This window comes from Tissierella pigra (genome assembly GCF_018917845.1).
Classification (GTDB): Bacteria; Bacillota; Clostridia; order Tissierellales; family Tissierellaceae; genus Tissierella; species Tissierella pigra.
On record NZ_JAHLPJ010000001.1, the window covers coordinates 2477190 to 2938562 of the forward strand.

Annotated in this window: 437 protein-coding genes, 34 tRNA genes, 6 rRNA genes, 3 pseudogenes, 3 CRISPR repeat arrays, 5 riboswitches and 9 other annotated features (2 of these 497 running past the window's edge); of the genes and pseudogenes, 61 read left to right on the plus strand and 419 right to left on the minus strand. The window is 30.2% G+C overall.

Annotated features, from left to right (window positions below; all coding sequences use genetic code 11):
- Positions 1-630, plus strand: partial view of an IS4 family transposase gene (locus tag KQI41_RS12145; RefSeq protein WP_195838079.1) — the 3' portion only. The gene continues 474 nt to the left of window position 1, outside the view; 630 of the gene's 1104 nt are visible here — the last part of the coding sequence; its start codon lies off the left edge, out of view; it ends in the stop codon at positions 628-630.
- Positions 631-851: 221 nt separating this feature from the next.
- Positions 852-2072 carry an IS256 family transposase gene (locus KQI41_RS12150; RefSeq protein WP_216585386.1) on the plus strand — a complete coding sequence of 407 codons (1221 nt, stop codon included), beginning with the start codon at positions 852-854 and terminating at the stop codon, positions 2070-2072.
- 439 nt (positions 2073-2511) lie between these two features.
- Here KQI41_RS12150 and KQI41_RS12155 read toward each other — a convergent pair whose 3' ends face one another.
- From KQI41_RS12155 to KQI41_RS12275, 27 genes are all read right to left on the minus strand, one after another.
- Complete coding sequence (locus KQI41_RS12155) at positions 2512-2667, minus strand: hypothetical protein (RefSeq protein WP_216585387.1); 156 nt, start codon at positions 2665-2667, stop codon at positions 2512-2514.
- Between the two features lie 501 nt (positions 2668-3168).
- Positions 3169-4301 (minus strand): IS3 family transposase gene (locus tag KQI41_RS12160; RefSeq protein WP_425335888.1). Its coding sequence is split into 2 segments (ribosomal slippage): positions 3169-4034 and positions 4034-4301, totalling 1134 coding nucleotides; the frame shifts between segments, so codons are not numbered across the junction.
- A 71-nt stretch (positions 4302-4372) separates the two neighbouring features.
- Positions 4373-5312: a CRISPR direct-repeat array (repeat unit 29 nt; unit sequence ATTTACATTCTAATATAGTTCTATTAAAT).
- A gap of 248 nt (positions 5313-5560) precedes the next feature.
- A protein-coding gene (locus KQI41_RS12165; RefSeq protein ID WP_216585389.1) for an IS3 family transposase occupies positions 5561-6813 on the minus strand; the annotation gives its coding sequence in 2 pieces (ribosomal slippage) (positions 5561-6531 and positions 6531-6813; 1254 coding nt in all).
- 125 nt (positions 6814-6938) lie between these two features.
- A CRISPR array of direct repeats spans positions 6939-10159; the repeat unit is 29 nt; unit sequence ATTTACATTCTAATATAGTTCTATTAAAT.
- Between the two features lie 485 nt (positions 10160-10644).
- Entirely contained in the window at positions 10645-10992 is a 348-nt protein-coding gene (locus tag KQI41_RS12170) for a TIGR04076 family protein (RefSeq protein WP_216585390.1), read from the minus strand.
- 192 nt (positions 10993-11184) lie between these two features.
- Positions 11185-11355 carry a hypothetical protein gene (locus tag KQI41_RS12175; RefSeq protein WP_216585391.1) on the minus strand — a complete coding sequence of 57 codons (171 nt, stop codon included), beginning with the start codon at positions 11353-11355 and terminating at the stop codon, positions 11185-11187.
- A 306-nt stretch (positions 11356-11661) separates the two neighbouring features.
- On the minus strand, positions 11662-12759 hold the full coding sequence (locus KQI41_RS12180) for an IS4 family transposase (protein ID WP_195838080.1): 1098 nt from the start codon (positions 12757-12759) through the stop codon (positions 11662-11664).
- Positions 12760-12863: 104 nt separating this feature from the next.
- Positions 12864-13154 carry a hypothetical protein gene (locus KQI41_RS12185; protein WP_216585392.1) on the minus strand — a complete coding sequence of 97 codons (291 nt, stop codon included), beginning with the start codon at positions 13152-13154 and terminating at the stop codon, positions 12864-12866.
- 427 nt (positions 13155-13581) lie between these two features.
- Positions 13582-13899, minus strand: coding sequence for a hypothetical protein (locus tag KQI41_RS12190; RefSeq protein WP_216585393.1), 318 nt, complete (start codon positions 13897-13899; stop codon positions 13582-13584).
- Entirely contained in the window at positions 13874-14629 is a 756-nt protein-coding gene (locus KQI41_RS12195; RefSeq protein ID WP_216585394.1) for a hypothetical protein, read from the minus strand. The genes KQI41_RS12190 and KQI41_RS12195 overlap by 26 nt, the downstream gene beginning before the upstream one ends.
- Positions 14630-14889: 260 nt before the next feature.
- Positions 14890-15087: a hypothetical protein gene (locus tag KQI41_RS12200; RefSeq protein WP_216585395.1), complete on the minus strand. Its 198-nt coding sequence runs from the start codon at positions 15085-15087 to the stop codon at positions 14890-14892.
- On the minus strand, positions 15050-15268 hold the full coding sequence (locus tag KQI41_RS12205; protein WP_216585396.1) for a hypothetical protein: 219 nt from the start codon (positions 15266-15268) through the stop codon (positions 15050-15052). The genes KQI41_RS12200 and KQI41_RS12205 overlap by 38 nt, the downstream gene beginning before the upstream one ends.
- 294 nt (positions 15269-15562) lie before the next feature.
- On the minus strand, positions 15563-15685 hold the full coding sequence (locus KQI41_RS19155) for a hypothetical protein (RefSeq protein WP_280634055.1): 123 nt from the start codon (positions 15683-15685) through the stop codon (positions 15563-15565).
- A 187-nt stretch (positions 15686-15872) separates the two neighbouring features.
- The gene (locus tag KQI41_RS12210) at positions 15873-16136 is read right to left on the minus strand and encodes a hypothetical protein (RefSeq protein ID WP_216585397.1); all 264 of its coding nucleotides are present in this window, start codon (positions 16134-16136) and stop codon (positions 15873-15875) included.
- Between the two features lie 367 nt (positions 16137-16503).
- Entirely contained in the window at positions 16504-16707 is a 204-nt protein-coding gene (locus KQI41_RS12215) for a hypothetical protein (RefSeq protein ID WP_216585398.1), read from the minus strand.
- Positions 16708-17155: 448 nt separating this feature from the next.
- Positions 17156-18061 (minus strand): alpha/beta fold hydrolase, encoded by a 906-nt coding sequence (locus KQI41_RS12220; RefSeq protein WP_216585399.1) that lies wholly within the window; start codon positions 18059-18061, stop codon positions 17156-17158.
- A gap of 149 nt (positions 18062-18210) precedes the next feature.
- Positions 18211-18462 carry a hypothetical protein gene (locus tag KQI41_RS12225; protein ID WP_216585400.1) on the minus strand — a complete coding sequence of 84 codons (252 nt, stop codon included), beginning with the start codon at positions 18460-18462 and terminating at the stop codon, positions 18211-18213.
- A 273-nt stretch (positions 18463-18735) separates the two neighbouring features.
- Positions 18736-19185 (minus strand): GNAT family N-acetyltransferase, encoded by a 450-nt coding sequence (locus KQI41_RS12230; protein WP_216585401.1) that lies wholly within the window; start codon positions 19183-19185, stop codon positions 18736-18738.
- Positions 19186-19611: 426 nt separating this feature from the next.
- Positions 19612-20901 carry an IS110 family RNA-guided transposase gene (locus KQI41_RS12235; RefSeq protein ID WP_154443134.1) on the minus strand — a complete coding sequence of 430 codons (1290 nt, stop codon included), beginning with the start codon at positions 20899-20901 and terminating at the stop codon, positions 19612-19614.
- A 539-nt stretch (positions 20902-21440) separates the two neighbouring features.
- Complete coding sequence (locus KQI41_RS19160; RefSeq protein WP_280634056.1) at positions 21441-21563, minus strand: hypothetical protein; 123 nt, start codon at positions 21561-21563, stop codon at positions 21441-21443.
- Positions 21564-21688: 125 nt separating this feature from the next.
- Positions 21689-22207 carry a hypothetical protein gene (locus KQI41_RS12240; protein WP_216585402.1) on the minus strand — a complete coding sequence of 173 codons (519 nt, stop codon included), beginning with the start codon at positions 22205-22207 and terminating at the stop codon, positions 21689-21691.
- A 226-nt stretch (positions 22208-22433) separates the two neighbouring features.
- A complete protein-coding gene (locus KQI41_RS12245; RefSeq protein WP_216585403.1) occupies positions 22434-22703 on the minus strand; it encodes a hypothetical protein in 270 nt (89 codons plus the stop codon).
- A gap of 427 nt (positions 22704-23130) precedes the next feature.
- Positions 23131-23227, minus strand: a tRNA-Sec gene (locus tag KQI41_RS12250).
- A 60-nt stretch (positions 23228-23287) separates the two neighbouring features.
- Positions 23288-23983 (minus strand): response regulator transcription factor, encoded by a 696-nt coding sequence (locus KQI41_RS12255; protein ID WP_216585404.1) that lies wholly within the window; start codon positions 23981-23983, stop codon positions 23288-23290.
- 25 nt (positions 23984-24008) lie between these two features.
- Positions 24009-25916 carry a selenocysteine-specific translation elongation factor gene (selB, locus tag KQI41_RS12260; protein WP_216585405.1) on the minus strand — a complete coding sequence of 636 codons (1908 nt, stop codon included), beginning with the start codon at positions 25914-25916 and terminating at the stop codon, positions 24009-24011.
- A 3-nt stretch (positions 25917-25919) separates the two neighbouring features.
- The gene (gene selA, locus KQI41_RS12265; protein WP_216585406.1) at positions 25920-27341 is read right to left on the minus strand and encodes an L-seryl-tRNA(Sec) selenium transferase; all 1422 of its coding nucleotides are present in this window, start codon (positions 27339-27341) and stop codon (positions 25920-25922) included.
- 19 nt (positions 27342-27360) lie between these two features.
- Entirely contained in the window at positions 27361-28395 is a 1035-nt protein-coding gene (selD, locus tag KQI41_RS12270) for a selenide, water dikinase SelD (RefSeq protein ID WP_216585407.1), read from the minus strand.
- 12 nt (positions 28396-28407) lie between these two features.
- The gene (locus KQI41_RS12275) at positions 28408-29037 is read right to left on the minus strand and encodes a helix-hairpin-helix domain-containing protein (protein WP_216585408.1); all 630 of its coding nucleotides are present in this window, start codon (positions 29035-29037) and stop codon (positions 28408-28410) included.
- Between the two features lie 142 nt (positions 29038-29179).
- On the opposite strand from KQI41_RS12275, the gene KQI41_RS12280 reads away from it, so the two are divergent.
- Complete coding sequence (locus KQI41_RS12280) at positions 29180-30442, plus strand: D-alanyl-D-alanine carboxypeptidase family protein (RefSeq protein ID WP_216585409.1); 1263 nt, start codon at positions 29180-29182, stop codon at positions 30440-30442.
- A gap of 36 nt (positions 30443-30478) precedes the next feature.
- Here KQI41_RS12280 and KQI41_RS12285 read toward each other — a convergent pair whose 3' ends face one another.
- From KQI41_RS12285 to KQI41_RS12495, 43 genes are all read right to left on the minus strand, one after another.
- Complete coding sequence (locus KQI41_RS12285; protein WP_154442133.1) at positions 30479-30859, minus strand: RidA family protein; 381 nt, start codon at positions 30857-30859, stop codon at positions 30479-30481.
- 12 nt (positions 30860-30871) lie between these two features.
- Positions 30872-31216, minus strand: a complete 345-nt coding sequence (gene rsfS, locus KQI41_RS12290) for a ribosome silencing factor (RefSeq protein WP_216585969.1) — start codon at positions 31214-31216, stop codon at positions 30872-30874.
- Positions 31217-31289: 73 nt separating this feature from the next.
- Entirely contained in the window at positions 31290-31862 is a 573-nt protein-coding gene (gene yqeK / locus KQI41_RS12295) for a bis(5'-nucleosyl)-tetraphosphatase (symmetrical) YqeK (RefSeq protein WP_216585410.1), read from the minus strand.
- Complete coding sequence (nadD, locus tag KQI41_RS12300) at positions 31855-32472, minus strand: nicotinate-nucleotide adenylyltransferase (RefSeq protein WP_154442127.1); 618 nt, start codon at positions 32470-32472, stop codon at positions 31855-31857. The genes yqeK and nadD overlap by 8 nt, the downstream gene beginning before the upstream one ends.
- Positions 32473-32531: 59 nt before the next feature.
- Positions 32532-32825: a ribosome assembly RNA-binding protein YhbY gene (gene yhbY, locus KQI41_RS12305; RefSeq protein WP_154442125.1), complete on the minus strand. Its 294-nt coding sequence runs from the start codon at positions 32823-32825 to the stop codon at positions 32532-32534.
- An 18-nt stretch (positions 32826-32843) separates the two neighbouring features.
- A complete protein-coding gene (locus KQI41_RS12310) occupies positions 32844-33023 on the minus strand; it encodes a hypothetical protein (protein ID WP_154442123.1) in 180 nt (59 codons plus the stop codon).
- A gap of 19 nt (positions 33024-33042) precedes the next feature.
- Positions 33043-34314: a GTPase ObgE gene (gene obgE, locus KQI41_RS12315; RefSeq protein ID WP_216585411.1), complete on the minus strand. Its 1272-nt coding sequence runs from the start codon at positions 34312-34314 to the stop codon at positions 33043-33045.
- A 158-nt stretch (positions 34315-34472) separates the two neighbouring features.
- A complete protein-coding gene (gene rpmA / locus KQI41_RS12320; protein WP_154442119.1) occupies positions 34473-34763 on the minus strand; it encodes a 50S ribosomal protein L27 in 291 nt (96 codons plus the stop codon).
- Complete coding sequence (locus KQI41_RS12325; protein ID WP_154442117.1) at positions 34763-35110, minus strand: ribosomal-processing cysteine protease Prp; 348 nt, start codon at positions 35108-35110, stop codon at positions 34763-34765. Before KQI41_RS12325 ends, rpmA begins: the two co-directional genes overlap by 1 nt.
- Before the next feature lie 2 nt (positions 35111-35112).
- Positions 35113-35424 (minus strand): 50S ribosomal protein L21, encoded by a 312-nt coding sequence (gene rplU / locus KQI41_RS12330; protein WP_154442115.1) that lies wholly within the window; start codon positions 35422-35424, stop codon positions 35113-35115.
- Positions 35425-35712: 288 nt separating this feature from the next.
- A complete protein-coding gene (locus KQI41_RS12335; protein ID WP_216584566.1) occupies positions 35713-36651 on the minus strand; it encodes a DDE-type integrase/transposase/recombinase in 939 nt (312 codons plus the stop codon).
- A gap of 108 nt (positions 36652-36759) precedes the next feature.
- Complete coding sequence (locus KQI41_RS12340) at positions 36760-37983, minus strand: Rne/Rng family ribonuclease (protein ID WP_216585412.1); 1224 nt, start codon at positions 37981-37983, stop codon at positions 36760-36762.
- A gap of 15 nt (positions 37984-37998) precedes the next feature.
- Positions 37999-38694, minus strand: a complete 696-nt coding sequence (locus tag KQI41_RS12345) for a TIGR03936 family radical SAM-associated protein (protein WP_154442111.1) — start codon at positions 38692-38694, stop codon at positions 37999-38001.
- Positions 38691-40538 (minus strand): TIGR03960 family B12-binding radical SAM protein, encoded by a 1848-nt coding sequence (locus tag KQI41_RS12350; protein WP_216585413.1) that lies wholly within the window; start codon positions 40536-40538, stop codon positions 38691-38693. Before KQI41_RS12350 ends, KQI41_RS12345 begins: the two co-directional genes overlap by 4 nt.
- 110 nt (positions 40539-40648) lie before the next feature.
- Entirely contained in the window at positions 40649-40927 is a 279-nt protein-coding gene (locus KQI41_RS12355) for a hypothetical protein (RefSeq protein ID WP_154442107.1), read from the minus strand.
- 54 nt (positions 40928-40981) lie between these two features.
- A complete protein-coding gene (locus KQI41_RS12360) occupies positions 40982-42028 on the minus strand; it encodes an FAD:protein FMN transferase (RefSeq protein WP_216585414.1) in 1047 nt (348 codons plus the stop codon).
- Positions 42029-42083: 55 nt separating this feature from the next.
- On the minus strand, positions 42084-42887 hold the full coding sequence (locus tag KQI41_RS12365; protein ID WP_216585415.1) for an FMN-binding protein: 804 nt from the start codon (positions 42885-42887) through the stop codon (positions 42084-42086).
- A gap of 93 nt (positions 42888-42980) precedes the next feature.
- Positions 42981-43259 (minus strand): cell division topological specificity factor MinE, encoded by a 279-nt coding sequence (gene minE, locus KQI41_RS12370; RefSeq protein WP_154442101.1) that lies wholly within the window; start codon positions 43257-43259, stop codon positions 42981-42983.
- Positions 43260-43271: 12 nt separating this feature from the next.
- The gene (gene minD / locus KQI41_RS12375; RefSeq protein WP_154442099.1) at positions 43272-44084 is read right to left on the minus strand and encodes a septum site-determining protein MinD; all 813 of its coding nucleotides are present in this window, start codon (positions 44082-44084) and stop codon (positions 43272-43274) included.
- A gap of 18 nt (positions 44085-44102) precedes the next feature.
- On the minus strand, positions 44103-44771 hold the full coding sequence (gene minC / locus KQI41_RS12380) for a septum site-determining protein MinC (protein ID WP_154442097.1): 669 nt from the start codon (positions 44769-44771) through the stop codon (positions 44103-44105).
- Between the two features lie 40 nt (positions 44772-44811).
- The gene (locus KQI41_RS12385; RefSeq protein WP_154442095.1) at positions 44812-48060 is read right to left on the minus strand and encodes a penicillin-binding transpeptidase domain-containing protein; all 3249 of its coding nucleotides are present in this window, start codon (positions 48058-48060) and stop codon (positions 44812-44814) included.
- Between the two features lie 11 nt (positions 48061-48071).
- Positions 48072-48572 (minus strand): rod shape-determining protein MreD, encoded by a 501-nt coding sequence (gene mreD, locus KQI41_RS12390; protein WP_216585416.1) that lies wholly within the window; start codon positions 48570-48572, stop codon positions 48072-48074.
- Positions 48573-48587: 15 nt separating this feature from the next.
- Positions 48588-49421, minus strand: coding sequence for a rod shape-determining protein MreC (gene mreC, locus KQI41_RS12395; RefSeq protein WP_216585417.1), 834 nt, complete (start codon positions 49419-49421; stop codon positions 48588-48590).
- 10 nt (positions 49422-49431) lie between these two features.
- Positions 49432-50463, minus strand: a complete 1032-nt coding sequence (locus KQI41_RS12400; RefSeq protein ID WP_154442089.1) for a rod shape-determining protein — start codon at positions 50461-50463, stop codon at positions 49432-49434.
- Positions 50464-50490: 27 nt separating this feature from the next.
- Entirely contained in the window at positions 50491-51198 is a 708-nt protein-coding gene (gene radC / locus KQI41_RS12405; RefSeq protein ID WP_154442087.1) for a RadC family protein, read from the minus strand.
- A gap of 16 nt (positions 51199-51214) precedes the next feature.
- A complete protein-coding gene (locus KQI41_RS12410; protein WP_216585418.1) occupies positions 51215-51796 on the minus strand; it encodes a Maf family protein in 582 nt (193 codons plus the stop codon).
- A 13-nt stretch (positions 51797-51809) separates the two neighbouring features.
- On the minus strand, positions 51810-52325 hold the full coding sequence (locus KQI41_RS12415; protein ID WP_154442083.1) for a Gx transporter family protein: 516 nt from the start codon (positions 52323-52325) through the stop codon (positions 51810-51812).
- A 14-nt stretch (positions 52326-52339) separates the two neighbouring features.
- A complete protein-coding gene (locus tag KQI41_RS12420; protein WP_154442081.1) occupies positions 52340-52720 on the minus strand; it encodes a NusG domain II-containing protein in 381 nt (126 codons plus the stop codon).
- A gap of 114 nt (positions 52721-52834) precedes the next feature.
- On the minus strand, positions 52835-53644 hold the full coding sequence (locus KQI41_RS12425) for an RnfABCDGE type electron transport complex subunit B (protein WP_216585419.1): 810 nt from the start codon (positions 53642-53644) through the stop codon (positions 52835-52837).
- A gap of 11 nt (positions 53645-53655) precedes the next feature.
- Positions 53656-54228: an electron transport complex subunit RsxA gene (gene rsxA / locus KQI41_RS12430; RefSeq protein ID WP_154441161.1), complete on the minus strand. Its 573-nt coding sequence runs from the start codon at positions 54226-54228 to the stop codon at positions 53656-53658.
- 15 nt (positions 54229-54243) lie between these two features.
- Entirely contained in the window at positions 54244-54849 is a 606-nt protein-coding gene (gene rsxE, locus KQI41_RS12435; RefSeq protein WP_195838001.1) for an electron transport complex subunit RsxE, read from the minus strand.
- A gap of 19 nt (positions 54850-54868) precedes the next feature.
- The gene (locus KQI41_RS12440; protein WP_216585420.1) at positions 54869-55417 is read right to left on the minus strand and encodes an RnfABCDGE type electron transport complex subunit G; all 549 of its coding nucleotides are present in this window, start codon (positions 55415-55417) and stop codon (positions 54869-54871) included.
- Positions 55418-56425 (minus strand): RnfABCDGE type electron transport complex subunit D, encoded by a 1008-nt coding sequence (locus tag KQI41_RS12445; protein WP_216585421.1) that lies wholly within the window; start codon positions 56423-56425, stop codon positions 55418-55420.
- A 17-nt stretch (positions 56426-56442) separates the two neighbouring features.
- Positions 56443-57771: an electron transport complex subunit RsxC gene (rsxC, locus tag KQI41_RS12450; RefSeq protein ID WP_216585422.1), complete on the minus strand. Its 1329-nt coding sequence runs from the start codon at positions 57769-57771 to the stop codon at positions 56443-56445.
- 450 nt (positions 57772-58221) lie between these two features.
- Entirely contained in the window at positions 58222-58740 is a 519-nt protein-coding gene (locus tag KQI41_RS12455) for an adenine phosphoribosyltransferase (RefSeq protein ID WP_216585423.1), read from the minus strand.
- Between the two features lie 137 nt (positions 58741-58877).
- Positions 58878-59522 carry a hypothetical protein gene (locus KQI41_RS12460; RefSeq protein WP_216585424.1) on the minus strand — a complete coding sequence of 215 codons (645 nt, stop codon included), beginning with the start codon at positions 59520-59522 and terminating at the stop codon, positions 58878-58880.
- Positions 59488-60639 (minus strand): ABC transporter permease, encoded by a 1152-nt coding sequence (locus tag KQI41_RS12465; RefSeq protein WP_216585425.1) that lies wholly within the window; start codon positions 60637-60639, stop codon positions 59488-59490. The genes KQI41_RS12460 and KQI41_RS12465 overlap by 35 nt, the downstream gene beginning before the upstream one ends.
- Before the next feature lie 5 nt (positions 60640-60644).
- Entirely contained in the window at positions 60645-61499 is an 855-nt protein-coding gene (locus KQI41_RS12470) for an ABC transporter ATP-binding protein (RefSeq protein ID WP_216585426.1), read from the minus strand.
- Positions 61483-61794 carry a hypothetical protein gene (locus tag KQI41_RS12475; protein ID WP_216585427.1) on the minus strand — a complete coding sequence of 104 codons (312 nt, stop codon included), beginning with the start codon at positions 61792-61794 and terminating at the stop codon, positions 61483-61485. Before KQI41_RS12475 ends, KQI41_RS12470 begins: the two co-directional genes overlap by 17 nt.
- Positions 61795-61814: 20 nt before the next feature.
- Positions 61815-62327, minus strand: coding sequence for an RNA polymerase sigma factor (locus KQI41_RS12480; RefSeq protein WP_216585428.1), 513 nt, complete (start codon positions 62325-62327; stop codon positions 61815-61817).
- Positions 62328-62366: 39 nt separating this feature from the next.
- Complete coding sequence (locus KQI41_RS12485; protein ID WP_216585429.1) at positions 62367-63110, minus strand: hypothetical protein; 744 nt, start codon at positions 63108-63110, stop codon at positions 62367-62369.
- On the minus strand, positions 63103-65265 hold the full coding sequence (locus KQI41_RS12490) for a M1 family aminopeptidase (protein ID WP_216585430.1): 2163 nt from the start codon (positions 65263-65265) through the stop codon (positions 63103-63105). Before KQI41_RS12490 ends, KQI41_RS12485 begins: the two co-directional genes overlap by 8 nt.
- A 1-nt stretch (position 65266) precedes the next feature.
- Positions 65267-66145 carry an ABC transporter ATP-binding protein gene (locus KQI41_RS12495; protein WP_216585431.1) on the minus strand — a complete coding sequence of 293 codons (879 nt, stop codon included), beginning with the start codon at positions 66143-66145 and terminating at the stop codon, positions 65267-65269.
- A 172-nt stretch (positions 66146-66317) separates the two neighbouring features.
- Here KQI41_RS12495 and KQI41_RS18950 point away from each other — a divergent pair.
- A pseudogene (locus KQI41_RS18950) lies at positions 66318-67461 on the plus strand (IS91 family transposase).
- Positions 67462-67481: 20 nt separating this feature from the next.
- Positions 67482-67718: a hypothetical protein gene (locus KQI41_RS12510; RefSeq protein ID WP_216585433.1), complete on the plus strand. Its 237-nt coding sequence runs from the start codon at positions 67482-67484 to the stop codon at positions 67716-67718.
- Positions 67719-68082: 364 nt separating this feature from the next.
- Here the strand turns inward: KQI41_RS12510 and KQI41_RS12515 are convergent, their stop codons facing one another.
- The 9 genes from KQI41_RS12515 to polA form a co-directional block, all read right to left on the minus strand.
- Positions 68083-69246, minus strand: a complete 1164-nt coding sequence (locus KQI41_RS12515; RefSeq protein ID WP_216585434.1) for a metallopeptidase TldD-related protein — start codon at positions 69244-69246, stop codon at positions 68083-68085.
- Positions 69239-70480 carry a radical SAM/SPASM domain-containing protein gene (locus KQI41_RS12520; protein ID WP_216585435.1) on the minus strand — a complete coding sequence of 414 codons (1242 nt, stop codon included), beginning with the start codon at positions 70478-70480 and terminating at the stop codon, positions 69239-69241. Before KQI41_RS12520 ends, KQI41_RS12515 begins: the two co-directional genes overlap by 8 nt.
- A gap of 17 nt (positions 70481-70497) precedes the next feature.
- Complete coding sequence (locus KQI41_RS12525; RefSeq protein WP_216585436.1) at positions 70498-71841, minus strand: radical SAM/SPASM domain-containing protein; 1344 nt, start codon at positions 71839-71841, stop codon at positions 70498-70500.
- Positions 71838-73412 (minus strand): ATP-binding cassette domain-containing protein, encoded by a 1575-nt coding sequence (locus KQI41_RS12530; RefSeq protein ID WP_216585437.1) that lies wholly within the window; start codon positions 73410-73412, stop codon positions 71838-71840. The genes KQI41_RS12525 and KQI41_RS12530 overlap by 4 nt, the downstream gene beginning before the upstream one ends.
- Positions 73413-74531: 1119 nt before the next feature.
- Positions 74532-74615 (minus strand) — tRNA-Leu (locus KQI41_RS12535).
- 56 nt (positions 74616-74671) lie between these two features.
- On the minus strand, positions 74672-76411 hold the full coding sequence (locus KQI41_RS12540) for a peptide ABC transporter substrate-binding protein (protein ID WP_216585438.1): 1740 nt from the start codon (positions 76409-76411) through the stop codon (positions 74672-74674).
- A 12-nt stretch (positions 76412-76423) separates the two neighbouring features.
- Entirely contained in the window at positions 76424-77074 is a 651-nt protein-coding gene (locus KQI41_RS12545; protein WP_229768585.1) for a lytic transglycosylase domain-containing protein, read from the minus strand.
- A gap of 18 nt (positions 77075-77092) precedes the next feature.
- The gene (gene coaE, locus KQI41_RS12550; protein WP_216585439.1) at positions 77093-77710 is read right to left on the minus strand and encodes a dephospho-CoA kinase; all 618 of its coding nucleotides are present in this window, start codon (positions 77708-77710) and stop codon (positions 77093-77095) included.
- Positions 77697-80360 carry a DNA polymerase I gene (gene polA / locus KQI41_RS12555; protein ID WP_216585440.1) on the minus strand — a complete coding sequence of 888 codons (2664 nt, stop codon included), beginning with the start codon at positions 80358-80360 and terminating at the stop codon, positions 77697-77699. Before polA ends, coaE begins: the two co-directional genes overlap by 14 nt.
- Positions 80361-80482: 122 nt before the next feature.
- Here polA and KQI41_RS12560 point away from each other — a divergent pair.
- A tRNA-Leu gene (locus KQI41_RS12560) sits at positions 80483-80566 on the plus strand.
- A 101-nt stretch (positions 80567-80667) separates the two neighbouring features.
- Positions 80668-81151: a CRISPR direct-repeat array (repeat unit 29 nt; unit sequence ATTTACATTCTAATATAGTTCTATTAAAT).
- 43 nt (positions 81152-81194) lie between these two features.
- Here the strand turns inward: KQI41_RS12560 and KQI41_RS12565 are convergent.
- The 15 genes from KQI41_RS12565 to KQI41_RS12635 form a co-directional block, all read right to left on the minus strand.
- A protein-coding gene (locus KQI41_RS12565) for an IS3 family transposase (protein WP_216585441.1) occupies positions 81195-82327 on the minus strand; the annotation gives its coding sequence in 2 pieces (ribosomal slippage) (positions 81195-82090 and positions 82090-82327; 1134 coding nt in all).
- 157 nt (positions 82328-82484) lie between these two features.
- Positions 82485-82946, minus strand: coding sequence for a GNAT family N-acetyltransferase (locus KQI41_RS12570; protein ID WP_154441531.1), 462 nt, complete (start codon positions 82944-82946; stop codon positions 82485-82487).
- Between the two features lie 275 nt (positions 82947-83221).
- Positions 83222-84160 (minus strand): DDE-type integrase/transposase/recombinase, encoded by a 939-nt coding sequence (locus KQI41_RS12575; protein WP_216584757.1) that lies wholly within the window; start codon positions 84158-84160, stop codon positions 83222-83224.
- A gap of 374 nt (positions 84161-84534) precedes the next feature.
- Positions 84535-86796 carry a S8 family serine peptidase gene (locus tag KQI41_RS12580; RefSeq protein ID WP_154441541.1) on the minus strand — a complete coding sequence of 754 codons (2262 nt, stop codon included), beginning with the start codon at positions 86794-86796 and terminating at the stop codon, positions 84535-84537.
- Between the two features lie 579 nt (positions 86797-87375).
- Positions 87376-87846 (minus strand): HAD family hydrolase, encoded by a 471-nt coding sequence (locus KQI41_RS12585; RefSeq protein WP_154441543.1) that lies wholly within the window; start codon positions 87844-87846, stop codon positions 87376-87378.
- A gap of 20 nt (positions 87847-87866) precedes the next feature.
- Positions 87867-88610 carry a phosphate ABC transporter ATP-binding protein gene (locus KQI41_RS12590; RefSeq protein ID WP_154441545.1) on the minus strand — a complete coding sequence of 248 codons (744 nt, stop codon included), beginning with the start codon at positions 88608-88610 and terminating at the stop codon, positions 87867-87869.
- Positions 88611-89444, minus strand: coding sequence for a PstA family ABC transporter permease (locus tag KQI41_RS12595; protein ID WP_154441547.1), 834 nt, complete (start codon positions 89442-89444; stop codon positions 88611-88613).
- 12 nt (positions 89445-89456) lie between these two features.
- A complete protein-coding gene (pstC, locus tag KQI41_RS12600) occupies positions 89457-90317 on the minus strand; it encodes a phosphate ABC transporter permease subunit PstC (protein WP_326828345.1) in 861 nt (286 codons plus the stop codon).
- Positions 90318-90357: 40 nt separating this feature from the next.
- Positions 90358-91260 carry a phosphate ABC transporter substrate-binding protein gene (locus tag KQI41_RS12605; protein WP_154441549.1) on the minus strand — a complete coding sequence of 301 codons (903 nt, stop codon included), beginning with the start codon at positions 91258-91260 and terminating at the stop codon, positions 90358-90360.
- A 412-nt stretch (positions 91261-91672) separates the two neighbouring features.
- Positions 91673-92443, minus strand: coding sequence for an N-acetylmuramoyl-L-alanine amidase (locus KQI41_RS12610; protein WP_154441551.1), 771 nt, complete (start codon positions 92441-92443; stop codon positions 91673-91675).
- 181 nt (positions 92444-92624) lie between these two features.
- Positions 92625-95006, minus strand: a complete 2382-nt coding sequence (locus tag KQI41_RS12615) for a homocysteine S-methyltransferase family protein (RefSeq protein ID WP_154441553.1) — start codon at positions 95004-95006, stop codon at positions 92625-92627.
- Positions 94987-95664, minus strand: coding sequence for a methionine synthase (locus KQI41_RS12620; RefSeq protein WP_154441555.1), 678 nt, complete (start codon positions 95662-95664; stop codon positions 94987-94989). The genes KQI41_RS12615 and KQI41_RS12620 overlap by 20 nt, the downstream gene beginning before the upstream one ends.
- Before the next feature lie 75 nt (positions 95665-95739).
- A complete protein-coding gene (locus tag KQI41_RS12625; protein WP_154441557.1) occupies positions 95740-96624 on the minus strand; it encodes a methylenetetrahydrofolate reductase in 885 nt (294 codons plus the stop codon).
- Between the two features lie 98 nt (positions 96625-96722).
- Positions 96723-98012, minus strand: a complete 1290-nt coding sequence (locus KQI41_RS12630; protein WP_154441559.1) for a homocysteine synthase — start codon at positions 98010-98012, stop codon at positions 96723-96725.
- A 136-nt stretch (positions 98013-98148) separates the two neighbouring features.
- Positions 98149-98262: riboswitch (SAM riboswitch) on the minus strand.
- Positions 98263-98342: 80 nt separating this feature from the next.
- Positions 98343-98442, minus strand: a riboswitch (SAM riboswitch).
- Positions 98443-98531: 89 nt separating this feature from the next.
- Positions 98532-99515: a D-cysteine desulfhydrase family protein gene (locus KQI41_RS12635; protein WP_154441561.1), complete on the minus strand. Its 984-nt coding sequence runs from the start codon at positions 99513-99515 to the stop codon at positions 98532-98534.
- 288 nt (positions 99516-99803) lie between these two features.
- Between KQI41_RS12635 and KQI41_RS12640 the strand changes: the two genes are divergently transcribed.
- Complete coding sequence (locus KQI41_RS12640) at positions 99804-101270, plus strand: methyl-accepting chemotaxis protein (RefSeq protein WP_154441563.1); 1467 nt, start codon at positions 99804-99806, stop codon at positions 101268-101270.
- 68 nt (positions 101271-101338) lie between these two features.
- On the opposite strand, the gene KQI41_RS12645 is transcribed toward KQI41_RS12640, so the two are convergent.
- The 27 genes from KQI41_RS12645 to KQI41_RS12775 all read right to left on the minus strand — a co-directional run bounded on the left by KQI41_RS12645 (position 101339) and on the right by KQI41_RS12775 (position 136038).
- Positions 101339-102505, minus strand: coding sequence for a baeRF6 domain-containing protein (locus tag KQI41_RS12645; RefSeq protein ID WP_154441565.1), 1167 nt, complete (start codon positions 102503-102505; stop codon positions 101339-101341).
- Between the two features lie 162 nt (positions 102506-102667).
- On the minus strand, positions 102668-103630 hold the full coding sequence (locus KQI41_RS12650) for an ABC transporter ATP-binding protein (RefSeq protein ID WP_154441567.1): 963 nt from the start codon (positions 103628-103630) through the stop codon (positions 102668-102670).
- Entirely contained in the window at positions 103617-104606 is a 990-nt protein-coding gene (locus KQI41_RS12655) for an ABC transporter ATP-binding protein (RefSeq protein ID WP_154441569.1), read from the minus strand. The genes KQI41_RS12650 and KQI41_RS12655 overlap by 14 nt, the downstream gene beginning before the upstream one ends.
- A 29-nt stretch (positions 104607-104635) precedes the next feature.
- The gene (locus tag KQI41_RS12660; RefSeq protein ID WP_154441571.1) at positions 104636-105568 is read right to left on the minus strand and encodes an ABC transporter permease subunit; all 933 of its coding nucleotides are present in this window, start codon (positions 105566-105568) and stop codon (positions 104636-104638) included.
- Between the two features lie 24 nt (positions 105569-105592).
- Complete coding sequence (locus KQI41_RS12665; protein ID WP_216585442.1) at positions 105593-107974, minus strand: M28 family peptidase; 2382 nt, start codon at positions 107972-107974, stop codon at positions 105593-105595.
- Between the two features lie 160 nt (positions 107975-108134).
- The gene (gene lplA, locus KQI41_RS12670) at positions 108135-109127 is read right to left on the minus strand and encodes a lipoate--protein ligase (RefSeq protein ID WP_154441575.1); all 993 of its coding nucleotides are present in this window, start codon (positions 109125-109127) and stop codon (positions 108135-108137) included.
- 25 nt (positions 109128-109152) lie between these two features.
- A complete protein-coding gene (locus KQI41_RS12675; RefSeq protein WP_154441577.1) occupies positions 109153-110784 on the minus strand; it encodes an MBL fold metallo-hydrolase RNA specificity domain-containing protein in 1632 nt (543 codons plus the stop codon).
- Between the two features lie 31 nt (positions 110785-110815).
- On the minus strand, positions 110816-112000 hold the full coding sequence (locus tag KQI41_RS12680; RefSeq protein ID WP_154441579.1) for an NAD(P)/FAD-dependent oxidoreductase: 1185 nt from the start codon (positions 111998-112000) through the stop codon (positions 110816-110818).
- A 125-nt stretch (positions 112001-112125) separates the two neighbouring features.
- Positions 112126-112242: ribosomal RNA gene (gene rrf, locus KQI41_RS12685) — 5S ribosomal RNA — on the minus strand.
- Positions 112243-112354: 112 nt separating this feature from the next.
- Positions 112355-115248, minus strand: a 23S ribosomal RNA gene (locus KQI41_RS12690).
- A 231-nt stretch (positions 115249-115479) separates the two neighbouring features.
- Positions 115480-117009, minus strand: a 16S ribosomal RNA gene (locus KQI41_RS12695).
- The 16S, 23S and 5S rRNA genes sit together here, the layout of an rRNA operon.
- 377 nt (positions 117010-117386) lie before the next feature.
- A complete protein-coding gene (locus KQI41_RS12700) occupies positions 117387-119843 on the minus strand; it encodes an ABC transporter substrate-binding protein (RefSeq protein ID WP_216585443.1) in 2457 nt (818 codons plus the stop codon).
- Positions 119844-119987: 144 nt separating this feature from the next.
- A complete protein-coding gene (locus tag KQI41_RS12705) occupies positions 119988-121460 on the minus strand; it encodes a protein adenylyltransferase SelO (protein ID WP_154442559.1) in 1473 nt (490 codons plus the stop codon).
- A gap of 246 nt (positions 121461-121706) precedes the next feature.
- Positions 121707-123047 carry an amidohydrolase gene (locus tag KQI41_RS12710; RefSeq protein WP_154442557.1) on the minus strand — a complete coding sequence of 447 codons (1341 nt, stop codon included), beginning with the start codon at positions 123045-123047 and terminating at the stop codon, positions 121707-121709.
- Positions 123048-123050: 3 nt separating this feature from the next.
- Positions 123051-124175: a M20/M25/M40 family metallo-hydrolase gene (locus KQI41_RS12715; protein WP_154442555.1), complete on the minus strand. Its 1125-nt coding sequence runs from the start codon at positions 124173-124175 to the stop codon at positions 123051-123053.
- A gap of 34 nt (positions 124176-124209) precedes the next feature.
- Positions 124210-124878: a hypothetical protein gene (locus KQI41_RS12720; RefSeq protein WP_154442553.1), complete on the minus strand. Its 669-nt coding sequence runs from the start codon at positions 124876-124878 to the stop codon at positions 124210-124212.
- A 17-nt stretch (positions 124879-124895) separates the two neighbouring features.
- Complete coding sequence (locus tag KQI41_RS12725; protein ID WP_154442551.1) at positions 124896-125597, minus strand: DUF5058 family protein; 702 nt, start codon at positions 125595-125597, stop codon at positions 124896-124898.
- A gap of 102 nt (positions 125598-125699) precedes the next feature.
- Entirely contained in the window at positions 125700-126956 is a 1257-nt protein-coding gene (locus KQI41_RS12730) for a hypothetical protein (RefSeq protein ID WP_154442549.1), read from the minus strand.
- A gap of 209 nt (positions 126957-127165) precedes the next feature.
- The gene (locus tag KQI41_RS12735) at positions 127166-128407 is read right to left on the minus strand and encodes an aminopeptidase P family protein (protein ID WP_154442547.1); all 1242 of its coding nucleotides are present in this window, start codon (positions 128405-128407) and stop codon (positions 127166-127168) included.
- 162 nt (positions 128408-128569) lie between these two features.
- Positions 128570-129559 (minus strand): ABC transporter substrate-binding protein, encoded by a 990-nt coding sequence (locus KQI41_RS12740; protein ID WP_412034784.1) that lies wholly within the window; start codon positions 129557-129559, stop codon positions 128570-128572.
- Positions 129560-129611: 52 nt separating this feature from the next.
- A complete protein-coding gene (locus KQI41_RS12745; RefSeq protein ID WP_154442543.1) occupies positions 129612-130397 on the minus strand; it encodes an ABC transporter permease in 786 nt (261 codons plus the stop codon).
- Positions 130391-131230 carry an ABC transporter permease gene (locus KQI41_RS12750; protein ID WP_216585444.1) on the minus strand — a complete coding sequence of 280 codons (840 nt, stop codon included), beginning with the start codon at positions 131228-131230 and terminating at the stop codon, positions 130391-130393. The genes KQI41_RS12745 and KQI41_RS12750 overlap by 7 nt, the downstream gene beginning before the upstream one ends.
- Positions 131227-132267, minus strand: coding sequence for a spermidine/putrescine ABC transporter ATP-binding protein (gene potA, locus KQI41_RS12755; RefSeq protein ID WP_216585445.1), 1041 nt, complete (start codon positions 132265-132267; stop codon positions 131227-131229). The genes KQI41_RS12750 and potA overlap by 4 nt, the downstream gene beginning before the upstream one ends.
- A 19-nt stretch (positions 132268-132286) precedes the next feature.
- Positions 132287-132826 carry a helix-turn-helix domain-containing protein gene (locus KQI41_RS12760; protein ID WP_154442539.1) on the minus strand — a complete coding sequence of 180 codons (540 nt, stop codon included), beginning with the start codon at positions 132824-132826 and terminating at the stop codon, positions 132287-132289.
- Between the two features lie 273 nt (positions 132827-133099).
- Positions 133100-134266 (minus strand): tRNA uracil 4-sulfurtransferase ThiI, encoded by a 1167-nt coding sequence (gene thiI, locus KQI41_RS12765; RefSeq protein ID WP_216585446.1) that lies wholly within the window; start codon positions 134264-134266, stop codon positions 133100-133102.
- Positions 134267-134270: 4 nt separating this feature from the next.
- Positions 134271-135425, minus strand: coding sequence for a cysteine desulfurase family protein (locus KQI41_RS12770; RefSeq protein ID WP_216585447.1), 1155 nt, complete (start codon positions 135423-135425; stop codon positions 134271-134273).
- A gap of 19 nt (positions 135426-135444) precedes the next feature.
- Positions 135445-136038, minus strand: a complete 594-nt coding sequence (locus tag KQI41_RS12775) for a lactate utilization protein (protein WP_216585448.1) — start codon at positions 136036-136038, stop codon at positions 135445-135447.
- A 349-nt stretch (positions 136039-136387) separates the two neighbouring features.
- Between KQI41_RS12775 and KQI41_RS12780 the strand changes: the two genes are divergently transcribed.
- Positions 136388-137383 carry an asparaginase gene (locus KQI41_RS12780; RefSeq protein ID WP_154442533.1) on the plus strand — a complete coding sequence of 332 codons (996 nt, stop codon included), beginning with the start codon at positions 136388-136390 and terminating at the stop codon, positions 137381-137383.
- A 142-nt stretch (positions 137384-137525) separates the two neighbouring features.
- On the opposite strand, the gene KQI41_RS12785 is transcribed toward KQI41_RS12780, so the two are convergent.
- Positions 137526-138590, minus strand: coding sequence for a hypothetical protein (locus tag KQI41_RS12785; RefSeq protein ID WP_154442531.1), 1065 nt, complete (start codon positions 138588-138590; stop codon positions 137526-137528).
- Positions 138591-138751: 161 nt separating this feature from the next.
- Between KQI41_RS12785 and KQI41_RS12790 the strand changes: the two genes are divergently transcribed.
- Positions 138752-139753, plus strand: coding sequence for a hypothetical protein (locus KQI41_RS12790; protein WP_154442529.1), 1002 nt, complete (start codon positions 138752-138754; stop codon positions 139751-139753).
- 35 nt (positions 139754-139788) lie between these two features.
- Here the strand turns inward: KQI41_RS12790 and KQI41_RS12795 are convergent, their stop codons facing one another.
- Positions 139789-141234, minus strand: coding sequence for a hypothetical protein (locus KQI41_RS12795; RefSeq protein ID WP_154442527.1), 1446 nt, complete (start codon positions 141232-141234; stop codon positions 139789-139791).
- Between the two features lie 109 nt (positions 141235-141343).
- Between KQI41_RS12795 and KQI41_RS12800 the strand changes: the two genes are divergently transcribed.
- Positions 141344-142324, plus strand: a complete 981-nt coding sequence (locus KQI41_RS12800; RefSeq protein WP_216585449.1) for a ribonuclease H-like domain-containing protein — start codon at positions 141344-141346, stop codon at positions 142322-142324.
- A gap of 45 nt (positions 142325-142369) precedes the next feature.
- Here KQI41_RS12800 and KQI41_RS12805 read toward each other — a convergent pair.
- The 30 genes from KQI41_RS12805 to KQI41_RS12950 all read right to left on the minus strand — a co-directional run bounded on the left by KQI41_RS12805 (position 142370) and on the right by KQI41_RS12950 (position 154746).
- Positions 142370-142446 (minus strand) — tRNA-Ile (locus tag KQI41_RS12805).
- Between the two features lie 25 nt (positions 142447-142471).
- Positions 142472-142548 (minus strand) — tRNA-Ile (locus tag KQI41_RS12810).
- Between the two features lie 115 nt (positions 142549-142663).
- Positions 142664-142739: transfer RNA gene (locus KQI41_RS12815), tRNA-Val, on the minus strand.
- A gap of 23 nt (positions 142740-142762) precedes the next feature.
- A tRNA-Trp gene (locus KQI41_RS12820) sits at positions 142763-142837 on the minus strand.
- 11 nt (positions 142838-142848) lie between these two features.
- A tRNA-Ile gene (locus KQI41_RS12825) sits at positions 142849-142925 on the minus strand.
- Positions 142926-142937: 12 nt separating this feature from the next.
- Positions 142938-143013: transfer RNA gene (locus KQI41_RS12830), tRNA-Phe, on the minus strand.
- Positions 143014-143093: 80 nt separating this feature from the next.
- Positions 143094-143170 (minus strand) — tRNA-Ile (locus KQI41_RS12835).
- Between the two features lie 10 nt (positions 143171-143180).
- Positions 143181-143271 (minus strand) — tRNA-Ser (locus KQI41_RS12840).
- A gap of 29 nt (positions 143272-143300) precedes the next feature.
- Positions 143301-143389 (minus strand) — tRNA-Ser (locus KQI41_RS12845).
- Between the two features lie 3 nt (positions 143390-143392).
- A tRNA-Lys gene (locus KQI41_RS12850) sits at positions 143393-143468 on the minus strand.
- Between the two features lie 24 nt (positions 143469-143492).
- Positions 143493-143569: transfer RNA gene (locus KQI41_RS12855), tRNA-Gln, on the minus strand.
- Positions 143570-143574: 5 nt separating this feature from the next.
- Positions 143575-143651 (minus strand) — tRNA-Arg (locus tag KQI41_RS12860).
- A gap of 32 nt (positions 143652-143683) precedes the next feature.
- A tRNA-Gly gene (locus KQI41_RS12865) sits at positions 143684-143757 on the minus strand.
- 14 nt (positions 143758-143771) lie between these two features.
- Positions 143772-143856: transfer RNA gene (locus KQI41_RS12870), tRNA-Tyr, on the minus strand.
- A 6-nt stretch (positions 143857-143862) separates the two neighbouring features.
- Positions 143863-143938, minus strand: a tRNA-Thr gene (locus KQI41_RS12875).
- Positions 143939-143973: 35 nt separating this feature from the next.
- Positions 143974-144050 (minus strand) — tRNA-Asp (locus tag KQI41_RS12880).
- Between the two features lie 5 nt (positions 144051-144055).
- Positions 144056-144131 (minus strand) — tRNA-Val (locus tag KQI41_RS12885).
- A 5-nt stretch (positions 144132-144136) separates the two neighbouring features.
- Positions 144137-144211, minus strand: a tRNA-Glu gene (locus tag KQI41_RS12890).
- Positions 144212-144224: 13 nt separating this feature from the next.
- Positions 144225-144301 (minus strand) — tRNA-Met (locus tag KQI41_RS12895).
- Between the two features lie 41 nt (positions 144302-144342).
- Positions 144343-144419 (minus strand) — tRNA-Met (locus KQI41_RS12900).
- Positions 144420-144503: 84 nt separating this feature from the next.
- A tRNA-Leu gene (locus KQI41_RS12905) sits at positions 144504-144592 on the minus strand.
- A 17-nt stretch (positions 144593-144609) separates the two neighbouring features.
- Positions 144610-144684: transfer RNA gene (locus KQI41_RS12910), tRNA-Asn, on the minus strand.
- Positions 144685-144687: 3 nt separating this feature from the next.
- Positions 144688-144804: ribosomal RNA gene (rrf, locus tag KQI41_RS12915) — 5S ribosomal RNA — on the minus strand.
- 111 nt (positions 144805-144915) lie between these two features.
- A 23S ribosomal RNA gene (locus KQI41_RS12920) occupies positions 144916-147809 on the minus strand.
- A 151-nt stretch (positions 147810-147960) separates the two neighbouring features.
- Positions 147961-148036 (minus strand) — tRNA-Ala (locus KQI41_RS12925).
- A gap of 128 nt (positions 148037-148164) precedes the next feature.
- Positions 148165-149694 (minus strand): 16S ribosomal RNA (locus KQI41_RS12930).
- A 444-nt stretch (positions 149695-150138) separates the two neighbouring features.
- On the minus strand, positions 150139-151050 hold the full coding sequence (locus KQI41_RS12935) for a bifunctional enoyl-CoA hydratase/phosphate acetyltransferase (RefSeq protein WP_244971109.1): 912 nt from the start codon (positions 151048-151050) through the stop codon (positions 150139-150141).
- Positions 151051-151075: 25 nt separating this feature from the next.
- The gene (locus KQI41_RS12940; RefSeq protein WP_154439867.1) at positions 151076-152209 is read right to left on the minus strand and encodes a tetratricopeptide repeat protein; all 1134 of its coding nucleotides are present in this window, start codon (positions 152207-152209) and stop codon (positions 151076-151078) included.
- Between the two features lie 17 nt (positions 152210-152226).
- On the minus strand, positions 152227-152976 hold the full coding sequence (locus tag KQI41_RS12945; RefSeq protein WP_216585451.1) for a hypothetical protein: 750 nt from the start codon (positions 152974-152976) through the stop codon (positions 152227-152229).
- A complete protein-coding gene (locus KQI41_RS12950; RefSeq protein ID WP_216585452.1) occupies positions 152977-154746 on the minus strand; it encodes a B12-binding domain-containing radical SAM protein in 1770 nt (589 codons plus the stop codon). It abuts the gene before it with no gap.
- 144 nt (positions 154747-154890) lie between these two features.
- Between KQI41_RS12950 and KQI41_RS12955 the strand changes: the two genes are divergently transcribed.
- The gene (locus tag KQI41_RS12955; protein ID WP_154439864.1) at positions 154891-155085 is read left to right on the plus strand and encodes a hypothetical protein; all 195 of its coding nucleotides are present in this window, start codon (positions 154891-154893) and stop codon (positions 155083-155085) included.
- A gap of 21 nt (positions 155086-155106) precedes the next feature.
- On the opposite strand, the gene KQI41_RS12960 is transcribed toward KQI41_RS12955, so the two are convergent.
- From KQI41_RS12960 to pepV, 23 genes are all read right to left on the minus strand, one after another.
- Complete coding sequence (locus KQI41_RS12960; protein WP_154439863.1) at positions 155107-156069, minus strand: hypothetical protein; 963 nt, start codon at positions 156067-156069, stop codon at positions 155107-155109.
- Positions 156070-156074: 5 nt separating this feature from the next.
- Entirely contained in the window at positions 156075-157775 is a 1701-nt protein-coding gene (gene argS / locus KQI41_RS12965; protein ID WP_216585453.1) for an arginine--tRNA ligase, read from the minus strand.
- Positions 157776-157852: 77 nt separating this feature from the next.
- Positions 157853-158052 (minus strand) — a binding site (T-box leader).
- A 50-nt stretch (positions 158053-158102) separates the two neighbouring features.
- Positions 158103-159365 (minus strand): MFS transporter, encoded by a 1263-nt coding sequence (locus tag KQI41_RS12970; RefSeq protein WP_154439861.1) that lies wholly within the window; start codon positions 159363-159365, stop codon positions 158103-158105.
- Positions 159366-159470: 105 nt separating this feature from the next.
- On the minus strand, positions 159471-160688 hold the full coding sequence (locus KQI41_RS12975) for a MerR family transcriptional regulator (protein ID WP_216585454.1): 1218 nt from the start codon (positions 160686-160688) through the stop codon (positions 159471-159473).
- Between the two features lie 31 nt (positions 160689-160719).
- On the minus strand, positions 160720-161445 hold the full coding sequence (locus KQI41_RS12980; RefSeq protein ID WP_216585455.1) for a hypothetical protein: 726 nt from the start codon (positions 161443-161445) through the stop codon (positions 160720-160722).
- A complete protein-coding gene (locus KQI41_RS12985) occupies positions 161436-161771 on the minus strand; it encodes a hypothetical protein (protein WP_154439859.1) in 336 nt (111 codons plus the stop codon). Before KQI41_RS12985 ends, KQI41_RS12980 begins: the two co-directional genes overlap by 10 nt.
- A complete protein-coding gene (locus tag KQI41_RS12990) occupies positions 161749-162288 on the minus strand; it encodes an RNA polymerase sigma factor (protein ID WP_216585456.1) in 540 nt (179 codons plus the stop codon). Before KQI41_RS12990 ends, KQI41_RS12985 begins: the two co-directional genes overlap by 23 nt.
- 127 nt (positions 162289-162415) lie before the next feature.
- Positions 162416-164794 carry an endonuclease MutS2 gene (locus KQI41_RS12995; protein ID WP_216585457.1) on the minus strand — a complete coding sequence of 793 codons (2379 nt, stop codon included), beginning with the start codon at positions 164792-164794 and terminating at the stop codon, positions 162416-162418.
- Positions 164795-164807: 13 nt separating this feature from the next.
- On the minus strand, positions 164808-167216 hold the full coding sequence (locus KQI41_RS13000; RefSeq protein WP_216585458.1) for a U32 family peptidase: 2409 nt from the start codon (positions 167214-167216) through the stop codon (positions 164808-164810).
- Positions 167217-167219: 3 nt separating this feature from the next.
- Entirely contained in the window at positions 167220-167792 is a 573-nt protein-coding gene (locus KQI41_RS13005; protein WP_154439856.1) for a cell division protein ZapA, read from the minus strand.
- Positions 167793-167892: 100 nt separating this feature from the next.
- A complete protein-coding gene (pheT, locus tag KQI41_RS13010; RefSeq protein WP_154439855.1) occupies positions 167893-170286 on the minus strand; it encodes a phenylalanine--tRNA ligase subunit beta in 2394 nt (797 codons plus the stop codon).
- 19 nt (positions 170287-170305) lie between these two features.
- Positions 170306-171328 (minus strand): phenylalanine--tRNA ligase subunit alpha, encoded by a 1023-nt coding sequence (gene pheS / locus KQI41_RS13015; protein WP_154439869.1) that lies wholly within the window; start codon positions 171326-171328, stop codon positions 170306-170308.
- Positions 171329-171452: 124 nt separating this feature from the next.
- Positions 171453-172247, minus strand: coding sequence for a 23S rRNA (guanosine(2251)-2'-O)-methyltransferase RlmB (rlmB, locus tag KQI41_RS13020; protein WP_154439854.1), 795 nt, complete (start codon positions 172245-172247; stop codon positions 171453-171455).
- A 1-nt stretch (position 172248) separates the two neighbouring features.
- Positions 172249-172905, minus strand: a complete 657-nt coding sequence (locus KQI41_RS13025) for a potassium channel family protein (protein WP_154439853.1) — start codon at positions 172903-172905, stop codon at positions 172249-172251.
- A gap of 15 nt (positions 172906-172920) precedes the next feature.
- Positions 172921-174264: a TrkH family potassium uptake protein gene (locus KQI41_RS13030; RefSeq protein WP_154439852.1), complete on the minus strand. Its 1344-nt coding sequence runs from the start codon at positions 174262-174264 to the stop codon at positions 172921-172923.
- Between the two features lie 164 nt (positions 174265-174428).
- On the minus strand, positions 174429-174779 hold the full coding sequence (rplT, locus tag KQI41_RS13035) for a 50S ribosomal protein L20 (RefSeq protein ID WP_154439851.1): 351 nt from the start codon (positions 174777-174779) through the stop codon (positions 174429-174431).
- A 33-nt stretch (positions 174780-174812) separates the two neighbouring features.
- Positions 174813-175004, minus strand: a complete 192-nt coding sequence (gene rpmI / locus KQI41_RS13040) for a 50S ribosomal protein L35 (RefSeq protein WP_154439850.1) — start codon at positions 175002-175004, stop codon at positions 174813-174815.
- Between the two features lie 16 nt (positions 175005-175020).
- A complete protein-coding gene (gene infC, locus KQI41_RS13045; RefSeq protein WP_216585972.1) occupies positions 175021-175563 on the minus strand; it encodes a translation initiation factor IF-3 in 543 nt (180 codons plus the stop codon).
- Positions 175555-175689: a sequence feature (ribosomal protein L20 leader region), on the minus strand. Its footprint overlaps the gene before it by 9 nt.
- An 87-nt stretch (positions 175690-175776) precedes the next feature.
- Positions 175777-176313, minus strand: coding sequence for an FUSC family protein (locus tag KQI41_RS13050; protein WP_154439849.1), 537 nt, complete (start codon positions 176311-176313; stop codon positions 175777-175779).
- 17 nt (positions 176314-176330) lie between these two features.
- Positions 176331-177176, minus strand: a complete 846-nt coding sequence (locus KQI41_RS13055; RefSeq protein WP_154439848.1) for a YitT family protein — start codon at positions 177174-177176, stop codon at positions 176331-176333.
- Positions 177166-178068, minus strand: a complete 903-nt coding sequence (sucD, locus tag KQI41_RS13060; RefSeq protein ID WP_154439847.1) for a succinate--CoA ligase subunit alpha — start codon at positions 178066-178068, stop codon at positions 177166-177168. The genes KQI41_RS13055 and sucD overlap by 11 nt, the downstream gene beginning before the upstream one ends.
- Positions 178069-178083: 15 nt before the next feature.
- Positions 178084-179244: an ADP-forming succinate--CoA ligase subunit beta gene (sucC, locus tag KQI41_RS13065; RefSeq protein WP_216585459.1), complete on the minus strand. Its 1161-nt coding sequence runs from the start codon at positions 179242-179244 to the stop codon at positions 178084-178086.
- Between the two features lie 191 nt (positions 179245-179435).
- Positions 179436-179621, minus strand: a riboswitch (cobalamin riboswitch).
- 154 nt (positions 179622-179775) lie between these two features.
- Positions 179776-181173: a dipeptidase PepV gene (pepV, locus tag KQI41_RS13070; protein WP_216585460.1), complete on the minus strand. Its 1398-nt coding sequence runs from the start codon at positions 181171-181173 to the stop codon at positions 179776-179778.
- 136 nt (positions 181174-181309) lie between these two features.
- Here pepV and ftsH point away from each other — a divergent pair, with 136 nt between their 5' ends.
- On the plus strand, positions 181310-182872 hold the full coding sequence (gene ftsH / locus KQI41_RS13075) for an ATP-dependent zinc metalloprotease FtsH (protein WP_216585461.1): 1563 nt from the start codon (positions 181310-181312) through the stop codon (positions 182870-182872).
- Positions 182873-182913: 41 nt separating this feature from the next.
- On the opposite strand, the gene thrS is transcribed toward ftsH, so the two are convergent.
- The 16 genes from thrS to KQI41_RS13155 form a co-directional block, all read right to left on the minus strand.
- Positions 182914-184824, minus strand: coding sequence for a threonine--tRNA ligase (gene thrS, locus KQI41_RS13080; RefSeq protein WP_216585462.1), 1911 nt, complete (start codon positions 184822-184824; stop codon positions 182914-182916).
- A 129-nt stretch (positions 184825-184953) separates the two neighbouring features.
- Positions 184954-185147: a binding site (T-box leader), on the minus strand.
- 223 nt (positions 185148-185370) lie between these two features.
- A complete protein-coding gene (locus KQI41_RS13085; protein ID WP_216584566.1) occupies positions 185371-186309 on the minus strand; it encodes a DDE-type integrase/transposase/recombinase in 939 nt (312 codons plus the stop codon).
- A 129-nt stretch (positions 186310-186438) separates the two neighbouring features.
- On the minus strand, positions 186439-187749 hold the full coding sequence (gene hisS, locus KQI41_RS13090) for a histidine--tRNA ligase (RefSeq protein ID WP_154439842.1): 1311 nt from the start codon (positions 187747-187749) through the stop codon (positions 186439-186441).
- Between the two features lie 98 nt (positions 187750-187847).
- Positions 187848-188699, minus strand: a complete 852-nt coding sequence (ytxC, locus tag KQI41_RS13095) for a putative sporulation protein YtxC (RefSeq protein WP_154439841.1) — start codon at positions 188697-188699, stop codon at positions 187848-187850.
- Positions 188700-188765: 66 nt separating this feature from the next.
- Positions 188766-189506: a DUF6873 family GME fold protein gene (locus KQI41_RS13100; protein ID WP_154439840.1), complete on the minus strand. Its 741-nt coding sequence runs from the start codon at positions 189504-189506 to the stop codon at positions 188766-188768.
- Positions 189507-189995: 489 nt separating this feature from the next.
- Positions 189996-190178, minus strand: coding sequence for a hypothetical protein (locus KQI41_RS13105; RefSeq protein ID WP_154439839.1), 183 nt, complete (start codon positions 190176-190178; stop codon positions 189996-189998).
- A 283-nt stretch (positions 190179-190461) separates the two neighbouring features.
- Positions 190462-190536 (minus strand) — tRNA-Cys (locus KQI41_RS13110).
- 38 nt (positions 190537-190574) lie between these two features.
- A tRNA-Gly gene (locus KQI41_RS13115) sits at positions 190575-190649 on the minus strand.
- A gap of 110 nt (positions 190650-190759) precedes the next feature.
- A tRNA-Phe gene (locus tag KQI41_RS13120) sits at positions 190760-190835 on the minus strand.
- Between the two features lie 195 nt (positions 190836-191030).
- Complete coding sequence (hslO, locus tag KQI41_RS13125; RefSeq protein ID WP_154439838.1) at positions 191031-191912, minus strand: Hsp33 family molecular chaperone HslO; 882 nt, start codon at positions 191910-191912, stop codon at positions 191031-191033.
- A 22-nt stretch (positions 191913-191934) separates the two neighbouring features.
- Positions 191935-192675: a class I SAM-dependent DNA methyltransferase gene (locus KQI41_RS13130; protein ID WP_154439837.1), complete on the minus strand. Its 741-nt coding sequence runs from the start codon at positions 192673-192675 to the stop codon at positions 191935-191937.
- A 21-nt stretch (positions 192676-192696) separates the two neighbouring features.
- A complete protein-coding gene (locus KQI41_RS13135; RefSeq protein WP_154439836.1) occupies positions 192697-192903 on the minus strand; it encodes an alpha/beta-type small acid-soluble spore protein in 207 nt (68 codons plus the stop codon).
- Between the two features lie 107 nt (positions 192904-193010).
- Positions 193011-193535, minus strand: coding sequence for a hypoxanthine phosphoribosyltransferase (gene hpt, locus KQI41_RS13140; protein ID WP_154439835.1), 525 nt, complete (start codon positions 193533-193535; stop codon positions 193011-193013).
- 182 nt (positions 193536-193717) lie between these two features.
- Entirely contained in the window at positions 193718-194392 is a 675-nt protein-coding gene (locus tag KQI41_RS13145; protein WP_154439834.1) for a single-stranded DNA-binding protein, read from the minus strand.
- A 196-nt stretch (positions 194393-194588) separates the two neighbouring features.
- Complete coding sequence (locus tag KQI41_RS13150; RefSeq protein ID WP_154439833.1) at positions 194589-195230, minus strand: hypothetical protein; 642 nt, start codon at positions 195228-195230, stop codon at positions 194589-194591.
- Between the two features lie 20 nt (positions 195231-195250).
- A complete protein-coding gene (locus tag KQI41_RS13155; RefSeq protein WP_216585463.1) occupies positions 195251-196027 on the minus strand; it encodes a polysaccharide deacetylase family protein in 777 nt (258 codons plus the stop codon).
- Between the two features lie 204 nt (positions 196028-196231).
- Between KQI41_RS13155 and KQI41_RS13160 the strand changes: the two genes are divergently transcribed.
- Together KQI41_RS13160 and KQI41_RS13165 are read left to right on the plus strand one after the other, a co-directional pair.
- On the plus strand, positions 196232-196444 hold the full coding sequence (locus tag KQI41_RS13160) for an alpha/beta-type small acid-soluble spore protein (RefSeq protein ID WP_154439786.1): 213 nt from the start codon (positions 196232-196234) through the stop codon (positions 196442-196444).
- A gap of 109 nt (positions 196445-196553) precedes the next feature.
- On the plus strand, positions 196554-197102 hold the full coding sequence (locus tag KQI41_RS13165) for a DUF4364 family protein (RefSeq protein ID WP_154439785.1): 549 nt from the start codon (positions 196554-196556) through the stop codon (positions 197100-197102).
- Here the strand turns inward: KQI41_RS13165 and KQI41_RS13170 are convergent.
- The 4 genes from KQI41_RS13170 to pgsA form a co-directional block, all read right to left on the minus strand.
- Positions 197094-198023, minus strand: a complete 930-nt coding sequence (locus KQI41_RS13170; protein ID WP_154439784.1) for a YncE family protein — start codon at positions 198021-198023, stop codon at positions 197094-197096. The two genes, KQI41_RS13165 and KQI41_RS13170, sit on opposite strands and share 9 nt — an antisense overlap.
- Positions 198024-198150: 127 nt before the next feature.
- Positions 198151-199443 carry a bifunctional folylpolyglutamate synthase/dihydrofolate synthase gene (locus tag KQI41_RS13175; protein ID WP_154439783.1) on the minus strand — a complete coding sequence of 431 codons (1293 nt, stop codon included), beginning with the start codon at positions 199441-199443 and terminating at the stop codon, positions 198151-198153.
- Between the two features lie 13 nt (positions 199444-199456).
- Positions 199457-202108 carry a valine--tRNA ligase gene (locus KQI41_RS13180; RefSeq protein ID WP_154439782.1) on the minus strand — a complete coding sequence of 884 codons (2652 nt, stop codon included), beginning with the start codon at positions 202106-202108 and terminating at the stop codon, positions 199457-199459.
- A gap of 233 nt (positions 202109-202341) precedes the next feature.
- Positions 202342-202553, minus strand: a binding site (T-box leader).
- A 34-nt stretch (positions 202554-202587) separates the two neighbouring features.
- Positions 202588-203136 carry a CDP-diacylglycerol--glycerol-3-phosphate 3-phosphatidyltransferase gene (gene pgsA, locus KQI41_RS13185; protein ID WP_154439781.1) on the minus strand — a complete coding sequence of 183 codons (549 nt, stop codon included), beginning with the start codon at positions 203134-203136 and terminating at the stop codon, positions 202588-202590.
- 108 nt (positions 203137-203244) lie between these two features.
- Between pgsA and KQI41_RS13190 the strand changes: the two genes are divergently transcribed.
- Positions 203245-204240 carry an ABC transporter substrate-binding protein gene (locus KQI41_RS13190; protein ID WP_154439780.1) on the plus strand — a complete coding sequence of 332 codons (996 nt, stop codon included), beginning with the start codon at positions 203245-203247 and terminating at the stop codon, positions 204238-204240.
- Positions 204241-204647: 407 nt separating this feature from the next.
- Here KQI41_RS13190 and KQI41_RS13195 read toward each other — a convergent pair whose 3' ends face one another.
- From KQI41_RS13195 to KQI41_RS13210, 4 genes are all read right to left on the minus strand, one after another.
- On the minus strand, positions 204648-205865 hold the full coding sequence (locus KQI41_RS13195; RefSeq protein ID WP_216585464.1) for an IS256 family transposase: 1218 nt from the start codon (positions 205863-205865) through the stop codon (positions 204648-204650).
- 134 nt (positions 205866-205999) lie between these two features.
- On the minus strand, positions 206000-206836 hold the full coding sequence (nadC, locus tag KQI41_RS13200) for a carboxylating nicotinate-nucleotide diphosphorylase (RefSeq protein ID WP_154442471.1): 837 nt from the start codon (positions 206834-206836) through the stop codon (positions 206000-206002).
- 62 nt (positions 206837-206898) lie between these two features.
- Entirely contained in the window at positions 206899-207801 is a 903-nt protein-coding gene (gene nadA / locus KQI41_RS13205; RefSeq protein WP_154442473.1) for a quinolinate synthase NadA, read from the minus strand.
- Positions 207802-207824: 23 nt separating this feature from the next.
- The gene (locus tag KQI41_RS13210; RefSeq protein ID WP_154442475.1) at positions 207825-208205 is read right to left on the minus strand and encodes a RidA family protein; all 381 of its coding nucleotides are present in this window, start codon (positions 208203-208205) and stop codon (positions 207825-207827) included.
- 296 nt (positions 208206-208501) lie between these two features.
- Between KQI41_RS13210 and KQI41_RS13215 the strand changes: the two genes are divergently transcribed.
- Genes KQI41_RS13215 through panD form a run of 4 tightly spaced genes read left to right on the plus strand, consistent with a single transcriptional unit; the run spans position 208502 to position 211433 of the window.
- A complete protein-coding gene (locus KQI41_RS13215; RefSeq protein ID WP_154442477.1) occupies positions 208502-209362 on the plus strand; it encodes a Rossmann-like and DUF2520 domain-containing protein in 861 nt (286 codons plus the stop codon).
- A 1-nt stretch (position 209363) separates the two neighbouring features.
- Positions 209364-210194, plus strand: a complete 831-nt coding sequence (panB, locus tag KQI41_RS13220; RefSeq protein WP_154442479.1) for a 3-methyl-2-oxobutanoate hydroxymethyltransferase — start codon at positions 209364-209366, stop codon at positions 210192-210194.
- 10 nt (positions 210195-210204) lie between these two features.
- Positions 210205-211047: a pantoate--beta-alanine ligase gene (gene panC, locus KQI41_RS13225; RefSeq protein ID WP_154442481.1), complete on the plus strand. Its 843-nt coding sequence runs from the start codon at positions 210205-210207 to the stop codon at positions 211045-211047.
- Between the two features lie 2 nt (positions 211048-211049).
- Entirely contained in the window at positions 211050-211433 is a 384-nt protein-coding gene (panD, locus tag KQI41_RS13230) for an aspartate 1-decarboxylase (RefSeq protein ID WP_154442483.1), read from the plus strand.
- A 240-nt stretch (positions 211434-211673) separates the two neighbouring features.
- Here panD and KQI41_RS13235 read toward each other — a convergent pair whose 3' ends face one another.
- The 8 genes from KQI41_RS13235 to gloA form a co-directional block, all read right to left on the minus strand.
- Positions 211674-212978 carry a Na+/H+ antiporter family protein gene (locus tag KQI41_RS13235; RefSeq protein ID WP_154442485.1) on the minus strand — a complete coding sequence of 435 codons (1305 nt, stop codon included), beginning with the start codon at positions 212976-212978 and terminating at the stop codon, positions 211674-211676.
- A 210-nt stretch (positions 212979-213188) separates the two neighbouring features.
- Positions 213189-213692 (minus strand): gamma carbonic anhydrase family protein, encoded by a 504-nt coding sequence (locus KQI41_RS13240; protein WP_154442487.1) that lies wholly within the window; start codon positions 213690-213692, stop codon positions 213189-213191.
- A gap of 83 nt (positions 213693-213775) precedes the next feature.
- Positions 213776-214357 carry an HDIG domain-containing metalloprotein gene (locus tag KQI41_RS13245; RefSeq protein WP_154442489.1) on the minus strand — a complete coding sequence of 194 codons (582 nt, stop codon included), beginning with the start codon at positions 214355-214357 and terminating at the stop codon, positions 213776-213778.
- Positions 214358-214535: 178 nt separating this feature from the next.
- Positions 214536-215432 carry an anti-sigma-V factor RsiV gene (rsiV, locus tag KQI41_RS13250; RefSeq protein ID WP_154442491.1) on the minus strand — a complete coding sequence of 299 codons (897 nt, stop codon included), beginning with the start codon at positions 215430-215432 and terminating at the stop codon, positions 214536-214538.
- A gap of 1 nt (position 215433) precedes the next feature.
- Positions 215434-215934, minus strand: coding sequence for an RNA polymerase sigma factor SigV (locus tag KQI41_RS13255; protein ID WP_154442493.1), 501 nt, complete (start codon positions 215932-215934; stop codon positions 215434-215436).
- 181 nt (positions 215935-216115) lie between these two features.
- Entirely contained in the window at positions 216116-217009 is an 894-nt protein-coding gene (locus KQI41_RS13260; RefSeq protein WP_154442495.1) for a peptidylprolyl isomerase, read from the minus strand.
- Positions 217010-217157: 148 nt separating this feature from the next.
- Complete coding sequence (locus KQI41_RS13265) at positions 217158-218570, minus strand: glycoside hydrolase family 10-like protein (RefSeq protein WP_154442497.1); 1413 nt, start codon at positions 218568-218570, stop codon at positions 217158-217160.
- Between the two features lie 133 nt (positions 218571-218703).
- Positions 218704-219090: a lactoylglutathione lyase gene (gene gloA / locus KQI41_RS13270; protein WP_154442499.1), complete on the minus strand. Its 387-nt coding sequence runs from the start codon at positions 219088-219090 to the stop codon at positions 218704-218706.
- Between the two features lie 140 nt (positions 219091-219230).
- On the opposite strand from gloA, the gene KQI41_RS13275 reads away from it, so the two are divergent.
- Positions 219231-219473 (plus strand): DUF2249 domain-containing protein, encoded by a 243-nt coding sequence (locus KQI41_RS13275; RefSeq protein WP_154442501.1) that lies wholly within the window; start codon positions 219231-219233, stop codon positions 219471-219473.
- Between the two features lie 172 nt (positions 219474-219645).
- Here KQI41_RS13275 and KQI41_RS13280 read toward each other — a convergent pair whose 3' ends face one another.
- The 5 genes from KQI41_RS13280 to KQI41_RS13300 form a co-directional block, all read right to left on the minus strand.
- Complete coding sequence (locus KQI41_RS13280) at positions 219646-222189, minus strand: ABC transporter permease (RefSeq protein WP_216585465.1); 2544 nt, start codon at positions 222187-222189, stop codon at positions 219646-219648.
- The gene (locus tag KQI41_RS13285; RefSeq protein WP_154442505.1) at positions 222186-222869 is read right to left on the minus strand and encodes an ABC transporter ATP-binding protein; all 684 of its coding nucleotides are present in this window, start codon (positions 222867-222869) and stop codon (positions 222186-222188) included. The genes KQI41_RS13280 and KQI41_RS13285 overlap by 4 nt, the downstream gene beginning before the upstream one ends.
- 82 nt (positions 222870-222951) lie before the next feature.
- Positions 222952-223941 carry a sensor histidine kinase gene (locus tag KQI41_RS13290; RefSeq protein ID WP_154442507.1) on the minus strand — a complete coding sequence of 330 codons (990 nt, stop codon included), beginning with the start codon at positions 223939-223941 and terminating at the stop codon, positions 222952-222954.
- On the minus strand, positions 223928-224614 hold the full coding sequence (locus tag KQI41_RS13295) for a response regulator transcription factor (protein WP_154442509.1): 687 nt from the start codon (positions 224612-224614) through the stop codon (positions 223928-223930). The genes KQI41_RS13290 and KQI41_RS13295 overlap by 14 nt, the downstream gene beginning before the upstream one ends.
- Entirely contained in the window at positions 224611-224805 is a 195-nt protein-coding gene (locus tag KQI41_RS13300) for a helix-turn-helix domain-containing protein (RefSeq protein WP_216585466.1), read from the minus strand. The genes KQI41_RS13295 and KQI41_RS13300 overlap by 4 nt, the downstream gene beginning before the upstream one ends.
- A gap of 345 nt (positions 224806-225150) precedes the next feature.
- Here KQI41_RS13300 and mnmH point away from each other — a divergent pair, with 345 nt between their 5' ends.
- A complete protein-coding gene (gene mnmH, locus KQI41_RS13305) occupies positions 225151-226188 on the plus strand; it encodes a tRNA 2-selenouridine(34) synthase MnmH (RefSeq protein ID WP_154442513.1) in 1038 nt (345 codons plus the stop codon).
- 24 nt (positions 226189-226212) lie between these two features.
- Here the strand turns inward: mnmH and KQI41_RS13310 are convergent, their stop codons facing one another.
- The 5 genes from KQI41_RS13310 to KQI41_RS13330 form a co-directional block, all read right to left on the minus strand.
- Positions 226213-226968 (minus strand): YwaF family protein, encoded by a 756-nt coding sequence (locus KQI41_RS13310; protein ID WP_154442515.1) that lies wholly within the window; start codon positions 226966-226968, stop codon positions 226213-226215.
- A 12-nt stretch (positions 226969-226980) separates the two neighbouring features.
- Complete coding sequence (gene trpS, locus KQI41_RS13315) at positions 226981-227973, minus strand: tryptophan--tRNA ligase (protein ID WP_154442517.1); 993 nt, start codon at positions 227971-227973, stop codon at positions 226981-226983.
- Between the two features lie 353 nt (positions 227974-228326).
- Positions 228327-228532, minus strand: a binding site (T-box leader).
- A gap of 58 nt (positions 228533-228590) precedes the next feature.
- Positions 228591-229139: a serine O-acetyltransferase EpsC gene (gene epsC, locus KQI41_RS13320; RefSeq protein WP_154442519.1), complete on the minus strand. Its 549-nt coding sequence runs from the start codon at positions 229137-229139 to the stop codon at positions 228591-228593.
- Positions 229140-229143: 4 nt separating this feature from the next.
- A complete protein-coding gene (gene cysK / locus KQI41_RS13325) occupies positions 229144-230061 on the minus strand; it encodes a cysteine synthase A (RefSeq protein WP_154442521.1) in 918 nt (305 codons plus the stop codon).
- Between the two features lie 348 nt (positions 230062-230409).
- Positions 230410-230647 (minus strand) — a binding site (T-box leader).
- A gap of 210 nt (positions 230648-230857) precedes the next feature.
- Entirely contained in the window at positions 230858-231607 is a 750-nt protein-coding gene (locus tag KQI41_RS13330; RefSeq protein WP_216585467.1) for a transposase, read from the minus strand.
- A 101-nt stretch (positions 231608-231708) separates the two neighbouring features.
- Between KQI41_RS13330 and KQI41_RS13335 the strand changes: the two genes are divergently transcribed.
- A protein-coding gene (locus KQI41_RS13335) for an IS3 family transposase (protein WP_216585389.1) occupies positions 231709-232961 on the plus strand; the annotation gives its coding sequence in 2 pieces (ribosomal slippage) (positions 231709-231991 and positions 231991-232961; 1254 coding nt in all).
- 188 nt (positions 232962-233149) lie between these two features.
- Here the strand turns inward: KQI41_RS13335 and KQI41_RS19410 are convergent.
- A complete protein-coding gene (locus KQI41_RS19410) occupies positions 233150-233479 on the minus strand; it encodes an IS110 family transposase (RefSeq protein WP_216585468.1) in 330 nt (109 codons plus the stop codon).
- A gap of 83 nt (positions 233480-233562) precedes the next feature.
- Positions 233563-234695 (minus strand): IS3 family transposase gene (locus KQI41_RS13345; protein ID WP_425335889.1). Its coding sequence is split into 2 segments (ribosomal slippage): positions 233563-234428 and positions 234428-234695, totalling 1134 coding nucleotides; the frame shifts between segments, so codons are not numbered across the junction.
- Positions 234696-235111: 416 nt separating this feature from the next.
- On the opposite strand from KQI41_RS13345, the gene KQI41_RS13350 reads away from it, so the two are divergent.
- Positions 235112-235693 carry a response regulator transcription factor gene (locus tag KQI41_RS13350; protein ID WP_326828306.1) on the plus strand — a complete coding sequence of 194 codons (582 nt, stop codon included), beginning with the start codon at positions 235112-235114 and terminating at the stop codon, positions 235691-235693.
- A gap of 55 nt (positions 235694-235748) precedes the next feature.
- Here the strand turns inward: KQI41_RS13350 and KQI41_RS19165 are convergent, their stop codons facing one another.
- Both KQI41_RS19165 and KQI41_RS13355 read right to left on the minus strand, forming a co-directional pair.
- Positions 235749-235853: an LDCC motif putative metal-binding protein gene (locus KQI41_RS19165; RefSeq protein ID WP_268233508.1), complete on the minus strand. Its 105-nt coding sequence runs from the start codon at positions 235851-235853 to the stop codon at positions 235749-235751.
- A 15-nt stretch (positions 235854-235868) separates the two neighbouring features.
- Positions 235869-236219, minus strand: a complete 351-nt coding sequence (locus tag KQI41_RS13355; protein ID WP_154439343.1) for a DUF2680 domain-containing protein — start codon at positions 236217-236219, stop codon at positions 235869-235871.
- Between the two features lie 171 nt (positions 236220-236390).
- Here KQI41_RS13355 and KQI41_RS13360 point away from each other — a divergent pair, with 171 nt between their 5' ends.
- Positions 236391-237761 carry a sensor histidine kinase gene (locus KQI41_RS13360; protein WP_154439344.1) on the plus strand — a complete coding sequence of 457 codons (1371 nt, stop codon included), beginning with the start codon at positions 236391-236393 and terminating at the stop codon, positions 237759-237761.
- Positions 237762-238010: 249 nt separating this feature from the next.
- Here the strand turns inward: KQI41_RS13360 and KQI41_RS13365 are convergent, their stop codons facing one another.
- From KQI41_RS13365 to nhaC, 5 genes are all read right to left on the minus strand, one after another.
- Entirely contained in the window at positions 238011-239291 is a 1281-nt protein-coding gene (locus tag KQI41_RS13365) for an amidohydrolase (protein WP_154439345.1), read from the minus strand.
- Between the two features lie 14 nt (positions 239292-239305).
- Positions 239306-239836, minus strand: coding sequence for an ECF transporter S component (locus KQI41_RS13370; protein ID WP_154439346.1), 531 nt, complete (start codon positions 239834-239836; stop codon positions 239306-239308).
- A gap of 30 nt (positions 239837-239866) precedes the next feature.
- Positions 239867-240292: a DUF1893 domain-containing protein gene (locus KQI41_RS13375; RefSeq protein WP_154439347.1), complete on the minus strand. Its 426-nt coding sequence runs from the start codon at positions 240290-240292 to the stop codon at positions 239867-239869.
- Between the two features lie 20 nt (positions 240293-240312).
- Positions 240313-241680, minus strand: a complete 1368-nt coding sequence (locus KQI41_RS13380; RefSeq protein ID WP_154439348.1) for an MATE family efflux transporter — start codon at positions 241678-241680, stop codon at positions 240313-240315.
- 123 nt (positions 241681-241803) lie between these two features.
- Positions 241804-243195, minus strand: a complete 1392-nt coding sequence (gene nhaC, locus KQI41_RS13385; RefSeq protein WP_216585470.1) for a Na+/H+ antiporter NhaC — start codon at positions 243193-243195, stop codon at positions 241804-241806.
- 200 nt (positions 243196-243395) lie between these two features.
- On the opposite strand from nhaC, the gene KQI41_RS13390 reads away from it, so the two are divergent.
- Together KQI41_RS13390 and rpsD are read left to right on the plus strand one after the other, a co-directional pair.
- Positions 243396-243815, plus strand: coding sequence for an acyl-CoA thioesterase (locus tag KQI41_RS13390; RefSeq protein ID WP_154439349.1), 420 nt, complete (start codon positions 243396-243398; stop codon positions 243813-243815).
- A gap of 96 nt (positions 243816-243911) precedes the next feature.
- On the plus strand, positions 243912-244511 hold the full coding sequence (gene rpsD / locus KQI41_RS13395; RefSeq protein WP_154439350.1) for a 30S ribosomal protein S4: 600 nt from the start codon (positions 243912-243914) through the stop codon (positions 244509-244511).
- Between the two features lie 44 nt (positions 244512-244555).
- Here the strand turns inward: rpsD and KQI41_RS13400 are convergent, their stop codons facing one another.
- The 4 genes from KQI41_RS13400 to uvrB all read right to left on the minus strand — a co-directional run bounded on the left by KQI41_RS13400 (position 244556) and on the right by uvrB (position 251874).
- Positions 244556-246229, minus strand: a complete 1674-nt coding sequence (locus tag KQI41_RS13400; RefSeq protein WP_154439351.1) for a putative ABC transporter permease subunit — start codon at positions 246227-246229, stop codon at positions 244556-244558.
- On the minus strand, positions 246226-246948 hold the full coding sequence (locus tag KQI41_RS13405) for an ABC transporter ATP-binding protein (RefSeq protein ID WP_154439352.1): 723 nt from the start codon (positions 246946-246948) through the stop codon (positions 246226-246228). Before KQI41_RS13405 ends, KQI41_RS13400 begins: the two co-directional genes overlap by 4 nt.
- Positions 246949-247073: 125 nt before the next feature.
- Positions 247074-249899 carry an excinuclease ABC subunit UvrA gene (gene uvrA, locus KQI41_RS13410; protein ID WP_154439353.1) on the minus strand — a complete coding sequence of 942 codons (2826 nt, stop codon included), beginning with the start codon at positions 249897-249899 and terminating at the stop codon, positions 247074-247076.
- A 13-nt stretch (positions 249900-249912) separates the two neighbouring features.
- The gene (gene uvrB, locus KQI41_RS13415; RefSeq protein ID WP_216585471.1) at positions 249913-251874 is read right to left on the minus strand and encodes an excinuclease ABC subunit UvrB; all 1962 of its coding nucleotides are present in this window, start codon (positions 251872-251874) and stop codon (positions 249913-249915) included.
- Between the two features lie 207 nt (positions 251875-252081).
- On the opposite strand from uvrB, the gene KQI41_RS13420 reads away from it, so the two are divergent.
- Complete coding sequence (locus KQI41_RS13420; protein ID WP_216585472.1) at positions 252082-253659, plus strand: DPP IV N-terminal domain-containing protein; 1578 nt, start codon at positions 252082-252084, stop codon at positions 253657-253659.
- Here KQI41_RS13420 and KQI41_RS13425 read toward each other — a convergent pair.
- From KQI41_RS13425 to ftsE, 7 genes are all read right to left on the minus strand, one after another.
- Positions 253656-254708, minus strand: a complete 1053-nt coding sequence (locus KQI41_RS13425) for a PDZ domain-containing protein (protein WP_154439356.1) — start codon at positions 254706-254708, stop codon at positions 253656-253658. The two genes, KQI41_RS13420 and KQI41_RS13425, sit on opposite strands and share 4 nt — an antisense overlap.
- 24 nt (positions 254709-254732) lie before the next feature.
- Positions 254733-255956: a S41 family peptidase gene (locus KQI41_RS13430; RefSeq protein WP_154439357.1), complete on the minus strand. Its 1224-nt coding sequence runs from the start codon at positions 255954-255956 to the stop codon at positions 254733-254735.
- Between the two features lie 321 nt (positions 255957-256277).
- A complete protein-coding gene (locus tag KQI41_RS19170) occupies positions 256278-256400 on the minus strand; it encodes a hypothetical protein (protein WP_268233509.1) in 123 nt (40 codons plus the stop codon).
- Between the two features lie 135 nt (positions 256401-256535).
- Complete coding sequence (locus KQI41_RS13435) at positions 256536-257264, minus strand: hypothetical protein (protein WP_216585473.1); 729 nt, start codon at positions 257262-257264, stop codon at positions 256536-256538.
- 709 nt (positions 257265-257973) lie between these two features.
- On the minus strand, positions 257974-259110 hold the full coding sequence (locus KQI41_RS13440) for a murein hydrolase activator EnvC family protein (protein ID WP_229768499.1): 1137 nt from the start codon (positions 259108-259110) through the stop codon (positions 257974-257976).
- 13 nt (positions 259111-259123) lie between these two features.
- Positions 259124-260023: a permease-like cell division protein FtsX gene (gene ftsX, locus KQI41_RS13445; protein WP_154439360.1), complete on the minus strand. Its 900-nt coding sequence runs from the start codon at positions 260021-260023 to the stop codon at positions 259124-259126.
- Complete coding sequence (gene ftsE / locus KQI41_RS13450; RefSeq protein ID WP_154439361.1) at positions 260004-260699, minus strand: cell division ATP-binding protein FtsE; 696 nt, start codon at positions 260697-260699, stop codon at positions 260004-260006. The genes ftsX and ftsE overlap by 20 nt, the downstream gene beginning before the upstream one ends.
- Positions 260700-260849: 150 nt before the next feature.
- Here ftsE and KQI41_RS13455 point away from each other — a divergent pair, with 150 nt between their 5' ends.
- On the plus strand, positions 260850-261425 hold the full coding sequence (locus KQI41_RS13455) for a 5-formyltetrahydrofolate cyclo-ligase (RefSeq protein ID WP_154439362.1): 576 nt from the start codon (positions 260850-260852) through the stop codon (positions 261423-261425).
- Positions 261426-261504: 79 nt separating this feature from the next.
- The gene (locus KQI41_RS13460) at positions 261505-262689 is read left to right on the plus strand and encodes a coenzyme F420-0:L-glutamate ligase (RefSeq protein WP_154439363.1); all 1185 of its coding nucleotides are present in this window, start codon (positions 261505-261507) and stop codon (positions 262687-262689) included.
- Positions 262690-262696: 7 nt separating this feature from the next.
- On the opposite strand, the gene KQI41_RS13465 is transcribed toward KQI41_RS13460, so the two are convergent.
- On the minus strand, positions 262697-264601 hold the full coding sequence (locus tag KQI41_RS13465; RefSeq protein WP_216585474.1) for an LTA synthase family protein: 1905 nt from the start codon (positions 264599-264601) through the stop codon (positions 262697-262699).
- 164 nt (positions 264602-264765) lie between these two features.
- Here KQI41_RS13465 and KQI41_RS13470 point away from each other — a divergent pair, with 164 nt between their 5' ends.
- The 8 genes from KQI41_RS13470 (at position 264766) to KQI41_RS13505 (ending at position 272042) form a co-directional block, all read left to right on the plus strand.
- Positions 264766-265869, plus strand: a complete 1104-nt coding sequence (locus KQI41_RS13470; protein WP_216585475.1) for a glycosyltransferase — start codon at positions 264766-264768, stop codon at positions 265867-265869.
- A gap of 36 nt (positions 265870-265905) precedes the next feature.
- The gene (locus KQI41_RS13475) at positions 265906-266397 is read left to right on the plus strand and encodes a DUF4330 domain-containing protein (protein ID WP_216585476.1); all 492 of its coding nucleotides are present in this window, start codon (positions 265906-265908) and stop codon (positions 266395-266397) included.
- A gap of 12 nt (positions 266398-266409) precedes the next feature.
- Positions 266410-266904, plus strand: a complete 495-nt coding sequence (locus tag KQI41_RS13480; RefSeq protein WP_154439367.1) for a DUF4330 domain-containing protein — start codon at positions 266410-266412, stop codon at positions 266902-266904.
- A 19-nt stretch (positions 266905-266923) separates the two neighbouring features.
- Positions 266924-268462 (plus strand): O-antigen ligase family protein, encoded by a 1539-nt coding sequence (locus tag KQI41_RS13485; RefSeq protein WP_216585477.1) that lies wholly within the window; start codon positions 266924-266926, stop codon positions 268460-268462.
- A gap of 65 nt (positions 268463-268527) precedes the next feature.
- Positions 268528-268703: riboswitch (cobalamin riboswitch) on the plus strand.
- Between the two features lie 112 nt (positions 268704-268815).
- Positions 268816-269136 (plus strand): CGGC domain-containing protein, encoded by a 321-nt coding sequence (locus KQI41_RS13490; RefSeq protein ID WP_154439369.1) that lies wholly within the window; start codon positions 268816-268818, stop codon positions 269134-269136.
- 18 nt (positions 269137-269154) lie between these two features.
- Positions 269155-270168 (plus strand): ABC transporter substrate-binding protein, encoded by a 1014-nt coding sequence (locus KQI41_RS13495; RefSeq protein ID WP_216585478.1) that lies wholly within the window; start codon positions 269155-269157, stop codon positions 270166-270168.
- 9 nt (positions 270169-270177) lie between these two features.
- On the plus strand, positions 270178-271269 hold the full coding sequence (locus tag KQI41_RS13500; protein WP_216585479.1) for a FecCD family ABC transporter permease: 1092 nt from the start codon (positions 270178-270180) through the stop codon (positions 271267-271269).
- Positions 271269-272042: an ABC transporter ATP-binding protein gene (locus tag KQI41_RS13505; RefSeq protein WP_216585480.1), complete on the plus strand. Its 774-nt coding sequence runs from the start codon at positions 271269-271271 to the stop codon at positions 272040-272042. The genes KQI41_RS13500 and KQI41_RS13505 overlap by 1 nt, the downstream gene beginning before the upstream one ends.
- Before the next feature lie 41 nt (positions 272043-272083).
- On the opposite strand, the gene KQI41_RS13510 is transcribed toward KQI41_RS13505, so the two are convergent.
- From KQI41_RS13510 to KQI41_RS13600, 19 genes are all read right to left on the minus strand, one after another.
- Positions 272084-274474 (minus strand): Lon protease family protein, encoded by a 2391-nt coding sequence (locus KQI41_RS13510; protein ID WP_216585481.1) that lies wholly within the window; start codon positions 274472-274474, stop codon positions 272084-272086.
- Between the two features lie 213 nt (positions 274475-274687).
- Positions 274688-275125: a protease complex subunit PrcB family protein gene (locus KQI41_RS13515; RefSeq protein WP_216585482.1), complete on the minus strand. Its 438-nt coding sequence runs from the start codon at positions 275123-275125 to the stop codon at positions 274688-274690.
- A gap of 69 nt (positions 275126-275194) precedes the next feature.
- Complete coding sequence (locus KQI41_RS13520; protein WP_154439373.1) at positions 275195-276355, minus strand: acyltransferase; 1161 nt, start codon at positions 276353-276355, stop codon at positions 275195-275197.
- A 57-nt stretch (positions 276356-276412) separates the two neighbouring features.
- Positions 276413-277333, minus strand: a complete 921-nt coding sequence (locus KQI41_RS13525; RefSeq protein ID WP_154439374.1) for a transketolase family protein — start codon at positions 277331-277333, stop codon at positions 276413-276415.
- Positions 277333-278142: a transketolase gene (locus tag KQI41_RS13530; RefSeq protein WP_154439375.1), complete on the minus strand. Its 810-nt coding sequence runs from the start codon at positions 278140-278142 to the stop codon at positions 277333-277335. The genes KQI41_RS13525 and KQI41_RS13530 overlap by 1 nt, the downstream gene beginning before the upstream one ends.
- 15 nt (positions 278143-278157) lie before the next feature.
- The gene (locus KQI41_RS13535; RefSeq protein ID WP_154439376.1) at positions 278158-279018 is read right to left on the minus strand and encodes a YitT family protein; all 861 of its coding nucleotides are present in this window, start codon (positions 279016-279018) and stop codon (positions 278158-278160) included.
- 13 nt (positions 279019-279031) lie between these two features.
- Complete coding sequence (locus KQI41_RS13540; RefSeq protein ID WP_216585974.1) at positions 279032-279787, minus strand: WecB/TagA/CpsF family glycosyltransferase; 756 nt, start codon at positions 279785-279787, stop codon at positions 279032-279034.
- A 9-nt stretch (positions 279788-279796) separates the two neighbouring features.
- A complete protein-coding gene (gene csaB, locus KQI41_RS18955) occupies positions 279797-282013 on the minus strand; it encodes a polysaccharide pyruvyl transferase CsaB (protein WP_229768503.1) in 2217 nt (738 codons plus the stop codon).
- Between the two features lie 20 nt (positions 282014-282033).
- A complete protein-coding gene (locus KQI41_RS13550; protein WP_216585483.1) occupies positions 282034-282960 on the minus strand; it encodes a PIG-L deacetylase family protein in 927 nt (308 codons plus the stop codon).
- An 11-nt stretch (positions 282961-282971) separates the two neighbouring features.
- Complete coding sequence (locus KQI41_RS13555) at positions 282972-284039, minus strand: GNAT family N-acetyltransferase (protein WP_154439378.1); 1068 nt, start codon at positions 284037-284039, stop codon at positions 282972-282974.
- Between the two features lie 11 nt (positions 284040-284050).
- The gene (locus KQI41_RS13560; RefSeq protein ID WP_154439379.1) at positions 284051-284521 is read right to left on the minus strand and encodes a hypothetical protein; all 471 of its coding nucleotides are present in this window, start codon (positions 284519-284521) and stop codon (positions 284051-284053) included.
- A 195-nt stretch (positions 284522-284716) separates the two neighbouring features.
- Positions 284717-285067 (minus strand): type II toxin-antitoxin system PemK/MazF family toxin, encoded by a 351-nt coding sequence (locus KQI41_RS13565; protein WP_154439380.1) that lies wholly within the window; start codon positions 285065-285067, stop codon positions 284717-284719.
- On the minus strand, positions 285064-285345 hold the full coding sequence (locus tag KQI41_RS13570) for a CopG family ribbon-helix-helix protein (RefSeq protein WP_154439381.1): 282 nt from the start codon (positions 285343-285345) through the stop codon (positions 285064-285066). Before KQI41_RS13570 ends, KQI41_RS13565 begins: the two co-directional genes overlap by 4 nt.
- A gap of 207 nt (positions 285346-285552) precedes the next feature.
- Positions 285553-286725, minus strand: coding sequence for an alanine racemase (gene alr / locus KQI41_RS13575; RefSeq protein WP_154439382.1), 1173 nt, complete (start codon positions 286723-286725; stop codon positions 285553-285555).
- Positions 286726-286750: 25 nt separating this feature from the next.
- The gene (locus KQI41_RS13580) at positions 286751-287353 is read right to left on the minus strand and encodes a LolA family protein (protein WP_154439383.1); all 603 of its coding nucleotides are present in this window, start codon (positions 287351-287353) and stop codon (positions 286751-286753) included.
- A gap of 14 nt (positions 287354-287367) precedes the next feature.
- A complete protein-coding gene (locus tag KQI41_RS13585) occupies positions 287368-288630 on the minus strand; it encodes an NAD(P)H-hydrate dehydratase (RefSeq protein ID WP_154439384.1) in 1263 nt (420 codons plus the stop codon).
- Between the two features lies 1 nt (position 288631).
- The gene (locus KQI41_RS13590; RefSeq protein ID WP_154439385.1) at positions 288632-289243 is read right to left on the minus strand and encodes a coiled-coil domain-containing protein; all 612 of its coding nucleotides are present in this window, start codon (positions 289241-289243) and stop codon (positions 288632-288634) included.
- A 251-nt stretch (positions 289244-289494) separates the two neighbouring features.
- Positions 289495-291108: an ABC transporter ATP-binding protein gene (locus tag KQI41_RS13595; protein WP_154439386.1), complete on the minus strand. Its 1614-nt coding sequence runs from the start codon at positions 291106-291108 to the stop codon at positions 289495-289497.
- On the minus strand, positions 291105-292751 hold the full coding sequence (locus KQI41_RS13600; protein WP_216585484.1) for an ABC transporter ATP-binding protein: 1647 nt from the start codon (positions 292749-292751) through the stop codon (positions 291105-291107). Before KQI41_RS13600 ends, KQI41_RS13595 begins: the two co-directional genes overlap by 4 nt.
- A gap of 222 nt (positions 292752-292973) precedes the next feature.
- Here KQI41_RS13600 and KQI41_RS13605 point away from each other — a divergent pair, with 222 nt between their 5' ends.
- A complete protein-coding gene (locus KQI41_RS13605) occupies positions 292974-293237 on the plus strand; it encodes a hypothetical protein (protein ID WP_154439388.1) in 264 nt (87 codons plus the stop codon).
- A gap of 137 nt (positions 293238-293374) precedes the next feature.
- Here KQI41_RS13605 and KQI41_RS13610 read toward each other — a convergent pair whose 3' ends face one another.
- The 13 genes from KQI41_RS13610 to KQI41_RS13670 all read right to left on the minus strand — a co-directional run bounded on the left by KQI41_RS13610 (position 293375) and on the right by KQI41_RS13670 (position 303048).
- Complete coding sequence (locus KQI41_RS13610) at positions 293375-294169, minus strand: class I SAM-dependent methyltransferase (RefSeq protein ID WP_154439389.1); 795 nt, start codon at positions 294167-294169, stop codon at positions 293375-293377.
- A gap of 156 nt (positions 294170-294325) precedes the next feature.
- Positions 294326-294589 carry a CD3324 family protein gene (locus tag KQI41_RS13615; protein WP_154439390.1) on the minus strand — a complete coding sequence of 88 codons (264 nt, stop codon included), beginning with the start codon at positions 294587-294589 and terminating at the stop codon, positions 294326-294328.
- Positions 294590-294972: 383 nt separating this feature from the next.
- Positions 294973-295200 (minus strand): GNAT family N-acetyltransferase, encoded by a 228-nt coding sequence (locus KQI41_RS13620; protein ID WP_154439391.1) that lies wholly within the window; start codon positions 295198-295200, stop codon positions 294973-294975.
- Positions 295201-295352: 152 nt separating this feature from the next.
- Positions 295353-296351 (minus strand): GNAT family N-acetyltransferase, encoded by a 999-nt coding sequence (locus KQI41_RS13625; RefSeq protein ID WP_154439392.1) that lies wholly within the window; start codon positions 296349-296351, stop codon positions 295353-295355.
- 317 nt (positions 296352-296668) lie between these two features.
- Positions 296669-297223 (minus strand): orotate phosphoribosyltransferase, encoded by a 555-nt coding sequence (pyrE, locus tag KQI41_RS13630; RefSeq protein ID WP_154439393.1) that lies wholly within the window; start codon positions 297221-297223, stop codon positions 296669-296671.
- A 42-nt stretch (positions 297224-297265) separates the two neighbouring features.
- Positions 297266-298162, minus strand: a complete 897-nt coding sequence (locus tag KQI41_RS13635) for a dihydroorotate dehydrogenase (protein ID WP_154439394.1) — start codon at positions 298160-298162, stop codon at positions 297266-297268.
- Positions 298155-298886 (minus strand): dihydroorotate dehydrogenase electron transfer subunit, encoded by a 732-nt coding sequence (locus KQI41_RS13640; protein WP_154439395.1) that lies wholly within the window; start codon positions 298884-298886, stop codon positions 298155-298157. The genes KQI41_RS13635 and KQI41_RS13640 overlap by 8 nt, the downstream gene beginning before the upstream one ends.
- Positions 298876-299733: an orotidine-5'-phosphate decarboxylase gene (pyrF, locus tag KQI41_RS13645; protein WP_154439396.1), complete on the minus strand. Its 858-nt coding sequence runs from the start codon at positions 299731-299733 to the stop codon at positions 298876-298878. The genes KQI41_RS13640 and pyrF overlap by 11 nt, the downstream gene beginning before the upstream one ends.
- Positions 299734-299743: 10 nt before the next feature.
- Positions 299744-300940: a dihydroorotase gene (locus KQI41_RS13650; RefSeq protein ID WP_154439397.1), complete on the minus strand. Its 1197-nt coding sequence runs from the start codon at positions 300938-300940 to the stop codon at positions 299744-299746.
- 1 nt (position 300941) lies between these two features.
- The gene (locus KQI41_RS13655) at positions 300942-301370 is read right to left on the minus strand and encodes an aspartate carbamoyltransferase regulatory subunit (RefSeq protein WP_154439398.1); all 429 of its coding nucleotides are present in this window, start codon (positions 301368-301370) and stop codon (positions 300942-300944) included.
- Entirely contained in the window at positions 301370-302293 is a 924-nt protein-coding gene (gene pyrB, locus KQI41_RS13660) for an aspartate carbamoyltransferase (protein WP_154439399.1), read from the minus strand. The genes KQI41_RS13655 and pyrB overlap by 1 nt, the downstream gene beginning before the upstream one ends.
- Before the next feature lie 248 nt (positions 302294-302541).
- Complete coding sequence (locus KQI41_RS13665; protein WP_154439400.1) at positions 302542-302823, minus strand: spore coat protein; 282 nt, start codon at positions 302821-302823, stop codon at positions 302542-302544.
- Positions 302824-302841: 18 nt separating this feature from the next.
- Positions 302842-303048 carry a hypothetical protein gene (locus KQI41_RS13670; RefSeq protein WP_229768505.1) on the minus strand — a complete coding sequence of 69 codons (207 nt, stop codon included), beginning with the start codon at positions 303046-303048 and terminating at the stop codon, positions 302842-302844.
- A gap of 135 nt (positions 303049-303183) precedes the next feature.
- On the opposite strand from KQI41_RS13670, the gene KQI41_RS13675 reads away from it, so the two are divergent.
- The 5 genes from KQI41_RS13675 (at position 303184) to KQI41_RS13695 (ending at position 307501) form a co-directional block, all read left to right on the plus strand.
- Positions 303184-303405: a hypothetical protein gene (locus KQI41_RS13675; protein WP_154439402.1), complete on the plus strand. Its 222-nt coding sequence runs from the start codon at positions 303184-303186 to the stop codon at positions 303403-303405.
- A 158-nt stretch (positions 303406-303563) separates the two neighbouring features.
- Positions 303564-304502 (plus strand): DDE-type integrase/transposase/recombinase, encoded by a 939-nt coding sequence (locus tag KQI41_RS13680; RefSeq protein ID WP_216584566.1) that lies wholly within the window; start codon positions 303564-303566, stop codon positions 304500-304502.
- 218 nt (positions 304503-304720) lie between these two features.
- Positions 304721-304972, plus strand: a binding site (T-box leader).
- Between the two features lie 56 nt (positions 304973-305028).
- Positions 305029-306033: a methionine ABC transporter ATP-binding protein gene (locus tag KQI41_RS13685; protein WP_195837927.1), complete on the plus strand. Its 1005-nt coding sequence runs from the start codon at positions 305029-305031 to the stop codon at positions 306031-306033.
- Positions 306033-306674, plus strand: coding sequence for a methionine ABC transporter permease (locus KQI41_RS13690; RefSeq protein WP_154439404.1), 642 nt, complete (start codon positions 306033-306035; stop codon positions 306672-306674). The genes KQI41_RS13685 and KQI41_RS13690 overlap by 1 nt, the downstream gene beginning before the upstream one ends.
- A gap of 14 nt (positions 306675-306688) precedes the next feature.
- Positions 306689-307501, plus strand: a complete 813-nt coding sequence (locus tag KQI41_RS13695; protein WP_154439405.1) for a MetQ/NlpA family ABC transporter substrate-binding protein — start codon at positions 306689-306691, stop codon at positions 307499-307501.
- A 59-nt stretch (positions 307502-307560) separates the two neighbouring features.
- On the opposite strand, the gene KQI41_RS13700 is transcribed toward KQI41_RS13695, so the two are convergent.
- The 4 genes from KQI41_RS13700 to KQI41_RS13715 form a co-directional block, all read right to left on the minus strand.
- Positions 307561-309675 carry a M1 family metallopeptidase gene (locus KQI41_RS13700; protein WP_154439406.1) on the minus strand — a complete coding sequence of 705 codons (2115 nt, stop codon included), beginning with the start codon at positions 309673-309675 and terminating at the stop codon, positions 307561-307563.
- A 178-nt stretch (positions 309676-309853) separates the two neighbouring features.
- Entirely contained in the window at positions 309854-310402 is a 549-nt protein-coding gene (locus tag KQI41_RS13705) for a GNAT family N-acetyltransferase (RefSeq protein ID WP_154439407.1), read from the minus strand.
- A gap of 66 nt (positions 310403-310468) precedes the next feature.
- Complete coding sequence (locus KQI41_RS13710; RefSeq protein WP_154439408.1) at positions 310469-311032, minus strand: nitroreductase family protein; 564 nt, start codon at positions 311030-311032, stop codon at positions 310469-310471.
- A 318-nt stretch (positions 311033-311350) separates the two neighbouring features.
- The gene (locus KQI41_RS13715) at positions 311351-311683 is read right to left on the minus strand and encodes a YqfO family protein (RefSeq protein WP_154439409.1); all 333 of its coding nucleotides are present in this window, start codon (positions 311681-311683) and stop codon (positions 311351-311353) included.
- A 130-nt stretch (positions 311684-311813) separates the two neighbouring features.
- Between KQI41_RS13715 and KQI41_RS13720 the strand changes: the two genes are divergently transcribed.
- The gene (locus tag KQI41_RS13720; RefSeq protein WP_216585485.1) at positions 311814-312479 is read left to right on the plus strand and encodes a DUF421 domain-containing protein; all 666 of its coding nucleotides are present in this window, start codon (positions 311814-311816) and stop codon (positions 312477-312479) included.
- A 73-nt stretch (positions 312480-312552) separates the two neighbouring features.
- Here the strand turns inward: KQI41_RS13720 and KQI41_RS13725 are convergent, their stop codons facing one another.
- The 20 genes and pseudogenes from KQI41_RS13725 to KQI41_RS13820 all read right to left on the minus strand — a co-directional run bounded on the left by KQI41_RS13725 (position 312553) and on the right by KQI41_RS13820 (position 326226).
- Complete coding sequence (locus KQI41_RS13725) at positions 312553-313224, minus strand: aminoglycoside adenylyltransferase domain-containing protein (protein ID WP_216585486.1); 672 nt, start codon at positions 313222-313224, stop codon at positions 312553-312555.
- A gap of 131 nt (positions 313225-313355) precedes the next feature.
- Positions 313356-313973 carry a lactate utilization protein gene (locus KQI41_RS13730; protein WP_216585487.1) on the minus strand — a complete coding sequence of 206 codons (618 nt, stop codon included), beginning with the start codon at positions 313971-313973 and terminating at the stop codon, positions 313356-313358.
- Positions 313974-314046: 73 nt separating this feature from the next.
- Positions 314047-314289: pseudogene (locus tag KQI41_RS13735) on the minus strand (2-thiouracil desulfurase family protein); the annotation flags it as partial.
- 30 nt (positions 314290-314319) lie between these two features.
- Positions 314320-314931, minus strand: coding sequence for a P-loop NTPase fold protein (locus KQI41_RS13740; protein ID WP_154439413.1), 612 nt, complete (start codon positions 314929-314931; stop codon positions 314320-314322).
- 19 nt (positions 314932-314950) lie between these two features.
- On the minus strand, positions 314951-315340 hold the full coding sequence (locus KQI41_RS13745; RefSeq protein WP_154439414.1) for a DUF6483 family protein: 390 nt from the start codon (positions 315338-315340) through the stop codon (positions 314951-314953).
- A 51-nt stretch (positions 315341-315391) separates the two neighbouring features.
- Positions 315392-316012 carry a histidine phosphatase family protein gene (locus tag KQI41_RS13750; protein ID WP_216585488.1) on the minus strand — a complete coding sequence of 207 codons (621 nt, stop codon included), beginning with the start codon at positions 316010-316012 and terminating at the stop codon, positions 315392-315394.
- Between the two features lie 40 nt (positions 316013-316052).
- Complete coding sequence (locus KQI41_RS13755; RefSeq protein ID WP_216585489.1) at positions 316053-316976, minus strand: radical SAM protein; 924 nt, start codon at positions 316974-316976, stop codon at positions 316053-316055.
- A gap of 20 nt (positions 316977-316996) precedes the next feature.
- Positions 316997-317824 (minus strand): hypothetical protein, encoded by an 828-nt coding sequence (locus tag KQI41_RS13760; RefSeq protein WP_216585490.1) that lies wholly within the window; start codon positions 317822-317824, stop codon positions 316997-316999.
- Positions 317825-317920: 96 nt separating this feature from the next.
- Positions 317921-318454, minus strand: coding sequence for a GNAT family N-acetyltransferase (locus KQI41_RS13765; protein WP_216585491.1), 534 nt, complete (start codon positions 318452-318454; stop codon positions 317921-317923).
- Between the two features lie 92 nt (positions 318455-318546).
- Entirely contained in the window at positions 318547-319260 is a 714-nt protein-coding gene (locus KQI41_RS13770; protein ID WP_216585492.1) for a class I SAM-dependent methyltransferase, read from the minus strand.
- Positions 319261-319274: 14 nt separating this feature from the next.
- Positions 319275-319862: an NUDIX hydrolase gene (locus KQI41_RS13775; protein ID WP_216585493.1), complete on the minus strand. Its 588-nt coding sequence runs from the start codon at positions 319860-319862 to the stop codon at positions 319275-319277.
- 25 nt (positions 319863-319887) lie between these two features.
- Positions 319888-320496, minus strand: a complete 609-nt coding sequence (locus tag KQI41_RS13780) for a histidine phosphatase family protein (RefSeq protein ID WP_216585494.1) — start codon at positions 320494-320496, stop codon at positions 319888-319890.
- A gap of 30 nt (positions 320497-320526) precedes the next feature.
- Positions 320527-321309 (minus strand): hypothetical protein, encoded by a 783-nt coding sequence (locus KQI41_RS13785; protein ID WP_154439422.1) that lies wholly within the window; start codon positions 321307-321309, stop codon positions 320527-320529.
- A 219-nt stretch (positions 321310-321528) separates the two neighbouring features.
- Positions 321529-322047: a flavodoxin domain-containing protein gene (locus tag KQI41_RS13790; protein ID WP_326828309.1), complete on the minus strand. Its 519-nt coding sequence runs from the start codon at positions 322045-322047 to the stop codon at positions 321529-321531.
- A 53-nt stretch (positions 322048-322100) separates the two neighbouring features.
- Positions 322101-322745 carry a nucleotidyltransferase domain-containing protein gene (locus KQI41_RS13795; RefSeq protein WP_154439424.1) on the minus strand — a complete coding sequence of 215 codons (645 nt, stop codon included), beginning with the start codon at positions 322743-322745 and terminating at the stop codon, positions 322101-322103.
- A 2-nt stretch (positions 322746-322747) separates the two neighbouring features.
- Positions 322748-322987, minus strand: coding sequence for a hypothetical protein (locus KQI41_RS13800; RefSeq protein WP_154439425.1), 240 nt, complete (start codon positions 322985-322987; stop codon positions 322748-322750).
- A 293-nt stretch (positions 322988-323280) separates the two neighbouring features.
- Entirely contained in the window at positions 323281-323937 is a 657-nt protein-coding gene (locus KQI41_RS13805; protein ID WP_154439426.1) for an HD domain-containing protein, read from the minus strand.
- 122 nt (positions 323938-324059) lie between these two features.
- The gene (locus KQI41_RS13810) at positions 324060-324581 is read right to left on the minus strand and encodes a GNAT family N-acetyltransferase (RefSeq protein WP_154439427.1); all 522 of its coding nucleotides are present in this window, start codon (positions 324579-324581) and stop codon (positions 324060-324062) included.
- A 164-nt stretch (positions 324582-324745) separates the two neighbouring features.
- Positions 324746-325279 (minus strand): GNAT family N-acetyltransferase, encoded by a 534-nt coding sequence (locus tag KQI41_RS13815; protein WP_154439428.1) that lies wholly within the window; start codon positions 325277-325279, stop codon positions 324746-324748.
- Between the two features lie 131 nt (positions 325280-325410).
- Positions 325411-326226 (minus strand): P-loop NTPase family protein, encoded by an 816-nt coding sequence (locus KQI41_RS13820; RefSeq protein ID WP_154439429.1) that lies wholly within the window; start codon positions 326224-326226, stop codon positions 325411-325413.
- A gap of 370 nt (positions 326227-326596) precedes the next feature.
- Here KQI41_RS13820 and KQI41_RS13825 point away from each other — a divergent pair, with 370 nt between their 5' ends.
- On the plus strand, positions 326597-327262 hold the full coding sequence (locus tag KQI41_RS13825) for a YoaK family protein (RefSeq protein WP_154439430.1): 666 nt from the start codon (positions 326597-326599) through the stop codon (positions 327260-327262).
- Between the two features lie 123 nt (positions 327263-327385).
- On the opposite strand, the gene KQI41_RS13830 is transcribed toward KQI41_RS13825, so the two are convergent.
- The 14 genes and pseudogenes from KQI41_RS13830 to KQI41_RS13895 all read right to left on the minus strand — a co-directional run bounded on the left by KQI41_RS13830 (position 327386) and on the right by KQI41_RS13895 (position 345028).
- Positions 327386-329041 (minus strand): putative manganese-dependent inorganic diphosphatase, encoded by a 1656-nt coding sequence (locus tag KQI41_RS13830; protein WP_154439431.1) that lies wholly within the window; start codon positions 329039-329041, stop codon positions 327386-327388.
- 101 nt (positions 329042-329142) lie between these two features.
- A pseudogene (locus KQI41_RS13835) lies at positions 329143-329349 on the minus strand (glutaredoxin domain-containing protein); the annotation flags it as partial.
- A gap of 116 nt (positions 329350-329465) precedes the next feature.
- The gene (locus KQI41_RS13840; RefSeq protein ID WP_154439433.1) at positions 329466-330566 is read right to left on the minus strand and encodes a GerAB/ArcD/ProY family transporter; all 1101 of its coding nucleotides are present in this window, start codon (positions 330564-330566) and stop codon (positions 329466-329468) included.
- Between the two features lies 1 nt (position 330567).
- Positions 330568-331413: a Ger(x)C family spore germination protein gene (locus KQI41_RS13845; RefSeq protein WP_216585495.1), complete on the minus strand. Its 846-nt coding sequence runs from the start codon at positions 331411-331413 to the stop codon at positions 330568-330570.
- Positions 331414-331544: 131 nt separating this feature from the next.
- Complete coding sequence (locus KQI41_RS13850; RefSeq protein ID WP_216584757.1) at positions 331545-332483, minus strand: DDE-type integrase/transposase/recombinase; 939 nt, start codon at positions 332481-332483, stop codon at positions 331545-331547.
- A 101-nt stretch (positions 332484-332584) separates the two neighbouring features.
- Positions 332585-332980, minus strand: coding sequence for a Ger(x)C family spore germination protein (locus KQI41_RS13855; RefSeq protein ID WP_216585496.1), 396 nt, complete (start codon positions 332978-332980; stop codon positions 332585-332587).
- 4 nt (positions 332981-332984) lie between these two features.
- Positions 332985-334427, minus strand: a complete 1443-nt coding sequence (locus KQI41_RS13860) for a spore germination protein (protein WP_154439435.1) — start codon at positions 334425-334427, stop codon at positions 332985-332987.
- 123 nt (positions 334428-334550) lie between these two features.
- Positions 334551-335090, minus strand: a complete 540-nt coding sequence (locus KQI41_RS13865) for a DUF5698 domain-containing protein (protein ID WP_154439436.1) — start codon at positions 335088-335090, stop codon at positions 334551-334553.
- 462 nt (positions 335091-335552) lie between these two features.
- On the minus strand, positions 335553-336491 hold the full coding sequence (locus tag KQI41_RS13870; RefSeq protein ID WP_216584757.1) for a DDE-type integrase/transposase/recombinase: 939 nt from the start codon (positions 336489-336491) through the stop codon (positions 335553-335555).
- A 113-nt stretch (positions 336492-336604) separates the two neighbouring features.
- A complete protein-coding gene (locus KQI41_RS13875) occupies positions 336605-337768 on the minus strand; it encodes a DUF2812 domain-containing protein (protein WP_326828377.1) in 1164 nt (387 codons plus the stop codon).
- A 96-nt stretch (positions 337769-337864) separates the two neighbouring features.
- Positions 337865-339637 (minus strand): ABC transporter ATP-binding protein, encoded by a 1773-nt coding sequence (locus KQI41_RS13880; protein ID WP_154443049.1) that lies wholly within the window; start codon positions 339635-339637, stop codon positions 337865-337867.
- Positions 339630-341429, minus strand: coding sequence for an ABC transporter ATP-binding protein (locus KQI41_RS13885; RefSeq protein WP_216585497.1), 1800 nt, complete (start codon positions 341427-341429; stop codon positions 339630-339632). Before KQI41_RS13885 ends, KQI41_RS13880 begins: the two co-directional genes overlap by 8 nt.
- Positions 341430-341560: 131 nt before the next feature.
- A complete protein-coding gene (locus KQI41_RS13890; protein ID WP_154443048.1) occupies positions 341561-342730 on the minus strand; it encodes a helix-turn-helix domain-containing protein in 1170 nt (389 codons plus the stop codon).
- 21 nt (positions 342731-342751) lie between these two features.
- Positions 342752-345028: a putative bifunctional diguanylate cyclase/phosphodiesterase gene (locus KQI41_RS13895; RefSeq protein WP_216585498.1), complete on the minus strand. Its 2277-nt coding sequence runs from the start codon at positions 345026-345028 to the stop codon at positions 342752-342754.
- Between the two features lie 230 nt (positions 345029-345258).
- Positions 345259-345497 (plus strand) — a binding site (T-box leader).
- A gap of 253 nt (positions 345498-345750) precedes the next feature.
- Here KQI41_RS13895 and KQI41_RS13900 point away from each other — a divergent pair.
- From KQI41_RS13900 to KQI41_RS13915, 4 genes are all read left to right on the plus strand, one after another.
- The gene (locus KQI41_RS13900; protein WP_216585499.1) at positions 345751-346737 is read left to right on the plus strand and encodes an ABC transporter substrate-binding protein; all 987 of its coding nucleotides are present in this window, start codon (positions 345751-345753) and stop codon (positions 346735-346737) included.
- 149 nt (positions 346738-346886) lie between these two features.
- Positions 346887-347125: a binding site (T-box leader), on the plus strand.
- A gap of 143 nt (positions 347126-347268) precedes the next feature.
- Positions 347269-348252, plus strand: a complete 984-nt coding sequence (locus tag KQI41_RS13905) for an ABC transporter substrate-binding protein (protein WP_154442706.1) — start codon at positions 347269-347271, stop codon at positions 348250-348252.
- A gap of 17 nt (positions 348253-348269) precedes the next feature.
- Complete coding sequence (locus KQI41_RS13910; protein ID WP_154442708.1) at positions 348270-349169, plus strand: ABC transporter permease; 900 nt, start codon at positions 348270-348272, stop codon at positions 349167-349169.
- On the plus strand, positions 349135-349896 hold the full coding sequence (locus KQI41_RS13915) for an ABC transporter ATP-binding protein (protein WP_154442710.1): 762 nt from the start codon (positions 349135-349137) through the stop codon (positions 349894-349896). Before KQI41_RS13910 ends, KQI41_RS13915 begins: the two co-directional genes overlap by 35 nt.
- 55 nt (positions 349897-349951) lie before the next feature.
- Here the strand turns inward: KQI41_RS13915 and KQI41_RS13920 are convergent, their stop codons facing one another.
- The 12 genes from KQI41_RS13920 to KQI41_RS13975 form a co-directional block, all read right to left on the minus strand.
- Positions 349952-350551: a DJ-1/PfpI family protein gene (locus tag KQI41_RS13920; RefSeq protein ID WP_154442712.1), complete on the minus strand. Its 600-nt coding sequence runs from the start codon at positions 350549-350551 to the stop codon at positions 349952-349954.
- Between the two features lie 461 nt (positions 350552-351012).
- On the minus strand, positions 351013-352038 hold the full coding sequence (locus tag KQI41_RS13925) for a hypothetical protein (protein ID WP_154442714.1): 1026 nt from the start codon (positions 352036-352038) through the stop codon (positions 351013-351015).
- A 71-nt stretch (positions 352039-352109) separates the two neighbouring features.
- A complete protein-coding gene (locus KQI41_RS13930; RefSeq protein WP_154442716.1) occupies positions 352110-352967 on the minus strand; it encodes an aminoglycoside 6-adenylyltransferase in 858 nt (285 codons plus the stop codon).
- Positions 352968-353037: 70 nt separating this feature from the next.
- Positions 353038-353508 (minus strand): GNAT family N-acetyltransferase, encoded by a 471-nt coding sequence (locus KQI41_RS13935; RefSeq protein ID WP_154442718.1) that lies wholly within the window; start codon positions 353506-353508, stop codon positions 353038-353040.
- 163 nt (positions 353509-353671) lie between these two features.
- Positions 353672-354718, minus strand: a complete 1047-nt coding sequence (locus KQI41_RS13940; RefSeq protein WP_154442720.1) for a MerR family transcriptional regulator — start codon at positions 354716-354718, stop codon at positions 353672-353674.
- A gap of 91 nt (positions 354719-354809) precedes the next feature.
- Positions 354810-355004: a DUF4177 domain-containing protein gene (locus KQI41_RS13945; protein WP_154442722.1), complete on the minus strand. Its 195-nt coding sequence runs from the start codon at positions 355002-355004 to the stop codon at positions 354810-354812.
- 39 nt (positions 355005-355043) lie between these two features.
- Positions 355044-355532, minus strand: coding sequence for a GNAT family N-acetyltransferase (locus tag KQI41_RS13950; RefSeq protein WP_154442724.1), 489 nt, complete (start codon positions 355530-355532; stop codon positions 355044-355046).
- A complete protein-coding gene (locus KQI41_RS13955) occupies positions 355532-356164 on the minus strand; it encodes a non-canonical purine NTP pyrophosphatase (RefSeq protein ID WP_154442726.1) in 633 nt (210 codons plus the stop codon). Before KQI41_RS13955 ends, KQI41_RS13950 begins: the two co-directional genes overlap by 1 nt.
- 10 nt (positions 356165-356174) lie before the next feature.
- On the minus strand, positions 356175-356777 hold the full coding sequence (locus tag KQI41_RS13960; RefSeq protein ID WP_154442728.1) for an HD domain-containing protein: 603 nt from the start codon (positions 356775-356777) through the stop codon (positions 356175-356177).
- A 330-nt stretch (positions 356778-357107) separates the two neighbouring features.
- Positions 357108-358073 (minus strand): BclA C-terminal domain-containing protein, encoded by a 966-nt coding sequence (locus KQI41_RS19175; RefSeq protein ID WP_195838045.1) that lies wholly within the window; start codon positions 358071-358073, stop codon positions 357108-357110.
- Between the two features lie 313 nt (positions 358074-358386).
- Positions 358387-358977, minus strand: a complete 591-nt coding sequence (locus tag KQI41_RS13970; protein WP_154442730.1) for an HD domain-containing protein — start codon at positions 358975-358977, stop codon at positions 358387-358389.
- Position 358978: 1 nt separating this feature from the next.
- The gene (locus KQI41_RS13975) at positions 358979-359461 is read right to left on the minus strand and encodes an AI-2E family transporter (protein WP_195838046.1); all 483 of its coding nucleotides are present in this window, start codon (positions 359459-359461) and stop codon (positions 358979-358981) included.
- A 201-nt stretch (positions 359462-359662) separates the two neighbouring features.
- On the opposite strand from KQI41_RS13975, the gene KQI41_RS13980 reads away from it, so the two are divergent.
- From KQI41_RS13980 to KQI41_RS13990, 3 genes are all read left to right on the plus strand, one after another.
- Complete coding sequence (locus KQI41_RS13980) at positions 359663-360595, plus strand: VanW family protein (protein WP_216585500.1); 933 nt, start codon at positions 359663-359665, stop codon at positions 360593-360595.
- Positions 360596-360661: 66 nt separating this feature from the next.
- Positions 360662-360874: a CDIF630_02480 family spore surface protein gene (locus KQI41_RS13985; protein WP_154442734.1), complete on the plus strand. Its 213-nt coding sequence runs from the start codon at positions 360662-360664 to the stop codon at positions 360872-360874.
- Positions 360875-360948: 74 nt separating this feature from the next.
- Entirely contained in the window at positions 360949-361185 is a 237-nt protein-coding gene (locus KQI41_RS13990; RefSeq protein ID WP_154442736.1) for a hypothetical protein, read from the plus strand.
- 47 nt (positions 361186-361232) lie between these two features.
- Here KQI41_RS13990 and KQI41_RS13995 read toward each other — a convergent pair whose 3' ends face one another.
- The 8 genes from KQI41_RS13995 to proC form a co-directional block, all read right to left on the minus strand.
- Positions 361233-362348, minus strand: coding sequence for a DUF1648 domain-containing protein (locus tag KQI41_RS13995; protein WP_154442738.1), 1116 nt, complete (start codon positions 362346-362348; stop codon positions 361233-361235).
- 11 nt (positions 362349-362359) lie between these two features.
- Entirely contained in the window at positions 362360-362749 is a 390-nt protein-coding gene (locus KQI41_RS14000; RefSeq protein ID WP_154442740.1) for a GntR family transcriptional regulator, read from the minus strand.
- A 79-nt stretch (positions 362750-362828) separates the two neighbouring features.
- On the minus strand, positions 362829-364055 hold the full coding sequence (locus tag KQI41_RS14005) for a M48 family metallopeptidase (RefSeq protein WP_154442742.1): 1227 nt from the start codon (positions 364053-364055) through the stop codon (positions 362829-362831).
- Between the two features lie 101 nt (positions 364056-364156).
- Positions 364157-365002, minus strand: coding sequence for a hypothetical protein (locus tag KQI41_RS14010; RefSeq protein ID WP_154442744.1), 846 nt, complete (start codon positions 365000-365002; stop codon positions 364157-364159).
- Positions 365003-365012: 10 nt separating this feature from the next.
- The gene (locus KQI41_RS14015) at positions 365013-365711 is read right to left on the minus strand and encodes an ABC transporter ATP-binding protein (RefSeq protein ID WP_154442746.1); all 699 of its coding nucleotides are present in this window, start codon (positions 365709-365711) and stop codon (positions 365013-365015) included.
- Entirely contained in the window at positions 365711-366073 is a 363-nt protein-coding gene (locus KQI41_RS14020; RefSeq protein ID WP_154442748.1) for a GntR family transcriptional regulator, read from the minus strand. The genes KQI41_RS14015 and KQI41_RS14020 overlap by 1 nt, the downstream gene beginning before the upstream one ends.
- 256 nt (positions 366074-366329) lie before the next feature.
- Positions 366330-367427 (minus strand): IS4 family transposase, encoded by a 1098-nt coding sequence (locus KQI41_RS14025; protein ID WP_195838080.1) that lies wholly within the window; start codon positions 367425-367427, stop codon positions 366330-366332.
- Positions 367428-367575: 148 nt separating this feature from the next.
- The gene (gene proC, locus KQI41_RS14030; RefSeq protein WP_154438617.1) at positions 367576-368382 is read right to left on the minus strand and encodes a pyrroline-5-carboxylate reductase; all 807 of its coding nucleotides are present in this window, start codon (positions 368380-368382) and stop codon (positions 367576-367578) included.
- A 253-nt stretch (positions 368383-368635) separates the two neighbouring features.
- Between proC and KQI41_RS14035 the strand changes: the two genes are divergently transcribed.
- Complete coding sequence (locus KQI41_RS14035) at positions 368636-369202, plus strand: hypothetical protein (RefSeq protein WP_154438619.1); 567 nt, start codon at positions 368636-368638, stop codon at positions 369200-369202.
- Between the two features lie 18 nt (positions 369203-369220).
- Positions 369221-370090, plus strand: a complete 870-nt coding sequence (locus KQI41_RS14040; RefSeq protein WP_216585501.1) for a S41 family peptidase — start codon at positions 369221-369223, stop codon at positions 370088-370090.
- 27 nt (positions 370091-370117) lie between these two features.
- Here KQI41_RS14040 and KQI41_RS14045 read toward each other — a convergent pair whose 3' ends face one another.
- The 18 genes from KQI41_RS14045 to KQI41_RS14130 form a co-directional block, all read right to left on the minus strand.
- Positions 370118-370402, minus strand: coding sequence for a hypothetical protein (locus KQI41_RS14045; protein ID WP_154438623.1), 285 nt, complete (start codon positions 370400-370402; stop codon positions 370118-370120).
- 63 nt (positions 370403-370465) lie between these two features.
- Positions 370466-370807 (minus strand): P-II family nitrogen regulator, encoded by a 342-nt coding sequence (locus KQI41_RS14050; RefSeq protein ID WP_154438625.1) that lies wholly within the window; start codon positions 370805-370807, stop codon positions 370466-370468.
- 20 nt (positions 370808-370827) lie between these two features.
- Positions 370828-372042 carry a cation:proton antiporter gene (locus KQI41_RS14055; protein ID WP_216585502.1) on the minus strand — a complete coding sequence of 405 codons (1215 nt, stop codon included), beginning with the start codon at positions 372040-372042 and terminating at the stop codon, positions 370828-370830.
- 121 nt (positions 372043-372163) lie between these two features.
- Complete coding sequence (dapF, locus tag KQI41_RS14060; protein ID WP_154438627.1) at positions 372164-373000, minus strand: diaminopimelate epimerase; 837 nt, start codon at positions 372998-373000, stop codon at positions 372164-372166.
- Between the two features lie 5 nt (positions 373001-373005).
- The gene (locus KQI41_RS14065) at positions 373006-373962 is read right to left on the minus strand and encodes a ribonuclease Z (RefSeq protein WP_154438629.1); all 957 of its coding nucleotides are present in this window, start codon (positions 373960-373962) and stop codon (positions 373006-373008) included.
- Between the two features lie 154 nt (positions 373963-374116).
- Positions 374117-375769, minus strand: a complete 1653-nt coding sequence (locus KQI41_RS14070) for a Na/Pi cotransporter family protein (RefSeq protein WP_154438631.1) — start codon at positions 375767-375769, stop codon at positions 374117-374119.
- A gap of 329 nt (positions 375770-376098) precedes the next feature.
- A tRNA-Arg gene (locus KQI41_RS14075) sits at positions 376099-376175 on the minus strand.
- A gap of 47 nt (positions 376176-376222) precedes the next feature.
- Positions 376223-376306 (minus strand) — tRNA-Leu (locus KQI41_RS14080).
- A gap of 22 nt (positions 376307-376328) precedes the next feature.
- Positions 376329-376404, minus strand: a tRNA-Lys gene (locus KQI41_RS14085).
- Positions 376405-376570: 166 nt separating this feature from the next.
- Positions 376571-376647: transfer RNA gene (locus KQI41_RS14090), tRNA-His, on the minus strand.
- Positions 376648-376663: 16 nt separating this feature from the next.
- Positions 376664-376740 (minus strand) — tRNA-Arg (locus KQI41_RS14095).
- Between the two features lie 174 nt (positions 376741-376914).
- Positions 376915-377397, minus strand: coding sequence for a metallophosphoesterase (locus KQI41_RS14100; protein ID WP_154438633.1), 483 nt, complete (start codon positions 377395-377397; stop codon positions 376915-376917).
- Positions 377394-378011 (minus strand): XTP/dITP diphosphatase, encoded by a 618-nt coding sequence (locus tag KQI41_RS14105; protein WP_154438635.1) that lies wholly within the window; start codon positions 378009-378011, stop codon positions 377394-377396. The genes KQI41_RS14100 and KQI41_RS14105 overlap by 4 nt, the downstream gene beginning before the upstream one ends.
- A gap of 193 nt (positions 378012-378204) precedes the next feature.
- Positions 378205-379197 (minus strand): GerMN domain-containing protein, encoded by a 993-nt coding sequence (locus KQI41_RS14110; RefSeq protein ID WP_154438637.1) that lies wholly within the window; start codon positions 379195-379197, stop codon positions 378205-378207.
- A 103-nt stretch (positions 379198-379300) separates the two neighbouring features.
- A complete protein-coding gene (locus KQI41_RS14115; protein ID WP_216585503.1) occupies positions 379301-381367 on the minus strand; it encodes an N-acetylmuramoyl-L-alanine amidase family protein in 2067 nt (688 codons plus the stop codon).
- A gap of 112 nt (positions 381368-381479) precedes the next feature.
- Complete coding sequence (locus tag KQI41_RS14120; protein ID WP_216585504.1) at positions 381480-382475, minus strand: AIR synthase family protein; 996 nt, start codon at positions 382473-382475, stop codon at positions 381480-381482.
- Between the two features lie 173 nt (positions 382476-382648).
- Positions 382649-383278, minus strand: coding sequence for a hypothetical protein (locus tag KQI41_RS14125; RefSeq protein WP_154438643.1), 630 nt, complete (start codon positions 383276-383278; stop codon positions 382649-382651).
- A 10-nt stretch (positions 383279-383288) separates the two neighbouring features.
- A complete protein-coding gene (locus tag KQI41_RS14130) occupies positions 383289-383786 on the minus strand; it encodes a hypothetical protein (RefSeq protein ID WP_216585505.1) in 498 nt (165 codons plus the stop codon).
- A gap of 192 nt (positions 383787-383978) precedes the next feature.
- On the opposite strand from KQI41_RS14130, the gene KQI41_RS14135 reads away from it, so the two are divergent.
- Complete coding sequence (locus tag KQI41_RS14135; RefSeq protein WP_154438647.1) at positions 383979-384116, plus strand: hydroxymyristoyl-ACP dehydratase; 138 nt, start codon at positions 383979-383981, stop codon at positions 384114-384116.
- A gap of 73 nt (positions 384117-384189) precedes the next feature.
- Here KQI41_RS14135 and KQI41_RS14140 read toward each other — a convergent pair whose 3' ends face one another.
- The 5 genes from KQI41_RS14140 to KQI41_RS14160 form a co-directional block, all read right to left on the minus strand.
- Positions 384190-385443, minus strand: coding sequence for a dicarboxylate/amino acid:cation symporter (locus KQI41_RS14140; protein WP_216585506.1), 1254 nt, complete (start codon positions 385441-385443; stop codon positions 384190-384192).
- Between the two features lie 134 nt (positions 385444-385577).
- Positions 385578-387008 carry an Asp-tRNA(Asn)/Glu-tRNA(Gln) amidotransferase subunit GatB gene (gene gatB, locus KQI41_RS14145; protein ID WP_154438651.1) on the minus strand — a complete coding sequence of 477 codons (1431 nt, stop codon included), beginning with the start codon at positions 387006-387008 and terminating at the stop codon, positions 385578-385580.
- Positions 386998-388461, minus strand: a complete 1464-nt coding sequence (gene gatA, locus KQI41_RS14150; protein ID WP_216585507.1) for an Asp-tRNA(Asn)/Glu-tRNA(Gln) amidotransferase subunit GatA — start codon at positions 388459-388461, stop codon at positions 386998-387000. The genes gatB and gatA overlap by 11 nt, the downstream gene beginning before the upstream one ends.
- A gap of 14 nt (positions 388462-388475) precedes the next feature.
- Entirely contained in the window at positions 388476-388760 is a 285-nt protein-coding gene (gatC, locus tag KQI41_RS14155; RefSeq protein WP_154438655.1) for an Asp-tRNA(Asn)/Glu-tRNA(Gln) amidotransferase subunit GatC, read from the minus strand.
- 103 nt (positions 388761-388863) lie between these two features.
- A complete protein-coding gene (locus KQI41_RS14160; protein WP_216585508.1) occupies positions 388864-389811 on the minus strand; it encodes a LysR family transcriptional regulator in 948 nt (315 codons plus the stop codon).
- A gap of 156 nt (positions 389812-389967) precedes the next feature.
- Here KQI41_RS14160 and KQI41_RS14165 point away from each other — a divergent pair, with 156 nt between their 5' ends.
- From KQI41_RS14165 to KQI41_RS14175, 3 genes are all read left to right on the plus strand, one after another.
- Positions 389968-391587, plus strand: a complete 1620-nt coding sequence (locus tag KQI41_RS14165; protein ID WP_216585509.1) for an FAD-dependent oxidoreductase — start codon at positions 389968-389970, stop codon at positions 391585-391587.
- Positions 391588-391612: 25 nt separating this feature from the next.
- On the plus strand, positions 391613-392566 hold the full coding sequence (locus KQI41_RS14170; RefSeq protein WP_154438678.1) for a (4Fe-4S)-binding protein: 954 nt from the start codon (positions 391613-391615) through the stop codon (positions 392564-392566).
- 111 nt (positions 392567-392677) lie between these two features.
- A complete protein-coding gene (locus KQI41_RS14175) occupies positions 392678-393712 on the plus strand; it encodes a YeiH family protein (RefSeq protein ID WP_154438680.1) in 1035 nt (344 codons plus the stop codon).
- Between the two features lie 34 nt (positions 393713-393746).
- Here the strand turns inward: KQI41_RS14175 and hemL are convergent, their stop codons facing one another.
- The 20 genes from hemL to KQI41_RS14275 form a co-directional block, all read right to left on the minus strand.
- Positions 393747-395036: a glutamate-1-semialdehyde 2,1-aminomutase gene (hemL, locus tag KQI41_RS14180; protein WP_154438682.1), complete on the minus strand. Its 1290-nt coding sequence runs from the start codon at positions 395034-395036 to the stop codon at positions 393747-393749.
- Positions 395037-395056: 20 nt separating this feature from the next.
- On the minus strand, positions 395057-396016 hold the full coding sequence (gene hemB / locus KQI41_RS14185; RefSeq protein ID WP_216585510.1) for a porphobilinogen synthase: 960 nt from the start codon (positions 396014-396016) through the stop codon (positions 395057-395059).
- A 4-nt stretch (positions 396017-396020) separates the two neighbouring features.
- The gene (gene cobA / locus KQI41_RS14190; RefSeq protein ID WP_154438684.1) at positions 396021-397520 is read right to left on the minus strand and encodes a uroporphyrinogen-III C-methyltransferase; all 1500 of its coding nucleotides are present in this window, start codon (positions 397518-397520) and stop codon (positions 396021-396023) included.
- Complete coding sequence (gene hemC / locus KQI41_RS14195) at positions 397510-398418, minus strand: hydroxymethylbilane synthase (protein ID WP_154438686.1); 909 nt, start codon at positions 398416-398418, stop codon at positions 397510-397512. Before hemC ends, cobA begins: the two co-directional genes overlap by 11 nt.
- A gap of 22 nt (positions 398419-398440) precedes the next feature.
- Entirely contained in the window at positions 398441-399037 is a 597-nt protein-coding gene (locus tag KQI41_RS14200) for a precorrin-2 dehydrogenase/sirohydrochlorin ferrochelatase family protein (protein WP_154438688.1), read from the minus strand.
- A 9-nt stretch (positions 399038-399046) separates the two neighbouring features.
- A complete protein-coding gene (gene hemA / locus KQI41_RS14205) occupies positions 399047-400279 on the minus strand; it encodes a glutamyl-tRNA reductase (protein ID WP_154438690.1) in 1233 nt (410 codons plus the stop codon).
- Positions 400280-400459: 180 nt separating this feature from the next.
- The gene (gene ligA / locus KQI41_RS14210) at positions 400460-402451 is read right to left on the minus strand and encodes an NAD-dependent DNA ligase LigA (protein ID WP_216585511.1); all 1992 of its coding nucleotides are present in this window, start codon (positions 402449-402451) and stop codon (positions 400460-400462) included.
- A gap of 4 nt (positions 402452-402455) precedes the next feature.
- Positions 402456-404675, minus strand: a complete 2220-nt coding sequence (gene pcrA, locus KQI41_RS14215) for a DNA helicase PcrA (protein WP_216585512.1) — start codon at positions 404673-404675, stop codon at positions 402456-402458.
- Positions 404676-404808: 133 nt separating this feature from the next.
- Positions 404809-405447, minus strand: coding sequence for a YidC/Oxa1 family membrane protein insertase (locus KQI41_RS14220; RefSeq protein WP_216585513.1), 639 nt, complete (start codon positions 405445-405447; stop codon positions 404809-404811).
- A gap of 59 nt (positions 405448-405506) precedes the next feature.
- Entirely contained in the window at positions 405507-405734 is a 228-nt protein-coding gene (locus tag KQI41_RS14225; protein WP_154438696.1) for a hypothetical protein, read from the minus strand.
- Positions 405735-405896: 162 nt separating this feature from the next.
- Positions 405897-406214, minus strand: coding sequence for a hypothetical protein (locus tag KQI41_RS14230; RefSeq protein WP_154438698.1), 318 nt, complete (start codon positions 406212-406214; stop codon positions 405897-405899).
- Between the two features lie 286 nt (positions 406215-406500).
- Positions 406501-407601, minus strand: coding sequence for an ABC transporter ATP-binding protein (locus KQI41_RS14235; RefSeq protein WP_216585514.1), 1101 nt, complete (start codon positions 407599-407601; stop codon positions 406501-406503).
- Positions 407582-408445 carry a hypothetical protein gene (locus KQI41_RS14240; protein ID WP_154438702.1) on the minus strand — a complete coding sequence of 288 codons (864 nt, stop codon included), beginning with the start codon at positions 408443-408445 and terminating at the stop codon, positions 407582-407584. The genes KQI41_RS14235 and KQI41_RS14240 overlap by 20 nt, the downstream gene beginning before the upstream one ends.
- The gene (locus KQI41_RS14245) at positions 408435-409676 is read right to left on the minus strand and encodes a carbohydrate ABC transporter permease (protein WP_154438704.1); all 1242 of its coding nucleotides are present in this window, start codon (positions 409674-409676) and stop codon (positions 408435-408437) included. The genes KQI41_RS14240 and KQI41_RS14245 overlap by 11 nt, the downstream gene beginning before the upstream one ends.
- Before the next feature lie 10 nt (positions 409677-409686).
- Complete coding sequence (locus tag KQI41_RS14250; RefSeq protein ID WP_154438706.1) at positions 409687-410529, minus strand: carbohydrate ABC transporter permease; 843 nt, start codon at positions 410527-410529, stop codon at positions 409687-409689.
- On the minus strand, positions 410519-412291 hold the full coding sequence (locus tag KQI41_RS14255; protein ID WP_195837894.1) for an ABC transporter ATP-binding protein: 1773 nt from the start codon (positions 412289-412291) through the stop codon (positions 410519-410521). Before KQI41_RS14255 ends, KQI41_RS14250 begins: the two co-directional genes overlap by 11 nt.
- 139 nt (positions 412292-412430) lie before the next feature.
- Entirely contained in the window at positions 412431-414704 is a 2274-nt protein-coding gene (locus KQI41_RS14260) for an ABC transporter substrate-binding protein (RefSeq protein ID WP_154438710.1), read from the minus strand.
- Positions 414705-414712: 8 nt separating this feature from the next.
- On the minus strand, positions 414713-414982 hold the full coding sequence (locus tag KQI41_RS14265; protein ID WP_154438712.1) for a CXXX repeat peptide modification system protein: 270 nt from the start codon (positions 414980-414982) through the stop codon (positions 414713-414715).
- A gap of 86 nt (positions 414983-415068) precedes the next feature.
- Complete coding sequence (locus KQI41_RS14270) at positions 415069-415329, minus strand: hypothetical protein (protein ID WP_154438714.1); 261 nt, start codon at positions 415327-415329, stop codon at positions 415069-415071.
- A gap of 104 nt (positions 415330-415433) precedes the next feature.
- The gene (locus tag KQI41_RS14275; RefSeq protein ID WP_154438715.1) at positions 415434-417617 is read right to left on the minus strand and encodes a radical SAM peptide maturase, CXXX-repeat target family; all 2184 of its coding nucleotides are present in this window, start codon (positions 417615-417617) and stop codon (positions 415434-415436) included.
- A gap of 821 nt (positions 417618-418438) precedes the next feature.
- Between KQI41_RS14275 and KQI41_RS14280 the strand changes: the two genes are divergently transcribed.
- A complete protein-coding gene (locus KQI41_RS14280; protein WP_216585515.1) occupies positions 418439-419722 on the plus strand; it encodes an MFS transporter in 1284 nt (427 codons plus the stop codon).
- 18 nt (positions 419723-419740) lie between these two features.
- Entirely contained in the window at positions 419741-420580 is an 840-nt protein-coding gene (locus KQI41_RS14285) for a glycerophosphodiester phosphodiesterase family protein (RefSeq protein WP_216585516.1), read from the plus strand.
- A gap of 26 nt (positions 420581-420606) precedes the next feature.
- Here the strand turns inward: KQI41_RS14285 and KQI41_RS14290 are convergent, their stop codons facing one another.
- The 16 genes from KQI41_RS14290 to KQI41_RS14365 form a co-directional block, all read right to left on the minus strand.
- Positions 420607-421068 (minus strand): chemotaxis protein CheX, encoded by a 462-nt coding sequence (locus KQI41_RS14290; protein ID WP_216585517.1) that lies wholly within the window; start codon positions 421066-421068, stop codon positions 420607-420609.
- Complete coding sequence (locus KQI41_RS14295) at positions 421068-421490, minus strand: bacteriohemerythrin (RefSeq protein WP_154438723.1); 423 nt, start codon at positions 421488-421490, stop codon at positions 421068-421070. The genes KQI41_RS14290 and KQI41_RS14295 overlap by 1 nt, the downstream gene beginning before the upstream one ends.
- Before the next feature lie 25 nt (positions 421491-421515).
- Positions 421516-422550: an HD-GYP domain-containing protein gene (locus KQI41_RS14300; protein ID WP_154438725.1), complete on the minus strand. Its 1035-nt coding sequence runs from the start codon at positions 422548-422550 to the stop codon at positions 421516-421518.
- Between the two features lie 126 nt (positions 422551-422676).
- On the minus strand, positions 422677-423648 hold the full coding sequence (locus tag KQI41_RS14305) for a dipeptidase (RefSeq protein ID WP_216585518.1): 972 nt from the start codon (positions 423646-423648) through the stop codon (positions 422677-422679).
- A 30-nt stretch (positions 423649-423678) separates the two neighbouring features.
- Positions 423679-424269, minus strand: coding sequence for a metal-dependent hydrolase (locus KQI41_RS14310; RefSeq protein ID WP_216585519.1), 591 nt, complete (start codon positions 424267-424269; stop codon positions 423679-423681).
- Between the two features lie 69 nt (positions 424270-424338).
- On the minus strand, positions 424339-424644 hold the full coding sequence (locus KQI41_RS14315; protein WP_216585520.1) for a YerC/YecD family TrpR-related protein: 306 nt from the start codon (positions 424642-424644) through the stop codon (positions 424339-424341).
- Between the two features lie 96 nt (positions 424645-424740).
- Complete coding sequence (locus KQI41_RS14320; RefSeq protein ID WP_216585521.1) at positions 424741-426411, minus strand: formate--tetrahydrofolate ligase; 1671 nt, start codon at positions 426409-426411, stop codon at positions 424741-424743.
- A gap of 242 nt (positions 426412-426653) precedes the next feature.
- Positions 426654-427907: a phosphoribosylamine--glycine ligase gene (gene purD / locus KQI41_RS14325; RefSeq protein WP_216585522.1), complete on the minus strand. Its 1254-nt coding sequence runs from the start codon at positions 427905-427907 to the stop codon at positions 426654-426656.
- Positions 427908-427923: 16 nt separating this feature from the next.
- On the minus strand, positions 427924-429456 hold the full coding sequence (gene purH, locus KQI41_RS14330) for a bifunctional phosphoribosylaminoimidazolecarboxamide formyltransferase/IMP cyclohydrolase (RefSeq protein ID WP_342366198.1): 1533 nt from the start codon (positions 429454-429456) through the stop codon (positions 427924-427926).
- Positions 429457-429466: 10 nt separating this feature from the next.
- Positions 429467-430090 carry a phosphoribosylglycinamide formyltransferase gene (gene purN, locus KQI41_RS14335; protein ID WP_154438736.1) on the minus strand — a complete coding sequence of 208 codons (624 nt, stop codon included), beginning with the start codon at positions 430088-430090 and terminating at the stop codon, positions 429467-429469.
- Entirely contained in the window at positions 430078-431112 is a 1035-nt protein-coding gene (purM, locus tag KQI41_RS14340) for a phosphoribosylformylglycinamidine cyclo-ligase (protein ID WP_154438738.1), read from the minus strand. The genes purN and purM overlap by 13 nt, the downstream gene beginning before the upstream one ends.
- A 32-nt stretch (positions 431113-431144) precedes the next feature.
- Entirely contained in the window at positions 431145-432482 is a 1338-nt protein-coding gene (gene purF / locus KQI41_RS14345; protein ID WP_154438740.1) for an amidophosphoribosyltransferase, read from the minus strand.
- A gap of 166 nt (positions 432483-432648) precedes the next feature.
- The gene (gene purE, locus KQI41_RS14350) at positions 432649-433134 is read right to left on the minus strand and encodes a 5-(carboxyamino)imidazole ribonucleotide mutase (RefSeq protein WP_154438742.1); all 486 of its coding nucleotides are present in this window, start codon (positions 433132-433134) and stop codon (positions 432649-432651) included.
- A 10-nt stretch (positions 433135-433144) separates the two neighbouring features.
- The gene (locus tag KQI41_RS14355) at positions 433145-436807 is read right to left on the minus strand and encodes a phosphoribosylformylglycinamidine synthase (protein ID WP_154438744.1); all 3663 of its coding nucleotides are present in this window, start codon (positions 436805-436807) and stop codon (positions 433145-433147) included.
- Positions 436808-436948: 141 nt separating this feature from the next.
- A riboswitch (purine riboswitch) is annotated at positions 436949-437050 on the minus strand.
- Between the two features lie 56 nt (positions 437051-437106).
- Entirely contained in the window at positions 437107-437892 is a 786-nt protein-coding gene (locus tag KQI41_RS14360) for a family 1 encapsulin nanocompartment shell protein (protein ID WP_154438746.1), read from the minus strand.
- A gap of 11 nt (positions 437893-437903) precedes the next feature.
- A complete protein-coding gene (locus KQI41_RS14365) occupies positions 437904-438245 on the minus strand; it encodes an encapsulin-associated ferritin-like protein (protein ID WP_154438747.1) in 342 nt (113 codons plus the stop codon).
- Between the two features lie 620 nt (positions 438246-438865).
- On the opposite strand from KQI41_RS14365, the gene KQI41_RS14370 reads away from it, so the two are divergent.
- A complete protein-coding gene (locus KQI41_RS14370) occupies positions 438866-439621 on the plus strand; it encodes a class I SAM-dependent methyltransferase (RefSeq protein WP_154438748.1) in 756 nt (251 codons plus the stop codon).
- 145 nt (positions 439622-439766) lie between these two features.
- Here the strand turns inward: KQI41_RS14370 and KQI41_RS14375 are convergent, their stop codons facing one another.
- From KQI41_RS14375 to KQI41_RS14520, 31 genes are all read right to left on the minus strand, one after another.
- Entirely contained in the window at positions 439767-439985 is a 219-nt protein-coding gene (locus KQI41_RS14375) for a hypothetical protein (protein ID WP_216585524.1), read from the minus strand.
- A 66-nt stretch (positions 439986-440051) separates the two neighbouring features.
- Positions 440052-440672 carry a cyclase family protein gene (locus KQI41_RS14380; RefSeq protein ID WP_216585525.1) on the minus strand — a complete coding sequence of 207 codons (621 nt, stop codon included), beginning with the start codon at positions 440670-440672 and terminating at the stop codon, positions 440052-440054.
- Between the two features lie 35 nt (positions 440673-440707).
- Complete coding sequence (locus KQI41_RS14385) at positions 440708-441085, minus strand: nuclear transport factor 2 family protein (RefSeq protein WP_216585526.1); 378 nt, start codon at positions 441083-441085, stop codon at positions 440708-440710.
- Between the two features lie 49 nt (positions 441086-441134).
- Complete coding sequence (locus KQI41_RS14390) at positions 441135-442028, minus strand: hypothetical protein (RefSeq protein WP_216585527.1); 894 nt, start codon at positions 442026-442028, stop codon at positions 441135-441137.
- Positions 442029-442167: 139 nt separating this feature from the next.
- The gene (locus KQI41_RS14395; protein ID WP_216585528.1) at positions 442168-442824 is read right to left on the minus strand and encodes a zinc dependent phospholipase C family protein; all 657 of its coding nucleotides are present in this window, start codon (positions 442822-442824) and stop codon (positions 442168-442170) included.
- Positions 442825-442888: 64 nt separating this feature from the next.
- Positions 442889-443077 carry a hypothetical protein gene (locus KQI41_RS14400; RefSeq protein ID WP_154438754.1) on the minus strand — a complete coding sequence of 63 codons (189 nt, stop codon included), beginning with the start codon at positions 443075-443077 and terminating at the stop codon, positions 442889-442891.
- On the minus strand, positions 443064-443432 hold the full coding sequence (locus tag KQI41_RS14405) for a zinc-binding metallopeptidase family protein (protein WP_154438755.1): 369 nt from the start codon (positions 443430-443432) through the stop codon (positions 443064-443066). The genes KQI41_RS14400 and KQI41_RS14405 overlap by 14 nt, the downstream gene beginning before the upstream one ends.
- 15 nt (positions 443433-443447) lie before the next feature.
- Entirely contained in the window at positions 443448-444020 is a 573-nt protein-coding gene (locus tag KQI41_RS14410) for a GNAT family N-acetyltransferase (protein WP_154438756.1), read from the minus strand.
- Positions 444021-444047: 27 nt separating this feature from the next.
- Positions 444048-445103, minus strand: coding sequence for an alpha/beta fold hydrolase (locus KQI41_RS14415; protein WP_154438757.1), 1056 nt, complete (start codon positions 445101-445103; stop codon positions 444048-444050).
- A gap of 63 nt (positions 445104-445166) precedes the next feature.
- Positions 445167-445673, minus strand: a complete 507-nt coding sequence (locus KQI41_RS14420) for a D-glycero-alpha-D-manno-heptose-1,7-bisphosphate 7-phosphatase (protein ID WP_154438758.1) — start codon at positions 445671-445673, stop codon at positions 445167-445169.
- A 62-nt stretch (positions 445674-445735) separates the two neighbouring features.
- Positions 445736-446287, minus strand: a complete 552-nt coding sequence (locus KQI41_RS14425) for a GNAT family N-acetyltransferase (RefSeq protein ID WP_216585529.1) — start codon at positions 446285-446287, stop codon at positions 445736-445738.
- A 336-nt stretch (positions 446288-446623) separates the two neighbouring features.
- Positions 446624-447367 (minus strand): AIR synthase related protein, encoded by a 744-nt coding sequence (locus tag KQI41_RS14430; RefSeq protein ID WP_216585530.1) that lies wholly within the window; start codon positions 447365-447367, stop codon positions 446624-446626.
- Between the two features lie 476 nt (positions 447368-447843).
- Positions 447844-448976, minus strand: a protein-coding gene (locus tag KQI41_RS14435) for an IS3 family transposase (protein WP_216584700.1) whose coding sequence is annotated in 2 segments (ribosomal slippage) — positions 447844-448739 and positions 448739-448976 — 1134 coding nt in all. Because the reading frame shifts where the segments join, the coding sequence is not laid out codon by codon here.
- Positions 448977-449190: 214 nt separating this feature from the next.
- A complete protein-coding gene (locus KQI41_RS14440; RefSeq protein ID WP_216585531.1) occupies positions 449191-450078 on the minus strand; it encodes a GNAT family N-acetyltransferase in 888 nt (295 codons plus the stop codon).
- Positions 450079-450114: 36 nt separating this feature from the next.
- Positions 450115-450585: a GNAT family N-acetyltransferase gene (locus tag KQI41_RS14445; protein ID WP_216585532.1), complete on the minus strand. Its 471-nt coding sequence runs from the start codon at positions 450583-450585 to the stop codon at positions 450115-450117.
- The gene (locus KQI41_RS14450; protein WP_216585533.1) at positions 450585-451073 is read right to left on the minus strand and encodes an AAA family ATPase; all 489 of its coding nucleotides are present in this window, start codon (positions 451071-451073) and stop codon (positions 450585-450587) included. The genes KQI41_RS14445 and KQI41_RS14450 overlap by 1 nt, the downstream gene beginning before the upstream one ends.
- A 72-nt stretch (positions 451074-451145) precedes the next feature.
- Entirely contained in the window at positions 451146-451433 is a 288-nt protein-coding gene (locus KQI41_RS14455; protein ID WP_216585534.1) for a sodium ion-translocating decarboxylase subunit beta, read from the minus strand.
- 64 nt (positions 451434-451497) lie between these two features.
- The gene (locus tag KQI41_RS14460) at positions 451498-452127 is read right to left on the minus strand and encodes a hypothetical protein (protein ID WP_216585535.1); all 630 of its coding nucleotides are present in this window, start codon (positions 452125-452127) and stop codon (positions 451498-451500) included.
- A 137-nt stretch (positions 452128-452264) separates the two neighbouring features.
- Positions 452265-453038, minus strand: coding sequence for a class I SAM-dependent DNA methyltransferase (locus KQI41_RS14465; protein ID WP_154438770.1), 774 nt, complete (start codon positions 453036-453038; stop codon positions 452265-452267).
- Positions 453039-453070: 32 nt separating this feature from the next.
- Positions 453071-453430, minus strand: a complete 360-nt coding sequence (locus KQI41_RS14470) for an iron chaperone (protein ID WP_216585978.1) — start codon at positions 453428-453430, stop codon at positions 453071-453073.
- A 152-nt stretch (positions 453431-453582) separates the two neighbouring features.
- Positions 453583-454296, minus strand: a complete 714-nt coding sequence (locus tag KQI41_RS14475) for a metallophosphoesterase (RefSeq protein ID WP_216585536.1) — start codon at positions 454294-454296, stop codon at positions 453583-453585.
- 169 nt (positions 454297-454465) lie between these two features.
- Entirely contained in the window at positions 454466-454735 is a 270-nt protein-coding gene (locus tag KQI41_RS14480; RefSeq protein ID WP_216585537.1) for a hypothetical protein, read from the minus strand.
- Positions 454736-454752: 17 nt separating this feature from the next.
- On the minus strand, positions 454753-455775 hold the full coding sequence (locus KQI41_RS14485; protein WP_216585538.1) for a CPBP family intramembrane glutamic endopeptidase: 1023 nt from the start codon (positions 455773-455775) through the stop codon (positions 454753-454755).
- Positions 455776-455867: 92 nt separating this feature from the next.
- Positions 455868-456338 carry a GNAT family N-acetyltransferase gene (locus KQI41_RS14490; RefSeq protein WP_216585539.1) on the minus strand — a complete coding sequence of 157 codons (471 nt, stop codon included), beginning with the start codon at positions 456336-456338 and terminating at the stop codon, positions 455868-455870.
- A gap of 170 nt (positions 456339-456508) precedes the next feature.
- Positions 456509-456694 carry a hypothetical protein gene (locus KQI41_RS14495; RefSeq protein ID WP_216585540.1) on the minus strand — a complete coding sequence of 62 codons (186 nt, stop codon included), beginning with the start codon at positions 456692-456694 and terminating at the stop codon, positions 456509-456511.
- Positions 456691-456825 carry a hypothetical protein gene (locus tag KQI41_RS19180; protein ID WP_280634058.1) on the minus strand — a complete coding sequence of 45 codons (135 nt, stop codon included), beginning with the start codon at positions 456823-456825 and terminating at the stop codon, positions 456691-456693. Before KQI41_RS19180 ends, KQI41_RS14495 begins: the two co-directional genes overlap by 4 nt.
- 121 nt (positions 456826-456946) lie before the next feature.
- Positions 456947-457756 (minus strand): GNAT family N-acetyltransferase, encoded by an 810-nt coding sequence (locus KQI41_RS14500; RefSeq protein WP_154438776.1) that lies wholly within the window; start codon positions 457754-457756, stop codon positions 456947-456949.
- 30 nt (positions 457757-457786) lie between these two features.
- Entirely contained in the window at positions 457787-458479 is a 693-nt protein-coding gene (locus tag KQI41_RS14505; RefSeq protein WP_216585541.1) for a hypothetical protein, read from the minus strand.
- 132 nt (positions 458480-458611) lie between these two features.
- Complete coding sequence (locus KQI41_RS14510; RefSeq protein WP_195837899.1) at positions 458612-460369, minus strand: serine hydrolase; 1758 nt, start codon at positions 460367-460369, stop codon at positions 458612-458614.
- 116 nt (positions 460370-460485) lie between these two features.
- Positions 460486-461301 (minus strand): ABC transporter permease subunit, encoded by an 816-nt coding sequence (locus KQI41_RS14515; protein ID WP_195837900.1) that lies wholly within the window; start codon positions 461299-461301, stop codon positions 460486-460488.
- Position 461302: 1 nt separating this feature from the next.
- A protein-coding gene (locus KQI41_RS14520; RefSeq protein WP_154438780.1) for an ABC transporter ATP-binding protein crosses the window boundary here: on the minus strand, positions 461303-461373 show its 3' portion. 814 nt of this gene lie beyond the right edge of the window; the window shows 71 of its 885 coding nt (coding positions 815-885); its start codon lies beyond the right edge, outside the window — the gene reads right to left on this strand; the stop codon is at positions 461303-461305.

Consider the following 461373-nt stretch of genomic DNA (forward strand, 5'->3'; position numbering starts at 1 on the left):
GGCGATTTCCCTGAAAAGATACACATAGTATCAGGAAAAGTAAATGATAGAAAATGTATAGATGACATGATTAATAATAAGGATGCTATATATCTATTTGATAGAGGATATTCTGATTATAAATGGTATGATAAATTAACTGATGATAAATATAAATTTATAACAAGGCAGGTATCTAATGCCTGTGTTGAAGAAATCAAAAGCACCTATGTGGAAAATGATTTAATATTTGATTATGAAATTACAATGGGAACTGAATATAGTAAGAATAAAACCGAGCACACATATAGGGAAATCCTAACTTTTGATGAAAACGAGGAAGAATTTAGACTTGTAACAAATATATTTGATATACCAGCAGAAGGAATAATAGCTTTATATAAGAAACGTTGGAAAATAGAGTTGTTCTTTAAGTGGATTAAACAAAATCTTAAAATAAAGAAGTGTATCGGGTATTCTGAAAATGCTATAAAGATCCAAATATATACTGCCTTGATAATGTATATGCTGTTATATATTTTTAAGATGAAAATAAACTCTAAATTATCAATGCTAGTTCTTACAAGGATTATAAAAGTAAATATATTAGAGAATTTCAATGAAAGTATAGAATATTTATTAACGGGATAATACTTGGATAAAATTGAATGATTGTTAATTAGCCTTGTAGCACTTTCAGCTCCCTATATGGTAATATTAGACAATTATGTATTACACTGTAGAATTAGGAATCCCTTGGATGTAATTTATATCATCCAAGGGTAGTGTAAAATAATCTGTGCTTTTGTGAAAATAAATGCTCTTTTCTGGCAAGAATCAAAATAAGATAAATGTCAGAAAGGAGCGTTTTTATGTCAACATTACCAAAAGAAGTATTAAGAGAAATGATAACAGGAGGAAATTTAAAAACAGCAGGAGATCTTCATTCTTATCTAAAAGATATGTTTAAAGATGCACTCCAGGAGATGTTAGAAGCAGAATTAGATGTAGAATTAGGATATTCTAAAGGAGATAAAATAAATAAGCAGACCGATAACAGACGAAATGGATATACAGAAAAAACTGTGAAGACTAATTATGGAGAAATACCAATAGAAGTACCAAGAGATAGAAATGGTGAATTTGAGCCAATTGTGGTACCTAAGAATAAAAGAGATATATCAGGTATAGAAGAAAAAGTGATATCCCTTTATGCAAGGGGTATGTCTACTAGAGATATACACGATCAGATTAAAGATATCTATGGAATAGAATTATCAGCAGATATGGTAAGTAAAATTACTGACAATATTATTCCACAAATAAAAGAATGGCAGAATAGACCATTAGAATCAATATATCCATTTGTTTTTATGGATGCTATTCATTACAAAGTAAGAGAAGATGGGCAAATAAAGAGTAAAGCAGCTTATGTAGTTCTAGGGGTTAATTTAGATGGATTTAAGGATGTAATAGGTATTTGGATAGGGGAAAATGAATCATCCAAGTTTTGGCTAGGTGTATTAAATGACCTTAAAAACAGAGGCCTAGAAGATGTATTAATATTTAGTGTTGATGGATTAACTGGTTTAAAAGAAGCAATACAAGCAGCATATCCTAAGGCAGAGATTCAAAGATGTATAATACATCAACTTAGAAACTCATTTAAATATATAAACTATAAAGATCTAAAAGAGTTTGCTAGAGATTTTAAAGAAGTATATAAATCTGCAAATGAGGATGCTGCTCTTGAAAGCTTAGGCGAATTAGAAGAAAAATGGGGTAAGAAATATCCATATGCAATTAAAAGTTGGGAAATAAACTGGGATGTATTATCTCCATTTTTCAAGTATCCTAGTGAAATTAGAATCATAATGTACACTACAAATATAATAGAAGGTTTTCATAGACAGTTAAGAAAAGTGACTAAAACAAAGTCAGTATTTCCATCAGATCAATCACTTGAAAAAATGCTTTATTTAGCTAGTCAAAACGTAATAAAGAAATGGACTCAAAGATATAGAAATTGGGATTCAATTTTGAATCAATTGATGATATTCTTTGAAGGTAGAATAGAAAAACATCTAAAGTAATTAGATAACAGAAGTTTCGATGGAAATAAAAAGGATTATAGGCCTAAAATTAGCTTGAAAGGCTAGTTTAATGACTATAATCCCAGCAAAAAATAAAATTTCTTTTTGAAAAAGACATACCTTCTCATAATTAGAATTATTGCCAAGACAAATAAATTTAATGTATAAAACTTAAAAGCCTTGGCAAAATAAATCTTAAGATATTTAATTGTAAATTTAATCCAATTTAATAATTCTTGTCAGATTAGTGCTCCATTATTTATATAAAAGCACAAAATCATTTACACTCTCCATCCAAGGGATTCTCACTTTGTCAATATTTAATTGTTTCCTAAATGCAACACTAGAATCTTTTTAGGTTCTTATTTTTTATTTAGCACCATATTAAAGCACTTGTATGGTAAGCAAGAGATTTATTAACATTTCAACTATCAGAACTCTATCCTGTCATTCTTTCTTGTTCTAATTCTACCAATGAGACATCTATAACCTTTTTCAATATACTAGTTACGTAGTTTCTTTCATCTTCTGTAAATTTTATAGTATCCAAAGAATATAATAAATCCTTAGATATAAATAATAAACCCTCTAACATAATTTATCGCCCCTTATATAAGATTTACTTATATATTTCTACATAAGTTTTAAAACTCCTTCAAAAAAATAAAAAAAGACTAAAAATTTCTCCCTAGTCTACTTCAATAATTTTTCTAATTCTTTTTCTCCATAAACTTTCTGAACTAATTTTCTAAATATCTTTCATAAAACGCATACTTGACTAATGTTAATATACTCTATCATCTTATTTTTACATTCTAATATAGTTGATCTCAGACTATTTCCACTATCTGGAATAGAAACACCAGGGGTAATGTATACTGGGTTTGCTAGGATGATGGACTATTTAAGATTTACATTCTAATATAGTTCTATTAAATTGGGCATTAGTATAATTATCAAAACCGCTTAATTTAAATTTACATTCTAATATAGTTCTATTAAATTTAGTCCTCACCCTTTCGTTTGATTAAGATGGAAAGGCAACCCTTTTTTAGACAAATTTATTCCGAACAAGAATATACTTTCTAAATACTGCCTAAGCTGCTAAATCAAAGCTAGCTCTATTTCTATATTCAATTGGTGATATGTATCCTAAAGATCCATGAATTCTTATGTGATTATACCAGTAAATATATTCTGCAAGCTCTAATTTAAGCACTTCCAGACTTTCAAATCTATTTTGATATATAAACTCTACTTTTAGGATTTTATTGGTAGCTTCACTTACAGCATTGTCATAGGGATTCCCCTTCCTACTTAGAGAACGTTCTATGTTAAAGGCTTCTAGGATATTATCTATTTTTATATTATCATATTCCTTACCACGGTCTGAATGAAATATCTTTATATCTTTTAAAGGATAACGGCAGCTTAAAAGTGCTTTTTCTATAAGAGAAGCATCTTTATTGGGACCAGCTGAATAGCCTATTATTTCCCTATTAGATAGGTCTACCAAGGTACAGACATAGTTCCATTTACCGCCTACTCTAACATAGGTAAGGTCACTTACTGCTACCTCTAGTTTATCTCTATTATCAAACTGTCTATCAACTATATTAGAGACTTTAGACTCATTACAGCCCCTGCTATGGACCTTATATTGAGCTACTGTATAGTTGGATACCAAGGCATTTTCTTTCATAATCCTAGCTATCCTTCTTCTAGAGACTTGATGACCCAGTTTTTCAAGCTCTACTTTAATTTTTCTGGTGCCATAGTTATTTTTACTTCTATGAAAGATTTTTATTATATGTTTCTCTATCTCTGAATCTTTATTGACAGAACTAGATTTCCTATTATTTAGGTGATAATATACCAAGCTTCTTGAGACCTTTAAAAACTTACACATAGCACTAATACTGTATTTCTCCCTATTGGAAATAATCAAGTCTACTTTTTGCCTAGTAGTAGTGCTGCCTGCTTTAAAATATCATTTTCCATCTCAAGCTGCTTAACTCTTTTTTCTAGTTCTATTACCCTGTTTTCTTCATCAGTTCTATTATCTTCAGCATTAAATGATTTAGTATTATTATATCTTATTACCCACTGCCTCAGAGTAGATGGAGAGACTCCATATTGCTCATGTAGATCTCTATAGGTATGGTTACCTTGGTTGTATATGTTGACTAATTGCTTCTTGAAATTTTCCTCATAATATTTTCTTGACATGATTTTCTCCTCCTAATATTATTATATCATGTTCGGAGAAAACCTGTCCTAACTAGTGTAACCTATCCAGTATTTACATTCTAATATAGTTCTATTAAATTCAAACAGTATATGTGAACTCTATGAGAGACTTTCTAATTTACATTCTAATATAGTTCTATTAAATACGAGATAGTGCAGATAGGTGATAGATACTACGTGAATTTACATTCTAATATAGTTCTATTAAATGAGGATATTGTTTATAATTGGTTCGATGAACAATCAATTTACATTCTAATATAGTTCTATTAAATGTTGGAATACAATATTACTTATCGAAAAAAAGATGGATTTACATTCTAATATAGTTCTATTAAATGGTATGAGGAAATAAACTCAACCTCTTTCGGTGTTTATTTACATTCTAATATAGTTCTATTAAATCCACTTTTGGTACATGGGTAGAGGAGCTGGAAAGAAATTTACATTCTAATATAGTTCTATTAAATATGCTCTATTTTGAACCCCATCTAATCACCTACTTTATTTACATTCTAATATAGTTCTATTAAATTTAAATCCCTTTACTTTTGAAAAATCAGTTTTATTAATTTACATTCTAATATAGTTCTATTAAATTATTGCTCCTATAGCCTTATTTTCTTTTAAAGATGTATTTACATTCTAATATAGTTCTATTAAATATGAGAATTTTAGATGAAACCTTTGGAATTTATGGAATTTACATTCTAATATAGTTCTATTAAATATATTTATTCCTCAATATAGAATACTTCCTATTAGGATTTACATTCTAATATAGTTCTATTAAATCAGAAGAAGAATTAGATAAAAAGGTAGAAGATATAAATTTACATTCTAATATAGTTCTATTAAATTAAGTGGTGGAAATGCAGTTGCTACAGGAGTAGCAGATTTACATTCTAATATAGTTCTATTAAATAGGAGAACTTGCTTTAAATTATGTACAATTAACTATATTTACATTCTAATATAGTTCTATTAAATTAATCTATCTGTGTATTCTTTGTGATTTTTTTTAGTATTTACATTCTAATATCGGATTGACCCCTTAATATTGGACAAAAACTCACGAATACTTTCTTTTTGTTAGTTTATCTATATTTTAATGTTTATCGCTTTTTTTATTATACATAAATATTTATCCTCATCAAGGGTAAAGGCTACGCCCTTGCTATCGCAAGCCCTTGATTTCAGCTAAATATTTATGTGATTTGCTACTAAGCGAAAAAACATTAAAGTCTTACTACTAAAGGTTTTACTGTTCCCTCTAAGGTTTTTTGATAGAATTCCATTGGAGAGATATAACCCAAAGAACTATGAATTCTAAACTTATTGTAAGATTTCATATACTCAGATACTGCCTCATAGGCTTCAGCATAGGTTTTAAATTCGTACCTTGATAAACATTCATCCTCTAGTAATCTATGGAAAGATTCTATATGAGCGTTTTTGTTTGGAGTTTTAAATGGTATCCTTTCATGCTCTAGTTTTAACTCCTTACAAGCATCTTCAAATTTATTGCTAATGAATTGTGGACCATTGTCTGACCTTATTACTAAATTAGTGTCTTTATCATAGAGACCACGCTTCATTAATGCTCTTTTAAGAATTATAGTTATATCTTCTGCAGTACATGATAGTCCTATATGGTATTCTACTATGTTTCTATCATATACATCTAGAAAAGAGGCTATATAAAAGAATCTATCTTCACCACAGATGTAACCATATTTTATATCTACTTCCCAAAGAGCATTAGGATTTGTAATTTCTCTATTTTGAGCTATTTTCCTTGGATGCTTTGGTTTAACTATCCTTTGAGGTCTTAGTACATTTAATTCTTTACATAATCTATACACCTTCTTTTTATTTATGATTAAATTAAATTTTCTTCTTAGTATTATGGTTATTTTATGATAACCATAGCATAATCCTTCAGATTCAATGATTTCACAAATATATTCTTTAATTTGTTCATCACAGACAGTTTGTCCATCGGTGGTTTTAGATGAACCTTGAATTGGTCTACCACCCTTGTTTATTAACTTTCTATCTTCTGTTGATTCTATATTTGAATTTTTATTTATATTAAAGTAATAGGTTGATTTGTTTAATCCAAGTATTTTAAGTACCTTAGTTACTGGATAACCATACCCTAGCCATTTATTAGCTATATTTACTTTATCTTCTATCTTTGGGTCGTTTTTTTTAGTAGGTCTTTAAGAATAGCTATTTCAAGGTCCTTTTCACCTAATAGCTTCTTTAATTGCTCATTCTCCTTATCTAAGGAGGAATTAGTGCTATAATCTATATTAAGAGGATTATTGGTTTTATTAGCTGATTTTGACTCCCTAACCCATCTTGTTACTGTACCTGGAACAATATCATGTTTTCTTGCTACTAAAGTTGCATTACCAGTTTCCTCTACTTCTTTAACTATTTGTCTTTTAAATTCTTCTGAATATCTTGTGTTTTTACTTCTCACTTTGGCAACCTCCTATTGATTATATTTTACTATAATCGTGTGCGATTGTCCAAAGTGGTTAGGGGGCTAAATAGATATAGTTCTATTAAATTGAATGTGGAAATATATTTGTATCTGATGGAGATATTTACATTCTAATATAGTTCTATTAAATCTTGCTAGAAGTACAGCAATAACAATGGCTGGTGACTTATTTACATTCTAATATAGTTCTATTAAATAAATAGTCTAGAGTATATCTTATCAGAATTATCAGCATTTACATTCTAATATAGTTCTATTAAATAAGTTCTTGTTTTTCTTCGGGAGCTTCATTTTCCACATTTACATTCTAATATAGTTCTATTAAATGTAATCTATGTTTTCAAATTGAGGTCCATCAAACTCATTTACATTCTAATATAGTTCTATTAAATGCAATTATAATAATGATCCTTGCTCCCATCTTCTTTCATTTACATTCTAATATAGTTCTATTAAATTCTACTACGGATGAACATGCACTATTGATTATATAATTTACATTCTAATATAGTTCTATTAAATCTAATTTTTTCCATTCTTCATTTAACCTAGGAATTATTTACATTCTAATATAGTTCTATTAAATGATAATATTAAAATATCTGAAATGGCAGTAAAAAGAATTTACATTCTAATATAGTTCTATTAAATAATCATAGCAAATGAAGATATTGAAATAAAAGGCACATTTACATTCTAATATAGTTCTATTAAATGAACGTGAAAAGATTTATCTTGTCTTCAATCCCTTTATTTACATTCTAATATAGTTCTATTAAATGCCTTGCTCTGTTAGGTTGAAATGTTCTTTACTAAAATTTACATTCTAATATAGTTCTATTAAATACCTATTTTAGCAGCAGCAGTTCCTATTCCTAATATATTTACATTCTAATATAGTTCTATTAAATCATTTGTGAGCATCTGAACCAGGACCTTTCTTTGAAATTTACATTCTAATATAGTTCTATTAAATTAGTATCAAATCAATCCATGCTTGCCCTTTAGAAAAATTTACATTCTAATATAGTTCTATTAAATTTTAGGAGTTTATGATGATGTAGTAGTTGAAGGTCTATTTACATTCTAATATAGTTCTATTAAATAGAAATAAATATATTTGATTATGAAAATGAAACAAAATTTACATTCTAATATAGTTCTATTAAATAATGTAATATAAAGAGAGAAATAAGAGAGGTTAAAAATTTACATTCTAATATAGTTCTATTAAATTATGTAATATTATCAATAAAACGATGAGCGTTGATGATTTACATTCTAATATAGTTCTATTAAATGTTTTTTTCTTGTAGTGTAGGCTCTGTAGGTAAAATATTTACATTCTAATATAGTTCTATTAAATTGGAAATCCATGTGAGTATACTATTTCTCTTGCTTTATTTACATTCTAATATAGTTCTATTAAATTTTTTCTTCAAATCCTTTCATCTTACTAGGTTGTGAATTTACATTCTAATATAGTTCTATTAAATTCTTCACTACCTGCTAAATAGGTAGTATCTTCTGTACATTTACATTCTAATATAGTTCTATTAAATATTCCCGCTAGAAACAAAGTATCTATAGATATTTTTATTTACATTCTAATATAGTTCTATTAAATCTTTAAATAAGGTTTCAACTCCACCTAGAGATTGTATTTACATTCTAATATAGTTCTATTAAATAAAAAGATTACTTTCTAAATATATAGATGAAATGGAATTTACATTCTAATATAGTTCTATTAAATAGTATTAGACTCTCTTTCAAAGTTATATAATGTAGATAATTTACATTCTAATATAGTTCTATTAAATGCTTAATAGCATGTCACGAAATGGGATTTGAATTTAATTTACATTCTAATATAGTTCTATTAAATCTATTTTAACTAAATCATGCACATCTTCAATTAAATATTTACATTCTAATATAGTTCTATTAAATAATATGATGTGTGTATGATTGACTTGTTTGAGAAATATTTACATTCTAATATAGTTCTATTAAATGATTTATCAATGTATTAGCTGTAACTGGAGATTTGTATTTACATTCTAATATAGTTCTATTAAATGAGCAAGTATTAGGAGCACCAGTTAAATTCTGTGACAATTTACATTCTAATATAGTTCTATTAAATAAATTTTTCTTCTGCTAGTAGTAAATCCATTGCCTTATTTACATTCTAATATAGTTCTATTAAATCCAATCTAAAGGTATTAAACCTTCTATGCCTTGTAGATTTACATTCTAATATAGTTCTATTAAATGGACAGTAGCCTTTACATACTAGCATAGCTCAATGGATTTACATTCTAATATAGTTCTATTAAATAAGGACAGTTTTAATCGAAAGCAAACCATATTTTGTATTTACATTCTAATATAGTTCTATTAAATAAATAGACTTGTTTTCAGTACCTAACAAATTTGTTGATTTACATTCTAATATAGTTCTATTAAATAAGAGAATAAATAGGGGCGAATCAGCCCCTTGGAGGTATTTACATTCTAATATAGTTCTATTAAATTAGGGGGTCGGTGAAACACCCAGTCCCTACAAAGAGATTTACATTCTAATATAGTTCTATTAAATATATTAAAAATAAATACATTGAAACGAGTTGGGAAAATTTACATTCTAATATAGTTCTATTAAATTATCAGTTTCTTTATTGATAAAAGTTACATGCTTACATTTACATTCTAATATAGTTCTATTAAATGCATTAATTAGCAATCCTTCTGATTTTGTAAGATTAATTTACATTCTAATATAGTTCTATTAAATATAGAGGAAATAGACTTGTTTTCTGTAGCAAACAAAATTTACATTCTAATATAGTTCTATTAAATTATATTTATGATTTCATCACCTACAAGGACATTAAAATTTACATTCTAATATAGTTCTATTAAATATGTTCACAAAATAGTGCATCCATATAGCTGTGGTGATTTACATTCTAATATAGTTCTATTAAATCAATCCATTCAGTACCATTCCATTTAGGTCTATAAAAATTTACATTCTAATATAGTTCTATTAAATAGTAACACTATACTCCCCTCCATAAACTGTTATAATATTTACATTCTAATATAGTTCTATTAAATCTCCGTTCATGACATTATGAATCATCATCATAGTATATTTACATTCTAATATAGTTCTATTAAATTATTGGTGTATAATTTACTTTCAAGCATGATTTCCAAATTTACATTCTAATATAGTTCTATTAAATGGACATAAAAAGAATATAAATATCCCTTGTGGTTTTATTTACATTCTAATATAGTTCTATTAAATGCGAATCTTTTGGTTGCTTGGTTTTACTGGGCTGTATGGGTAGTTTTTGTCGACCTAGCCATTTATTTCTAATATCATTTTATTTTCCTACTTATTTATTATAGCTAAACCTATCATACACATCTATTTATAATGATTTGTCGATCTACTATAATATTTACACTATTATAGGTAGACAATATATATTCTAAAAAAAATTAGACATTTTATCATGAATTATTCCTAAAAATCTTTTTCTACCTATCTTTCATTTCCACTTTAAAATCTTAGTTAATAATATGATATACAAGTATTGTATATCATATTAGGTTAAAAACAAATTAATTTTATAATAAATTAATTTAAATGTTCATTTATAAGAAGTTTATATTTTTCATCATGGTATTATTTCAACTAACATATATCCTCTAAAGTAGATTTCTTTTTTATAAAATTTCTCATTAAGTAAATATTTTATTGCAGAATTAAAAGTCATAATAACACCACTAATCAAAAAACTTCCCCTTATAAAAATTCTCATTGTTAAGTTTCTTGGCCGTCAGCCTGAACATGACACAGCCATCTGGGCATACAATGTCCTTGCTATATTTGCTATTGCCACCAATGTTCTCTAAATCTCCACCACTTCTAACCGACTCCATGATGGGGAACATAATCATCATTACCTTGGAACAGATACCCTGTCCATCCACATTTATGGGACAGCCATAGGTACAGGTATACTTATCCCCAACTTCCTCTCCATTTCGGCAATACCGCTCTGTATGGTCACTGCGAAGAAACCCAGTTACTTCAATTTCAAATTCATACTCCTCATCATACCATTTTTTCATGATTAACCTCCAAATTCTAATTTATGAAGCACAATTTAGTGAAATTGTAACTTAATCTATATATTTAATTGTACCATAATTTTCAACGATTTATAATTGTTTATATATCTCATTATATCATTTTCCCTTTCATGTTTTTAAGCATAATAAAAACACCTACAACACAGTAAGTGTTTTGCTTATTGTTCATCATTAATCCAATGACAAATCAAAAGTAAGGTCTTCCCCTAATTTATTTCCATCTAAATCAATCGGTCCTGAAATTACATATTTTAAACTAGTTATTTCTTCTGCTTCTGAATCTAATACGAAGTATATATAACCTTCTCTAATTATTTCTCCTATATATTTTCCGCCTATCATTGCCGAAAATTCTTCATGTGTATCCTTTTGTTCTTTTGTATTTGTAACTATCGTTCCTTGATCTGGATATATTATGTTAGTTTCTGTACTTTTGTTTTCAACCTCTACTCTTAACTCTACAATAGTAACAACATCTTTATTGTCGAAGAACGTACTAGTGTTGCATTAATGTAAAATTTAAGCTTTGACAAAATGGATGCTCTAAATACAGCATCCATTTTGTCAATATTATACTATATATCATATATTTACCATCTATTACGTATGGAAAACCAAGGCTAGAAAAGAAATACTTTTTTTAAAAGCTTAACCACTTAATAAATTTAAAACTGATGATTCTTCTAATAAATTTACTTCAATTATTCTACTTATTGAAATCATAGAAGATTTAATTTTCATTCTTGTCTTTAATAAAGCTAGTATTACATAAGATATTAATGCTGAATATATTTGTATTTTAACAGCATTTTGATTATGGCCTAACCATTTCTTTATTTTTAAGTTTTGCTTAACCCATTTAAAGAAAAGTTCTATTTTCCATCTCAATCTATATAATTCCATAATTTCTTCAGCTTCTATATCAAATACATTTGTAAGAAATCTTATTTCTTTCCCCTCTTCATCAAAGGTTAGAATTTCTCTATATTTATTATGTGTTTTATTTTTACTGTAATCAGTTCCTAAGGTGATTTCAGCATCAAATACTAATTCGTTCTCAACATAAGTTGATCTTATTTCCTCAATTACAGCATTAGTATTTTGTCTTGTAATGAACTTATATCCATTGTCAGTCAAATTATCATACCAATTATAATTATAGTAACCTCTATCAAAGAGATATAATGTATCCTTATCATCAAAAAAGTCATCAATACACTTTCTATCATTAATTTTTGCAGGTACAATATTTACTTTTTCAGGTAGGCTTTGAGATATATTCAATAAAGTACTAATCTTTATTCCTGATGACTTACCTTCAAAAAATAATTCAGGTGCTAAAGAGGAAGCTATTGTAATAACTGTTGAATCAAAAGCCTTAATTTCTTTAAATTTTTCATTAGATTTCTTAATTCCTAACTCCTTTTTAGCCATATTTATCATGCTATAATAAAGTTCTTCAAATATTCTATAGTCTCTATTGGCATTCTTCCTTGAAAGTTGTGAAAGGCTTGGAACATTAACTGTTCGTTGTAATTTTGGACTATAATTTAATTTATCAATTAAGCCTCTTAAGCTTTTCGTATTACTTAACTGAAGATAAAGCATGGAAAAAACATGAGATTTAGTGTTAAAATGTTGAATCCTATAATCTGAATTATATTTATTAATTATATAATTTAACTTATTTCCATTTATTACTTCTATTAATTTACTAAAAACTGTTTTATTATTATATTGAACCATAAAAAAGAACCCCATTTCATTGTTTTCTAGTCAAAAACAATTTAACACAAGGGGTTCTTTTTTTCATTATATAAATTTTTCCATGTCAACCTGTAATTATTTCTTTAATGCAACACTAGTACGAAGAACGCCCTTTTGTATTTCTCACCAACTTCTAATTCTGAAATTTGTATTTTGTTAATTTTCACAGTAAATGGTCCTGATTCTTGAATTGCTTCAACTTCATCATTTTTCTTAAATAATGTAAGTTTCCCTATGTCACTTTCTCCTTCTGGTATAAAGCTTTCAAGCATATCTTCATACTCATCTTGATTATTGCTTGATTCACTCAGAATGCTACTGCAACCAGATATGAATAATGAAATAATTATTAGTATTACTAGTATCTTTTTCAAAGATACCCCTCCCCTGTTAGTGTTATATAATAGTTTAAGCATACTATACAAATGGAAGGAGTTCAAGCCTTTTTGATGTAGATGTGCTATTGTCATACAAATTTCAACAATAAAAACAAAAAATAAAACAAGACCAATAAAATGAATATATTTGACCAATAGCCTGAAAATCCAGTAGAGAGGTTATCTAACAGAATTCCTGTAGGCATTCTGTTTGCAGATGTATAAATACCACTTTCCAATTTAGCATAACCTAATTCATCTAGCCAATTTTCATCTTCTAATTATTCTTCGGTTAATAGGTTAAAGTCAATTGATAACTCATCCCACACTCTTCTATTGGGAACAAAATAAGCTATATATTTAATTTTAGGACTATTGTTATGTATAAATTCACCCTTATCTTTAAGTTTAAATAATAGATAAATTATAGTTTATTGTACTCTAATTGTAACTTACCAAATACATTTTTAAAATGGCTATGAAATTCTTCTTCATCAGATAGTGTTCTTAAAAATTCCATTCTATCTTTTGATATATTTTTAAGAACACTATCTCCTGCTTCAACACTATTTATATATTTAGGAAGTATCTTATCTTTATTAATTTCTATACCATAATATCTATCTTTTTTATTATCACCATAATTGCAAACTGTCTTTATATCCATAAACTTATATATTTCTATCATATCTTTATCTTCAGTTACTAGTATTGGATTATATATTTTGATTTGAAATGCCATTTAATGTTTGCACAGCAAACTCATTAATAATTCTCAAAAGGAAAATGTCCCAACTCGAATTCCAAATTTTCTGTTCTTCTGTTTGCTCTTTATTTATTTTTAACATTTTTTCTATATAAGTTGTTTCTTCATCATCTTCAGAAAATAACAAATAAATTATAAATATTAATTTATAGGACAATACTACCCTTAAATCTTCTATCGTAAATCTAATCATCTCATTATAAACTTCTATACTGAATTTCTCATTAGGCTTAACACTGATTTCTTTATAAAATTTATATAAAAAACAAAAAGTAGGTAGCAGCAATGGATTGGCATTCATGTTCTCTATTAATCCACAAAACTCTCTTTCACCTCTCTTTACAGGTGGAAATTTATTATTAATATATTTTTTCTTAGACTCTATTCTTTTTATAGTATCAATATGATATTCAAATAATCCCTCCATAGCAAATAACATTCTATTATATTTAATTACATCTATATCACTCAAACTAAAATCCCAAGACAATTCCCGGATACCAAAATCTGGTAAAACATCTTTATCTTCAAAGAACTCCCATAATCCCTTAATATAGTCAAAATCATTTTTTAAACTTTCAGGATTGTAATATAGACTTCTTAGTTTTATAACAATATTAGAATCAAGTATATATGAGTCATGTATATTTTGACACTTATTTTTTACTGTATTATGTAATTTATTATGTAAGAAATCAATCTTCATATTTAGACTAGTCCCTTCCCATTATTTACCATAATTATAACATATTAAAAAATAACCTACTGATTTAAAGTAGATTACCTTTTTATTATAAAAGAGGCATCACTTCACAGCATTTACATTTCTACTTAATAATACTTTTTGATTTATTGAATAAAAAAAGACACCTATTTGATATGATACCTCTAAAGTAGATAGTCTAATTAATTAAAATTAGATTATCTACTTGTATGGGTCAGTCCACTTCACAAGACTCTTATTGCTTATTTTATATACTTATCAATATTCTTTAAATACACTCTTTTAATATTATCAAACTCATTCTGAGAAAATTGTTTTATATCCTTTTTGTTCCTTAGCATTTCAAATACAAAGTATAATTCAATAACATCATTAACTACTTCATTATTATATTTTATTAAATCATATTTTATTAAACTCCTCAACTTTAATTTTATCATTTTCATATCCAAACGGTTTTGGTTCATCTTCATTTTTAAACCTATTATAAAATGTATTTTTACCCTGGAGTACATTATTGAAATTGTATTTTATTTCGTGAATTAAAAACAATTTAATTATATTTTCACTATTCTTCATGTCTTTATCTTTTCGCTCTCGTTCGTTTTGCTCTGAATCCATAAAAAACCTTGAACTGTAGCATATGGACCCAAAAAGGTACCAAATAATGTTGTCACAGTCCTTAACCAAGAATCAATACCTAAGTCAGTAGGTCCTACAAAGCTTTTCGCTACAATATATAAAAACCACAAGATTCCATATACACTCAACGGAATTAATATTGTGCCAATAATCATATATTTAAGTGTTTTTCCCTTTTTGTTCAAAATTTATCTCCCCATTCTCTTACTTATCTTCGACACAAAAATGGAAAGCCTTCTTTTTCTTGTAAATATTTCATTAGTTTTATCTAGTTTAACTCTCCATTATCTGCAATTTTTTCAGGTATTCTCTTATTTCTTTCTGTAGTGAATCCTGTAGAGTGCCTATCTTTGCAGGTGTTTCAGTATATACTTCTTTAACCTCTTCTTGAGACATTTTTTTGCCTCTTTCTAATTCATAAGTAATAGAATATTTTACGTCAAATTCATATAATTTAAATATTCCCCTGTTTATGACATAATCTCCTTAGTTCTTTGAACCCTTCATATAATGCTTCATCATAAAAAGGGGAATACTTGTCAACAGTAGTAGAAATTTCATTATATTTTTCTACAAACCTACTTCACTTACTTTCATTAATTTTTTCCCGCTCTTTTTCATGAACAGAAGTATTTTCCCAATTTGGATATAGGCTTTTAGTACTCATGACGCACTCTGTGAACTTTTCCCATATTTCAAGATCTATAGAGAACTCTTTATCACATTGAAGTTTTGTAACGTATACAGACTTGTCTATTATTGAGTTGACTAGATTTATTTCTTTCTCTAGTTTCTTTTTATATTCTTCAATTTCGATTGTAAAGTTCTTCTTTTCAGTCTCTAACATCCTATTTGCCCAAACTTTCCCCTCCTTTTTTCTATAATTATATGTGAGTTGAAATAAATTGACAACATATCCAAGAAAAAAGAGCCTGGTGGGCTCTTTAAATAACCAATAATTGTATTCCATAACATAAGAATTAATATGGCTTTTGTTTAGTGATATATGTGCATAAAATCTATGTTTACCACTTTCTATAAAATACTAATCATTAATTTTTAATAAAAATATAGGCACATAAGCCTCTCTTTTTCCATAGATGTAGAGTTGTTCAATATAAGGAACTGCTCCAATTATCCTATTTTTATTAGTATATATTCTTTTTCTACCATCAGAAACATTATGCACATAAATTTTATTTATATCTACTAACCTAGTCTCTTTTTTTGAAATTCTTATTTTTGATTTCTCTTATTTCATAACCAGGATATTTATCATTAATATATATGTTTTCTTTAATATATATTTCTGGTAATTCTTCTGATGTAAGAAATACTCCTACTATTTCCTCATACTTCCTTTTCAAAATTATTATGCTATAATCTTCAAAATGTCTTTTATTAACAAATTCAAGCATAATATCCACTTTAACATATATACTTCGACAGAAAAGGAAAAAATCCTCTATTTATTATTCACCTTTATGGTCTCTTTCATTCTGTACATTTTTATTTATATGACTAATGTTAATATAACTTTTTATCCTCAACTTTTTTATTTTATTGTGTATAAAAAAGTCTAATATCTCTATAATATATATTAGTGCCATATTTCCTTTGTAAAGCATATAGTATTATTAAGCCATAAGCTTCAGGTTTTATTGTTTCCTCCATATATTTATCTTTTCCCTTTCTATATGGTTAAAAGAAGCAGTCAAGTTTAAGAGATGATACCTCCTTTTCTTGACTGCTTTACGTTTTGCTATATAAATCTTCAATAATTATTCAATATATTGTTGTGACATTACCTATATTAAAATATCTTTAAAAATATTTTTCAGCACCTCATAGGAGTTATTAATCTTTTTAACTATTCAATAAGTCTTTTATTGCGTCAATAACAATATCTGGTCTGGTTTCATGTATACAATGATTGCTATTATTAACTATTACGATTTTACTATCATCAGATAAATATTTTAATTTATGAGATAAAGTTTGTGCTAAAGCCTCAATCTTTTCTGCTTCTATTCTAGGCACTCCCTCTTCGACCATTTCATTAATAGAATAGTAAGGATCTTCAATTAATATTATTAACGGACAATTAGGAAAAGATTGCATTTCCTTCATGTTTATTACATTATTCCTCAAATCAACTATTTCAGAAAGCTGATTTATGTATATATTGGGATTTACATAAATATTTAAAAGTTCTTTTTGTATTTCACTAGATAAATTAGATTCCTTTTGATATAAGCTAGGTTTTAATTCTTCTACTAATTTATCTTTAGTATATTTAGAATATTTTTTCCATAACTTCATATATACTTCATCTGAACTAAATACATCAGATATAGAAGTATTTAATTTTTCAAATTTATCTTGTCTATAAATTGAAGCTGATTCAACAAGAAGTACACTCTTTACCTTTTCTGGATATATCCTTGCAAAATGTTGAACACATAATCCTCCATACGAATGGCCTACTAAAATAATTCTTTCCTTTATGTTCAATAAATTTAATAATGAAAACAAATCTTCGGAAGCTATACTAGTATTGCTTCCATCGGTATGAAGTTCGCTATTCCCAACTCCTGGTCTATGAATTATAATAACTTGTACATATTTTTCTATTTCATCTACAATTTCCAACCAATCATAAATACATCCTCCCATACCAGGCATAATTACTACTATGTTTTCTCCTTTTCCCTTAAATAAATATTCTACTTTTCTTCCATTAATGTTGGCTAATTTTATAATATTAATCATCTCCTGCAATTTATTAATACCTACAAAATTGTTCTATATCAAGAATACTTATTCTTGGATTTCATATTTCATAATGACATCCTTTCTTTGTTTTGATTAATATTAATATTACTATAATAATATATTTATCGCAAATCATTTCATCTGCTTCATTTTCCCTTTATCTCTCTTATAACTTCTCTCCTGCATACATTCCTATCTCCTATATTGTTTATGTAGTCATTAGTTTCTTCTACTAAGTCTACTAACTCCTCTATCCTTCTATTTAGCTTTCCTTGTAGCCTATTTAACTTGTTGTCATGTCCTCGATAATTTACTACTGTAATTAAGAAGTTATTCTCTACATAAGGGAAATAAGGAATATATCCTTTTACCAAATCTGTTGTTATAGTATAAGTCATATCTTCTATTTGTAGTTCCTACATATCCTCCCTTACGAAAAAGAAAAACCCAGGAGTTTAATTTCTCCCTAGGTTTTTAGAGCCTCTACTGTTTTATTGAATATAGTTCTTGTGATGCGAAATAAAAAATACTGCAAAATTTATTTCTGAATAGTACGGTATTTTTAATAATTATTCGTTTTATCATTACTAGATTTAATATAAAGAATGTGTTGTTATTATCCTGAGTATAGTAAAGGTTCTCATGTTTTATATTCTTAGGATATCTCTTTCTTATATTTCTAGTGAATACTTATAAGCAGTTTCGATGGGATTATCAAAATACTCTTCTACTTTGGTATTAATCTTATATCCAAAATCTTCAAACACCTTTTGCATTTTTAAATTTGATTCTCTAGTTTCACCTTTAAATATATGCATATCATCTTTCAACATTTCATCTATGATATACTGCATTAACATATGGGCATATCCTTTATTTCTATGATCTGGATGTGTTCCTATACTCATAATCTTAATATAGTCATCTTCTCCCTTCCAGTTATAGATAGAAATATTAGCTTTTATAATATTATTTTCTTTGAATGCAAAAACAAAAGTTCTTTTATCTTCCAAAAGTTCAATCCAATATTCCCGTTTTGTATAATCAGTTGGAAAACAAATTGTGTCAAATCTGTATATATCATCTAAATCTTTTAAGGTTAATCTTACTATATCTTCCATAATGTTCTCTCCTCTTTAAATCAAGTAGTATTTTTCAATACTTCTGATTAATTTTTTATTATTTTAGTAGATCATTTTAAGCAAAATAATTTTATTTTACATGAAATGTCTATTTTAATCCTCACTTAATAAAAGTAGCATTATATTATTTTATAAACAATGGCTTTGCTCACTTTATATAGTAGTAGAACCTCTTTCTAACAGGATTTATTTCCCAAACTTCCTTCGTCCAACTTAAGCTATATGTGAGTCCCGTCATGCTCGTATGCAGGATTATATCCTAATGGAGGAATTACAGGATCGCCACTTTTGTTCTTTTTAATAATTGTAAATCTTAAATTCAAGTTCTATTTTAGCTACCATATTTAAATAGAATTTTTTAACACTATTAATTCATACGTAATGTAATCTCTGGAATAGATAAGATTAAGCAGCTGAATTTAGAAACTCCTCTGGATATTTTATTTCTGACATCATTTTACTTTCATCATAGTCAATATCTTTTAAGATTATTGTATGAATTATTCTTAATAGTTTTCTGCATAATGCTATTATAGCCTGTTTCCCAGTAAGCTGATTTTTTCGTCTTGTAGTGTAATAAATATACATTTTTTTAAATGCAGTATTAGTCCTTATCATGCCTAATATTACCTGATACAGCAACCGCCGAAGATCTTTACGTCCTCTTCTACTTATAGATGTTGTGCCTTTTACCTTACCAGAACTATTTTCTGTTAAAGAAAGTCCTGCCATTTTTATCATTTGTTTTGGTGTTTTATACCTTCCAATATCTCCTAACTCAGCAACTATACCACTTGCTGTTACAATTCCTATGCCTTTTATTTGTGTTATCTTTGCTGTTTCATCTAGATTGCTACAGATATCAGTTACATAGTTATCTATCTCTTCTATTTGTTGGAGAAAACCTTCATATTTATCTAATAGATAATTTATTTCTATTTTCGCAAATGAAAGACCCTCTTTTATTCCTATACTATTTTTGCTAGCTATTACAAGTCTTTCTATCTTCGCAAGGCCTACACCCCTTCTCATCTTTGGAGGTAGCATCTCATAGATTTCATTTGGTGATAACTTTTCAATTTCAGATGGAAAGATATACTTTTTAATTATTTTTATAAATGATTTTGATTTCCAGCTGGCATATGCTTCTTTATATTCTGGAAAATATCTGTCTAACCAATTGTGAATTTGGTTCTTTGTACGATTTAAATCCTTTATTACAACTTGCCTTAAATTCTTAGCATTCCTGAGCTCTTCATACTCACCTTCGAGTAAATTTGGGGTAGAATATCTAGCATCTTTTACCAACTGTGCGATGATTTTTGCATCTTTTTTATCTGTTTTTGTTTGAAGATTATCATCTAACTCTTTTATCTTTTTTACATGCATTGGATTTACTGTAACTACTGTATAGGCATTGTCCTTAAGATATCTTGCAATATTTAGCCAGTAATGTCCTGTTGGTTCCATTCCAATTATTACTGTAGTTTTCTTTTCGGCTAACTTAATCTCCTTTATCCAACTATCCAATTCTAAATATCCTGAAAGTGAATTGTTAAATTTAATTGATTTCCCAAATTCTATACCACGAACATCTTGTGCTCTTGCTACATGAAATTCCTTGGCAATATCAATTCCAATAATTAAAGTTTCATCTGTTAATTGATTTAACCTTTGATTTTGTTTATAATTCATAGTAGATCCTCCTTTAAATTAAGAATTGTTTTCTCTCAATTACAATTATACCTTAATTTATTTGTGAGGATTTTCTATTTTTATCGTATCACAGGAAGCTCGTATAATATATTTATAGTCACCTTCATCATCACTTGTTGCGTATAATTTCACTAACATGATTAATCTAGTAAGCAAATTATACCATATTTTCTATATTATTATAGTAAATTCTTAATTTTTAACACCTTATTATTTAGTTTTGATAATTATGACGTTTAATATAAATATCATAAAGTAATACTATGTAAGATTATGCTCATTATCACATAGTAATTTTTCATACAAACTGATGTAGATATACTATCTTCATAAACATTAATCTAATTGACTTAGCTTGTGATTTAATACTGTATTTAATAGAAAAGTCCATTAATGCTTTGTCTACACTACATTTCATAAATTTCGGATGAATAATAGAACCAATTATTTTTCAATTATGCTTTGTCGCATAAAGATTGCCGTTTATGACTCCATCAATTGCATTTTGTCTTATAGAATCATATACCCTTTAGCCATCCGGGATAATTTACTGCTTTTGCCAAATAGTCATTTAAATCATTGTAAAGTTGCTCTAATTTATCAATATCATTTGCTTGTCCAAGCTTGATGCTAATATCCATATATATCCTCCCAATAAATGTAAAATATAAATCTTGTTCCACCACAATAAACTACTAATGTACCTTTTATAAATAATGTATCTTAACTTCAAATTTTATTTATAATCTCATCGATAAACTAAAATTTAAACCATGCTATCAAAGTCCTTGCTTAGACATGATTGCTTAAGCCTTTTTGACCTCAATAAATACTTAATATCAGAAAGATTATCATACGAAAGTTGAAAGTGAAAATAATTAATATATTCAAGTATCGCAAATATATAGATAAATCCTGCAATGCCTAAGCTACCTAAAGGTAATGATAGATACAATTTAAAAAAATCAAACGCAAAAATAAACATCGTGATAATTATTAGGCTGATATTGAATTTCTTCAAGTTTTTAAAGCCTTTTACAACTTGCATAGGAGTTACTGTTGTATTTTCTTTCTTTAATCTTTTCCATTTTATATACCAATATATACTTCCCTGCACTAGTAGAAATTCCAAAAGAAAAAATGAAATACAAAAAGAGGTTATAGAATACAATCGTAATTGAGGATAGACTTTATTAAGTAAAAAAAACACTATAATAAACATTACTACTGACATTAATTCGCCAGTATATAAATATGAAAATCGTTTTAATAATTTTTTTCTCAAGTATCCATCTCCTCTCACTAAGTTAAGTTAGTGGAAAAGTAGTTTTCACAAAATAGTTTAAGATATAGATTTTCGTTTACGTCATAATAATCTACTATTACGAATTACTTATGTGGATATTATATCATATTTGTTCTATCTTTCGTATATTTTAGAATCATCTGACAAGTTTCTCAATACTGTATTATGTAGTTTTCAAAGTTCAAGAAGTAATTTCCCGTATTTTTTACATCTTATCTTCTTCATTTTCCCATCTCCGTTTATCTACTGAATATACTATTTTTAGCCCATCTATAACCTCAACATGTCTATCTTCATTTAGTTCCTGTTTCACTATATCCATTTTATTTTTTATGTTGGAGTTACTAGAAATTATAAAAAACAAGAAAAATACTAATACCTGGTGAACCCATGTATACCAATTTACAATTCTATTCACTCTTGTAACTGATGCAAGATTAGGAAAGCTTTTAGCATTACGTGAAAGTGACTTCAATTATATTGATCATAACACTAAAATATCAAAATCCTTATCAGAAACTAAAAGATCAAGAAAATTATGCCCAATTAAAACTAAAGAACTAAATAATTTGTTAGATGAACATTTAAAAATTGAAAAATTTTAAAAAAGAATCATTGGGTGTAAGCAATGCTTTAATATTTACCTCAATGGCTAGAGATTTTATGCTAAAGATCTAAAAAATGTAGCAGAACGATTAGGGCATTCTAGAGCATCTACAACTGCTAATATTTATGCTCATGCTATACCAAGAATTGATAAGGAGGTAGCCGATGTTTTTTCAAACATTTTATCAAATGGCACACGAAGTGTCACACAAGATGAAAATTTGAAGGTTGTAAAGCAAGTTTTTAGACAATAAAATAGGGTCATAGGAAAGCCTATAACCCTTGATTTTACTATATGGCGGGAGTATGTGAGAATCGAACTCACCCAAGAGAATCCTATTCCCTCGCGCTGGTTTTGAAGACCAGAGAGCCCACCAGGACTCATCTACCCCCATACTGACAACAGAATATATTATATAAGATTTTTCGACAAATTTCAAGGTTTTTTTCAAATTATATTTTAGAATTATTAAAATAATATCCTACTCCCCATTTAGTCATAATATATCTAGCATCAGATGAATCTTTTTCAATTTTTTCTCTTATTCTTCTTATATGAACATCAACAGTTCTCAAATCTCCATAATAGGCATATCCCCATACTAGTTCTAACAATTCTTCTCGTTTAAAGACTTTTCCAGGATTTGAAATAAGTGCATAGAATAAATCAAACTCTTTCCCAGTTAAGTTTATATCCTCATTCTTTATACTCACTTTTCTACCTAACGTATTTATAGTAAAATCTTGAATTTGTATTACTTGATTATCAAACCCTAAAGATTTATGTTTTACCCTTCTAAGTACAGCTTTGATTCTTGCCTTTAACTCAAGATCATTGAAAGGCTTGATAAGATAGTCGTCCACGCCATGTTCAAAGGCTAATATTTTACTAATATCCTCATCCTTTTTAGTTATTACTATTATTGGTACTTGAGAAGAATTTCTAATGGTTTGACACAATGTCAAACCATTGGAATCTGGTAAAATTAAATCGAGCAATATTAGATTATAGTTATTTTGAGTAATTTTTTCTAGAATATCTTTAGTATTATACATTTCATCTATAATATATCCATCTTGTTCTAAACTATATTTTAATCCTTTTACAAAGGACCTATCTCCATCCAATATTAGTATCTTTGTTTCCATCTTCTCACCCCTGTAACATTAATCATTAGTTTAAAACTCTAATATCCTTGTCTCGTTTAGTTATTTTTACTTGATCAAAGTATTCAAGAAGGGCAAGAGCTACTTTTCTATTTGTGTTTAACAAATCTCTATAATCTCCTATTGAAATACTACCATTATCTACCAAGTACTCTTTTAGTTTTTCTAGTGCTATATCATAAGCATTTTTAGATAAGTATACTTCTTCACTTAATTTTATAATGTCTTCATTGTTTACAAGGGAAACAAATACTTCTTCTATTTCATCTTTTTTAGCTCCTATTATGGAGTCTAAATCTTCTTTTCTTGGAGGTTGATATGGACTTTTATTTAAGGAATTTAATATATCCTCTTTAATCTTTAACTGATTTTCATTAAGTTTTATTTCAAATCCCTTAATACAAATATTTTCCATTTTCTGCTCCAAATATTCATTTTGAATTAACAATTCTATAAAAGCATCTGCAACTCTCGGCTTTGCATTTTTAAGAAATCTGTTTCGTATTTCTTCTTTTTGCATTCCTGCCCTTAAAGGATATTTAATATGAAACTTATTTAAAGTTTCCAATATTTCATCTTTAATTTTATTAAAATAATTTATATGAATAATATGCAAATCCTTAGTTAAGGAAAATGATATAAGTTTATTTTCTTCTATAAGTTTATTTACTTCATTTTTCACATTTTCTTCTAACATTGCTGTGAAAACTGCAATCTCCTTCGTTGTTGGGAATTCCTTAGACTTTTCCTCAATTATATTTTCTATAATATCAGCAGATGAGCCCATTTCCTTAATCTCAAGTTCCTTTATGGCCTTATCATCAAAACGTTTTTTCTTCTTAGGGTTAGGCTCTAGAACTTCCCCACCTCCGATTGTAAACATTGGAGAGTAGAATCGAATAATAAATTTATCTCCTCTTTTAGCTACAACTTCTTCTTCTAATCTAAGTTGGGCATAGGCTTCTTCACCTGGTCCTATTTCTTCTCTATCCAACAAAACAATACGACATAGAACCTCTTTAGTACCTATATATAATCTAAGTCTAGTTCTATTATCAATATATCTATCAATACTTTTAAGGAGCTTAAATTTTACATCAAGCATCATAGAGTCTGACATGGAATCAACTGGGGCTATGGTATCTCCCCTATCTACGTCTTCCTTCTTTAGTCCTGCTAAATTGGCTGCAACTCTTTGTCCCCCATAAGCTATATCAGCATCCTTATCATGAACTTGTAATGTTCTAATTCTAGCTTTTTTATTTCCTGGAAATACTTGGACTTCATCACCTATTTTAAATTTCCCAGATAATAGTGTGCCTGTAACTACAGTTCCAAACCCAGATATGGAGAATACTCTATCTACTGGCAGTCTAGGCATATCATCTACATCTCTATCTTTTAATTCTGCTGTATACTTATCTATTAAATTTATGATTTTATCTATACCTATTTTTGTAGTAGATGAAGCTCTAATAATAGGTGAGTTTTCTAGAAATGTTCCTACTACTTCTTCCTTTACTTCCTCTTCTACCATATCTATCCATTCATCATCTACTAAATCGGCTTTTGTAAGAACTATAAATCCTTTTTTTATTCCAAGAAGATCTAAAATATGCAGATGTTCTACTGTTTGAGGCATTATGCTTTCATCTGCTGCCACAACTAATATGACAATATCTATACCTATAACTCCTGCCAACATATTTTTAATAAATTTCTCATGACCTGGTACATCTATTATTCCTGCTCTTTGACCAGAGGGTAAATCAAAATAGGTAAATCCTAGTTCTATAGATATTCCTCTTTCTTGCTCTTCTTTCAATCTATCTGTATTTCTTCCTGTAATAGCTCTAATTAAAGTTGTTTTTCCATGGTCTATGTGACCTGCTGTTCCTATAATTACATGTTTCATCTATTAAACTCCTTTAACTTTATTAAAAGCAAAACTTATTCCTTCTACTACAATATGAAATTCTTCTTCTCTAATGGTTCTTAAATCTATATATACCCTATCTTTATATAATCTAGTAATAATAGGTATATGAAATTCTCTTAAATTGTTTTCAAATTCTTGGGTACTAAAATTGTCTAAAGTAAGGACCAAACATTTTGTAGGTAGTTTTTCTAAAGGTAAAGAGCCTCCACCAACTTCGGAGAAGTTATCTTCTATATCTATTTTAAATAAATCATTAGAAACTTTTTCCTCTATTTTTGATTTCAGTTCTAAAGCTTTCGCCCCTATTTCCTCTAATGATTGAGTAAGCATAGCTAAAGTAGGAATCTCTTTAATTGCTGCTGATTCCTCAAGATAATATCTTAAAGTTGCTTCAAGGGCGGATATAGTAAATTTATCTACTCTAAAGGCTCTAGTCAATGGATTTTTTTTCATTGCATCTATATATTCTTTCTTTCCTACTATAACTCCTACTTGAGGTCCACCTAAAAGTTTATCTCCACTGAAGGTAACTATATCTACACCTTTTTTCAAGGATTCTTGAACTGTTGGTTCATATTCTATTCCATATTTAGATAAATCTATAAGAACTCCACTACCTAAGTCCTCTATAAGGGGTATATTATATTTTTCCTTCAATAAAAATAATTCTTCAGAGTCAACATTTGATGTAAATCCTAGTATTCTATAATTACTAGTATGAACTTTAAGTAATGCTCCTGTTTCTTCATTTATTGCATTTTCAAAATCCCATAAATGAGTCTTGTTTGTTGTACCAACAGCAACTAAATTTGCACCACTTTGTTCCATTACATCTGGTATTCTGAAGGATCCACCTATTTCTACTAATTCTCCACGAGAAACTATTACCTCTTTATTTTTAGCCATTGAGCTTAATACAAGAATTACTGCCGCTGCATTATTATTTACAACCATTGCAGCTTCTCCACCAGTTATTTCACATATTATTTCTTCTAAATGGCTATATCTTGATCCTCTTCCTCCATTAGCTAAATCAAATTCTAAGTTTGAATAGTTAATGGCAACTTCTTTAATATTCTCCATAATCCTTTCGTTAATCAAGGAACGTCCTAAATTAGTATGAATTACAACTCCTGTTCCATTGATCACTCTTTTTAATTTAAATGAGTTCTTTTCTTCTGCTCTAATTTTAATTCTGGTATAGATATTTTCTATGCTTTCTACGATTTTCTCTTCTGAAAGCTCTTTTCTTTTAATTTTAGTCCTAATTTCTTCTATTTCTATTCTTATACTATCTAATACTATTTTTCTTGGTATATATTTCAATAGTTCCTTTATGAAATCCTTATCTAATATTTCATCTACTTTAGGTATTAAAGTAAATAGATTTTTTTCTTCCATACAATCCCTTCCTTGTCTTCTATTCTATAATTACATAATGATCTTGTTTTTCACATACTTCTCCTACTACTGCATATTCAGTGGGATTAGATTTTAACTCTTCTAAAAGATTATCTTGTTTCTCCCTTGGAATAGATATTAAAAGTCCACCTGATGTTTGAGGATCAAATAGTACATCTTCTATATCTTTTGGTACATTTTCATTTATAAAAACATTATCTCCAACATAAGTTCTATTTGCATAAGTTCCAGCAGGAACCAATCCCATTCTAGCATATTCTAGTGCATTAGATATTATTGGAACATTATTATGTTTTATTTTTATGGTAACAGAGCTTCCTGTAGCCATTTCTAAGGCATGACCTATTAAGCCAAAGCCTGTTATGTCTGTAAGGCTATTAACGCCTTCTGTACGGTCTAAAGCCTCTTTAGCGTATTTATTTAAGGTAGACATTACCTTTACTGCTTCATCATAAGTGTTTTTATCTGCTATTTCTCCCTTTATAGCAGTATTTATAATTCCTAATCCGATTGGCTTTGTTAATACAAGTATATCTCCAGGCTTAGCATTGTTATTGGCAAGAACCTTATCTGGATGAACAAATCCAGCTACAGATAGCCCATACTTTGGTTCATCATCTTCCACAGTATGACCTCCTACAGTAATAGCTCCTGCCTCTTTGACTTTGTCATATCCGCCTTTCAATATTTCTCCTAATATATTTGGATCGAGACAATTTGGAAAACATACTATATTCATAGCCAACTTTGGTTCTCCACCCATTGCATATACATCCGATAAAGAATTAGCTGCTGCGATTTGTCCAAAGGTGTATGGATCATCTACTACAGGTGTAAAAAAATCTAAAGTTTGAATCATTGCTAAATCATCATTTATTTTATATACAGCAGCATCGTCAGATGTCTCTAATCCTACTAATAAGTTTTCATCATAAGTTTTTGGTAAGTGGCACAAAACTTGTGCCAAAATATCGGGACCGATTTTAGCCGCTCAACCAGAACTTTTAGTTAATTGTGTTAATCTTTTTTCCATAGTTGCACCTCTCTATTTTACTATTATTAATTCCTTTATGGCTTGAAACTTTTTCTCTCCTATTCCAGAAACATTTTTTATATCTTCAATGTTTTTAAATGGAGTAGATTCTCTATATTCAATTATTTTACTAGCTGTTGCTTCTCCTATACCTGGCAAACTAATTAATGCTTCTTTTGTACAGGTATTTATATTTATTTTATCAGAAATGTCTTCCATATTTAAATTATTTACACTGATAGTATTTATTTCTTCTGATGGTTCTTCCCCAATTTTAGGGATATATATCTTTTCTTCATCAACTAATTTCTTGGCTAAGTTTATTCTATCTATATCAGCATCTTTTTTAAGACCACCTGCCAATTCTACTGCATCAACTAGTCTCTGTCCTTGTTCTAATTCTACTAGTCCTGGCTTATATACTTGTCCACTTATATGAACCATTATTATTGTATCTTCTTCCTCTATTATACTAGTATCTTCTATATCCTCAGAAGCCTCTAATTGGTTTTCATTAATTACTTCCATATTATCTTCCAGTTTAATTATATCCCTTGTGAAAAATTTAAAACCTAAACTTACAACAATTACTAAAACAATTACTAGTATACCTATTTGTTCTCTTTTTGTAAAGGAATCCATAACACCCCTCCTAAAATAATTATTACTACTTAGTTTAATTCGACTTAATTATTTTTTTCCCTTCTATTTTATAAATATTTTGACTTAAAATTTTATATAATTTCTGTTATAATCTTAATATATAAATAAGGTGGTGGATAATTTGAAAAGACTTTTTATTTTGTTTATTGTTGGGGTTTTATTTAGTACATATTCCTTTTCTTATGCTGATGATTTAGATTTAGTTGGAGAAGGTGCTATCTTAATGGATATGGATACTGGTAAAGTATTGTATGAGAAAAATTCTAATTCTCAACTATATCCTGCAAGTACTACTAAAATTATGACTGCAATATTGGCTATTGAGAAAGGAAAAATGGATGATATTATTACCATAGATCAAGAAGTTATAGATTTAACTTCTGGAAGTCATATAGCTCTAGAACTTGGAGAACAAATGTCTCTTGAAAATCTACTAAATGCCTTACTAATAGAGTCTGCCAACGATGCTGCTCTTGCCATAGCCAAATATATATCTGGCAGTATAGAGGAATTTAGTAATCTGATGAATCAAAAGGCAAAAGAAATTGGCGCATTAAATACCAACTTTGTCAATCCAAATGGTTTGCCAGATGAAAATCATAAAACAACCCCTTATGATTTAGCCATGATGGCCAAATATGCTATGACAAATGAAAAGTTTAGAGAAATCGTGGGAAACTATACTTATACAATTCCTACAACAAATAAAAAATCTGAAACAAGGTATTTAAAATCAGCCAATAGACTTCTTTATAGTAATGAGAAAATTGATGTAGATGGCAAATTAACTCCTATTAAGTATGATGGAGTTAATGGAGTAAAAACTGGTTATACTGTAGCTGCCCAACAATGTCTTGTAACATCTTTTGAAAAAAATGATCATAAACTAATAGCTGTAGTTTTAAAATCCAGTGGAAAAAATATTTATTCTGACATTCATAAATTATTGAATTACGGTGTTGAAAATTTTGAAAACATAAATATTGGATTTGCAAATAAATTTATCGATAACTTTAGCGTAAATAAGGGTACTGTTCCTTTTGTATCTGGAATAACAAAGAATGACACTACAATTATAGTAAAAAATGATAGGAAAAATAGTATAGAAGAAAAAATCACAGTAAGTGAAAATTTAGAAGCCCCTATTGCCAAAGACCAAGTAATAGGTAAAGTTGAATATATCTTAGACAATGAAGTAATAGGTAGTACAGACATTGTTTCCACTATGGATGTGGACAAGATTCCAGCCCCCAATATATTTAAAATACTTCTTGGTAAATGGTATTTATTTATATTTGGATTACTGCTTTTCCTAAGAATATGGTCATTAAATCAAAGAAAAAAAAGACGCAGATATAGAAGTGCAAGTATTTATAAATTATAAAAAATCTAGTCCAATATTTGGACTAGATTTTTTTTATTATAATATTGCAATTCCCTCAATTTCAATATCTGCATCTTTAGGTAATGCGGCTACTTGTACTAAAGATCTAGCTGGTTTATGTTCTCCAAAGAATTCTGCATAAACTTCATTTATCTTAGGAAAATCACCCATATTAGTTACAAAAACTGTAACTTTAACTAGATTTTCAATACTTGCATGTGCTGATTCTAAAACAGCTTTTACATTTTCTAAACATAATCTAGTCTCTTTTTCAATATCACCTTTAGATAATTCTCCTGTTGCAGGATCAATAGGTAGTTGTCCAGATGTATAAATTATATTCTCGGCCTTAACTCCTTGTGAATATGGACCTACCGCTCCAGGTGCTTTGTCGGTTGATAAAAATCTTAATGACATATAATTCTCCTCCTAGTTCTGATTATTTGTTTCTTCTTCCTTAGACCACAATCTTTCCAAGTCATAAAACTCTCTTTCCTCTTTATGGAATACATGAACTATTATATCATTAAAATCTAAAAGTATCCACCTTCCACTTTGATAGCCTTCCTTAATTATTTCTTCTGATCCTGCTAAAATCATTTTTTCCTCTATTTCGTCAGCTATGGACATTACTTGAGTAGAAGAATTTCCACTTACTATAACAAAATAATCTGCTATAGGTGTTAACTTTGTTATATTCAATACTTTTATATCTATTCCTTTTTTATCCTCACAGGCCTTAGTAATAATATCCAACTTTTCTTGTAAATCTATCATAATCTACCCCCTAAAATATTTATTATTTTATATAATACAAATCATCTTAACTTTTTATTACTTTAACTAACTAACTTAACTTGTTTGATTTTATAACTAAAAAGTTTCTTGCCTTTACAGTATCAGGATGAATAATTTTATTTTCTCCAATTAAAAATATTATAGTCTTTTCCATTGCCAATAAAATCGACTTATCTAAATCTTTAAAAGCTAAATTTCTTATTTCTTCAACTCCTGGAAAGTTTCTACAAGGCTCTATATAGTCAGCTATATAAACTATTTTATCCAATATGGTCATATTCTCTCTACCAGTGGTATGATAACAAATAGACTCTAAAATTTCTCTGTCTTTTATTTTATACTTCTTTTCTGCAATTTTTGAGCCTAAAGGTCCATGTATTAATTCAGGATTATGTTCCATACAAGTATCTACGATTATACCAAAGTCATATGCCATTTTCAACAGATTTTCTCTATCAATGAACTTTCCACAGTCATGTAAAATAGCCGCTATTTTTATTTTATCAATATCTGTACAATATTTTTGACCTAAATCTATGGCAGTTTCCATTACTCTTAAAGAATGATTATATCTTTTTTCTCCTATATCTTCTATTAAACTTTCCTTTAATTGTTTATCCATTTATATTCTCCCTGCTATATAGCTTATGCTTATAAATATAACCTTCTACTATTTCTGGTACAAGATACTTAATGCTTAAATCCCTTTTAACCCTTTCTCTTATTTCAGTAGAAGATATTTCAATAAGTGGTGCATTTACCTTTTCAAATTTTAACCCATATAATCTATTTAATTCTTCAATTTTGTTTTCTATTTTATCCTCATTTTTTCCTAATCTGTATAATAATATAAAATTACATAATTCTATAAGTTCTTGAAAACCCTTCCATTGTACTATTTCAAATATAATATCTGAGCCAATAATAAAATAGATTTCATCTTCTCTATAAATCTCCTTTAAAGCTCTTATGGTGTCTATAGTATAAGTAGTACCTTCCCTATTTATTTCTATATTAGATATATCAAAATATTTATTTGATTCTATGGCTAAAGAAAGAATATCCAATCTTTTTTTCCCCTCAGTAATATTTCTATTGTTTTTAAATGGATGAACTCCTGAAGGAATAAAAATTACCTTATCTAGCTTCAATGAAGTTCTAGCATATTCTGCTGCTATTAAATGTCCATTGTGAATGGGATCAAAGGTTCCACCCATTACTGCAATTTTCATAGAATTTCTCCTCCAAATTAATAATTAAACTTCAGAAATATTTCTGAAGTTTAAACTTTTTATCTAGGCAATTCAATAGTTTTATTTTCTTCTGATTCCTTATATATTACAAATTTATTTCCAATGCTTTGTACAAACTCTGCATTTGCAGCTTCTGCTACTTCATTAGCAACCTCTGTTGCATCTAATAAACTATTATTTAGTACCTTTATTTTTAATAATTCTCTTGCCTCTAGGGCTTCTTCAACTTGCTTAATAAAATTTTCAGTTATCCCATTTTTTCCTACCTGAAATATAGGGTCCATATTATGTGCAATGCTTTTTAAATATGATCTTTGTTTACCTGTTAACAAATACTTCACTCCTCTAATTTAGACTTCCAGCTCTTTTTTGTTTCTTCTATGCTTTTCGTAGTCTGTACTCCCTTTCTTCCAACCTGTTCTACATTTTTCTTCTCTTTTGTAGTTTTCATTTATTACTACTTGGTTTTCCATTAAACAATAATATGTTGGTTGATTTTCTTTACAGTTTCCACAATTTAAGCAGTCCATTTTAGTACTTTACCCTCCATTAATTAAAAAATTCAAATTCGTATCCACATATAAATACAGATTCCCCTTCTTTTATACCTAGACTATTTAACTCATCTATTACACCTTTTTTCCTAAGCATATCTTGGAAATATCTCAAGGAATCTACATCATCAAAATATGTTGCACTTAAGAGTCTGTCTATAAATTCTCCTTCTACCATATATTTTCCATCTTCTTTTTTCACAATTATTGAGTTATTAGTATCTTCATCTTCATGAATAAACTCTTCATCAAATGTTTCATAAACTATTTCAGTGTTTATCAATAGATCCCAAATTTCATATTTTAGTTCATCTATACCTTCCAATGTTGCAGCAGAAAGTGATAATATTTTATATCCCTTAGGTTCAAATTCTTCTTTAACTTTTTGAAGTCCTTCTTCTGCTCCAGGTATATCCATTTTATTTGCCACTATTATTTGTGGTCTATCTTTTAATTTTATATTATATTTACTTAATTCTTCATTTATTTTATAAAAATCATCTATAGGGTCTCTACCTTCACTACCTGATACATCTAATACATGTACAAGTATTCTAGTTCTTTCTACATGTCTTAAAAAATCATGACCTAATCCTGCACCTTCATGAGCTCCCTCAATTAACCCTGGAATATCTGCGATAACAAAAGACTTCTCATCGCCTACTCTAACCACTCCAAGATTTGGTTTTAGAGTTGTAAAATGATAATTTGCTATTTTAGGCTTAGCTGCTGATACAATTGATAGAATAGTAGACTTACCTACATTGGGAAATCCTATAAGTCCCACATCTGCTAAAAGTTTTAATTCAAATACTATATTTCTTTCCTCACCTTTTTTCCCTGGCTCAGCAAATCCAGGTGCTTGACGAGTTGCAGTTGCAAATCTTGCATTTCCTCTACCACCTCTACCACCTTTGGCTATAACAAATGTTTGATCTTTTTCTTTAAGGTCCACAATTACCCCACCAGTGGCTTCGTCTTTAACCAATGTTCCAATAGGTAATTTTAATATAATATCCTCTCCACCTTTACCAAATTGTTTCTTAGATCTTCCATCTTCGCCATTCTGTCCTATATATGATCGTTTATATCTAAAATCCATTAAAGTTCTAATACCTTCATCAGCCTTTAGAATTATACTGCCACCATTGCCTCCATCGCCTCCATAAGGTCCACCTGACGGCTCATATTTCTCTCTTCTCCAAGCTACTACTCCATCTCCACCTTTACCTGCCTTAACACGTATATTGGCTACATCTATAAACATAGTCTCATCATCCTCATTTATTACTTCTTCTTTTATTTTTCAAATCTTTTAAATTTATTATACCAATTTTGCCTCTTCTGTCAATCTAATTGTCTTATTTAAAATAGTTTTTCCAAAAAAATAAAAAATATAAGCTTACCATAATGGTAAGCTTAGGTCTATGCTAATTCTTCTGCAGGATAAACACTAACTTGTTTTTTATCTCTGCCTTTTCTTTCAAACTTAACTACACCGTCAACTGTAGCAAATAAAGTATCATCTGAACCTTTACCTACATTGTTTCCTGGATGTATTTTAGTTCCTCTTTGTCTAACTAGGATATTTCCCGCTAAAACGAATTGGCCATCTCCTCTTTTAACGCCTAATCTTTTAGCTTCACTATCTCTACCGTTTCTGGAGCTACCTACTCCTTTTTTAGAAGCAAATAATTGTAAATTCAATTTAATCATCAATTACACCTCCCCATTTTGAGTGTTACATACTCTGGGTAACTTTCTATTATGGATTTAATTCCTACTACTAAAGATTCCAGTAGGATTTGAGTCTTATCTAATTTATTTTCTTCTATATCTTTAGGTAATTCTACACTTAGAAACCCTCTATCATCTATAGAATATATTATAGTTTTTTCGTCAATACCACAAAGTTCCATTAAAGATAATAAAGTGGTATGAGAAAGTACTGACATAGCAGCACATACTATATCTTTTCCATAGGAGTCATAGTTTGCATGTCCTTCTATGGTATATTTTTTAATTTTATTTTCTTCGTCTCTAAATATTTTAGCTACAATCATAATTAGCCTACTATATTTTCAATTCTTACCTTAGTAAATGGTTGACGATGTCCTTGTTTCTTTCTAGCATTTTTCTTAGCTTTATATTTGAAAACAACGATTTTTTTAGCTTTTCCTTGCTCTAAAACAACAGCTTCAACTTTAGCTCCGTTAACATAAGGTTTACCAGCAACTATATCGTCCTCTTTAGATACTAAAAGAACTTTATCAAAATTTATATTTGAGCCTTCTTCTCCATCTAATTTTTCTACAAAAACAACATCGCCTTGTTGAACTCTATATTGCTTACCACCTGTTTCTATTACAGCATACATTTACAGCACCTCCTCTAACCCAGTCTCGCCAATACAGGGTGCCATTAGGACTTAAACCCAGATTGAGCGGCTCTACACCAAAATATTTTAACAAATATTTGCATGAATGTCAATAGACAATCTATTCTATAATATGACCTCTTTCTAGAGAAGTCAAACATATGTGACACAGACCTCTGAAAAATTTTCTCTGAATAATGCTGTGGTTTTCTTAAATTGCTAGTAATTATTTTGTCAAGGAGGAAAGCGATAGCGATCCTTGATTAAATAATTATTAGTAATACCATCTTAAGCAGCATTTTTAGAGAAGTACTCCTCAACTATTTCATTTGGCGTCTTAAAGTTAAGAATTTTCCTTGCTATGTTATTGTATTTGTTACTATATCTTCTAAATGACTTCTCCATTTCTTTATAGCTACTAAACCGTCTTCTGCTGTAGAATAATTCATTATCTATCCTATGACTACGCTCTACTATACCATTTTGCCATGGTGAATATGGACGAATACGTTTGTGTTTTATATCTAGCTTTTCTAAATACTTTTCAAATCTAGTTTTCTTATTTGTAATATCTTGATCATTAACAAATTCGATTCCATTATCAGTTTGAACCAATTCAACTTTAAATCCTAATTTATCTTCTAATCGTGTTAAAAAGTTAGATGTACTATATGTGCTAAGTTCATTAACTAATTCTAAATATCTCTTTCTTGAATATTCATCAATAGCTGTTATTTGGTAGTATCTGCTATGATTACTTGCAAAGCCAATACATTCATTTGGAACATACTTTACATCTATTTGTACTCTTTCCCCTGGATAAGTAGCAAGGTTTTTATGATAGTTAGATTTAGGATAGCTCACTCTTTTCTTTGCTACATTTAATTTCATTTTTCTTATCTGTCTACACATAGAATCATAGGTTCTTTTATACCCTGCATCTCTTAACTTACGATATATCTGTGCATAACCTTCATGCTGATGGTATCGATGCTTATATCTTATTAAATCTAACTCTTCTTGAGTATGTTGATTAGGATGTGACTTTGGTCTTGTACTTCTATTGGCCAAGGATTTTACATCACCATCATATCTTTTTCTCCAGCGTTGAACTTGCTGACGGCTGGTATGGTATTTTCTAGCTGCCTTAGCATTATTATCATGTTTAATTGCATATTTAACTACCCTTTGACGAAATCTCATCTCTTCTGTTATAATTGTTTTCATAAGGAAAGATCCCTCCGATTTTTGTTTGTTATGGTAAACAACATTATATCAGAGGTCTTTCCTTTTTTCATATTTACTTGTCACAAATGTATTGTCTCATATCACAATCTATTCTATAATATGACCTCTACCTTCACATTTAGGACATACTTTATAAAAGTCCCTAGACAAAGACCTTCTTATTTTTTTTCTAGTCAATTCCACAAGACCTAATTTTGTAATATCTATGATATTAGTTTTTATTTTGTCCTTCTTTAAATTCTTACGAAGTATGGCTAAAACATTGGAAATATCATTTTTATTTTTCATATCGATAAAATCTATGATTATTATACCACCTATATCTCTAAGTCTAATTTGCCTTGCAATTTCTCCAGCAGCTTCTATATTGGTTTTTACTATGGTATCTTCCAAAGAACTACTTCCTACAAATTTTCCAGTATTCACATCTATAGCCGTTAGTGCCTCTGTCTCGTCTATAACTATATACCCTCCAGATTTAAGAGAGACTATTCTTTGTAATGCAGTTTGTAAATCCAATTGAATTCCTGTGTTATAGTTAATAGAAAAATCTTTGTCTAATTCCATCTTATTAGAAAACCTGAATGGAAATGTTTCCTCAGTTAAAATCAAATTATCATAAACTTCTTTATTATTCACTATGATTTTTTCAGTTTCATCATTAAAGCTATCCCTTATTATTTGATAACCTAAACTAGGCTCCTTATATAATAATTTAGGACAAGGTAAGAAATTTCTTTCTTTTTCTATTTTAGCATAAATATCATATAAAATATTGTACTCTTCTTGTAATATAGATTCATCTATACCTTCTGAAGCTGTTCTAAAAATTAGACCAGTGTCATTTTTTATGATTTTTTTTCCTATTTCTTTTAGGCTTTCTACTTCAACTATACTTCGAATCTTCTTTGATATGTTTATCTTATTTGAAAAAGGAGTAAATACTAAGAATCTACCAGGTATTTCAATATGAGTAGTCACTTTTGCACCTTTATTTCCTGAAGGTTCTTTTATTACCTGAACTATTATTTCTTGCCCAGATTTGACCACTTCTGATATACTATATCTTTTGCCACTATATAACATTTCCTTCGGTAGAGCATCTTTTACATATAAATAGGCATTTTTACCTTCTCCTATATCTACAAATGCTGCTTCCATACCTTGTAATACATTGACTACCCTACCTCTATAAATATTTCCAACTATTTTCTTTTCTTCTTTTTCTAAATGATATTCAACAAGTCTATTATTCTCTACAATGCCTACTCTTTGAAATCCATCTAAGGAATCAATAAAAATATAACTCATAAAAACTCTCCTATCTTATAAAGGCTTATATATATTCTTATCTTTTTCCGCATATAGACCTAATCTTTTTATGGTTATAGAATCCATATCTATATTAAGAGTTGTATCTCTATTTAAAGCTTCCATTAAGTTAGTTGGCTTTAAATTTCCATTATCTCCTGCTTTTATTAGTGTATCTATTATTACATTGTTATGATTTATTTCTTTTAATACTATATTTCCTATAAGATTTTTAATGTTTTCTTGTCTCTCAATTTTCTTTTTACCTTTTTTCTTTAATTTGGTAATCATTATTTCTTCTTTACATAACCAAGTGTTGATTATATCTTCTATTTCTTCTTTAGATTTATCTTTAATTATATCAAAGTTTATTTCATAAAATGCCCAAGAAATCAAAGATGCTATAGATTCTTCTTTTTTTAAGTATATTGCTTTAGTGATTTGAATATCATCTGGCAATACCTCATTCATTTTTTCCATAAATTCATCTACTGCCATATAATCTAGGTCTATATCCATATATTCTTCCTCAGATTCAATTCCCAGTGATAAAGGATGTGCTATGGAGAACTTAGGATGGGGATTGAAACCCTCCGAATATTTTAGAGGAATTTTTGCTCTATTAAAACTTCTATGAAACAATCTCATTAGATCTAAATGCCCAATATATCTTAAATAATTCTTCTTGCAAAATGTAACTCGTAAAATCAATTGTTTTCACCGCCAATCATTGTACATCCCTTTATTCCACAACCCCTACATTGGTCTCTACAATCAGGTGTAGTTTGTTCCTCTATTGATCTTTTATATTCTCTTATTAAATATTCTTTAGATACTCCTGGATTTATGAAATCCCAAGGTAAGTTTTCCTCTAAAGACCTATTTCTTAAAGCGTAAAAATCTCCATCCATATCTAACTCTTTTAAAGTCTCTATCCATGTATCATATTTAAAGTGCTCGGACCATCCATCAAATTTACAGCCTTTCTCCCAAGCCCTAAGTATAAGTTTAGATATTCTTCTATCACCTCTGGCTATTATAGCCTCTAGATAACTTAGTTTAGGGTCATGATAATTGAATGTTACCTTATTATCTTTTATACTATTCTTTACAAGATATATCTTTCTGTAAAATTCATCCATGGATTCTTGACCTACCCACTGAAAAGGAGTAAATGGTTTAGGTACAAAACAAGAAGCACTAGCTGTTACCTTTAAATTACCCTTTCTTTCTTCTTTAGGCAAATCAAAAAACATATCCTTAACTTTATAAGCTAAATCTTTTATCCCCATTACATCTTCGTCAGTTTCAGTAGGTAATCCCACCATAAAATATAGTTTAATAGTGGACCACCCTTCTTTAAATACATAGCTTACAGTATTGACTAAATCTTCCTCTGTAATTCCTTTATTTATTACATCTCTAAGTCTCTGACTTCCTGCCTCTGGTGCAAAAGTCAATCCAGATTTTCTAACCTTTTCAATTTCCTTCAATATATCTATACTGAAGGAATCTAATCTTAATGATGGTAAAGATACTCCTACTTTCTTCTCTTCAAACTTTTCCATTAATTTTGTAATAAGTAAATATAATTCCGAATAATCACAAGAGCTAAGGGAAGATAAAGAAACATTTTCGTATCCAGTGCTTTCCACTAATTTATCTGCTAATTCTACTATTTTATCTACAGATTTTTCTCTTATGGGTCTATAAATCATGCCTGCCTGACAAAATCTACATCCATGGGTACACCCTCTAAATATTTCCATACTTACTCTATCATGAACAGTTTCAATAAATGGTACTATCATTTTCTCTGGTGAAAACATGGAGTCTAAATCTTTAATCATTCTTTTGTCTATCTTACTTGGCACCCCTTCAATAAGGGTAATTCTCTCTTTTATAGTTCCATCTTCTTTATATACTATATCATAAAATTTAGGAACGTAGACCCCTTGAATTTTAGCAATTGATTTTAAAAATTCTTCTCTATTCCAGTTTCCCTCTTTATGCTCTTTATATACTTGAAGTATTTCTATAGTTACCTCTTCCCCTTCACCTATTATGAAGAAATCAATAAAGTCTGCTATTGGCTCTGGATTATATGCACAAGGTCCTCCAGCTAATACAAAAGGATCCTCATCTGTTCTATCTTTAGATAATAAAGGGATCTTAGATAAATCTAAAATATTTAATATATTTGTATAACTCATTTCATATTGTAGTGTAAATCCCAAAAAGTCAAAATTTCTTACTTCTTCTTTGCTTTCCAATGTAAAAAGAGGAAGATTTTCATGTCTCATTTCTTCTTCCATGTCTGTCCAAGGAGCAAACACTCTTTCACATAAGAAATCTTCTTCTTCATTTATTAAATTATATAAAATATGAAGTCCTAAATGAGACATTCCAACATCATATATATCTGGAAATGAAAAGGCAAATTTTACTTTCACCTTTTCTAAATCTTTTGATACTGAATTTTGTTCCATTCCAATATATCTTGCTGGTCTTTCTACTCTTTTTAGAACCCTATCAAGCTTCTTCTGATTTATCATTTGTTTCCACCTTTCATTGATACTCTAAGTATTATCTTATCACTTTTCTCCCAATATTAGTAGGAAAATTTTACTCTTCAATAGAGTACCTCGGGAAATCCCGAGGTACTCTATTTGTTATGTTTATAAAGTTGTCCTGTTAGACCTTCTATTGTTTCCATAGATGTATCTACGAATTTTACTAAATATTCTTTTACTTTTTCTCCATCTTTCTTTAAACTAAATTCATAATATACATTTTTTTCAATAATATTGATAATATCATTTGTTATTCTAGTATTCATCATCTTAATTAAAAGTATAATTAATAAAGTAACTAAAACAAAAACTAATTTATTAATCTGCCTATTATAATAACTATTAGAAGATTTAAAATATCTTTTATTCATAAAATCACCTACCTCAATATACTATATGATATTTGGTAGAATTTATACTATTGATTAATATTCTTTTATGTTAAAATGTTTATTCCCATTATTCAAATTAAATTTATCATTTAAACTTGCAGGAATATATACATCTCTATTTTTTGTAACAAATATAGCTTGAATACCTTCCAATGAATTAACTAGTTCTATTCCTTTATCTACACCTAAAACAAATAATGTAGTGGACAATCCATCTCCATCTATGGATTTATCTGAAATAATACTTACTCCAGTTATTTCATTATCTCCTGGATAACCTGTTTTAGTATCTAAAATATGATGATACTTCTTACCCTTATAGGTAAAAAATCTTTCATAGTCTCCAGATGTGACTATGGACTTGTTTTCAGCTTCTATTACTCCTAAAAAATTTCCAGTATGCTCAAATGGGTCTTGAATCCCTATCTTCCAAGGGGTTTCTTCTAGTTTAGTTCCATGAGCAAAGACATTTCCCCCTAAGTCAATTATTGCACTATTTACCCCATTTTCACTTAATATTCTTCTAACCTCGTCTGTAGCATATCCCTTTACTATACCACCAAGATTAATCTTCATACCTTGTTCTTTTAAATATACTTGATTATTATCTAATAACTCAAGATTATTATAGTTTATATAAACCTTGGTTTTTTCTATATCTTCAGCTGTAGGTATGAAATCCCTTTCCTTCTCTTCTGCCTTTATATTCCATAAATCTACTAAAGGTCCAATAGTAGGTTCATATGCACCAGAAGAAATTTCAGCGAAATATTTTGCTTCACTTATGACAAAAAATGTATCTTCATTTATGGATACAGGCTTTATACCTGCATTTTCATTTATCTTATTTACATCGCTTTCCTCTAATGTAGCACTCATTCGTTTCTCTATTTCTTCTAATCTTAAAAATACCTTATCTAAAATCTTTTCATCAGGCTTATCATAAATTTTCACAGTCATTACTGTATCCATTAAAAATTCTGTCCTAGAAATAGGATCTATACTTTTATTCTTCGTACATCCTGTTATAACCAATGATAAAGCTAGAAGTATGCAAAACATATATCTGCTAATTTTCATTTTATCACTCCATATTATTTTAAAAAAACCCTAACGTTTAGTTAGGGTTTTATTTTTATTTTGCTGAGCTTAAAGCTTGATTTACAAGTTCTATTACAGTAGTTCTAGTTGTTGTTGCTCCTGTAATACTATCTACATTAAGGTTTTCTGTTCCATTGTTATCCACAATTAATTTTTGCATTGCTTTAGCTACTTCAAAAGCTGGCTCATAAGCATAGTTATCTGCTGACTTTCTATCTCCTACTTTAACTCCATCTGCATCTTCTACTGCTATTTCGGCATAGTCAACACCAACAATTTGTCCATCCTGAACCTTTACTTTAACTTCTGCTAACCAACCATGACTAGCTTCTTCAGCTTTAGCTTCATATTCTCCATCTTTAAATACTGGAGTATAAGTTTCTCCTTTAGATGCTTTATCTAATAACTGTCCAGTAATCTCTTTGAAAGTTCCTTTTGTACTAGTTGCACCTGAAACTGCATCAAAGTCTACTGCACTAAGGTCTTTTTTGTCATTAAATTGAGCGTTTAAATCTTTAATTACAGCTATTCCTTCTGCATAAGGATAATTGGATTCATTTTTAGCATCTCCTGAGTCCACTAAATACTCATTATAATCAAGTGCCTCAATTTGTCCATCCTTTACCTCAAGTTTTGCCATAGAATAGTTCCCATGATCACTTACTTCTGTTTTAACTAAATAAGTACCATCTACTAAGTTGCCATTTGTTTCTCCTGCTGTTTCATTTACACCTGGTTTGTTTTCATCCACTGGAGTCGGTTCTTTTTTAGTACATCCTGTAAAAATAGCAGCAGTTACTACCACTGATAATCCTAAGGCTAATACTTTTTTCTTCATTTCAAACCTCCTAAATTTTTCTTTGGTTATACATCTTTACTATTATACTATATAGTATAAAGTTTATCAATATTAAATTTTACACTATATTATTTACTGATTATCCTTTACTTTTACTATAGGTATATTTGCTACTAATGCAGAAACTGTAGAATTATCCTTGTCTCTTTTCATTCTTGTTAGTTTAATATCTAATCCAGCCTCATCTATATCTGCATATTCAGATATTACCCTAATTATATCACCTTTAATCATATCTAGAAATTTAGGTGAAAGATCTGCTCTATCGTGTACCAATACTAATTTAAGTCTTTCTTTAGCTACATTTTTACTACTTTCATCTTTTTTCCCAAATAATTTAAATAGTTCCAAGAAACTCCCCCCTTATTTACCAAATAATACTTTTAGGATTTTGCTTAGCTTTCCTTCTTCATCAACATCTAAATTTAGAAATTCTACTTCTTCTCCTATTATTCTTTTGGTTATATTTTTAAAGGCCTTTCCTGATAATGCTTTTTCATCTATAACTACTGGCTCCCCCTTATTTGTAGATATGACAATAGCTTCATCATCTGGTACTATACCAAATAAATCTATGGCTAGAATATCTATAATATCATCCATATTCATCATATCTCCTCTTTTTACCATTTCATGCCTGATTCTATTTATTATTAGTTTAGGATTATGCAATCCCTTTGCCTCAAGTATTCCTATTACTCTGTCAGCGTCTCTTACAGCTGATATTTCAGGAGTTGTTACTATTAATGCTAAATCAGCACCAGCTATTGAATTTTGAAATCCTTGTTCTATTCCTGCTGGAGAATCTATAATAACATAATCAAATTCTTTTTTTAGCTGATTTACCAATTCAAGCATCTGATCTGGACTCACTGCAGATTTGTCCTTTGTTTGGGCAGCTGGTAAAAGGTATAACTTTTCATGTCTTTTATCTCTGATCAAAGCCTGTTTTAGCCTACAATTTTTCTCTACTACATCAACTATATCATAGACTATTCTATTTTCCAATCCCATAACAACATCTAAGTTTCGTAGCCCAATATCTGCATCTACAACTACTACAGATTTTCCTAAAACAGCTAGTCCAGTTCCTATGTTTGCAGATGTTGTAGTTTTTCCTACGCCACCTTTTCCTGAAGTGACAACTATGGCGGTTCCTAGTTTCTCTTTGTCCATTTATTATCCTCCCTTTTATTATTTGTTAGGTAAATATGGTTCAATTATTACCTCCCCATCTTTAATCTTTGCGACCTCCGGAACTTTATATATCTCTGATTGTTCGTCTGGCGGTCTAGCAATTATATCCCCAATCCTTAACTGCATAGGTTGTAAATTATATGCTGCCACTATGGCATTTAAGTTTCCACATATTCCAGCATGAGCAACTCCTCTAATTGTACCAAGGACTATTATATTTCCTTTAGCCTTTATAAGTGCTCCAGGATTTACATCTCCTATTATAACTATATTACCATCATAGTCAACAGTTTGTCCTGATCTTAGAGTCCCATTTATATATTTTGTCATTCCACAATCTATACCATCAAATGTAGAATCAGGTATAGTGTCTAACTCTTTATTGTCTTCATGGATTTTTAATTTAGGATTAAGTATATAGTCTGGCAGTTCTTCTTCAGAAACTACCAAATCATATTTATACTTTAAAATCAATTTTAATTCTACTAAGTCTTCATAGGACAATCCTTCTGATTTAATACCTAAAAGTTTTATTCCTTTATAAAAATTGGGAGCATTTTTCATTTTCTTATCTAGTTCTTTCTTAATAATTAACAAATCTGCCCCATTAACATTTAGAAAAACACCTTCCTTAACACCCTTAAAACTAATTAAGTCATCTTTCACTTTCTAAGCTACCTCCACAATAATTTAAATAGGTTTCATATTACTCTGATAAACTGTTTTTAAAAGGTAGGGATTCCTTAGTTCCAACTACATTTAATCCTAGATATTCTGCAATAATATCTCTTGTCATAGGTCCTGCATAACCTCCACTACCACCTTGAAACAGTACTACTGACACTGCTATTTCAGGGTCTTCATAAGGTGCAAAAGCAACAAACCATGCAAAATCATCATAAGTGTCTCCTGTGTAAGGATTCACCCCTGCTCTTTGAGCAGTACCTGTTTTAGAGCCTACTTGTACAGGAAAATTTCCAAATATTCTTCTGGAAGAACCATCATTTGATACTTCCAACATTCCTCTTTTAATATGTTCTAAGTTTTCGTAGTTATTTAACTCTATTCTCTCAACTTCTTGTTCTTTATTTAAAATAACCTTAGAATTATTATAGTTTTTTACATTATCTACTAAAGTTACCTTATGTCTATAACCTCCATTAGCTATGGTAGCTATATAGTTTGTCATCTGAATAGGACTATAGGAGTTTTGACCTTGACCAATGGTCACATTTAAAGTATCTGTTATATTCCACCCTGCTTGTTGCAAGTAACTAAATTTAATTCTATCAGCTAGTCCTTCCTTTTCTCCTGAAAGTCTCTTTTCTGGCTCTAGCCCGAAAGCATCTAATCTTCTAATAACCTCACCTCTAGATAAAGGCTCTTCTAATTCAGTCCAGCTTACTATATCTTCTATTATATCTTTAATAGTATCTTGATCCAATATAGTATCTTCTTTTACATATTTTTCTATATTACCACGTAAATAGGATTTTAACATGGACTTAGTAAGTATTATTTTTCTTTGTGGATCTGGAACACCACCAGATACTTCTGCAGGTATATTTATTTCTATACCACTTTTATCATTTAGTCCTAATTGTTTAGATAAATTTACTATATCTTCAATCTCAAGTTTAATTCCTATACTCTCTCCAGTTCTTTGATTTCTACCTAAGGCTAATGTATAAAAATAATAGTTACATGAATCTCTAATTGCTTCGTATAAGTTTTCATATCCATGAGTTCCTCTGCTTTGATTCCAAATCCAACACGCTGGTTTATAATTTCCAATTTGAACATATCCCATATCTCTTATACGCTTAGTAGGGCTTAGTCCTTTTTCCAAGCCAGCAAGTCCAGTTACCATCTTAAAGGTAGAACCCGGTTGTACTGCAGTTTGAATAGCTATATTATACAAAGGTCTAGGTGCTAATGGGTCTTTATCGTGTTCTGGGAATAAACTTAACCAATCTGTATCAGATATGCCTGTTGCAAATAAGTTCGGATCATAAGCAGGATAACTAGCCATGGCTAAAACTTCTCCTGTTTTAACATTAGTGGCTACTACTGCACCAGATGTGGCATTTACATATGGTCTTCCCTTTTTCTTGTTATTTCCAAATTGATAATTACCCCATTGACTTTCATATGTCCCGCCAACTTGAACTTTTTCTAATGTTTGACGCAATACATTTTCTGCAAATTTTTGCAGCTTCAAATCTATGGTTAAATAAAGATTGTTTCCTGGTGTTGGCTTTTTCTCATCTAAGATATTTGTTGTATTTCCTAGTACATCTACTTCTACTCTTTTTACTCCATTTTCTCCCCTTAGAACTTCTTCAAAGCTTTCTTCAACTCCAGCTTTACCTATAATATCATTAGGGGAGTATCCAGCTTCATCTACATATTTTTTAATTTCATTAGGCTGACTGATTTTCCCTAAATATCCTAGTATATGAGCCGCAGTATTTTTCTCTGGATAATATCTAACAGGTTCTATGGAGACCTGTATACCTGGTAAATCTGATAACCCTTCCTCTATTTTTGCCACAGTTGAATCTTTAATACCATATGCAATATTTATTGGCTGATAAGCTAAATGTCCCTGTTTACTAAGAACTTCATATAGTATAAGTATGGACCTAGCCTCATAATTACTTAAATCCTTAGATATTTCATGTTTTTCTTTTAAGGCTTCAAAAGCTTCCTTAACTGTACTTGTTTCATCTATACTATATCCATTATACCATCTTTTCTTATTATTTATAAATACATATTCAAAATCTTTTGCAATAGAAATTTTAGGATTTATTCCGTTATTTAATAGCTGTTCCTGTGCCACTGACCTTATATTATCATTAATAATAAATTCTTCCATAACTCCAGCCTTTTTACCATACTCTACTAAAATGTCTGTAGGTGATTTATCCCCTATATCTTCATTTCCTGTATATTTATATATTACACTAGAATTCTCTTCACTTAACTCTATCTTTATAGGTATATTGGGATCTTTCTCCAATATCATATCTAATAATATTTTTCCAGGTACTATAATCTCGATTTTTCCTTTATTATTTTCTTTTTCTATTACTCTTTCTAAAATATCATTGATAGATGTTTTCATAACTATACTGACAAAGTCCTGTTTTGCTGTTGTTTTATCTGTAACCTCTGGATAAGAGCCCATTAAACTTCTTTTTTGCTCCTTATATTCTTCATCATAAGTTAATGAATAATCTTCCATAATAATATTTTCAGTTAAATTCTTATTAGTTAAGATTTCGTATATCAATTTCCTAGAAATTGGATGGTCTATTATTTTTCTTATGATTATTTTATCGTTTTGTATTAGGCTTACTAACTCACCAACCGTAAGACCTTCTCTATTAACTTCTATGTCTCTATCTTCTAAAGCATTTATAGCTTTTTCTATTATAGAAAATTTGTAATGCTCTGGGTATTCTTGATGAATATATGAAGCTTCAAGCAGCTCTCCCATGAGATTATGATTGATTATAATATCTACTACCTTGTCATTAGGCATTAAATCTTCCTTAAAATAATCTTCCTCAGCCTTATATTTAAAGGCATTTAATTTAATTGGAAAATCATCTACATATGTAACTCCATCTTCCTCCAGTAGTCTTACTAAAGACAATAAAGCCTGATTTTTTTTATTTTTATCCTTTATATTTAGTTCATCTTTTAAAAGTTGCACAGTAAAACTAGGCTTATTTCCTGCTAAAAGCCTACCATATCTATCTCTTATTTCTCCCCTTGGTGCAGAAACATATACTTCTTTTAATCTTTTATTATCTGCTTTATCCCTATAGTCATCACCTTCCACAATAGTTAAAATAGCCAATCTGAAAGATAAAAGAAACATAAGAAGAACAACGATATATGTAACAATATTATATCTATTAAATATTTTTTCTATCCATTTCATTTATTTCACCTCTATCTACTACCAAATCTTATCTTTGGTACAACGAAAATCTTTGAAAAAATCTTATATATAGGAATACATAAAACAATATTATATATTATCTCTATAGTTAATACATCTTTCAGGAAATATAAAAATGGAATATCATGAGATAAGAAAAACATAAATACATAATATGCAAAATTATAAAATACTGTACCTAAAATGGAAAACAATATAGGTATAAGAATATTATCCTTAGATAATTTATTTTGAGTCAGTCCCACTACATAACCTATAAAAAAATAGATAAATGAGTTTATACCTAAAACAGGACTGAATAGAATATCCTGTATTATACCAATTATCAGCCCCATTATTCCTCCATAAATTCTTCCCTTATATAAACCTATGGAAATAATTATAAGAAGGGCTGTATTAGGTACAACCCCAAATATGCTTAGATATGGAAGTATTGAGCTTTGTAAAAAAAGGTTTAACAAAGTTATTAAAGATAATGTTAGTACAATCATATTCATCCCTCAATTTTAATCTATTACAAAAACTTTATATAATTTTTTAAAGTTTACAGCAGGTTTAACTGTTATCTTTTTCATTAGTTCTTCCTCTGCATCTATTACTTCATCTACTTCACCAATATATATATCCTTAGCAAAAACTCCACCAAGACCTGATGTAAATAGTTTATCTCCTTTTATTACATCCGATTTATTATCATAGAGAAATCCAGAGATTTGTCCATCAATACTGCCCGATATAACTCCACCATCTTGAGTTCTCAGATTCACAAAAGATATACTATTGACTTCATCTATAATAGAAACTATTTTCGACCAGTTGTCTCCAACATCAACTACACGTCCTACAACACCTTCAACTATGATATTTTGTTCAACCTCTACACCTTGAACTACAGTACTACCTTTTTTTATCCCATCTTTTATTCCTTTGTCTATGGTAAATCTATCAAACCAACTTCCAGGTTCCTTGCCTATTATTTGAGCGGAAATTAAATTAAAACTTGTCTTCTCTAAAACCTTGGCTTCATTTTTAAGATAATCAGTTTTTCCTATAATATTTAAGTAATTTCGATTTTCTTCTTCTAATTTAGATATTTGTTTTTTTAAAGACTCATTTTCTTCTTTTAATTTTCCAATATTTTTAACACCTTCAAAAAAATCAGAAACACCTTTACCTATAGAGTTTGATACTTTCCCTATAGGTGTAAGAATATTACCTATTATTTTTTCTACTTTACTTAAAGCCATTCTTTCAGTACTGGTAACTCCTATTATAACAATTAGAATGATAGCAACTGCCGTTACCATCATTCTCTCTTTATTCCTATTGAAAAAGGACATAATATCACCACTAACCTATTCTTTTATTATTTGAAAGGGTTTTTTTAAGAACTTCTATACTGTCTAATGCTTTTCCTGTACCTATTGCAACACAATCCAATGGTTCTTCAGCAATATGTACTGGCATACCTGTCTCTTCCATAATCAATCTGTCTAAGCCTTCTAAAAGTGCTCCCCCACCTGTTAACATTATACCTAACTCCATTACATCTGAAGCCAACTCTGGTGGAGTCTTTTCCAAAGTAGATTTTATTGCATCTAAAATATTATGAACTGGTTCTTTCAAAGCATTATATATTTCATCTGAACTTACACTTATTGTCTTAGGTAATCCAGAAATCATATCTCTACCTCTTATATCCATTGTAGATAATTCAGAATTTGAATCTGCTGAACCTATGGTTATCTTAACTTCTTCTGCGGTACGTTCTCCAATCATTAAACTATACTCTCTTTTTATAAAACTGACTATGGATTCATCTAACTCATCTCCACCTACTCTAATGGATTTAGATGTAACTATACCACCTAATGAAATAATAGCAACCTCTGTAGTACCACCACCAATATCAACTATCATAGAACCCGTTGGCTCTTGAACAGGTAATCCAGCACCTATGGCTGCTGCCATCGGTTCTTCAATTAAATAAGCATCTCTAGCTCCAGCATGTATAGCCGCTTCTTCAACTGCTCTTTTCTCTACTTCTGTAACACCACTAGGTACACATATTACCACTCTAGGCTGAAATAGACTTCTTTTTTTAGATGCCTTTCTTATAAAATATTTTAACATACTTTTTGTAACATCAAAATCAGCAATTACTCCATCTTTTAATGGTCGAATAGCCACTATATTTCCTGGTGTTCTTCCTATCATCTTTTTAGCCTCTTCACCTACAGCCAATACTTGTTTAGTATTTGTCTGTATTGCTACAACTGAAGGTTCTCTAGCTACTATTCCTCTGCCTTTTATATAAACTAATGTATTTGCTGTTCCTAAATCTACACCCATATCCTTTACAAATCCACTAAATAATCCCATGCTATTTACTCCTTCCTTAATCCAAACTTATATTAGATTCTTTTCCTTAAAACTTATATATCTATTATCACCAATTATTATATGATCTAACACTTTTATTCCTATTAAATTACCAGCCTCTACTAAACGGTTAGTTATATTAATGTCTTCATTACTTGGTTTAGGATCACCACTAGGGTGATTATGCACCAAAATCATAGAATTGGAGTTTCTCTTTATTGCTGCCTTAAACACATCTCTTGGATGAACTATGGAAGCATTTAAAGTTCCTACTGAAATTTCTTCAGTTACTATTATTTGATTTTTTGTATCCAATAAGGCAATCCTAAAATGTTCTTTTTGTAAATATCTCATTTCGTCCATATATAAATTGGCTATGGTACTAGGCTCATTTATTTTTACTTTATATAATGCTTCTTTATAATTTAATCTTTTTCCTATTTCTATTGCTGAAAGTATTTGTGCAGCTTTACACCTGCCTATACCTTTAATTTCCATCAATTCTTGTAATGTAGTATCTCGAAGATACGCCAACCCTCTATTATCCTTACTCAAAATCTTTCTAGCTAAATCTATTGCTGAGTCTTCTTTATTACCTGTTCTAATTATAATTGCCAATAGTTCCTCATTGGACAATGCACTAGGTCCATGACTATAAAGTTTTTCTCTAGGTCTTTCAGTCATGGGAAGTTCCTTAATGGTATAATTTTTCTCAAGAATAAAATTATTACTCATGCAAACACCTACTTATCTATAATATTTTTATATTAAAAAATTTATTTAATAAGTAGTCAAGCCTTCCTAAAGGTAAGCCTACTACATTAGAATAACATCCATCTATCTTTTCAACTAAAACCTCACCATAACCTTGAATTCCATAAGCTCCTGCCTTATCCATAGGCTCTTTAGTGTTTATATATCTTTTTATTTGTTCTTCTGATAAATGTCTAAATCTAACTAAAGTAGACTCATAGTCTATTATTTTTATATTGGTATTTGCTCTTATAATTGAAATACCAGTAATTACACTATGTTCTTTATTATTTAATAAAGATAATATTCTAAAGGCATCCTCTTCATCCTTTGGTTTACCTAAAATCCTATTTCCTAAAACTACTATGGTATCAGCTCCTATAACAACTTCTTCATTATCAAATTTGTTACTTACCCATAGTGCTTTTTCAAATGCTAAAGCCATTGCAACTTGTTCTGGTGATTCGTTATATGACTTTTTTTCTTCAATTTTGGCTTCAACAATTAATGGATTTAAATTAAATCTATTTAAGATTTCTTTTCTTCTAGGAGAAGACGATGCTAATATTATTTTTTCCATATTATCTCCCCAATTACACAAAATATGATTTTAAGCTTTTTTCTAAATTTTTAGTTATGAACATTGATGCAAGACCTACAAAGTATCCTGTAAATAAACTCATCAATAAGAGAATAGGCAAATAAGAATATATTCTTGAATTATACATCATCAGTGAAGCCATACTGACTTGACCAATGTTGTGAGCCACTGCTCCAAATATGCTTACTCCTATAAGGCTAAAAACTTTAGAAAAATATTTATATACAATATACATAGTAATAGAGGCTAAAATAGCACCTGATAGACTATATATAAGACTTGATGGACTACCTGTTACAAACATAAGTACTATACTTTTCAATACACCTACTATAAAGGATTCCTTGAATCCAAAGATAACTAATGTAACTAAAATAACCACATTTGAAAGTCCTAGTTTGGCACCTGGTATAGTAACTGGTAATGGCATTGCTGATTCTAATACTGATAATCCAAGCCCTACTGATACCAATAGAGATAAAAATATCATTTTATTCAATTTCTTCATATTCTATAACATCCTTAATAACTTATATGATCAACTTCATTGTTTTCTTGGGAACCTTTTATTTCTATTACTAGTTTATTAGGTAAACACACAATTAACTCTCCAGGTTTCGATATATATCCTTGATGTACGTCTAATTTATCAGGACAAGAAGCTTCAATTACTCTAACTTGTTCATCTCCTATTTCTAATAAATTAAAACCAAATTCAGATTCAATAGGTATAGTTTTTCCTATTATTTTTTTGTCGAAAATTATTTTTTTATATTCTTCACCATTTATTTGAATGCTAATATACTTTTCTTTATATCCTGAAGCTTTGCTTTTTATTAAACCTAAAGAAGTTACACTTATTAGTATAATAACAATTATTAAAACTTTATCTCCTTTTGTCATGTAATCATCCTTTATCTAATCTCTAAGCTTATTACACACATTACTAGTTTACCATTTATATTTTTTATTTACAAGTTACAATTTAATAAAATAAAGAGCCTTTAAGGCTCTTTATTAGTCTGCTAAATCTTCAACTTTATTACCATATATAGCTTTTGTCGGACATTTTTCAGCACATATTCCGCAATTTATACATTTTTCATAGTTAATTTTTGCCAAGTTATTTTCAAAACTAAAGGCTTCTTCTGGACAATTTTTAACACACATTTGACAACCTATACATCCAATACTACATTTTTGCCTTACTTCCTTACCTGAATCTTTACTCTTACATTTTACAATAAATTCATTATCGTATGGAACTAATTCAATAATAGCCTTAGGACATACTTCAATACATTTCATACAAGCAGTACATTTGTCCTTATTTATAAATGCTATTCCATCAATCATTTCTATAGCTCCAAATTGACAAACATCTTTACAAGTTCCACATCCTAAACATCCAAAAGAACAAGCCTTACTTCCACCTTGCAGTATATTGGCTGCCCTACAATCCTTTATACCTTCATATTTAAACTTTTCTTTTGCTTTATTACAACTACCTTGACAAAGAACTGTAGCTACTTTTCTATCCACATTAGCAGCATTGACTCCCATAATATCTGCTATTTGTTCAGCCACTGGTTTACCTCCAACGTTACAGGCATTAACAGATGCTTTTCCTTCAGCAATGGCATTTGCTAAACCATCACATCCTGGAAACCCACAAGCACCACAGTTAGCCCCTGGAAGTACTGTTCTTATTTCTTCTACTTTTGGATCAATTTCTACTGCAAATACATTAGATGCTATGGCTAGAAGGACCGCAGAAACTAATCCCATTCCGCCTAATACTAACATTGGATTTAATATATCTGTCATATTTTTCCCTCCTAAACAAGTCCATTAAAACCTAAAAAGGCTATGGACATTAATCCAGCAGCTATTAAGGCTATAGGAAAACCCTTTAAAGCCTCTGGAATATCTGCTAATTCAAGTTTTTCTCTAATACCTGATATGAGGATTAAAGCTAAAGTAAATCCAACTGAAGCCCCGATACCATTAAAAGTAGTTTGAAGTAAATCATATCCTTCTTTTATATTTAAAATTGCAACTCCTAGTACTACACAGTTTGTAGTAATAAGTGGTAAGTAAACTCCTAATGCGTTATATAATGTAGGAGATATTTTTTTTAGAACTATTTCAACAAATTGAACTAATGCTGCTATGACCAATATAAAAACAATTGTTTGTAAATACTGTAGACCCATAGTTACTAGTATATATTTTTGTATAAAATAAGTAATTATAGATGATAATGTAACTACAAATGTTACAGCAATTCCCATTCCTGCTGCAGTTTCCATTTTATTTGATACTCCTAGAAATGGACAAATACCTAAGAATTGAGCTAATACATAGTTATTTACAAAAATTGTACTAATTAAGATTGCTGCAATACTCATTGTTTTCCCTCCTTATTAAACTTCACTGGAAGCTTTTTTATTTCTAACAAAGTTAAATACCCCTATTAATAGTCCAAGAACAATAAAAGCTCCTGCAGGTGCTACAAATATTCCTGCTGGTTGGAAGTTTGCTCCAAATAGTGTTTTTCCTAAAAAAGTTCCTGCACCAAAGATTTCTCTTATACTTCCTAAAATAACTAGAGCAATAGTATATCCAAATCCAACAGCAAGACCATCTGCTATTGAAGGAATTATTCCATTTTTAAAAGCAAAAGCCTCCGCACGTGCAAGTATTATACAATTTACTACTATTAGGGGTAGAAATATGCCTAGAGCTTGATAAATAGGTTGTGCGTATGCCTTCATAAACATTTCTATAATAGTAACAAAAGTGGCTATTACAACAACAAATGCTGGAATACGAATTTTATCTGGAATTACATGTCTAAGTAAAGATATTACAAAGTTTGAGCCTACTAATACTGCAATTACTGCAAGACCCATAGCTAAACTATTTGTAACATTCGTTGTTACAGCTAATGTTGAACACATACCTATTAATTGTACAAATATAGGGTTATCGTTTATTATACCATTTTTAAATATCTTAGATAATTTCAATTTTTCCACCTCACTTACATTAGTTTGAAAGCTGTTCATTAAATACTTTTCTAGCTTCATTTACACCAGACATTACACCTTTAGAGGTTATTGTAGCACCTGAAATAGTGTCCACAGTTATTTCCTCAGAAGCATTTTTACCTTGGAATCTATCTGTAAAATCTGGCAATGTAGCTTTTGAACCTATACCTTCTGTTTCAGAATGTTCTACTAATCTCATACCTATTATATTTCCATCTAGTGAAAAACCAGTTAAGGTAATTAAATTTGTTTTTCCAAAACCTTTAGAACTTATCTTTATGGCATATCCACTTAAAGATTCACCACTATATACCTCAAATATTTCTTCAGTAGATTCGTTCGCTTTTTTTATTTCATCAAGTCTTCCTTCATCTAAAGCTTTGAAATCATTTTCTTCTCCAAACACTTCTTTCAGTGCCTCTATACTACCAGCCATTGCTATTTCTGCAATTTTATCTTTAGTTAAATTATTAGAAATAGCTAAAACTCCTGCTGATACTGCAGTAATAATAAATAAAATTAATCCTAATTTTATAGTTTCCTTCATCTATTTCGCCCTCCCAAATATTTTTGGTGCAGTGAACTTCTCTATTAATGGACTGGCTACATTCATTAATAAAATAGAATATGAAACTCCTTCTGGAAATCCTCCCTTAACTCTAATAAGAGCAGTTAGAATTCCAGCACCTAAAGCAAATATTATCTGACCAAGAGGTGTAACAGGTGTTGTTGAATAATCTGTAGCCATAAAAAATGCTCCTAAAATCAATCCACCACCTAAAATATGATATATAAGTTGGTCCATCTCAACTCCTAAAATCAATAATAAAATAGCTGTAGTACCTATATAAACAACTGGAATCTTCCAGTTTATAACTTTTCTAATTATTAAATAAAGCCCACCAATTAATAATAATAGTGCTGATGTTTCACCAATTGCTCCACCTATATTTCCAATAAACATATCCATTACAGATGGTAGTTCTTGTACTGCTTGAGCAACAGTAGCAGAAGCCCCTGCATCTGCTCCACCATACTTCATAATAGCAAGTGGGGTAGAACCTGTTATCGCATCTACTCCTGGTAATACAAAATTGGACATTATATTTGGCCATGAGGCAAGTAATACTGCTCTAGCTGCCAATGCAGGATTCATAAAATTAGAACCGATCCCACCAAAACATTGTTTAACTATAATAATAGCAAATCCAGAACCAAATACCGGAATCCACCACGGTGCATTAGCTGGTAAATTAAACGCTATTAAAATACCTGTAACTATGGCACTACAATCATTAATTGTAATTTCCTTCCTAAATAGCTTTTGTATTGCTGCTTCAAAAAATAAAGCTGATGCTATTGATAATAAAATTAATTTTAAAGCATTAAGCCCGAAAAAATATACGGCCCCTATTGATGCTGGTATTAAAGCTATGATTACATCTAACATTATTCTTTTAACAGATTCATTGGATCTAATATGGGGCGAAGAAGATACTACTAACATATCAGGTACTGAATTTGAGTTTATAGTGTTTAACACTTTACCTTCCATCAAATTTCCTCCTATCTTTATGATTTTTTCCTTTTAGCAAGAATTTCTCTTTTTGAAAATCTAATTGATTCTACTAATGGTCTTTTTGCTGGACATATAAAAGAACATGCTCCACACTCAACACAATCTAATGCCCCATACTTCTCTGAGCCTTCAAAGTCTTTCTTTAGAGCGTAAGCTGATATAAATAAAGGTTGTAATTTCACTGGACACACTTCTAGACATTTACCGCATTTTATACATGGTGATACTTTTTCAGCTAAGGTTTCTTTCTCTGTAAGAACCAAGATTCCACCTGAACCCTTAATCACTGGTACATCTATAGAGAATTGACTTAAGCCCATCATAGGCCCTCCCATTATTACTTTTCCTGGAGTTTCATTAAAACCACCACATTGTTCTATTACTTCCCCAAAAAGTGTTCCTATTTTAACTATAAGGTTTTTTGGCTCCTTTACTCCATTTCCCGTAATAGTAACAACTCTTTCATATAGAGGTTTTCCTTCCAATATTGCTTCTGCTATGGCTTTAGCAGTGCTTACGTTGTTGACTACACAGTTAACATCCATAGGTAAACCACCTGAAGGAACTACTCTTCCTGTAACAGCATTAATAAGTCTTTTTTCATCTCCTTGAGGATATTTAGTTTGCAGAGTTACAATTTTTATATTATCTTCAGGTTTAATTATAGATTCTAAAGCACTTACAGCATCCATTTTATTAGTTTCAACACCAATAAAACCATTTTTTACATTTAATGCCTTCATTATTGCCTTTAAACCAAAAACAACCTTATCTGGCATTTCTAACATCAATCTATGATCAGAAGTTAAAAAAGGCTCACATTCTGCACCATTTAAAATAACAGTATCAATTTTTTTATCTGGTGGAGGTGATAATTTTACATGAGTAGGAAACCCTGCTCCTCCCATACCCGTTATTCCTGCTTCTTTAATTATTTCAATTATCTCTTTAGAAGAAAGTGTTTCTAAACTTCCCTTAGGTTTAACTTCTTCAGATATTTCATTACTTCCATCTGATTCTATAACTATACAAGTTGAATTAATTCCTGTTGGTGTAGTTATTTTTGTTATCTCTTTCACGGTTCCAGCTATACTGGAATGAATTGGGGCTGATACAAAGGCTTGAGATTGGCCAATTTTTTGTCCTACCTTAACAGTATCCCCTACCTTAACTAAAGGTTCACAAGGTGCACCTGTATGCTGATGCAGTGGTATATATACCATACTAGGTTCTTTCCCATACTCTAGAGCTTTTTTCTCTGTTAACTCTTTACTATGTGGTACATGTACCCCACCCTTAAAAGTGAGATTCTCAAGTTTCATTCTATTCCACCTCTCTATATAGTATTTTTCTTAATTAATTATATATTAATTCCACGACTCACCTTTATATTATAACATTAAACCCTAGCATTGTACACATTTGTAAACTTGTAAAGACTGTTAATTGTTTTTCAAGCATTGTTAATAATTTTATAATTTCTATAATTATTGGGATTTTTTTAAGCATAAATGAGGAATATTTTCATTTTATATTCATTTAAATTAACTTAATTTTTTAAATACTATTTAATAATATGTAATTTTTCTACAAAAAAACTATGAAACAGTCTTATAGTTCTGAACCATTTCATAGTTTTTTCATATTTACTTATATTAAAATATCTATCTTTCTATAATTTAAAATCATTGTTTAACAATTGTCATATTTTCCAGTCTTTCTTTACCAATTTTATATCTTTTAAACATTTATTAAAAAAACTTAACAATTATTTATCTGTCATATTTTACCAATGAATTTATATGATACCCTTCTATATTTTCTCTTCCTTTTAAAAATTCTAATTCAATTAAAAACTCTAAGGCAACTACTTCTGCTCCTAAGGACTCTATTAGTTTTACTACAGATGACACCGTACCTCCTGTGGCTAGTAAATCATCTACTATGGCAACCTTTTTTCCCTTTTCTATGGCATCAAGGTGAATTTCAAGCTTACTATTTCCATATTCTAACTCATATTCATAGCTAGCTGTTTCTCCAGGTAACTTTCCCGGTTTTCTAACTGGAATAAATCCAACCCCTAATGCATAAGCAACTGCTGCTCCAAGTAAGAATCCTCTTGCCTCTGGTCCAGCTATGTAGTCAATATTTTTTCCTTTTAAATCCTCTACAATTCTATTAACGGTTTCCCTAAAAGCTTCTCCGTCCTTTGTCAATGTTGTTATATCTTTAAAGCTAATACCTTTCTCTGGAAAATCTTCTATTACTCTTATTTTAGATTTAAGATCCAACTAAACCCCTCCATATTTTATGAAATATCGTCACTATAATAGTTTACCATATTCAAAAAAATTTTCTATATAAATTTAATATTACTTGATTGGGATTATTATCAATCTTGTTATCCATAGTATTTATATATTTTTGATTAATACCTGCTTAATTTTCTATGATCCCTATTGATTATAAAAAGAAACACTATTATAGCAGTTATAGCAATAGAAAATAGCTTTATCTTACTTATATAATTTCCCACACCCATTCCAAATAAATATAAGCCTTTGGTCAACTTTCCCTTTGAAAACATTTCGAAGAAATAATAGAGAAAAGGAGCTAAAATACCAATAGATATTTCCTTGGACATATATCCTAATATCATGGCAATTATTCCTAAGTACAATGCCGTTGCATAAGATCCAAATAAAATATTCGCTATATGAAAATCCATTCCAATAATTTTCAATGGAATAAAGAAAATACTATATACAAAAAATAATTGTGTGGAAATAATAATAATTCTATATAAAATATTTTTCCAGTAAGGATATACCTTTGAATAAATCATTTCTGATATTCCATATTCATCTTCAATCAATGTAGTCCTAACAAACATCACTATTCCAATGGGAGATATAAGCTGTTCTCCCATGAATATTAAACTATATCCTGATAAATCGTTTTTATTAATCATCAGATAAATAGCTCCTACATATGCTAAGGCTAAAACCATGGTATTAAACGAAATTATCTTTATATTGTTATAAAATATCCTTCTTTCTAGTCTTATATCCACTACTCATCTCCCCTCGCTTTCTATCCCATAGCTTTATAGCTAAAAATAATAATATTAAAGAAAATATAGTAAATAGTATTCTATTTAAATATATTCCCTTCATAAAGGGTTGAAATTCTGAGTGAGGAATAATTTTATTAAATCTTATGAAATATTTTGTAGGCTGAATCCCTTGTGAAATCAAATTTTTCATGCTATAGATCCAGTAAAAAAATTGAACTATAATAGATACTATTCCATTGTCAAATATAAGCTGAATTACATAACTTAGAGAAGTTACAAACATAATAGTTGGGATAATCCACACTATAGAATATTTAAAGAACCCTCCATAGGAAATAGGATCTCCTGTTAATTTTGAAAAACCATGAAATATCCAAGTGGCATGACCTGTCACTAAAAACAATATTAAACTTATTATAGCCATATCTCCCAAATATTTTCCTAATACATATTTATAAGAAGAAACCCTAGTAGTGTATATAAGCTCATTACAATTATATCTCTTATCTTTAGTAAGGCTAAATGCCGTTACAAATACAGCAAAGAAGCTTATTGCAATTCCTATATAATCTGCAAAGAGTCTTCCATAGGCATTTGTTACCTTATCTTCTTTAAGTATAGCATTATAAGTTTCTATATCTTCTTCATAATATTTACTACCAATAACAGATGAAAAATTATTTTCATTGCTATATACGGTGTTGCCACCTAAGGCTCTATCTACCTTATCTATAAATCCATAATATTCATCAATAGTTTGAAAGTCTATGTCCTCCATTTCTATTATTGCTTCTTCTAAAAACTTTCTCTGTTCTTCATTTATCTTTTCATAGAACATATTTATTCCCTTAATTCTTAGAGTATCACCTGAGTTATAATCAGCCTTCATAGTATTATAAGCATATTCAATATGATCTTCTAATGTAACTCCTTTCACAGCTAAACTATCAGTTGTACTATATTCAAATCTAGGAGGCATAGGCTTTATGCCGTCTCTTTTTATATCTCCTATGAATTGAGTATAATAAAATAGAAATATGGCTACTATTAGAATCCATATACTTAGACTTTTAATTTGTTCCTTTATTTGCTTTAAAAAGATCTCTTTAAGCATTTTTCCTATACCTCCTTTATAAGCTTCATATACGCATCTTCTAAAGTTGGAGAAACATTATTAGCATTAAGAGATGGTTTATCCTTTGACAATATCCTTAAAGAAATCTTATCCTCATCCATTATAGATGAAATAATGTTGTACTTGTCCATGTACTGTTCAGAATCTCCAGAGTTTACATTTAGATTCCACACATATCCTTCTGCTTCTTTTATTATCTCTTTTACTGTCCCACTATAAATCAGATTTCCTTTATTTAGAATCGAAAGACTTTTACAGCTTAATTGAATATCTTGGGCAATATGAGTTGATAACAATACAGTTTTTGTCTTTCCAAAGTCAGAAAGCATATTTCTAACCCTTATTCTTTCTTCTGGATCAAGACCTGCTGTAGGCTCATCTACAATTAATACTTCCGGATTCCCTACCATTGCTACAGCTATTCCTAACCTTCTCTTCATTCCTCCTGAAAGAGTCTTTGTCTTAGCCTTATATATATCTTGAAGATGTACAATTTCTAGTCTATCTAATATTTCCTTTTTATTTAGCTTTATATTAGAAAGGGAAGCAAAATAATCTAAGGTTTCATATACTGTAAAATTTGGATAAAAGGAAAACTCTTGTGGAAGATACCCTATTATTTTTCTTATTTCTTCTTTATTATCCACCTTTATATTATCATAATAAATTTCTCCTGATGTCTTAGATAATAACGTTGATAAAATTCTAATCAAAGTTGTCTTCCCTGCTCCATTAGGTCCTAAAAGTCCGTGGATTCCCTCATCAAAGGTAAGATTTATTCTATCTAATATTTTATTTACTCCATAGTATTTTTCTAACTCTTTAATTTGAATTCTCATAATAAATCCTCCTTTTAGCTTCATTAAAACTCAAATAATCATAGGTTTCCGCACCTATTAAAAATGCTGATATACATATAATTAACCACTCCATACTGACCCCTAATATAAAATATAATATTAAACTTATAAAAGATAAACCTCCAAATATCCATAGTGATAGCTTTATTTCCATTCTTCTAAGAAATCTCTTATTTTCTTTTATCTTTTCTAACTGATATTTATCATATTCCTGTGCCCTTACTCTTCTCCACACTTCATTTAAATAATCTCTATTGTTCTCTTCAGGTCTCATAAAATTTACCTCCATCAACTTTATTTTTCAGCATATAAAGCCTTTAATTTTTTTCTTGCCCTAAAAATATTTATTTTCACCTTAGCTAAGCTTATGCCTAATACTTCTGAGATTTCATTATAAGACATCTGCTGAAATGCATATAAATAAAGTATGCTCTTCTGACTTTCATCTAATTTATTAAAACTATCTATAAATTTATGTTCTTTTTCTCTATTTACTATAATTTCTTCGGGAGAAATAGTGGAAGCAATCTGATAATCAGTATAAACATTTTTATCATTATCTCTAATATAGTCTACAGATTTATTGTGTATAATAGAAAACAGATAGGATTTCAACGTACTGTAATCTTTTAATCTTTCCCTATATACATAAAATATAGCAAAACTATCTTGAACAACATCCTCTGCTGCATGATAATCTTTAAGTATACTTAATGCGAAATTTACAGCTTCTTTTCTATGTTTAAGTACAAATTCTTCAAAGGCACTTTCATCACCATTTTTTAATAACTGCAACTGTTCTTCCACTCTCTCACCTCCATCTTCTTTATATAGCCAATCATTATTTTATTCCTTTTCTCTTTTAAAACATGTATACACTAAAAGTATAATCCCTAAAAATATGAATACAAGTCTAGAATAAATAAAATCACTGGCTAAATCAAATGATATATTCTGGCTTGTTCTCCCAAAGAGTTCTGCAAAGGTTGACATTTCAAAGAAATGTTGTCCAAATATATCTAACCATAATGGCAAAATACTACTTGTATTCATGATTCCTAATAAAAATGCCATTGGAATCAGACCATATAATAGATTTGAGCTTGTTTTGCCTAAAACCATGCCAACTCCTAATAAAAATATAAAAGTAGGAATAAGAAACCATATAATGTATTTCCCAAAGATGATGAATTGACTATAATCAAATAATACTTTGTAATATATAAAGCTCATAATAATTGGAACTAGTGCTGTCAATATAAAAGTAACCACTAATCCAGCAATTTTCAACATATAATATTTACTCTGAGGTATTGGCGCTGAGAATAATATCTTTCTAGCCCTTAGTTCCTTCTCATTAAAAATATTTGTCATCATAAATATCATTATGCTCATCACTAAAGATGAAATTAACTGAATGAAAAATGTATAGGTCCATTCAGAAAATGGAGCTGTCCCATAGTACCCGCCTATTACTAATCTTGTCAGTGAATCATAAGTAAATGCTATCAATATAAGGATCATATATAAATATTTTTTTGATATAATCATTCTTTTAATTTCGTATTTTAATAGATTAATATTATTCAAATTCAATCGCCTCCTCAGAAAGATTCATTTCTTTAAGAAACTCCTCATAGGTTAAATCCTTATATAAATAATTTTTATATACCTTTTCTATTCCTTTTAAAAATTCTTTTTCCCCTAATACTTCTTCTCCCTTTAGTAATTTAATAGGCATTAAATAATATAATTCACTCTGAAGTTTTTCCATCTCTAAGGATTTTCTATATTTTTCATTTATCTTATCTAGCATTTCACTGTTATTTAGATAATAGTAATTATTCAGTTCTCGTACACGACTTTCCCATCTGCTCAAGAATAAACTTGATTCCATATCTCCAAATTCACTTTGTATATACTTATAGGAAAAATATTGTGCAAGTCCCTCACTTGACCAAGGACTATCTTCTACTACCTTAACACCTGTGCCCCACCATTGATGTGCAATTTCATGTGCTATAAGACTTAGATCACTCATAAAAACATCTATATCCATACCCCTATACTGAGTATTTTCATCTTCTATTAGTGAATACATATTCTTGTCACGATTTAACATATTTTCAGAAATAGTTATAACATTTTCTGATGAATGTCCTCCTCTCTTATATAAGGCAACCTCTGCAATCTTTAATGGATATATATCTGAATAATAATCTCCTATATTTTCAATATAATACTTCATCATATCTTTTATATATTCTTCTATTTTCATATTCTGGACATATTCCTTATGCCTAGGGGAATAGTAAAATTCAATATTCATATTTTCAAAGCTGATTTCGTGCTTCCCGTACCTTCCTGCAAATGCTCCAATGTCTGCAGTATGAGAATTATATTCAAATATCCATTTCTTCAATTGACCTTCTATCTCTGTACCTATAAGCCTTCCTGGAACCACCACCGTTAAATATTCAGGTGCAGAATAATATCCACTGATATTTATGGAATCTCCTTCTTTAACTAAAGGTCTGAAAATCCAATTAGAATTCTCTAGTAAATAAATACTATCTTTAGAAATATATCCTGGCATACCTCTTCCTACACCATTTTTATCAGTTTTTACTTTTCCACCATAGGAAATTATGATTTCTATTTCTTTCATATTTGGTATAAATACCTCAACTTCGCCTTTAGTTCGATTATATTCTATTTCTTCTCCATTAACTTTTATAGAATTTATATTTAGTCCCTCATTAGTACTGAATATAATTGAATCAGAACCTTTATTTATGAAATCATATAAAACCCTTCCATACATTTCTCCCTTTTCATTATCAAACACAATTTCTGGTCTAAGACCAGTTAGAGATATATTTTCATCAATATTATTTTCCATATTTCTTATTAATTCCATTGTATAAGGCTCTTTTATATAGGTAAATCCACTTCCAAATACAGCAATTACAACTAATATTATTAATGCCCTACTTTTTACATTGATGAAAAATGACTCTTTTAAATGGAATTCATATCTTCTTTTAAATAGCAATCCTACTCCAAATATTAAAACGGAGATAAATATCCACAGTAATCTATTATAAATAATGGTTTTACCTACAGGCTGTATTCCTGCAAAATCTGAAATAATATCTAAATTAGTTTGTACCCATGTAAATAAATAGTTATTCGAAGTTAGGCTCTTAACAAATAATACCCCTAAAGTTATAAAGCTTATATCTAAACTATCTATTAAAAGATATAGCCCACTTACTATTAAGGTAGAAAATAAAAGTGATGGAAAAAATATAATCCAATAGTTAAATAGATAATAAAAAATATTAACTGGAATACTAAATACAAATTTTTGTATGGTAATAACAACCATCATTCCAATTATAGTTGCTATAACTTCATAAAAAACTATGGCCAAAATACGAATTATCATTAATTTATGGTAATCTATATTAGATCCTATAATTTCTTTACTTCTTTTTCTCTTATCTTTATCTAATGTCAATACTGTAAACAATCCAAATAATAATGCAGATATTGAGGCTCCAAATTTTACAGCACCAAAGGCAATGGTTGAAGAAGACCTTCTTATATAAAACAAATCAAAGTCATTGGACATATTTAAGGAATTTATTCCAATAGTTACAGCAACACAGGATACCAATATCAAAAGCATTATCAACTTTGATTTAAACATCAATTTAATTTCATTCTTAAGTAAATCCATATTATTCCTCCTCCAACATACAATATATGTAGGCATCTTCTAAGGAGGGAACTACTTTTTCAAAAGATAAAGGTAAAGATTTAGATACTACTCTATATTTAGTACCTGTGGGAGTTATAACTGTAGATGTAATCTTAAATTCTCCTTTTACCTCTCTTTCTAAAAATTTCTCTTTATCAGCACCTATAATCTCTACAACACCTACATGATCTATGGCTTTTCTAACTAACTCACTGGGCTCTCCAACAAATAGTATCTTACCTTTGTTTATAACAATGATTAGATTACATATGGATTCTACATCTTCAATAATATGAGTAGATAATATAACTATTTTATCAACGGAGTCTTCAGAGAAAAGATTCCTAAATTTAATTCTTTCTTCAGGGTCAAGTCCTACAGTTGGTTCATCAACTATAATCAATTCAGGATTGTTTAACATTGCCTGGGCAATTCCAACTCTTTGTTTTTGTCCTCCTGAAAGAGTCTTTATTTTAAGTTTTCTCTTTTCTTCAAGATTAGTCATTACCAGAACTCTTTTTATTTCATCTTTCTTATTTTCCTTTATTCTTTTTAGGGAAGCCATATAGTCTAAGTATTCTTCCACTCTCAACTCCTCATATAGCCCAAAATCTTGAGGTAAATATCCTAGCCTTTCTTTTAAATATTTTTCTCTTTTATTGAGAGAAACTCCGTCTATTAAAACTTCTCCCTCTGTAGCTTTAAGTTGTCCTACTAAAATTTTCATAAGAGTACTTTTTCCAGCTCCATTTGGCCCTACCAGTCCAATCATTGCTGGAGTATTAAAAGCTAAATTAATATTATTTAAAGCCTTTACATTTTTATATTTTTTACTAAGATTTTGTATTTTTATTTCCATTTTATCACCCTCCACTAGATATACGGAAAAAAGAAGAAAAAGTTACAAAAAAATAAAAAAAGGATCTACAACGCGTTAGTTTTTGATCGTACTAGACTTCTAATAAAAAATGTATTTACTACTCATACTGATACTTAGCATATTCTTTGATATCAATAATATCGATAATACTATGAGTAATAAATCATTTAAAATTAAAGATATCTTTGCAGATCATTGGGATACCTTTGTTGCTAAGGGCTATCCCATTCGTTCTGCTGTACATAAAAATGTTGGAAAAATAATTAACTGTAGTAATCCTTCTATGGGGCATGCACTTTATTTTTGCGAACACTACAGCAAATTTAAACACATTCCTTTTACCTGTAAGAGCCAATTCTGTAGTTCTTGTGGTGCTAAATATACTCAAGATAGAGCTGCTTCTATATCTTCTAAATTAATTCCATGCACTCATAGACATGTTGTCTTTACTATCCCCAAGGAACTTAGAATCTTCTTCCGTAAAGACCATTCTTTACTTCATTTGCTCTTTAGTGCATCCAATGAGACAATTTTTAAGTATTTTCACAAAATGAATAAATTAGAGAACTTTGAACCAAGTTTTGTTTTTACCCTCCATACTTTTGGTAGAGATCTCAAATGGACCCCTCATATTCATATGTTATTATCTGAAGGTACTTCTGGAGCTAAAATACCATGGCGTAAAGTTAAACATATTCCTTTTAATATGCTACGTAAACGCTGGCAGGCTGCCATACTTTCATTTTTACAAAACGATTAGGGGCTTCTTTTCTATCCTCTTAAAACTAAATTATTTAAAGCTTATCCTGATGGCTTCTATGTCTATGCTAAGCCAAATATGGATTCTAATTCTCTTGATACTGTTAAATGTATCATTAGATATAATGGAACACCTGCCATGGCACAATCAAGAATTATTGATTATGATGGGCAGTTTGTCACTTTCTACTACGACTGCCATGAGGGCAATAAACGTGTTACTGAAAAAGTCCATGCTTTTAAATTTATCAAACCCTTAATCATTCATATTCCTGATGACCAACTTAAAATGATTCGCTATTATGGTCTTTATGCTAAAAAGTACAAATACTCTTCCAAACTTTATCTTTTAGAAAATATAGCCAAAAGAAACTTTAGAAAAAATATTCTAATTGGCGTTCTCGTCTTCTTCTATCTTTTGGTATTGACCCTTTATGGTGTTCATGTGGTCATACCATGGATTGATTGGTATTTTCAGGCCTGGGCAAAACCTATATATTGATAATCATAACTCTCACATATATAATAGTGCTTAACTAAGCAAAGGATGTTGATTATGAATATACTTGAAGTTTTCACAGAGAAAAATGATTTAGTAGAATTTATCTGTACCAAATACAACTATTCACTATGGGTTCCTAGATTTATTGTTCAAGAATTAGAAGAAGATAATATATTTGGAGGTTTAGATCCTTCTGTTACACCGCAACAATTTTGTCAAGTTTGTGATGGTATCATGAATCCAAAATCTTATACAGGTATTCATGGGACTCATTACGAATACAAAAAATAGTCTAATCTTCATTAGGCTTTATTTGCATGCACAAAATTCTTGAGCTCCTTTTTGTTTAATAGAAAAGTAGGACTTTCCTATTAAACAAAAAAACTTATAAGGCCTAAAATAGGCCCTATAAGTTTGTAAAATGAATGATTTCAAATGATCGAGATGCATAAAGTTACAAGTAATCTAATTTTAACCTGTTGTATCTCCACCAGCTATGATGCAACATAAAAAGTTATCATCAGTTTCAATGTCGTCAATCTCTAGCATATCAACTTCTTCTACTAATTCTAAGTTAGTCATACTAATATGCCTCCTTTCTTATAATTTTATGTTTAACATGTTAAACACATTAAAACCAAGATATAATACAAAATTACATTAAATGATATGAAGATTCTAGTTGAATTATCATTCCCGATGATGAAACTCCAACTCCTCCACATCGTTGTTTTTTCTTAATACAGTCAATGGTCGAGTACCTAGCATTTTCTCCAAAGCAAGCTACTATACCTTGAATAAAGTCGATAATATCCAGCTTTATTTTAAATGGTGGTAGCTTACAGATATTACCTCTAGAATAAACATATCCTGAATCAATAATTGCTATAATCACATCATTTTTAAAAATAGCTTGTGATATACCTTCAATAAACAATGCTTTCTTTAAAGAGTAATCAAAATATATTCGATTTGATGGCAATAGTATAGTGTTTGTTACTCTGGGTAATAGTAACTCACTACCAGCACGGCATCTTTTAATTCCTACATTCTTATTGTCTGTGATTAAATTATTTAAAACACCATTATCAATAATAATCTCATTTTTTAAGACGTTGCCAACATCATCAAACTTACAATATCCACCTAACTGCTCTTCCGGTGAATCAAACACAGAAATAAATTCCGGAAAACTTGGTGTTTTTCTATGTTTTAGACCAGCATAGTAATTGTCATATTCAAAAAAATGCCCAAATACCTCGTGATTAACGATTGCTGCTGTAAATGGTGAAAATACGATATAATCAGTGCTTAATGGTGTATTTAAAATTGGTGCTTTTGAATAATCATATACTCTTGATAAATTTGAATCAATTAAGTCTATTATATCTTCTATCGCGAATTGATCAAAAGAACTTGAATACCCTATTGTTAGCAAAGGTTTATTATTGTAGTAATATTTGATTGTAACAGTGAGTATTTTTTTATTTTCAAAAAGTATCAAGTCATAATCAACAAATCTTCTATCTGAATAATCAACACCGATTTGGTATATAAAATCAATGTTTAATCTGTTAATCATAGACTTATGTAAATCCATGTAATCTAAAAGAAAACTCATCTTTTCACTTTTATAAACCTCATGAATTTTATTCTCTATTTCAGTTCTCAATTCATTATTTGTTTTAAGAATATACATATTTTCTTCAATATCTAAAACCTTATTTCCCCAAATAGAAACTCTATTTTTTAAAATATTATTTCTATCCTGATATACTTTAGCTAAATAGTAGTAATTAGATTCAATATATCTACCCATTTGAGCTATTATCTGGAAATCTTAATATATTTTTTTCTAGTAAATAAAGTAACAGTTCTAGCTTAGCTTTTTCATACATGCGTTTCTTAAATATATCGTCGCAATGTTTAGTAAAGTACCTATTATATATACAGCCTCCTGTACATATTGGGAAAAGCTTACATTCCATACACTCATCATCTAATTTTCTATCAATATATTCATTTGTAGCACTTAGAACTAAATCAAAATCGTATATTGAACCGAGTATTTCATTTTTATGTCCTAGCATTCCTCCGCATTTATAGATATTACCAAAAGGATCAATAAACTGCCCAATAGGCACTAAGCTCATGCATCCCCCAAAAAAAGGATTATGTTTGTTTACCTTGAATCCATGTTTAGTCGCTAAACTAAATGCTTTAATAATAATATCAAGTTCAAATACATTATTATGTTCAGATGTTCTTTCACACAATGTTTTCTCCGTTTGATACAAACTTAAAACAACATCCTTTTGAGCCAACTCTTTTATTTCTAGCAACATATTATCAAAATCTTTAATATTCTCTTTATCAATATTCGTGCGAATCAAAGTTCTTATTCCAGAATCAGCACATTTATTGATAAGTTTTATAGTTCTTTCATGAGCATCAAAGTTTGAAACTCGCCTTGAATTATGCATCTTTTTGGAACCATCAAGTGATATTTGAATTAAATCCAATCCTAACTCCTTAAGATCTTGAAAATATTTGGAAATATCAATAGTCCCATTAGTTACTATACTAAAAGAAAATTCTATATCCATTTTGTTAAGATTTAGTCTAAGAAAATTAGCAATCTCCATTATTGCATCCATATTCAGTGTAGGCTCACCACCAGTAAAAATAACTTTTACTACCTCTGATTTGTAATATTTTAGATATTTAATGATATAATTGCAAATGTCTTTACTTAACTGTTTGTTTAATGTACACCTTTCACTTCGAAAACTTTTTTCATAACAATACTTGCATGACAAGTTACAGTCAAACGTCGTTACTATGCCAAAAACAGCATTTTTATGATTTGCTCTTATACTATCTAGATATTCTTTAACATCCGTTTCAGGTTTTCCATTTATTACATTATCACTATCTAGCATATCTGGATTCTTTGCCGCTATTGATATACGCTTATTAAAGAAATCCACACTTAGTACTTTACGAGAAATTATATTTTCGAAATAAACGCAATTGTTCCTATTATCATACATATTCTATCTCTCCATTTTTAATCTTTAAATAAAATTCCTGAATGCTTGCCTGATATTTTACTACATGCTAGATCAGGCTCACCTAATTCTCTTCCGAAAATTATTGTGTTGAGCTGACAACCCCCTCTGCAGTAAAACAAATCATTACACTCATTGCATACAGGATTATCAATTAGATTACGAAATGTATAATAATTTCCATTATACCATATATCTTTTAATGTAGATTTATACACATTCCCAAAATTGAAACTTTTTCTGTAGCTATACCATTTATCACAAGGTGCTACTGTACCATCAGCAAAGATCATAATAGATCCAATACCTCCTGAACAACTTTTAGGTTTTCCATATTCCATATATTTGAAAGATAAGTGCCTATATTTATCCTCATTACTTTCCTTAAGTCTTTTTATGTGATCATCTAGTTCATGAATTTCATTAGTTGCCGGTATAAGTTCAAAATCAGCTCTTCCTACGGGAACCACTACTTCTAGATTTATACAATCAATATTTAAATTAGTAAAGTAATCTATTAATTCAGGCATAAAATTAATATTTGTTTTAGTAACTACAACTTTTAATTTTACTTTAATACCAACACTCATAAGATAGTAAATAGCTTTATAAAAATCTTCAAATGCTCCATTTTGTCCTACGATTTTGTCATACTGTTCTGGTATATGCGAATCGCAAGACACCTGTATTTCTGTTACACCTATACTTCTCATTTTTTTTGCTTTTTCAAAATTAATTAATGTGCCTTTAGTGAATATTATAACATTCATATATCCGATTCTATATGCATAAGACACTATATCTTCTAGGTATGGATATAGTAAAGGTTCCCCTCCAAAAATACCTAAATACCTTGCCCCCAATTCGTAAGCCTCTGTAACTATCTTTACTAAATGATCATATTGGAATTCATTACCCTTACCAAATGGAGCACTCTGAGAACAATGAGCACATTTCATACAACAAGTTTCTGTTACAGATATAGTTACTGTATGTAATTTGTCAGGATTAAAATAGTCTTTTTGCTGATTGAGCTGTTTATTTGGTGTAGAAATTTCTAATTTAACTTTCACAGGACTCCAATGTAAGAAACCAAGCTTAATCATTTTAAATACAAACTTCCTTACAGATTCTTCTGTAATCTTTAGACTTTCATTTTGTACTAATTGGTATGATATCTCCTCGATAGAGTTCTTCCCAGTACACTCCGAGATAATCATACCTTGATATTTATTCAGTATTTTTGTCTTAAATGTTTCGATATTAGTTATTAGATAGGCATCTTCTCTAAGTAACGATAAAGATGCTTTTGGTGATATAATTGGATATATTGAACTAGTCATGATATTAATTCCTCCTTCCTACTTCCTATGTTTACTACATCATCAAATAACGAAATAACTTCATCATTTACATGATGGCTAATTATAAGTACTGTTATAGGTAATGAGCACAAATATTTCATAATTGCAGTAGTACTTTTATCATCTAGAGCCGCAGTAGGTTCATCTACAATTAAAATATCTGGTAATTTCATTATAGCTCTTGCTAGACAAATTCGTGATTTCTGGCCTCCTGATAGACCATTTGAATCATCAATTATCTTTCGATAGTCAATATCATTAATAGATAAGTGTTCCATCGACTTAAGAACCTGATCTAAGGTAAAGTTTCGATAAAGATCGATATTGTTAAATATTGTATCCTTAAAAACATATGACTTCTGATCAACATAGCTAATCATCCGTGAGATTTGTTCTCGATTCATTGAATCAATTGACTTGTTGTAGACTAGGATTTCACCACTATCTGGTTTTAGTTCACCAGACAATAGTTTCGCCAAAGTTGTTTTTCCTGATCCACTATCGCCTTTTATTAGATATTTTTTGCCTTTTAAGAAATTAAATGAAAATTCATCAACAATCCTGCCTTCAGAATCAGAATAAGAATATGACATATTTTTGACAGTTAATGCTTCTTTAGTCTCTTTTTCTCCCAATAAAACTTCACCATCTATTTGTTCTACCTCTAAGTTTTTATTTAATTCTGTTAATACTGGAGCACAAGCATTAATCTCATTTTTATATCCTGCAATACTTACAATAGGTCGGACAATATTATTCATAAGTTGTATGATTCCGATAACCCCACCCACTGTAATTAGATTCTTAAAAGCAAGTAGTCCTCCTACTAAAAATACAACAAGAAGAGTTGAATTACCCACGGTGCTTGTTATTGTGCTAGCATTAAAATTTGCTAGGCGATTCTTATAGCGTTTATATTCAAATTCGTTATTAGCAAATTCATGTTTTTTCAAGAAATGATCAATTACCTGATACTTAATTATCTCAAGCCTTCCTTGCAAAGTATCACTTACCATACCAATATATACTGTACTACCATTGCTATATTCGGTTGATGCCTTTTGTACATAATTTCTTAATAAGCCCGGAACAAACATTGGAATTACAGACACAGCAATTGATACTAAAAACATAATCCAGTTAATTGAAATAACCGCTATAGCTGAGAAAATGAAAACAAAAACATTTTCGAAAATAAGCCAACGTTTTAGAAAATCATCCGTGTAAACCAAATCAACTTTACTTGTAAAATTTGCTATGTCTATAGAATCATGCCTTTCTCTGTTTAATTCTTTTATGTACAATTTGTTCTTAAGCTTTTCAGCTTTCTGACAGGCATTTCGATATACACTTGATCTTGCTAAAATAGAAAATAAGAGATTAACAATGATGATTCCAAAAGTCAACAGAAGTCTTTGAAAAAATATGTCTTTATTCTGAATGTTTATTGCATCTACAATTCTTCCAATATAAATTCCAAAAGCAGCTTCTGTAAGGGATGCTAGAACAATAAATATCGCTGCTCTATATTTAGCTTCAACATTTTTCAATTTTTCAAATCTCCTTTCTTTAGTCTCACTAGTTTCTTAAATACTCATTATATCTTTAAATAAGAAACACTTTTTAAGATATAATTTTAAGCAAAACTATGTCTGGTTATGCAAGTTTAAGTACTTAGATACTGAAGTTGATCAATTTCTATAGCTTGGACAAAAATTTAGACTTTTTATGAATCTCTGCCACTATTAGCAATCCAAACATAAACGGTAAACATTTATCCAAAATTAAATCTTCTAAATATTTTAATCATTCTTATATTTGCTAATGTTTAGGATTATTATACCCCCCCCTAAATATTTTGTCAACACATTGATTTCGACTGTTTTAGACATCATTCAACATGCTTTGTCGAATAACGAAGACCAGTTAGGATTTTCCCGCCAAATCCTAACTGGTTTAAATCTTAATCTTCACTATTTAATTATACATTCAATCTTTGTTTCATCTAGAAAATTTACAACTATCTTCTAATCCCCAAATACTATTATCTTCTCAATCATCTTAAAATATAAATCTATATCAAATTCTTCAATTGGCTCTCCATCTTCTATAATCCTTACTAATTCCATAGACCTATATCCCCTAGGTTCATTTTCAGCCTTCCACATTTCTATAAAATTTTCTTTATATTCTATTAAACTTAGAAGATTTCCTCATATCTTTTTGGAATATCAATTTCTAGATTTCAAGCTATCATCTCTGAAATATCATATGTCGCCTATAAATCACCCTAAAAACAGTGGATAAAAACGGTATTTTTTCACTAATTCCCTCCCCTATATTCGCTCCAAAATCACTATATCCTGTGGTCAACTCGCCCTATTTATCATTTTTGCCACAATACGTTATCAGAATTATAGTCTCAACATGTCAGGTTTGTGATGGTATCATGAATCCAAAATCCTATACAGGCATTCGTAGGACTCATTACGAATATAAAAAATAGTCTAATCTTCATTAGGATTTATTGGCATGCACAAAATTCTTGAGCTGCCTTTCTTTATTTAATAGGAAAGTAGGACTTTCCTATTAAATAAAAAAACAAGGGTCTTGAATTTCTCATTCAAAACCCTTGTCATTATATTATAATTTGAATATCTAATTTTTAGTGCGAGTAGTGGGACTTGAACCCACACATCATTTCTGATACATGCCCCTCAAACATGCCTGTCTGCCAATTCCAGCATACTCGCATCTTATTAATAACAATATGATTTTACTATATTTTCAACTTTTTTTCAATACATTATTACTGGAATTCTTCTGGTATATAGGCTTTTTCTATACCCTTATATGGGTTAAATAATCTAGGATTTAAGTCTCCTATTATTTTGCTATCTATTAATAAAGCCTTATTTCTGAAGAATAAACTTACATAAGGTAGATCTTTAGTAATTAATTCCTGCAATTCACTATAGGACTTTAATTTTTCTTCTCTTGTTCCAGCAGTAGAAGTTTTCTGAAGCAAGTTGTCCATATTTTCTCTGGAATATCTAATAAAGTTTGTATTTTGAGAAATCCTTGAACTATGGAAAGCAAAGGATAAGTCAGGAATTACAGATAATTGCCATCCAAGAAGTGCTATATCATAATCTCCTGATGCTAAATGATTATTTACTAATTCCCATTGTTTATCTATATCATCTCTAGTGATACTATTGCTTTTATTATTTTCTGGATATATACTAACCAGTATTCCAACTTTTCTTAAATCATCCTTTATCATCTCTGCAGTCTTTAGCCTTGTAATATTATAGGAATTAGTTAAGATTTTAAGGAAAATCTTATTTCCACTTTCATCTTCTATAATTCCATCATTATCCATATCTTTAAAACCTATCTTGCTTAACTCTGCTTTTGCTAAATCTATATTATAACCAAATTTATTTGCATTATCAGATAAAAGCCAAGAGTCTGGATGTATTGGTACATCCACTTGAGTGCCATGTCCTAAATATACCTTTTGAATAATAGCTTGTCTATCTATGGCATAGGCTATTGCTCTTCGCAGACCTTCCCCTTTCTCTCCCGAGAATAATTCTTTTCCAAAGTTAAATCCTAAAAACTCATAATTAGAAGAAACAAATTCTAATATATTTATTCTATTATTCTGAGCATACTTATCCCAGTCAACATCTACAGTGGTAGCCATGCTGATTTGTCCAGTTTCAAAAGCAGTTAGTATGTCTTCTTCACTTTCAAATACCATACCCAATATTTCATCAATATAAGGTCTATCGTTCCAATAGTCATCATTAGCTATTAATTTTATTTCTTTCATCTTTTCATATGAGTCAAATTTAAATGGTCCAGTACCTATTGGCTTATAGTTATTTACTTCCAACGCCTTAATATATCTACTATTACCTGCTGAATTGAAAATATGTTTAGGTATTATAGGAAATGTTAAAACTTCCAGATTATTACCAAGAGATTTATCAAATGTAATATTTAAACTATTTGTACCAGTAATATTTACATTTAAGATGTTTTTTATATCACCTTGTCCATATACTCCCAATGAATTTGAAAACATCTGTTTATATGTGCTATCTAAACTAGCATATTTAATAGTATCTATAGTAAAAGCCACATCTTCAGCACTAAATTTTTGTCCGTCATGCCAAAGAACATCTTTTCTCAATTGAATCTCAACAATTCTTCCATTGTCTTTTATATTATAGGATTCAGCCAATTGATTTGTTATATTTAAATTATTATCAAATTCAAATAAACCTTCAAATATAAGTTTACTAAAAAAGTAATAGTTACTATTTTCAGTTAGAAGGGGATTTAGAGTATTAAAATTGGTCAATGGAAGTATTGCTTGTCCTCCTGGGACAGGTGTATAGTCACTAGTCCCTTCTCCTTCTTCAAGTAAATTCATATCCTTATTATTTCCTAAAACCATACTATCTTCACTACAACCTATGGTCATAGTAACCATTAATATTACAAGAAATAAAGATAAATTTTTTTTATATTTCATCTATTCACCTCATTATATGTTTCTCATTAATTCTTTTAAAACCCTTCTAATATTATGCAATAGATTAATATATAAAGAGTCTTTATCTGTAGGATTCATTATATATTCCTTATATACTGAACTATAAACTTTATAATTGTCCTGTATTTTTACTAAATAATCCTTAGTTTCCTTAAATGGAATAACTGACAAAGTAACTCCATCTCTACAATATTCTTCATTGTCTAGCCACTTACTTACATTTCCACTTCCTGCATTGTAAGCTGCCAGAACTAAATCTAAATCTCCATTAAATTCCGTAAAAAGATTATTGAGATACCATGTACCTATTCTAATATTTACTTCAGGATCAAATAACATTTCAGCATTATAATTTTCTATTCCTAGAACTTCACCTGCCCACTGTCCTGTTTGTGGTGCTATTTGCATTAGACCCTTGGCTTCTTTACTAGATATAGCATTTTTATCATATTTGCTTTCTACATTAATAATTGATGCTACTAAATAAGGATCTAAATTATATTCATTAGAATATTTTACTATGGCACTTTTATATCCTATTGGATATTTAGTAGTCAAGACTACAAGACCACCAACAATTATTAAAATAATAATAGTAAAAAATATAATAGTTTTTTTAATTAATTTTCTTATTTTGAACAACAAAGAACCCCTCCAAGATTAGATTAATTTCTCTAGTAATTTATCTATCTGTTTTTCTAAAAACTTCATATCTCCGCTGTTATCAATTGTCTTGGAAGATTTTGCTTTTTTAATTTCTATATCCATTTGTGATTCCATTTTTCTAAGTGCTTCTTCTTTTGAAATGCTATCTCTTTTCATCAATCTATCTAATTGAGTAGTTTTATCAAGATATACCACCCATATTTCATTAAATTTAATGTCATATTCCTTCCATAATTCATATTGCTCAAATAATAAAGGAATATCCAGAAATATAGTAGAATTATAAATACTAAGCTTATCTATTTCATTTTTAATTTCTTGAAAAATATAGGGATGAATTATACTTTCTAATCTTTCCTTAGAAATCCTATCCATAAATATAATATTTCCCAGTTCTTTTCTATTTATAGATTTATTTTTTAGTAATATTTCTTTTCCAAATTCCTTAACTATTTCTATATATGCTGGTTTGTTTATTTCAACTACTTCTCTAGCAATTTTATCGGCATCAATTAATGGATACCCTTTTTCTTTTATTATATGAGATACAGTAGATTTACCTGAAGATATTCCGCCTGTCAATCCTATTAATATACAATTATTTTGTTTCATACCAACTGTCACCTGTTTCTAAATCAACTATAAGAGGTACATCTAATTTTATACAACTTTCCATTATACTCTTCATCAGTTCCTTTACCTCTTCTACTTCCTCTTTATCTGCTTCAATTATAAGTTCATCATGGATTTGTAATATTAATTTTGATTTTAGATTCCTATTCTTCAACTCATTATATACTTTAACCATTGCTACCTTTATTATATCTGCGGCTGAACCTTGAATTGGAGTATTCATAGCTATACGTTCTCCAAAAGATTTGATATTGAAGTTTTTAGCTTTAAGTTCTGGTATATATCTCCTTCTATGGAGTATAGTCTCTACATATCCATTAGCTTTCCCCAACTCAACTATATTTTCCATATATTCCTTAACCTTTTCATAATTTCTTAGATAGTTATCAATATATTCTTTTGCTTCTTTTCTTGAAATATTTAAATCCCTTGATAATCCAAAATCAGATATTCCATAGATTATTCCAAAGTTTACAGCCTTGGCATTGCTTCTCATTAAAGATGTAACTTCTTCTCTTGGCACATTAAATACTTCTGAAGCCGTCTTTGTATGAATATCTTCATTAGTATTAAATGCTTCAATTAATTTTGAATCCCTAGATATATGTGCTAATACTCTTAATTCGATTTGAGAGTAGTCTGCATCTACTAAAATATAGTCTTTATTTTCTGCAATAAAAGCTTTTCTAATTTTTCTTCCATCCTCAGTCCTTATTGGTATATTCTGTAGATTTGGTTCTGTACTGCTTATTCTTCCTGTAGTAGTTATAGTCTGGTTAAAACTTGAGTGAATCCTATCTGTATCTTTGTTTAAAAGATTCAATAATCCATCTATATATGTTGATTTTAATTTTACAATTTGTCTATATCTAAGAATTTTATTGATTATAGGATGCTGTTCTTTTAATTTATCTAGAACTTCTACATCTGTAGAATATCCTGTTTTTGTCTTCTTAATAACTGGTAAAGATAATTTTTCAAATAAGATTTCTCCTAATTGTTTAGGTGAATTAATGTTAAATTCTATATCCGCTAATTCATATATATCCCTTGTTAAAGTATCTATCTCTTCATTATATTCTTCTCTAAGTCCATTTAATTCTTCCTTATCTATTTTAAATCCATAATATTCCATACTGCTTAACACTTCAACTAAAGGCAATTCCACATCATAGTAAAGTTCCAGCATTTCCTGCTCTTCAACAATCTTTTTCATATTATCTTCTATATTGAAAACTGTATCTAATAGAAATGCTAAATAATCTCCTATTTCTTCCTTACTTAGTTCGTCAAAGCCTTTCTTAGACTTTCCTTTTCCTAGTAACATTTCTTCGTCTTTACCATAATAACCCAAGTATTCTTTACTTATATTATTTATAGAATAAGATGTCTGAGATGGGTTAATTAAATATGCAGCTATCATAGAATCAAATATAATACTTTCTACTTCAATTCCTAATCTTTTTAAAATAATTATATCTGATTTTAAATCATGACCTACCTTTTCAATTGATTTATCTTCAAATATAGATTTAAAACTATTAGCAAACTCTTCTTGATTATCTATATAGATAATATTCATTGAATTTGATGTTTTAATCCCTACAGCAATTATTTTATCCTCAATATACTTATTATTTGATACAATAAACTTAAATCCAAACTTATTTTCTTCTTTTATTGTGCTAATTAATTCTTCATAGCTTGAATAATTTATTATATTATAAGATAGAGAAGAATATATCTCTTCTTCTTGTAAATCTTCACCTGCTATTTTACTAATTAGACTATTAAATTCAAGCTCTTCATAAAGCTTTCTTAACACTTCCCAATCTGGCTCCTTAGTCTTTAAATCTTCAAGACCAACTTCTATAGGTACAGAAGTTATAATTTCTCCAAGCTTTCTACTTAAAAAAGCGAGGTCCTTATTTTCAGTTAAGTTTTCTTTTAGTTTTTTTCCACTAATATTTTCTATATTTTCATATATATTTTCAATTGTACCATATTCTTTTAATAATTTTAGTCCAGTTTTTTCACCAATTCCTGGTACTCCTGGAATATTATCGGATTGATCTCCCATTAATCCCTTTAAGTCAATAAGTTGTTCTGGAGTAATTCCATATACTTCTATTATTTTATTTCTATTAAATTCCTCTATTTCTGTAATACCTTTTCTAGTAATTAAAACTCTTGTATTATCTGTAGCAAGTTGAAGATAATCTTTATCTCCAGTTACTAGAACAACTTCCATTGATTCCTTTTCACCTACTTTAGCTAATGTACCTGCTATATCATCTGCCTCAAATCCTGTAACCTCTAAATATTTTATGTTCATAGCATCAAGTATTTCTCTTATAATTGGAAATTGTTGTACTAGTTCTGAAGGTGTAGCCTGTCTATGTCCTTTATATTGTTCATATTGTTCATGTCTAAAAGTAGGTCCTTTTTTATCAAAAACTACACATATATAATCCGGATTAATTTCCTCTTCCACTTTATATAACATTGTTAAAAATCCATAAACTCCATTTGTATATACATTATTTTTATTGGACAATAAGGGCAGAGCATAAAATGCTCTATGTATTAAAGCACTTCCATCTATAATCATCAATTTTTTCTTATCCATTAGATCACTCCATTCTTTACTACTTTATAGTATACCTCAAAACATAATTTCAGTAAACAAAAGGTAAAATAAAATATTGATTATTTTAGTATTTTATGCTATTATATTTGAGTAATGTATTTGCCGGTGTGATGGAATTGGCAGACGTAGTGGACTCAAAATCCACCGGTGGCAACACCGTGCCGGTTCGAATCCGGCCACCGGCATTAGTTCTTCTCGCACAAACAGTAGAATATAAAAGAAAAGATAGGAATTAAATCCTATCTTTTTTTGTTTTTATAAACTTCTAACAATCAAAACACTTGCAATTTACATTCTAATATAGTTCTATTAAATTAGAAACGCTATTATGATGATTCATGATCCAATGCTATTTACATTCTAATATAGTTCTATTAAATAGGGGCAAAAGTAAAAGATACTCAATCGCTATATTAATTTACATTCTAATATAGTTCTATTAAATTCAAGTGCTGTAGTTCCCGTTATTCCTATTTCTTGTATTTACATTCTAATATAGTTCTATTAAATCCTAAAAGATAAAGCAGATAATGCCTTGAATAGTCTATTTACATTCTAATATAGTTCTATTAAATAGAATATTTACTTGGAAAAGAATTATTATTGTGTACATTTACATTCTAATATAGTTCTATTAAATGATAATAAATGTATCAGCAAATATTACATTAGCAAAATTTACATTCTAATATAGTTCTATTAAATTACACTCTTTTTTATTTCTACAACTCCACAATCTACATTTACATTCTAATATAGTTCTATTAAATTGGACCTATGTCAATATAGTAGACACATTTTCTCGAATAAACTTTATGCAACCCTCTTAGAATTATCTTCCCATTCTTGGGGAGTGATATAGCCTAAGGAGCTATGTATTCTTTCTCTGTTATACCATGATTCAATATACTCAAATATTGCAAGCCTGGCAACATCAAAATCGAAATACTTAACTAGATTAACTTCTTCTTTCTTCAATACTGAGTGAAAGGATTCTATACAAGCATTATCATAGGGGTTTCCTTTACCGCTAAAGGAGTGAATTAGTTTGTGCTCTTTAACATATTTCTCAAATTCATAACTTGTATATTGACTTCCTAGATCACTATGAAGAATTAGACCTTCAGCAGGTTTCTGAAGCTTATAGGCATTATCTAAAGCCTTTATAGCCAATTTAGTATCTATACTTTTAGACATAGAGTATCCAACTATCTTCCTACTATTAAGATCCATAACGGAAGCAAGATAGCACCAGCCGTCTTTAATTGTATGAATATAGGTAATATCAGTTACCCATTTCTGATTGATCCCAGCTGTAGAGAAGTCTCTATTGATTATGTTTTCTCTACTTTCAACTTTAGTTTTTAATGAATGTGGTCTAAATTTCTTACATACTATTGATTTTATACCCAGCTTGTTCATAAGCCTTTGAGTTCTTTTAAGACTTATAAATACACCATTAGCCTTTAGTTTTTCATATATCTTAGGAGCTCCATACCGAGATTTACTAGCTTTATATATATTTAGAATTTCATTTTCTAGAAATCTATTTTCAATACTTCTTTTGCTTTCTTTTTTATTGAGGTGCTTGTAATATGAACTTCTAGATACTTTTAATACTTCACACATTAGTTTTATATCATGTATATCTTTATTATCAGTAATGAACTTATATATTGAGCTTACTTCTTTGCAAATATGGCCATGGCTTTTTTTAATATTTCGTTTTCCTCTTCTATTCTAGCCATCTTCTTAAGCATGGCTTGATAATCAGCTTGTGTAATTGTTTTATTGTTATCTACTGCTATGGGTTCAGCCTTCTTTACCCATGTTAATATTGTAGATTTAGGTAGGCCATATTCACTATTAAGCTCAGCAAGTGTTTTACCGGAATTATAAAGTTCTACAATGGTATTTTTATATTCTTCTGTATACCTTTTTGACATTCTAGACACTTCCTTCCTTTTCTATATTTTATAGTATTCGGAAAATCGTGTCTACAATATTATACTAACACCAATATATCAAATAAGTTTAAAAATAAATTAATTTGTAATCCTATAAAAATATATTGCAAAAGAAATTTGCTATAAATTGTGCTTATTATCCCCAATTTTCTATTGTTGTGTTTATACATTTAAATCCGTTATTCAAATATAGCTGAATAGCTTCTTTATTCAAGTCTGCAACAAATAAAATAATTTCATCAGTTCCTGTTTCCTGTAGATGATTAATAGCAAAAAATAAAAGTTTCTTTCCATATCCTTTATTTTGATATTTAGGATTAACAAACAAATGATCTATTATATTCTCATGTGTTTCAACAGAACCTACCATTTCTTGATCTATAAACATAATAAAAACATTATGTCTCTTTTCGTTCATTTCCTCTTGTGTGTAAAATGAATCTGGGTTTAAGTTTGTAGCTATTCTTAAATTCCGAAAGCAGTCACAACTAATTCTTCGATAATCATTATAATATTCATTACTATAATTAACTACATCTATGTCTGAATTCACTTTTCCACCATAATATTTCATTTTATGTACAATAACTTCAGTCATTTTTGCCTCCTAAACTATGTAATGTATGTTTATTTTACCATTACCTATTTGTTTAATTACAAATTATCTATATTCTAATTATAGCATGGATTTCAATGAAGTGTATATATCAAAAGAATATTGCTTATTTTCTAGAGAAGTCAAACATATGTGACACAGACCTCTGAAAAATTTTCTCTGAATAATGCTGTGGTTTTCTTAAATTGCTAGTAATTATTTTGTCAAGGAGGAAAGCGATAGCGATCCTTGATTAAATAATTATTAGTAATACCATCTTAAGCAGCATTTTTAGAGAAGTACTCCTCAACTATTTCATTTGGCGTCTTAAAGTTAAGAATTTTCCTTGCTATGTTATTGTATTTGTTACTATATCTTCTAAATGACTTCTCCATTTCTTTATAGCTACTAAACCGTCTTCTGCTGTAGAATAATTCATTATCTATCCTATGACTACGCTCTACTATACCATTTTGCCATGGTGAATATGGACGAATACGTTTGTGTTTTATATCTAGCTTTTCTAAATACTTTTCAAATCTAGTTTTCTTATTTGTAATATCTTGATCATTAACAAATTCGATTCCATTATCAGTTTGAACCAATTCAACTTTAAATCCTAATTTATCTTCTAATCGTGTTAAAAAGTTAGATGTACTATATGTGCTAAGTTCATTAACTAATTCTAAATATCTCTTTCTTGAATATTCATCAATAGCTGTTATTTGGTAGTATCTACTATGATTACTTGCAAAACCAATACATTCATTTGGAACATATTTTACATCTATTTGCACTCTTTCTCCAGGATAAGTAGTAGCATCTTTACGATAATTAGATTTAGGATAACTAGCTCTTTTCTTGGCTACGTTTAATTTCATTTTTCTTAGCTGTCTACACATAGAGTCATAAGTTCTTTTATACCCTGCATCCCTTAACTTCCGATACACTTGTGCATATCCTTCATGCTGATGGTATCTATGTTTATGCTTTATTAAGTCCAACTCTTCTTGAGTATGTTGGTTAGGATGAAATTGTGGTCTTCTGCTTTTATTTGCCAAAGATCTTACATCTCCATCATATCTTTTTCTCCAACGTTGGACTTGCTGACGGCTAGTGTGGTATCTTCTAGCTGCTTTAGCATTATTATCATGTTTAATTGCATATTTAACTACCCTTTGACGAAATCTCATCTCTTCTGTTATAATTGTTTTCATAAGGAAAGATCCCTCCGATTTTTGTTTGTTATGGTAAACAACATTATATCAGAGGTCTTTCCTTTTTTCATATTTACTTGTCACAAATGTATTGTCTCATATCAATATATCAAAAGAATATTGCTTATTTATAAAAATTCTCCATTTAATTTAGGTCTCTCTTTTTATCTATTAAATAAAAAAGGGGTTGTTTCATAACTTTAGAATAGTTATGAAACAGCCTCTTTTTTAGACCCTAGTCAGTAACTATATCTCATTAGGATTAGTCCAATTTATATAAATAAATAAGACAATCATCAAATATCAATATATGCAAAATCACCTATCAGTATTGATAGGTGATTTTGTGTAAGACAAAACTCCAGTACCTCTGTCTACATATCAACTTTTGGTGGCTCAACGATTGGTAATTCAATAATCGGCTCTAATATTGGCTCAGTTATTTCATCTTCTACTATTGATTTATATTCACTACTTGGTACTAATCTAGCCATAACATTTATAATTTTTCCTGATGTGACTGTAAGATTACCTGAAACAGCACTGTGTTCATGTCCTGATATCCAAATGGTTTGTACTCCTTCTTGTACATTATTTAATATAAAATATCCATCATTATCTGTATATACATAAAGTGAAGTGCCATCAATATCTACTTTTGCATCTGAAATAACTTCTCCTGTATTATAATCTATTACTCTACCTGCTATTGTACCAGTTTGCACTGGTTCTGTATTTAGAACCATTGTACCATTGGCTGTTATTTCTTGATTCACATTTATAGTTATATTACCTGATATAGAATTATATCCTGTAGCTGTTACTGTTACTGTATAAGACCCAGCAGGTATATTTTCTATAGTGTAATAGCCAGTGCTGTTAGTTGTAGTATATAATAATGTATCATCTATTATTATACTTGCATCTGAAATAGCTTCTCCTTTACTATTGGTTATCCTACCTGTTAATATGCTGGTTTCTATTGGTTGTAATGATCGTAATCTTGATACACTTTCTACTGCTCTAAGTGCATTTACTAGACCATATCCGTATCCCATATTAGGTGATGTACGGTATGTGGTATCTGTTAAAGGCGTAGCAGTGTTTTTAATTACATTTTCTACTTGGATTACTGAAAGATTTGGATTTGCTTCTAATATCAATGCCGCCACTCCTGCAATATTGGGAGCTGCCATTGATGTACCGCTCCAACCACTTTCATATCCATTAATTACTGATGAACGTATATTTACTCCTGGAGCTGATATATCTGGTTTTGGTATATTACTATCATAAGGTGAAGGTCCTAGTTTAGAAAAACTTGCCCTTCTATTAGATGAATCTGTAGCTGCCACTGCAAAACTTTCTGGATATGATGATGGTAAGGATATTGATCCTGGCCATGGAGCTGGTTCTCCTCTAAGCTGATTTCCAGCAGCAAATACTGGAACAATTCCTGCCGCTCTCCATGATCTTACTACTCCTCTAAACCAGTCATTAATTCCAGTACCGCCACCCCATGAATTATTAATTATATCTGGTGCATTTGCAGCATTTCCACCTGGTTTAAGCATCCATTGTCCTGCTGATATTAATTGGTTTGCAGATCCTCCATTTGGGCCTAATCCTTTTGCAACTATAAATTTAGCTCCAGGTGCAACACCTATTGCGTTTCTACCTGATGGTTCTTGCCCTAATATAGTACCCATAACATGAGTACCATGTGGTGATTGTGAATCATCATATGGGGTTGTTCTTCCAGCATATGCATCATACCAGTTCCCATTATGATTTACTGCTCCAGTTGCTGGATTATACCCTCTATATTTATTTTTCAAGGCTGGGTGATTCCATGTTACTCCTGAATCAATCATACCTATTACAACACCTGTACCATTAATCCCATATGTGCTCCATACTTTATCAGCATTTACTATTTTTATATTCCATTCAATATCTGACGGTAATACAGCTTTAGGGGTAATATCACTTGCTATGGTTTCTTTCATTGCTTCTTCAATAACTTCAAGTTTACCCTCCTCAGCGTCAGTTTCTTGTACTATATCTGTTTCTTCTAATATCTCAATTACACCTTCTGGCTCTCTAGTATAATCATTCAGGTATACTTTTTCATTAAAATAAACTTTTTCTACATCATTCATAAGTGCTATTCTATTAACTACATCCTGCGTAGCTTTTATATATATCATATTGACTATATAATAGGACTCATATTCTTCTATATTACCATTTTTAGTTTCAGTTTCAATATATTGTAACAATCTATATTGTGTTCTTTCAGCAGTACTTTCTAACTCATCAATGACTGCTTCTCTAGTCAATAATTTCATTTCATCATTATCAATCCTTAAAGAATTTAACTGCAATCTTTCATCATTAGCTATTTTTTCTACATCGGCTTGTTCTCTTAATTTAACTAAAACTTCAACCTTATCTTCCCCAGAATCAAACCTATCAAATACTTCACTTGATACCTTATCCTTTAACAATTCCTGATTTCTTTGATTTGTATCTAGATTCTCAGCAAAGGATACAAATGAACTAAGCATCAAAAACATTGCTATCATCATGGATACAACAGATTTACTTTTTCTTGACTTAAAAAACGTTACCAAATTATATTCCCCCTAATTTTTAAGATTTTAATTAATAAATATCATAGAAGATTTAAGTTAATCAAATTACACCTCCTTTTATTATGATAACAATTCCCTCCTTTCTCTTTCTTTTCATAATCTGGTGGCTGAACTGTCATTGTATTTCATTTTAAATTTTAGGACTTTGCACCTCAACCTTCCAGAAGATTTGCTAATATTATTTACTCTATATTTATATGTCAGACTACTCTGAATGTTCACTGAAATATATTGTATCTTCTAAAATATATAGATATGTTAATTAAAATCCTGCAATAAGCTTAGTAACATTTTATTTTGAATAAATAATAATACCCTTCTCCTTTATATGGCAGATTCAAATATTAAATATTTTCTATAAAAATAAAGAACCCCTATGTACTAATGTTCCATTAAAAAAATAATTACAAGTTGACATGAAACAATTTATATAATGAAAAGAACCGCATTTCATTGCCTTTAACTCAACACAATGAAATGTGGTTCTTTTTTATAGATCAATATAATAATAAAACAGTTTTTAATAAATTGATAAAAATACAGAGTGATTTTTTCCTTCTAAGTCCTAAGTGTTGCCTTCACCATATTCTTATTAAGCAATATTTCTATTCCTTCCTCAATAGACCTAGTAACTATATCTGCCTTAGATAATAGTTTTCCACAAGCACCTTCTCCTTCTACTATTGCAATAGATAATATAGCCTCTTCAAACATTAAAATATCATTATATCCATTACCTAGACATATGGTCTTATGACCACCAAGACTTCTTACTATCTCTTTCTTTGATTTACCTGCATTTTCTTTTGGAAAAGTTATAACTTCAGCATCAATATAAACACATTCCTTTGCCACAGTTCCATAGGTATCAGCTGTTAAGATATGGACTTTCGCATATTTTGCTAATTCATTTATTAATTCCTTCACTCCATCAATTAACTTTCCATTCACTGCAATTGTACCATTATAATCAAATACAATATTTTCAACTGCTATATTATCTCTACCGGGTATTTCATATAATATCATTTGTATTCCTCCTACTAAATCTATCCATATATTCCATCTAGATATTCTTTTGTTCGTTTATCCTGTGGATTGTAGAATACTTCATTTGTATGTCCATATTCTATCAGCTCTCCATCTAAAACAAATGCAACATAATCTGATATTCTTTTTGCTTGAGATAAATTATGGGTTACTATTATTATGGTATATTCCTTAGAAAGCTCTAATAACATTTCTTCAATAATTGCAGTGTTCTTTATATCTAATGCAGAACAAGGCTCATCTAATAGCAATACTTCAGGCTCCACGGTTAAGGCTCTTGCTATGGAAAGCCTTTGTTGTTGTCCTCCCGATAATTTCATAGCTGACATGTTTAATTCATTACTTACTTCCTCAAAAAGTCCCACTTTTTTTAGATTGCTTTCTACTAAGTTTCTTAATTCTTGTTTATCTCGTACTCCATAATATATAGGTGCATATGTCATATTTTTATATATGGATAAGGGAAATGGTGTAGGTTTTTGAAATACCATACCTATCATTTTTCTTATTTCATCTTTATCATAAGCTTTAATATCCTTATCTTTGAAAAGAATTTCTCCATTATATTTTCCATCATATTCCTCTAACATTAAATTAAGTGTTGTAAGAAATGTAGATTTTCCACATCCTGATGGTCCTATAATTGCTGTAATCTTATTTTTAATAAAGGGCATTGACAAATTTTTTAATATTAACTTATTTCCATAACTTACATTTAAATTATTTACCTTTATTATTTCCATCTATCTATGCTCCTTTCTTCTGCCTATAATCAATGATAGAATATTTATTAATAGTAATATTATAATAAGTACTGCAGCAGTTCCATAAGCATTCTGAAGGGATATTCCCTCTCCTGTTAATATATAGAGATGAAATGGAAGAGCCATAACAGGTGAAAATATGGATTGGGGTATTGGTGCGAAAATCACAGCCCCTGTTAATATTATTGGTGCTGTAGCTCCCATGGCAAATCCTCCTGCTAGAAGAATTGCCGAAATAATATCAGCTTTGCATATTGGTAAGATTAATCTAATAATAGTATGAAATTTTGAAATTCCTAAGGCATAAGAAGAATTGATTATACTAGAATTAACTTCATTAAGTATCTTTTCTACTCTGACCTCAATATATGGAAATATCATAATCCCTAATGTTATGGCTGCTGTTAAAAGAGACCTATTAATTCTAAGATATAAAATCAATAAAGTATATCCAAACATTCCTAATACTATGGAAGGCACACCAGCCATACACTGTATTATTAAATGAATAATATCTCTTACTTTCCTAAAACTACAGTAGAATACTGTGTAAATAGCAGTTGAAATAGCTAATATTGATGCAAAAATACATGATAAAATCATCAATAATAAACTACCAATAATAGCAGGAAATATTCCACCTTCTACTCCTAATGGTATACCCTTGGGATTGCCAAAAATAAATTCTAAGTCTATAGCTCCAAAACCTTTCCTTAAAATATACCCCAAAACAAATACTATAATTGTGACAACTATTATGGTACTAGATATAATCCATAATTTAAATATTTTATCTTCAATTTTTTCTTTCATATATTTCAACCTTTATATTAATTTTCTTTTTATTATATATAAAATTATATTAATAATTAACAAAATCATCATAAGTATAAATCCTGAAGCATAAAGACCATGATAATGTAGGCTCCCAACCTCTGCCATTCCCATTTCCAGGGCAATTAAGGAAGGTATGGTTTGACATTTCCCTAACAACTTAGGCATTATAGGTGCATTACCTATTACCATCATTACAGCCATAGTCTCTCCCATACCCCTACCTAATGCTAGTACTATAGAGGCTAAAATACTCCTTTTACTATTAGGTAAAACTATCTTCCGAATCATATAACTTTTAGATACTCCTAAGGCATTTGAATATCCTGAATATTCAGCATATACCTTTTCCATAGATTCTTCACATGTGGAAATAATAAATGGCAGCATCATAATAGATAGAACTATTCCTCCTGCTAATACTGACTCACCTGTAGGAAATTCAAACTTTATCTCTAAAAATTTTACAAGTACTAACAAACCAATAAATCCATAAATCACAGATGGTATACCTGCTAATATATCTACTATACTTCTAATTACCCTTTTGACCTTTCCATCTGTATAACTAGATAAAACAATAGCATTCCCTATACCAATAGGTAATGCTATAATAATTCCTATAACTGATACATATATAGTACCTAATATTATAGGGAATATAGCCAATTTGTCAGCAGATCCTAATGGATTCCATTTCCTTCCAAAAATAAATTTAATTATATATACTTCTTTAAAAAATACAATACTTTCCTTTAAGATAAAAACTATAATAAAAGAGAGTATTAATACAGAAAATAAAGTTAGAAATCTTACTATTCCTTTAAAAATACTATTTTCTATTTTTTTCACCTAACCACCTCAAAAAATAGGGGCTTTATAGCCCCTAATTCTAATTTGCTGGTACAAACCCCATATTCTCAATCATTTGTGACCCTTCATCTGATAAAACGAAGTTCATAAATGCTTGCTGTTCTTGTGTTAACTCCCCTTTTTTTATTGCAATAAGAGGTCTTGATACCTTATATGATCCATTAACTATATTTTCTTCTGTTGGTTCTATTCCATCTACTTTCAAAGGTATAAGTTTCCCTTGATTTTGATTTACCATACCATATGAAGCATAACCAATAGCGTCTTTATTTTCAATAATTTTTGTAACTAAAGCACCCATTGATGGAGATTGAATTGCATCTTCTCTTACTTGTACATCTCCCATTATGCTTTTTTGAAATACTTCATGTGCTCCGCCACCTAAATCTCTAATAACGACTACAATTTCTTTATGCTCAAGGCTTTCATCTAAATCATTCCAATACTTATATTCTCCTGAGAATATTTTCATTATTTCTTCAGTACTTAAACTGTCCTTTAGTTTCACTAATGGATTTTCTGGATTTATGGAAATTGTTAAAGCATCTATACCTAAGACAAATTCCTTTATATCTCCTATCTTTTCTTTTTCTTCACCTTTTACTTCTCTAGCTAACATACCAAAATCACTAGTTCCTTCTATTACTGATTTAGCTCCAGCACCTGACCCACCTGCTGATACATATATAGATATATTTTCTTCTGGAAAACTAGAATCTACATTGTTCCATGTAGTATTTGACTCAATAAACTCTGTTGCTATAGCTGATATTACAGGTGCTAAAGTAGATGAACCGTTAAAGGTCATTTGTGCTTTAAATTTATTATCTTCTACTGTTGAACTAACTCCACTATCTCCACATCCAACTAAAGATACAAATAGCAGTATCGTAATCAATAAAAACGCAATTTTCTTCTTCATAATACCCTCCCATAATTGTTATATTAATAATTACCTTAATAAAGTTTATATCCCAAGAAGAGTATTGTCCAATTAATTCTATCTATGGAATAACCTACCACTATAGATAAATTTGATAACACCCTAACATTATAATCTTACTGGTTTACCATACTTCTTGCAAAATTATTCCATTCAAACATACCAATTCATCATAAACAAATGAAAAATCAAATTATTTCATTTATCTTTTTGTATTTAAAAGCATTTTCATTTGTTCTTTTAGTATTACAATTACCTTCATTAATTAGTATATTCTATGTTTTACAACAAAAGGCATAACTCCTACAACTATAGTTGTAGGAGTTATGCCTTTTGTTCTATTCTACTAAAACTTTTTCAGTGCCTTGGTTTTCCCTAGCCTTTGTTTTCATTAGGCTGTTACTATCATTGCCTCATATCCCTTAGATTTAAGTTCTTTTACTAAAGCCTCTGCATTGGCTCTAACACTAAATGCCCCTACTTGTACTTTATATAATCCTCCTACTGTAACTACTATTGGGCTATATCCTTTTCCTTTAAGTTCATTGGCAAGATTATCAGCATTTGCTCTTACTGAGAATGCTCCTACCTGTACTCTATAAAGGGTTGAACCAGAACCACCATCTTTATATGGGATTCCAAGATAATTTAATATTCCCTTAGATACTGCTACTGCTAATTCATCTTGTCTATTTTTTAATATATTAGCATCCTGTGCATTAGATATAAACCCTAACTCTACTAAAGCTGCTGGCATATTAGTTAGTCTTAGAACTGCAAAGTTTGCTGTCTTTGTTCCTCTATTTGCTGTATATACACCACTTGATATTATATTATTTTGTATAGATTTTGATAAGTTAGCACCTGTTGTACTTTCTGGATAACTATAAGTCTCAACTCCTTTTGCTGATGAATCAGTGAAAGAATTACAATGAACTGATACAAATACATTTGCACCAAAACTATTTGCTTTTGTAGCCCTATCTGCTAATTCTAAGAATACATCTGTAGTCCTAGAATACCCTACATTTACTCCATGATTTTTTAAGATATTACCTATCTTTAATGTTACTGATAATGCTATATCCTTTTCTCTCAATCCATTACCTAATGCCCCTGGATCATGTCCTCCATGCCCTGCATCTAAAAATACTTTTGCCATAAATAAAACCTCCTATTATTTTTTGTTTTTTAAAGATTACTTTAGTCGACTTTTTCACCTTTCAATATATAAATAGATTCTATAATGAAATGTTACTATGGTAATTTAAAAATCACATAAAAAAAGAAGCTTATAAAAGCTCCTTTTTATTATTAAATCATTTTTTATTATATCTTTAATTTTATCCTAATACTTTTCTCGCTATATTCACGGCCTCCCTTGCATCTTTAGCATAGAAATCTGCGTTTATCATATTGGCATAGTCATGATTTAATACAGCTCCTCCTACCATAACTACAAACTCTGGGTTTTCCTCCTTCAAGTCCTTAATAGTATCTTCCATATTTTTAACCGTTGTAGTCATTAAAGCACTTAGCCCTATTAATTTAACATCATTTTTTATTGCTTCTTTCACTATCTTTTCCTTAGGTACATCTTTTCCCAAATCTATAATTTCATAATTATAATTTTCCAATAAAACCTTCACTATGTTTTTGCCAATATCATGAATATCTCCTTTTACAGTAGCCAATATTATCTTCCCTTTGGAAATTTGTTCTTTTGAATCTATACTTAAATCTTCTTTTATGATTTCAAAAGAATTCTTTACAGTTTCTGCTGAACGTATTAATTGGGGAAGAAATATATCTCCATTTTCATATCTTTCTCCAATTAAATCTAGTGCAGGAATTATATATTCATTAACTATATTTAAAGGCTCTTTATAAGTAAGTAACCTTCTAGTTGCATCTTTAGCTTCCTCTTTTATTCCCTTCAAAATTATATTAAATAAATCCTCTTTAATATCCTGAGTGTCTTTTGAATTACTTTTGTCTTCTATACTTTCAAAGGAATTAATATATTCTTTTGCTCCCTTATCTTCATCCCACAGTACTCTGGATGATATTATAGTATCCATCATTTCTTTATTCATTGGATTTATTATGGCTAAATCCAAACCTGCATATATACTGGCTGCCAAAAATGTCTTATTTAGTAATTCACGGTTTGGAAGTCCAAAAGATACGTTAGATACACCTAATACAGTTTTTACCTTCAACCTGCCCTTTACCATCTCAATAGCTTTTAATGTTTCTTTAACTCCTTCTTGCTGTGCTGCAGCAGTTAATGTTAAACAATCTATATAAATATCCTCCTCAGATATATTATATTCCTTTGCTCTTTTTACAATTTTTTCTGCAATTTTAAATCTTTCAAGTGCAGTTGGTGGAATTCCTCTTTCATCTAATGTAAGACCTATTACAGAAGCACCATATTTTTTTACTATGGGAAGGATGCTATCTAGACTTTTATCTTCACCATTTACTGAATTCACTATTGCTTTTCCATTATATATTCTCAATCCTTTTTCAATGACTTTAGGATTAGTGGAATCAATTTGAAGAGGAATATTCAATACCCCCTGTATTTCTTTAATAACTTTAACCATAGTTTCCTCTTCATCTATTTCTGGCAATCCTACATTTACATCTAAAATATCTGAACCCGATTCCACTTGAACTATGGCTTCTTTTAATATATAATCTATATTCCCTTTAACTAAAGCATCTTTAAAAGCTTTTTTCCCTGTTGGGTTTATTCTTTCACCTATTACCTTTACTCCATTAATTATCACTGAATTTGTAGGAGTACATATACAGTTTATGGGACAATATTTTATTTCTTTTACTAAAACATTGTCTAATCCATTGACCAAACTCTTTATATGCTTATCTGTTGTTCCACAACATCCGCCTATTATTCGTACACCCTTTTCTACAAACCTTCTTCCATATAAAGCAAATTCTTCTGGAGAAATATTAAAAATTGTCTTTCCATTAACTATAGATGGTAATCCTGCATTCGCTTGAACCATAACTGGCACTTTAGAAATCTTTAATATTTCCTCTACTATAGGTTCTAATTCTTTAGGACCTAATGAACAATTAACTCCTAAAGCATCTACGCCTAATCCTTGTAACACCATAACCATAGACAAAATACTACATCCTGTAAATGTTCTTTTATCTTTTTCAAAGCTCATCGTACAAAATACTGGCAAATTTGAATTTTCTTTAGCAGCTAATATGGCAGCCTTTGCTTCATATAGATCTGTCATAGTTTCTATTAATATTAAGTCTACTCCGTTTTTTACACCTTGAATAATTTGATTCTTAAAAATATTATAAGCCTCTTCAAATTTCAATGTTCCCATAGGTTCTAATAGTTCTCCAATAGGTCCTATATCTAAAGCTATATATACATTCTTTGTTCCAATGGCTTTTTTTACATTTTTAACTGCCCCATGGATTATTTCCTCAACAGTATATCCGCTATTTTTAAGTTTCAATTCGTTAGCTCCGAAGGTATTGGTAGTTATAATTTTTGAACCTGATTCTATATATTTCTTATGTGTTTCAACTATTATTTCAGGTGATTCAATATTTAATTTCTCTGGTATCTCTCCTATCTTTAATCCTTTATCTTGTAAAATAGTACCCATAGCCCCATCAAATACTATAATTCCTTCCTCTAAATAATCTCTAACTCCCACAGCTAGCATCTCCCTTACTAAAATTACATATGCTATATTTATTACAATTTAAACAACTATTTTCTTCAACTTCTATATCTGTGCTTATTACTCCAGCTATTGCCGTAACTGATTTTCTAGGTATTAATATACTATTAGTTGAAGCCGTTAATCCTATTACTTTTTCAGCCCCTAATACTCCTAAAAATTCTTTTTGAATTTCTATTGGCAAATCTCCATAACCTGGACTATATCTTAATGTTAATTTTCTATTATCTTTAACAAGAACATTAGATATTTCTTTACATAATCTATCACATACCTCTTCAATAGCAACAGTAGCACAAGTATCCAATATTAAAGCCTTGGTCATATCTATCTTTTCATAATATCTTATTCTAGTATCCACATCATGACCTAAAGTCACAGCCATCAATATACAAATTTCAGACTTATTTAAATGTTTTTTTATATCATTTCCTCTTAATCTTAGATTACTATTATCTAATCTAATTTCTCCATTCCATCTTTGTATATGAAAAAAATTATAAATACTTTTTTCTTTCTTTAAACAATTTATTTCATATATAGACTCATCTATTAGTCTATCTGTTATACTATCTATTTCTTGATTTCCATGTCCTAAATATCTTAGAATTTCAGCTTTATTCTTTAAAGTATCAATCATAATAAATGACCTCTTTACATTATAAATTTAAAAACTTAATTAGTATATTATCTATTAGCCTTTAAGTATCTTATATTAAATTACACTTTTTCTATTGATTGAACTTAATATAAATTCTATATTCTTAGATATATTTTTGGCTATATAAGGATTATTCATAGTATATAGATGTATTCCATCTACTCCAAAAGAAGCTAAATCAACTATTTGTTCTAGAGCAAAAGCTATTCCAGCATCTCTTAGTGCAAGTTTATCATATTCATATTTGTTCATAATCCTAAGAAATTTATTTGGAAGTTTAGCACCACATAATGAAACTACTCTTTCAATTTGCTTTTTATTTATTACTGGCATAACACCTGCTTGTATTGGACCCTTAATTCCTTTTTGTTTTGCTTTATCTAGAAAATCATAAAAGTATGAATTATCAAAGAAAAGTTGCGAAATAAAATAATCAGCCCCAGCTTCTTCCTTTAATTTTAGCACCCTAATGTCTTTATCAACGTCCTTTTTACTCTCTATATGTCCTTCTGGATAACAAGCAGCAGCTATTCCTAAATTTCCACTTTCTTTTATATATTGTATAAGTTCTTGAGAATTATTAAACTCTCCTATTCCTATGTTACCAATATCGCCTCTAAGGGCTAATATATTATATATATCTTTATCTCTTAGTTCTCGAATTATGGAATCTATATACTCTTTACTTGAACCTATACAAGTTAAATGAGCTAAGGATTCAATTCCATATCTACTTTTAATAAAATGTGATAACTGACAAGTTCTATTATTATTAACACTTCCGCCTGCCCCGTATGTAACACTTATATAGTCTGGATTTAACACACTTAGTTCTTCTATGGTATCATATATAGTTTCCACTGGATAATCAGGCTTTGGGGGAAATATCTCAAAAGAAAAAACTAATTTTTTATCTTTAAATAATTGTTTTATTTTCATATTACCTCCTATATATCTTTAGAATATTTAATTATACATTATATATGTAAATTGCTTAATCTCTTTAGATTACAGCAATTTACATATAATTTGTTCTTCTAATTTATAGTCTTTTCAAGGGCTTGAGCAATATCTTCTATTAAATCATCTATATCTTCTATACCTATTGATAATCTTATTAAATCTGGAGTAACACCTGCTTTTAACATTTCTTTTTCGTTTAATTGTGAATGTGTAGTACTAGCTGGATGAATAACAAGAGATTTAGTGTCTGCCACATTGGCAAGATTTGAAAATATTCCTAATGATTCTATAAATTTTTTTCCTTCTTCAATCCCACCCTTTATTCCAAATGTAAATATAGAGCCTACTCCTTTGGGAAAATATTTTTTAGCAAGATTATTATACTTATTTCCATCTAAACTAGGATAGTTTACCCAAGAAACTAAAGGATGATTGTTTAAATATTCAGCTATTCTCTTTGCATTATATACATGTCTTTCAACTCTCAATGATAAGGTTTCAAGACCTTGTAGAAATAAAAAAGAATTAAAAGGACTTATTGCTGCTCCAGTATCTCTTAAAAGTTGTACTCTAGCTTTTACTATATAAGCCTCTGGTCCTATATCTTTGGCATATACTAGACCATTATAGCTTGGATCAGGTGTATTAAAATCTTTAAACTTAGGATTATCTAACCAATTAAATTTACCAGAATCTACTATTATTCCTCCTATTGAAGTACCATGTCCTCCAATGAATTTAGTTGCAGAATGAACTACAATATCTGCTCCAAATTCTATGGGCCTTATAAGATATGGTGTACCAAATGTATTATCGATAATTAAAGGTATATTATTTTCATGTGCAATCTTAGCTACAGCCTCAATATCAATTATATTTATTCCAGGATTACCTATACTTTCTATGAAAATTGCCTTAGTCTTTTCATTTATAGCATTTCTAAAGTTTTCTACTTCATCTGAGTCTACGAATACTGTATTTACTCCATATTTAGGTAATGTTGTAGAAAACAAAGCATAAGTGCCTCCATAGAGAGTACTTGCAGATACTATTTCATCTCCAGCACCAGCAATGTTTAAGATTGCATAAGTAATTGCAGCTGCTCCAGAACTAACAGCCAATGCTCCAACTCCTCCTTCTAATGCTGCCACTCTTTTTTCAAAAACATCTGTGGTTGGATTGCTCATTCTTGTATAAATATTTCCTTCTTCCTTTAGAGAAAAGAGATTTGCTCCATGTTCAACACTATTAAATACATAAGATGTAGTCTGATATATGGGAACAGCTCTAGAATTAGTTGTCTTATCGATTTCTTGTCCTGCATGTACTTGTAATGTATCAAATTTATATTTTATTTCACTCATTATAATCTCCCCTTTATTGTTTTAAATTTATTTGTTGCATAATAATAAATAAAGCTTCTATATAAAAAAACCTCCTTTCCTAATTTTTTATATTAGATGAAAAGAGGTTACATTTATATTCTATATAAACATTATCTTCTCATCTTCCCATAGTAACTTACACTTTGGGTAGGATTTGGCACCTTTTCAGACTGATCTGAAGGTTGCCGAGGTTTCTTAGGGCCTTTCCCTCCACCTCTCTTGATAAGAATATTTAATTGTTGATTTTTAAAATTATACTTATCTGCAATAAAAAAACCTCTTTAGCTAAAAAGAGGTAAAATTATCGTAATCTTATCTCTCAGCCAATGCCGTAGGATTTAGCACCATTGTATTTAATACTGGTTGCTGGGTTTCATAGGGCCTTTCCCTCCACCACTCTTGATAAGTCTTAATTTTAAATTAAACTAATTATATTAGATATATAAATATATGTCAACAGTTATTTTCTTTATTTCTTGATATTTTTATATTTTAATATTATTTCACCATACTTCTTGCAACACTATTCCATCCAAATATACCTCCAGTGTGGATAAATAATATATTCTTATGATTATCAAATGTTCCCTTTTTTATTTCCTCTACTAGGCCATACATAGCCTTTCCAGTATATACAGGATCTAAAATTAAACCTTCTAATTTTGCTAATTTATGAATAAATTCTATTTCATTTTCATTACTTAGAGCATATCCACTTCCAATATATCCATCTAAAATATCTATATCTTTTTTGTCTACATGAATTTCCTCTCCTGTATATATGGAGATTCCTTTAAATAATTTTAATACTATGTTTTTGAAGTATTCTGCATCATCACAGATATTTATTCCATAAACTACTGCATTATTATCTTTTATATAGTTTCCATAGTATAATCCTGCATAAGTACCACCTGAACCAACAGTACTAACAATGGCATCAAATTTTATACCTAATTCTTTTTCTTGGGACAATATTTCTTCCACTGCTGCACAGTAGCCTAGAGATCCTACTCCATTGGAAGCTCCCATGGGAATTATATATGGCTTATATCCTTCTTTTTCTAGTTCCTTTTTTATATTTTCCATAATGTTTTCTATATGAGAATTAAATTCTTCTGGAGCAACTAATTTTATCTTTGCTCCCAATATTTTATCTAAAAAATAGTTTCCTTCCAGTTCTGAATCCTGATTACCCCTCAGTACAAGATATACTTCCATACCTAGTTTTCTAGCTACTGCCGCTGTAGCTCTAGCATGATTTGATTGTATGCCACCACAGGTAATTAGATAATTACAACCATTATCTATGGCTTCTCTAACAGCATACTCCAATTTTCTAATTTTATTTCCTGATATTTCACCTCCTGTTTGGTCATCTCTCTTTATATAGATTTCTTTACCTAATTCTTCACTTAGTCGACTTAGCTTTTCGATTTTTGTTGGTAAATTTGCAAAGTTGAATTTTTCTGGTAATCTCATAAACACCCCTCCAATATATAGTTTAAATTAAAAATCTTTACAATATTATAGTATCAGAAGGTACTAATCCTTTCAAACAAAACCTTATCTAGGAATCATTAACACATTTCTATTAAATAAAATTATGAATCCAATTTATATCAATAAAAAGCATGGACTTTTTTAGCTTTAAGTTATATATTATTAATGTAATAATTTTCAACAACAAATATTTAGTATTATAATTTATTTTATATAAGATTCTAATATTGAATATTTCCCTTATAACTAATTTAAGAGGTGATTTTCTTGTTTAAAAGATTTTCAAAACCCCCATGTGATGAAGCATCATGTATAGTTAAATATGTAGAAGATTCCCTAAACGGAATATTGGTAGAAAAACCAAATGTTAAATATCCTATACATATTCAAGTATTTGAATACTTTCAAAAATTATTAGATAATGAAAATAAAATGTCTGAGTCAACTAAAGAAATACTTCATATACTTACTGCATTAAGTAGTTTCGATGTAGGGATGAAACATATTTCAAATCAATTAACGGATTTTGCACATGAAATGTCCACTTTAAGTGAATCCAATTTAGCCATGGTAGAAGAAACAACTGCAAGTATGAATCAAGTAAATGAGTCTGTTATAAATACTTCAAAAACTTTGGAGAGTTTATCAGCTGACTCTGAATTATTAGCTAGTAAAAACAATCATAGTATGGACTTACTTAAAGAAGTACAGGCTTTAAAGGATAATGTTATAGAAGATACTGGAATTATGAGTGAAAAAATACATCAACTAGTTAACTTAGCCACAGAAGTAGGTAAAATAGTAGATAGTGTACAATCTATAGCAGAACAAACTAATTTATTAGCATTAAATGCAGCTATAGAAGCCGCTAGAGCTGGTGAACATGGAAGAGGTTTTGCAGTTGTAGCTCATGAAATTAGAAACTTGGCTGATAATACAAAAGAGCAGCTTAATGGAATGAGAGAGTTTGTAAATAATATACATGGAGCAGCCCATGAAGGAAATGATAGTTTAAATCGTACTTTAAAATCTACAGAGGAAATGAATGAAAAAATAGAACTTGTCTATGATATAGTCACCGAGGATATAGAAATGCTTAAAACGGTGTCAGTAGATGTAGATAATATTCATAAATCTATGGAAAGTGTAAAATATGCAACAGATGAAATAAATCAAGCTATGGAAGCATCTACTACAGATTCTGAAAGACTTACTCATATGACTCATAGTATCCATAATGATGCAATACAAACTGTAGAATTTGCAAAACAATTATCTCAAATTGATAATCAACTTTCTACGATTGTATCTACCATGTTTCAAGGGTTAAAAGGTGGAGTTCACGGCCTTACAAACCAAGAGATACAAAACATTATAAAAAACGCCAAAATTGCTCATTTAAAATGGTTAGATGTTCTTAACCAAATTGTAACAGAAATGCACCTTTATCCTTTACAAACCAACTCAAAAAAATGTGCATTTGGACATTTTTATCATTCAATTAAAATAGAACATCTCGAAATTAAAGATGAATGGGAATCAATAGATAACATTCACCATAGTTTCCACAGTATAGGAGATAAGGTTATAACCGCAGTAAAAGAAAAAGATGAAGCGACTGCTAAGAAACTATATCTAGAAGCAAAAGATTTTTCAATTAAAATGATAGGTCTTCTAGATAAAATAGATGGAAAAATAATTGAATTAAGTCAATCAAATTCTTCTGTATTTTAAAATAAAAAATCCGAATAAATTTATTCGGATTTTTTTATAACCCATAAGAAAGTTTTACTTTTTTATTATTAGTACCTTAATACTGCTGCTATAGTTTTTCCATTAGGCATTTTATCTTCATCTACTGCATATACAGTCCCACCTCTTGTTATAGTTAAAGTAGCTACTAGTTCCATTAAATCTTGATTTTTTATTTTTTGTTCTTCGTGAAATTCTATTTTATTAGTTTCTGGGTCAAAATTACCCCATTGAGTTGCTCCCTTAGCAATAAATAATGTTTCCACTTGCCCATTATATGCCTGAGATAATATTTTCCTTAAAGAATCTGAAAAAAGCTTATTTCCTTGACCAGAATATTGTCTATATTTTTCCTCTGCTAATTCTTGTATCTTTAAAAATTTAGGCTCTATAAGAGTCCAGGCCATTTTTTGTAAATCATCTCCATATAATATTTCAGGATTTCCTTTTATGAATTCATCTAATATATTGGGATAGTTACTTATTTCTTTATATATGGGAATTAAATACTCTACACCTGCTAGTACTAAAGGTATTTCATCTCCTTTATATAACTTATTTAAAGGTTCATCTATTGCTCTAAAATACCTTATGAGTTCATTTCTTTCAAAATCATTTTCATTTCCTTGTCCCTGTGTTACACTATTGTATACTAATTCACTTGTACCACCTTGTGGATTTGCAGTTTTAATCGTTAAATTGGTTCTTGGATCATTATCTACTTCCATATCATGAATACTTCGTGGTGCTTCTTCCATCCTAATTTCTTTAACCATTTGCCTTGAAGCCTTAAACAATCTCATTTCATTTTTGCTTAAAGCCAATATAAGATATTGCCCATCTCCTGTAAATAAAGGAAATAATGGCTTTGTATAAAATTTATTTGACACTATTGTTTGTTCTTCTACTTCAAATGGAAGATGATAATAATTTATATTTTCTGAAGTTAGAAATACAGCTAATCCTTCAGTTTGATTTTGCCAAAATACCGTTTCATCTATTAAATCACTGGCAGATTTTAAAATATCTTTAACTTCATCTTTTTCTAATCCCATATTAAATAATTTATCTTCTGCATCTCTTATTCTTTGTTTAAATCTTATTGGATTTTGTTTAATGTCAACACCCATACGAAAGGTAGGAAAATACATTGATACACATAACTTTTCTTCTTTATTTATTAAATCTTCTAATTTCTTTCTAGTTAGTATATTCATTGCAACCTCCTCTAAAAATTATTTGATTTTAAAAAATTATTATCCTTTTTAATTTGCCCACTATATTATTCATTATGTTATAGTTTCTTTAGAATAAGAACCTATATATTGAAAAATCTCCAAATGTATTTTCAACATTTGGAGATTTTTGGTATTTATTTTTTAAAAATTTACTAAATGACAGGCAATCTGGTGTTCATCTAGCCCTTGGAGCTCTGGCTCATTTGATCTACATATATCCATACATTCAGCACATCTAGTGTGGAATGTACATCCTGTTGGAATATTAATAGGACTTGGAATTTCATCTTTTAATATTATTCTTTCTCTTTTGATATCTGGATCTGGTATAGGTGAAGCAGATATTAAAGCTTTGGTATAAGGATGTTTTGGTGTATTAAAAATTGTTTCTGCATTACCTACCTCAACTATTTTACCTAAGTACATAACAGCTACTCTATTACTTACATGTTTTATTACATTAAGCCCATGGGCAATAAATAAATATGATAACTTAAATTCTCTCTGTAAATCCATCATTAAATTTAAAATTTGAGATTGTATGGAAACATCTAAAGCAGACACAGGTTCATCACATACAATAAACTTAGGCTTAGTAGATATAGCTCTTGCAATCCCAATTCTTTGACGTTGTCCACCACTAAATTCATGGGGAAACCTATTTGCATCTTTTTTAGATAATCCCACTAGATTTAATAACCTTACTACTTCCTTGCTATATTCCAATGGCTGAACTATCTTATGTATTGTCAATGGTTGAGTTAATATATCCTGTATAGTCATTTTAGGATCAAGAGAAGCATAAGGATTTTGAAATACTACTTGCAAATCTTTTCTAATAGCTCTAAATTCTCTATCACTAATTTTTGATATATCTCTACCTTCTAATAATATCTTTCCAGCTGTAGGCTTTAGAAGTCTGAGTATTAACTTTCCTGTAGTAGTTTTTCCACTTCCCGATTCTCCTACTAACCCAAGTGTTTCACCGTGATTAATATGGAAACTTATACCATTTACTGCCTTTACAACTCCAGTTTCCATTTCTAAAATTGGAGTGCTTAACGTAAAATATTTCTTTAAGTCAACTACATCAATTATCGTCATATTTCTTTACCTCACTATTTTCATATAAAAAGCAACGAACTAAATGTCTTTCTCCTATATCTGCAAGGGCTGGTATTTCCTTCTTACATTTTTCCATAACATCTGGGCATCTAGTTGAAAAGCGACATCCTTTTGGAAAATCCGTTGGATATGGTACATTTCCTCCTATGGTATATAAAACCTCTGCCTTATCATCAGTTCTTGGGATACATTGTATCAATCCTCTTGTATATGGATTTAATGGATTCTTAAATAAACTAATCTTGCTGCTTTGCTCCATTATCTTTCCGCAATACATAATACAAACTCTATCTGCTATCTCAGCTACAACCCCTAAATCATGAGTAATTAGTAAAATAGACATGCCATTATCTTTCATTAATCTACGAAGTAAATCTAGGATTTCTGCCTGTACAGTTACATCCAATGCAGTTGTAGGCTCATCTGCAATAAGTAGCTTTGGTTCACATGCAATTGCCATAGCAATCATGATTCTTTGTCTCATACCTCCACTAAATTGTGATGGATAGTCTTTATAACGCTTGTCTGCATCTGGTATACCTACTAGCTCCATCATCTTTATAGCTTCTTTTTTTGCATCAGCTTTGGAGATTTTCTTATGTATAATAAGTGTCTCTGCAATCTGATTGCCAACCCTAATATATGGATTCAATGAGGACATAGGATCTTGGTAAATCATAGCAATATCCTTCCCTCTGATTCTTCGCATTTCTCTTTCTTTTTTACTTAATAAATCCTCTTTATTAAATATAATTTCTCCATTTACTATTTTTCCTGGTTCTTTAATCAATCCCATAATAGAAAGGGATGTAACAGATTTTCCACTTCCTGATTCTCCTACTAATGCTACTATTTCTCCTTTATTTATATTAAAATTAACGCCATCTACAGCAGGTATAACTTCATTATCTATATAAAAGTATGTTTTTAAATCCCGTACATCTAATAAACTCATTTCTTACCTCCCTTATGATTTTTTAAATATTAATTTTTAAGTCTTGGAATCAAAACTTGTCTTGTAATATCTAAAATAGTATATAAAGCAAAATAAACAATGGCTAAGATCACTGCAAGACCTAGAAATGCTACTGTACTGCTGCCATCAGCAGCTGGTCTACTATAAATATTTAACATTTCAAAGGCTAATCCTGGAAAGTAAAAAATACGTTCCACAATAAATAAAGACGAAAACATTATTGAAGCAATAGTTGGAAAAGAACCAATTAAGTCGGTAATTATATTTCTCATTATATGGTTTAGTATAATTCGTGACTCTGAAGCTCCCTTTCCTCTAGCTGCTAATATATAATCTCTATCATATACTACTTCTATTGATGAGGCTGTTATTCTTGCAATATATGCTGCTGGTACTAATGCTAATGCTATAGTAGGATATATGGATTGGCTCCAGTGTTCATATCCTATGTGCATAATAGGTTTCATACCAAGTATTGATATTTCATTTGTATATAAATAAAGTGCAGCAAGTTGTACTAAACTTATGGTTAATACATCTGGAACTGATAATGGAATTAAAGTCTGTAGTAGTTTAAAAGTAGATTGTTTTTTCTTCCTTCTACTGTCAAATATTCCTTTGGGAATACCAATTATAAGGGATAATATAGTTGCCATAAAAAAAATCCTCATACTTCTTCCCATGGCAATCTTTATGATTTCTCCTACATCACCACTTTTTCCCAATACCTTATGTTTCAAAAATTTCCCTGATGTTAAAAGTTTAATTGAATTCCATATATCTTCTTTATATATTTCTTTATTTAAGTTACTGATGATTTTCCCCTCAACTTCAGCAAAATCTAAATCTAAGGGAATATTTGCCATTACTATTACCATGAAACAAATGAAAATCAACATTGAAATACTTACTATGAGCTTAAATCCAATTTTTCTATACATCTTTCTCCTCCTTACATTTAAATCCTATTTAAAATTCTCATTTATAGTTATTAAATCTATGAAGTATTGTCCCATATTTATTAACTGTTTTTTATTAATACTCTCTACAGTATCTTTATCTGAGTCAATATATCTACTATAAGGAGAATCTGCTGATAACTTTAGAGATAGATTACTACCTATATTATAATATGAAGATGAGCTTGAATTTTTAAATTCATAGTCTATTTTTTTCTTTTTTAGCCATTTGGATATATTGTTCATCATATCATAAGTCTCCACCTGAAATGCCGAAGGAGAATCAAAGGCAATATTGATTTTTTCTTCATTAGTTGCTAGTCCTATATCAAAATAATATATCTTATAAAAGTTCTGTGTAAATATTCTATTGTGGTTATAATACCTGCTTCCAGAATTAAAAGAAGAATTTCCATCCCAAAAAGCAAAGACTATGGTTTTATCAAGTTTTTCTTCCATCTGTGATAGTACCCTAGCAATTTCTAAATTTATCGCAATATTAGATGCCCTCATGGCAGATATTCTTTCTTCAAATACCCCTACTCCATCATAAGATGATCCAACTATGATTATATCTTTTTTATTATTACTTGAATCCTCCTTGTCCCAATTCTTCCCTGGTAAAACAGCAAAAATATTTCTTCCTTCATGAGCAGGTTTAGCAGGAGTCTTAGTTTTTATTTCAACTTCACAAATATCTGATTTTAGTTTTTCAGCTAATTCGCCCTTAGGAATTATATTATAATTCTTTCCACTATATACAGGCATTTGATTTGGAAGTTCATCAACTCCTTCTAAAGTAACAAAATTAATATCTGGTGTTGAACCATAATACCAAAGTGAATCTCTTATAATTTCATCGTAATTATCCTTTGATTTTACAGATATTATTTTTTTTATATCATCAGAAAGTTTCACTTCTTTCAGCCTTTCTCCTGGTGCTGATATTCCTTTTAATGTAATAAAATCATCATCTTCAAAGATTACATTTTCATCAAAATCAAAACAAAAAGAAACGAAAAGAAAATCCTTTCCTATTTCATAGTGACTAATGTTTCCATCACTAGTAGTTAGTTGTATATTTGCTTGCTCCATAATTAATCTAACACCTGAATCTCCCATGGGAAATAATTGGGTGTAGTTTTCTCCATCATAAGGCTCAAGACCATATTCCTTTAATTTATTTATTATGTATTCCCCTGCTAAATAATTACCCTCAGAACCGGTTAATCTACCTTCGTACTCTGGTTTTATTAACTCTTCTAAATGCTCTATGGCTAAATCCGCTTTAAACTCATATAAACTTTTTGGTGGTGGCATTAGAATGTAAGTCAGTACTAAAATAATACATAGAGTTTTTATAATTGCAGGTTTATAATATTCTTTAAATCTATGTAATTGCTGGAAATATATCTTAGGGGAAAAAATAAATCCAAATCGTCTTATAGTTGATGCAACCCTTGATGTTCTCTTTTCAAATTCTATTCTTAGGCCCTCTCCTGTTAAGTTAAATGCCAATACTCCCACTGCAAAAGCAAGGGCTGGATATAATCCTATCCAATATCTACCTATTCTATTATTAATTACAATTCTAGACAGCATTGCACCCCATTCTGGATTCACACCATATTCTATAGGAGTAGCACCTTCAAATTTAATAAGTTTAGCCCTTGGTCCTACAAATACTCCCAATATACTTAGTTGAGCCAATAGAAAAACAACTAAACCTACTTCTATGAAAACAATACTTATAAGGGAAGGTACTAAATGGGGTACCATATTTTGAATAGCAATTTGTGTTATACTTTTACCTATTGCTATTTCACCTTCAATAAATTCCTCTTTCATGATTTTACTTGCTTTTTCTTCCACCTGTTTAGCTAACTTTCCCCATCCTAGAAATGTTAGTATTATGGTAAATGTAATGATGGATTTATCCAAGGGTTGTTTAGTAAAATAATCAATATTAAAAACAAAAAAACTTATGAGTAAAATAGGAATTGCTGTAAATGTAGTGTTAAAAAATCTAATAATTGTTGAAGCTAATTTACTCCCAATACCTGCCATAATTCCAATAGGTAAAGCTACTAAAACTCTAAATAGAACAATTAATAAAGCTGTTTTTAGTGTTATACTTGCTCCATAGACTATACGGGTATAAATATCTCTACCAAATTCATCTGTACCCATTATATTATCTTCATTAGGCCTCCATGGGGGCATGTCTACCTTGCTTACTTCCTTTCCATTCTCTACTATAGTATAAGTTCTAATATTGCTTTCATAATTAGGATCCTTGTCTGTAAACTTTTCAGGAAATAAAGATATAAGGAATAATATAATCAATAAAATTATCCCAAGATATAATGGAAAATTAATTTTTTTCAAACTATCACCTCTTTTTTTTAGTTTATTTGCTATATTATAGCATGAATTTTACAACTATTCCAATTATTGTAAGAAAAGTTTCTATTAAATTATTAAAAATATAGATAATCTTAAAACTCATAAAAAATCCCTAAATACTTTTAAGCATTTAGGGATTTTTTTATTGAAACATAAGATTTATAAATTCTTCCTCAGAAATATTTCCAAAATATTTTTGCAGAGGTTGATCTTTTATTACATTTTGTACTTCTTTTTTATCATATCTTACTTTATTTAATTTATCTTCAAGTAGTTTCACATCTTCTGTACCGAAAAAATCACCATAGATTTTAATTTCCTCTATGAGTCCATTTACTACATTAAATCTAATATCAATACTTCCAAATGGAAATCTTTTATAATTTTTATAATTGGATTTTGGTGATTCTCCATAGTTCCATTCCCAAGTTGAATACTTTTCTTCAAATAGTTTTTGGATATTATCTAAGTCTTCTTGGGATAGTTTATATTCTTCTGGTTCTAAGCCTTCCATTGCAAATATATTTTTTAGTAATACATCTCTAAATTTAAATATATCTATATCTTCTTCCAAATAAGGTTTTATATTAGTAACTCTGCTTTTTACTGATTTTACCCCTTTAGATTCGATTTTATCTTGTTTTACATTTAAGGCTTTTGACAATACATCTAATTCTGTATCAAATAATAGTGTCCCATGGTTTAAAACCCTTTGTTTCCATACTGATTGAGCAATACCTGAGAATTTTTTCTCATCTATAGTTATATCATTTCTACCAGATAATTCACAGTTAATACCTAATTTTTCTAAGGATTTAACTATCGGTATATTATACTTTTTAAAATCAATTTTTTCAGCACCAGTAGACATACTGATTATACTGAAATTAAGATTCCCAAGATCATGATATACAGCCCCTCCACCAGTTACTCTTCTAACTACCTTTATACCATTTTCATCTACATAATCTTGGTTTACTTCTTCTATTGTATTTTGATTCTTCCCTACAATAATAGCAGGTCCATTTATCCAAAGAATTACATAGTCTTCCTTTAAATCTAAACTTTTAAAACAATATTCCTCAAAAGCTAAATTATATCTTGGATCATTTGAATTGTTCACTAAATATTTCATATATTCCTCCTGCGGTATATAATTTTTATTTTCCTATAATAATATTTAACTCCATTAATGTATGTTGTAAATCTATTAATTGATTTTTAATTTCATCATAATTAGTGGCTAATACTTTAGAGTCTAATAACCTTCCTGATTTGTCTATTAGTGCCTCAAATTGATTATATGCTGTTTTAAACTCATTTTCAATATCCTCTCTTAACATAATAGGGGTTAATTCTATTCCTTTAGTTAATTCAACATCATTTTTAGCTATATTAAAGCTATCTCCAATATTAGGAATTATAGTTTCTATTCTATATAGATGTTTAATAAGGTTTGAAAGAGCTACAGATGCTTCTTCTTCACCATGAACAATAAATATTTTTTTTGGTTTAATCTTAAAATTATTTAGCCAATCAAGTAATATCTTTTGATCTGCATGACCTGAAAATCCTTCCAAATCATAAATCTCAGCTTTTACATCAATTTCCTCTCCAAGTATCTTTACTTTTTTCTTACCATCTAAAAGTATTCTTCCCAGTGTTCCTTGAGCTTGATAGCCCACAAAAACTAAACTATTTCTATTATCCCATAGATTATGTTTTAAATGATGCCTTACTCTTCCTGCTGTAGCCATTCCACTTGAAGATATTATAACTTTGGGAAATTCAAATTTATTTAATGCCATGGACTCCTCTTGAGTTTTTATATATCTTAGATTTTTAAATTCAAAAGGGTTATCTCCACGTAATATAAGTTCTCTTGCCTCTTCATTAAAACTGCTTGAATTCCTCTTAAAAGCTTCTGTAGTTTCCACTGCCATAGGACTATCAACATAAATAGGAATTTTCATATATTCTTCCACTTCAGAATTGTATTCATAATATTTATTTAGTTGGTATATAAGTTCTTGGGTTCTTCCCACTGCAAAAGAAGGAATAATAACAGTACCTCCTCTTAATACAGTTTTATTAATTATATCTATTAAATTTTGAGTACTTTCACTATAGCTCGCATGAATTTTATTCCCATAGGTAGATTCTATAACTAAGTAGTCTGCCTCATCTATATAATCAGGATTATTTATAATAGGTCTATTTGGCATTCCTAAGTCTCCTGAAAATACCACCTTTACTTCCTCATTAGCTTCCTTTATCCATAATTCTAATATTGCAGATCCTAATATATGCCCAGCATCTTTAAATCTAATTTGAATATTATCATTGATCTTTATTCTTTGGTCTATAAAATAGGGTTCAAAATACTTTAGACTATTTTCTGCATCTTTCATAGTATACAAAGGTTCTATAGGTTTTTTTCCTGCTCTTTGTCTTTTCCTATTTTCCCATTCTATATCTGATTCTTGTATCTTTGCACTATCTCTTAACATTATCTTACACAAATCATAAGTTGCATTTGTAGCAATTATTCTACCTCTAAAACCTTCCTTTACTAGCTTAGGAATCCTTCCACTATGATCTATATGAGCATGAGTCAAAATTAAAAAGTCTATATCAGCTGGATTGTATGGAAAGTCATCATAATTTAGTCTTTCCATTTCCTCATTTCCTTGAAACATCCCACAATCAACTAGTATATTATATCGTTCAGTTTTTACAAGATAGTTAGAACCTGTAACCATTTTTGCTGCACCAAAGAATTGAATATCCATAATTATACCTCCAATTTTATGGTATTAGAAACTAAATAAATCTATTATCTCTTTTAATATATTCATCTATTTCCATATTTGCTATTACTGCATTTCTGAGAGCATTTATTTCTTTTAAATCTCCAAATAAAATTACTCCAATAATCTTTTTATCTTTAGTAAATATCTTATGATATATATCCTTTTCTTCATCTTTATATACATATACTTTATCAAAATCATTTATAACTCCTGCAGAAAAAAGCTTTATATCTCCTATTTGCAAAGTTGTAAATATCTTAGGTTGATTATATTTTAAATCTTTGTCTGTCATATTTGCGCCTGCTATTTTACCTTGTTCATTTCCAGCAGTCCATAACCCAAGTACCATACCATCTATTTCAACTACATCTCCTGCAGCGTAAATATTGTCTATATTAGTTTTTAAATCCTTCCCTACTTTTATACCTTTATCATACTCTATATTAGTATCTCTAACTATATCTAGATTTGGTCTAATTCCTGAAGACACTACAATAGCATGGGACTCAATTTCCCTTCCATCTTTTAACCTTATTCCATCAACCTTTCCTTCACCAAGGATTTCTTCTGCTTGAGAATCAAGATATAATTTGAATCCATTATCTAACAATTTCTTCTCTAATTTATCAGCTATTTCTTTATCTAATTGCCTAGGCAATAAATAGGGAGCAAATTCAATTATATTTACTTCCTTTCCTAATTGTTTTAATGACCATGCTGCCTCAAGACCTAGAAGTCCACCACCTATTACTGATACATCTCTTAAAGGTTTTAAATATTCCTTCATTTCATATAAATCTTTTATTGTTCTTAAAGCAAATACACCTTCTTTATATTTTCCATTTATAGGTGGTATGAATGGTCTGCTGCCTGTTGCTATAAGTAGCTTTTCATAGCTTATTTCTTGACCATCATCTAATCTTATTTTATTGTTTTCTATATCTATATTTTCTATAATCTTACTAAGAATAACTTCTATATTTTTTTCCTTATACCAGGAATCTTTACTAACTAGTAATTCTTCATCAATGAAATCTTTAGCAATATATTCTGTAAGTTTTACTCTATAATAAGTATTCATTCCTTCACTACTAACCATTGTAATAGTACTATCTAAATCATTATTTCTTATTTCCTTCGCAGCTGCAAGTCCTGCTATTCCATTGCCAATAATCAAATATTTTACACTTTTCATTATTACTTACACCCCTTTTTTATAAGTTACCTTAATATTTATTACCCAGTTTGTAAGAATATAAGCATAAAAAAAAGAAAGCCCTACTACGACCAACGTAATAGAGCCTTCTATATATATATGTAGCCTGGCAACTTCCTACTCTCCCAGGTCGTTTCCAACCAAGTACCATCGGCGTTAAGATGCTTAACTTCTGTGTTCGGTATGGGTACAGGTGTGTCCATCTTGCTATCGTCACCAGACGAAAACTATTAAATACAATATACACAGTTTCGTAACTCAAATCTATTAGATTTGGTACTCATTGCGTTTGACCTACATCAACTCAACAAAGTTTCATTGTGTTAGGTCATAAAGGTCAAGTCCTCGACTTATTAGTATCTCTTAGCTTAAAGTATTACTACTCTTACACCTGAGACCTATCTACCAAGTGGTCTTCTTGGAGTCTTATCTTTAAAAGTGGGAAATCTTATCTTGAGGGGGGCTTCGTGCTTAGATGCCTTCAGCACTTATCCCTTCCAGACTTAGCTACTCAGCCGTGCCATTGGCATGACAACTGATACACCAGCGGTCTGTCCATCCCGGTCCTCTCGTACTAAGGACAGCTCCTCTCAAATTTCCTACGCCCACGACGGATAGGGACCGAACTGTCTCACGACGTTCTGAACCCAGCTCGCGTGCCTCTTTAATGGGCGAACAGCCCAACCCTTGGGACCTACTCCAGCCCCAGGATGAGACGAGCCGACATCGAGGTGCCAAACCTCCCCGTCGATGTGGACTCTTGGGGGAGATAAGCCTGTTATCCCCGGGGTAGCTTTTATCCGTTGAGCGATGGCCCTTCCACTCGGAACCACCGGATCACTAAGTCCAACTTTCGTTTCTGCTCCACTTGTTGGTGTCACAGTTAAGCTCCCTTTTGCCTTTACACTCTTCGCACGATTTCCGACCGTGCTGAGGGAACCTTTGAGCGCCTCCGTTACTCTTTAGGAGGCGACCGCCCCAGTCAAACTGCCCAACTGACAGTGTCCCTATACCAGATCATGGTACCAGGTTAGAATTTCAGCATTACAAGAGTGGTATCCCAAGGTTGACTCCACCAAAGCTGGCGCCCTGGCTTCAAAGCCTCCCACCTATCCTGTACATGCAATGCCAAAATCCAATGTCAGCCTGCAGTAAAGCTCCACGGGGTCTTTCCGTCCTGTCGCGGGTAATACGCATCTTCACGTATACTACAATTTCACCGGATCCATTGTTGAGACAGTGCCCAAATCGTTACACCTTTCGTGCGGGTCGGAACTTACCCGACAAGGAATTTCGCTACCTTAGGACCGTTATAGTTACGGCCGCCGTTTACTGGGGCTTAAGTTCTAAGCTTCGGTTTCCCTAACTCTTCCCCTTAACCTTCCAGCACCGGGCAGGTGTCAGCACCTATACTTCGTCTTTCGACTTAGCAGATACTTGTGTTTTTGGTAAACAGTCGCTTGGGCCTATTCACTGCGGCCAGGTTTCCCTGGCACCCCTTCTCCCTAAGTTACGGGGCTATTTTGCCGAGTTCCTTAACAATGGTTCTTCCGCTCGTCTTAGGATTCTCTCCTCGCCTACCTGTGTCGGTTTGCGGTACGGGTAGTTACTTACTCGATAGAAGCTTTTCTTGGCAGTGTGGAGTCAGCTACTTCTCTACTTGTTTTTCGATCCCCATCACTTCTCAGGATTGTTGAAACGGATTTGCCTATCTCAACTCCCTAAAAGCTTGGACGTGCTCAACCAACGGCACGCTTAGCTTATCCTCCTGCGTCACTCCATCTCTCAAACGCTTGTAACTAGTACAGGAATTTCAACCTGTTGTCCATCGCCTACGCTTTTCAGCCTCAGCTTAGGTCCCGACTTACCCTGAGTGGACGAACCTTCCTCAGGAAACCTTAGGCTTTCGACGGGTGAGATTCTCACTCACCTCTCGCTACTTATGCCAGCATTCTCTCTTGTGTGCAGTCCAGCACTCCTTTCGGTATACCTTCTACCCACACACAATGCTCCTCTACCGATTCTTTCGAATCCCACAGCTTCGGTACCAGATTTAAGCCCCGGAAATCTTCGGCGCAAGGTCTCTCGACCAGTGAGCTATTACGCACTCTTTAAATGTATGGCTGCTTCTAAGCCAACATCCTGGTTGTCTGTGAAACCTCACATCCTTTACCACTTAATCTGGATTTAGGGACCTTAGCTGGTGATCTGGGCTCTTTCCCTTTCGACTATGAAGCTTATCCCACATAGTCTGACTCCCAAGGGTATGATTATGGCATTCGGAGTTTGATAGGTTTTGGTAACGCTATGCGCCCCTAGACCATTCAGTGCTCTACCTCCATTTCACTCTTCCTTGAGGCTAGCCCTAAAGCTATTTCGAGGAGAACCAGCTATCTCCGAGTTCGATTGGCTTTTCACCCCTATCCACAGGTCATCCCATAGCTTTTAAACGCTAACGGGTTCGAGCCTCCATTGAATTTTACTTCAACTTCACTCTGCCCATGGATAGGTCACCCGGTTTCGGGTCTATGGCAGGGAACTATTTCGCCCTATTAAGACTTGGTTTCCCTACGGCTCCTGACCTTAAGTCATTAACCTTGCTCACTACCATAACTCGCTGGCCCGTTCTACAAAAAGTACGTGGTTACACTAATAATGTGCTTCCACTGCTTGTAGGCGTAGGGTTTCAGATTCTATTTCACTCCCCTTCCGGGGTTCTTTTCACCTTTCCCTCACGGTACTATTCTCTATCGGTCACCAAGGAGTATTTAGCCTTGGGAGGTGGTCCTCCCTACTTCCCACTGGATTTCTCGTGTCCCGTGGTACTCTGGATACCAGCTGGTAAACTCATCTTTCATATACCGGACTATCACCGTCTTTGGTGGGATTTTCCAATCCTCTTCTATTAGATTCATTATTCCGTTATGCTGGTCCTTAACCCCAGATAAATCTGGTTTGGGCTGTTTCCCGTTCGCTCGCCGCTACTTAGGAAATCGATTTTTCTTTCTTCTCCTCAGGGTACTTAGATGTTTCAGTTCCCCTGGTCTTCCTTCATACACCTATGTATTCAGTGTATGATACTTGAGGGTTGCTCAAGTAGGTTTCCCCATTCGGAAATCTCCGGATCAATGTCTATTTGCGACTCCCCGAAGCATATCGGTGCTTATCCCGTCCTTCATCGGCTCTTGGTGCCAAGGCATTCGCCCTACGCCCTTAATAACTTGACCTTAATTACTTATTTATATTGCATTCTTTAGTTTTCAATGTTCAGTGTAAACCTAAACAAAATCAGTGTGATTACTTTGTATCCTTCCATCAACTTGCTTTGCCAATTTAGTAGTCATCGCAGTTTCGCAACTCAAATTTATTCACTCCCATTCGGTCGTGTAAATTTGGTGCTCATTGCGTTTGACCTACATCAACTCGCTCCGCTCATTGTGTTAGGTCATAATCCTTAGAAAGGAGGTGATCCAGCCGCACCTTCCGATACGGCTACCTTGTTACGACTTCACCCTAGTTATTGACCCTACCTTCGACAGCTGCCTCCAAAGGTTAGCTCACTGGCTTCGGGTATTGCCAACTCCCATGGTGTGACGGGCGGTGTGTACAAGACCCGGGAACGCATTCACCGCGACATTCTGATTCACGATTACTAGCAACTCCGACTTCATGTAGGCGAGTTGCAGCCTACAATCCGAACTGGGATCGGCTTTAAGAGATTTGCTCCTTATCACTAAGTCGCTGCTCGCTGTACCGACCATTGTAGCACGTGTGTAGCCCAGGACATAAAGGGCATGATGATTTGACGTCATCCCCACCTTCCTCCGATTTGTCATCGGCAGTCCCTCTAGAGTGCTCAACTTAATGGTAGCAACTAAAGGCAAGGGTTGCGCTCGTTGCGGGACTTAACCCAACATCTCACGACACGAGCTGACGACAACCATGCACCACCTGTGTCCCCTGTACCCGAAGGTAAAGTCCTATCTCTAGGACGGTCAGGGGCATGTCAAGCCCTGGTAAGGTTCTTCGCGTTGCTTCGAATTAAACCACATGCTCCGCTGCTTGTGCGGGTCCCCGTCAATTCCTTTGAGTTTCATACTTGCGTACGTACTCCCCAGGCGGAGTGCTTAATGCGTTAGCTGCGGCACCGAGGTTTGACCCCCAACACCTAGCACTCATCGTTTACGGCGTGGACTACCAGGGTATCTAATCCTGTTCGCTCCCCACGCTTTCGTGCCTCAGCGTCAGTATAAGTCCAGAAAGTCGCCTTCGCCACTGGTATTCCTCCTAATATCTACGCATTTCACCGCTACACTAGGAATTCCACTTTCCTCTCCTTAACTCAAGCCTTTCAGTTTCAAATGCTTACCACGGTTGAGCCGTGATCTTTCACATCTGACTTAAATGGCCGCCTACGCACCCTTTACGCCCAATAAATCCGGACAACGCTTGCCCCCTACGTATTACCGCGGCTGCTGGCACGTAGTTAGCCGGGGCTTCCTCCTTGGGTACCGTCATTATCGTCCCCAAGGACAGAACTTTACGACCCGAAAGCCTTCATCGTTCACGCGGCGTCGCTGCATCAGAGTTTCCTCCATTGTGCAATATTCCCCACTGCTGCCTCCCGTAGGAGTCTGGACCGTGTCTCAGTTCCAGTGTGGCCGTTCACCCTCTCAGGCCGGCTACCCATCGCGGTCTTGGTGAGCCATTACCTCACCAACTAACTAATGGGACGCGAGACCATCTTTCACCGCTTTACGCTTTGACTTAAAAGTCATGCGACTCTTAAGTATCATAAGGTATTAATCCCAGTTTCCCGAGGCTATCCCTTTGTGAAAGGCAGGTTTCTCACGCGTTACTCACCCGTCCGCCGCTAAGATAATCAAAGTTTCATTCCGAAGAAATCTGCTTTGAAAACTTCGCTCGACTTGCATGTGTTAGGCACGCCGCCAGCGTTCGTCCTGAGCCAGGATCAAACTCTCATTTAAAAGTCTGATTAGCTCAAATTTGCTGACTGTTTTTCATGTGTTACTTTTTATAATTCAAAGTTTCTCACACTGTTTAGTTTTCTAGGTTCATCGCAGTTTCACAACTCAAATTTATTTACTCGCTACGCTCGTATAAATTTGGTGTTCATTGCGTTTGACCTACATCAACTCGCTACGCTCATTGTGTTAGGTCATAATGTTTCCTCTCTCGAGGGAACTTTCTTATAATAACATTTTTGTTTATTACTGTCAACGGTTTTTTATAAGTTTTTTATTTTATTTCAAAACTTAATTTCCCATCAACTTTCCAGCCATTTTTGACTGGATATTTAGTATACCATGTTTTTTTATGATTTGCAAATGCTTTTTATAAAATATTATTCTTTTATTATATTATCATATTTTATCATTGCTAAAGGAGAAAGATTAACATTTGTTATTCTCTCTTGTGTACAAATTCCATTATATGGATGATAAAGAGGTATACATGGTACATCTTCTGATATTATTCTCTGTATCTCTTTATAGATTTCCATCCTTCTTATAGGATTAGATGTTTGCTTTGCTATTTTTAATAATCTCATAAGTTCTTCACTTTCATACCCACTAAGATTAGAGACACTGTTAGTTGCAAATAAAGGCTCTATAAAAGATGATGGTTCAATTGCATCTGCATACCAACCATATAGATATACATCATATCCTTTATATATGTTAGCTGAATTGGCATGTTCCTTATCTGATACTTGATGATACTTACATGTAATTCCAATTGCTTTTAAATCTTCTTCTATAAATCTTAAAGCACCATGAATATTTTGTCCACAGAGTATATTAAGCGGTTTACTTAAATCTACATTTTGACTTTTTAGAATTTGCCTTGCCTTTTCTGGATTATAATTGTATCCACTTATATGGTCAGATGGCACTAGTTTAGATGGAATCATACACTTGGCTTCTGATGCAAAGCCCCCTGTCATTTCATCTACTACTCTTTTCTTATTTATTGCATAGTGAATGGCTTCTCTCACTTTCTTACTTGTATACTGAGAATCTGTATTTTTTATTTTGAATCCTAAATAAAACGTAGCTAGTAGTTCCTCAGTTTTAAGATTTTTATAGTATTTAGTTTCCTTTATCTCATCTAGTTCCCGTTTACCTTGTACTACATAAAAATCATATTTATTATTTATAAAGTTTCCAAGAGCATTTTTGTCTCCACTTACTATTTCTACAATATCACAATATGGTTTCCCTCCTATATATTCTTCGAAGGCTACTAATCTATATAAATCATTATTAGCACTCTCTAATCTATAAGGTCCACATCCAACGAGATTCCCCTTTTCCAATTCCATAGGATCCATTACTGCACAACATATCTGAGATAAAAACATTAAAAAACCACTAAAAGGTGTAGCCAACTTAATCGCTAATTGATTTTCTCCTATTATTCTAATGCCACTTACTTCATTTGAGATATTCTCCATATATTCCTTTGCACCATCTATATAATCTATGAACCAAGTATTTGGAGATTTTAAGTTTGGTGAAAGTACTCTTTCCAAACAATATTTTATATCTTCGGCACGAATTATTTTTCCATTGTGAAATTTTGCATTATTTCTAAGGTTAAATATCCAAGTAAGATTATCATCTTCTACATACCAACTCTTAGCCAATGATGGTAATACATCTCCAGTATCACTAGTAGTTAATAATCCTGTATGTATATTCATAAGAAATCTCATATTTTCCATACTATTTACCATGGCTGGATCTAGTGTAAAAATAGGCTCAGAAAAATTGCTCCTTATTGTAACCATTTCTCCCTCTGAATTAATTGTTTCATCTACTAATTCTTTTGTAACTCCATTTAACAAATTAACAACTTGTTCAAGTGCAACTAAAGCTGCCTTTGTAAACTGCGTATTCAATAATGCACTTTCTACCATTGACATTGCTTTATCTGAGACATTTGACATTTCATCTGTTGAGGCTACTATGGATTCAAGACTATTAGTTTGAATGGATATTGCATTGTTTATTTCATTCATAGTCTCTATCATAGTTTGAATAGCTTTTTCTATCCTACTAAAAGATATATTGGATTCTTCTGCAATACTTGAACCTTCTTTAATTTTCTCATTGCTTTTTTCAATAGCTTCAATTGTGGTATTAACGCTTTTATTAATATTATTAATTATATTGGAAATATCATTTGCCGATGCTGTACTTCTTTCAGCCAATAGTTTAACTTCATTTGCTACTACAGCAAATCCTCTTCCAGCTTCTCCTGCTCTTGCTGCCTCTATGGCAGCATTTAAAGACAATAGGTCCGTTTGATCTGCTATACCCTTTATTACATCAAGTATATTATCTATTTGAGCTGTAGCCGTTTTAAGTTCATGAATCTCTATCATTACTGATGAAATGGATTTCTCAATTTCATTCATAGAGTCAATGGTATTATATACTGCTTTACTCCCCTCCTCTATTATTCCTAAAGTTTCTCTAGCTGTCTCATAAGATGTATTTGAACTTGCACTAAGCTCCTGTGCCATAGCTGAATAATTTCCTATTTCATTTACTACTTCAGAAATAGCCTTTACTTGTTCCTCTACTCTATTGGATATAACTTCAATTATATTTATTAAGCTTTCAGCTTGATTATTAGAATCCTTTATTCTAACGTTTAAATTGTACAATAAATTTTCTTCGTTCTTTTTAATTAAAGCTCGTTTATTCATTTCCTTTTCTTTTTGTTCGTTATATACTGTTGATTCTTCTTTAATCTGTAATTCTTCTGTTTTTCTTTTCCATAGTTTAATCATATCGACCTCCGTAAAATAAGACATCCTATGTAACATATTGTAACATATTGTCTATTTACGGCAATATATTTAAGAACTTTTTTTATAAATCGGACTTATTTACTATATAAAATGCTTTAAAAACAAGTACTTACTATATATTAATTAAGTTCCGCAGAAAGTTTTATAATTATTATTTGTGTTCTTAGATAAAACTGAATATGCTTCTTGTTCATAAGAATATTCATAGGGTTGTAAAAGAACCTTTAAAAGCTTTTTCATTACCTCATAATCTCCCTTCTCTGCTGCCCCAAGGGCTTCTTCAACACGATGGTTCCTTGGAATTATAGAAGGATTAGAGTTTTTCATTAGAGAATATGCCTGCTCTTTTGATTCACCTTGCCTCTTTAATCTATCTTGCCATTTAGCCTTCCATTTAGAAAATTCTTCAGTTTTAAACAAATCCATATCTTCTAAGCAATCTAGGGTCAATCCTCTGAAAGTATTTGTATAATCAGCTTTATTTTTTTCCATCATATTTAAAAGTTCTTCAATAATATCTTTATCTTCTAATTCCTCATTAAACATTCCAAGCTTACATCTCATTCCTTTAATCCACTCATCATAGTATAAACTACTAAACTCTGATATTAATTCTTGAGCTAAATCAACAGCTTTATTTTGATCTTTATGAAGTAAAGGTAGTAGTGTTTCTGCAAATCTTGCTAAATTCCAAGCTGCAATTTTAGGTTGATTTTCATAAGCATATCTTCCATGGACATCTATTGAACTAAATACAGTAGATGGGCTATAGGTATCCATAAATGCACAAGGACCATAATCAATAGTTTCTCCACTTATTGTCATATTGTCAGTATTCATAACACCATGAATAAAACCTACTAATTGCCATTTTGCAATAAGATATGCTTGACGCTTTATTACCTCTTGGAGTAGTAAAATATAAGGATTTTTCTCATCTTTAATATATGAAAAATGACGTTCTATTGTATAATCAGCCAATGACTTTAATTCATTATTTGTTCCCCATTTAGCAGCATATTCAAATGTACCTACTCTTATATGACTACTTGCAATACGAGTAAGAACCCCTCCTTTAAGCTGAGTTTCACGAATTATTTGTTCACCTGTTAATGTCACTGCTAAGCTTCGCGTTGTGGGAATTCCAAGCCCATTCATTCCTTCACTTATAATATATTCCCTAAGCATAGGCTGTATTGCTGCCTTACCATCTCCACCACGAGAATATGGAGTTCTACCTGCCCCCTTTAATTGAATATCATATCGTTGTCCTAATGGTGTAATTTGTTCACCAAGAAGTAAAGCTCTCCCATCTCCCAACATGGTAAAATATCCAAATTGATGTCCTGCATAAGCTTGTGCAATGGGCAGACTTCCATTTGGTATTTTATTACCCGATAGTATATTTACTCCATCAATGCCTTGTAGCTCTGCAATATCCAATCCTAACTTCCTTGCTAAATCATGGTTAAGGATAACTAATTTAGGTGATGATACGGAATTTGGAGTAATTTTTGAGAAAAATATCTCTGGGAGCCTAGCATAACTATTATCTAATTTCCAACTATCATTTATTAGTTTGTTTTTTTTAATCATAATAACTCCTTTTCGTTTTATACTTAATAAGTCTAATATACCCTTTAGTTTTTACCTTTGTTCATTTATTATACAATTCTATAAAAAACTCTAGAGAGATTCTGGAGTAAAAATTTGAATTTGATTTTTCAGGCATGAATAAAGGCTGTCCAATAGATAATAATTGGACAGCCTCCCTATAAAAGTATTTTTCTCTCATTTTCATAGATTTAATCTTATATAAAGCTTTTTAATTTATATACAAATCTATTTATCTAGAAATCTTTCTTTTATGATTCCATCATTTGAATCCATAAAATTTAAATATTCTTCTTTTGTCATAGCTGGAACAAAATCTTTAAGGATATTTTTAGCCTCTTTTGCACCATCAAATAATAAATCTACTATTGTTAAAGCCAATGACTTAGCAGGCTCTAAATAGATATACTCCTCATTAATTATACAGTAATCCTTAGAGTGAAGTTCTCCTTTTATTCCACCAAACATAGGATGTAGCGTGGGCATAATATGGGATACATCTCCTAAATCAAAGGATCCTGTAAAATCTCCACCTTTTATTATTTCATCTTCTTTTATTCCAAGATATAATAGATTCTTTAGAAGTATCTCTTCTATCTTTTCATGTTTTAAAATTGGCAAATACCCTGGTATCTCTTTAATCTCAATATCTGCACCTACAGCCATAGCTCCGGCAATCAATGATCTATTAACCTTTTTATTAGCATCTACCATGGCTTGTATAGTCCTTGCCCTTGTATATGATTCCATCTTAACATCAGCAGGTATTACATTTACAATATCCCCACCTTTAGTTATAATTGGATGAATTCTTACCTTATCGTTATCTTCAAAGGTTTCTTTCTGGGCATTGATATTGTTCATAGCCAGTAGTGCTGCATTAAGTGCATTTACTCCTTTATGGGGAGCATTTCCAGCGTGGGCTTCTCTACCTATAAATCTAATATCCTTTCCAATAAACCCATTAGATACAGGTCCTACTAATACCTTTTTATCCCCTGTGTCTAAAGCATGGAACATAAGGGAAATATCTACATCATCAAAGGTTCCATTTCTTATTAACTCTTGCTTTCCTCCGAAATATTTAATGATTCCTTTTTCCTTAAGTTTACTTCTATAATCTAATTCTATGAATTCTTCAGCTGGCGTTGCAATAAAATCAATCTTTCCATCTAATTCCTCATATACACCTGATTTTATAAGGCCAATTGCTACAGCTAACATTCCTGCAATTTGTATATTATGCCCACAGGTATGAGTTGCTCCTGAATCTAGTGCATCTTTATGATTGCCACAAACTATACCGTCTAACTCTCCCAAAACTGCAACTTTAGGTCCTGTTTTGTCTTTATTTATTTCAGCCTTGCAACCTGTATATGCAATATTTTCAACTACACCAATATTGAGTTCTTTTTTAAAAAAGTCTTTTACAAGCTTAGTAGTTTCAAATTCTTTAAATCCAAGTTCTGGATTATTATAAATTCTTCTGCCTATTTCAAGTATTAAATCTTTATTATCATCAATTGCTGAGATTACTCTAGATTTAATTATTTCCTTTTCAATGCCCATTTATTATTCATCCTTCTTTATATATCTTATAATGGCTTCTGTCGTTTTAAATAATTCAGCAATCTCTAAATACTCATCAACTGTATGAACTTTATTCATTCCAACTCCAATAATAATTGAATTAAATCCCTGTTCAGCAAATATATTACTATCTGAACCTCCTCCAATTATTTTAAGTTCAGAATTCACTCCCATTTCTTCATAAACCCTGACAAATTCTTTTGCAAATTTTAAGTCATCCTTTGGTTTTAACACTGGGTAATCACATTTGTAATTAATTTCATAGCTACCACCAAATCTTTCAACTGTTTCATCACATCTATTTTTATATGATTCAAGGATCTCTAATATTTTTTCTTCAGAATGACTTCTTACTTCTCCAGTCATTGTACATATATCTGGAACTACATTTGAAGGAAATTTAGAATCTATTGTGGAAATATTTGATGTTGTTAAATCATCTATTCTACCTGTATTCATATGTGTTAAAGTGTGTGCTGCCATGGCAATAGCATTTATTCCCTTTTCAGGTTCTATTCCAGCATGGGCGTTTCTACCTTTAAATCTAATCTCAAAATCATACTTACTTGGAGCGGAATGTGCAATAATACCAGCAGCCCCTGAATTATCCACTACAATCATATTCTTTGCAGGCATCATATCCTTTGGTACATTGCCCCAATCAAAATATTTTGCACCAAGCATACCAATCTCTTCACAAGGGGTTAATACTACATAAATATCCTTATGTGATATCTTTTCTTCTTTAATAGTTCTTATAACCTCTAGAATACTTGCTATTCCACCCTTATCATCCCCACCTAATGTAGTAGTTCCATTGGTTTTAATAATATTACCTTCTATTATTGGTTCTACATTTAAATTAGGCTCTATTACGTCCATATGGGCAGCAAGTGTTACTCCTTCTCCTTCTATATCTCCAGGAATTTTGGCTATAATTGAGGGAGAGTCACCACCATATTGTAAATATCCTTCATCTAGGTATATGTCTGCACCTAAACCTTCTAGTAAATTAACCATATATTTTGCAAATTCTCCTTCTTTTTTTGAAGGCGAATGAATCTTTAACATTTCTATAAAACTATTTATTAATCTTTCTTTATTCAAGTCTATTACCTCCCTTTTTCTAGTGAGTAACTATCTATTTTCCATCTATTTGCTTACTTAATTGTTTCTTAGCAAATGCAATAGTTGCAAATACTGATACTAAAGTAACGATAAATGAAGGTTGACCTGGAATAAAAGCTACAGCTTTTGTCATTATATAAGCAACAGCAATAGCAAAGATACCTGCCTTTGGTGATTTTATTGCAAATTGAGCAAATACTCCACCAAATAATGCTGGAATAATAAGAGATAGCATTGTTGTAAATGATTGCGGTAATGCAGACAATACACTTTGTCCAGCAAATACAGCTAATAATAAAAATATAATTCCAACCCATATAGAAACGCCTATTCCTATTGTTCCCATAATAGCTCCTTCATCAGTACCAGATTTATATCCTGAACCTTCTAAAGCTGATACTGCTGCTGGTATTCTCATATTTACTAAGTTTCCTGATAAGAATCCCATATAAAGCCCAGCTCTTCCTACTATAGGAAAATAGCTAATAGGTTCACTAAAATAAAAAGCTCCTGAAACTGAAATCTGAGAAATTGCTCCCGCAATAATTGCACCAATTCCTGGATTAAATCCAAATCCCCAAGTCATAACCGCTGGTGGAAGTATAGATACTATCAATCCAAGGATCATTGTAAATCTACCTATTTTTGTAACATCCTTAATATATTCATCATAGACATTCATTTATATTCCTCCAATAATTAAATAGTTATAGTTCCAATAATTGCTCCTCCAAACATGGCAATTGTTAGAGCCCATTCTTTTAACCAAGTAAATTTCTTTTCTCCCAATTTCAAGCAAATCATCATAATGATTAAACCTGCCACAGCTGAAATTGTTACATCTGGATTTGTTCTAAATTTTATATAATTTCCAACATTAAAATATGCAAAAGAACCAAGCATAGCACCTATACTAACTGCTGGTAATAATGCTTTTCTTCCACTTGTCAACAAATTATTTACCTTATCCATTCTATGGGCAAATAGATATACAAATATAATCCATCCAATTGAACCCAAAGCCATTGTCCATAAAGCATTCGTAAATACTACTGGAGTCATATTTGTTGAAAGTTCTGACCCTAGTGCCTGCGCTCCAAAGTTTGCCGCCATGGCCTCAAAGTTAGAACCACCTATTACACTTAATCTAAAAGCAGACATGGGAGAACCCATAGTAACTAATAATGCCAATAAACTTCCTACTACTCCAAGTGCTGGCCCAATACTACTAATTGCACTGGTTTTGATACCTTTTTTCATTCTAGAGTAATCCATTCCCATGTCTACCCCCGCCTTAATTGACTTTTTGATTATCAATATAGACTGAATTAGTACAACTGATATTCCTATTATGGATACAAGCCATATAATAGGATGATTTGCATAAACCATATGATTCATATTTACTCCTCCTTTTGTCTTTTAAGTTCGTGTCCTAAATACGTCCTTAATTACCTCGATTATATTATAAGCTTAAATAGTTGTCAATATTTTCTCTAATTATTATTTAGATAATTTCATCTTTATTTTACGGCGTGGTCTTCCAGGGCCTAAAGAATTTTCTAAGTTTGACTCCTCACCATATCCAGTATCTATTATTTTTTTCAAAATTCTATTTGCACTCCGTTCACTTATGGAAAGAATTTCTGCTAGCTCTTGACTAGTGAATTCATCTCTTCCTAGTTTATTAATTACACCATTTATCTTTTCAATATACTGAGAACTAATGCCAATTTCTTTAGATAATTGTATAGTTTTTTCATCTGATAGATTCTTATATTTAATTTGACCTTTACTCATAATTGGTCCTATTACATTTTGTCCATCATAAAAATATACATTACCTTGTTTTTCAGAAATACTCTTTCTTAAGGCATTTCTGGCATTTGTTTCAGACTGATAGAGAGTTAACCCTTCTCCAATTCCTACACCAATGATAATATTATTAAGTTTACAATTATTTATTATCCTAGATAAAGAGTTTATATTCTCTGAACTTAACAATGCTCCTTTATTAGATATAATAAGATATTCGTTTGGTTCTATGACCTGCATCATACCTTCTATCTCCTTAGAATAGATAAGTATTTCTTCCTGCAAAAGTTTATTTTCTTCTCCAACTACTTGAATGATTTGTATTTGAATCACACGCTCATGAATATTTTTAAATTTAATGCTATTTTCTAATTGAATAAATCTATTTTTAATATCAATATTTGTTGCTTGTATTCTATAAACAGGAATATCTTGAGTTTTAAAATAGTTATATATATATCCGAAAGATGTAAAAATACAGTCTATCTCCTTATTTTCATATTTTCCTAAATAGTATTTTATATAATCTTCTTCGCTTTTATTAGGTAAATATCTTTGAATATCATAGTCTTTAACCTCTATATTAAACTCATTAAATACATCGATTAAATCCTTTTCCTTAATTATATCCAAAGCTATCTTTAGATCTTTCGTATCTCCAAAATCACTACGGAATTCACATAATGCTTTAATGATACCTATTATACCTCTTTCTGTATACACAACTGGTTGTTCAAATTTTATCTTTGAAGATAGTTCAGAATAGACACCTATTCCAGTTAGAAAAATACCATCTATTGTAAGATCTATGTTTCTTGCCATATCAATAAGTTTTTTTATCTCATCTTCTGCGTATTTAACAAACTCTATATTTCTATGTTCTTTAGAAAGAACCCCATATATCTTTTCAACTGAATCTGAAGCCCCCATTATAGCAACTTTCATTATTTTTCTCCTCTTAAATTAATTTATTTATCATAAGCAAATAAAGTATATTACTTTTAACTCAATTTAATAATAAGTATAATGTCTTTTTATACAAATCATTCTAACATAAGTATAATAAAAGTACTAGTTATAGAAAAACAAGTTAAGAAAATTTTCTTAACTTGTTTTAAAATCCATCTATTTTTTACCTTTTACCTGTTACAGTATTATTTATTCATATAGGTCTCTATTTCCTCTACACTTTTTATAATATATTTAGATAAGTTTTCACATCCATCTTCCGTTATTAATAAATCATCTTCTATTCTTATTCCGATTCCCTCTTCTTCAATATAAAGTCCTGGTTCATTGGTTATAACCATACCTGGTTTAAGTTCAAGGTTATATTCTCCTACATCATGTGTATCTAGCCCTAGATAATGTGAAACACCATGGTAATAGTATTTTGATAGTTCTTCATCTTTCTTTATTAATCCTAATTCCTTGCATCCCTCAGCTAATACTTTTTTAGCAATTTCATTTAACTCCTTATATGGAAGTCCTGGTTTAGCTGCTTCTTCAACTGCTTTTTGAGCCTTTAATACAATATTATAAATATCTCTTTGTCTCTCTGTAAATTTACCATTTATAGGGAAAGTACGGCTTATATCTCCATTATAATATTTATATTGAGCTCCTAAATCAAAAAGAACTAAGTCTCCATCTTCTGATTTAGAATTATTATCTACATAGTGTAATATTGTAGCATTTTTTCCGCTGGCAGCAATTGTTGTAAAAGCTTTATCTTTTACTCCATTTTTTCTCAAGGTAAAATCAAAGTGTGCTTCAATTTCATATTCCATCATATTTGGCTTCATATTATCTAACATATTCATAATGCCTTCATTAGTTATTTCTATTGCTTTTCTAATTAACTGAATTTCTTCTTCTGATTTTATAGTTCTCAATTCAGCAATATCATAATAGATATTTTTTATACTTATATATGGATATTTTTCAGCCATAATCTTTGCAAAGGATTGTGCTTCTGTTATTGATGTACTAATTTCTTGTCTTTCCAAGTCTAAATATGTCTTTTCTATCTTATTTCTACTTAATACAGAACTCATAGTTCCTTCTAACTCATCTAAATATTTAATATTATCTATACCTGATATATCTTTTGCTTCCTCCTCAGAAATAACTGCCCCTACCCATTTTGCCATAATAGGGTCTTGTCTTTCTATAAATAGTGTTTCTGATATATTTCCATCAATATTACTTATAAATAAAATAACTTTATCACTATCTATACCAGTTAAGTAATAAAAATTTCTATTTGGTGTAAATTGATATAATTCATCAGCAGATTTATATGGTGCTCTATCTGCAAATAATAATAATATACTATTATTTTCTAACTTTTCTCCTAAATTCTTTCTATTTCTTGTGAAAAATTCTTTATTCATTTTATTAGCCTCCTTTTTATAAGCCATACCGATTTAATTAAATACCTTATATATTTAAGATAAACCTATCTTAATTTTTATACTATCAAAGGTTTCAACCTTTTACAATACAAAACACTGACTCTAAAATATTTTTTTCTAAAGTCAGTGTCTTATTATTTGTTAATCTTGTGAAGTTATTTCAGTCCAAATTCTATCATATTCAGTTATAATATCTGATGGGTCATGAAATATTTCCGTATTTTCTATTTCTTCATCAGCTGGATATGCCACCTTTGAATTTCTTATATCTTCAGGTAACATTTCTACTGCTTCAGGTATTGGCGTTGAGTACCCTATATAATCAGTATTTCTTGCTGCTATATCTGGTCTAGCCATAAAATTTATGAATTTTTCTGCACCTTCTTTATTTTTAGCAGACTTTGGTATTACCATGCTATCAAACCAAAGATTTGTCCCTTCCTTTGGTATTGCATATTCTAAATCAGGATTATCTCTTATCATAGCTACAGCATCTCCAGACCATACTACTGCAAAAGCCGCCTCTCCACTAACCATTGCTCCCTTTACTTCATCCCCTAAATAGGCATATACAAGTGGTTTTTGTATCAGAAGTTGTTCTTTAGCCTCTTCTAATTCTTTTATATTTCTTGTATTCATGGAATAATTTAATTTTTTTAGTGCTACTGCAAGAGTATCCCTTTGACTATTCAACATTATTATTTCATCTTTATACTTTTCATTCCATAGTATATTCCAACTATCTACTACATCATCTACTTTAGTCTTATTATAAATTATACCTACTGTACCCCACATATATGGCACAGAATAATCATTGTCTTTATCAAAATCTAAATTAAAGAACTTTTCATCTATGTTTTTTATATTAGGTATGTTATCTTTATTTAATTTAACTAATAAGTCTTCTCTTATCATTCTTTCAATCATATAATCAGACGGGAATATTACATCATAACTGGACCCGCCTTGTTTTAATTTTATATATAAATCTTCATTAGTCTCATACATACTATAATTTACTTTAATACCGTATTCTTCTTCAAAATCCTTTAAAACTGACTTATCTATATAGTCTCCCCAGTTATAGACATTGATAGTTTCTTTCTTCTCTCCACATCCAACAGTCATAATTACAATAATCAAAGATAAGGCTAATAAAATAAATCTTCTTTTTTTCAAATTAGACACCTCTTTCTATTTCATTTTTTTCTGTTCTTTTATTTATTATTAAAAGCAATATAATCAGACTTACAAACATAAGTGTAGATAGTGCATTAATTACAGGGTTTATTCCACGTCTAGACATGGAAAATATCTCTATACTAAGGTTAGATACATTATTTCCAGTATTGAAAAATGAAATAACAAAATCATCAATGGATAATGTAAATGCCATAAGGCAACCTGTAATTATTCCTGGCATTATCTCTGGTATAATTACTTTTCTTAAAGCATAAAAAGGAGTTGCACCAAGGTCCATAGCTGCCTCTGCTAAATGTTTATTCATCTGCTTTAGCTTAGGTAATACTGATAATATTACATAAGGTGTACAGAATACTATATGGGACAAAAGCATAGTAGCTAGACCAAATTCCATCTTAAAAAATCTAAATAATGCCATAAGAGATACTGCAGTAACTATGTCTGGATTTAGTACTGGTAAATAGTTTAAATTCAAAGTTATTTTCTTACTTAATCCTGGCATATTATATATTCCTATGGCTGCAAAAGTCCCTAAAACTGTAGAAATAAGTGCTGAAAGTACTGCCACAAGCAATGTATAGTACAATGCTTTTAAAATTTCTGCATCTTTAAATAATTCTATATACCATTTAAAAGTAAATCCAGCCCATACACCCCTTGACTTTGAGTTATTAAAGGAAAATACTATAAGTACTATAATAGGGGCATATAGAAATAGAAATATTAAAAACGTATATAATCTTTTAAGTCCTCTACTTACCATAATCCTCCGCCTCCTCCTTCTTTCTCTTTGTCAAACTTAGATGTAAGAGCCATTGTTATTAGGATAAATATCATAAGGATTATTGACATAGATGATCCAAAATGCCAATCTCCAGTCCATCTAAATTGTTGCTCTACTAAATTACCAATTAAATTATACTTATTTCCTCCTAATAATGCAGATATAACAAAGGTACTTACTGCTGGTATAAATACCATGGTAATACCTGTAATAATTCCTGGCATACTAAGAGGAAGTACGACTTTACTAAATACTTCTATCTTATTAGCTCCTAAGTCTTCTGCTGCTTCTATTAAACTCTTTTCTATCTTAATTAAAACAGTATAAATAGGTAAAACCATAAAAGGAAGAAAATTATATACCATTCCTAATAAAACTGCCTTGTCATTATATATCAGTTCTAATGGTTTAAATCCTATTTTAGTAATTACAAAATTTATAAACCCATTTCTCCCTAAAAGAGTAAGCCAAGCATAGGTTCTTAGTAAAAAATTCATCCACATAGGTATAACCAACATCAAAACCATCATATTTCTTTTTCTTGGCTCTGCCTTTGAAATAATATACGCCAATGGATACCCTAAGATTAGGCAGATAATAGTTGAGATAAATGCCAGATTCACAGACCTTCCTAATACCTTTAAGTATGTTGGAGTAAAGAATCTTTTGAAATTATCTAGACTAAATTGAAATGTAGCAAAGTTTTGGCTATCTCCTGTAGTAAAGGCAAAATATAGTATAAGGAAAAGTGGAATTACGATAAATATTGCCATCCAAAGAATATAAGGATAGGCGACTTTTTTCATCTTCATTCTGCTCTCACCTTCTTCATTATATGAATATTTTCAGGCAGAACTGTCATTCCTATTTCAGTCCCTACTTCCTTCATTATGGTAGAATGTATCATCCATTCAAAGTCCTTTGATTCTATAATCATTTCATAATGAACACCTTTAAATGTAACAGATTTAACTATTCCATTTAATTGACCATCTGCTACTGATACTATTTCAATATCTTCTGGTCGAATAACTACCTCTATGTTTTCATCTTTTCTAAAACCTTTGTCTACACATTTGAAATTCTTACCTGAAAATTCTACTAAATAATCTTCATGCATAATTCCATCTATTATATTACTTTCTCCTATAAATTCAGCAACAAAAGCATTTTTAGGTTCATTATATATATCAACTGGCGTTCCTATTTGTTGGATCCTACCTTTATCCATTACAACTATGGTATCTGACATAGTCAATGCTTCTTCTTGGTCGTGGGTTACATAGATAAATGTTATTCCCACTCTTTTTTGCATATTCTTTAACTCAATCTGCATATCTTTCCTAAGTTTTAAATCCAATGCTCCTAGTGGTTCATCCAATAAAAGTACCTTAGGTTCATTTACCAATGCTCTGGCTATGGCTATTCTCTGTTGTTGTCCACCACTTAGGGAATCTATACTCCTTTTTTCAAAACCTTGTAGATTTACAAGTCTTAACATCTCTTTAACTTTAGAGTCTATCTCACTTTTGGGTAACTTTTTTATCTTTAGTCCAAAAGCTATATTGTCATAAACATCTAAATGTGGAAAAAGAGCATATTTTTGAAATACGGTGTTAATTTGTCTTTTATAGGGTGGAATATCTGTTATATCCTTTTCTTCAAATAATACAGTCCCCTTTGTGGGTTCTTCAAATCCGCCTATTATTCTAAGAGTTGTAGTTTTCCCACATCCACTAGGTCCTAAAAGAGTCAAAAATTCATTTTCTTGTATATATAAATTTATATCATTTAAAACAGTAACTCCATTGTATTCTTTTGAAATGTTCTTTAATTCTATAGTATGCATTTTTGTCCCCCCATTATCTTTAAAAATTTGGTGGTGTACTCACCCAAATAACTGAGGCCTTTGTTTTGCCTTCATTTGCTATATAATGATTGGAGTTAGCCTTATAATAAAAGCTCTCCCCTTTTCTTACTCTATATTTTTTACTACCTATATATAAAGAAATACTTCCACTTATTACGTATCCAAATTCTTCACCTTCATGAGGTGAGTCCTCTTTAGACCTTCCCCCAGGTTCTAATTCTATTAATATAGGTTCCATTTTATTTTTCTGTGCATTTGGAATTACCCAATTTAAAGTATATTTTAACTCTTCATTCTCTGTTTCAAAAGCATCATCCTTTGAAAACACTATTTTTTCTTCTATATTCTCATTGAAAAATTCCTGTAGATTTGTTCCTAGACCTTCTAATATATCCACTAAAGTTGTTATTGAAGGAGAGGTTAGATCTCTTTCCAATTGAGATATAAATCCTTTAGTCAGCTCCGACCTATCTGCTAACTCTTCTTGAGTAAGAGAATTTTGGATTCTCAGTCTTCTAATTTTTTCACCGATTTTCATAATACACCTCCTAAAAAAACTAGTTATATATTAAATAATTAGTTTATAACTACTAAACTTTTTTAGCAACTATCATATTATAGTAAAATTTTAGTATAAAAGTCAATACTTTATTTAAAAAAACATTATAACTTTAACCATGTAGATTACTTATTCATATCATATCCATTTCATCATAGGTTTAATATATTAAAAATTAGATACTCTTTAACTGTTAATTTGTTTTTTTGAAAAAAAGAAAAAGGAATTGGTTTAATAAACCAATTCCTCTAACTATTCTATTATAATCAACTCCATATTTTCTATTGCGTTATTTATCAATGATTCCACATCTAAAGCTTCTTCTGACTTTAATATATCTTCTATTTTAGGTTTTGTAACAGGATGTTTAGGTAAAAATACTGTGCAACAATCTTCAAAAGGTAAAATAGAAGTCTCAAAAGTTTCTATATCTCTTGCTATATCTATTATATCCACCTTATCAAGACCTATTAGGGGCCTAAGAACTGGAATATCCACCGCTCTATTTGTTACACTAATACCCTCTACTGTTTGACTGGCTACTTGACCTAAACTTTCACCTGTAATAAGTGCATTTATTCCTTCTTTTTCTGCAATTCGACCTGCTATTTTCATCATAAACCTTCTTGAAAGTATGGTCATTTCATTTTCTTTACACTTGTTATTAATTTCCTTTTGTATATCTAAAAGATTCACGCTATACATTTTTATTCTACCTACATATCTAGATAATATTCTAGCTAAATCCTTTACTTTCTCCTCTGCCCTTTCACTAGTGAAAGGATAGGAATGATAATGAACAGCAGATATTTCTAATCCTCTTTTAGCCATTAAAAAACCTGCCACAGGACTATCTATTCCACCTGATAAAAGTAATAATCCTTTTCCGTTAGTACCTAAAGGAAGTCCACCATAACCCTTGACTTTTTCTGTATAGATATACGCATTTTGTTTTATATCTATATATAAAAAAGTATCTGGATTATGTACATCTACCTCTAATTCTTTGAAATTTTGAAGAATCAAACCTCCTATTTGCCTAGATAACTCTGGGGATTTAATTGGAAAGTTTTTATCTGCTCTATTGGTATCTACCTTAAAAGTATTAATTTTTTCCTTGTCAATTTTTTCCCTAATTGCTGCTATGGAAGCCTCTTTTATTTGTTCCTCATCTTTTTCTATTCTAATACACGGACTTATATATACAAGACCAAATACCTTCTTTAGTCTGTTTATCATTTTAGGAAAGTTGTTTTCTTCCGCTTCTATATATATCTTTCCCTGTTCTTTATATATCTTCTCAAAACCAATATCTTTTATTACTCTTCGCATATTTTTAATCAATTGATCTTCAAAATATTTTCTATTTAATCCCTTTAAAGCAATCTCTCCTAAACTTACTGATAGTACTTTTTCCACTTAATCACCTCATAGTTATTTGCCTAATATCTTCTACTGACTCTTTTAGTACCTTTACTGTATAATCTAAATCTTCTATAGTATTCTCATAAGAAAAGCAAAATCTTATGCTCCCCTCTATTTCTTCATTTCCAAGACCTATGCTTTTCAAAACATGACTCTTTTCAGTCCCCTTTGATGAACAAGCCGATGTAGTAGATACATAGATTTCCTTATTTTCCAAGTAATGAAGTAATATTTCTCCTCTAACATGCTTAAAGGATATATTTATAATATATGGGGAAGAGTTTTTATCTAAAGATGTATTAAATTTTATATAAGGTATTTCTGTCTCTATTTTTCTTGCAAAATATTCTTTTAATTCTATTACGTAGTTAGATTCAATTTTGTGACTTTCATTCATTACCCTTACAGCTTCTCCAAACCCAATTATCCCTGTCAAATTTTCAGTACCTGATCTTAAACCTCTTTCTTGATTTCCACCAAAAACTAAAGGAAGTAAACTATGCTTTTTATCTATAAATAGTCCTCCTATACCTTTTGGTCCATGTATTTTATGTCCGCTAAAAGAATAGCAATCTATCTCCCATTTTTTTAAATCCAATTCTACTTTACCAAAACCTTGAATTCCATCTACATGAAATAATGTATTAGGATTTATCTTTTTGATAATATCTTTTATTTTGGATACAGGCTGAACGGAGCCAATCTCGTTATTCACGTGCATAATTGATACTAAAATAGTATCATTTCTAATATTATCTTTTAGTTCTTCTAATGAGATATATCCTTGTATATCTACATTTAAATAAGTAACATTAAAACCTTGCTGTTCATAATTTTTCATTATATTTAATACAGAAGGATGTTCTATTTTTGTAGTTATTATATGGTTTCCTCTTTTTTTCAACTTATTTGTTATACTTTGAATAGAGATATTATTACTTTCTGTACCACCAGAAGTAAAATATATTTCATTCTTATCTACATTTAAAAAATTAGCAATATGTTCTCTTGCTGATTTTATTTTTTGTTCGGATTTCATACCAAGTCTATGAAGTGATGACGGATTTCCAAAATCTTCAATCATGCTTCTCTGCATGATTTCTACTACTTCTTTTCTTAGTCTTGTTGTAGCACAATTGTCTAAATAAATCAAATATAATACACCTCTTCTATTAGTATCCTAATTCCTCATTTACTAAGTAAATATGGATTGTTGTAGTATTTGGTTTTTTGTGGATTATTGTTTCCACTTTGCAAATTCTATCTGGTGATTCACAGTCACTACATTTCCCTGTATGAGTACATGGAGTATTTAGATTTAATCTCTTTGCATTTAATGGAGCTGCTATATTTCTAATTCTTTCTATGGCAGCATCATAATCAGTACATATTTTATTCTTCCCTATAACAATATAAACATCCTTATGTCCAAAAAACATAGATGCAACCCTATTTCCATTTCCATCCATGTTTACAAGCTTACCATCTAATGTTATAGCATTGGTACTTGTAATATAAATATCTGATGTCATAGCTTTTTCAATAGGATTTTGGGTATCTTTCCTCCAATGCCAGTATACTTCATTTCCTCTTTCTTTTAACTCCTCATAAATACCCATATCTTGTATGGTCATAGAACCGCCAATTCCTACGGAATCTTCTTTTTTTATATCTAGTAGCAATTCTTCTTTTGCTTTTGTTGTGTTTTCAAATGTTTTGACTATAAAGCCATTATTCTTTAATACCTTTTCCAATTCTAAAAACATATCATTAACCTCCTACCTATCTATTATATTTATTATACAAGATTTAGATATTATATTAAAGGGAAATAAATTTCAACTATTTCATTATATTATGTAGCCTTTATGTCGAATAAAAAGTTTTTTTTAAAAACTCTTGCATAATTTGTCGAGCTTTGCTATAATTAGATTGTGGTTATCCCCCTGGTAACCTCAAATAAGATCTCTATTCCCAATACCCCTTTTGAACGGTTTATTTACATCCAAAATGGGTGAAGACTCCTGATGGAGTCTTTTTTTTATGTTTTTTTAATATTATAATTATGTTATATTATATTTATGATTATTAATATAATTAATTGGAGGTATAAATATGTCTAACAAAAATAAAGTTGCTATAATCTTTACTGGTGGTACTATTTCTATGAAAATAGATCCTCGTATTCATGCAGCTATTCCAGCATTAACATCAGAAGAAATTATTGGTATGGTTACAAATATAGAGAGTTTTTCTGATATTGAAGTAATAAATTATGCAAATATCCCTAGCCCTCATATTACTCCTTCTATGATGATGGAAATAGCAAAGTTAGTAAAAGAAGTAATAAAAAGAGATGATATTACTGGAGTTATTGTGACTCATGGAACAGATACTTTAGAAGAAACTGCATATCTTCTAGATTTAATAATAAAAACTTCTAAACCTATAGTTGTAGTGGGTGCCATGAGAAATGGTTCTGAACTTGGATATGATGGTTCTAGTAACCTTTCAGCGGCTTTATGTACTGCTATTTCGAATAAATCTAAAAATAAAGGTGTCTTAGTTGTTATGAATAATGAAGTCAATGCTGCTAGTGAAGTAACAAAAACTAATACTTTATCTTTAGATACATTTAAATCTCCAGAGTTTGGTCCTTTAGGAATTGTAGATAATGATGAGGTTATATTCTATAGAGATATGGTTTCTCATCAATTTATTGATACAAATGTTATAAAGGAAAAGGTGGGTCTTATTAAATCTGTACCAGGTATGGAATCAGATATATTGGATTTTTACATCGATGCTGGCTATAGTGGTTTAGTCGTAGAAGCTTTAGGTAGAGGAAACTTACCCCCTGCTATGATTCCCGGTATAAAAAGAGCTATTAGTAAGAATATTCCTGTTGTTATGGTTTCAAGATGTCCTACAGGCAGAGTCTTAGACTCCTATGGCTACGAAGGTGGAGGTAAACATTTACGTGAACTTGGTGTTATTTTTGGAGGTAATTTACCTGGACAAAAAGTTAGAATTAAACTTATGTTAGCTTTAGGCTTAACTGATACTATGTCTGAAATCAAAGAAATTATTGAACAAAACCTATTTCTATAACAACAATAAAGAAAAAGGCTTTAAAGCCTTTTTCTTGTTCTTTCATACCTCCCTTTTGTTCTATTAACCAAGAAATCTTCAATTTTAATTATACTTTCTTCTAATTCTCTATTTTTCTTCTCTAATCTGTCTATAGTGTTTTTTAAATCCTCGGGAATATATTGTGCCCCTTTTTTTTTATTGGGACTTCTACTGCATTCTCCAACGGACCAAATCCAATAAATCTTACTTCTGGATATATACTGCCAAAAGAGTATTTAAGTATTATATTATCACTAGGATTTGCATTTATATACTTATACCTTACAAAATCTATTTCTCCAGATTCACTCCACTCATATATACTATCCCAACTATCTCCTTGATTATCACTATATCTACTTACAACCTTATTTAATTCTACCCATGTAATCCATAATTTATCTTCGTAGAATATAATATTAGGATAAGCTGGACTTCCTTCGTTAGAAATATATTCTGATTTATGTTTTATATATTGTTTATTGTATTTATCATATAATATCTTATTATATCGTATAACTAAATTTCCATCTATAAACTCACAATAAGTTAAATGAATTATATCCTTATGCTTTATCATATCTAAAAATACCTTATGATTTTCTGTATTTACTATATTAAATTTATCTTCCCATTCTAAGTTTTTATTTCTAAACCTTCTTAAATTTATTTCTCGGTCATTACTATAGTAAGATATTAAAATATCTCCTTCTAGTTTTATTATTCTAATTGGATTTAAAACCTTTTCTCTAGTTATTTCATCTACTCCATATGTACTCCATTTAGTACCATCATAGTAATGATGATTTATTCTATATTGATTTTCCTTAGTTTGTACTTCAATCATGTAAAGTATATGGATTTCCTTTCCTTCTACTATAATATTTAAGTCAAATACCTCGCTTATTGGTTCAGCAGTAAGTTTTACTTCCTCTTTCTTTTTACTTCTTAGTATGTTCAAAATAAGATGACCTTCTGTATTTTGATATAATATATAAATATTATTTAATTCATCAATTTCCATATCATATTCCTCTAATATATCTTTAGTTACAACTTCTCTACTGTCAAAGCTTACTTCACTTACTACCTTTTCTAATAATATATTAGTCTTTGACTTCCTAACTAAAACCATATTATTTGAAGCTAATTCTGCAATAGTCCATTTATCAGTAAAAAAAGTCATTACTCCACCACCTTTTTATTTAATTCTAATAGTTTCCACTTACTAATAAGTATTATATTTATATATTTTATATTACAGTTTTTATTTGTAACACAATATTATCCCATGGAATATATTATGATTGAGTAGTAAAATTATATTATTTAAAAGGAGGAAATAGAATGAATCCTAACATATTACCAGAAGATCTTACTCAAAATATTAGTGATAGATGTTGTATTGGAAATACAGGCTGTGAATGGGATGGTACTTTAAGAAGAGTAGTTACTGAGCCTGTTTATGTACAAAAAGTTTATGATGCAACACTTGTAAATTTACAAGCTTTAAGTACAGTCAACAACATCAGATTTACTCCACATTTACCCGTAGGATCAAGAATTGTAAGAGTTGTTGATATTAGATGTAGAAGATTCTTCAACCCTGCAAATATTAATGATCCTCGTAATTTAGTTATAGATCCAGAGACTATACTTTCAGGTGGAGAATTTATTAGAGATGAAAAAGGATGCTTTGTAGAAGTAGTTGGTCCAGATGGAATGAGAAACCAAAAGATAATATTTGCTGATACTACAGAATGTGATGATAGAGGCAGAGGTACTCCTGTATTCGGTACTCAAAGAATTGCATTAAGAGGAAATGTATTTATTGAAATAGATGTACTAGTTCAAGACTCTAGAGGAAGAAGAAATACTATAACTTTAACATCTAACGTTCCTATTGCACCAGTTAATGCGCCTATAATTTTAACTAACTTCTTTGAGCTATGTATACCTTCAGTATTTAATTCAGCTTTCTTCCCAAGATTTGCTGAATTCTGTAATATACTATGTGAAACAAGATTAGGTACAAATAGTATTTCTAGAGATATTCGTGTAAATCCAGAAACTGGTGAAGTAAGAATTGACTTAATCATTGCAATCTGCATTACTTGTGAAAAGAAAATAATTCTTCCTGTTCAATTATGTGTTCTTTCAACAGGATTCGCTGAATTATCCCCAGAAACATCGCCAATATGTTCAACATTCCCAACACTATTCCCTAAACAAATTGATAGTAATAGTATAGGGGATGAAGTAGACCCACCTCGTCCTCCTCATCGTCCTGGATGTAGAGATAGACTTCATAGTCTAGAAGCAGAAGAATTCAATGATGATATAGAATAAGATATAAAGGTGTCAATTGACACCTTTATATCTTATTATTTTCCCTCTGGTAAGTTATCAATAAAATATAATATATAATCTATTGTAAAATTAATCTCTTCTTTTGGAACTACACGTATATCTAAAGAATACCTAATATAATCATTGAATTCTTCTATTCCTCTAAAAGGAAGTTCTATCTGAGACAATAGTTTTCTCATTCTTATTTTTCTTTCTATGTTTGTCATTTTTCCCAAAGATCTATTTATATATTGAATTAAAGAATCAACTATTTGTTCTAAGTAATCAGCTCCTACTGTTTCCCCATCCTCTGGAAATAGTACTTTATGGTCTGTCAATTTAAAATCATTATAATAAGTTAATACCTTTTTTGTATATAATAAATCTTCATTTAATTTCTCATAGTCAAAAGTTTCCCTACTTATTGCCTCTGAATTTAAAATATTAAACTCTTCTAAATCTCCTAGCATATCCTTTTCTATTTGTTTGATTTTTTTCTCAATATTTTTTTGACTATCTTCTATATACTTTCTGTTTCCATCTATAATACTCTTCTTCCACTGTCTATATACCTCTTCTATTTCTTCTATTTTATTATCATTAATTAAATTTATAACTATAACTAAATTACTAATAAGTCCTAGTTGCAAGATGAAGTTAAACATTTCATCTATCTTTCTATTTAAAGAAACTATTTTTTCAGCAACTTCATCTATTTCTTCTAAACTTTTATTGGATAAATCTATATGCCTTAGTTTTTGAATTTCTCTAAAGCAATAATCAAATTTAGTTCCATAGCCATTTCTCAAAGAACTATCAAATTGTTTTTTATACTCATTTATTTGATTCTCTGCTTCTGGTTTTGTATATAATTTTAGATTCCTCATTATGGTATTTTGAACTATATTAAAATACTTATCTTTGGTTAATCTCATTGGTAAAACTGAAATAACATTGGATATAATATTAATATACTTAAAATAATTTTGCTTTTGATTATCTAGTAAATTATTAACTTCTTTTATTAATTCTTCTACACTCATATTATTATATGGAATTTTTTCGTAATCTTTTTTAGTTATAATTTTAGTTCCATAATAATCCACGAGTTCTCTGACATAAGATAATTCTATACTATATCCGTCTATAATGGATGCCAATTCATATAATTCCTGTCTAATATTTATAGCTTCTATTAATCTATTTTGTTTCTTTTCTTCATCATCATTACAGATGGAATCTTCAATTAGATTAATGGCTTTATTTAAATAATTTTCTAATGAGCTTATTTCAATATTAGATTCTGTTTCATTTTTATCTAAATTGTCTTTTAAAGTGTTTTTTAACATTGTGACTCCATTAAATACATTCAAATAACTAGACTTTTTAATTAAATTTAATTGTTTTGTATTTAAATATATAATCTTCTCTTTTAATTCATAATCTTTCATAAAAGATATGTTTTTTTCAAGCTCGGTCATATTACTTTCTCCTTTCAGTCCTTTACCAATTATATATAAACTTTGATTTTATACCTATTAAAATGTATAATATTATTATAACATATGAAGGACTTAGGGTGAATTTTTTATGGAAACTATAACTAATATAATTGAACATACTTTAAACATGGAGAAATATTTTAAGAATCAAAAAGTATGCTTTATGGACATTGAAACTACAGGACTAAATAGAAATAATAGTGCTATATATTTAATTGGTCTTTTGTACTTTAATGAAAGTACTGAAAATTGGGTGTTAAATCAATACTTTGCTAACAATATTAATAAAGAATTAGATGTGTTAAATAAATTTATACAGGATTTGTCTATTTTTGATAAGATTATTACATTTAATGGTGATTCCTTTGATATTCCTTTTATAGAACATAGACTAAGAAAATATGATGTTGATTATGTATTTGACAAAGGAAAATCTTTTGATATTTATCAAATTATTAGAAAAAATAGACTCTATTTGAACCTACCTAATCTAAAATTAAAAACCATTGAACAAAGTTTAGGTTTTATCAGAGAAGATAAATATACTGGAGGAGACTGCATTAAGTTCTACTATGATTATATAAAATCTAAAAACCTTTTATTGAAAGAGGATATATTAAGACATAATTATGATGATTTAGTTCATATGCTAGATATAATAGTAATATTGGATATATTGGATGAAAAAAAGAGTATATATATCAATTCAATAGATAAAAGTACAAAACTTGTAATTGAAAGCATAGAAAAATGTGGAGATATTCTAAATATAAGTGGAATATTAAATAATGAATTAAAAAATAATATAAAATATTATGGAGAGGGCTATAGTGTTGTAACTAAAGACTTTAATAATATTTGTCTATCTATAGAATTCAAGGAAGGATTCATATCTAAAGAGCAAAAGTGTATTTATATAGACACTAATCAGATATATGATTTACAGCATATTAGAGATTTAACAGAATATCGTCTACCACCTAATATAATTATACTTACTATAGAAAAAACTTATCATATGGATAATATTAAAAATTTAGTTAAAGAGATGCTTAAAAATGTACTATAAATATAGTAACAAAATAAAAAAACAGACCTTATGGTCTGTTTTTTATGGTGGGCCTTCAGGGACTCGAACCCCGGACCTACCGGTTATGAGCCGGGCGCTCTAACCGACTGAGCTAAAGGCCCATAGTATATAAATTATTATAAACTATGGTGGACCTAGGTGGACTCGAACCACCGACCTCACGCTTATCAGGCGTGCGCTCTAACCACCTGAGCTACAGGTCCAAAAGTTTCGCAGTTTCGCAACTAAAATCTATTTACTCGTTATACTTATATAGATTTGATGCTCATTGCGTTTGACCTACATTAGCTTACTATCGTTTGCCGGTTAGGTCATATATGGTGGGCACAACAGGGCTCGAACCTGTGACCCCCTGCTTGTAAGGCAGGTGCTCTCCCAACTGAGCTATGCGCCCATATTATATTTTTTTAATTTAATTGGCAGGGGTGGCAGGATTTGAACCCACGACATTCGGTTTTGGAGACCGACGTTCTGCCACTGAACTACACCCCTACAAGTAATAATGGTGGGCCTTCAGGGACTCGAACCCCGGACCTACCGGTTATGAGCCGGGCGCTCTAACCGACTGAGCTAAAGGCCCCAAAAACAAACATGGTGCCCGGAGCCGGAATCGAACCAGCGACACGTAGATTTTCAGTCTACTGCTCTACCGACTGAGCTATCCGGGCACGTTTAAATTTATTGAATCGTTTTTACTTATCCATAATTCTTGCCTAACCTATGAAAACTGATTAAATTAGGTTATAAATGGTGGGCCTTCAGGGACTCGAACCCCGGACCTACCGGTTATGAGCCGGGCGCTCTAACCGACTGAGCTAAAGGCCCCTACCATACTTGGCGGAGAAGGAGGGATTTGAACCCTCGCGCCCCGTGAAGGACCTACTCCCTTAGCAGGGGAGCCTCTTCAGCCACTTGAGTACTTCTCCATAGTATTATGGAACTAAATTTATTTATTTGGCGGAGAGGGTGGGATTCGAACCCACGTGGGCTTGCACCCTAACGGTTTTCAAGACCGCCCCGTTATGACCGCTTCGGTACCTCTCCATATGGTGATCCATCCGCGACTCGAACGCGGGACACCCTGATTAAAAGTCAGGTGCTCTACCGACTGAGCTAATGGATCATATATAATTGTTATTTATTTCAATGGCTGGGGTGACAGGACTCGAACCTGTGGAATGCTAGAGTCAAAGTCTAGTGCCTTACCGACTTGGCTACACCCCATCATTTGGCGCGCCTAGGAGGATTCGAACCCCCGGCACACGGATTAGAAGTCCGTTGCTCTATCCTACTGAGCTATAGGCGCAAATTTATTTTTTTAGATTTATAACAAATCTATGGAGCGGGTGAAGGGAATCGAACCCTCGCAACCAGCTTGGAAGGCTGGGGCTCTACCACTGAGCTACACCCGCGTATTAAATTATAATGGTGGAGGAGACTGGATTCGAACCAGTGAAAGCTTAGCTAACGGATTTACAGTCCGTCCCCTTTAGCCACTTGGGTACTCCTCCTCATTGTGGAGCTGGCGAGAGGAATTGAACCCCCAACCTACTGATTACAAGTCAGTTGCTCTGCCGATTGAGCTACGCCAGCATTTGTTAAATTTGCTTCTTGTATTAAAGTTGTAATGGCGACCTGGAAGGGACTCGAACCCTCGACCTCCAGCGTGACAGGCTGGCATTCTAACCAACTGAACTACCAGGCCATTTATGGTGGGCACAACAGGGCTCGAACCTGTGACCCCCTGCTTGTAAGGCAGGTGCTCTCCCAACTGAGCTATGCGCCCATAAATGGTGACCCCACCGGGATTCGAACCCGGGTTACCGCCGTGAAAGGGCGATGTCTTAACCGCTTGACCATGGGGCCTTATTTATTTTTTTGGTAGCGGCGAACGGATTTGAACCGCTGACACTGCGGGTATGAACCGCATGCTCTAGCCAACTGAGCTACGCCGCCAAATTTTTTTAGTGTTTGTACATTGACTTCTTTAAAAATTATGGTTGCGGGAGCCGGATTTGAACCGACGACCTCCGGGTTATGAGCCCGACGAGCTGCCAGACTGCTCCATCCCGCGGCATTATATTAATATACTACTTCCCTATACACATTATATATGTATCGTTTTACACCCTTAACTCTTTTATAATTCAGAATTAATTGGTGCCGGAGACCGGAATCGAACCGGTACGATCGGTGAGGATCGCAGGATTTTAAGTCCTGTGCGTCTGCCTGTTCCGCCACTCCGGCGTTTTTTATGTTTCTAATGGCTCTTGGGGTGGGACTCGAACCCACAACCTACCGGTTAACAGCCGGTTGCTCCGCCATTGAGCTACCCAAGATCAGCCTGGCAACTTCCTACTCTCCCAGGTCGTTTCCAACCAAGTACCATCGGCGTTAAGATGCTTAACTTCTGTGTTCGGTATGGGTACAGGTGTGTCCATCTTGCTATCGTCACCAGACGAAAACTATTAAATGCAATATACACAGTTTCGTAACTCAAATCTATTAGATTTGGTACTCATTGCGTTTGACCTACATCAACTCAACAAAGTTTCATTGTGTTAGGTCATAAGGTCAAGTCCTCGACTTATTAGTATCTCTTAGCTTAAAGTATTACTACTCTTACACCTGAGACCTATCTACCAAGTGGTCTTCTTGGAGTCTTATCTTTAAAAGTGGGAAATCTTATCTTGAGGGGGGCTTCGTGCTTAGATGCCTTCAGCACTTATCCCTTCCAGACTTAGCTACTCAGCCGTGCCATTGGCATGACAACTGATACACCAGCGGTCTGTCCATCCCGGTCCTCTCGTACTAAGGACAGCTCCTCTCAAATTTCCTACGCCCACGACGGATAGGGACCGAACTGTCTCACGACGTTCTGAACCCAGCTCGCGTGCCTCTTTAATGGGCGAACAGCCCAACCCTTGGGACCTACTCCAGCCCCAGGATGAGACGAGCCGACATCGAGGTGCCAAACCTCCCCGTCGATGTGGACTCTTGGGGGAGATAAGCCTGTTATCCCCGGGGTAGCTTTTATCCGTTGAGCGATGGCCCTTCCACTCGGAACCACCGGATCACTAAGTCCAACTTTCGTTTCTGCTCCACTTGTTGGTGTCACAGTTAAGCTCCCTTTTGCCTTTACACTCTTCGCACGATTTCCGACCGTGCTGAGGGAACCTTTGAGCGCCTCCGTTACTCTTTAGGAGGCGACCGCCCCAGTCAAACTGCCCAACTGACAGTGTCCCTATACCAGATCATGGTACCAGGTTAGAATTTCAGCATTACAAGAGTGGTATCCCAAGGTTGACTCCACCAAAGCTGGCGCCCTGGCTTCAAAGCCTCCCACCTATCCTGTACATGCAATGCCAAAATCCAATGTCAGCCTGCAGTAAAGCTCCACGGGGTCTTTCCGTCCTGTCGCGGGTAATACGCATCTTCACGTATACTACAATTTCACCGGATCCATTGTTGAGACAGTGCCCAAATCGTTACACCTTTCGTGCGGGTCGGAACTTACCCGACAAGGAATTTCGCTACCTTAGGACCGTTATAGTTACGGCCGCCGTTTACTGGGGCTTAAGTTCTAAGCTTCGGTTTCCCTAACTCTTCCCCTTAACCTTCCAGCACCGGGCAGGTGTCAGCACCTATACTTCGTCTTTCGACTTAGCAGATACTTGTGTTTTTGGTAAACAGTCGCTTGGGCCTATTCACTGCGGCCAGGTTTCCCTGGCACCCCTTCTCCCTAAGTTACGGGGCTATTTTGCCGAGTTCCTTAACAATGGTTCTTCCGCTCGTCTTAGGATTCTCTCCTCGCCTACCTGTGTCGGTTTGCGGTACGGGTAGTTACTTACTCGATAGAAGCTTTTCTTGGCAGTGTGGAGTCAGCTACTTCTCTACTTGTTTTTCGATCCCCATCACTTCTCAGGATTGTTGAAACGGATTTGCCTATCTCAACTCCCTAAAAGCTTGGACGTGCTCAACCAACGGCACGCTTAGCTTATCCTCCTGCGTCACTCCATCTCTCAAACGCTTGTAACTAGTACAGGAATTTCAACCTGTTGTCCATCGCCTACGCTTTTCAGCCTCAGCTTAGGTCCCGACTTACCCTGAGTGGACGAACCTTCCTCAGGAAACCTTAGGCTTTCGACGGGTGAGATTCTCACTCACCTCTCGCTACTTATGCCAGCATTCTCTCTTGTGTGCAGTCCAGCACTCCTTTCGGTATACCTTCTACCCACACACAATGCTCCTCTACCGATTCTTTCGAATCCCACAGCTTCGGTACCAGATTTAAGCCCCGGAAATCTTCGGCGCAAGGTCTCTCGACCAGTGAGCTATTACGCACTCTTTAAATGTATGGCTGCTTCTAAGCCAACATCCTGGTTGTCTGTGAAACCTCACATCCTTTACCACTTAATCTGGATTTAGGGACCTTAGCTGGTGATCTGGGCTCTTTCCCTTTCGACTATGAAGCTTATCCCACATAGTCTGACTCCCAAGGGTATGATTATGGCATTCGGAGTTTGATAGGTTTTGGTAACGCTATGCGCCCCTAGACCATTCAGTGCTCTACCTCCATTTCACTCTTCCTTGAGGCTAGCCCTAAAGCTATTTCGAGGAGAACCAGCTATCTCCGAGTTCGATTGGCTTTTCACCCCTATCCACAGGTCATCCCATAGCTTTTAAACGCTAACGGGTTCGAGCCTCCATTGAATTTTACTTCAACTTCACTCTGCCCATGGATAGGTCACCCGGTTTCGGGTCTATGGCAGGGAACTATTTCGCCCTATTAAGACTTGGTTTCCCTACGGCTCCTGACCTTAAGTCATTAACCTTGCTCACTACCATAACTCGCTGGCCCGTTCTACAAAAAGTACGTGGTTACACTAATAATGTGCTTCCACTGCTTGTAGGCGTAGGGTTTCAGATTCTATTTCACTCCCCTTCCGGGGTTCTTTTCACCTTTCCCTCACGGTACTATTCTCTATCGGTCACCAAGGAGTATTTAGCCTTGGGAGGTGGTCCTCCCTACTTCCCACTGGATTTCTCGTGTCCCGTGGTACTCTGGATACCAGCTGGTAAATTCATCTTTCATATACCGGACTATCACCGTCTTTGGTGGGATTTTCCAATCCTCTTCTATTAGATTCCTTATTCCGTTATGCTGGTCCTTAACCCCAGATAAATCTGGTTTGGGCTGTTTCCCGTTCGCTCGCCGCTACTTAGGAAATCGATTTTTCTTTCTTCTCCTCAGGGTACTTAGATGTTTCAGTTCCCCTGGTCTTCCTTCATACACCTATGTATTCAGTGCATGATACTTGAGGGTTGCTCAAGTAGGTTTCCCCATTCGGAAATCTCCGGATCACAGTCTATTTGCGACTCCCCGAAGCATATCGGTGCTTATCCCGTCCTTCATCGGCTCTTGGTGCCAAGGCATTCGCCCTACGCCCTTAATAACTTGACCTTAATTACTTATTTTATATTGCATTCTTTAGTTTTCAATGTTCATCGCAGTTTCGCAACTCAAATCTATTCACTCGCTACGCTCGTGTAGATTTGGTTCTCGTTGCGTTTGACCTACATCAATTCGCTACGCTCATTGTGTTAGGTCATAATGGTGGAGATGAGGAGAGTCGAACTCCTGACCCCCTGCTTGCAAGGCAGGTGCTCTCCCAACTGAGCTACACCCCCACGTTAATTCACAATTTCACAGTCTACAATTAACAATTGAAATCCAAAGGATTTCAATGTGATTGATTCTGTAATTTTAGCGAACCAAATTTATAAACAAACAGTGTGAGTTCTTTTGAACTCCTTAGAAAGGAGGTGATCCAGCCGCACCTTCCGATACGGCTACCTTGTTACGACTTCACCCTAGTTATTGACCCTACCTTCGACAGCTGCCTCCAAAGGTTAGCTCACTGGCTTCGGGTATTGCCAACTCCCATGGTGTGACGGGCGGTGTGTACAAGACCCGGGAACGCATTCACCGCGACATTCTGATTCACGATTACTAGCAACTCCGACTTCATGTAGGCGAGTTGCAGCCTACAATCCGAACTGGGATCGGCTTTAAGAGATTTGCTCCTTATCACTAAGTCGCTGCTCGCTGTACCGACCATTGTAGCACGTGTGTAGCCCAGGACATAAAGGGCATGATGATTTGACGTCATCCCCACCTTCCTCCGATTTGTCATCGGCAGTCCCTCTAGAGTGCTCAACTTAATGGTAGCAACTAAAGGCAAGGGTTGCGCTCGTTGCGGGACTTAACCCAACATCTCACGACACGAGCTGACGACAACCATGCACCACCTGTGTCCCCTGTACCCGAAGGTAAAGTCCTATCTCTAGGACGGTCAGGGGCATGTCAAGCCCTGGTAAGGTTCTTCGCGTTGCTTCGAATTAAACCACATGCTCCGCTGCTTGTGCGGGTCCCCGTCAATTCCTTTGAGTTTCATACTTGCGTACGTACTCCCCAGGCGGAGTGCTTAATGCGTTAGCTGCGGCACCGAGGTTTGACCCCCAACACCTAGCACTCATCGTTTACGGCGTGGACTACCAGGGTATCTAATCCTGTTCGCTCCCCACGCTTTCGTGCCTCAGCGTCAGTATAAGTCCAGAAAGTCGCCTTCGCCACTGGTATTCCTCCTAATATCTACGCATTTCACCGCTACACTAGGAATTCCACTTTCCTCTCCTTAACTCAAGCCTTTCAGTTTCAAATGCTTACCACGGTTGAGCCGTGATCTTTCACATCTGACTTAAATGGCCGCCTACGCACCCTTTACGCCCAATAAATCCGGACAACGCTTGCCCCCTACGTATTACCGCGGCTGCTGGCACGTAGTTAGCCGGGGCTTCCTCCTTGGGTACCGTCATTATCGTCCCCAAGGACAGAACTTTACGACCCGAAAGCCTTCATCGTTCACGCGGCGTCGCTGCATCAGAGTTTCCTCCATTGTGCAATATTCCCCACTGCTGCCTCCCGTAGGAGTCTGGACCGTGTCTCAGTTCCAGTGTGGCCGTTCACCCTCTCAGGCCGGCTACCCATCGCGGTCTTGGTGAGCCATTACCTCACCAACTAACTAATGGGACGCGAGACCATCTTTCACCGCTTTACGCTTTGACTTAAAAGTCATGCGACTCTTAAGTGTCATAAGGTATTAATCCCAGTTTCCCGAGGCTATCCCTTTGTGAAAGGCAGGTTTCTCACGCGTTACTCACCCGTCCGCCGCTAAGATAATCAAAGCTTCATTCCGAAGAAATCCGCTTTGAAAACTTCGCTCGACTTGCATGTGTTAGGCACGCCGCCAGCGTTCGTCCTGAGCCAGGATCAAACTCTCATTTAAAAGTCTGATTAGCTCAAATTTGCTGACTGTTGTTTCATGTGTTACTTTTTATAATTCAAAGTTTCTCACACTGTTTAGTTTTCTAGGTTCTCGTTTCCTCTCTCGAGGGAACTTATTCAGTATAGCAAATTTTCCATTTGCTGTCAACTACTTTTTTAAAAAACTTTTTTAAATCATTTGTTGATTTGTGAAGTTTTTCATTGTAGCTGACTTTTACTATCATACTCTTTTTTCCAAGAGTTGTCAACTGTTTTTTAACTTTTTTTAAATCTTTTTTAGATTTATTTGAGTTAATGTCGCAGCCGACTTTTATTATAATACACGGTTTCGAATATAAAGTCAACCCCTTTTTATAAAAAAGTTAAAGACTATGTTAAACATGGTCTTTAACTAAGGTTTATTGTATTCAGTTTTCTAAAAATTATACATATAATTCAAATTTGACTATTCTTTAAAAGCTGCAACGACACTTCCCAATGCAATAGAATATAGTTTTGATTCATGGTCATCTGCTCTCGATACTAATACTATGGGAGCCTTTGCTCCCATCACCACGCCTGCTGACTTTCCTCCAGCAAAATAAGTAATACTTTTTCCTATACCATTACCCATTTCAATATTAGGAACTAAAAGTATGTCAGCATCTCCTGCTACTGGTGATTCATATCCTTTTATTTCTGCCGATAATTTAGATACTGCTAAATCCAATGCCATTGGACCATCTACTATTACCCCCTTTGAAAATTCTCCTTCCATATATTTATTCTTCAACTCACCTGCATCTACTGTTGCTATCATTTTAGGATCTACTTTCTCCTTAGCTGCTAAACAAGCTACTTTAACTTCTTCTCTACCTAATGATTTTATTACTATGGCTGCATTTTCTATGATTTTAACTTTATCCTCTAAGGATGGATGTAAATTCATTCCACCATCTGTTAAGTAAATTAACTTTGAATAATTGGGAATATCATAAGTCATTACATGACTTAATAAAGAATCAGTTCTTAGTCCCCATTCCTTATTTAAAACTGCCTTTAACAATATGGACGTATCTACTAGACCTTTCATTATAAAGTTAGCCTTTCCTCCAGAAACCATTTTAACTCCTATTTCTGCTGCCATACCTAAGTCTTCTTCGTCTATAAATTCATAATTACTTATGTCAAATCCTTTTTCTTTAGCTATCACATTTGTTTTTTCCTTATGTCCAATTAAGATTGGCTCAGCTATACCTAGTTTCTCCGCCTCTACTACTGCACTTAAAACCTCTTCATCATGACAAGCCACTACTGCTAATTTCATTGTCCTTTGAGTTTTGACTTTTAGTAATTCCTCTAGTCTTTTGATTTCCAAATTATATCCCTCCATATTTAATATATTATCTATTCATTAAATCGTCTAATATGTTCTTTTGATTATTCATATTTTCATCATTAGGATTTAATTTAACTGCTTCACTAATATCTTCATATGCTTTTTCTAAATTTCCCAATTGTAAATAACACAGTCCTCTATTAAATAATAGTTTATAATCATTTTGTATATTTTCAATGCCTTCTGTATAAACATCTATTGCATTATCTAAATCCTCTATGGTAAATAAACAGATTCCTAATTCATTGTACACATCAGAGTCCTCTTTATATAAATCTAAGGATTCATAAAAGTAGTCAATGGCTTTTTCAAGCTCTCCTAATCCTTTATAACAAGCTCCTATTAGGTATTTAAGCTCCCACCACTTTTCAAACTTAGGAAGCAGCTTTAAAAATACATCTAACGCTTGTTCAAAATATTCTCGAGATAAATATGATAATCCTGATTCCAATGCCACATCATTCTCTATAAGCTCTATTTCTCCCCTTATTTCTTGAAGCCTTATTTCATCCCTATCTAAGGTTAAATACTTTGTCCATATTAGTTTCGCCTTTAGATATTGATTATTAAATTTGTAATGGTATCCAAGTTTATAATATGCTAAAGGATATTTATCATCTATATCCAATATAGATTCCAATTCTCTAGTGGATTTACTTAAAAATATAGACCCTTCTTTTTCTTGTTCCTTTTCAAAGTATTCCTTGCTTATTTCCTCCAGTGCAAAAGCATAGTTAAAAATACCATTAAGGTTCTTTGAATTTATTAACTTTAATGCTCTAAAACAAATTGCTCCACCTATATGGTCTTTAGCTTCCATTCTTTTAATTCCTTGAAAGAATATATATTCTTCAACTTTTTCATTATATTCCATGATAATCTTTTTATAATCTTGTATATATTTAAACTCAGGGTCTATACCCATTAAATAGACTATTCCATTTATTATATATTCAAGTTTTATTTCCTCTTCTAAATTACCTTCTTTTATTTCATCTATTAATACATCTGTTATTATTGGTAACGGAATATTCTCATTTATAGGATACCCCTTAATATTAATAGTAGTATCTTCCTTCAATTCCATAAATGTAACTCTATTTGCTTGTCTTTTAAAATATTCATTAATAAAATTCATATTATCACCTTCTATTATTAAAACTTATTCATAAACATTCTTTTTCTTCTAGTACTTGTGCTAAGTAACTTATACAAATGTCCTCTATAAATCATAGTAAAGGAAAATATTCCTTGTCCTAGTAAATATCTTATAATTCCTAAGATACCTAAATCTAATCCTAAATTCAAATGTGTAGTAAATATAGTCACAATATTTCCTGTAAGATAATAAATAACTATATAAAATACAACATTAGGTAATAACCAATTTAACCAATTTTCCTTCATAAAATCAATTGAATACATAATACTGTCCATAGGTTCTAATACTTTTAAATATAATGTCTCTGGCAGGGGATTTAATAATATAAATATCGATACTGTTACTACTATATTTAATATATATCCATTAAATCCTAAGATTCCTTGAACAATATTTAATAAGTAACTTCCTATCCATGCGAAGAAAAATACTGTATATACTTTTCTAAGAAAATATTTGAATCCATCTTTAAAATCTTGGAATGTTATTCTATTATAATTAATTACATTATACAAAAGATATAAGTAATTAGATATTAAACTTGCACTTACTATTGCGATTATAACACCTGCAATAATAGAAAGTATTCCACTAAATAAAGTCATTGCTAAACTAAACATAAGCATATTTATAATTATATATGCTATTCCTGTAAAGATTATCATCCAGTTATCCTTCAAACTAACTACTGTTTTCTTTAAGGTTTGTTTATTAATCATTAAAAAATCTTTTAAAATATCCAATTAAATCAACTCCTTTATTATATAAGTTATATCATAGGTTTTACACCTATTTATAACTCCATTCTGATAAATAAATAGTATATATATTTCTTCATTGTCATCTATTGGATTATGACCATTTTCTATGATTTTAAAAATATTCTCTTTAAATCCTTCTATAGACACTTCTTTTATTACCCTTTTAGTTGGTAAATATTTATATTCATCTAAATAATTTTCAATTATTCTTTGATCCTTTAGTATCTCATGGATAATTCTTTGTTCTACATTTCTTCCTAAAGATTCTATATTCTTTGGAACTTGCGCTCCTTTATTGTTTTGTATAAAATCAAATCTTAAAAGTTCGTTAAAGTTCAATACATTAGAATAATTTCTTGTTTTATAGAATTCCATTAATACTTCATATAGTTTGATTCTACTGTTGGATACCTTATGATACTCCTTGTCTTCCCAAAACAAAGAAAAATCCTCATAGAAATCAAAAGGGCTAATATAATGATTGTTAATTATATATTGGAGAGAATGTTCAAAGTATCCTTCATTATAATACTTTTCTACTAAATCCTCTATAACCTTCAGCTTTATAATTTCTCCATATTTTATAAAATCATTTTCTAATATTTCATAAGGAGGGATATCTAAATACTTAAATCCATACTTTTCTTCATCTCTTCTAAGTCCGGACCCTTTTAATAGCTTTAAAAATCCTAATTGTATCTTCTCGGGCTTTATTTCATAAACATCATTAAATGACTTTCTAAAGGAGTCATATCCTTCATAAGGAAGCCCTGCAATAAGGTCTAGGTGCTGATGAATATTTTTATATGATTTTATTTCCTTGGTAATCTTTCTTAACTTTTCAAAATCGGTAATCCTCCCTACTGCTTCTATAGTATCTAAATTAGTAGATTGTACCCCTACTTCAAACTGAAATAGTCCTTCATCTACATTAGATAGGAAGTCTAACATTTCCCTATCCAATAAATGTGCTGTAACTTCAAAGTGAAAGTTAATACCTTTAGGATTTTTATCTATAATAAAATTCATTATTTCCATAGCATAATTTTTATTTGCATTAAATGTTCTATCTACAAATTTTACTTGCTTAACATTGGCATCTATTAGAATCCCTAATTCTTCCTTTATTCTATCTATGGAAAAATACCTAACCCCTTTAATGGTTGAGGAAAGACAAAATTCACAACCAAAAGGGCATCCCCTAGAGGATTCAAAATACACAATTTTATTTCTAAATTCATTTCCTATATTCTTATAGGGAGAGGGGATAGCGTTTAAATCCTTAATTAAAGGTCTCGGAGAATTTATAACTACTCCGTTGTTATTTCTATAAATTAACCCTTTTATATTATCAAACTTCTCACCATTTTTAATCAAAGTTTCCACAAGCTCCTTAAATGTTTCTTCTCCTTCTCCATAGACTATAAAATCAATGGAAGGATTATCTTTTAATATATTTTCTCCATCAAAAGAAACTTCTGGTCCGCCTAAGATAATCTTTATTTCAGGTTTAACTATTTTTAAAATCTCACATATCTCTAAAGTCTCTGTTAAATTCCAAATATAAGTTGAGAAACCTATTATATCTGGATTTTCTTTAAAAATATCCGAAGCTATAAAATCCGTATTCTGATTTATTGTATATTCTTTTATTTCAATTGGAATTAAATCTCTAATATATTCCTTCAAGTATCTAATAGATAAACAAGAATGAATAAACTTAGAATTCAATGTAGTTAATATTATTTTCATTTTTTTCCTCCTCTAATACTAAGTACATTATATCATTAGTTTTTAATCTTATACAGATAATTTAGAAAAACATAGAATAACCATTGAACTTTTGATAAAATTCTTATAGAATATATTGTATAATATGACAAAAGGGGGAGAATCATGAGGGATTTCGACAAGATTTCAATACAAGAAATGTCTAAAGATGATATGCTTCTAATTATTGAGGCTTTAGAATATACAGGTAAAAACACTAAAATAGATGATTTCATCAGTTTAAAAGATAGTATTGTTGAGGAATTAAGCTTCTTAGTAGAAATGGATGAAAAGGATTTTTTAGAACATATAAAAAAATAGACTCTCATAAATTTGAGAGCCTTATTTTTTAAATAAATACATACCTGTTCTAGTTTGAATTAAGGAAGTTAAAACATTGTTTTTTACTTCTTTTTTTATTACTTTAGCTTCTTTAAGCAAAGAATGAAAAAATATTTCCCCTTCTTTTTGGTCAAAAATATCTGGTAATATATATTTTTCTATTTTAAGCTGTTCTGGATCAATTCTAGATTTCCTTAAATTTATAATATAATCTCCAAGGTTTATATAGAATTTAGGAAGATTGTATTCAATATCTAAATCATATATAAATCCACAAAATATTTCACCAATCATAGTCTGTGGTTCTTTTTTATCTAATACATTTAGTAAATCAATTAAATTAGAATATCTATTATTTTTAATTCCATTGAGTATATTTAACAGATGAATCTTTTCTCTTTCAAATTCAACACTAAAATTACCTTTATAATCTTTAATATTTGCTCTATAATATTTTTCATATTTTTTCATATAATCAGCTTGAGAGAATCCTATTACAACTTCTTTTAATGTATCTAATAAATTGTTGTTAGATTTATTAAAAGCTGTTTCATGTAATAAAGAGCTTATGGCTAACCATTGGAAAAGTGTCGTTAAGTTTCCAGTTGTAAATAGTATGTTTTTTATGATTTCCTCTTGAATCACTTCATAGTTTTGATTTGCAAGGATTATTGGAATTATTCTGCTTAAAATTGAGTTATCTTCTTCTTCCCAATATGCAACAGAATTTATTTTTCCTTCTGCATTTAATAAAGAAGAATTCCCTCCATTTCTATAACTTAGCCATAGTCTAAATTCCTCTACAAATCTTTTATAGTCAATTCTTACTGCCACTTCTTCTTTCATAGGAATTAATGATTTTATTGTTATTACTCCTAATTGGGATAAGTATGTGTAAGAGTTATTTTTCGTATAATCATATAGAAATAGATTTAGCAAAAGTCTTTCTAATTTTTTTTCCATTCTATCTACATTCTTTCTGGTGCTTCCATACCTAATAGCTCTAATCCAGTTTTTATTACAGTTTTAGCTCCAAAAGATAGCATAAGTCTTGCTTTTTTTAGCTCTATATCATCTGTAATTATAGGACATGAATTGTAAAACTTATTATAAGCTTTCGCTATTTCAACTATATGTCTTGTAATGAAATATGGCTCATTTTTTTCCATTGAATCTACTACTATCTTAGGGAAATCATATAATAACCTTGTTATATTTATTTCCTCCTCTGTATTTAAAAGATTATAATTCACATTGTCTTCTATATTAAACTTTCCTCTTTCAAGTAGAGAACTTATTCTTGCATGAGTATATTGAACATAAGGTCCCGTTTCACCTTCAAAGCTTAATGTTCTATCCCATGAGAATACATAGTCTTTAATTCTTTGATTAAACAGTTCTTGAAATACTACTGCACCAATCCCTACTTGTTTTGCGACTTCTTCCTTGTTTTCTAAATTTGGGTTTCTTTCATTTATTATATTTAAAGTATTTTTAACTGCAGTATTTAGTACATCCTCTAAGAATACTACTCTACCTTTTCTAGTGGATAAAGTTCCATCCTCTAAACTAACCATGCCAAACGGTATATGAACACAATCATTTGCCCACTCATACCCCATCAATTCTATTACCTTCATCCACGCTTTAAAATGAAGATTTTGCTGAGAAGCTACTACATATATATTTTTATAAAAATCGTAGTTTTTCTTTCTATAAAATGCAGCTGCTATATCTCTTGTAGTATATAATGTAGAACCATCAGATTTCATTATAAGTGCTGGTGGCATTCCATGTTCCTCTAAATCCACTAGAAATGCACCATCTGATTCCTTCAGTAAATTCTTTTCTTTTAATTCCTCAATAACTGCTGGCATTTTATCTGAATAGAAGGATTCCCCTGCATAGGAGTCAAACTTAATGTTTAACATATCATATACTTTATTGAACTCCTTTAAGGATATTTCTCTAATCCATTGCCATAATTCTACAGCTTCTTTATTTCCATCTTCTAATTCCTTAAACCAGTATCTAGCTTCATTTCTTAGTTCTTCATGTTCTTCTGCTTCTGCATTAAATCTAACATATAGCTTTAATAACTCATTTATAGGATCAGATTCTATTACTGCTTTATCCCCCCATTTTTTATAGGCAGAAATTAACATACCAAATTGAGTTCCATAATCTCCTAAATGATTAATTGCAATTGTATCAAATCCTAAAAAAGTATATATTTTATACAATGAATTTCCTATAACTGTTGTTCTAATATGACCTATGTGGAAAGGTTTTGCGATATTAGGTGATGAGTATTCTACTATTACTGTTTTTCCATTACCCATATCTGATGAACCATACTTAGCTTGTTTTCCTTTTACTTCATTTAAAGTAACTTCTGTAAGTTTACCTTTATTTATAAAGAAGTTAAGATAAGGGCCTTTGTTTTCTATTCTTTCAAAATATTCATTATCTCCAAATTTAGGCGCTAACTCTTCTGCTATCATTGGTGGTGCTTTTTTAAAAGCCTTGGCTAATCTAAATACTGGAAAAGCATAATCACCCATATCATAAGATGGTGGCACTTCTATTAAGGCAGATATTTCTTCCTCTGTCAGTACATCTACTTCTGATTTAATTAATTTTACAACTTTTTCTTTAAAATTTAACATCTTTTTAACCTCCTCTTATTTAATTCACAATTATCTTGATTTATAAAAAATAAAAATCGGGTCAATTCTCATCTCTAATAAGAGACGAGAGCTAACCCGTGATACCACTCTTGTTGGCAAATGCCCACTCGAAATTTTAACGCTACTAGCGTAATATCTTACTTTTTTCAGATATATTCTCATGAGTTCTTTTCAAATATTTCCTAACACTGGCTTTCACCATCCCAGTTCGCTTTTGCTAGTTTAAATATCTTACTCTCTCAATCTACGAATTATATACAATTATTAATATATAATATACAATACTCCTTATAAAAATACAAGTAATTATTTAATTTCTTCATTTACATTTAAAAACATTGTTTTTTTACTATTTAAGGATAAAAAATTAGTCAGAAACAGTAATATTCCTCCTACAGTTGTTATGAAATATATTGGGATTCTATTTAATAAATATCCAGATAAGATTAGACCAATGGGCAGAATGATTTTTACCGTACTCATCACTATACTTAGAACTCTTCCCCTATATTCATCTGGTATCATTTTTTGCAGCATATACATAATTGGTATATCTATAAAAGATATAGTAGCTCCAAATATAAATACTACCCCACAATAGTATAAAGTATATATCATAGGAGTAAATGCCATATTCTTAAATAGTATGGGAATACCTAATAAGATTGTGCATATACCTAATGTAAAACTAGAAAACATTAAAACTTTTTTATATGCAGTCTTTTTCATTATCCTTTTAATCAGTAATGCACCAATTATCATCCCTACTGGAAATCCACTTTGAATTATGCCTAGACTTTTAGATCCGAGCATCAATACATTATTAATTATATAAGGTAAAGGTACAGTAACTGATAGCCCCATAAAAAAGTTTATACTAATAAACACAGTAAAAATTCCTATAATATCTTTTCTCTCCATAATATATTCGAAGCCCTTTTTCATATCTTTTACAAAATCAATATTATTTTCATTTTTCTTATCCTCTTGGTAGTTATATCTAAAATCTATAAACATTTCGGATACTCCTGAAATTATATAGAATATTCCACAGAGTAAAATAAAATATCTAATATCAATAAAAGCAAATATCAATCCTCCAACCATTGGACCCAATATTGAAGATATGGAGTCTATTATTTTACTAATTGAATTAATATTCATTAACATATCTTTTGATACTATATTAGGGATTGCAGCCTCCATAGATATACCAAATATAGTACTGAAAATCGTAGTAATAAATGTACTCACATATATCATAGGCAAACTTAGTCCATGTATACAACTAATTATATATATTAGCATTAAAAATATTCCATTTAATATATCCATCATAACAACTATCTTCTTTTTATCAAATTTATCTGCTAAAACCCCAGCAAATGGATTGATAATTAGCATAGGTATACTACTGACTATTAGACTTAAAGCAAAATTTAATCCTGAACCTGTAATTTCTAATACATAAAGACCTATTGCAAAAGAATAAATAGATGCACCAAAAATAGATACAAATTTACCTAAAGAAAATAATATAAAATTTAGTCTTTCTTTTTTGTTTTTCATATTGACCCCTCCTATTAACTACATTTTAAATAGTAGTCTTTAGGCAACGTCAATATATATAATAAATATTTTTGAGTATATAACTGATCAAGTATGGTGTTAACCCTATCTTTTCCCGTAATATAAATAAGAATATACTTCTTCTCCTTTTACGAAATAATCTTCATATTTACCGCCTTTATCCAATGGTGCTGATACATTTTCATAAATAGGTTTATAGTGTAGGTTATTTATATTTTCTTGTATATTATTTAAAATGAAACTTTTTCTATATTCTTCGGCTATTTTACTATTTATACTAAAGTTTTTAAACATTATATATGTTCCAATTAACCATGCAGATGCTTTAATATATTTATCAATTTCCTTTAATAAAAACTCTTCATTTAAAAAACCATAGTTGCTACTTCCTGTAAAATCCACAAGAACATCAATAGATTTATCTTCTATGGGAATTTCACTAAAATCTGTGCAGATAAAAATTATGTTCTTATTGCAATTCATAAGTTCTAACATGTTTTTTAAAAATTTATGTCTTTCTAAATCATTATCTACAGCTATATAAATAGCATCATCAGGTAATTCATTATATATATGTCTTAGGAAAAAACCACTTCCCGATCCTAATTCTAATATCATTTTATTTTTAAACTCGTCAAATTCTATTTTCTTATGAATTAACTCTAAGTTCCTATATACTTTATCTAAGTACTCTATATCAGTTAAACTTATATATTCCACTATATAATTAAAATCAAAATTTACTCCATGACCTTTAGATTGCTGATTAATTACTAATATTCCATCTTCAATTATATATTCTAATCCACAGCTACATCTTAGAACACCATCAATTATTTTATTATTATCCACATTTCCTTTTGAAAGTACTAAATTACTATTACATTTTAAACATTTAAATATATTTAAATGTTTAAAATCAATTCCAATTTTATTCTTTGGATTTATATTAAGACTTTCTAGCTCTTGTATTTTGTATTTAAGTTTTTTTCTAACTTCTCTAAGATTCTCTATTTCTTTTCCAACACTAATGTATTTGTTTTCAAAAAAAGCTTTATAATATTGATTTTGTTCATAGGGTGTAAGATTTCCTAATCGCCTAAAGATAAATATGGATTTAATTTCATTTAATGTAAATCCCATGGTCTTTAAATTTAAAACTTCATCTAAATCTAATTTACATCTAGAATCAAAATAATATTGTCCTCCTTGCATTTCTGGTATAATCAATCCCAACTCCATATAATGTCTAACAGTGTCAATGGTAAGATTGTTACTTTCAGCAAATTTTCCTATTCTCACTAATTCACCACCTATTAATAATTTATCACACTTATTCCCAATACGATTCAAACTTTACATTCTTTGCATTATTTCCAATTAAATAAAGCTGAACTTTCCCCTCTTTAAATATAGATAAATCCAATTCATAACTATCATTTTTAGGCCATAAATCTATAGTCTTTTCTATTTCTCCTTGTATTAACTTTAGTGAAAGTTCGCCTTCCTCACATTCAGATTCAATATAGAGTGTTTTTGGACTATTATCTTTTATGTTTATTTTACGAGTAAATTCCTTAGTAGAATAAATATACGATATATTCCACTTATCTCCTATATTGTTTTCTATTGAACCTATTGATATTCCACCATTAAATTTTAAGCTATCATCTCTAAATAACATTATAACAAATCCCATGAAAATTATAATAACTATAGTAAAATAGATTATAAATCCTATTATAAGCCTCTTAGAGCTACTTTCCCTGTAATATCTTAGATCTTCCTTAAATTCACTTCCACAATTCATGCAATAATGGGATGATGCTGGTACTGTGCTACTACATTTATTGCATTTGATTGCTTCATATCTACGAGCTACTAGAAAATAAATTATTAAACCCATTAAGTTGGGAACTAATAATACTATTGTAGTCCATAGACCTGCATCTAAATTCCTTTTTTTTGCATCCTTATATGTCCATGTCCCCAACAGGATAAATATCACACCAATAAATAATATCAATATTCCAAACAGTATTAACATATTCATAAACAAATCACAGCCCCTTTCTTAAGTTCAAAGTATTTAACTCCTATAGCTGTCAATACTATGCTAAATATCATAGTTAATAGCAAAAACATTAAAACTCCTAACTGCAAAATTCCGTATGGAATAAAAATAAAAGCTATTGTCGATGCTACCATAGTCATAAATATGGAAATAACCATAGGAAGCCACCAGATAGATAAAGATTTTTCTTTGGAAGACTGAGTCTTTAATTTTTTCTTCAATTCTTGATTTAATCTTTCATCAACCTTAACAGATGGTGAAAGTGATATTTTGAGCAACATATCAATCTCATCCCTGTCTATATCTTTCATATCCCTTCACCTCCAATTCACTTTTTATAATTAATCTAGCTTTATATAGACGACTCTTAATTGTTCCTTGAGGTACTTTTAAAGCCGTAGAAATCTCTGCTATAGACATATCTCCATTATAATACATAATAATAGGTATCCTAAACTTATCATTTAATTTAAAAACTATGGTATTAACTTCATCTGTTAATTCATTTGAGATAATTATATCTTCTATACTAATACTATCAGTGGATGTATTTAACCAGTCCTCCTCTTCCATCCCAACAATTGGTGCGATCCTGTAGTGACGTGCTTTCTTACAAGTGCTGTTTTTCCATATACTTACAGCAAGAGAAATCAAGAATCCCTTGGGATTATTGTTTATATCTATCTTTTCTTTTATTTCTAATGCTCTTAGGAAAGTTTGCTGATATAGATCATCTGCGTCAGCCTTATTCATTGTAAGCCGCCGACAAAATCCATAAATAACATTCCCATATAAATCAATTAATTTTTCCATATCACATATGTCCATTGGCATCACCCCCTCATATTGTTATCGTCGCCAGATAGAAATCGGTTCATTTTTTTCTCGACTATTCATAAATTAAAAAGAGATATTTATCTTTACCACGATAAATATCTCTTTTGTTTTTATTTATTTATTTAATTTCCACTACAGTAACTCCAGTTCCACCTTCATTATAATTTCCTATTCTTGAAGTCTTTACATGTCTATGGCTTCTTAGATAGGTTTTTATACCATCTCTCAATACTCCAGTACCTTTTCCATGGATTATATGAATCTGCTTTAATCCTGCAATATATGCGTCATCTAAATATTTGTCTAATTCAAGGAAAGCTTCATCAAGATTTTGTCCCCGTAAATCTATTTCTGTTTTTATATCCTTAGATTTTGAACCCATAATTTTTTTAGTACTATTATGGATTTTCTCTTCTTCTTGAGATATTGCTCTTTTAAGAGTTGATATGTGGGATGTTATTTTCATTATACCTACTTGAATTTTTACATTTCCATTATCATCAGGCTCTTCTACAACTGTACCCTTCTGGTTAAATGTAAGTACTTCTACAGTTTCTCCAACCTTTAGATTCTTTGGTGGCTTATTAGACTTTACATTTAATATATTTTTAGATACTTCTCCCTCTGCCTTATTCAATTTAGACTTTAGTTTCTCTTGAACTTCTTGGATTTTTCTAGCTCTATCCTTTTCTATTTCTAAAGATATATCTTTTAATTCTCCCACTATGGAATCTGCTTCTTCTTTTGCTCCTCTAAGTACTTGTCTGGCTTCTTCCCTAGCTTTAGTTAAAATTTTATCTCTCATTTCCTTTGTCTTATCTCTTTCTACAGCTAAATCTTCTTTTAATTTTTCTACTTCTAATCTATATCTTTCTGCTTCTTGTCTATTGGCTTCAATGGCTAATCTATCTTTTTCCATGGCTTGAAGTACATCTTCAAACTCTATATTTTCCTTTGAAATAAGATCTTTAGCATAATCTATTATATTATCCTTTAGTCCCAGTCTTTTAGATATTTCAAAGGCATTTGATTTACCAGGAACTCCTATAAGCAGTCTATAAGTAGGACTTAGAGTTTCTACATCAAATTCTACTGAGGCATTTCTTACTCCTTCTGTAGTTAAAGCATATAATTTTAACTGACTATAGTGGGTTGTAGCAATAGTCCTTACATTTAGTTTAAGTAATTTATCTAAGATAGACATGGCTAAAGCTGCCCCTTCTGTCGGGTCTGTTCCCGCACCAAGCTCATCAAATAATATTAAACTATTATATTCTACCTTATCAAGTATATCTACTATATTTACCATGTGTGATGAGAAAGTAGATAGAGACTGTTCTATACTTTGTTCATCTCCAATATCTGCAAATACTTGATTGAATACTGCTATTTCTGAATTAAAATCTGCTGGAATATGAAGCCCGGACTGAGCCATTAAAGTAAGAAGTCCAACAGTTTTCAATGTAACAGTTTTACCGCCAGTATTTGGTCCTGTTATTATAAGAGAATTAAATTCTTTTCCTAGATACACATCTATTGGTACTATTTTAGCCACATTAAGCAAAGGATGTCGTCCTTTTCTTATATTTATATAACCATCTTTATTTAAAATAGGTCTTGTAGCCTTCATATCTAAGGCAAGTTTGCCCTTGGCAAAAATAAAATCTAATTCTTGAAGAATTTTTTGGTTATTTCCAATTCCTTCTGATTCTTCTGCTACTAAATTGGAAAGTTCTCTTAATATCCTTTCTATCTCTTCTCTTTCCTTTAATTCTAGCTCTCTAAGTTCATTATTTAACTGAACTACAGCCATAGGCTCTACAAACAAAGTAGCTCCACTTCCACTCATATCATGGACTAATCCTGGAACATTTCCCCTATTTTCAGCCTTAACTGGTATTACATATCTACCTTCCCTGATAGTTACAATACTATCCTGTAAATATTTTTTATTGTCCTGTGAGCTTATTATGGAACTTAATTTATCTTTTACAGCATCGTTTTTACTTATTATTTGCCTTCTGATACTTCTAAGTGTGGAACTAGCATTATCAGATATGTCATTTTCAGAAACAATAGCATTATTTATTTCATCTTCAATATGTTTAAATACCCTTAGATCTTCTACTAGTCTCTCAATAATGGGATAGTTAGAAACCTTATCTTCTTTTGTTTCTTTTATATAGTTTTTTAATCCTCTAGATACTCTCAAAGAATCAGACACCTTTAATAATCCACTTGGGCTAAGAGAACCACCTATTTCTGCCCTCTTTACCTCTGGTGCTATACTGTGTATCCCATAAAGTGGTGGTGTACCTCTTTTAATCAATAAAGACTGTGCCTCTTCTGTCTCTCTTTGTAAATATTCTATATCCTGTAACTCAGTTAATGGTTCTATTTCTTTTACTCTATCTTTTCCTAAGGTAGATTCTGCCTTTTCAAGGAGTAAATCTATAACTTTGTTAAACTCTAATGTTTTTAAGGTTCTTTTATTCATTTTATCACCTCTATTACATAACACCTCTAAAATAATGACCATTTGTTATGCTTTTATTTTCTTTAAATCTATCTAAAAATTCTTTTGCTTCTCTTTCATCTATATTATTATTAGCATAATCATAAAAATTACTTTGAATTTCTTTTATTCCTTTTTCTTCAATAGTAAAATCTAATCTAGCCATGGACACACCACTATTATATATTTGTTTTAGACTATCTATTACAAGTAGTGCTACAGAATTGTAAATATTTGAATATCCATCTTTTCTATCCATATAAAAAGTAACATTCATTCTATCCTTTATTCCATAACCCTTAGAGAAATTACAGTTCTTACAGCTTTTGTCGTCTTTACATCCTTTTACTAAAGACATTGGACAATGTTTAGTTACCATAACTGGTAAATAACCATAGACTATAGCTTCTGTAAAGGCATCTGAATGTTCTGCTATTTTTCTAATTTGATTTAGAGTTAATTCAGGAGAAAATGTTGTACTTTTAAGCCCTTTTTCCTTTAGGTAATTTAAAGTAAAGCTATTGAATATATTTAATCCAATATCTCCATGAATCTTTAAATCAAATCTATCTTTTATATATTTTAATGTACCTAAGTTAGATACAGATACTCCGTCTATTTCTTCTTTTATAGGCTCTATTATTTTAGAAATATTATCTAAGTCTTTTCTATATAATATCTTGTCTGTCCAAAAGTATATTTCTTTATTATGGCTTTTAGCCTTAAAAATAGCCTTGTCTAGTTTATCATAAAAACCTAAATAAACCCTATCTAACTTGTCTAAATCCAGCTGATTAAATTGCTCTATATTACTAACTTTTACACTAATCTTATTGTCTATTTCTTTATCTAATTTTTTATATGAAAAAAAAGCTTTCTTCTTTTTACTATATATTTGTCTGTCTATGGGATTTCTCTTATGTGAATTTTTTAGTATTTTATCTAATTTCTCTATGGCTTCTCTTCTCAATGAGTTTAAAGATGATACAGGCAAATAAGCCTTTTCATCTAAATTAATATTTAAATTATCTAAGATATAAATAGAGTCTCCAAGTTTTGATAATTGTTCTCTTATTTTATCTTCTGTTAAAGGTACTTTTTGAGATATTTCTACTTCATTTTCACCCTCTATGGTAATTAGGTTTTCTCTATACATAAGAATAAGTTTTGGCTTCATTCCTATGTTTATATTTATTTCCATATTTATAGGTCTTTTTATATTTTCAAACTTATAGCTTAACTTAGCTTGTTCAAGAAGATTTACACTTGAAGTCTTATATACTAATGAGTCTTTAAGTATAAAGCCTGGTTTCTCTAAGTTCATGGTAGTTCCTTTTTTACCATTAAAGGGAGCTATCATTCCTTTATACTCTCCATTGGCACTTTCAAACTCTAATCCATCTCCTGCATCTACATCTTCATTCAATAATACATATACCTTATATTTATCTGCCTTAGTTACCTTACCTACTAATATTCCCCTATTATCTGGTCTTTCCATAGAAGAAAAGTTCCTTCCAAAATCTCCAAACATAAGCCCTTTAGTAAATCCCCTATTGAATATTTGCTCTACATCTTTTTTATCTTCTGAACTTAATACTCCTTCATCTAAAGCTTTTCTATAATTTTTAACCACTGTTGCAACATATTCTGGTCTTTTCATTCTACCCTCTATTTTCAGAGAGATAATTCCAGACTCTACTATTTCTTGTATTTCTTCAAGAGTATTTAAGTCTCTTGTACTTAATATATGTTTTTTATTCCAATCCTTTATTAAATTTCCATCCTTATCTACTATGGAAGATGGCATTCTACATGGTTGCGCACACTTTCCTCTATTACCACTTCTACCACCTATCATACTACTCATTAAACATTGTCCAGAGTATGAAACGCAAAGAGCCCCATGTATAAAGGCTTCTAATTCAATGGGGGTATTTTTATGGATATATTTAATTTCATCAATAGGAACTTCACGGGCGATAACCACTCTAGTAAGTCCCATATCATGTACAAACTCTGCTCCCTGTAAATTATTTATTGTCATCTGTGTGCTTCCATGAACCTCTAAGTCTGGAAAGAAATCTCTTATGGTCTTGGCAAGACCAAGGTCTTGAACAATTATACCATCTATATCAATTTCATAGAGAAATTTAATATAGTCTATTACATCCTCCATCTCAGAATCATCTACTAAAATATTAGCCGTAATATATACCTTCACATTTCTCAAATGTGCATAATTAACGGCCTCTTTTAATTCATCATAATCAAAATTAGAGGCATATTGTCTAGCATTAAAGAGTTTTCCTCCTAAATAAACTGCATTTGCTCCATTTTGAATGGCTGCATGAAGGGATTCCATGGTACCAACTGGAGCCAATAATTCAATATTATTATTCACCTACTATAATTCCTCCTTGGCAAATACCTTTTTTTCGTTATCTAATATTCTTAGGACTTCTCCTAATTCTTTTTTAGTTTCGATTAATTCAATCTGATTATCAAATACCTTATCCTGCAAAGATTTTATCATCTTTTGACTTTCAATTAATTCTTTTTCCTTTAATTCTAAAGCTTGTTCATATTTTTTCATTTGCTTTAAGACATTTTCACCCTCAATTTTAGTATTAAGCAAATCATTTTTATATTGTAGATTTTGCGTTTCCAAATTTTGAATAGTGGCTTTTGCCTTTTCTAACTCATTTATTACATTTTCATATTTCTCCATAGGGTCTTTAGATTGATTTTTCAATTGTTCTAACTTTGACACTGTTCTATAAAGTTCATCTGCTATATTAAAAGCAGCTAATGTAGCTGAGCTGGTTTGACATAATCTATCATTTTTATTTGTTAATTCTCTTATCTTTTTATCTACATAACTGGCTAAACTTCTAACATAGTCTTCATCATCAGTTGTTCCCACCACTGTAAAGTTACGACCATCTATCAATATATTTATTTTCTTTCTTTCTGTCATAACTTGTACCACTCCTTTAATAGTTTATAGATATATATTCTACATAAGTTTTAAATCTCCTTCTTTATTGGAGAAAAAGAGTAGAATTATCTACTCTTTTTTATGACCTAAGCTTTGCATCAAAAGTATTTTCTAAATCTTTAATAATAGATTCTTGAATATTATTTACTTCATCATCCCGAAGAGTTCTTTCATAGGATCTATAAGTAATAGAATATGCTACACTCTTCATTCCTTCAGGGATTTGGTCTCCAGTATATATATCAAATAATTCAATTTTTTCTATTAAACCTTCTCCATGTTTAGAGATTATCTTTTGGATATCACCTACTAATATATTTTCATTAACTACTAAAGCTAAATCTCTCATCATTGCTGGATATTTAGGTAGAGGTTTATATTTAATTTCTAAATTAGTCTTTTCAACTATTTTATTAAAGTCTAATTGAGCTATATATACTCTTTCTTTTATATCATAGTTTTCAAGAACATCTATATGAATCTCACCTAATATTCCTATTTCTTCACCATCATGTATAAGCTTAGCAGTTCTACCAGGATGGAAACTAGTATTATTTTCTTCTCTAATATATTCTATCTCTTTGATACCAAGTCTACCTAAAGTCTTATCTACAATTTCCTTTAGGTCAAAAAAATCCTTATTTCCATAGATGCCTATGGATAAGATCTTCTTCTCAATAGGTAATCCTTCTATAGGTAAAGATTTTGATATAAATGAATTCCCTATTTCATATACAGAACACTGTTCTACACCACGGTTATAGTTTCTACTAAGAAGTTCCATCATATTTGGTATAAGTGTAGTTCTCATTACACTATAATCTTCTCCCAATGGATTAATTAGCATTATATATTTTCTTAAAGGGCTACCTTCTGGCAGCTTAATTTTGTCATATGCCTTAGGACTAATAAATGAGTACGTCATTACTTCATTTAGACCTAGTCCTTGAAGAATATTCTTAGTTCTATCTTCAATTCTTCTTCCATAAGGCTTTTCACCTCTAGTTAAAGTACCAATTAAAGGTTTGCTCTCTATATTGTGGAATCCATAAAGTCTACCGATTTCTTCAATTAAATCAGCTTCTATTTTAAGGTCAAGTCTAAAGGTTGGTATATTCACCTTAATTAAGTCTTCTTCAAGTCTTGATTCAAGACCAAGTCCATTTAAATAAGAAATCATTTCTTCTGTGGAAATATTAATTCCTAAAAGTTTATTTACTCTATTTGGTCTTAAATCTATTGCTGTTTCCTTTTTTACATCCTTATATATATCTATATCTCCTTTAACTACTACTCCAGCACCAATTTCTTCAATCAGTTGACATACTCTATCTACTGCGATTTGGCTTAAATTAGGGTCAATTCCTTTTTCAAATCTTGTGGATGCCTCAGTTCTCAGTCCAAATCTCTTTGATGTAAGCCTTACACTTCTTTGATTAAAGTTTGCACCCTCTAAAAGTACAATTTTAGTGTTATTTGTAATTTCACTATTAAATCCACCCATAACTCCAGCAATCCCAATAGGCTGTTTTTCATCTGCTATAATTAAATCTGAAGCACTAAGTTCTCTTTCTGCTTCATCTAATGTTAGTATTTTTTCTCCTTCTTTAGCTTCTCTTACAATGATCTTTTTCCCTTCAACTTTATCTAAATCAAAAGCATGTAACGGCTCCCCATATTCAAGCATTACAAAATTAGTTATATCTACAATATTACTTATTGGTCTTATTCCTGCCTCCATAAGTCTAGTTTGCATCCAAAGTGGTGATGGTTTTATATTTACATCTTTTATTACCCTAGCATAGTATCTATTACAATTATTAGAAGGTACTTCTATGGAATCAACATAATCCTTTATATCTTCTACTTCATTTTCTATATTAATAATAGGTTTTTTTAATGGAATCTTAAATGTAGCAGAAGTTTCCCTTGCCATACCTATAATACTTAAACAATCAGGTCTATTTGGTGTAATTTCAAATTCTATTACATCATTATTTAATCCCATTATTGTAACTATATTTTCTCCCAAGGGATATTCATTATCTAATACAAATATACCATCTTTCATTTCTTTTGGTATAACATTGTCACTATATCCTAATTCCTTTAAAGAGCATAACATTCCAAAGGAATCTACTCCTCTAAAGTTTGTTTTTTCAATTATAATATCTCCTGGTAGTTTTGAGCCTACAGCTGCAACAGGAATGTAATCTCCTTCTTGTAAATTATCAGCACCAGTCACTATTTGAAGTACTTCTTTTCCTATATCTACTTTACATATAGTAAGCTTATCTGCGTCAGGATGTTTCTCCAAACTTAAAATTTTTCCAACTACTATATTTTCTAAACCTTTATTTAAATTTATAATTGACTCTACATGAGATCCAGATAGAGTAAGTCCATCTGCTAATATCCTAGAGTCTTTATCTGTTTCTATATAATCTTTTAACCACTTTACAGGTAATAGCATATTTTCACTCCTTTTCTATCTAGAATTGTTCTAAAAATCTATTGTCATTTTCAAATAATAAACGAATATCATTTATACCATATTTAACCATGGTAATTCTATCGATCCCCATTCCAAAGGCAAATCCACTATATTTTTCAGAATCAATTCCACAATTTTCCAAAACTTTTGGATGCACCATGCCACAACCTAATAACTCCATACTCCATCCAGTAAAATTACAAGCAGTACATCCCTTTCCTCTACATTTCAAACATGTTACATCTACTTCTGCTGAAGGTTCTGTAAATGGAAAATGATGAGGTCTATATCTAGTTTTCATATCGTCTCCAAACAACTCTTTTATAAATATATCCAATGTATGAATAAGATTAGCCATATTAATATTCTCATCTATAACTAGACCTTCCAATTGATGGAACATTGGTGAGTGTGTATCATCTACATCATCAAATCTAAAAGTTCTACCTGCTGAAACAATTCTAAGAGGTGCACCCATTTCCTTCATTGCTCTAATTTGAACGGGAGAAGTATGAGTTCTTAGTACAATATCATCAGTTATGTAAAATGTATCAGATAAATCTCTAGAAGGATGATTTTCAGGGGAGTTTAACGCATCAAAGTTGTTCTCTACTGTTTCGATTTCTGGTCCTACAACTACTGAGAAACCCATGGATATAAAAAGATCCTCTAACTCCTCTATAGTAGCCAATAGGGGATGTTTATGTCCTAATTTTTTCTTATTTGTAGTCATGGTTATATCTATTTTTTCTTTATTTATTCTATTTCTTTTTAGTTCTTCTGTTAGTTTCCCTTTCACAGAAGCAATAGCATCTTCTAATTCATCTCTAATTTCATTAGCCACTTGACCTATTATTGGTCTTTCTTCTGCTGCTAATTTTCCCATATCTCTCAAAACAGAAGTTAAATCACCTTTTTTTCCAAGATATTTTACTCTTAATTGTTCAACTTCCTCTAATTCTGATATTTTCTCAATACGATCTAAAGCAATTTCTTTTATTTCTAGTAATTTATCTCTCATATTTTCCTTCATATTCCTACTCCTTTACCATAGTATAAAAAACAAGACCTTTAAAACAACAAAGGTCAAATTGTAAAAGTATTTATTCAATTATAGCACCTAAAAATTTAAAACACAAGATTTATTAGGCTCTCTGTTTCATTGCCTCATACATTATAATAGATGCTGCTATTCCTGCATTTAAAGATTCGGCCATACCTGGCATAGGTATTTTTATTAATCCATCAGATAAAGAAAATACTTCTTCACTTACTCCCTTTGATTCATTACCTATACTGAGAATAAATCCTTCCTTAAAGTCTATCTCGTATATAGGAGTACTTCCACTTAAGGAAGTTGAGTATATTTTTATATTTTGATTTTTTAATTCCATTAAATCTGCTACAGAATTGGAAATATAATATAGAGGTACTCTAAATATAGAACCCATAGTCGCCCTAACTACTTTAGGATTATACGGATCTACACAACCATCTGTAATTATAACTCCATCTATATTAAAAGCATCAGCAGTTCTTATGATAGTTCCCATATTACCTGGGTCTTGTACTCCATCTAGAAATAGTAAAAATGGTTTTTTTATTTTTTCTATTTCCTTTATATTATTATATTCATACATTGCAGTTGCCAATATTCCTTGAGGATTTTCAGTGTCAGATATTTCTTTGAGAATATTTTGAGATACATAAATTATATTATCTAACGACTTTATTTTTTGGAAAATCTCCTCTCCATCATTGGTTTTGAAAAGTTGGTCTGTATATATTATATTTTTAATAGGATAGCTATTATCAATAGCTTCTTCCACAATTTTTATTCCTTCAATAATAAAGGACTTATTTTTCACTCTATCTTTTTTTCTATATAATGATTTTATCTCTTTAATTAAAGGATTTTTTAAACTAGTAATTTGAATCATACTATTCACCGACTTTTTGCTCTATTCTTTTAATATCTTTAGAACTTCCTATAACTACTAATATATCGTCTCTCTTAATTATAGCCTCTCCGTTTGGTGAAATATTAATGCTATTGCCTCTTTTAATAGCCATTACATTTATTCCATATTTAGTAGAAAGTTTTAATTGCACTAAGGATTTATCTTCCCATTCTTTTATAGCAGTTATTTCCAAGATACTATAGTCTGGCGATAGCTCGATAAATTCCAATATATTTGTAGAAACTAAATTATGTGCTAATCTAACTCCCATATCTCTTTCTGGAAAAATAACTCTATCAGCACCTATTTTCTTCAGAACCTTCCCATGTAAATCTGTCAACGCTTTAGCCACTACTGTATTTATTCCCAACTCCTTAGTGACTATAGTTGCCATAATAGAAGCCTCTATATCTGAACCAATGGCTACAACTGCTACATCAAAGTTTCTCAATCCTAAATCCTTTAATACCGTTTCATCCATTACATCAGCTTGAACAGCATGGGTCACTTCCTCAGATATTTCTTTAATTATTTCTTCACATCTATCAATTGCTAATACTTCATTTCCCAAACTATATAGTGTTCTAGCAACTGCACCTCCAAATCTTCCACATCCTATAACTACAAATGATTTCATAAAAATATCTCCCTTCTATCCTACCATAATATTGCCTTCTGAATATCTAAAGTTTCCATGTCTACTTTTTCTAGAAAAAACATATGCCATAGTTAAAGGTCCAACCCTTCCTGCATACATAGTCAATAATATGACTATCTTTCCAAAGTTAGTAAGATTAGGTGTAAGTGCTCTAGAAGATCCTACAGTTGCAAAGGCAGAAGTAGTTTCAAATAAAACATCCAGGAAATTTGCAGGTTCTGTTACTGTCAGTACAAAAGATACTGCAATTATTAAAATAATTCCAACTGTAACTATGGCTAAGGACCTGTTTATTACATCATATCCTATTCTCTTTTTGAAGGCAACAACATCCTTTTCACCTTTTATTACTGCTATAGTAGTAAGCATAAGCGTTCCAAAAGTAGTGGTTTTAATTCCTCCTCCAGTAGATCCTGGAGAAGCACCAATAAACATCAATATAATAGTAAGGAATACTGTAGTATCATATAACCCAGTTAAATTAACAGAGTAGAATCCTGCTGTTCTAGGAACTACAGATTGGAAAAATGATGCTATTAATTTCTCTCCCATACTTAGGTGTTTAAGAGTAAGAGGATTATTATATTCTATTAAAAAGAATATTACCATTCCAGCTAAAAGTAATGTACCTGTAATTGATAATACTAATTTAGAATGTAGACTAAGTTTCTTAAAGCTTCTATTTCTAGTAATGTCTATATATACAGAAAAACCAAGTCCTCCTAATATTATTAAAGCTGATATAGTCATATTTATGGTGAAATCCCCAACAAAAGGTACTATACTATCTCCAGTAAGATCAAATCCAGCGTTGCAAAATGCAGATATAGCATGAAATACTGAAAACCATATTCCCTTAACCGTTCCATATATTGGTATAAATCTAGTAGATAGGAAAATAGCACCTATGCCTTCTATGGCAAATGTAGACAGTACAACATATTTAGTTAATTTCACTAGTCCAGACATGGTCTCTTGATTTAGCTGTTCTTTTATTACTAGTCTTTCCTTTAAAGTAATTTTCTTCCCTATAAGCAATGCTCCAATGGTAGTCATAGTCATAAAACCTAGGCCTCCCATTTGTATAAGTATAATTATTACAATTTGCCCAAATAATGACCAAAATTCACTTGTATTTACTACTACAAGTCCTGTTACACACACTGCTGAAGCTGAAGTAAATAATGCATTAATAAACCCAACACTCTCTCCTGTTTTTGCTGCTATAGGTAAGTTTAACAATAATCCCCCTATAAATATTAGACTTGCAAAACCTAATGCTAAAACTTTAGGAGGGTCTAAATGGAAACCTTTTAATTTCTCCTTTAAATACCCCATACTGATTCCTCCCACTTATTATATACACCTTAGTATCCCTAAATGAAATAAATATATAAATAAAAAGACTTTAGAATCAGCCTTTTTTGAAATTCATTTATGGCATAATAATTGCCTTATAGATTATAAAAGAAAATAAAAGTCCCATAACGGAACTTTTATAATTAATTACCTTTTGCAATTTCAACTAGTTTAGCAAAACCTGCAGCATCATGTATAGCCATTTCTGAAAGCATTTTTCTATTTATATCAATATTTGCTTTTTTAAGACCATCTATGAATTTGCTATAGCTCATTCCATTTAATCTTGCAGCAGCATTGATTCTTGCAATCCAAAGTTTTCTAAAATCTCTTTTTCTTTGTTTACGTCCTATATATGCATAATTAAGTGATTTCATAACAGCTTGGTTAGCAGTTCTAAATAATTTAGATTTAGCTCCGTAATAGCCTTTGGCTTGTTTTAATACTTTTTTATGTCTTTTTTTGGCATTTACTGCTCTTTTTACTCTTGCCATCTATAGTACCTCCCGTATATCTATATAGTTTTTTTATGGTATCATTGAATCTATTCTTCTTTGGTCACCCTTACTTACTAAAGTGCCTTTTCTTAAATTTCTAACTCTCTTTGGTGATTTTTTACCAGTTTTATGGCTTTTATAAGCTTTGAATCTTTTTAATAAACCTGAACCAGTTCTTTTAAATCTTTTTGCTGACGCTCTATGAGTTTTCATTTTTGCCATGATGTTACCTCCTTTATTACTCAGTTCTCGGTGTTAAGTACATTACCATACTTCTTCCTTCTAATTTTGCAGGTTTCTCTATGATTCCAAACTCTCCAGTTAGTTTAGCAAAATCATTTAATACTTCTCTACCTATTTCTGTATGACCCATTTCTCTTCCTCTAAATCTAACTGATACCTTAACTTTATCTCCTGACTCTAAAAACTTACTGGCAGTTTTAGCTTTTACATTTAGATCATGGGTTTCAATATTAGGTGTTAGTCGGATTTCTTTAACGTTGATTATCTTTTGATTTTTTCTAGCTTCTTTCTCCTTTTTAGCTAATTCATATTTGTATTTACCGTAATCCATTATTCTACATACAGGTGGATTAGCAGTTGGAGCTATTTTTACTAAATCTAATCTTTTTTCCTCGGAAATCTCCAATGCCTTCTTAATAGGCACAATTCCAAGTTGACTTCCATCAACATCAATTAATCTTACTTCCTTATCTCTGATTTCTTCATTAATCTGAAGCTCTTTGATAGTACAGCACCTCCTAATTATTCTTAAAAATATTAAAAGCGGGTATAGAATACCCGCTTAATCTCATAGAAAAATATATCTTAGTTATAATAAGACTTTTTTTAAATAACCTTATGAGCAAAGCTATAAGGTGAGAAGCGGACACTTCTACTTAAACCCAATATTTAATTTACTTAATTATTATATGACAAGGATAATTGTTTGTCAAATATATTTTATATTTTGTTTGTTAATTTTCAAGAACCTTCATATTTCTTGTTTCTTTTTAAAAAAGTCTAAAATAATCTGAAGATATTTCTTTTGTATAGCAAGATTGACAATAAGTGAAACTCCTATTCCAATTAATGTATCAATTACTCTATGTAATGCAAAATACATTGGAGCTATATCTCCTCCATGGGAAACAGTTATACTTAAAAATACTACACAGCTAATATATGTTGAACTAGCCCACTTTAGAAATACATTGGTATATATAATTGGAATTAAAAATAAGCTTAATAGCAAATAATGAATCCAATTAAATAATTCAATTTCTAAGAAATTAATCAGAATTATGGATAAAAACCCATATACTCCACCTATTAAAGTTCCTACAATTCTACTTTTGCCTACTTCAAAACTATTGGCATGGTCACTTTGCATACATAGAATTGCTGCTATTACTGAATAGAAGGGTAATCCTTTTCTAACAAAGCTTAATAAAAAGCATATATATACAGATATAACTGTTTTAATAACTCTCATTCCTGGTAGTTTTATCTTCTTATGTTGTTTTTCCATACTATCCCCTTTTAAAATTAATCAAAACTAAAGCCTTCTCCTAGTACTTCATTAACTAACCCCATGGTTATAAATACATTTGAATCTATACCTTGAGCATAGTTCTTAATTCTAATATATTGTCTTTTGCCAACAACTGTACTTATTATTGTTTTTTCACTTCTAGAAAATCCTCCATTGGCAACATAAATTGTAGTACCTCTTTTTATTTCATTAATTATATAATCATTTATCTCATTACTTTTATCACTAATGATTATAACATTCAATCTTTCATTAAAACTTGCAATCATATTATCTATTACATATGCATTTATAATAAGACCTAATAAAGCATATAATCCAAGTTTTAAACCAAAACTAAATGTAGCAAATACTATAATAATAAAATCAGATAAAAGTAATGCCTTTCCTATGTTTAAATGAGTGAATTTATTGATTATCTTTGCTATAATATCAGTCCCTCCAGTAGAGGCATTTTGAGAAAAAATTATAGCCATTCCTATACCTTGTATAATTATTCCATAAATTAAATTTATTGTCAAATCATCTATTATAGGCGATTCTAACGGAGTAATTATTTCAAGTAGATATATAATTCCTGATAATAGAAAGCTTGAATATATGGTATATCCTCCAAAGTCTTTTCCAATTACTAAAAATGCCAATATAAAAAGAAAGATATTTACGATCCCCATTATTATGCCAATTGGAATAAATTTGAATATATTATTTATTACCATGGCAATTCCTATTGCACCACCTACAGCTAGATTTTCTGGCAATAAAAAATAATATAGCCCTAAAGCCATAATAAATACACCAAAATTAATCAGCATAAATTTTTTAAAATTAATCTTCATAGGCACTTCTCCACAATTGATTGTCCTTTAATGCCTCTATTAATGTATTGGCTATATTAGTAGGAGTATCTGACATATATATACCAGAATCCTTCATTGTTTTTATTTTTTCTTCCGCAGTACCTTTACCAGATGATATAATAGCTCCCGCATGCCCCATCCTCTTTCCAGTTGGCGCTGTTTTTCCACTAATAAAACCTACTACGGGTTTTCTCATGTTTTCTTTAATCCACAGAGCAGCTTTTTCTTCTGCATTTCCGCCTATTTCTCCAATCATAATTACTGCATCTGTATCTTCATCTTCATTGAAAGCCTTAAGTACATCTATAAAATCAGTTCCATTTACAGGATCTCCTCCAATTCCTACAGCAGTTGATTGTCCAATTCCTTTTTGAGATAATTGATGTACTGCCTCATAGGTCAAAGTCCCAGAACGTGATACAATCCCTATTCTTCCTTTTTTATGTATATATCCTGGCATAATCCCTATTTTACATTCTTCTGGTGTAATAATTCCTGGACAATTAGGACCAATTAATCTAGTTTTTTTGCCTTCCATATATCTTTTAACTATGAGCATATCCCTTATAGGAATATGTTCAGTAATACAAATAATCATATCTAATCCTGCATCTACACCTTCTAGAATTGCATCTGCTGCAAACTTAGCTGGAACATATATTATCGAAACATTTCCTCCAGTATTATCTACAGCCTCTTGCACAGTATTAAATACAGGTATACCTTCAACTTCAGTATTTCCTTTTCCTGGTGTTACTCCTCCAACTATATTAGTTCCATACTCAAGCATTAGTTTTGTATGATATGCAGCAGTATTACCTGTTATTCCTTGTACTATTAGTTTAGTGGATTTATTTACCCATATACTCATTATTTAGCCACCTTTCTATTTTATTAATTCTAATATTTTCTTAGCACCTTCATCCATATCTTTTACTGCAAATATATTTAGACTAGAGCTTTTTATTATTTCCATACCCAAGTCTGCATTAGTTCCTTCCAATCTAATTACTAAAGGAATATCCAATTTTAATTCTTTAGCTGCATTGACAATTCCTTTAGCTATAATGTCACATTTCATTATTCCACCAAATATATTGACAAAAATCCCTTTAACTCTATGGTCTAATAATATTATCTTAAATGCCTTGGTAACATTTTCTTCTGCAGCTCCTCCACCTACATCTAAAAAATTAGCTGGTTCCCCACCATGAAATTTTATTAAATCCATAGTAGCCATGGCTAAGCCTGCACCATTTACTACACATCCAATATTTCCATCTAAGGATATATAAGATAAACCATATTTTGATGCTTCTATTTCTTTTTCATCTTCTTCACTTAAATCTCTATAGTTGGATATATCTTGATTTCTAAATAAGCCATTTTCATCAAAGTTTATTTTTGCATCTAAAGCAATTAATTTTCTTTCTGTTGTTAATACCAATGGATTTATTTCGACCAAGGTACAATCTTTCTCCATGAAAAGTCGATATAAATTCATCATAAACTTTACTCCATCATCCATTACCTCTATTGGCAAATTAATATTAAAACATATTCTTCTGGCTTGAAATTCTGTTAAACCTATTAGGGAATCTATAGTCTCTTTATAAATTTTATTAGGTCTTTTTAATGCTACTTCTTCAATGTCAGTTCCGCCTTCTTCAGATGCCATAAGAGTTACCCTTGACTTATCTCTATCTAGTACAAATCCCAAATAATATTCTTTATAAATTTCACATCCTTCTTCTATTAGGACAGCCTTTACTTCCTTTCCTTCTTCTCCCGTTTGATGTGTTATTAATTTTTTACCTAATAGCTCTTTAGAATAATTTTTAACATCATCTATTGATTCAGCTATTTTAACTCCTCCAGCCTTTCCACGTCCACCAGCATGGATTTGAGCCTTTACAACTGCAATATCAGTTCCTATTCTCCAAGAAGCCTTTTCTGCATCTTCTGGATTATGTATAACTTCTCCATTAGGAACTGGAATTCCATAGTTTCTTAATAATTCTTTTGCCTGATATTCATGTATATTCATCTTTATCCCCCCAATTTATTTTTCAAAAAAATAACTCAGCAAAAATTTGCTGAGTTATTACTATAATCTTATAAAACAAGTATTGCAGAACAAAAAAAACCTTTCTACAATAGAAAGGATATTATTAATAGAGTAGAACAAGCCTTTAGCCTACCTTATAAATAACACCTCCTCATCCTCGTGAGCAATAAACAGCGTTTTTATCATTGGCAGGTCTCCTGACTAAAGAATAACAAACTTTATCCCTTCCCATACTTTAAGTACAGTGGTATTTATAAAGTTCTATCTATCACAGTGGCGGGACCGTGTCGGAATTAAACCGAGCTTCCCTTTTAAATAATCTTATATAAAATTATACCAACGATTAAAATATTAAATTTTAAGAAAAATATATCATATTAAATATAAATTGTCAAATTATAGGTTTTAATAGAATATTATTTATAATATTGATATTAGTCTTTATAGAAAAAAATTACTATATAAGATAACTTTCTCTATTAAAAAATAGAGAAAGTTATCTTATTATATTTATTTTGCTAACTCATATAAGGCTTGAGCATATATTTTTGTAATCTTCATTAAATTCTCTATGGATATATATTCATCTCTTTGATGAACTACATCTGGTTGACCTGGAAACATTGGTCCAAATGCTACAGCATTTTCCATGGCTCTAGCATAAGTTCCACCGCCAATAGTAATGGCATCACTATTTATATCTCCTGTTTGTTCCTTATATACTTTCATCAAGGTTTTCACTAAAAAGCTATCCTTTGGAACATATAATGGCTTACTGTCACTTCTGCCTTCAACTAACTCTAATTTTGTTCCTTCAATATTCTTCCTTATGCCTTCATATACTTCCTTTGAACTGCTTCTTATTGGATACCTAACATTTATAGTTAAGATTATCTTATTATCCTCTAGTTTAATAAGCCCTGGATTAAAATTTAATTTTCCTGACATATCATCTTCTAATCCACATCCAATTCTTTCACCATTATGTTTGAATCCTATTCTTTCATTGTAAATATTTATAAATTCACAAATATCACATTTACCTTCAAGCATATAACCTAAAAAGTCCATTAAATACGAAATAGCATTTTCTCCTTTTTCTGGAGTACTTCCGTGGGCTGATATGCCCCTTGCTATTACCTTTACTTGATTATTCACTATATTTATATCTATTGAATTATTCTTCTCTTTTATATAATCCTTATATCTTTCATCAAAGTTCTCTATATCCTCTACTTCTAAAGTCACCTCTGCATAGTCTGGAACCATATTGGGGGCATTTCCACCTTTTAAATCTATAAGTTTGATACTTCCACATATATTTGAATCTATTTTTTGTTCTAGATTAAATACTATAATGCCCTTTTCTCCATATATAACGGGAAAATCTGCATCTGGTGTAAATGCCATAGTTGGAGCTTTTTCATGCTTGAAATAATAATTCATACATCCCCAACCTGTTTCCTCATTTGTTCCAAGTATCAATCTAATCTTTCTATTAAGACTTATACCAGATTCTTTTAGAGCCTTCATAGCATAAAGTACAGCAATAGCAGGTCCTTTATCATCTACAGTACCTCTCCCATATATTTTTTCATCATGAATTTCCCCGCCATAAGGAGGATAAGTCCAACCTGTACCTTCTGGTACAACATCAAGGTGAGCTAAAACTCCTACTGTCTCTTCTCCTTGTCCGAACTCTGCATATCCAGCATAGCCCTCTAAATCTTTAGTATCAAATCCTAGTTTTTCTGATAGTTCTAGAGCATATTGAAGTGCTTTATAAGGTCCCTCCCCAAAGGGCATATTCTCTTTTGGTTCTTCTTCTACACTTTTAATTTTTACTATTTCTTGAGTTGATGCAATAATTTCTTCCTTATAACTATCAATTAAATTTATAAAATTCATTTTATACTCTCCCCTTTCCTGCTTATGATTATTATACCTTTGTTATTATTTTCATTCAACTTTATTATTTTTCTTTTATATAAATCCAATTAAATGGTTACACTAACCTTAGAAAAATTAATAAGGTGGGGATATCTTGAAAAAGAAGAAAATAATATTTTTGTTTTTAGTATTAGGGTTAATTGCATCCTTTATACTTATTTACGATGGTTTTTTCCCAACTAAAAATTTTGCGTCATTTAAAGTTGGAGATAGACTATTAGTATGGTCAATTACTCTAATCCTATTTATTCTCTATACTCATACAGATAGTAAACCTCAATTAGTCCCCTCAGTTCTATCTATTGAAAAAGATGCAGGAAAAGAAAAGGATAAATCAGATGTATCTTTTAAAGATGTAGCAGGACTAGACGAAATAAAAGAGGAGTTACAAGAAACTATTGATTTTATCAACAATTTTATGAAGTATAGAAAAATGGGTGCTAAAATACCTAAAGGTATTTTATTCTATGGACCTCCTGGAACTGGAAAAACTCTATTGGCTAAGGCAGTGGCAGGAGAAACCAATTCAACTTTTCTTTATGCCTCTGGATCAGAGTTTGTTGAAAAATATGTAGGAGTAGGTGCAAAGAGAGTTAGAACTCTTTTTGAAAAAGCAAAAAAAGAAGCACCAGCTATTATCTTTATAGACGAGATAGATGCCATAGGTGCTAGAAGAAATTCAGAGTCAAATAATGAAAAGGATCAGACATTAAATCAGCTTTTAGTTGAAATGGATGGATTTAATTCTAATGAGACTGTTATAGTAATTGGTGCAACCAATAGACTAGATTTATTAGATGAGGCTCTGCTTCGTCCTGGTAGATTCGACAGACATATATTTGTAGGAAATCCAAATGTTAAAGCTAGGGAAGAAATCTTAGAGGTTCATACTAAAAATAAACCTTTAGACAAATCAATAGATATTAAGTCCATAGCAAAAAAAACTACAGGTTTGTCTGGTGCTCAATTAGCCAATATTGCCAATGAAGCAGCTATTATTGCTGTAAGAAAAAATAAAAACATTATATCCAGTCATGAGTTTGATGCAGCAATTGAACGAGTTCTTGCAGGGTTAGAAGTTAAAAATCCTAGTATTCTTAGAAAAGAAAAGGAAACTGTAGCAATACATGAAGCAGGTCATGCACTTGTTTCTAAATTATTAGCCACAGATATAGTACAAAAAATATCTATAGTTCCAAGAGGTCAAGCTTTAGGCTATGTACTTAAATTTCCAGATGAAGAAAGATACCTATTAACTAAATCAGAACTTCTCAATAAGATAACTTGTCTATTAGCAGGAAGAGCTGCAGAAGAACTGATATTTAGTGAAATAACCACGGGAGCTAAAGATGATTTAAATAAAGCAACAGATATTGCAAGAGAAATGGTATGTAGTTATGGAATGAGTAGTTTAGGTACTATGGCTTTAGATAATAATTTTATGAGATATAATTCTGATGTAATTAGAGTTGAAGTAAAAAAAATTACAGACGAAAGATATAGGGAAGCACTTCAGCTTATAGAGGAAAATAAAGAGTTGCTTCAAAATATAGCAAATGTCTTGCTTGAAAATGAAATCATTGATAATGATGAATTAGACAATATATTTGAGAATCATAGGAAATCTAAACTACCATGTGCCATAAATAGTAATTAAAAATAACTCCGACTTCTGATAACAGAAGTCGGAGTTATTATCTATTTCTTTTCTTTTACTTCCTCTACTACTTGAGATATAAATTCTTCAACTTTAATTTGACCTTTGTCTCCCTCATCTCTTTTTCTTACAGATACTAATTGTTCTTCTACTTCTTTTTCACCTACCACTAACATATAAGGTATCTGCTGTAACTGAGCTTCTCTTATTTTATATCCTATTTTTTCAGATCTATCATCGATCTCTACTCTAATCCCCTTATTTTCCATTGACTTTTTAACTTCATAAGCATAATCATTAAATTTATCTGATATAGGAAGAATTGTTGCCTGTACAGGAGCTAACCAAACTGGGAATTTACCTGCATAGTGTTCTATTAATATTCCCATAAACCTTTCCATACTTCCATATATAGTTCTATGAATCATTACTGGTCTTTTCTTTTCATTATCCTTATCTACATAAGTTAAGTCGAATCTTTCTGGCATTTGGAAATCTAACTGAATTGTACCACATTGCCAAGTTCTGCCTATGGCGTCTTCTAATTGGAAGTCAATTTTTGGTCCATAGAATGCTCCATCACCTTCGTTTACAATATATTCTATGTCCCTTTCTTTTAAAGCCTCTATAAGACCATTAGTTGCTATTTCCCATTGTTCTTCACTTCCCATTGAATTTTCTGGTCTAGTGGATAATTCTATATGATATTTAAATCCAAATATATTGTACATATAGTCAGCCAAATCTATTATATTTATTAATTCATCTTTAATTTGAGAAGGAAGTGTATATAAATGGGCATCATCTTGAACAAAAGACCTTACTCTCATTAATCCATGCAATGCACCTGATAATTCATGTCTATGAACTAATCCTAATTCACCTAATCTAAGAGGTAAATCTCTATAACTATACATCTTTGATTTATATGTCAATATGGATCCTGGGCAGTTCATAGGTTTAATAGCATAATCTTCTTTATCAATTTCTGTGAAATACATATTTTCTTTATAATGATCCCAGTGACCTGATTGGTGCCATAAGCCTTCATTTAATATAATAGGAGTTTTTATTTCTCCATAGCCTCTCTTAGTATGCTCATCTCTCCAAAAGTTTTCTAATATATTTCTTATGACCATTCCCTTTGGATGAAAGAATGGAAATCCTGGTCCTTCCTCATGAATACTGAATAAATCCAATTCTCTACCTAATTTTCTATGATCTCTTTTCTTTGCTTCTTCTAATCTATTTAAATGTTCTTCTAAATCCTTCTTCTTTTCAAAAGTTGTTCCATAAATTCTTTGAAGCATTTTATTTTTCTCGTCTCCACGCCAATATGCTCCTGCAATACTTAAAAGCTTAATAGCCTTAACCTTCTTAGTATCATATAAATGAGGTCCTGCACAAAGATCAGTGAATTCTCCTAAAGTATAGAATGATATTTCTTCATCTTCTGGAAAATGTTCAATTAAATCTACTTTATATGCTTCTCCTTTTTCCTTAAAATACTCTAAGGCTTCATTTCTATCCATTACAAATCTTTCTAATATATGACCTTCTTTAACTATTCTAGCCATTTCATTTTCAATCTTTTCTAAATCCTCTGGAGTAAATCTATGTTCTGTATCAAAATCATAATAGAAACCACTATCTATAGCAGGTCCTATGGCAAATTTAACTCCTGGAAATAAATTTTGTACTGCTAAAGCCATTATATGAGCTGATGTATGCCAAAATATAGCTTTTCCTTCTTTATCTTCAAACTTAACTACTCTAAATGTTGAATCTTCATTTATAGTCTCCTGCATCCCTTTTGTTTCATTGTTTACCACTGCTCCAAGTGCTACTCTTGCTAGCCCTTCAGATATATCTTTAGTTATATCTAGTACAGATACTCCTTTGTCATATTCTCTAACTGCACCATCTGGTAATGTTATTTTTATCTTTTCCATTTCCATTCCTCCTAATCTATAATTGTCTAAATAATAATTCCAAATTAAAAATGTTATTTCACCTATGTCAATTATGTTTAATGTATTAAATAATAAAAAACCTTTCATACCTACATGTAAATAAATACATATAGGGACGAAAGGTTAAATTCGTGGTTCCACCCTAATTACTTCTCAATTTATATAACGCTAAAAAGCGGACATCCATTACGGATTCGGCTCAGGGGTAGTTTTCATATATCTTTATCTTGAGGAAACTTTCAGCCACGATTTCCTCTCTCTTAAAGCAAATAATATACTACTCTTCCCATCAATACCTATAATATTAATTTATGTTTTTAATATTCTAACATTATCAAATATATATGTCAAGCAATTATTTATATTATACCATTATATTTTCTAGAGAAGTCAAACATATGTGACACAGACCTCTGAAAAATTTTCTCTGAATAATGCTGTGGTTTTCTTAAATTGCTAGTAATTATTTTGTCAAGGAGGAAAGCGATAGCGATCCTTGATTAAATAATTATTAGTAATACCATCTTAAGCAGCATTTTTAGAGAAGTACTCCTCAACTATTTCATTTGGCGTCTTAAAGTTAAGAATTTTCCTTGCTATGTTATTGTATTTGTTACTATATCTTCTAAATGACTTCTCCATTTCTTTATAGCTACTAAACCGTCTTCTGCTGTAGAATAATTCATTATCTATCCTATGACTACGCTCTACTATACCATTTTGCCATGGTGAATATGGACGAATACGTTTGTGTTTTATATCTAGCTTTTCTAAATACTTTTCAAATCTAGTTTTCTTATTTGTAATATCTTGATCATTAACAAATTCGATTCCATTATCAGTTTGAACCAATTCAACTTTAAATCCTAATTTATCTTCTAATCGTGTTAAAAAGTTAGATGTACTATATGTGCTAAGTTCATTAACTAATTCTAAATATCTCTTTCTTGAATATTCATCAATAGCTGTTATTTGGTAGTATCTGCTATGATTACTTGCAAAGCCAATACATTCATTTGGAACATACTTTACATCTATTTGTACTCTTTCCCCTGGATAAGTAGCAAGGTTTTTATGATAGTTAGATTTAGGATAGCTCACTCTTTTCTTTGCTACATTTAATTTCATTTTTCTTATCTGTCTACACATAGAATCATAGGTTCTTTTATACCCTGCATCTCTTAACTTACGATATATCTGTGCATAACCTTCATGCTGATGGTATCGATGCTTATATCTTATTAAATCTAACTCTTCTTGAGTATGTTGATTAGGATGTGACTTTGGTCTTGTACTTCTATTGGCCAAGGATTTTACATCACCATCATATCTTTTTCTCCAGCGTTGAACTTGCTGACGGCTGGTATGGTATTTTCTAGCTGCCTTAGCATTATTATCATGTTTAATTGCATATTTAACTACCCTTTGACGAAATCTCATCTCTTCTGTTATAATTGTTTTCATAAGGAAAGATCCCTCCGATTTTTGTTTGTTATGGTAAACAACATTATATCAGAGGTCTTTCCTTTTTTCATATTTACTTGTCACAAATGTATTGTCTCATATCATTATTTATATTATACCATTATATTTCTATTTTAAACTTTTGATTACCTCTTCTATGGAAATATTTTTTTGTTCCCCTGTTTTCATATCTCTAAAAGAATAACTATTGTTTTCAGCCTCTTCCTGTCCTATTACTATGACATAAGGAATATTTAACTTATCTGCATAGTTGAATATCTTACCGATCTTTCCACCATCTACATAAACTTGAGAATATATTCCAGCTTCTCTTAAAGCATTGGCAGCCTTTACTCCATTATCTATAAATCCATCCATTGGAATAATTAAAACTTTAGTTAAGGAATTATCCTCTGATTTAATGATTTTAGCTTCCATTAGCTGATAGAAAAGTCTAGTAAATCCTATGGATATACCCACTCCTGGTAATTTTTGCTTAGTATAGTGTGTGGCTAAATCATCATATCTACCACCAGAGCAAACAGAACCAATAGAAGGATATTCATCTAAGAAAGTCTCATAGACTGTACCAGTATAATAATCCAATCCTCTAGCAATTGTTAAATCTATTTTATAATTGTCCTTTGGTACTCCAAAAAGATTAATATACTTATTTACTTCAAATAGTTCTTCTAATCCCTCTTTGAATACTTCATTATCAATTCCTAGATTGTTTAATTCTTCTAATACTTCCTCATTTGATCCTTTTATATTTATAAATTCTTTTATTCTTTGAATAGCATTATCTGTAATATCTAAGGATTTTAATTCTTTTTCTACACCATCTATGCCTATTTTATCTAGTTTGTCTATGGCTCTAAGTACAAAGGTGGAATCTTCAATATCTATACTCTGGAAAAATCCTTTTAAAACTTTTCTATTATTAATCATTATAGTAAATGAATCAAATCCTAGATCTTTAAAAGTAGAATAAATAACAGAAGGAATTTCAGCATCATTTATTATATTAAGACTACCATTTCCTATAATATCTATATCACATTGATAAAATTCTCTAAATCTACCTTTTTGATTTCTTTCTCCCCTATATACCTTTCCTACGTGGTATCTTCTAAATGGAAAGCTTAACTCTGAATAGTGTTGAGCTACATATCTTGCTAAAGGTACAGTTAAATCGAATCTTAAAGACATATCTGTACTTCCTTTTTCAAATCTATAGATTTGTTTTTCCGTTTCTCCACCACCTTTAGCTAAAAGTACCTCTGTTTTTTCTATTACAGGAGTATCTATTGGAAGAAATCCAAACTTTTCATAATTTCTTCTAATTGTATCTAACATTTTATTAAATAAAATCTGATCTTCTGGTGTTAATTCCATAAATCCTGGTAAAATTGATGGCTTAACTATATCTTTACTCATAATATACCTCCATATGTATCTTTTATTATTATAATAACAGATAAAACTATTATTTCCAATTATTTTTAAAGAAAAAGAAGTTGATTAAATCAACTTCTTCACTTGCCTTTTTTAACTTTAGTCTTTATTTCACATTTTTCACATCCATGACAAAATTCTATTTTATCTCCAAATACTTTTGAGATTACTGAAATTAATTCCTCTTCTTCTCCTTCTTCAATATGAATCTTTATTTTTAAAGGAGAAATCACTATTAAGGAACTTACTAAAAGATCAGCTTTACTTATATCCTTATAAAATTCTTCTTCTGGTGTATACTCTAACAAACCGTTTTCTATTATATTATTGTCCTGATCCAGCAGAAAATAATCATTATTTTTAATTATTACATTAACTAACTCATATTTTGGTTCCTGTACATCTACAAAATATTTAAGCATATTCATAAACTCTTGATATTCCTTTTCCACTTCAAATTCTCCTATGGATTTTTCAATTGAAATATCAAGTATATATATATATCTTCGTAATCTAAAATTCATAAATCCATCTATTATTATATGGTTATTTTCAATTATATGGTTAAGAATTTCTTCATTAATTTTATTTTTTTCTTTTATATAATAATTTTGGTTCAATATAGTTGAATGAGCAGAGGCAAATATTATTTCTTTATCAGCAGAAGAATAGTTACCACATATTTTTAATACTCTATCTATAATTATAGGTTTAATATATATTTCCAAAATAATATCTTGAATTAAATTAGCTATCGCTCTATAAAAAGCAATATCTTCTATATTTCTTTTATTATTTAAAGTAAATTCAAATTCATACCTTTCTTGATAGTCTTCTTCTCTAATAGTTACTTTAGAATCGGAGAAATACCTATTTATTAGATTTTGTACTTCATCTTTTTTTAGATTTCCACCAATTTTTATAGCCTGCATTGTATCACTCCCTTCTTTTACTAGTATGTACTTAGAGAGTAGACATATACAATATAAAGACTTACTCTAATGGTAATTTAGAGTAATAATCGTACCAATATCTAGTAGTGTTTTTTGAGATAAAAAAATTAATTCTACTCTATTATCCAAAAAAAAATTAAAAATTTCCGTTTTATTAGGATGCTCATTTAAAGTACCAGATATAATAGATTTTTTATTGTATAAACTTCCATTTGTTCCACCTATGAAACCATAATTTTGATCTTTTAATATAATATTTCCTGGATTAACTAGTAAAATTTTATATCCTAAATCAGTTAATCTTTTATACATAGGATAATCGGAAGTTATTGCTGAATCTTCTCCAACTACAGCTAGGGAACATTTGCTATATCCTTGCTTTACATTTATAAACTCTATATTTTCTTTTTTTAAATAAAATTTCAAGACATTATCTGTGTATTTAAAATTATGAATTGCAATTCTTGAAAGTCTCCCTACATTATATGCAATATCGTCAGGATATTTACAACCCAAATATTTTTCTCCTTTAATTAATTTTATACCTGTACCTTTTAACTCTTCCTTATAATAGTCAAATACATTTGGAGCTATAACTAAAGTATTGTGATTCAATGGATGAATTACAATATCTGGATGATACGAAATACTCTCATGAACTTCATTACATTTTATAGTTTTTATTATTTTCAATCCCAATTTTTTTAAATTATTTTCAATTTCTTCATCTATTCTTCTATCTACAATGACTACATCAGCCATATATTTTGGAATAAAAGGATTCATATATTGTCCTCCTTAAATTTTCAAAGAAAAAAAATCTCTGAGATTTAGTCTCAGAGATAATCTGGAATCCTTATATGGATTTAAACTGAAAGAAAAACTTTGCAGTTCTATATAAACTCCAAATTTAATTCTCTAATATTTAATAGCAGTCTTAAATATAGTTAATTTCTTGTTCTCTATTTTACACCTTATTATTATATAATATTTTCTGCTTTTAATAAATATATTCAGAAAAAAGATTAGGATTAAGTTCTTAATCTAATAAACTTTTTAACACTTTAGGAAGGTTTCCTTTATTAATTTATATCTGAACGTAAATTCTACATAAATAAGAATTTATAAAATCATAAGATAGGTGTTTTTTTAACTCCACAATAAGAAATGCTAAAGATTTTTCTTTAATCAATGTGTTATATATAACAAATACTCCTTTCCATCAAGTGTAAAAATAACACACAAATAGGAAAGGAGTATTTAAATATAACTTTGTTACGGTCCTATAGGATGTGGCTTGTCTGGATCTTGCCAAGGTGGCTTAGGCTTGCTTCCACCACCCTCTTCTTCTCTTGCAGGTGGTCCTGGATTTGCATAACTAATCATAGGTGCAATTTGCATTAGAGCTACACAGCTAAGACAAAAAATTAAGAACATCTTCTTTAATTTACTACCCATATAATTATCCCCCTTTCATAAATATATTTTACCATAAAGTAAACTATAATTATTCAATAATCGTTCAACACTTTCTTGCAATTAAAAACAAAAAATACTATATAATCTTATTATAAATACATAATACTATAACACTATGGGTCTTTTAGTATTGGTTAGAGTGGCTTTTATATAAATAAACTTCATACTCAAAGAAAGTTTATTTATATAAAGTATTTTTGTTTAGAATAAAAATAGAACAGATTGGAAAATCCAATCTGTTCTAAATCTTATAAATATTATTTGGAGGCGGCACCCAGATTTGAACTGGGGAGTAAAGGTTTTGCAGACCTCTGCCTTACCACTTGGCTATGCCGCCAAATATAAAGCCCTAAGTACTTAGGGCTTTATAAAATATGGAGCGGAAAACGAGATTCGAACTCGCGACCCTCGCCTTGGCAAGGCGATGCTCTACCACTGAGCCATTTCCGCAAGAGATATTACCTTTACTATGATAGCATAGGTTCCTAAATAAGTCAATACTTTATTGAAACTTTTTTGTAAAATTTGGCTTTCTAGACTCTATACCATAAAATACTACATGGTGCCCGAAGCCGGAATCGAACCAGCGACACGTAGATTTTCAGTCTACTGCTCTACCGACTGAGCTATCCGGGCAAATTAAGCTAAATTATTAGCAGATGATACAGATACCTTCTGCCGAATATGTTCATCAAGGACTAAGCGAGGTACACAAAATCGAAAATCACGATTTTGGTCCCCTGCTTATACCGACTGAGCTATCCGGGCAAATTTGAAAGCAAAGCTTTCACTTTGCTAATCACAACAATACCAAGTATATATTAATTTCTATTATTTGTCAACTATTAGTTCTTCCAATTCTTCTTTTGAAAAATGATACTTTGTATTACAGAAGTGGCATACCATTTCTGCTTCTCCATCCTCATCTATAATGGCTCTTATTTCGTCTTTTCCTATACTAGTCAAAATCCTTTCAAGCCTTTCTATTGAGCAATCACAGGAGTATTTTATTTCTACTTTATCTAATACTTCCATCTCAAATCCTTCTAATAACTCATTCATTATATCTTCTGGCGATAATCCCTTATCTATTAAAGTTGATACTGGTTCCATTTTACTTAAGGTTTCTTCTATTTTAGTTATATCTTCATCGGACACATTAGGCAATAGTTGTATTATATATCCGCCTGCCGCTCTTACAGAAATATCTTTATCTACTAATACTCCTAAACCTACTGCTGAAGGCTGTTGTTCTGATATTGCATAATAGGCTGCTAAGTCTTCTGCTATTTCACCAGATACTAAATTAGATTGCCCTATATAGGGGTCTTTAAGACCTAAATCCATAATAGTTGTAATTGTACCATTATGACCTACAAGTTTACCTACATCTAATTTACCATCTATTTCTCTAGTTTGAACATCAGCATAAGGATTATCCACATATCCTTTAATTATACCTTGATTATTTGATACTATCATAATGGTTCCTAGTGGTCCATCTCCAGCTATCTTTAAAGTTAATCTATCCTGTTCATTCTTCATCATCACTCCCATCATAGCACCTGCAGTTAACGCTCTACCTAAAGCTGCAGTAGCCGTTGGAGAAGTATTGTGAGCAACTCTTGCATCCTCTACCATGTTCGTAGTAGCCGCTACAAATATTCTTATGTTTCCTTTTTTATCTATGCCTCTTATTAAATAATCCTTCATTCCAGTCCTCCTAAGTATATAATTATTTTATAGCAATAAAGTTTATTCTTTCAGTTTCTTTTCTTATTTTCTCAAACCCAAAAGCTTCAAAAGAATCTATGGTTTTAAATCCAGCTTCTTTAAGTAATTCTATTATTTCATCTTCCTTATAGGCCTTTTCCTTATGTTCTTCATCAAATCTTTCAAAACACTCCCCATCATTACTACAGAAAAAAGTTAAATAAAATTCACAGATTTCTTCACTGTCATCATAGTAGTTTTGCCAAGAATAAAATACATCTTCTCTATCTTCTATAAAAGTATTATTCCCTATTATATGTTTCAACTTATAATGAGAGTTAATATCAAATATAAATATACCATTATCTTCTAAATGATTCCATACATTTCTAAAGACTTTCAGTAAATCTTCTTTTTCTGTTATGTAATTTATACTATCGCATATGGATATAATTGAATCAAAAGACTCATTTAAATTAAAATTAATCATGTTCTGATTCATCAATCTTACGTTTTTAAATTTTCTAAGTTTATCATAAGCTCTAGATAGCATGTCTGAGGATAAATCAAAACAGGTTAATCTATACCCTCGCTTTGCAAGATAATATGAAAGATTTCCAGTTCCACAAGCCATTTCAAGAATTTTTTTTGGTTCTCTATTATATTTTTTAAATATTTTTTCTATGTAATTAAACCAATCTTCATAATTAAAATCTATCATTAATTCATCATAGATATTAGCAAATCTATTATAAATATCCATTTTCGTCCCCCTTTTTGTTATTTATTCTTTCTTTTCTTCAGTAGTTTTGTTCATTTCTCTTTTTCTAACAGTAATTAAGCCACCTATTCTGCCTGATTCTTTAGCAGTTAATCCTCCCCAGCCTACATCATTTATCTTATCTGTTAGTCCTAGTTCTTCTGCTATTTCATACTTTAATTTATCCTCTAGAGTTTCTATCTTTTTCTTTTTTTCTCTTTTCTTCTTCATATTTATCCCTCCTAAACTTATTATTAGGAAGAACCCCTTCTTTTATTCCTAAAGGATAAAAATTAAATAACAATTCACCTACAGAGTAATTTCTGTAGGTGAATTGTTTAATCAAAAGTAAATATATATGGGATATTTCTATAATGGTCTCCGTAATTAAGTCCATATCCTACTATAAAAACATCTGGTATACTAAAACCTACAAAGTCAGGTTCTAAGTCTACCTTTCTTCTACTAGGTTTATCTAACATTACACAAATCTTTACTGAGTTTGGATTTTTTAGACCTAAAGTTTCCTTTACTTTCTTTAGTGTATATCCAGAGTCAATAATATCATCTACGATTAAAACATCTTTCCCCTCTACATCCGCTCTTATATCATGTACAATTTCCACATTGCCTGAGGATACCTCATTATGTCCATAACTTGCAGTTGTCATGAAATCAACTTCAACAGGTATGGATATTTCCCTGACTAAATCTGAAGCAAAAATAAAACTACCTCTAAGTAATGATACCACTATTAAATTTTTATTATTATATTCTTTAGATATGATTTCTCCTAATTCTTTAACACGAGTAGCTATACTTTCTCTACTATAAAGGGTTCTTTCTCTTTTGTTGCCTTCCAAATTATTCTCTCCTTTCTCCTAAGTTAATATAGTTTGAACTTCTTAATAGAATTTTTCTTATATCCCTAATTTCCCTTAATATAAGATTAAGTGTATATTGAAGACTTACTAATATTATCAATATTATAGCACTAAATATGAATTTTGTATCCATAAATTATCTTATCCTTTCAGTTTGTACCTTAAGCTTCTTCTTCACATAGTTCCAATCTATTATTATCATTTTCAACATACTCTAGCTTTGACACAGATACTTCAAATGCGATCCTTCTTTCCAATTCTCCATTAGGAAGTTTCTTCTGATATTCCCTGCTTTGAATTCTCCCCCAAAGTTTAATATGATCTCCTACTAACATCTTTTCACAAAATCTTGCATTTCTTCCCCAAGCAATAGATGGTATATAGTCAGACTTATTATATGATCTGTTTACTGCTATTAAAACATCTGTTATCTCTCTTCCAAAAGGAGTAGTTCTATAGATTGGCTTCTTACATATATACCCATCTAAATAAATTTCATTGGGTTTTCTCAATGCCTCTTCCAATTCTTCTTCCTCTGGTATATAGATTTCTTTTGTAAATATGGTTAATACTAACCTATTGCTATTGTCAATATATCTGTTATAAGACCTTAATTGTCCTTCTATTATAACATATTGTCCAATAGATAAGTCTATATCTACCATAAGTCTTTCTGAAACCGTTATTGGAAGAATGTCTACAGAATCACTTAATCTAGGTACTTCAATATCTAGATTATAAAATCCTTCTCCATACATCTCATGACTAAAACTCTTGTCGCTTGCCACTTTCCCAACTAATCTTACAATATTTGTTTCTACAGTCTTATCAATCATTACTAATGTCCCCCTCTATTCCTATGTTTTTTAAATCTATATCTAATATATTCCAGTAGATAAAACAATATGAATAAAAAATAATAGATATATCAAATTTATCATTTGTATATATCTATTATTAGACATAGATTTAAAAAATCCTTCTTTTTTTATAATTTTTGTTAAAAAAAACTCAAATTTATTTAAATTCCTTTTATTTTATACTTTTGTTAATATAAAATCTGGTAAAATCCTTTAGAGAAAATATATCTATATCCATTAACAAACTAGTAGTAATAGTTGCTATAACACCATATATATCAAGTTTATCTCTAGAATTAATCTTTATAGGCAATTCATAGGGTTCTATTATATTTCCATTTATGGTTTTGATTTCCCTTTGAAAGCATATATTCCCTTCTATTATATCGTCAATATTATAACTAGAAATATTTATACTTGCCTTATTATTGAAACCATAACTTATAATTATTGACTTTAGGTTATTTTCTAGTAAACGATTCCAGTTTTCTTCATCACAGTTTACAATTATATATTCTGAATTATTGAATATATTTTTAGTATTATGATCTTCATAACTCTTTGTGTTTAGAAATGTATGAATAATTATATTAAATTTAATATCCATATTTCTTATGGAAGATATTAGTTCCTCTTTTATATCTAATAAAAGAATATTACTATATCCTTTATTTAATATTATTATATTTTCAGAACTATTTGTATATAAAGTTTTATATTGAAATTTACTAAGGATTTCTTTTAGTAGTTGAAAGCTTATTCTATTTTTTATCTCTTCTATTACTCCAATTACTATTATCTTTTGCTCTTTCATATATCTCCCTCAATCATCCTTTATTTTTGTAAAATCTGTCTTCCCGTATTATCCATTATAAAATTTTCTTTATATATTAATTCGGAAATAGGAACAATTTCATAGCCGTCTTCTTGTAACCTTTCTATGACTAAAGGCAAATATTCTTTTATATACTTTGCATTATTATGAAACAATACAATAGAACCATTTCTTACATTTCTAGTTACTCTGTCTACTACTGGCTGAACTCCAAATTCTTTCCAGTCTAGGGAATCTACATCCCATTGAATGGTATAGTATCCATTTTTTCTAGCCGTCTGTATTACTAAATCATTATAATCTCCAAATGGAGGTCTAAATAAAGTAGGTTTTTTTCCTGTCAAATCTTCTATTTTTTTCCCTACGGTATTTAATTCTTCTGCTATCTTTTCTTCACTTAATTGACTCATGTTAGGATGAGTTGTTGAATGATTTTCAACATCATGACCCCTTTTTGCAATTTCTTTTACATGCTCTGGAAACTTTTCAACCCAAAAATCAACTAAAAAAAACGTACTCTTTATTTTATATTTGTCTAGTGTATCCAATATTTCATTAGTATATTCATCACCCCAAGCTGCATCAAAACTAATACTAATTTTTTTATCTGGTGTCTCTACACTGTATATTGGTAATTCTTTAGTTGGAGCAAATACTGTAGCAATATTTCCTGTAGTTTTAACAGTAATATATACTAAAAAAACTAATGCTACACATAGAACTATTAACAGCCTAATAGTAATATTAATATCATTCTTATAATACCTGTTTTTCATATCTCCACCTCCAAATACTTATATATATAATTTATTCAGAAATAAGATTTATATTACTTAACTTTATAAAGGCAAACTTATGATTATTTCCCAATTGGTTATTTTTATACATTTTTAAATTAATTACCAGTATATCTACTTCCAAAAGGGTTATATTAATACCACAACGACAAAATAAGTTGTTGAATTAAGGAGGTTTGAAAAATGGCTAATAACAATAATAGTAATAAAATAGTTGTTCCAGAAGCTAGAGCAGCCTTAAATCAAATGAAATTAGAAATAGCAAATGAATTAGGAATGTCAAATTATGATTCAATAGATAAAGGTAATTTGACTTCAAGACAAAATGGTTATGTAGGCGGATATATGGTTAAAAAATTAGTTGAATCTGCTCAAAATCAATTAGCTGGAAAATAATTTAGTTTAAAATAATATTTTAAAATAGAGAAGTGGAATTCCACTTCTCTATTTACTATTTATTATGCTATAATATATTCATGTAATACATGAAAAGAGGTGTTAAAAAATGTTTATAGAGAACACTGAAGAATTAGCACAAAACAAACTCCTTTTATTATATTTAATAAGATTGTCTGATAAGGAATTTACAAATTCTGAAATAACAGAATTTGTATTAGAAAAGAACTATATGAATTTTTTCTTAGTACAACAATATTTAAGTGAACTAATTAATTCTAATTTTATCCAAATAGAAAATAAGGATTCTAAGGATGTATATATACTATTAGAAAAAGGAGAAATAGCTTTATCTTATTTTGAAGAAAGAATTCCAGTTAAAATTAAAGAAGAGTTAAATAAAGAATTTAACAAATTAGAAAAAGAGAAGAAAGTTGAAACACAAGTAGTTACAGATTATTTTCAAAAAAATAATAATTTATATGTGGTAAATTTAAAGTTAGTTGAAAATGAAGATACTTTATTTAGTATTTATTTAGATGTAGCCACAAAAAAACAGGTGGATTTAATTTGTGATAAATGGAAGAAGAATCCTGAAGCTATTTATCAAAATATAATTAATATACTTACAGATGAACAAACCACCCCATTAGAGTAGGAGAATCCCATTCGGTTCTTTTCCTACTCTAATGTTTTTTATACTTAAACCATTTAACTCTTGAATCACACTTAAATTATCATCTAAAATATTGGTGATATAAAGATTTGTCTTTCCATTCCATTTAATATTATTCGGCATCCCACCTAAGTAAAATCTTGAAATATTTATTTCTTTACCTATGGATATTCTATAAATATATCCATTTTCCACATTTGAAAGATAAAATAAATCTTTACCTTTTATTTTTACAAAATTAGCATATATGCCTTTTAAATCTATACTTATTTTTGTCTTGTTGTTTTCTGTTTCTATTTCTGATAGATTACTATAGTTGTCAGTTCCATTTCCTTTATATGAAAGAATGAACAATCTATTATTTTCTATTATCATTTTTATGGGTTGCTTAGTTAAAATTATAGAGGAAATCTTTTCATTATTTAAATCCAAAATATTTATTGTATAACAATTTCCATTGGCAATAAATACTTTTAAACCTATTTCATCAATTTGAATATCAGTAGGTCTTTCTCCTACAGATATATCTTCTATTAATGAAAATGTATTTTCATCAACTACAGAAATAGAGTTGGAATCACTATTTGCTATATAAATTTTACCTTGAAACTTTTTAATAGAAGTAGGATTTTTACCTATTTTAATGAATCCCAGCAGCTCCTCACTTACTAAATCTATTTTCATAATAGAATTATCATAGGAATTTGTAATATATATGTTTTCTCCTTCTCCTTTAATCATATCATAAGGTCCTAGTTTGCTATTTTCCAATATGGAATTGTCTATTTCTTTCCCTGTAAGTTTAGATAAAAGTATGGTTTTAGACTTAGAATCATCTTTAAAATCTTTTAAAGTTAAACTATCTTCACCAGTGTTGGCCACTAGTATTCTATCTTCATTCAATATATCACCCCCTGTATATGTAATTTATGCAGGTAAGTATATATTGGTGAAATATAAAAAAGGCTTGTAAATAAAGCCTTTTTTTGAAAATCATAAAAATTTATGTTATAAGACTACTGTAGAAAATCTACAGTAGTCTTATTAAAGTTCTTACTTCTCCTATTAAATACAAAGAACCACCAAATACTATCATATCATCTTCTTTGGCTAATTCTAAGGTTTTTTCTATGGCTTTCTTTATATCCTTTTCTACAAAAACATTTTGATTGTATTTAGATATTTCCTTAGCTAAGTCTTCTGCATCTAACTTTCTTGGCATATTTACCTCTGTAGCTATAATTTTATCTGCTAAAGGTGCCAATAGCTCAACCATATGTGATGAGTCTTTATCTTTTAATATTCCCAATCCAAGAATTAGTTTGTTATACTTAAATAGACTAAGAGCCTTCTTTAATTGCTGGATTCCTTGAACATTATGTGCTCCATCTATTAAAAATGTTGGGTTATTTCTCATTACTTCCAATCTTCCAGGCCATTTTGTTTTTTCTAATCCTACCCTAATTTGTTCTTCTGAAATATTCACTAGTTTCTTTTCTCTTAAAATCAATAATGTAGTTAAAGCCAATGTGGCATTATAGACTTGATATTCACCTAGCATAGATATTTTAAGAGATTGTAGCTTTATATTTTCATAGTTGAAGTCAAAGATACAACCTGAAATATCTATTTCTCTAACTACAATATTTTCCATAGGACATAAATAAAAATCTGAGTTTTTTTCTTCTGCAACTTTCTTTATAACTTCCAATGCCTCTATTTCTTGAGGATAAGATACTACTATGCTATTTTCTTTTATTATTCCTGCTTTTTGATAAGCAATTTTATCTAATGTATCTCCTAAAACATCAATATGATCATAATCCAAAGTAGTAATTATTGATGCTAAAGGTGATGAAATAACGTTAGTGGAGTCATATCTACCACCTAAACCTACTTCTAAAACTACATAATCAACTTCCTCCTCTTTAAAAAACATAAAACCTATGGCAGTAACTATTTCAAAAGTAGTAGGATGTTCATAGCCTTCTTGTACCATAATATTAGCTTTTTCTTTAATAACTCCAGTTATTCTTCCTAATGTATCATCTGGTATATCTTGTCCATTTATTTGAATACGTTCATTAAATCTTTCTATATAAGGTGAGGTAAATAGCCCCACCTTATAACCACCTGCTTCTAGACAATGAGCCATATAAGACGAAGTAGAACCCTTTCCATTGGTTCCTCCTATATGAATATATTTTAATCCTTCTTGCGGGTTTCCTAAGAGACTCATAAGCTTTCCTATTGAATCAAGTCCAAGCCTTGAACCATATTTATCTTTATCATTTATATATTTTAAAGCCTCTTGATATTTCATTTTGCCCTCCCGTTTATTTATTAGATTGTATGCTTTCAAGTCTTTCGATTACATTTTGAAGCATTTCTTCATATTTTCTTTGTTTTTCTTTTTCTTCGTTCACTACTTTTTCAGGAGCCTTTTTAACAAATCCTTCATTAGATAATTTGCCTACTACCCTTTTTATCTCACCTTCAAGTTTTTCCTTTTCTTTTTCCAATCTTTCAATTTCCTTCTCAAAATCAATTAAATCCTTTAAAGGTAAAAACACTTCACATTTATCTAAGACTACAGAAATATTATCTTCTCCTATACCTTCTTTTGTATCTATTACTTCTATTTCATCACTTGATGCAAGATTTAAAAAATATCTTTTTCCATTATTGATGATATTTTTTATATTTTCATCTTTAGTCACAAATATTTGTTTAGATTTTCTAGAAGGTACAATATTCATTTCTGCTCTTGCATTTCTTATACCCTTTATTCCTGATTTAATAAATTCAATTACTTCTTCTGATTTGGGGAAGTTAAATTCTTCCTTATATACTGGCCAATCACTTAATATTAAAGGATTATTGTTATCTGGTAAATGCTGCCAAATCTCTTCAGTAATAAATGGCATCAATGGATGAAGCAGTTTTAATATATCCTTTAGAACAAATAATAAAACTTTTTCTGCTGTTTCTTTACTTTCTTTATCCTCACCATATAATCTAGATTTAACCATTTCTATATACCAATCACAGTATTCATCCCAAATAAAATCATATATCTTTTCTGCCGCCATACCTATTTCATACTTATCTAAATTTTCTGTTGCCTCTTTAATTACAGAATTTAATTTAGATAAAATCCATCTATCCTCTTCTTCTAATTTATCTAAAATTAGCTGTTCTTTAGCCACATTTTCTTCAAGATTCATTAAAACAAATCTAGTGGCATTCCACAATTTATTGGCAAAATTTCTATTGGCTTCTACTCTTTCAATATAGAACCTCATATCATTTCCTGGGGAATTCCCTGTAACTAACGTAAATCTAAGCGCATCTGCACCATATTCATCTATTATCTCCAATGGATCTATACCATTTCCTAAAGATTTACTCATCTTCCTTCCTTGTGAATCTCGAACAAGTCCTGTAAAGAATACATCTTTAAATGGAACTTCTCCCATTTGTTCCATACTTGAAAATACCATTCTAACTACCCAGAAAAATATAATATCGTATCCAGTTACTAATACATCTGTTGGAAAAAAGTAACTTAAATCTTCAGTTTTCTCTGGCCAACCTAAAGTAGAAAAAGGCCATAAAGCAGATGAAAACCAGGTATCTAATGTATCAGTATCTTGATGTAACTTTGTACTATTACATTTACTACACTTTTCTGGTTCTATTCTTGATACTATAATCTCATCACAATCTTCACAATAATATACGGGAAGTCTATGTCCCCACCATAATTGTCTAGAAATACACCAGTCTTTTATACCTTCTAACCAATTTACATAAACTTTACCAAATCTTTCAGGTATGAAGTTTAGTTCTCCTCTTTTATATGCTTCAAGGGCTGGTTTAGCTAAGGTCTCCATTTTTACAAACCATTGCTTTGAAATAAGAGGTTCTACAATAGTAGTACATCTTTCACAATGACCTACTGCATTTTGATGATCCTTTATTTCTACTAAATATCCTTGTTTCTCTAAGTCTTCAACTATTTTTTTTCTAGCCTCATATCTTTCTAATCCTTCATATATTCCACCTTTAGAACCAATAGTTCCATCTTCATTCATTATTATATATTGACCTAAATTGTGTCTTTCTCCTACTTCAAAATCATTAGGGTCGTGGGATGGAGTTATTTTAACTGCCCCTGTTCCAAATTCCATTTCTACATAATCATCTGCTATAATAGGGATTTCTCTGTTCATAAGAGGTAGAATCAATATTTTTCCCACAAGGTCTTTATATCTTTCATCCTCTGGATTTACAGCTACAGCTAAGTCTCCCAACATAGTTTCTGGTCTAGTCGTTGCTATAACTATAAATCCATCACTATCCTTAATAGGATATTTAATATGCCATATACTGCCATTGGAATCCTCATGTTCTACTTCTGCATCTGATATGGCTGTTTTACAATTTGGACACCAGTTAATTATTCTATCTCCTCTATAGATTAATCCTTTATCGTATAATCTAATAAATACTTCCTCTACAGCCTTGCTTAATCCTTCGTCTAAAGTAAATCTATCTCTATTCCAATCACAGGAAACTCCTAGTTTTTTAAGTTGATTTTTTATTGTATTCCCATATTTGTGAGTCCAATCCCAAGCTTCATCTAAAAATCCATCACGACCTAATTCTTCTTTAGATTTACCTTCTTTTTTAATTTTCTCCACTACTTTTGCTTCAGTAGATATACTAGCGTGGTCTGTGCCTGGCAGCCATAATGCTGAATATCCTTCCATTCTCTTCCATCTAGTTAAAATATCTTGAATAGTATTATTAAGTGCATGACCCATATGAAGATTTCCCGTTACATTTGGTGGCGGCATCATTATTGTAAAAGGTTTTTTAGTTTTATCAACATGAGCCTCAAAATGTCCATTATCACTCCAATATTTATATAGTCTATCTTCAAAGTCCTTTGGATTATAGGTCTTTGGTAAATTTTCTAACATAATATCACTCCTTATTTATATTTACTTAGTTGCTGTGTTAGGTTATTTGCCGCAGTTTCGCAACTCAAATCTATTTACTCCCTATGCTCATATAGATTTGGTGCTCATTGCCTTTTTGTCCAATGAGCGTAGCGAATTGTAGACAAAACGGACAGCCTAGGTGCGTTTGACCTACATCAACTCACTGTTGTTCGCTGTGTTAGGTCATAAAAAAATCCCTTCATCCTTAACACTGTAAGGACGAAGGGTAATTCGCGGTACCACCTTAATTCCATAAAAATCATGGCTCTTAACTAATATAAGGGCTAAAACCCTTCAAGTTTACTTGATTTCAACTTGAATGCTCTAAAGCTACCTTCAGTAAATATTTAACTTAGAGTTTTTCAGCCTAGAACTCTTTCTCTGTAAAGAATATTTACTTACTCCTCTTTATCAAAGCAGAATATAAAATTATTGATTCAATTATATATATATATAATTTATTTGTCAACTATATCATTTAATGTATTATGCCTCATTTTTATATAAATTATAAAGTAATTTATAAAAGCTATAACATTTAAAACTACAGTTAAGAAAAATAAGGTTTTAGATAATAACTCGGGAAATTTAAATACTACAGATAATGTTGCAGCGTAAAAGGATAAAGTTGCTACTTTTCCATATTTATTTGAAGGCATTACTTGTTTTCCTTTAAATAAATACAATATTGCTCCACCTAAAATCATTGCTATTTCTTTTATTCCTATGGCAATTAGTATCCAAGGAGGTATAATTCCTTTTGTAGTAAAGCTAATCAAAATAGTAAATGTCATTAATTTATCTGCAATAGGGTCTAAAACTATACCAAGTTTAGACGTTAAATTATATTTTCTTGCTATGTATCCATCTAAAACATCAGAAATTCCTGCAATAATAAATATGATTCCTGCTAATAAAATATTTTCTCTTAAACTGGAATAAAAAAAGTATAGATATACTGGAATCAATAGTATTCTTAAAATCGTTATCATATTTGGTATATTCATTTAATTCCTCCTAACCTAATAACTAATTTAGTAACCTTTACCCTATTTTAGAATATTATAGCATTAAATAAAGCTTTCGTATACCCATATTATGTTAGGAGGGATAAGATGTTAAGAAAAGTTTCATTTATATTAATCCTAGTGATAGTGCTATCATTTGGATTAGTTGGCTGCAAGAAGAACACAGAGTTACAAACCATTAGGTTAGTTGAAGTTACTCACTCCCTATTTTACACACCACAATATGTAGCCATTACTAAAGGATTTTTTGAGGAAGAAGGACTAAAAGTTGAATTAATCAATGGTAAAGGTGCAGATAAGGTTATGGCTTCTCTATTAAGTAATGAAGCTGAAATTGGATTTATGGGACCTGAAGCATCTGTATATGTATATAACCAAGGGCGAGATAATTATGTAATTAACTTTGCACAATTAACTCAACGAGATGGCTCTTTCTTAGTAGGAAGAGAAAAGGACGATAATTTTACCTTCGATAAACTTAAAGGTAAAACAGTAATAGGTGGTAGAAAAGGCGGTATGCCAGAAATGACTTTAGAGTATGTAATCAAAAGCCACGGACTAGAAATAGGTAAAGATGTAAATGTACGAACTGACATACAATTCGATGTAATGGCTGGAGCATTTGTGGCTGGTGAAGGTGACTATGTGGCATTATTTGAGCCTGTTGCTGCTACATTGGAAAAAGAGAACAAAGGCTATGTAGTAGCTTCCATAGGTGAAGAAGGTGGATATTTGCCATATACCTGTTATTCTGCAACTAAGGAATATATTGAAAACAATCCTGATATAATTCAAAAATTTACAAATGCAATTTATAAAGGTATGGTTTGGGTTCAAGAACATACTAGTGAAGAAATTGCTGATGCTGTAATGCCCCAATTCCCCGATACAGATAAAGATGTTTTAATCTCTTTAATAGAGAGATATAGAGATCAAGACTCTTGGAAACCAGATTTGATTATTACAGAGGAAGGATTGGAACATATGATGAATATTATGGAACTGGCAGGAGAACTAGATCAAAGAGCAGAATACAATAAAATAGTAACTACTGAATTTGCTGAAAAAGCTATGAAAAGATAAAATTATATCGGTAGTGTAAAATAATCTGTGCTTTTATGAAAACAAATGCTCCTTTCTGGTAAAATCAAAAAAGATTTAAAGTGAGAATGTAAATAACTTTGTGCTTTAGAGAGAATCGTTCATCTCTAATCTGACAAGAAATATTAAACTGGATAAAACTTACAACTAAATATCTTGATTTTATCTTTGCCAAGACTATTTTATTTTATGCATTAAAATGAATAGTTTTGGCAATAATTTTATATAAGTGATGCTATGACTTTTTACAAATGGATTTTAGCTTTACTTTTATAAAAAACTCTTTTGTTTTTTAAGGAGTTATAGGCTTTAAATCAGTATTACAAGCTATTTAAACGCCCATAATTCCAGATTTAGAAGGTTTTTATATGCCACTCAGTATAATTACATTAAAGATGGACATTTACTCGTTCTTCAAAGAAGATGGATAGTTGATTTATAATTAAATCCCAGCTTTTATATCTTTTGGTCCATTTCTTTATGGTATTTTGACTAGCTAAGTAAAGTATCTTTTCTAGAGCTTGATCAGATGGGAACATAGTTTTAGTCTTGGTTACTTTTCTTAGCTGTCTATGAAAACCTTCTATTATATTTGTAGTGTACATTATGGTTCGAATCTCCTGAGGATACTTGAAAAATGGAGATAGTACATCCCAATTTGACTCCCAACTCTTAACTGCATGTGGGTATTTATCTCCCCATTTCTTTTCAAGTTCCCCAAGGTTTTCAAGAGCTTCTTCTTCATTTATCGCCTTATATACTGATTTAAAATCATTAGCAAACTCCTTTGAATGCTTGTAACTAACATATTTAAAAGAATTTCTAAGCTGATGAATTACACATCTTTGTATTTCTGCATTAGGATATGCTGCATTTATTGCCTCTTTAAGCCCTGTTAATCCATCTACGCTAAATATTAATACATCTTGTAGACCTCTATTTTTCAAATCATTCAAAACTCCAAGCCAGAACTTAGCTGATTCATTTTCACCTATCCAAATCCCTAAAACATCTTTAAATCCGTCTAAATTAACACATAAAACTACATAAGCTGCTTTGCTTTTTATCTGTCCATCTTCTCTTACTTTATAATGTATTGCATCCATAAATACAAATGGATATATTGGATTTAGGGGTCTATTCTGCCATTCTTTTATATGTGGAATTATTCCATCAGTCATTTTGCTTACCATTTCGGCTGATATTTCTATTCCATATATATCTTTTATTTGTTCGTGTATATCTCTAGTTGACATACCCCTTCCATAAAGAGCTATTACCTTTTCTTCAATACCAGAAATATCTCTTTTATTTTTAGGTATTACAATTGGCTCAAACTCACCATTTCTATCCCTTGGTACTTCTAGTGGAATTTCACCAAATTGAGTTTTTACAGTCTTTTGGGTATAGCCATTTCGCCTATTATCTGTTTGTTTATTCTTTTTATCTCCTTTAGAGTACCTTAATTCTGCCTCAAGTTCTGCCTCTAACATCTCTTGAAGTACATCTTTAAACATATCCTTTAGATATGAATGAAGATCTCCTGGTGTTGTTAAATTTCCATCACTAATCATATTTCTTAAAACTTCTTTTGGTAATGTTGACATAAAAAATTCTCCTTTCTGGTTCAAATCATATTTTGATTCTTGCCAGAAAAGAGAATTTTATTTCGTAAAAGCACAGATTATTTTACATTACCATTAAAAGTCAAGAAAAGAGCATTTGTTAAGTTAGTATCCTCTTATTTTAACACTAAGTTTTTCATGCTTATGTCCAAAGCTTTAACTGAATGGGTAAGCATACCTAATGAAATATAGTCCACGCCTGTTTCTGCTATTTGTCTTATATTATCTAAACTTATATTGCCTGATGCCTCAGTTATGCTTCTATGGTTAATCAATTCTATAGCCTTCTTCATAGTATCCGTGTCCATATTATCAAGCATTATAATATCTACTCCCACATTTAAGGCTTCCTCTATTTGCTCTAGACTTTCTACTTCTACTTCTATTTTTCTTACAAAGGAAACCTTCTCTCTTACTTTATTTACCGCTTTCTTTATCCCCCCAGCTGCTTCTATATGATTATCCTTTATAAGTACTCCATCTGATAAACTAAATCTATGATTATGACCACCACCTACCGCAACAGCATATTTTTCAAGAATCCTCAAGTTAGGAGTGGTTTTTCTAGTATCTAATATTTTTGCATTAGTATGTTTAACTAATTCCACTGCTCTATTGGTAATTGTCGCAATTCCGCTCATTCTCTGCAGAAGGTTTAATGCTATTCTTTCTCCTATTAAAATATTATAAGTACTTCCCTTTAAAATTCCAATAGCCTGTCCAGTTTTAATTGAATCTCCATCTGCTACAAAGAAATCAACCTCTACATCTCCTAAAATATTAAATACTCTTCTTAAAACCGGTAATCCTGCTATTATTCCATCTTCTTTAGATATTAAATCCACATTACATTTACTATCATATGAAACTATAGCAGATGTAGTAATATCACTATAAATAGCATCTTCTATCAGTGCATCTTTTATAATCTGATCTACAATTAACCAATTCATTCTATACTCTCCTCTTTTTATCAAGTAGTACTTTTCAATACTTCTGATTAATCTTTATTACTTTAAGCTAACTCAAGCATCTTAAATAATGCCCTACTCGCACTAATCCTTATATCTTCATCAATAATAATTTGATTTTTATCATGTAATAAACTCTCATATACATCTTCAATAGTTATACATTTCATTGGATTACATATGATATCAAGGTTATGAAATCTTCTATCCTTATACCTATTTCTAAGTTCATAAAGAATACCATCTTCTGTTAAAATTAAAAAATCCTTATGATTTGTTGTGCCTACATAGTCAATAATTTGACCTGTGCTTCCAATATAATCAGCTAAATCACGTACTTCCTTTCTACACTCTGGATGTACCAATATATGTAAATCCATATTTGTTTTTTCCCTGTAATCTAAAATATCTTTAGCTCTTATATTATTATGAACACAACAAAATCCATCATATAAAATCATTTTCTTATCTTTCACTTTTTCCTGTATACAACTGCCTAAATGTTTATCAGGTATAAATATTATTTCTTCAGCATCTATATTATTTACTACATTATAGGCATTGGCAGATGTACAACATACATCTGAAATAGCTTTTACCTCTGTGGATGAATTTACATAGCTAACTATCTTAGCATCTTTATGTATTTCCTTTAGCTTCAGCACATCTTCTTTTGTTGCTAAATCTACCATAGAACATTTTGCATCTGTATTAGGTAATAAGACTTTTTTATGAGGAGACAATATTTTTGCACTTTCAGCCATAAAGCTGACACCACAAAATACAATCACTTCATTATCTACTTCTAATCCAATTTTACTTAGATTATAAGAATCTCCCACATAATCAGCTATTTCTTGTATTTCATCCCTTACATAATAATGTGCAAGTATTACAGCATTCTTCTCCTCTTTCAACCGTAATATTTCTTCTTTATAGTTTATCATACTGTGTTCCTTCTCTCTAAAATTTACTTTTTCAATGCAATTGCATCTATTTCAACATCAATTCCTCTCAATTGAACACCCATAGTTGTTCTAACTGGAAATGGCTCACTAAACATTTCTCTATAAACAGAGTTCATTTCATCAAAATATTTAATATCTGATAAATATACAGTTGTCCTCACTACATCTTTTAATGTACATCCAGATTCTTTTAAAATAGCTTGAATATTTTCAATAACCTGTCTTGTTTGTTCTTTAATATCCTTCTTTATTTCACCAGTAACTGGATCCTGCGGACGTTGCCCTGCAGTAAAAACAAAATTATCCGTTATAATACCTTGAGAATATGGTCCTGCAGGTGTAGGTGCATTTTGAGTAATTATTTGTGTAAAATTAGTTGTCATCATAAAACCTCCTATTATTTTTTATTATCATAACAAAAGTAAATACAACTGTCAATACAGATGTATTTACTTTTATATTTCTTAATATATTTTTCTCTTGATTATTATTCTCCTTCTATGTTAAACTGTTTGTGACAGCATCTATTTGAGCTGTACAAATAATACACTTACTGCCAAAAATTAAATATAATATCTGCTTTGATCCATTGGACTAAGACAGGGCTAATAAGTTTAAATTCATCAAGTCTTTTTGTTATGTCCAAAAAGACTTTTATTTTTTCTAAGGGGTGAATATATTGAAAATTTCTTTTATAGGTGCTGGAAAGGTAGGCATTTCATTTGGCCTGTATCTCAAAAAATATAGTTATAATTTACTAGGATATTATAGTCGTTCTTTTTCATCGATAGTAAATGCTGCAAATATTACAGATTCAACTGCATTTAAAAACCTTGGGGACACCATAGAGGCTGATATTATATTCATCACTGTAAATGATGATTCTATTAAAGAAGTAGCAAATAATATTTCTAAACTCAATATTGATTATAAAGATAAGATATTTGTACATATGAGTGGAGCTTTGTCCTCCTCTGAACTGGAGATTTTAAAAAATGAATCATCCAGTATAATCTCCTTACATCCTATACAAACTTTTACAGATGTACATACTACGGTGGAAAAGCTTAAAGATACTGTATTTTCTATAGAAGGGGATAATAAAGGCATAACAGTTATAAAAAAAGTTCTAGATAAATGCAGAAATAAGTATTTTATACTAGATAAGGAGCAAAAACCTCTTTATCATGCTGGTGCATGTGTGGTATCAAATTATTTAGTTACTCTTCTTGACTATGGATTTTCCATCTTAAAACATATAGGGCTTTCGGAGGAATTAGCAATCAATAGCTTTTCTCCCCTTATAGATTCCAGTATAAACAATATTAAAAATTTAGGAACGAAAAATTCCCTTACAGGTCCTATCTCTCGTGGTGATATAAATACTATAAGAAAGCATTTAGATTCCTTTGAGGTAAATGACTTTAAAAACACTTTACTTTATAAGGAACTAGGGATTTCTACTGTTAAATTAGCAGAAGGAAAAAATCTAGATGAGAAGGTTGCTTTACAAATATTAAAACTATTGGAGGAGAATTAAAATGGGTAAAAATACAGTAAGATCATTTTGGGAAATGAAAAAAAATAATGAAAAGATTACAATGCTAACTGCTTATGATTATTCTACAGCTAAATTGTTAGATGAAGCAGGTATAAATTCTTTACTTGTTGGTGACTCCTTAGGTATGGTAGTATTGGGCTATGAAAACACTCTTCAGGTTACTGTCGATGATATTATTCATCATTGTAAAGCTGTTTCAAGAGGATCGCAAAATTCTCTAATAGTTGGAGATATGCCATTTCTATCCTATCACATTAGTATAGAGGATACCATAAGAAATGCTGGCAGAATAATTCAGGAAGGAAATGCCCATTGTGTAAAGCTTGAAGGCGGAAAAGATGTAATTGATAAGGTAGAAGCTCTTATAAAAGCGCAAATTCCAGTAATGGGCCATATTGGACTTACTCCCCAGTCTGTAAACATGTTTGGAGGCTTTACTGTTCAAGGTAAAAATGAAGAAGATGCGCAAAAAATAATAGATGATGCTTTATTATTGGAAAAGGTTGGAGTATTTTCAATAGTCCTTGAGGGTATACCTGCAAAACTGGCAGAGATAATCACAAACAAACTTACTATTCCTACCATAGGCATAGGAGCAGGGAATAAATGTGATGGTCAGGTTTTAGTTATAAATGATATGTTAGGTATCTATTCTGATTTTACTCCTAAATTTGTAAAAAAATATGCAAATATAAAAGATGAAATAAATAAAGGATTAAGTAATTATATTGAAGAAGTGAAAAATGGCTCTTTTCCAAGACCAGAACATTCGTTTTCCATAGCAGACGAAATCCTTGAAAAATTATATTAGGGGTGAAAAAATGTTATTAAATACTATTGAAGATTTAAGAAAACAAATAAAACCTAAAGTAGACAATTCCACAATTGGCTTAGTTCCCACCATGGGTTACCTTCATGAAGGACATATTTCTTTAATAAATAGAGCAAGGAAAGAAAATGATATTGTTATATTAAGTATTTTTGTAAATCCAACCCAATTTGCTCCCAATGAAGATTTGGATAAATATCCTCGTGATTTAGATAAGGATATGAAACTTGCCTATGATAATGGAGTTGATTATATATTTGCACCAACTGTAGAAGAAATGTATGGAAATAATTATTCTACCTATGTAAATATTGAAGGAGATATAACCAAAAAACTTTGTGGAAGTTCTCGTCCCACTCATTTTAAGGGAGTGACTACTGTTGTAACTAAGCTTTTTAATATTACTACTCCTAATAATGCTTATTTTGGACAAAAAGATGCACAACAGCTAAGTATAATTAAAAAACTAGTTAAGGAATTGAATTTTGATATAAATATAGTTTCTTGTCCCATAGTAAGGGATAAGTATGGTCTTGCTTTAAGTTCAAGGAATGTATATTTAAGTGAGCTTGAAAGAAAACAGGCTTTAGTATTATCTCAATCCTTAAATGATATAAAATCCATGTATCTAAGTGGTAATAACAATGCCTTGGAGTTAAAGAAATATATAGTTGATAAGATTAGTACTATGAATCTAGCAAATATAGACTATGTAGAAATTGTAGATTTTGAAACATTTGAGGATGTTGATATAATAAATAAACAAACTCTGGTAGCATTGGCAGTTAAGTTTGGAAACACGAGACTAATTGATAATATAATCTTGGGGGAATAATTATGTATTTAACAATGCTTAAATCAAAAATTCATAGAGCAACTGTAACAGAAGCTAATTTAAATTATGTAGGAAGTATAACCATAGATGGAGAGCTTTTAGAGAAATCTGGTATATTGCCTGGTGAGAAGGTATATATAGTAAATAACAATAACGGAGCAAGACTTGAAACTTATGTAATAGAAGGTGAAAAGGAAAGCGGTGTCATATGCTTAAATGGTGCTGCTGCACGTTTGGTACAACCTGGTGATATTGTTATAATTATGGCTTATGCCCTTATGGATAAAAATGAAGCATTAAATTCAATTCCTACAATCTTGATATTGGATGAAAAAAACAAAATAAAAGAAATTCTTTCAGAAGAAGTTCATGGTGATATTAAATAGTATATTTTTATATTAAAATTCTTGCTTAAGTAAAAAGATATGGGGTTTAAAACTCTTGGAAGCCAGATTTGATTATTACAAAGGAAAAATTGGAACATATGTTAAATATTATAGAACTGGCAGGAGAACTGAATCACAGAGTAGATTATAACCAAATAGTAACCTGCATTTGTTGAAAAAACTATGAAATAGATAAAGGGATTAATCCCTTTATCTATTTATCTTAACTTATTATTCTAATTAAAGTAATACTGCTGCTATTGTTCCAAATATTAATAATGGAATATTATAATGGAGAAATGTAGGTACACAAGTATCCCAAATATGATCATGCTGACCATCTACATTAAGACCAGCAGTAGGTCCCAATGTACTGTCTGATGCAGGCGATCCGGCGTCTCCCAATGCTCCTGCTGTACCTACTAAACAAATTGTTGCAGCAGGACTAAATCCTAATGCTATGCACAGAGGAACAAATATTGTTGCAATTATTGGGACTGTTCCAAAAGATGTACCAATTCCTAAAGTAATAATTAACCCTATTAATAGCATTGTAAATGCTGCTATTGCTTTACTTCCTCCCATCATACCTGCCGCCGCCTTTACTAAAGATTCAACCCCACCTGTTTCCCTAATAACTGCACCATAACCTGAAGCAACTAACATTACAAAAGCAATAAATCCCATTAATCCAATACCACCATTTATCATCTCATCAAGCTCTTTCCATTTAAATCCACCTAGCATCATCATCAATGCTAATCCTACTATGGCACCCAGCGGAAGGGATTTTGTTATAATTTGAATTACAAATGCTGCTACAGCTCCTACTAATGCAGCCCAGTGTTCTCTTGTTACTCCTAGTTCTTCTATATCTTTAGTATCAGATTCTTGTAATTCAAGCTCTTTATACTCCCTTGGTTTTTTATAACTTATTAACACAGCTATAAATAATCCTACTATCATTCCTATACCTGGAAGCAACATTGACTTCCAAATCATATTTGTTTCTACAAAGACTCCATTATCTATTAAAGCATCTCTTATTATGTTGTGAAAAAGGAGTCCGAATCCTACTGGTAATATTATATAAGGAGCCTTAAGTCCAAATGTTAGTGCTGACGCTACTCCTCTTCTATCAATTTTATATTTGTTCATAACAGGTATTAATGGAGGTATTAGTATTGGAATAAAAGCTATGTGGACTGGAATTAAGTTTTGGGAAAAACAAGCCACGCCAGCTATTAATAATACAAATAGCCTTCTTCTACCATCTATTACCCTTCCTATTTTCCTAGCTAATATGTCTGCAACTCCTGTCTTACCAATTGCTACTGCTAAAGCACCAAGCAGTATATATGATAGTGCAGTTTCTGCACTTCCACCCATTCCATTAATTAAAATAGCAATGGAATCACCTACTGACATACCAGATAATACACCACCTAACAATGCCGATAAAATAAGTGCGATTAATACATTTACTCTTAATAAACATAATACAGCCATGACTAATACTGATAATAATACTGGATTAGTTAACATAACATCCCTCCTTGATACTAATATACATATTAAAACTGTGTTTTAACATATATTATTCACTCTAAATAAACCATAGAACTTTAATCACCTAAGGAAGTTGTGCTATATTGACTGATTAGTTCCAGAAAATATATTAGAAAAAATAGTTCTACCTTCTAATATATTTTTATAATAAATATTAATTGCCATTCTAAATTTAATAGACTTAATTTATATATGTTGTTCTCTCCATAATTTTTCGTATCTTATGGCATTGTCTTTTATGGACTTCAGGTCATCTTCTGTCAATTCTCTTCTTACTTTTCCAGGAGAACCTAATACTAAAGAGTTAGGTGGTATAACTGCTCCTTCTGTAACCAAGGCTCCTGCCCCTATAATACAGTTATCTCCTACAACAGCACTATTAAGAATTATAGCACCCATTCCTATTAAACAGTTATTACCTACAGTACATCCATGAACAACTGCGTTGTGTCCTATGGTAGTATAGTCTCCGATTTTCAAAGGTTCATTAGTATCTACATGTAAACTAGAGTTATCTTGAACATTGCTATAGTTTCCAATTTCAATCGTATTCATATCTCCTCGAACTACTGCTCCATACCATATACTAGTACCTTTACCTATAGTTACCTCTCCTAAAACATCGGCAGTTTCAGCAATAAATGCTTCTTCATGGATTTTAGGGTTTTTATCTTTTAAATTTTTTATCATAATATCTCTCCTTATATATTGTCATTTAATATTTACTACCCTAATTATATCATAAAAACCCAGTAATTTTTCATTCTTAAATTTTATAGATTTCCCTGTAAATCTATTTTATCAGCCACTTTTCTCATGGCAAGTATCGTTTCTTTAATTACCTCATCCCTTTCCATTCCTAACATCTCTATACCCTTCTCTATAATAGCTCTATCTACTCCAGCTGCAAAAGCCTTGTCTTTCCACTTTTTCTTCACTGATTTTGGTTCTAAATCAAGGATAGATCTGCTTGGGCGAAGAAGAGCTACTGCTGTTATAAGCCCTGTTAATTCATCAATGGCATATAGGACTTTCTCCATTTTTTCTACAGGTTCTATATCTACACATATTTCATAACCATGACTAGCAATTGCTCTTATATAATCCTCTGGATATGATTCTTCCCTAAGAATTTCTTGAACCTTTATACAATGTTCATTAGGATACATCTCATAATCTAAATCATGAATAAGACCTATTATTGACCATTTCTCTACATCTTCCTCATTAAAAAGCTCTGCAAAATGTTTCATTGTTGCTTCAACTGAAAGTCCATGGCGTAGTAGACTATCTGATTTGTTATATTTTTTAAATAACTCCAAAGCCTCTTTTCTAGTTGGTTTTTTATTTGCCATATGTTTCCCCTCTTTCTTTTTGACTTTAGTATATATAATAAAGTAGTAGACTTAGAGTGTCAAGGTCTTATACCTAGAATTAACAGAATATTAATACATAAAAAGAATCATAAGCTTATACATTAATCTTATAATCCTTTTTCATATTAGTTTTTCCTAAATTAAAAATTTTATTTTATTATTTAATATATTCACTACTTACTAAAATATCTTTTATTACTTCTGTTGGTATGGTAAATTCCTGTGTTCCCATGTATCCAGGGGCAATTTCATATTTATCAAATGAAATTATTAATTTACCCTCATGGTTTATATAGAAACTTTGTTCCTTTGATATATTTTTAAACTCTGATTCACTATCCATAGCAAAATCATCAATCCAGTAAACTTTATTTTCGTCTTCCTTCATTTGTTCTCTCATTTGTTCTTTTATATTTTCACTTATTGCTTCTGTATAGCTTTCATTCTTAAATAAACTTGGTAATGTAATCAATATTTGATTCTTCTTATCAATGGTATCATACTTAACTTTTCTGTCTGAAGATCCTGAAGTACTTTCAATATAACGTCCTATGGAGAATATATTATCATTATCAGTTTTTACCTCATAGTTCGTACTAATACTTATATTTCCACTATTTTTTGATTGAAGTTTTTCCATTTCTGATACAAAGGCTTCATATAGCTCTTTATTTTCTTTAATATATTTTTCGTTTATTCTATTTTGTAATTCTTCATTTTCTAAACCTTCTATTTTAGGAACCTTAATATTAGCATCAAACTTATCTTTATCTATTTTATACTCTCTAAATGTCAATACTTTGACTATGCCACCAAATATTGGTACTTCAGATAGATTCTCTGCAAGAGATGGACTAGTGTTGACTCCTGCTGTTATTAATAATGCAGCTGCAGCTACTGACGCTGCTGTGGTTTTTAATATTTTATATTTATTATCTTTTTTCATACTATTTTTTCTCCCCTCTTTAATTGACTTTTTGACTATAAATTCCAGTTCATCTGGAATTGATATATTCATATATTCCTTTTTTGATTCTTCAAGTTTATTATTCATACTACTCCTCCTGGTCTTCATCATTTATTTTAATTCGTAATTTTTCAAGTCCCTTATATAATCGAGTTTTTACTGTATTTAAATTTAGATTTAAAATCTCAGCAATTTCTCCTATCTTTAAGTCTTCAAAATATCTTAGGATTATAATAATACGATAATCTTCAGGTAACTCTTTAATTGCAGTATTCAAATCAATATCTTCATACATATCCATTTTACCTAAATCAAACCCAGATAAAGTCTCATCATCTACTACAACTAATCTCTTTCTTTTACGTAAAAAATCTAGTGAAGTATTTACCAGAATTCTATAATACCAAGTCTTTATGTAATCAATATTTTTTAAGGAACCTTTAAATAAAAAAGCCTTATATATAGATTCTTGTATAATATCTAAAGCATCCTCAATATTCCTTACATAGGTATAGACCAATCTATAGTGACTTTCTTTGTTTTCAATTACATAGTTTGTAATTTGTTCATCTATACTATCTTCATCCATCCCGGGAAATTCTCCTTTCTCTTGTCATAAGCTTAAGCCTTACACTATATAGACGTATAATGCTTTAAAAAAGTTTTATAAATTTAAGTTTTTTAGAATTATTCAATTAAAAAAGGTATCATATTAATGATACCTTTTTACTATTACCTATACATATGAATATTACCTGATTTGTTTTTAATTATTTATCTGTTTCTACTAAATAGTTTTCTATATTGTATTCCTTATACTTTTCTGCATACCATTCTTGATATACTTGTGGTAACTTTTCTTCCAATAATATATCTTTTATTTCATCTTTACTGTCTTCTAAGTTTGCTGCTTTAGCTTCTTGCTTATCTTCTAGTTTTATTATATGATACCCAAATTTACTTTTAACTGGATTGCTTATTTCTCCTATTTTCAAAGCAAATGCTGTATTTTCAAATTCTTCTACCATTTGCCCTTTTCCAAAATATCCTAAATCTCCACCTTGTTCTTTAGTTCCCTCATCTGTAGAATATTCCTTTGCAAGTTTAGCAAAGTCTTCACCAGCGGAAAGCTTTTCTTTAACTTCCTTAGCAGTTTCCTCTGTTTCTACTAATATGTGGCTTGCTTTTACTTGTTCTTCTTGGTTAAAAGTTTCCTTATTCTCTTTAAAGTAATTATCTATATCTTCATCTGTTACTGTAACTTTACCTTCCATAAGTTTTTTTATTTGTAAATTCATAATTATATCGTTTTTAATATCTTCCATATCAAAACCATATTCTCCTATGGCTTGATTAAAGGCATCTTCACTTCCATAATAATTTTTTACTACACTAAGTTCAGCTTCTACTTCTGCATCATCGATTTCAATTTTTTCTTTTTCAATCTCTGATTTAATTATCTTTTCACTTATTAAATACTCTATTGCTTGTGTTCCGTATTGCTCCACCATTATATTATATAAGTCATCCTTTGTTATAGTTTGGTCATTTACTTTAGCAACTATCTCCTTTTCTCCACTGGTACATCCAGTTACTCCTAAAACCAATGCCATAATAATTGTAAGTATTATATACTTGTTGCCTTTACTTCTTAATTTGTTCATATTTTTCCCCTTTCGCTTTTAATTAATAAAAGCAAAAATTTAAATATCCCACAATTCTTGATATATTAATGATTGCTTTTTATTAATTATAACATAGAATTATGGGATTATTATGGTAAAATATAAAATTTAATCTTGGATACGAATTTTACTTTAATTTATTTAAAGATAAAGAATTTGGTACTTTATTTTCAATTTTAGATATTTTAGATGGTAAATTGGCTTTACTAGTAAAGTGTTGGGTTTTAAGTATATTTATACACTGGTTATTTACTACAGGATTACTAGTATTTTCAATTAAAGATTTGTATCTAAAAAATATACTTCCCTTTACTTCTTCATATAGACTATTGAATTTAAGCTGATTTGAAATTTCTTTAGGATTCATCCAACTTAAATTTTTATTGTTTGGATCTGCTTGTCTATAGTTAGCATGTCCTATATACAAATTAACATCGGTATCTTTTACAGCATCTGACCACCAATTAACTAATTCTCCATAGGGTGCTGCCTTTTCATCAAAGCTCCAATATATTTGTGGCGCTATATAGTCTATCCAATTATTTTTTACCCATTTTCTAGTATCTGCAAATTGGTCATCATAAGATGCCCTAGAAGTTACTGGAGTTAAACTTCCTTCCATATGCAATGCTTTATGCCCCCATATTCCAAAAGGACTTATTCCAAACTGTACATTTCTATTATTATTCTCGTTATAAGACTCAATAGAATTATGTATGTTTTCGATTAATGTATCTACATTATTTCTTCTCCAATCATCTTTATTTTTAAATTCAGTACCATATTTTTTAAATGTAGTTTCTTCTTCTTTAAAATACCACCCATTTCCTGATTTAAAGGGATAGAAATAGTCGTCAAAATGTACTGCATCTATATCATAGTTTTCTACTACTTCCATTACACTATTGGTAATATATTTAATAACTTCTGGTTCTCCTGGATTTAATTGTAGCTTACCACCAAAGCTGTAAACATATTGTGGATTTTGTCTTGCCCAGTTATTTAAGGCTAAGTCTGATAACTTTTCACTTCCCGTTGTTACTCTATAGGGGTTAAACCAAGCATGAAACTCTATTCCTCTTTTATGAGTTTCTTCTACCATCCACTCTAAAGGATCCCAACCAGGATCTAGTCCTTGCTTACCTGTTAGATACTCTGACCATGGGTTGATTTTAGATTTATAAAATGTATCTAATTTAGGTCTTACTTGAAATATAACTGAATTCATATTTAGGTTTTCTAGATTATTTAAAAGCTGTCTATATTCAGCTTTATATACTTCCTTATTTAATCCATTCTTGGAAAAGTCTAAATTATATACAGTGGACACCCATACTCCTCTAAATTCTTCTACCTTTTCTTGTGCATATATAGGTATTTCTATAGGCTTATTATTTATTAAAACTATTTCATTAGTGTTGTATTTAGTTAGAAACTGCATACCTGTTCTGGCCGTTTTAGCTTCAACTATTGTGGTATTTAATCCTATAGTTAAAACAGTAGCACCTATAGCCATAAGCTTACATATATTTCTTTTCATCTCCAATCCTCTCCAATCTAGTAAAATTATGTTATTTTATTAGATTATATTATAACTGGACAAGGATTACAAATTACGATTCTATGACATTTGTCCAAAGAAATACCCCCTAAAAAATTTAGGGGGTATTTCTTTATTTTTTAGCTCTTATGATTTCTACATCATATCCATCTGGATCTGTTACAAAATAATATCTTGGCTTCTCTCCTGGAAGTCCCATTAGTTCTGTAACTTCATAACCCATTTCCTTATGTCTTTCACGAGATCCTTCTAAATCCTCTACGTTAAATGCCATATGGCTAAATCCATCTCCTATTGTATAAGGTTTCTCTGGATTATAATTATATGTTAATTCTACTTCATAATTACCTGTTTCATCAGCTAAAAACACTAATGTAAATTCATCTTCTGGAAAATCACTTCTTCTAGTTTCTACTAGTCCTAAAGCTTCTTTATAAAACTTTAAAGATTTTTCTAAATCCATTACCCTAATACAGGTATGTAACATCTTATAATTCATTAAAATCCACTCCTTTTTTATTAATTACTTCATTCAATTATGATTATACCCAATTGAAGTAGGATTTTGTAACTTTTTATAATAATATATTTTTTCTTTCTTGGGCATAATAACCTAAAACCATTAGGAGGGATTCTTTTATGTCTATTATGGAATTAGATACTCGAGGTCATGAACAAAGTCATATAAATAATATGGTTATAAATAGTTTTGATTCACTTCCTGTAGGTGAAAAGATGATATTAGTGAATGATACTGATCCTTCTCATGTATTCGACCATCTAGAAGAAAAAAGATATGGTAAATTTGAATGGGATTATGTAGAAGAAGGTCCTGATGTATGGAAGGTATCTTTAGCTAAAAAATATCTTAACTATATATAATACAAAAAGCAGATGACTTTAGCAATCCTCCAATAAGGATGTTTACAAAATCATAGTTGTTTAGCATATAGCAAAACGATTACCGATGAATTGTAAATAATCTTTATTGGAGGATTTGCTTTATAGCACAGATGTTTTTTTAATTTTATATCAAGTCAATATCGGTTTTGAATCAAATTATATCATCCCGAAGCGCGTCAATAATATTTTCTCTTTTTATCTTGTTAGTGGCATACAGCATTGTAATAAATACAATAAAGAGCACACCAAACACGCTGATTGCCATACTGCCCCACGGAAACACAAAATCAATATTGTCCGCCCCGCCGACGACCATACCCTTATAAATCAGACAGGAAAGGACTCCTGAAAGGGGCAGCCCCAAAATCATCGTCCGCGCTCCATAAAGAGTGCATTCAAAGCGCATCATCTTATTGAAATCCCGGTCGGACATCCCCACAGAACGGAGCATGGCAAATTCCCGTCTGCGCAGCTTGATATTGGTGGAAATTGTGTTGAAGACGTTCGCAACCGCGATTAGCGAAATCATCGTAATAAAAACAACCGAGAACAGATTGACAATGAATGTGATATTGCGGTTTTGCTCCAGCATCTCATAGACATTGTACAGATTATAGTCGGCGGTAATGCTGGCTCCATCAATCATCGTCTGCATCTCAGCTGTAGACTGACCAGGATTTTCCGACTTGAAGGTCATGCCCAGCTTTGTAGGCTTTACTGTCGCACCAAGTGCGTCAAACTGCGGCTTTATCTCGTAAGGAGCCATCACCATAAGCGTGTATCCGGGCCACTCACCCGGCTCCGTGGGTAGCAGATCCGGGTAGTCTTTTACAAAGGTTGCACGGATTGTTTTCGTCTGATCCCCGGTCTTGGAGCGGAGCGTAAATTCCATAGGCTGTTCCTGCGTATACCAATTCCCGGGCAGAATTCCTGCCATGATCATTTTTTTGTCCTGTCCAGTGTATTCCTCTGCGGACAGACCAAGACCTTCCAACAGATTCTGATAGACGCTACCCTCAACAAACTGAATATCCAACAACACTTCTACCGTTTCACTTGCCCCATCATAACCGATGGGCTCGCCGTACTCGTCAAAAAAATGACTTGATAAATCACTTACATTGAGCACGCAGGAATAGGTTGAAAGTGCCTGATAAGAGCTTTTGGTAACGCTGTCGACGGTTTTCAACTCATCATAAAGCTGGAACAGTTCACTTTCCTCCATGTCTCGCGTATAGAAACAGATGTCATATTCTTCAACTACCACAGATGAATTCTCCGCAATCTTATTTAGATATGTTCCGAAAGAGCTTGCCGACACAAACAACACGACGCTTAACGTAAGCGACAGGATAATGCTGCGGTAACGCCGCCTGTTTCTCTTAAAGTTTTTTAACGCAAGTGTTTCCTCTAAACAGTAAAGGCGTTCCGCGAGCTTTGAGGTTCTTATCGCTTTGGCTTCCACCTTGACCTCGTTTGTCTGGCGGATACACTCCATCACAGGCGTACTGGCGGCCTTCTTTGCCGGAATATAGGCCGAAATTAGAATGGTGATCATACTGATAACCGCTGCAGCAACAAGAGCAGGAACAGACACCACCAAAGTCAACGATACATTGTCATACATAACATTTGCGAAATTCTTTGCCACAAGGGAAAGTACAAGTTTGATGCTTGGTATCCCGACCAAAATGCCGATCGGAATGCCGATTATACCGATGCAAAGTCCCTCAAACAGCACAGAATTACGCAGCTGTTTTTCCGTGGCACCTACCGACATGAGTATTCCAAACTGGTGCGTGCGTTCATTCAATGAGATGTCAAATGAATTATAAATCAGGAACACCGAGCCGAGCATAACCAGGGCAATCAAAATGCCACCAATGGAGTACAGGAGAACTGTAAGTATCTTTTCCCCTGAAAGTCCCATAAAGCGCAGTACATCATCGTTCAAAACGTAACTGTTATTGTCTGATATGCTGTCTACATAAGAATGAACCTGATATGGGTTCTTTAGCGTGATAAATACGGTAAGACTATCCGATGCGGCTGTATCCTTTGTTGTGATTAAAGTGTATCCGGGTGCAGCATACTCCTCGATTGCCGGTCGTTGGCAGATGCCGACAACCGTATATGTTTTCTTTGTCGTAGGTACAAGCGTTTCTTCCCCGGCACAATAAGAATCGTGCTGGCTGAGCTTCTGATCGACACTCATGCGGTTGCCGACTGAGAGAGTGAGTGTGTCACCCACCAAAATTTTCACTCCGCCGTTTGCCGCAATATGAGCTGGTATCACGACTTCGCTGCTGTTCTCCGGCAGTCTGCCAGAAAGCAGCTTGATGGGCAGAGCATCCAAGGCTTCCTCGTTCCATCCGGTAACAAAAAGATATGGCTTGTCTGGATTTTGCCCCCCTTCCAGTGTGGCATAGCCGATGTTCTGTAGCGCTACCACATTTGCCACTCGGCTGTCCTCTGCCTGTTTCTGCGCAATGGAGGAATCTGCCTCCGGGATTTCAATATGCCAATCACCATATTTGGCAGCGGCACCATTTATCATATAGCTTTGCAGGGACACGGCAAAGGTAGCGACTGCCGTAATCATGGCGGCGGACAGAACAACTCCGATAATCGTGACAATCGTTCGGGTACGGCTTTTTTTCATGCTTTGCAGGGTAACCTTGTTGAAAATGTTCATGGTCTCACCCTCTCGTCTCGCACTACTTTGCCGTCTGATATGCCGATAATGCGGTCTGCTTGCAGGGCGATATTTTCGTCATGGGTGACGAGGAGCAAAGTCTGCCCATATTTTTTATTGCTTTCTTTCAGCAGTTTGATGATTTCATGTCCATTTCGGCTATCCAAACTGCCTGTGGGTTCGTCGGCAAGCATGACCGCCGGGGCGTTCATCAAAGCGCGTCCTATGGCAACCCGCTGTTGCTGACCACCCGAAAGCTGATTGGGTAAATGAGTTTTGCGGTCTTTTAGCCCCAGCAGATCCAACAAGTCATTCAGCCGTTCCTCGTTGATCTTCCTCTTGTCCATCAGTATAGGCAAAGTGATGTTTTCCACCACATTCAGAGTGGGAATAAGGTTGTGAAACTGATAAATCAGCCCGACCTGCCTCCTGCGGAAAATAGCGAGTTTTTCATTGCTTTGGGCATATACATCCTGTCCCTCCAAATATACCTTTCCGCTTGTGGGCACGTCCACGCCGCCGATGATGTGAAGCAATGTGGATTTGCCGGAGCCGGAGGAGCCGATGATTGCCGTAAACTCCCCCTTTTCAATTGCAACCGAAACATGGTCAAGGGCGGTAACTTGGTTTTCGCCCTTGCCGTAGACCTTGCATAAATTTTCAATTTTTAAAAACTCCATTATGTGAGTCTCCTTTCTCATGTCTTACCCATATAATAGACCCTTCAACTTACATCTCTGTGACTTTTAGGTGAGAGATTCGTCACTTTAGGAAACGAATGGAAAATATCGCGCCGCCCTGCGGGTGATTTTTGGCGGTAATCGTCCCTCCCTGCCGTGTTATAATCATCTTGCAGAGAGCCAATCCAATCCCATATCCTGTAGCGTTTGGGTTTTTCCCACGATAAAACCTGTCAAACAGGCATGGTAAATCTTCTTTTTCAAAGCCCGAGCCGCTGTCGTGGATGGCAATCTCGGTAAACAGTGGGTTGGACCTGCAGACAATCTCAATCTTCCCGTTCTTGCCTGCGCTCTCCATGCAATTTTTGAGGATGTTTTGAATTGCTTCCGAAAGCCAACCTGAATCACCCTGAATAATTACCCCTTTCGGCACGTCTATTTGCAAATCAATATCCTGCAGCTCCATCAGGATTAGGAACGGGCGAAGCGCGGCGCATATCAAGTTGTTTACATCTATCTGCTCACTTTGGAATACCACAATGCCCGCGTCCAAGCGGGATAATTTCAATAGGGAAGTAAGCAACCAATCCATCCGCACAAGCAATTCATCTGTTTCCCGTACAAATGCTTTCCGCTGGTTTTCATCAGGATTATTCGCTAACAATGACAGAATGAGGTTCACGGATGTGAGAGGGGTACGGAGTTGGTGGGCTATGTCAGCCAGCGAATCGGCAAGATGTTCTTTTTCTTTTTTTAGTGCGTCGTTTTGCTCTCGAATACGCAGTGTCATTTTTGTTATCTCGCTTTGCAGAATGGAAAGTTCACCCTCATCCGATTCACCAATATACAGATGGTCAGCATTATGGAGCACAAGATCGATTTGATTTGAAATCTGCGCAATGCTTTTGTATCGGGCTTTGGTAAACGCGAAAAACGCTATGCCAAAGGCAGCGGCAGAAGCAATGGCAAGGATTCCCGCCGCAGTATTTATTGCAAATCCCAGAATTACAGCAACCGCCGCCATTAAGGAGAATAAAATAACAAACTGCCGAAACTCTCTATTCCGAAGCATACTCGCCCCCCAATCTATACCCTATCCCCCGAACGGTCAGAATAATTTGCGGGCTTGATGGGTCGTTCTCTATCTTCTCCCGCAATCGTTTGATGTACACGGTTAATGTATTGTCATTGACAAACTCGCCCGCTGCGTCCCACAATTCGTCAAGTAGCCTGCCCCTCGTGATAATACTTTTAGGGTTGCTAATAAACACCAGCAACAAGCGGTATTCTAATGCTGAAAGAAAAACCTCGCTGCCGTTTTTTTTCACAACACCGCTTGCCGTATCGACATGAAGCCCGCGGATTTCAAAATCCGATCCGCAACGCCCGCTTTTTCGCAGGGCGGTTCCAATTCGCGCAATCAATTCACGCGGACGAAAAGGCTTGGTGATATAGTCGTCCGCGCCCATGTTCAGCCCGGTAACAACACTCGCCTCATCACCAGAAGCCGTCAGAAAGATAACGGGAACATCCCCTGTTTCTTTGATTTCTGTGTAAACCGTAAAGCCATTTCCGTCAGGCAAAGAAATATCAATCAACGCCAAGTCAAATTTGTTCCCGGCAAGGGCAGCAAGGGCTTCACTCCGCGTAGGGGCGTGAGTGACTGTAAATCCCTCCGAGCGGAGCAAAAGCACAAGGTTTCTGGCGATTGCCTCATCATCCTCAACCAAAAATATCCGTTTCATTTATTTTCACCATCCTTTACTTTATTGCTCCTGTATCGTCCGTCAGCCGGTTTTTCAGCGTCAACCGGAACAAGCCATGTATTTCCCATTTTTTTAGCTCCCTTAATCCGTCCAGCAGAGCAATGGTACACTACCATTCTGTCTGTGATTCCCCAATTTTTCGCTACTTCTTTTGTCGTTATATAATCCACGCATAGCACCTCCATAATTTTATTATATTTCTTTTGACAGAAATATACAAGCTGAGGTATAAAGCAAAAAAATACAGGAGTGTGGAAAGTAGTTCACGCTCCAGCTTGGCAAACCTCGCCGAACTGTTACCATAAATTTACTGTAGAAAAGGCCGGACAGATGGGGATAGCGTTTATGAAGCAGGTCGATGTGACTGCTACGGATAAAGTTGCTCGTTTAATTAAACCGAGCATTAGCCATCTGCTTTTTGTATTGCAGAAACTTTTATATAATTTATGTTGTTATAGATAAAGTTAATAGTATATAATATATCTATATATATTAATAATAGAAGGGAATTTTATATGTTTAGAGTAATTGATTACGAAGATATAGATAAAAATAGAATAGATGAGAATCATATAATAATAGACTTGCGAAGTCCTAGTGAATATGAGTCTGCAACCATACCAAGGGCTATTAATATACCTATCTTTAGCAATAAAGAGAGAGAATTAATAGGTACAGTTTATAAAAATGAAAGCATTGATAAAGCAAAGAAAATTGGTGTAAAAGTTGTGTCTGAAAAATTACCTAGTATTTATGAAGAAGTATCTAAACTTGATAGAGAGTATAACAATCTTGTATTTTTCTGTTCTAGGGGTGGATATAGAAGTAGTTCTCTAGTTGCATTATTTAAATCCATTGGAATAAATGCCATTAAACTTGATAATGGATATAAAGGATATAGAAAATATATAAATGACCATTTACCAAATATAGTTAAAGATATACAGTTTGTCGTCCTATACGGCAATACTGGAACAGGTAAAACAGATATACTAAAGGAATTAGAAAATCAAGGCATGGATGTTTTAGATTTAGAAGGATGTGCTAATCACAGAGGCTCTCTCCTTGGTAGTGTAGGCCTTGGTAAACAAAATAGCCAAAAGATGTTTGAATCTTTAGTATATGATTCTTTAAGTAAAAGAAAGACCAATCTTGTATTTGTAGAAGGTGAAAGCAGAAGAATTGGAAAAGATATGATACCTGTTTATATATATGAAGCTATGAATAATGGTATAGGAATAAAAATTCAAGCTACTATGGAAAATCGAGTATATAACCTTTCAAAGGACTATGTACATGATACAGATAATGAACTTATAGTATCTTTAAATAATTTAAGAAAGTATTTAGGGGATAATAATATCGATAAATATATAGAACTAATAAAGAATCACAGATATAAAGAAGTAATTGAGGAACTTATGATTAAATATTATGACCCTATGTATGAACACAAAAATAGGAATTATAAAAAAATCTTTAATAATAACAATGCTAAAGAAACAGCTGAGGAAATAATCAAATGGTCAGAGAATATAAAAAGCTCTAAGTAATTATACTTAGGGCTTTTTATATTCTTATGAAGCAAATTTTGCTAAATCTTCATCTATATCTAATGTTTTATATATATATTTTGCTACTCCATAGATTAATATAATAAATATATTAAATGCTAAAAATGCAGTTAAACTGTAAGCCATTGGTGACATGAATTTTTCAAAGGATGCCTTAGCAATAGGTGCTTCAACTAAATAACAGTAGTTTGATTTAGCTACTATATTGAATATATATATAAATGAATGATAAATGTTTGTAAAATATAATATTGACCTTAAACTCTCTCTATCCATCCTATACTCTTCAACTACTAATATATATATTGTGGACCATAGTAAACCTATATGGCCTATGAAAAATGATATATTAGTATAATGGGGAAATGAAAATGGGTCTAAGTCAGTAGGTAGTAACAATGCCAATATTGCCCCTGCTACACCCCAATAGCATCCTACGTTTTTAAATATCTTTTTATCTGTTACTAAGGCAAAGATTGTAAATATAATGGCTACTCTACAATTATAGAATGGCAAACTTTCTTGTATAGTAAAATACCCTGAGAATCCATACCATAAATATAAACTTACCTGTTGTAAAACCAATATTATAATCATAAATTTTTTAAATATTTTTCCCATATTTGTAGATTTAAGTCTATCTTTCTTTAATACTATAAATTCAACACCTACAAATGCAATGGCTAATATTAAAAAATGAGTTAAGCTCCAAATTGGAAATACAAAATCATCTGGAGTTCCCCTAAAAAAATACTTCATACATTATTCCTCCTATTTGGGAATGAATCCTACTTTCTTATAGACCTTTCTAAGGGTTTTCATAGCATGATATGATGCTTTTTCTGCCCCTTCTTTATATATCTTCTCTAAATGGTCTTTATTGTTTATTAAATAATTATATTTTTCTTGAATAGGTGAAAGACTTTCTACAACTACTTCTGCTAAATCTTCTTTAAATTCACCATATCCCTTTCCTTCATATCTATTTACTATATTAGGTATTTCTTCTTTTGAAAACACACTATATATATCTAATAAATTTTTGAGTCCAATTTGTTCATCATTATAAGCCACTACTCCTAAGGAATCTGTAACTGCTCTTTTTATTTTTCTTCTAATTGTGTCTTTATCATCTAAAAGTAATATATATGCGTTTTCATCTGTATCTGATTTACTCATTTTTGCTTCTGGATTTTGAAGACTCATTATTTTTGCCCCAATCTCCTTTATTTGTGGATCTGGAACTTTAAATGTATCGCTATATTTATTATTAAATCTTATGGCTAAATCTCTAGCTAACTCTAAATGTTGCTTTTGATCCTCTCCCACTGGAACTAAATCCGCTTCATATAAGAGTATATCAGAAGCCATTAGTACTGGATAAGTGAATAATGCTGCATTTAAGTTCTCTTCAGACTTTCTAGACTTTTCTTTGAACTGAGTCATTCTATTTAATTGCCCCATATAAGATATACTATTTAATACCCAAGTTAGTTCTGTATGTTCTGGTACATGGGATTGAATAAATATAGTGCTTTTTTCTGGGTCTATTCCTGCCGCCAAATATAATGCCAGTACATCTAATGTATTTTTTCTAAGATCCTTTGGCACTTGAGGTATAGTTATTGCATGTAAATCAACTATACAGTAATAGCAATTATATTCATTTTGCAAATCTACCCAGTTTTTTATAGCTCCCAAATAGTTCCCTATAGTTAATTTCCCTGAAGGCTGTACTCCACTAAATACAATTTTTCTTTCCATAAAAATCCCTCCTATCATAATTACTGTCATTTGTTAGTTTGTTTGATACTATGACTACGAAGTTTCGAAACTCAAATTCATTTAATCGCTACTCATGTAGATTTGGAGCTCATTGACTTTTTGTCCAATGAGCGTAACGAATTGTAGACAAAACGGACAGCGTAGGTGCGTTTGACCTATATAGCCTTCATCACCTTCGTTAGATTGAGTTGTTTGACAAAGTGACTACGCAGTTTCGCATCACAAATCTATTCACTCGCTACGCTCATATAGATTTGGAGCTCATTGCGTTTGACCTACTAAAGCTCACTGGCGTTCGCTAAGTTAGGTCATAAAAAAACCTTCCATCTCTATTAAGAGACGAAAGGTTCAATTCCGCGGTACCACTCTTGTTGCTAAAAAGCCAACTCTAATCATATAAGGTTGATTAATCCTATATCTTACTATGTTCAGATATATACTCACAAGTCCATTCATCATAATAGTATCACTGGTTTCCACCTTTTCCAGCTCTCTTTAGATCTTTATTATGATTACTATTCTTGATCTTTGTATTTACTATATTATATATATTATACTCTAGAATACTATATTGTAAACTAAAATTTAAATATTTTTTATACTACATATATATAGCCATAGTTCTTATTCTTTTTTCTTATTATTCTTGCTGGAGAGCCTACTGCTGTAGAATATGGAGGAACATCCTCCAATACTACAGAATTCGCACCTATTTTAGCTCCTTTTCCAATGGTTATTGGTCCAAGAATTTTAGCACCTGCTCCTATAATTACATCATCTTCTATAGTTGGATGTCTCTTAGAACCCTTTTCTCCACCTATTCCTCCTAATGTCACTCCATGATACATCACTACATTATTTCCAATTTCGGCAGTTTCACCTATTACTACACCCATTCCATGGTCTATAAACAATTTATCACCGATAGTAGCTCCAGGGTGAATTTCAATACCAGTTATTCTTCTAGCTCGTTGAGAGATTATCCAAGACCATATGAATTTTTTCTTCTTATATAGTCTATGTGCAATTCTGTGGTAAAATATCGCCCTTTGACTTGGATAGAAAAACATAGCTGTAAAAAGATTTTTAGCCGCAGGATCTTTTTCCAATATATTTTTTGCATCATTTATAAACCATTTAAACATAAAATCACTCCTCTAAAAACAAATCTGTAGATAAATATCTCTCTCCAGAATCAGGAATAATAGTTAGGACCTTTTTACCTTCACCTAACTTTTTGGCCATTATAACTGCAGCAGCCACATTTGAACCTGCTGATATTCCGCATAAAATTCCCTCTTCTACAGCTAATCTTCTTGCATAAGAATATGCTGTTTCTTCATCAATACTTAGTATTTCATCTACTATTTTATTATCAAATATACCTGGTACAAAATTTGCACCTATACCTTGTATCTTATGAGGACTAGGATTTCCACCTGTTAAAACTGGAGATTTACTTGGCTGAACAGCTACTATTAATATACCCTCATTATGTTCCTTTAGTCTTTTTCCTGCTCCTGATATAGTACCACCTGTTCCTACTCCTGCAACAAAAGCATGAATCTCTCCATTGGTTTCTTTGAGTATTTCTATACCTGTAGTCTCATAATGAGCTATTACATTATTTTTATTTTCAAACTGATTTGGCATAAAATAATTGTTTTCTTCAGCTAATTTAGTTGCTAGTTCTACTGAACCTTTCATACCATACTTTCCTTTTGTTAAAATAATCTTAGCACCATAGGCTTCCATTAGCTTTCTTCTTTCTATACTCATAGTATCTGGCATAACTAAAATTACATTATATCCCTTTGCTGCCCCTATCATAGCAAGACCAACCCCTGTATTTCCACTGGTAGGCTCTATAATAGTTCCTCCTTTAATCAATTTTCCTTCTCTTTCAGCAGCTTCTATCATATATAGAGAAGCTCTATCTTTTACACTTCCTGAAGGATTGAAGGATTCAATTTTTACAAATATCTCTGCCATTCCTTCTTCTTTAATTCTATTTAGTCTAACTATTGGTGTATTTCCTATGGATTCTTTAATATTACTAATTATCATTTTACTACCTCCTATATTTTAATAATGTATCCTGTTGTCACCAGTTTCTTTAATCAAAAACTATGACTTTGGTTAAGTTTAATGTATGACAAGGTGACTACGCAGTTTCGAAACACCAATTTATTTACTCGTTACACTCGTATAAATTGGGTTCTCATTGCGTTTGACCTACATCAACTTAACTTAGTTCGTTGTGTTAGGTCATTTCACGTAGTCTCACTGCACAAATTTATTTGCTCATTGTCATTCACATAAATTTGGCGTTCGTTACGTTTGACCTACTAAAGCTCACTATCGTTCGCTAAGTTAGGTCATAAAAAAAACCTTCTACCCATGTATAAATAAATATACAGAGGCAAAAGGTAAGTTTCGCGGTTCCACTCTGCTTAAAGAATTAATCTTTAGCTCAATTCAAGTACTTTCATACTCTAGTTCTGTAACGGGAACATCCGTATAAGTCTACTAACTATCTTCGACTCTATGCTCATTGGTGCACTTCAATTATATATTATATAGACTCCTCCCACCATTAGAGTCCTCTCTGTGATACTGTATATAACTTACTTTACCAATTCTTAGCATTTTAGTATGTTTTAATATTGTATTCAAGTATAACATAAATGTTCTTAAAAGAAAAGAATTTTTTATAATTATTTTTTAAGGTAATATATCTAGGAGACTAACTATATGAAGTCAATATAAATTTGATATATTTACCTGAAAAATAAAATAATAAAAATGTGCATAACAAATAGAACAACAACGTTGCTCTCATAAAAAATATATTTAGGTATAATTACATTTGTGAAACAAATGCTGTTTTGTTCTTAAGTAGATAAAAAATAACTCTTAATAGTTTTTTACCTACATGGCTTTGAGCAACTGAATAATGTTTACCTTCAGAACGTTTTTTAGCCATATATGTTGAAAAAGTATTATCACGCATTGATACAAGTCTTACATCTTGTAGAACTGCCCATCTAAGGTAAGTTGAGCCGCGTTTAACCATTGGAGTCTTTGATGCAGTAAACTTTCCAGATTGATAGGTAGAAGGTTCCATACCAGCAAATGCAAGAAGTTTAGCAGGTGTAGAAAATCGCTCAATGTCACCAATTTCTGATAATATTATTGAAGCCAGAGTATAACCAATACCAGGTACAGTCAAAAGTGGTGTATTTAACTCATCTACAACGATTTTAATTTGTTTATCCAAGGCATCTATTTCAGTTTGTACAGATTGAATGAGTCGGATAGTTTGCTGCAGTTCAAAGGATGTAGAACGACTACTAGAGCCAATTGAATTAGAAGCAAGTTCTTTTAATGCAATAGCCTTATCCTTGTCATACCTACCTCTAGAAGCCTTACTTATGATATTAGTAAGTTTTGTGAGATGACAAGAACTAATATCCTTAGGGGTTGGTAACTCAAGTAATAAGGCATAACTTGAACTCTGATGAACTGACCAGACAAAGTTTTCAAGTTCTGGAAAGATAATATCGAGTAAACGTGTAACAGAGAGTTTAAGTTTAGTACGATAACCAACCATACGATACCGATGTCTTGTTAGTGACTTCTATTTAGCCCCCTAACCACTTTGGACAATCGCACACGATTATAGTAAAATATAATCAATAGGAGGTTGCCAAAGTGAGAAGTAAAAACACAAGATATTCAGAAGAATTTAAAAGACAAATAGTTAAAGAAGTAGAGGAAACTGGTAATGCAACTTTAGTAGCAAGAAAACATGATATTGTTCCAGGTACAGTAACAAGATGGGTTAGGGAGTCAAAATCAGCTAATAAAACCAATAATCCTCTTAATATAGATTATAGCACTAATTCCTCCTTAGATAAGGAGAATGAGCAATTAAAGAAGCTATTAGGTGAAAAGGACCTTGAAATAGCTATTCTTAAAGACCTACTAAAAAAAACGACCCAAAGATAGAAGATAAAGTAAATATAGCTAATAAATGGCTAGGGTATGGTTATCCAGTAACTAAGGTACTTAAAATACTTGGATTAAACAAATCAACCTATTACTTTAATATAAATAAAAATTCAAATATAGAATCAACAGAAGATAGAAAGTTAATAAACAAGGGTGGTAGACCAATTCAAGGTTCATCTAAAACCACCGATGGACAAACTGTCTGTGATGAACAAATTAAAGAATATATTTGTGAAATCATTGAATCTGAAGGATTATGCTATGGTTATCATAAAATAACCATAATACTAAGAAGAAAATTTAATTTAATCATAAATAAAAAGAAGGTGTATAGATTATGTAAAGAATTAAATGTACTAAGACCTCAAAGGATAGTTAAACCAAAGCATCCAAGGAAAATAGCTCAAAATAGAGAAATTACAAATCCTAATGCTCTTTGGGAAGTAGATATAAAATATGGTTACATCTGTGGTGAAGATAGATTCTTTTATATAGCCTCTTTTCTAGATGTATATGATAGAAACATAGTAGAATACCATATAGGACTATCATGTACTGCAGAAGATATAACTATAATTCTTAAAAGAGCATTAATGAAGCGTGGTCTCTATGATAAAGACACTAATTTAGTAATAAGGTCAGACAATGGTCCACAATTCATTAGCAATAAATTTGAAGATGCTTGTAAGGAGTTAAAACTAGAGCATGAAAGGATACCATTTAAAACTCCAAACAAAAACGCTCATATAGAATCTTTCCATAGATTACTAGAGGATGAATGTTTATCAAGGTACGAATTTAAAACCTATGCTGAAGCCTATGAGGCAGTATCTGAGTATATGAAATCTTACAATAAGTTTAGAATTCATAGTTCTTTGGGTTATATCTCTCCAATGGAATTCTATCAAAAAACCTTAGAGGGAACAGTAAAACCTTTAGTAGTAAGACTTTAATGTTTTTTCGCTTAGTAGCAAATCACATAAATATTTAGCTGAAATCAAGGGCTTGCGATAGCAAGGGCGTAGCCTTTACCCTTGATGAGGATAAATATTTATGTATAATAAAAAAAGCGATAAACATTAAAATATAGATAAACTAACAAAAAGAAAGTATTCGTGAGTTTTTGTCCAATATTAAGGGGTCAATCCGACTTTAACTCCTGAATTTGATATGATGAATTAGAATAGGATTTTGATTCATCAGAGAACAGCATCGTTGCAATGACTTTGGCGTCAGTTTTATCTGTTTTAGTTTTTCTGAGGGTAGTGGCCTTACGAAAAAGATTAGTAGATAAGGGATTCAAGATATGTACTTGAAATCCCTTGGAATACAGATAATTTGTAATGTTTGTGCTATAGTGACCTGTTGATTCAAGTCCTATTTTTACATCATCTAGACCATTTAAATCTAGGCAAGAAATGATTGTTGAATAGAGTTTATCGAATCCTTCCTTAGTATTTGAAATACGCAAAGAATCTGTATAGATGATTTTGGAAAGGCAACCCTTTTTTAGACAAATTTATTCCGAACAAGAATATACTTTCTAAATACTGCCTAAGCTGCTAAATCAAAGCTAGCTCTATTTCTATATTCAATTGGTGATATGTATCCTAAGGATCCATGAATCCTTATATGATTATACCAGTAAATATATTCTGCAAGTTGTAATTCAAGGTCTTCTAAGCTTTCAAATGTATTTTGATATATAAACTCTACTTTTAGGATTTTATTGGTAGCTTCACTTACAGCATTGTCATAGGGATTCCCCTTCCTACTTAGAGAACGTTCTATGTTAAAGGCTTCTAGGATATTATCTATTTTTATATTATCATATTCCTTACCACGGTCTGAATGAAATATCTTTATATCTTTTAAAGGATAACGGCAGCTTAAAAGTGCTTTTTCTATAAGAGAAGCATCTTTATTGGGACCAGCTGAATAGCCTATTATTTCCCTATTAGATAGGTCTACCAAGGTACAGACATAGTTCCATTTACCGCCTACTCTAACATAGGTAAGGTCACTTACTGCTACCTCTAGTTTATCTCTATTATCAAACTGTCTATCAACTATATTAGAGACTTTAGACTCATTACAGCCCCTGCTATGGACCTTATATTGAGCTACTGTATAGTTGGATACCAAGGCATTTTCTTTCATAATCCTAGCTATCCTTCTTCTAGAGACTTGATGACCCAGTTTTTCAAGCTCTACTTTAATTTTTCTGGTGCCATAGTTATTTTTACTTCTATGAAAGATTTTTATTATATGTTTCTCTATCTCTGAATCTTTATTGACAGAACTAGATTTCCTATTATTTAGGTGATAATATACCAAGCTTCTTGAGACCTTTAAAAACTTACACATAGCACTAATACTGTATTTCTCCCTATTGGAAATAATCAAGTCTACTTTTTGCCTAGTAGTAGTGCTGCCTGCTTTAAAATATCATTTTCCATCTCAAGCTGCTTAACTCTTTTTTCTAGTTCTATTACCCTGTTTTCTTCATCAGTTCTATTATCTTCAGCATTAAATGATTTAGTATTATTATATCTTATTACCCACTGCCTCAGAGTAGATGGAGAGACTCCATATTGCTCATGTAGATCTCTATAGGTATGGTTACCTTGGTTGTATATGTTGACTAATTGCTTCTTGAAATTTTCCTCATAATATTTTCTTGACATGATTTTCTCCTCCTAATATTATTATATCATGTTCGGAGAAAACCTGTCCTAACTAGTGTAACCTATCCAAACTCTATGTTAAATGTATCCTTGCTACATATAAAACGTCATGCGTTATCTAACTAATTAACAAATCAACACAGAGCTATGGTTAGACTCTCTATAGAAACAGTCGGCTTCATAAAGACAGCTGCTGTAGGTGATTAAACTAATCCACAGCGTCTGGTTAAGATTATATAGAAAATAATCAAGAAAGGAAAATATATATGAATTCTATATGAGTTCATTATACAAGGTGATTATATGAACTCCGTAAATATCTTAATCGTAGAAGATGAAAAAACATTTCTGATGTTATAGAAGCTTATTTAATTAAAGAGTTCAATGTATTTTTAGCCCATGATGGAGAAAAGGCATTGAAATTATTTAGAACTAATGACATTCATTTAGTTATATTAGACCTTATGATTCCTAAAATATCTGGGGAAGAAGTATGTAAAAAAATAAGGACTACATCTGATGTGCCAATTATAATGCTTACTGCTAAGACCAATGAAGATGATAGAATAGAAGGTTTATCCATAGGAGCTGATGACTATGTATTAAAACCCTTTAGTCCTAGGGAATTAGTCAGCCGAGTTAAAGCACTTCTTAGAAGAGCATATCCTAACTCTAGACCAGTGGCGGAAAAACTTAGTTTCAATAATGGGGATTTAGAAATTGAAGTGGATAAAATGTTAGTTAAGAAAAATAATAAAAATATAACCTTAACAACTAATGAATTTAAAATATTATTAGCCTTTATATCTCACCAAAATCAAGTCTTATCTAGAGAACAATTAATAGAATTTACCTTTGGTGAAGGATATGATGGATTTGATAGAACAATAGATACTCATATTAAAAATATACGATACAAAATTGAGACTAATCCAAAGTCTCCAGAATATATTCACACAATTTATGGACTTGGATATAAGTTTACAGTAGAAAAATAGTAACTCCAATTTTGGGTCCCTTACACCCAAAATTGGAGTTACTTATTTTCTTTTCTTATTTTTTCTTACTTAATTGACAACAGTCCAATGGTTGATCTCCAAAAGATTCCTTATTAGCATTTGCTAATTTATTTAGCATCTTTTTTATCCATTTTAACAAATAATTCACCCTCTTCTATCTTCTGCATCCTCTACCAGTCTTTCTCATACCCATTCTAAAATTATCTTTATCGCAAATACCATGTACAAATCCATTTTCTTCATGATACTTCTCCATTTGATCTAAATGTTCTTCCCAATTGTTTGCTTCTTCTTTTGTAATCTTTCCATCTTTAAGGAGATTTTGAATTTCTTCTCTCCTATATTTCATTCTTTCCTTAAACCATTCTTCTCTGTTTTCTGTACTATAGTTGGTATTTTTATTTGAAGGGATTATATTTGGTATCTTAGGTGAATCTGCATATCCTATTAAAGAACCCATTCCTATGACTGTTACTAAAGTTCCTACTGCTAATAATTTTTTCATCGTTTATCTCTCCTCTCATTCTATAAATTGATTATAACCATAGAATGTGAAGTAAATATGAAGAAATGTATTTCTTCATATTTCTTACAATATTAACTGTTATAATATAATTATACTATAAATTTCATGAAAAAAGTAATCGTTATCTTAACATTTATTGGAGGAATATATATGAAGCTTTCTAAAAAGTTTACTTTATTTTTTATTTCATCAATTTTATTTTCTATTATAATAACCAGCTTTATATCAAATATTATGATAAACAATAAATTTGAAAATTATCTAACTGATGAACATCAAAATAGATTAGATCAAATTAGCAATAATTTAAACCAGTTGTATAACAAAAATGGTTGTGTTTTACATCAAAATGAAATCAACTCTTATGCTTCACTGGAAAACGTATATATTGAAATTAGAGATTTAAATGATAATATATTATATACCTCAACTAATAACAACAAAATGGGAATGGGACATATGCACAAAAGAATGATGATGAGTCATGGTATGTATGAGGGAAACTATGTTGAGAAAGACTTTCCCTTTATTCAGGAAAATGAAGAAGTAGGAAAACTAATTATAGGATATATTGATAATTCCTATTTAACAAAGTCTGCTATTTTATTTAAAAACACCTTATCTAAATCCTTTTTATTATCAACTATTTTTACTACCATTCTTGGATTAATAGTTAGTATTATATTATCTAAGTCTTTGACTACACCTTTAATAAATATTAGAAATACAGCTGTTGAAATCCGTAAAGGCAACTTAAATAAAAGATCTAAAGTAAATACAAATACTCTTGAGATTGTAGAGTTATCAGATTCAATTAACTTTCTAGGACAAACTTTGGCTAAACAAGATAATATTAGAAAGAAATATGCTTCTGATATTTCCCATGAACTTAGAACTCCTTTGGCTACATTAAAGTCTCATTTAGAAGCCATTATAGATGGTGTATGGCAGCCTAATGAAGAACATTTAAATATTCTTATGACTGAAATAGATAGATTGTCACATTTAGTTGATAATCTTAAAGACTCTTTCAATGCTACAGAATTAGATATTATTTTAAATAAAACTAAATTCAACCTATCTAAAGAACTTGAAAGTACTATTATAACTTTTGTTCCTCTATATACAAAACAAGGGTTCACTATTGAAAGACATATAGAAGACCATATTTATATCAATATGGATAAAGACAAGTTTAAACAAATTATCTACAATCTTCTTTCTAATTCCATTAGGTATCTAAATGAATTGGGGAAAGTTAAAATTACTCTAAAAGCAGAAAAAAATAATGCCATTATAAATATTACAGACAATGGCATAGGTATAGAAGAAAAAGATATTCCTCTTATATTCCAAAGATTCTATAGGACAGATATTTCAAGAAACAAAAACACTGGTGGAACAGGTCTTGGTTTATCTATTGTAAACACAATAATTAAAGCCCATGGTGGTACAATAAATGTAAATAGTATTTATGGAAAAGGCACTGAATTTACAATAACTCTGCCATTAGATATCTAATCCAATAATACAGACTCAATTGTTTCAAATATAGAATAGGTCCTAACCATTCTAACATAAAGTGTTGAATTCATATAATACTAGATCACTGGTATTATTAAATATTCTTTTTAATTCTTCCCTATTTTTTTGTAAATTATTTGAAATCATGATTTTCACCCTTAGTTTTACATAATTGTTCTGTACAATTATTACCAACTACAAAAAAGATATAATAGTCATTAGAAATTTCTAATGACTATTAATCTTTTATCTATTAACTAAGTCTTTTGCGTGTTTCTCTGCCATGAATTTTATTTTCTCTACATCCAGGGTTTTAATTTCTCTCTTCTCCATTATTATCTTACCATCTACTATTACTGTATCTACATCTGATGCCTGAACTCCATAAGCCAATGAAGATATTATATTATGATGTGGATAAAGATGAGGCTTATCTGTATCTATAAGAATTAAATCTGCCTTTTTCCCTAATTCAATAGACCCTATTTCCTTTTCTAAGTCTAATGCCTTTGCTCCATTTATAGTCCCCATTTTTAGAGCTTCTATTGCTGGTACTGACACTGCATCTAGGTTTACTGCTTTATTTACTATGGATGCTAGATTAATTTCTTCAAACATATTTAGATTATTATTAGATGAAGAACCATCTGTACCTAAAGCTACTGGTATTCCTTTTTTCAGCATTTTATCTATTGGTGCAAATCCTGATGCTAGTTTTAAATTACTTCCTGGATTGTTCACAGGAATTAGACCTTTCTCTTTTATAATTTCTATATCATCATCATCTACATGGACACAGTGAGCACCTATAGTATGTATATCTAATAATCCTAAATCATATACATGCCTGATTGGAGATTTACCATGTAAATTGAAACTATCTTCCACTTCCTTTCTAGTTTCAGAAAGATGTATATGAATGCCTGTGTTTAACTCCTTTGCAAGTTTAAAACTTTCCTTAAGAAAATCTGGACTACAAGTATAAGGTGCATGAGGTGCTACCATAACTTTAATTCTTCCATTTCCTTTTCCATGGTAGTTTTTGAATAACTCTCTAGTTTCATCTAGTTTCCGTTTTGCTCCTTCATCTTCAATTAGTCCACGAGTCAATACTCCTCTCATACCTGACTCTTCTAGTCCATTACCTACTTCATCCATAAAGAAGTACATATCACAAAAAGCTGTAGTTCCACCTTGAATCATTTCAACCATACTTAAAAGCGAACCCCAATATACATCTCTACTAGTAAGATTTGCTTCTGTAGGCCAAATCTTTTTAGTTAACCAATCATGTAATGGTAAATCATCAGCAAAGTTTCTAAGTAAAGACATTCCTATATGAGTATGGCTGTTTATAAGTCCTGGCATTGCTATTTTATGTTTTCCATCGATTATCCTTTCTACTTCTATATCATCTCTTATTTCACCTATATGGATTATTTCATTATCCTTAATATAGATATTAGTATTTCTTATTACCTCGTCTTTTCCATTTATAGGTACTAAATCAATGTTTTTAATTAACATATCTTCCCTCCTAATTAGTAGTCTAAATCAATTGTAGTATATCTTACTATGCCATATATTAAACTAGGTATTAAAACCAGTTGAATTCCGATACCTGGAAGTCCTGTAATAACTCCACTTATGACAAAGGTCATAGGGGATAATTCTACGGCAAAGAAAGTTGCTAATAAAAACACTACTAACCCTGCCATTAGCCTTCCTCCTATCATGGAAATAATCAATGCTATTATAGGTGGTATTTTCATCTTTCTATATAATATAGATGCTATAAGTCCATAGGCTCCCAATTCAAATACCATTATTACTGCCATAGGAAATAATGGTGGCATACCACTGATTATGGAACTAATTATAGGCATTATCATTCCCAATATCAAAGCTAAATATGGTGGTAATAAAAGTCCTCCTAAAAATACTGGAATATGCATAGGTAGAAATATGGTTCCTGGAATTCCAGTTGCATGAAATATATTGGTTATTATGATTCCCATTGCCAATAATGTACCTGCTATGACCAGTTCTTTTGTACGATTTGTCTTTTCCATTGTATCTCTCCTTTTAGGATAAATTCTATCCTACTTTTCAACTGATTTGAAAAACTCCTTTATTTTATCCAATAATATTTCTGGATTATCTATATCTAAAGAAAGTTTTTCTATTGGGCAATATCCTGTCTTATCTCTATTTTTTATATATGGACAAGATTTTTCCATGATATATGGAATTTTATATTTTTCTAAAGTATTTATACCGCCTTCTGATATTAATTCAGTGTATACTTCTTCAATTCCAATATATCTACATAATAAGGCTGCCCCTTTACCTATTACCCTATCAGCTAATGAGCCACCCTTTGATAGCTCCTTCACTTCTGTAGCCAATATATACATAGGCTTTATACCCTTATCTTTAGATTTAAAAACAATTTCACCATTTTTTACTACTACTAAGGCTAAATCTTCCTGCTTCAATACTTTTCTTGCTAGTTCTATATCGTTCAATAGCCTCTTCCTTCCTTTTTTTATTCAATAACTAATGCCTCTTGTTCAAATATATCCTTCTTTTTAAAATAAAAATAAGAATATACAAGTCTCCAGCACATATCTATTGCTATACCTATCCACAGCCAAACTATATCTGCCTTGAAAACATAAGCCATTATCATTACAAATGGCACCCTAATAAGCCAAAGACCTATTCCTGCATTTATCATAGGTACTTTTGCATATCCCGCTCCCCTTAAAGCGCCATTTAATACACCAGATATATTTTGCGGCAATTGAGTTATTCCCATTATCAATAGATACATAGCACCTATTTGAATTACTTCAGGTTCTTTTACTAAAAGCCCCATAATCTGCTTTGGAAATATAATAAGTATTCCACCTGCAAATATAGTTACAACAATAGTATATTTTATAAGTTGATTAAGATATTTCTTACCTAATTCCTTATTCTTACTTCCTAGAGCATACCCAATAAAAGTAGTAGCTGCCACGCCAAATCCTGTAGCTGGCATATAGGATATAGACTCTGCCTGTAATCCTAGTTGATAAGCAGAATAAGCTAACTCCCCATAAGTAAGAATTGCCCTTGTAAGAAATATAGATGCTGCCTGCCAAAATGATGTTTCAAAAGATGTAGGAAGTCCAAGTTTTAATATCATTTTTGCTTCATCTGACTTAAATCTAAACCCAAATTTCCCTTCCATGTTTTTTATAATCCCATTTTTACCAAATAACATAATTATACCAAATAAAGCTGAAGTAATATAAGCAATGTTATAAGCGTATCCTGCACCCTTTAACCCTAAAGATTTAATACCTGCATTTCCAGTTACCAACACAAATCCCGCAATAATATTGACTATATTTAGTATACCTACAGTTATCATAGGTGTTTTTGCGTTTCCCATGCCTTGAAGTATTCCTGCCACTAAAAGTATAATAGCTGCAAAGGGTAATGACCATGAAATTATCTTCAGATATAATACTCCATTTGCAAGTAGGTCTGGGTTTGGATTAAATACCATCAGCAACGGCTTGGCAAACCAAAATAATAATTGTTGAAATATAATTGCTACTCCTATGGAAATAATAAATGATTGCTCAGATATGGATTTTAGCTTCTCATAATTATTGGCACCATGAGACTGTGCTACTAATACAGAGGTTCCCGTTGCTAGTCCCTTAAATATTCCCCATAGTATTCTATAAAGAACTGTGGCTATACCTATTGCTCCAACAGCGTAGGCATCTATTCTGCCTATCATTGCCATAAGTACAATTCCTGCTGTCATCTGTAAAACATTCTCACCTGTTATGGGTATAATCATAGACAGTATTTTGTTTCTAATTATTCTATCTTCATTTGAATACTCCTTGGCCATTTTACATCTCCTTTTACTATGAATTTTATATATTATAACTTTATCATTATATTATATTTTGATACTCTAAACAAGATAATATAGGGTATAAAAAAACCTTATAAAAATATAAGGTTTTTTAATTTAAATATTATCTTTATTTAGTTTAGCCACAGTTAAACCCGTAAAACTTAGAAGTATTACTATAATAGGTGTTAAATAATTAAAAAATGCCCATTTCCCATATTGTAAGGCAGATACACCTAAAATTCCCTTCATAAAAACACCGCAGGTGTTCCATGGAATTAAAGCTGATGTCAATGTACCAGAAGCTTCTAGAGCATTTGATAATGTCTTTGGATGAAGTCCCCTTTCTTTATAAGCAGATGCGTACATTCTCCCTGGGATTACTATGGATATATACTGCTCTGGCATAGTAGCATTGCTAAATAAACAAGTCAATATAGTTGCAGTTATAAGACCTGTTACAGATTTTATTCTCTTTATTAAAGCTCCAACTATGACCTCTAATTGTCCTGTCTTTTCCATGATGCCACCAAACATCATGGCTATTATTGTAAGAGATATGGAAAACATCATAGCTTGTAGCCCACCAGCAGTTAGAAGTTTGTCTATCATTTCCACACCAGTTTCACTAACAAATCCACTAAAGCTAGCAGTCAAAAGATTACCTAAATTAGCTCCTTGAAATATAATGGCTTCTATAGCTCCTATTATAATTCCAATTGTAATCCCAGGAATAGCTGGAACCTTAAATGCTATAGATACAATAACTGCTATAGGTGGTATAAGTAATAGAGGAGATATTTTAAAGGATGATACAATACCTGTTCTAATGGTTTCAATGGCTGAAAAATCTGTTCCTTCTCCACTAAATTTAAAACCAATAAATAAAAATATTCCTAAGGTTATACCATAAGATATTAATGTACTTGGAAGCATAAACTTAACATGAGTAAAAACATCAGTACCTGCAACTGCTGGTGCTAAATTTGTTGTATCTGATAAGGGAGACATCTTATCTCCAAAATATGCTCCTGAAATAATGGCTCCAGCTGCTATAGGTGCTGGAATTCCTAATCCCTGTGCTATCCCCATAAGGGCAATACCTATGGTACCTGTAGTACCCCAACTAGTACCAGTAGCTAAAGATGTAATAGAACAAATTATTACTGTAGCTACTAAAAATATACTAGGTTTCAATATTCCTAAACCATAATAAATCATACTAGGTACTACTCCTGCCAAAAGCCATACCCCTATTAAAACACCTATAATTGCAAGAATAATAATTGCTTGTAAAGCCTGATAAATTCCATCAAACATTGAAGTTTGAATTTCATCCCAACTATAGCCTATTTTCACTGCTATAAGAGCCGCAAATAATGTTCCTACTAGCATTGGAATATGTGGATCAGCCTCGTATATAGAAATACTGGCTGCCATAATAGCTATAAGAAACCCAAAGGATAAAATTGCCTCATAAAGATATGGTTTTCTTCTTTCATTTTCCACTGGTATGTCACTCCTTAAAGAATCTATTTTTACATAGATATATATATTACTAAATATTTAGAACATTTTCAATCACATTTTTTTCCAATCCTTGATATAATTTTTTCTTTAAATTTCTGCTAAAGGAAATTTATGATATTGTATTATAAATATTTCTTGTTATAATGAAAGAGTATTATCTAAAACAAAGGAGGAGTACAATGGGAATTGTCAAAGTATCTAGGTTAGTTAAGTCAGAAGATTTGAATCATCATGGTACATTATTTGCAGGAAGAGGAGCTGAATGGTTTGTAGAAGCTTGTTTTATTTGCGGAGCTAAAATTACTGGGAAACCCGAAAATATAGTTTGCGTAAATATTCATGGATTGACTTTTAAAACTCCTGGAAATAAAGGAGATATAATAAATTTAGAAACTAGATTGGCAAAGGTTGGAAGAACTAGTTTTATGGTTTATGGTAAAATGACTAGAAACAATAGCCAAGACATATTGTCCGATGGATTTATTACCTTTGTATTTGTTGATGAAAATACAAAGACTATACCTCATGGAATAGTTTTAGATGAACCTATAGATGATGAAGATATTCAAATCAGAAAAAGAGCTGAAAATTTAAATTAAATGATAATTGTTATCATTTACTTCTTTTATTTCTTGTGTTATAATATTATTGGCTCAAAATTATCGCGGCAAATAATTTTGATGGAGTGATATAATTTGGCAAAAATGATGGGACCTAGATTTAAACAATCTAGAAGGTTAGGATTAAACGTATGTGGTCATCCTAAAGCAATGGATAGAGCCACAAAAGGCAGTTCTCGCGGAGATAAGAAGCTGACAGAATATGGAATCCAGCTATTGGAGAAACAAAGACTCCGAGCTTATTATGGTGTAATGGAAAAACAGTTTATGAAATATGTAATTAAGGCTAAAAAATCTGGAGAGCAAACTGGTCATGCTTTAGTTAAGATTTTAGAAACAAGATTAGATAATCTAGTATATAGACTAGGTTTTGCTTCTTCCATTAGACAGGCTAGACAAATGGTAGTTCATGGACATATTCTTGTAAATGGTAATAAAGTAGATATACCTTCCTATATAATTCAAGTAGGAGATACTATTTCATTAAGAGAAAAATCTAAGGATATTGAAATATTTAAGGAAAACTTCAATAACTTCTTCTTAAATAGTTATCCTTATTTATCAAAAGATGAAAACAATATGTCAGGATCCCTAATTAAATATCCTGAAAGAAATGAAATTCCAATAGAAATAGATGATCAACTTGTTGTTGAATATTATTCAAGACTTATATAAAATCAAAAAAATCCCTCTGATAATACAGAGGGATTTTTTTGATTTTATTCCATCACTTCAAATTGTGTTTTTATTAGCTTCTTCAATAATACAAATAATATTATACTGGTTAATCCAAATACTACTGTCAATAATCCATAAATTAAATTTACATCTACTTTATTCATTATATTTATAACTAAATATATTAAACCTCCTAAATATAAGACCCCTAATCCCATACTAATTAATACATTTAGATTTTGTTTCATTGCTTTTTGCGGATTATCCCAATCTAAAAGTGGTCTTAGTATGTCTATTATCATTCCAATTTGGGTCATTGGAATACTACCTAAAAGCCCTAAAAATACAATTAATAGAATACTTAATATATCTAGTTTTATTATAAAACTTAGACTAATAAGTAATGCCCCTACTCCTAATATCTGGACTATTAATGATGATAAAATCCTGCCTATTATTTGATCTTCTACCTTTATTGGTAAAGTTCTTTGGATCCATAAACATTTCCCTTCTCTTGAAAAACTAGTTGCTCCTATACTATTTAATATGCCTAATGCTGCAATAAAAGCTATACCAGCTAAGGTTATTAAATTATTATTACCTCCTAGCATATCTATTATCTGAACCAGTGACTCATCTCCCCCTGTCATACTTGCTACTAGTAATATTATGGGAAGCATAACTACTCCTCCTACTGTATTTAACAGATATACAGGGGTCTTAAATAACATTATAATTTCTTTTTTTGCTAAAGCTATATAAGGCTTTGTTTCCTTAGTCATATCTTTTAGGGCTATTTTTTTTCTGCTTTTTCCTTTAGATGCTGATACTTCTATATTTCCTATTAATCCGTCAAAGAATAAGGATTCAGATAAAAATAGCATAATCATAAAGGATATGATACCTACTACTATAAAAGTCAATAAATTCATTAACCCTGTTAAATTAAAATAATTTGATAGAGCCAATGCACCCCATTGAGAAGGTGGAAATATAATTCCCAACTTTTTTACTAGAAGATTAGAATCTTTCACTAGATTGACAAAAAAATCTCCTTCCATCATTGCCTTTCCAGCTATGGTTTGAATTTTAAGTTGGAAATATACCATGGCAATAATGAAAATTACTGCACCAATAACCCTAATTAAATCCTTTTTCGCTCCAATATTTGTATATTTCATAAATACCATTATTACAATAGATGACAATACTAAAGGTATAATAGGAGCTGTAATCACTAATAACAAGGAATATATCCAATAAAGTAATCCTTCTCCTCCTTTAACTCCATATATAATAATAAAAGGCAATATAATAGGTAAGGAAGTCAAATACTCACTAATCATTAAAGTTACAAATTTTGAACCTATAATATATGATGATTTAATAGGTAGCGGTACTAAAGTTGCTAAATCATTAGAAAAATAGTATTTACTCATTACATAAAGTAGCCCAAAAATAAATACCATAATCTGAGTTACTAAAAATCCTGATAATAAAAACATGGATTTCTGACCTACTTCTGCATATATATCATACATACCATTTAAACTATTTATTATTAAAAAATATGATGGTATTAAAGATAGCATTGCTATGGCTAAAATTATCATTTGCCATCTATTTTTTTTATTTTTAAAACTATAGATAATGGAGGACAAACCAAAAGTAATATTGAAATCGGTTTTAATCAATGAAATAATCTTATTCATCATTCAGTCAACTCCAAGAATATATTTTCTAAGGACTGTTTCTCCTCTGCATGAGCCTTTAACTCCTCCATTGTTCCCAAAGCCACAATTTTTCCTTTATTGATTATGGCAATTCTATCACATAGTTTTTCTGCTACTTCCAACACATGGGTGGAGAAAAACACTGTTTTTCCCTCGTCACACATTTTCCTCATAATTTCCTTTAAATTAAAAGCAGACTTTGGGTCAAGACCTACCATAGGTTCATCAAGAATAAATAAATCTGGATTGCTTAACAATGCCCCTGTTAATACAATTTTTTGTTTCATTCCATGAGAATAACTGGCTATTAAATCTCCTACTGCATCTTTTATGCTAAATAACTCTAAATAATAGTTTAACTTCTTCTCTCTCTCCTCTTTGGGAATTCCATACATATCACCCATAAAGTTTAAATATTCAATACCCTTTAACCTATCATATATTTCAGGATTATCTGGCACATAACTAATCATGGACTTTGCTTCTATAGGCTCTTGCCAAGCGTCTACTGTACCTACTGTTACTTTTCCACTATCTGGTTTTAAAAGTCCTACTATCATTTTTATAGTAGTAGTCTTTCCTGCACCATTTGGGCCTAAAAACCCAAATATTTCTCCTTTTTTAATATCTAAATTAATATTATCTACTGCTTTTATAGCACCCTTATTGTATGATTTAGAAATATTTTCAAGTCTTAACATTTTCCAACCTCCTTTTTTCTGTTATACTAATTATATAACAAACAATCTATAATATCAATATGGTTTGAAAATTTAGTTATTTCTTTATAAATTAAAAGACTAGAGAATTTATCCCTAGCCTTTATTTATTCCAATATTTTTTTCAAAAACTGTCCTGTATAAGACTTCTTAACCTTGGCAACTTCCTCTGGAGTTCCTGTAGTGACTACTGTTCCACCTTTATCTCCACCTTCTGGTCCTAAGTCTATTACATAATCTGCTGTTTTTATTACATCTAAATTATGTTCTATGACTACTACTGTATTTCCACCTTCGACTAATTGATTTAATACTTTAATCAACTTGTGAATATCAGCTACATGAAGTCCTGTAGTCGGTTCATCTAGTATATAAATAGTCTTTCCTGTGGAACGCTTAGATAGTTCTGTAGCTAATTTTACTCTTTGAGCTTCACCACCAGATAGTTCTGTAGAAGATTGACCTATTTTTATATATCCTAGTCCTACATCATATAGTGTTTCTAGTTTTCTGCTTATTTTAGGTATGTTCTTGAAGAACTCTACTCCTTCTTCCACTGTCATATCCAGTACATCAGATATGGTTTTTCCCTTATATTTAACCTGTAAAGTTTCCCTATTATATCTTTTACCTTTGCATACTTCGCAAGGTACATATACATCAGGTAAGAAGTGCATTTCTACCTTTAATATTCCATCTCCACTACAAGCCTCACATCTTCCGCCTTTTACATTGAAACTAAATCTGCCTTTTTGGTATCCTCTCATTTTAGCTTCATTAGTCATGGCAAATACATCTCTTATATGGTCAAATACTCCAGTATAAGTGGCAGGGTTTGACCTAGGAGTTCTACCTATAGGTGATTGGTCTATATCTATTACTTTATCTAAATATTCCAACCCCTTTATATCTTTAAACTTCCCTGGCTTTACTTTTGAGCCATTTAACTTTTGTGCCAAGGCCTTGTGTAATATTTGATTTACTAAGGAGGATTTACCTGAACCAGATACTCCTGTTACACAGGTAAATAAACCTATGGGAATTTTTGCATTTATATTTTTAAGATTATTTTCCTTGGCCCCTTTTATTTCTATCCAGTTTCCATTAGGCTTTCTTCGTTGTTCTGGTATTTCAATTTTTTTCTTTCCCGATAAATATAGCCCAGTAATGGAATTAGGATTGTTTTTTATTTCCTCTATGGTTCCTTCAGCTACTATTTCACCGCCGTGAATACCTGCTCCTGGACCTATATCTACAATATGATCTGCTACATACATAGTATCTTCATCATGCTCTACTACTATTAAGGTATTTCCCAAATCAGTTAAATTTCTTAAAGTTTTTAGTAACTTTTCATTATCTCTTTGATGAAGCCCTATACTTGGTTCATCTAATACATATACTACTCCCACAAGACTAGAACCTATTTGAGTGGCTAATCTAATTCTTTGTGACTCTCCTCCAGATAATGTACCTGCCATACGAGATAAAGTCAAATAATCTAATCCTACATCTTTTAGGAAATTAAGTCTTTCTTTAATTTCTTTTAATACCTGTTCTCCTATTATTTGCTCTTTTTCTGTAAGGGTTAAGTCATTAAAGAATTCTATGGCTTTAAAAATAGATAAATCTGTTAATTGTGCAATATTTAATCCATTTATCTTTACTGATAAAACTTCATCTTTTAATCTATTTCCATGACATTTAGGACAAGGATTTTCTGCCATATATTCATCTATTTTATCCCTCATATAGTCAGAGTTAGTTGCATTATATCTTCTTGTTAAATTTGGAATAATTCCCTCAAATTTTCCATTGTAATCTCTCATTCCATCTTCATCAAAGTGACTTAAAAACTTAAATTTTATTACTCTATCTGTTCCATATAATAATTCATCTATAAACTTTTCTGGTGCATCTTTTAAAGGCTTATCTGTACTAAATCCATTGTCTTCAGCTAAAGTTTTAAATATTTGATAGTAATAGGTAGATTCGTTGGAACTTGAAAAAGGTGCTATTCCTCCTCCATCTATACTTAAATCTAAATTTGGTATAATAAGTCCCTTATCTATTTCCTTATGAAATCCTAATCCATTACAAGTTTCACACATGCCAAAAGGACTATTAAAGGAAAACATTCTAGGAGATAGTTCTTCCATGGCAATATTACAATCAGGACAAGCAAGTTTTTCACTGAACATTATTTTTTCTTTATCTATTATATCTACTACTACAATTCCCTCTGCTAATTTCAATGCAGTCTCTAAAGAGTCCGATAGTCTTCCTTCAATTCCTTCTTTAATTACTATTCTATCTACTACTACTTCTATAGTATGTTTTTTGTTCTTCTCTAGCTTGATTTCATCTCCAATATCATACATTTCATTATCTACTATAACTCTTACATATCCTTCTTTTTTGATACCCTCTAGCACCTTTATATGTTCACCTTTTTTACCTCTTATAATTGGGGCTAAAATCTGAATCTTTGTTCTTTCTTCTATTTCCATTATTTTATCTACCATTTGTTCCACTGTTTGGCTGGTTATTTCCTTTCCACAACTTGGACAATATGGTGTACCTATTCTTGCATACAATAGTCTTAAATAATCATAGATTTCTGTTATTGTGCCTACAGTGGAACGAGGGTTTTTTGATGTGGTTTTTTGGTCTATGGATATGGAAGGAGAAAGTCCTTCTATATATTCCACATCTGGCTTATCCATTTGACCTAAAAACTGTCTAGCATAACTAGATAAGCTTTCAACATATCTTCTTTGTCCTTCTGCATATATGGTATCAAAGGCTAAAGATGATTTTCCCGAACCTGAAAGACCTGTAAATACTACAAATTTATTTCTAGGAAGTTCTAATGATACATTTTTTAAATTATTCTCCTTAGCCCCTCTTATTATTATTTCGTCTTTTACCAATTATTTCACCTCATTATAACTTCTTCTTTAGTTCTATCATTTTATCCCTTAACTCTGCTGCTTTTTCAAAATCTAATTCTTCTGCAGCTTTTAACATGGCAGATTCTAATCCCTCTATAGTTCCTTGGACTTCATCTTTTGAGAAAGTCTCTTCATATTTGACTTCATCCTCTGCTACTATTGTAGCTTCTATGATTTGTCGTATATCCTTTTTAATACTTCTAGGTGTTATATTATGCTCTTCATTATGTTGGCTTTGAATTTCTCTTCTTCTATTGGTTTCAGATATGGTCTTTTCCATGGACCTAGTTATGGTATCTCCATACATAATTACTTTTCCATCTATATTTCTTGCAGCTCTTCCTGTAGTTTGGATTAAAGATGTTTCCGACCTTAGAAAACCTTCTTTATCTGCATCTAATATGGCAACTAAGGAAACCTCTGGCAAATCCAAACCTTCTCTTAATAGATTTATACCTATTAGCACATCATATTTTCCTAATCTTAAGTCCCTAATGATTTCCATTCTTTCTATGGTTTCCACATCTGAATGAAGATAAGTAACTTTTATCCCAATATCTTTAAAATAGCTAGTTAAATCTTCTGCCATTTTCTTAGTCAAAGTTGTGACTAATACTCTTTCTTCCCTATCTACTACTTTTCTAATTTCATTTACTAAATCATCTATTTGATGTTCTGTAGGTCTTACTTCTATAACTGGATCCAATAATCCTGTAGGACGTATTATCTGCTCTACTGTGTTTTCAGTATGAAGAAGTTCATATGGACCTGGTGTTGCCGATACATATAAAATCTGATTTACCATAGATTCAAATTCGTTAAATTTAAGTGGTCTATTGTCTAGCGCTGATGGAAGTCTAAAACCATACTCAACTAAATTTGTTTTCCTAGATTTATCCCCTTCGTACATACCCCTTATTTGTGGTACTGTAACATGGGACTCATCTATTATTATTAAAAAGTCCTCTGGAAAATAATCTATTAAAGTAAAGGGTCTGGAACCTGCTGGTCTATTACTTAAATGTCTGGAATAGTTTTCTATTCCTTGGCAAAACCCCATTTCTTCTAACATTTCCAAATCATATCTAGTTCTCTGCTCTAATCTTTGAGCTTCTAACAACTTCTCCTTATCCCTTAATTCTTTTAATCTATGGTCTAATTCTTCTTCTATGGTCTTTATTGCTCCTTTAACTTTCTCCTCAGTTGTAGCATAGTGAGATGCTGGAAATATGGAAATATGGGAACGATACCCAATGACCTCTCCAGTTAAATGATTTACTTCTACGATTCTATCTATTTCATCTCCAAAGAATTCAACTCTAATGGTATTTTCACTAGAGGATGCTGGAAATATTTCTAGTATATCTCCTCTGACTCTAAAAGTTCCCCTTATGAAGTTAATATCGTTTCTTATATATTGAATATCTATTAACTTCCTCATTATATCATCTCGATCTCTAACCATTCCTGGTCTTAAAGATACTACAAGATTTTCATAATCTATAGGGTCTCCTAAACCATATATACATGATACAGATGCAACTATGATTACATCTTTTCTCTCAAATAATGCTGCTGTTGCTGAATGTCGTAATTTATCTATTTCATCGTTTATAGATGCGTCTTTTTCTATATAGGTATCTGATTGTGGAACATAAGCTTCTGGTTGGTAATAATCATAATAACTAACAAAGTATTCTACTGCGTTGTTTGGGAAAAACTCTTTAAATTCTGAAGCTAATTGATAGGCTAATGTTTTATTGTGAGCTATTACTAAAGTTGGTTTTTGAACCTTCTCAATTATATTTGCCATAGTAAAGGTTTTCCCCGAACCTGTAACACCTAATAGAACCTGATGAGTAAGATTATCGTTTATTCCTGCTACTAGCTTATCTATGGCCTTAGGCTGGTCGCCAGTAGGTCTATAATTTGATTCAATTTTAAATTTATTCATATCCACACCTCTTTATTTGAACATTTGTTCAAGATATATAATATTATATAATATTATATAAAATTGTCAAAGCCTAATATAAAAATATAATGTCTTAATATTCCTATAGTCCTAAATATTTGGCAATACTCTAAATAATCTTATCACAAAAAAGTATATTGAAGAAAGAAGATTAATATAGTAAACTATGGATAAGGAGGTAGTTATATGAAGCGAAAGGTATTAATACTATTTATAGTACTTATTGCATTATTCATCTTTGGATGCAGCTCCAAGAAAAAGAGTTTGAGTACCTTAGATAGTAGTGTGATTTTAGAGGAAGAACAAATTCCATATGAAATAAAACAAATTACATTCTCAAAGAGCTTCCAGTCTATGGAACCTGTAGTTGAAATCATAACCAATAATAATAAGTTAAGATTATTAGCTTCTTTGGGATTAGCTGAATATTCAGGTGTCAATGTAAATAAAGTCATTAGGAAAGGTGGAGAAATCAACATTCATGTTAGTGGTATTTCTAATAAAGAAAGTTCGTCTCTGTCAGTTCCTCAAATCAGTTTGGAACTTAAAAAATCTAAACTAAAAGATATTAAGGATTTAAAGTTTAATATAGTATATGATGACTTTGATCCCATAAATGTAAAAATAAGCAGCAATGATGTCTTAAATAAAATTCATTCTTATCTAAAGGTATCAACAAAAGGATCTCCTGATATTAACTTAATTAAATCCAACGATGATATTATATGGGATATATCCTACAATAGTGTATTTGATAAAGAAGATTCTAAAAGTTCTTTAGTAAATCTATTTGCTCAAGTCGACGCTAATACTGGCGAAATTATAAAATCAGAAAAATCTTTTATAGCATCACCTTTAGATGAAGGACATATTATAGAATTTAAAGAAAATAATTATCTCTTATATAAAAAATCTGTAGTAAACCAAGAAACTGATAATACTAGTGAACAGCTATGGATATACAATGTTGCAAAAGACGAATCCAATATGATATATTCCTCAAACTCTAAAATATTAGCTGCAGAATTTAGCCCTAACTTAGACTTTATCTCACTTATAGAGTTAAACGATACTACTTCAGAACTATATATAATTGCGAAAGATGATAAAAAAGCGTATAAAGTAAGTTTTGAAGAAGACTTTAATCCATCCTTTATGGCTTGGAAGAGCAATAATAATCTATTTATAATTGAGAGTAATAAAGGAAAATCTATAATAAATAATTATAATGTAGAAAATAATGAAATAGAATTAGTAGGTGAATTAAATAAATCTATTAATGGATTTAATATTATAAATAATAAATTTCTAGTACTTGAAAAAAACAAAGATGAATTTAACAATCAAATATCCATCACTACAGATTGGAAAAAATTTGAGTTTATAGATAATGGTTTTAATGCAAAGTTTATCAATGACAATACCATTGCCTATCTACAAAAGGATGAGAAAAAAGATAAAAATTTATTATCAATTTATGATATAGAAAAAGAGAAAGTCAGTAATAGGCTCAATAAAAATATTTTAAGCTATGAAGTATTTCCAAATGAAAAAATAGTATATGTAATAAAAAATCCTAATACCAATTATACTTTAGGATCATATTCCATAGAAAACAGCTCTACTGAGGATATTGCTAATGTAATTAATGACACAATCTATTACAATGAAAGTGGTAATATTATTTACTTAAATGCTATATTGCCCTTTGAAAATAATAAATCTGAAGTAATTTATTCCATAAATTTATCTAAACTAAACTAAAAATCCCTAGGGACTATTATTAGTCCCAAGGGTTTTATTTTTCCATAGTACTTTTTTGTAGATAATCCAGATTTCATATTAAAAATTTCAATTTTCAGCCTTTTAGATTTTATCTTTGTAAAATCCTCCATATCCTTATTGCTATTTATTTCAACTCCATTTATTTTAAGTAATATATCACCAGTGTTTATACCTAATTTAGTACCTATACTATCTGGAAGAACATCAAGCACTCTTACTCCTTTATCTAAATGGGTAAAGACAGGTGTTTTCTTTTCTTCTATTATTTTATTTTGTAATATTATATATTCATGACCTAATAATGCAAATAAAGGAGGTAAGAAAAGATTTAAAGTGTTTCTCGACATATATAATAATATCGTACTATATAAAAACAATACCATAGAGGTTTTCATTACTTTCTTTTTTGGATATGAGGATATAGAATAATCACCATAACTTAAAATCGCCATAAGGGTAATAGGTTGAATCAAACCATCTCCTATAAATATTACAAATGGTATAGGCCAAAATCTATTCATATTAAACCCACCAACTATTTCTTCTCCTGTCTCAAGGAAAATTGGAAGTCTATTTCTTCCACCATCTAAAAGTATTAATATACTTTCCACTATATGTAGTACTGCCACTACTGACATTACTTGAGGAATTTCGATTTTAGGATACCCTATAATTAAACTACATAAAGATACTACAGCTCCTCCATAGGAAAAACACATATATCTAGGGTTTATAAGAGATAAAAGTATTGAAACCACTAGTATATACATATAATCTGTTGGAATCGCAACTACTCCCAAGTAAAGAAATATTACTGTAGTAATTATTCCACCTAAAACACCAAATACAGTTGATGTAATTAGCTTTAACATAGCTGATCTTTTATAGCCTATATTCTCCTTTTCTATTTTTCCTATTTTTATATATTGAATATATATAATACCTAGGACTATAATAAAAAAAGGAGATTTAAAAGTATTTAAAATGTCTATTATTGTAAAATATACAATCTGATATAATCCATACATACTTTAATTCTCCTTCTTAAAAGACTATTTAATTTTAGTTTTTATTTCTTCTATGGCTTTTTTAAGCTGAGTATCCTCCTTTAAGTTTTCTACTCCTATGTCTTCTACTCCTTCAGGTAATTCCACTATTATATCCGGTTCAATACCTATACCGTGAATATTTACTCCATTTGGTGTGAAATACTCTGAAATTGTTAGTTTTAATCCTGACCCATCATCTAAGTCCTTTATTCTTTGAACAACTCCTTTACCAAAGGTAGTAGTTCCTATTAATGTGCCTCTCTTATGGTCTTTAATTGCACCTGCAAGAATCTCTGATGCCGATGCTGAGCCACCATTTACAAGTAATACTAAAGGATAATCAACCATTGATTTTCCTGAATTTTCATAAGTCTTTTTGCCATCTTTAGTTTGAGTATATACTACAACTCCTTCTCCCAGTAACTCATCTGCAATTTGAACACATCTGTCTAATAACCCTCCAGGATTATTTCTTAAATCAATGATTAAACCTTCAATATTTTTTCTGCCTAGTTTATCTAATTCAGCTTTAAAGTCTTTATATGTTAAATCATCAAAAGATGTAATATTTATGTATCCTATATTATCATCAATTATATTGGATTTCACAGTAACTAATCTTATAATTTCCCTAGTAATTTCTAAATCAAATATTTGGTTTTTACTTTCCTTATCAGTTCTAAGAAGTGTTAAAACCACATTTGTATTTGGATCACCTTTCATTACCTTAACTGCTTCATCCATTTTATCTGCTGGAAATTCTATACCATCTACCTTTAGTATTTTATCTCCACTTTTAATTCCTGCTTTTTCTCCGGGAGTACCTTCTATGGGAGATACTACAGTAATTATATTGTCTTCTCCTGGTGTAACTACTACTCCAATTCCTGCATAGGTTCCACTTGTCTGTTGCAAAAAAGATGCGAATTCATCTTTGGTCATATAATTAGAATATGGATCTTCTAAAGATTGGAGCATTCCCTTTAATTGTCCATCTATCATTTTCTTTGTATCTACATCTCTTAAATAATTTTGTTTTACATAGTTTTCTACTGCTATTACTTTGGAAAATTCATTATAAACAGATTTAAGCTGTTTGTATTCTGCCAAAGGAATATATGCCTTGTTATTGAAACTTACACTCATTAAGTTTGTTAAGCCAAAGGTCATTATGTTTGTAATAAGTAAAAGAACTACAATTAAAGTTATGACTTTCTTCTTAGACATTTTCTCACTCCCATATTTTTAGGTTATACAATTATTGTATTTATTTTATATTAAGATTATACCATTCAATTTAATCTATTACAAAGATTAAAAAATACAGCTAAGATTATAATATAAAATCCTAGCTGTATTTCCATAGACCCATTCTCTAATCTTTTTTTAACTCCAATAATATTACTAAAGTATTTTACCACACTATTCCTTTTCAAAAATATATTATATTTATATTCTCCAGTTTTTTATTCTATCATTATATCTACTAACGATCAAAGTCATGTATCATATTGTATCTGAAATATCTATGTACTAACATCCTTTATATTATTTTTTTAATACTTTAATTAAAATTACAATTATTATTATCTGTAAAATCAGTGATATATAACTTGCTAAAATCGTTCCAAATGGAACATTAGCTACAATTTTAGCCTCTAATCCACTCATAATCAACCCCACCTTTAAGATTGCTACAATTTTAATATGTATTACATTTTATCGATTCCTTATCTAGAAAAATGATATCTAAATAAGGAATCGATATATTTATTATAAATTATTCCCAAATTATTCTAGGACTTGTTACTTTTCCCAAACTATTCTAGGATCTGTTACTTTCAAATTAGGCTCTACTCTAAAACTCGTTCTAAAAGGATCCTTCTTTACTGTTAATAGGCCTCCTACTAGAAGGTTAGTATCTAAAGTTCCTCTACCAGTTACAAAAAGTGTTCCATTTCGTACGGATCCATCTGAACTTGGTCTGCTCAATGTAGTAGCAGGAGCGAATCCAGATAAGTATAGTTCCCCATCATTATATCTCTCACATGCATAAAAAGAACCACTACTATAATGATCAAACCATACTCTATGTATAAGATTTGGTTGTGGGAAAGGCAGTTCAATTGTAACACTAGCAGTTTGTTCACGAACATTATATAATGTATAATTCAATTCTTGGTTATAAGATTCTGTTAAAATATTATTATCTTCAATTGTTATCTTTACTTCTTCCTTTAGCTTGTTGAAATTTTCAATAAACTCTTCAAATTCTTCTACAGTATCGAAAACTATAGTATCTTCTGGTATATTATGGGCATCTTCAACAATCTCCATGTTATTATCCTCGATAATTTTTAATATCCTTTGAGTATTGTGACTTTCTATTTTTTCACTACTTGCATGTGAGATAAATGAATTACTAAGTAAGATAATACACACTAAAATAAAGCTAGTACTTCTTTTAAAATTATACATTGAATAACTCCCCCCTATAAACGAAAATTTAATTGCTTTTTTAAATAACGTTTTCATAACATACCTCCTCATAATTAAGTTAGTATACTCTTACTAATTACATCAATACTGAAGATTACTCCAAAAATATTTTGCCCTTATCCTCCTCTCTAGCTTTATTATTAATACTCGATGCTACTATAGTAACATTAGCAAATAAGTAATTAACTCAAACTTCGCACTTGATTTATCTTGTAATTTCAGTAACTGACTAAACTTAACTTCAAGTTTATAGATAAACAAGCTTATTTTAACCTATACAAGATTTATATATCTTAAGCAATGAAATTTGGAATTACTTAGTAAACCTATAAGTTTATTTAGTATAAACTTTAACATATGGTAATAGTAAAATCTACTTATTTCGTTCGACAAATACTGTGAAAACGTAGATTTTGTCGAACTGCTTGTTTTTGTTATCCTTAAATCTAATCCAGTCATATGGCACTTAATAAATTAGTAGATGCTATATCATTAGCTACTCCTACCTTTACCCTCGATACTTATGATACAAATGTAAGAAATTTTTAGATATAGATTTACATATATAAGAAATAAACTTCTAATTACCAAAACTCAACTCTCTCAAAGATAAAATAAATGGTAGTGTATCTACAAAAGATTTCTGCAACTTACACAACTTAGTTGTTAACTTTCACATAGAAAAGAGGTGTTTAATAACTGATAAATCAGTTATTAAACACCTCTTTTCTTATATTAATTATTTTTACTTTAGCCAAGGCATAGGATCTACATATGCACCATTTTTTCTTACTTCAAAGTGACAATGTGGTCCAGTAGACACTCCTGTACTTCCAATCTTTGCTATAGTATCCCCTCGTTTTACTTGCTGACCTTCAGAAACTACTAAAGATGAATTATGTCCATAAAGTGTAACTATACCTCCACCATGGTCTATCATTATGGTTTTACCGTAACCTCCTAAATTGCCTGAATAAATTACAGTTCCTTTTTCTGCCGCAACAACTCTCTCTCCAGTATTGGCTGCTATATCTACTCCTGTATGTAGTTTCTTAGTCTTATAAACTGGATGTATTCTATATCCATAAGTAGAACTTATTCTTTTATATACTGGTACAGGCCACTGCATCTTACCCTCTCCACTATATGGTCCTGTGTTTCTCTGCAACTTTAATATCTTTGATTCAATCTCCTTTGCAAATTCAATTAGCTTATCTTCTTCTTTTTCTAAATCCTTTATATTCTTTTGTAAATCTCTCATTAAATTTTCTTTTTCCCTACTGGCATTTGCTAAATTTCTTCTTCTATCTTCTAGTTTTGTTTTCGATAACTCAATGGATTTCTTCTGCATTTCCAATTCCGTTTTCTTCGTATCTATTATATCCCTTTGATCTCTCATATATTGAATTAATTCTGTATCATATTTTGCTATGGATTTTATCATATTTCTTCTAGATAAAAAGTCCTTTATACTTGATGATGATAGTAGGACCTCTAAATAACCTACATTTCCATTTCTATACATTACTCTCATTCTTTTATTAAATACTTCTTGTTTTTCATTAATATTTTCTTCTGCTGTTTCCAGTTCAACAGTTGTCTTTTCTATGTTTGTTTTTAAAGTTCCAAGTTCTTTTTCTACTTTATCAAGTTCAGTACTGGCAACATCCATTTTCTTATCTAAATCCTCGATTTGCTTGGATACGTCCTTTGATTGGTTTTCTGCTGTCTTTATTTGATTTTTATTTTGCTGAATCTGCTTAAGTAAATCTTTTTGTTGCTTTTCCAAATCCTTAATGTTATCTGCCGCTGAAACTTGAATGAAATTAAATGTAAATATTAAGGCTAGAATCAAATATATTTTTCTCCTGTTTTTCTTCATACTCTTTCTCCCCCTATACATTTAAAAAACGTTTTAAAGATACTATACTTCCCAATGCACCGATTCCAACACCTATGGCTGAAAACATAATTGTTATATCCTTCATTAGTAAAGTAGGTGGCACTAGCCATACTGTAAATAAAACATATAGTTTATCACTTACTGACTTAAAGAAGTAATCATATCCATAGTTTATTATGAATATAGATAATACTGATCCAATGAGTCCAAATAATATTCCTTCTATAATAAATGGTCCTCTTATGTATCCATTAGTAGCACCTACATATTTCATTATATTTACTTCTCTTTTCCTTGAAGTTACTGTAATTTTTATTGTATTGGAAATAATAAACACTGATACTAATACTAATATTCCTATTACAACTATACCTCCAAATCTTATATAGTTAGCAAATACTAAAAGCTTGTCTATTATATCTTTATAGTAATTTATATACTCTATTCCTTCTATGGTATCTAGTTTTTTAACTACATCGTCTGCATCTTTTATATCCTTTAACTGAATTATATATGAATCTTGAAGTGGATTATCTTCTTCAAGACCTTCTAATAAATAACTATCTTCTTCCCAATCTTTTTTCATGATTTCTAAACCTTGACCCTTTGATTGAAAAACCACTGATAAAACTCTATCATCTTCCTCTATGGTTTCCTGTATCTTATCTATATCTTCAGCTGTTAAATCATCCTTCAAAAATACTTGTATCTCATCAAACTTAGTCTTTATCTCCATTGCTACATTGTTTATACTAAGAACCAATATTATAACTACTCCTAATATCATAAGTACAGCCGATATGGACCCAATAGATGCCAAACCCATACTACGATTTCTCCACATACCTTGGAATCCTTGTTTTAGTATATTTTTAAATACTCGAAATCCCATCGCCGTATCCACCTTTCTGCTCATCTCTTACTATCTTTCCTTCATTGATTTCAATTACTCTCTTTTTCATATGATTTACTATATCTTTGGCATGAGTCGCCATAAGAACTGTAGTTCCTCTTCCATTGATTTCAGATAAAGCTCTCATTATCTCCCATGCAGTTTCTGGGTCTAAATTTCCTGTAGGCTCGTCTGCAATCAGTACAGGAGGACTGTTTACTATGGCTCTAGCAATAGAGACTCTCTGTCTTTCTCCACCAGATAATTGGTCTGGAAAACTAGAGGCCTTTCTGCTTAAATCTACCATACTAAGAACCATAGGTACATTTCTTCTTATTTCTTTAGGATGAACTCCTATTATTTCCATGGCAAATGCTACATTTTCATATACTGTCTTATTTGGCAGAAGTCTAAAATCTTGAAATACTACTCCTATATTTCTTCTTATATATGGTATTCTTCTATTTCGTACCTTTGTAATATCCATATCATTCAAAATTATCTTTCCCTCTGTAGGCTCTTCTTCTTTTAAAAGAAGTTTAATTATAGTGGACTTACCTGCCCCTGATGAACCTACTAAGAATACAAACTCTCCCTTGCGTATATCTAAACTAACATTTGTAAGTGCTCTAACATTATTATTATATTCTTTGCTTACATTTTCAAACTTTATCAACCATTTCACCTCATCTGTTGTCATATACTATATGTAACTTTAAGTAGAATTCTGTTAATTTTCATTATTTTTGCAATCCATTTTTACTTTCCCTTAATTGTATATTATAATATACTTTGTGAGATAAATAAACCTTAAGAGGTGATTTTTTTGGATAAAAAAACTTTAAGAAAAGAAATGTTGAAAAAAAGGTCAGAATTATCAAGGGAAGATATAGTAGAATACAGCAATATTATTGCAAATAAAATTTATGAGATGGATAATTATAAAAATGCTAAAAGAATTATGTGTTTTGTCAGTAATGGAGACGAAGTTGAAACTCATCCATTAATAGAACAAATTATAAAAGATGGCAAAAGTATTGTTGTACCAATTACTATTCCTAAAACAAGAGAACTTTTAGTATCAGATGTCTATAGTCTTTCTGAATTAGAAGTGGGAGATTATAATATAGAAGTTCCTAAAAAAGAATTTACAAGAGTTGTGGACCCTAATACTATAGACTTAATCTTAGTACCTGGCGTGGCTTTTGCCAAAGATGGTTATAGAGTTGGTTATGGTGGTGGATATTATGATAGATTCCTATCAAAATTATTAAATCCTACACCTAAAATTGCCATAGGGTTTGATTTGCAAGTTGTTGATAAAGTGCCAACAGATCAATACGATCTTCCTGTAGATATGATTGTGACAGAAAAGAGAATTATTCATTGTTCCAAAAATTAATTCAATCTAACCTTTTAATTTGATTTATTGGTGGTATAATATATAGGGTGTTTAATTTGTTATTTTAGGAGGAATTATAATGGTAAGAACCGTAGGAACTACATCAAGGGGGATTAGAACTCCTATTGTAAAGGAAGGTGACGACCTAGTTAACATAGTTGTTGATTCTTTATTAGAAGCTTCTGAGGCTGAGAACTTTAATATCTGTGATAGGGATGTTTTAGGAATTACTGAATCTTTATTAGCTAGAGCTCAAGGTAATTATGCTACTGCTGAAGCCATAGGCATAGATGTAAAAAATAAATTTCCTGCCACTATTGGGCTAATCTTTCCTATTTTGAGCAGGAACAGATTTTCAATTGTGTTAAAGGGAATAATTGAAAGTGGAAGAAAAGTTGTATTACTTCTATCCTATCCAGCAGATGAAGTTGGAAATCATTTAATGGATATAGATAAAATGGATGAATTAAAAATCAATCCTTATACAGATGTATTAACTGAAGAAGATTATAGAAGATTATTTGGTGAAAAGGTAGTTCATCCTTTTACTGGAGTAGACTATGTAAATATGTATAAAGAAATCGGTAAAGAAAATATAGAAATAATATTTTCCAATAATCCAGTGACTATTTTAGATTATACTAAAGATATATTAGTAGCAAATATTCATGATAGACATAGAACTAAGAGAATTCTTAAAGAAGCTGGGGCAAATATGGTATATGGTCTAGATGATATTCTTAGTTCACCTATTGATAATTCTGGTTACAATGATGAATATGGTATTCTCGGTTCAAACCTTGCATCTGAAAATGAATTAAAGCTGTTTCCAAGAGATTCACAAAACTTTGTAGAAAAAGTTCAAAAGAAAATTAAGGAAAAGACAGGGAAAACTGTAGAAGTTATGATTTATGGTGATGGAGCATTTAAAGACCCTGTAGGAAAGATTTGGGAATTAGCTGACCCTGTGGTTTCACCTGGATATACTAAAGGTCTAGAGGGTACTCCAAATGAATTAAAGCTAAAATATTTAGTTGATACTGAGTTAGATGATTTACGTGGTAATGATGTAATAGCAGCAGTAAAAAATAAAATCAATAGTAAAGATAATAATATGACCACACAGGCAGAAGCTTTAGGTACAACTCCAAGAAGATTAACAGATTTACTAGGCAGTCTTTGTGACTTAACTAGTGGCAGTGGAGATAAAGGCACACCTATAGTCTTAATCCAAGGTTATTTCGATAATTATGCAACAGAGTAGGGATTCCCTACTCTGTTATATTTTTTAAAGCATCTCTTTTTAAGATTAAGTCAGAAATATATAGATGATTCTGAAGTTCTTTTATTTTTTCTTCATATAAATCAATATCCATTTCTTCTCCATTCTCTTTATTATATACTTTATTCTCTGCACTTATATATATGAACTCATTAGTTATTACATTGCTATTTCTTAAAACTGCATATCCCTCACTTGTATTTATTAAATCTTTCCCTAAAGCATGAGGCACATCAAAATCCATAAGATTTGCAATTGTAGGAAGAATATCTATTTGTCCTCCTATTTTACTAATTGTCTGATGTTCTGTTATACTGCTGTCATGAATCAGTAACGGAACTTTTTGAAGTTCTGTCCATTGAGCCTCAGAATAGTCATGACCTGTAAATTCCATAAGTTCCTCTGCCTTATCCTTTGGAACTGCTTGATGGTCTCCATATATGACTATTAAAGTATTATCATAAATCCCTTGCTCCTTTAGATAGTCCATTAAATCCCCTATGGCATCATCTGCATAGTTAGCAGCCTTCAAATAATATCCTAAAAATGTCCCTTCATATTTTCCCACATCAAATTTATATTCCTCAAAGTACTTAAAATTAAATGGATAATGGCTGGACAAAGAAATCATAAAGCTATAAAAAGGCTCTTTTTTATTTATTTTATCTAAGGTCTGCTTATAAAAGGATTTATCTCCTAATCCCCATCCAATGTATTCGTTTATTTCAAATTTTTGATTGCTAAAAAACTCATCAAACCCCAGTGCATTATACATTATAGCTCTATTCCAAAATGTTGGATTGTTTGCATGGGAAGCATAAGTTCCATATCCCTTTTCCCTTAAAATATTTCCTATGGAATCATAGGTATTAGTTGGATATAGAAAATAAGCACTTCCTTCTTTAGCAGGATAAACAGAGGCATTAGACAATAATTCTGCATCAGAAGTATTCCCCCCTCCTGTTTGATAATATATATTATCAAAATATATGCTTTCGTTTATTAGACGGTTCAAATTAGGTGTTATTTCTTCTCCAGATGGGGTCTTTGCATTTATTACAAACTCTTGTAATGCCTCTACTTGAAGTATTATAAGATTTTTTCCTTGAGATATACCTTTATAATTTGTACCCTGTATTTCTTTGTTATTAAAATGGTTGGTAAGCTCCTCTATCTCTTTATGGTTCATTTTTCGATTTCTAAAAATAGTATTTTTAGTAAATTCCTTTATATCATAATAATGATAATATGCTATACCACCATGTTTTATAATATGATTATTATCATAAGAGAACGTTGAAGTATCTGCATTTTTTAATGATATAAATATTAATAGTACTCCTACCATTGATATAACCAAAGTTTTAAATACTCTTTTTAAAAATGATTCTCTATTATTCCTATGAAAAATACTTTCTTTAAATATTCTATTCAATAAAAATAATATAAATACGATTACTGGAAAATCTAATATATATACTAAGTCTTTAATTTTTACTAAACTCCATATACTATCTCCTAAAGAACCTACAAATCCTATTTGATATATAGATGTTACACTAAGGGCACTATAATAATATCTATAATATACTGTATCTGAAAATAATATAAAGCTAAAAATCAAATTGAAAATCAATAGTCCTAAAGACTTTTTCTTATTGGAAATTAACATCACAATAGATAAAAGAATTATACACATTCCTAAATTAGCAATCAACATCATGGTATTTTCAAATTTAAAATATGGTATACGATTTAATTTAGTAGTGAATTGAAAATAGAATGTCTTTACAAATATTGCACCTAGAAACATTAAGAAAATCAGAACATTTTTTAACCTATTGTTTCCAAAACTTACGTTTATTTTAAATAGTTTTTTCAATCTGTATATCATTTTACCCTCCTTCTTTTTATTTTCTTTAATCCCATACAATTTAAAGTTTATCATAAAACTATTAAATTTTACAGTTCTTTTCAATATCTGCATTTTAAAAAGTCATATCCAATGCTATAATATTATAAGAATAATTATTTATCTTTTATGGAAGGATTGAGAACATGATAAATGTACTGCATTTAATTAATATTACAGGAGGTGGTGGTACAGAAAGCTATATCTATTCCCTAGCCAAAAAATTACATAACAATAGATGTAAATTCTTTTTAGTCTATTCAGAAGAAGGTCCTAGTCTAAATCTATTTAAAAATTTAGGTATAGAAACCATTAAATTATCTATGAATAGCCCTTATGATTTTAAGGCTGCTAAACAGTTAAAAAAAATATGTGCTGATAAATCAATTGATGTAATTCATACTCATTTTTTAAGAGAAAATTATATAAGTATTATTTCTAAAGTCTTAGGAAATAATGTAAAACTTATTAATACTCGCCATATGCTTATAAAAAATAGTAAATCAGTTGTATATTCTAATAGATTTATGACAAAATTTAACTATAAAGTTATAGCTGTAAGTAAAGCTGTAGAAGAACTTCTTATGGATGAAGGTATTTCACCTAATAAAATTCAATTGATTTATACTGGAATAGATTTAGATAGTTGGTCTAGTGAAAAAAACTTGGAATTTAGAAATGAATTTAATATAGATAAAGATAACATTCTAATAGCCTCTGTTGCAAGATTTTCAGAGGAAAAAGGTCATGAATTTCTACTAAATTCTATTGCTGCTATGAAAAATATTATTGAATCCAAAGAAATTTCTGATTTGAAATTTAAGTTTGTTCTTGTAGGTGATGGAAATTTATTAAATAAAACTATGGAATTGGCCCAGAATTTAGATATTAATAACGATATAATATTTACTGGACATAGAAATGATATAAATCATATTTTAAGAGCCTGTGACTTATTTATATCCCATTCTAAATCTGAAGCTTTTGGTATCTCCATATTGGAAGCTTTGGCTTCTGGACTGCCTGTTATATCTACAGATAGTGGAGGTTCAAGGGAAATCATAACTCCAAGTTGTGATTTTGGCACATTGATTCCTTATGGCGATAAAGATAAATTAGCAGAATCTATATTGAAGTTTTTATCTAATAAAAGTTTAATAAAAATCTATAGTAAAAATGGATTGAATTTTTTAAGTAATAACTTTAATCTTGATAATACTATGGAAGAAACTTATAATCTATATAGTTAAGTTTAAATACAAATAACAAATGAAAGGAGACAAGATATGATAATTGACAATAAGGGAAGAATCTTTGGAAAAATTAGCATTATAGATGTTTTGTTTATATTAATAGGGTTATTTCTTGGAGCTTTAGTATTATTTAAACTTGGATTTATATCTAATAATCAAGGATCTATTATAAGTAAAAATAAAGTTGAAGTTGTATTTTATCAAGAGGAAGTAAATAATTTCTCCTCAGATAATGTTCATATAGGAGACCCTGCTTCTGAAGCTTTACAAAATGTTAGTTTTGGTACTGTTACAGATATTAAGATAGGCGAATCTGTATCTTGGGATTCAACTGTGGAAGGCAAGCAATTTTCCTCTCCCAGAGAAGGTTATTCATCTATATATATAAGTATGGAAGCTGATGGTACTTTAGGACCTAATGGAATAAACCTTGGTGGTTCTACTTATTATATTGGACAAACCATCACCCTAAGAGCTGGTAACTCAATATTCTATGGGAAAATTCATAGTGCAGATAAAATATAGGAGGTAGTTTTCATGAGTAAAAATAATTTAAAACCAAAAAGAAAATTCACCATTATAGATGGGATTATTATATTTGTTCTTGTAGTTGGAATTGCTGCAGTGGGCAATAAATTTAAAAAAGCACAGGTAAATACTCCATTTGTGGCTAAATCAGATAAGATTGAAATTTCTTATTTTGTTGAAGAAATACCTGAATCTGCTGCAACTTCAATAGAAATTGGTGATTCTGTGAGAGAATCAATTCAAAATGCTAATTTCGGCAAAGTTTCAGATAAAGTTGTAGACCAGTCCATATCTTGGTCTAGAGATGTAGATGGAAATTATGTACCTTCTACTAAAGAAGGATATGCTTCATTGTATATAACTATGGAAGCTGATGGAATTATAGGTAAAAATGGTGTAACTATTGATAAATCTATTTATTATATAGGTCAAACCCTTACTATATATGCAGGTAACTCAATGTTACAAAATGGAAGAATAGCTGAAATTAAAAAAGTTGAATAGCCATTGGAAGGTGATGAAAATGGAATACCTTATAAATAACAGCTTAATTATTGGATATATATATAAGTTGTTAATGTTTGTAAAAAATAAGTTTAAAGATTCTTTAATATATGGACTGTCCATCTCCTTTGTTAAAAAGATACAATATTACCTATCTTATAGCAAGATTTGGAACTACTTAAAAAGACCTGATTATTTAGATACTATTTGGCGAAATAGTTTTATCTATAGAGTTCTAGACAAATGCTTAAATGGACCAATTATCTTCTTTAGGAAATTTTATTTAAAATATGAAGAAGCTTTTTCCTATAGTTATATATTTAAGTTTATTAAATTTTTAATAAGTAGGTTTGAAATAGTCATAGGACTAACTTTAATCTTTACTTTTATAATACCAGACCATAGATGGTACAATATTTATGGAGTTTTATTTACTTTAATTCTTCTTATATTATTTATTATAAAGATTATAATTGAACCTGCTAAATCCATAGATATTTTTCATTTAGATTTTAGCTTAGTGCTGTTTTTTGCTACAATAACTTTAGCAACTGTAACATCTTTATTTCCTAGGGAAAGTATAAATTACTTTATTTATTATTTAATCTCATTTATTACAGTGATTATAATTATTAGTTCTATTGATTCAACAGATGAATTAAATAGGCTTATTGAATTACTTCTTATGGGAACTTTTCTTACAGTACTATATGGTATATGGCAATGGAAAGTAGTTGGTATAGAGGTTAATCCTTCTTTAACTGATTTGACAGTTAATCAAAGTATGTCTGGTAGAGTATTTTCAACTATGGGAAATCCTAATATATATGGAGAATTGTTGGTTCTTACTATGCCGTTTTTAGGGACTGTATTTTTTAACTCAAAATCTTGGTGGAAAAAAGCATTTATCCTATGTATATCTTTACCTATTGTTGTAATACTTTTGAAAACAGGCTCTAGATCTGCTTGGGTATCCTTTGCATTTGCAATGTTTATATTTGTATTCTTTAAAAATAAAAAGCTTCTGCCTTTTATGATTTTAATTGGAATACTATGTATCCCAATATTACCTCAATCTATTTATAGAAGAATACTAACAATATTTAACCCAAACGATTCATCTATAAAGTATAGAAAACAAATTTTAGAACCTGCTATACCTATGTTGAAAAATTATTGGCTTGGTGGTGTAGGTCTAGGAAATCAAGTATTTAATACTATATATAAAAGATATAAATCCTTTGCATTAAAGACTGTAGCTCATACTCATAATCTTTATTTACAACTTTGGTTAGAAGCTGGAATATTGGCTTTAGGATCATTTATATTATTAATATTTAGATTATTTAAGAAATCTATGGTGTTGATATTTAATAAAAAAGATGATTCCATTAATAATATATTAATAGCTTGTATATCTGGTATAGGTGGACTAATGGTTATGGGATTTGCTGATCATGTGTGGTTTTATAATAGAATTCTATTCTTGTTTTTTATAGTAGTTGGAATATGCCTTTGTGGATTGAAACTATTAAATAAACAAGAGGAAAAGAAATAGACTGATTTCCTATTATACTCATAAATCTTGACAACAATTCAACTTTTTAGTAGAATTGAGTCGACAATTAAATAAAAAAAATAGGTTCTAATTTTAGATTAAAAGGGAAGTTGGGTGAAAGTCCCACACGGTCCCGCCGCTGTAAAAGAGAAGTTTTTTCAAATATGCCACTAGGAAACTGGGAAGGCTGAAAAAATGTAGATCCTTGAGTCAGAATACCTGCCTATTTTTTATTACTATACTTTACGGAAGATGAAGGAGGTAGATTAGAATAGGAAAAATGTATTTTCTATAAGCAATCCTTTATTAATTTAAATAGGATTGTTTTTTTATTTTTAAAATTAGGAGGAATTATGAAAATAGCAATAGGTGTATGTGAAAAAATCAATGGTATTTGTACAACAATGGGATGTTTTAAAGCTTATAATAATAAGGAAAAGCATTTTGAAGAGTATAAAAATATAAGTACAGAATTAGTTTCTTTTTTTACCTGTGATATATGTTCTAAAAATACTAAAGAAAATATAGAAAATATCAGTAAAAAACTAAAAGAATTTGAAGTAGAAAGACTACATTTAGGTGTATGTGTAGTAAAATGCAAAGCAAATATATTAGAAGAAATAAAGGAAGTTTTTACAAAGAATAATATAGAAGTAATAGAAGGAACTCATTAATATATAGGGGGAAACAGAATGAAAAAGTTTTTAAGTATATTTTTAGCAACAGCAATAATGTTTAGTATTACAGGTTGTAATAAGAAATCTGAAGAAGTTAAAGATGAAAATGTAATTGTGGAAGATACCGTGGAAAGTACAGAAGTTAAAAATGAACACTATCCAGTAATCATAACCACATATAATTATGAAAAAGAACCTATAGAAATTACTTTTGAAAAAACACCAGAAAAAGTAGTAGCTGTATATCAAAACTCCATTGAAACATTGTTAGCATTAGGTCTTGAGGATAAAATAGTGGCGGCAGCAGGACTTGACCATGATGTAAAAGATGAATATAAAGAAGCCTTTAGTAAAGTAAAATATTACGATAATGTTCCTACAAAAGAAGAAGTTATAGGGCTTGAAGCAGATTTTATATTAAGCTGGTATTCTTTTTTTGGGGAAAAGAGACTTGGAGATGTTGGGTTTTGGCATGAAAGAAATATAAATACTTATATGGCACAAAATAGCGGAGTTTCTAAACCAGATTCTATTGAAAATGAATATAACGATATATTAAATATGGGAAAAATCTTTAATGTAGAGGATAAAGCAAAGGCTATAGTTGATAATATGAAGGCTGAAATCGAAAAAGCCAAAGAATTTGGAAAAGATAGGGAACCAGTAAAAACAGTTATTTTAGAAATAGGAAAAGAAAATACTTTTAGAATTTATGGAGAAGACAGTATTGGAGGAAATATTGCCACTTTAGTTGGAGCAGATTTAGTAGCAAAAGAAAATGGTAGAATTGGTGCAGAAGATTTAGTAAATCTTAATCCTGAAGTTATATTTACTGTTTATTATGGAGATGCCATAGATCGAGATACGGCTTTACAATCTATAATGGAAAATCCAGCATTATCAAGTATATCAGCTATACAACATAATAGAGTATATTCCATTATGTTAAGTGAAGTTTATGCAAGTGGTATAAGAACCTTAGATGGTATAATATCCATAAGCAAAGGATTATATCCAGAGCTTAACTAGGAGTCGACTATGAAAGAAAAACTTGTAAAAAGAAATAATAATCAAGGATTATTTAAGGGAACGCCTATTTATGTAGGCGTTACTCTTCTTTTAATAGTTACACTAATTTTTTCTATATTAACATCTGTAACTATGGGTTCTGTAGATATATCAGCTAAAGATATATATCAAATAATTTTCTATAAATTATTTGATATAGGAACTGAAGAAAGCTTACCAAGTAGTTCAGCTATTGATATTGTATGGTTTATTAGACTTCCTAGAATAATCCTTGCCACCTGTGTTGGAATGGGACTTTCCATATCAGGTCTAATCATGCAGGCAGTAGTAAAAAATCCATTGGCAGATCCGTATATATTGGGAGTATCTTCAGGAGCATATTTAGGGGCTACCATTGCCATTATGTTAGGAGTCGGGTCCTTTTTAGGCCCTAATTACGTGGGAATCTGTGCTTTTATAGGTGCCTTTATAATTTCAATTTTAGTAATGGTAATGTCAAATATAAACAGTAAAGCAAATTCTACAAAATTATTGTTATCAGGTATGGCACTTAGTTCCCTTTGTTCTGCCTTTTCAAGCTTTATAATATATTATACTGATGATAAAGAAAGGCTTAGAAGTATTACTGACTGGATAATGGGTAGTTTAGCAGGAGCAAATTGGGATACTATAAAATTTATATTTCCAATAATTTTAATTGCTGTAGTATTTTTCATAACACAATATAGAACTTTAAATTTAATGTTACTTGGAGATGAAGTTTCTATTACTTTAGGAAAAGATCTACATATATATCGTCAAATATATCTATTAGTAACTTCTTTAATAATAGGGCTTATAGTTTATTCATCTGGAATAATAGGATTTGTTGGATTAATAATTCCACATATAGTAAGGATATTATTTGGAACAGACCATAAGAAAATAATATTTATAAATGCTTTATCTGGATCAATATTTCTAATATGGGCAGATGTGCTTTCTAGAATCATTATTCCTGGAAGTGAACTTCCCATAGGAATTTTAATATCTATGATAGGAACTCCAATTTTCATATATTTAATGATTAGTAAATCCTATGGATTTGGAGGTGGCAGATAATGGAAATGTCATCTAAAAATTTAGTGGTATATTTAGGTGGAAAGAAAATTTTAAATGATTTGAGTCTACATATTAAAAATAAGGAATTCGTAGGGATAATAGGTCCAAATGGAAGTGGCAAAAGTACTTTACTTAAAGCTTTATATAGAACTTTAAGACCAAACTCAGGAACTATTTATATAGATGATAAAAATATAGATGATATTTCATTAAAAGAAACAGCTAAAAAAATAGCAGTAGTAGCACAACATAATGATTCAGATTTTGACTTTTCTGTAATAGATATGGTTCTAATAGGAAGAACTCCCCATAAAAAATTTATGGAAAGAGATAATCCAAATGACTATAAAATAGCTTTAGAATCCTTGGAAAAAGTTGGAATGACCAATTTCTCTGATAGAAGTTTTAATAGTCTATCAGGAGGAGAAAAACAAAGGGTAATTTTAGCAAGAGCATTAGCTCAAGAAACAAAATGTTTGATTTTAGATGAACCAACAAATCATTTAGATATAAAATACCAACTTCAATTTATGTCTATTGCTAAAAGTTTAGAAATTACAGTACTATCTGCAATTCATGATTTAAATATAGCTGCTCTATATTGTGACAAGATTTATGCTATGAAATCAGGTGAAATAATAGACTATGGCACTCCAAAAGAAGTATTAACAAAAAAACTAATTAAAGTTTTATATGAAGTGGATTCAGAAGTCAATATAAATAAGGATACGAATACTATAAATATAGTTTTTAAACCTTTTGAAATTCAATAGTCTGGTGAAAATCACCAGACTATTTCATATATCTACTTTATCTATTCTTCCCCAAAATCTTGACTTAACATAGAATAGTATATTAACTTTTCCTGTACATAGTGATTTATAGTATTTTCTTCGTATTCTCCATCTTCATTTAACTGTCCTGCTTTTATACCCGTTAATATTTCTATTCCTTCATCAATAGTATTTACAGCATATATAGTAAACATTCCTGACTTTACAGCATTTATTACTTCATCATTTAGCATTAAATTTTCCACATTTATTCTTGGAATTATTACTCCTTCATCACCTTTCAATCCTTTTAATTTACACACATTATAAAATCCTTCTATTTTCTCATTTACTCCACCTATAGGCTGAATTATTCCCTTTTGATTTACAGAACCTGTTACTGCTATTCCTTGTTTTATGGGAACATCGCCTAAGCTAGACAGTATAGCATATAGTTCTGTACTTGAAGCACTGTCTCCATCTATACCATCATAGGATTGTTCAAAGGTAATACTTGCAGTCATGGATAATTGAATGTTTTGGGCGTATTTTTCACCTAAATATCCACTCATAATTAATACGCCTTTATCATGTATATTTCCACTTTGTTCTGCCTCTTTTTCAATATTTATTATTCCATCTTTACCATAGTAAGTATTTGCTGTTATTTTGGTTGGTCTTCCAAAGGAATACTGCCCTAAGTCAATTACCGACAATCCATTGATTTCCCCTACCTTTTCTCCTTCTATGTCTATTAAAATAGTACCATTATTAATCAATTCTAAAACTCTTTCTTCATAAGAGTTGTTTCTATATTGTTTTTTTAGAATTGCTTTTTTTACATCTTCTTTATCTACTATTTTTTTAAATTCACTTCTAGCCCATCCATCTGCTTCATATATTATTTCTACTAATTCATTAAATCCGGATGTTAATTTATTTTTTTCATCTGCAATTCTACTGCTTATATCTATAATAGCTCCTAGAGCATCCCTATGAAATGGAAGTAAGTTCTCTTTCTTACATTGATAAGCTACAAAAGAGCCTATTTTTATAATATTTTCATATGTTCTTTCCATTTCAGTATCAAAATCTGCTCTTATTCTAAACAATTTCTTAAATTCTTCATCATAAGAATATAATATATGATATGTTAAATAATCTCCTACTATTATTACCTTTATATCTAAAGGTATTGGCTCTGGATTTAAAGTTTCTGAAGCTATATCCAATCCAAGTACATTTTCTATTTTTAACTTTTCCGTAGTTAAGGTTCTTTTTAATCCATCCCATGAAAATTTATTTTGTAAAATATCTTTCGCTTGGATTATTATATATCCGCCATTTGCTTCGTGCATGGAACCTGATTTGATTCTAGTATGGTCTGTTTTTGCAACACCCATTTCATTTGCATATTCTATTTTACCAAATAAATTATAATAGTTTGGGTTCATCTCTCTAATTACAGGAGAACCTTTAGTTTGACTATTATCTATAAATAAATTTATAAAATATCTTTTCAGAAAATCCTCCTTCTTATTTCCCTGAAAAAATATTTTTTCCATATAATCTTCTTCTTCATCAACTAAGAACATTTCATAATTCTTTACTATATCCTCTTTAATTTCTAAAAGAAATTTAAATATATCAATATTCTCTCTATATCTTACTTGTATTGGTCCTATAAAAGTAGTCACTACTAATGTGACCTGTTCTTCTTTTAATTTTTTTATTTCATTTTTAAGTTTTGATTCAACAGCCTTTATTCCTTTAATATAATCATAAGATTTTTGAGTCAACTCTATGGATATATTCCCTAATACGTCTATTTCTTCATCTGTTAATTCATCAAGTTCTTCATCTGACATAGGTCTATTTCCAACTAAGGGTATACTGAGAAGTCCTTGGTCTGTTTGTTTAAATACAAAATTATACTTTTTAGCAAATTGATTTAATTCTTGAAGTATGGATTCGGCTAATTTTTTATTCTCATTGAATACTGCATTTTTACTATCCTCATAGAGTTTTGAATTTAGCGCTTTTGGTATTTCAATATCTATATTTTTAATTGCAGATTCTATTTCTTGTTTAAAATTTATTCCTTCTCCCGGCTCTAAACTTATAGCTTTGGGACAATTAGCTTTTTTAAAATTATATACATAACACCAGTCTTTAGGTATTGGTTTTTCCTTTGCAAATTCCTTTGCAATTAAATAAGAATAGGAGTTTCTTCCTGTACCTGTAAATCCTGATACATAAATATTATATCCTTTTCTTTTCATAGAAATCCCATATTTTATAGCTTCCATAGCTCTATCTTGCCCAATAAGCTCTCTAGATTCTACGCATTCTTCTGTAGTTTCATATGGAAATATATTTGGATCACATTGGTTTCTCAATTTCTCAATTGGAACTATATATTTTTCTAACATTATGATTCACCTCCGTAGATAACTATTCTAATTATACATTATTTCCTAATTTAATGTATTCTAAATTCTAAAATTGTTTACAAAAACTTTGCAATGAAAAAAGGATAGATTTTTCTATCCTTTTTTATTTTATAATATTAGACTTTATTTTCTATCTATACTATACCTAAAGTATAAACTAATCCATAATGTTTATAATTTTAGGTATAGGTTTTATTCATTGTATTCTATATCTAAATGAACTTCTTCTGGCATATTTTTCAAATTAGTTTTGACTACTATATATGGATAATCATATTCTTGCTCTACTATTTCATTAGGATCTGGATCAGTAAACTTTGCATAAACTACTATATCAAATACTTCTTTTGAATATTTTTCTTTCATTATTTGGTCTATCTCTACTAAATATCCTTTAGAATTCTTTTCTCCCCTAGTTACCACTACATAAATTTCATCTCTATATTTACAGGTTAAGGCTCTTTCCTCAATTAAATACTTTGGCAGCATTTCAGAAATCTTCTCTGGAATTTCCTCCTCTTTTACTACTTTAAACTTTATTTGTTCATCATTTCCTTTTATCATCTTAGGTATAAATAAAGCTCCAATAATCAAAATAATTGCCAAGGCTATAATATAATTTCTTTTCACTCCAATCCCTCCAAGTAATTAATCTTATATCATTAATATTCCTAAATGGACTGGATTATGTATAATTATTTAATCATTTATATTAACTAAGGTTGTATTTCTCCTTAATTTAATATTAAATTTCGGTATTCTACCTAGTAAAAGCCATCTGTTTTTCAATGTTGCAATTAACAGTACCAAGAGGAAGGTAAAAATTATTCCTAAAAATACTAATATTAATAAAGAACTAAGTCTGCTATATCCTAAGGCAGCAGGAAATTTACTAAATATCTTATATTTTATTTCCTCTAAAACTATAGGATGTGCAAAGTATATTCCTAAGGAATAAGTTCCAAAGGTTTTTATTATATTAAACTTTCCTACCATTCTCTTTGTAACCCACATTAATATTGGCATAGTAGCTAAGGTATAGATCATGGTTTCAGGTCTTATGGATCCAAAGTTATCATAATAATCCCTACCTCCATTTAGAAATATATTATAATATACTTGTCCTACATAAACACACATAACTCCAATATAAACAATAAATAATAGTTTAATATTTCTTTCAATGTAATTTTCTATTTTTTCGTAGTTTAACCCTAAAATACCTCCAGCTATAAAATAGAAAAACCATCCAAATATGCTCTTCCAATAATAAAGATTAAAGTATCCTACTATTCCTGCTGTATTATAATTTTTAAAATATCTTCCATATATAAGTATCATGGCTTGAAGTATAAAAGTTATAAAAAATAATTTAATTGGATTTTCTTGCATTGGTTTAGTTAAATATCTTATTAATAGCGGTAATATTATATAGAACTGAAATATTAAAACTATAAAATATAGATGTGGAAATGCTGTTCCAAATATTATTTCCTTAAATAATATTGGTATCTGATTAATACTAAAAGAAATACCTGAAATATAACATCTATAAAGAAAATATATTGATGACCATATTATATATGGTATCAGAATATATAAAACCTTTTTAGTATAAAACTTTTTTACATTAAATTCTTCTCTACTTCTATAGTTATAAAATAATACTAACCCTGAAATCATCATAAATACGGGGGAACCAAATCTAAAAAATTGATTAAAAAATATTCCTAAATACATTGCCTTAGAATTAAATGTAGAATTTACAGCAAATACACCTGTTCCATGAATAATTAGTATACCCAGTGCAGCTATAGCCCTTATATAGTATAATTCTTCTATCTGCTTTCTCTTTACCATTAATCTTCACCTCATATTTTATAATATAAAGACCTCTAATAATTAGAGGCCTTTATATTATATCATCTTCTTTACATTTTGAACTATATTATCTACACTAAGACCATATTTATCAAGTAATTCAAAACCGTCTCCTGATTCACCAAAGGTATCCATAGTACCAATTCTAACCATAGGAACTAACTGATTCTCAACTACTACTTCTGCTACTGCACTACCTAATCCACCTATTATACTATGTTCTTCAACTGTTACTATAGCTTTAGTTTCTTTAGCAGCTTTTATTATAATATCTTTATCTATAGGTTTTATGGTAGACATATTTATAACTCTCGCTTTAATCCCTTCTTCCAAAAGCTTTTCTGAAGCAGTTAAGGCTCTTTCTACCATGACTCCTGTAGCTATAATCGTTACATCTGTTCCTTCTTTTAGTTCTACACCTTTACCTATTTCAAATTTATAATTTTCATCAAATATTACTGGAGTCTTTGCTCTCCCAAGTCTTATATATACTGGTCCATAATGTTTAGCTGCCTCATATATACATTGTTTCGCTTCTATACCATCTGCTGGGCTTAAAACCACCATATTAGGTAAAGACCTCATTAAACTAATATCTTCTAATGCCTGATGAGTTGCCCCATCTTCTCCTACTGTTAACCCTGCATGGGTTGCAGCTATTTTTACATTTAAGTTTGGATAACATACGGAGTTCCTTATGATTTCAAAGGCACGTCCTGTTGCAAACATAGCAAAAGTACTTGCAAAAGGAATCTTTCCAGCTGTAGCAAGTCCTGCTGCTGTACCTATTAAATTTTGCTCTGCTATACCTACATTAAAAAATCTTTCAGGGAAAGACTTTGCAAATACGGATGTTTTTGTAGAACCAGAAAGATCTGCATCTAATACTACAATATCCTCATTTATTCCACCTAATTCTTTCAAAGCTTCTCCATAGGCATCTCTAGTTGCAATCATTATTTAGCACCTCCTAATTCTTCTAAGGCTTTTTGAGCTTCTTCTTTTGATGGAGCTTTTCCATGCCAACCTACTTGATTTTCCATAAATGATACTCCTTTTCCCTTAGAAGTTTTAGCTATTATTATTGTTGGTTTATCTTTAGTTGCTTTTGCCTTCTCTATTGATTCAAGTATTTCATCTATAGAGTGACCATCTATGGTCAATACATTCCATCCAAATGATTTAAACTTTTCATCTATTGGTTCAATATTCATTATATCTTTATTAGATCCATCTATTTGAAGTCCGTTATGGTCTAAAAACACTGTAATATTGTCTAGTTTATAGTGAGCTGAAAGCATTGCAGCCTCCCATATTAGACCCTCTTGACATTCTCCATCTCCTATTACTCCATATACTCTATAATCCTTATTATTCAGTTTACCTGCTAAAGCCATGCCATTTGCAGCAGCCAAACCTTGTCCTAAAGAACCTGTGGTCATATCAACCCCTGGTATTTCCTTCATATCAGGATGTCCCTGTAGTATAGAACCCATTTTTCTAAAGTTCTTCAGTTCTTCCTTAGGAAAAAATCCTCTTTCTGCTAAAGTACCATATAATACTGGTGTACCATGACCCTTTGAAAGTACAAATCTATCTCTATCCTCCCATTTTGGATTAGAAGTATCTATATTCATTTCCTTGAAGTATAATGCTGTTAATATTTCAACTGCTGACAATGAACCTCCAGGGTGTCCTGATTGTGATTCTTCTAACATTTCAATAATATCAACTCTTATTTTTCGAGCTATTTCTTTTAATTCCATTTTCCTATCTACCTCCTATTTTTTCTTTTCATCTGTAAATCCTTCACCTACTACTTCAGACATTTCAGATACCATAATAAATGCAAATGGATCTACTTCTTTTACTATTTCTTTTACCTTACTAAACTGAGATCTGCTAACTACACATAGCAAAACATCTTTATCCGCCTTTGTATACATACCTTTTCCTTTAAGAGCAGTAACCCCTCTATCAATTTCTACCATAAGTCTTTGACTTACTTCTTCAGGCATATCTGTAACAATATAAAATCCCTTTAAATATCCAATTCCTTCTAAAATCATATCTATTACTTTCATTATAACAAACATGGCTATAACTGAATATAGGGATATTTCAATATTTTTCTCAACGATACCTGCAAATATAACTACACAAAAATCAATCATAGTCATAAATGTGGCTACGCTTAAATTTGGAAATTTTTTATTTAAAATAGAACCTGCTAAGTCTGTTCCACCCGTAGTTCCTCCAAATTTAAAGACTATACCTAGTCCTATACCCATTAATACTCCCCCAAATATGGAGGACAGTAAGAAGTCATGAGTTAAAACTGTTGGTTTTAAAAATTTTAAAAATAAGGATAATAAAAATGTTGCATATAATGTTTTTATAGCTGTATCTTTTCCTAATGTTTTTGCACCTAAGAGAAACAATGGAATGTTTATAGCCAAGTTTGTTAAATATATAGGGACTTTAGATACCTTCTCTAAAACTACAGCAAAACCTGTAACTCCCCCTGGAGCTATGGTATTTGGTGCAAGAAAATATAGTAAGGATACTGACATCAAAAATACCCCTATAGTTATTAAAATATAAGAAAATAAAGTTTTATACCATTTGTGGCCGTTGTTCATAAAATTCCCCTTCCTACTTTATAATGTCTTTAGAAAATAATACTTTTAGCATGAACTTTGGTAAAACTATTTGTCGTTTTATTCTTGAAGGTTCTTTAACTAATCTATACAACCACTCAAGTCCTAATTTCTGATATATTTCAGGGGCTCTTTTAGAGTTTCCAGCTAATATATCCATTACTCCGCCATTTCCTATGATTACCTTTGCCTTAATCTTGTCTTTATTGGCATCTATCCAAATTTCCTGTTTAGGAAATCCTAATCCTACAAATATTATATCTGGATTTAAAGAATTAATATTATCTATAACTTTTACTTCTTCTTCATGGTTCTCATATCCCACATGGATACCTTTAAAATACCCATGATGGTGTCCTGCTATTCTAATATTTGGATAATCCTTTTTTACATTTTCCGCTGCCATTTTAGCAACTCCATCTTTTCCACCAAAAAAATAAATACTATAGGAGTTTTCATTGGCTATTTTAAGTAAATTTATAGATAAATCAAATCCTGTTACTCTTTCTTGTAATGGCTTTTTTTTAATTCTAGAAGCATATATTAACCCTATTCCATCTGGTACTATTAGATCACCCCTATTAATTAAATCTTTAAGACTTTCATCGTCCTTTGCAACCATTACAATTTCTGTATTAGGGGTGTAAATAGCTTTTAATTTTTCTCCTTTAAGATATTCTTCTAATTGTAATGTTGCCTCTTGTAAAGTTGTATTATATATTTTTACTCCAAATATTTCTAAAGTTTTAATTACAATCACCTACTTTTTTATTAAATCTAACGCCATTTCCACATTAGATAATGCTTTTTCTTCTAGCTCCTTATGCTGTTCTTTTAAATGTTTATTGAGATTGGTTCGATTATTCCATATATAATCTATTTTTTCTAATAAATCATCATATGATAAAGTCTCAATACTACATATATAATCCATATCTAGAGAACGTAAGATTCCATCAACTTTTGGATCATAAGATAAACCTACCATAGGTATCTCTTGAGTTGCTGCATAAATTAAGGAATGAAGTCTCATGGCAACAATTATTTCTAATTCTCTTATTATCCCCATTATCTCCTCTACACCATATTTCTCCTTTATTACATAAGAACCATTTTTCCTAACCATACTATTTATATCAAGACTTATTTCTAAATCCTCTGGATAGTGCATAGGTATCAAAATCACATTTACATCATACTTCTCTACTATATAATCTATGGCTTCCGCCATAACCTTAATTAAATTCTCATTATCTTTCCACTTTCTCACTGAAATTCCAATAAACTTTTTATGTCTAGGTATTTCTTCTTTCTCAAATATTTCTTGTATCCTAGGTTCTGGAGCTGGCTCTAAAGTAAATACTGGGTCTGCTGTTACTACTATATTTTTATTCTTTACTCCTAAGACCTTAATAAAATCTTCAGAATCCTTATCTCTAAGAGTAATTAAATCAACTTTATTCAATGTACTTCTAGTTAAAATTCTATTTAGCTTCTTTTTAATAGGTCCTATTCCATTGGCATATACCATTACAGGCTTATTATATAATTTTGCCAACCTTATTGTTGATAGATAATATAGTAAGGACCTTGTGCTGGTTATGTCCTGTAATAAAGACCCACCACCTGAAATAAATAGAGTGGAGTTCTTCATAGCCTTATATACTTTTTTAAATTCAAATCTATTTACTGCATTTACATTATATATCTCTTCAGTTTTTGCAGGATTATTAGAGAGTACATTTATACTTATATCTTTATTATAGGCTTTAATATCTTTTACTATTGCCTTTAGTATAGCATCATCACCACTATTATCAAATCCATAATATCCAGATAAAAGAATTGAATCTCTTAATCCACTATTATTTAATATCTTCTCATAGATTTTTAGATGCTCTCTCGCCATAGCTTCTGATGAATACATTTCTTTTACTTTATTAAATAGATTTTCACCCATATTTTGAATTTTTTCTTTATTCTCTACTAAATCTATTATTCTATTGCTTAAAGCTTCTATATCTCCTACATCAACTAAATATCCATTTTTACCATCTTCTATTAGTTTACTTATTCCTCCTACATTGGTGGATATTATTGTCTTTTTAAGCCTTGCCCCTTCTAATATTGCATAGGGAAAGGATTCACTAACTGAAGTTAAGGCATTTATATCTATGGCATTAAAAAATGAATTTGGGTCTTTTATGTAACCTAAAAAATGTAGATTTTCTTCTACCTTTAACTCCTTAGCCAATGACATTAGTCTTTGTCTCTCATTTCCATCTCCTGCAATTAGAAATATAACATCTTTTCTTTTCTGCAACACATTTGAAGCTGCTCTAATAAAGGTTTCATGGTCTTTTACTAAATCCAATCTTGCTGCAATTCCTACTACGGTCTCTCCTTTGTAATCAATTTCATGTCTTTGAAAAAATTCTTCTTTGGAGAGATATTCCATACTGCTGTCTAAATCTATACCATTATATGCAGTAAATATTCTGTCCTTCTTAAATCCTCTTTGAACCAACATATCTTTAAAGGTATCAGAAATTGCAATAAAATATTTGAATCTTTGAAGAGCAAATTTATTTAATGTGGTGAAAATGATTTTCTTATAAAAATTATCTTTAAAATCCAATTCGTAATCACTATGGATTGTTGTAATAAAGGGTTTCTTTACCTTTAACTTTAAAAACATACCAATGAAATTAGCCCTAGCCCCATGACAGTGAATAATATCATATCCTTGTTTTTCTACTTCTTCTGCCAACCTACCTACTACTGACATATCAAATCTACTCTTTTGTTTAAATACTTCTATGGGAATACCAGTAGCTTTAGCATCATGATAGAAGGTATCTTCAATAAAACATATGATTTTGGCATCTATTAACTTGTCTATTGCTTTTATTAGAGAGATTATATGGGTCTTAGCACCACCTGTATCTCCCCCACTGATTAGATGAAGTACTTTCATTTTAATATGCTCCGTGGGAGCTACCTCCTATCTTTATTTTCTAATATTTCTTTTACTGACTTGTTATAAATTTTCTTTTCTTCTTTTGATTTCATAATTGCATGAATTAAAGTAAATTCACTACTTATTTGCTTGAATATCTGTGGATTAAACTTTTCTTTTTCTAGCTTATCTATTATTTCTTTTAATATCATATAATTTACACTTACAAAGTTTTCAACAGCGTAGCTTTTTTTATACATCAATGCTCTTCTTCTATCTAATAAGTTAAAAGCACTAAATCCCATTGCCCACTGTGATTGAAAAATATCAAACTTACTTAGTTTCTCCTTATATATTTTTTCATCTAAGAAACTGGTTCTGTTAATGATTTTAGGGTCTATTAAACTATTTACTCCATATAGATATATGTTTTCAAATTGTTCATTCCATATTTTTAAAGCTTTTTCTAAAGTTTTTGTAGTTTCTACATGGTCTATATTTCCATCAATTAAAAAAGGACTGAAAATAATATCTGGTTTTTCCTTATTTAAAATTTCTAAGATTTCTTCAATCAGGTTTTTATCCTTAGAATCCAAAGTTCCATCTACTTTTTCTAAAAAGTAGATACTGTGAAATCCATAGCTTTCTTTAATCTTATATCCTTCTTCCATTCTTTCCTTAGCTGTCTCTTCTTTAGATTTATAACTAGTGCTTCCACTTCCATCAGTTAAATATACTAAGGACATTTTGCTTCCTGAGCTATGATATTTAATAATAGTCCCACCTAAACCAATGGTTTCATCATCTACATGGGGAGACAATACAAGGATTTTTTCATTCCCTTTAGGAATTATTTTTATATAATCATCATTAATTTTACTTCCCTTAAAATAAAACCATAGATATATACGATTTATAAACATAATAGGGTATTTAAGCAACATCTTAATTAATTTTCTTATCATACAATCACTTCCTAATAAAAATCTGACTCTATAGGCATTATATACCAATTCTTTTCATCTAAAATAAATTTTTCTAAATCCTGATTTTCAGTAAGGTTTTTCACAACAAAAGGTATAGTGCTTCTAGTCTTAACAAATCCTAATTTCACTAGTAATCCTCTATACTGCATGGATTCTGATGCCCATGTTGCTACTAAATCTGTATTTTGACTTTTAAAATATTCCTTTGCTTTAAAATATAAAGCAGCTACTGTATCTTCGTTGATTCCCACAATATCTACCATACTGCCAAGTCTTATATTAGGGTTATTTCTTATTTCTCTTTTTTCAATTTTAGTAATTATATATCCTACTAATTCATTATCTAAATAAGCACCAAAGGTTTTATAATCTATATTTGGATGATTCTTTATTCTCCAATTTAAAAATTTGCTATCTCTTTTAGTCATTATAGGACTATCTGATTTAATCTTGTTCCATAGATTATCAAAATCTTCATCAAATTCATCTATTTCTTTAATTATATAGTTTTCTTTTATCTTTATTTTTTGTTCCTTATATACAAATTTAATTAGACCATGTAAAGGTATGGATAATATTTTTGCTAGAAATTTTATTTTTACAATATTTAATAGAATATTATCTAACCTATAATAATTTGTGAAAAGAGGGATATCTGCTACAAAGGATCCACCAATACCACCTAGTAAACCTCTTAGGGCCATTTTTGAAGGAAATCCGAACCTAAACTCTATGTTGTTATTTACACCTATTTCGTAAGATTTATTGGCAAGTTCTTTATGTATACCTTTGCCTCTATAATCCTCATTTATCATGGTGTCTATTGATTGTCCTGCTAATACTTCTTCTCCTCTAACTAACATTACAGTAGGTAACAGAGTACACTGTCCTACTATCTTAGAATCATCTTCTGCCAGCACTATTACAGATTTTCCAGCAGGGTTCTCCATAAATTGCCAGTTCCAATATTCTTCTTTCCTATTAGTATTAAAGACTTTATTAAATAACTCTATTATTTCTTTTTCATCATTATTTTTATATTCTCTTATATTAGCCATAAGTTCACTTCCTATCTAATTTCATAATTTCCTTTCACTAGGAAAAAACTATTTTTTGTAGCTCTTGCTCCTCTTCCATCATCTCTAGGCACTATCAGTAAGTGATTTGCTTGAATGTTTTCATCCATTCTTAAATCCTTACCTATGGTTACATTTGTAAGTCCATTTTCTATACCATTGCTTATTATGGCAATTGCTTTGGCTTCACCAGACCTTAGAATTATTTCTGTACCATCTTTACATATTAATGATTGTCCTTTCAGCACTTCAACTGCTTCCCATGAATTTACCGTCATATTTTCATTATTTTTATTTCCTATTTTTTCGTCTACATAGTATTTTAGTTGTTCTATTTTCTTTTCCACATAACTAAGACTTACTAATGGATCACTTTCAGAACCTGGCTCTGAAAATACTACTGTAGCCCCTAGAAGAATAATAACTGAGCTAACTCCAACACAAGCTTTCTTAAATTTACTCACTTTATGTACCTCCCTTTTCTTAGTGAATAGTGGATAACTAATAGTGAATAGTTCAGTAATCAAAAGTACACCATTGTTTTTCATTGGTTTTAAACTATTCACTTTTCACTATTAACTATTAACTGTCTTCATTATACTACAAAAACAACAAAAAAATAAGCATATTCAATGCTTATTTTAAATATGTATGTATTTTTATAGTTCTACTAACCCTAAGCTTATTTTTAGGCACTCATCTACATTTGCCATCATTTCTTCATTGAATCTTCCAATTCTTTCTCGTAACCGTTTTTTATCTATTGTTCTTATTTGCTCCAGAAGGACTACTGAGTCCTTCGGTAACCCATATTCTGGAGCATTAATTTCTACATGAGTAGGCAGCTTTGCCTTGTTTATCTGTGATGTAATGGCGGCAATAATAATTGTAGGACTATATTTATTACCAATATCATTTTGAATAACAAGAACTGGCCTTACTCCCCCCTGTTCAGACCCAATAACAGGGCTTAAATCTGCATAGTATATATCCCCTCTTTTAACTATCATAATATCTCACGCCCCGTTAGTCTTGCTTCATATATTACTAAATCAAGAATGTCTTGCTCTAGCCCTATTTCTGCAAGAGTTAAATTTATTTGACTCATCTCTTTATACCCTTCTTTCATCTTTTCCGCAACTTCTATTCTCTTTTTTTCGTTGATAAATAGTCTCATAGCTTCTATTACAAAATCAGACCTATTTTTGTACTCCATCGGTACCATAACATCAACTTCCTCAAGGAGGCTATTAGGTAAACTAATCATAATCCTTCTAGTCTCAGCCATATAGATCCACCCCCATATTACAGATTCTTATAATTGCAGTATAAATATAACTTTTGTTGAAACCTATTGATAGAAAAGTTCATTATTTATAAAATATCCAAATGTAGAACCTTCCTATTCCTTATAAAAATTTAAAATAGCCTAAGATAATTATATATTCATTATATTGTATATGTCAACCTATTCATTGTTTATTCCTTTTAAACCTTATTCCAGTAAATAATCCTTTATTTTCACAATTTTGCCATCTGATATATAAACTCTAGGTACTCTTCTACTTACCATACAAATAATCTCATAATTTATTGTACCAAGCTTTGCTCCAAGTTCATCAACATGAGGATGCCCCTTCTCATATCCAAATATAACTACTTCATCTCCTAATTCTATGTTTTCTATATGACTTACATCTATCATACATTGATCCATACATATATTTCCTACTATTTTTGCCCTTTTTCCTCTTATATAAACCTCTGCCTTATTACTCAATAGTCTTGTAAATCCATCTGCATATCCAATAGGTATAGTTGCAATTTTAGATTCCCTTTCTGTTATAAAAGTATGCCCATAACTTATACCAGTTCCCCTGGATACAGTTTTCAAATGCACTATTTTAGTTTTTAACGCCATTGCTGGTTTTAGCACTATGTATTCCTTATTTACTTCATCTGAAGGATAAAGACCATAAATCATTATTCCAGCCCTTACCATATCCAAATCATAATCTCTCAAATCTATAATTCCTGCACTGTTTGACATATGTTTAATTTTTATATTTAATCCCCTGTTTTCTAGTTTATTTATAATTTCCATATATCTTTTAAACTGTATTGTGGAATAGGATTTGTCTAATTCATCAGCTTTAGCAAAGTGAGAAAATATTCCTTCAACATATATATTTTGAAGTTTGGATATTTTCAATATATCTTCTACAGTTTCTTCATTGGCTTCAAACCCTATTCGACCCATTCCAGTATCAATTTTAATATGAATAGTAGCCTTTTTCCCTAATTCTATTGCCTTACTAGATAGTTTTTTAGCATCACTATAATTATATATGGTTTGTATCAAATCATATTTTAATATGGCTTCATAATTATTAGGTGATGTATAGCCTAATATTAAAATACTGTCATTTATATTTGCACGTCTCAGCTCTATAGCTTCTCCTACAGTGGCAACAGCCAGTCTATCAGCACCATTATTAAGTAATGTTCTTGCTATATCTATAGAGCCATGCCCGTAACCATTTGCCTTCACTACAGCAGTAACTAATGTATTTTCCTTTATGTGTTTTCGTACTTCCATTATATTATGAGCTAAATTGTCTAAGTTAATTTCTGCCCATACTGGTCTTATTTCATCTAAGGTATACATTTGACAGTCCTCCTTATAATACTCATTAGTCTTTAAGAAACTTAAAATCTTCATAAGTAATTTCCATCTGTAGCAAACCATTCTGATCTAATACATTTAATTTATAAGGGACAAAATCCTTTTTCCTTACCCAAATCTTAGTTAAATCTCTATATTTATTTTTTTCATCTAATTTAAGCTCAAAAACTATATGCTCCTTTCCATTTATTTCATCTATAGAGATATTTTCTACATTTTGTAAGTTGTTTAGAAAATCTCCCACAATCATCTGATTATTTAAAGATTTTATTGCCACCAATGATATGGATTGATTTATAGATGGATGCTCTACAAAAATTTTATCATCGGTATTTAGTATTACTATGCCTTTACTTTCTTTAGGGCTTAGGATTTCTAATCTATAATCATTTGATTTATTATAGCTTTCTTCAATTGTATATTCTGAAACCGTATCACCTGAAGTTATTCTTATATTGGCCTTGCATTTATATCCACCATAGTTTTCATAAGCTTTTTCTATCTTTGATAGCAGCTTTTTATTTTTATCTAATGTATTTTCATTATTCTTGGGACTACATCCTGTAAGTAAAATAGTAATAGCTATCATAAATATAAAAAACCTTTTCAATATTACACCAGCCTTTACTCTAGGATTTTTTTAATACTATAAGGAATGTTTTCTAAAATATCTGTAGCTATAATTCCATATTCGCCTTTTTCATAACTTGCCAAGTCTCCAGCCAACCCATGGCAAAATACTCCTAGTTTTGCCGCATCTTCTGGTTTTATTCCTTGACCGATGAAAGAAGCTATGATTCCTGTAAGTATATCTCCAGATCCTGCTGTAGCCATTCCTGGATTTCCAGTACCATTGATATATATTTCACCTGTAGGCAAGGCCACAATAGTATTAAATCCTTTAAGGACTACTATTATATTATATTTCTTAGATATATATTTAGAATAATAAATTCTATTTTCTTGAATATCTCTAGTACTCTTATTTAATAGTTTGGCTAACTCCTTGGGGTGCGGTGTAATAATAATTGAACTTGTGTGATTATTGAGAATATTTAAGTTAAATGAAAGGGAATTTATTCCATCTGCATCTATTACTATTGGCTTAGTATAATTTTTTAAAACCTCTTGGATTATATATAATCTATCTTTATCTGCTCCTATACCTGGTCCAATGGCTATTACATCCAATCCCTTTATTTCATTTAATATACCATTTAAGGATTCCTTAGAAAAGAATCCTTCATTGTCTTTGACTGGTTTTATTATGGCCTCTGTTAATTTTATACTCATTATAGTCTCAATAGCTTGTGGTACAATTGTATAAACAAGACCAGAACCAGTCCTAAGAGCCGCCTGTGATGCTAAGTACACTGAGCCCGTCATACCTTTGCTTCCAGCTATTATACCTACTTTTCCATAAGTTCCCTTATGGCTTTCCTTTTCTCTTTTGGGTAATAACATTTTAATAGAATCATCTATATTTCCAATGGGAGAAATATTAGAGTATCCTGCTACAAAAGCTATGGCATAATCTTCCTCATGGGAAATTGATAAATCCATACTTTCTATTCCTAGGTCAGTCATTCTTAACTTTCCATTTCCAATTAAATTTATATAAGGCTTACCCCTTCCATCGTGTAAAACCTCAATATTTTTCCATTCCACAGTGGATATACCTGTTCCTAGAGCCTTGCTTACAGCTTCCTTAGCTGCAAATATACCGCCTACAGTTGTAGCTTTATGTCCACCTTTTGATATATATTTTATTTCATTTTCTGTAAATATTCTACTATAAAAAGAATCTTTCTTTGTCAATAAAATTTTTTTTATTCTATTTATATTTACAATATCTATTCCTGTAAATAGTTTGTTTTTATCGTTCATATTATTTTAATCTCTCTTTATCAATTTTTTCTATCTCCTCAGAGCCCAAAACTCCATGTAAAAAAGTGTAAGTTTCATTTATCCACTCTTCATAGTTATGTTTTGTGTCTATTAAAATCTTTAATCTTGCTCTCAAAGTCTCTATTTCGCTATTGGCTTCCTTTACAAACTTTTCCCTAATCTTCAACTCACTGTAGCTGTACTCAATTGTTGCTTTAAGTAACTGTAGATTGCTTTCTCTTATTTCTTTAGGAATAGTTTCAAGTTGAAATGTCAATTCATCTAAAGCCTGATTTATTTGTAGTATTTGTTCTTTATATTCATCTAAAAGTCCTATATTTTCAACTTTACTTTCATTGTTGACAGAATCAGATATTCCAAGAATCATTTTCATAGACCTTAGCTTTTGTTTTTGTAATTCTTTATTTTGTATCTCCAGTTCCTTTTCTCTAGATACTAGTTCCATAAGTTCTTCTTTAGCATTTTCAATTTTCTTGTTATCTACATTTCCAAATAGTTTAGTCCAGCTAGGTTCACTATATAATAATGGTATTTTATTTTTAAGTAATATATCTTTATCTAAATTATCTAAGTTCATATTTCTATTAAACAATTTTATCACTCCCATATATCATTTTACTCATTTTTATAATCTTTTTCAAACAATATAATCTTTATTTCTAGAAATATATAAAAAAGGCTTCTTTAGACCTATTTGAGAAGCCTTTTCTATCTGTTATATTCCACAGTCTCGAAACTCAAATCTATTTGCTCGTTACCTTTGACCTACCTACAGTTCACTCACTACGTTCGTTCACTGGGTTAGGTCATAAAAATAAGCTAGAGTCCTCTACTCTAGCCTATTTATATAACAGCCTTATTCTTTACTGTAAAAACTTTATTATATCTATTCTTAGTCTCTTCAAATATTACATGACTTACATTTACTATGGTCACTCCTTCTAAATCAAGTAATGTATTTTCTATTTCCCTTGCTACATTACTATCTAAACTTGCAAATGCCTCATCAAGAAATATTATATCTGACTTATTTAGAAGTCCTCTTGCTATGGCTATTCTAGACCGTTCTCCTCCAGAAATATTTTTTCCATTATCATAAATCATAGTATCTAATCCATTTGGTAAAGCCTTTAAAAAGTCTTTTAGACCAGCTTTATCTATTGCAAGATTAATCTCATCATCATTATAGTCTTTGTATAAAGCAATATTGTTACGGAGGGTATCTTCAAATAAAAATACTTGTTGTTCTACATTGGAAATATTTTTAAAATAGCTCTCCTTCTTAAGATCCTTTAAGTCATTTCCATCTACTAATATTTTACCTTTGGTAGGGTTAAAGTATTTCCTTAAAAGTTTAAGCAAAGTAGATTTACCACCGCCACTAGGTCCTATTACCAAATATTTTTCACCTTTAGTAATATTTAAGCTAATATCATTTAAAATCTCCTTATTATCATAGCTAAAGAATACATTTTGAAATTCTATTGTATTTTTAAAATTATTTAACTCCGTTGTTTCCTCGTAATCCTCATGATTTTCAAGACTATGATCTAGTTTTGTAAATAATGATTTTACTGAAAATATTTTTGGAAACCACTCTCCTAAATTCATCAGTGGAAATATTACTCTGCCCATATTATTTATTATTAAAATAACTGCTCCTGTAGTAATGGAACCCTTTATTGCCATAAACGCTGATATAAGTAAAATAGAAAAGGTAGAAGCATATACTATAAACTGTTGTATAGACAGAGTATAAGTATGAATTTTATCTATTGTATATCCCTTATATTGAATATCTTTACTTTTATTATAAAAATCATCTTTTACTTTTTCATTTAAATTATTAGCTTTAATTATTTGAAAGGCTCCAAGAACTTCTTTTATATATGATGTATATCCTTCAAATAATTCTGCCCTATGTTTTTCATGTTTTTGTAATGGTTTTCCTACTATCATTGATAAAACAACAGATGCTACAGATATACCGATTCCAATAAACAAAGCCCATGGACTTACAGAAGCTATAACTATAAATGATATTAAAAAACCAATAAAACTATTTCCAACTTCATATATTCCTTCTAAATATTTTTTCTCTATATTGTTCATATCATTAGTCATAGATGATAAGTATACTCCATTATTCTCAGCTTGAAACTCATTTATATTTTTAGCAAATAATCTTTCCATATAAGTTATCTTTGTTTTTACTAAGGATTTATATATGTATAATCCTCTTGTATATGAAATCAAAATACTAAATGGAAGTGATAATCCAATAAGTATAAATATTTTCACAGCTTCACTTTTAAACAACGTCATATTGCCTTCTAAGGCTGAGTCTATTATTTTCATCATGCTGATACTTACATATCCATCTATGGAGATTCCAATAGTCAATACTAAAAATGCTAAAATCAAATATATCATAGATTTCCTTATGGTTTTCTTCATATTGCCACCTCCATAAAATATTCTTTTGAATCATATTTGTAGATATGCTGATTTTTAATTTCCAATACATAGTCATATTTCTCTGTTATTCCTTCATAATATCTATGGGATATGGCAATAACTGTACAATCCAAGGAAAGAATAGTTTCTTCTACCTTTCTGCCTAATTCTTCATCAAGGCTTGATGTCCCCTCATCTACAAATAGTATCTCTGAATCTTTTACTATGGCTCTTGCAATAGAAATTCTTTGTCTTTCTCCACCAGATAGATTCTTTCCATTCTCCATCAGCATTTCATTTATTCCATTTTCTTTTTTTCCAATAAGTCCATCTAACCCCGCTTGATTTGCGGCTCTTAAAATTCTTTCTTCCTCATAAGATTTATATAAAGCTATATTATTGTAGATAGTATCTTCAAATAAGAACACATCTTGATATATAAAGGAAACCTTGTCATTTAAGCTGGATTCTTTTATATCTTTATAGGACACATTATCTACTATTATTTCACCTTTATAATCATCATAAGTCATGGATAAAAGTTTAATTAAAGTAGATTTACCTGCACCACTGGCTCCTTTAAGCAAATACTTTTTCCCCTTCTCTATGGTAAAAGAGGCATCTTTAAGTATTTCTTTTCCATCATATTCAAAATATAAATCTTTTACTTTGATTTTATCTGTAAATACAAAATCTTTTTCTTTATCTACTGCTGTTGAATTTTCCTCATCTACTTTTGTGATTTTATCAAATATTTTAGCTGATGATTTCAATTGATTAAATAAAGGTAAAATAGATGTAATATTCCATATACAGCCGTTGGACAATTGAAACATATAAGTAATTTTAGTTAAAGATATTCCTTTACTCATTAAAGTGGATAAATATACTAGAGCAATCATTACAAATCCAAATCCTAAGAACTCCATAACTCTTCTTTGACTATCTGTATAAACATTGTAACTAAATTTCTTTTTCTCAAGTCCTATAATGGATTTCAATGATTTTGAAAGAAATTGATCTTCAATATTGTTTAATTTCAATATTTCTAATCCATTAAATGTATTGGATATATTTACAGCAAAATCTTCATTATATTCTGATACTTCTTCCTGAAGAGATATTGTCTTTTTTTCAAAGGTCTTACTAATTAAGAATAAAAATATTGAAATTGCAAATGCACCTATGGCGAACTTTAAATCTAAAAAAGCTATAATAGTCAGAGATACTACATATATACCTCCACGATATATTACATTAATAAGTTGTAAGAAAAAATTGCTTTCAAATAAATTTATATCGTTGATTAAATTTGAAATATAAGTATCCTTAGACTTTTTACTAAATTCTTTATAAGATGAGTTTAATATCTTATGAAAGGCTAAAAGTCTAACATCAAGTAATGTGTCTCTCATATAGGATATTCTCATAAATCTAGACACGATATATAATATAGCACCTAATATTATAACTCCCAATGAAAGCCATAAAACCTTAAGGAAGTTTTCCTTTGTACCTACTTGAATACTACCTATTATCATTGACATAACTAAATTTACTAAAGTACTATCTAACACTGGTATAAAACAAGCCAATATGTACATCATAAATCGTGATTTCCGTTTCATTAAAAGTTCTTTCATATTATCCCCCCGTTTTATAATTCAAAATTATCTTACTTTTTATTTCCTAATATGATATTAGTATATTTTGTTAATTTTGTCAACACATTAATTAACATATTTAATTTATACTTTAAAATTATTAATATAAAAATTAAATATGTTAATAACACATTATAGAAAACTTTTCCTTAATATTAATTGTTATCTTGTAAATACTATTATTATATGGAGGTGATTTATTTGAAAGATAAACATAAATTTAATCAACCTTATTATACTGAACCTGTCAACAAAACAAACTCCAACATTTCCAATGATAATGAGGATTGGAAAAAAACAGGATTTTATCGAAATAGTGAAGATTTTCCACCACGAGGTAGTTTTATAAGCATACCAGAAGATGTATTGCTTGGGACCAATGGAAATCTATTAGATTCTATAGTTAAAGATAAAGATGAAACTATTGGTTCAGATTTATATAAAGAAACAAAAAATAATAAATAATTTCCAAGGTTATATTCTGTTAAGTTAATACTCCTTCCATTATTTACTCAAAAACAAAGCACTAAAAGCTATGAGATTTCAGGAATCCTATAGCTTTTAGTATTTGTATTTCTATATAACAAGTTATTATGACTTAACTAATAAACAGTGGCTTTTATGCTAAATGACATCGGAAATTTATCAACATTATATTCAAGGTTAAACAATCCATTCCCTACATTTTTCATGCCCCCAGCATTGAAGAAGTTTTCCTTATATTCATTAAAGTAATTTATATGCAAACCAGCATTTGTAAGAGCATTAATGATGTCAGAAACTGTGTACATCCAAAAATATGCTTTTACACCATGTTTGGGTGCTGAAACATATCCACCAATTGAATCTTCCTCATCAGGAATTTTGCTGAAGTAGGGATACTGAATCTCCATTTCATTTTTCGCAAGTTTATCTGTATTAAAGGTCAAGAAAAACGGATGAGAATCAAAAACGTAAACAAATCCATTATCGTTTAAAAGATGTCTAATCGTTTTTGCCCACTTATTCAGGTCTGGAAGCCAACCAATAGCACCTTCCGAAACAAAAACTACATCATATTTTTCATTATGTTTTTCCATTAATGTCATAATATCAGACTCAATGAAATCAATATTTTCTACATTTAGATCATTGGCAAGCCTTTTAGCATAAAAAATATTATCTGGTACTAAATCAACACCTATTACTTCTCTTGCTCCCATCTTTGCTAAAAGTATTGTGTCAGCTCCTGTATTACATTGAAGATGTATAACCCTTTTGCCTTTTAAATCACCAATTTCATTTTTTATATACATATTAAACTCATGGGTCTCATTTAATAGCTTTTTTTTAAATGCTTCATAATGATCTTTCGATACTTGGCCCCAAGCATGTTTGTTTAAATCAATTTCTTTCATTTATTTATCCTCCATAAATATAAGTTTTAAAATATATGATTTCTTAATTTTTATTATATAGAGCATTGGCTGAATATAATATATCAAGAACAATTAATATAAGTTCTTAACAAAAAAGATTCACCTAATTAAAGTTAGATGAATCTTTTTAATATTTTATTTAGAATAAACAATTCTTTTAATACTTTCAATGGAAAGGCAAAATTCCTCTGACAGTTCATCCATAGATAATCCCACAAGAAACTTTTCACGAATTTGGCTGTTTCTATGATCTAAATATACTCTATGACCTGAATTTTCTCCCCATTTCTTTCTAACCCCTTCTGGCTTAGGAATATATACTAATTCCCCTTGTACATATTTTTGTATTTGTTCTAATAATTCTTCTGGGAAAATATTATTTGCTTTAATATATTTCATTCTAACCTCACCCCTTAAAAAATTTTGTTCTAAGGACGCAAAGTCTACATTATAAACAACTTATTCATAAACAAGTTAGAATGAATATTGGCAATCATACCATTTTACTCCATACAAACTAATTGCCACCGTTTATCTTGTATGACTTTGCATGGAGGATGTGCCGGTTTTATAATTCTTTAAGTACATTGAAAACACCACCTTATAAATTTATTATATCGTTAAAAATCATATTTTTATATTATAATATATTCTTTGAAAAAGCAAATATATATAAGTGATAATAATAAATATTTTTAGTTCGATGTTTTGTTAAAAGCACGACATTATACCAGTATTGATATAAGTGACGTGCTTTTAAAAGGAAATATTTAAATTGTATTTCATCTATTGCTAAAAGTATAAGCAGTTGCCAATGTATCATCATAAACATCTTTAACATCTAAATACTTATTAAAGTCTTCACCTACGATTTCTTTTATTACTGCTTCCCAAAAAACATGCGATGCCTGATTATTAGGATGAACCGTTAATTCCCATTTTCCAGGGTGCAGCTCAACTACCTTTTTGGCAGCATATCTTCCAATTCCCTTTCTGCGATACTTCTTCATTACAAAAAATTCACATCATTATTTTCATACTCCGAAAAGTCATATTCATATAATTCAATTAAATGTGCTAATATTTCTTTTTCTTCCTCTTTTACTTTAACAATTTCAATATCCATAGTTTCCCTCTTTCTTCCCTGAAACTCATATTTATCCTAGAACCTTTTCTTTAAAAAGTACTGCTTTATACCATCAGGGTAATCATCTAGTATAGAGAATACCTCATATCCACATCTTTTATAGAACCATGGTGATTGATAACTAAATGTACACGTATGGGCAAAAATACATCCATATTCTCTAGCCATTCTCTCTGCTTCAGTAATCAATATCCTGCCGTATCCTTTTCCTCTATATTTTTCATTAATCCACATTACATCAATATACATGCAATAATTAAAAGTATCACATAAGATTGCTCCTATTGTTTCTTCATCAGAAGTTTTAAGATATAAATTAATATCAATACCCGGCTTTCTTAATACTCCTTCTGTCTTCATTACATTATGTTTAAATAGTCCTTTACAAACACAATCATAGTCATCATTCGAACAGTCTGTTGTGATTATGATGCTTTCATCAAGCTTTTTCTTCACATGAAGCCCACCATGCTGAACATCTCTTGCATATAACATGTCATTTAATGTTTTGATAATATCTGCTAAATTCCAAACAAATACGTCAACTAATGTATCTTTCCCTTTAGGAGATTGAACAACCTGCTTTTTTACTTTTCCACCTAGATATAAATAGTATTTATTAGAAGATACTTCATGCCAATTATACACTATTAGCTCTCTAAATCCGTACACCTTAAATTCATCTACTATGCTTTTAATCAATTTAATACCAAGTCCACGTCTCCGATATTCCCGTTTTACAAACAGATAACTTAGTTCTACTCCATCATCACTGTCTTCCCTCTCCGCTATACTTGCTCCTACAAAACCAGCAAATTTTTCTCCATCAAAAGCTCCATAAATCCGCCTTATATCATCATATTTTTCGTTTATCCATGACGTAAGATATTTCAGTTTTTCTTCTCTATCTATCGTATTAGTCAGAACAACTCCCCTATAATCATCATTCCAACATTCAATTAGTAAATCAACAGCCTTATATAATTCCTCATCATATAATTTACGGATTAACATAACCCTACCTCACTCCTATATTTCATTTTCTTGTTTTTCCCATTAATCTCGTGAGCTAATAACTGCTCGATATTTGAAAGTACCATCCATTATAATATACAACTCAAATTTTATTATATAAGGTATTGATTGAATATAATATATCAAAAACAATTAATATAAGTTCTTAACAAAAAAGATTCATCTAGTTAAAATTAGATGAATCTTTCTAATATTCGATTATGTATTAAAGCAATGTTGAAATTATATTATCATTTAAAGAAAGTCAACTTACTTCCCTTGCCGTAGTACTGCATGAGAATTCATCTCATGCATCACTATATCTTTCTACTTCCAGGTTTTACTATCTCTAGTCCTTCTTTACATAAAGGACATTCCTCTTTATCATATGTTTTTATTTCTAAATCAGTTCCTCCATAAATAGGATATTTAATATCTCCTTTAGACCTATTGGCAATACAAGCTATGCCTACTACTATTCCTCCATGTTCTTCTACTACCTTAATAGCTTCATAAGCTGATTTTCCAGTAGTTACTACATCTTCAGATATAATCACTCTCTGTCCCTTTTCTATATGAAATCCTCTTTTTAACTTCATTTCCCCATCTTCTCTTTCAGTAAATACAGCAGGTTTACCTAATTGGCGACCTAGTTCGTAAGCCACTATAATTCCACCCATGGCAGGTCCCACTACTATATCTATATCCAAATCCTTAACTTTTTCAACAATAAATGATACTGCTTTTGCTGCCTTATCTGGATATTGCAATAGTTTTGCACATTGTACATATCTATCGCTATGTTTACCTGAAGATAGTAAAAAATGTCCTTCAAGTAAAGCATCTGATTCTTTAAGTAAATCAATAATCATATTTTTTCCTCCCTTGATTTAGTGAATAACTATTCACTGTTTTTAAATTATTCCTCTGATTTCTTCCAACGATTTAATTCCTTCTTTCTCCATAAACCTCTCAATCCCATGAATAATATCTATAGAAATATTAGGATTAATAAAGTTTCCGCTACCTACTTGAATGGCAGTGGCTCCTGCCATAATAAATTCTATAGCATCCTCAGAACTTATTATTCCTCCTATACCTATTATTGGAACGTTCACTACCTTGCTTACTTCATATACCATCCTTAAAGCTATTGGTTTAATACATGGTCCTGATAATCCTGCTGTTATATTATTAAATATAGGTTTCCTTTTATAAATATCTATGGCAAGTGCATTAAATGTGTTTACAAGTGACAGTCCATCTGCCCCAGCTTCCACACAGGCATAAGCCATTTCTTTTATGTTTTCAGCATTGGGAGACAATTTTACTATCATTGGTTTTTTCGATATACTTTTGGCCTTCTTTACTACTTCTGATGCAGTATTGCATTTTATGCCAAATGCCATTCCGCCTTCCTTTACATTGGGGCATGAAATATTTAGTTCAATCATATGAACTGAAGTTTCATTTAAAAGTTCTATTCCTTCTAAATAATCATCTATGGTGCTACCACCTAAATTAGCCAATATTACAGTATCTTTCTTCTCCATAAATGGCAATTCTTCTTCGATAAATCCCTTTACTCCAGGATTTTGTAATCCTATGCTGTTCATTAGCCCTGATGGTGTTTCATGAATTCTTATGCCTTTATTTCCATCCCTTTTATTTAATGTAAGTCCCTTAGTAGAAATACCACCTAATTTTTCTATAGAAAAATACTCCTCAAATTCTCTCCCAAATCCAAAGGTACCAGATGCAGCTATGACAGGATTTTTAAATTCTATTCCGCAGATATTTACCTTAGTCAATAGTTATCTCCTCCCCTTTAAATACTGGTCCTTCTTTACATACTCTTTCTATTCCCCTTATGGTCTCCACAGTACATCCAAGACAAGCACCTATTCCACAAGCCATTCTATTTTCCATTGAAATATATAAAGGTACTTTTCCTTTACATATATTCATTACTACTTTCATCATAGGAGTTGGACCACAGGTATAAACTAAATCATATTCCATAGGATTAAATAATTCAGTTACAAAACCTTTGTGTCCTTCTACACCATTATCTGTTGCCACAAATATATTATCTACATATTGTCCTATGGTTTCTAAAAAATATGGTTTATCTCTAAAGCCACAGTATAAATCTACATTTATATTAAGGCTTTTAGCCAGATATAACATTGGTGCAATACCTATTCCACCAGATATTAAAGCAATTTTTCCCTTTGTATTTATATTAAATCCATTGCCCAATGGTCCTAGTATACTTAATTTATCTCCTTTTTTAAGCTTAGATATAATATGAGTTCCTCTACCTTTAACTTCATATAAAAATGTAATTTTACCATTATTTAAATCTGCAATAGAAATAGGTCTTGATAAAAATGGATCTAAAGCTTCCCAACCTCTAATCATATAGAATTGTCCTGGAAAACCTTGAAAGTCTCCATTAAGGATAATCTCGTATATATTTTCACTGATTTCTATATTAGATTCAATAATCCCATCTTTATAGCTACTTTTCATAGCCTATGTCCTCCCTCATGGAAAATACTGCTTCTCTTGTATATTTTTCAAAATTTCCGATGCCATCTTCATGCTTTTTATATGCTGTTATTATTCCTCTTGAAGAATTTACAACTCCGCCGTTCCCATTATTTAAATAAAGATTTACATCTTGTCCTTTAGCTCCTTGTGCACCATATCCAGGAATTAAAAAATACATATTTTTGTATCTTTCTCTTATTTCTATTGCCTCATCTGTATGAGTGCCTCCTACTACTCCACCTATTAAACTATATCCAAATTGCCCCATATATTTAGTTCCTAATTCTTCTAATTTATTTCCAATATGATAATAAAGTTTTTCTCCGTTTACATCTAAGTATTCAATGTCTTTAGCCCCTGGATTAGATGTTCTAAGAAGTACAAATATGCCTTTATTTCCTTCATCTAAATATTTGAAATAAGGTGTAATGCTATCAAATCCCATATATGGATTAAGGGTAATAAAGTCCACTTCAAAATCTCCTTCAAAATGCCCCTTTGCATACATATCTGCCGTAGATTGAATATCTCCACGCTTTATATCTCCTATGGTTAGAGCCTTTAGACTCCTTAAATATTCTAAGGTCTTTTTATAGGCTATTAACCCCTTAATTCCATAAGCTTCGTAATATGCTATTTGAAGTTTATAAATTGCTGTAATATCTTCTGTACAATCTATTATTTTTTTATTAAATCTAAAGATTATTTCATCTACATCCTTATATTTCAGCTTTATATCCTCAGGAATATAATCTAAATGTGTGTCTAGTCCAATACAGACATTTCCTTTAGCTTGTACTTCTTTGTAAAGTTTATCTATTATCATATCTTCACTCCTAGTTTTTATACTCTTTATTTACATACTTTGTCTCTCCATCTTTTAAAGTCATGATTACTTCACCGTAGAAATTCATACCATCAAAGGGAGTATTTTTTCCCTTAGATAAGAATGTATTACTGTCTATTGTAATCTCCTTATTTAAATCTATAAGGACTAAATCAGCAATATATCCTTTTTCTATTCTGCCTTTTTTAACCTCCATTATCCTTCCAGCATTAGCTGACATTAATTTAGATAATTTCATTAAATCTATTTTTCCAGATTTCACTAGATTAGTATAGGTCACCGAAAAAGATGTTTCTATTCCAGATAAACCTGGTGCTCCTTTTTCTTTGTCCTCTTTAGTATGAGGCGCATGGTCTGTTGCTATTGTATCTACTGTTCCATCTATTATTCCTTCAATAATTGCATCTCTATCTTTCGCTGTCCTAATAGGTGGATTTACCCTATAATCATTGTCATAAAGTGCAATATGATGTGGTGTTACTTCACAGGTCACATTTACTCCCTCTTTTTTAGCCCTTCTAATTTCATCTATGGCTTCTATGGTGCTTACATGAGCTAAATGTAATTTTCCACCTGTTACCTTAGATAAATATATATCTCTAATAGTAATGATATTTTCTGATATTCTATAGTCTATCTCTGTTAAATCATCATCTTCTGCATGGGTAATTATTGTTAATCCTTTTTCCTTTGCCTTTATCATGGCATTATACATTACTATATTGGATGTTACACCTTTGCCATCATCTGATATAAACTTTACTCTACTATCTAAAGTATCTAAATGCTCCAAGGTTTCTCCATCAAAGTCTTTAGTAATAGAGACAGTTTGATGAACATTTACTAAATCTAGCTCCTTGGCCTTATTTAGCACATATTCAACTATATCCATAGAGCTGCATATAGGGTTTGTATTTCCCATTAAGTTAACTACAGTATACCCACCCTTTAGGGCTGCCAATCCTCCACTAAATAAATCTTCTTTATGAGTAAATCCCGGTTCTCTAAAGTGAACATGAAGGTCTATGAAAGAAGGCATAAGAGTCAAGCCTTCTCCATCTATCTTTCTACAATTATAATCTAATTTGTCAGCAAAATCCTTTATTACTCCATCTTTAATATATAAATCTCCGATGAAATCCTTAGATTCATCTACTATTCTGACGGATTTTATTAAAAGTTCCATTTTAACCCTCCCAAGAATATATCTGATCACAATATTCACATTTATATGTTCCCTCTTTTTCATCAAGTAATACAAATTTATGAACTATTCCTCTTTCTACTGAAGTTATACACCTGGGATTCTTACATTCTATAATTCCTTCTACTTTATCTGGTAATGATAAATTTATTTTCTCCCTTATTTTTTCATTTTCTATTATATTTACAGTAATATTTGAGTCAATAAATCCTAACATTGCCAAATCTATATCTATTTCATTTTCAATTTTTATAATATCTTTACGACCTTGTTTGCAACTTACAGCGTTCATTATTAACGCTACAGTAAAATCTGCCTTATCAAGTCCTAGATGTTTAAATATTATAATTCCATATCCTGGTTTAATGTGATCTATTACAATTCCTTTTGAAATACTATTTATACTTAACATTATTTCACCCCCAATAGTTTAGCAATTAATGCCATTCTAGCAAACATTCCATATTTAGCCTGTCTAAAATACCATGCTCTAGGATCATTATCTACTTCCATGCTTATTTCATTTACCCTTGGTAGTGGATGAAGAATTGTTAAATCTTTTTTAGCAGTTTTCAATTTTCCATTATCCAATATATAACTATCCTTTAGTCTTATATAGTCAGCTTCATTGAAGAAACGTTCTTTTTGTACTCTAGTCATATATAAAATATCAAGCTTATCTATGACTTCTTCAAGTCTTTCTACTTCTACATAATCTAAAGATTTCTTATGAAGAATTTCTGTTTTAATATATTCTGGGGTTTGCAATTCATTTGGGGATATTAATATAAATTTTATATTTTCATATCTTGATATTGCTTTTATTAAAGAGTGAACCGTACGACCAAATTTTAGATCTCCACATAGTCCTATGGTTAAATTTGAAAAGCTACCTTTTGCAACTTTAATTGTTAAAAGGTCTGTAAGTGTTTGAGTTGGATGTTGATGTCCTCCGTCTCCTGCATTGATTAAAGGTACATCTGAATAATATGATGCGTATTTAGGTGCTCCTTCTTTTGGATGACGCATAGTAATAATATCTGCATAAGCTGCAACTGTTCTTATGGTATCTGCTAGGTTTTCTCCTTTAGACACGGAACTTGAATTTGGTTCTGAAAAACCTATTACCTTGCCGCCTAATCTAAGCATTGCAGCTTCAAAGCTTAATCTAGTTCTTGTACTAGGTTCAAAGAATAAAGTCCCCAGTACTTTCCCATCACATAAATGTATAAAGTCCTCTGGATTGTCTATAATTTCCTCTGCTAATTTAAAAATGTCTTCTAGTTCTTCCACTGTAAAATCTTGTGGGTCAATTAAATTTCTTCCTTTTAACATTTTAATGCCTCCTTATAGTCTATAAGATCTTTAAAGGATTAGCGTCAAAAAATGCCCTCCATAAAGGAAGGCACAAGAATATCATGTACTATTTTTATCTCCGCTGTCCTTCCTAATCTCACAGGATTAGATTAAAGGTATTTATTTATCACTAATAAAATTAACATAAAATATAGGAAAAGTCAATAAGAGATTTTTTTATTTATGAATTCAAATAATAAGAACTCCTAAATGGAGTTCTTATTTAACTATTGCATTTGATTTCCTGATGACGTACTATTTACTGCAGATGTTAAAGTAGTTTTTAATTGATTTATATCATTTGATTTAGCTGTCGGTGCTGGAGTGTAATATCCTTTTTGTTCAGCTATTTGATATAATTGATATTGCATTTGCTCTGCTTCATCTCTTAATGTTTGTAAAGTTGATCTTAATTGTTGGTTTGCACATTCTTGTATAGCAGTAGTATAACAGTTTATACTTGCTTTAGTTCCACCTAGAATATCATTAACTATATCTCTTTCTTGCATTATTTCTCCTACCTCCTTTTATAATGAGTTGATTAAATTTGTAGCTGTCATTTTAGCATCGCTACTTGCTTGTTGAAACATTTGTTTTAATTGTGGGTCTTGAACTTGATTCGCATAATCTTCAAATTTACAACTCATAGTTAAGTGTTCTCCTGCAATTTCCTTTACTGAATTAAGTTCCTGATAAGTTAAATTACTTAAATTTAATGTGTTTTTAAGTGCCATAATTACACTCCTTTCAAAATGATTTGTTTTCAATCCTTTAATATTATTTGTTAAATTTAATTTTTTATTCTACCAAAAGATGTTTAAATATATAAGGTTAAAAAGGAAAAACTAAATTTAGGAGGTGTAAAATTTATGAGAATTCCCAATACAAACGATCCTTTAGAGTTTTATAATTATTTTGAAAATGAGAATTTAGAAAATACAGATTATATGAGTCATGATGAAACAGATATAAGACCACCAGATGCTTATATAGGATTTTACAATAATCTATTCTCATCCCAATTTTCTAATATTGTTACTTCTGGAGAAATTGGAGGACTGGAATGGTATAATAGAATGGAAAGAAGATAAATAATAGTCATAAAATATAATAAAAGTGTATAAAATTAAAAAAACATAAAAATTTGATATGAGACAATACATTTGTGACAAGTAAATATGAAAAAAGGAAAGACCTCTGATATAATGTTGTTTACCATAACAAACAAAAATCGGAGGGATCTTTCCTTATGAAAACAATTATAACAGAAGAGATGAGATTTCGTCAAAGGGTAGTTAAATATGCAATTAAACATGATAATAATGCTAAGGCAGCTAGAAAATACCATACCAGCCGTCAGCAAGTTCAACGCTGGAGAAAAAGATATGATGGTGATGTAAAATCCTTGGCCAATAGAAGTACAAGACCAAAGTCACATCCTAATCAACATACTCAAGAAGAGTTAGATTTAATAAGATATAAGCATCGATACCATCAGCATGAAGGTTATGCACAGATATATCGTAAGTTAAGAGATGCAGGGTATAAAAGAACCTATGATTCTATGTGTAGACAGATAAGAAAAATGAAATTAAATGTAGCAAAGAAAAGAGTGAGCTATCCTAAATCTAACTATCATAAAAACCTTGCTACTTATCCAGGGGAAAGAGTACAAATAGATGTAAAGTATGTTCCAAATGAATGTATTGGCTTTGCAAGTAATCATAGCAGATACTACCAAATAACAGCTATTGATGAATATTCAAGAAAGAGATATTTAGAATTAGTTAATGAACTTAGCACATATAGTACATCTAACTTTTTAACACGATTAGAAGATAAATTAGGATTTAAAGTTGAATTGGTTCAAACTGATAATGGAATCGAATTTGTTAATGATCAAGATATTACAAATAAGAAAACTAGATTTGAAAAGTATTTAGAAAAGCTAGATATAAAACACAAACGTATTCGTCCATATTCACCATGGCAAAATGGTATAGTAGAGCGTAGTCATAGGATAGATAATGAATTATTCTACAGCAGAAGACGGTTTAGTAGCTATAAAGAAATGGAGAAGTCATTTAGAAGATATAGTAACAAATACAATAACATAGCAAGGAAAATTCTTAACTTTAAGACGCCAAATGAAATAGTTGAGGAGTACTTCTCTAAAAATGCTGCTTAAGATGGTATTACTAATAATTATTTAATCAAGGATCGCTATCGCTTTCCTCCTTGACAAAATAATTACTAGCAATTTAAGAAAACCACAGCATTATTCAGAGAAAATTTTTCAGAGGTCTGTGTCACATATGTTTGACTTCTCTAGAATAAAATTAAAAAAACATAAAAATTATTGTTGACAAATTTGAAATATGCTGTTAGAATTTTAAATTAATATTAAGAATGACTTTGAAGAGAAGAGTAAGTTTATGAATACTCATACAGAGAGCTTCTAATTGGTGAGAAGAAGCAGAGGATAGTAAGCTGAATATGGTCTCGGAGTTTGATTGTCGAAGTTGACTTTAGACATTCACGTATGCACACGTTATAGTGCTAGAGTATAATCACATATTTGTGACGTACTTAATAAGGTACTGTATCGTGAGGTTCAGTATAAACTTAGGGTGGTAACACGAAGCTTTCGTCCCTTTGCTTTTTGCAAAGAGATGAAAGCTTTTTTTATTGTTTTTCATAAGGGGGTTATGTTCTTGATTGAAATATCTAATGTTAGCAAAAAATTTAGCAATTCTACAACTGAAATTGATGCTGTTAAAAATGTTTCTTTAAAAATCAATAAAGGAGAAATTTTTGGCATCATTGGTTTAAGCGGTGCTGGTAAATCTACTTTAATCCGCTGTTTAAATAGGCTTGAAGAGCCAACAGAGGGACATATATTAATTGATGGTGTAGATTTAATAAACTTAGATAAAAAGGATTTAAGGAAAGAGAGAAAAGAAATCGGAATGATTTTTCAACATTTTAATCTATTATCTCAAAAAAATGTTTATGATAATATTGCTCTTCCTCTACAGTTGGAGAAAATGGATAAAGCTAAAATTGATAATAGAGTAAATGAGCTTTTAGAATATGTTGATTTAAAGGATAAAAAACATAGTTATCCAAGTGAATTAAGTGGTGGACAAAAGCAACGGGTAGCCATTGCTCGTGCCATTGCAAATAATCCTAAGATACTTCTTAGTGATGAAGGTACTTCTGCATTAGACCCGAAGACTACAAAATCCATATTAAATTTATTGAAGAAAATAAGAGATGAGTTAAATATAACAATAGTCATGATAACTCACCAAATGGAAGTTGTAAAAGAAGTTTGTGATAGAGTTGCTATTATGGAAAATGGGCAAGTTATAGAAGAAAATACTGTGGAAAATCTATTTAAAGAACCTAAAACAAAAATTGCAAAAACATTCATCAATTCATTACAAGGAAATATAGAAGACGAAATTATACACCCAAATGATTTCCAAGGAAAACTCATTCGACTTTCTTTCCTTGGAAATAGTGCAAAAAAACCTATTGTATCTAAAGTCATAAGGAATTTTAATATTGATATAAATATATTGTCAGGAAATATTAATAAATTACAATCAACTAATGTAGGTCATTTAGTCTTAGAATTAATTGGAGAAGATGAAGAAATAAATAAAGTTTTCTTATTCCTGAAAAATGAAGATGTCCATGTGGAGGTGATATAATGGCAGAATTAGTTATACCTTCTTTATTTGAAACTCTATATATGGTATTTTTCTCAACAGTATTTTCATTATTATTAGGTTTTCCTTTGGGAATTTTATTAGTAATTACTGAAAAAAATAGTATCTGGGAAAGACCTAATTTCAACAAAATTTTAAATAGTATTATAAATGTAATGAGGTCTATACCTTTTATTATTTTAATGATTTTAGCCTTTCCCTTGGCAAAACTCATAGTAGGTACAAAAATAGGTACAACAGCAACCATAGTTCCCCTATCCATATCTGCAACTCCTTTTGTGGCTAGGATTATGGAAGGAAGCTTAAAGGAAATTGATAAAGGCATAATTGAATCCAGCCTTGCTATGGGGGCTACAGTTCCACAAATTATTTTAAAGGTTCTTATACCAGAGTCCTTACCTTCAATAGTATCTGGGATAACTCTAACTATAATAAATATAATAGGATATTCAGCAATGGCAGGTGCCATAGGAGGTGGTGGTTTAGGTGACTTGGCTGTTCGCTTTGGATTATATAAGTGGCAAAAAAATATAATGTTTATATCTCTTATAGTAATCATAGTTTTAGTCCAAGGAATACAAATTTTAGGTAATTATATTACATTAAAAATAAATAAAAAATAAATGGGGGAATCAAAATGAAAAAATTATTGTCAATTGTATTAGTAGTAGTATTATCACTATCTGTATTAGTAGGTTGCAGCAAAAAACCTGCTGAAGTAGCCGATGTAGAAAAAATTAAAATCGGAGTATCTCCAGACCCACATGCAAAATTGGTTTCATTAGTTGTAGATGATTTAAAGAAAGAAGGTATTGAAGTTGAAATAGTTGAGTTTACAGATTATATAACACCAAACCTATCTCTTAATGATGGAGATTTAGATGCTAACTTTTTCCAACATGAACCTTATTTTAATGATTTTAAGGCAAAGGAAAAGTTGGACTTAACTGTATTAGGCAAAATCCATGTGGAACCAATGGCATTCTATTCATCAAAATATAAATCTATAGATGAAGTTCCCAATGGTGCCACAATAGCTATTCCAAATGATACTGTAAATGGTGGTAGAGCATTACTTTTACTTGAAGCTAATGGATTAATAGAATTAAAAGAAGGCATTGGCTATGAAGCTAATGAAAAAACAGATATAATAAGTAATACTAAAGATCTTAAATTTCAAGCTCTTGAGGCAGCATTTCTTCCAAGCTCCTTAGACAGTGTTGATGGTGCCATAATAAATGGAAACTATGCTCTTGAAGGTGGACTTAATCCTGTAAAAGATGGTCTTTTAATAGAAGACGGGGAATCTCCTTATGCTAATCTTATAGCAGTAAGAACTGGTGAAGAATCTCAGGATAAATTTAATAAACTTCTTAAAGCATTACAATCTGAAAAGGTTAAAAAATATATAGAAGATAATTATGATGGTGCTGTAGTTCCAGCATTTTAAATAGAGGTAAGCTAAGCTTACCTCTATTTTATAACTTTACACAATATAAATTATTTGTGCTATTTGTATTTCCCTTGGATTTCCGTATTTTTAGTATTTATTATGAACTGCTTATCATTAGTATACATTGGATCATATCTGTATAATGAATTCTCGTATATAATAAATTCATCATTTCCTAAATTCTCTTCAGAAGCAGTATCCTCATATAAAAATATTACTAGCACCAAGTTATCTTTATTATTTGGGTTTTCTGCTATAAAACTTCCTGTAACATTTTGATTTTTAATGGATATCTCATTTATATTAATAGTTTCTTCATCTAGTTTAATAGGTAATTCAGGATTCATTTCTTTAATCACACTATGTTTATTTGGATATCCAATTAATATTAAATTGTTTTGTTTATCCTCTTCTGTTAAATCCTTTTCTTCTTTAATTTTCATATTTGAATCATATCCACTCATTCTATCATTTACTAGCATTTGGGTAAATTCTTCAAAATTCATTAAGTCTCTTTCACTTAAATATTTTGGCTTTACTACTATTACGGTCTCTTCATCTAAAGCCCTCAAGGCTATACTACCCATTATCAATCCATTTACTTTTTCTGATTCTCTTAAATATCGTTTGTGCTGATTTCTATAGTAAGCTTCTTGTTCTTCTTGAGTTAATTCAATATCATTAGGAAAATAATTAGGCTGTGTTACTGCCTCCTCCATAGAATTCCTTATATCTTTTCCTGCTACTTTTTCTATCACATCTAATAATCCTTCTATTGTTGCATTTTTGAACTTATACGTTTCAAAATAAGTCTTCAATATTTCAGTGAATTTTTCTTCTCCTACTTTTTGTTTCAGAGCTTCAAAGAAAGCAGGTCCCCTTCTATATATAGCTTCACTATAGTCTCCCCAATCCTTAAATTCATCTACATTGGTATTTAGTGGCATTATATTTGATGGATACATTGAATTTCTTATGGCAAAATCAATTCCATTTTCATGACTTTTTCCATATTCTTTTTCAAAGTAGTATGCAGTAGTAAATACAGTTAAGGACTCATCTAAAAAAGGTTCCTTGAATTCATTGTTTCCCACTGTTACATACCACCATTGATGAACCGTTTCATGAACGGCAGCTTCTATTAGGAATGGAGCACTCTCTTCTATATTAATATCTTCCATGTCCCAATATCCTCCCATTTGTATTGCCTGAGGGTACTCCATAGCCCCTCCACTTAAATATGTTTCTGCTATTTTCAACTCATCATAAGGATATTTCCCTATGGTTTTGTTCATAAACCTTACAGTCTTAGCTACTTCATCTAATATCATATCTGCAGTTTTACTATCTTTTTTACCTTCCTCTACAATATAATAATTACTAATTTTAATATCATCTACTTTTTTAGTTTTTACTTTATATTTATCACTCATAAAAACAACAAAATCTCTAACCTTTTCAGCCCTTATGGATACGGTCTTATTTGCACCATTTTCTTTCTCCTCTATTATGGTTCCAGTTGGAGCGATTACCATATTCTTAGGTACAGTTATATCAACATTATAGTTTGAAACATGGCTATAATTAGACTCTCCTATAGGGTTAAAGGGATTCTCATCCCATTTTCTATCTTTCTCATTATATATAGACAGTATTGGATACCAATTTGTCAAGGAATAAACTCCTTCTAGATGATGAAGACGATGGTATCCTTCAGGAATTTTTATAGTGAATTCAATTTTTATCTCTGCCTTTTCACCTTTTTTTAATGGTCTATCCATATTTATTTTTAATATTTGATTATCATCTGTATACTTAACTTTTTTATCATTAATATGGACATCTTCTATCTTAATATAACCTTTTTCTTCCTCTGCTAATTTAGGAATTTCCTCTCCTTCCATTAGATACATACCACCTATAGCTGGTAAGGTCTCATATGATTCATAGGAATTAGGATAAAGATGAAAAACTAGATTTTTCAAGTCCGCATTATAAGTATTAGTAAAAATAACCTTTTGTTCTCCCTCTACAGTATGAACCTTATTATTTAAAGTAATGTTCATTTCGTACTGAGTCAAGTTATCTAAATCTACTGCAACTCCCAATTGAAAACTGCTTAATAAGACTACTAAAATCAATGCAATTGATAAAAATCTTTTTTTGTTCATTATGTACCCCCTCGTTTTTCATATATTTACCATTATTTTATCATAGATTGCCTACAATTTCCAAAATATATAGTATATTTAAAATGAATTCAGTTGAAATAACAGCAAGTTTTAAAGTATCTTCCATCTGTGAATATTCTACTAATTTAAAATCAAGCTCTATACCTCTTTATATAAATTAATCAGAATATAGTCCCTTGCTTAATATCACACTCTTATAATTTGTTACATCCCATTTAATAGTTTCTATATATTTATAGCCTCTTTTTTTATAATAATCAATTAAATGATATGCAGTTTCAGCCGTATCTAGTGCAAGTTCTCTTACATTGTCCATCTTTCTTGCCTCATCTTCTACAATATCCATCATCTTACTGCCAACTCCATATTTTTGTAATTCAGGTTCTACTGCAAACTGTCCAATCTTGGCTACGAATTCCTTACTATACCAACTATTTCCATCTGAAGCTTCTGGCTTATATAGAGATATTGTTGAAACTATTTTATTTTTATATATTCCCACATAACATTTATAGGCCTTATTTATTCTATCTAATGTTATACTAGAATCCTGTGTAGCTGCCACATAATTAAGTCCCATATCAGCTAAAGTCTTATAGGATTTGTTTAGAAGTTGTGTTAATTCTTCAACTGAATCACCATCTGATAATAATCGAAATTCTATATACTCATTATTTAATTCGTGTGAATATAAATTTTTTTGCATTGTCTAACCTCTCTCTGTTTTAATTTTTTCTTATTCAAGCATATTATTTATAAGATGGATAGCAATCTAGTAATGTCCTATAACCGACTTATCTTTTGTTCTATGTTTGCGGTCAGGTTCATATTCCTGCCAATATACTCTCTTTTCATTAAATCGTGTTCTGGCCTCTTTTTCTTCTGCAGGGTATCCAATATATACAATACCTAAAGGAGTAACATATTCAGGTATATTCAGTATTTTTTTTAATGGTTTTATATTGCTTTCTAAAGGATATATTCCTATCCAAACTGAACCAAGGCCAATGCTTGTGGCTGCGATTAAGATATTTTCTATTGCAGCGCTACAATCTTGCACCCACATTTCTTGGGATGGACCTTTAAAGGCTAATTTCATATTTCCACATACAACAATGGCAACAGGTGCATTATATCTAGCAAAAATCAATTTATCTCTTAATTGAGAAAGTTTTTCCTCCTCATCAATAACTATAAACTCCCATGGTTGACAGTTTGCCGCTGTAGGTGCTGCTGTAGCAGCTTTCAACAAGGTTATAATTTTATCTTTTTCAACCTTCTTATCTAAATAATGTCTTATACTTCTTCTCTTATAAATCGTTTCAATTACTTCCATTCTAAAACCCCTTTCACCTTAAATTATAGAATTTTTATTATAAAAGTTTTCAATCTTCTTGTCCTTCCATAATAAGCCTTATCTATAATAACAAACTAATTATTTTTACTTAATACCATTACTACATACACTGTTCAAGACTTCTTTATCTTATAATAAAACTTATATATAACTATTAATTCTATAAAATTTGTTAAATTCCTTCTTTTCTAAATAATAAATTAAAAAAGTATGTAATCTTTCTTTTAATTACATACTTTTTTAATTTAGGTTTTCTTTCGATTTCAACATGTTCTATTTATAAAAAATTCACTTCTATTATTCAAACATATTATTTATAATGGGAACTATATTAAATAATGGTTCTTCATATGGGTGAATCCTTCTTATAGCTTCTATTGCATTTTTTATATACTCCATTTTACACCTTACTTCAACCTTACATTCCTTACCTTCACAAATTTGTCCAACTTGTCCACTATAAGGATTAGTTCCTTCTAATGGTCTCCAATATCCCTTAACATTAGTTATAGACATGCAATTGTCATAATTTCCTACTCTACAGGCATTTACTTTATTAAGTTCATCCCTTAACTCTATAATATATTCTTCTGGAATATAGATTTCTATTTTTACTTCCTTTATTTCCATAGTTATATCTGCTCCTTCCTTTATTAAGGATAATTTTTATATATCAATTTGATACTTAATTTATTTTAGTTCTTTATTATATAATAAATAATCAAATCATGCTAACAATATGTATTATGGAGGTAATAATATGATAATACTTAAAACAATTTTAGCTTTTTTACTATTATTAATTTTAGCTAGATTTCTTGGTAAAAAACAAATGAGTCAAATGACTTTTTTCCATTATGTTACGGGAATAACCATTGGTTCCATAGCTGCCGATATAGTTATAACTGATAATGGTTCTATCATAGACGAAGCCATAGGTTTAGTATTATGGTGTACCTTAACTGCTCTATTAGCTTATGGTACCTTGAAATCTGCAAAACTTAGATTACTCATTGATGGGCAACCTACAATTTTAATTAAAAATGGAATATTGCAAAAAAAATCTCTAAAAATTACTAGGATAAGCATGGAAGAACTGTCTATGATGCTTAGAGAACAAAGTATTTTCTCCATTGAGGAAGTAGATTATGCTATTTTAGAGCCAAATGGCAGATTAAGTGTACTAAAGAAGCAATCTAATTTAAGTTTAACTAGAGCAGATATGGATATTCCTACTTCTAATCCTAAATATTTACCATCACAAATCATTGTAGATGGTAAAATAGTATATCAAAACCTAAAACCCCTTGGTCTAAGTATTGAATGGTTAGAAAAAGAACTTGATGCTCAAAATATTAGTAATATAAAGGATGTGTTCTATGCTGAAATTCAAAGTGATGGTTCCCTCTATATAGCTCCTTATTAAAAATGATTTTTTATTTCTTTTAACATATAGATGGCATATTCTTCTAATATATTGCCCTTATGTTCAATTTGATCTAATCTATTAGTATATACATTAACAGCATCTTCCACAATTTTTTATATTTTTGTGGCACTATTTCCTTAGCCCAATTTCCAGCCTCTAGTTTTGAGCAAATTATATTTTCCTTTATATAGTACAATACTCTACATAAATTTAGAATAATATAAACTGTATTTTCCATTATATCTTTCTCAGCATTTTCTATATCATTAACAATTGAGTCTATATAATATTCTCTTGGTACATCTGCAAATACTTCTTCAATCCTTTCACCATGCAGACAAATACCTCTATGTTTAATGATTGTAAAATGTGCAGCCAAATCTTTGTCTATAGAATTTTCACAAAGATAATTACTATCAACCAAATATCTATATTTATAAGAATTTGAATAATGCAATTCAAACGGTGTGGGGTATATAAAATCTTTTGTATACTTTTCTAAGACAATACTCATTTCTACACCTTTTCTTGGCAAATTATCTAAGGTTATTATTGAATCAATAATAGCCTTTTTATCTGGAATACTCATAGGTTCTTTTACTACAACAATTAAATCTATATCACTTTCATTTGTATAACATTCCATGGCTAAGGAACCATGTAAATATATGCCAACAAGGTTTTTATCTAATATACTTTTATATCTTTCAACTATAATATTTAATATTTTCTTAGGTTCCATGTTCTCACCTTATTCTGTTCTTTCGAAAAATCTCAATATTTTAAATTCAATTCATTTAATAGTGTTACTCTACCATTCTTTATTTTACTGATAAATATGTTTATTATTATATGTTTATTAACCTATGGTTTTCAATATCCCATATCTTCATTTATAATGATTACCTTTATTCTTTCATAATCAAATTGTCTTGCAATAACTACAAAACTATTACAAATTCGTTGTGGATGTTTACAGTCAATACATCTATCTAATTTAGTACAAGGAGTTTCTTTTTTTAATCTCTTGGCATCTAATGGTGCTGAAATCTGACGTACTCTTTCTATGGCTTCATTTATATTGTTTACAATTTTATTTTTACCTACTATGACAATTACTTGTGATGGTCCATATATCATAGGAGCAACCCTGCTTCCATTTCCATCAATATTAACTAGCTCTCCGCTAACTGTTATTGCATTACATCCAGTAATAAAGTTGTCTACTGAAAAATTTTTAATATAAAGCTCTCTTTTTTCAATGGAAGTTAAATTCTCTATATGTTTGTCATAAAATATATAATTTCCCTTCCTAATAAAATCAAAAACTCCCAATTGTTCCAATGTAACAGAATCACCACTTCCAACAGTACTCCCTTGCAAAATCAATTTATCTAAAAGAGGAAATAAGTCCTTACTATCTTCAATAAAATATCCCTGCATATTATTACGTTTTAAATTATCTAAAGTAGTCTTTATTAATTCCACCATTCTATCCTCCTTCATAAATATAATTAATCATAAAATGGTCCATATTTGTACTCTAAATCTAGTTTTTCTATGATTATATTCCTAACATATCCAAATTACTTTCTGTATACACCTCAATATTATTTTTAATTAATAGTCCTGCAGTTAAACCATTTCCTCTTATCAAATTACCTGAAAATGTTCCATCGTATATAAGTCCACAACCACAAGAAGGACTTTTCGACTTTAATATTGCCTTTTTAATACCTATAGCCTTAGCAATTCCCAGAGTCTTTTTCGCACCTTCAATGAATTGTTTAGTAAAATCTCGTCCATCCTCACTAAATACATACTATATCTCCCTTTATCATTCATGAGTTAATATAAAATCAGCATTTTCCATAGGGCAATATTCTTCAATATATTTATCTTCTGCTGGAAAATATCGTCTTTCATATTTCAATTTTATATCTTCCGAATCTCCTATATACTTGTCCCTATTTACTACACGATTTAATCGTACTTCTTTTGGAACATCTAAATAAATTACACAATCAAAATACTCCCTTATGTCTTTTCTCTGTAAAAATATTCCTTCCAATAGTAAAATTGAACCTTGAGGTATTTTTATTTGTTCTAAAATATATACATCATTATCTTTATCATATATTTCAATTTCTTTGTGAATTTCAATTCCTTGCCTTATCGGCATCAAGATTTCTTTAATTAAATAATCATATCTCCATTGGATGTTATAATAGCAATTCCATTCTTCTTTAGATTCATTATATCTAATATTTTTTGGATATATGAAATCATCAATATGTAGTATAAATGTATTATAATTTCTATTACTTAATTGTAGTTTTAATGAGTCAACTATTGTACTCTTACCAGATCCTCCTAGACCATCAATTCCTATAATTAAAGTTTTCTCTGGATTATATATTTTTATTATCTTATCTAGCAATTCCTTCATTTATAATTCTCCTGTATTATCAATATTCTTTCCGGCTAATTCCTAAACTTTCAAATTTAATACCATATAACCTCAATATATCCTCAAGACCTAACTTTATCTCTTCACGACTAAAATCCGCTTCTTCTAATTCCTCATCACTTAATTTATTTACTTTATCATAAAAATCCATTGCTATTTTTATGTATATTAAATCATTGGTTTCTATGTTTTCAAACAATAGGTCTTCTGCTTCATTGACTTTTAGGTTATTTATCAGGTTTATTAACCTTTCATATAATATATGAACTTTTTCAGAATTACTTTCACCGTGGATATTTAGTTCCACACTATCCTTCTTAAATAATACCTTCCCTATCATATGTATAAAACTTGTAATCTGCCTCATTATCCAATCTTGATGATACATAAATTTCACCTCCTTCGCTCTTCTTTTTTATCTTTAATTACTTTAATGAATTTACCCATTTAACTTTAATAAATGTTCCTGCTTATTTAAAAATATAATCCTTCTTTCGTTACCACTTACCTTCCATAAATGAATTCCAGTATCACCAGTACTTATATATGAATCGGTATTAACTGGTAGCATCATAAAGCTTCTAAAAAGCGTATTTATCATTCCGCCATGTGATACTATACATATCCTTGATTTACTTTCTTCTCTTTCATACTTATATATGAACTTTGACCAAAATATTTCTGCTCTAGCTCTAAAATTAATATATGATTCTGACTCTGCAAACTCATCATGAGGTTTTCTTCCACCTTCTGGCAGAGGAAATTTCTCATTTGCTTCCGAACGATATAGACCTGCTAATAAACCATTATTCCACTCCATTAACTCATCATCAAATATTATACCTACACCAGTTTCTTCACTTATGAATTCAGCTGTTTTGGCTGCCCTTTTAAGTGGACTGCTTAAAATAGTATTAATTTCGTAGTGTTCTTTTATCCAATTTGCCGCATATTTTGCTTGTTTACATCCTAATTCAGTAAGTTCAAAATCTGCTCGTCCTTCGTGTCGTTCCTCTAAATCAGCAACAGACTGTCCATGTCTTACTACTAATATTTCCATATGAAATCCTCCTTGTACTACTACAGTTTAATTATCATTTCTATTCTACAGACCATCTCTTCCATTTCAATACTTCCTTATCTTTCATATCTTCATTATTATATTCTTCTAATTCCCTATGAATTTTATCTAATAATATATCCTTTTGCTGAGGAAGTCTACCCTTTAGTATCAGTGCATTTGTCTTATGTGTCCCATTAAATATAGTATTTTTCAAATTTAAATTCTCTATTAAAAGTTTCTCTTCTTTCAAGGATTCTAGAGGTCTTAATCGAATAAACTCTTTCGTTCTCACCTTTTCAACTAGCTTTGCATTTTTAAATAATACTAAAGTAACTACAATTATAACATCAGGATTGAATTCTGATAAAAATTTAGCTGTATCTATGGCATGCTTCTTACTTAACTTTCTTCCACCTAGCCCCAACATAATGTATGTAGAATAACTTATATTACATTGTTCTAACCTAGTTAATGCTAAATAATTATCCTCTCTTGTAACACCTTTATTGTGAAATGCTAAAACTTCATTATTCCCCGATTCTATACCAATAGATAATTCCCCTACTCCTAAAGCTTTAAGCCGTAATAATTCATCTTTACTTTTTCTCAATATATCATTAGCTCTTGCAAAACCACTAATATTATCTACATGAGGGAAATAGTATCTTATTAGCTTAATTATTTCAATTAATATATTAGTATCTAAACATAGAGGATTCCCTCCAGCCATAACAACTTTCTTAACTGTTCTATGTCTATTTGAATAATAATCTTTTAATATTTTTAACCTTCTATCTATTTCTTCCAGCCCTAAGAATCTATATTTATTTCCTTGATTTAAATCACAATATAAGCATTTGTTCCAACTACAACCGACAGTAATGGGAATAGCTATACTATAACCTTGAGTCATTGGAACATAAAAATACTCACCATATTCCTTATATATTTCATTCAGCATTGTTTTTATCCTACTCCTATTTAGTAATATTGACAACCCTTACAATAGTAAATACTTCCTCCCAGATAAGCCTCCTTAATAATATTATTACCACAAATCTTACATGGCTCTTTCACAGTCTTTTTACTTAATTTCGTAGTATAGCCTCCTGAACATCCAAATAAATCCTTTTCTGTATCTCGTCCACCTTTTGCAACCATCTCATCTAAAGTAGATTTAATAGAATAATATAGTCCCTCTATTTCTTCATCTGAAAGTGTTGATCTCTTTCTTTTAGGATGAATTTTGGCATTGAATAATATATCCTGCAAGATTCCATTTCCAAGACCAGGTATACGTTGTTCTGTAGCTAAAACAAATTTTATACTTTTCTTCTGTAAACTCTCATCTGATATAATTTTTTTATAATATTTAAAATCAAATTCTTCAGATAAAGACGATGGCTTCTCTTTGGCTAATTTATAATATATATTGTCGAATTCCCCATCTTTAAAACACCAGATCCCCCCATACATTTGAATAGATGCAACAAGTGAAGAATAATCATCAAATTGTATTAATAATTGATGCTTTTGTGGTAACTTTTGACCTTTATCAAAGTATCGTAGATTTACGCCATCCCCTAATAATAATCTAATATCACCTAAACTGATTTCCACAAAACCACCATATGAATAAGCTTTCTCTATTATTTTACCATTTAACTTTGAGTTATATTCACTAGGTTCACCATAATACCAAGCAAACTTATGTGGTGATTGATTAGTAATAACATCATTAATCTTTTTACCCCTTAAAGTCTCATTTATTTGACATGATAAGGTAATAGCTTCTGGTATTTCAATCATAGAATTCCCTCCTCTAATTGTTTCTTGCAAATCTCTAATTTAATTAATATATGTATTCCTAGATGTCTTAGCATATGGCACTTCTTCAACAGATTGCTATTTTTCCATCTTTAATATATTTGGATTTTGTAGCACATAGTTCAATTTATCTTCCCATCTATCATGCATATCATAACTCTGTTCTTCTCTATTGATAAATTCAAATCCAAACTTATCAAATATCCTTTGCATTTTAAAATTAGATCCCATTGTATCAGCATAAATATATTTAAGCTTTAAAGTATTAAATACATAATCTATTGCTATTTCAACTGCTTCCGTTCCATATCCTAATCCCTTATATTTATTATTAACAAGAGCTATACCGAGTTCACATTGGTTTTTTTCATGATTAATTCTTTTAAAGGATAATTCACCTACTAGGGTTTCATCGAATAAAAAAATCCCTACTCTCGGATACCATGATTCTTTTTCAGTAATGGAATCATATCTTATATCTACTTCTTCTTTATTATAAACATAGGGATCGGGACCCATTATTGGATCTGGGATATATGACTGCCAAAATTGATGATATTCTTCCCTTGTAAATGTTCTTAAACAAATTCTATTCCCCTTGATATTAATCATAGGCTCCTCCTTTAAAATACAAATTATATCTTTTACCTGCAAAACTTATCCTTCGGCACCACAAGAATTTAAGAAAACTTAGATAACTTTCACTAACTTTTTTCTGCTATTACCAAAGCATGAAGTGTGCGTTCAATAGATATTTTACTTCTGCATATTTTTTGGTTAAAATCTAGCCATGCTTTATATCCGTTTTCATCTAACATATTAATAAAGCCTCCATTTTTTGGAGTTATTCCATCAATTGCTATATGGTCGATTATTTTAAACCCTGATTTAATAAGAGCTTCTTCAATATATTTAGAATCTAGCCCAATAAAGTAAAGATTGTTCCCAAGTTCTCTATGTGTGTTTTTATTAATATATGCAACTGCTAATATTCCATTTTGACACAACACTCTTTTACACTCACTTAAACACTTGTATTGTTCATTTTGATTTGCTAAATGATATAAAGGTCCCATACACAATATGGAATCAAATTCTCCTTCTTTAAATCTTGATAAATCTAGTGCATTTCCTTGAGCCACCTTCATTTCTAAATCTTTAAATTCGTCTAGCTTATTATTAAGTATTTCAATATGCTTCTCAACTAAGTCCATAGAAAATATAGAAATTCCTTTCAAGGCATAATAAAAAGAATAACGTCCCGTCCCTGCCCCAATATCTAACATTCTAGAGTTAGGTTTTATATAACTCTCTAATGCATAATTCGTCATATCAAATTCTATCCGATGTGCATTATCTTTTATTAACCTATTTTCCTCATCATAATTAGAGTAATAATCTACTATATTTTTTGTCATAATATTTATTCCTCCTAAACTAAGAACTTATTAATATTCTCTCTAATGAACAAAGCTCTATTAATTAACTTCTTATATAAATATACATCCTTAGAATCAAAATAATCCTCAGTAAATCTATCCAATGCAAACCAGCTGACATCACTGTTTTCATCTTCTTTTACTATAAGTGTTTCTTCCTCACTTGCAATAAGAATATATGCTACCGAAAGATGTAGATGGGCACTAACATACTTATTTCTTCTCATATGTCCAAATACAGGTAGAATATCAATAGACACAATATTTTCTGTAAGAGCTGTAAAGGTATTTATACCTGTTTCTTCCTTTGCCTCTTTAATTGCAACATACAAAAAGTCTGAATCTCCATCAACATGCCCACCAGTCCAAGCCCAAGTATTCCGTATATTGTGATGAATCATTAGTACCTTATCCAGTGATTTATTCATTATAAATCCAGAACTCGTAATATGTGCAAATTCATTTTCTCTTAACAAAATATTATGAGGAAATTTTTCTATATAATCAAGAAGTACCTTTTTATCTTGAATTTCCTGTTGGTTTGCAGGAGTGAAATCAATAATTGGTTTTATATAATCCATTTATTCCCTCCTTAATATTTATAAATTAATTCAAATGATCTATATATTTACTTAAAGTCATCTTTATCTTTCCTTTATCTACTTCAATCTTATGTATACTTGTATTTTGAGCTTTAAAAACCTTATTTTTATTAGTCCATTCAATCTCTTTTACTAAATGATATATAATATTTATCACTCCACCATGTGTAACTACTAATATATCTTCATTTTGAGCTGAGACTTCATCTACTAAATTATAAAACGTTTTTTCTATTCTATTTAAAAATTCTCTTGGACTTTCTCCCTCTAAATATCTTTCATCCATTCCTAATGTGTTAAAATATAAACCCGGAAATGATGTTTCAGCTTCTTCATTTGACATACCAGCCATTATTCCATTGTTGTGTTCTCTCCACTCCTGATCTAACTCGACTTTCATTTCAAATTTTTTAGCAATATAAAATGCTGTTTCTTTTGCTCTATTTAAATCACTACTAATTATTCTAGTAATATTAAATCTTTCTTTGTTTCTATACAAATATTCAGCAAGCAACTTAGCCTGTCTTTTTCCTTCATTCGATAAACCTATTTGACTCCATCCTCCCCTAAATCCTTCCTCTTCTTTTCCATGCCTTACGAAATAAATAGTCAATATATTCCCCCTAACTATTTTATATTTGACCTATACATCCATCAGATCCTTTTTTATTAAATGCATCTTAGCAAAATGTCTTTTTTCCTCAAATACAAAACCTAAATCTATATATCCTTTATCTAAAAACCAATCAAGGGGACCATTGGGAAATGGAGTATTCTCAGAAGCTATGGCTATTATGGATTTAAACCCTAATTTAGGTAATTCTTCCTCTAACCTTTGTAATGGGTATGTCTTATAATCGCCATTTTCACTGGTAGTAAAAGAACAAGTAAGAAATGCCATATCTTCAGCCTTGGGTATAGGATATGGAACCACTACTGAGGGGATGAACTCTGCACCTCCGATACAAATTTCATTTAAATAGTGGAGTTTTCCCATATGTGGGAGATTATATCTTTGTCTTAAAACTTTTATCCAATTTCCTTTGTCCTTACAATAAATATCTTTTTTAGAAGAAGAACATAAGGCACAAGTATCTATTATTGTTTCTTCAGTTAAATCTTTTATATCTCCCATAATAATATTATTACTCATTTTAACATTATAAGTTTTTGCTTCTGGTATAGTACCATTTAAGATATTCTCTAGATTATCTATAGAAATTGGTCCATGCCACCTTAAATCATTATCTATAATAATCATATTCGGAGAAAATATATTTAATTTTTCTGCTATATTATAATCCTTAGATATATCAAATAAATTAATTTTACATCTCTTATCATTTGAAAATCCACTCAGTAGCTCTCTAATTTTACAATTATGGGGACATTGATCTCCCCAATAATAAAAATCAACTTTTCTCATATTTTTCACTTCCCTTGAATATAGTTACAGCTAAAATAAGATTCATCAAACAATTCTATTTTAGATAATAATTCCATATCTTTTATCCTAATCATTATTTTTGCTTAGTTATTTTAATATTAGTCCTAAATTAAATCCTATTATTTTAATGACATCCTTGGAAGTAAATATCACTTACATTTGTTGCTTTTTTCTATACCTCAATATAAAATTATATTTTTAAATTGTTTTTATATATTCAATCAATGGATTTATGTATTCTTTTTTTGAGTAATCATTTGATTTAGTAATTGTATCATACATACCTTGTTCTTCTGGAGATTTATCTTTTTTAATCTTTAATATAGCTTTAAATATACTCATCATTCCTTTACTACCAAGTCCCATCTTTTCATAATTCATACCACTGTGAAAATAAAACAAATGAAAGTTTTCTTTTTCTTTCAATGAAAAGTTTGCATTCTTAATTTCTTCAATTTTTATAGCCTCTTTTGGTGTTGCACCTGTAACAAAAATAATTATATTTTTATCGTTCATTTTAAAAATATCATTTTTTATAGACTTTAGTCCGTTAATCTTACCAGCGTATAATCCTCCTCCAAAAACAATAGTGTCATAACTTTGTAATTCATTTACGTTTATTTCTGTTATAGAGATAGCACTACAATTCAATTCATTCGCAACCCATTCAGCATATTTTTGGGTAAATCCTGTATTTGACTTATATAATACAATCACCTTTTCCAATATTAACTCCTCCTTCTTACACGGATATTATTAAAACAAAATACTTATTTAATCCATGGATGCCCTTCTGGATATTCTGTATTCATAGCATTTATAAACCAATTATATCTTTCCTTTTCAAGCTTATTTATTACTGAATCAAAATCATGTTTATAATCATTATTTTCATGGTTTCTTGACTTGTAAAGTAGTATAACCTCTGGGGCAAGAATACTGATTTTGCCTCTTTTTATAAAAGCAATATCTGTATTAACCATAATGTTATGATTTTTTTGATAATAAAAAATACCATTTTCTACTTTATTAAATAAGACTTCTATAAAATCTAGTTCTGTCTGTTCTCTATCAATAAACTTTACATATTTAAATATACCATCAATTTTCTCAGTCTTTATAAAATCAGCATCTTTTTTATAACACCAAATATTATCAAAATATAAATCTGGATGCTTAAAAGCAAATTCTACGGGTACTAATCTTTGATTACCAACTGGTGCATCTATCTCCCAACCCTTTGATTTTAGGTGTTGAATACATTTTTCCATATCATCAAAACTAACAGTTATATCTATATCTTTATGTGTTCTCGTTATTTGTCCTAAAAAAACATCTATTGCAAATCCTCCGCAAAGATGCCACTCTACGTCCATATCCTCTAAGTGATTATATAAATCATCCAATAGCTTCATTTCTATCTCCTTTTATTTTCCTTTTCATTTCCATGCTTAAAATTGCCAGTAACCTTAGCCATGATTAGCTGTGCTTCCATTGTATCTGCTTTTCCTATTTTAGCTAAAAACTTCTCACTCTCTTTACCCTTCAGTATCATTACTTGTTTTTCATACCAAAATATAAATACCTTATTATCTTTTGATACTCTATATGAAAAACATTCTTCTTTAAGTCTATTTCTTTTATCTATATTATTCAATATATCATCTCCTAGATAAATCTCTGAACTTCCACCATTTTAAGTTACAATATCTGGTTTTATAATTGCTTTAAATACACATCCATAGACTTCCCTGCCTATTGTAATAGCACATCATTAAGTAATCTCATAATGGTAACTATTTATCTTAATACTATTCTACATTGTTTTCTAGATTCCTTCTTTTTCAAAAATATTCTTTAAAAATCTTATGCTAAATAATACACAATATAAAAGACTATAATAATCATTTGATTATTATAGTCTTTCACTTTCCTTATGCTATTCTGAATTTAACATTGTAAATCTATATCATCATAAAGTTCTATTTTAAGATTTTCTAAGAACTCATATAAGACCTTTGTTCTTCGAATTGCTATCTTTTTAGCTGTTTCTGTATGGATTCTATCTTTTATAATTAATAATCTTGAATAAAACAAATCCAATGCATATTCTCTACCATTTGGGTCTCTACTATTGCAAAATGGATCTTCTGGATGATAAAAACTTTTTTTCATCTGACCTATTGAACTAAATGTTCTCATTATAGAAATAATTCCTGTAGACTCTAACATATCAGCATCTTGTAAAATCTTTCCTTCTAAAAGTTTTGGTATAATTCCTTTAGAAAAGGAACATTCCTCTATTGTTTTGTAAACTTTTTGAATCTTATCTTTTGGGTAACAATCTAATTTTTCTAATATATCTACTGCAAATTCAGCACTGTCTTTAGTCGAAAACTTAGATTTTGGATGATTTTTAGGATAGCATATTACATCATGAAATATTGCTGCTGGTATTAAAATATCTAAATCTCCACCTTCTTTTTCTTTTATATGTTTTACCATACTAAGTACTCTCATAGCATGATATATATCATGAGAAGGATCAGTATTATCAATTTTTTGTTTAGCAATTTCAATTAGATATTTTTCCATTCTATTTTCCATAGCTATCCCTCCTTAAATACACCAAATATCATATAATATTTAGGTGTATTCCCTATCTTTTAACTAAATTCTCTTGCCAGCAAACAGCTACTACCTTTATTGGTTGTATAGAGTACACAAATTCAATCAAGTATTTTCTCAAAGCTTATACTGTCAACCCATCTTCCATTTTGATAAATATGCTGATTGTAGCGTTCTATAAATTGGAATCCATTTTTAATTAAAACTATTTGTGAACCTATATTATCTGGAGATGTACCTGCTTCTATTTTATGAAGCTTATGTGCATTCGTAGCTTCATTTAAAATTAATTTTATTGCATTTGTAGCATATCCTTTTCCTTGATGCTTCTCAGCTATTCTATAGCCTAATTCAGCTTTATTAAGATTCCCTCGTTCTATTGATACTAAGTTTATTCTACCAACAATTTCTTTATCACTATCCATAATTAGGTACATATATACCATATCTTTTTGCTGCTCTTCAACTAGCTCCTTTATTATTTCTTTAAAATTATCAAAATTATAGTAACTATCATCTCTCCCCAAAGATTTACTTTCAAAAAAATCTCTATTTTCAAGCTCAAATTTAAAAAGTTTATTCTCATCTAATTGTTCAAGTAACTTAATACTAATTTTAGTCATAAGAACACTCCTTTATCTTCATTTGTTAAGCTATCACTGATATATCTTTAAATAAAACTTCAAATACTACCTTAATATTTATATAGAAAAAATTCCTATGGTAATAAGATATTACATGCCAGATTATATATAATAAATATGATGAAACTTTCAACCTTTAATATTTACATCATTGTTAAACTTAAAATTAGTTTATTTCCATCATCTTCTGTTTGTGAAATTTCCTCTTGATAATTGCCATTTATATAATTTCCAATGGTTTTTCTCCAAAAAGTTTGCGCTCTTTTATTGCCTTCATTAGGGTTTGTCTGCAATTCCCAAGTACCACGATGATTATTGAACACTTTAATTGCTGCTTTTTCTGCTACACCCTTCCCCCTATAACTTCGTAAAATAAAAAATTCATTTAAATAAAAATCACTTCCTTGTGGTGTATAAGGAGGTGTTGCTACTAAAGCAAAGCCTGTTGGAATACTATCTACCATTATTAAATATGGAAATAATATTGATTGTTTGGACCACCATATATCAAAAACCTTATTTTGCTCATTTAAAGTCAAAGTTTCGTCATCTTCAAAAACTCCATATTTGTTTGGTTTCCATCCCCATATCTCAGATAAATCGTGTAAATATAATGGGTATAGATTGTTTATGATAAATTTAGTACTTTGATCTGTCAAATTTAAAGTTACTTCCATTTATTCCACTCCTTTCTATTCCTATTATAGTATTTCCTTTGCTTTTTTGGTATATAACTTCTAAGACTTTTATACTTATCTCCTATTATATATAATTTTATAATTTTTTCCCTCACTGCGTAAACACAGTATTATACGGAGTTCATCATATCTTTGAATTCGCAACCGAGAATACTCTTAATACTATCAAACATCTTATTCCAATCTCTATCTGTATTATTCAAAATATAAAAACGAAAAGGTAGCAACTTAGTTATTTTAAGTTCTAAATTTTTTCGTTTTATATAATATTCTACTGTTTCAGGATTGGACCATTTTGGTTTTGAGCGAATAATGGCCGTATGTTTCAATGATTCTTCAACACTATTCTGCGACATATATAATAAAACTGGATTTAATGGGCTAATTATAACTGAAAGATTTATTATATATTCAATAATCTCATCTTCTGAAATTTGAGGATACAATCTATTAATATCATGAATTTGATGCTGAAATAAGACACTCTCAAAAATTGTTAATGTATCTATATTGCGCATTCTTTTAACATACTGTTCAAAACGTCTATAAAAAACCCTTTTATATGTATCAAATGAAACAATTGGCTTATTCGAATAACAAAATTCTTTAAAAGATAAATACTCAGCTAACTCATCACTTTGTGGTTTCGGCTTAGGTATTTTATAAGGTGTTAAAATATAATCATTTTCTATAATAGAGTTTAATCCAATCCATTCTGCTTGTTGAGGAAATCTCATTAGTAAATTGTTGTATTCAGACTTTGTAAGATAAGCATAAAAAGGTAAATCAATTGGATGTTCACTACCTTCAATATAAACTTCTGAATTTATACCAATTTCTTTAAGATATGTATATAGTAATTGAGATGTAGTTGTTTTGCCAGAACCTGGTATACCCTCAAATATAATTAATTTAGTCTTTTCCATTTCCACCATCCTTATGATATATAATAAATACATTATTTTGACCTACACATTAATGGTCTTCTATGTCTACAAATCCCCAATCTATGATTTTACAATTATTTTCTTTATCAATTTTAATCTTATATAATTAAAAGTACATAAACTTACTTTAATTCTATTTTATAACATTTTGTCTCTTATTTCCTCTTCATCATAAACCATAACAAATCTATGTCAATATACTATTCTATATTTTCTCTCAAACTCCTTCTTTTCAAAAATATTTTTACTTTTTACTATTAATAAATTTTTATTATGATATTATAGACACTTTAATACAGACGTTGTAAAATATAAATTATATAGCTTAAAATGAAAGGATCGTATCATAATGGATGATTGTAAGTCAAAGATTAAAATTTCAACGCAAATCAATATTATAGGTTTCATCCTTATAACAATGGCAGGATGTATTGATACAGTTGGAATAAAACTTTTTTTAGACGAAAGCCCTGCTTTCTTAACGGGTAGAGGAATAATATTAGGTTATTCCATATTTAAAAGAGATTTTGGAGCATTTACTTGTGTATTAATAGTTATTTTAGCATTTATAATTGGTGCTTGTATTTCCACAATAATAACTAGAAAAATGGGATTAACGGGAGGTCTATGTTTTACAGGTATACTTATTGCAATAGCAGCGTTTCCTGTTAATTTAAGTAATATAACTATTGCTACAATTATTATTCCAATGGCTATGGGTGGTCAAAATGCAGCCACAAGCCTAACAGCAATAAATCGTACAACCCATCTTACTGGTCCAGCTACTGATATTGGGATAAATATTGCTAAAGGAAATTGGAACATTGTTGCATTTTGGATTTTACGTTGGATTGGATTTCCTTTAGGTTCCGTTATTGGATTCCATTTAGTACATACGGCTAATAATAATATTATAAATATTCCATCAACATTACTTTTACCTGCTATTATTATTATTTTAACTGGCATTATTCAAAAACTAACTTTTGATATTCCTTTGTTAAAAAATATATAGAAATAAGTAGAAGCAAGAAAACAAATCATATATATCTAGCTGATAATTCCATAAAACAACTAAATAAAAAGCATTTAATCTTAATAAGGTTAAATGCTTTTTCAATAAAACTTATTTTTTATCTTACAATTCTTTAATCTCTGTTAATGTAGCTGTAATAGGTGGCACTACTTGTTTTTTTCTTGAAAGAACTCCTGGCGCATAAAAGGAGTTGTTTACAAGGGTTTCTCCAAAGGCTTTAGCCACTAATTCTTTATTTTGTCCTACTACTACCATTTCTGAAGCTTCCTTAAATATATCTGTTAACATCAATATGAATATGGAATATCCCCTATCCTTTGCTCTTTCTTCCATTAATGATATTAGGTCAGTTTTCATATCCTTTAAGCTTTCTGGATCCATGGTATATACCTGTGCTATACCAATATTATCTTCTTCTATGGTAAAGGTTTTAAAATCTTGTTTTAATAATTCTTGAGGTGTTTTTCCTACTAAAGAAGTTCCCGCTTTAAACATTTCCATGGCAAATTTCTCTACATCTAAGTCTGCAATTCTTGCTAGTCTTTCTAGTATCATTTTATCTACATTAGTAGAGGTAGGAGATTTAAATAACAATGTATCAGAGATTATAGCAGCAGAGAGTATTCCTGCCATTTTCTTTGAAGGTCTTCTGCCATTTTCAAATAATATTGATGCAATTATAGTACATGTACTTCCAACAGGTTCATTTCTAAAATATATTGGATTACCCGTAAAGACATCTGCTACTCTATGATGATCTATAATTTCCAATATCTCACATTCCTCTAAACCATCTACCGATTGACTTCTTTCATTATGGTCTACTAATATTACCTTTTTCTTCATACTGGATATTAAGTGATATCTAGATATTAATCCCACTACTTTATTGTTATTATTATCATCTATAACAGGATATGACCTAAATCTAGTCTGTGACATTTTCTCTTTTACATTATCTACTAAATCATCAAGGTTAAATACTACTAAATTATCTCTAGTCATTACATGACTAATTGGAACTGATTGAGTTATTAGCCTAGATGTTGTAAAAGTATCATGAGGTGTTGATATTATAGTTATTCCCTTTTCCCTAGCTAAATCTATGATTTCTTCTTCCACATCTACATTGCCAGTTACAATCATTAAACTAATATCTCTATTTATAGCCAGTTCTTGAGTATCTCTTCTATCTCCGCATATGACTACATCATTTTGTTCTATGTACTTTTCTACAGATTTAGGTTCCATAGCTAAAACTAAAAGCTTTCCTGTAATTGGTTTCATATTATGTGGACTTATAATAGTATTAGCAGACAGAGTATCTACAATATTATCTATACTAGTTCCTGACTTTCCTAATATTCCATTATCCCAAACATCTATATATGCCCCTATTATATCTGATATAGTTACTATTCCTGCTAATTGCTCATTTTCATCTATAACTGGCAAACTGTTTAAATTGTTTTTTTTCATTAGCTCTAAAGCCATACGAAGTGATATATCTGGACTAATAGGAGCTATTTTATCAAAATTTAAATCTTCTACACTAAGCCTTACTGTTTCTAAGAGAGTAGGTGCTGAAACTCCAAAGTATTCCAATATAAACTTAGTTTCTCTATTGATTTCTCCTAGTCTTACAGGAATAGCATTGATACCGCCATTGGCATTTTTATACTCTGCATAGGCTAAAGCTGCACATATAGAATCTGAATCAGGGTTTTTATGTCCTGTTATGTACACTGTTTCTCTCATATTTACCTCCTTCAATCCTTATCTTTAGTTTTGTAACATTATTATATCATTTAAACCAAAATAATAAAGTATAAAAAAGCTGATGGCTATCATCAGCTGTACTATATTTTAAACTCATTGTAATCAAATATAATTTCCTCTCCATTATTTACTACTATACAAGGTAATCCTACTCTTCCAGACTCTTTAACCTCTTTAAATACTTCATAATTATCTCTATACTTTAGAAACATCTTTAAATTTAGCATATTTTCACTTATATCTAAATATACAAACTCAACATTATTGTTGGAAAGATACTCTTTCGCTGGTTCACATCCTGGTCAATGTTTGCTTCCAAATACTATTATTTTTTTCATAACATTCCCTCCAATTTAAATTATATATCCAATTATATACTTTTTGGAGTTGTTTTTCTATATTTCTAGTTTAATCTTTTTTTTCTAAAGAAATAAACGATTAACATAACCGACGGAATAACTATAATAGATGTAATAGATACTACTGAAATAACCGTATTAGCAGGCTGCGGCACCCCTAATATGGAACGGCTATCCTTTAAGATAGTTACTAGAACAAACATTATAATTGATATTGGAATAATGAATATCTGATTCTTCTTATTTGCTATTTCTCCCAAGGTTATGGTAGTAAAGTAAAGATAACCTGAAATCTTTGTTGTATTTCCCATTATCCAACAGATCATATATAATAGATCAAATCCTTGGATTTCTCCTATTTGAATCATCCTAGTAAATGTTAAAAAAGGAAAATTCATGTGCTTTGCAAGTTCTATACCTACAGTCATTTGAGTAGGTATTATACACCCTACAACTATTAAAATAGAATATACTATGGATTTTACAAAAATTCTATTTAAATCCTTTTTATTTTCTAAATTAGGAGTTATCATAACTAATACCAATATATCAAAAAACTTCATGGAAGTATTTATGGCACCTAAATTTATTTGTCCAAATGTGGAATCACTAAATACTGGTAATAGCTCTTTAATATTATAATTTTTATATCCTAATATTATAATCAAAAATATAGTAAATATAACTATTGGAACTATTATTTCACCAAGTCTACCTATATTTCTTAAACCTCTAGAGGAAATATAGGCACAAGTCAACATTATAATTAAAGTAGTAAACCAAGTAGGAGTTACTGGAAATAAGGCTGTATTCAATATTTCAACTAATGTGCCAACAAATATAATATTAGAAAATAAAAATGTAATAAAATAAATAACTCCTATTATTTTTCCTAAAAATTTCCCCATAATTTTTTCTGTAATTTCCAATAAATTCAATTTATTAAACTTATTACTTAAATAAATTATAGGTAAATTAAATAATATGGTGTAAAAAATCGATAATAAAGTGGCTATCCATACATCTTGATTGGCTGGAGTAGTATTTACTGCCGGCATATAAGTTAATCCTACCATTATTCTATATAATACTATTAATAAAAGTACCTGATTATAAGATACTTTATTAATCTTTGTATTCTCCATATTATTCCACCTTTATCCTATTAATTGGTGTGTTTATTAAACCTGTCCTTATTATATTAGTATCAACTTCTATTTGAAACTCTGCTTCTGAAAATATTTCATCCCAATTAGATTCTATATTTTTCCATTGACTAGGATATTTCCTATGAAATACTATACCAAAACCAAAAATATCTAACTTATACTCTTTTTGAACCTTTTTAACAGCTGCTTCGAGAGCTTCCTCTATTGCCTTAGAACAAGCTTCTTCCATCTTTTTTATATTTTCTTCCTTAGATATATCTATATTCCCTATAACTTCTCCCATAGATGATGTTAACTTAACTTTAGTTTTAAGTATTATTCTACCATCTAATATTTCTATATCATTTTTAGTTTTATTTTTAATTATATATACTGAACTTAATTCATCAGAACTACTTTCAGATACTGGAGTATGAAATGTTATAACTCCTCCTTTTATCTTATCTAGAAAAAAGTTTAATGCTTTAGTATCATTTCCATTTAAATATCCTACTAATTTATCTCTATCAAATACAGCTGAACCTATGATTGATAACTCATATTCCGATGTTGGACCTATATCTGGAGATTTATTAATTATTTCCTTTTCCCTTTTCTCTACTATTCCAGTCATTGGATGGTGTCCATTATGATAATAATGTTTTATGTACTCTATAAAATTAACACTCATCGCTTTTGGATTGCTATTTGTATTTTTAATAAGCTCTAATACATAATTTGCAGGTATTTGTTCTAGCCCCGGATTAACACCCATTATATCATAGGCCTTAGCTCCCTTTGCAATTAAAATATATGATGTTTCTCTTTGCTCTAGAGAAGTCAAACATATGTGACACAGACCTCTGAAAAATTTTCTCTGAATAATGCTGTGGTTTTCTTAAATTGCTAGTAATTATTTTGTCAAGGAGGAAAGCGATAGCGATCCTTGATTAAATAATTATTAGTAATACCATCTTAAGCAGCATTTTTAGAGAAGTACTCCTCAACTATTTCATTTGGCGTCTTAAAGTTAAGAATTTTCCTTGCTATGTTATTGTATTTGTTACTATATCTTCTAAATGACTTCTCCATTTCTTTATAGCTACTAAACCGTCTTCTGCTGTAGAATAATTCATTATCTATCCTATGACTACGCTCTACTATACCATTTTGCCATGGTGAATATGGACGAATACGTTTGTGTTTTATATCTAGCTTTTCTAAATACTTTTCAAATCTAGTTTTCTTATTTGTAATATCTTGATCATTAACAAATTCGATTCCATTATCAGTTTGAACCAATTCAACTTTAAATCCTAATTTATCTTCTAATCGTGTTAAAAAGTTAGATGTACTATATGTGCTAAGTTCATTAACTAATTCTAAATATCTCTTTCTTGAATATTCATCAATAGCTGTTATTTGGTAGTATCTACTATGATTACTTGCAAAACCAATACATTCATTTGGAACATATTTTACATCTATTTGCACTCTTTCTCCAGGATAAGTAGTAGCATCTTTACGATAATTAGATTTAGGATAACTAGCTCTTTTCTTGGCTACGTTTAATTTCATTTTTCTTAGCTGTCTACACATAGAGTCATAAGTTCTTTTATACCCTGCATCCCTTAACTTCCGATACACTTGTGCATATCCTTCATGCTGATGGTATCTATGTTTATGCTTTATTAAGTCCAACTCTTCTTGAGTATGTTGGTTAGGATGAAATTGTGGTCTTCTGCTTTTATTTGCCAAAGATCTTACATCTCCATCATATCTTTTTCTCCAACGTTGGACTTGCTGACGGCTAGTGTGGTATCTTCTAGCTGCTTTAGCATTATTATCATGTTTAATTGCATATTTAACTACCCTTTGACGAAATCTCATCTCTTCTGTTATAATTGTTTTCATAAGGAAAGATCCCTCCGATTTTTGTTTGTTATGGTAAACAACATTATATCAGAGGTCTTTCCTTTTTTCATATTTACTTGTCACAAATGTATTGTCTCATATCATAAAATATATGATGTTTCTCTTTGCTCCCTATCTCTCATTAATTCATCTATATGACCCACTAATCCCTGCTTTGCAAAATCCTCTCCAAATATAATGACCTTATTGTGAGATGCAAATACACGGCGATCGAATTTCAATGTAATATCCCTAAAGGCTTCCAGTATAGTATTCCCAGTACCCTGTGCATATTTAACCGAAAGGTTTCCTTCCATATCACCTTCTTGAGTAGATGCGGGGTTGATAAATCCTACTGTTAATAATACCTTACCATTTTCCACGTCATAGCCCATGATTAAAGAGATACCAAGTTTATTTAACTCTTTAGAATCCCAACATCCCGTAAGAAATAATATTAATATAAGCAATATATTTAGAAAAATAATCTTTTTCATATACTTACCTCTCCCTATTTCTATTTTGCCTTCTAACATTTTTCTTTGCTATTGCCTCTGGTCTAAATATAAATTTTCGTATAGGAGTTCTTATAAATGTATCCTTTTTTAGTCCTTCCATATTTCTAGGAGCTATAGGCCAACAGTAAGGTATACCAAAGGAATCTAAGGACACCATATGAGTGGTTATTATCATAAATCCACAAGTAACTCCGTAAAGTCCTGACATTCCCCCTAAAAGGATAATAATAAATCTAATTATAACAATTCCCTGTACTAATTCTGGAATAATGAATTCTGATATAGCTGCTGCTGATACTACAATTACTGTAAGTCCACTTACTATTCCTGCCTGAACTGCTGCCTGACCTAATATCAATGCTCCAACTATACTTACGGTATTACCAATGTTTTTAGGAAGTCTAAGTCCTGATTCCTTTGTTAATTCTAGTGCCAAAGTTAGTAAAAATACTTCTATTACTATAGGAAGAGGTACTCCTTCCCTTGCTCCCGCTGCACTTATTAGCAATGGGGTGGGAATCATTTCCTGATGGTAAAGTTGCAATGCTACAAATACTCCTGGTAAATATACAGTTACAATCATTGCAGTATATCTTAAAATCCTTAGAAAAGAAGCATAATAAGGTCTTAAATAATAGTCCTCACTTGTCATTAATCCTTCTACATACAGCTTAGGTATAGTAAGAACATGAGGTGTACCATCCGTAAGTATAGCTACTCTGCCTTCTAAAATTTTAGCTGCTACTATATCAGGTTTTTCCACGTTTCCAATTGTTGCAAATATTGATCTTGGACTGTCTTCTATAAGTTCTTCTATATATTCACTTTCCAATATTGCATCTATATCTATCGTATTTAATCTTTTTTTAACTTCTTCTAAGACATTTTCATTAACTATTCCTTTAATATAAACTAGACTAACAGCAGTTTTAGTCTGTTTCCCAAAAACATAGTCTTCAAATACTAGGTTATTATTTCTTAAAACTCTCCTTATAAGAACCTTATTCACTGAAATATCTTCTATAAACCCTTCCTTTGGTCCTCTAACAACTGATTCTGAACCTGGTTCTTCTATACTTCTCTTTTCCCATTTGCTAATTTCCACCATATAGCAGATAGTCATATCTTCTATAAATAAAGCTACTTTTCCATTTGGAAGTTGATATATTATATCTTCCATTGAATCTGATTCTTCAATTTTAGAAATAAAAATAGTTCTTTTTATATCTTTAGGATCTTCTAGGCTAAGTATTAAAGGCTTTAATATATCATTATCAAAAATATCTCTATCTATAAATCCTTCAATATAAGCTGCCATTATCTTTATATTAGAGTTGGTCTTAAACTCATAAGTTACTAAATCTCCAGTACTATGAAAAGCGTTTATTATTTTCTCTCTATTTAAATTTATATCTGGCGAAATCATTTATATCATCCCCTACAATACAATTATGGTTATTATTGCCAAGTTCTAATATATTATTTATGATAATTCCTTTCATTGAAGAAATAAAAACTCTTCCGTAGTTATAAGAATCTCTATACGATTCTAAACTTCTTTCAGTTTGGTTGTTGTAATTTTACCATCTACCTTATTTAAGGTTTTTATCTTTAGAGTTGGATTGATTACATTGAATTCCCTTATAATTTCCTCAAATATTTTAAATTCTTTTCTTTTTATAACTACCTCAACTTGATATCTTTTTTCATCATTATTTCCTCTAGTAAGAAAAGTATTAACTGTATATCCAGTTTCCCTAAGTCTTCTTGATATTTCTGTAACCTTATTTTTATCATTCAAAAATAAATCTACTTCTAAAATACCAAGGGCTAATTTATCTTCAATTTTCCCACCTATAAAAACTCCCATAGTTCTTCCTAAAGCGTATGCTATAGTAAATTGAATCCCATCCGAGCTAGTAACCTTACTGACAGTAGTTGCGAAAATCATAGCATCTGTAAAAACCAATAAGTAAACTGGATTCATGATTTTTTTAGACATTAATATTGTTTTTAATGTTGCCAAAATATTTGTAAAAGCAGTTATTAAAAACAATCCTACAAGTGCAAACATAACATTCATTGTCATTTAAGCACCTCCTTTTTAAATTTCTATTCAAAAAAACTAACATACCAATGGTATGCTAGTTAGTAATTAATTATATATATTTAAATAATTCATATTGAAAATTCGGGATTGTATAAATCTGATCCCCTTCTGGGGAATATAGGCTTAAAGTAAATAATACCTGAGGCATTACTATTATAACTTTAAAATAAGGATAAGATTATATAAAAAATCAATTTAAAATTTTTAACTATATTTCAACAATTAATCTAACTTTACCACTATAACATATATATGAATTATTTGCAAATTCATTATTTTATTAAAAAGTCTTAAATTCTAGAGAAGTCAAACATATGTGACACAGACCTCTGAAAAATTTTCTCTGAATAATGCTGTGGTTTTCTTAAATTGCTAGTAATTATTTTGTCAAGGAGGAAAGCGATAGCGATCCTTGATTAAATAATTATTAGTAATACCATCTTAAGCAGCATTTTTAGAGAAGTACTCCTCAACTATTTCATTTGGCGTCTTAAAGTTAAGAATTTTCCTTGCTATGTTATTGTATTTGTTACTATATCTTCTAAATGACTTCTCCATTTCTTTATAGCTACTAAACCGTCTTCTGCTGTAGAATAATTCATTATCTATCCTATGACTACGCTCTACTATACCATTTTGCCATGGTGAATATGGACGAATACGTTTGTGTTTTATATCTAGCTTTTCTAAATACTTTTCAAATCTAGTTTTCTTATTTGTAATATCTTGATCATTAACAAATTCGATTCCATTATCAGTTTGAACCAATTCAACTTTAAATCCTAATTTATCTTCTAATCGTGTTAAAAAGTTAGATGTACTATATGTGCTAAGTTCATTAACTAATTCTAAATATCTCTTTCTTGAATATTCATCAATAGCTGTTATTTGGTAGTATCTACTATGATTACTTGCAAAACCAATACATTCATTTGGAACATATTTTACATCTATTTGCACTCTTTCTCCAGGATAAGTAGTAGCATCTTTACGATAATTAGATTTAGGATAACTAGCTCTTTTCTTGGCTACGTTTAATTTCATTTTTCTTAGCTGTCTACACATAGAGTCATAAGTTCTTTTATACCCTGCATCCCTTAACTTCCGATACACTTGTGCATATCCTTCATGCTGATGGTATCTATGTTTATGCTTTATTAAGTCCAACTCTTCTTGAGTATGTTGGTTAGGATGAAATTGTGGTCTTCTGCTTTTATTTGCCAAAGATCTTACATCTCCATCATATCTTTTTCTCCAACGTTGGACTTGCTGACGGCTAGTGTGGTATCTTCTAGCTGCTTTAGCATTATTATCATGTTTAATTGCATATTTAACTACCCTTTGACGAAATCTCATCTCTTCTGTTATAATTGTTTTCATAAGGAAAGATCCCTCCGATTTTTGTTTGTTATGGTAAACAACATTATATCAGAGGTCTTTCCTTTTTTCATATTTACTTGTCACAAATGTATTGTCTCATATCAATTATTTTATTAAAAAGTCTTAAATTTCTCCGATATAACTTCAATTAACTCCTCTAGAGAAACCCTGCCATCATGATACATAATATATATAAGTTGATTTTCTTTCCTGAATAATAGTATAATTCTATGTTTATCTTCTAATCCATATACACTAATATTATCTGTAGTTTTTATTTCACGAAGCCCTGAGTAAGTCATTAATCCTCGTCCTGCTAATATATCTTTTTCTAATCCTTTTGCAATAAATTCACATCTTGCGTCATAGTATCTAAATACTAATAATGGTTCAAGTCCTGTATCTATATTATTTTCATCATATAATTTTACACTTTCTATTAAATCATACTCCTTTGGAACAAATATATTCCAACTTGTATATACATGGTTTTCAGTGTCATTATCACTAAAATTATTATAAGTCTCTACCTTTTCAATATCAGCTATTGTAACAATTGGTAGATCCCCTAGTCTATGTACATCCCCAAGACTAATCTTTCTTCCATAGAATAATTTACAAAATACTATACCAATTATAGTTAGAGCCAGAGTAAAATTAATTATGGTTTTTCTGAAAGTTCTTCTTACAAATACAAATTCATCATCTTCATTGTCTAAAAACTTTCCCTCCCCTAACAAATTTTCCATTCTTTTTAAATATCTTCTTTTACTATTCTCATGAAATAAAGATATTAAAGCAATTATCATGGACAAACCAAATGAACTTTCCTTTGTCAAAGATATATAAAATCCCTTATCTGATAGAATTACTATATAAATTATCAGAAGAATAGTCACACTAATTATACTGAAAACATTCCCCTTATATCGTTTTTCTCTATAGTTACCTAATGCTATTTTATGTAATGCAGGTGTTCCATATAACTCCCTTAGTTCTGAATCTCCTTTAGAGGAAAATATTAAAGCTGAGTCTTTTCCACCTATGAAATCCCACCCTTCCTTATTTCTCTTTTCAATTATATTTTCCTTATCATCTTTATTTACTAAATCGATTCTATAGTTTATTTCTTTATTATCTCCCTCTTCAAAATACGCAAATATTTTACCTATTTTCTTTAGGTGTAAGCCTTTCTTAGACATATGATAAAAATAATTCTCATACTCTTTAAAATAAAGTAAATCTCGAAAAACAAACTTTCTAATTATCTCCCTCACCTCCTATATTATTATTCTACATATTTTTACATAATCCTTCTTTTTTTAAGTTTTCTAAAAAACATATGGTAAACTTAATTACCATATGTCTTTTTCCTAAGCTATATAATATTTTGCTTGTGTATTATACATATTTCCATATAGTGAATCCTCTTTTTTCATAAGTTCATTATGATTACCATATTCTATAATACTTCCATTCTTGAAAACAGCAATTTTATCTGAAAATCTTGTACTTGATAATCTATGGGAAATATATATGGCTGTTTTTCCTTCTACTAATTTGTTAAAGCTATTATATATTTCATATTCTGATATAGGATCTAGAGCAGAAGTAGGCTCATCTAATATAACTATAGGTGAATCTTTGTATAAAGCTCTGGCTATGGCTATTTTTTGAGATTGCCCTCCTGAAAATTCTATACCGTTTTTATCAAAGCTTTTATATATATTTGTGTCTATACCATTTTTAAGTTTATCCAAATCCTCACCAAATCCTGCCTCTTCAAGGCATTGTATAATTCTAGTATCATCCACCTCTGAATCAAATAAGAAGTTTTCTTTTATGGAGAAAGATAATAATTTAAAGTCCTGAAATACAATAGACATTAATTTCATATATTCAGTATATTTATACTCTCTTATATCTACTCCTCCAAGTAGTATTTCGCCTTCCGTTGGCTCATATAATCTTGATAAAAGTTTAATAAATGTAGTCTTACCTGCCCCATTTAGTCCAACAATAGATAATTTTTCTTTAGGTTTAATTACTATTGATATATCTTTTAATGTATATTCATTTTTATTTGGATATTTAAAGCTTACATTTTTAAATTCTATAGTAAAATTTTCTATATTATCTATATCAATTATCCCCTTTGAATTTTTAGATTCTATACTGTCAAACTGGATAAACAATTCTAAATATAAACATATTTGATTTATATCTATGAAAGAATTTACAAAGGACATTATAGATGTACTAAAGCTTCTAACAGTATTTGCATACATTGTAAAGCTTCCTATGGTAATGGTTTCTCCAATTACGGATATGGCAAGATAACCATAGATAATAATCATTTGTACCTGTATATTTATATTTGTTATTCCTGAATACTTCCCTATATCCGTAAATTGCTTAGAGTATATTTTCAACAAATTATCAGTAAAATACCTTGCTTTATTCAATATAAGTGATTTTCCATTATATAACCTAATGTCCTTTCCCACTGAAAAATCAGATGTAAGTCTGATAAAATATGAAAAGGCTCTATTGTCAAATATGGATTTTTGATTGTCTTCAAATCTAATTTTTTCTATCTTTTTAAATATATAGGAGTTTAAAAATACTATTATCAGTATCACTAGTATAATCAATGGGTTTAGAGTTATTAAAATATATGAAAGACCTATTAGGGTAATGCCTTCATATATTATTTGAGAAGTTTTTTCTAATGCCCAGCCTATTGCATTCATATTATAAATAGCAAAATATGCTCTTTCTTTTAAATCCAGTATTTCCGGGTCTTCAATATTTTCAAAATCCATTTCTACACATTTTTCTCCTAAATATGAATCTATTTTATTAAACAAATCAGTTCTTTCTAATTCCATTATCTTTTCAAAATAGCTGTTTAAGATTTTAAAAATTAAATTTCCTATACTTAATACTCCAACATAAATAATTAATATATTGATACTTTGATTTCCCATAAGTTCATCAATTATTAATTTCGGAATTATTATATTTAAAAATGGAGTAAAGGCCTTAAGTAAAGATGCCAAAACAGTTTTAGGTATATATGTTCTAGACAAGTTATTTGTTAACTTGAAAAAATATTTAAGTATCTGAAATTTACTTTTAGGCATAGGCTTTATCCTCCTTATAATATCTAGACTGGATATTAAACATATTTGCATATAGACTATCTAACTTCATTAACTCATCATGTGTTCCATATTCCTGCAATTGTCCATTTTCTATAAAAGCTATTTTATCGCAAAATCTAGTACTAGATAATCTATGAGAAATATATATGGCTGTTTTTCCTGAAATAAGTTTATCAAAACTTTCATATAATCTATTTTCTGCCAGTGCATCTAAACTAGCTGTCGGTTCATCCATTATTAATATTTTTCCATTTTTATATAAGGCTCTAGCTATGGCTAACTTTTGATTTTCTCCCCCTGATAATTCAATCCCTTCTTCATCTAGTATTTTTAACATATTGGTTTCTACTCCTTTTTCCAAGGATTGGATTTTATCTTTTAGCCCTGATTGTTCTATTGATTCATTAAGTTTAATTTCATCAAAGGTATTACTAAAACTTATATTTTCTCTAATATTAAATGGAAATATTTTAATATCTTGAAACACTACAGACAATAGGTCTAAATATTCTTCCTTATTGAATTTATTTATATTTATTCCATTTACTCGTATTTCACCAGCATTAGGACTATATAGTCCTGTGAGAAGTTTTACCAAAGTAGTTTTTCCTGCTCCATTTATTCCAACTATTGCTAACCTTTCCCCTGGATTTATTACAAGAGAAAAATCTTTAAAAATATATCTTTCACTATTAGGATATTTAAATGAAATATTATCAAATTCTATTTTATATTTTTCAGTCTTTGGTATATTTATGGGATTTAATATTTTTTTAGGCTCTTTTTTATTTAAAAATTCTCTAAAATCACCTATATATAGGGATTGAATTCTAATAATTGATATATCTTTCATTGTAGTATCCATCCATATAGCAAAGCTATTCATGGCAACGGAATACATTACAAAATCACTTATACTTAAATTGCCATATATAACTTTATATATAAGATATGAGTATATAACACTTTCCCTTATGAAAAATAATATCCCATCTAAAGTAGAAGATTTGAATATTTGGTTTTGTATTTCTTTAGTAATTTCAAGTAATCTTTTATCTGAGCCTACTTTTTTAGAAAAAAGAATATTTTTTAATCCATAAACTCGAATATCCTTGCCAAATTGAAAATCTGATAAAGTTGAAGATGAATAAATAGATTCTCTTTTTTCTTTATATAAATCATCTTTTCTGCTTCTCTCATACTGTTTTGCTTTAACCATAATAAGATATGATAATAATACAGTTAATATCAATATCATAAGTATAACTGGACTTAATCTAAATATTATAGTTACAAATCCAAAAAAACCTATAATAGAACCTAGTATACTAAATAGCTTTAGTATTACAATTCCAACACCAGACATAGGGTTTTGTACTGTATCTAATGCTATATTTATATCATTTAACGTATCTGGATCCTCAGTATAGAGAAAATCCATTGTCATGGACTTTTCACTTAACATATGAATGAAATTATATCTTATAACATTCATTTTCATTCTGAATTTCCCTTGTAAATATTCTACTAAAAATCCAATAACTGAAGCAATTATAAGACCCAATCCTAATATTCTCACAATTATATCTGGTCTTTTTCCACCTAAAAGTTCATCAATCAAAAATTTCGGTATGTAAACCCATATAAAAGGCGAAACTGCGTAGAGAATAGAATATAATCCTATTGATATAAATATAGATTTTTGCCACAGAGAAATATGTTTAATTACAAATATTAAATTATCCATGCTTTTAAATTTTTTGTTTTCCATTTTCCTCTCCTCCTTTTATTATATATTATATAATTTAATTTAAGGTATTGAAATCAAATGATATTGAGAAAATAGCACAAAAAAATAGAGCTAAAGCTCTATTAAGTATAGTATTCTATGAAAATATATAATTATCGTTGATTTCTATAGATATATTCAGTAACTAATAGTGCATCCTTATATCTTCTATTGGCCTTATAAGCTTCAATAAGAAAATCACTATAAAATGTAGTATTAGAATGTTGTCTATTTTTCTTAGATTCATTATAAATGTCCATAAGCTTATTAAGATATTTTTCCGAATGAATATAGTCCTCATTTTCAATCATAATCTCTATAAGTTCATTTACAGATTTTAGTATATTTATTTTCTTTGCTTCTATATAATAAATTTTAGCAATTTCTTTTTTATTATATCTCAAATATAAAAAGCAAAGTTTTTGATATAGTTTCTCCATTGAATCTTTATTATCTTCTGGAGATATTTCCATTGCCTTTAATAAATATTCTTCTGCTTTAATAAAATCAATAGATATATAAGCTATTCCCATATGATAATAAATAAAAAACTTACTCCCTCTATCTTCAATAAGATTTAAAAAATTTAAAGCCTTATTATAATACTTTTCCATGGTAGGCAAATGAAAATATATATATAAATTGCCTAACATTACACATACTTCTATTTGGAGTTTAATACATCCCTCATTATAGGCTAGATTCAAGGCTTCTAAATTTAGTTCAATGGATTCATAATATTTTCCTTCAATCCACTTAATATATGCAATTTGATGTATAATTTCTGCAGTATATTTTACTTTTTTAGCTTCCTCTAATAGTTTTATATCATTATTTAAAAATCCTGTAATAAGATAAGACATATATAACTGATCATTATCCATATATTCTTTATATCTTAATATGTCAGTGTCCTCTGTTTGAAATAATTTATCAAATAACTCAAATAGCTGATAATCAATATTTAGAGAAGAATTTAAGTATCTAGATTTATTGCTCCTAATTTCTTCTAATCTATGCTCATCTATTGGTGTCCCAAAGTATCGTGATTTATTAATCTCCTCAAATATCTTTTTTCCCTCTTGCACAAATTTCTCATCACTATTAAAATCTATACCTAACTTTTTAAAAAGCATCTTTACTATTTCTTCACTTGCTACAATATTTCCTCTTTCAATCTTAGATAAATAGGAAATTGAACATATTCCCTTACACAAGTATTCTTGCTTTAAGCCTAGTTTTTCTCTATTCTCTTTTATTAATAATCCTGTTATATCTTTCATATTTATCTCCTAAAATTTCTATTATATTGTGATTTCACTTATCAATTCTATTCCGTTAGTTTTACTTAATAATTTTATTGCATTTTCCATTGATACTGGCTTGCTAAATAGATACCCCTGCATTATATCACAGTTGTTTTTTATTAGATATTGTTTTTGCGCCTCAGTTTCTACACCTTCTGCAATTACCATTAAACCAATTTTATGAACTAAAGATATTATTGAGCTTGTAAGAACTTTTTCTTGGTCTTTATTGAGTAAATTATCAATAAACAGTTTATCTATTTTAATAGTATCTATATTTATTTTTTTTAAACGAGCTAAAGAAGAATGACCTGTCCCAAAATCGTCTAATGATATACTGATACCTTCTTTTCTTAATTTACTAAGCTTTTCATTAATTATTTCATAATTATCTGCTAAAACTGTCTCTGTTATTTCTAATTCTAAATTTTCTGGTCGAATTCTTGCTTTTTCAATGATTTCTATTACATCTGTAATAAAATCATACTGCAATAATTGAATTAAAGATATATTCACAGCTACTTTTATACCTTTATGACCTTCATTCTCTAAAGTCTTAATAAAATTACAAGCTTTTATCAATATCAATCTTCCAAGGGGTACTATTAATTGTTGTTTTTCTGCCACATCAATAAACTTAATTGGTGAAATAATTCCCAATTCTTTATTTTTCCAACGAGCTAAGGCTTCAAATCCCACTATATAATCTGTCTTTAAATTAATTTGAGGCTGATATTCTAGGTAAAATTCCTCACTATTATTATCATAAATAACCTTTCTAAGTTCTTTCTCTATGGTTTCATTTAGTATTAAATCTTCTCTCATGGTTTCATCAAAAAAACAATATTTTTTATTCTCTTTTTCACTTATATTATTTAAAGCGATTTCAGCATCCTTAATTATGTCATCGATTCTACTATAACTTTCATCTATCTCAACTATTCCTATTTTTACAGTAATAGTTTTTCCTCCATATGTTGTTACCATAGAAAATTCAAATGAATGTAAAATTCTATTGCAGATTTCTATTAGATAATCTTTATCCTTATAGTTTTCTATATATACTATAAAACTATCTTCTGAATACCTAAATAAATGTGTATTATTAATATCTAGAGTCTTTAATGTTTTAGTTATTTCTATAAGCATATTGTCTAATCCTTGGTATCCAAATATTAATTTCACAAGTTTAAGGTTGCTACAATTTATTAGAAGCAATGCCTTGTTATTTTCTTTATGAACAAATATGTCCTCCTTAAAGAATTCTATAAAATGTTCTTTGTTAGGCAATTTAGTCAAAGAATCATAATACCCTAAGCGTTCAATTTTATAATTTTTGTGGATTATTAAAAATGTCATTATTTCATATATTACAAGTAAAAAGAATAAAATCAGTATAATTATTATTGTTATATTTTTTATTAAAGTAACCGTATTCTTTAAAGAATAAGTTATCACTAAAGTACCAGCTTTTATACCATCAACGTATATAGATGAAAATGTTCTATAGGTGGATATATGCCGATAGCTTTTTAAGTAATTTCTATTATGTCTAATATTTTCTGATTCCACTAGTTCATTAAATGCAGTATCACCTATTTTGGCTTTATCACTACTAGCAGTGATATTAAAATCATTATCTACAAAATGTATATATGTTATATTGTTTTCTCCTACTAATGTATCTATAAACTGTTGCACACTAAATCTATTGGTTAATTCATATACTTTATCAGATAAAATTCCGATTTGTATAAATTCACCACTGGAATGTTTAGAATAGGCATATTTATAATAATTATCTGATTCAGTGTCCTTTCGAATATCTTCAACTAAGTAATCCTCCATACCTTTCATAAAATTATATACAGGATGTCCTTCTTTTGCCGTCCATCCAACATAATTATCATTAGTAGAATATATTATCTCTCCCTTAGGATTATATAAATATATTTCATCAACTTTTAAGTCCTTAGAAAGCTCTTTTAAAAATTCATTATTTATTTCACTTCTATGTTTCCAGAGAGTTTTGTTGACAACGATTAACTTTTCATTAAGTAAATCTTGTATTACATTAGTTGCCGCAACAGAATCTGATAACCTAGACATATAATTATTTGCCAACCTATCAGATTCCCACTCCATGTGATCAACTAAAAATCGACTAACCATATCGGTAAAGTGAATTCCAGCTATTGTAAATATTATCACTGCACCTATTGGAATTGCATATGTTCTTAAACTAATTAATCTTACTTTTTTTCTTTTAATCAATTCCAACCCCCCCCAGTCTGACTTTTATCTTGTTCTTTATCAGATAAATTTATCTCTCCAGCATCTACAATGATATTTATAATAGTTGCAATCTTCAGTAATTTATTAATTGATATACCCTAATCTATTGAATTTATTTATATTATGCTAATTTACTTTTATTATTTTTAAAAAACTATAAATTTCTCTTGACATTATCAATTTAAAGTATTACTATTATTCTTAATATTAAAAATGCTTTGATGGAGAGAAAGATATCTAAACTTAATTACAGAGAGTTGGAATAGGTGGAACCCAACATTAAGAAGATATGTAATATTCACTCCTAAGCTGATTCGTTAAACGTTAGTTACAAGTAGGCGAATCCGAAAGCCCATCGTTATAGGGGATAGGACTGTTAGGTCTGATTGAGTGATGACTTTGTCATAATTAGGGTGGTACCACGGAGATATAATCTTCCGTCCCTATAAATATAGCTAAAAACTATATTTATAGGGACGGAAGATTTTTTTATGACCTAACACAACGAACGACAGTGAGTTGATGTAGGTCAAACGCAACAAGAACCAAATTCATGCGAGTGTAACGAGTAAATGAATTTGAGTTTCGAGACTGCGTAATATGACCTAACTTAGCGAACGCTTCCCCCTAATTATTCCATGGATTCAATCTAAGCTAATATCCTATATTTTTTATTAATTAAATTATAGGAGGATAAGAAAATGAAAACATTTAGTAAATTATTATCTTTAACAGTAGCAGGTATTATGGTTTTATCAGGTTGTAGTTCTAATATTGATACTACAAACAATATTCAAGATGAAAAGGTATATAAAATTGGAATTAGCCAATTGGCTGACCACCAGGCACTGGATGATGCAAGACGTGGTTTTGAAGATGGATTAAAAGAACTTGGAGTAAATGCAGAAATAGACTATCAAAATGCCCAAGGAGACATTCCTACTACTATTACTATCTCTCAGAAATTTGTAAAGGATGAAGTAGATTTAATCTATGCCATAGCCACACCAGCTGCACAATCTGCTAAACAAGCTACGAAAGATATTCCTATACTTTTCAGTGCTGTAACTGACCCTGTAAAGGCAGAAATAGTTCAGGATTGGAAAAATGTTGGTGGAAATATAACTGGTACATCAGATCTTGCACCTGCTGATTCTCAGCTAAAAATGTTCAAGGAAATTGACCCTACCATTAAAACTATAGGTATATTATATAATACAAATGAATCCAACTCTGAAATTCAAATAGAAGAAGTAAAGAAAATAGCTTCTTCCCAAGAATTGGAAATAATCACCGTTGGAGTAAGTAGTATAAATGAACTTCCCCAGGCAATAGACTCTATACTAAATAAGATCGATGCCTTATATGCCCTTTCTGACAATTTAATAGCTTCATCTGTTGAATTGTTATCAAAGAAACTTATAGATAAAAAAATTATCTCCGTATGTGCCGAGGAAACTCAAGTAAAAGGCGGACTGTTAATAACAAATGGACTAAGTTATTATGAACTAGGTAAACAGACAGCTGAAATGGCAAAAGAAATTCTCTTAGATAAAAAAGATATTTCAACTATACCTGTAGGAATAGCCGAAAAAACTATTACAACTATAAATATTAATACCTTAAAATCCTTAGAATTAGATGAAACAATTCCATTATTTAAAGATGCTGTCAAAGTGGGAAAATAAATTTAATTAATAAAAACTAAATATTTAGCTATATTTATAACCCTAATTTATATCAGTTTCTATATTGAATCCATTAGAAAAATTTTAAGTAATTTTAAAAAATGTGTTGACATTACTGAACTAAAGTATTATTATAGTTTTTAACATTAAAAATTGCTCTGATGGAGAGAAAGATATCATTGATTATTTAAAGAGAGTTGGGAAGGGTGAGAACCAACAATAACAAGATATGAAATATACACTCCTGAGCTGATTTCCTAAAAGTCAATTGCAAGTAGGGAAATCCGAAGGCCCATCGTTACAAGGGATAGGACTGTTAGGTCTGATTGAGTGATGACTTTGTCATAATTAGGGTGGTACCGCGGAGATATAATCTTCCGTCCCTATAAATATAGTTAAAAACTATATTTATAGGGACGGAAGATTTTTTTATGACCTAACTTAGCGAACACTTCCCCTAATTATTCCATGGATTCAATCTAAGCTAATATCCTATATTTTTTATTAATTAAATTATAGGAGGATAAGAAAATGAAAAAATTTAGTAAATTATTATCTTTAACAGTGGCAGGTATTATGGTTTTATCAGGTTGTAGTTCTAATATTGATACTGCAAACAATATTCAAGATGAAAAGGTATATAAAATTGGAATTAGCCAATTGGCTGACCACCAAGCACTGGATGATGCAAGACGTGGTTTTGAAGATGGATTAAAAGAACTTGGAGTAAATGCAGAAATAGACTATCAAAATGCCCAAGGAGACATTCCTACTACTATTACTATCTCTCAGAAATTTGTAAAAGATGAAGTAGATTTAATCTATGCCATAGCTACACCAGCTGCACAATCTGCTAAACAAGCTACGAAAGATATTCCTATACTTTTCAGTGCAGTAACAGATCCTGTAGTTGCTGAACTAGTTGATTCTATGGAAAAACCAGGAGGAAATATAACGGGAACATCAGATGCTAGTCCTATGGATAGACAATTACAATTGTTTAAGGATTTAGATGAAAATATTAAAAAAATTGGTATTATCTTTAATACTGATGAACAAAATTCACAAATTCAAGTGGAAATGGCAAAAGACTTAGGTTCTTCCATTGGTCTTGAAATTATAGAGGTTGGAATATCCAATATATCTGATATTCCCCAAGCAGTGGACTCTATAATTAAAAAGGTAGATGGAATATATACAATAACAGATAATAAGGTGGCATCTGCCATAAATATAGTTTCTGAAAAGGCTAAATCTAATAAATTAATTACCGTAGGTGCTGAAGACTCCCATGTAAATAATGGTATTCTCATAACCGATGGAATTAGCTACTATGAATTAGGGAAACAAACAGCACGAATGGCTAAGGAAATCTTAGTTGATGGAAAAACACCATCTGAAATTCCTTCAGAAACTGCCACTAATACCAAGAAAGTTTTCAATGAAAACACTCTAGGAGTCTTAGGCATTGATAAAAATAATAAAGCTTTTAAAGATGCAACAAAAAATCATTAAATAATGAGGTGAAATAAATGAATTCCTTAATAATTACTTCTTTTGAACAAGGATTAATATTTGCAATTTTAGCCATGGGAGTATTTATAACTTACAAAATACTTGATATAGCTGACCTTTCTGTAGAAGGTACATTTCCTTTTGGAGCCTTTGTATTTGCTAAATTTATATCCATGGGAATAAATCCAATAGTAAGTACATCAATAGCTTTTTTCTGTGGAACATTAGCAGGACTTTTTACAGCCACTTTATTTACAAAGCTAAAGATAAAACCTTTACTATCAGGTATTCTTACTATGACCATGCTTTACTCTGTAAATCTAAAAATAAATGGAAAATCTAATATACCATTATTTAGCTATAACTCTATTTTTGATTTAGGTCCAAATCTAATAGTTTTAGCTATAATTGTACTATCTATAAAAATTCTACTAGATGAATTTCTAAAAACAGAAACAGGCTATTTACTAATAACAACTGGAGATAATGAGTCCCTTGTAAAATCCCTTGGAGAAAATAGCAATAAGTATAAAATAATAGGACTAATGTTAGCCAATGGATTAGTAGCTCTAAGTGGTGCGTTAATGGCTCAAGTACAAGGATTTGCTGAGATAACCATGGGAAACTCTATTATAGTAGTAGCCCTTGCTTCAATTATAATAGGAGATACCATAAGAAAAAGTTCCAATAAAATTAAAAATACTACTAGGGCCATATTGGGAGCAATAATATATAAAATCATTGGTGGTATTGCCATAGATTTAGGTCTAAATCCCAATGACCTTAGGGCAATAAATGCAATAATTGTAATAGTATTTTTATCCTATAATAATTTTGCAGCTGACATCGTAAATTTAGTGAAAAAAAAGGAGGGAAATAAAGATGTTGAAAATAATAAACTTATCAAAGAAATTTAATATAAATACAGATAATGAAATTAATATTTTTCAAAACTTCAATTTGGAAATTGAAGAAAATAAATGTACAGCAATAATTGGTTCTAACGGCTGTGGCAAATCTACTCTCCTTAATATTATAGGTGGAAGTATTTTAGCCGATAAAGGTCAAATAGTGTTAAATGGCCATAATATAGAAAACTTAAGAGAAGAACAAAGAGCTAACCATATTGGAAGAGTATACCAGAATCCTTCTATGGGAGTATCTCCCTCTCTTACTATATTGGAGAATATGTCTTTAGCAAATAAAAAAGGAGAAAAATTTACTTTAAGAAAACTTATAAGAAAAAACAATATAGATAGATATATAGAATTACTAAAGGATTTAGATTTAGGTCTTGAAAACAAGTTAAATACAAAGGTAAAATTTTTATCTGGAGGTCAACGACAATCTTTATCTTTAGTCATGGCTGCTATGAAACATCCTGACTTACTTTTACTTGATGAACATACAGCAGCCTTAGATCCTAAAACCTCTAATGTAATAATGCAAAGAACAAGAGAATTAATAAAAAAATATTCTATGACAACCATAATGATTTCTCATAATATGAAAGATGCCATAGAATATTCAGATAGAATAGTAATGTTAGATAAGGGAGAAATCCTATTAGATAAGCCTAGCATAAATGTAACAGAGAAAGAATTAATTGATATATATAGAGAAAAGCTGCACAATTTTGCATAGTTAAAGAAGACCACTCCTACTATTTAATATGTAGGAGTGGTGTATAATTACAACATTAATCTTTCTTAAAATCTCCATACCATCCTGATTCGAAATCCAATTCTAACATCTTTCCAAACTCAATTGCCCATTCTCTAAAGAATGCACCTACAGAGGTAAGTATATTCCCATCTTTTATAAAATGTCCAATTTCTTCATAGGATTCTCTATACTCTGCTATATCCACCATACCCTCTAATTCTTCTATGGTTGTATGACCATGTTTTAATAATTCTTCCTTTAACATCCCAGCCAGATAACGCTTATTCTTCAATAAACCTGCCCTTGCAAGTAAAAAGGGAGTGCTGGAGATACTGGCAATTTTAATTCTAGGTAGATCAAATTGCTTCAAAAACGAATATATTCTCTCTTCATTGATAATGGGTTCAAGATCCATACATCCTGTTAATACTAAAGAATCAAACTCTTCTATATTCAAATCCTCAACTAATGCATCACAAACTATTTTCAGTCCTTCTTCACTCCTAACTGGATCTTTAGTTAAGCTGAATGTTGTATAGGGTTTATCAGCCTGAAGAAATATTGATAACATTACACTAAACTCATAGTTACTAAAATCATCATATAACAATACTGCTGTTTTCTTTTTACTCATAAACTATCCACCTCGTTTAATTAATATTCTTACTTAAAAATCACTTATCTTTCTTCCATAAATTGATCATTACACTCACCCCCAAACACACAAAAAAATGCTGAGAGAAAATCTCTCAGCATAATTAAAGCCTAAAAAGAGTACAAAAAAAGATGATAAAATCATCCTCAAATGTCAATAAATATTTGAAAGAGAGTTCTCGCTAAATTACGCACTAAAATAAGCCATTCCTAAGAATGTATTTCTGTGCATATTAAAATTTCTTATTTAGCAAGAATTTTGCTCATTGATACACCCCTCTCATATAATTAAATAAATTGTATCATAGATTGCTTTTGAATTCAAGTAATAAAATACTGGTGGCAATCTGATATTGATACCATTCTCTATAGCCCTACATCCAATAGGTAATACTGAGATTAACAACATAATAAATACTTCTTTCATATCTAAACTTACTCTCATCTTATACTTTTTACGCTTTCCTCTGGTATTTCAAGAAACTGAGAAAATAGTTCAATCTCCAGTTCACCGCTAAAATCCTTGTCTATAGGCTGAAGTACACATTCTCGCAACCTATATCCATTGATTCCTATTTCATTTTTATTAGTCCTCCCGATAATTCCAATACTAGAATTACTATATATTGGTGTTGCTTCTAAATAGTCTTTTATATAAAAATTAAGCTGAATATTATCTACTGTTTCATATTTTATAACGGCTAGATTTTTACCCCTTGGACAAACGTTTTTCAATCCTTCCATAAATATATTAAGATTTTTATCCCGTATCTCTCTATCTTCAATTTTTTCAGCCTTCTCCTTTATATCCTCATATATATCAAAAGAATAGATTTCATTTATAAAAAAACAGCTCTCCCTACCAAGTTCTTTATCATAATACACGATTTTTGTTCCTATATTTTGTTTTCCAAAATCTACTTTAAAACAATGTTGTATTGGTTTTTCTATGAAGCTTTGATTGATGTATAGTTTTATATCTAATTCCTTAGTCTTATCTATGCTAGGAGTAATTTCCTCTTCCATTTGCTCATATTGAGCAATCACTAGATTTTCCAGATTTATATCATCCCATTCTTCTGGAATTAAGCCTTTTTCAATAAAATGCTGTAACTGCATTATCTCTTCCAGGTTGCTGTTATTGATATGACTGTTTCTTGATGAACTAAAATTAACAATCTGCCCCTGTATTTCTATTTGCTTTATATAGAACTCCTTATGTCTACTGTGTTCTTCAATGCTGTGTAACTTTTCTTCTCTATTGGTCTTGATCTTTTCTCTATATTCACAATCAATTTCATTTATAGGACAACTTTTTTCTTCATATATAATCCATAGTCTATTTTTCTCTTTATCTACAGTAAAACTTAAGATTAAAACATCTCTCCCTCTTATATGTACACGTTCATTAATAATATATTCTTCTATAGGAAGTAACATCTGTTGTTTTAAATGTTTTAGTATCATCTTATCCCTCGCCTCCATATTGATGAAAATATCCAGTAAAATTGAAACCTATTATTTCTATATTATAATTCCTATCTAAATTCTTTAGCATCCCTAGGCAACGTTTTAATCTTTTTAATATATTCTGTTACATTTATATCGTCTTTAGTAGGATAATGGTATTCAAGTGATTCGGCTAATGAATTCCCTAATTTTCGTATAAATCTACCTGCTCTAAACAACGATTCCCACATTTCATCATAATCTATAGTTGGATATATGGAAACAAAGTCGTTGTACATTTCATCGGATAAATATTTTTCGAACCATTTTCCACACTTCCCAACATTTATATTCCATTCGTGTTTTTCCCCAATATGCCATGATAATAATGTTCTTATACAATCCATTAAAATAACATCAAACATATATTTAGCAAGGGGTAATTCATCTCTCCATATTCCTTTGGCAACATAGGTTTGAATCCACCATGATTCATTCAATAATTTATCAAACTCCTTTTTTGAAGGCTTTAGTACATAGTAACCAGTATCATTAGGTATAGGTATTGTAAGCTCATTATCATCTTTATTTAATAGTATTTTGCTAAGTGTATCTTCTTTAACTATTTCCCTAATATTTTTTATATCTTTAAAACTAAGATCTATTCTAACTCCATTTTTGAACTGCATAAGAAAAATATATGATCCATCATCAAAATCATTTTGCTGCATAATAACAAGTTCTCCAAATGCCTTGATCCATTTCTGATTTATTTTATAACTTAAATCTTCAATATCTGTTATAAAAAATACTATATCATAATCTTGCATTATATCTTTAGGTGCATTAGCATTAACTCTTGAACCGTTCATCATAACAGCTCTAACTCTATCTTCATTATTGGCAAAATCCAATATCTGATTTATCACTTCATTTTCTTTTCTCATATATTTTCTCTCCTTTTACAATCTTAATTGCAAATCAAATGAAGAATGTATAGTTTTAATAGATTGTAATCTAGTCATCAAATCTTATAAATAATTCCATTATATCATTATCTGATTTAAATCCTTTTCTCTCATAAAACTTAACTGCTTCATGACTTGGCCATACTATTAATATTTCCAAATCTTTTTCTGTTGCCCAAGTCTTTACATTGTCCATAAGTTTAGAACCTATTCCTTTACCTCTATATGACGGTTTTGTATAGATGTTTGTAACATATCCATACTCGTCAATAATTCTATTGGGTTTCGGAATCTTTCTAATGTGATTAATAGAAATATGGGATACGATCATATTATTATCTAATGCTATCCAATGAGTCCAATTTCCTTCTTCTAATCCGCTTTTAAAGAATTTATAACATTCCTTCATAAATATATCTTTATTTATAAAGTTTAAAGTATCCTTTCCTTCAGTCTTAAAATCCCACCTCATCTGCGATAGTTCTATAAAGTCTTCAATTCCCGCTATTCTATATTCCATAACATTTTCTCCTTTCACATAACTATCCGATTATACTCTAATAAGCTTAATAAACTTTTTTGATTTTCTATAAACTAAGTTTTCATTATTCTATTTGTCTTTTATACCCATTATCTTAAAGTATTTCAATAAATCTTTCCACTACTATTTATATTATTACAATTTAATTTACTTCAATGATAAACACTAATTCATCCATTCTAGTTATTTGTAAATCCTTACTATATCTTTTAAATTCATCTTTTAATGATTGAATATTTGAATAGTATTCGTCCTCTATTTCTTCAATTTCTTCCTTAGTCAATCTACTTATAATTTTTTCTTTTGCCTCTTGATTTTCAAACATCAAATCACCTATTACTATTCTTCCATTATCTTTTAATACTCTTATCATCTCTTTTATGGCAATTTTCTTTTCCTTCTCATTTAAATGATGAAAAGCATAGGTAGATACTATTACATCGAATTTCCCATTTCCAAAGGGTATATTTAAAAATTCTCCTAACCTTAATTTTAATTCAGGAAACTTCTCTTTTGCAACATTTAGCATCTCTCTAGACTGGTCTATTCCAATAATATCATATTGCCCCTGTAAAAACCTATTTGCTAAATTACCTGTTCCAACACCTATTTCCAGTACATTTATGGTATTTTCCTTATTTTTAACTGATTTTTCATAGACTGTATCTAATATCCCATTATAATATTTGTAGAAATTTAAGCTTCCACTATGTTTTTCTACCGACTTATCATAGGTTCTAGCCCAACTATTAAAATCCCATTTATCTTTCCACTGATTTTTTATTTGCCATAGGTCATTCATAGATTTTATTATCTTAATTGTTTTTTCTTTATATGCTTCGCTTTCACTTTCATAAATATTATCCATAATTTCTTCTAAGGAATCTTTTATTAACTGCATTCTATGAATTTGATTATTTATTACCTCCCATTGAACATGGAAATGGTTCAGTATATTATCTTTACTTTCATCTATAAATATATCCTTAATATTTTCTATTGGTATATCTAATTCTCTATACATTAATATGGTCTGTAATTTAATTAAATCATCTTCAGTAAAATACCTATAGGCATTTTCAAAATCCCTTTTTGGCTTAATCAATCCTTTCTTTTCATAAAATCTTATTTTATTAGTTGTAATATTGAATATATTTGATACTTCTTTTATGGAATAAGTTTTCTCCATTTTTGTGCCCCCTCTATATTATTCTATATATAGAATAAACCTTAGTCTAGGACTAAGGTCAAGAAAACAATTAAATATATTCTATTATTTTCTACTTTCTTCTTTTAAACACTGCTATAGCATCTCTACTATAGCCATTAGCCCCATTTGGTGTAAAACAAGATACTAATTCCCATCCTTGGTCGCCTAGTTTATTAAGTTCATAATTAAAGTCTTCAGTTTCTAATATTCCTCCACCAAATCCCTTCAATCCAAATTTAATAGTCTTATATTCCCATCTATCCAAAGTTAACCCCTCCTTAAATATTATATATAATATAAACTATTATAGACTTCTTGCCATTAATAAACATGGACTTTGTTCTCCCCAAATTTCTTTAATTTCCTCTAAAGGATAAAATCCTACCTTTCTATAAAATTCTCTAGTTTTTTTATAGTTCTTGTCAGGATGAGATTCTCCAAGGGTTTTAACCATTAAAAACTTATAATCATTTTCTAAAGAATAACCTACTGCTTTTTCAATTAAATCTCTGCCTATTCCTTTATTATGATATTCTTTTAAAATACCCATAGCATATATTTCAGATGTATATTCATTATTAATTTTCAAACTTAAAAATCCTATAGGTTTACCATCATCAAAAGCTGAATAAAATACGGTTTCTTTTACATTACCTACATATTCTATAATAGACTCTTCTATTCCAAACCAGTCTGGCAATTGTCTAAGTACAAAGTCGGTAATATTTGATTTTAATTCTTGGTCATCTATTAGTTTATATATATATCCGCAAATTCCAATAATATTAGTCATTACCTCCCCTCCATGGCACTATTATTATATCCCAACAAATATCTTTTAAAAAATTCTCTAAACCCATTGCCTATTTTGTCTTCTTTTTCTGTTATTTTCATATCTAAATAATATTTTTTACTGTTCTTTTCTACTGATAGAGAGTCAAGGGGGAATCCTTTATTTCTTCTTGTATGAGGCTTGTCCACAATTAGAAACTCATCTGATGATATTTCCTTTCCTTGGTACTGGTAGATATGCTTTTCATCTACCACAAGACAAATTGCATTTTCATATCTGGCTAATATTTGTCCTCCATTTTCCCTAGCAATACCCCCATAATATTCTATCATTTCTTCATCTGTTAACTCTTTTCCATGTACTCGTCTTACATGTACTCCTGGCTGTTTTTCTGATTCAATTCCTGTTATATAAAGCCCAGAATCACAGGAAAATACTGGTATCTTAGTTCTCCTATAATATTCTAATGCTTTTATTCTTGCATTTTCCAATGGATTATTTCCTGTTTCATCTATAGTATCATTTTGTATGATAACTGAGTTCAATCCTATTATTTCTATATCTAATCCTTTTAAAACTTCTCTCATACTTTCAAGTTTTGCTATATTAGTTGTTCCATATAATATTCTCATTTTTCACCTCTTACATAAATTTATCCCTAAAATACTCATAAGCTTCCTTGGAATCCTTATGATATAAAAGTAATGTTTCCTTATTTAATTCTAAATCCGTTAAATAATGTAATATTGCTTTTTCCCTTGAGTCTTTTAAGGCTTCTCTAATCTCATTTATAAGTTTTTCATACCCTTCTTCTTTCCAACTTAATTTATCTGCTAACAATACTTCTATTTCCATCTTACTTGGTGGTCTCCTTGAGGTTGTATGGTACCGAACTGCATTTAATATGTCTTCATTCTCTATTCCAAATACATTTTCTGCTATAAGTTTTGATATCTTTTGATGCAGGATTGAAGGCATTTGCTTTTCTTCATGGGTAATTTCAATGTTATTTTCTATACAAAACCTTATTATTTCATCCTTATCCACTACTCTTCCTAAATCATGACAATAACAGGCAACTTCGCTTCCTTCTTCTATGGAACCAAATTGTTTTTTAATATTATATAGTTCTGTAACTACATCAAGTGTATGTTCATATGTATCTTCTCTGCCATACATTAAAAAATATGAATGTATATCCCTCTTAAAGTCACCAGTTACCTTAAAATCTAGATATTTTTCCACCTTATACCTCCCATATAAAATTAACTAATAAAGTCTTTTACTTTCCACGGATTTCTTAAATTTCCTATGGACTAATTATATCTAACTATTCATATCCTTTCAATATCCATATATAATCATATATCTTCTATCACAAGATTCAAAAAATATTGAGTCAAAGTCTTATTTAATTACTTATTGGTTATAAAATAAATTTAGGTCTAGAAGGAGCTAAACTCCTCTAGACCTAAGATTTTACTTCTAAGTGAATAGCGTTATCTACATTAAATATTTTTATATTGAAAGATATACAAGAACATAGCTTCTTACATATATTCCGTACAAATGGAATTAAGCAAGACGTACTACAGTCATAGTTGCACCTGCACCAGTTTGAAGTATTGCTGTACCTACTAAGCCAAATAATTGAAGCTCAAGCTGATCTCCTGCATTCAGTGTAGTTATAGTAGTAGCAGTATAACCTGTTACAGAAGCTATTGGAGAGAAAACAGAACCTGGAATTGCTGTACCATTGCGAAGTACTCTAGAAGATATAAGCAAAGCTACGGTTACATTAATCTGGTAAGTTATTAGATAAGTTCCAGTTTCAGGAACTGTAAAGACAGTATTTGTTCCATTAACAGTAAAATCATCTAAGTTTTGATTATCAGGCAGACTTATAGTAGTACCACCTAATGCTACAAGGATAGTGTCTCCAGTTGCATTCTGTGCATTCATAGAATTTTCAGTAACTGCAACTCCTGGTGGTCCCTGTGGACCTTCTGGACCTATTGGTCCCTGTGGGCCTTCTGGACCTATTGGTCCCTGTGGACCTTCTGGACCTGTTGCTCCTGTTGCTCCTGCTGGACCTTGTGGACCTTCTGGACCTACTGGTCCTATTGGGCCTGTTGCTCCTGTTGGGCCTGCTGGGCCTTGTGGACCCTCCGGACCTGTTGCTCCTATTGGACCTTGTGGACCCATTGGTCCTTGTGGTCCTGCTTGGCCTTGTGGACCCATTGGTCCTTGTGGTCCTTGTGGTCCCCTTGGTCCACGACAACAACATTGTCCAGGATATGGTGGATTCGGTGGACATGGTGGATATGGTGGACACGGTGGATGTGGTGGATATGGTGGACATGGTGGATTCGGCGGACATGGTGGCCATGGCATACATCCTCCACAACATGAACATGAATATCCATTTTCTTGATAATATCTCATCATAGCATTATCTAAAAGCGAATAGTCTCGTTTATTAGAGAATCCTCTTGGTACTACACATGAATTAGATTGATTTGGTATTATACTATAACCCATTGTTTACCCCTTCCTTTTATCATAATTTTTATAACCAATAGGGAAAGTTATATTTTTTATCTTTTATAAATAATGAACTTTCCGTAGGTGAGTTTCAACAAAAGTTACATCTAACGCTTCAATAGAAGCTTTTGTCATAATCTAGTGGGATTTTATATTAAGCTGCAATTTTCTGTTCCCATTATCAGTCTATGTACAAGCCAAAAAAGTGTTACAATCATTTATAAATTATTTATCTTCAATAAAAATTAAAAAGTAGAATGGAAATTATAATCTATCCATTCTACTTTCTATATTAAATAAAAACTAATCACTAATGTTGAATTAAACCTTTCCTAGCTCCATCTTCAATCATACTCTCAACAAATTCCCATAATTGGTCTGAAGATTTTTTCACTGGTTCTATTCTCTTATATATATCTTCTTTTGATACATTAAATTTTCTCCAAGTTCCACCATCATTATTATAATTATTTAACATTGGCTGAAGTCTATCCATAGAAGCTGCAAATAGCGCTTCTGCTGTTTCACCTTCTTCAAATTCATCCCACAATTCTCTGAATTGTTTACCTTTATCTTCTTCTAATATTCCAAATATTTTTTCTGCCGCTTTTATTTCTCTTTCTTTCTTATCTTCATTTCCTTTTTTATCATAACAGAAAGTATCTCCTGCATAAATTTCTACTAAATCATGAGTAAGTAACATTTTTATCACCTTACATATATCTATCTTTTCATTGGAATATTCTCCCAATACCATTGCCATTATTGATATATGCCATGAGTGCTGTGCATCATCTTCTCTCCTGTCTTCATTGATTAAGCTTGTCTGCCTTAATATGCTTTTCATTTTATCTAATTCCACTATAAATTCTATATCTTTCATAAGTCTTTTACTTATCATTTTATCTCTCCTCATCTGAATCCTTTTTTATTCTTGCAATTGAATTAATTATTATGGCTATTATGGGTCCAAGTATAACTCCTAATGGACCTAAGATTGCAGCACCTAATATAGTTGCAACAAATGTATAAAGTGGTCTAAGTCCTATTTCTTTTCCTACTATTTTGGGTTCTATTATTTGCCTTAAAATCAACAAGACAATATATATAATGGATAAATTAATTCCCATCTTATTTTGCCCTGCTATAAAACTAATTATAGACCAAGGAATCATAACTAATCCTGCCCCTAGAACTGGAATTATATCTAATATTGCAATTCCTAAAGAAATCAATATTACATAGGGAACATCTATTATAGTTAATCCTATACTCATAATAATAAAGGTTATAAACATTAATTTAACCTGAGCCTTTATATAACCTTTAATACCTTTTTCTGTATCATTTATTATTTTTTTTAAAAACTCCATTTTATTAGCCATTATCATTCTCCTATATTATACATCATTAATTCTATTATTTGAAATTATACCATACCTATTCCTCTAATAAATATAAAATCCTCAAAACAGTAAATTATTTTTATTTTATTACATTACATATAATGGCAATTAACATAAGAATATTTTTTCTATAAAATCAAGAAACTATAATACTAACACATAAATAATGGAGGTCTTTTTATGAGAAAATTTCAAAAAATAATTTTATCCCTTAGCTTAACCATATTATTATCAAATAATGTCTATTCTATTGATAATCAAAATAAATATAAGACTTTGATGAAAAATTCTAATAACATAAGTGGTGAAGTAGAATTTATTATTAATAAAATTAAAGATAGATATGATATTCCTGAAGCTTCTTCTGAAGTAAGCAATATGCCTTGGAGAAATGATAAAGAATTTTTAAAGGCTAAGGAGAAACATAATACTCCCACTCTTATTGCAGGATTTTGTGCAGTTCTCAAGGATCCTTTACCTGGTGAAGAATATAATGTTAATTTAGCAGCTAGAAAAGCTAAAGGACTAGTAGTTAAACCTTCAGATATATTTTCTCAAAATACCAATATAGGTCCTTATACTAAAGTCAGAGGATTCAAAGAAGGTGCATCTTATATAGGTGGAAATATTATAATGACTGAAGGTGGAGGTGTATGCAAGGTTGCCACTACCCTTTACAACTTAGCAGTCTTATCTAATCTTGAAATCATAGAAAGACACAACCACTCCATGCCTATTAACTATGTACCTTATGGTCAAGATGCAACAGTGGCATATGGAGTAAAGGATCTTAGATTTAAAAATACTACTGAAAGTTCCATATTGATTTGGACAGAAATGATTGATAATAGACTATATATGGGATTTTATGGAAGTGAAAAGCCTCCTAAAGTAATTTGGAACCATGAAGTAAAAGATATTGTAGCTCCATCTACAAAATATATCAAAAATGAAAAATTAAATTCTGGTGAAATGAAAACTGTATTAAATGGTATGGATGGTGCAACTGTAAAATCAACTATTACAATCACTTATGGCGATGGACATTATATTATAAAAAATATGGGAATTAGTCATTATCAGCCATTACCTAAAGTAATTGAAACCAATTAATTTTATATTTTAAAATTTATTGGGTATTATATAATAAATCATTAAATCTTTTAAGGAGGTTTTTAAATGAAAAAGGATAAAAGAAGTTTAAATGCTAAAACTGAAAATTTATCATCAACTGGAACATATAAAAACCATAGAGATCCTCATTTTGGATATTCACCAACAGATATATATTACGATACAGAAGAGAAAATACCAGAATCAAAAGTTTCAATACCAACCTATGATGCAGTTGTATCTGCAAAGGAATGGGTAGATGATGTAAATAAAAAATAGCCTATGGCTATTTTTTATGATATTTTTTATATATTTAGGCATACTAATCATATGAATTATGAGAGGATGATTGTATGGAAAACCCAAAAGCAATTGCAGAAATACTGAATCAAGCTAAAAAAATAGAAGAAAACAACTTTTCTAGCATGGAGCATTTCACAAGTATAAATATGTTGCTTAATGCCAACGACTTGGGAAATACAAAAGATAAAGAATTAACAGCTAAATTTAATAAACTTAACCAACATATGAAAGATATTAATACGTTGACTTCCGACTTATTAAATGATTTAGCTTCTAGACACAACTAAAGTGATGGATTCCATCACTTTAGTTCTTTATATTTAAAATTTCTATTTTATTTCACAACTATTATAGTTAATATTGCTATAATAATTGGTAATATCATAATAGCCATACCAATTGGTCTTCCTGCATTAATTGTCCAGCCTACTCCCACTCTTTTCTCTACAAATATAGATACATCTTCTGGATTATAGTAAATCGTATTTCCTAGCTTCCATAATCTATCATCATCTATATCATAGTCACTTAGAGTTTCTTTACTATCCTTTAGTTTTAGTCTATCTCCACCTTGCCCAACTACTATGCTTAAAATTACAGAGACTATAATTGCAAATCCAAAAGTAATTCCCCCTAAAATATTAATTAAAGCATTATATTTTATAATTCCTAAAACCAACATATTTACAACAGTAAAAAAGACTTCGATTAATACCAGTAATATTATAAAGTAAATAGACCATACTTTTCTAAATATAATATTTCTTCTTAATGAATCTTCTGGATTTCTTGAATTTATCTGTTGCTTTGCAGTTATAGAAAAATAATAGGTTATATATAATACTATAGCCATCAAAAATTGTCTCATAGGAATCAACAAAGCTGTGAACATGGATTTATCCATATAACCATCAATATTTCCTTTCCAATCCCAATGAGTGGCTACTTTATCTGGTAAAAATGGATACATTTTAATAGAAAGTAATGTACTTATTACAATTATTAGTATGGGAATTATAAACCATTTCCTAGATATTATAGTTGTTTTTGCCTTATCCCTGCTAAATTTCATATCTACCACTACTACACCTTTACTTAAATATCTCCAATCATTTTCCTCTTTTAACTTCTTTAATTTTTTATTCCATCGTAGATATATAGTAAAAAGTAATCCTAAATATAGAAAAATTGAAATATCAAATATATAAATGTACTCTAAATAATATACTAAAATAGGAGTTAAAATCAATGCAGGTACACCTACCATAAGAGTTTCTTTCCTAAATCCTTTTATAATATTTTTAACTTCCTCTGTTTTCATTTTATCCCCTGGTATCTTTACTCCTAAAAGTATGTTTTTTCTAGTTATTTCAGGAGTTAATATTTGAAGTATAAGCAATATCAGTAAAGTAAACCAATAGAATAATATTGTAATCATCTTTTCAGGCATCTTATCACCTCTTATTTGTGACTTTTATCTATAATTTCATCATATATATCTGAACAAATTTTTATAAATTCTTCTTTATCTATATTTCTATTTTTGCTATCTGCTATTAAGTAATTTAACTCCTCTTTCAAAATTCGCAAATATTCTTCTTCTGCCTGTGGTAGGTTATCCTTTATCATGGCTCCTTTTCTTCTATCAATGATTAAATAGCCTTCATTCTTTAATATATTATATGTTTTGTTTACAGTGTGAAGATTTATTCCAATATCTCCACCTAATTGTCTAACAGATGGAAGCTCTTCTCCTGCTTCCAGCTCTCCTTTGGCTATTCCTATTATAATCTGCCGTCTAAGCTGTTCATATATAGGGGTTTCAGACTCAAAATCTATTTTAAGCAACATAGGCTTCATCCTCTCATTCTGTTATATAAATAATATAACAGATGATTTAGTCTTGTCAATGTATAAAAATCCTCTTGATTTAATCAAGAGGATAATTTCTATAAAACTCCAATCTATCTTCTAATGTAGGATGTGTAAAATACCATATTTTATATATATTACTTGGACGAGGAAGCCCTAAACTTTCTTTATATAATTTTTCCATGGCAGATATGGCTGACTCTCTATCTTCTGTTAAAGTAATCTCATAGGCATCTGCCTCTATCTCCATTTCTCTAGAAAAATAATTCATAATTGGTGATCCTATAAATGAATAAAAGTTTAAAACCACGAGCAAAAGTGGCAGTGCAGCTATATCATGAAGTTTTTTTATCCCAAAAGTTTCATGTGATGATTTAAGTATCCAAGTTGATGTAATATGGACTAAAAATAATAACAATACTATACTAAAACTACTTTGAATAATATTTTTCCAAATATGTCCCTTTACATAATGACCTATTTCATGTGCTGTTATACTTAAAACTTCTTTTTCATCTAAATTATTAATAGTTGTATCCCATAACACTATTCTCTTAGAATGAAATACTCCTGTCATATAGGCGTTCATAGTCTTAGTATCCTTAGATTTATCTACCTTATATATACTAGCATCTCCTATATCTGCCTTATGTAGAAGTTCTGTTATTTCTTTACCTAGCTTTTCATCCTCTATAGATGTGTATTTGTTAAATATAGGGTCTACTACAAAAGGTGAAATAAATACCATAAATATAATTACTGGTATGGCTAAAACAGATAATTGTAACCACCAAGTTTTAGGACTTCTCTTTATTATATAAAATGGTACAAATATAAAAAGACATATTAATAAATCATTTACTATAAAGCTTTTAAGGGAGACTTCCAGCCATCTATAGAATGTTTGATTAGACAAACCATATTTGTGACTTAAGTAAAAAGAACTATAATAGTTTAATGGAAGGTTTATTATAAACATTAGAGTAAAAAATATAATTCCATAAAATAATCCAGTTAAAAACAAAGATTTTCTCTCTATTAAAGATCTTATTCCACTAGATAGTCTTGATGTAAGAAATATCAATGGTATAAAAAATTGTAATATCAGCCTTATTCCCCACACTCTCAGACTATCCTTTCTAAGATTATAGGATTCTTCCGATAAATCTGAATATTCAGCCCTTATGTTTTTCATATTTGTATATTCACTAGTTAAAACTATCCCAATAAAAATTAATAGCAATAAGAAGAATATGGAAATAGTTAGTTTGAGTTTTTTAGTCATAGTATCACCTCTTCTATATAATTTACCCTATTAGTTATTTTATTCTAAATTTTTTTTATTTATGATATAGAAAAAAATAAGGAAAATTAATTCCTTATTTTTTATAGATCTATTTTCTTTTCTATTATATGTCCTGTAGTTATAAAAGCCAATACAGAAATTACTATTTGTGATAGACTACCAATTATATTTATAAAAATATTATTATTTCCAAGCATTATTGTCTGCCCCTGTACATTACCAACTATATTCATTAAGGAATGTGCTTCATACTGATGCAATACTTTAAAAGTACTTAAATCTAAGAAGTATGGAAATACACTGCTAATTTTAAAAACTAAATAGCTAGTTAAAGCATTTAATATTATAAATATTATGAACCATAGACCACCAATCTTTTTATTTCTTACACTTACCTTACTTAAAGCCATGGAGAAATAAATTAGAATTTGAGTCATAATAACTGATAATCCTGATATTATCCCTAGAGAAAACACTCCAGAATTTATCATATTGAATATTTCCTTTCCAACTTTTATCCATTCTCCACCAAATAAAATGAATGCAAGTAATAGGTTATATATAACTATGGAAAGTCCTAAAGCTAAATACCATAATAAAGCAACTATTATTTTACTTCCAAGTATTTGATTTCCAGTGAGAGGTAGTGTAAATGTCAAGTAACCTCTATCCTCATATAGTTCTTTTCTAAAGGATCCTATGATCTGAAAAAACGCTGTTAGGAATGCTCCAAATATGACTGCTATTGATGCAATTAGCATAAATGTTCCAAAACCTGTAATATCATTTCCTGAACCCATCATGTCAAGCTTCATTTGTTTAGATATATTAAGTTGTATAATAGTTGATGCAATTAATACTATGGCTATTATACCTAAAATAAATTTATAACTTCCTTTTATTTCATATTTCATATATTTTCTCATTTTACCCCTCCTATTCACCAAATATTTCTTTATAAAGTTCATCTATTTGCATACCTTTTTCTTCCCTAAGGTCTTCTGCATTTCCTGTTAAATAAATTTCCCCATCCCTTAGAAATACTACATCATCAAAGATATTTTCCATATCTCTAACTAAATGGGTTGTAATTAACATGGTACTTTCTTTGTCATAGTTATTTATTATGGCATCAAGGATTTGATCTCTTGCTACTGGGTCTACTCCTGCTATTGGTTCATCTAATACATAGACCTTAGCTTTTCTTGATAAAACTAAAGTCAAATTTAATTTTTCTGTCATTCCCTTAGAAAGTGAACTTATCTTTGCATTTCTATCTAATTTCATAAACTTTAATAATTCATATGCCTTATTCTCATCAAAGTCTGTATAAAAATCTTTATAGAAGTTAATTCCATCTTGTATATTCATCCACTCATATAAAAAGTTTCTATCTGGTAAATAGGATACTACAGACTTTGTATATACTCCTGGTTTTTTGCCATCTACTAAAATGTCTCCTTTAGATTGTCTAAGTATTCCTGTAATTATCTTAATCATAGTAGTTTTTCCACTACCATTTGGACCTAAGATTCCAATAACTTTTCCTTTTTCTAAATTTAAATCTACATTATTTAATGCCTTTTTATTAAGATAGGATTTAGTAAGCCCTTTAATTTCTATGATATTTTCCATTACTTAACCTCCTTTACTCTTTCATTAATTAATTCTATTATATCCTTTGAAGTAAATCCCAGAGATTCCATGTCTGCTAAAAATGACTTTATAATATTTGAAGCCATATTATTCTTTAAATCCTTTATAATTTTCATATCTTCCGTAACAAAAGTTCCCATACCTCTTTGTGTAAATACTAAACCTTCTCTTTCTAGTTCTTGATAAGCTCTTTGTATTGTATTTGGATTTACCTTTAGTTCTGTAGATGTTTCTCTAACTGATGTCAATTTATCTCCTCCTTTCAACTCTCCTGATACTATTTTCTTTCTAATCAAATTCATAATCTGAGAATAAATTGGTAAATTATCATTAAATATCATTTCTCCACCTCTTTCCTTATCGTCTTAGTGTATTAATTATATAGTACACTATAACCCTATGATTGTCAATGATTATTTATGAAAAAAAATAAGCCCTAAGAGTACTAGTGTTGCATTAATGTAAAATTTAAGCTTTGACAAAATGGATGCTCTAAATACAGCATCCATTTTGTCAATATTATACTATATATCATATATTTACCATCTATTACGTATGGAAAACCAAGGCTAGAAAAGAAATACTTTTTTTAAAAGCTTAACCACTTAATAAATTTAAAACTGATGATTCTTCTAATAAATTTACTTCAATTATTCTACTTATTGAAATCATAGAAGATTTAATTTTCATTCTTGTCTTTAATAAAGCTAGTATTACATAAGATATTAATGCTGAATATATTTGTATTTTAACAGCATTTTGATTATGGCCTAACCATTTCTTTATTTTTAAGTTTTGCTTAACCCATTTAAAGAAAAGTTCTATTTTCCATCTCAATCTATATAATTCCATAATTTCTTCAGCTTCTATATCAAATACATTTGTAAGAAATCTTATTTCTTTCCCCTCTTCATCAAAGGTTAGAATTTCTCTATATTTATTATGTGTTTTATTTTTACTGTAATCAGTTCCTAAGGTGATTTCAGCATCAAATACTAATTCGTTCTCAACATAAGTTGATCTTATTTCCTCAATTACAGCATTAGTATTTTGTCTTGTAATGAACTTATATCCATTGTCAGTCAAATTATCATACCAATTATAATTATAGTAACCTCTATCAAAGAGATATAATGTATCCTTATCATCAAAAAAGTCATCAATACACTTTCTATCATTAATTTTTGCAGGTACAATATTTACTTTTTCAGGTAGGCTTTGAGATATATTCAATAAAGTACTAATCTTTATTCCTGATGACTTACCTTCAAAAAATAATTCAGGTGCTAAAGAGGAAGCTATTGTAATAACTGTTGAATCAAAAGCCTTAATTTCTTTAAATTTTTCATTAGATTTCTTAATTCCTAACTCCTTTTTAGCCATATTTATCATGCTATAATAAAGTTCTTCAAATATTCTATAGTCTCTATTGGCATTCTTCCTTGAAAGTTGTGAAAGGCTTGGAACATTAACTGTTCGTTGTAATTTTGGACTATAATTTAATTTATCAATTAAGCCTCTTAAGCTTTTCGTATTACTTAACTGAAGATAAAGCATGGAAAAAACATGAGATTTAGTGTTAAAATGTTGAATCCTATAATCTGAATTATATTTATTAATTATATAATTTAACTTATTTCCATTTATTACTTCTATTAATTTACTAAAAACTGTTTTATTATTATATTGAACCATAAAAAAGAACCCCATTTCATTGTTTTCTAGTCAAAAACAATTTAACACAAGGGGTTCTTTTTTTCATTATATAAATTTTTCCATGTCAACCTGTAATTATTTCTTTAATGCAACACTAGTACCCTAAGAGCCTATTTTTATTTATTGACTATTCACTGATTTTCTTGGATTTCTCTGTGCATACTCTAATAGCTTCAATAATACTTGATTTAAATCCCATTTCTTCTAATTTAGCCACTGCTTCTATTGTTGTACCCTTCGGTGAACATACATTGTCTTTTAACTCTCCTGGATGAATTCCTGTTTCTAAAACCATTTTAGCTGCACCTAAAACTGCTTGAGCTGCCATTTTATATGCTTGTTTTCTTGGTATCCCCTGCATTACTCCACCATCTGCCATGGCTTCTATCATCATATATACATAAGCAGGAGATGAACCACATAAAGCACTAAATCCATCCATAAGACTTTCTTCTAATATTTCTGTTTTACCAAAACTATTAAATATATTTATTATTTCATCCTTTTGATTTCCATTTATTCCTTTATCTAATACTAAGGCTGTTATTCCCTCACCTACCATAGCTGGAGTGTTGGGCATTGTTTTAACTACTAGTATATCCTCTCCCAAATTTCTCTTCATATAATCCATACTTATTCCTGCTGCTATGGTAATAACTATGGTTTCTTTTCTGACTTCTCTTTTTATTTCTTTTAAAACTATATCATACATATAAGGTTTTACTGCTAATATTAAATAGTCTACTTTTCTCGCTACTTCTTTATTATCTAAGGTAGTTTTTATACTATATTCTTTTTCTATTTTCTCCAAAGTATCCTTAGTCTTCGCTGAAGCCAATATATTCTCAGGAAGAATTAATTTTGACTTTATTAATCCTCCCATTATTGCTTTAGCCATATTTCCACATCCTATAAATCCTATTGTCTTATTCATTTTTACCTCCTTATTTAATAAATGTCAAATACTTATTTACTATCTAATATACCATAATATAAGAATTTATATATAGAAATATATAATATGACTTTCTCCAATAAAATACCATATTGATTTCAACCATTGACAAAAGATTTAGTTTGTGAATATAATGAATTACAGATTATAGTTTTCTGTTAATTCTGATATTATTGTGTTTATTAAATATATAATACATAGTTCTCTATTTCTTGTAAAGAAGGTGATTTGATTGAAAAAGAGAAAACCCCTATATATTTTCTTAATGGTCTTATTCATTCTCTTTATTGATTTTAATTTAGAGTATACAATAAATTATATGAAACATTTATTTCAAATAAAATCTGAATTTAGTACTCTATTATACAATTATAATAGTTTTAGTGAAGAACTGCCCATAATTAATAATAATCATCATAATATTAAAGTAGATTTGATTGAAAAAAACAAAGCAATATCAGATATTGAATATTTACTTAGTTTATTGAAATATGGGTATGCAGGATATGAGTTCTTTGGAGGAGACAATACCTTTGATATTGCTAAAAAAAATATGATATGGTCCATTAAAGAGATTATAGGAAACAATATTTCTAGAGAAGCTTTTTTAAATATTATATTATCTGAACTAAACTTTATACAAGATTCCCATTTTGCTGTGGACAACCATACACTATGTACTTATACTAAATATTTTAGTACAAATAAAATAAGTTTTCTTAGGGATAATAAGGGACTTTATACTTCTATTGACAATAAAAGATACTATTTAAAAAGAATCAATAATGAAACTCCTTGACATTACATGAGAAAATCCTTGGATGAGGATGGAAATATTGTTTATAGTTTAGGAATCTTATCTAATGAGGATAGTACTTCCATACCTATAGACCTATTGTTAGAATCTGATAGCTTGGTTTTAAAGAAAAGAATTAGTCTATTTGAATACATACCTTTATATAAAGAAATTAGTAGCAGTTATAAACATTATGAGATAGAAAATATTCCTATTATACAAGTAAATTCTCTATCTAGAATTAAAGCTTCCGATAATTCTATAGATGATTTTATAAATGATAGCAAAGTTCTTAGAGGAAAAGATACTATAGTTATAGATTTACGAGGTAATATTGGGGGGAATATGATTAATATAGAAAAGTGGTATGAAGGATTTTTTGGAACCAAACTTAGAAAAGATATAGTTGAATCTGGTTTATATACAAATACTAGTATTGATTTATCTAGGCATAAATTTGAATCAAAGGAAAATGAGCCAGATAATGTTAAAGATGATTGTTTAGAAATAATATCACAATATGAAAGTCAAAAATATTTTCCTGGATGGAGTCCCATAGAATATGCAGATTTTAAACCCATGGATAATAAAACAAATATATTTGTACTAATGGATAAAAAAACATCTTCTGCATCAGAATTTCTTATATATTATCTCAAAAAATTAGATAATGTAACTTTAATAGGTACAAATTCAAATGGATGTATGCTAACAGGTAATTGTAATTCAGCTGTTCTTCCTAACTCAAATATTCCCATTTATATATCTCATAAGATATATATTAGCAAAGACTTCCAAAATATTGATGGTTTAGGAATTCTTCCTGATTTATGGGTTAAACCTGAGGAGTCTTTAGATAGAATAATTAAATATATTAAAAAAGTATCTTAAACTCTTAGTTCAAGATACTTTTTCATCTTATTTTGTTGCCATTGGATCTGATAACATATGGTATCCTCCAGTGCTTGCCATAGTTATCATTACTGCATTTATAACCGCCAATACAATTCCCTCTATACCACTACTGCCTCTTTTAAATACAAGAGTTAATATCAATGCAATAAAAAAAGAATAAAATCTAACGGACGAATCTCCAAACTTCTTTTTAACTATTGATTTGGTAAATTGTACTATAACTGTCACAGCAGTTGTAAGTCCTACAAATGTGGTTAAAATATCTGCACTCATAAAATCATCAAACAATTTTATCCCCCCTAAGAATATCCTTATAATGATATTATGCTTGTATTAGAGGGGCTATTCCTATTAATCTCTCATTCCGTAAATTTTTCCTACTGGCAATGTAAACATAAGTCCTACTCCTGGCTTTTCCATATCTCCCAATACTTCTTTTACAATATTAACTGCCTTATCTAAAATTTCATCATCTTCTATTACAGTAAATATTGTTTTATTATAAGGTCTAGCATCATCACGTAAGTTTCTTAGAACGCCAAAAAAAGGTATATCTTTTCCACCATTTAATAATGCACTTCCCATTCCTTGGCTATCTAATATAGTTGCCCCTTTTACTCCCACCTCTACAAATCCATCTAAAATTTCATCTAAATACTCCGTTTCATTAAGAACTAAAAATAAAATATTCATATACATACCTCCTTTAGTCTTTACGTCCTTTGTACTTTCTTCTTTTCCCTTTTTAACATACCATTTACTTCTCCTGCCTTTGTAATTGCAATCTTTGCTAATATTGGTCCTATTATTTCATATATCAATACACTAAATAATATTACAGTAATTATAGAATCACTAAGTTCAGGCAATTCTTTTTTTACTATCATAGATAGACCTATGGAAATTCCACCTTGAGTCAATAAACTCATACCTAAATATTTGACTATTTTCTCCTCGGAACCTACTGCCTTGGCTCCCAAAGTTGCTCCTATATATTTTCCGCTTGCTCTGGCTATTATATAGCCTATGCCCAATATCCCAACAGAGGATAATACCTTTATATTTAAACTAGCCCCTGCAACAGTAAAAAATAATAGATTAATAGGTGGAGTAAACTCATTTATTGAGTTAAATACTCTAAAGGAATTTTGCTTCAAATTAACTAAAGTAGCTCCTACCATCATACAAGTAAGTAATGGTGAAAGATTAAAATAGTTAGCAGCCCCGGAACTCAACAGTATAAATCCTATAGTCATAATAAGTAACTCTTCACTATGTTTTGCTTTTTTAACTACATATGTCATTACTATACCTATAACAAATCCTAAGATAATAGAACCAAATATCTCTATTGTCGGATTGCTTATTATCTTTATTATAGAATATTTTTCTGTCCCAGATAAAATCTTTGACAAAGACAAACAAACTCCAAATACCATAATTCCCAAAGCATCATCTAAAGCGACTATTGGCAATATAGTCTTAGTCAAAGGTCCATTTGCCTTTAATTCTCTAATTACCATTACAATACCTGCTGGTGCTGTTGCTGCTGACATACTTGCTATCATTAAACTAAACTCCATAGCTTGGTTTAAGATAAAATACATCATTATAAACACTATAACAAAAGCTCCAACTACTTCAGCTACAGTTATAAGCAGTACATCTTTACCTACTTTTTTCATATCCTTTAATAAAAATTCATTCCCTATGGAAAATGCAATGGCAGCTAAAGCCATTTCATTAATAATGTTAAAGCTTTCTATATCCATCTCATTTACTAAATTAATAAAAGATGGTCCAATTATTAAACCAGCTACAATATATCCTGATACATTGGGAAGTTTAAAATAATTAGCCAGTCTTCCACCTATAATTCCTATTAAAATGATTATACCCAATTTAAAAAGCAAATCCAATCTAAACATTCCTCCCTATTTTGTTTTTATATGTAAACTCTTTCGAGATTATTAAAATTAAATCCATACAATTTGATATTGAACCCATACACATTATACAGCATAAAAAAAGATAAGTAAACCTAGTTACTTATCTTTTGATAAATTCTCCCTTGGCAATATGTATTGCATCACCTATCATAAAAATTTTATAATCCTTATTTAACTCTATAATTAATTTACCCCCCTCTGTGTTTACATTGACTTTATTATTGAGATTACCTATTATATTTCCTATGACTACAGAAGCACAAGAACCTGTTCCACATCCTAAAGTTCTTCCTGCTCCTCTTTCCCAAGTATAAATATTTATATTATCTTTGTCTATTACTTTTACAAAATTCACATTAGCTTTTTTAGGGAATAAAGGATGAGTTTCTATTTTTTTTCCCAAGTCATTAATGTTTATTTTATCTATATCCTCTATAAATATAACCACATGAGGTACACCTACTGTTAATGCAGAAAATCTATAGTCTTTTCCATTAATTACAATAATTTCTTCTATTACTTTTTCCTTATTTATATTTATAGGAATTTTCTCTCCTTCAAATATTGGATAACCCATATCCACTTTTATCCTATCTGCCTTATTTAGTTCATCAGTTATTATATCTATATATTTTATTCCTGCTAGAGTCTCTATGGATATATTTTTATTTTCAACTATATTATAATCATAAATATATTTAGAAAAAGCTCTGATTCCATTGCCACACATTTCTCCTTGTGAGCCATCTGAATTATAATAAAGCATTTTTACATCTGCTACTCTGCTGCTTTCTACAATCATCATACCATCTGCACCAATACCAAAATGTCTGCTACATACCTTTAAAGCCAATTCATTATGATTTCCGTAATCTTTATTTATCCCATTAAATAAAATAAAATCATTACCTGCAGCTACATACTTATGGAAGTTCAAAGAAATCACTCCTTTTTATGAAAATTTAATATTCTATTAAATCCATCATATCCAATTATAGCCCTCTCAAATATATCTGTAACTTTTTCTACATATAGTTCTGGTTCTTTCATAGCTGTACTAAAATGAGTTAGCAGAAGTTCGTCTACATTACCATCATAAGCTAACTTTCCTGCCTCTGCAAAGGTCATATGCTTATTCTTAATAGCTTTATGTAAATCTTCATTATCTCCATATGTACCTTCACATACAAAAAAAGTGCTGTCCCTTATGAAATCTACTATTTTATCCGTAGGTCTTGTATCTGTAATATAACTTAGTTTTATTCCTTTTCTTTCTTCTCCCAATACCATGCTTGGGTAGTATTCTTGATTATCATATATTATAGTTTCTCCGTTTTGCAGATTTCTCCATATTTCTCTAGGAACCTTATATAATTCTGCTTTTTCTGGATAAAATTTAGGCTTTCTTTTAATATAAAATCCATAGCCTAAACATGGTGCAGAGTGTTCTAACTCCAATGTGGAAATAATCATATTAGCATTAGAGGAAACTTCACTATCAATTTTTGTTCCTTTCGGTGAAATATTGATACCTAAAGGTTCTATGGGATTTTCTATTATATTTATTTCATATGGTAGATTTTTTAATGAAAATATAAGCCCATTTACTATGTCTTGTATCCCTGCAGGTCCTATTATTGTTATAGGTTCTATTCTATCACTATTGCCAATGGTAGAAAGAAGCCCAGGTAAGCCAAATATATGATCTCCATGACCATGAGTTATACATATTATATCTATAGACTTAAATCCTGTTTTCATCTTTCTCATGGCTACCTGAGTGCCTTCTCCGCAATCTATTAGTATTTGTCTTCCATTATACCCTATTACCATAGATGATAAAAACCTTTCTGGCATAGGCATACCTCCACCACTTCCTAATAAGCATATATCAAGCAATAATATCTCTCCTTCAATATTAAAGTAATTTTTGATTATATATAGTATATCCTATCATACTAAAATCTTTTCTACATTATTCAAGGTAAAATAATAGCAATCAAGAGAATATTATCTTGATTGCTATTGTCTCAATTTTATTTAATAATTTATTCTAATTATACTTTCTCTTCTCACCAAACAACTCATCTTTGGAATACATGGCTATCTTATATATATGGTCTGCAATTCTTTCAAGATGGCTTACCATATCTATAAATAGTACCCCCGAATCTACGTTGCAGGTTCCTTCATTTAGTCTTCTTATATGATTTTCTTGGAATCTTTCACTCATTTCATCTACTTCATCTTCTAATTTAATAATCCTATCTATAAGTTCCATATCTCTATTTTTAATGGCAATAATGGTGCTGTTAAATAGCTCAATAATAGTTTTTTCTAATTGCTTTAATTCACTTATGGCAGTATCAGTAAATGATAGATTACCATCTATCTTCTTATTACATAGGGAAGATATTTCAATAACTCTATCTCCTGATCTTTCAATATTATTTATACTACTTATCATAGCTGGTATCATAATAGACTGACTTTCAGTTAATCCTTTTCTTGAAATTTCCACTATATATTTTGTTAATTCTTTCTGCATTTCATTTATAATTGCCTCATTATCTACTACTTCAGTCATTCTCTTTCTATCGTCTGTATACGCTATGTTCATTACATCTAAAACCATATCTTTTAGAATTTCTGTTCCTCTAATAATTTCAGTTCTTGATGCTTCTAAGGCTGCCACAGGAGTATCTAAAAGTAATTTATCTAAATGTACCTTATCATTACTATGGTCTCCTTTTCTTTTAACAACTTTATAAAGAAAATCAACATAATATTTTGTAATAGGTAAGAACAATAAAGCACTTAATAGATTAAATAATGTATGAGCATTGGCAATATATACAGATATATCTGCATTGGCAGTTAAATAGTCTGTAGTAAATATTACTATTTTCATAAATATAGGTAATGTTATCCATGTTATTGCAACTCCAAATATATTATAAAGAGTATGAGCCCATGCAGTTCTTCTTGCATTTATATTTCCTGTCATACTTGCAAGTTGTGCTGTAAAACATGTTCCTATATTATCTCCTAACATTATACAAATTGCTGATTGTAAGTCTATAAGACCTGCTTGACTAAGAACCATTACAAGTCCTACAGTTGCAGCACTACTATGTACCATAGCAGTTACAACTATTCCCAAGATTACTCCTACTACTGGAATAGACGCATATTTGGTAAAGAAATACTTTAAGGCCTCACTTTGTTGCATATATGGAATTCCATCATTAAGTATTTTAAGACCTAAAAACATCATTCCAAAGCCCATCATTGCCTGTCCAATATTTTTTATCTTTTTATTTTTAGCAATATAGTTAATGGCAAATCCTATACCTAGCACTGGAAGAGCTATATCCGTTAATTTAAACTTAAAACTAAATGCCATCAATTGAGCTGTTATTGTAGTTCCAATATTAGCCCCATAAATAATACCTACTGCTTGAGGAAGTTTCATAAGACCAGAGTTAACAAAGCCAACTGTTAATACTGTAACTGCTGTACTACTCTGGACTATTGCCGTTACAAAAGTACCTACTAAAAACGCACTCCATACCTTACCAGTTAATACTGTAAGGATTTTTTTCATGGTTTCTCCAGATGCCTTTTCAAGACCATCTCCCATCATATCAACACCATACATCAATAAAGCTGTTCCACCAATAAGCCCAAATATTAGCTCTTCCATTTGCTTTCCTCCAATTTAATAACCTAATAGTTAGTTTTTTTCTTATGTTCTTAAAAATATATTATAAAAATCTCACAATAACAATTTTATCAGCAAAGTTTTATAAATACAATATAAATTATTTAGATTAGCGAACTATTAAAAATTATAACCTTTATTTTTGCTATTATACTATCTTTCTAGTATAATAAAAATTCGGATTTCAAACCCCATAAATAAAAAAATCAGAACATTTCCATTGGTTATAAAAAAATAGATACGATGGCTATCGAAATTTTTTTCAATAATCATCGTATCTATTTACCTTATAGATAGCTTAAAATTACATCTGGTACACCTGAGAGGGCTCGAACCCCCAACCCCCTGATCCGAAGTCAGGTGCTCTATCCAATTGAGCTACAGGTGCAGATAATATTATATATAAAAAAAATTGGCATCAGCCAATTTTATGTATGGTGCGGGAAAGAGGACTTGAACCCCCACGTCAATGACACTAGATCCTAAGTCTAGCGCGTCTGCCAATTCCGCCACTCCCGCATATAGCCTCTAGGGCTATTATTGGTGATCCATCCGCGACTCGAACGCGGGACACCCTGATTAAAAGTCAGGTGCTCTACCGACTGAGCTAATGGATCATGATTATTTGATATACTAGCAGATGTGATATATTCCTCTGATTAAACTTACCAATCAAGGACTAAGCGATGTACACAAAATCGAAAACTACGATTTTGGTCCCCTGCTTATACCGACATGAGCTAATGGATCATGATTATTTAATTCACACCTTGTGAAATTTTATGGGGTGGATGATGGGATTCGAACCCACGACCTCCAGAGCCACAATCTGGCGCCATAACCAACTAGGCCACACCCACCATAATTTTATTTCCTTGGCGCACCTAGGAGGATTTGAACCCCCGGCACACGGATTAGAAGTCCGTTGCTCTATCCAACTGAGCTATAGGTGCAAGCTTTTTATGATCCAGTTGGATTCATTATGACTATCAATTTACTTTAGAGCTAAAAAATTAAAATCCTTATAGCCCAAATATCTTGCTTGTCTCAAGGTTGTTGTCCAAGTAATATTAACTCGCTAACAATTTAAAATTATAGCAGGTTTAAAATATAAAGTCAACACTATTTTATAAATTTATTTTAATTATTTTAGTCTTTATTTCTTCATCAATGTCTAAAATACCAAAAGTCCTGATTCTTTCAGTAGTTCTAGGTAGAAAAGCACTTCCAGGATTCATGATGGTTATACCTTCTTCTTTTTCTATCATAGGTATATGAGTATGACCAAATAATACTAGGTCTGCCCCTAATTCCAGCCCTTTATAGTATAATTTGATTACCCCATTTTCAACATTATATTTATGACCGTGGGTTAAGAATATTTTTTTATTTTTTATTTCTATTATCTCATCCTCTTTATATTTTGTATTAAAATAGTCTCCATTACCTTTTACAATTATACTTTCTATTCCTAAAGATTTAGATATCTTTTCTCCATCATCTACATAATCTCCTAGATGAAATAACATATCAGGCTTTTCCATGTCCAGTAATGTTTCTAAAACATATTTATTATTTCCATGAGTATCACTAACTACTGCTATTTTCATACTAATCTTACTCCTATTATTTCTTTTATTACTTTTTTCATTTCATCTAATGCTTTTGCTCTATGACTTATTTTATTCTTAATATCTTCTCCAAGCTCTGCAAAGGTTTTATTATAACCATTAGGTGTAAATAATGGGTCATATCCAAAGTCATTGTTTCCTTCTTCCTTAAAGCCTATGGTGCCTTTACATTGCCCTTTAACTACTATCAGTTCCTTGTCCTCTGTAACTAAAGCTATTACTGCCTCAAACTTAGCAGTTCTATTTTCTAAAGGCACATCTTTTAAGGTTTCTAAAAGCTTTTGATTATTTTTCTTATCATTTCCCTCTTCTCCTGCATATCTTGAAGAGTAAACTCCAGGTTCTCCATTTAATATATCTACAAATAGTCCTGAATCATCTGCTAGAACCATATAATCTAATTTTTCAGCTAATGTCTTAGCTTTTTTTATACTATTTTCTTCTAAAGTATTTCCATCTTCTACTACCTCTAAGTCCCCCAATCCTACATCATGCTTTGTTACTACTTCTATTGGCAAATCTTTTAATATATTTTTTATTTCTTCAACTTTATGTTTATTTCCAGTTGATAATACAAGTTTTCTTTTATTCATCTTATAACTCCTTTAATTTTAATTATTATATTATTTTATCAAAAATATAATATTTTATCTATAAATAAACAATAAAAGAATTTTGTAACATTTTTAATAGGTTTGCATAAACTAAATTTAATAAAATAAAAAGGTGAGCAACGCTCACCTAATGTACATAATTCATAATTTATCATTCATAATTTGCTATCTCCTAATATTCATTGGCAAATACTGGAATTGTGGTGTTTATTATTTCTCCATCTATAAGTAATTCTACAGTTTCTATTTCTGAAAATTGACTTAATGTTAAGCCTATATTTTTTATTATGTCACTAAATGTATCATCACTGGCTGTATCCATATTATCATAGGATATATCCACATATGCAGTACCGTCTTTTACTTCTACTCCGTGTAACATAACATCCTTTGGTATATCGGAGAATAACCCAATATCTACTGGAGGACCATCAAATAATAAATCCAATGCTGAATATACATTTGCTACTGGTGCAAGAGTAGGTATGGTTACTGGCACAAAATATTCATACTCTTCATTATTCATCCCCTTATAGTATACTACAACCTTTGAACGTCCTTCTTCTAAACTGCCAACTAAATTAATATTTTCTCGTGCCAATGGCTGACTAATATTTCCTCCATAAGTCATTGAAGGTAATGCTTTTCCGCCAACTAATATTTGTACTTCACTAATAGCTGGAAATTCTGTTAGTGTATATACTACACCTTTAATAAAACTTTCCTCATCTTTTTCAGATTGATTGTTTAGAACATTTTCAGAAAAGTCTATTTTACATAGTCCTGTATCTTCATTTATAGACATTCCCAAAATCTCTGTACCTGCTGGTATAACTGGCAATAATCCAGTAGGACTCAACATCTCCCTAAGCTCTGCACTATCAACCATATTATTAAGTGTTACTTTTGCAATTCCTTCTTCCCAAGGTATCCTCTTCATTACAGGAACTAAATAACCATCTGCATCTTTAAAGTACATTACTGTCTTTCTTATACCTTCTTCTTCAGTTAAAACCACTTCATTTTCATCAGATCTAATTATTTCAATCTCATCATCTTTAGCTGATAACCTATTTTCAATTAGGTTCTTTCCAAAAGTCAATACTGTTAGACCTAAGACTACTATTAGTCCAAATAAAATTATTCTCCTGTTTACTTTTACCATCGTCAACCCTCCTAGTTCATACTAGTACATTATATTAGAGGAGTTGTCAGACTATGAATAATTTATATTTAAAATTTGAAAAAAGCAAGGATAACCTTGCTTTTTAGTGTTCTTCAAAATATTTTTGTATTCCTTTTATTATGCCAGATACTATTTTGTATTGGTACTCTTCATTAAATAATAGCTGTTCTTCTTGTGCATTGGATAAGAAACCTGTTTCTACTAATACAGCTGGCATTTTAGTTTCTCTAAGTACTACTAGGTTTGGTCTTTGAATTATACCTTTATCTACTGCTCCTGTTTCCTTTAGTATCTCTTCCATTATGGCTTTAGCAAAAGGATGTTGATCTACTTCTTTTATGCTAGATTTAGTAGCAGGACAATATAATATTTGAACTCCTGCTATGGACCTATTATCATGAGCATTCCCATGGATACTTACAAATAAGTCAGCATTATTATCATTGGCAATTCTAGCTCTTTCGTATAAGTCTATAAATTCATCTGTATCCCTAGTCATTACAGTATTGTAACCTAGTTCCTGTAATTTTTCATTTAATTTCAATGATACACTAAGGTTCAAATCCTTTTCTCTTCTACTGGCTACTGATAATGCTCCAGGGTCTTTTCCACCATGTCCTGCATCTATGACTATTAGATTTCCTAAAGGATTATAATTTGAATCTCTTTTTAATAATAAAGAGATTTTATTATCTACATCACTGGATAATAAAGTATATTCTATTGATTTTGTAAACTTAATAAGTAATCTAGTATAATGCTCGTCTTTGACTACTTCTAACTCATCTACAAACCCATCCTTTACTGAAGCTTTACCTTCTGCTAACTCTACTTTGTTACTTGGAATATCTATTTGTATTAATCTCTTGTCTGAATTATAGTTTACAGCATAATATGTTTCTTCTAAGTCTAATATGGTAAACATCTTTTCTTGTCCTGAAGAAGTATAAGAAATATTCTCCCATAATGATTTTTCAGGATAAACTATTGTTTTGTTACCATCATAGTCTATCTTTATATTGGAATCGGCAACTCCTTCTTTTATATCTAAAACCACTCTAACTATTCTGTCATCAGCACTATAATTATTATCTCCATTAAACTGTGAAACCCTAACCCCTTTAATAAATCCTAGTTCATAGTCATAGCTGTAAGTAGTTCCCACTAAGTTAGAGTCCATTATATCTAAGACTAATCTTTCTGGATTTTGTAGTTTCATAGTATTTATTTTAGGTTGAGAAATGGAATTGATTACAATTGCTTCTTTTCCATTGACAAATTCTTTTGCAATTGATTTTACTTCATTATAGGATACTACAACATCAGACTTATTATCAAAGGATACAGTTATATTTTTCCCATTATCCTCTGAAGCGATATTATATTTTATTTTATCCTTCAATGTAAGTATTACCCTAGTGATACTAGGATCTGTTGAAAACTGCGAATATTCTACTTTATCAATAATACTGTCGTTTGTATTTATCATTCCTGATGCAGTATTATTTACAAGTATCTTTGAATCATTAATATCGATTACAAGCTTATTACTGTCTTCTATAAATACTGTTTCGTATTTTATAGATTTGTTGCTTTTTATAACTAGTTTATTCTTATTTGTACTTCCCTTTTCTAAAGATATGCTATTTACCAATGCTTCATTAGTGTTTATATATGGAGCATCTTTCGCACTATCCCAGCCAACTTCATATCCAAATACATCAGTTACAAACTTTAAAGGAATCATAGTTCTTGAATCTTTTCCATCTACTTTAGCTAATCTTGGAATAGCAAATTTATCTAAATTTACTTTCTTACCATTGATTATAGCTACATTGCTGTCTATGGTAAATTTACCTTCTTTGTCTCCATGAGTTACTGTAGCCGTTTTAGTTTTTTGATCCCAACCTACTTCAGCACCATAACTTTCTGATACAAATCTAATAGGCACTAATGTCCTATCACTATAAACAAAGGAGGGAAATTCTGTATTTATTGCTTGTCCATCCATAATAATAGGTACTGGTTTTACAGAAACCTTAGTACCATTTATACTTACTTGAATCTTATTACCTGTTGCTGCATGTCCTATTTGACTAAAGATAAATAATAGTACAAATAAGGGTAGTATTACCTTCCATTTTTTCATTCATCTACCTCCTTGTGTCTCTAACTCTTTTGAATAGCTTGTATATTTTATTTATATCATTTATTGGATTATTATGTCAACGAATTCTAGGTTTTGTAATGATAATGTAATATTATTGAGTTAAAGATAAAGCCTTGTATAGCTCATCACTTTGAGGAGGCTCTATTGCTATGGTCTCTCCATCTTTTTCCAAGGTAATTCCTTTATCTATTACCTCTCCAATAACAGTAACTTTAATTCCTTCCTCATTTAATTTTTCTTGGATTTCTACGATTTTTTTTTCTTCTGCAATAATTAACATTGAGCCACTTGAAATAAGTCTATATAAATCTATATCTATTAGATTTGCGATTTCTCTAGTTTCATCTTTTACTGGAATTAAGTTTTCTACTACTTTGATCCCCTTACCAGTAGCCTTAGAAGCCTCCCAAACTGCTCCCAAAACTCCTCCTTCAGTAATATCGTGCATATATCTGACTCCTATATTTCCACAGATTATTCCTTCCTTAACCACACTAAGCATACTGTCCATATTCTTTGCATTTTCCAATTTCTCTTTCTCCAATTTATAAATCAATTCTTCCTCTAGTTCCTTTGCAATTATGGATGTCCCCTCTATTCCTGCATATTTAGTTATTAAAACTTTATCTCCAACTTTTATTTCTTTAGGATTAGGCAGTTTTTCCCTAGGTTGTTTTCCTATAACTGTTGTGCTAATTACAATTCTGTTTACAGCATCTGTAATTTCAGTATGACCTCCCATTATTTCAACATTGATTTCTTTAGCAACTTCTCCAGCCTCTTTCATAATATTTTCTATATCCTTTTCAGTAGTACTTGGCGGTGCTAATATTGTAAGCATTACACCTATAGGTTCTGCCCCTGCAGTTGCTACATCATTACATGAAATATGTACAGCCAGCTTTCCAATATCCTTAGTTGCACCTGTAATTGGATCTGTACTCATTACACATAAATCATTGCCAAAGTCAATTACAGCACTGTCTTCTCCTACTGCTGCTTTTACCAATACTTCTTTCCGTTTATTCTTTATATTTGATAAAACTATTTTTTCTAATACTTCATTAGGCAATTTTCCAATTTCCATTTCCGAACCTCCCAAATATTTGTCTCTATATATTCTAACATATGGGAAACACTTTTTATACAATATGGATACACTTTTAGATATTTCCATAATAAAATATGCTCCTTTACAGTATACAGTTTTTGCTAACCTAACTACATACTATAAAGGAGCATATTATTTAATAATCTTTATTATATTAAAGTTTTCAATTCTGCTAATATACTTCTACACTCTTTATCATTCATAATTCTAAATTTTGCTATATCACGAATCCTATCATTTTGGTCAACTATACTTTCACTATCTATATTTCCAATATCCGACTCACTAATTTCCTTCATAAAATAATCATCTGCTGCTTTCCTTAGTGACTGTTCATCATAAGTTACTTTATTTGAAGCATCTGAGAATTCTTTTACTACGGCTCTGGCTAATGATGCAATGACATATACCCTCCCAACAAAATGACTTTCATATTCAGGGTACTCAATATCTCCTAATGATTTTTTGTCATAGGCACTTTGAATTAAAGGCTTTATAGTATCAAAAAACTCTTTATCAAATTTTAAAACTCTTTTATCCATAGTATCGTCATGAAAAATTGGATTAGTTACCAAAAATCCATCTCCAACAGCAACTCCATTTAAGTACCTTTCAATTACAGCTGTTATCAACCTATCTAAATCTATAAAAGAATAATCTGGATTGGAATTGTACGCATAATTATTAGTCTTTTCTACTTCTTTTTCTTTAATCTCATGACTTTTTGTGCTACTATTTACTTTTATTGACTCATAAGCTGTATTTATTCTATTTATCATGTTGTTTCTCCTATCTAGCATCAATCTTTATATCATAGCTTACTTGATCCCAAGAACTACTAAGTAAACTTAGCTTTACAAAATAATCTCCTTCTGAAGCATTTCGAGCAGTGACAACTTGTTGAATTCCATCACTAATTCCGCCAGAAACGCGTATCATAGTTCCATTACTATTTTGACGATAAATTTCAATATTTACTTTTCCCCTAGTGGATATATTGAATAAAGTAACATCTATATTTCCATAATTCCTATGACTATAGTAATAATAGTCAACTGAGTCATAACCTCTATCTAACTTACCTCTTTTCCATTGTGTATTAGCTTTTAATTTATTATTTTGTTTTGCTTGTGCTGGTGTGTCATTTGGTTCAACTTCATACATTCCACTCATTACACTAATATTCTTATTTGTTTTATCTGCAACATTAGCACCTTCAGCGAAAACTGTTGTACTTGTTACTAATAAAATCATCACTACTAATAAAACCATACTTTTTTTCCTCATATCCCTTTTCCCCCTCTTTAATATTTTTAAGGTTCTGTCAATGGTTTCTTCATGTTATAAATTCATTACCCATATATATATCCATTAATCAATTTATTTGAAAATAAAAAATATTTTACGGTTATATTTTAATAATATTTAAATTTGTTTTGGAAAAAATAAAGATAATTGACTGAAAGGGAGGTTTTTGCTTTGATGATACCTTGTTCTGAAAAATGTTTGTATGAGAAAGATGGATTGTGTGATTTAAAAACAGTTATTCCACAATCTAGCACTCCTACTCCTGATTGCCCTTATTTTACTGAAAGGGAAAGTAAAAACAAATCGTAGACTCTCTAAAATTAAAAGTACCAAAAGTCAATTCTTTAACTTTTGGTACTTTTAATTTTAATAATATCTCATACTATGAATTAGCAACTTCCATATTAAGTTCGCCTTCTTGTTTTGCTATTACTGCTGTACAAACCGCATCACCTGTAATATTAGTAACTGTTCTACCCATATCTACAAGTCTGTCTATACCCATAATCAATCCAATTCCCTCTAAAGGCAATCCTATGGATTGCAATACCATAGAAAGCATTATAGTTCCAGCTCCAGGCACTCCAGCTGTACCTATGGATGCCAATGTAGCAGTGAGTATTACTGTAAGCATCATTCCAGTAGTTAATTCATATCCATAAACTTGAGCTATGAAAAACACTGCTATACCTTGCATTATGGCAGTACCATCCATGTTAATAGTTGCTCCCAATGGAATAGTAAAAGATGCAATATTCTTTGAAATCCCCAATTCTTTCTCTGCTATTTCTAAAGAAACTGGAACTGTAGCATTACTACTGGCTGTTGAAAATGCCACTGACATAGCTGGAAAAAATTTCTTATAAAACTTCATCGGTGATAAGTTTGTCAATCCCTTTAGAAGACCTCCATATATAAAGAACATATGAATTATTAGTCCTAGATATACAGTAAGTATATACTTAATTAAAGGCAGTAAACCTGTATATCCTACAGTAGCAAATGTCCTTGCTATAAGCCCAAATACACCTATTGGTGCAAATTTCATTACTATTTCTACTAATTTCATTATAAGATCATTTAAGTTATCAAATAACTTTATCAGTAATTCAGCTTTTTTACCTAGTAAAGATAATCCCACTCCTGTCAATATGGCAAATACAATAATTTGTAACATATTTCCTTCAGCCATGGCAGCAATCGGATTTCTTGGTACCATTTCGTACAATATCTGAATAAGTGGTACCTTTTCATTTATTATAGGATCTACAGTCTCTATGACTGACATATCTAACCCTACTCCAGGTTTCAAGAAAAAACCTAGTATCAGCGCTATAACCACAGCTAATGCAGTAGTAGTTAAATAAAATCCTACGGTTTTGACACCTACTCTACCTAGTTTTTTCACATCTCCCATACTGGCAGCACCATTTACTAATGATACGAAAACTAAAGGAACTACAAGCATCATTATTGCTCTTAAAAACATTTGACCTACTAATTGGAATACTCCATCAATTAAAATTTTATCCTTAACAACTCCATTAGGTAATTGAAAAACTATAATTCCAGTAATCAATCCAAGTAAAAGTCCTATAAGTACCTTTGATGTAAGGTTTATTTTTTTCTTAGACATAATATCCCCCCTAAAATATTTTATACTATATAAATTATAGATATTATTAGTAATAATATCTTATTCTGAATATTTTTTCAAGTTTTAATTATCGGAATAAACTTTGATATAAAAAAATAGATGGAAAACTCCATCTATCTTTCATTTATCATTTCTATTAACATTTTATTTACCATTTGAGGGTTTGCCTTGCCTTTTGATGCTTTCATTATTTGTCCTACTAAAAATCCTATGGCTCTATCTTTACCATTTTTATAATCAATAATAGATTGTTCATTTTCATCTAGGACTTTTGATACTATTTCCTTTAAAGCACCTTCATCACTTATTTGAACTAATTCTTGTTCTTTAATTATAGTTTCTGGCTCTTTCCCTGTGTCAAAGATTTCCTTTAATACTTTTTTACCTGTGTTATTGTTGATTTTTCCGTCTTTCACAATTTTTATTAAATCTCCCAAAGATTTTGGTGTAAGCTTAGTGTCTTGTATTTCTATTTCTTCATCTTTTAATCTTCTTAGGACATCTCCCATAATCCAGTTGCTAACTAACTTTGAATCATCTATATATTTAATAGTCTCTTCAAAGAAAGTAGCTAAGTCTTTAGATGCCGTTAATACTCCTGCATCATATTCTGAAAGGTCATAGTCTTTTATAAATCTTTCTTTCTTATGGTGAGGTAACTCTGGAAGATTATTTTTTATTTCATCTACCCATGAATCTTCTAAAACTATTTCTGCAAAGTCTCCGTCTGGCGCATATCTATAGTCTGCAACTGTGCCTTTTGCTCTCATGGATATGGTTTCACCTTTTACTTCATCCCATCTTCTAGTTTCCTTAACTGTGTTTTCGCCTTTTTGTAAAAGCTCTATATGTCTTTTTTCCTCATACTCCATAGCTTTTACTGCACCTCTAAAGGAGTTTAAATTTTTTATTTCTGTAATATTGGTTTTATTTCCTGTCTCACTATCTACTATATTTATATTTACGTCACATCTAAGAGAACCTTCTTCCATTTTACAATCTGAAACTTCAATATACTTTAAAGTTGATCTTAGATTTTCAAGGAATTGTCTTGCTTCCTCTGGTGTATTCATTTCTGGTTTTGTAACTATTTCTATAAGAGGTACACCTGCTCTATTATAGTCAATTAAAGTGTCTCCCTCTGTTGTATGAGTTTGTTTACCTGTATCTTCTTCTATATGGATTCTTTCTAGGTGAACCTTTTTAGTTCCTTCTTCTGTTTCTATTTCTATATGTCCACCTTCACATAAAGGTATGTCATCTTGAGAAATTTGATAACCTTTAACTAAATCTGAATAAAAATAATTTTTTCTATCCATTCTAGTATGAGTATTTATTTTACAATTAAGTGCAATTCCTGCTCTTATGGCATATTCTATTGCTGTTTTATTTATAACTGGAAGAGCACCAGGTAATCCTATACAAACTGGACAGCAATGTGTGTTGGCTTCACCACCAAAGGCATTAGTACAACTACAAAACATCTTTGTCTTTGTCATAAGTTCAGTATGGATTTCAAGTCCGATTATAGTTTTATAGGCCATTTTTTACTCCTCCTTCAAATCCTAGACCTGCTTTAATTATATTTGCTTCTTTAAGTCTATTTCCAATTATTTGTAATCCAACAGGCAATCCTTCTACATATCCACAAGGTATACTCATGGAACAAAGACCTGCTAAATTTACAGGTACTGTAAATAAATCTCCCATATACATAGCTAATGGGTCGTTTACCTTTTCACCTAATTTAAATGGTAAAACTGGACAAGTAGGAGACAGAATTATATCGTATTTGCTAAAAGCTTTATCAAAATCATTTTTTATAAGTGTTCTTACTTTTAATGCTTTTTTATAATGGTCATCTGCATATCCTCTACTTAATGAATAAGTTCCTAACATTATTCTTCTTTTAACCTCTTCACCAAAGGCTTCTGTTCTTGAATTTGTATATAATTCATCTAAAGTATTATATTCTTTTGCCCTATATCCATATTTAACCCCGTCAAATCTTGCTAAGTTTGAGCTAATTTCTGATGTAGATATAATATAGTAAGCTGCTAGTCCATACTCTATATGAGGTAAAGATATTTCTTCTATTTCTGCACCTAAGGATTCAAACATCTTTATTGATTTTGTTATTTCTTCATTGATTCTAGGATCCATGCCCTCATAAGTAAATTCCCTTGGAAGTCCTATTTTCATTCCTTTTAAATAATCTTTATAATCTATTTCTTCTGGGAAACTGCCAAATATTATAGTTCCTTCTGGATTGTTAAATGAAGTGGAATCCTTCTTATCATATCCAGTTATGGCAGACAGCATAAATACTGCATCTCTTACATCTCTTCCAAATACTCCTACTTGGTCTAGTGTATTAGCCATAGAAACTGCACCATATCTTGACACTATACCATAACTAGGTTTTATACCTACAACGTCACAATAAGAGGCAGGTTGTCTAATAGAACCACCTGTATCTGTTCCTAAAGCCAATGCCACTTCTCCTGATTTTACGGCAGCAGCTGAGCCTCCTGAGGACCCTCCAGGTACTCTTTCTGTATCTATAGGATTTTTAGTTGGCCCAAAATATGATGTTTCTGTAGATGAACCCATGGCAAATTCGTCCATATTTGTTTTTCCCATGATTATTCCATCAGCTTCCTTTATTCTAGTAACTACTGTTGCATCATATGGTGGTATGAAATTTTCTAACATCTTAGACCCACAAGTAGTTCTAAGGTCTTTTGTCACTATATTGTCTTTAACTCCTATGGGAAGTCCTGCCAATAGTCCTATCTGTTCTCCATTTTTAATTTTCTCATCTACCTTTTCTGCTGTTTTTAGTGCTTCTTCTTTATTTAAAGTAATAAAAGCATTAATATTTTTCTCAACTTCCTCAATCCTATTAAAATGAGCTGTTACTAATTCTTTACTAGATATTTCTTTTTTAGAAATCTTTTTTCTCATTTCAAATGCTGATAATTTTGTAATATCCATTTTATCACCTCTTTTTATTCCACTATTTTTAGTAATTTAAAATATCCATATTGATTTTCTTTAATATTCTGTAAAACTTCTTCTCTAGATAATCCTTCTTGTACTACATCTTCTCTTAATACTTGTATATGATTATTAACTCCATAAGCAGGCTCTACACCTTCTGTATTTACTTCGTTTAATTTCTCAACATAACTTAAAACTTCAGAAAACTTGTGAGTAAATCCATCAATTTCTTCTTCTGAGAATTTTAATTTAGCTAAATTAGCCATATGTTCTACCTGTTCCCTAGTAATCATTCTAATTCCTCCTCATTAGACTTTCCTTACTATTTTACCACTTATTATATAAAAAAATCAAATGATAGCTAAATATATCATTTGATTTTATATATGTATTTTTTTATTCATCTATATTAAAGCTAAGGCAAGTATTTACTACTTTACCAAATTTATAATCTTCCTTGACCTTTACATTTTTATAGGCTTTAATTACCTCTATAACACTGTCCATAGTTTCATCTATGATTTTATCCTTATGATATACCAAACTAAAACTTCTATTCCATACATGCTCTATATGTTTAAATACTCGAATCTGATTTTGTTTTATTTCATTTTCTATTAGTCTTATGGATATAGCACCTAGACATCCATTTTTTAAGATTGCATTTTTCATAGCTTCCGGACAATTTGTTTCCCACTTTATCTTTACATCAAATCCATTTTCATACATATAATCCTCAAAAAGTTTTCTTGTCCCACTACCTTTTTCCCTCATTACAAAATCTAAATCTAGTAATTCAGGTAGTTCAACTACTTCTCTACTGCTAAATTTATGATTTAGACCACATGCTAAAACTAAATAATCATCTATTTCCGGAAGTGAAACTAAATTAGGATTATTAATTTCTCCCTCTACAATAGCAATATCTATTTCTGAGTTTAATAGTTTTTCTTCTATTGCCTTTGTATTATTCACATATACATAAGTTTCTATATTTGAATTTTTTTCTTTAATACTATTTACAATATCTGATATAAGGCAACTTCCTACAGTTATGGTAGCTCCTACTTTTATTTTATATACATCATTTATTGTAGACATTTTCGCTTCTAAATCATCAAACTGTTTAACTGCTGCTTTTGCATAACTAAGTAGCAGTTTTCCTTCATGGGTTATATGCAGTTTCTTACATAGGCGTTCAAATAAAAGAACATTGTAGTATTCTTCAAGTTCTCTAATGGTTTGACTTACTGTAGGTTGAGAAATAAAAAGTTTCGATGCCGCAGTACTCATTTTCCCACTATTTGCAACTTCTATAAATACTTTCAAATGTCTTATATCCATTTTCAATCTCCTTTTTCAATTGCAACTTCCTAGAATTTTCATATTAATAGGATTTACCTATATGTGTGATAAGATTTTATCACTTTATTTATATAAGTGCAAGTGATACATTAATAGTATAATTTGATGTTAAAAATAATACAAAGGGGTGAAGTTATGAAAGTTCTTATTATTGGTGGAGTAGCTGCTGGTACTAAGGTAGCTGCTAAGCTAAAAAGAGAAAATCGTAGTCACGAAGTTACAATATTAACTGAAAGCAAAGATATTTCTTATGCTGGATGTGGATTACCATATTATGTTGGTGATGTAATCCCTAGTAGAGATGAATTAATAGTTAATACCCCAGAAAGTTTCTCAGAGTTAACTGGTGCTAAAGTATTAACAGAAGTTAAAGCAACTAAGGTCAATCCAGAATCAAATACAGTAGAGGCATTGGATATGAAAACTAATGAAACTTCTACATATAATTATGACAAATTAGTTATTGCAACTGGAGCTAACCCAATTAAACCACCTTTAGAAGGTGTAGATTTAGATGGAGTATATTTTATGAGAACTCCAGATGATGCGATTTCCTTAAGAGATGCCCTTGATTTTAAAGAAATCAAACGTGTTGTTGTAGTTGGTGGTGGATTCATAGGCTTAGAGGTAGCCGAAAATTTATCACTTAAAGGAATAAATACTACTGTAATAGATATGGCTGACATGGTTCCTCCAGGATTTGAACCTGAATTTATTGAATACATTGCTGACCACTTGGCAGAACATGGAATCATGGTATTTACAGGTACTAGATTAGAAAGTATTATTGGTGAAGGCAAAGTAGAAAAGGTTAAAACTGATAAGAGAACTATGAAGGCAGATGCAGTTGTTTTATCTATTGGAATTAGAGCTAATACAGCTTTCTTAAGCGATAGTGGTATTGAATTAATGCCAAATAGAACAATAAAAGTAAATGAATATTTCCAAACTAATTTTGAGAATATTTATGCCCTTGGTGATTGTGCCAGTGTAATAAATAGGGTAACAAAAGAACCTGCTTGGTCTCCAATGGGGTCTACTGCTAATATAGCTGGCCGCATTGCAGCTAAAAATATTAATGGAGAATCCATTAGCTATAGTGGAGTTCTAGGAACTGGAGTGGCTAAGTTACCAGACCTTAATATAGGTAGAACTGGTTTAACAGAATCTGCAGCTAAGGCAGCAGGCTATGATGTAGAAAGTGTTGTAACTGTAGTAGATGATAAAGCTCATTATTATCCAGATTCATCTGTATTTATTGTAAAAATGTTAGCAGATAGAAATACTAAGAAGCTGCTGGGATTACAGGTTTTAGGTAAAGGTGCTGTAGATAAAATGATAGATATTGCTGTAACTGCAATGACTTTAAATGCTACATTAGAAGATATTGAACATATGGACTTAGCATATGCTCCTCCATTCTCTACTGCTATACATCCTTTTGCCCATACTGTAAATGTTTTACTTAATAAAATTAGTGGCAACTTTAACACTATTACTCCTTTAGAATTCGCAACTAATAGGCCTGAAGGATATAAAATAATTGATGCCTCTATTCAACCATCTTTTAAAGGTTATCCTTATATTGATTTAAATAAAGTAGATAAGGAATTACTAGAATATGATAAAGATGACAAATTATTATTAGTATGTTCTAAAGGTAAAAGAGCATATATGCTTCAAAATAAATTAAAACATCTTGGATATAACAATACCTTAGTTTTAGAAGGTGGGTCCATAGTAAATAAATTATAATTAAATAAAATAAGGGGGTCAAAAAATGGCAAGTTTAACAATTAGTCCAGAAGATCAAAAGAAGGTAAAAGCATTAGGTTTTTTAGTCAATAAGGGAACTGACAACTTTTCAGCTAGAATCATTACTGTAAATGGTAAAATTACAGCTGCTCAAAACAAATGTCTTTCTGAAGCAGCAGAGCTTTATGGAAATGGTATTGTAACATTTACATCAAGACTTACAGTTGAATGTCAAGGTATTCCATATGACAAAATTGAGGATTTCAGAAATTATATTGCAAAAGAAGGTCTTGTAACAGGTGGTACTGGCTCAAAAGTTCGTCCAGTAGTCTCATGTAAAGGTACTACTTGTCAATATGGTTTAATTGATACTTTTGATTTATCTGAAAAAATCCACGAAAAATTTTTCAATGGATATTCAAGCGTTAAATTACCACATAAATTTAAAATTGGCGTAGGAGGATGTCCAAACAACTGTATGAAGCCTAGTTTAAATGACTTAGGAATTGTTGGACAAATGATACCTAATTATGACAGTGAATTATGTAATGGATGTAGAGTTTGTGGTGTTGAAAACGTATGTCCAATGGATTCTGCTAAAGTTGAAGATGATCTTTTACACATAAATGAAGAAACTTGTAATAACTGTGGTCGTTGTATAGGAAAATGTCACTTTGATGCTATTCCTGATGGGCAAGTTGGATATAAAATATATATAGGTGGTAGATGGGGTAAACTTGTTAACCATGGTATTCCACTAGATAAAATATTTACAACTGAAGAGGAAGTTATGGATATAATCGAAAAAACCATACTTTTATTTAGAGAACAAGGTGAAACTGGGGAACGTCTATCTCAAACCATAGAAAGAATTGGTTTTGAAAATGTTCAACAGCAATTATTATCAAATGACCTTCTGGACAGAAAAGATGAGATTTTAGATTCTGAACTTCACTTAGTTGGCGGAGCTACTTGCTAATTAACTGAAAATATCCAAAGGAAAATTTAAATTAGATTTTCCTTTGGATAATAATTTTATTTTTATTCTTATTTGTCTATTTTTTAACACTACTTAAAAGGAGATGTAAATATGAATAGTAAAAAAACTTCTGCTATAATTTTATGTATTTTGATTGCTATTGTAGCAACTTATTTAGGAGGATTACAAAACTTAGTCGGAGCTCCTATGATTGGATTATTTATTGGTATGCTTATTTTAAACATTATACCTTCCATAGATAAAGATTTTAAATCTGGAACAACCTTTGCCGGTAAGAAGTTTTTAACTTGGGGAATTATTTTAGCAGGTGCTACTCTTAATTTTAAAGAAGTATTAGGATATGGTGCTAAGGCCTTACCTTTATTACTTTTTAATATTTGTCTATCTTTTTCCGTAGCTTATTTTGTAGGTAAAAAGTTAGATGTATCTACTAATACTTGTACCTTAGTCGGTGGTGGCAGCTGTATCTGTGGTGGCACTGCTATTGCAACTCTTGCTTCAATTATTAAGGCTAAGGAAACTGAAATAGCTTATGCAATGACTGCAATATTTTTATTCGATATTTTAGCTGCTTTAGTTTATCCTTACTTAGCTGGTGCCATAGGATTAACTGCAAATCAATTTGGCTTCTTAGCAGGAGCCGCAATTAATGACACATCTAGTGTTGCTGCAGCTGAAGCAACTTATAATGTTTTAAATAATCTTGATTCAAGTTTAGCTATTACTATAAAACTTGCAAGAACTAGTTTGTTAATTCTTGTTTCAATAGTTGCTACAATTTTAACTGTAAGAAACGAATCTAAGGCAAATAAGGATAGTGGAGAACAAATATCTATAGGTCAAACTGTTATGAAAGTTTTTCCATGGTTTATAGTTATTTTTTTAGGTATGGCTGTTTTAAATACTTTGGGATTATTTGATCTTGTTCCAGGCTCTGCTAAGTTCTTTAAAAAAGGTTATAAGTTTTTAATTACTGCCGCTTTAGCCGGTGTTGGATTTAAAATTCATTTTAAAGACCTTTTTACAAAAGGGACTAAGCCTATTATACTAGGGGGATGTACATGGGCGGCTGTAGCCATATCTACATTATTGTTTATTACAATATTTGCTAACTATATAGGATAATTATAAAAACTCTGGGACATAGAGCCCAGAGTTTTTATTTTATTTTTTCTAATGATTCAAGGTTTGCCTTAATTGTATAATCTAAATCTTCATCATTAAATGCTGTAGATAAAAACATACATTCAAACTGAGCTGGTGGAAGCATTATCCCCCTATTTAGCATCTCTCTAAAGTATTTAGCATACATATTTGTGTCGCATCTTTGTACATCATCATAGTTTTTAAATGGTCCTTCTCCAAAGAATAATGTAAGCATATTTTTAAATCTAACTATAGTGGCTTTTACACCAGTCTTTTCTATATTTTCAGCTATTCCTTTTTCCAGCTTAATAGCCATTTTCTCCATTTTTTCATATATATCTTTATTATCCTGAAGATACTTAATATTTTTATATCCCATGTGCATTGCAAGAGGATTTCCTGAAAGTGTTCCTGCCTGATACACTCCTCCTAATGGAGATACTATTTCCATTATTTCTCTTTTTCCACCATAGGCTCCCACTGGAAATCCTCCGCCTATTATTTTACCAAAACAAACTATATCTGGATCTATGCCATATACTTCACTAGCTCCACCATAGGCTATTCTAAATCCTGTTATTACTTCATCAAATATAAGTAAAGAACTATATTCTTTTGTTATTTTTCTTAATCCATTTAAGAATTCCTTTTCAGCAGCAACTAATCCCATATTACCTGCCACAGGCTCTACTATTATGGCAGCTATATCTTCTCCTTGTTCTTCAAAGGTTTTTCTTATATCTTCTAAATCATTATATCTACATACTATAGTATTTTTTACAATTTCTTCAGGTACCCCTAAACTTGTAGGTACTCCATAGGTTATAGTTCCTGAACCTGACTTTACAAGTAGAGAATCACTATGTCCGTGATAACAGCCTTCAAACTTTATTATTTTATTTTTTCCTGTAAAACCTCTGGCAACTCTTATGGCACTCATAGTAGCCTCTGTACCTGAATTAACCATTCTCACCATATCTATTGCTGGATATGATTCTACAATTAGTTTTGCCATATCTACTTCAACTTTAGTAGGAAGTCCAAAACTTAATCCATCCTTGATTATATCCTCTATTCCCTCTATTAACTGTGGATTTGAGTGTCCCAAAATTGCTGGTCCCCAAGATCCAATATAATCTATATAAGTATTTCCATCTTCATCTTCTATTCTATTTCCATACCCCTTATTTATAAATACAGGTCCAGCATCTACTGACTTAAAAGCTCTAACAGGACTATTTACTCCACCCGGAATGTACTTTAATCCTTCTTCATATATATCCTTTGATTTTTCAAATTTCAACTTGTATACTCCTTTCAAGATTATTTTAGGTACTTTGCCACATCCTTAGCAAAATATGAAATAATAATATCTGCACCTGCTCTTTTAATTGAAGTTAAGGTTTCTATTAAAACTTCTTCTCCTACAATATTATTATCTACTGCATTTTTTAACATAGAATATTCTCCACTTACATTATAAGCTACAATAGGAATATTAAAATTATCTTTAACTCTTCTTATTATATCAAGATAGGAAAGAGCAGGTTTTACCATTACCATATCTGCACCTTCTTCTATATCGTACATTACTTCTCTTAGTGCTTCATCAGAATTAGCTGGATCCATTTGATATGACTTTCTATCTCCAAAGCTTGGAGCAGAGTCTGCAGCTTCTCTAAATGGTCCATAGTAGGATGAAGCATATTTGGCACTATAAGCCAATATTGGAATAGATGAATATCCATTTTCATCTAATGTCTTTCTTATATATTCTATTCTTCCATCCATCATATCTGAAGGTGCTACCATATCTGCTCCTGCCACTACATGACTTAAGGCTATTTGACCTAAGTATGGAAGTGTCTTATCATTATCTACACATCCACAGTCTTCTAATATACCACAATGCCCATGGGATGTATATTCACACATACATATGTCTGTTACTATGTAGATTTCTGGATAATTTTTCTTTATTTCTCTTATGGCTTTCTGAACAATTCCATTATTACTATAAGCCTCTGAACCAACTTCATCCTTATTATTTGGTATTCCAAATAATAGTATAGATTTTATTCCTAGGTCTATAATTTCCTTTACTTCATCTAACACCATGTCTACTGAAAAATGATATACTCCCTTCATAGAAGAAATTTCTTTCTTCACATTTTCCCCTTCTACTATAAATAAAGGATATATAAAATCATCTATGGATAATTTTGTTTCTCTTACCATACTTCTAATGGTTGGATTTTTTCTTAATCTTCTAGTTCTATTCACTTTATCACTTCTCCTTAATTAAGAGTTCTAATATACCATCTATAGTATATTCTTTAGCTTGTTTATATACAGAATAACCTGCTTCTTCAATGGTTTTAGTGGTTATTGGCCCTATGGATATTATCTTACCCTTTTCCAAAGCAGGACCAACATCTTCTTTAAGTATTTCACTAAAGTTAGTAAAGGTAGATGATGATGTAAATAATAAATAGTAAGAGTCTAGGTCATTTAATATATCCATTATTTTCTCTTTATTTTCTTCATCTTTTACAGTATGGTATATTTTCAAATCATTTATTGTGGCTATTTGAGAAAGTTCATCTATTAATTCATTTCTACCTATTTTGGCTCTAGGAATCAGCACATTATCTTCCTTAGATAAAACTTTACTTAATTCATCAATTAAACCTTCTGCTACAAATTCATTTGGAACTATCTCTGGATTTATTCCATATTTGCCCATGGCTGCAGCTGTTTTTGAACCTACGGCTGCTATTTTTATATTAGCTAAAGTTCTTATATCCATTCCTAACTGGAAAAACCTTTGAAAGAATATGTTAACTCCATTAACACTTGTAAATATTAAGTAAGAATAATTTGTTATGTTTATTATGGATTTATCTAATTCTTCATTTGGGCTTATTTTCTCTACTTTTATAGTTGGAAAAGAAATTACATTTCCACCTAGTTCTTCTATCTTATTTATGGTTTCACTGGCATGAGATTTTTCCCTAGTAATTACTATGTTTTTTCCCAATAAAGGCTTGTTTTCAAAGAAATTCAACTTTTCTCTTAATCCTACTACATCGCCTACTACAATTAGACTTGGTGGCTTAATGTTTTCTTCTATAGCTTTATCATATATATTAGATAATCTTCCTATAACAGTTTTTTGATTTGAAGTAGTCCCCCAGTTTATAATTGCAGTTGGTGTGTCTTTAGACTTTCCATTTTTCATTAAGTTTTCAGATATATTCTTTAAATTTGAAACCCCCATTAAAAATACTAGAGTTCCTTTTAAAGCCGACAAGGATTTCCAGTCAAGTTCCTCTTCTTCATCCTTTAAATGCCCTGTAATTACATGAAAAGATGTAGCTATGTCCCTATGGGTAATAGGTATACCTGCATAACAAAGTCCACCTATGGCAGAAGTAACACCAGGTACTACCTCAAACTCTATTCCTCTATCATAAAGGTATATGCCTTCTTCTCCCCCTCTTCCAAATACATAGGGGTCGCCACCTTTAAGTCTTACCACTAGATTTCCATCTTTTGCCTCTTGATAGATTATTTCATTTATTTCATCTTGAGTCTTTATATGATTCTTTGAAGCTTTTCCCACATATATAAGTTTAGCGTCTCTTTTAATATGATCTAAAAGCTTTGGACTAGCTAATCTGTCATAAACTACTACATCTGCTTTTTCTAAGTAAGATAACCCTTTTAGTGTGATTAAATCTGGATCTCCTGGCCCTGCTCCTATTAGGTAAACTTTACCCTTCAATTATATTCACCTCTTTTAATATTTCCTTAGCTAAAGATTCCCCTAAAGCTTCTCCTTGGTCTATATCCCCTTCTATGTATCTTCTTACTAACTTTTCTCCATTTACTGTACCTAATAAACCTTCTAAACGAATTTTTCCCTCTTTAACTTCACAATATGCTCCTACTGGCACATTACAACTTCCTCCTACTGCTTTAAGAAAAACTCTTTCAACTTTACTTTGTATTCCCGTTTCTTCATGGGCTATACTTTTTAGAATTTCTTCTAATTCATGATTATCTTCCCTAATTTCAATGGCTAGAATTCCTTGAGTAGGAGATGGTAAAACTATATCTTTATCTAAGTAAACCATATTTTCACCTAGTTCTAGACCTAGTCTATGAATTCCTGCTGCTGCTAATATTACTCCATCTAAGTTTTCTGTATATATTTTACTTATTCTAGTTTCTATATTTCCCCTTATTCCTACTACTTCTAAATCTTCTCTATGTTTTAAGATTTGGTATTTTCTTCTTTTACTTCCTGTTCCTATTTTTCCATTCTGTGGTATATCATCTATGCTTTTAAGTCCTTGTCTCAGAACTAATACATCTCTATAATCCTCTCTTATTGGAGAAAAGGATAACTTTAGTCCCTTTGGAAGTTCTCCTGGCATATCTTTCATACTATGAATTGCCATATGAATTGTATTATCTAATAATTCTTTTTCTATTTCCTTTATAAATATTTCCTTTCCACCTAATTTATCTATGGGTATATCCTTCAGTATATCACCCTTTGTTTTTATTACTTTAACTTCAAATTCTATTTCTGGATGAACTTTTTTTATACTATCTATAACCATATTTGTCTGTGTTAGGGCAAGGTTACTTCCTCTACTTCCTACTATTATTTTCATATTATCAGTGCTCCTTATGGTTCTATTTTTCTAATTCCTTTAAAAACTCTTTTAAATCAACAATATCTAATTCTAAAGCCTTGTCCATAATTTCTTTTGTTTTATGTGAATAATTATCTAAAGTTATCCTACGTATTTCTTCTAAGATAATCATATACTCCTTGTCAAATTTCTTATATTTTTTTTCCATATCTATTCTGATTTTTTTACTCAAGTAAGGAAAGCTGCCTAAGGTGGAAATAGAAATCGTTAAATTATCATTATTTATAATAGATGGTGTAATAAAGTCGGAATCATCTTTGCTATCTACTATATTAACTAATATATTTAAACTATTACAATCCCTTGCTATTTCCTCATTTATATTTCTAGAAGATGTGGCACCTATTACTAAATGGCTATCTTTAATATATTTTTTATTATAAATATCATATATAAATTCAATGTTTTCTTTATATTCTTTCTGTAGATCTTTAAATTCATCAATAATCTTAGGACTTACCACTCTTACAGTTCCACCAAATTCTAAAAGTTTTTTTACTTTCCTATGGGCTACTTGTCCACCACCTACTACAACAATTAACTTATTTTCAATTTTTAACATTATTGGATAAAACATAGATCACCTCTATATTTCAAAGATTTTTTTCATTACTTCTATATATTCTTCTGAATCTTCATTGTTTATTTGTTTTAAAGCTTTTATAGGTTCTCTTATGATCTTTTTTAAAGCAGACATAACCATTTTATCTACTATTTTTTGATCTCTCTTATTTAAATCTACCTTCCGATTAATATAGTTCATAGTTTCTTCCTTTATGGAGTTACATCTATTATTTAAAGATTCTATAATGGGGTCTACATTTATGGTATTTATCCACTCCATATACTTATCCACATCAGAATTAATAATTTCTATAGCCTGTTCTGAAAGTCTTTTTCTTCTTAATAAGTTCATTTCTGATACTCTTTGTAAATCATCATTGTGATATAATATTATATTTTCATCTTCTCCAACTGCGGAGTCTACATCTCTGGGAAGGGCTAAATCTAATATATATATTTTTTTATTTCTCTTTTTCATATGTTCTTTCATTATAATAGTATGAGGTGCAGAAGTTGCTGTAATTAAAATATCTACATCTTCTATTACTTCATATCTCTCTTCATATTTTATTGCTATTAAATTATTAAATTCCTTAAATATTTCCTTCATCTTTTCATAGGTTCTATTAGTTAAATAAATCTCTTTCAAATCTTCCTCATATAAGTATCTAATTGCCAATGTACTCATTTTTCCTGTACCTATTACAAGAGCTTTTTTATCTTTTAAAGAACCTATTTCTTTTTTCAAAAGATTTATACCTATATAGCTAGTTGATAAGGGTATTTCAGATATCTTTAAAAGATTCCTTATTTTCTTCCCTTCACATATTGCATCCATAAATAATCTGTTTAAGACCTTTTTACTAAATCCCAGTTCCATGGAAAAATTCATAGCATCTCTTATTTGCCCTAATATCTGATCTTCACCTAGTATCATAGAATCTAGTCCTGCTGATACCATATATAAATGAATAACTGCTTCCTTTCCATTTTTGACAAATATATAGTCTTCAGCCTTAGGAGAATTGAAAAATTCCTTATAAAACTCTATTACTTCTTTAACGGAGTTTTCTATATCTTCACTGGCTATATATATTTCACTTCTATTACAAGTAGAAATAATTATTAATTCTTTACTAGATTTATCTAGTATTAAATCTGCTCCTTCGATTTTCATAGACTCAGTAAAAGAAAATACTTCCCTAACTTGTATTGGAGAATTATTATGATTTATTCCTATTACTGCAACTTCCATCCTCATCCTCCTACCTTTGAATTTACCTTTATTCTTAATTTTATTCTAATTCTATCATATTGTAAAATCTAATATTTAACAAGACTTTATGTAATGTATATTGTTATATCTATCATTGATATATATAATAATGCACAAGACCTTCATGAGCTGATATGAAGGTCTTGAATTATACATTTTTTATTGGTTTTGAACTATAAACTCTCCATTACTAACTCTAACTATTTGAATTCCTAGTTCCACAGCTTTATCATACTTCGACCCTGGGTCTTCTCCTACAATTACATAGTCAGTTTTTTTACTAACAGAGCCTGTTACTTTACCACCCATTTTCTCTACCATATCCTTTATCTCATTTCTGCTAATTCCTTCTATGGTTCCTGTAATCACTACAGTTTTATCTGTAAATATAGATTTTTCTTTTTCTACTTCTTCAAAATATGGATTTACTCCTTCAGACAATAGTTTATCAAGACTTTCCAGTATCCTATCATCATGAAAAAATTCCAATATACTATTGGCAATGATTTCCCCAACTTCTCCTACTGTTATTAATTCTTCATGGCTTGCATTTTTAAGGTTATTTAAAGATTTAAAATGGTTTGCTAAATCGTTTGCTGTCTTTATTCCAACGTTATTTATTCCTAAAGCATATATAAAAGAACCTAAATCTATATGTTTTGATCTTTCTATTGCCTCTAATAAATTGTTTGTTTTCTTTTCCTTAAATCCTTCTAAATTAATCAAGTCTTCATATTTTACTTCATATATCTCTGGCAAATCCACTATATTTAATTCATCCAATAGCTTTTCTGCCGTTTTTTCACTAAATCCTTCTATATTCATAGCATCTCGACTTGCAAAGTGAACTAATCTAGATACTAATTGAGGCTTACAAGAAAGTGAGTTTGGACAGAATATATGAACTCCATTCTGTATTAACTCAGAGTTACAAGCTGGGCAATGAGTTGGTTTTTCTATTTCAAAGGTCTCTTCATCAGTTTCTAAAGTTCCAAGTATTTCTGGAATAACATCATTGGACCTTCTAATAAGAACCTTTGAATTTACCCTAACCCCCTTTCGCAAAATATCATCATAGTTATTTAATGTAGCTCTTCTAACTGTAACACCACCAATATCCACTGGTTCCAGTAAGGCTGTAGGTGTTACCTTAGATGTTCTTCCCACATTCCATACTACTTTTAGAAGTTTTGTAGTTGTTTCTTCTGCCTCAAATTTATATGCCATTGCCCATCTAGGGAACTTATTGGTAAAACCTAAGACTTCTCTAGTTCTTATATCATCTATTTTTATAACTAATCCATCTGTCAAAAGGTCTAAGTTGTGCCTTTCTTCTTTTATAATTTCTATTTCTTCAATTACTCCATCTATGGAATCAAATTCTTTAGCATATGGAAATACAGGGAACCTATTTTCTTTTAGAAATTCCAATATTTCCATATGCTTTTGAAAAGTCTTTCCTTCTATATATGCAATATTATAAAAATAAGCTGTAAGATTTCTTTCTGCTGTTACCTTTGAATCCAAGTTTCGTAAAGCTCCCGCTGCTGCATTTCTAGCATTCTTTAAAGGCTCAGTTGCCGTTCTATTATATTTCTCCAATGCAGATAATGGCATTAACCCTTCTCCATGTACTTCCATAGTTCCTTTGAAATCTATCTTTATTGGAATAGATTTTATAGTTTTAAGTTGAGGTAAAATAGCCTCTCCAACCACTCCATTACCTCTAGTAGCACCTTGTACAAGAAATCCATCTCTATAGGTAAGATTTATAGTCAGTCCATCAAATTTATATTCAATTATATATTTTGGCTCTGGCAATTTATCTACATTTTCTCTATTATAATCTTCTATTAATTTTCTGACCCTATTATCCCAATTAATTAGTTCTCCTACACTTTGGCTTTTGTCTAAACTCCATAACCTACCTAAGTGAATATGTTTTTCAAATTTATCTACTATATCTCCACCGACTCTTTGAGTTGGAGAATAGGAATGGACTATTCCTGTTATTTTCTCTAAATGGACTAATTCATCATATAATAAATCATATTCCTTATCACTTACTCTAGGTTCATCTAATGTATAATAGTGATAATTCAAATCATCTATTATTTCAATAAGTTCATCTATTCTTTTTTCTTCATTCACAAAATCACCTCATTATTTCTATAGGAGCAATGGAAAGTAGTAATCGTTTTAGTCCTTGACCATCAAAGGATATAACCAGCTCTTTGTCATTATCCCTATCTTTCACTTGAACTATAGTACCTATTCCAAATTTTTTATGCTTTACCTTATCACCTATATTTACATCTTGGCTTACATCTGTCCTTGGTTCAGCTTTAGCTTGTATAGTAAATGGATTACCCATAAAAGTTTCTTTTTTAAATACTTCTTTTTTAGTTGTTGTTAAATCCTTTACAGATACAAGTTGTTCCCTTAGACTTTCTTTTTCTTTTCTCTCTATGGCATCTCCCATTTCAGCAATAAATCTTGAAGGTAAAGTATAATTGACATTACCATAAATTGTCCTTATTTTTGCATTGGTTATATATAAAAGTTTTTCTGCCCTAGTTACAGCAACATAACAGAGTCTTCTTTCTTCCTCTAATTCAGATTCACTTTCTAAGGATCTAGTTATGGGAAATAACCCTTCTTCCATACCAACTAAAAATACAACTGGAAACTCTAATCCTTTAGCACTGTGTACCGTCATCATAGTGACTACATTTGTATTATCGGCAGTCTTATCTACATCTGAAAGCAATGCTACATTTCCTAGAAACTCTTCTAGATTACTTTCTCCCATTCGCATTTCAAAATCAATTGCAACAGAAATAAACTCCTTTATATTGTCGATTCTCGTTTGAGCCTCTATGGTATTTTCCTTTTCTAATTCCTTTATATATCCTGTAGAATCAATAACCTCTTCTATAAATTCTTTTATTCCCATTGTTTCCTTTTTAGCCATAAGCATACTCATCATATCTATGAAAGGTTTTAGGCTGTTTTTTGCCCTATTGTTTAGCTCGTCTATACTATCTAAAGATAATAAAACTCCATAGATTGAATCATTATTTCTAAGGGCAATTTCTTCCAATTTATCTATAGTAGCATTACCTACCCCTCTCTTTGGCACATTGATTATTCTCTTTAGGGAAATATTATCTAATGGGTTTTCCAGTACTTTTAAATATGCTACTATATCTTTTATTTCTTTTCTATCGTAGAATTTAAGTCCTCCTACAATTTTATAAGGAATATTTTTTCTTATGAAGCAATCCTCAAAAGAACGAGACTGAGCATTGGTTCTATAGAGAATTGCAATATCAGATAGATTATGTTCATTCCTTATTAATTCATCTATTTTACCACCTACAAATAAAGCCTCATCTTCTGAGTCAGACATTTCCTCGTAGCATATAGGATCTCCTTCCTGATTATCTGTCCATAGATTCTTATCTTTTCTCTCAGAATTATGGCGAATAACTCTGTTTGCTAAATTAAGTATTTTTTGTGTAGACCTATAGTTTTGTTCCAACATTATAGTAGTAGAGCCTTTAAAATCCTTTTCAAAGTTCAGGATATTACTAATATCAGCTCCCCTCCATCCATAAATTGATTGAGATTCATCACCTACTACACAAATATTCTTATGCTTTTCTGAAAGTAGTTTAATCAGTTCATATTGAATCTTATTTGTATCTTGATACTCATCTACAAAAACATATTTGAATCTTCTTTGATAATAATCTCTGACCTCTAGGTTATTTCTTAATAATTCCACTGTCTTTATTATTAAGTCATCAAAGTCTAGTGCATTATATTGTTTTAGTTTTTCTTGATATAGTGCATATAGCTCTCCAATATTTCTTAGGTAAAAATCTTTATAATTATGATTTATATATTCATTAGGGTCTGTTGCACTATCTTTTAATTTACTAATTTGTGCTAAAACTGATGACTCCTTATAATTGTCTTTATTAAGATTCTTTTCCTTTATACACTCTTTTATAAGTGTTATTTGGTCATCTCTATCATATATAGTAAATGATCTATTATATCCTATTTTGTCAATATCTCGCCTTAAAATCCTTACACATATGGAGTGAAAAGTTCCCATCCACATATTTTCTACAGAATTAGACAAAAGTCTAGCAACTCTTTCCTTCATTTCGGCAGCAGCTTTATTTGTAAAAGTAATTGCCAGTATATTTCCCGGGAAAATTCCCTTTTCTTCGATTAAATATGCTATTTTGTGAGTAACAACTTTCGTTTTTCCACTGCCAGCACCTGCTAAAATCAGCAGTGGTCCATCTGTATGTAATACAGCTTCTCTTTGTCTATCATTCAATCCATTTAGATAATCCATTAATCCGTTCACGCCTTTCTAAACATTTGTTTCTTCTTTATTTATTATATAGTATTGAAGATGATATTTCCATCAAAAAAGCAACAATCATAGATTGCTGCTTTTTGTTTTTAGTGTTTATAAATTATTATATTTATATTTGTTTTAATTCTTTATTTCTTATAATTAATCTATAGATCAATTCTTCAACAAATGATATACCACTACTGGTTATTAAATATATACCTATAGCTACAGGACTTCTAGATGTTATGATTATGGAGATAATAATAACACTTATTATATTTTGTTTTAAAGGTTTACTTTCATCAAACTTTCTCAAAACTCCAATGTAATTTAATAAATTGGGACTTATGGAAACCAAAGCATACAGTATAGGAATTATATAGTTATGGTCATAAGCTTTTAGACTTGAAACCCATGGAACTAATATAGAACCTGCATCTATACTATTACCCCTAATAACATTAAACAAAGTTATCAATATTGGGATTTGAAGTAGACCTATAAAAACACCAAAAAATTTGAAACCATTTTGGCTATAGTATTTACCTAACTCTTCATTCATTTTTATTTCATTATCTTTATATTTTTTCTTTATTTCATTAATCTCTGATGTAAGATTTTGCTGGTTTAATATGGCTGTTTTTTGTTTTATAGATAAGGGTATCAACAAAATTTTAACTAATATAGTTAATGCTACTATTGCCAAACCCCAGTCATTAGTAAAGTTAAATAGTATATTTAAAACACCGATTAGTAAATTAGACATGAAAAATTCATCCTCTCGAAATAGTATTTTTAAACTCGAGTCATTAATCATATCCATGTTTAATCTGGAAAGTAAAATCTCCATATTTGATATTTTTCATAGGTTCTGTAATCAGTTATATCTAGATATATATTATAATCTAAAAACTTACTTCTCCCAATGCCATAGCAACTAATAGTGGTATATGGAAGCTGAACCTTAAAAGCTCTTAATGCAATATATCCTATGGATATAAAACATACAAAGAACATCATGAAACTTAAAAATGATAAGTAATCAAAATCCATGTTAAAAACTCCTTTTAAAATGAGTTATGTTAACATTATACAATATGGATAATATATCTACAACTTATATATCATACTTTTACTACTTCTAATCATTTAAAATATAGTTTGAAAATCTAAAACTTTATAAAAAAGAACTCATAATGAGCTCTTTCAATTATATTATCTAGCTGCCTTTAATCTTGCTATATCACTCCAGTTATCAGCAGTAGCTATCTCTATTCTTGATATATTTGCTTTAATTTCTGCTAATTCTTCCTTTACTTCGTATTTAAATTCTGTCAAATCCGTAGTCTGCTCTACTACAGCATCTAGTTTTGTAATGATTTGTTTTTGTCCTTCTTCCAACCCTACCACTTTTCCTTCTAGGTTAGTTGCCTTTTCCTCTAGATTAGTTACCTTTTCTTCTAGACCTTTCTGTCCTTCTTCTAGGTTTCCTAACTTTTCCAATACTAATATCTGGAACTCTTCGTTGGTCATAATCATAACCTCCCCTTATCCCTATTCTACATTCTATCCTTAAATGCAATTATATATTAAAAATAAATATCATACAATAAATAATTGAATCTTAATATGATTCCCTATGGGTCTTTACGTGTATCAGTCACATTTCCACAGTCTTTAATATAAGCTCTTGATAATTTATAATATAAAGCTTTTCATATAAGGATAAATCAAGTATTTTTAGTCTTCAGACCTATTTTTTCTTAAAAATTTATATCTTCTGCTATGGATTAACTTTTAAAAACTTTCTTATGATTATTTAATATAGTCTGCATACTAATTTATGGTTAGTTTTATCAAATAGATATAGTTTAGTCTCATCTATAAAAATTTTAATTTTATCTTCTACGTTTTTATTCAATTCATAAGGTACTCTTATAATTAGTTTCTCATCACCAATTTGAATATGAATATAAGTTTCCGCTCCCATATGTTCAACAATATCTACTGTACCTACAAGCTCTATAGAGTTTTGAATTGGTTCAATATGAATATGTTCAGGTCTAATCCCTAAAATCATTTCATCAGATTGCCAATCTATATTTAAGAAAGACTTTGAAATTTTAAAATTTAGTTCTTTATTTCCAGATCTCATATAAGTATTTTCATTATCCATTACTATTTTTACATCTATAAAATTCATCTGTGGTATTCCTATGAAGCCTGCAACAAAAATATTCACGGGATTATCATAAATTTCCATTGGACTTGCAACTTGTTGAACCACTCCATCCTTCATTACTACAATCTTTGTTCCCATAGTCATGGCTTCTGTCTGATCGTGGGTTACATATATAAAGGTGGCGGAGAGTTCTTTATGGAGTTTTATTATTTCTGTTCTCATTTGTACCCTTAACTTAGCATCTAAGTTTGATAGTGGTTCATCCATTAAGAACACATTAGGATTTCTTACGATAGCCCTTCCCAAGGCTACTCTTTGCTGCTGTCCTCCTGATAATGCCTTAGGCTTTCTATCTAGTAATTCCTCAATCTTAATTAATTTTGCTACAAATCTAATCTTTGAATCAATTTCCATCTTTGGTATCTTCCTAAGTTTTAAACCTATTGCCATATTTTCATAAACTGTCATATGAGGATAAAGAGCATAATTTTGAAATACCATTGCTATATCTCTATTCTTTGGCACAACTTTATTAACCTTTTTGCCATCTATAAATAATTCCCCGGCAGTAATATCTTCAAGACCCGCTAACATTCTAAGAACTGTAGATTTTCCACACCCAGAGGGACCAATCAATACAATAAACTCTTTATCTTCTATCTCAAGATTAAAGTCCTCTACTGCAATTACATTTCCAGGATATATTTTCTTTATATTTTTAAATACTACTTTTCCCAATTTCGTCTCCTCCTTTTGGTTCTTTGCTATTGAACATTGTTATTATAAGCAAAAATGTTAGTATACCTAAAATAAGAAATCCAAAAGTAAGTAGTCTTACTTTATATAAGGTCATATTATAAAAGTCCCCATAACTACTCAGATTCACTTTTGTAGTATTATTTATATTTCGATAAAATTCACGATCAAAAATGTCATTGACTGGTAAAAATCTTCCAGGAATATTGAATTGAAATTTTATAATCCATTGTAATAAAAATATTTCACTAAATATTAATAATACAAGTTTAATAGCCTCTTCAAGTATTTGGCTTATTCTTAAATGTATAATTTCTTTAAAATAATATATCTTAAGCTCTTTCTTTACACTTTTAATTATAACTTTTATCCTCCTTACTAGGATTATTGCTATTAATATAAATAATAAAGAAACTATAAATAGCTTAATTCCTTTATGCCACTCCATAAGGATTCTATTAGTATCAGAATAGTCTGTTATATTTAATGTTTCTTCATCTATTTCTGGAACTCTAATTTTTAAATAATCTATAAACCGATCTTTAAAAAATTCGTCTTCAATATTCACAGTTTTTTGTATAGAAATTATATAAATATGATTATCTAGATTATCTTTTTCATACTCATATCTAATATCATACTTTTCACTTATATATTGTTCTTCTAATAAAATAAAAGGTAGAATCTCTCTATTCATATCAAATAATAACTCCACTCTTTCTGGTTTCAAAGAAAAATCAGTAATTAAGCTCTTCTGATATAAAAATATAGCTGACAGTATAAATATAAGTACTATAATTAATATAATTCTTTTTTTATTCTCCATGAATAGCACCTCTATTATCTGATACTCTCACAATCATTCCATCAATGAGTGGTTTTGTAGTTCTTTCAATAATTTGGGTATCAGAAGAAAAACCACCTTGAATTGCTGCTTCGATTCCATTACTTTCAATTACAGTCACTACTATTTTCACAACTTCATCTCTTTGACTCTTAGATTTCTCTTTCATAATAGCATATATAACACTATCAGAACCTTCTTGATGAATACAAGAATTAGGTACTATATTTGTGTAATATCCTAATGATTTACTTCTGGAGTCACTTGGATTTGACTTTAAATCTCCACTTTTTACTTGTGCTACCTCTACATTAGGTGTCATCATATAACTGATCTTTTGAGTAAATAATGTAAATATCCCCATAGAAATCATGAAAACAACAATAATCTTAGAAATGATTTTTTTATTTTTTCCCTGTTCTTCTCTATTATCTAAGCTTTCTACTTTGACACCGCCCTTAATACTTATACCATTCACTAAATCATCATATGAAAACTGATATAAAAGAATAGGCAATATACTAAATAATGTTCCACAAGCAAATCCTATATCTCTAAATCTTTTACTAGCATTTAATGTAACAGATAATGGCATATCAGCAGTATCCTTAATAAATACCAGGGGTTGCTCTACCATGGACCAATAATTTACAAAAATTAATACAGTAAGTGCATAAACCAGTGATTTGCAAACTGGCAGTACTATTTGTAAAAATAGTCTAAATTCTCCAAATCCATCTATTCTACCTGCATCAAGAATTTCCTTATTTATTCCTCTCATATGCTGTGCCATTAATATAGTTCCAAATGTAGAAAATATATTGGGTATCATTACAGCCATAGGTTTATCTATTATTTTTAATGCTTTTAGAGTAAGATATTGAGCTACAATTGTGGCTTGAAAAGGCATAAGCATTAATATAATATAAAGGCAATATAAAATACCCTTTGTCTTAAATTTGAATCTACTAAAACCATAAGCACTAAGAAGTGATAAAGGGATATTAATACCTATAATCACAAATGTATACATTATGGAGTTCCAAAATCCTATAAAAAAATCTTCCCTCTGGAATAAAGCCCTTCCGTATTGTACAAAAGAAAAATTTCCATCTATACCTTTAAAGGAATAAACTATCATAATCATCATTGGAAGGATGCAGATCAAAGAAAAGATATAAATAAATAAATTTTTAAGTATCTTTTTAGCCATGTTATCCCTCCTAATGATCCAAGTGTTTCTCTTGAAACCTTAAAAAAGCTATTATAAGTATTGAAATTCCCATAACAAGTATAAATGCAGCTGTACTTAACCTCTGATAATTTAGCTTATAAAAATTATTATTCATAAAGTTTTGTAGCAAATATACTGTATTTGGTGGTATATCTCCATATAAGGCGTAGACTTCACGAAACATTAGAAATGAATTAATTATACTTAAGATTACAACAAAAAATATAATTGGAGCTATTAATGGTATTACTATTTTAAAAGCATATTTTATACTAGAGTTAGAATCTAATAAAAATGCTTCTTTATATTCTTTTTCTAATGATGAAATTGCTCCCGTAAAGATAACTATCATATATCCTGTATTTTTGATTATATAAATTAGTATTAGAATTTTCATAGCATTATCCTCACCAAAAAAGGAAATTGGCTGTCTACTAAAAAAAACTAATATCTTATTCATCATGCCATTATTTCCAAATACAACTTCCCAACCCATAAGAGCAGATGCAACTGGTACAATCATGGGAGATAGCATTGCCCATCTCGGAAATCGATATAACTTTTCTGCCATCATAAGACTTAAAAATAATGAAAGCATAGTTACAATAGGAACACCTATAATAATAAAAGTTAAAGTATTTTTTGACGCTAATATAAAAGCAGGATTATTGAAGAGCTCTTTAAAATTATCCAACCCAACAAATTGAACTGTAGATATACCTTTTGTAAATGTATAATATAAACTTAAAAAAAATGGTATGATATAAAATATCAATACTCCTATTAAGCTTGGGAGAATAAAATACCATCCATAAAACTTTTTATCCTCCAATCTTCTCAACTCCTTTCAACTGTATACTTATCTCTCTATTTTTAAATAGCTCATTATACATCTGGTTATTCTTTATTAAATAATCATGGCTTCCACTATCCATAACTCTACCATCGTCAAAAACAAATATTTTATGGCTATCCATGATAGACGATATCTTATGACTAATAAATAATATAATAGATGATTTACTATATTCCTTCATAATCCTCATAATATCTTTTTCAGCCTTACCATCAAGATTTGCCGTAACTTCATCAAAGATATATATTGGCGTATCTCTAAGTAATGCACGAGCTATGCTTAACTTTTGTTTTTGCCCACTCGATAGTGTATATCCACCCTCACCTATAATAGTCCTATATCCTTCAGGTAAAGTTTTTATAAATTCATCTACTCCCACCTTTTTACACATCATTTCTATATCTTCTTCTTTTAAGAATTCACTAGCCAACCTTATGTTATTTATAATTGTATCATTAAAAAAAAATTCTTCTTTTTGAACATAAGTAATATTACTTCTTATAAAGTTATATGAAAACTCAAAATAATCTAATCCATTTATAAAAATATTGCCTGACCTAATATCATAGAGTTTTATTAGCAATTTCGCAAATGTACTTTTTCCACATCCATTTGAACCAACGATACTGTATAAACCAAATTTATCAATATTAATTGTCATATCCCTTAAAACATTTTCTTTTTCATCTCCATAAGAGAATATCATATCTACGCATTTCAATGTAGGATCATTGTATTTTTCAAATATTAATTCGTTACTATCCTCAGACTCCTCACTCATTACTTCAATAATCCTATTTAAAGATACCATTACCTCTTGTAAGCTAATATTTATACTAAATACCTGTGATATAGATGAAAATAATTTATTTATATAGGTGTTAAAAGATACCATCAAACCAATTGTTAGAATTCCATCATTTATCAATAGAGCAGATAAATATATTATGTATAGAGACGAAATCGTGATAATTAAGCTATTAGCCAACTGTATAATATTTCCCAAATGTATAGATCTTTTTAAAAGATTAAATTCATTTTCAATAAAACTCTTATATTTATCATTGATTTTATTCTCTAACTGAAAACTTTTAATTCCTGTATTATTTGAAAACATTTCATTCTGAAAACTAAAATACTTATCGCTAAACTTTTTTCTTTGTTCAGTCAGTTCTTTAAAATATTTTCTAGCAAAATAAGTAACTAAAAAGGTCATAGGTATATAAAATATTGCAACGGAAGATAGACGTATAGAGATGACTATCACAAAGTATAGAGAAACTATCATATTAATAACTATATGAAGAGTGTTAGTAATTAGATTTATTCCAAAAGAAACTATACTATCAGTATCTCCGTTTAAACGTGAGATCAATTCTCCAACCTCATATTTGTTATATGCTAAAGTCCTCATTCTTATTATCTTATCAAATAACTCTATTTGTGCATTCTTAGATAACCTAAAATTAACGACTTTTCCCACATAGCCTTCTAACATACTTAATAAATTAGTGAATATGATTATGAAAAAATAAATTATAATCAGCTTAATTAAAAAATCCATGTCTCCTAATGTAATACTATCTAAAATTTTTCCATATAAATATGGACTTATATTTGCAACCAAGGATCCTATAAATATTAATCCTATAATTAAAATCAAATGTGTCTTACCTATATAAATATATTTTTTAAAAAACCATTTTAATTTTTCTCTATCAGTTTTATTTATATTCATTTTTGATCTCTCCATCCCAATATCTATTTTATATTAATACTAAGCCCACAACAGAGTATGAGTTATGGGCTTAGTCAGCATAATTCGATTAATATATTTCTAGATATTAGATTATTCCCGAATAAAAATTCTAATATTTTTATTCATTCAATCTAACAATTACATTTTTTTCTGCTTTCTTGAGTGCCTCGTCGAGTGTCATTTCTCCGTTCATATAAAAACTAATAGGATTTGAAATATCAAATCTTAAATAACCCATATTATATAAATAATCTATTCTATGAGAGTTTTGTATAGTAGCTTTGTTGTATCTATCCACGCTACTACCTGAAAGATAATAGGTTGCATCCTCTATCATTCTATAGACACCCTTTTTATTAATAGGCATTCCTGTTCTATCTCTTGATGCAATAAACTGAATATCTTCCTCTAATAAAAAGCTTAAAAATTTCCATGCATTTTCTTTTTTATCCGACCGATTATTTATTGAATACATCCTCATACTATAACCAATCCTATTGTCATTTCTTTCTCCAGTAAAATTAGGTATCATTCGGCTTTTGTTAGTTTTATTATATTCATCAAAGTGAACTAACATATCACCATAATAGTGATCTCGATTAACTGTTAAAGCTAGTAATGAACCATGGAGGTTATCAAGCAAATTGTACTCCCAATCAGTGTGTACCAAGTTCTTACTTTCGCTACACTCCTTAAACTTTATCAAAAGATCTTTAAACCATCTCTGATTTAAATCTACTTCCTTAGTTTCTAAGTTAATTAAATCAGGCATATTTGCTATAAGTAAATCATTTCCGAAAACTTCCCAAGGGCTTCTTCCTTCCATATTTTTTGTAAATAAATGTGTATCAGGAGCTTTCTCTTCTATTATTTTCACAATATCCAATACTTGTGACCAAGACATATTATTGAAATCTATATCAAGTCCTAATTGTTTTTCTAAATCTTCATTTAATTCATATTGATAAAATATATAGTTAATAGGCAATGCTCGGATAGTGTTATTAATCTTGATGGCATTTAATACATCCTTGTTTAAGTCTTCATAATTTTTATCATTTTCTATTAAGTTTGTTAAATCCATAAATACATCGGTTCTCAAAATATCTTGATAATCAAATCCAGAACCTCCCGTTTGAACAATATCTCCTATATCTCCTGCTATGATATCTAAAGTCAACTTAACTCCATACTCTTGATCATTTTCTAGAAAAGCATCATAGTTATTATAGGTATAGATATATTCTATATGCTCCCTAGGATATTTAAGCTCATAGCGCTTGATAGCTTCTTCTATAAAATCGTTCCTATAGGGAGCAGTTATAGTAAGGCTAGTCTCCCTCATTGGTCTTTCACCTTCTTGTTTTGTATATAAATAGTAAAACAATTTTATATCGCTTAGTTCAAGACCTTCATTATTCCTTTCTTCAGTTTGCAGAGAAAAATAGAGTTCATCATTTTTTCCAACCATGAAATCTTTTATATAATAATCATCTAATAAATATGTTGAATCCCTTCCAAATTCAAATGCTGTTTTTATGAATTCACCATCATTAGAATTAAATACATTAATTTTTTCATCAAATCCATATATTAGTTTTCCATCTTCTGAGAATCTGATAGGATTCAATTTACGTGAAGTATTTTGGAATATTTCATCTCCATTTGCTGAATCAATCATAAAAAATCCACTAACTGGTAAATCCTCAGTACTTGTAGTTGTATACACACAGCGTTCTTTATAATCTACATCAAAACTCATTGTATTTTTGTATGAGTTCTTGAGCTCACCTGTTTTTGTAAATATTTGAAGTATAGGCTGAGTATCAGTTCCAGCTAGTATATATATATAATTTTTAGTAACCCTCATCTCCATAACATAAATATAGGAATTATCATAAATATGTCCTTTAAAGTCTTTTAATGCTATTCTATCTTTTTCATTTCCTTTCTTATCAAATGAACTAACTATGACATCCTCACTTTCTTTGTCATAGTTTACATTCCAAAAAACATTCTCGTAAATCCAATATCCATTTCCCGATATTATCTCCTTATTTGGAATCTCATAAATATTTTCTTCGGTTTTAAATTCTCTTAAATAGAGCTTTTCTCCATCTATAATTCTAACGATTTCATCATCATGTCTTAATAGATTATAAAATCCATTCCATTCTTCTTCTCCTATAAAGTTTTCAACGTAATAAAATCTTTCACTTTCGCCCCCTTTTTCTGTATCATTTTTATTTTCCCCAAAAGTCTCATTTCCATCATACTTATTGCTCTCGGTACTGTTATAATCCTTATTCTTTATAATAAAAAAAACACCCACTATAATTATAAATAGTAATATTACAGATAGTATAATTATTTTATTCCTTTTATTTTCCATGTTACCACCTATTTTTTGTTAGTCATTATTTTCTTCGTTTCAAAGTCTAACCACCAATTACTTCCTTCCCAATGGTATTTCCTTGACATTTCATTCCACCAAGAATCAAACTGATGCACAGTCTTTCCATAATCTTTTATTAATTTATCATAAAGTTCCTGATTATTTGTATCAATTATTTTAGTTAGATTTTCAAGTGCTATTTTCTTTTCAAATAAATCTTCAATTTCTTTAAACTCAGCCTCATTTAATTCCCAAACTTCTTTTATATTTATCATATAATCCTCCCTTTCATTTTACTAACTGCAAAACAATAGGATTTGCCCAACTTGCTTACACAAGTTGGGCGAACTTCTCTCAACAATTACAGTAAACTATTATTTGCTGACATACCAGATCCATGTGCACATTCTCTAGCGCAACTTCCAGCACAAGTATGACCACATTCGTCAGAACATCCTCCTCCACAGTCATAGTTGCAGGTATCATCACAGCTTCCTCCACATCTCCCACTACATCCTACACCACAATTTCTCATACATACATCGTTACAACTTGACAGTTCGGCCATAGATGTAATCGGATTACTAATGATGTTTTGCCTAATCTTACTATCATATGACATAAGATTGTCCCCCTTCTAATTATATTTGTGAAATCCTATTGGACATATCACACTAAATCAATACTCCCCTTTTTTAATTCTTCTAAATCCTTATATCTTAATTCTTAGGGTTTATATTTATAGTAACCTGCAAACTCATTATTGTTTTTAACAAACCTTGATATTGGATCTAAATAATCATTTTCTTTTATTTCTAATTTATTTGTGTTAGGTATTATTGAACAATTCTTAAGCTTAGTTTTTAACTCTAAGGCAACTACTCTCTCTATATGACTCTTCCTGCACTGAAACGAGGGTGAAACATTATACTCTTTTGTATTTTTTTTATTAATATAAACGCAATCGCTACATTGATATGCATCACAGATTCTACAAAGGTTACTATTTTCAATCCCATATAAGTAACTACCATATTCCTTTATAATTCCTTCCCTAGCGTCTCCAATAAAGCTATCTTCATTATTTGAAAAATCGGCACAGCAAGTATAAATTTTACCTAACGGAGATAATGCGAATGTATTTTCACCAGCTTGACAATTGTCATGTTTTTCTAAAAACAAAATATCCGTTAATAAATTAACTTCTTTCAATATTCCCTGTTCTCCCCATGTTCTTATAATTGTATCACTTATCTTTTCCATTTGTTCTTTATATGTTTCTTCATTAAAGTGTCTATCTAATTCTGTTATATTTACATTAATCCTATTTGAAAATTTAATCAACTCATCAATTGCTTTATTTAATTCTTTTATTTCATCTTCTTTTACATTTAGTATTATATTATCAATAAATACTTTTTCATTCCAAATATTCTCCATATCATATGCTGGTAGTATTCGTCTAAATCCTTGTTCTTGTGCTAGATTATAATATCTTATAGGGACTATATGCAATATGTCATAACCTATATATTCTTCTTTTGTTCTTAAAGTTTTTCCACTTTTCCCATGAACAAATATGGGAATCATAAAATTTTCTTGTGCATAATTTAAACCTTCAAGAATTACATTATCACTCATTTCATTATCATCATCATTTTGATTTTCATAACAACAATAGGTTATATAGTCATCTGACAATAAAAAGTAAAGTGACTTTTTATTTATCCTATTATTTTGTCTTTCTATTCCATGTACATTATATAACTTAGAAAAAAAGTAATTATTTGCTCTAACTCTAGCCTTATGCATATTACATATATATTTAGCACGGTAAAAATTAGTAGGTACCGGAGCTTCATCATAATTAAAGCCTTGGCAAAAACCACATCCTGTAGCTATCTCACAATTTAAACATTCAGAATCACTTTGAAGTCGATTAGTAGATAGTACAAAAGGTCTAACCTTCTCCATGTCTACTCCATTCTTTATATCACCCACTGACCATTCTTCATGATTATTTAATGAATACCCATAGTATCTGATGCAAGGGTAAATATTCCCATTTGGTGACAATGCGATCATCTTCCCTGCTCCACAATACGTTTTATCCATATCTTCTTCATTATAGGGATATCCTATAGTTTCATCAAAAAATGAGCAATAGTAGCCATTATCATATAATTTATTATCAATTACATAGTCTGCTAATTTTTTTAACTGTTCTTCTAATATCTTATCATCACCGTTTTTCCAGACATCTTCAAAGACAACATTAGCACTAACTTCTTTTATATCTCTATTCCACAAAGATAAAATACTATCATACAGTAAAGGTAAATCATCACTGGCAAATGTCATCTTAGTTGATCCCCTAAATTGCTTTAGCCATAAATCAATATTTTCGTTTATTTTATCAAATGAACCTGAACCATCTGGAAAAACTCTTTGCATATCATGTTTCTCCTTAGTTCCATCTACTGATATGGTTACAGAAATTTTATTAAGATTTTTCTTGATAAATCTTTGAACTTCAGTGGATGAATAATTAACTCCATTTGTACAAATACTTATCCTATAATTCCAATACCAATCATGATCTAATTCAAATGCCCTTAGCTTAAAATAATCTGCTATTTTCTCAATAAGCTTGGCTTCTATTAATGGTTCTCCACCAATAAATTCCAATATTACAGCTTCCGAATATTTCATCTCATCAGTTGTAAGCAACCGATCAATAAATATTCTAGCAGTATCAAAATCCATCTTATTGTCAGATTTCTTGTGAGTTATATAACAATATTTGCATCTTAAGTTACAATCATCTGTAACCACAAATGTCACCGTCTGTGCTCTATCAGCATGCCAACTCCTAACAGACTTCCCAAAGGTATAATTGTTACTATTCATTCTACTCCCCCCGTTTATTCTGATATATTCATAAATTGTATATATTTGCTATTATATATCATCATAATTAACTCTATTTCATCTATGATTTCTTATGTTCATTACTCAAACTTCGCAGTTGATTTTCCTAGTCAAACCTTGTAGTTTCAATAGTTGACTAAACTTAACTTCAAGTTTGTAGATACACAAGTGTGTTTTAACCTACACAAGATTTATATATCTTAAACAATGAAATTTGGAAATACTCAATAAATCTATGAGGTTATTTTGTATATAAATTAACATACAAGAATGGTAAAGTCCACTTATTTCGTTCGCCTATTTTCGACAAATATAGCACAAAACATAGGTTTTGTCGTACTGATATTATTTTTTGCTATCCTTAAATCTAATTGTAAGGTGTCATACAAATCAAAATGAAGTGTTTTTAGGGTTTATGTTCTTAAAAGCAATATAAGGTATATATAGTTCTGGTCGAATATTGAATTTTTAAGGTTTACAAGAGAATATTTATATGCGAAGTTTGAGTAATACAATTAACTTTATTGTCTATTAATTGCATTTTAAATTATTAATATAAATCTTACCATAATTTTACTACTAAAATAAGGCTTAAATTTTTTTAATATGATATTTCAAAAAAGAACTCATAATGAGTTCTAAGGTTATATTATTAACTATTTCTATTCTTAATATTTTTGATCTCAACTAATTCTTCTTTTACTTAATAATCTGCATTAACTTTCCATTTATAATATCCGTTGTTTAAATTCTTTTCCAATGCTATAATAATAGTAAATTCAATGATTAAGGAGGGTTTTATGAAACTAAATTATAAACGAACGTTTTTTATTGGTTTAGCATTTTTATCGATTTCTTCTTTTTGGCAATTATATGATAATATAATACCTCTTATTTTACACAATACCTTTGGAATTGGAGAAACTATGACAGGAACTATAATGGCTCTAGATAACATACTGGCATTATTTTTACTTCCTTTCTTTGGTACTCTTTCTGATAAGATAAATACTCCTTTTGGAAAAAGGACTCCCTTTATTATTATTGGGACAACCATAGCTGTTATATGTATGATGTTAATTCCTGTAGCAAATAATAGTCAAAACTTTATGTTGTTTTTTATATCTTTAGGAGTAGTATTGATTTCCATGAGTATTTATCGCTCACCTGCTGTTGCATTAATGCCTGACCTTACACCTAAAATCCTTAGAAGTAAGGCAAACTCCATAATTAATCTTATGGGTGCAATAGGAGCTATATTTACTCTTTTAATGATTAGTATGTTAATCCCTAAAAAAACTTCACCTAATTATACGAATATATTTTTAGCTGTTGCCATTTTAATGGTATTTTCAGTTATAATTCTTGTAATTACAATTAGAGAAAATAGGCTATCTAAAGAAGTGGCTATGATCAATTCTCCTGAAGATGAAGAATTGGATTTAGGTAATTTAAATTCTAGTATGTCCATGGATAAGGATGTAAAAAGAAGCTTAGGTTTTTTATTAGCATCAATTTTCTTATGGTTTACAGCTTATAATGCTGTTACTACTGCATTTTCCAGATACGCTACTATAGTTTGGGATTTACAAGGCGGAGGCTTTGCCAACGCTCTTATGGTTGCTACAGGTGCTGCTATTCTCTCCTATATACCTATAGGAGTTGTATCCAGTAGCATAGGTAGAAAGAAAACAATTATTGGTGGAATTTTACTAATGAGTGCTTCTTATTTTTGTGGTTTTTTATTCAAGACCTATTCACCATTAATCAATTTAGTATTTGCATTTACAGGCATTGGATGGGCCGCCATTAGTGTAAATTCGTATCCTATGGTTGTTGAAATGAGCCGTAACTCTGATATAGGAAAATATACTGGCTTATATTATACGTTTTCCATGTCTGCACAGATTTTCACTCCCATATTATCTGGATTTTTGTTGGAAAACGTGTCCTATAAAACCTTATTTCCATACTCCTTTATTTTCTCTCTATTATCTTTATGTACAATGTTAATGGTTCACCATGGAGATTCTAAACCTGTGAAAAAAGGAAGTACATTGGAACATTTTGATTTAGAAGACTAATTTTAAGGAGTGTAGTTGATGTTTACTTTTATTGTGAATTTTATTTTTATTATAATTATTTTTTATCTTTTGTTTATAATGCCAAAGATAGTAAATAAACCTGATTTAAGTAAATTTATGAACAGATATTATACCCATAGGGGATTTCACAAGGAAAAGCACGTTGCACCTGAAAACTCTTTGGCTGCCTTCAGTTTAGCAGTGCAAAATAATTTTGGAATAGAATTTGATGTTCAGTTATCAAAAGATGGTATTCCTGTTATATTCCATGATTTTAATTTAAATAGAGTATGTGGTATAGATAAAAATGTTAATGAATTGACTTTTAATGAATTAAGAAAACTAAATTTATTTGATTCAAAGGAAAAGATTCCTCATTTAAAGGAATTGTTGGATTTAGTCAATGGACAAGTACCTTTAATTGTAGAAATAAAATCTAGCTCAAATGATATGTCAGTTTGTTCAGTAGTTGCTTCTTATTTAGATGGTTATAAGGGTGTTTATTGTGTAGAATCTTTTAATCCCTTAGCTGTTATTTGGTATAAGAAAAATAGACCTAAAGTTATTAGGGGACAACTTTCTATGAATTATCTTAAAGATAAAAAAGAACAGAATAAATTAGTATCATTTTTATTACAATATTTATTGTTTAATTTTCTAACTAAGCCTAATTTTATTGCCTATGATTACAGATATTATAATAATCTTTCTTTGATTCTATGTAGAAAATTTTATGGTATTGCTACAGTAGCATATACTATTCCATCAAAATTAGAGTTAGAAAAATATTTAAACCGATTTGATTTATTTATATTTGAAAATTTCATACCTAATAATTCATATAAAAAAACTAGCTAAGATTTTCCATAGCTAGTTTTTTATATTTACTTTTCCACTAAAAATATATTTACATCAAATTCACCAATATCAGTTTTCAACGGTATAAGTAATGATTTCTTATTTGCTGCTGACATTGATTTATACTCTCCCACAATAACCTGTGGTGGAGTAATATCACATATATAATCGTATGATGTTAAATTTGTTACTGCATTTCCACCAATTATATTTGCTACCTCTCCTAAGGCAGAAGAAACAAAATTATCTATTTCATTTAGTTCCATACCTGACATTATCTTAACCATTTCCAATGCTGTATGATTTTTAAAACCAAACAGGATGGAACCCTTTAAATCTCCTGTAATTCCCAACAGTATATTTGTTTCTTTGCTACATACCATTCCTTCTATTACTTTTAAGTCGCCTTTTTCTACTGGTAAATCAAGCATTAGACGAAATACATCTTGAGTTGCTCCATAGAATGAATTTACATATTCTGCTTTCATTATGCTTCCACCTCTTTGCTATTTACATACTCCCCAATTTTCTGATCCATCTTACCAACGTGCATAATTAACCATGTCATAAGTTTTGCACTAAATTCCTGTAACTTTTCTTCAGTGAATTCTCCTTGTTCAAATATTTTAACGTAGTCATTAACTCCTTCTTTAAAAACTCTATGTGCCTCTTTGTGTATTTCAATATCAGGGTAACCAATGGATTTTTGGTATTCCTCTTCATCATCAAAGTGAAACACTACATAGTCTTTCATAAATTCCATAGTTTCTTTCACATTATCTAATCTATCTTCCCATGGCCTTTCTTTATCTTGAACAATTTTTATGAATTCCGATAGTCTTTTGAAAAGCTCTATGTGCTGGTCATCAATTAAATCTACACCTATTCTATATTTATCTTTCCACATCATAATACCCCTACTTTCTATATAAATACTATACTACTATATCTAATATTTCTATATCCTGCTCTTTAAGAAAATCCACAAACTTATCTCCTGTTTTTATTATGGGTTTAGTTTCGTCCTGTGGATGTACATATACTATTATTCCAGTGGTCCCATCACTTAGCAAAACGGTATTCCCTACATAAAATCTAGAAATGTTTTTTAAGAATACTTGTGTAATATGTGAATCTAAAGATGTAAAACTTTCTTGTCTAAGATAATCTGCTGCTCTAAGGGGTGAATCCTTATGTTTATATACCCTATTAGATGTAAGTGCATGATATATATCACATATAGCTATTATTTTAGCATATAGATGTATATCCTTCTCACTAACCCCATTTGGATAACCTGTACCATCTATTTTTTCATGATGCTGCAATACCCCTAATAAAATATCATTATTAAACTTTTTTGTATCTAAAAGTATTTTATAACCATAAAATGAATGTTTTTTCATCTCCATAGCTTCATCTTCAGTTAATTTACTAGGTTTATTTATTATATCTTGTGATATCTTTAATTTCCCCAAATCGTGAAAAAGTGCGGCTATGGATAAATCAAAAATTTGATTTTTAGAAAGTCCCAACCATTTACCTAAGGCAATGGATAATATAGACACTCCCAAGCTGTGGTTAAATGTATAATCGTCTTTTTTCTTTAATAATCTCATTTGAGTAAGTATATCTCTTTCTTTAGACACTTCATCTACAAAATCATTCATTACTTTTAATATTTTATCTGTTTCTAGTTTGTTCTCCATTTTAACTTCATCAAATATATTATCTAAGATGTCGCCTAAATTATTATAGGACTCTTTCAAGTCATTGTTATAAATCAATTTAGGAATTTCTTCTTCCCGTATAAAAACATCATCAACTTTATTAATAATTAATTTATCAATTAATTCTTTGGTTATAACTGTATTTTTTGGAATCAATATAACTCCAGTTTTAAAGTCCATTACATCCCTATCTAAAATCATACCTATATCTAGTTTTGTAACCTCTATATTTTTACTCAAGTTATCGCCCCTTTAAGAAATAGTTGATTTCCCATTTTAATACAATTATATATTAAAAAAAAATATAAAACAACAATTTGCTTTAAATTTCCACTTAAAAAGACAAGAGAAATCTTCTCCTGTCTTCTATAATATCCTATTCATTAAATTCAAAAAATTTTTATACCCTATTTTTTCTATATCTTCTTTTGTAAATCCTCTTTCTTTAAGCTTCAATATAAAGTCCTTTCCCTTAGAAATATTTTCTAATCCTTTAGTTCCTATATAATCATCTTCAATAAAAGTATTAGCTGCATCTTTTCCAATATATTCAAAAAAGTCGAATCCCAAAGCAACTTTATCTATTCCTATGAGGTTTATAATATGTTCAATATGATTTATTAAGTAATCTACACTCCTCTTATTTTTATCTTCATGAATAAATTCATTAAAGGCATTTATCCCCACAAGTCCATCCACTTCTCCAATTGCCTTTATTTGTTCATCAGTTAAATTCCTTGGAACATTACATAGTGTCCTTGAATTAGAGTGAGATGCTATAAATGGTTTTCTTGCTACATTATAAATATCCCAAAAAGTTTTATCGTTGGCATGACTAACATCTAAAATCATTCCTATGGATTCCATAATCCCAATGGCTTCTTTACCCAAAGCAGTAAGACCTCTATTTATAGTTCCTCTTGCTCCAGTTCCTAAAGAATTCTCTTCATTCCATGTCAAACTTCCATGCCTAAATCCTAATTGATATAAAGTATATATATTTTCTATCTCTTCACCAATTCCACTTAATCCTTCCAATCCTAGTAAGACTGCAATTTTATTTTCGTCCATGGCTTGATAAAAGTCATTACTATTGTATATTACCTTTATTATGTCTTTGCTTTCCCATAATTCTACACTCATAGCCTTAATATTTTCAATAAGTCTTTCCTTTGGTCTACTAGTATGTGGAGGGTCAATCCATATAACAAATATTCCTCCAACCATATTACCTTTTTTAAATCTTTCCAAATGATAATCTCTAATAATATTTTTCAAGCCTTTTTGTCTTTTTTCAGTTACATCAGTCCATATATCTCCATGTATATCAAATAACATAATCATAACCCTCCTAACAATAATTTTCAGTTATATTATCATTATCTGAATAAATAATATACAAACACAATAAATAACTAATAATCTAAATATCATACTTTCAAATTTACTATTGGTCTTAATTGTAATGGGAAAAGATATATTGTTATTTAAAGGATAGAATAGTTTTACTCCTTTGGAAGTGAATAAGTCTGCTACTATATGTAAGAAATATCCTATTATAAATCCGGAATATATGGCATCTAGTCCATAATCTAATTTACCTAGGGATACTATAGATGTTGATGCAAGAAAGCCTATTATACTATGTGTAAAACCCCGATGACTTGAAATACCTACGAGAAAAGATCCTATACCAAGAAACAAAAAAATCTTGGATTTCATTAGGTAATATAAATATATAAATATACCTCCTATAAATATATAAAATAAAACTCTATAAAAATTACTTTTAATCAATAATATCTTCTGATTTATTTTACCTTTTGGATGATCTAAATCAGGAATTAAAGAACTTATTGCTGAAGCCAATACTATTATAAGCTGATTTTCTAAGGGTTGCCCATAGGATATAGTCAGAGCTGCTGTGATTCCTATTGCCATATGTGTTTTTCCTGTCATAAATACTCTCCTATTGCTGTCTATTCCTTTTTAATCCAAAAAGTAAGGGACAATTATTTAGTCCCCTTATTATTTCTCATCTATTATCCCTAATTTTTTAAGTACTATATTATATCCTTCTGAGCCATAATTTAATGATCTATTGATTCTACTTATAGTTGCAGTACTAGCACCTGTTTCAGACTCTATTTCATTATAAGTCTTATTTGTTTTAAGAAGTTTAGCTACCTCTAATCTCTGTGCTATTGCTTGGATTTCCTTTATTGTACATATATCTTCAAAAAATCTATAACATTCTTCTTGATTTTCCAGAAGTAAAATCGCTTCAAAAAAGCTATCTACTTGATCTGATTTTATCTTTGAATTAAACTCCATTTTTCTTCCTCCCAGAATCATAGTGTCATATTAAAGTACTCAAGTTTCATAACCAATATAATAGCTGGGCAAACCCAGCTATTATATTGAGTTATCTTAGAATAATCCTACTATTTCCCCACTTGGTAATATATCAATATTGTTGGCTGCTGGAACTTTTGGTAATCCTGGCATTGTCATAATTTCTCCAGTTAATGCTACTAAGAAACCAGCTCCTCTTGATACTCTTATATCTCTTACAGTAATTCTAAATCCACTTGGTCTACCAAGTAATGTTGGATCATCTGATAAAGAGTATTGAGTTTTTGCCATACAAATTGGCATTTTATCAAATCCTAATTTTTCTATATTAGCTATAGTTTTTTCGCAAGCTTTTGTAAAGTCTACTCCATCTGCTCCATAAACTTCTTTAGCTATTTTTTCAATCTTAGCTTTAATTGTTTCTTCTACATCGTAAATTGGTTTAAAGTTAGATTCTTTAGTTTCACAAACTCTTACTACAGCTTCAGCCATAGCTACTCCACCTTCTCCACCTTTACCCCACACTTCTGAAAGAACTGCTTCAGCACCTAATTCTTTACATCTATCAAGTACATATTTAAGTTCAGCTTCTGTATCTGTTGGGAAGTTGTTTATAGCTACTATTGCTGGTACTCCAAATTTATTTATATTTTCTATATGTTTTTCTAAGTTAGCAAATCCTTTAGCTAATGCCTCTAGATTTTCACTTCCTAGTTCATCTTTCTTAACTCCACCGTTATATTTTAGTGCTCTTATTGTAGCTACTATTACTGCAGCATCTGGTTTTAAGCCACCAAATCTACACTTAATATCAAAGAATTTCTCAGCACCTAAATCAGCACCAAATCCTGCTTCTGTTACTGTATATTCAGCCATTTTTAAAGCTAATTTTGTTGCTAGCATTGAGTTACATCCATGGGCAATGTTTGCAAATGGTCCACCGTGAATTAATGCTGGTGTATTTTCCAATGTTTGAACAAGGTTAGGATTTACTGCATCTTTCATAAGTAAAGCTACTGCACCCTGTGCATTTAAATCTTTAGCAAATACTGGACTACCATCAAATTTATATGCTACTATTATTTCTCCTACTCTAGCTTTAAAGTCTTCTAAGTCTTTTGATAAACAGAAGATTGCCATTATTTCTGATGCAACTGTAATATCAAATCCATCTTGTCTAGGCATACCATTTGGTTTTCCACCTAATCCTACTACAATGTCTCTTAAAGCTCTATCATTCATATCAAGAACTCTTTTCCATACTACTCTTCTTGGATCTATATTCAATACATTTCCTTGATGAATATGATTATCTAGTAAAGCAGAAATCAAGTTATGAGCTGTAGTTATTGCATGGAAGTCTCCTGTAAAGTGTAAGTTAATATCTTCCATTGGTACTACTTGTGCATATCCTCCACCAGCTGCTCCACCTTTAACTCCAAAGCTAGGTCCTAAAGAAGGTTCTCTTAGAGCTGTTATAGCACTCTTGCCAATTTTGTTTAATCCCATGGAAAGACCTATATTTGTAGTAGTTTTACCTTCTCCTGCTGGAGTTGGGTTAATTGCTGTAACTAAAATTAATTTTCCATCTGGCTTGTCTTTCATCTCATCTAGTAATCCTAGGGATACTTTTGCTTTATATTTACCATATTGTATTAAATGATCTTCGTCAATTCCTAATTTAGATGCAACATCAACTATAGGAAGCATTTTAGCTTCTTGTGCAATTTGAACGTCTGTTTTCACTTGTATTCCTCCTCTATATTAATTGTACTACATATTATTTATGATTGTATAAAGATTTATACCCATTTAGATATATACCCTATTTTTATATACTAATCATGCAATTATTTGAAATTCTATAGTGGTTAGAAATTGATCTGTAGTACTATATAGTATTATAGCAGAATTATCAAAAATTTGGAATCATTTTCAATAATAAAAAGCAGGTTTCCCTGCTTTTTTATTTTAAAGTGCTATAATTATTAAAACTTCCCTATATCTTTTCTATAATATATATTACTGAATTTAATTTTTTCTATATCGTTATAAACTTTATCTCTAGTGTCTTCTATGGTTTTTCCTAAACTTACAACAGATAAAACTCGTCCCCCATTAGTTACTAAATCTTTATTTATCATTTTTGTACCATTGTGAAATACTATAGTATCTTTATCTACATCGTCTATTCCAGTTATTTTAAATCCTTTTTCATATTTTTCAGGATAGCCTCCTGATGTCAAAACTACTGTTATAGCTCTATTGTTATTCCATTTTAAATCTGATTCCATAAAACTTCCGTCTATGGTCTTTTCAAATAAATCTACTATATCTGAATCAAGTCTTGGAATCAATACTTCAGTTTCTGGATCTCCAAATCTTGTATTAAATTCTAATACTTTTGGGTCTCCATTTACTATCATTAATCCAATAAAAAGTATTCCTCTAAAATCTAAATCTTCTTTATCTAAACCATATCTAATATTTTTTAATATATTCTCTTCAATTTTTTTGCTCAATTCCTCATTAAATATAGGACTAGGGGATATACATCCCACACCGCCAGTATTTGGTCCTTTATCATCTTCATATATTTTTTTATAGTCCTTAGCAGATTCCATAGGAATTATTTTACCCTTTGTCACCACACAAAGCAGTGATGTTTCAATTCCGTATAAAAACTCCTCTATAACAACCTTATTTCCCTCTTCACCAAATATTTTATTGCCTAAAATATCTTTAAGTGTTTTCTTAGCTTCATCTTCACTGTAACAAATAATTACACCTTTTCCTGCACATAGTCCATCAGCCTTTATAACTAAAGGATATGAAAACTCCTTTATTCCTTCTATGGCTTCTTCTAAAACTGTAAAAGCTCTATATTTAGCAGTAGGTACATTGTATTTTTCCATAAATTCCTTGGAAAACTCTTTACTTCCTTCTAATCTAGCACATTCTTTATTTACACCAAAAATCCTTAATCCATTTTCTTGAAATTTATCTACAATACCTAAAACTAAAGGTTGTTCAGGACCTACTACAGTTAAATCTATATTATTTTTAAGTGCAAATTGTAACAAATTATCTATTTCATCTACATTTATATCTATATTTTCAGCTATTTCAGCTGTGCCCCCATTTCCTGGAGCACAATAAATCTTACTTACTTTATTGCTTTTAGCAATTTTCCAACATAAGGCATGTTCTCTACCACCACTGCCTAATACTAATACTTTCATCTCATTCCCTCCCGTATTAATGTTTGAAATGCCTTATACCTGTAAATATCATAGTCATATTATTTTTATCTGCCTCTTCTATTACTTCTTTATCCTTTATGGAACCTCCTGGCTGAATTATTGCTTTTATTCCTGCTTCATTTAAAAGTTCTATGGAATCTTTGAAAGGGAAAAATCCATCGGAAGCTAAAACCCCTCCTTGAATATTTTCTCCTGCCCTATCTATGGCATTTTTCACTGCCCATGATCTGTTTACTTCTCCTAGACCAATACCTATGGTTCCTTTATTTTTAACTATAACTACTCCATTAGATTTTACAGCTTTTGCAGCCTTCCATGCAAACAATAAATCTTCCATTTCTCCTTCAGTAGGATTTCTTTTTGTAGCCACTTGTAGTTCTTCTTTTAATAAAACAGTATCTCTGTCTTGTACTAAAAGTCCACCTATTACCTTTTTCATATCTAACTCTTTATATTTTCTATCTAATATATCTTTTATTTCTAAAATTCTTATGTTTTTCTTCTCTGTAAGTATTTCTATTGCCTTTTCTGTAAATGATGGTGCAATGACTATTTCAACAAATATACTATTTAACCTTTTAGCAACTTCCTCATCTATTTCTCTATTGGCAGCAACTATACCACCAAATATAGACTCTTTATCACATTCATAAGCCTTTTCATAGGCTTCTGATAAATCATTTCCACTGCCTATACCACAAGGATTAGCATGTTTCACTGCTACTACAGTAGGTTCATTAAATACTTTCAAAGCATCTATTGCACCATTGGCATCATTAATATTGTTAAAGGAAAGTTCTTTACCATGGATTTGTACTGCTCCTGCAATAGTTCCTTCTGTCTTTCCTATTTCTTTATAAAAGGCTGCACTTTGATGAGGATTTTCTCCATATCTTAATTCTTCTTTAGATTTATAAGCCAAAGTCAATTTTTCCGGAAATTTAACTTCTTCTATTTCATTAAAATAATTGGATATTAAAGTGTCATAATAAGCAGTATAATTAAACACTTTTCTTGCTAAATATTGTCTTGTTTTTATAGTAGTAGTGTTGTTTTCTTTTAATTCCTTTAATACTATGTCATAATCCTTTGGGTCCACTATTACAGTTACATCATTATAGTTTTTAGCTGCAGCTCTAATCATAGATGGACCACCAATATCTATATTTTCTATAATCTCTTCATGGGTAACTCCCTGTCTTTTTATAGTTTCTTCAAAGGGATAAAGATTATTTACTACTATATCTATAGGGTTTATTTCCATATCTTCAATGGTTTTTATATGATTTTCATCATCTCTCCTATACAATAATCCACCATGGATATATGGGTTTAGAGTCTTTACTCTTCCATCTAAGATTTCTGGAAATTTAGTCACATCTTCAACTTCTATTACTTCTATTCCCGCTTCTTGAAGAATTTTAAATGTACCACCAGTTGAAATTATTTCCCAACCTAAATCTCTTAACTGAGATGCAAACTCAACTATACCTTCCTTATGAAAAACACTTATTAACGCCCTTTTCATCATCTCACCTCTAGTTTATAATCACTTTTCTTCCTTCAATGGATAATCTATTTTCACAATATAGCTTAACCCCTTGTACCAAAATCTTATGTTCTACCTCTAATACTTTTGCTTTCAATGTATCTATTGTATCAAAGGATTCTACTTCTATTGATTCTTGGAGTATAATAGGTCCTGTATCAGTTCCTTCATCTACAAAATGAACTGTAGCTCCTGTAATTTTGACTCCATAATTTAATACTTCTTTATGAACATTTTCACCATAATAACCTTTCCCACAGAAACTTGGTATTAATGAAGGATGAATATTTATTATTCTGTTTTTAAATTCATGAATGAACTCTTTAGATAAGACTTTTAAATATCCTGCTAAAACTATTAATTCTACATCTCTTTTTTTGAATTCCTCTATTAACTTAGAATTATAATCTTCCTCTGAATCAAATCTTTTTCTACTTATATATATACTTTCGATTCCTGATTCTTTTCCTCTAGTTAATCCATAAGCTGCTTCTTTATTGGAAATAATCAATTTTATTTCACCATTGATGTTTCCAGTTTTAATATTATCTATTATTGATTGTAAATTAGTCCCTCCACCAGAGATTAAAACTCCAATTTTTACTGGTGGCATAGTACTACTCCTTCTGAACCTTTTTTAACTTCACCTAGGATTACAAATTCTTCTCCTTTTTCTTCTAAGAATTTCCCAATACCTTCCAACTCATTTTTATCCACTGCCATAACCATACCTATTCCCATATTAAATGTAGCGTACATTTCATCAAGGGGAACTCCCCCCCATTTCTGCAACAAGTTAAATATAGGTGGTGTATTTATTTCAGTAGTGTTTATATGAACAGCCAATTCAGTAGGTAACATTCTTGGAATATTTTCATAAAATCCCCCACCTGTTATATGACTAAGTCCTTTAACATTAAATTTCTGTACTAAATCATATACTGGATTTGTATATATTCTTGTTGGTTTTAAGAGTTCTTCTCCTAAAGTACTTCCTAGTTCCTCTATATACTCATCTAAGTTTAAATTCATTTTATCAAATACGATTTTTCTCACTAAGGAAAAACCATTACTATGAACTCCGCTGGAAGGCAGACCTAGTATATAGTCCCCTTCTTCTATAGTTGAGCCATTTATTATTTTCTTCTTATCTACTACTCCAACACAAAATCCTGCTACATCGTATTCCTCATCCTTATAAAATCCAGGCATTTCAGCTGTTTCTCCACCTATTAATGCACATTGTGCTTTTATACAGCCATTTGATACACCTTCCACTATACTTGCCATTTTCTCAGGAATAAGTTTTCCTGTAGCAATATAGTCTAAGAAAAATAAAGGCTTAGCACCTTGACATAAAATATCATTGGCACACATTGCTACACAATCTTCTCCTATGGTATTGTGTTTATCCATCATAAATGCAAGTCTAAGTTTTGTACCTACTCCGTCTGTTCCAGACACTAAAACAGGTTCTTCAAAGGATTTAGTATCTAGTTGAAAAAGTCCTGCAAATCCTCCTATATCCGATAAAACTCCTGGAATATGAGTTTTCTTAATCATTCCTTTAATAAGCTGTACCTCTTTATATCCCGCTTCTTTATCTACACCTGCATCTTTATACGTTAAGCTCAATGCCTTCTCTCCTTTCGCTAATTAGCAGTTAGTTATTCTTTATGGATTGGGTAATTTCCATCTAAACACCCAGTACAGAATTCACAGCCACCTGCTGCCTTTAGTAATCCTTCTAAAGATAAATACTCTAGGGAATCTGCTCCTATTAATTTTCGTATTTCCTCTTTAGACATTTGAGCTGCTATTAAGTTCTCTCTAGTTGGAGTATCCATACCTAGATAGCAAGGGTGTAATACTGGAGGTGAAGATATTCTTACATGAATTTCCTTTGCTCCTGCATTTTTTATCATTTCAATAGTTCTTTTTATTGTAGTTCCCCTAACTATGGAATCGTCTACTAAGATTACTCTTTTACCTTCTACATTTTCCTTTAAAACATTTAATTTGATTCTAACTCCCTGCTCTCTTAGTTCCTGAGTTGGTTGTATAAAAGTTCTACCTACATATCTATTTTTTATTAAACCCTCAGCATAAGGAATTTTAGAACCTTCTGCATATCCTATGGCAGGTATGGTTCCTGAGTCTGGTGCTCCTATTACTATGTCTCCATCTACTGGTGATTCTACTACTAATTGTTTTCCTGCTTCTATTCTTGATAAGTAAATACTTTTATTATCAAGTTTACTATCTGGTCTTGCAAAATATATTATTTCAAATAAACATAACTTTTTATCATAGGATTTTCTTCTAATGGATTCTAATCCATTTTCATCTATAACAACTATCTCACCTGGCTCTACATCTCTTATGAATTCTGCTCCTATGGTGTCAAAGGCACAGGTTTCTGAAGCTAAAATATAATCTTCTCCTAATTTCCCTATGGAAAGGGACTTAACTCCATATTGGTCCCTTGCTCCTATTAGCTTATCTGTTGTCATTATGACTAATCCATAGGTTCCATTTATATCGTCCAATGCTTTTATTATGGCATCTTCTATATTATCTTTATGGTATCTGGCGATTAGATTTGCTATTACCTCTGTATCTAGTTCCGATTGAAATATAGCACCTTGATCCTCAAGTCCATCTCTTAGTTTTTCAAAATTTACTACTGCACCATCATGAGCTAAGGCCAAAGCTCCTTTTCTATATCCTACAACTAAAGGCTGTGCATTAACTGTCGTTGTATCTCCAGTAGTTGCATATCTTATATGACCTATACCAATATTTCCTCGAAGTCTCTCCATAGTTTCCTTTGGAAAGACTTCATGAACTAACCCTAAGTCTTTGAAGTAGTCTACAAATCCATTGTTATTTACTGCAATTCCAGTGCTTACTTGACCTCTATGCTGTAAGGCATATAGTCCATAATATATTATATTTGATACATTATTTCTTTCCTTACTGTAAATTCCCACAACTCCACTCAAAGCTGCACCTTCTTCCTATTTTGTTTACAGTCTCGAAACACAAATCTATTTACTCACTGCTTTCGCTGTGTTAGGTCATTTCCCACAGTTTCGCAACTCAAATTCATTTGCTTCCTAACGGTCGCATGAATTTGGTGCTCATTGCGTTTGACCTACCTACAACTCGCTACGCTTGTTGGGTTAGGTCATAATCAATTTTTTCTACTTCTTTTTCCATTTCTTTCTTATATTCCTTAAACTTTTCCCTTAGTTCAGGATATTTAATAGAGAGCATTTGAACTGCTAAAAGTCCTCCATTCTCTCCCCCATCTATGGCAACAGTTGCCACTGGTACACCCTTTGGCATTTGTACCACTGAAAGAAGTGAGTCAAGTCCGTCCATAGTTGAAGATTTTGCTGGAATTCCTATTACTGGCAGAGGAGTTACTCCTGCTAATACTCCTGCTAAATGTGCTGCCTTTCCTGCTATGGCAATAATCACTTCTGTTCCATTTGCCTCAGCATTTTCAGCAAATTCTACTGCTTTATATGGAGTTCTATGGGCTGATATTACCCTAGTTTCATATTCTACGCCAAATTTATCAAATATTTTAGTAACCTTTTCTGATATTCCTTTATCTGATATGCTTCCCATTAATATACTAACCTTCATATTAACACTCCTATCTAAAATATTTTACACCTGACTCAAATATCTTATGTTGTCCTAAAGTTTCTATATTTTTATATAATCCTTCTTCTACTCTATCTATTGCTGAAATAGTTCCTAAAACTCTTCCATCACAACTAGTTAAAGATTCTATACTAAACATTGAACCAGTTGGGTTATTATCTATGAATTCAGTGGATATTTGACCATTTTCAATTAGTTCTTCTAAGTTCCTTACTATTACTTTTCCTTCCTTTGTAGCCACTGGAACTGTGTATTTATCTCCTACTTTCATTTCATTAAACCATGGAGATAAATTGGATTTCACCTTTACATTTACTAATCTTGATATAAATTCCCCACTATTATTATGGGCTAAATATGCGTTTTCACTAATAAGCCCTGACTTAATCAAACCTAAGAATCCAGCACCTATACCTAATATAAGTCCATCTCTTTTATATAGGTGATTATCTATTTCTTCTTTTATATATGGATTATCTAATATTAACTTTATTAATTTTCCACCAGTTTCAGGTTCATCACCTAATATAGAGCCATCTGGTAAACCTATTATTTGATACTCTTTTATTTTTTCTGCTAATTCTTTATATGAGGTTTCCACATCTTTTAAAGTCAAAGTCTTAAATATAAATGTATCTACTATGCCTCCTGCATTTTCAAAAGACTTAGCCATTGTATATTCTCCATGAGAACCAGTAAATATAGGTACTAAAACCCTTGGTTTCACTATGGACGCTTTAGACTTGATTATAGTTCCTTTTGCATATTCTTTATTCTCTACTGTATCTTCTTTATATACAGGGAATACTTCTTCCAACGGCTTTTCAAAGGAATCAATTAGGAAATCTAAATCTATTATTTCTTTATTTATCTCAATATAATTTTCCTCTATGGTTTCACCTAAGATAATAGCATTTGGAATAGTAACTCCTTTTTCTAACTCCACTATTATTGAACCATATAATGGTTTAAATAATAACTCTTTGTCTATTTCATTAAACTTAAATCCTATTTTATTTCCCATACTCATTTCAGCAATTGCTCTTCCTATACCACCGAATTTAACTGTAGATGCTGAAATTATTTCCTTTTTATCTATCATTTTCTTAATCATTTCATAGTTGGATTTTAATTGTTTTAAATCCACTAATCCATCTTTATCCATATCTAATTTTAGTAAGGCTATGGTTGAGTTGGTATTTTTGAATTCTTTGGAAATAATATTTTCTACTTTATCAGTAGTTACTGCAAAACTAACTAAAGTAGGAGGCACATTGATATCTTCAAAAGTTCCACTCATACTGTCTTTTCCACCAATACTTGGAGTATCCAATTCTTTTTGTACCATAAATGCACCAAGTAATGCAGAAAATGGCTTACCCCATTTAGTTGGATTATCTCCTAATCTTTCAAAGTATTCTTGGAAAGTTAATCTTACTTTTTTATAATCTCCACCCATGGCTACTATTTTTGCAATAGATTCGATTACTGCATAATATCCACCATGGAATGGACTCCATTTTGAAAGTTTTGGGTCATAACCGTATGTCATTAAGGAACAGGTATTAGTATTTCCTTCTAATACTGGAATTTTAGCAACCATTCCTTCTGCTGGTGTAAGGTTATATTTACCTCCTAAAGGCATTAGAACTGTTCCTGCTCCTACAGTATGATCAAATCCCTCTACTAATCCTTTTTGACTGCATATATTTAAATCTTTTAGATTTTCTATAAATGCTTCCTTTATATCTTCCTTTACATAGGATGGAATTTCTTCCAAATATGATTCATTTTTAGGAAGCTCTATATTTACTTTATTTTTCTTTCTTATTCCGTTTGTATCTAAGAAATCTCTTTTTATATTTACAATGGTCTTGTTTCTCCAAATCATTTTAAGGACTTTTTCTTCTGTTACTGTGGCTACAACAGTTCCTTCTACATCCTCTTCCTTAACAAAGGACATAAATCTTTCTAAATCCTTAGGTGAAATAACTACTGCCATTCTTTCCTGTGATTCAGATAATGCGATTTCTGTACCATCTAATCCTGGATACTTTAGAGGTACTTTATCTAGTTCAATTAATAGTCCATCTGCTAATTCTCCTATGGCTACAGATACTCCACCAGCACCAAAGTCATTGCATTTCTTAATCATCTTTGACACTTCTTCATTTCTAAATAAACGAACAATTTTTCTTTCTACTGCTGGATTTCCCTTTTGTACTTCTGCTCCTGATGTGTGTAAAGACTCCTCTGTATGTTCCTTAGATGAACCAACTGCTCCACCTAAACCATCTCTTCCAGTTTTTCCACCTACTAATATTATTAAATCTCCTGGCTCTGATTCTCCCCTATATACAGCTTTCTTTGGAGCTGCTGCTACTAATGCACCTAGTTCCATTCTCTTTGCCATATATCCAGCATCATATATTTCTCTTACGTAACCCGTAGCACCACCTATTTCATAACCATAAGAGCTATATCCTGCCTTGGCAGTTTTGGTAATTTTTCTTTGTGGTAATTTACCTGATAAAGTATCTTCATATTTTTGTCTTGGATCACCAGAACCTGTAATCCTCATGGCTTGATATACATAGGCACGTCCAGATAATGGGTCTCTTATGGCACCACCTAAACAAGTTGAAGCACCCCCAAATGGCTCCATTTCTGTAGGATGATTATGGGTTTCATTTTTAAACATCAGTAGCCATTTTTCATTTGTACCATCAATATCTACATCTATTTCTACACTACAAGCGTTGACTTCATCAGTTTCTTCTTTATCATCTAGTAAACCTTTTTTCTTGGTTTCCTTCATATTAATAGTGGCTAAATCCATTAGAGAAATGGCTCTTTCTCTATTTTCGTAAACAAACTCTCTGGATTTTATATATTCATCTAGTGCTTTTTGAAATACTTCTTTATACTGTCCATCACCCATGGATATTTCTGTAATTTCAGTCATAAATGTAGTATGTCTACAATGATCAGACCAGTAAGTGTCTATTAATTTTAATTCTGTTATAGTAGGATTTCTTTTTTCAATATTTTTAAAATAATCTTTACAGAATTTTAAGTCATCTATATCCATACCTATGCCATATTTAGACTTAAATCCTTGAATATCTTCATCTGTCATTTCCATAAAATCTGATATGATTTCAATATCTTTAAGATTCTCTTCTTCCTTTTCAAAAGAAAAACTATCTAAACCAATTTCTTTCATTTCTATTGGGTTTATATAATATTTTTTTATTTTATTTAATTCTTCATCTGTTACATTTTCTAAAATAATTATTTTAGAATTTTGCACAATTATATCTTCATTTTTAGTTAATATTCTTATAATCTGATTAGTAGAATCTTCTCTTTGGTTATATTGTCCTTTTAAAAATTCCACTCTAAATAATCTTTCATTGTCTTTTATTGGAAGGCTATTTTCATATTTATTATCTAGAGTTTCTTCGAACAAGATTTCTTGAACTATCTTTTCTTTTTCTTCTTCTGTTACATTAATTAAATCATATACATTAACTACCTTAACTGTGGTTAAACTATCTACTTCTAAATAATCTCTAAATTCTTTTAATAGTAACTTTCCTTCAGTGTTAAACTCCTCTTTCTTTTCAATAAATATTCTGTTAAACTTCAAATTTAACCCTCCTCAAAAAATCAAATTAAGCCCAGCCGGGTAGGCAAAGCGAAACCTACCCGACTGGGCTTTTATCCCTTCGGTGTAATACTTTTGACAAGTATCTGTACCGCTCGGTCCAGCAAGAAATATCTTCGGAACCCTAGGTACACTTTCACTCATAGACAAATGATTATCGGTCATTTTGTAGAAACGTTCCAACCATATTATGGAACCTATATGAGCAACTCTTATGTTATTTATTACACTTACATATTAACAGTATGGTATATATATGTCAAGTATTGTTTTTAAAATCTTTATAGACTATATTTAACTATAATGGAAGAATCTAATACTCTGAAAGTAAAAGACTCTGTAGCAAAGAATCTTACTTTCTCGTTACAATGAGATTGGTATCCTATAGAAAAATCTCTGCCTATGGTAAGTTCTAAATCGTCATGGTCATATGGTAATAGATATGCTCCATTGATTACATGACTAAATATAATCTTTCCACCAATTAATTTTTCAATTCTTTCATCTAAGGGATATGCTGTTTCCTTTGATAAAATTCGCTTATATGCTTCTTCATTTACTACTAAACTAAATGAACCTTTTTGATAAGACTCTCTAAGCTTAATTAATCCCTTTGTAATAGCCTCCATAATGGATGTAGGATCTTTGCCAAATGATATTGGTGATAATTCAGAAGTTTTATCAATTCCCACCATAGGAGTATTGCTCAATCCATTATATATAGCATTTTCTTCAAATAAAGCAATTTCCTTCATGGCATTTTCTAAAGAAGAATAATCAATATCCTTTGCTCCACGCTGTATATTATCTAATTCCCATCTATCTATTTCAAATTCTACTCTTGCTTCTGTTAGAGGAACCACTTTATAATTACTATATCGTACATCCCCCTTATTTTCTATATTCCCTAATCTTCCTTCAGTAACTACATTGTAATCCAATCCCATTGGTCCATTTACTTTTACTACCTTTCTAGCAGACAAATATGATTTTAAAACTTCCTTTGCCCTTTCATCTATTTCTTCCCAAGCTTCATTAGATATAGGGGCTAACTCTCTGTATAACATAGTATCTCCTCCTATTTTAAATCTCCAATGTTTAAGTTTGATTGTCCATTTGATTTTCCTGTAATTTGTTCCTCTAAATGTGCAATAGGTCCATCTGTAAATAAGTAAGTTCTTAATTCTTCATCCCATTTATCCATGTTTCTTCTTAACCATTCTAATAACATACAAGCATGTTCAATTTCTTCGTCTCTATTATGTGCCATTATAGCCTTTAATTCTGGGTCCTTTGAGGCATCAACTCTCTGATTATACCAATCTACAGCTTCAACTTCTTCCTTTAAACTAGTTATTGCTCTAGTAATATTAAGTGTCTTTTCATCTAACTTTTCTACTGGTTCATGATACTGTGACATTGTACCCCTCCTATAATTTTATTTTCCCATTTTAAGTTTACCCCTATGCCATTTAATTAAACCAAGTTTATTTAATGCTTTCTTTTAAAATATTTATCTGTTAGTTTTCTGATATATTCTATGTTATATTGTGTACCTAATTTTAAAATCAATTCTCATAAAATTATATACTTTTTCTTTTAACTCAAATTTTCAATAAATCTTTTAGTTTCTTTTGATATTTTTTTATATTTTCTTCTCTGAAAAATATATACCATACCTATTTCTATAAAGTTTCTTAAATCTCTTCTTTTATGACATGAAAATAACCTCCTACTGATTTAGGATTTAAAGTTCAATAATCAGCCAATCATCTATATTTTCCTAAAGATATTCATATTTTATTATCTATGAGGTATATTATTTTCATCTCATTTTGTGTACTGGCTGGATAGTAATTTTATTTCTTCTAACAATATATCTTGCTCTAATTTTAAAATTAGCAAGATAGGATAAGAAAATAATTATGTTAAATGGTATCATTAGTTTAAAGAATATCATCTAAAAAGAAGATATGTCTGCCATATGGTTAAATAGAGGTAAGGCATTTCTTTATAACAATCATAAGGAGGTAAAATAATATGTTTAGTTTTTATAGTAAGCTTTCTACTGAGGTATATAATATAGATAAACCTATTGGCCATTCATTTGGAGATGTGGAATTTTACACTGAAAGACTTAAGGGAATCAAAGGAAGGATTCTTGAACCAGCAGTAGGAACAGGTCGTATCTTAATTCCCCTGCTAGAGGAAGGATTTATTGTAGATGGTATAGATTCCTCTGCTGAGATGTTGGATTTATGTAAACTTCATTGTAAAGAAAGAGGTCTTCAAGCTGACCTATATAAAGAAAATATGCAATCTTTTTCTCTGCCTCATAAATATGAAGCAATTATTATTCCTACAGGCTCTTTTCTATTACTAGAAAATTCAATAGATGCTATTAATGGATTAAAATGCTTCTATGAACATCTTTCCATAGGGGGACGCATTATTGTTGATATATTTATGCAATCAGATTTTAATATTGGACATTCCTCAACAAGAACATGGGAGACTCCTAATGGAGATTTAATCACCTTAAACGAGTCCCTTGTAGAAGCTAATTTTATTGACCAATATACAGTTTCTCATTTCCGATATGAAAGATGGCATAATAATCAATTGATTCAAACTGAATTAGAGCGTTTTCCATTAAAGTGGTATGGAATAGAAGAATTTAGATTGATTTTGGAGAAAGTTGGATTTAGCGATATTACTATTTCCTCTGATTATAAATTTGGCATATATCCTACAGATAATAATCAAGTCATCACTTTTGAAGCATATCGTAAATAAAATGATATATGAAAATGGATAATATATAACCTTTACTGTTAAAATATTATCCATTTCTATATCTCTAGAAACTCATCAATTATTTTCTTTGATTCTGTTGTTATTAGTTTTAAATCTATATATTATAAGTTTTAAGTAATTTATTTTAGTCCAAATTCTCAATATTTTTTTTAGTTTCATCTGCTATCTTTTTATATTCAATATCGTGAACATAATGGGAACAATTTAAGTAAACCATCTCTCCATTTGGGACGAATAACTCATCTTCTTTAGATAAATGAATTTTATGATTAATATAGCTAAATCCTATAAATATAATAATTAGCCCAATAATTATCCCCATGACTTTTAATATCCCTTTCATGATTTCCTCCAATTAGAATTATATGATTAGTTTTTACTATATTTATCATCTATAACAAAATTTGCTTTACAATACTCTTGCAATAGCTCTCGCCATGGAACTATCTGCCCTCATCTTTAATGGGAAAGCTATGACTTCAAAGCTTGGAACACCAAGTAATTTATCGAGATTTCTGAGGTTCTCCATTATACATATGTTATTTTTAAAAAGCAGTTTATGTGTTTCAAAAGGATATTTGTCTGGAGAAGGCATATCTATTCCCAGCATCTTAATATTTTTCTCTATCAATAGCTTACCAAGACTAATATCTACAATTGGATGATTATCATAATAGGAGTTCTTTCCATATTCTTCATCCCAACCTGTATAAAGTAAAACAATGCTATTCTCTTTGATTGATTCCTTATATTCTGGTTTTCCTCTTATAATAGGTTGACTTCTTACATCGATTATACATCCCTTGCCAATAAATGTTTCTAATGGCATTTCACATATGTATTCCTTGCTTTCTGTTAGATGCATAGGTGAATCTATATGTGTACCTGAGTGCATACTAATATCTAGCCTATAGTTGTTATAGAAATCTTCTTGTAAAATTTTTACCTGTTTTAAACTTGTTACACTATCTCCTGGATAAACAGGCATATTATCCTCAATGATATATGATAAATCTATTAATTTTTCCATATGATTTCCTCCCTAATTAGCAAAACCTAGAATTATTAGTATCTTTCTGATAATGATTCTTCAACTCTCCATTGAGGTGGCTCACCATTATCTCCCCAGTATTCTACTATTTCACTGATTAACCCATTATTAATAGTAAAGAAAGAATTGGCATAGAAACTACTTGACTTATCCCCCGCTTCTACCTTTACGGCAGAAACGACTATGTCGTCCTTAGAGAAAATTTTATCTAAAGTTATTATCCAGCAACCTGGATATTTTTTATTAAAATTGATATATTTATCTCTACCTCTAAAAAGTTCTCTAGTATTTGGTAACCATACATCTGCGTTTTCTTCCATTAATTCTCCTATTTCATCAAACATTCCATCACTCATTAGATTCCAAAATTTCTTAACTATATGTTCATTCATGCTATAATTTCCTCCTCAGTCAATTTTAATCTCCATATAATAGCCAATCCTATTCTTCATTTAATATATTGCTTATCCAGTTATAGCAGCTTTCTAGTTCTTCATCTGATATTAAGTCAGATCTATGCTCGAATAAAATCTTGCAAAATTTATTTTCTTTCTTTATAATCTCAATATATTTTTCAATGTCTCCCCATCCCTCCTCAGGCCTTAAATCTGGAAGTGTTGGATAATGATTATATTCTACATTATCAGTAACCTTAATATTCCATAAGTGGACAACCTCTGCATACTTTGCAAACCTAGAAGCGAATTCAAATGAATTAAAGTTTTTGTCCAATTTGTCTTGTAAATGTAATCTTCCTATGTCTAAGCATATTTTAATTCGGGGATATTTATCCAATAAGGTTTTAAGTAAGTCTGTAGTATAGATATATTTATTTAATGCATCTAACTCTAACACTGGTATAAAATCATTTTCAATACTAATATCAGATAACCATTTAAATAATTCTTCACTCTTAGCTGAAAAGTTCTCATATGAATAGCTATCCTCAAAATAATACTCCGTATCGTTAGCAAAGCGCCAGTTTGTCCAATCCACAGATTTATCTAATAATACTGGTTTTGGATAATGTAATAGAATATATTTTGGTTTAACTTCTTTTAGAAAATTAATTTCATTCTCCATATATTTGTATGAGCTTTCTCTAGTATCATCATCTTTTGATAAAAACTGTGGGTCTCTTAATCTCCATCCCTTAGTTCTCAATGGAAAATGTATTCCGATGTTAAATTCCTCACGATTGGCATTATCAATTAATTTCTTTATATCTTCCTCTTCTAATAAACATGCTTCAACTCCAAAAAAACTAGGTTTAAAATCTCTTGTGTGCTTATTATAATCAAAGCGTCCAAACTGTCCTATCATAAATCTCTCCATTTCGCTTCCTCCTTACAAAGTACATACTATACTTATTCTTCAAAACTTGCTAAATCCCTTCTTTTTATATAATCTTTTATGTCATAAAAATAGCCTCTTACTGATCCAAGACTTAAAATTCAGTAAGAGGCTTATAAAATCATTTCCTACTTTCTTTTTCCTTTAACAATTCTATAATATAATTAGACTTTTCATTTACAAAATCATTCATTTCCTCTTCTGTCAAATATATATACTCCCTTTCTGGATTACCATTATATTTAGTATAAAATCCACTAATATACTTTAATTGTCTTTCAATTGCACCATTAGGATAGTAATCTAGATAATCGGGAAAGGATTCTATGTTTTTAAATATCCTATGGAATATACTATTGGGATTTTTCCTAAAGTATAGATGATCTAAATCATACCAATCTTTTTTTATAGTCCATATAAACTTTTTATCAGTTTCTAATTTCTTATACTCCTTATCCGTTTTTTTCTTCTCATTTATCATATTACTCCACTGAATATCCGTTAATAAGTGAACATAGTAGCCTAACAAAAAAGAATATAGTTTATTATCATCTATTTTCTTATTTAAATATTTCTCATAAAACTTCTCTGCTTCAATAAAATTTTCTTCACTAATCCAGTGACTAACTGACTTCAGTGGAAAAAACTCGCTCCAATCTTCATTAGGTTCTCCACAGTCTGGTCCTACATTCCCTACAAGAAAATATTCTTCATCTAAGCTACTATCTTGATTAAGTATGACTTCTGCTATTCTAATATGTGCTCCCCATGTTGCCATAATCCTCCCCCTTTAATATAAGTTTTTTGGTGCTAAATATATATTTGCCTTTTAATAATTTCAATTATTTATTTCTATATTTCCTATGTTCTTCCTTAATATCCTCTAGTAAGTTCTTGTCTAAAAAAGTTTTCATTATAAAGGTTGCTAGAATCTTTCCACCTTTTCCTATTGCAGTATGTCCTGTCTCTTTTAACATCTCATCTGCAAATTCTCTTGTATGTAAGGGTATATCTTCCTTAACTAATATCATTAAATTCTTCCTTCAAATCCTTTAATATCAAACCTGCAAGAACAGAAATACTTCCACTGGCGCAATGCCCACAACCATGTCCTATATCCGGTAAAGCATCATATTCTGCTAATATACAGATTTTAGGTCCATCACTAGTCTTTCCCTTAATACTTGCTTTAAAGCTGGTTTCCAACCCTCCATAAGGATATTCCACCTCAAACCCATGTTTACTTAAAATTTCAACTATTTTTCTTGAAGAATTATATTCTTTAGAGCCTAATTCAGGATTTCTCGCTAAGTAATCATTTAATTCTAGTACTTCTGATAAATTCTTATTACTATTTATGGTTTCTAATATTTTTTCATTAACCATTTTACCTCTCCTTTCCTACCTTGCTATCATTAAAAATTCTTTCCCATCTATTTTATATAGGACGTGAGGCTTCAATGGATTTCCATCCCCTACTTTTGGATGTTTAAATTCTCCAACTTTCTTTAGACCTATTTTCTTCATAACATTTTCAGATGGTTTATTTATTTCTGCTGTAAAAGAATAAATAGTGTCTAAATTTAGATTTTTAAAGCCATACTCTAAACAAGCCTTAGCACCTTCTGTGGCATATCCCTTATTCCAATATTTATCATCCAGTCTCCACCCAATTTCAACACATGGTGTAAAATGTGCCTCAAAAGTCGCATTTAAGAGTCCAATAAATCCTATAAACTCCTTAGTATCTTTCAATTCCACTGCCCATAGCCCATATCCATTTTCCTCAAAATGAATTTGTACTCTATTGAGAAAATCATCAGTTTCTTTAGAATCTAAGGTTTTTGGAAAACATCTCATTACTTCCTTACTACCATTCATCTTAGTAAGTAATTCTCTATCTGATTCTTTCCACATCCTAAATCCCAGCCTAGAGGACTGGAATATATACTTGTTTATATTTAAATCTTCCATGATTGATTAACTCCTTTTTCCAGTATTTTAAATGTTTTTAACCCCTTTTTCTATCTCCTCTTTTATTCGGATAACTAGTTCATAAAACTTTTCATACTCCTCAAAATTAGGAAAATGTGCTGATTCTTCAAACCATATCAATTCTTTTTTAGGTGCTATTATCTGATTATAGTATTTTTCAATTAGTACAGATGGAGTATTATAATCGTATCTACCTGCACAGAAGTAAATAGGTACTTCTATTTCTGGAATCCCTCTAATAAAATCTAAATCCTTATTGTAACCCCACATTGTATCAGCAGAAAATTTATTACCTAAAGCAAATTTTATTCCATCTATTACAGTATATTCAGGTGAAAATATGCTTCCTAATATAATATCTTTTAATGTATTTACTTTTCTCTCTACTCCTCCATATTTAGATAACCATTTTCTCTGCGTTGCAGTATCCCTAACAGTATTTTTATAAGGTGGTCTTCCAATTCTTATTAGATCATCTAAAGCTTTTTGGTCCTTATTTCTATTAGCCATTTCTAGAACATAGTCATATGAAATCACTTCACTTTCTATTCCATGGACAACTTGTCCAACACTTATAAAAGCAGCTACTTTTTCTGGATATTTATCTATTACATACAAACCAAGTTCTGTTCCCCAAGAATGTCCTACTAAATATATCTTTTCTTTTTGATACTTTTCACATAAGTAATCAATAAGCTCTTTTGTATCTTCTATAAACCAATCTCTATTCATGGACTCCTTTGGAATATTAGATGAGTAAGACATACCAGAACCTCTTTGGTCCCAATTAACAACGATAAAACTATCTTCTAGCTTTTTTTCATATTTACGAGCAAATGATATTTGAGGATACCCAGGTCCCCCATGTAAAAAGAGTAAAACTGGATTAGAAATATCCTTTCCTCTTATTAAAATCCCTTGCTCTAATCCACCTAATTTAACTTTTTCTATAACTGCTACACTATTTTCCCCTTCTATCTTTGGTGTTCTGTTTGGCAAAAATAGTATGATTAATATAGATATTATTAAAACTACAATTACTGTTTTTCTTAATAGTTTCATAAATTTAACACTCCATTTAAGTTAAGAATATTTTTTGTATCTTCTTACTTTTATTAAGTATGTCTATAAATATCTGACTATATCCTTTAGAGCATCTATTTTTATCGTTCTTCCTTCTTCTTTATCTAATCCTATTCCAAATGCCTTTATCCCTAGTCTCTCTCCAAGCTGAATATCACACAAAGAATCTCCAGCTATAAAAGAATTCTCCATATCTATTTTGGAATATTTCTCTAGTGCCATTTTTATCATTCCATCTTTAGGTTTCATGCAATTACAGTTTTCCTCTTTAGAATGTGGACAGTAGAATATATCCAATATTTCAACTCCATTATCCAATAATATCTTTATAAACTTATCTGTAATCTCTTTATATCGTTCTAAGGTAATAATTTTTTCATTTATTAAATATTGATTTGTTATAATTATAATTTCATATCCCCTTTGTCTTATAGCTTTAAGGGCATCTATTGCTCCATTTATAAAAACAGGTTCAGTTATACTACTCCATAATTTATCCTCATAATCTTCTATAATTGTTCCATCTCTATCTAAAAATCCTACCTTCAAAGCCTCACCCCTAGCTTTCTATATATTGGAATTATGGTCATTAACAGTATATTGATATCTTCTTATCCTTGATTATATTCCTCTTCCAAAATAGCATAAAGTAGTGAATCTCTCCAACGGTCTTTACACCACATATGTTTTCGCAGACATCCCTCTTTTTTCATCCCAATTTTTTGCAATATTTTTTCAGAACCTAGATTATTAGGATCACAAGTTGCATAAATTCTGTGTAACTTAAACTCATTAAACCCAATATATAATAATTTCTTTGCAATTTCTGTTCCATAACCTTTTCGCCAATATAGTTTGTTGATAGCATATCCAATCCATCCTTCTCTATCTTCCTTGTCTGAAATATGAAGTCCACAAGCCCCTATTAATTTATTGCTATTTTTCTCTATTACAGCTAATTCGAAATCTACTCTATCTTTTTGATGTTGATATTCTATACATCTCTTCACAAATTCTTCTGTTTGTTTCAATGTATTCGGACCCCATGGTTCATATTCTGATACATCTGGATCCGATCCGTATTCATGGACTTCCTGAATATCTATTTCTATGAATTCTCTCAATATTAATCTATCAGTTTCTACTTTTTCAAAGCTTGACATCCACATCCTCCTCTAACACTTTGTTTTTTATTACTTTAATCTATTAATATCAGTTTTATAATGAAATATTTAGAGCAATATATTTATAATAATACTTATTCTATAAAAAATATTAAACTCCTTCTTTTTTATGGTGTAAATCAATATATTTATAATATTAAACTTTTATCTGCATTATAAGATTAGATTAACTCCAAGCTATAATCCATCTAGTATAACAATCATTAAGATTTATAATAAGTTATCCTTCGTAAATTTACGAAGGATAACTTATTATAAAAATAGTTTTATATTATTTTAGTTATATCATAACATATGTTAAATATAAGAATACTGCTATATAAATCTTCCTATTCTATTCACCGGTATGGAAATTTCATTTTTTAATTCTCCATACTTGCTTTCTTCCATAGATACAATTACACAAGTTGATGGACCACCAGATTTATAAATATCTATTGATAGGTTATCTTCTAAAAAGTATTTAATATTATTAGTTTTAGACATCTGATTTAGTTCATACAATATTCCCTTTGAACCAACAGGAAGTATTTCCTTTATATATCTTTTTTTCTTTAACTCTAATAATTTTGAAGTACTCATTATAGTATTGCTATCATTTAGCACTTCATTACCCACTTTAGGTAAACCTACTACAGTAGCAATCAATCCAGGTTCTGTATAATGCTTTCTCCACTCTTTCTTATTTATAATTCCTATTATAGTTATGCCTATTCCTGTAACAGTTACTGGAAAGTTTTCTTCTGTACTTCCTGTTATTAAGTTTATATTATGAAAATCCAAGGGTTCTAAAGCCTCTTTAATACCTTTTATTATTCTTTTACCTGTATCGTTCATTTCTACAGATAAAGTATTTATTACAGTAATAGGTTTAGCACCAAAGGAAAGTATCTCCATAAGAGCAACTTGTGTTGTAAAATAACCTATAACCTCAGGAGTAGTCTTAACTACATCATTTTTCTTATTTCCTATTCCTCCAGCTGAATCGCATGATATAATTAACAATTGTTCTTCATTTATATCTATCAATGTTAAATCTCTATATTTGCTTATATTCATTTAATCACCCTATTAAATCATATTATTTTTGAAAAAAATTCTAATAAAGCATTAGAGTAGATTTTCTTGAGACTCATTAAGGTCAAGTTCTTGATATGAAATATTAAAATAGAACTTTCCTATTCGTTATAAAAAACATAAAAACTGAGGACTCCAAATTCTCTATGACATGTTAAATGCCTATAAAAAAGTCCTCATGTGGGGAAATTATATCAATAAAATATCTAAAATACAACTGCTATTTATTTTCTCTTAATAAAAACTTTTATTATAAATTTATTTTCTTCCAATATATAAGTAATGCTCACCAGTCCCCATAAGACTTTCATCTTGACTCAGTTGATAGCCAATTTCCAGCCATTTTCTATATTCACTTTCTTCTAGCATATTAACTTCTTTTTCCTTTGTGCCTAAAATATTCTCAACATTAGCATGGACCTATGTCAATATAGTAGACACATTTTCTCGAACAATTTTTATGCAATATTTTTAGATTTATCTTCCCACTCTTGAGGAGTGATATAGCCCAAAGAGCTATGTATTCTCTCACTGTTATACCATGACTCTATATATTCAAATATTGCAAGTCTAGCGGCATCAAAGTCAAAGTATTTAACTAAGTTAACTTCTTCTTTTTTCAATACTGAATGAAAGGATTCTATGCAAGCATTGTCATAGGGATTCCCTTTACCACTAAAGGAATGAGTTATTTTATGCTTTTTAACATATTCTCCAAATTCATAACTTGTATATTGACTTCCTAAGTCACTATGTAGAATTAGACCTTCAGCGGGTTTCTGAAGTATATAGGCATTATCTAAAGCCTTTATAGCCAATGTAGTATCTATATTTTTAGACATAGAGTATCCAACTATCTTCCTGCTGTTAAGATCCATAACAGAAGCAAGATAGCACCAGCCATCTTTAATTGTATGAATATAAGTAATATCAGTTACCCATTTCTGATTAATGCCAGTTGTAGTGAAGTCCCTGTTAATTATATTCTCTCTACTCTCGACTTTACTTCTTGATGAAAATGGTCTGAATTTCTTGCATACTATTGATTTTATGCCTAGCTTATTCATAAGCCTTTGAGTTCTTTTAAGGCTTATAGGTATATTATTAGACTTTAATTTTTCATATATTTTAGGAGCTCCATATCGACATTTACTAGCTTTATATATATTTAGAATTTCTTTTTCTAGAAATCTATTTTCAATGTTTCTTTTGCTCTCTTTTTTATTAATATGCTTATAATATGAGCTTCTAGATACATTTAAAACTTTACACATTAGCTTTATATCATGAGTATCTTTATTATCAGTAATAAACTTATATATTGAGCTTACTTCTTTGCAAATATGGCCATGGCTTTTTTTAGTATTTCATTTTCCTCTTCTATTCTAGCCATCTTCTTAAGCATGGCTTGATAATCAGCTTGAGTAATTATTTTATTATCATCTACTGCTATTGGTTTTGCCTTATTTACCCATGTTAGTATTGTAGATCTTGGTAGGCCATATTCACTATTAAGCTCAGCAAGTGTTTTACCGGAATTATAAAGTTCTACAATGGTATTTTTATATTCATCTGTATATCTTTTTGACATTCTAGACACTTCCTTCCTTTTCTATATTTTATAGTATTCGGAAAATCGTGTCTACAATATTATACTAACACCAAATTAATTAAACTATCCAATTTTATGTCGATCCAATCTGTCCCATTCATCATATTTTTCATCGTACCATAATTCAATTTCCTTCATGCCTTTTCCCCCTTAGATATTATAGTTGTAATATTTAAATAACTTTATAATTCTTTTAAAGCTCCTTACCTAAATAATAATCATCGTATGACTTTAAGCTAAAGTCCAGCATTCGTGCCTCAAATTTATAGTCTTGCATTATCCAAAAACAAATAGCAGATTTATTTGTTACACTGGTTTTTACATAGATTTTTCTTATACCATTTTCTCTGGAATACTGTTCTAAATATTGAACCAACTTACTTCCAAGACCTGCTCTCTTACTATCCTTATCAATTCCTAACCATACAAACTCTGCAATACCATTTCCCCCTTCAAAGGGATTAAATTTTATGACTCCAAAACCTTTTACTACATTTAAAATCTCAATTACATATACGTGATATGAACTATTCGTAAAAAAATCATCTACAACTAATTTTGATATCTCATTAGGATTTTCATCACCTATCATCACTTTTATTAGTTCTTCGATGTTACTTCTATCCCTGATATTTCCAGGTCTTATGGTTTCCATAGCTAATTGTCGATGAAATTTCTCTACTTTCTCAAACAAATATGGCTGAATCAAAGGATAGGTTAACCTTTCGGGAATTGTATTAAATAATCTAATTTCACCTATTTCAGAGTTTGGTAATTCATCAAGACTTTCCACATCAGAATAAAATAATTGTCCAAAAGATTTAGTTTCATCTCTAGTTACTGAATATACACATACTGGGATAATTCTAAATTCTTTTGCTCCTGTTTCCTCCATTAATTCTCTTGAAGCAGTAAGATAAATATCTTCACCTTTTTCCCTATGTCCCCCTGGAATTTCCCAAGTCAATCTCTCTTTATGCCTTACAAATATCCATTTTCCTTCGTGCTTTGCCATAATAACTGCAAATTTCAATTTGTCATCTTCTATTGTATTCAAATCATGAAAATTCACCGTTAGCATACTACATCCCCTCACTTATTTAAGTTTATCATATTGTTAATTATTATTTGATTCCATAAATACCGCCTCACCTATTACTTTAAGACCACATTTTTCATATAGTTTCTGTGCTGGAATATTATCCGTATAAAGTCTAACTTTAGTTGATCCAGTTTCTTTTTGAATTTCATATGCTTTTTCCATAAGCCTAATAGCAATTCCCTTTCTTCTAAACTTAGGGGCTGTCCATAATTCTTCAACGAAAATTATACCTCTATTCCATTTACCTACTTTAGGTATATATATTAACATTATCCACCCGACAAAACGCCCTTCATAAAGTGCACCAAAAACATAAAATCCTTGATGTTCAAGCTGTGAAAATGCCTCCTCAAAATTTACATCTTTATTCCTATTCTTTTCTTCCTCAGTTCTTTCAGCTCCCTTTGTCCTCCAATATACCATATCATCAAACATATGATAATTACTTTTAGTGATTGGTTCAATAACTATATCTAAATTTTCCATTATTTTATCATCTCCAAAATTTTACTAACTACATTTTTTACACTCATATTTGTTGTATCTATTTTAAATGTATCCATATCTTCATAAGATTTTAATCTGCTAATGCTATTTTTGATTTGTTCTTCTGTTCTTCCATCTTCTAGCATTCTTTCTTTAAGGACTTTAGGAGAAGATATTAATGATATTTTATAAAGCTGGAATTCTATATCATCTAATTTACTTAATATTGTTTCAAATATCTTTTCGTTGCCTATTACCCAATTAAAAATAATATATTTATAGGAGGAATTATTCAGATAGCTTCTTAATAAAAAGTTAATATTATCCTCAACCATACTCTTATTCTCTTCATTCACCACAAAAGGGTTCATCATCCAACACCAATCACCATCTAACCATACCGAGTCTGATATTGATTTATAAAGTTCCTTGCAAACAGTAGTTTTTCCAGCTCCTGGTACTCCATTAATAATAACTAGTTTTTTCATAATACACTTCCTTCATCTCATTTTCTTCAATATATTTTTATTGATGGTATATTATGATGAATTAATCTATACTTATTTAACCATTTTTCTAGTAAAAAATAAATACAAGATTCCAACTATTGAAACCAATAAAAATATATAAGTAGAAATATATGGTGATAATTGACTTGTTATATAAACTGCAGTCGGACCATCTGCACCACCTATAATTCCTATTGAACTCACTGTACCTAGCTCACCATTTAATTTATATGCTAAATACTTAGGTAGTATCAAATTAAAACCTAGACTAATAATGGTTATTACAATGGATATTATAGTAATTATAGTCACTACTTTTTGCAATCCTTGTTTTCTCAATTTTTGTCCTCCTCTATCATTATTTTTGTGGTATTTCACATAATCTATATCATAATTATTTATACTATAATTCACTTTTCTCATCTACTCTAATTTTAAGTAAAATCACAGTTGTATCTTCATTTATCATTTGATTTATGGAATCTAAATTTTGATAATCATAAGTTCTTAAAGATTCTTCTGCTTGACGATATACTCCTAAAACTAATTCTTGTCCAGATTCTAAACCAATCTTTCCACTTCCTATGGCATAATCCCACATATTTATTCCAGATTCTACAAATAGATCCCTTTCAATACTATGGGGTCCTACTTTACCATATGGTGAATAAAGAAAAAGCAACTTTTCTTTATTATTAGAATCTATGATACCAAATCCTATAGGACCTTCTTCAACTTGTTTTGGGCTTAATCCATATGAAAGCTCCATAAGATGGAAAGGTTCTATAGGTTTCCCATTACTATATGCCTCAAGCCATATACTAACCCAAGAGTTATCTGCATTAAGTAGTTTAAAATTATAATCCAACAGGAAACCAAGATTTAACTCTTTAAATGTATTTTCATATTCTGAATTATCATTAGCAGAAATATAAGCAACCTTATTATGACTGTTTACACTATTGCATCCTATACTAATAAATATTATAACAGCTAAAATTAGCATTAAAACTATACCATATCTCTTTACCATAAAAGTACCTCCATTACAAAACATGATTCCTTATTTCATCAAAAAATGCTTCCATATATTTCAGCCTAATTTTGGCAATTTCTCTAGCCTTTTCTGTAAACAGTCTATCTGGAATTTTTTAAGCTTTAATTCATATTCTATACATTTCTACATACAAAAATTAGTTCCCTGCCATTTTCAATATTGCTTTTATCATACCAGCCATACTCTTCCACTATGGCAAACCCAGCGTCTTTTAAATATTTAACAATCTGATTGTAGTAATAATATTTTAATTTTAAATGTTCTTCTAATCTTTTCATATTTCCATTAGTATCTATGATTTCAAAGGCATAATGAGGATAAATAATTTGATTTGATGTATCGATTTTATCACCCCAATGTTTCTTTACTATTTTATGACCTCTGCTGTCATCATTAACTTCCCATTGTACTACTTCATCATAACACCAAGTTTCATCTAATTCTTTATAAGGTCTAAATACATTTAATATAAAAAAACCTTTATCTGATAAATGTTCTCTAATACAATTTAAACAGTTTACTATATCTCCATCTTCAGTTAATGCTTGAAATGCTCTAAATGGAGCAATGATTAACTCAAATTTGTTCCTTAAATCAAACTTAGCCATATTCCCTTTTACTAAAGTAATATTATCTTTATAAGTACTATTTTTTAGTTTTTCACTAAAGATTTCAAGCATAGTATCTGATAAATCCAATCCAGTTATCTTAAATCCAGCTTCTGCTAATCTTAAGGCTACTCTTCCAGTTCCACAGCCTAATTCTAGTACCTTTCCTCTTAATTTTGACGCATATTCTTTATAAAAATCTATATCATCAGTTAGATTATCTCTATTATCATAATCATATAACCAAGCTGTATTTTCATAAATATTTCCTAACTCCATAGCTTATCTCCTTATTAATAAAATAATATTTTTTATTTATTTCTATTTCCCTCAATATTAAACCTTACAATATTTTGAATTAAATCCACATCTAACTCTCTGCCATTAGGTATTTGAATAGTACCATTGGAAGTCTTATAGCCTAGAAGTTTATCTCCAAAATTTTGAACTGCTTCTGCACCGCAATATAGACCAATATGTTTTTTATGTGATGCAAAATGGATTACATTTCCTTTAAAATAAAAGGTAGGCATACCCCAACTAATTTTCTCAGTTAATTCTAATGACGCCTCTAAAATAATCTGTCTAAATTTCCTAAGCTTAGGTTGAATTCCTTCGGGGCATATCTCAATATATTCATCAATAGTTTTTATTTTTATATCATTTTCTATTTATAGCTCTCCCTTATATGATTTATTCATTAGTTTGTCCACGGTTCCTTTTAGCACTTTTATTCCCTCTAAATAATATTCATAATTAACTTCTTTAGCCCATGCACAAATTTCTAACCCAATATGCAAATTATAAAAATCCTTCTTTAAATTCAACTTATTAAGATTACATCATATACATCTATAACAGGATTACTTCTGATTCTTAAGGGTATTCTTACAGTTCCTAAGCCTCTACTTATGGAAAAATATTGATCATTACTGATTTTCTTATAGCCAATATGAAAGCCATCATATGAAGTTTTAAAAATTGGTATATTTATTTGTCCCCCATGTGTATGACCTACTAGAATATGATTATAGCTTATTTCCTTGGACTCTATTGTATTGATTATATTTGGTGAATGAGCTAATACTATTTTATAATCATTGCTTATTTTCTCAGTTTCAATATCATATTTTTCATTTCCATATATGGAATTATCAAATCCATATATTAATACTTTTGTCTCTCCCATATATAATATTGAATTTTCATTAATCAGTAGTTTTAGATTATCATATTTGCTAACTTCATTAACCAATTTATCCAATTCTATATTTCTTTTCATAAAATAATTTCTTTGCTCTTCTCTTTCATAATTCCCTAATACCATAAATACAGGATATTTTATATTTCCTAATTCTTTTATTACCTTAGATAAGTTTTTTTGAGTATTTGAATAATCTCCTGTAACCACTATAAAATTAGGATTAGTAGAATTTATAATGCTACTAATCATGCCGTTAATAAAACTTATTTTATTGTGAATATCGGATATATGAACAAATCTAAAATTTGAAGGTACCTTCTGCTTTATCTCCATATGTTCCACCTTAACTAAGTGAGTGGTTAAAATAATTATGGATATTGCAGCTATAATTATAATTCCCATTATATAGTAGAAAATATTTATCACCTCATTGAGTATATATAATTTTTTATTCCTTTATTCAGTGAATAAGGGAGCAATCATGCCTTCGTTGTCCATATATCTACAACTTAGTAAATGCAATATCTGCCAAACTAATGATACATCCTAATATAGTTCCTCCAACTATATCACCTGCATTTGATAAGGTGAAAATTATAGAACTTAATAAGAATATGGGCAATAATACTAGCCATCTATAAATATATTTTTCTTTCCATTTTCTTGGTATCTTTTCAAATAGTAAAAATAACTGTGGCTTTACTTTTCTTAAATAAGTAAATATTCTACCAAATATAATAGTGGAAACTGCTATTGTAATAATTAGTTTCATAAATAAATTCAACTCCCTTAAATATCTAATTCTTTATATTCATCAGCATTTATATTTACATTAGGTGAATTTCTATAAACCTTACTTAAAAGAAAAGGAATATAAATTACCGAGAAAACCACTAAGTTAAATAAAATAGATTCCCAAGAAATTACCATATTAGTTCCTGTTATATCGTAGAGAACATGACCTAAATTATTGTTTAAAAAGTGAATAATCGATAAGGTCCATATATTTTCAGTTTTCATATATACATAGCCAAAGAAAACAGAATAACTTATACAAGCTACCAATTGACTTAAAACAGAGTAAAATGGTGTCTCTGGACTATAGTAAAACATATTTATAGGTAGATGCCAAATTCCCCATATTAATCCTAACAGAAGTACTCCTTTGCGTTTACCTATACGTTCTTGAAGAGCAGGCTGTAGAAAATATCTCCATCCATATTCTTCCCCAAAGAATATAGGGTAACTAGCACAAAATGAAAGGGGTAAAGTCAATAATCTAATCCATGTTCTTGAGCTTTTAAACGGTGTTACAAATTCACCAACTTCTCCTCCAATCAATAAAGCTATTAACAAACATAATAAATATAGTAAAACAAATAAAATAATATGATAAGCTGATTCTTTCAAGTTTTTTTGAAACTTTAATCCAAATCTCTCAATTTTTTCCTTTTCATCTGAACTATATGCAGCAAACAAAGCAATACTGCCAATCAATACAGCAAAATTTACTCCTCCATCTGGAGCTTGATGAAAAATAAATAATTTAATCAAAAGATAGGAAATTGAAACAATAACTAAAAGTATATATGTACTAAAGAAGTTCTTAGGTATTTCCTTACGGAATTCTTTATTTAAAGATAAAGCTATTACTGCACCTAATGCTGGATAATACATTTGTATCAATGGAAAAGCACCAACAGAATATAAAGGATATGCCATGGACATTGCAAATCCCATTAAAATGGTCAAACCAAAGGTTACAACAAAGAACACAATAAGATTTTTATTTGAAATACTATACTTTTTCAATTTGTCACACCTTTCTAATATACTTATATAATTTTGGTTGCTCTAGAGATATTCTAGTTAAATTGTTATTTCAGAAATCTATTTACTAGTGATTATAACTCTTCTATCTTCATACTCTCCTTTAACTTTACTTCATATCTACAAGTTTTCCTGCTGCCATCTTTATACATGGGATGCCAATCAGGTACATCTACTATTTCTAATAAATTAGCTCCACAATATTCACAGGTTTTTCTTGAAGCTGTATTATCTGGATCACATGTAATAATAACAGTATCAAGCCCATGTCGTCTTGCTAGTTTAAAAAGTAATAAACAGGCTTTACCTGCATAGTGGTTGCCCCTATATGGTTCATGAATTGTGTAGCCAATATTTCCTCCAAATCTAGTGTTTATGTTATGCCCTACTCGCAAATCACATTCTCCAACTTCTATTCCATCTGAACAACGACATATTCTAAAAATATAAGCTTGAACATATCTCTTATCAGCATTAGCATCTACAGTTCTATTTAATTGTAAAAATATTTCTTGATCCATTAAATCTCCTGTATCCTGAAACATAGTTTCCACCTCACTAAATTCAATTTATAGTTTTAAAACCTTTAGTAATTACCTATATCAATATTTTGTCTCCTATTTAGAAGTCTATACTTAATCTAATCATATCTATACATAGAATACCATTTTCAATAATTTCTTATAAAAAAGTCTTTATCTACAACTACAACTTATTACCCTATAGTAAAATTTTCTGTCGATGGTAAACCATTCCAAATATACCCGTCAGATCTATAGTACAATCTCTCTACAGAGCCATCTGTTTTTGTATAGTCTATAACAAAAACTTGCCCCGTTTCTATCAACATCGGATAATCATCATAGAGCATTTTTCTTATGCTTAAAATAATTGTAGTCATTTTCCAACACAAAACGCTCCATATACATAGTCTTTGAATCCCGCTAAATCTTTTTTCCCAAAATATGAGGCGTCATAATTCTTTTCATTTACTATAATTACATCTACTCTTAGGAGTCCAATATCTTTCATAATCTAGGTTAAGTCTTCAAAATAGATGTTGCCCTCAATATAAGTAAATTTTACTTAATGATTGATAATGCTAGGAATTCTTTTTAATATCTATTTAACCTTATTACTTTACTTACACAAATTAAACCTCTATTATTTTTTCCATATTAATTTGTCCACGATTTAATTTTCTTTTATATCCTAAGCCTTCATATAGTTTAATTGCATATTTGTTTTCTGCATCACATGCTAAAAAACTTCTTACTGCACCATTTTCTTTTCCCCAATTAATTCCATGTACTGCTAAATTAAGTCCCACTTTTTGAGAATGATAATTAGGATTTACAGCAATTTCCCTTAACCATAAAACTATACCTTTTTCGCTTTCAAAACCATATAAATTGACACAACATATACCTATAATTTTCTTATTCATCTCAGCTATAAATATACATGAATTTTCGGATTCATTCCATTCCCTTATCCATTGAGGGCTCTCTCCTCTAAATCCTCGGGAATAACCTTTACATGATTTTGTAATTTCTGAGGCTTCTTTATATTCATTTTCATTTATTCTTCTAATTACCAATGAATTTGGTTGTTCTACACCTATTGTATTTAAATCGTTATTCCAAAAATCTACCCATTCACTGACAATTATAAATCCCCTATTTTCCATTTCTGAAACATAATCCTCTGGAATAAATTCTATATATATTTTCTTAATGCTTTTATCCAGTGAAATTATAGCTATGGCTTCTTCTAGTCCATGAAAAAATTCTTCCTTTGAGCTTGTACCCCAATCTATTGTTGCTTTTCCTTCTGACTTAGAATAAAGGAATAAACCATGATTATTATTAACACATACTTGTGAATCAGATATATCACTTATATCTGCATATTCCAAAGAAGTATATTGAAAATCTTTTACCCGTTGAAGTATATCTTTCATTTTTATAACATTCCTTCCTTTGTTAATTTGCTAAAAATCTTTATCAGTAATCCTTATGGCTTCTTCTTCGTTATAAAACTCATATTCAAACTTACCATTTGTCTTCCAATCGTTTAATAATTTTTCTTTTAAGTTATCTTCTTCTAATTTAAAAACTATAACTTCATCTATACTTCTTAATTTTCTATTTCCATAGGTGCTATGAACCCTTTCAGACTCATAGTATTCTTCTCCTACAATTTCCTTTAGTTCCTCTGGAAAATATATCCTTATCCTAAATCTCTTATTACCTTTACCATAATCCTTTAATTCCAATTTAATATCAACTTTTGCATTATTGTCTGCAATTCCTAAACTAGTTCTTGCATCTAACAATTCTACACTATATAAGCCGTCATCTGCTAAAAAGTGATATGTAATTCTTGTTATATCTAACCCTTTTCTCATTATAGGCATTATAATTACTAGTATTGCTATAAATATTATACTGGTATTTCTATATTTTAATTTTTCCACCTTAGATAAAATATTTGTGGCTACAACGATTAATGTTAAGGGTACCAATCCTGCAAGATAAATTGTAGTATTTCCTTTTTTTATTGGTCTTATTATATATTCAATTGTAGAATAAGACTTATGTGGAAGTTTATAATTTAGTAGTACTGCTATAAATATAATTCCTAGACCTTTAAGTACTCTTTTATTATCATTACTAATATTCATTAATTTTCCTCCTTCCATATACTTATTCGATAAAGCATAATCAAATTCCTTCTTTTCCAGAACATTTTGCAATAAAAATAGCCTTTTACTAGATTACACCTTGTATTCTAGTAAAAGGCTAAAGAAATATATCTATTTAATTTTTATTGCTGAAATTTCTTGTCCCATTTGATGTAATACTAGATTAGTAACATTTCCTCCATCATCTTTTACAAATGTAATCTTTGCATCTACTATTTTATAAAAGAAATCATCTTCTGTACATGGAAATATTTCAAATTTCTCTTGACCTGTAAGTTGAGCAAATATCCTATTTCCTTCTCTTGTGATAGTACAAATAACTTCAGGGGCTAGCTCATATTCTCCTATATATTTATCATATAAATCTGCATCTTTTATTTCAATTTCTGTTAAGGCTTCTGGTAGTTCATGAACACCACCTAAAGCTATAGAAGTCAATGTATTTACTAGGGTAGTTGTATCATAGTAACCAACATTGGATAATACAATAATAGTCAAATCTAAATCTACAACTCTTGATATACTAGAGGTAAATCCTAATGTATTACCTCCATGTAAAATTATCTTTCCTACTTCAGAGTCAATAATCATCCATCCATAGCCATAGCTTCCTACTCCTTCCATATCTATGTGTTCTTTGAATATTTGATTCATAGTATCTTTATTTACTAATTTTTCTGTCTTTAAGGCTTCACTCCATCTATATAAGTCTTCAGTAGTTGAATACATATTTCCAGCACCATATGCTCCACGTAACAGTACCTCATCATCTATAGGTACTACTTCCAAATATCCAGAATATGCCGTTGCATCATGTAATCCATTGTTTTTACCATAGGATATACCTGTATTATTCATATTAATAGGATTAAATATATTTTCTTGTAAATAATCCTCATAGGACATATTAGATAACTGTTCTACCAACATACCAAGTATTAAGTAATTCGTATTGTTATAGCTGAATTTCTCACCAGGCTTAAATATTAATGGCTTATCTTTTACTAAATTCAATATATCCATAGGAGTTTGATTATTTGAACTTAAGGTATAAAACTCCATTAATTCAGTAAAATTTACTAGTCCTGATGAATGAGTTAATAGATTATGGATAGTTATTAAATCTCCATTTGGAAAGTCTGGCAAATATTTTGAAAGACTATCATTTACATCTATTAAACCTTTCTCACTTAATTGCATAATTGCCATTGCTGTAAATTGTTTTGTAACTGAACCAATAGCAAATTTAGTTTGTGTTTTATTAAGAGTATTTTGGTCAAAATTAGCAAATCCATAACCTTCATTAAGAAGTATACTACCTTCTTTAGCAATTAAAATACTTCCATGAAAATTTTCGTTTTTTTCTAGTGCTTTCATATATTCATTTAGTTTAGCAGTCATTTCCGTATCATTGGATACTTTAAAAAATTCTTCTTGATTATTTGTAAATTGATTTATATTTAATACTTGGTGTTTATCATCCAATCCTAATATTAGATTTAATGTATTGCTGAATAACTCTATAGGTACAAAGGTTTTACCGTCCTTGATAATGCTCTTTGTATCCATATTAATATTTTTATCATTTTTTATAACACTAGATTCTCCAATTTTCAAATGAATAGTATTATATTCATTTGAAATCGTAACTCTTTTCTCTACATTGTCCCATGTAACTATGTAACCTAGTTCCTCGGCTCGTTGACGTAGTGGAACCATCACTTTACCTTCTTCATTTACATAGGCATCATTAGATATTTCTTTACCATTTACAAAAATATTAATATCTCCAGAAGCAGCAAATGTAGTAACTGTCATACCAAATATTAATGTAATAGTTAATATGAACGATAATAATCTTTTCCACATATTAAATCCCTCCATTTCAATAACTTTTAGATTTATTTGAATACAAAATCATCTCAGTATAGATTATCAGAGAATACCAATATTTTCAATGTCACGTTTAATATTAATTATTATATTTAAATTTTCATATCCTTTTTATTATATAAAATAAATGTTCCAGATATGGATAGAATAATAATTATAAATCCTAAAACAACATATTTAGAATTCCAGCCTTCTTTAGCCAAATCCATAGGTAAGGCATAATCAAAGGGTGATAAATACTTTAATGGTTCTAAACCATCTCTTAGTTTACCAACTACCCCTATTATATAAGTTATAAAAAATACTCCAATTGATATGGCTGTAGAATTAATAGTAGGACTTAATATTGTGGACAAAAGTAATCCTATAGATAAAAATATAAATCCAACAAATGACATACCTATAAATATATTTACAATATCCTTGACCATAGCAAATAACTCAATGCCTTCTGGTTTAAATATAATGGAAACAAATATGGCTATAGCTCCTATTATAAATAGATATATAAATAATAGTAAAACCCTGCTAAATATTTTACAAATTACTATTTGATTTCTATTTACAGGTTGAGCATATAAAAATTCAATAGTTCCCTCTGCTTCTTCTTCTAAAAGTGATGTTACTCCCAATATAGAAGCATAAATTGCCATAGCCATTCCTACATATTGTATAACATATGCCATATATTGGATTATATCAGTAAAATCAACCATCTTATCAATACCAAATGCCTCCATCATTCCTTCAGGAAATGCACTTAATTTAGTTTCTACTAATTCTTGTATTCCACTATCTTTCATACTGGGATAAAAGGACATAAATAAGACAATTATCATACCACATACTAGTGACCATACTATACAAGATTTCATCAATCTTCTTATTTCAAATCGAAATATGTTCATCCTATTTTTCCTCCTTATCCTCATAATATTTAATAAAATTGTCCTCTAGATTTTCTTTTCTAATTGATAGGT

Excerpts from the sequence above, each read along its gene's own strand:
- KQI41_RS12785 (WP_154442531.1), bottom strand. The coding sequence starts at position 138,590 with ATGACTTTTTTTACTGATAAATGGACTATTGCAGAATTAGCTTCAAAT.
- KQI41_RS14265 (WP_154438712.1), bottom strand. The coding sequence starts at position 414,982 with ATGATAAATATAAAAGAAGTTTGGGAATTAAATGAGGCTGAGTTTAAA.
- KQI41_RS13175 (WP_154439783.1), bottom strand. The coding sequence starts at position 199,443 with ATGAAATATCAAGAGGCTTTAAAATATATAAATGATAAAGATAAATAT.
- KQI41_RS12940 (WP_154439867.1), bottom strand. The coding sequence starts at position 152,209 with ATGAATTTTATTAATGAATATTTTAAAAGACAAGCAAATAGAGTTACA.
- KQI41_RS13500 (WP_216585479.1), top strand. The coding sequence starts at position 270,178 with ATGAAAGAAAAACTTGTAAAAAGAAATAATAATCAAGGATTATTTAAG.
- KQI41_RS13915 (WP_154442710.1), top strand. The coding sequence starts at position 349,135 with ATGTTGAAAATAATAAACTTATCAAAGAAATTTAATATAAATACAGAT.
- KQI41_RS12440 (WP_216585420.1), bottom strand. The coding sequence starts at position 55,417 with ATGAAGGAAACTATAAAATTAGGATTAATTTTATTTATTATTACTGCA.
- KQI41_RS13105 (WP_154439839.1), bottom strand. The coding sequence starts at position 190,178 with ATGGGTAGTAAATTAAAGAAGATGTTCTTAATTTTTTGTCTTAGCTGT.
- KQI41_RS13730 (WP_216585487.1), bottom strand. The coding sequence starts at position 313,973 with ATGGTGGAATTAATAAAGACTACTTTAGATAATTTAAAACGTAATAAT.
- KQI41_RS13290 (WP_154442507.1), bottom strand. The coding sequence starts at position 223,941 with ATGCTTCGGAATAGAGAGTTTCGGCAGTTTGTTATTTTATTCTCCTTA.
- radC (WP_154442087.1), bottom strand. The coding sequence starts at position 51,198 with ATGAGTAATAATTTTATTCTTGAGAAAAATTATACCATTAAGGAACTT.
- KQI41_RS13245 (WP_154442489.1), bottom strand. The coding sequence starts at position 214,357 with ATGGCAAATAAAAAACCAACTAGAAAAGAGGCTTTGGAGTTATTTAAA.
- KQI41_RS13750 (WP_216585488.1), bottom strand. The coding sequence starts at position 316,012 with ATGGAAATATTAGTAGTAAGACATGGACAGTCTGTTGCTGATTTAGAG.
- KQI41_RS12340 (WP_216585412.1), bottom strand. The coding sequence starts at position 37,983 with ATGAGTTATATTTTTATTGATTCCTTAGATGGATTTCAAAGAGTAGGC.
- KQI41_RS13690 (WP_154439404.1), top strand. The coding sequence starts at position 306,033 with ATGGCAGAATTAGTTATACCTTCTTTATTTGAAACTCTATATATGGTA.
- KQI41_RS13820 (WP_154439429.1), bottom strand. The coding sequence starts at position 326,226 with ATGGAAAAGACTAAATTAATTATATTTGAGGGTATACCAGGTTCTGGC.
- csaB (WP_229768503.1), bottom strand. The coding sequence starts at position 282,013 with ATGAAAGTACTTCATCTAATCAGTGGGGGAGATACAGGTGGTGCTAAG.
- KQI41_RS14380 (WP_216585525.1), bottom strand. The coding sequence starts at position 440,672 with ATGGAAAAATTAATAGATTTATCATATATCATTGAGGATAATATGCCT.
- rplU (WP_154442115.1), bottom strand. The coding sequence starts at position 35,424 with ATGTATGCTGTAATAGAAACAGGTGGTAAGCAATATAGAGTTCAACAA.
- KQI41_RS12620 (WP_154441555.1), bottom strand. The coding sequence starts at position 95,664 with ATGATTGATACTTTAAAGAATAAAGCTGAAATTCTAAGATATTTAGGA.
- KQI41_RS14425 (WP_216585529.1), bottom strand. The coding sequence starts at position 446,287 with ATGTCAAGCTTTGAAAAAGTAGAAACTGATAGATTAATATTGAGAGAA.
- KQI41_RS14500 (WP_154438776.1), bottom strand. The coding sequence starts at position 457,756 with ATGAAAGATATACTTCAACGGGTAAAAGATTTTCAATATACTTCTTTG.
- KQI41_RS12780 (WP_154442533.1), top strand. The coding sequence starts at position 136,388 with ATGTCTAACAAAAATAAAGTTGCTATAATCTTTACTGGTGGTACTATT.
- hemA (WP_154438690.1), bottom strand. The coding sequence starts at position 400,279 with ATGGAAGTTGCAGTAATAGGAATAAATCATAATAATTCTCCAATACAA.
- KQI41_RS13655 (WP_154439398.1), bottom strand. The coding sequence starts at position 301,370 with ATGTTAAGTATAAATAGTATTTCAAAAGGAATTGTAATAGATCACATT.
- KQI41_RS14285 (WP_216585516.1), top strand. The coding sequence starts at position 419,741 with ATGTTTACTTTTATTGTGAATTTTATTTTTATTATAATTATTTTTTAT.
- KQI41_RS12610 (WP_154441551.1), bottom strand. The coding sequence starts at position 92,443 with ATGGCAAAAGTATTTTTAGATGCAGGGCATGGAGGACATGATCCAGGG.
- KQI41_RS14120 (WP_216585504.1), bottom strand. The coding sequence starts at position 382,475 with ATGGAAATTGGAAAATTGCCTAATGAAGTATTAGAAAAAATAGTTTTA.
- KQI41_RS14390 (WP_216585527.1), bottom strand. The coding sequence starts at position 442,028 with ATGGAGAGATTTATGATAGGACAGTTTGGACGCTTTGATTATAATAAG.
- KQI41_RS14465 (WP_154438770.1), bottom strand. The coding sequence starts at position 453,038 with ATGGAGTTAGGAAATATTTATGAAAATACAGCTTGGTTATATGATTAT.
- uvrB (WP_216585471.1), bottom strand. The coding sequence starts at position 251,874 with ATGAATAAATTTAAAATTGAATCAAATTATAGACCTACTGGCGACCAG.
- KQI41_RS12725 (WP_154442551.1), bottom strand. The coding sequence starts at position 125,597 with ATGAATCATATGGTTTATGCAAATCATCCTATTATATGGCTTGTATCC.
- KQI41_RS12285 (WP_154442133.1), bottom strand. The coding sequence starts at position 30,859 with ATGTCATTAAGATTTTTATCAACCGACAAAGCACCTGGAGCGGTAGGT.
- KQI41_RS13160 (WP_154439786.1), top strand. The coding sequence starts at position 196,232 with ATGGCTAATAACAATAATAGTAATAAAATAGTTGTTCCAGAAGCTAGA.
- nadC (WP_154442471.1), bottom strand. The coding sequence starts at position 206,836 with ATGAATTGGTTAATTGTAGATCAGATTATAAAAGATGCACTGATAGAA.
- KQI41_RS12795 (WP_154442527.1), bottom strand. The coding sequence starts at position 141,234 with ATGACCGAGCTTGAAAAAAACATATCTTTTATGAAAGATTATGAATTA.
- KQI41_RS19180 (WP_280634058.1), bottom strand. The coding sequence starts at position 456,825 with ATGAAAGATATTGGACTCCTAAGAGTAGATGTAATTATAGTAAATGAA.
- sucC (WP_216585459.1), bottom strand. The coding sequence starts at position 179,244 with ATGAATATACATGAATATCAGGCAAAAGAATTATTAAGAAACTATGGA.
- KQI41_RS13995 (WP_154442738.1), bottom strand. The coding sequence starts at position 362,348 with ATGCCTGAAAAGATGATTACAATATTATTCTATTGGTTTACTTTACTG.
- KQI41_RS12190 (WP_216585393.1), bottom strand. The coding sequence starts at position 13,899 with ATGGCATTTCAAATCAAAATATATAATCCAATACTAGTAACTGAAGAT.
- rpmA (WP_154442119.1), bottom strand. The coding sequence starts at position 34,763 with ATGATTAAATTGAATTTACAATTATTTGCTTCTAAAAAAGGAGTAGGT.
- KQI41_RS14450 (WP_216585533.1), bottom strand. The coding sequence starts at position 451,073 with ATGAAAAAACTAGTTATTATTAATGGAGTACCAGGAGCTGGAAAAACT.
- KQI41_RS12525 (WP_216585436.1), bottom strand. The coding sequence starts at position 71,841 with ATGACTAGTTCAATATATCCAATTATATCACCAAAAGCATCTTTATCG.
- KQI41_RS12775 (WP_216585448.1), bottom strand. The coding sequence starts at position 136,038 with ATGTTTTTAGAATTGGAAAAGGTATTAAAGAATAATGGCTTTATAGTC.
- KQI41_RS14475 (WP_216585536.1), bottom strand. The coding sequence starts at position 454,296 with ATGGAGATAAAGCAGAAGGTACCTTCAAATTTTAGATTTGTTCATATA.
- KQI41_RS13400 (WP_154439351.1), bottom strand. The coding sequence starts at position 246,229 with ATGATGAATAAGATTATTTCATTGATTAAAACCGATTTCAATATTACT.
- KQI41_RS12275 (WP_216585408.1), bottom strand. The coding sequence starts at position 29,037 with ATGGATTCCTTTACAAAAAGAGAACAAATAGGTATACTAGTAATTGTT.
- KQI41_RS19160 (WP_280634056.1), bottom strand. The coding sequence starts at position 21,563 with ATGGATATTAGCATCAAGCTTGGACAAGCAAATGATATTGATAAATTA.
- KQI41_RS14510 (WP_195837899.1), bottom strand. The coding sequence starts at position 460,369 with ATGTGGAAAAGATTATTATCGTTCATATTAACTATTACATTAATATTT.
- KQI41_RS13510 (WP_216585481.1), bottom strand. The coding sequence starts at position 274,474 with ATGTTAGAAAAATATATAGTTCCAATTGAGAAATTGAGAAACCAATGT.
- thrS (WP_216585462.1), bottom strand. The coding sequence starts at position 184,824 with ATGGAAAAGATAAAAATAACATTACCAGATGGTGCAGTTAGAGAATAT.
- pyrF (WP_154439396.1), bottom strand. The coding sequence starts at position 299,733 with ATGATAATAGATAAACTTTACAAAGAAGTACAAGCTAAAGGAAATGTC.
- KQI41_RS13850 (WP_216584757.1), bottom strand. The coding sequence starts at position 332,483 with ATGAAAACAATTATAACAGAAGAGATGAGATTTCGTCAAAGGGTAGTT.
- KQI41_RS12520 (WP_216585435.1), bottom strand. The coding sequence starts at position 70,480 with ATGTATGATAATAGGAACAATTGCGTTTATTTCGAAAATATAATTTCT.
- KQI41_RS13825 (WP_154439430.1), top strand. The coding sequence starts at position 326,597 with ATGGATGATTGTAAGTCAAAGATTAAAATTTCAACGCAAATCAATATT.
- KQI41_RS12420 (WP_154442081.1), bottom strand. The coding sequence starts at position 52,720 with ATGACAAAAGGAGATAAAGTTTTAATAATTGTTATTATACTAATAAGT.
- KQI41_RS19155 (WP_280634055.1), bottom strand. The coding sequence starts at position 15,685 with ATGTCTCAAGAAGAGGTTAAAGAAGTATATACTGAAACACCTGCAAAG.
- KQI41_RS14305 (WP_216585518.1), bottom strand. The coding sequence starts at position 423,648 with ATGTTATTTGATATACATGGAGATATATGGACTGATGTAACTGAAAAA.
- KQI41_RS13785 (WP_154439422.1), bottom strand. The coding sequence starts at position 321,309 with ATGAGAAAAGTTGATTTTTATTATTGGGGAGATCAATGTCCCCATAAT.
- KQI41_RS12740 (WP_412034784.1), bottom strand. The coding sequence starts at position 129,559 with ATGACTGTTGGATGTGGAGAGAAGAAAGAAACTATCAATGTCTATAAC.
- KQI41_RS12800 (WP_216585449.1), top strand. The coding sequence starts at position 141,344 with ATGGAAACTATAACTAATATAATTGAACATACTTTAAACATGGAGAAA.
- gatA (WP_216585507.1), bottom strand. The coding sequence starts at position 388,461 with ATGGATATTACAAAATTATCAGCATTTGAAATGAGAAAAAAGATTTCT.
- KQI41_RS14375 (WP_216585524.1), bottom strand. The coding sequence starts at position 439,985 with ATGAAAGGGATATTAAAAGTCATGGGGATAATTATTGGGCTAATTATT.
- KQI41_RS13665 (WP_154439400.1), bottom strand. The coding sequence starts at position 302,823 with ATGCAAGAAAGAGATATAGTTAATGATATTCTAGGTGGAACTAAAGCA.
- KQI41_RS12325 (WP_154442117.1), bottom strand. The coding sequence starts at position 35,110 with ATGATTGTAGCTAAAATATTTAGAGACGAAGAAAATAAAATTAAAAAA.
- KQI41_RS13700 (WP_154439406.1), bottom strand. The coding sequence starts at position 309,675 with ATGAACAAAAAAAGATTTTTATCAATTGCATTGATTTTAGTAGTCTTA.
- KQI41_RS13435 (WP_216585473.1), bottom strand. The coding sequence starts at position 257,264 with ATGAAAACGTTATTTAAAAAAGCAATTAAATTTTCGTTTATAGGGGGG.
- KQI41_RS12215 (WP_216585398.1), bottom strand. The coding sequence starts at position 16,707 with ATGCTTGAATTTGTTAATAAAAGACATTTTGAAGATTATAGCATAATA.
- yqeK (WP_216585410.1), bottom strand. The coding sequence starts at position 31,862 with ATGGATAAACAATTAAAGGAAAGTTTAATAGAAGATATAGGAGAAAAA.
- KQI41_RS13255 (WP_154442493.1), bottom strand. The coding sequence starts at position 215,934 with ATGGATGAAGATAGTATAGATGAACAAATTACAAACTATGTAATTGAA.
- KQI41_RS14170 (WP_154438678.1), top strand. The coding sequence starts at position 391,613 with ATGGCAAGTTTAACAATTAGTCCAGAAGATCAAAAGAAGGTAAAAGCA.
- cysK (WP_154442521.1), bottom strand. The coding sequence starts at position 230,061 with ATGATAATTAGTAATATTAAAGAATCCATAGGAAATACACCAATAGTT.
- KQI41_RS13030 (WP_154439852.1), bottom strand. The coding sequence starts at position 174,264 with ATGGGGTATTTAAAGGAGAAATTAAAAGGTTTCCATTTAGACCCTCCT.
- KQI41_RS14005 (WP_154442742.1), bottom strand. The coding sequence starts at position 364,055 with ATGACTAAAAAACTCAAACTAACTATTTCCATATTCTTCTTATTGCTA.
- KQI41_RS14105 (WP_154438635.1), bottom strand. The coding sequence starts at position 378,011 with ATGAATAAAAGAAAACTTGTATTATCAACTGGAAATAAACATAAAGTT.
- KQI41_RS13390 (WP_154439349.1), top strand. The coding sequence starts at position 243,396 with ATGGGAATTGTCAAAGTATCTAGGTTAGTTAAGTCAGAAGATTTGAAT.
- KQI41_RS13805 (WP_154439426.1), bottom strand. The coding sequence starts at position 323,937 with ATGGAAAATAGAATGGAAAAATATCTAATTGAAATTGCTAAACAAAAA.
- KQI41_RS13530 (WP_154439375.1), bottom strand. The coding sequence starts at position 278,142 with ATGGAATTAAAAGAAATAGCTCGAAAAATAAGAGTTGATATTATTGAA.
- KQI41_RS14505 (WP_216585541.1), bottom strand. The coding sequence starts at position 458,479 with ATGAATATTAGTAATGATAATAAAAGAGTACTTAAAGGTCTAGGAATT.
- KQI41_RS13260 (WP_154442495.1), bottom strand. The coding sequence starts at position 217,009 with ATGAACAAATTAAGAAGTAAAGGCAACAAGTATATAATACTTACAATT.
- KQI41_RS13810 (WP_154439427.1), bottom strand. The coding sequence starts at position 324,581 with ATGACTAAAATTAGTATTAAGTTACTTGAACAATTAGATGAGAATAAA.
- KQI41_RS12415 (WP_154442083.1), bottom strand. The coding sequence starts at position 52,325 with ATGAAGAAATTGAATAAAATGATATTTTTATCTCTATTGGTATCAGTA.
- pheS (WP_154439869.1), bottom strand. The coding sequence starts at position 171,328 with ATGAGAGATAAATTACTAGAAATAAAAGAAATTGCTTTAGATCGTATT.
- KQI41_RS12960 (WP_154439863.1), bottom strand. The coding sequence starts at position 156,069 with ATGGAAAAAAAATTAGAAAGACTTTTGCTAAATCTATTTCTATATGAT.
- KQI41_RS12700 (WP_216585443.1), bottom strand. The coding sequence starts at position 119,843 with ATGATTAAACTATGGAAAAGAAAAACAGAAGAATTACAGATTAAAGAA.
- KQI41_RS12335 (WP_216584566.1), bottom strand. The coding sequence starts at position 36,651 with ATGAAAACAATTATAACAGAAGAGATGAGATTTCGTCAAAGGGTAGTT.
- KQI41_RS14295 (WP_154438723.1), bottom strand. The coding sequence starts at position 421,490 with ATGATGTGGAAAGATAAATATAGAATAGGTGTAGATTTAATTGATGAC.
- KQI41_RS13955 (WP_154442726.1), bottom strand. The coding sequence starts at position 356,164 with ATGAGAATATTATATGGAACAACTAATATAGCAAAACTTGAAAGTATG.
- KQI41_RS13485 (WP_216585477.1), top strand. The coding sequence starts at position 266,924 with ATGGAATACCTTATAAATAACAGCTTAATTATTGGATATATATATAAG.
- panB (WP_154442479.1), top strand. The coding sequence starts at position 209,364 with ATGGGTAAAAATACAGTAAGATCATTTTGGGAAATGAAAAAAAATAAT.
- KQI41_RS13495 (WP_216585478.1), top strand. The coding sequence starts at position 269,155 with ATGAAAAAGTTTTTAAGTATATTTTTAGCAACAGCAATAATGTTTAGT.
- KQI41_RS13470 (WP_216585475.1), top strand. The coding sequence starts at position 264,766 with ATGATAAATGTACTGCATTTAATTAATATTACAGGAGGTGGTGGTACA.
- purE (WP_154438742.1), bottom strand. The coding sequence starts at position 433,134 with ATGAAGGTTAGTATATTAATGGGAAGCATATCAGATAAAGGAATATCA.
- KQI41_RS13725 (WP_216585486.1), bottom strand. The coding sequence starts at position 313,224 with ATGGAACCTAAGAAAATATTAAATATTATAGTTGAAAGATATAAAAGT.
- KQI41_RS12625 (WP_154441557.1), bottom strand. The coding sequence starts at position 96,624 with ATGAAAATAAAACAATTATTTAAAGATAAAAAATTAGTTTTTTCTTTT.
- KQI41_RS13360 (WP_154439344.1), top strand. The coding sequence starts at position 236,391 with ATGAAGCTTTCTAAAAAGTTTACTTTATTTTTTATTTCATCAATTTTA.
- sucD (WP_154439847.1), bottom strand. The coding sequence starts at position 178,068 with ATGAGTATATGGGTAAATAAATCCACTAAACTAATAGTACAAGGAATA.
- polA (WP_216585440.1), bottom strand. The coding sequence starts at position 80,360 with ATGGATAAGAAAAAATTGATGATTATAGATGGAAGTGCTTTAATACAT.
- pheT (WP_154439855.1), bottom strand. The coding sequence starts at position 170,286 with ATGCTATTACCTGTAAAGTGGTTAAAAGATTATATAGAAACAGATAAA.
- KQI41_RS12745 (WP_154442543.1), bottom strand. The coding sequence starts at position 130,397 with ATGGTAAGTAGAGGACTTAAAAGATTATATACGTTTTTAATATTTCTA.
- KQI41_RS14370 (WP_154438748.1), top strand. The coding sequence starts at position 438,866 with ATGTTTAGTTTTTATAGTAAGCTTTCTACTGAGGTATATAATATAGAT.
- gatB (WP_154438651.1), bottom strand. The coding sequence starts at position 387,008 with ATGGCCTATAAAACTATAATCGGACTTGAAATCCATACTGAACTTATG.
- KQI41_RS14230 (WP_154438698.1), bottom strand. The coding sequence starts at position 406,214 with ATGACCAACGAAGAGTTCCAGATATTAGTATTGGAAAAGTTAGGAAAC.
- KQI41_RS14430 (WP_216585530.1), bottom strand. The coding sequence starts at position 447,367 with ATGAATATAAGCAAATATAGAGATTTAACATTGATAGATATAAATGAA.
- KQI41_RS13880 (WP_154443049.1), bottom strand. The coding sequence starts at position 339,637 with ATGCCTAAAAGTAAATTTCAGATACTTAAATATTTTTTCAAGTTAACA.
- KQI41_RS14140 (WP_216585506.1), bottom strand. The coding sequence starts at position 385,443 with ATGTCTAAGAAAAAAATAAACCTTACATCAAAGGTACTTATAGGACTT.
- KQI41_RS12585 (WP_154441543.1), bottom strand. The coding sequence starts at position 87,846 with ATGATATTATATGAAATACCCGGTAGAGATAATATAGCAGTTGAAAAT.
- KQI41_RS12180 (WP_195838080.1), bottom strand. The coding sequence starts at position 12,759 with ATGGTTCAATATAATAATAAAACAGTTTTTAGTAAATTAATAGAAGTA.
- KQI41_RS14200 (WP_154438688.1), bottom strand. The coding sequence starts at position 399,037 with ATGTTTTATCCAATAATGTTAAAAATTGAAAATAAGTTAATTGTTGTA.
- mnmH (WP_154442513.1), top strand. The coding sequence starts at position 225,151 with ATGTTTAGAGTAATTGATTACGAAGATATAGATAAAAATAGAATAGAT.
- KQI41_RS12650 (WP_154441567.1), bottom strand. The coding sequence starts at position 103,630 with ATGACGATAATTGATGTAGTTGACTTAAAGAAATATTTTACGTTAAGC.
- KQI41_RS12950 (WP_216585452.1), bottom strand. The coding sequence starts at position 154,746 with ATGAAAATAATATTAACTACATTGAATTCTAAGTTTATTCATTCTTGT.
- KQI41_RS13565 (WP_154439380.1), bottom strand. The coding sequence starts at position 285,067 with ATGATAGTTAAAAGAGGGGATATATACTATGCAGATTTAAGCCCTGTT.
- KQI41_RS14290 (WP_216585517.1), bottom strand. The coding sequence starts at position 421,068 with ATGAAAGCAGAATATGTAAATTCATTCTATGGAGCAACTCAAGATGTA.
- KQI41_RS13145 (WP_154439834.1), bottom strand. The coding sequence starts at position 194,392 with ATGATTGATAAGACTGTAGAAACAAATATTGTAAGATTAGTTGGGAAA.
- nadA (WP_154442473.1), bottom strand. The coding sequence starts at position 207,801 with ATGATAAACTATAAAGAAGAAATATTACGGTTGAAAGAGGAGAAGAAT.
- KQI41_RS13440 (WP_229768499.1), bottom strand. The coding sequence starts at position 259,110 with ATGAAGAAAAACAGGAGAAAAATATATTTGATTCTAGCCTTAATATTT.
- KQI41_RS12255 (WP_216585404.1), bottom strand. The coding sequence starts at position 23,983 with ATGGAAACAAAGATACTAATATTGGATGGAGATAGGTCCTTTGTAAAA.
- alr (WP_154439382.1), bottom strand. The coding sequence starts at position 286,725 with ATGTATACCTTAGATGAAATAAGACCAGTATGGGCAGAAATTAACTTA.
- KQI41_RS12790 (WP_154442529.1), top strand. The coding sequence starts at position 138,752 with ATGAATCCTAACATATTACCAGAAGATCTTACTCAAAATATTAGTGAT.
- KQI41_RS13085 (WP_216584566.1), bottom strand. The coding sequence starts at position 186,309 with ATGAAAACAATTATAACAGAAGAGATGAGATTTCGTCAAAGGGTAGTT.
- KQI41_RS12645 (WP_154441565.1), bottom strand. The coding sequence starts at position 102,505 with ATGAATATACTAACTAGAAAGAAATTAGAAGATTTAATAAATAAAGAA.
- KQI41_RS13265 (WP_154442497.1), bottom strand. The coding sequence starts at position 218,570 with ATGAAAAGAAATATATGTAAGCTTATGGCTATAGGTGCTACTGTTTTA.
- KQI41_RS12150 (WP_216585386.1), top strand. The coding sequence starts at position 852 with ATGTCAACATTACCAAAAGAAGTATTAAGAGAAATGATAACAGGAGGA.
- KQI41_RS13890 (WP_154443048.1), bottom strand. The coding sequence starts at position 342,730 with ATGAAAGATATAACAGGATTATTAATAAAAGAGAATAGAGAAAAACTA.
- KQI41_RS13520 (WP_154439373.1), bottom strand. The coding sequence starts at position 276,355 with ATGGTAAAGAGAAAGCAGATAGAAGAATTATACTATATAAGGGCTATA.
- KQI41_RS14440 (WP_216585531.1), bottom strand. The coding sequence starts at position 450,078 with ATGCTAACGGTGAATTTTCATGATTTGAATACAATAGAAGATGACAAA.
- KQI41_RS12515 (WP_216585434.1), bottom strand. The coding sequence starts at position 69,246 with ATGGGTAGATATATTGAATCTAATTACTACTATTTAGCTAAAGTATAT.
- KQI41_RS13505 (WP_216585480.1), top strand. The coding sequence starts at position 271,269 with ATGGAAATGTCATCTAAAAATTTAGTGGTATATTTAGGTGGAAAGAAA.
- KQI41_RS13940 (WP_154442720.1), bottom strand. The coding sequence starts at position 354,718 with ATGGAGAAAACTTATTCCATAAAAGAAGTATCAAATATATTCAATATT.
- KQI41_RS19170 (WP_268233509.1), bottom strand. The coding sequence starts at position 256,400 with ATGAGTGGATTAGAGGCTAAAATTGTAGCTAATGTTCCATTTGGAACG.
- KQI41_RS12655 (WP_154441569.1), bottom strand. The coding sequence starts at position 104,606 with ATGAGTTTATTAGATGTACGGGATTTAAAAACATACTTTTATATAGAT.
- KQI41_RS12210 (WP_216585397.1), bottom strand. The coding sequence starts at position 16,136 with ATGTTAGAGACTGAAAAGAAGAACTTTACAATCGAAATTGAAGAATAT.
- KQI41_RS14280 (WP_216585515.1), top strand. The coding sequence starts at position 418,439 with ATGAAACTAAATTATAAACGAACGTTTTTTATTGGTTTAGCATTTTTA.
- KQI41_RS14405 (WP_154438755.1), bottom strand. The coding sequence starts at position 443,432 with ATGGTTAATGAAAAAATATTAGAAACCATAAATAGTAATAAGAATTTA.
- KQI41_RS14020 (WP_154442748.1), bottom strand. The coding sequence starts at position 366,073 with ATGATATTTAATGATAATTTACCAATTTATTCTCAGATTATGAATTTG.
- potA (WP_216585445.1), bottom strand. The coding sequence starts at position 132,267 with ATGCATACTATAGAATTAAAGAACATTTCAAAAGAATACAATGGAGTT.
- gloA (WP_154442499.1), bottom strand. The coding sequence starts at position 219,090 with ATGAATTATAAGATGTTACATACCTGTATTAGGGTAATGGATTTAGAA.
- KQI41_RS14515 (WP_195837900.1), bottom strand. The coding sequence starts at position 461,301 with ATGAACATATTTCGATTTGAAATAAGAAGATTGATGAAATCTTGTATA.
- KQI41_RS12720 (WP_154442553.1), bottom strand. The coding sequence starts at position 124,878 with ATGAATGTCTATGATGAATATATTAAGGATGTTACAAAAATAGGTAGA.
- KQI41_RS13310 (WP_154442515.1), bottom strand. The coding sequence starts at position 226,968 with ATGAAGTATTTTTTTAGGGGAACTCCAGATGATTTTGTATTTCCAATT.
- KQI41_RS13680 (WP_216584566.1), top strand. The coding sequence starts at position 303,564 with ATGAAAACAATTATAACAGAAGAGATGAGATTTCGTCAAAGGGTAGTT.
- KQI41_RS12385 (WP_154442095.1), bottom strand. The coding sequence starts at position 48,060 with ATGAAATGGATAGAAAAAATATTTAATAGATATAATATTGTTACATAT.
- KQI41_RS14125 (WP_154438643.1), bottom strand. The coding sequence starts at position 383,278 with ATGATAAATAGAATAAATACAGCTTATGAGTCAATAAAAGTAAATAGT.
- KQI41_RS14490 (WP_216585539.1), bottom strand. The coding sequence starts at position 456,338 with ATGTTTCAGGATACAGGAGATTTAATGGATCAAGAAATATTTTTACAA.
- nadD (WP_154442127.1), bottom strand. The coding sequence starts at position 32,472 with ATGAAAATTGCAGTAATGGGTGGAACCTTTGATCCCATTCACAATGGA.
- panD (WP_154442483.1), top strand. The coding sequence starts at position 211,050 with ATGTATTTAACAATGCTTAAATCAAAAATTCATAGAGCAACTGTAACA.
- proC (WP_154438617.1), bottom strand. The coding sequence starts at position 368,382 with ATGAATAAGACAATAGGATTTATAGGATGTGGAAATATGGCTAAAGCA.
- KQI41_RS14260 (WP_154438710.1), bottom strand. The coding sequence starts at position 414,704 with ATGGAAAATAAAAGGAATAAAATAATTATACTATCTGTAATATTACTA.
- KQI41_RS13910 (WP_154442708.1), top strand. The coding sequence starts at position 348,270 with ATGAATTCCTTAATAATTACTTCTTTTGAACAAGGATTAATATTTGCA.
- KQI41_RS14480 (WP_216585537.1), bottom strand. The coding sequence starts at position 454,735 with ATGAAACTAATTATTACAATAGCAGTTTCCACTATTATATTTGGTAGA.
- pyrE (WP_154439393.1), bottom strand. The coding sequence starts at position 297,223 with ATGATTATTGATTTACTTAAAGAATCAGATGCTTTACTTGAAGGACAT.
- KQI41_RS13980 (WP_216585500.1), top strand. The coding sequence starts at position 359,663 with ATGAGAAAATTTCAAAAAATAATTTTATCCCTTAGCTTAACCATATTA.
- KQI41_RS12195 (WP_216585394.1), bottom strand. The coding sequence starts at position 14,629 with ATGAAGATTGATTTCTTACATAATAAATTACATAATACAGTAAAAAAT.
- KQI41_RS13295 (WP_154442509.1), bottom strand. The coding sequence starts at position 224,614 with ATGAAACGGATATTTTTGGTTGAGGATGATGAGGCAATCGCCAGAAAC.
- KQI41_RS12365 (WP_216585415.1), bottom strand. The coding sequence starts at position 42,887 with ATGAAGAAAAAAGTATTAGCCTTAGGATTATCAGTGGTAGTAACTGCT.
- KQI41_RS13715 (WP_154439409.1), bottom strand. The coding sequence starts at position 311,683 with ATGGAAATAAAGGAAGTAAAAATAGAAATCTATATTCCAGAAGAATAT.
- KQI41_RS12660 (WP_154441571.1), bottom strand. The coding sequence starts at position 105,568 with ATGTATAGAAAAATTGGATTTAAGCTCATAGTAAGTATTTCAATGTTG.
- mreD (WP_216585416.1), bottom strand. The coding sequence starts at position 48,572 with ATGATTGTACTAACATTATCTTTAATAACTTTGTTAAACCTTTTTTTA.
- KQI41_RS13180 (WP_154439782.1), bottom strand. The coding sequence starts at position 202,108 with ATGTTAGAAAATTTACCAAAGACCTATAATCCAAAGGACTTTGAAGAT.
- pgsA (WP_154439781.1), bottom strand. The coding sequence starts at position 203,136 with ATGAATATACCAAATATGATAACGATTTTAAGAATACTATTGATTCCA.
- KQI41_RS13535 (WP_154439376.1), bottom strand. The coding sequence starts at position 279,018 with ATGAACAACGGCCACAAATGGTATAAAACTTTATTTTCTTATATTTTA.
- KQI41_RS13770 (WP_216585492.1), bottom strand. The coding sequence starts at position 319,260 with ATGACAAAAAATATAGTAGATTATTACTCTAATTATGATGAGGAAAAT.
- KQI41_RS13135 (WP_154439836.1), bottom strand. The coding sequence starts at position 192,903 with ATGAAGAAGAAAAGAGAAAAAAAGAAAAAGATAGAAACTCTAGAGGAT.
- KQI41_RS13860 (WP_154439435.1), bottom strand. The coding sequence starts at position 334,427 with ATGATTTCGCCAGATATAAATTTAAATAGAGAGAAAATAATAAACGCT.
- ytxC (WP_154439841.1), bottom strand. The coding sequence starts at position 188,699 with ATGCAGGCTATAAAAATTGGTGGAAATCTAAAAAAAGATGAAGTACAA.
- KQI41_RS13795 (WP_154439424.1), bottom strand. The coding sequence starts at position 322,745 with ATGAAGCTATTGGATGATTTATATAATCACTTAGAGGATATGGACGTA.
- KQI41_RS12705 (WP_154442559.1), bottom strand. The coding sequence starts at position 121,460 with ATGATTAAAAAAAACAAACTAATAAATGATAGTTGGAAATTAGATAAT.
- KQI41_RS13355 (WP_154439343.1), bottom strand. The coding sequence starts at position 236,219 with ATGAAAAAATTATTAGCAGTAGGAACTTTAGTAACAGTCATAGGAATG.
- KQI41_RS14015 (WP_154442746.1), bottom strand. The coding sequence starts at position 365,711 with ATGGAAAATATCATAGAAATTAAAGGGCTTACTAAATCCTATCTTAAT.
- KQI41_RS13190 (WP_154439780.1), top strand. The coding sequence starts at position 203,245 with ATGTTAAGAAAAGTTTCATTTATATTAATCCTAGTGATAGTGCTATCA.
- KQI41_RS13970 (WP_154442730.1), bottom strand. The coding sequence starts at position 358,977 with ATGATAAGTAAAAGACTTATGAAAGATATAGAATTTATAGTGGAATTA.
- KQI41_RS13420 (WP_216585472.1), top strand. The coding sequence starts at position 252,082 with ATGAAGCGAAAGGTATTAATACTATTTATAGTACTTATTGCATTATTC.
- KQI41_RS13555 (WP_154439378.1), bottom strand. The coding sequence starts at position 284,039 with ATGGCTAATATAAGAGAATATAAAAATAATGATGAAAAAGAAATAATA.
- KQI41_RS13465 (WP_216585474.1), bottom strand. The coding sequence starts at position 264,601 with ATGATATACAGATTGAAAAAACTATTTAAAATAAACGTAAGTTTTGGA.
- KQI41_RS14115 (WP_216585503.1), bottom strand. The coding sequence starts at position 381,367 with ATGAAAAAATGGAAGGTAATACTACCCTTATTTGTACTATTATTTATC.
- KQI41_RS14415 (WP_154438757.1), bottom strand. The coding sequence starts at position 445,103 with ATGAAACTATTAAGAAAAACAGTAATTGTAGTTTTAATAATATCTATA.
- KQI41_RS12465 (WP_216585425.1), bottom strand. The coding sequence starts at position 60,639 with ATGCTTAAAGAGATCTTTTTAAAGCAAATAAAGGAACAAATTAAAAGT.
- KQI41_RS14495 (WP_216585540.1), bottom strand. The coding sequence starts at position 456,694 with ATGACTACAATTATTTTAAGCATAAGAAAAATGCTCTATGATGATTAT.
- KQI41_RS13055 (WP_154439848.1), bottom strand. The coding sequence starts at position 177,176 with ATGAAGATTAATTTTAAAAAATTTATGCTGATTAATTTTGGTGTATTT.
- KQI41_RS12205 (WP_216585396.1), bottom strand. The coding sequence starts at position 15,268 with ATGGATTCAGAGCAAAACGAACGAGAGCGAAAAGATAAAGACATGAAG.
- rplT (WP_154439851.1), bottom strand. The coding sequence starts at position 174,779 with ATGGCAAGAGTAAAAAGAGCAGTAAATGCCAAAAAAAGACATAAAAAA.
- rsxA (WP_154441161.1), bottom strand. The coding sequence starts at position 54,228 with ATGAGTATTGCAGCAATCTTAATTAGTACAATTTTTGTAAATAACTAT.
- KQI41_RS12310 (WP_154442123.1), bottom strand. The coding sequence starts at position 33,023 with ATGGACTGCTTAAATTGTGGAAACTGTAAAGAAAATCAACCAACATAT.
- KQI41_RS14010 (WP_154442744.1), bottom strand. The coding sequence starts at position 365,002 with ATGAGAAAATATATGAAATATGAAATAAAAGGAAGTTATAAATTTATT.
- KQI41_RS13405 (WP_154439352.1), bottom strand. The coding sequence starts at position 246,948 with ATGTTAAGACTTGAAAATATTTCTAAATCATACAATAAGGGTGCTATA.
- KQI41_RS13900 (WP_216585499.1), top strand. The coding sequence starts at position 345,751 with ATGAAAACATTTAGTAAATTATTATCTTTAACAGTAGCAGGTATTATG.
- KQI41_RS14025 (WP_195838080.1), bottom strand. The coding sequence starts at position 367,427 with ATGGTTCAATATAATAATAAAACAGTTTTTAGTAAATTAATAGAAGTA.
- KQI41_RS14400 (WP_154438754.1), bottom strand. The coding sequence starts at position 443,077 with ATGATATTAGTTAAGGAAGATATACCCTTACATACAAGAGAATTTGCA.
- KQI41_RS13005 (WP_154439856.1), bottom strand. The coding sequence starts at position 167,792 with ATGACAGAAAGAAAGAAAATAAATATATTGATAGATGGTCGTAACTTT.
- KQI41_RS12235 (WP_154443134.1), bottom strand. The coding sequence starts at position 20,901 with ATGAATTATAAACAAAATCAAAGGTTAAATCAATTAACAGATGAAACT.
- KQI41_RS13710 (WP_154439408.1), bottom strand. The coding sequence starts at position 311,032 with ATGGAAGTAATTGAAACGATTTATAAGAGAAGAAGTATAAGACATTAT.
- KQI41_RS13755 (WP_216585489.1), bottom strand. The coding sequence starts at position 316,976 with ATGCTGAATGAAATATATAAGGAATATGGTGAGTATTTTTATGTTCCA.
- obgE (WP_216585411.1), bottom strand. The coding sequence starts at position 34,314 with ATGTTTATAGATGTAGCCAATATACGTGTTAAGGCAGGTAAAGGTGGA.
- KQI41_RS12350 (WP_216585413.1), bottom strand. The coding sequence starts at position 40,538 with ATGATAAATCAGAAGAAGCTTGATAGGGTTCTAAAAAGAGTAGAAAGA.
- KQI41_RS12985 (WP_154439859.1), bottom strand. The coding sequence starts at position 161,771 with ATGAAAGATATAGACAGGGATGAGATTGATATGTTGCTCAAAATATCA.
- KQI41_RS14385 (WP_216585526.1), bottom strand. The coding sequence starts at position 441,085 with ATGAATGAACATATAGTTAAGAAATTTTGGAATCTAATGAGTGATGGA.
- KQI41_RS13285 (WP_154442505.1), bottom strand. The coding sequence starts at position 222,869 with ATGGAGTTTTTAAAAATTGAAAATTTATGCAAGGTCTACGGCAAGGGC.
- KQI41_RS12425 (WP_216585419.1), bottom strand. The coding sequence starts at position 53,644 with ATGACAGATATATTAAATCCAATGTTAGTATTAGGCGGAATGGGATTA.
- KQI41_RS13380 (WP_154439348.1), bottom strand. The coding sequence starts at position 241,680 with ATGGCCAAGGAGTATTCAAATGAAGATAGAATAATTAGAAACAAAATA.
- KQI41_RS13595 (WP_154439386.1), bottom strand. The coding sequence starts at position 291,108 with ATGAAGAAAACCATAAGGAAATCTATGATATATTTGATTTTAGCATTT.
- trpS (WP_154442517.1), bottom strand. The coding sequence starts at position 227,973 with ATGGAAAGAAAAATTGTATTTAGTGGAGTACAGCCTTCAGGGAAATTA.
- KQI41_RS13475 (WP_216585476.1), top strand. The coding sequence starts at position 265,906 with ATGATAATTGACAATAAGGGAAGAATCTTTGGAAAAATTAGCATTATA.
- KQI41_RS13330 (WP_216585467.1), bottom strand. The coding sequence starts at position 231,607 with ATGGTTGGTTATCGTACTAAACTTAAACTCTCTGTTACACGTTTACTC.
- KQI41_RS12155 (WP_216585387.1), bottom strand. The coding sequence starts at position 2,667 with ATGTTAGAGGGTTTATTATTTATATCTAAGGATTTATTATATTCTTTG.
- KQI41_RS13610 (WP_154439389.1), bottom strand. The coding sequence starts at position 294,169 with ATGAAAGAAATTGATTTAAACAAACATGCTTGGGGCCAAGTATCGAAA.
- KQI41_RS13840 (WP_154439433.1), bottom strand. The coding sequence starts at position 330,566 with ATGGAGAATACAAAGATTAATAAAGTATCTTATAATCAGGTACTTTTA.
- KQI41_RS14055 (WP_216585502.1), bottom strand. The coding sequence starts at position 372,042 with ATGTTTAGATTGGATTTGCTTTTTAAATTGGGTATAATCATTTTAATA.
- argS (WP_216585453.1), bottom strand. The coding sequence starts at position 157,775 with ATGTTAAATTTTAAAGAAAAAGTTGTAAAATTAATTAAATCAGAAGTA.
- KQI41_RS12200 (WP_216585395.1), bottom strand. The coding sequence starts at position 15,087 with ATGATAAAATTAAAGTTGAGGAGTTTAATAAAATATGATTTAATAAAA.
- KQI41_RS13670 (WP_229768505.1), bottom strand. The coding sequence starts at position 303,048 with ATGGCACTTAAAAACACATTAAATTTAAGTAATTTAACTTATCAGGAA.
- KQI41_RS12490 (WP_216585430.1), bottom strand. The coding sequence starts at position 65,265 with ATGGATTTACTTAAGAATGAAATTAAATTGATGTTTAAATCAAAGTTG.
- KQI41_RS12590 (WP_154441545.1), bottom strand. The coding sequence starts at position 88,610 with ATGGAAATAATAAAGGTAAATAATTTAAATGTAAGTTATGGAAATAAG.
- KQI41_RS14460 (WP_216585535.1), bottom strand. The coding sequence starts at position 452,127 with ATGGTAAAGAGATATGGTATAGTTTTAATGCTAATTTTAGCTGTTATA.
- KQI41_RS12730 (WP_154442549.1), bottom strand. The coding sequence starts at position 126,956 with ATGAAAGTTGCTATAATGGGGGCTTCAGATTCAGTTGAAAAGATATAT.
- minD (WP_154442099.1), bottom strand. The coding sequence starts at position 44,084 with ATGGACAAAGAGAAACTAGGAACCGCCATAGTTGTCACTTCAGGAAAA.
- KQI41_RS13975 (WP_195838046.1), bottom strand. The coding sequence starts at position 359,461 with ATGGCTAATAAAATGGAGTTTTTAAAAAAAATAATAAATGATACAGAA.
- KQI41_RS12445 (WP_216585421.1), bottom strand. The coding sequence starts at position 56,425 with ATGGAAGGTAAAGTGTTAAACACTATAAACTCAAATTCAGTACCTGAT.
- KQI41_RS14220 (WP_216585513.1), bottom strand. The coding sequence starts at position 405,447 with ATGTCTAATTTACTAATCGGTGTTTTAAATATACTATTTAACTTTACT.
- KQI41_RS14245 (WP_154438704.1), bottom strand. The coding sequence starts at position 409,676 with ATGGCTAAAAAGATACTTAAAAATTTATTTATTTATATCTTTTCTTTG.
- KQI41_RS14445 (WP_216585532.1), bottom strand. The coding sequence starts at position 450,585 with ATGGAAAATTTAGATATAGTTATTGAACCAATCACTAAAAGTAATTAT.
- KQI41_RS14000 (WP_154442740.1), bottom strand. The coding sequence starts at position 362,749 with ATGTTGCTTAAAATAGATTTTGAGTCTGAAACCCCTATATATGAACAG.
- KQI41_RS12630 (WP_154441559.1), bottom strand. The coding sequence starts at position 98,012 with ATGAGTGAAATAAAATATAAATTTGATACATTACAAGTACATGCAGGA.
- KQI41_RS12605 (WP_154441549.1), bottom strand. The coding sequence starts at position 91,260 with ATGAAGAAGAAAATTGCGTTTTTATTGATTACGATACTGCTATTTGTA.
- KQI41_RS13480 (WP_154439367.1), top strand. The coding sequence starts at position 266,410 with ATGAGTAAAAATAATTTAAAACCAAAAAGAAAATTCACCATTATAGAT.
- KQI41_RS13760 (WP_216585490.1), bottom strand. The coding sequence starts at position 317,824 with ATGATTGAAATACCAGAAGCTATTACCTTATCATGTCAAATAAATGAG.
- pyrB (WP_154439399.1), bottom strand. The coding sequence starts at position 302,293 with ATGTTAAAAGGAAGAAATTTAATTGACCCACAAGATTTTACAGTGGAA.
- KQI41_RS13885 (WP_216585497.1), bottom strand. The coding sequence starts at position 341,429 with ATGGAAAACAAAAAATTTAAAAGCATGGATAATTTAATATTTGTAATT.
- KQI41_RS12225 (WP_216585400.1), bottom strand. The coding sequence starts at position 18,462 with ATGACTTATACTATAACAACAGATTTGGTAAAAGGATATATTCCTTAT.
- KQI41_RS14365 (WP_154438747.1), bottom strand. The coding sequence starts at position 438,245 with ATGTCACAGTATCATGAACCAGTAGAAAAGTTAGATGAAAAGACACTT.
- KQI41_RS13050 (WP_154439849.1), bottom strand. The coding sequence starts at position 176,313 with ATGGAAAAACAACATAAGAAGATAAAACTACCAGGAATGAGAGTTATT.
- KQI41_RS12595 (WP_154441547.1), bottom strand. The coding sequence starts at position 89,444 with ATGAAAGAAAAAATTGAAGATAAAATATTTAAATTATGGATTATATCT.
- KQI41_RS14130 (WP_216585505.1), bottom strand. The coding sequence starts at position 383,786 with ATGAGGAAAAAAAGTATGGTTTTATTAGTAGTGATGATTTTATTAGTA.
- KQI41_RS13365 (WP_154439345.1), bottom strand. The coding sequence starts at position 239,291 with ATGTTAATTAAAAACATTGATTTAGTACCTATAAATGGAAAAGACGAG.
- panC (WP_154442481.1), top strand. The coding sequence starts at position 210,205 with ATGTTATTAAATACTATTGAAGATTTAAGAAAACAAATAAAACCTAAA.
- selB (WP_216585405.1), bottom strand. The coding sequence starts at position 25,916 with ATGAAACATGTAATTATAGGAACAGCAGGTCACATAGACCATGGAAAA.
- KQI41_RS13235 (WP_154442485.1), bottom strand. The coding sequence starts at position 212,978 with ATGTTAACTAATCCAGTATTATTATCAGTATTAGTCATGGCTGTATTA.
- KQI41_RS12990 (WP_216585456.1), bottom strand. The coding sequence starts at position 162,288 with ATGGACATATGTGATATGGAAAAATTAATTGATTTATATGGGAATGTT.
- KQI41_RS13920 (WP_154442712.1), bottom strand. The coding sequence starts at position 350,551 with ATGAGTAAAAAGAAAACAGCAGTATTGTTATATGATGATTTTAGTAAC.
- purN (WP_154438736.1), bottom strand. The coding sequence starts at position 430,090 with ATGCCACCAGTAAAAATTGGAGTTTTAATCTCTGGTGGAGGGACTAAT.
- KQI41_RS13815 (WP_154439428.1), bottom strand. The coding sequence starts at position 325,279 with ATGGAAGTAACTTTAAATTTGACAGATCAAAGTACTAAATTTATCATA.
- KQI41_RS13830 (WP_154439431.1), bottom strand. The coding sequence starts at position 329,041 with ATGAGAGAAACAGTGTACATAACAGGACATAAAAACCCTGATTCAGAT.
- KQI41_RS13430 (WP_154439357.1), bottom strand. The coding sequence starts at position 255,956 with ATGTCTAAGAAGAAAGTCATAACTTTAATTGTAGTTCTTTTACTTATT.
- KQI41_RS13905 (WP_154442706.1), top strand. The coding sequence starts at position 347,269 with ATGAAAAAATTTAGTAAATTATTATCTTTAACAGTGGCAGGTATTATG.
- KQI41_RS12495 (WP_216585431.1), bottom strand. The coding sequence starts at position 66,145 with ATGGAAATAAAAATACAAAATCTTAGTAAAAAATATAAAAATGTAAAG.
- KQI41_RS12470 (WP_216585426.1), bottom strand. The coding sequence starts at position 61,499 with ATGAGAATTCAAATTAAAGAGTTAGAAAAATACTATGGAGTAAATAAA.
- KQI41_RS12400 (WP_154442089.1), bottom strand. The coding sequence starts at position 50,463 with ATGGGATTATTTAGTGGATTTGTAAAGGATATGGGTGTAGATTTAGGA.
- KQI41_RS13490 (WP_154439369.1), top strand. The coding sequence starts at position 268,816 with ATGAAAATAGCAATAGGTGTATGTGAAAAAATCAATGGTATTTGTACA.
- lplA (WP_154441575.1), bottom strand. The coding sequence starts at position 109,127 with ATGAAATATTTAGTGAACAATTCAAATGATCCAAGATATAATTTAGCT.
- KQI41_RS14240 (WP_154438702.1), bottom strand. The coding sequence starts at position 408,445 with ATGGAGAATAAAAAAAGAATTATATTAATTATAGTACTTATATTTATA.
- KQI41_RS14160 (WP_216585508.1), bottom strand. The coding sequence starts at position 389,811 with ATGGATATAAGACATTTGAAAGTATTTATAGAAGTTGCAAATAGTGGG.
- KQI41_RS13775 (WP_216585493.1), bottom strand. The coding sequence starts at position 319,862 with ATGGATTATATAAAACCAATTATTGATTTCACTCCTGCAAACCAACAG.
- KQI41_RS14310 (WP_216585519.1), bottom strand. The coding sequence starts at position 424,269 with ATGACAGGAAAAACACATATGGCAATAGGAATCACAGCAGCTCTGACT.
- KQI41_RS12360 (WP_216585414.1), bottom strand. The coding sequence starts at position 42,028 with ATGAAAATTAGCAGATATATGTTTTGCATACTTCTAGCTTTATCATTG.
- KQI41_RS12220 (WP_216585399.1), bottom strand. The coding sequence starts at position 18,061 with ATGATTAATATTATAAAATTAGCCAACATTAATGGAAGAAAAGTAGAA.
- KQI41_RS14175 (WP_154438680.1), top strand. The coding sequence starts at position 392,678 with ATGAATAGTAAAAAAACTTCTGCTATAATTTTATGTATTTTGATTGCT.
- KQI41_RS14255 (WP_195837894.1), bottom strand. The coding sequence starts at position 412,291 with ATGAATATAAATAAAACTGATAGAGAAAAATTAAAATGGTTTTTTAAA.
- KQI41_RS13930 (WP_154442716.1), bottom strand. The coding sequence starts at position 352,967 with ATGAGAAAAGAAAATGAAGTGATAAATCAGATATTGGATTTTGCCAAT.
- KQI41_RS13765 (WP_216585491.1), bottom strand. The coding sequence starts at position 318,454 with ATGATTAATATCAAGGGGAATAGAATTTGTTTAAGAACATTTACAAGG.
- KQI41_RS13950 (WP_154442724.1), bottom strand. The coding sequence starts at position 355,532 with ATGACTAATATTATTGGAATTTGCGGATATATATATAAACTAATAGAT.
- pepV (WP_216585460.1), bottom strand. The coding sequence starts at position 181,173 with ATGAATTTTATAAATTTAATTGATAGTTATAAGGAAGAAATTATTGCA.
- KQI41_RS13855 (WP_216585496.1), bottom strand. The coding sequence starts at position 332,980 with ATGAAAAAGATTATTTTTCTAAATATATTGCTTATATTAATATTATTT.
- KQI41_RS13240 (WP_154442487.1), bottom strand. The coding sequence starts at position 213,692 with ATGATAAAAAATTTAAAAGATAAAAACCCTAAAATCCATGAAGAAGCA.
- KQI41_RS12575 (WP_216584757.1), bottom strand. The coding sequence starts at position 84,160 with ATGAAAACAATTATAACAGAAGAGATGAGATTTCGTCAAAGGGTAGTT.
- KQI41_RS13585 (WP_154439384.1), bottom strand. The coding sequence starts at position 288,630 with ATGAACGATAAAAACAAACTATTTACAGGAATAGATATTGTAAATATA.
- KQI41_RS12710 (WP_154442557.1), bottom strand. The coding sequence starts at position 123,047 with ATGGGCATTGAAAAGGAAATAATTAAATCTAGAGTAATCTCAGCAATT.
- KQI41_RS19175 (WP_195838045.1), bottom strand. The coding sequence starts at position 358,073 with ATGGGTTATAGTATAATACCAAATCAATCTAATTCATGTGTAGTACCA.
- KQI41_RS13550 (WP_216585483.1), bottom strand. The coding sequence starts at position 282,960 with ATGATAAGAAAATTAATTAAGATGTTGCTTAAATACCCTATTATGTTT.
- KQI41_RS13130 (WP_154439837.1), bottom strand. The coding sequence starts at position 192,675 with ATGGATATTTATAATAGATTTGCTAATATCTATGATGAATTAATGATA.
- KQI41_RS13870 (WP_216584757.1), bottom strand. The coding sequence starts at position 336,491 with ATGAAAACAATTATAACAGAAGAGATGAGATTTCGTCAAAGGGTAGTT.
- KQI41_RS13985 (WP_154442734.1), top strand. The coding sequence starts at position 360,662 with ATGAAAAAGGATAAAAGAAGTTTAAATGCTAAAACTGAAAATTTATCA.
- KQI41_RS12170 (WP_216585390.1), bottom strand. The coding sequence starts at position 10,992 with ATGAAAAAATGGTATGATGAGGAGTATGAATTTGAAATTGAAGTAACT.
- KQI41_RS13155 (WP_216585463.1), bottom strand. The coding sequence starts at position 196,027 with ATGAAAAACAGGTATTATAAGAATGATATTAATATTACTATTAGGCTG.
- KQI41_RS12995 (WP_216585457.1), bottom strand. The coding sequence starts at position 164,794 with ATGAATAAAAGAACCTTAAAAACATTAGAGTTTAACAAAGTTATAGAT.
- epsC (WP_154442519.1), bottom strand. The coding sequence starts at position 229,139 with ATGTTTAAATGGTTTATAAATGATGCAAAAAATATATTGGAAAAAGAT.
- pcrA (WP_216585512.1), bottom strand. The coding sequence starts at position 404,675 with ATGGATTATCTAAATGGATTGAATGATAGACAAAGAGAAGCTGTATTA.
- KQI41_RS12540 (WP_216585438.1), bottom strand. The coding sequence starts at position 76,411 with ATGAAATATAAAAAAAATTTATCTTTATTTCTTGTAATATTAATGGTT.
- KQI41_RS13865 (WP_154439436.1), bottom strand. The coding sequence starts at position 335,090 with ATGACAATGAATGTTATGTTTGCACTTGTAGGATTGTTTTTAATAACT.
- mreC (WP_216585417.1), bottom strand. The coding sequence starts at position 49,421 with ATGTCCTTTTTCAATAGGAATAAAGAGAGAATGATGGTAACGGCAGTT.
- KQI41_RS13650 (WP_154439397.1), bottom strand. The coding sequence starts at position 300,940 with ATGGAACTTTTAATAAAATCCGTCAGAATAGTAGATGAATCTAAGGAT.
- ftsX (WP_154439360.1), bottom strand. The coding sequence starts at position 260,023 with ATGGGATTTCGAGTATTTAAAAATATACTAAAACAAGGATTCCAAGGT.
- KQI41_RS13165 (WP_154439785.1), top strand. The coding sequence starts at position 196,554 with ATGTTTATAGAGAACACTGAAGAATTAGCACAAAACAAACTCCTTTTA.
- KQI41_RS13640 (WP_154439395.1), bottom strand. The coding sequence starts at position 298,886 with ATGAAAAGTAGCTATAAAGATGGGATTATTGAATCTAATATAGAAATC.
- KQI41_RS13720 (WP_216585485.1), top strand. The coding sequence starts at position 311,814 with ATGATAATACTTAAAACAATTTTAGCTTTTTTACTATTATTAATTTTA.
- KQI41_RS13150 (WP_154439833.1), bottom strand. The coding sequence starts at position 195,230 with ATGAAAGAGCAAAAGATAATAGTAATTGGAGTAATAGAAGAGATAAAA.
- KQI41_RS14110 (WP_154438637.1), bottom strand. The coding sequence starts at position 379,197 with ATGGTAAAAGTAAACAGGAGAATAATTTTATTTGGACTAATAGTAGTC.
- KQI41_RS12635 (WP_154441561.1), bottom strand. The coding sequence starts at position 99,515 with ATGAGATTACCAGAAAAATTCAACTTTGCAAATTTACCAACAAAAATC.
- KQI41_RS13195 (WP_216585464.1), bottom strand. The coding sequence starts at position 205,865 with ATGTCAACATTACCAAAAGAAGTTTTAAGAAATATGATTAGTGATGGA.
- KQI41_RS13370 (WP_154439346.1), bottom strand. The coding sequence starts at position 239,836 with ATGGAAAAGACAAATCGTACAAAAGAACTGGTCATAGCAGGTACATTA.
- coaE (WP_216585439.1), bottom strand. The coding sequence starts at position 77,710 with ATGAAACAAAATAATTGTATATTAATAGGATTGACAGGCGGAATATCT.
- KQI41_RS13570 (WP_154439381.1), bottom strand. The coding sequence starts at position 285,345 with ATGGCTGAGACTAGAAGGATTATGATTAGTTTACCTAATAGCCTCCTT.
- KQI41_RS12175 (WP_216585391.1), bottom strand. The coding sequence starts at position 11,355 with ATGATAGGCGGAAAATATATAGGAGAAATAATTAGAGAAGGTTATATA.
- KQI41_RS12680 (WP_154441579.1), bottom strand. The coding sequence starts at position 112,000 with ATGAAAAGTGTAAAATATTTGATTATTGGCAATGGAATAGCAGGACTT.
- KQI41_RS12475 (WP_216585427.1), bottom strand. The coding sequence starts at position 61,794 with ATGAGACCTGAAGAGAACAATAGAGATTATTTAAATGAAGTGTGGAGA.
- KQI41_RS13460 (WP_154439363.1), top strand. The coding sequence starts at position 261,505 with ATGGTAAGAACCGTAGGAACTACATCAAGGGGGATTAGAACTCCTATT.
- rsxC (WP_216585422.1), bottom strand. The coding sequence starts at position 57,771 with ATGAAACTTGAGAATCTCACTTTTAAGGGTGGGGTACATGTACCACAT.
- KQI41_RS14165 (WP_216585509.1), top strand. The coding sequence starts at position 389,968 with ATGAAAGTTCTTATTATTGGTGGAGTAGCTGCTGGTACTAAGGTAGCT.
- KQI41_RS13705 (WP_154439407.1), bottom strand. The coding sequence starts at position 310,402 with ATGCAAAAAAATTTATATTCACACGAATTAAATAATGAGTATATAGAA.
- purH (WP_342366198.1), bottom strand. The coding sequence starts at position 429,456 with ATGAAAAGGGCGTTAATAAGTGTTTTTCATAAGGAAGGTATAGTTGAG.
- KQI41_RS12510 (WP_216585433.1), top strand. The coding sequence starts at position 67,482 with ATGAATATACTTGAAGTTTTCACAGAGAAAAATGATTTAGTAGAATTT.
- KQI41_RS13600 (WP_216585484.1), bottom strand. The coding sequence starts at position 292,751 with ATGAAAGAACTTTTAATGAAACGGAAATCACGATTTATGATGTACATA.
- KQI41_RS14360 (WP_154438746.1), bottom strand. The coding sequence starts at position 437,892 with ATGTTATACAGAGAGTTAGCCCCTATATCTAATGAAGCTTGGGAAGAA.
- KQI41_RS12970 (WP_154439861.1), bottom strand. The coding sequence starts at position 159,365 with ATGAAAAACAAAAAAGAAAGACTAAATTTTATATTATTTTCTTTAGGT.
- KQI41_RS13210 (WP_154442475.1), bottom strand. The coding sequence starts at position 208,205 with ATGACAACTAATTTTACACAAATAATTACTCAAAATGCACCTACACCT.
- KQI41_RS14270 (WP_154438714.1), bottom strand. The coding sequence starts at position 415,329 with ATGTCATATGATAGTAAGATTAGGCAAAACATCATTAGTAATCCGATT.
- KQI41_RS13990 (WP_154442736.1), top strand. The coding sequence starts at position 360,949 with ATGGAAAACCCAAAAGCAATTGCAGAAATACTGAATCAAGCTAAAAAA.
- KQI41_RS14100 (WP_154438633.1), bottom strand. The coding sequence starts at position 377,397 with ATGAAAATAGCAGTAGTTAGTGATACTCATGGAAATAATAAATATGTT.
- KQI41_RS13695 (WP_154439405.1), top strand. The coding sequence starts at position 306,689 with ATGAAAAAATTATTGTCAATTGTATTAGTAGTAGTATTATCACTATCT.
- KQI41_RS12570 (WP_154441531.1), bottom strand. The coding sequence starts at position 82,946 with ATGACTGAAGTTATTGTACATAAAATGAAATATTATGGTGGAAAAGTG.
- KQI41_RS13745 (WP_154439414.1), bottom strand. The coding sequence starts at position 315,340 with ATGTATCATCAAGATTGGATAATGAGGCAGATTACAAGTTTTATACAT.
- KQI41_RS13100 (WP_154439840.1), bottom strand. The coding sequence starts at position 189,506 with ATGAATCCTTTTATTCCAAAATATATGGCTGATGTAGTCATTGTAGAT.
- KQI41_RS13620 (WP_154439391.1), bottom strand. The coding sequence starts at position 295,200 with ATGAAGAAGTATCGCAGAAAGGGAATTGGAAGATATGCTGCCAAAAAG.
- KQI41_RS14410 (WP_154438756.1), bottom strand. The coding sequence starts at position 444,020 with ATGGAAGATTTAAATATAAACAAGTATATATTCCAGTCCTCTAGGCTG.
- KQI41_RS13615 (WP_154439390.1), bottom strand. The coding sequence starts at position 294,589 with ATGAAATATATTAAAGCAAATAATATTTTCCCAGAAGAATTATTAGAA.
- purD (WP_216585522.1), bottom strand. The coding sequence starts at position 427,907 with ATGAAAGTATTAGTATTAGGCAGTGGTGGTAGAGAACATGCCTTATGT.
- selA (WP_216585406.1), bottom strand. The coding sequence starts at position 27,341 with ATGGAAGAAAAAAATCTATTTACTTTAATACCTAAAGTAGATGAAATA.
- rpmI (WP_154439850.1), bottom strand. The coding sequence starts at position 175,004 with ATGGCAAAAATGAAAACTCATAGAGCGTCAGCAAAAAGATTTAAAAGA.
- KQI41_RS12955 (WP_154439864.1), top strand. The coding sequence starts at position 154,891 with ATGAGGGATTTCGACAAGATTTCAATACAAGAAATGTCTAAAGATGAT.
- hisS (WP_154439842.1), bottom strand. The coding sequence starts at position 187,749 with ATGAGTAAAGATATAGTTAAGCCATCAATTTTACCAGGATTTATGGAA.
- KQI41_RS14395 (WP_216585528.1), bottom strand. The coding sequence starts at position 442,824 with ATGGCAACATGGGGAGCACATATTAGAATAGCAGAAGTCATACTTAAT.
- KQI41_RS12230 (WP_216585401.1), bottom strand. The coding sequence starts at position 19,185 with ATGGAAGATATAGTAAGATTAACCTTAAAAGATTTAGATGATATATAC.
- KQI41_RS13675 (WP_154439402.1), top strand. The coding sequence starts at position 303,184 with ATGAGAATTCCCAATACAAACGATCCTTTAGAGTTTTATAATTATTTT.
- hslO (WP_154439838.1), bottom strand. The coding sequence starts at position 191,912 with ATGAAGGATTATTTAATAAGAGGCATAGATAAAAAAGGAAACATAAGA.
- KQI41_RS13935 (WP_154442718.1), bottom strand. The coding sequence starts at position 353,508 with ATGGAATATAGAATAGCGGGAATTGAAGACTTTATAGAACTATCGCAG.
- KQI41_RS12735 (WP_154442547.1), bottom strand. The coding sequence starts at position 128,407 with ATGAATAAAGAATTTTTCACAAGAAATAGAAAGAATTTAGGAGAAAAG.
- KQI41_RS14225 (WP_154438696.1), bottom strand. The coding sequence starts at position 405,734 with ATGGATTTTGATTACTTATCATTTTTAAGTTTCATGATGTTCTTTGTA.
- KQI41_RS13280 (WP_216585465.1), bottom strand. The coding sequence starts at position 222,189 with ATGAACATTTTCAACAAGGTTACCCTGCAAAGCATGAAAAAAAGCCGT.
- rlmB (WP_154439854.1), bottom strand. The coding sequence starts at position 172,247 with ATGATTCAAATTACTAGTTTAAAAAATCCTTTAATTAAAGAGATAAAA.
- KQI41_RS13925 (WP_154442714.1), bottom strand. The coding sequence starts at position 352,038 with ATGATACTAAAACATTTAAAACAACAGATGTTACTTCCTATAGAAGAA.
- KQI41_RS14070 (WP_154438631.1), bottom strand. The coding sequence starts at position 375,769 with ATGGAAGAGCTAATATTTGGGCTTATTGGTGGAACAGCTTTATTGATG.
- KQI41_RS13025 (WP_154439853.1), bottom strand. The coding sequence starts at position 172,905 with ATGAAATCATTTGTAGTTATAGGATGTGGAAGATTTGGAGGTGCAGTT.
- KQI41_RS12760 (WP_154442539.1), bottom strand. The coding sequence starts at position 132,826 with ATGAAAATCGGTGAAAAAATTAGAAGACTGAGAATCCAAAATTCTCTT.
- KQI41_RS13525 (WP_154439374.1), bottom strand. The coding sequence starts at position 277,333 with ATGATTGCAACTAGAGATGCCTATGGAGAAGCTTTGAAAGAATTAGGT.
- KQI41_RS12675 (WP_154441577.1), bottom strand. The coding sequence starts at position 110,784 with ATGGATATTCAATTCTTTGGTGCAGCAAAAATGGTTACAGGTTCTAAC.
- KQI41_RS13275 (WP_154442501.1), top strand. The coding sequence starts at position 219,231 with ATGTCTATTATGGAATTAGATACTCGAGGTCATGAACAAAGTCATATA.
- KQI41_RS14315 (WP_216585520.1), bottom strand. The coding sequence starts at position 424,644 with ATGGAGTTTAATTCAAAGATAAAATCAGATCAAGTAGATAGCTTTTTT.
- rsiV (WP_154442491.1), bottom strand. The coding sequence starts at position 215,432 with ATGAATAATAAACTTGAAGAATCAAAAAAGGAATATATGAATATATCA.
- gatC (WP_154438655.1), bottom strand. The coding sequence starts at position 388,760 with ATGATTACTAGGGAACAGGTAGAACATATGGCTAATTTAGCTAAATTA.
- hemC (WP_154438686.1), bottom strand. The coding sequence starts at position 398,418 with ATGAAAATAATAGTAGGAAGTAGAGGAAGTAACCTTGCCCTAACACAG.
- KQI41_RS12410 (WP_216585418.1), bottom strand. The coding sequence starts at position 51,796 with ATGGAAAAAATAATATTAGCATCGTCTTCTCCTAGAAGAAAAGAAATC.
- KQI41_RS14275 (WP_154438715.1), bottom strand. The coding sequence starts at position 417,617 with ATGAATAGTAACAATTATACCTTTGGGAAGTCTGTTAGGAGTTGGCAT.
- KQI41_RS13625 (WP_154439392.1), bottom strand. The coding sequence starts at position 296,351 with ATGTTAATCCGTAAATTATATGATGAGGAATTATATAAGGCTGTTGAT.
- KQI41_RS12750 (WP_216585444.1), bottom strand. The coding sequence starts at position 131,230 with ATGAAGATGAAAAAAGTCGCCTATCCTTATATTCTTTGGATGGCAATA.
- KQI41_RS13425 (WP_154439356.1), bottom strand. The coding sequence starts at position 254,708 with ATGTATGGATTATATCAGATTGTATATTTTACAATAATAGACATTTTA.
- KQI41_RS14050 (WP_154438625.1), bottom strand. The coding sequence starts at position 370,807 with ATGAATATTTTATTTTTAGTTCTTAATGAAACGGAGTATTTAGATGAA.
- KQI41_RS12355 (WP_154442107.1), bottom strand. The coding sequence starts at position 40,927 with ATGAATAAAAGATATTTTAAATCTTCTAATAGTTATTATAATAGGCAG.
- KQI41_RS12615 (WP_154441553.1), bottom strand. The coding sequence starts at position 95,006 with ATGCTAGCTGTGGGAGTTAGAGATTATTTAGAGGAAGGAATTATAGTA.
- KQI41_RS13740 (WP_154439413.1), bottom strand. The coding sequence starts at position 314,931 with ATGAAGGAATTGCTAGATAAGATAATAAAAATATATAATCCAGAGAAA.